Here is a 448,340-nt window from a genome sequence, read left to right as displayed (position 1 = left end):
GCATCCAGGCAGGCGATGCCCGCGCGCACCACGTCGGGTTCGCCGCCGCCGCGCGAATTGCGCAGCACGGCGATCTTGTTGAGGTTGACGCTGAGCGCGGTGCTCAAGGCGCCGGCGGGTCGGGGTTGCCCGCCGCGGCCTTGCGCGCCTCGGCCTGCTCGCGCAGCCGGCGCAGTTCGGCGGGATCGATCATCGCGCTGGGGTCGCGGCTGCGACCGGCCATGCGTGCCGCGTACAGCCCGGCCAGCCACAGCAGCAGCAGCGCCAGCGCGGCCAGCATGCACAGCACCATCAGTCCGCTGGAGGTGGTCTTCAACGCGAACAGGACCGCGGCGAAGGCGAGCAGGAGGTACAGCCAGTGCATGCGGACGGCTCCGACGGGACTGGCGGAAGTGTACGCCGGCACCGGCCGGCGCGGCACGCAGCGCTACAGCAGCGGCGCCAGCAGGCGCGCGAACGCCTCCGGCAGGCGCGCCCGCAACAGCGAGCGGTCGCGGTCGTCGCGCACCCGCGGCGCATGGGCGAATTCGCCCTCGATCAACTTCGCCAGGTCGCCGGCCACCCCGGCATCGCGGAACAGCAGGCAGACCTCGAAGTTGAGGCGGAAGCTGCGCGAATCGAAATTGGCGCTGCCGATCAGGGCCATGTCGTCGTCGACCAGCAGGGCCTTGGTGTGCAGCATCCGCGGGCCGTATTCGTAGACCTTGACCCCGGCCGCGAGCAGGGTGTCGAAGTACGAGCGCGCGGCGTAGGTGACCAGCTTGCTGTCGCTCTGCTTGGGCACCAGCAGGCGCACGTCGAGGCCGCCGAACGCGGCCGAGGTCAGCGCCATCATCGCCGCTTCGCCGGGCACGAAATACGGCGTGACCAGCCAGGCCCGCCGCTTCGCCGAATGGATCGCGCCGACGTGCAGGCGGTGGATCGCTTCCCAGTCGGAATCCGGGCCGGAGGTGAGCACCTGCGCCGGGATCGGGCCATGCGCCGGCGCCGGCATCGCCCGCGCCACCCCGCCGATGAAGTCGCGGTTGCCGGTGGCATAGGCCCAGTCCTCGACGAACACCAGCTGCAAGGCGCGCACCGCGTCGCCCTCGATCCGCAGGTGCAGGTCGCGGTAGGCGTCCTCGCGCAGGCGGTCGTTCTCGTCGTCGGTGATGTTGATGCCGCCGGCGAAGCCGATGCGGCCGTCGATCACCACGATCTTGCGGTGGGTGCGCAGGTTCAGCCACGGGCGTTCCCAGACGCGGCCGAAACGCATCGGGTGGAACCAGGCCAGCTCGCCGCCGGCCGCCAGCAGCTCGGCGAAGAACTTGCCGGGCATCTTCGAGCTGCCCACCGCATCCAGCAGCAGGCGCACCGTCACCCCGGCGCGCGCGCGTTCCAGCAGCGCGTCGCGCAACGCGGCGCCGCTGCGATCCGGGGTGTAGATGTAGTACTCGAGGTGGATGTGGTCGGTCGCGGCGGCGACCGCCTCGAGCAGGGCGTCGTAGGTCGCCGCGCCATCCACCAGCAGGTCGACGCGTTGCGCGGTGCTCGGCGGCAGGCCGGTGGTGGCCTGCCCCAGCCGCGCCAGTTCGCGCGCGTCCTCGTCGCCGGCGGGCATCTCGCCGGGCATGCCGACCCGCGCGCGCGAACGCCGCAGGCGATGCCTGCGGATCTTCTGCGGGCCGAGCAGGTAGTAGATGAAGAAGCCGATGTAGGGCAGGGCGGCCAGGCTCACCAGCCAGCTGATCGTCGCCACCGGTTCGCGCTTCTGCAGCACGATGTAGATGCCCAGGCCGAACAGGTAGGCGATCCAGCCGACCGTGAGGTACGGGCGGATGTGCGGGATCGCCCAGAACGCGGCCCACGCGTGTTGCAGGAAATCGTACATCCGGGCTCCGTCGTCGCGTTCGCTGCGACCACGGAAGAGTAGGGTGTGGCGATGGAAATGTCGCGTGATGGCACGCCCGAGGATGCGCGCAAGGCCGAGGCGCCGATCAAGGGCCGCGGCGCGGCCTCGCGGGTGGCCGGGCGCTTCGAGGCGCGCGCGCTGCGCGGCGAGGACGACGGCTGGGGATCGGTGTACGAGGACCTGGCCGAGGCGCCGAAACCGCGCACCACGGTCGCCGTCGAACGCGCGCGCAGCATCATCAGCCGCAACCAGTCGCCGGACATCGCCTTCAGCCAGTCTGTCAATCCGTACCGAGGTTGCGAGCATGGCTGCGTGTACTGCTTCGCACGGCCCTCGCATGCCTACCTCGATCTCTCGCCCGGGCTGGATTTCGAGACGAAGTTGTTCGCGAAGACGAACGCCGCGGAACGGTTGCGCGCCGAGCTGGCGAAACCCGGCTACGTGCCGGCGCCGATCGCGCTCGGCATCAATACCGACGGCTGGCAGCCGATCGAGCGCGACCACGGCATCAGCCGTGCCTGCCTCGAAGTGCTGCTGGAGACCAAACATCCATTGAGCATCGTCACCAAGGGCAGCGCGATCGTCCGCGACCTCGACCTGCTGGCGCAGCTGGCGCAACACGGCTTGGTCAGCGTGTTCGTCTCGGTGACCACGCTCGACAATGCGCTGTCGGCGAAGCTGGAACCGCGCGCGGCGGCGCCGCACATGCGCTTGAAGATGATCGCGGGCTTGCGCGCGGCCGGGGTGCCGGTGGGCGTGCTGGTGGCGCCGGTGATCCCGATGATCACCGACAAGCACCTCGAGCACATCCTCGAAGCCGCGCACCAGGCCGGCGCGCAGGCCGCAGGCTACGTGCTGCTGAGGCTGCCGCACGAACTGAAGGACATCTGGCGGGAATGGCTGCGCCTGCACTATCCCGAGCGCGCCGGACACGTGATGAGCCTGGTCCGGCAGATGCGCGGCGGCAAGGATTACGACAGCGCGTTCGGCAGCCGCATGCGCGGGCAGGGCCCGTTCGCTGAGCTCATCGCCATGCGTTTCGCCAAGACCCGCAAGCGGCTCGGCTTCGGCGCGCTGCCGGCGCTGCGCAGCGACCTGTTCGTCGCGCCGCGCAAACCCACGCCGCAGGGCGAGCTGTTCTGAGCGAAGCGCGGCGCGCGCGCGGTCAGTATTCGGGCAGCGGGATCCGTTCCTGGTCGTCGCCGGGAATCAGGCCGAACGCACCGCTGCCCCAATCGGCCTTGGCCTGCTCGATCCGTTCCCTCGACGAGGACACGAAGTTCCACCACAGGTGGCGCGGGCCATCCAGCGGTTCGCCGCCGAACAGCATCGCCTTGACCGGCGTCTTCGCCCGCAGCAGGTGGCGCGCGCCGCGGTCCAGCACCAGCAGGTGCTTTTCCGGGATATCGGCGCCGTCGAGTTGCGCATCGCCCTCCAGCACGTAGAGCGCGCGCTCCACCGCTTCCGCTTCGATCGCCAGTTCCGCGTCGGGCACGAGATCCAGCGCGACGTTGAAGGTGTCGGCAAACACCCGCACCGGCGATTCCATGCCGAAGCCGCGCCCGGCGATCACCCGCAGGCGCGCGCCCGCGTGCTCGCGCGCCGGCAGCGTCGATGCCGGATGATGGTGGAACGAGGGCGCGACCTCCTCGTCCGGCTTCGGCAACGCGACCCAGGTCTGCATGCCGTGGATGGCGTGGCCGGACGCGCGCGGATCCGGCGGCGTGCGCTCGGAATGGGCGATGCCGCGGCCGGCGGTCATCCAGTTCACGTCGCCGGGCAGCACGTCCTGCACGCTGCCGAGGGTGTCGCGGTGGCGCAGCGCGCCGGCCCACAGGTAGGTGACGGTGGCCAGGCCGATGTGCGGATGCGGGCGCACGTCGATGCCGCGGCCGGGTTCGAACAGCGCCGGACCCATGTGGTCGACGAACACGAACGGGCCGACGCTGCGTGCCTGCAGGCTGGGCACCGCGCGCCGCACCTGGAAACCGCCCAGGTCGTGCACCCGTGGCCCGATCAGGGTCGTCATCGCAGTCTCCTTTCCATCTCAGCCGAAGTGCGGCAGCAACTGCCCGCCCAACCACAACCACCGCGCCATCCATGCGCTGACCAGCGCGATCAGCACGGTCAGCGGCAGGCCGATGCGCAGGAAATCGCCGAAGCGGTATTGCCCGGGGCCCAGGATCAGCAGGTTGCCATGGTGGCCGATGGGGGTGAGGAAGGCGACCACCGCGCCGAGTGCGGTGCACACCACGAACGGCGTCGGCGGCAGGTCGAGCACCTGCGCCAGCGCGATCGCGACCGGCCCGAGCAAGGCGGTGGTCGCGGCATCGCTCATCACCTGGGTCAGCAGCGCGGCGACCGCGAACATCACCAGCAGGATCGCCAGCGGCGGCCATCCCGCGACCAGGTGCGAAAGCCCTTGCGCGAGCAGGCCGGCGGTGCCGGTCTGTTCCATCGCGATGCCGAGCGGGATCACCCCGGCGATCATCACGAAGATGCGCACGTCGATCTCGCGATAGGCCTGGTTGATGTCCACGCAGCGGGTGGCGACCATCGCCACCGCGCCGAGCAGGAAGGCCAGCGGCGCCGGCAGCCATTCGGTGGCGGCGGCGAGGATGGTCAGGCCGAGGATCGCCAGCGCCAGCGGTGCGCGCAGCCGGCGCTTGGCTTCGCCGGCGAACGGCGCCAGCAGCAGGAAGCCGTGGTGGGTGGCCAATTCGGCGAAGCGGTTGGCGCGGCCCCACAGCACCAGCAGGTCGCCTTCGCGCAGGCGGGCGTCGGACAGCCGCTCGGCCACCGGCCCGCTGCGTCGCCACAGGCCCACGATCACCGCGTGGAACTGCCGCGAGAAATCCAGTTCGCGGATGCTGCGGCCGATGAACTCCGACCCCGGCGCGACCACGGTCTGCACCAGTTGCAGCTTGCCTTCGCCGTCGAGCGAGTCGCCGTAACGGGCGATCGCGTTGAGGTCCAGGCCGGAGTCGTCGTGCAAGGACATCAATTCGTCGGCGCCGGCCTCCACCAGCAGGATGTCGCCGGCCAGCAGCGGGCTGGCGGCGGTGAGGTCGTCGCGGCGCTGACCGTCGCGCAACCAGCCATGGACCGACACCGACTTGCCCATCGCCTTGTGCATGTCGGCCAGGCTGCGCGTGGCCCATTGCCCGCCCGGCACCACCAGCAGTTCGGTGCGGTAGCGCCCCAGCCGCAGATAGTCGTCCTCGCCGCCCTCGCCGCTGCGCTTGGGCAGCAGCCAGCGGGTCAACAGCATGTAGACGGTGCCGACCACGACCAGCGCGATGCCGATCGGGGTGATCGAGAAGATCCCGAGCCCCTCGGCGCCGGCGCGCTGCAACTGGTCGTTGGCCAGCAGGAAGGCCGGTGCGCTGACCAGGGTCAGGGTGGTGCCGAGCGAGGCCGCCAGCGACATCGGCATCAGCAGCCGCGACGCCGGCATGTGGCGGTCGCGCGCGTGCCGCAGCAACAGCGGCAACATCATCGCGGTGACCATCACGTGGTGGGTGAACGCGGCCAGCAGCGCCACCACCGGCATCACCACCGCGATCGTGCGCCATTCGTGGCGTCCGCCGGCGCGGCCGATCCAGGCGCCGATGTGCTCGCTGATGCCGGTCGCGGCCAGCGCGCCGGAGATCACGAACACCGCCGCCACGATGATCGCCGGTTCGCTGGCGAAGCCCGACAAGGCCTGCTTGCTGTCCAGCACGCCGGTCAGCACCAGCGCGAGCAGGATCAGCATGGCGGTGACGTCGACCCGCAGTTTCTCGCTGATGAACAGGTACAGCCCGCCGGCCAGGACCAGGCCGAAGGCGAGTTGCGAAAAGACGTGGGGATCCATTGCCATTGCCTGCATTGTGCCCGCGCGCACGGATGCGCGCGCGCACCCACGACCATGTGCACATGCGCTTTACGCCGCGATTGCTTAGATTGCATGCACCAGGACGACAATCGCCGATGCCCCCGCAGCAGGCCGCCACCCAGGACGAAGCGCGTTTCCGCCTGGCCATGGCATCGGCCGGGATCGGCATGGCCATCGTCTCCCTGCAGGGCGAATGGGTGGACGTGAACCCGGCGCTGTGCCGGATGTTCGGCTATGGCGAAGGCGAATTGATCGGCCGGCGCGTGCATGCGATCAGCCATCCCGACGACCTGCCGTTGACGGCCCAGCTGTTCGAGCGCCTGCATTCCGGCGAAGCGGATGCGCTGGATGCCGAGAAACGCTACATCCGCAAGGACGGCAGCACCATCGACGTGCTGCTGAACACCGCGCTGATGCGCGGTGCCGGCGGCGCACCCTTGTATTTCATCTCCCAGTTCCGCGACGTCACCGCGCAGCGCGCGGCCGAACGCGCGCTGCGCGAATTGAACGAGACCCTGGAGCAGCGCGTGCGCGAGCGCACCGCCGAGGTGGAGGCGGCGCACCGCCGCCTGGAGGCGTTCACCCACGGCGTGTCGCACGACCTGCGCGCGCCGCTGCGCGCGATCGACGGCTTCGCCGCGCAGCTGGATCGGCAGGCCGGCGCGGCGCTGGATGCGCAAGCGCGCGGACAGCTGTCGCGGATCCGCAATGCGAGCGCGCGCATGGGCGCGCTGATCGACAGCCTGCTCGAACTGGCGCGGATCGGCCGCGCCGAATTGCGGCCGGCGAACGTCGATGTCAGCCTGTTGGCGGAATGGGTCGCGGCCGAACTGCAGGATGCGCAACCGCAGCGGCCCGCGCGGGTGCGCGTCCAGCCGGGGCTGGACGCGATCGGCGACGAACGCCTGCTCAAGGCCTTGCTGACCCAGTTGCTGCGCAACGCCTGGCAATTCTCGGCCGCGTGCGAACGGGTCGAGATCGACGTCGAGGGCATGCGCGACGCGGATGGCCTGCATTTCGTCGTGCGCGACCGCGGCATCGGCTTCGACATGGCCTATGCCGGCAAGCTGTTCGAACCGTTCCAGCGCCTGCATGGCAGCGAGCAGGGCGCCGGCCACGGCATCGGCCTGACCATCGCCCAGCAGGCGGCGGCGCGGCATGGCGGTACGATTCGCGCGGAAGCCGGGCCGGGTCCGGGCGCCAGCTTCCACGTGGCGCTGCGCGACCTGGCGTTGCCCGCGCAGGAACGCGCACGAGACAACACGGAGACACGCGCGGCATGAACGGCAAGCTCGCTCCCGACAAGGAAATCCTGCTGGTCGAGGACAATCCGGACGATGCGGAACTGACCCGGATCGCCTTCGCCGAGACTGGCGGCGACTATCGGTTGCGGGTGGTCAGCGATGGCGCCGAGGCGCTGTCCTACCTGTATGCCTGCGCGCCGGCGGAATTGCCGGCGCTGGTCCTGCTCGACCTCAACCTGCCCAAGCTCGATGGCCGCGAAGTGCTGCAGGCGATCCGCGCCGAACCCGCGACGCGCAGCCTGCCGGTGGTGGTGCTGACCACCAGCGCCGAACCCTTCGACGTCGACAAGGTGTACGCACTGGGCGCCAACAGCTACATCCAGAAGCCGGTGGAGTTCGAGCGCTTCGTCGAGGTGGTGCGGCAGATCGGCCTGTACTGGCTGGCGTTGAACCAGCCGCCGACCACACCCTGAGCCCGGCTCAGGCCGCGTCGTGCCCGGCGTGGTAGCGCACCGCGGTTTCCACTTCCGCCTTCGAACCCATGAACACCGGCACCCGCATGTGCAGGCCGGTGGGCTGCACGTCGAGCATGCGCTGGCGGCCGGTGCTGGCGGCGCCGCCGGCCTGTTCGACCAGGAAGCTCATCGGGTTGGCCTCGTACATCAGCCGCAGCTTGCCGCCCTTGGGCGCGCACTTGCTGTCCAGCGGATAGCTGAAGATGCCGCCGCGGGTGAGGATGCGGTGCACGTCGGCGACCATGCTGGCCACCCAGCGCATGTTGAAGTCCTTGCCGCGCGGGCCGTCCTTGCCGGCCAGCATGTCGCCGACATAGGCCTGCATCGGCGCTTCCCAGAAGCGCTGGTTGGAGACGTTGACCGCGAATTCCCTGGTCTCTTCCGGGATCTTCATGCCGCGCGTGGTCAGCACGAACGAACCGACCTCGCGGTCGAGGGTGAAGGCGTGGGTGCCGTGGCCGACAGTCAGCACCAGCATCGTGCTGGGCCCGTAGGTGCAGTAGCCAGCGGCGACCTGGGCGGTGCCCGGTTGCAGGAAATGCTCGTCGCCCGGGTTGTCCACGCCGTCCGGGCAGCGCAGCACCGAGAAGATGGTGCCCACCGAGATGTTGACGTCGATGTTCGATGAGCCGTCGAGGGGATCGAACAGCAGCAGGTAGTTGCCGCGCGGGTACTTGTCCGGGATCGGATGCGAGGTGTCCATTTCCTCGGAGGCGAGGCCGGCCAGGTGGCCGCCCCAGGCATTGGCTTCCAGCAGGATCTCGTTGCTGAGCACGTCCAGCTTCTTCTGCGCCTCGCCCTGCACGTTGATGCTGGCTTCGCCGTTCGCGCCGGCATCGCCGAGCACGCCGCCCAGCGCGCCCTTGCCGACCGCGATCGAGATGCTCTTGCAGGCGCGCGCGACGACTTCCACCAGCAGGCGCAGGTCGGGGCTGATGCGGCCGGCGCGCTGTTCCTCGATCAGGAAGCGGGTCAGCGAGATATTGGTGGACGACATGGGCAGTCAGGCGGGCGGCGGTGGGAGGCGCTATTGTCGCCGAAGCCCGCCACCCGGAGGAAAACCCGCATGCCACGGATGCTGCCCATGCTGTTGCTCGCGGCCTTGCCGCTGTCCGCCTGCGCGCCGGCGACGAATGCGCCGCCGACAGAACCCGCGGTCGCACCGAATCCCGCCGCGGTATCGACGCCAGCGCCGACCGCGTCCGCGCCCGCCGAAACCGCTGCGTCAGCGAATCCCGCGCCGGTGCCGCAAGCGGCATCCGACGCCGCCAGCATCCGCGGCGCGATCCGCGACGGCAACCGCCCGCCGCCGGCGCTGCGCATCTGCGCTCACCCCGTCGATGGCGGCGCGCCTACCTGCACCGATTCGCCGGCCGGCGCCACCGAGTACCGGATCGCTGTCGCCCCGGGCCGCTATTTCCTGATGGGCTGGGTGCAGGCCGGCGCGCTCAAGCTGATCGCGCACGCCGAGCAGATCCGCTGCATCCGCGCGCCATGCCCGCCGGACCAGCTGATCGAGGTCGAAGTGGCCGCCGGCGAAGAAAAAACCGGTATCGACCTGGGCGGCGGCTACGTGGACGTGCCCCCCGGCTGGCCGGCGAAACCCTGACCCGCTAGTCGCTGGCCAGCGCCAGCTGCAACCGCGGTTCGCCACTGCGGCTGCGCTGGACCTCGCCGAGCGCGATGCCGCGCAAGGCCAGCGCGGCGCGCAATGCCGCGGTCCATGCCTCGGCCTGCGCATCGTCGCGGGTGGCCAGTTGCGCATCCACCGCGCCCGCCCGCCAGCGCTGCAGGGCCCAGGCCTGGGTGGCCAGGGTGTTCGCGGCGGCGGCATCGGGGCCGGGCGCATCGGCATCGGCCGTTCCCAGCGCGATCGGCGGCAGCGCCTGCAGCGGCGGGTAGACCCGCAGCGGCGGCGCCGCGTCCTTGCGCGCGGCATCGAGCTCGGTCTCGATGCGCGCGGCGCGCGCCAGCGACATCCGCGAGTCCGCCGCGATCCACAATTCCCAATGGCTGCCGTCCGCGCTGCGCTGGATGCGCCCGAGATAGGGCAGCAACGCCGTCTGCAAGGCGCTGCGCTGGTCGGCGACGGCGCGCTGTTGCGCATCGCGCACGCTTTCGGCGTCCTGCAGCGCGGTCACGCTGCGCCGCAGTTCCGCCAGCGAGCCCTGCTGCTGGGCGAAACTGGCATCGTCCGCGGTCAGCACTTCCTGCACGTGCACGCTCACCGGCCGGCCCAGTCGGGCGCCGAGCTCCTTCTGCAGCAGCGTTTCCACCCCGGCGATGTGCCGCGGCACCAGCACCACCGCCTCCACCGCCACGCCGTCGCTTCCCGACTCCACCCGCAACGCCGACACGCGGCCGGCGACACCCTGCGCCTTCGCCTCCAGCGTCGAGCGCACGATCAGCTCGGTCTGCGACTGCAGGGCGATGCGCTTCAGCGCCAGCCCCAGCGGGATCGACAGCAGCACGAAGCTGGCCACGATCAACCCGGCCTGCCACGCGGTCTGCTTGGGACTGTCGGAACCGCCGAAGCCGTACAACCGGGCGACGATGGTGACCGACAGCGCGATCGCCAGCAGGTTGGTCATGAACAGGAAGGCGGCGCCACCGGCGATGTCCCAATTGGCGACCGCGATGCCGTAGCCGACCACCGCCAGCGGCGGCATCAGCGCGGTGGCGATCGCCACGCCGACGATGGTCTCGCCCTTGCGGGTCACCGTGGCGTAGGCGCCGGCCAGGCCGGAGAACACCGCCACCAGCAGGTCGAACAGGGTCGGTTCGGTGCGCGCCAGGATCTCGCTGGTGGCGGCCTTCAGCGGCGACAGCCAGACGATCAGGATCGAGATCGCCAGCGCCAGCCCGATGCCGGCCAGCAGGGTCAGCAGCGATTCGCGGATGCTGCGCAGGTCGAAGGTGGCCAGGCCCATGCCCAGGCCGATGATCGGCCCCATCAGCGGCGAAATCAGCATCGCGCCGATGATCACCGCCGCCGAGTTCTGCAGCAGGCCGAGGGTGGCGATGCCGCAGGCCATCACGATCATGAAGGCGTAGCGCGGCGCCAGCAGCCCGGCGTCGTGCACATGCTCGAGCACCGCCACGCGGTCGCAGGTCTCCACCAGCTGATCCTGCCGCCAGCGTCGCGCCCATCGCCACCAAGCATCCAGTCCGGCCATCCGCGAATCCCCGTCAGTCCCGGGCCGAGGATACCGGCCCGCGCGCGAAGAGCGTCGGCGGCGGTCTCGGACGATGGTGGTCGCTACGCCGCGCCTAGACGTCGCCGTCGGTCGGCCAGCCCTCGCCGGTGCCGCGGTTGAACACGGCATCGGTCTCGAGCACGTTGCCGGCCGGGATCGAATCCTGCTGCGCCAGTCGCGCGTAGATCGGGGTGAAGTCCGGGCGGGTGGCGTCCATCAACTGCTCGAAGCTGTCGATGACGAAATAGGTCTTCTGGTAGCTGTCGATGCGGTAGCGGGTGCGCATGATCCGCTCGAGGTCGAAGCCGATCCGGTTCGGCGCGGCGCTGTCCAGGCAATGGATCGACTCGCCCTTGGAACTGACGATGCCGCTGCCGTAGATGCGCAGGCCGTCGTGCTGGCGGATCAGGCCGAATTCGACCGTGTACCAGTACAGCCGGGTCAGGTGCTGCAGCGCGTCGGCGCCGATCCCGTGCGCCTTCACCCCGCCCTTGCCGTAGGCCTCCATGTAATCCGCGAAGGCCGGGATCATCAGCAGCGGCACGTGGCCGAACAGGTCGTGGAAGAGGTCGGGTTCCTCGATGTAGTCCAGCTGGTCCGGGCGGCGGATCCACCAGCTCACCGGGAAACGGCGGTTGGCCAGGTGGTCGAAGAAATCCAGCTCCGGCAGCAGGCCTTCCACGCCGACGATGGTCCAGCCGGTGGCGGCTTCCAGCACGGCATTCAGGTCCTCGAAGCGCGGGATCTGGTCCGGGCTCATGCCCATCGCGTCCTGCGCCTGCAGGAACTCGTCGGCGGCGCGGCCGACCAGCAGGTCGCGCTGGCGCTGGTACAGCGCCTTCCACACCGCGTGGTCTTCGTCGCGGTAATCGTCCCACGGCTGCGCGACGATGCCGGTGGCGTACACCGGGACCTTGCCCTTGTCGGTGTGCAGGTTCTCGAGGCGTGCGGGCTTGGCGTTCATGCCGCAAGTTTACCCCTGCACCCGCGCCGCGCCTTGATCTGGCGCAAACACGGGCAACCCGGGAACCTTTTTCGCGCGGCCGCATCTGCCGGGACATGCGGGGCACACTCCGCACGGGACGACGAAGGAGCGCCATGACCGCCATCGATGCCAGCCTGGCCCGCGACTACGCCGCGCTGGAAGACGCCGCCCTGGTCGCGCTGGTGCAGGCCGGCGACCGCGAGGCGTTCCGCCAGGTGATGCGCCGCTGCAACCAGCGCCTGTACCGGGTGGTGCGCGGGGTGGTGGACGACGATGCGGAAGCCGAGGACGTGGTGCAGGAAGCCTACGTGCACGCCTACGCCCACATCGGCGGCTACCGCGGCGACGCCTCGCTGGCCACGTGGCTGGCGCGGATCGCGCTCAACGAAGCCTACGGGCGCCTGCGGCGGAGGCGGCAGACGATGGACATCGAACAGGTCGAGGCCGTGGCCGCGGCGTCCGGCCGGGTGGTGGCGTTCCCCAACCGCTTCGGCGGCGAGGATCCCGCCGCCGCCGCCGCGCGCGAACAGCTGCGGCGCTTGCTCGAACACGCGGTGGACGCGTTGCCGGAAGCGTTCCGGGTGGTGTTCGTGCTGCGCGATGTCGAAGGCTGCAGCGTCGAGGAAACCGCCGACACCCTGGGCCTGCGCAGCGAGACCGTGAAGACCCGCCTGCATCGCGCGCGCCGGCTGCTGCGCAATGCACTGCACGACAACGTGGCGGCGAGCTTGAGCGATGCGTTCCCGTTCCTCGGCGCGCGCTGCGAGCGCATGACCGAGGCGGTGCTGGCGCGGTTCGATGCGCTGCCGCCGCGTTGACATCGCGCCACATCCGTTTCCACGTTCCACAACGCCTGCGAAGGGGAGTCCGACATGCTGACTTATGCGCTCTTGGTGTTTTTCGTCGCCGCCCTCGGCGGACTGGTGCTCGCTTCGTTCGTGCTGCGCGGCAGGTTCACGCCATGGGCGGTGTCGCTGCTGCACGCCCTGCTCGGCGCCAGCGGGCTGATCCTGTTGCTGCTCGCGGTGCTGCAGGGCGCCGGCACGCGCGCGACGGTCGCGTTGTGCGTGCTGGTGGTGGCCGCGCTGGGCGGCTTCTACCTGGCGTCCCTGCACCTGAACAGGAAACTGGCGGTGAGGAAGGTGGTGCTGGCGCATGCCGGCGCTGCCGTCACCGGCGTGCTGATCCTGCTCAGTGCGGTGCTGGCGCGGTGAAACATCCGCTGCACCCGGCGCTGGTGCATTTCCCGGTCGCGTGCTGGTCGCTGGCCACGCTGGCCGACATCGCCGGCGCATGCTGGCCGCGCTGGCCGTGGTGGCAGTTCGCCGCGGCGCTGCTCGCGGTCGGTTGCGCGGCGGGCCTGGCCGCCGCCGCCACGGGCTTGCTGGAGTTGCTGAAGCTGCCGCCCGAGCATCCGGCGGCGGTGGATGCCAACCGCCACATGGGCATGGCCTTGACCGCCTGGTGCCTGTACGCGGGAAGCCTGCTGCTGCGCATGCCCGACATGCAGCCGGTTCCGCCCGGAACGCTGGCGACCAGCCTCAGCATCGCGGGCTTCATCGCCCTGGCCGCCACCGGCTGGCTGGGCGGCAAGCTGGTGTACGTGCACGGCATCGGCCGTGCCGGCGCGCCGCCTTAATCCACGCGGCAATCCGCGTCGCGGGTCAGGGTCTTGGTCCAGCCTGCCTGCTGCGCGCAGCGCGCCTTGCGCTCGGCTTCGCGCCGGCGTGCGGCCTCGGCATCGGCGGCCTGCTGCGCCTTGGCCTGCCGCGCCGCCTGCAGTGCAGCGAGCTTCGCCTTGATCTGCGGCAACGCCGCCTGCGCGGCACGCTCGCCTTCGAGGATCGCGCGATTCTTCTGCTCGAAATCGGCCGGACCGATGTCGTTCACCCTGGGCCGGATCACGATGTCGGCGCGTTGCAGTTCCAGCGCGCCCAGCTTGTTGCCCATGATGCGGATGCTCTGGTTGATGTTGCCGAGCAGGCTGGTCGGGGACTCGATGCCGTTCGCCTTGCTGCCGATATCGACCGCGATCACGAAATCGGCGCCGAGCTCGCGCGCGGCATCCACCGGCACCGGGCTGACCACGCCGCCATCGACGAAATGCGCCTTGCCGATGGCGACCGCCTCGAACACGCCGGGGATCGAACTCGACGCGCGCACCGCCTGCCCGGTATTGCCGCGCACGAACACGGTGCGCTCGCCGTCCTCGAGCCGGGTCGCCACCGCCGCGAACGGCTTCTTCATCTTTTCGATCGTGCGCCCGCCGACCAGTTCGTTGACGTAGTCCTGCAGCTTCTGGCCCTTCACCACCCCGCCGGAGAACAGGCTGACGTCGCGGATCTTCGATTCGTCCAGCGCGAACGCCTTTTCCTGCATCGCGTAGGCATCCATGCCGCTGGCGTACAGCGCGCCGACCACGCTGCCGGCGCTGGTGCCAGACACCACCACCGGCTTGATGCCGTTGGCCTCCAGCATCTTGATCACGCCGATATGGGCGAAGCCCTTGGCCGCGCCACCGCCCAGCGCGATGCCGACCTTGACCGGCGCTGCCGTGGCGACGGGCGCGGGCACGGGCGGCTTCACCCCGGGCGCGCTGGCGCAGGCGGCAAGCAGGACGGCGAGGGCGGCAGTCGCGTAGGGCGCACGCATCGGGGCATCGGCAGGCGGGAGGGACGCGCAGCTTAAGTGCGCGAAACGCAACCGCAGCGGAACCATAGGCGTTACCCTGCGGCGACACGGGGGATCATCGATGCCAAGAAGCCTGGCCCGGCCGCACCACGAGCGGCACCGCAGCGAACACATCGGCTGGTTGCGCGCGGCGGTGCTGGGCGCCAACGATGGCCTGATCTCGACCAGTTCGCTGCTGGTCGGCGTGGCCGCCGCCGCGGCCACGCCGCAGACCATCCTCACCACCGGCATCGCCGCCTTGGTCGCAGGCGCCTTGTCGATGGCCGCAGGCGAATACGTCTCGGTCAGCTCGCAGGCCGATACCGAGGCCGCCGATACCGCCAAGGAGCGGCGCGAACTGGAGGAGATGCCGGAGGCCGAACTCAAGGAGCTCACCCACATCTACCAGCAACGCGGCCTGAGCCGCGAACTGGCGCAGCAGGTGGCGGTGGAGCTGACCGCGCACAACGCGCTGGACGCGCACCTGCGCGACGAACTCGGGATCGTCGCGCACACCAGCGCGCGCCCGGTGCAGGCGGCGCTGTCCTCGGCGGCGGCCTTCGCCTGCGGGGCGTTGCCGCCGCTGCTGCTTGCCTGGGCCTGGCGCGGCGAAGGCCTGCCCTGGGCCCTGGGCGGCACGACCCTGGTCCTGCTCGGCGCCCTGGGGGCGCTGGCCGGCTGGCTGGGCGGCGCCTCGATGGCGAAGGGCGCGGCGCGGGTGCTGTTCTGGGGCGCCCTGGCGATGGGCGCGACGGCGCTGATCGGTCGCGCGTTCGGGAGTGGCATCGCATGAGCGCAGTCGGGATCCGGGTGCCGCCGGGCCGCGCGGAACGCTGGCTGCTCGCCGGCGGGGTGGTGGTGGCGCTCGCGGTTTCGTTCTGGATCGCGCGCGACCGCCTGACCTGGTTCCTGGAAACGGTATGGGCGATGGTCGGCCTTGCCATCATCGCCTGGCGCTGGTCGCGCTTCCCGCTCACCCGCCTGCTGTGCTGGTTGCTGGCGCTGCATGCGCTGGTGCTGATCCACGGCGGCGCCTACACCTATGCGCAGACGCCGCTCGGGTTCTGGCTGCAGGACCTGCTGGGCACTGCGCGCAACCCGTGGGATCGCGTTGGCCATTGGATGCAGGGCTTCGTGCCGGCGATCCTCGCTCGCGAACTGCTGTTGCGCTGCACGCCGCTGCGGCGTGGCGGCTGGTTGGTGTACCTGGTGCTGGCCGCCTGCCTGAGCTTCAGCGCGTTCTTCGAGCTGATCGAATGGTGGTCGGCGCTGATCTACGGCGCCGATGCGGATGCCTTCCTCGCCACCCAGGGCGATGTCTGGGACACCCAGTGGGACATGTTCCTGTGCCTGTGCGGGGCGGCGACGTCGCTGCTGTTGCTGTCGCGCTGGCACGACCGCCAGCTGGGCGCGGGCATGCTGGCCGGGAAATAAGGCTCAGCTGTCGCGGCGCGGCGGGAACTGCAGCACGCGGCCGCGCTCGCCATCGGCATCGCGCTTCCACAACACGGGGACGTCCTCGGCAGCGTGGCGCTCGTACATGTCGCGCTCCAGCGCGGCCTGCTGCTGGGCGAGTTCTTCCTCGAGTTCCCAGCTGTACTTGCGGCGCGGCGGCAGCGGGTCGCTGCGGCGGAACAGCAAGGCGGCGACCACGCCGGCCAGCGCGCCGCCCAGGTGCGATTCCCAGGACACTCCGGCCTCGCGCGGCAGGATCGTCATCAGCATGCCGCCGTAGAACATGAAGGCGAGCATGCCGGCGGCGATCGCGGCGCGGTCGCGGCGCAACAGGCCCAGCACGAACACCAGGAACATCAGGCCATGGGTCACGCCGCTGGCGCCCAGGTGGTGCGAGCCGGGCTGGCCCAGCAGCCACGCGCCCAGCCCGGAGCCGATCCACAGCAGCGGCAAGGCGCGCACGGTTGCCTTCGGGAAGGCAGTGCCGGCCAGGGTGCCGAGCAGCAACAGCGCGGTGCTGTTGGCGACGATGTGCTCCACCGAGCCGTGCAGCAGCGGCGCGCTGGCAAGGCCGAGCAGGCCTTGCGCCGTCCACGGGGCGACGGTCAGGAAGGTCCAGTCGAACGCGTGCTGGGCGACGAAGCAGAGCGCCAGCAGCAGCACGAAGCCGAGGCTGGCATTCAGCGCGCGACGCAGGCGCTGGCGGTCCTGCTGGCGTTGCGCATCGACGGGAAGCGGCGTGGACATTCCGATCAGTTGGTCACGAATGGCGCCCGCTTCAAGGGGGCGAGGGTTTGTCCGCCGGCGGCCGCAGCAGGCTCAGCGCCACGGTTGCACCGATGATCGCCGCCACCACGCCCAGCGCCACCAGCACCGGGATCTTGTAGACGTCGACCAGCAGCATCTTGGCGCCGATGAACACCAGCACCAGCGCCAGCCCGTAGGGCAGCAGGTGGAAGCGGTCGGCCATGCCCTGCAGCAGGAAGAACATCGCGCGCAGGCCGAGCACCGCGAACACGTTGCTGGTCAGCACGATGAACGGGTCGTCGGTGATCGCGAAGATCGCCGGGATCGAGTCCACCGCGAAGATCACGTCGGTCACGGCGACCAGCGCCACCACCACGAACAGCGGGGTGTACCAGCGCGCGCCGTCGCGCAGCACGCGGAAGGCGTTGCCGTGGTAGCCGTCGGTGAGCTTCAGGTGCCCGCGCATCCAGCGCAGTGCCGGGTTGGCCTCGAGGTCGGGCTCCTTGCCCGCCGCCAGCGCCATCTTGATCCCGGTCAGCAGCAGGAACGCGCCGAACAGGTAGAGGATCCAGTGGAACTTCGCCAGCAGCAGCGCGCCGGCGAAGATCAGCACCGCGCGCAGCGCGATCGCGCCGAGGATGCCGATCACCAGCACCCGCTGGCGCTGCACCTCCGGCACCGCGAAGTAGCCGAAGATCATCAGGAACACGAAGATGTTGTCGACCGCCAGCGCCTTCTCGACCAGGTAGCCGGTCAGGAACTCCATGCCGATGCGGTTGCCGGCCTCGGCGCCGAAGCGCTCGCCGGCGTGCCACCACAGCCAGGCGTTGAAGGCCAGCGCCAGCGCGACCCAGCCCAGGCTCCACCACCCGGCCTCCTTGAAGGTGACCTTGTGCGGGCCGCCGTGGCGCATCAGCACCAGGTCGACCAGCAAGGCGGCGACCACCACGCCCGCGAACACCAGCCAGAGCAAGGGAGAACCGATCGTGTCCATGGCAACGCTCCACCGTGTGAGCCGGCGGAGGCGTCCATGCAGGGGCACATGGAAAGGGAGCGCGCTTCGCCGTTCGGCGAAGGTCTCACTCGCAGGCGCCTGGCCTGCCACGGTGCCGGGGTCTTGGGGACCCGTAATGACGACGGCCGTGCGCGGAGTTACTCCCCTTCTTGGGCGACAATAGCCGATCCCCGCGATGCCTGCCTTAACCGGCCGTTCACCATGACCGAAGCCCTGCCCGTCGTCCGCCTGAAGAACGCCTGGAACTCCACCCACCCGTGGATCTTCCAGCGCCTGGTCGAGAAGCCGGCGCAGCGGCCCAAGCCCGGCAGCATCGTCGACGTGGTCGGGGTGGACGGGACGTGGATCGGCCGCGGCTTCTACAACGGCCATTCGCGGATCGCCCTGCGCATGCTGGAGAACGACCCGGACGTGGCGGTCGATGCCGGCTGGTTCGCGCGCAAGATCGGCGAGGCGGTGCGCCTGCGCCGCGAATTCCTCAGGCTGGACGAGGTGTCCAACGCCTGGCGGGTGGTCCACAGCGAAGGCGACGGCATCAGCGGGCTGGTGGTGGATCGCTACGACGACCTGCTGGTGGTCGGTTTCTTCAGCGCCGGCGCCTGGCGGCATCGCGAATGGATCTTCAACGCGCTGCGCGAGCTGTTCCCCGGTTGCCGCTTCCACAGCTTCGCCGACGAACACGTGCAGAAGCAGGAAAGCTTCGACTATCGCGACACCCTGGGCACCGAGCCCGCGGTCATCAGCGAATACGGCGTCAGGTTCCGCGCCGATCCGGCCGGCGCGCACAAGACCGGCTTCTTCGCCGACCAGCGCGAGAACCGCGAATGGCTGTCGCGGCTGTGCGCCGGCAAGCGCGTGCTCGACCTGTGCTGCAACACCGGCGGTTTCGGCGTATATGCGGCGGTGCGCGGGGCGGAGGAGGTGGTCGGCATCGACATCGACCCCGCGGTGCTGGACATCGCCCGCGGCAACGCGAAGTTGAACGGGCTGCAGGGCAAGGCGATGCCGCGCTTCGTGCAGGCCGACATCTTCCCCTGGCTGCGCGATGCCGCCGCCAATGGCGAACGCTTCGACGTGGTGATCCTGGATCCGGCGAAGATGACCCGCGACCGCGAGCAGGTGATCACCGCGCTGAAGAAATACCTCGACATGAACAAGGCCGCGCTGGCCGTGGTCAAGCCGGGCGGGCTGTTCGCCACCTTCAGCTGCACCGGCCTGGTCAGCGAGGAACAGTTCACCGACATGCTGCGCCGCGCCGCGTTCTACGCCGGCCGCACCGTGCAGGTGCTGAAGGTCGCAGGCGCCGGCCCCGACCATCCGTGGCTGGCCCAGGTGCAGGAATCGCGCTACCTGAAGGCGGTGTTCTGCCGCGTGCTGGACTGAGCCGGGCGCGATGAACCGCCTGGGACTGCTTGCAGCAGCGATCGCCGGGATGCTGGCGGGTTGCGCGTCCTACGGCGAGATCGCCAACCGACCGCAGACCGCGCAGGACAGGGCCCGGCCGGTCTATGGCCTGGGTCGCACCACGCCCGCGCAGGAGCACGAGCGGATGACCCTGGGCCTGGCGTTCTCCGGCGGCGGCGCGCGCGCGGCGGCGCTGGCCTATGGCGTGCTGCTGGAATTGCGCGATACCCGCATGCCCGCGGACGGCGGCCCGCCGCGATTGCTGGACGAGGTCGACGCGATCAGCGCGGTCTCCGGCGGCAGCTTCACCGCCGCGTACTACGGGCTGCATGGCGAGGCCACCTTCCCCGGTTTCGAGCAGGCCTTCCTGCGCCGCGACATCAGCAACGACCTGGCGCATCGCCTGCTCAGCCCGCTGCGCTGGTTCAGCCGCGAAACCCGCAGCGACGAAGCGGCCCGCCTGTTCGACCGCTACATCTTCCACGGCGCGCGCTACGCCGACCTGCAGGCGCGCCCCGGCCCGCTGGTGATCATCAACGCCACCGACCTCGAGGGCGGGATCCGCTTCGCCTTCCTGCAGGAATACTTCGACCAGCTCTGCTCCGACCTGCTCAGTTACCCGCTGGCGCATGCGGTGGCCGCCTCGTCGGCGGTGCCGGTGATGTTCCAGCCGGTGGTGCTGGAGAACTACCCGGGCTGCACGCCGCACATGCCGATCGACGCCGCCGCGGTCGCCGCCTCGCCGCAGCTGCAGCAGGAAGCCGACGGCTGGCGCGCCTATGCGGACAAGCAGGGCCGCCGTTACGTGCACCTGGCCGATGGCGGCCTGACCGACAACCTCGGCCTGCGCGCGATGCTGGAAGCGGTGGATTCGGCCGGCGGCCCGCGCAAGTTCCTGCAGGGCATCGGCCGCACGCCGTCGCGCGAGCTGGTGATGCTGTCGGTGGACGCCTCCGCCGATGCCAGCGGCGGGATCGGCACCAGCGCGCGTTCGCCGTCGATCCGGCGGATGATCGACGCCACCACCGACATCCAGCTGCACCGCTACAACACCGCCACCACCGAACTGGTGCAGCAGCGCATGCAGGAATGGGCGAAGGAACTGGCCGATGCCGGGCAGCCGGTGCGGATGCGCCTGGTCAAGGTCGGCTTCGCCGACATTCCGGATCCGGCCCTGCGCGCGCGGCTGAACGCGATCCCGACCGACTTCACCCTGCCGTCGGAGGATGTCGATGCGTTGATCGCCGCCGGCCGCGCGCTGCTGCGCGCCAATCCCGAGTACCAGGCGCTGCTGCGCGACATCGGCGCCGAACAGGCGCGCTGAGCGTCGCAGCCGGCGCGACGCCGGCCGCTACACTGGCGGCATGGAGTCGACCACGCTGCTGCTTGTTGTCCTGCTGATCGCCGTACTGGTGGCGATCGGCCTGTTGCTGGCCGTGTTGCTGCGGCGCCCGGAAGAACGCATCGGCGCGCTGTTGCGCGACGACCAGCGCGCCGGCCGCGGCGAATTGCGCGAGCAACTGGATGGCTTCGCGCTGCAACAGGGCCAGCGCATCGACGGTTTCGGCGGCCAGCTGCAGGCGGTCGCGGCGCGCACCGACCAGCGCCTCGACGATTTCACCCTGCGCACCGATGCACGGCTGGACGAACTGCGCGCGGCGCTGACCGAGGATGCGCGCAAGGCGCGCACCGAATCCGCCGAACAGCTGCAGCGCCACGCCGATGCGCAGGGCCAGAAACTGCAGGAACTGACCGCGCGCAACGAACAGCGCCTCGGCGAACTGCGCGCCACGCTGGAATCGCAGCTGAAATCGCTGCAGGCGGACAACGCCGCCAAGCTCGAGCAGATGCGCGCGACCGTGGACGAGAAGCTGCAGAGCACGCTGGAGGCGCGGCTGGGGCAGAGCTTCAAGCTGGTGTCGGAGCGGCTGGAAGCGGTGCAGCGCGGGCTCGGCGAGATGCAGACCCTGGCGGCCGGGGTGGGCGACCTCAAGCGCGTGCTGAGCAACGTCAAGGATCGCGGCGGCTGGGGCGAAATCCAGCTGGAGAACCTGCTGGAACAGGTGCTGACCGCCGAGCAGTTCGCGCGCAGCGTGAAGGTGCGGCCGGGCAGCAACGAGGCGGTGGACTTCGCCATCCGGCTGCCCGGACAACAGGACGGCGGCGCGCCCGTATGGCTGCCGATCGACGCCAAATTCCCCCGCGAGGACTACGAACGCCTGCTCGATGCGCAGGAGCGCGGCGATACGGATGCGATGCGCGCAGCGGCACAGCAGCTGGAGCGCGCGATCAAGATCCAGGGGAAATCGATCAACGAAAAATACGTGGCGCCGCCGCACACCACCGACTTCGCCGTGCTGTTCCTCGCCACCGAAGGCCTGTACGCCGAAGCCGTGCGCCGCCCCGGCCTGGTCGATTCATTGCAGCAGAACCACCGCATCGTGATCGCTGGGCCGACCACCCTGGCAGCCTTGCTCAACAGCCTGCAGATGGGCTTCCGCACCCTGGCCATCGAGAAGCGTTCCAGCGAAGTCTGGCAACTCCTGGGCGCGGTAAAGGGCGAATTCGGCAAGTTCGCCGCGGTGCTGGAAAGCGCCGACAAGCAGCTCAACACCGTGCAGAACAGCCTGAAGCAGGCCGGCGTGCGGACGCGGCAGATCGAGCGCAAGTTGAAGGGCGTGGAATCGTTGCCCGGCAGCGACAGTCAGGCTTTGCTGGGCGCGGACGACAGCGACGATTGAGCCGCGTCAGCTGCCGGCGGGCTTGGCCGGCGGCGTGCCGTCCGGCGATCCATCTTGCGCTGGCGCGTCCTGCCCGTCCTCCTGCAGGTAGGCCGGCAGGTCGGCATCCGGCTGCTTCGCCTTGATGCGTTGCGAAGTCTGGTTGATCTGATAATTGCGGCGCTGCAGCCAGACGTCGCGGAACAGCGCGTATTCGTCGACCGCGCCTTCGCCCATCGACTCGATCGCCAGCAGCCGCGCGCGCAGGTCGACCGCCTGCAGGCCCTGCAGGAACACCCGGGCCTTGTCGTCCTCAAGGTACTGGATCGGCCGCAGCGGGGTATCGGCGGCCAGGCCCAGCAGGTCGCGCAGGGTGCGCGGGCCGAGGAACGGGACCTCGATGTAGCGCGAACGCTTCCAGCCCCAGATCGCCAGGGTCTGGCCGAAATCCTCGCCGCGGTTGGGCATCTTGGCCTTGTCGGCGACGTCGATCAGGCCGCCGATGCCGACCGTGCTGTTCAGCAGGAAGCGGCCCAGCGCGTTGGCCGCGCCGCGCGGATTGCCCTGCAGCAGGCTGTTGACCACGGTCACCGGCTCGCCGAGGTTGTCGAAGAAATTGCCGACGCCGGCACGCAGCGGGCGCGGCACCGCGGCGACGTAGGCCTTCGCCAGCGGCTTGGCGACGGCGCGGTCCATCGCGCTGTTGAAGCCGTGCACGCGGCGGTTGTACTTCTCCCACGGATCGTAGGCCGCGGCCGAGCCGACGCCGGACGTGGCTTCGCCGCTGCCGGTGGCATCGCCATAGATCGCGGCGAAATCCGTTTCGGCATCGCCGCCGCCGCTGCTGGCGTCCTGCGCCGTCGCGGTTTGCGAGATGGCTTCGTCGGAGGCGGGCGTCGGGGCTTCGCTCGCGGCATCGCTGGGCACCGTCGTCGGCTCGGCAGCGACCGTGGTCGCTGCGACCACCACCGCATCGGCCCGCGGCGAGACGGCGGCGTGTTCGTCGCGTGTCGTGGCGCAGGCGCTGGCGAGCGCACACGACAGGACCAGCAAAAGCGGGCGCAACGGCTTCATCGGACGATCATCCCCGGAATCTCAGTGGCCGGCATCGAAGGCCAGCGCCGGCGTCAGCCGGTACGCCGCCAGCAGTTCGGCCAGGCCCCGCGGCGCGCCTTCGACGCGTGCGCCCTGCGTGCGTTCGGCCAAGGCCACCAGCAGCGCCAGGCCGGCGCTGTCCAGCGCATCGACCGCACTGACGTCCAGCACCCGTGCGCCGGCCAGCGCCGCCGTCGCCTGCGGCCACAACGCGGTGGCCGCGCTGCGGTCGAGCGTGCCCGACAACCGCAGGCGGTCGCCCTCGCGCTGCAGGCTGGCGGCGGTCGCGGTCATTTCGTGGCGCTGGCCTGCAGCTTGCCCGCGCGCAGGTCGGCGGCGACTTGCTTGATCGACTTCTGGTTGAGCGGCGCGTCGAACTGGTTCTTGAACGCCTGCACGTAGGAAATGCCTTCGATCATCACGTCGAACACCTTCCACTTGCCGCCGACGTTGCGCAGCAGGTAGTCGACCGGGATCGGATCCTTGCCCGCGCGCAGCATCTGCGTGGTCACGCGCACGCCGCGGCCGCCGGGCAGCGGCGTTTCCGACTTCACCTTCACGCTCAGCTTGGTGTTGAAGTCGAGCAGCGAGGTGCCGTAGCGCGCGGTCAGGCTGTCGGCCATCGCCGCGGCGAAGTCGGCCACGTCGCCTGCCGGCGCGCCACGGCCGTGCACGCCCAGCACCAGGCGCGCGGCGTAATCGGCATCGAAGCTGCGGTTGAACTCGGACTTGATGAACTGGTTGAGCGCGGCCGGGCTCGACTTGAACTCGGCGCGGCGGCTGTCCAGCGTGCTCAGGATGCGGTTGGCGCTGTCCAGCACCACGCCGCTGGCCTGGCCCTGGGCGACGGCCGGCGCCGGTGCCGCGGGCAGGGCGAAGGCGGGGCTGGCGACGGCCAGCAGGGCCGCCAGCACGGCGACGGAAAGGGTGGTCTTCATGGGGCTCATTCCTGGGGGGAGGTCGGCGCGGCCGCATCCGGCGACGCCTGGGTGGCGGCGGCATCGCCCGAAGGCTTGCCGCCGCCGCTGAACATGTACTTGCCGACGAGTTGCATCAAATCAACCGCCGGCTGGGTGTAGCCGATCTCGTCGCCCGGCTTCAGCGATTCCGGATCGCCGCCCGGCGACAGGCCGATGTAGCTCTCGCCGAGCAGGCCGCTGGTGAAGATGCCGGCGGAGGTGTCCGCGGACAGGTCCTTGTAGCGGCTGTCGATGGACAGGGTGACGACGGACTGGAAGGTCTTCGGGTCCAGGTCGATCTTCGCCACCTGGCCGACCACCACGCCGCCGATCTTCACCGGCGCCTGCGCGCGCAGCTGGCCGATCTGGGTGAACTTGGCCACCAGCGGGTACTGGGTTTCGCCGAAGCCGAAGCGGCGGTTGGTCGAGGCCAGCGCCAGCACCAGCAGCGAGGCCAGCGCCAGCACCAGGAAGGCGCCGACGGCAAATTCGAGTCGTGGTCCGCGAATGGCCATGGTCAAGGTCTCACAGGAACAGCAAGGCGGAAAGGATGAAATTGAACATCAGCACCAGCAGCGAGGCGTTGACCACCGCGCGGGTGGTCGCCACCGAGGTGCCTTCGATGGTCGGCTCGGCGTGGAAGCCGACATAGGCCGCGACCAGCGCCGCGGTGCCGCCGAACACCGCGGACTTCAGCAGCGACACGCCGAAGTCGTCCCAGACGTCCACGCTGCCGCGCAGCCCGGACCAGAAACTGCCGTTGTCGATGCCGAGCACCTGCACCGCTTCGAACCAGCCGGCGGCCAGCGCCAGCGAGATGAAGATGCCGGTCAGCAGCGGCACGGTCAGCACCGCCGCCCAGAAGCGCGGCGCCACCGCCTTCGCCACCGGGTCGATCGCCATCAGCTCCAGCGCCTTGATCTGGTCGGTGGCGCGCATCAGGCCCAGCTCGGCGGCGATCGAGCTGCCGGCGCGGCCGATGAACAGCAGCGCGGTCAGCACCGGCGCCAGCTCGCGGTACAGCGACAGGCCCAGCAAGGTGGACAGCGCGTCGATGGCGCCATAGGTGGTCAGCGTCCGATAGCCCTGCAGGGTCAGGACAAGTCCCACGAATGCGCCACCAACGGCGATGATCGGCAGCGAACGTGCGCCGATCTTGTAGATTTCGCGCACCAGCTCGGCGAACAGGTCGCGGCTCGGCACCGAGCCGCGCAGCATGGTCAGCCCGAACAGGCCGGCACGGCCGACCGAACGCAAGGCGTCGACGAAGGCCATCAGGCGGCCTCCCCGTAGGCGCGGGTCGGGGCATCGAAGGGGATCGGCCCGTCCGGCTGGCCGTCGAGGAACTGCCGAACCAGCGGATCGTCGCTCGATTGCAGCTGCGCCGGGGTGCCGGCGAACACGATCCGCCCGCTGGCGATCACCACCGCCTGGTCGCAGATCGGCAGGGTCTCGTGCACATGGTGGCTGACGATGATGCTGGTCAGGCCGAGGCTGCGGTTGAGCCGCTGGATCAGGCTCATGATCACGCCCGAGGCGATGGGATCGAGGCCGGTCAGCGGTTCGTCGTACAGCATCAGCGGCGGATCCAGCGCCAATGCGCGAGCCAGCGCCACTCGGCGGGCCATGCCGCCGGACAGCTCGCGCGGCCAGGCGTCGGCGGCGGCCAGCAGGCCGACCGCGTGCAATTTCATCCGCACCAGCGCCTGCAGCACCGGTTCGGGCAGTTTGGTGTGGGTGCGCAGCGGCAGCGCCACGTTCTCGGCGACGGTCAGGTCGGTCAGCAGGCCGTTGCCCTGCAACAGCACGCCCAGGCCCTTGCGCATCTCCAGCAGCGCGCGCGCGCCGTGCGGGATCGGCTGGCCGAAGATTTCAAGCGTGCCCGCCGCCACCGGCAGTTCGCCGGTCAGCGCCGCCAGCAGGGTGGACTTGCCGCTGCCGGACGGACCGAGGATCGCGGTGATGCTGCCCTTCGGCACCACCAGGTCCAGCCCGGACAGGATCGTCCGTCCGCCGCGCTCGAGGCGGGCGGCGTGCAGGTGCACGGCAGGGGCGGCGGGTGCGGTCATGGACGGGGGATTAACGAAAAACACACAAGGATTGCCGATGCCGGCTGAACGCGGGCAGAGGCTGAACCAATGAGTACAGTAATCATACGCCACATCGGCGCGTGTGCGAGCGCCGCAGGCATGCGCCACTGAAACGCTCTGGCGTCGCATTTGCGGCCAATGCCGGGCGGTCGCAGCCGGCGCGACCGCCTCCTGCACAATGCGGTGACTCATGCCCGCCGCGCCCGACTTCCGCCTCTACCACTCCAACGCGCTGGAGGTGCTGTCCGAACTGCTGGCCGATGAACTGCGCAAGCCGGTGCCCGGGCAATCGCCGCTGGCGGCGGACATCGTGCTGATCCCGCAGGTGGCGATGCGGCGCTGGCTGCAGGCCACGCTGGCGCGGCGGCACGGCATCGCCGCCAACCTGGACTTCCTGACTCCCGGCGAGTTCGTGGCGCGGGCGCTGGCGGCGAACCTCGGCCCCGCGCAGGACGACCTCGATGCCGCCAGCCTGCAGTGGCGGTTGTACGCCGCGCTGACCGATCCGGTGTTGCTGGCGCGGCCCGCACTGCGCCCGTTGCAGGCCTCGCTGGCCGGCGACGATCCGGTCAAGCCGTGGGCGCTGGCCGGCGAACTGGCCGCGGTGTTCGAGAAATACCAGGCCTGGCGCCGCGACTGGCTGCTGCGTTGGGAGGACGGCGCGGACCCCGATGACCCGCAAGCCATCCTGTGGCGCGCGGTGGTCGCCGGCCGCAGCCATCGCGCGCGCCGCATCCAGCAGTACCTCGCCCGTTTCGCCGAGGGCGATGCGCTGCCGATCGGTTTGCCGCTGCGCCTGTTCGCCTTCGGCACGCTCAATATCTCGCCGGACGTGTTGCGCGTGCTGGCGACGCAATCGCGCGTCGGCACCTTGCACTTCTATCTGCCGACGCCGAGCGCGAAATACTGGGGCGACCTGCAATCGCTCGGCGCGCGCTTGCGCGCAGGCGCCGATCCGTTCGCCGCTGCCGCGAACGAGAACCCACTGCTGCGCGATTGGGGCGCGGCCGGCAAGGACTTCATGGCCCTGCTCGGCAGCTACGAAGTCGTGCATCCCTCCGGCGAGATCGCCGCGTATGCCGATCCCGAACAGGCCGACGGCGCGTTGCGCGACAGCCTGCTGCATCGGCTGCAGGCGGACCTGTTCCATCGCCGCGCGGAACCGTCCGGCGACAGGCGCGCCGGCATCGACGCCGACGATCCCAGCCTGCAGTTCCACGCCTGCCACACCCGCCTGCGCGAACTGCAGGTGCTGCACGACCGCCTGCGCGCGCTGCTGGAAGATCCGCGCTTCGACCCGCCGCTGCAGCCGCGCGAGATCGCGGTGCTGGCGCCGGACATCGATCCCTACCTGCCGTATCTCGATGCCGTGTTCGGCGGCCACGGCGAGCGCGACGCCATCCCGTACGCGGTCGCCGATGCCAGTCCGCTCGCCGGCGAACCGCTGGCCGAGGTGTTCCTGCGCCTGCTGGCACTGCCGGTCTCGCGCTTCGGGCTGGAGGAAACCCTGGACCTGCTCGCCAGCCCGCCGCTGGCCGAGGCCAGTGGCCTCGACGCCGACGACATCGAACGCCTGCGCGGCTGGCTGCAGGGCGCCGGCGCACGCTGGGGGCTGGATGCCGCGCATCGCGCGCGCAGCGGCGCGCCGTTCGACGATGCCTACACCTGGCAGTTCGCGCTGGATCGCCTGTTGCTCGGCCATGCCAGCGGCAGCGAGGACGCGATCGCCGGCGTCGCGCCGTGGAGCGAACTGGAAGGCGGCACGCTGGCCGCGCTGGATGCCTTGCTGAAATTGCTGCGTCTGCTCGCGCGCCAGCAGCGCGTGTTCGCCGAGCCCGCATCGCCCGCACAGTGGCGCGAGCGCCTGCATGGCGTGCTGGAAACGCTGTGGCCGCGACCACCGGCAGCGCCCGCCAGCGCGCGCGCGCTGGATCGCCTGCGCGTGCTGGTCAAGCAGTTCGCCGCGGATGCCGACAAGGCCGGCGTCGATGCGCCGATTCCCGCCGAAGTGGTGCGCGCGCATTTCAGCGCGCTGCTGAGCGAAGCCGACACCCGCGCGCCGCTGCTCACCGGCGGCGTCAGCTTCGCGCGGATGGTGCCGATGCGGCTGCTGCCGTTCCGCGCGATCTGCCTGCTCGGCATGAACGACGGCGACTTCCCGCGCCGCGATCCCGCCGCCGGCCTCAATCGCCTCACCGCCGAACTCGGCACGCCACAACGCCGCCACGGCGACCGTTCCACCCGCGAGGACGACCGCTACCTGTTCCTGCAACTGTTCGCCGCCGCGCAGGACGTGTTCTATCTCAGTTGGCTCGGGGCCGATCCGCGCGACGGCAGCGCACGCGAACCTTCGGCGCTGGTGACCGAATTGCTGGCCGCCGCCGCGGCGTATCACGTCGATCGCGATGCATCGGCGCAGGCGCTGGTGCTGCGCCATCCGCTGCAGCCGTTCTCGCCCGCCGCGTTCGGTACCGCGGGCAGGCCGGACGCGCGCGTCTTCAGTTATCGCCGGCAATGGCATGCCGCTGCCGACAGCCTGTCCGCCGCGCGTGCGCCGCTGTCGCCTTGGATCGCCGTGGGCGATGCCTTGCGCGCGCCGGAGCAGGCCGAAGGCGACCTGTCGCTGGACGCATTGCGCCACTTCCTGCTGGACCCCGCCGGCCAGTTCCTCAAGCAGCGCCTCGCCCTGCGCCTGCCGGAAACCGCCTCCGCCGAAGACGACATCGAACCCCTGCAGGCGCCCGCGCGCGGGCTGCAGCGCAGCCTGTTGCAGCGCGCGGTGTTCGATGGCGTGCTGGCGGGACACGATGCCGCCACGTTGCAGCCGCTGCTGCGCGCGCGTGGCCTGCTGCCGTCGGGGCCGTTCGGCGAACGCGCGCTGCGGGAAGTGCAGCACGAGGTCGCGCCGTACGCGCAGGCCTACGCGCAGTGGCGCAACCAGGCCGCAGCGACATCGCTGCCGCTCGAGGTCATGGTCGATGGCCTGCGCCTGCACGGCCGCATCGACGAGGTGTTCCCGCAGGGCATCGCGCGGCTGCGCTTCGGCAAGCCGAACGGGCCGTCGTCGATCCGCCACGGCCTCGATTGGCTGCTGGCGACGGCGGCCGGCATCGCGCTGCCGTTTTACGAATTCCACGAAGACGAAGAACGCGGCATCGGCCCGCATGCGCGTGCGCCGTTGTCGCGCGACTCCGCCATCGATGCGCTGCATGCCCTGGTCGCGTTGCGCCGCGCCGGCCTGCAGCGGCCGCTGCCGTTCGCGCCGTACAGCGCGTGGGAGCTGTTCAGCGCGGTCGACACCGAACGCGGCGTGCGCGCTGCGGCCAACCGCTGGCGCGGCGGCGAACGGCAATGGGCGGAAGGCGAGGGCGAGGCATTGCGGCTCGCGCTGCGCGGCCGCGATCCGTTCGCCGATGCCGCCACGTTGGAGGAGTTCGCTGAGCTCGCCTTCGTCATTTACGGCGCAGTAACCGCCGGTGAAGCGTTGCCGCCACCCGCCATCGGTGCGGACGCCCTGCCGGACGACGCGGAGGACGCCGCATGAGCGCGCCGCGCGATCCCTACCTCGACCTGCCGCTCGATGGCGTGCGCCTGGTCGAGGCCAGCGCCGGCACCGGCAAGACCTACACCCTCGCCACCCTCGTGACGCGGCTCGTGGTCGAGCGCGGGCTGCGCATCGGCCAGATCCTCGCCGTCACCTTCACCGAGGCGGCCACGCAGGAACTGCGCAAGCGCATCCGCGAACGCCTGCAGCTGACGCTGGCATTGCTGGATGCGCCTGCCGGCGAAAACGAAAGTCCCGAAGCGACGCTGACCCGCGCGCTGCTGGATGCGCATCGCGCGCGCAGCGGGGAAAACGATGCCGCGCTGCGCCACCGCCTGCGCCAGGCCGTGCTCGACATCGACCTGGCCGCGATCTTCACCATCCACGGCTTCTGCGCACGCGTGCTGCGCGAACATGCGGTGGAAAGCGGGCAGGGCTTCGACGCGCCGGAGCTGCTGGCCAACGAACGTGAGCTGCGCGAAGCATTGGCCGCGGACCTGTGGCGCGCGCACGGCAATGACGAGGCCGCCGCCGAGGATCTCGCCGCGCTGTGGCCGCAGGGGCATGTGGCGCTGGCCGCCGACCTCAAGGATTTGCTGCGCGAGCCGGTGCTATTGCCGCCGAATACGCCGCTGCCGCCCGATCCGCAACCGGGGTTGCGCGCGGCGGGCGCGGCATTGGCGGAGGAATACGGGCAGCACGGATATGCCTTCTTCGGCGATGTGCTGGCAGCGGTGGATGCCAAGACGCTCAACGGCAACAGCTATCGCAAGGACTGGCTCAACGCGCTGTGGCAGCAGCTGTCCGCTTGGTGCGAGGCGGGCGATTACGCCGCGCCGCTGGACGAGCGCATCGCCCGGCTCACCGCGCAGGCGTTGTTGGCCAAGGCCAACAAGGGCAAGGAAGCGAAGGTGCCGGCCTCGCCTTTCTCCGCGCAGATCGAAGCCTACCTGGCGGCGCTGCAGGCGCAACGCGATTACGCGGCTCGTCGCCGTATCGCCCTGCTGCACAAGATTCGCGACGACGCCCGCACGCGCCTCGCCTTGCGCAAGCGCCAGCTGCGCGTGCAGACCTACGACGACCTGATCGACGGCGTCGCCGATGCATTGGCGCGCGATCACGACGGTGCATTGGCGGCCGCACTGCGCCGGCAATACGCGGTCGCGCTGGTCGACGAATTCCAGGACACCGACACGCGCCAGTGGGCGATCTTCGACACCGTGTTCGGCAGCCGCAGCCACGATCCCGCGCTGTTCGTGATCGGCGACCCCAAGCAGGCGATCTACGGCTTCCGCGGCGGTGACGTGCACACCTACCTCGATGCCGCCGCCATCGCCGAACGCGCGCCGCCGCTGTCGCACAACTTCCGTTCGCGGCCGGGCGTGCTCAAGGCCATCGCCGCGCTGTATGCGCAGGCGGGCGAGGCCGCCTTCGTCGATCCACGCATCGAGTTCCACGAAGTCGACGCCGGCGGCACGCGCAGCGACGGCGATTTCATCCGCGACGACCAACCGGCGACGGCGCTGACCCTGTGGCAAGCGCCGCAACCGCCGCCGGACGAGAAGGGCAAGCGCAAGCCGTGGAGCGCCGGCGATGCGCGTCGGCTCGCCACCGCGGCCTGCGTCGCCGCGATCCATCGCGTGCTGTCGGAGGCGCGCGCCGGCACTGCGCTGATCGACGGCCAGCCCGTTCAGCCCGGCGACATCGCCGTGCTGGTGCGTTCGCACCGCGAGGCGACGATGGTCCAGCAGGCGCTGGCCGCGCTCGGCATCGCCGCGGTCGCCGCCGGCAAGCAGAGCCTGTTCGCCACCGGCGAGGCGCGCGAGCTGCACGCGCTGCTGCTGGCCCTGCTGCACGCCGGCGACGATGGTCGCCTGCGCACCGCGCTGTCGACGGTGCTGGTCGGGGTGGATGCGCGCGGCATCGACGCACTCGAAGTCGATGCTGGCGCGCACCGCGACTGGCAGCAACGCGCGTTGGGCTGGCGCGAGCGCCTGCTGCGCGGCGGTCCGCTGGCGCTGGTCGGCGATCTCTGTGCAAGCCATGGCCAACGCCTGCTCGGCCTGCTCGATGGCGAGCGCCGCCTCAGCAATTACCTGCAGCTGGCCGAACTGCTGCAGGAAACGCAGGCGAATGCACTTGGCCTGCACGGCCTGGTGGACTGGCTGGGCCAGCGCATCGCCGATGCCGATCCCGACGACGAGACCCAGCTGCTGCGGCTGGAATCCGATGCGCGCCGCGTGCAGATCGTGACCCTGCACAAGAGCAAGGGCCTGGAATATCCGCTGGTGTTCCTGCCCTTCGTCGGCATCGGTCGCAAGGAGGCGGCGCCGGGCAGTCATTGCATCGTCCACGACGACACGCATGGTCGCCGCCTGCACTGGAAATCCGATCTCGCCGAGGCGCAGTGGAGCGATGCCAGCGAGGCATGGAAACGCGAACAACACGCCGAGGACGCGCGCCTGCTCTACGTCGGCCTGACCCGCGCCGAGCATGCGCTGTGGCTCGCCAGTGGCGACTTCTTCGCCAGCGACAAGACCGCCTTGCACGCGATGCTCGGCGATGCCGCTGCACTCACCGCCGCCGGCATCGCGTTCGATGCCGAGGCAACGCCCGCCGCGCTGCCGCGCTTGTCGTTCGCCGCCGCTGCACAGGTCGCGCCCGCGCGCACCGCGAAACCGCTGCCGCCACAGGACTGGTGGGTGTACAGCTTCAGCCAGCTGTCGAAGGCCGATGCCGGCGTCGAATCCGCCAGCGCCGCGACGCTGCCGGCCAGCGGCGGCAACGACGAACCGGAAGTCGGCGAAGACGCGCTGCCCGATGCCACGTTCGATCCGCGCTTCGCCGGCAACCGCTACGGCGTGGCGCTGCATGCCGCACTCGAGCATGCCGATTTCGCCGCATGGCGCGACTGGCAGGCAGGCGATGCCGCGCCGGGCGAAGAAACGGCGGTGATCGCCGATGCCTTGCGCGAAGAAGGCTATGCCGCCGAGGCGATCGACGACGGCATCGCCATCACGACGGAACTGATCGGGCAGACCCTGACCGTCGCCCTTCCGGAAGGCGTGCGCCTGTGCGATGTCCCCATCGACGAGCGCCGCGCGGAAATCGAATTCCAGTTCGCGTTGCAGCCGACCCAGGTCGATGCCTTGCTCGCGCTGCTGCACGCGCATGGCATGGTCCGCGAACGCCACGGCTTCGGCCTGCGCCGCATGCTGGAAGGCTTGATGACCGGCCTGATCGATTTGACCTATCGGCACGACGGCAAGTGGTACGTGCTCGACTACAAGTCCAACCGCCTGCCCGCCTACGACCCGGCAGCGCTGCAGCGCGCGATGGCGCACAGCGAATACGACCTGCAGGCCTTGATCTACACGCTCGCCCTGCATCGCTGGCTGCGCTTCCGCCTGGGCGATGGCTACGATTACGCGCGCGATTTCGGCGGCATCCGTTATGTGTTTTGCCGCGGCCTCGATGCCGCGCGCGTCGATTCCCCCGGCATCCACGCGCAACGCTTTGCGCCGGAACTGATCGCCGCGCTGGATGCGCTGTTCGGTCATGCACGCACGGAGGCCGCCGCATGAGCCTGCTGCGCGCCCTGCAACAGGCCGGCGTGCTGCGCACGCTGGACGATGCGCTGGCCAACACCCTGTGCCGGCTCGATCCGTCCACGCCGGACGACGTGCTGGCCGCTGCCGCGCTGGCATCGCTGGCCGTCGCCCACGGCCATGCCGGATTCGACCCCGCATCGCCCGCGCTGCTGGTCGATGCCGAGATCGCTTGGCCGCAGGCCGATGCGTGGTTGCAGCAACTCGCGGCCTCGCGTTTCGTCGCCACGCCCGCTTCGCCGGTCGAAGAAGCGGATGCCGCGCCGCTCGCGCTGGAAAACGGCTTGCTCTACCTGCGCCGCTATCGCGAATACGAACGCCGGCTCGCGTTGCAGTTGCAGCGCATCGCCGCGCACCCGATGCAAGGCGACATCGCAGCCATCGCGCCGCTGTTCGCCGCGCTGTTCCCGGAGGCGCGCGACGGCGACCACCAGGCCCGCGCCGCCGCGCTGTCGCTGCGGCGTGCGCTGCTGCTGGTCACCGGCGGCCCCGGCACAGGCAAGACCACCACGATCGCGCGCCTGCTGGTGTTGCGCATCGCGCAGGCGTTGCAGGCCGGCAACGTACCGCTGCGCATCGCGCTGGCCGCGCCCACCGGCCGCGCCGCCGACCGCATGGCCGAAAGCCTGCGCCGCGCCACCGCGCAGATGGCCGCGCAGGGCATCGATCCGCAATTGCTTGCCGCGCTGCCCGCGCAGGCCAGCACCCTGCATCGCCTGCTCGGCACCGTTCCGGATACGCCGCGTTTCCGCCACCACGCCGACAACCCGCTGCCGTTCGATGTCGTGGTGGTGGACGAAGCCTCGATGGTCGACCTGCCGCTGATGTGCAAGCTCAGCGAAGCGGTGGCCGACGGCGCGCAACTGGTATTGCTGGGCGATCCCGACCAATTGCCCTCGGTCGAAGCCGGCGACGTGCTGGCCGCGATCCTGGCCGCCGCCGGTGCCGGCGATGCGCTGTCGGCCGACGATGCCGATGCCTTGCATCCACTGCTTGGCAGCATGCCGTTCGAGAGCAGGCCGGTCGATGCCGATGCCGATGGCCTGCGCGGCCATCGCGTCCACCTGCAACGCGGCTGGCGGCAGGACGAGGCGCTGCAGCTGGCGCCGCTGGCCGAAGCCGTGCGCAACGGCGACGCGCGTGAAGCGCTAGCGCTGCTGCGCAGCGGCCGCCTCGCCAACGTGCACTTCCACGAACACGCGGACGATCCGCTGCAGGCGCGGCCCGACCTGCTCGGCCATTTCCGCACGCTGGCCAGCCACGCCGATCCCGCCGACGCGCTGCGCCAGGCCAACCGCCTGCGCCTGCTCACCGCGTTGCGCGAAGGCGCGCAGGGCGCACGCGGCCTCAACGCGCGCATCGAGGCCGCGCTGTCCGGCCGCCGCATCGGCAGCCCGCCCGCATGGTTCCCCGGCCGCCTGCTGCTGGTCACCGAGAACAGCTATCGCCACGGCCTGTTCAACGGCGACGTCGGCATCTGCCTGGCCGACGAGGCCGGCACCCCGCTGGCGTGGTTCCCCGGCGAGGGCGGCGTGCGCGCCTTCCATCCCGCCGCGCTGCCCGCGCACGAATCAGCGTTCGCGATGACCGTGCACAAGGCGCAGGGCAGCGAGTTCGATGAAGTGTGGTTGCAGTTGCCGCGGGTGGACAGCCGCGTGCTCAGTCGCGAGCTGGTGTACACCGGGATGACGCGGGCGCGCAGCGCGCTGCATGTGGCGGGCAGTGCCGAGGTGATTGCGGCGGCGCTGGGGCGTCATGCGGGGCGGGTTTCGGGGTTGGGGTGGAGATTGGGGATAAAGCCACAGGGCTTATGAGTCCTAGCTTTGGATAGCCCTAAGTGGCTTCAGTTCTTGCTGTCGATCGAATCGACCGCCGCATAGTCCGGCAATAGTCCGGTAGTTGGACAGATATGTAGTGGAGGGAAACCGGTTGGATTCTCTGCACTGTCAAGTCTTGCCCCCGAAAAATTGGCTACCCAGAATCAACGAACCATATGTAGGTAAAGGCTAGTCCTTGCGCCACGTCTTCGCAGATGAAAGCTGTCAGAACGCGCACCACTACATGGTGCTCGGTGCCCTGATCCTTCCTGGCACCCTAGTGCAGGAAGCCGAAACCGGACTGCGGCAGGTGCTCGAGTCGCACCGCATGCACGGCGAGCTTAAGTGGACGAAAGTCAGTAGAGGGAAGCTGCCTGTATACGAGGAGTTCGTTGCGCATTACTTCGATGTCCTCGTGCCACGAGGTGCTGAATTTCACTCCTTAATCCTGAACTGTCACGGCCTGAACCACCGAAAGTTCAACAATGGCGACCCTGATCTTGGCTACAACAAGTTCATGTTTCAGCTGCTCTTCCACCGTGCAGCAGTGCCATATGGTGAGTACGAGAAAATCGTCGCCGATCTCGACTCACGCAATTCGAATCGAAATCCCTACGAACTGGAAACGATCTTGAACAGTGCATCCAGCAGAAAGTTCGATCGCCAGCCGTTTACACGGGTTGCTCATCGAGATTCGAAAGGGACTCGCCTGCTGCAGTTGGCAGACCTACTTACGGGCGCGGTCGCATGGCACAAGAACGATCACGATGCGGCAGAAAATCCAAGCGCAGCCAAATGCTCGCTTGCGACTACTGTCGCGAACTGCGCAGGACGTTTGCGACTGGGCAATGAAACACCAAAGACCGAGCGCCGCATGGGCGTCTGGAATTTCAGGCTCAGGTGAGAAAAAGAAGGCGCCCGACAGCCTAGACCACAAGGGCCGCGACCTATGCCGTTTCCCCTACCGTGGGTAGGGGCTTCGGCTGCCGGGGGCGCTGTCGAATCGTCGTGCTCCGGCACTGATCTGTCAACAACTTATTCACAGCTTCTAAAGCGACTTGTGGATAACTTTTCATTGGCGAAAAGTGGCGGAAAGGAGTCAGAGAACATTTCAGGAAAAGCGGAAAACGCGGGTGGGAAAACCCGGATCAGAGTCGACTTTCCAATCATCGCGGGATCTGCGCGCATAATCGCGATATCAGCCTCTCTCCAGGGAGTGCAGAACATGCCAGGCAAGCACGCTGATCGCGCTTCGGCCGTCCGCTCCGGGAACAGCGGGGTGCATGGACTGAAACGCCTCTTTCCCGGCGCCGTGTTGTTCGCGCTGCTCGCCGGTTCGACCGCGGCGATGCCGCCACCTGCATCCGCGGGAACGCACACGGCGGCGGCGTCCCACGACCAGATCGCCAGCAACGACGGGACGACGCTGTACGTGCAGGCGGTCGGACGCGGCAGCCCGGTCGTGCTGCTGGCCGGCGGCCCCGGCCTGAATCCCGTGTACATGCAACCCGTGTGGGAGGATCTGGCCCGCCGCCACCGGGTGATCGTCTTGCACCAGCGGGGAACCGGGAAGTCGATCCTCCCGGTGGTCGATGCCGCACACCTGTCGGTCGACGCTTACGTCGATGACCTGGAGGCGCTGCGCAAGCACCTGGGCCTGCAGAAACTGGTGCTGGTGGGCCACTCCTGGGGCGGGATGCTGGCGATGCTGTATCTCTCCAGGCAGCCGGCGCGCGTGGAGAAGCTGGTGCTGTTGGATCCGGGCGGTCTCGACCCGAGTTTCGTGAAGCCGTTCGGCGAGAACTTGCGGGCAAAGCTGACCGAAAGCGACCTGGCCATGCTCCAGGCGGGGCAGGCGGCGCACGACCCGAACCTGGAACTGAAGGCTAAGTGGCCGGGCTATTTCTATGATCGAGACCGCGCGCTGGCCACCCGATCCGGCGCGGACGGCGCATTCGGCCAGGACGGCGTCGGCAAGTTCGCCATGCCCAGCTACTTCGCCAATTCCGAGACGATGATCCTGGCGTTGAAAGGCGCAGGCTCGGTTCCGGTGATCCTGATCAAGGGCAAGCAGGATCCGATCGACGAATCCGTTGCCACGTCGATCGCGACCGTGTTGCCGCAAACCGAGATCAAGCTGATCGACGAATGCGGCCACTTGCCATGGCTGGAGCGCCCCAAGCAGGCCGACGAGTTCTACGGGTTGCTGCATCGCGCGTTGGAATAGGACGCAATCCGGTTCACGTGCGGCCGTTCGCGGTTGCGTTTGCCTGACCGCACGCGCGGCCGACGATCCAGCCGACCATCGCATCGAACCGCTCCTGGTCCAGCGCATGCCCGCGCTCGACCCGCAGCTCGGTGATGAAATCGCCGGCGACCCGCGCCACCACCTGGTCCGCATCCCGCGAATACTTGTCCTGCGTGCCCGACACCACCAGCGCCGGCCGCGGACCGATGGCGGACAGCAGGTCGTGGTGGCCGAGTTGGCGGGCCAGCCCGGGCACGGTTTCGAACAGCAGGATGCCGGTGCCTTCGCGCAGGCGCGTTTCGAAACTGCAGACCGCGCCGCTGATGCAGGCGAACCGGCAGCGCGCATCGACGGCAGCGTGGTACAGCGCGGTGGTGCCGCCATACGAGTGGCCCGCCACGCCCACGTGCGCTGCATCGATCCCGCAGGCCTGCAGCAGCACGCTCAGCGCCCGCTGCGCGTCGTCCAGGCATTTGCGCATCAGCAGGTCGCCTTCCAGCAGGCGATGGCTCATGGCGTTGTAGTGCTGCAGCCAGTCGTGGAAGTCCGGTTCCGTGCCCTGCACCGCGCCGCGCCGGTCTTCGAAACTGATCGCATCCGGGGCGAGCACGGAGAGTCCCCTGCGCGCGAGCGCCGGAGCGAAGGCCTGGAACGGGTCGCCGACGATGCCGGCCACCTCGCTCTTGCCGAAATGGAACTCGCCGTTGTGCTGGTGGAAGACGACCACGCCGCCATGCGCCGCGCGCCCTTGCGGAGTGAACAGGAAGGCCGGGATGCGGTCGCCTTCGAGGCCGCGGTATTCGATCCGTTGCCGGTCGAAGCCGTCGCAGGCTTCGACTGCGCCGCGCTGGAAGTCCACGGGCACGGGCTCGGCGAGCCGCAGGCGCTCTCGAAGCAGCGTGGCCATGTCATCCATGGGCGGCGATGATAATGCGCATTCGAAAACGCCCACGTTCCGCAGCCCGTGTCGATTCCGCGCACCCTGCATCGTCGTCAAGGCATCCCACCCGGAGAACCCCCATGCAATACCTCGGCCTGGCCTACTTCACCCCCGAACGATTCGCCGAACTGTCGCCGGACGAGGTCAAGGCCTTGGTCAGCCAATGTCCGGCGCTGGACGAGAAGATGCGCGCGACCGGCAAGGTGCTGGTCTCCGCGTCGCTCGGCGACCTGGAGCACTGGCGCACGCTGCTTCCGCAGGCCGGCAAGACGCGCATCACCGACGGGCCCTACACGGAGTCCAAGGAAGTGGTGGGCGGCCTGTTCATCATCGAGGCGGACAACCATGACGAGGCGCTGCGCATCGCCGCGATGCATCCGGCCGCGCAGATTGGCGAGCAGGGCGGCTGGGCGGTCGAGCTGATTCCGCTGGAGTTCTATTTGGCGCGATGAACCGGGCGCGCTGGTGGTCGGGTGCGGGGCCTTTGGCCCATTGCGTCCCGCTCACCACACCAGGTCGTCGGGCACCTTGAACTGCGCGTAGTAGGCATCGTCCTCGGAGGTGTCCGCGCTGGCGTCGCCGTCCGCGCCCTGGCCGTGGTCGAGCACGATCATCCCGGCATCGCGTTCGCGCACCTTGTCGCCGGCGGCGCGCGGCAGCAGTGCATGGCGTTCGCCCACGCGGGCGATCACCAGCGCGCCGGTGGACAGCTTCCTGCGCTGGTCCTCGTCGACCAGGATCGTGCGGATCGCGCCGTCGCTGCTGAAGCGGTATTCGATCTCGCCCGCTGCGGGCAGCCGCTTGTCGTCGACGATCTGCCGCGCCTGCGCGCGCAGTTCGGCGATCCGCGACTGCGCCTTGCGCTCGCGTTCCAGCGCGCGGTCGCGCTCGGCCTTGTCGGCGCGGGCGCGTTCGGCGTCCAGCGCGGTTTCGCTGGGCGCCGATCCGGCCTTGGCATGCCGGGCCAGGTGCTGTTCGCGCGCGACCGCGGAGACCTTGGATTTCTTGACCAGGCCGGCCTTGAGCAACTGTTCCTGCAGGGGATTTCCCTTCGCCATCGCGCGCTTTCTTGTGGGTGTTTGCTTGGCCCATGATACGGCCATCGCCGCCGACGCCCGCCCGATGCAGCCCCTGAAATACCTCACCGGCTACCCGCCCCACGTGCAGGCGCGCGTGCGCGAACTGCTCGCCGAAGGCCGGCTGGGCGCGGTGCTGGCCGACAGATACGGCGAGCGGCATGCGGTGCGCAACGACGGCCAGCTGTACGCCTACGTGCAGGCGCTGAAAGAGCGCTACATGCGCAAGGCGGTGCCGCTGGGCAAGGTGCTGTACGACGGCAAGCTGCAGGTGGTGAAGCATGCGCTGGGCACGCATACCGCGATCTCGCGGGTGCAGGGCGGCAAGTTGAAGGCCAGCCGCGAGATCCGTATCGCCTCGGTGTTCCGCGATGCGCCCGCCGAGTTCCTGAAGATGATCGTGGTGCACGAACTGGCGCACCTGAAGCAGGCCGAGCACGACAAGGCGTTCTACCAGCTGTGCACGCACATGGCGCCGGATTACCACCAGCTGGAATTCGACCTGCGCCTGTACCTGACGCAACTGGATGCGGCGAAGGCGGCGGGACCCGCGCCGCCGCCGCCGCCGGCTTGACCGGCCATCACGGCGATGGCCCTACGATGGCCGCACGTCCATCATCCGGAGCCGGCCATGGCCGAGCGCAGCCCGCATCCCGTCTCGCCGAACAATCCCTGCCCGTTCCTGCGCGCGCTGGTGGCGCAGGGCCAGCTGGACAACCGCGCGGCGACGATCGGCGACGCCACCCGGGCGATCGAACAGATGGCGGCCACCGGCGAAGGCGAGCCGCAACTGCCGGGGCTGGCGATCCGGCTGATCGCCCTGCTCGCCAACGGCCTCGGTCCCGGCGCGCTGCTCGACAACGCGCTCAACGGCGTGCGGCTCAACAAGTTGCGCGACGGGCCGTTCGACAAGAAAGGCGTGGGTTCGCGGATCCTGGACGCGCGCGGGCGCGTGCGAACGGCGGAACTGGATCGACTCGCGGGTTTCGCCAGCCGCAAGCGGACGGCAACCGGCGGCCACGAGTTGGGCCTGGATGCCGATGAGCTGGCCGCGATGATGGATGCCAACCTCGCGCGCGCCGGCGACCGCGCGCGGCCGGTCGATCGGCAATTGATGAACGGCGAATGGCCGGTGCTGCTGCAGGTGATGGGCAAGGAGGGCAAGCGCGGCCGCTACCTGAGCGTGGCCGAAGTGCGCAGCCTGTTCATCGACCGGCGCTTGCCGGCGCGCATGCGCAAGCGCCTGGGCAAGCCAGCACTGTCGCGTTGACGCGCCATCCACGACACTCGCCCATCGCCGCGCCCGGAGCCCGCATGGATACCACCGAAAGCAGCATGACCAACCTGTTCCTGCAGCTGGGGCTGCCGGCGGGCAAGCACGAGATCGCCGCCTTCATCCGCGACCACCAGCTGCCGGAAGACGTGCGCATCGCCGAAGCCGGGTACTGGAACGATGGCCAGCGCCAGTTCCTGCGCGAGGAACTGGGCGAGGACGCGGACTGGGCGATCGTCATCGACGAACTCAGCGAGGCGCTGCATGCCGATGCGGTGGCGGCGCGCGCATGAGCACGGCCGTCGCCACCCGCTTCAAGGCCAGGCTGCTGCGCCCCGCGCAGCCGGACAAGGCCACCTGGACCTTCCTGCTGCTGCCCGCCGCGGCCAGCGCGGAACTGCCGACGCGCAGCATGGTCACGGTCGAAGGCACGTTCGCCGGCCAGCCTTTCGTCGCCACCCTGGAGCCCGACGGCAACGGCAGCCACTGGCTGAAGGTGGACAAGGCCTTGCGCGAGAAGGCCGGCGTCTGCGCGGGCGAGATGGTGGCGCTGCAGATCGCGCCGGTGGCGAAGGAACCCGAGCCGAAAGTGCCGGCCGACCTGAAGGCGGCGTTGGCCGCGAACGCCGGCGCGAAGGCGACCTGGAAGGACATCACCGCGGTCGCGCGCCGCGACTGGATCCACTGGATCGGCTCCGGCAAGAAGGCGGAGACGCGGGTGAAGCGGCTCGGCGTGGCGATCGACAAGCTGGCCTGCGGCAACCGCCGCGCCTGCTGCTTCGACCGCTCCGGCCGCTACAGCAAGGGCAACATGGGTGCGCCGGAAGCGGCCGTGGAAAAGGGCGCAGAGTGAATTGCGCGCCGATGGCGCTGATCGAAGCGCAGGGCTGGGCCGCGAAACTTCACCCTGACCGCTGTTCCTGCGGCAGCGGCCGCATGCGCGAGAACGGATAGCCGTTGCAGCCGGTCTTCGGCGCGTCGCGGCGGGCGGTGTCGGCGCGCTCGGCATCGGCCTGCGTCGGCGCATTCCAGGCGCTCAGGCAGAACGCCCACTGGTACGGCGGCATGCCCGGCAGGGCCATCCAGTCGATGCGCGTCCAGCGGCCCGGATCGCTGCGGTTGCCGGCGTCGTTGCGGGCGATCAGGTATTGCCCATCGGGGTGCCAGGCCACTACCCGGTAGCGCGTGCCGGGGCGTTGCAGCCATTGCAGCGCATCGACGCGATGGCCGATGCCGTAGTCGTCGACGAATTCGCCGAGCAGCATCGGCGGCGCAGCCGCGGCCGCGCGCGGCGCGTGCGCAGCGCAGCCGGCGGGGCCGACGAGTGCGGACAGCAACAGGGCGTGGGCAGGACGCATCGTCCCGGCATCGATCCAGCGAAGCAGTGGTGGCGATGGAAGCGCATCTCAAGCGCGACTTCCGGCATCTTGCCAGCGATCGCGCGCGGCTTAGACTCCGCCGCATTCCCCGCACCGGAGTTCGCGATGAGCCAGTGGCACCTGCACGACACCGCCAGCAACCAGCGCCTCGGCCCGATGGACACCGATGCCGCGCGCGCCGCCGCGGCGCGCAATCCGTCGCTGCTGGCGTGGAAGGAAGGCATGGGCGATTGGCTGCCGGCGCGCAACATCGCCGAGCTGGTCGATGGCGTGCCGGGCGATGCCGCCGCCGCGCCGCCGCCGCCGCCGCGCAACGGCGGCAAGGGCCGCGCCGACGAGATCGACTTCCGCATCCACGGCCAGGAGATGCAGTTCGTCGAGATCGAGCTGGACCCGGGCGAGTCCGCCATCGCCGAAGCCGGCGCGCTGATGTTCAAGGATTCCGCGGTGCAGATGGACACCGTGTTCGGCGACGGTTCCGCCAGCGGCCAGGGCGGAGGTTTCATGGACAAGCTGCTGTCCGCCGGCAAGCGGGTGATCACCGGCGAGAGCCTGTTCACCACCATGTACACCCACGCCGGCAGCGGCAAGGCCAAGGTCGCGTTCGCCGCGCCGTACCCGGGCACGGTGATGGCGATGAAGCTGGACGAGCACGGCGGCCGCATCATCTGCCAGAAGGACAGCTTCCTGGCCGGCGCGCGCGGCGTGCAGGTCGGCATCCATTTCCAGAAGAAGGTGCTCACCGGCCTGTTCGGCGGCGAGGGCTTCATCATGCAGAAGCTCGAAGGCGACGGCTGGGTGTTCATCCATGCCGGCGGCTGCGTGGTGGAGCGCGAGCTGGCCGCGGGCGAGCGCATCGACGTCGATACCGGCTGCGTGGTCGGCTACCACGCCACGGTGAACATGGACGTGCAGCGCGTGGCCGGCCTGAAGAGCATGTTCTTCGGCGGCGAGGGCGTGTTCCTGGCCACCCTGACCGGGCCGGGCAAGGTGTGGCTGCAGTCGCTGCCGTTCTCGCGCCTGGCCGGGCGCATGCTGGCGGCGGCGCCGCAGCAGGGCGGTTCGCGTGGCGAAGGTTCGGTGCTGGGCGGGATCGGGCGGATCCTGGACGGCGACAACGCGTTCTGACCCGCGGAGCGGGATGGCGTTCGTCGCGCCATCCCGGGTTTCGTCGCAAATCGCTTGCGCATGCCGAGGGCGTGTTGCGATGGTGCGGGCGCTGCATGTGCAGCGTCGCCATCGCGGGAACCGATATCGTGAAGACCCTGATCGCCGTCACGGTGTGGTGCGTGTTGCTGGTGCTGTGCTGGCCGCTGGCCGTGCTGGCGCTGGTGTTGTGGCCGGTCGCATGGCTGCTGTCGCTGCCGTTCCGCCTGGTCGGCATCACCTTCTCGGCGTTGTTCGCCTTGCTGCACGCGCTGCTGACCTTGCCTGCGCGGTTGCTGGGCTGGAAGCCGAAGGCCGGCGAAGCCGCCCTGGCGTGAGCCGCATTCGGTTTGGTGCAGGCGCAGTCAGCTGGATGAGCGGTTCATGAGCGTGCAGGCGCGCATAACGAAGCGTTGATGCCGCGGGTACGGGCGCTTCGGCATCGTGGTGGGCGTCGGCAGAGGGAACGGCCGGCTCCCCCACGAGAAGAAGGAGCATCAAGATGGCGGTCAAGAAGGATCACAGCATCGGTGAAGGGACTGGCGCGGTGGCAGGTGCGGTTGCGGGCGCGGCCGTGGGTTCGGCGGCGGGCCCGGTCGGCACCGTGGTGGGTGCGCTGGCCGGCGGCGCACTGGGCGCGAAGGGCGGCGGAGCCTTGGCCGAGGCGGTCAACCCGACCGCGTACGACGCCCATTTCGAGAAGCGCTACAAGACCGCGCCGTACTACGTGAGCGGCAGCGAATGGCGCGACTACCAGCCGGCCTACAAGTACGGCTACGACACCTACGGCCAGTACGCGGGCCGCAAGTTCGAGGAAGTGCAGGACGAGCTGGAGCGCGGCTGGGACGCCACCAAGGCGAATTCGCGGCTGGCATGGTCGGAAGCCAAGGGCGCGGTGCGCGACGGCTGGCACCACATCGAGCGCGCGTTGCCGGGCGATTTCGATCGCAATGGGCGCTGAGCCGCCGCGAAGGCGGACATGCGCCAAGGCATGCATCGACCGGAGGCCGCCGCAAGGCGGCCTTCCTCATTGGGCGCGTTACCATGCGCGCCTGCCATCCGCCCCGGAGCCGCCATGTCCGACGACAACAATCGCGACGACAGCCGCCACGACGTCACCCGCCAGCAGGCGGAGGACGCGGTGCGCACGCTGCTGCGCTGGTCCGGCGACGACCCGACCCGCGAAGGCCTGCTGGACACGCCCAAGCGCGTCGCCAAGGCCTACGAGGACTGGTTCAGCGGCTACACCCTGGATCCGGACGACTACATGGCGCGCACCTTCGAGGAGGTGTGCGGCTACGACGAGATGATCGTGCTGCGCGACATCGACTACGAAAGCCATTGCGAGCACCACATGGCGCCGATCATCGGCAAGGTCCACATCGGCTACCTGCCGGCCGGCAAGGTGGTCGGCATCAGCAAGCTGGCGCGGGTGGTCGAGGCCTACGCACGCCGCTTCCAGGTGCAGGAAAAGATGACCGCGCAGATCGCCAACTGCATCCAGCGCGCGCTGCAGCCGCGCGGGGTGGGCGTGGTGGTGGAGGGCGCGCACGAATGCATGACCACCCGCGGCATCCACAAGCGCGGGGTGTCGATGGTGACGTCGAAGATGCTCGGCAGCTTCCGCGACGATGCGCGCACCCGCGCCGAATTCCTGCAGTTCATCGACGTGGGCCCGGGTCGCTGAGCGATTGACGGGTTAATTTAGCCCGGATAATATTCGCGCCTCGTTCGGAGGCGTGACCATGTCCCATCCCTCGTTGCGCTGCACTGCCTTCGCCGGGCCCAGCCGCATCGCCAGTGGCGAGTTGCGCCACGTCGCGCTGAAGGCCAAGCAGGCCTTCGATGCCGGCAAGCCGGTGCTGGTGTTCGAGGACGCCAGCGGGCGGGTGGTCGAACTGCCGCTGGAATTGCCGGCCGCCGATTTGCTGAAACGGCTCGCGGAACCGGCCATCGCCGGCCCGGCCGACCCCGGCAAGCCGGCGCCGCGTGGCCCGGGACGGCCGAAGCTGGGCGTGGTCGCGCGCGAGGTCACCCTGCTGCCGCGGCACTGGGATTGGCTGGCGGCGCAGCCGGGAGGCGCCTCGGTGGCGCTGCGCAAGTTGGTCGAGGATGCGCGCAAGGTGTCGGCGGACGACGACCGCCGCCGCGCCGCGCAGGAAGCCGCCTACCGGTTCATGCAGGCATTGGCCGGCAACGAGGCGGGTTACGAAGACGCCGCGCGCGCGCTGTTCGCCGGCGACATCGGCAGGTTCGAGGAACACAGCGCGACATGGCCGGACGATGTGCGCGAACATGCCGCGCTGCTCGCCGCCGATGCGTTCCACCACTGACCCGCCCCCTCGACAACAAGAACAACACGGGATTCCCCACGTGAACGCACCGCTCGCCCACGGCGCCCGCAAGGCCGCGCTGGCCTTCATCTTCATCACCGTGCTGATCGACGTGCTGGCGTTCGGGGTGATCATCCCGGTGCTGCCGCACCTGGTGCAGCAGTTCGTCGGCGGCGATACCTCGACCGCGGCGTACTGGACCGGTGCGTTCGCCTTCGCGTTCTCGCTGGTGCAGTTCTTCAGCGCGCCGATCCAGGGCGCGCTGGCGGATCGCTACGGCCGCCGCCCGGTGATCCTGGTGTCCTGCCTCGGCCTGGGCCTGGACTTCATCTTCATGGCGCTGGCGCCGAACCTGGCCTGGCTGTTCGTCGGCCGCATCATCAGCGCGATGACCTCGGCCAGCTTCACCACCGCCAATGCCTACATCGCCGACGTCACCGCGCCGGAGCAGCGCGCCAAGAGCTTCGGCATGATCGGCGCCGCGTTCGGGCTGGGCTTCATCGTCGGCCCGCTGATCGGCGGCGTGCTGGGCGACATCAACCACCGCCTGCCGTTCTGGTTCGCGGCCGGGCTGGCCCTGCTCAATTTCTGCTACGGCCTGTTCGTGCTGCCGGAATCGCTGGCGAAGGACAAGCGCACGCCGCGCTTCGACTGGGCGCACGCCAAGCCGATGGGCGGGGTGAAGATGCTGCGCCTGTATCCGCAGATCTGGGGCCTGGTGGCGGTGGTGTTCATCGCCAACTTCGCCCACTACGTGTACCCGAGCACCTTCGTGCTGTTCGCCGACGCCGCCTACGGCTGGAAGGAGAAGCAGGCCGGCTACGTGCTGTCGGTGGTCGGCGTGCTCAGCGTGATCGTCAACGTGCTGCTGGTGGGGCGGCTGGTGAAGGCGCTGGGCGAGCGCCGCGCGCTGATGTTCGGCCTGGCTTGCGGCACGCTGGGGTTCCTGATCTACGGCCTGGCCGGCAGCGGCTGGATGTTCATGCTCGGCCTGCCGATCAGCGCGTTGTGGGCGATCGCCGCGCCGGCGACGCAGGCCCTGATCACGCGGCAAGTCCCGGCGGATGCGCAGGGCCGCATCCAGGGCTCGATGAGCAGCCTGGTCTCGCTGGCCGGGATCTTCGCGCCGGCGGTGTTCGCCGGTGCGTTCGGCTTCTTCATCGGCCCGCATGCGCCGCTGCACCTGCCCGGGGTGGCGTTCCTGATCGCCGCGATGATGCTGGCGATCGCGGCCTTCGTCGCCTGGCGCTTCACCGATGCCGCGCACCTGCCGGCGCCGGACGCGCCGGCTGGCGCGGCGCTGGCGGAGACCGACTGAGCGGCTAACGCCCGCTTCACGCGGGGCTCACCGGCGCCGATCATCGGCGGCGCCAAACTCGCGGCATTCCCCAGGCAAGGAGTGCCGCGATGGCCGTCTGCGTGACCTGCGGCAACGACTACGACAAGTCGTTCACCGTGCATACCTTCGAAGGCAAGAGCCTGGCCTTCGATTCCCTCGAATGCGCGATCCACGCGCTGGCGCCGGTCTGTGCGCATTGCGGCTGCAAGGTGATCGGCCATGGCGCCGAGCACGCCGGCACCATGTACTGCTGCGCGCACTGCGCGAGGCGGTCCGGCGTGCAGGGCATCGACGACCGCAGCTGAGGCCGGTCAGCCGCAGCCGATGCGTTCGATCTTGCCGGCGTCGTCGAGATAGAGGTTCAGGCGGCCGGCCAGGTATTCCATGGTCACCATCTGGCCCGGCTTGAGCGTGCGCACGCTGTCGGCGCCGGCGTCCTTGCGCGCGGCTTCGACCATCGCCGCACTGGCGGCATGGCCGAGGTGCTTCTGCGCGGCATCGGCATTGCATTGGCCGGCGGCTGTCGGGGCGCTGCCGGTTGGCGGCGTGGCGGCGCAGGCGGCCAGCAGGACGGCGGGCAGCAACGCGAGCATGGACCTGGACATGGCGGATTCCTCGGAGTGTGACGGGATGAACATGCCGCAAGCGGGCTGAACGATACGCCCATGGCTTCCGGCATGGGGGCGTGGCGTTCGTGGCCGCTAGCATGCGGGATCACCTCCATAGCCCGGAACCGCACGATGCGCCGTCGCCTGTTGCCCCTCGCCCTGTCCCTGCTGCTCGCCGGCGCTGCCTCCGCGCAGCAGGCGTTGCCGCCGATCCCGGCCGCGCGCGACGTGCCGTACGCGCCGGGCGCGATCGCGGTGGAGGTGGATGCCAGCAACCTCGGCCAGCGCATCTTCCGGGTCAGGCAGACCATCCCGGTGCAGGCCGGGCACCTGGTGCTGCTGTATCCGCAGTGGCTGCCGGGCAACCATGCGCCGCGCGGGCCGATCGACAAGATCGCAGGCTTGGTGTTCACCGCCAACGGGCAGCGCCTGGCGTGGAAGCGCGATCCGCTGAATGTGTACGCCTTCCACCTCGACATCCCGGACGGGGTGAGCTCGCTGCTGGCGCAGTACGACTACCTCACGCCGACCGACGGCGCGCAGGGCCGGGTGGTGATGACGCCGAGCATGCTCAACCTGCAGTGGAACGCGGTGCTGCTGTATCCGGCGGGTTACGCGCAGAACCAGGTGCAGTTCGACCCGCGCGTGAAGTACCCCGCAGGCTGGCAGGCCGGCACCGCGCTCGACGTCGAGCGCCGCGAGGGCGACACCGTGGTCTACAAGCGCGTGCCGCTGGAGATCCTCGCCGACTCGCCGGTGTATGCCGGCAAGTACTACAAGCAGATCGATCTGGCCCCGGGTGCCAAGGTGCCGGTGCGCCTCAACGTGGTCGCCGACGACGCGAAGTACCTGGAGACCAAGGACGAGCACATCGCCCAGCATCGCGAACTGGTGCGGCAGGCGGTGAAGCTGTACGGCGCCCAGCACTACGACCACTACGACTTCCTGCTCTCGCTGTCCAACCAGATGGCCGGCAACGGCCTCGAGCACCAGCGCTCCAGCGAGAACGGCCAGGACCTCGGCTACTTCAGCGACTGGGACAAGAAGAAGGGCAGCGACGACCTGCTCGGCCACGAGTACACCCATTCGTGGAACGGCAAGTACCGTCGCCCCGACGGGCAGGGCGTGGCCGACCTCAACACCCCGCTCGACGACAGCCTGATGTGGGTCTACGAAGGCCAGACCCAGTACTGGGGCAACGTGCTGACCGCGCGCTCCGGCCTGCGTTCGATCGAGCTCGGCCGCGACGAACTCTCGAATGTCGCCGCGACCTATGCCCAGGGCCGTCCCGGCCTGGCCTGGCGCAGCATCCAGGACACCACCTACGACCCGGTGATCGCCTCGCGCAAGCCCAAGCCCTATACCAGCTACCAGCTCAGCGAGGACTACTACCGCGCCGGGCAGATGATCTGGCTGGAAGCGGACGTGCTGATCCGCAGCAACACCGGCAACAGGAAGTCGCTGGACGATTTCGCCAAGGCGTTCTTCGGCGTCGACGACGGCAAGTGGCGGACGCCGAATACCTACTCGTTCGATGACGTGGTCGCCACCCTCAACAGCGTGTACGCGCACGACTGGAAGACCTTCCTGCGCGACCGCCTGGACGGCAAGACCGGCCTGGTCGGCGGCATCGAGGCCAGCGGCTGGAAACTGGTCTACAAGGACAAGCCCAATGGCCAATCGCGCGGCAACGGCGATGGCGACTACGTCTATTCGCTGGGCCTGAGCCTGGGCAAGGACGGCAAGGTGTCCACCGTGTTGTGGGACAGCCCGGCGTTCAACGCAGGCATCGGCAGCGGGATGAGCGTGGCCGCGGTCAACGACGTCGAGTATTCGGACGATGCGCTGAAGGATGCGGTCAAGGCCGCCAAGACCGACAAGGCGCCGATCCGGTTGCTGCTCAAGGAGTTCAACCGCTATCGCACGGTGAGCATCGACTACCACGGCGGCTTGCGCTATCCGGCGCTGGAGCGCATCCAGGGCAAGCCGGATTACCTGACGCCGATCCTCACCGCGAGGAAGTAAGCGCACGCGCCGGCTGCGAGTCCGCTCGCCGCCCCGGCTTGCGCGCCGTGGATTGCTGCCATTGAATGGCGGCAATCCCGCAAGCAGGGCCATGCCGTGCGCACCAGCCGCCTGCTGACGATCCAGATGCTGCTGGAAACCCGCGGGCGCATGAGCGCGCGGGCGCTGGCCGATGCGCTGGAGGTGTCGGTGCGCACGCTGTATCGCGACGTCGACCAGCTCGCCGCCGCGGGCGTGCCGATCTATGCCGAGCGCGGGCGCAATGGCGGCTTCCGCCTGATGGAGGGATGGGCCACACGCCTCACCGGCTTCACCGCCGCGGAAGCGCAGGCCGTGTTCATGAGCGGCTTGGCGGGACCTGCCGCGCAACTCGGGCTTGGCCAGGAAGTGGCCGATGCGCAACTGAAATTGCTGGCGGCCCTGCCGGCGCCGCAGCGCGGCGATGCGCTGCGCCTGCAGTCGCGCTTCCACCTCGACACCCTGGACTGGTATCGCGAAGCCGAACCCACCCCATGCCTGGCGGACGTCGCGTCGGCGGTGTGGGCGGCGCGCCAGCTGCAGGTCGATTACGAAAGCTGGCGTGGCAGGATCCGGCGCACCCTGCATCCGCTGGGCCTGGTGCTGAAAGCCGGCGTCTGGTACCTCGTCGCCAGCGTCGAAGGCGCGCCGCGCACCTACCGCATCGCCAACATCCGCGCGCTGCAGGTGCTGGACGCGCGCAGCGAGCGCCCGCGCCGCTTCGACCTGGCCGCCTACTGGGCCGATGCCATGCAGCGCTTCGAACGCGAGCTCTATGCCGGCAAGGCCACCGTATTGGCGACAGCGGCCGGCTTGCGCGAACTGGCCAGGCTCGGCGCGGCCGTCGCGCGCGCGGTGGCGGGTGCACGGCGACCGGCGAGCGCCGATGGCCGCGTGCGCGTCGCCATCCCGACCGAAACGGTGGCCCAGGCGGCCGCGCAATTGCTGCCGCTGGCGCCGGATGTCGTGGTGGTCGCGCCGGCCGCATTGGTCGATGCGGTCGCACTGCGCCTGCGCGATATCGCCCGCTGCTACGCGGCGCCCGCCCGCCTGCCGCGAAAATCCGCCGCCCGCCGGAAAAGCTGACGCTGCCTGTCAGGTATCGCGGCGCAGCCTGCGCTGACGCGGATCGCCGCGCATCCGGAGCACATCCCATGGGCATCGCACCCGACGACCTGCAGCGCCGCACCCTGCTCAAATCCGCCATGGCCGGGCTGGCGGTGGGCTTCGCCGGTGCGGAACCGGCATCGGCCGCCGACATCCAGCCGCCGCTGCGCGGCAAACCCGGCGACTTCGATTTCCTCAGCGGCGAATGGCGGATCCACAACCGCATGCTCGAGAAGGGCGAGTGGATCGAATTCCCGGGCGAGGCCACCGTGGTCGGCATCCTGCAGGGCATCGCCAGCATCGAGGAGTTGCGGATTCCCGCGCGCGGATTTTCCGGGATGGGGCTGCGCCTGCTCGACGTCGAGAAGCAGGTCTGGTCCGATCACTGGGTCAACGCGAAATCGGGCGTGGTCGCCGTGCCCGGGCAGTCGGGCGGGTTCGTGGACGGCGTCGGCACCTTCACCTCGCAGGACATGGATGGCGAGACCCGCGTCATTTACCGCGGCGTGTGGGATCGCATCACCGGGACGTCGTGCCGCTGGTTCCAGGGCTATTCGCGCGACGGCGGCACGACCTGGGCCGATACCTGGTTCATGGACTGGACGCGCGCCTGAAGCCTCGCCAACCGGGACGCCCGCCTGCGCGGGTCTCCCGGTTGGCCTCGTGCCGGGGGACGGCGGGCTCAGGCCGCCTGCACCACCCGCAGCGGGTTGTCCCATTCCTTCAGCAGCTCCGCCTCGCGTGCCTTGGCCTTGTGCAGGTGCGCTTCCTTGACGTGGCCGTAGCCGCGGATGTGCTCCGGGATGCTGGCGATGTCGGCGGCCAGGTCGACGTTGCCGCCGTCGAGCTTGTTGAGCAGCAGGGCGATGGTCTTTTCGTACTCGCCGATCAGCGCGCGCTCGCCGCGGCGTTCGGCGGTGTAGCCGAACACGTCGAGCGGGGTGCCGCGCAGGCCGCGCAGCTTGGCCAGCACGCCGAACGCACCCAGCATCCAGCTGCCGTATTCCTTCTTCTGCAGCTGGCCTTGCGCGTTCTTCCTGGCGAACAGCGGCGGCGCGAGGTGGAACTTCAACTTGTAGTCGCCCTCGAACTGCTGTTCCAGCCGGCGCTTGAAGTCGCCGCTGGTGTACAGGCGCGCCACTTCGTACTCGTCCTTGTAGGCCATCAGCTTGAAGAAATAGCGGGCCACGGCTTCCGACAGGTCGGTGCTGCCCGGCGCCTTCGCGCTTTCCACCGCGCGCACCTTGGCCACGAAGTCGGAATAGCGCTTCGCGTACTTCGCGTTCTGGTACGCGGTGAGGAAGGCGACGCGGCGCGCGATCACCTCGTCCAGCGAACGCGACAGGCGCGCATCGTCCAGCGGCAGGAACGCGACTTCGCCGCCGTTGCTGGCGGGCACATGGCGCAGTTCGTCCTCGCTGCGCAGGTCGGCGGTGAACGGGGTCAGGCCGGATTCGCCGGCGTCGTTGTTGGTGGCGCCCAGCATCGGCAGCGGCAACGCGGTGCGCTCGGCGTTCGTCGGTGCATTGCGCACGATGCCGGCGGCGTCGATCACCGCGGGCAGATCGACCACGGCCAAGCGGCCCCAGGCGAACGCGGTCTTGTTCATCTCGACCGCGGCGCCGTTGAGTTCGATCGCGCGCATCAGCGCCTCGAAGCTGATCGGCACCAGTCCCTGCTGCCAGGCGTAGCCGAGCATGAACAGATTCGCGGCGATGGCATCGCCCATGAGCGCCGTTGCGATATGCGTCGCGTCGATCTGCAGCGGCGCCTCGCCGCCCAGCGCGGTGCTCACCGCCTTGACGATGTCGGCGGCGGGGAACTGCATGTCCGGGCGGGTGGTGAAGGTGCCCGGCATCGCCTCGTAGGTGTTCATCACCACAGTGCTGCGCTCGGGGCGGATCTTCGACAGCACCCAGTAGTCGTTGACCACCACCATGTCGCAGCCCAGCACCAGGTCGGCTTCGCCGGCGGCGATGCGCACGGCGTGGATGTCGGCCGGCGACTTGGCGATGCGGATATGCGTGGTCACCGCGCCGCCCTTCTGCGCGAGACCCGTTTGATCCAGCACGCTGGAACCCTTGCCTTCCAGGTGCCCCGCCATGCCGAGCAGCGCGCCGATGGTCACCACGCCGGTACCGCCGACGCCGGTGATCAGGATGTTCCACGGCTGCGACAGGTCGCTGCGGATCTGCGGTGCCGGCAGCGAGTTCAAGCGATCCGCCGCATTCGCCTTCTTGCCCTTGCGCGGCTTGCCGCCGTGCACGGTGACGAAGCTCGGGCAGAAGCCCTCGACGCAGCTGTAGTCCTTGTTGCAGTTGCTCTGGTCGATCTCGCGCTTGCGGCCGAACTCGGTGTCCTTCGGCAGCACGCTGACGCAGAAGCTCTTCTGCCCGCAATCGCCGCAGCCTTCGCAGACCAGCGAATTGACCACCACGCGCTTCTGCGGGTCGACGATCTTGCCGCGCTTGCGGCGGCGGCGCTTCTCGGTGGCGCAGGTCTGGTCGTAGATCAGGATCGAGACGCCCTTCACCTCGCGCAGCGTCTTCTGCACGGCATCGAGGTCGCGGCGGTCGTGGAACGTCACGCCGCTCGGGAAGATCGAGGGATCGGTCCACTTGTCGATGTCGTCGCTGACCAGCGCGATCGTCTGCACGCCTTCGCTGCGCATCTGGTGGGCGATCTGCGGCACGGTCAGGGTGCCGTCCACCGGCTGGCCGCCGGTCATCGCCACCGCGTCGTTGTAGAGGATCTTGTAGGTGATGTTGACGCCGGCGGCGATGTTCTGGCGGATCGCCAGCGAACCGCTGTGGAAATAGGTGCCGTCGCCGAGGTTCTGGAAGATGTGCGGGGTGTCGGTGAACGCCGCTTGCCCCGCCCACGTGACGCCTTCGCCGCCCATGTGGGTGAAGGTGTCGGTGCTGCGGTCCATCCAGGTCACCATGTAATGGCACCCGATGCCGCCCTGCGCGCGCGAACCTTCCGGCACCTTCGTCGAGGTGTTGTGCGGGCAGCCCGAACAGTAGTGCGGCACGCGCGGGAAGTTGGCGCGCGGCAGCGCGAGTTCGCCTTCCTTGTTTTCCATCCAGCGCAGCACATCGCGGATGTGCTCGCTGTCGTGGAAGCGCTGGATGCGCTTGGCCATCACCCCGGCGATGCGGGCCGGTGTGAGTTCGCCGGTGGACGGCAGGATCCATTCGCCGGCTTCGTCGTACTTGCCGACGATGCTCGGGCGCTGGCCGTCGAAGTTGTAGAACAGTTCCTTGATCTGCGATTCGATGAAGGAATGCTTTTCCTCGACGACGAGAATGTCTTCCAGCCCGCGCGCGAAGGCGCGAATGCCCTGCGGCTCCAGCGGCCAGGTCATGCCGACCTTGTACACGCGGATGCCGAGGTCGCGGCAGGCGGTGTCATCGAGGCCGAGGTATTCCAGCGCCTGCAGCACGTCGAGATACGACTTGCCGGTGGTGACGATGCCGAGCCGCGCGTTCGGCGAGTCGATCACGATGCGGTCAATGCCGTTGGCACGCGCGAACGCCTGCGCGGCCTTCACTGCGTAGCGATGCAGGCGCATCTCCTGGTCCAGCGGCGGGTCCGGCCAGCGGATATTGAGGCCGCCTGCCGGCATCTCGAAGTCGGCATCGCCCGGCAGCACGATCTGCATGGCGAACGGATCGACATCGACCGAGGCCGAGGATTCCACCGTTTCCGCGATGGTCTTGAAGCCGACCCAGCGCCCGGTGAAGCGCGACATCGCCCAGCCCAGCAGGCCCATGTCGAGGATGTCCTGCACGCCGGCCGGGTTGAGCACCGGCATCATCGCGCTGACGAATTCGTGTTCGCTGCCGTGCGGCAAGGTGGAGCTGCGGCAGTTGTGGTCGTCGGCGGCCAGCGCCAGCACGCCGCCGTTGCGCGAGGTGCCGGCGGCGTTGGCGTGCTTGAACACGTCGCCGCAGCGGTCCACGCCCGGGCCCTTGCCGTACCACATGCCGAACACGCCATCGACGGTGGCGCCGGGGAACAGGCCGGGCTGCTGGGTGCCCCAGACCATGGTCGCGCCGAGGTCCTCGTTGAGGCCGGGGGTGAACTTCACCTTCGCGGCTTCCAGGTGCCTCGATGCCCGCCACAGCTCCAGGTCGAAGCCGCCCAGCGGCGAACCGCGGTAGCCGCTGATGAAGCCGGCGGTGTTCAGCCCGGCGCGTTCGTCGCGCAGCTTCTGCATCAGCGGCAGGCGCACCAGCGCCTGCACGCCGCTCAGGTAGATGCGGCCCTGGGTGCGGCGGTACTTGTCCTCCAGCGTGTAGTCGGGGTCGACCACGCTGCGGGTCAGGGCGGTGTTCGCCGACGAGGGCGAGGAGAGTTCGGCGGTGCTGGTCATGGCGGGGGTTCCGGACAGGCGAAAAACGCCGCGGGGGCGGCGTTCGAGCAAAGACTCGACATTTTAGCAGCCGGGTGCGGGTCGCCCGGCGGATGGCCCGCACTTGGCCAACACCTCCGGTCGGCCGCCCAGCCGCCGCCGGAAAGCGCCGTTGGCGGGATCACTTGCACGGGCATCGCGCGGCTGGGGTAGGCTTGGCTTTCGCCGACGCGCTGGGGAGCGCCGCATGGCCTTGAAGGAACTGCAGGTGATGGTGGTGGAGGATCACGGCTTCCAGCGCCGGATCGCGGTGCGCCTGCTTGCCGAACTCGGCGTGGACAAGGTGCTGGAAGGCGCCGACGGCCTGCATGCGCTGGAGGTGTTGCGGCAGCAGGCGGCGCCGCCCGACGTGGTGCTGGTGGACCTGGACATGCCGGGCATGGACGGCATCGAATGCATCGGCCACATCGCGCAGGAGCGGCTGGCGCGCGCGGTGGTGGTGGTCAGCGCGCTGGATCCGGCCCTGCTCAACACCGTGCAGACCATGGCCCGCGCCTATGGCCTGCGCGTGCTCGGCAGCGTCGAGAAGCCGCTGACCCGCGACAAGCTGGAAGCGGCGCTCAACCGCTTCGACCAGCACTCCGGCGAGGAACCGGACGATGCGGTGGCCGAGTTCGGGGTGGAGGCGCTCACCGAGGCGCTGCGCAACGGCGAGATCACCGCCTGGTTCCAGCCGCAGGTGGAGTTCGCCAACGGCAAGGTGATCGGGGTGGAGGCGCTGGCGCGCTGGGAGCGTGCCGACGGCAGCCTGGTGCGGCCGAACCATTTCGTGCCGATGATGGAACGCGAAGGCTTGGCCAACGCGCTGACCGACCGCATGCTGGACGAGGCCTGCAAGTGGAAGCAGCGCTGGGACCATGGCGGGCACCGGCTGAAGCTGTCGGTGAACGTGTCGGCGATGGCGCTGGCCGATCCCTCCGCGGCGGACCGCTACCAGGCGATCGTGGAAAGCCACGACATCGAGCCCGAGGAAGTGATCCTGGAGATCACCGAGAGCTCGGTGATGTCGGATGCCGCGCGCGGCCTGGGCCTGCTGGCACGGCTGCGGCTGAAGGGCTTCGGCCTGTCGATCGACGACTTCGGCACCGGCTATTCCTCGCTGGCGCAACTGGCGCAGATCCCGTTCACCGAACTCAAGATCGACCAGGGTTTCGTGTTCGGCGCGCATGCGCAGCCGCGCAAGCGCGCGGTGGTCGAGGCCAGCCTGGACCTGGCGCGCAAGCTGGGCCTGACCACGGTCGCCGAGGGCGTGGAGAGCATCGAGGACTGGCAGATGCTGGCCGAACTCGGCTGCGACATCGCCCAGGGCTACCTGATCGGGCGGCCGGTGCCGGGCAGCGAGTTGCAGGCCGTGATGAACCGTTGGCGGCGGCCGGTGCACTGAATCGGTGATGCGCTTCGATCCGTCGAAGTTCGGCATCCGCCACCAGCTGTGGGGGCTGTTCGGCCTGTTCCTGCTCACCGGCATGCTGGTGCTGGTGCTGGACGAGGTCGGCCAGTACTACACGCAGCGGTCGATGCTGGCGATGAAGGACGACGTGCTGGCCGGCATGCGCCGGATCCGCCGCCTGTCCGATGCCTACAGCCAGGACGTGGTCAACACCACCTTCCGCACCCGCAATTACCTGGTCGACTGGGGCGATGCGCTGGCGACGGTGGATCGCGCGCGCGCCACCATCGACAGCGAATGGCGCGCGTTGCAGGCCAGCGATTTCAGCGGCGACGACCGCGCCCTGCTGGTCCAGGCCCTGTCGGCGCGCCCGCGCGCCGATGCCGCGGTGGAGCGCCTGCGCGCCGCGCTGGTGGCGAAGGACATCCGCGCGCTCGGGCGCTTCGCCGACGGCGAGCTGTATCCGGCGATCGATCCGCTGGCCGAACGCCTGCAGGCGGTGGCCGCGCGCGGCCAGCTGCGCGCCGACGCGCTGGTGCAGGCCGAGATCACCCGCGGCACCTGGATCCGCCGCGCCCGCATCGCGCTGTCCCTGTCGTGCTTCCTGCTGGTGGCGCTGTTCGGCCGGCGCGTGCTGCGCAACGGCTATCGCGGGGTGGAGAGCCTGCTCGAGCTGTCGCGCAGGATGGTGCAGCACGATTACACCGCGCAGCCGCGCTACCGGCCCACCGGCGAACTGGGCGAGGTGCTGGACAGCTTCCTGCGCATGCGCAGCCACGCGCAGCGGATCGAGACCCAGCTCACCGACCAGCTGGTCAGCAACGACCGCGTGCGGATCGCGCTGGAGCGCCGCGAACATTTCCAGCGCCTGCTGCTGGAGGCGGCGCAGACCGCGATCTTCGCGGTCGACGAGGACGGCACCTTCTCGCAGGTCAATCCGTTCGCCGAGCAGATGCTGGGTTGGCCGGCCGGTTCGCTGCTCGGGCGCGAAAAACTCGACGCGATCCTCGATCCGGAGGCGCTGAAGGCCTTGTCGCACCACCTGAGCGAAGCCTACGGACAGCCGGTCGCCGCCGACTGGACCGCGTTGCGCGCGATGGCCCAGCACCGCGAGCCGCCGCGCGAATTCGTGCTGCGCCACCAGCGCGGGCGCACCCTGCCGGTGCTGCTGGCGTTGTCGGCGATGCGCGACGACACCGGCGCGATGGTCGGCCTGCTCGCGGTCGCCACCGACCTGTCGGTGCTGAAGCGGCTGGAGCGCGCGTTGCGCGACAGCGAATCGCGCGCGCGCGAGGCCAACCACGCCAAGAGCGCGTTCCTGGCCGCGATGAGCCACGAGATCCGCACGCCGATGATCGGCGTCACCGGCATGATCGAGGTGCTCTCGCACACCGAGCTCGACAGCGAGCAGCGGCGTTCGCTCAACGTGATCCAGGCATCGGCGGAAACCCTGCTGCGGATCATCGGCGACATCCTCGATTTCTCGAAGATCGAAGCCGGGCGGATGGAGATCGAGCCGGTCCCGACCTCGCTGCCGGAGCTGATGCGCAGCGTGGTCGCGAACTATGCCGGCTCGGCCTCGAGCAAGGGGCTGACCCTGACCTGCGAGATCGACCCGCGCATCGCGCCCGCGCACTATGCGGATCCGGTGAGGGTGCGCCAGGTGATCGGCAACTTCCTGTCGAACGCGATCAAGTTCACCGAGCGCGGCAGCGTGACCGCGGGGGTGGAGTTGCGCCGGCACGATCCGGACGATGGCGCGATGGGCAGCGATGCGCTGGTGCTGCGGGTCACCGACACCGGCATCGGGGTCAGCGAACAGGCGCAGGCGCGGCTGTTCCAGCCGTTCTCGCAGGCCGAAGTCGATACCACCCGCCGCTTCGGCGGGACCGGCCTGGGCCTGGCGATCAGCCGCCGGTTGGCCGAACTGATGGGCGGCGACGTCGAAATGGAATCGGTGCCCGGGGTCGGCACCAGCATGCGGCTGGCGGTCAAGTTCCATCGCGCCCCGCCGGAGGAGCTGCCGGAGGCGCTGGGCCCCGGCAAGCAGGTCGCCGGGTTCAATCCGCGGCGCCTGCCGACGGTGGCCGAGGCCGAGCGCGAACGCAGCCTGGTGCTGCTGGTGGACGACCACGCCACCAATCGCCAGGTCATCCAGCGCCAGCTGGCGCTGGCCGGCTATGCCTCGGAGACCGCGGACGACGGCATCGAGGGCCTGGAGCGCTGGCGCAGCGGCCGCTACGCACTGCTGCTCAGCGACGTGCACATGCCGCGCATGGACGGCTACCAGCTGGCGCGCACGATCCGCGCGGAAGAAGCGCGGCGCGGGCTGCCGCGGGTGCCGATCGTGGCGCTGACCGCATCCGCGCTGAAGGGCGAGGCGGAACGCTGCCTGGACGCCGGCATGGACGACTACATGGCCAAGCCGGTGGGGGTGGCGACCATGGGCGCCTGCCTGCAGCGCTGGTTGCCGCATACCGCGGCCAACCAGCCGGTGCCGGCGGCGCAGGGCGCGTCGATCCAGGCCGCCAACAATGCGCAGGTGGTCGCGAGGGAAGCCGGGCTGCCGCAGCTGGCGCATCCGCCGGCGCTGGACATCAGCGTGCTGGCCGACCTGACCGGCGGCGACATGGCGGAAACGCACCTGCTGCTCGCCGATTTCCTGGCCAGCACCGGCGAGGACCTGGCCCTGCTCGAGCATTTGCGCACCAGCGGCGACCTGCAGGGCATGACCCGGCAGGCGCACAAGATCAAGGGCGCGGCCAGGCTGGTCGGCGCGCTGGAACTGGCCGAGGCCGCGGCGGTGCTGGAAACCGCGGGCCGCGGCGGCGACTGGGCCAGCGTGCTGCCGCTGTCGGTGGACGTGGTCACCGCCGTCGAGCGCCTGCGGCTGGACGTGGCGCAACGCCGTCCGGCCTGAATCCATGCAGGCGGCGACCGCCGCGTGTACGCTTTCGCTCATCCTGCAGCGGAGCGCACGATGAAGACGTGGCTGGTCGCATGTTCCAAGGGCGGCGTGGGCAAGACCACGGTCGCCACCCATCTGGCGGCGGAAGCCGCGGTCGCCGGCCTGCGCACCGCACTGGTCGATGCCGACCCGCAGCACTCCGCGTTCCGCTGGTGCGAACGCCGCGCCGACATGGCCAGCGCGGTGTTGCCGCTGGACGGCACCCGCAAGTCCTGGCGCAAGCAGTTGCCGGACGATACCCAGCGGGTGGTGGTGGATGCCCCGGCCGGGGCGATGGAGAAGGAGCTCGAGGATTTCCTCGACACCGCCGATGCGGTGATCGTGCCGATCCAGCCGTCCGCGCTCGACATCGAGGCCGCCGTGCGTTTCGTCGAATCGCTGGGCAAGCACCCGCGCGTGCGCAAGGGCAAGCTGCGCGTCGGCCTGGTCGCGAACCGGTTGAAGCCGCATACCAATGCCAGCCAGCAGGCGCTGGAAATCCTGCGCAGCTGGCCGTTCCCGCTGGTGGCGCAGCTGCGCGACAGCCAGGCCTATGTCGTGCTCACCGGCCTCGGCAAGAGCCTGTTCGATTACCACTCGGCGCAGGTGCGCGAGCACCAGGCGGACTGGGTGCCGTTGCTGCACTGGCTGAAGAAAGATTGATCCATCATCGAAAGGACTTCCGATGCGCGAACTGATCCTGCTCCGCCACGCCCACGCCGATTCCGCTGCCGCCGGGCAGGACGACCATTCGCGCGGCCTGTCCGCGACCGGGCGCGCGGAAGCGCAGGCCGCCGGCGACTGGTTGCGCGAGCACGGCCTGCGGCCCGACCGCGTGCTGTGCTCGGACGCGACCCGCACCCGCGAGACGCTGGCCGCGCTGGGCGATATCGGCGAGGGCGAGATATACGAGGACGCCACGATCTACGAAGCCAGCCCCGGCACCCTGGCCACCCTGGCCGATGCCAACCGCGATGCCGAACGCCTGCTGCTGGTCGGCCACAACCCCGGCCTGGAGCAACTGGCCGCGTTGATGCACAGCGGCCAGACCGGCGATTACCGCGGCATGCCGCCGGGCGGGATCGCGGTGCTGCGGCTGCCGGTGGACGTCAACATCGAACCGGGCATCGCCACCCTCACCCAATTCTGGTGGCCCTGATTTCCAAGGGCATGCACGGATGAAGGCGATTCGCGGCCGCGTGCTGCTCGCGCTGGCCGCACTGCTGCTCGGCGGCTGCGCCACCCTGTCGCCGCCGCAACGCGACGAGGCGGCGCGGATCGCCATCGCGGCGCGCAGCACCGAGGTCGATTGCGCGCAGGCCGACGCCTGCGCGCTGGCATCGCCGTTGCGCGAACTCGGCGAACGCGCGCTGGCCGAATCCAGCGCGGACGCGCCCCGGCACTACGCGCGGATCCTCGATCGCGGCCCGGATGCGCTGCTGGCGCGGATCAACCTGATCCGCGCGGCCCGCCGCAGCATCGACCTGCAGACCTACATCTTCGACGAGGACGATTCCGCGCAGCTGGTGCTCGACGAACTGCAGGCCGCCGCCTTCCGCGGGGTCAAGGTGCGGGTGCTGATGGACCAGCTGTCGGCGCTGAAGCAAGTGGAGACGCTGGCCGCGCTCGCGGCGGTGCACGCGAATTTCGAGCTGCGCGTGTACAACCCGGTGCTGGACCGCGCGCGCCTGTCCACGCCGATGTACGCGGTCGCCGCGGCGTGCTGCTGGGGCAAGCTCAACCGGCGCATGCACAACAAGCTGCTGCTGGTCGACGACCTGGTCGGCATCACCGGCGGGCGCAACTACCAGGACGACTATTACGACTGGGACGCCGCCTACAACTTCCGCGACCGCGACCTGCTGGTCGCGGGCCCGGTGGCGGGCGACATGGCCGCGCATTTCCAGGCGTTCTGGCAGTCGCCGCTGAGCGTGCCGGCGGAGCGGCTGGGCGATGTCGGCCGCCTCCTGCGCGAGCACGGCGTGCCGCCGCCGCCGCACCAGCCCTACCGCAAGCCGGAGCGGGTGCAGGCGCTGCTGGCGCAGGGCGCCGATGCCGGGCTGATCCGCGCGCGCTTCGTCGAGCCCGCGCTGCCGGTGGCCGGCGTGCAGTTCATCGGCGACCTGCCGGACAAGCACAGCGGCCGCGCGGGACGGGAGTCGGAGCAGGCCAGCAACACCCTGCAGCAACTGATCGCCTCGGCGAAGAGCGAAGTGCTGCTGCAGACGCCCTACCTGGTGCTGTCGAAACCGGCGCAGCGCCTGTTCCGCGGCCTGCACCGGCAGGCGGACCCGCCGCGGATACGGGTCTCGACCAACAGCCTGGCCGCGACCGACGCCTTCCTCGCCTATGCGGTCTCGTACAAGTACAAGCGCCGCTACCTGCGCGACTTCGGTTTCGAGATCCACGAATTCAAGCCGTTCCCGGCCGATGCCCCGTTCGATGCCGGCCCGCTCGGCGCCGACCTCGGCGAGGCGCCCGTCGCCGTGCCGGTGCCGCGGCGCACGACCCTGCGCCAACGCCGGTTGGCCGAACGCGGCCTGCGCAGCGCGCCGGTCAGCGAGGCCGGGCGCAATTCGCCGTTCGCCTCGTCCGGCGGCCTGCCGGTGCGGCTGCAGCGCGCCGGCATCCGCATGGGCCTGCACGCCAAGTCGATGGTGGTGGATGAGCGGGTGGGGGTGGTCGGCACCCACAACTTCGACCCGCGCGGCGACAGCCTCAACACCGAAAGCGCGGTGGTGATCGCCGACCCCGCCTTCGCCCGGGCGCTGGCCGCCAGCATCCGCGGCGACATGGCGCCGGGCAATGCCTGGACGATCGGCCGCCGCGATTCCTCGCCGGTGCTGCCCGGCATCGAATTCACCCTGGCCCGGGTGTCGGAACGGATGCCGGTGTTCGACCTGTGGCCGGTGAAGTACGCGACCAGCTACGAATTCGTCCCGGGTCCGGACTGTCCGCCGCCGCCGCCCTCGCCGTTCGACGAGGACTTCCGGCGTTGCCACAGGCCGGTCGGCGACTTCCCGGAAGTGGACCTGGGCCTGAAGTGGCTGGGGGTGCGCGTGTTCACCGCGTTCGGCTCGGGGCTATCGCCGATCCTGTGATGCCGGCCGCATCCGCGCATGGCTTGCGTCCAATTGACGCGCAGCAGCCCGCGCCCTAGGCTTCCGGTTCTCTTTCCGCGCGCCCGGATCCCCGCCATGTCGATCACCCTGAACTTCGAGCTCAACGACCGCGACCTCGCCCACTTCACCGCGGCGATGGACCGCTCCAAGAAGGCGGCCGAGGGCAAGACGGCGGACGAGATCATCGCCGCATCGGTGGCGCTGCTCGACGACGCGCAGAAGGTGCACATCCCGGACTTCATCAAGGATCGCCTGCTGCGCCTGGACGACATGATCGCGATGGTGCGCGACGCCTCCTGGGCGCTGCCCGATGCCGACAAGCAGCGGGTGCTGGGCGCGCTGACCTACTTCTGCGACCCGAACGACGTGATCCCGGACCATGTCGAGGTGCTGGGCTTCCTCGACGACGCGGTGATGATCGAGCTGTCGGTGCGCGAGCTCAAGCACGAGCTGGACGCCTACGACGACTTCTGCGATTTCCGCGCGCACGAAGCCGGCCGCCGCGGCATCGACCCGGCCACCCTGGGCCGCACCGACTGGCTGGACGGCCGCCGCGAGGAACTGCTCGACCGCATGCACCAGCGCCGCGAGCGCGACTTCGGCAGCGGCTACGGCAGCAGCAGCGGTTATGCGCACAGCCGCGGTTCCTACGTCCGCGGCTGGCGCCCGGGCGTGTTCAAGTTCGGCTGAGGCCTTGGCCAGCGGGTTCGCCTGGCCGCCGGAGGCCAGCCTCGAGGCGTTGAACGCGCGCTCGGCCGGCACCCTGATGCAGTCGCTGGGGATCGTGTTCAGCGAACTCGGCGACGGCTACCTGCGCGCCACCATGCCGGTGGACGCGCGCACCCACCAGCCCTACGGCCTGCTGCACGGCGGCGCCTCGGTGGCGCTGGCCGAGACCCTGGGCAGCAGCGCCGGCATGCTGATGGCCGGCGGCAACGCGGTGGTCGGGCTGGAGATCAATGCCAACCACCTGCGCGCGGTGCGCAGCGGCATCGTCACCGGCACCGCGCGGCCGATCCATCTCGGCCGCAGCACCCAGGTCTGGGAAATCCGCATCGAGGACGAGGCCGCCAAGCCGGTCTGCATCAGCCGCATCACCCTCTCGGTGCTGCCGCAGCCGCCCGCCTCGGGCCGCGCCTGAGCGCGGCTAGGCTGACCGCTCTAGCGCGCTTCCGCTAAGGTTCGGCCATGAGCGCGACGTCCCCCGCCGTCGGATCCCCGCTGCGCATCCTGCGCATGCTCTGCCGCCTGCCCATCCTCGCCTGGCATGTGCTGGTGCACCTGCCGATCACCCTGCTGCTGATCGCGATCGACACCATCGGCGGGAAGAAAGTGGGCCATGCCGCGATCCGCTGGTGGGCCGGCGGCCTGCTGTGGGTGTTCGGCATGCGCGTGCGCCGCGTCGGCGCGCCGCTGCCCGGCGGCACCATGTTCGTCGCCAACCACCTGAGCTGGGTCGACATCATCGCCCTGCACTCGCAGCACATGATGGGTTTCATCGCCAAGGCGGAGATCCGCGGCTGGCCGTTGATCGGCTGGCTGGCGACGGCCGGCGAAAGCATCTTCCTGCAGCGCGGCAATCCGAATTCGCTGACCGACGTGATGACCGAGATGTCCGCGCGCCTGCGCGACGGCCACGCGGTGGCGGCCTTCCCCGAAGGCGGCACCCGCGATGGCCGCGAACTCGGCGCGTTCCATGCGCGCATCTTCACCGCCGCGGTCGATGCCGATGCGCCGGTGCAGCCGGTGGCGCTGTGCTTCGGCGCGCATTGCGAGGCGCAGAGCATCGTCGCCTTCGCCCCGGGCGAGAGCTTCATGGGCAATTTCGTGCGCCTGCTCGGCGAACCGGTGCGGCCGGTGACGGTCTGCTTCCTGGAGCCGATCCTGCATGCCGAGCACGAAGGCCGGCGCCGGATCGCCACCCTGGCGCGCGCGCGCATCGAGCAGGCGATGGCCGCCGCGTGAGCGTGCGATGAGCCTGCAACGCAGCGAGTTCACCCCGCCGCGCTGGCTGCGCAGCCCGCATGTGCAATCGGTGCTGTCCTCCAGCCCGTTGCGCGCGCTCCGCGCGCGCCGGCGCCTGCATCGGCTGGGTGCAACGCATGACGCGGTGGTGCTCGATGTCGGCAATGGCGTGCGCCTGCAGGGCGTGCACAGCGTCAGCCCCGGGGCCGACCCGCGGGGGCTGGTGGTACTGCTGCACGGTTGGGAAGGCAGCGTCGATTCCAACTACATGCGGCTGACCGCGGCGCGCCTGCTGGATGCCGGCTTCGCGGTGTTCCGGCTGAATTTCCGCGACCACGGCGACAGCCACCACCTCAACGAAGGCATCTTCCACTCCAACCGGATCGACGAGATCGTCGATGCGGTGCGCGCGATCGCCGCGCGCTGGCCGACCCGGCCGCTGTTCGCCGCCGGCTATTCGCTGGGCGGCAACTTCGCCCTGCGCCTGGCGCTGCGTGCGCGCAGCCACGGCCTGCCGCTGCAACGCGTGCTCGCGGTCTGCCCCTTGCTGGATCCGGCGCGCACCATGGATGCGATGGAAACCGGCCTGCCGATCTACCTGCGCTACTTCGAGCGCAAGTGGCGGCATTCGCTGGCGCGCAAGCGCGCGCTGTTCCCGCAGGCGCACGGCTTCGCCGACGACGTGCTGCAGCTGCGCATGCGCGCGCTGACCGAGTGGATGGTGCTGCGGCATACCGACTTCGCCACCCTCGACGACTACTTCGAGGGCTATTCGGTGGCCGGCGAACGCCTGCGCGCATTGCCGATCCCCGCCGACATCCTGATGGCGGCCGACGATCCGGTGATCCCGGTGGGCGAGTTCGCGCGCATCGTCGATTTCCCCAACGTGCAGGTGGAGCTCGCCGCGCATGGCGGCCATTGCGGTTTCATCGAAGGCGCGATGCTGGATGGCTATGCCGAACGCTGGGTGGCGCAGCGGCTCGTCGCCGCGTCGTAGCGCCCGCGCTTAGAATCGCGGCATCGTCCGCAGGAGCCCGGCATGAAGATCCGCAGCGACAGTTTCGAGCACCGCGGCCGGATCCCGGCCGAATTCGCGATGGGCGCGCCCGGCGGCTTCGGCGGCAACCGCAATCCGCACCTGGCCTGGGACGAGGCGCCGGCCGGCACGCGTTCGTTCGCGCTGCTGTGCATCGACACCGACGCGCCCACCGATGGCGCGCTGGTCGCGGACGCGGACACCCCGATCCCGGTCGCGCACCCGCGCGGGGATTTCGTGCATTGGGCGGTCGCCGACATTCCCGCCGACGTGCGCTCGATCGAAGCCGGTAGTTGCAGCGATGGCATCAGCAAGGGCGGCAAGGGCCCGGGGCACGATGCCGGCGGCCGTCGCGGACTGAACGACTACACCGGCTGGTTCGCCGGGAACGCGGAGATGAGCGGCCGGTACTTCGGCTACGACGGCCCGTACCCGCCGCCGCACGACCTGCGCGAGCACCGCTACTTCTTCCGCCTGTTCGCCCTCGACGTGCCGGCGCTCGACGTCGCCGGCGCGTTCACCGCCGGCGACGTGTTGCGTGCGATGCACGGCCACGTGCTGGCCGAAGCCAGCACCTACGGCACCTACAGCCTCAACGGTTGACGTCGCCGCTTCAGCGCGGCGGCGCCAGCACCGCCGCGAACACCGCGCGCCGCAATGCGCGGAACGGCAGGTTCGGGTTGGGATCGGCATTGCACAGGCAGGCCACGGTCAGCCGGCTCGGCACGTGGGTAGCGAGGTAGCCGGAGAAGCCCGCGATGAAACCGTTGTGCTGCACGATCAGGCTGCCGTCGCGGGTGGCGCGGTCCAGCAGCAGGCCGAAGCCGTATTCGGTCGCGCCCATCGGCGCATCCTCGGCGCGCGCGCGGTGCGCGCTGGCAAGCCGGCCGTCGCGCAGCCGCGCCGGTGCCAACACCGCGCGCAGGCTGGCGGGTTTCAGCACGCGCCCGCCGAGCAAGGCCGCGTGCCAGCGGCAGAGGTCGTCGGCGGTGCCGCGCATCGCGCCCGCGGCGCCGGCCTGTTCGATATCGAGGCCGGGCGCGTTCTGCAGCGTCGGTGGCTCGCCATCGCCGAAGCCATAGCCGGACACGCGGCCGGACACGATCTGCGCGCTGCGGTCGAAGGCCAGCGTGCGCAGCCCGAGCGGCGCGAACAGCCGTGCCTGCGCCAATTCGGCCAGCGGTTGCCCGGACGCTTCCTCCAGGATCGCGCCCAGCACGTGGTAGTTGGCGTTGCTGTACTGCCACGCGCTGCCTGGCGGGAAATCGAACAGGACGGGTTGCGCGGCGATCGCCTCGGCCAGCCGGCGCTGGCTGAACGCGCCGGGCAGCGGGCCGCCCTCGTCGTCGGCATGCAGGCCGGCGGTGTGGTGGATCAGCTCGCGCACGCTGAAGGCCGGCTGCGCGCGCAGGAATGGCAGGTAGCGCGAGGCCGGCGCATCCAGCGCCAGCACGCCCTGCTCGGCCAGCAGCGCGGCCAGCACGGCGGCGAACTGCTTGGTCAACGAGCCGATGCGGAACAGGCTGTCGACGGTGGCCGGCGTCCGCGTTTCCAGGTTGGCGCTGCCCGCCGCCTGCGACCATAGCGGCGCGCCGTCGCGCCATGCCGCCGCCTGCATCCCGGGCGCTGCGCCCTGCGCGATGGCATCCCCGAGGATGCGCTGCAGCGTCTCCGGCAAGCCGTCCGCGGTGGCCGCGGCGAACGCGCCGCGCCCGAACCCGATGGCGCCCGTCGCCGCGATGCCCAGCAATACCGATCGACGGGTCAAGGCCACGTGGCGCACTCCATGGGGATGGGGGCAACATGGCACGGGCCGCCGGCGGACGGCCCGTGCTGATGGTCATCCGGCCGGATCACTTCCCGGAGGCGTCGGACTCCACCACCTGGTCCAGCACGTAGACGTACCTGGAGGCGTCCGCGGGGACGTCCTTGCGGGTGTAGCGGTCGATCCGCAACACGTTGCGCACGCCGGCCTGGTGGGTATAGCCCTCGATGCCGTCGTAGAAGTTCCCGAACGCGCCGGGCGTGCCGGACTTCAGGCCCTTGTCGTCGTACTTCAGTTCGCGCACCTGCAGGCATTGCTTGCCCGGGATCAGCGGGTGGTTGCAGGGCTTGGTCTGCGCCGCGACTTCCAGGAACACGCGCTCGCCGGCGCCGTACTTGCTCGCGGCGGTTTCCGCGCTGGTGAAGACCAGCAGGTCGCCGGCCGCGGTCTTCAATTGCAGCTGGCGGGCATCGCCCTTGGACAGGCGCGGTTCCAGCACGCCCTGCAGCCGCTTGCCGACTTCCTGGTCCAGCGCCATCAGCTTCGGATCGGCGCACGCCTTCATGGTCGAGGCGAGCTTGTCGATCGTGATGCCTTTCCCGTCCAGCCTGTAGCCGCCGGTCATCGCATTGCAGGTATTGCCGACGACGAGCTTGCCGCCGTTGAAACCGAGCGTGACCGGCTGTCCGGGACGCACCAGCAGGGCATCGATGGCATGTCCCTTCGCGTCGGTGGCGGCCGCCAGCCGCCATTGGTACTTGGGCAGGGTTCCCGCGGTGCGGATCATGCCCGCGTTCTTGAACTCGACCTTGGGCAGGCTGGCCGCAGCGTCCGCGGGCGCGGCCGATTCGGCCGGCTTGGCGGGCGGGGTTGCGGTTTCGTCGGCCGTTTTCGGTTTCGGGCAACCGGCGAGCAAGGCCGGCAGGGCGAGCAGCAACAGGCGTTTCATCGTGGAGTCCTTTGGTCAGGCGCGCATGCGGCTGCGCGCGCGTTGGATCGGGGCAGGCGGGATTTGGTTCAGCTGCCGGCCGGCAGCCACAGCAGCAGGACGATGCCGAGCGCCAGACGGTACACCGCGAACGCGGTGAAGCGATGGCTCTGGATGTAGCGCAACAACCACTTCACCGCGGCGAAGGCGGTGAGCGCTGAGGCGACGAACGCGATGCCGAGCGCGCTCCAGTCCTCGTTGCCGATGCCGCCGTCCTTGAGCATCGACAGCAGTTCGTAGCCGGTCGCCGCGAACATGGTCGGGATGCCGACCACGAACGCGAATTCGGTGGCGGCGGCGCGGCTGGTGGTGCCGGCGAGCAGGGCGACGAAGATCGCGGCCGCGCTGCGCGAGGTGCCGGGGAACACCCCGGCGACCACCTGCGCGATGCCGACCAGGATCGCCGTGGTCCACGAGATCGCGCTGCGTTCGCCTTCGCGGCCTGCGCGTTGCGCCGCTAGCTGTTCGGCGGCCACCATCCAGAACGCGCCGACGATCAGCGCCCAGGCGATCGGCCGCACCGTGTCCGGCAGCTCCCAGCCGAGCTTCTTCACCAGCAGGCCGCCGACCGCGGTCACGCCGAACGCGGCCAGCAACTTGAAGGCGTAGTCGCGCGATTGCGCGGGCGTGGCGGTGATGCCCAGCGGATCGTAGGCGGCGGGCGCGTCGTGGCCGAGGAACGCGGTGAGCATGCCCCACAGCCGCTTCCAGTAGATCAGCACCACCGCGAGGATCGCGCCGGCCTGGATCGCGATGTTGAACAGGTCGCTGCGCTGGCCCAGCCAGCGTTCGGCGATCAGCAGGTGGCCGGTGCTGGAGATCGGCAGGAATTCGGTGATGCCTTCGATGATGCCGAGCAGCAATGCGGCGAGCAGGTCGTTCATGCGGAACCGCGGTGTGGGCGACGGCGCAGGATAGCGCAAAGCAATATCGCCATTTCGGTGCTAAATGCCATCATGAATGCACCAAAGAAATGCATTCGAAATTCACGCTACAGATAAAATACTTGATAATCAATTAGTTGGTAGTTGGCACGCGCTTTGCAATAGAAACTGGCAACGGCTCATCCCCTTCCTCCCGGAGTTTCCCATGTCGTTCGAAAACGTCGAAAAGCTGATCCGCGACCACAAGATCGAATTCGTCGATCTGCGCTTCACCGACATGCGTGGCGTGCAGCACCACGTGACCTTCCCCAAGTCGATCATCGACGCCAGCCTGTTCGAGGACGGCAAGATGTTCGACGGTTCCTCGATCAGCGGCTGGAAGGGCATCAACGAGTCCGACATGGTGCTGCTGCCGGACCCGTCGACCGCGGTCGTCGACCCGTTCACCGCCGACCCGACCCTGATCCTGACCTGCGACATCCTGGATCCGGCGACCATGCAGGCCTACGACCGCGACCCGCGCGGCGTGGCCAAGCGCGCCGAGGCCTACCTGAAGGCGGCCGGCATCGCCGACACCGCGTTCTTCGGCCCGGAGCCGGAATTCTTCATCTTCGATTCGGTGCGGTTCTCCAATGAAATGGGCCACACCTTCTTCCATGTCGATTCGGAAGAGGCGCACTGGAACTCCGGCAAGGAATACGAAGGCGGCAACAGCGGCTACCGGCCGATGGTGAAGGGCGGCTACTTCCCGGTCGCGCCGCTGGATTCGCTGCACGACATCCGCGCCGAGATGTGCAAGACGCTGGAACAGGTCGGCATCGAGGTCGAGGTGCACCACCACGAAGTGGCGAACGCCGGCCAGTGCGAGATCGGCACCAAGTTCAACACCCTGGTGCAGAAGGCCGACGAACTGCTGACGATGAAGTACATCATCAAGAACGTCGCCCACCGCAACGGCAAGACCGCGACCTTCATGCCGAAGCCGATCGTCGGCGACAACGGCAGCGGCATGCACGTGCACATGTCGCTGGCCAAGGGCGGCGTCAACCTGTTCTCCGGCGACGGTTACGGCGGCCTGTCGCAGATGGCGCTGTGGTACATCGGCGGCATCTTCAAGCACGCGCGCGCGATCAACGCGTTCACCAATTCCGGCACCAACAGCTACAAGCGCCTGGTGCCGGGCTTCGAGGCGCCGGTGATGCTGGCCTACTCGGCGCGCAACCGTTCGGCGTCCTGCCGCATCCCGTACGTGGCCAACCCGAAGGCGCGCCGCATCGAGATGCGCTTCCCCGACCCGATCCAGTCCGGCTACCTGACCTTCGCCGCGCTGATGATGGCGGGCCTTGACGGCATCAAGAACCAGATCGACCCGGGCGCGCCCAGCGACAAGGACCTGTACGACCTGCCGCCGGAAGAGGAGAAGAACATCCCGACCGTGTGCCATTCGCTCGACCAGGCGCTGGAAGCGCTGGACAAGGACCGCGACTTCCTCAAGGCCGGCGGCGTGTTCAGCGACGACTTCATCGACGGCTACATCGCGCTGAAGATGCAGGAAGTGACCAAGTTCCGCGCGGCCACGCACCCGCTGGAATACCAGATGTACTACACCGTCTGATGCGGCCGCCGCCGCGTCGAGCGGCGGCGATGCATCGGGGCGAAGCGAGCTGATCCTCGCTTCGCTCCCTCCCCGGCGAGGATCGGACAGGCCGGGAGCGCGCACCGACGGGTGCGCGCCTCCCGGGCCTTTTGGCTGGCGGAGGGAGTGGGGCGGGCCATGCGCGGCGGCGTCGCGCACCATCAAGCAAGGAGGACATGCGCGATCGACGATCGCGGCAGGCAGGGCACGACGGAGTTCCTGCATTGCACGAGTACGAAACAAATGACCGGGGAGGGCTACCGCTTATGAGGAGCCTGCGTCATGTCGTCTCACACTGTGGCTACACCGTTCCATGCATCGACCACGACGCGCACGCACGCTCGCATCCGCATCGCCGTCGCATTACTCGCCCTGTTCGGCATCGCCGATGCGCAGGCCGGCACCAGCGGCAACGTCTCGCTGACCAGCGACTACGTGTTCCGCGGCGTGTCGCAGAGCAACCAGCAACCCGCCCTGCAAGGGGGCGTGGAATACGCGGCCGAAAGCGGCGCGTACATCGGCACGTGGGGCAGCAGCATCAGCTGGCTGTCGGATCTCTCCACCAGCGCCGCGCCGATCTCCAGCAGCCTTGAACTCGACGTCTACGGCGGCTATCGCGGCAAGTTCAGCGAGGCCGTGAGCTACGACGTCGGCGCGCTGTACTACTGGTATCCCGGCGATTTTCCGTCCGGCTTCAACAGCGCCGACACCCTCGAGGTGTATGCCGGCATCACCGTCGCCGCCAGCGACAAGCTCAGCCTGGGCGCGAAGTATTCGTACGCGGCCACCGACCTGTTCGGCTACGTCGATTCCGACGGCAGCGGCTACCTCGACCTCAGCGCCAACTTAACCGTGGGCAAGGGCGTCACCATCAACACGCATGCCGGCAAGCAGTGGATCGAGGGCAACGACGCCTTCGAATACACCGACTGGAAGCTGGGCGCGACCAAGGCCTTCGACAACGGTTTCTCGGTGGGCCTGGCCTATACCGGCACCAATGCCGACGACGCGCTGTACACCAACCCGTTCGGCAACAAGGTGGCCGACGACACCGTCGCCCTGACCATCACCAAGGCGTTCTGAGGGAGCCCAGCACGATGAAACTGATCACCGCGATCATCCGCCCGTTCAAGCTCGACGAGGTGCGCGAGGCGCTCACCGAAGTCGGCGTGTCCGGCATCACCGTGACCGAAGTGAAGGGCTTCGGCCGGCAGAAAGGCCACACCGAGCTGTACCGCGGCGCCGAGTACGTCGTCGATTTCCTGCCCAAGCTGAAGATCGAATGCGCGGTCGCCGACGACGATTTCGATGCCGCGCTCGATGCGATCAGCAAATCCGCGGCGACCGGCAAGGTGGGCGACGGCAAGATCTTCGTCGTCGCCCTCGACCAGGTCATCCGCATCCGCACCGGCGAGCTCGGCGCCGATGCGCTCTAACCCAGGGGAGACAACGATGAAGACGACAGCGATCTCCGGGTGGAGCACCCGATTGCATGCCGCATGCATGGCCGCGGCGTGCGCCCTCGCGCTGGCGCTTGCGATGCCGGCGGTGAAGGCACAGGAAGCGACCGCTGCACCGACCGCGGCCGAGGCGCCTGCGGAAGCCGCACCCGCAACCGCCGATGCAGCGACGGCCACGGACGCCGCACCCGCGGCAACCACCCCTGCCGAAGCAGTGCCGACTGAAGCGGCACCCGCCGAAACGGAAGCCGAAGCGCCGGCACCCACCATCAGCAAGCCGGATACCGTTTGGGTGTTGGTGTCCGCCGCGTTGGTGATCTTCATGACCTTGCCCGGGCTGGCGCTGTTCTACGGCGGCCTGGTGCGGTCGAAGAACGTGCTGTCGATCCTGATCCAGAACCTGGCGGTGTTCTCGCTGGTGGCGGTGCTGTGGGCGCTGTACGGCTACAGCCTGGCCTTCACCGAGGGCAATGCCTTCATCGGCGGCACCGACCGCGTGCTTGCCGCGGGATTGAATGCCGCCTCGATCGCGGCGACCTTCACCAAGGGCGTGTACATCCCCGAGCTCGCGTTCTTCGTGTTCCAGGGCGCGTTCGCCTGCATCACCTGCGCGCTGATCGTCGGCGCGTTCGCGGAGCGGGTGAAGTTCGCCGGGGTGATGCTGTTCACCGTGCTGTGGTTCACCTTCGCCTACTTGCCGATGGCGCACATGGTCTGGTTCTTCCCGGGTCCGGATGCGTTCACCAGCACCGACGCCGTCGATGGCGTGCTGGCCAAGTCGGGCTATCTGTGGGCGAAGGGCGCGCTGGATTTCGCTGGCGGCACGGTGGTGCACATCAATGCCGCGGTGGCGGGGCTCGTTGGCGCGTTCGTGATCGGCAAGCGCATCGGCTTCGGCCGCGAGGCGATCAAGCCGCACAACCTCACGCAGACGATGGTCGGCGCGTCGATCCTGTGGTTCGGCTGGTTCGGCTTCAACGCCGGCTCCGCGCTGGAAGCCGGCGGCGTGGCCGCGATCGCCTTCGTCAACACCTTCCTGGCCACGGCCGCGGCGGTGGTGGCGTGGCTGACGATGGAATGGATCGGCAAGGGCAAGCCGTCTTTGCTCGGCGCGGCGTCGGGTGCGGTGGCGGGATTGGTGGTCATCACGCCGGCGGCGGGCCTGGTGGGCCTGATGGGCGCGCTGGCGATGGGCGCGATCGCCGGCGCGCTTTGCCTGTGGGGCGTCAGCGGGCTGAAGCGCCTGCTCGGCGCGGACGATTCGCTGGATGTGTTCGGCGTGCACGGCGTCGGCGGCATCGCTGGCGCGTTGCTCACCGGCGTGTTCGCTGCGCCCGCGCTGGGCGGCGCGGGCCTGTGGGACTACGTCACCGAGACCGCGTTGCCGGACTACGACATCGCCGCGCAGGTGTGGATCCAGGCGCAGGGCGTGCTGATCACCGTGGTGCTGTCCAGCGTGGTCGCGCTGCTCGCGTTCCTGATCGTGAAGTACACGGTCGGCCTGCGCGTCAGTGAAGAGGCGGAACGCGAAGGCCTGGACATCAGTTCGCACGGCGAAGCCGCGTACGAGTCCTGATCGGTCTTGGGGAAGGCGACGACAGGGACGTCGTCGCCGGTTTCGAAAGAAGCATTCTTCAAGGGAAGCCGCACGGTTCGCCGTGCGGTTTTTTTGTTGGGTGACGTGTCGTGGAGAGTTAGAGCATGGAGACCTGCTTGTGAACCCATGCAGACGTCTTCTTCTGGCCGGCCAACCACTCGAGGCAATCATTCGAGACATCCCCGCGGCCGATCCGCCCGAAGAACCCGGCATTTCCTTGAGCATCAGGGGGAACGACGCGAATGAGTCGCGAGGGGCCTCGAAGGACCATCAACCATCAACCCTCGAGACGAATGGTCGACGCGTCTCCGGGGCGCAGTTCGGCGCATGCGTCCTTCGAACGATGAGCTCGATCGCGCCTGCATCCGTGGTGTGCGCCCGATACGTCATTCCCTCGGGCGTCTGCATCGCTGCCATCGCCCGCAGGTCGTTCGTCGAGGGGGCGAGCAGGTAGCGGTCCATTGCCGCGAGCACCGCCGTTTCGTCCTCGGACGGATGCCCTTCCGCGAGCGATGCGGGTCGGGCATCGAACGCGACGAGCGTGAGCAGGACGGCGATCACGTTCGAACGGACGGATCGCGTCATCTCAGTCTCCGATGGGACGACGATCATGCGCGTTTGCCCGGTGGCTGACGCAAACCCGCCGAATCCGGTTCCGGTCGGTCCGATGGCGCGCTGTGGGCTCGGCCTGAACGAACTGGTCGACTGGCCAATGTCCGCGCGGGTGATCCACGTCGCGGGAAGTTGCGTTGCGTTGCCTCGTTGAAGGCGTGCCCCGAAGCGGACGGCTACCGGGCCAGTCGCTCGCGCAACCGCGGGGTCGCGAAGTCGAGGAACGCGCGCAATTTCAACGGCAGGCGCCGCTGGCCCGCGTGGACCAGGCTGATCGGCAGCGCTGCTGGTTCGAAATCACGCAGTACCCGCTGCAATTGTCCGCTGCGTTCGGCCCTGTCGATCTGGTAGCACAGCACGCGGGTGAGGCCGGCGCCAGCGATCGCGGCGTTGATCGCCGCTTCGGCGGTATTCACCACCAGGCGCGAATGCATCGGCACGTTGATTTCGGTCCCGTTGGCCGGAAAACGCCAGGACTCGGCTGCGCTCATCGCCTCGAAGCTGATGCAGCGATGGTCGCCGAGTTGTGCCGGCGTGTCCGGCACGCCGTGCGCGGCTAGGTACGCCGGGCTCGCGCACACGGTGCGGCGGGTGGCGCCCAGGCGCGTGGCGATGAGGCGACTGTCCGGCAACGCGCCGATGCGCACGGCCAGGTCCACGTGTTCGTCGAGCAGGTGCAGGACGCGATCGCCTTGCACCAGGCGTACGTCGACTTCGGGGTAGGCGGCGAGGAAGTCGACAAGCACCGGCAACACGTGGATTCGCCCGAACACGATCGGTGCGGTGATCACCAGCTCGCCACGCGGTTCGGAAAACTCGCCGGCGACAGTGCGTTCGGCTTCGCCGACATCTTCGAGGATGCGCTTGCAGGCGGCGAGGTAGTCGCGGCCCGCATCGGTGAGCGCGAGTCCGCGCGTGCTGCGGTTGAGCAGGCGCGCTTTCAGGTGGGCCTCCAGCTCCGACAGGTTGCGGCTCACGGTGGCCAGCGGCATGCCCAGCTTGCGGCCCGCGGCCGAAAGACTGCCGGCCTCCACGGTGCTGAGGAACACATTCATCGCCTGGAGTCGGTCCATCATTTATTCCATTTCATGGAAGGGTGATTCCATATTTTGCAGTCTAGTTGCAGATGGCGGAACTATCTACGCTTTCTCCACCGGGCACCCGCCCATCACCGCCACCCTGGAGAAACAAACATGTCCCGCATCGCCATCCCCGCCAGCATCGATTCCGCCCCCGCCGCCGCCCAGCCGCTGCTGCTGGCCGTCCAGCAGCAGATCGGTTCCGTCCCCAACCTGTTCCGCTTGGTCGCCAACAGCCCGGCCGCGCTCGAGGGTTACCTCGGCATGTCCGGCGCGCTGGGCAAGGGCACGCTGCCGGCGCCGACCCGCGAGCGCATCGCACTGGCGGTGGCCGAGATCAACGGCTGCGGCTACTGCCTGTCGGCGCATGCCTACCTGGGCAAGCACCTGGCCAAGCTCGACGACGCCGAGATCGCCGCCAACCGCAGCGGTACCTCCAACGACCCGAAGGCCGCCGCCGCCGTGCAGTTCGCCGCCAAGGTCACGCAGGCCCGCGGCAAGGTCGGCGCCGACGACGTGCTGGCGGTGAAGGCGGCCGGTTACAGCGATGCGCAGGTCATCGAGATCGTGCAGCACGTGGCGCTCAACACCTGGACCAACTACATCAACGAAGTGGCCAAGACCGAGATCGATTTCCCGGTGGTCGCCTTGCGCGAGGCCGCCTGAGGCCATGGAGCGTCCACCGCTGCCGCCGTTCACGCTGGAATCGGCCGTGCGCAAGGTGCGCCTGGCGGAGGACGCCTGGAACTCGCGCGACCCGGCCCGGGTCGCGCAGGCCTACACGGCGGACAGCCGCTGGCGCAATCGCAGCGAGTTCCTGCAAGGACGCGACGCCATCGCGGCCTTCCTGGAACGCAAGTGGCAGCGCGAGCGCGAATACCGCCTCACCAAGGAGCTGTGGGTCTTCCAGGAGAATCGCATTGCCGTGCGTTTCGCCTACGAGTGGCGGGACGCACGAGGCGCGTGGACGCGCAGCTACGGCAACGAGAACTGGGAATTCGACGCGCATGGCCTGATGCGCACCCGTATCGCCAGCATCAACGACCTGTCGATCCGCGAGGACGAGCGGCTGTTCCACTGGCCACTGGGCCCGCGACCGGCGACGGCGGCTTCGCTGTCGGAACTCGGACTTTGAGGCACGCATGGACACCACGCGCTACAGCAGCGACATCGCCTTCACGCCAACGGTGAAATCCCTGCAAACGCGCAAGGGTTCGCGCCGCGCCTACCGCAACATGGAGGCGCGGGGCGGCTGGGAAACCACGATCACCGACGAACTGCGCGACTTCATCGGCGAGCAGCGCAGCCTGTTCCTGGCCACAGTCAATGCCGAAGGGCAACCGTACATCCAGCACCGCGGCGGTCCACCCGGCTTCCTGCGCGTGCTCGACGCACTTACGCTTGGTTTCGTCGATTTCGCCGGCAACCGCCAGTACATCAGCAGCGGCAACCTGATCGACAACCCGAAGGCGCACCTGTTCCTGATCGACTATCGCCAGCGCCGGCGGGTGAAGATCTGGGGCGAGGCGCGCATGGTGGAGGCCACGCCGGCGTTGCTCGCGCAGCTGATGCCCGCGGACTACAAGGCCAGGCCGGAGCAGGTCCTGGTGTTCACCGTCCATGCCTGGGACGCGAATTGCCCGCAGCACATCCCGCCCCGTTTCGAGGCCGACCATGTATTGGCCGCGCTGCAGGAGAAGGACCGGCGCATCGCGTTCCTCGAAGCCCAACTGGAGCGATTGCGCCGAGCCTGACCAGTTCGCTGCAGGCAGCTTTGCTGCCGCTCCTGTTGTTGCGGTCTCAACCCAGCAGCAGCTTGGCGATCCCCGCCGCCGCATCGCGCCCTTCCTGCACGGCGGTGACGACGAGGTCGGCGCCACGCACGCCATCGCCGCCGGCGAACACCCAGGGATTGCTGGTCTGGTAGGGCAGCGCATTGCTCGAAGGCTTCGCGCAACCGCGCGGCTTGGGCGCAACCTTGATGCGGCCATTGGCCTCGGCGGCGATGCCGTGTGCCGCGAGCCACTCCGGCGGTTCCGGCTGGAAGCCGAACGCGATGATCACCACGTCGGCGTCGAGTTCGGATTCGCTGCCGGGTACGATCTCCGCATTGCGGCGACCGCGCGCATCGGGTTCGCCCAGCCGGGTTTCGGCGACGCGCACGGCGGTCACGGCATCATCGCCGAGCAAGGCCAGCGGCTGGCGGTTGAACAGGAACTCCACGCCCTCCTCGCGCGCATTGGCGACTTCGCGCGCGGAGCCGGGCATGTTGGCCTCGTCGCGGCGATACACGCATTGCACGCTGGCGGCGCCCAGGCGGATCGCGCTGCGCACGCAGTCCATGCCGGTATCGCCGCCACCGAGCACCACCACGCGCTTGCCGCGCAGGTCGGGCAAGTCGATTTGATCCTCCCACCCGGCGATGGGTTTCCCATCTGCATCGTCGCCGATCACGAGGCGCCCGTTCTGCACCAGGAAGGGCAGCGCCGGCAGCACGTTGCGCAGGTCCTGGCCTGGCAGCTTGCCGTCGGTGTAGCGATAGCTGCCGATGCCGAGGAACACCGCGTCGAAATCGTCGATCAGGGACTGCATCGACACATCACGGCCGATCTCCACGCCCAGCTTGAATTGCACGCCCATGCCAGCCAGGACCTCATGGCGCTGGTCGAGCACCGTGCGTTCCAGCTTGAAGGTGGGGATGCCGAACTGCAGCAGGCCGCCGATCTTCTCGTAGCGGTCGAACACGGTGGCTTCGATGCCGGCGCGCGCGAGGCGATCCGCGCAGGCCAGGCCCGCAGGCCCCGCGCCGACGATGGCGACGCGCTTGCCGGTGCTCGGCGCCTGCGACAGATCTGGCGTCCAGCCCTGCGCCAACGCGGCATCGACGATGTACTTCTCGACCGCGCCGATGGTCACCGCACCGAAGCCGTCGTTGAGCGTGCAGCTGCCCTCGCACAGGCGATCCTGCGGGCAGACGCGGCCGCAGATTTCGGGCAGCGGGTTGGTTTCGTGGCAGAGCGCCGCCGCTTCGATGACGCGGCCTTCGCGCGCCAGTTCCAGCCATTGCGGGATGCGGTTGTGCAGCGGGCAGCCCCAGCTGCAATACGGGTTGCCGCAATCCAGGCAACGGCCGGCCTGCTGCTTCGCTTCCTCGGCGGCGAAGCGGCCGTACAACTCGCCCCAGTCGCCGTCGCGGCGCAGCTGCAGCGGGATGCGCGCGGGCATCGCGCGTTCGCGGTCGAGGAAATCGAAGATGGCTTTCTTGCTCATGCCGCTCTCCGCAAACCGTCGACCAGCGATTCGATGCTCGCCGCCTTCGGCTTGACCAGCCAGAACTTGCCGAGGAAATCGCGGAAGTCGTCGAGGATGCGCTGCGCGAACACGCTGCCGGTCAATGCCGCATGCGTTTCCAGCAGGTCGGTGAGGTGCGAGCGGTGCGCCTCGAAGCCTTCGTGGTTGATGCGCAGGATGTCGATCAGCTCGTGGTTGTAGCGGTCGACGAAATCGCGGTCGAGGTCGAGCACGTAGGCCATGCCGCCGGTGAAACCGGCGCCGAAGTTCAGGCCGGTGCGGCCGAGCACCGCGACCACGCCGCCGGTCATGTATTCGCAGCAGTGATCGCCCACGCCTTCCACCACCGCGACCGCGCCGGAATTGCGCACCGCGAAGCGTTCGCCGGCGTGGCCCGCGGCGTACAGCTCGCCACCGGTGGCGCCGTACAGGCAGGTGTTGCCGAGGATCGGCGTGTCGCAGGCGACGAAGGTTGCGTCGCGCGGCGGACGGATCACGATGCGCCCGCCGGCCATGCCCTTGCCGACGTAATCGTTGGCCTCGCCTTCCAGGGTCAGCCGCAGGCCGCTGGCGAGGAAGCCGCCGAAGCTCTGCCCGGCGGTGCCGGTGAAATGCAGGTCGATCGGCGCATCGCGCATGCCGTGGTCGCCGTGCAGGCGCGCGATGCGCCCGGACAGCCGCGCGCCGATGCTGCGGTCGGTGTTGCGGATCGGGTAGGCGAAGCTGCCGCCCAGCGCATTCGTCAACACCAGGTCGAGGTCGGCATCGAGTTCCGCCGCCAGGCCATCGTTCGCGGCGGCGAGTCGCGGCGTGCCGCAATGGCCGCCGTGCGCGAGGCCGTCGCCGGCCAGCAGCAGCGACAGGTCGATCTTCTCGCCGGTGGCGGCGAGCGCATCCACTTGCCGCAGCAGGTCGGTACGGCCGACCAGTTCGCCCAGCGTGCGCGCGCCGAGTTGCGCGAGGTAGCCGCGCACTTCCTCGGCCAGTCCGCGGAAGAAATTCTCGACGCGTTCGGGCAGGCCGGTGAAATGCTCGGCGCGCAGGCGGTCGTCCTGGGTGGCGATGCCGGTGGCGCAGTTGTTGAGGTGGCAGATGCGCAGGTACTTGCAGCCCAGCGCGATCATCGGCGCGGTGCCGAAGCCGAAACTCTCGGCGCCGAGCAGCGCTGCCTTGATCACGTCGAGGCCGCTCTTCAGGCCGCCGTCGGCCTGCACGATCACCCGTTCGCGCAATCCGTTCGCCAGCAAGCCTTGGCGCGCTTCGGACAGGCCCAGTTCCCACGGCGTGCCGGCATAGCGGATCGAGGAAATCGGCGAGGCGCCGGTGCCGCCGTCATGGCCGGAGATGGTGATGAGGTCGGCGCCGGCTTTCGCCACGCCCGTCGCGATGGTGCCGACGCCCGCATGCGAGACCAGCTTCACCGAGACCAGCGCGTCCGGATTCACCTGCTTCAGGTCGAAGATCAATTGCGCGAGGTCTTCGATCGAGTAGATGTCGTGGTGCGGCGGCGGCGAGATCAGGCCGATGCCGGGCCGCGCGTAACGCAGCCTGGCGATCAGCGCATTGACCTTGTGGCCGGGCAGCTGGCCGCCTTCGCCGGGCTTGGCGCCCTGCGCCATCTTGATCTGCAGCACCTCGGCATTGACCAGATATTCGGGCGTGACGCCGAAACGGCCCGAGGCGATCTGCTTGATCTTGCTGACCTTGTCGCTGCGATAGCGCGCGGGATCCTCGCCGCCCTCGCCGGAATTGCTGCGCCCGCCGAGGCGGTTCATGGCGATCGCCAGCGCTTCGTGCGCTTCCGGCGACAACGCGCCCAGCGACATCGCCGCGGTATCGAAGCGGCGCACGATGGCTTCGATGGGCTCGACCTCGTCGAGCGGAATCGCGTTCGCCTTCGAGGCGTCGAGCGCGAGCAGGTCGCGCAACGCCGCCGGCGGCCGCGTGTTCACCGCATCGGCATAGCGCGCCCAGTCCTCGCGGGTGCCGCTGGCGACCGCGCGCTGCAGCGCCTGCACCACGTCGGGATTGAACTGGTGGTATTCGCCGTCCGGGGTGAACTGCAGCAGGCCGCCGATTTCCGGCAGCGCGTTGTTGTCCCAGCCGATCTTCGCCAGGTGCTCGGCTTCGGCCTGCAGTTCGGCGAAACCGGCGCCGCCGATCCGCGACGGCGTGCCGGCGAAGCAGAGTTCGGTGACTTCGCGGTCCAGGCCGACGATCTCGAACAGGCGCGCGCCGCGGTAGCTGCCGATGGTGCTGATGCCCATCTTCGAAATGATCTTCAGCAGGCCCTTGCGGATGCCGCGCCGGTAGCTGCGGCCGATCTGCGCGACCTCGCCGTGCTTGGTGTTGAGGATGCCGCGCACGCCCAGATCGTGCAGGGTTTGATAGGCCAGGTACGGATACACCGCGGTCGCGCCGTAGCCGATCAGGCAGGCGAAGTGGTGCGGGTCGCGCGCGGTGCCGGTTTCCACGATCAGGTTGACCGCGCAGCGCAGGCCGTTGCGCACCAGGTGCTGGTGCACCGCGCCGGTGGCGAGCAGCGCATGCAGCATCAGCTGGTCGCGGCGCGGACGGCGGTCGGACAGGATCAGCAGCAGCACGCCGTCGCGCGCGGCGGCCTCGGCCTGCGCGCAGACGCCTTCGATCGCGGCGCGGATGCCGGTGCCGGCGTCGAAGCCGAGTTCGATGTAGCGATAGGCGGTGTCGTAGGGCGGCATCGCCAGCAGCTGGCGCAGCTTGCGCTGGCTCAGTACCGGCGAGCTCAGGTGGACATGGCGCACGGTCTCGGCGCTGTCGGCGAACACGTTGCCCTCGCGGCCGAGCTGGGTGGCCAGCGACATCACGCAGTCCTCGCGCAACGGGTCGATCGGCGGATTGGTGACCTGGGCGAAGGCCTGGCGGAAGCGGTCGTACAGCGGCCGCACCTGCTGGCTCAGCGTCGCCATCGGCACGTCGTCGCCCATCGAGCCGATCGCCTCCTGCTCGGTTTCCGCGAGCGGGCGCAGCACCTTCTCGCGTTCCTCGCGGGTCAGCTGGAACAGTTTCTGGAAGCCGGCCAGGGTGGCGTGGTCGAATGGTTCGGCGGCGAGGTTGGGATCGATCAGCTCGCTGTGCAGGTAGGTCATGCCCTGCCGCAGCCAGCGCTTGTACGGCGCGCGCGCGCGGTTGATCGCGTCGATGGCGTCGCTTTCGAGCAGGCGGCCGTCGCGCAGGTCGGCGGCGATCATCTGGCCGGGGCCGAGCTTGCCCTTGCGCAGCACTTCGGCGGCCGGCACGTCCCACACGCCGGCCTCGGAGGCGATCAGGAAATGCCGGTCCTTCGTCAGTTGCCAGCGCGCGGGACGCAGGCCGTTGCGGTCCAGCGTGCAGGCGGCGTAGCGGCCGTCGAACAGCACGATGCCGGCCGGGCCGTCCCAGGGCTCGCTGTTGAGCGCGTAGTACTCGTAGAACGCGGCCAGGTCGGCGTCCTTGTACTCCAGCGACTGCGTCGCCGGCGGCACCAGGATGCGCATCGCCTTCAACGCATCCATGCCGCCGGCTTCGAGCAGGTCGAGCATCGCGTCGAGCGATTGCGAATCCGAGCCGTCGACCTCGATCACCGGATCGAATTCGCGCGGGTCGAGGTGCTCGCTGCGCCACACATGCGCGCGCGCCTGCGCCCACGCGCGGTTGCCGGCGATGGTGTTGATCTCGCCGTTGTGGGCGAGCATGCGGAACGGCTGCGCCAGCGACCAGCGCGAGGACGTGTTGGTCGAGAAGCGCTGGTGGAACACGACGACGCTGCTTTCGAGCTCCGGGCGCTGCAGGTCCGGATACAGCTGCGGCAGCCGCGACGGCAGCACCATGCCCTTGTAGCCGATGCTGTCCGCGGACAGGCTGACGATGTAGAACGCCGGCACGTCCTGCAGGCGCTGGGTGGCGCGGCGACGGGCGAGGAACAGCGCGCGGCGGAAGGTTTCGGGCGTCGGCCGCGCGCCTTCGACGTCGATCAGCGGCGCGGCGAACACCTGTTCGATGCGCGGCATGTTGGCGCGCGCGGTGGCGCCGCAGGCCCCGGCATCCACCGGCACCGTGCGCCAGCCGGCGACCGCCAGCTGCACCTCGGCCAGCGCCTTGCGCAGGGTGTCGCGGCAACGCGCGGCGTCGGCGTCATCGTGCGGCAGGAACACCAGCCCGGCGGCGAACTGCGAGCCCAGCGCGAAGCCGGCTTCCTTCGCCAGCGCGCGCAGGAAGCGTTCGGGTTGCTTGAGCAGCAGGCCGCAGCCATCGCCGCTGAGGCCGTCGGCGGCCACCCCGCCGCGATGGGTCATGCGCGCCAGCGCTTCCAGCGCGGCTTCCACCGTGGCGCGCGCGGGCTTGTCGTCGAGCTGCGCGATCAGGCCGAAGCCGCAGCTGTCGCGGTCGTCGCGGGGGTCGTACAGGCCCAGGGGATCAGGGCCGGCTTGGTCGCACTCCATCATGGCGGTTCCCGGGTTCGCTGCACTGCAACATGACCCGAGCCTAGAACAAAATTTTAGAGTTGTGGTCGGTAGTTGCGAAGGAAACCAATCGCCGCGACGGGCGTCGACGACGGAGGCGATAAGATCGGGCCATGCGCACCTTCGTCGCCGTCCTGTCGCTGTCCCTGCTCGCCGCCTGCGCGCACGCCCCGCAGCGCAACCCGCTCGCCGAATGGGTGCCGTCGCCGAACTTCGAGGCGCGGCGGCCGGTGCTGATCGTGGTCCACGCGACCGAGCAGGGTTCCGCGCAGGAGAGCCTGCACACGCTGCGCACCGCCAACAGCAAGGGCAAGGTCAGCGCGCACTACCTGATCGGCGACGACGGCCGGATCTACCAGCTGGTGGCCGATGGCGATCGCGCCTGGCATGCCGGCGGCGGTTCCTGGGGCACGATCACCGACGTCAACGATGCGTCGATCGGCATCGAGATCGACAACGACGTGGGCGAGCCCTATACGGAGGCGCAGATCGCCGCGCTGCTGCGCCTGCTGGAAGACCTGTGTTCGCGGCTGCACATCCCGAGGACGCAGGTGATCGGCCATGCCGACCTGGCGCCGACCCGCAAGCGCGACCCGGGTTCGCTGTTCCCCTGGCAGCGCCTGGCCGATGCCGGGTTCGGCCTCTGGCCGCGGCCGGAATCGCTGGTCGACCCGCCGGCGGGCTTCGACCCGTGGCTGGCGATGGCGGCGATCGGCTATCCGCTGAAGGATCGCGCCGCCGCGGTGCGCGCCTTCCATCGCCATTACCGCGGCCGCGACGATGGCGAGGATCCGGATGCGGCGTTCGATGGCGAAGACCTGCGCATCCTGCATGCCTTGGCGGCGATGGTGATCGCGCCGCCGGCACGATGACCCTATCCTTGCCGGCCATCCTTGTTCCCGCGCAGGCCGGGCCGATGCCGCAGCCTCCCGTCCGTTTCATGATCGCCTGCGCCGCGCGCACCGGCAGCACGATGCTGGTGCGCACCTTGCGCAGCCATCCCGCGCTGCTCGTGCACGGCGAGGTCTGGGGCGATCGCATGGTCGGCCTGGACGGTCCGTTGGCGCGCGCATGCGAGGACGACGCGGCTGCGTTCGAGGCGCTGCAGCGCGCGCGCTTCGAGCATCCCGGGGAAAGCATGCGCCGCTTCCTGGACGCGCACGGCGCGGCCGCGGCCGGCTTCAAGCTCAAGTTCGACGAGCTGGTGCAGCCGCAGTGGAGCGGCATCCGCGCCCTGGTCGAGGCCGACCGGGACTTGCGCATCGTGTTCCTGCGGCGCCGGGACCTGCTGCGCCGCTACCTCTCGCACCGGGTGGTGCTGCAGCAGACCGGGGTCACCAACGTCCCGGCGGGCGGGATCCTGCCCGAAGTCGCGCCGTTCGCGGTCGACATCGACGACTGCCTGCGCGACATCGCCGAAACCCGCCGCCGGGAACGCGAATTCGAAGCCGCCTTCGCCGGCCATCCTTCGCTGCGGGTCGTCTACGAAGAGCTGGCCGCCGATCCGCAGGCGCAGTGCGACCGCGTATTCGCCTTCCTCGGGCTGGCGCCGGCGCCGGTGCGGGTGGCGACCGAAAGGATCGTGCGCGCGCCGCCGGACGCGCTGGTGCTGAATTACCCCGAGCTGCAGGCCGCGCTGCGCGCGAGCGGCGAAACCGCCGCCTGAGTCGCGGGCCGCTTCAGGCGGCCGGTGCGGACGTCGGCAGCGCCAGCCGCTTGGCCAGATCGTCGCGCATCTGCACCAGTTCGCCGCCCAGCTGCTTGCGCTTGGCCATGCCCTCGCGGTGGATCTCGCGGACTTCCTCGACGGTGCGGATCAGGCTCTCGTTGACCGTGCGCAGGGTCTCGATGTCGATCACCGAGCGCTGGTTGGCGCGCGCGGTACCGACCGAGGTGCCGTGCACCAGTTCGGCGTTCTTGCGCATCAGCTCGTTGCTGGCATCGTCGATGGCGTTGGCGAGGTCGACGGCGTTGCGCTGGTCGGCCAGCGACAGCTGGATCGCGAACTGGTTGCGCCACATCGGGATGGTGATGTCGCGCACCGCGGCGAACTTCTCGATCAGCTGGATCGCGTTGGCCTGGATCAGGCGGATCATCGGCAGGGTCTGCTCGGCGGCGTGCTGCAGCACCTGCAGGTCGGACACGCGCTTGTCGATCAGGCGCAGCGCGGTGTCGAGCTCGCTGCGGCGGGTGCGCGAAGCGGGGTCGTCCATCCCGGCCAGCGCGGCCAGCTCCTGTTCCAGCTCGGCGATGCGGACCCGGCCGGCGGCGACGTGGATGCCGAGTTCGCGGCGTTCGTCCAGCACCAGCGCATGCATCTGGTCGTACTCGCGCACGCGCTGCTGCTGCACCTGCTGGGTCTTCGACACGTCGCCCATCAGCTGGTCGATCTGCTTGTTGGTCGAGCTGTACTTCTGCACCAGCTCGCCCTTGGTCGCCTTCAGCTTGTCGATCAGCGGGCCGAGGATCGGCAGCTTGCTGCGTTCGGCGAAGCTGTCGAGGTTGAGGCTGCGCGCGATCCGCACCACCTCGCCGAGCTTGTCGCCGGAGGTATCGAGGTCGGCGTTGCGCACCTTGTCCAGCAGCTGCACCGAGAACGCGCTGGTCTTGCTGGTGGCGTCGCGGCCGTAGCCGCTGAGGTTGCCGGGGGCGATGTCCTGCAGCGCCTTGCTGGCTTGGTTGATCGCGTCGATGTCCTGCGTGCTCAGGCCAAGGTCGGCGAGCGACTGTTCGCTGAGCGCCGCCGGCAACAGGGTGGGTTCGTTCTGCGAAGTCATGGGGCGTGCTCCGGTGCTGCGGGATGTGGGGGACTGTAACCGGCCAGCGCGGCATTCGCCGCTTCCAGCGCGCGGTTGGCGGATTGCAGCGCATCGGCATCGCGGCGCGATGCCTGCAGACCGCGCTCCTGTTCGAGCAGGACCTGCACCAGCGGCAGCATCGGCGCGATGCGCTGCGCCAGCTGGCGGTGGTTGAGCCGGGTCATTGCCAGTTGCGAGGCGCCGATGCGCCAGGCCTGCTGCAGCACCAGCAGGTGCTGGCGGCGGCGTTCGATGGCATCGGCGAGCGCTGCGGGTTGCGCGGCCGCGCTGGCGGCATCGAGTTCGGCGATGGCGCTGGCGAGCGCGTCGATCGCGGCCAGCAGGCGCTGTTCGTGGCTGGCGATGGCCGCGTCGAAGCGCGCGAACGCGGCCAGTTTCGCGTCGGCGTCGTGGACCAGCTGGCGCAGGCGTTCGCGCAGGACGCGACCTTCGGCATCCAGCACCAGGTCGCGCCCGAGCAAGCGGCCGAGCCAGCCGACGCGCGCGCGCAACGCCCGCGGGTTCGCCGACAGCAGCACCGCCTGCACGGCTTGCACCGCTTCCAGCAAGGCCGGCACCGGGCTGCCATCCAGCGCGGCGATCGCATCGGCATGCCGCGCCTCGCGCACGATGCCGTCGCCGAAGCCGGCGATCGCATCGAGGTCGAGCGGGACGGCATCGCGCGTCATTCGGTCTTGTCGTCCTTCGCGTCCGACTCGTGCTTGAAGCGCAGCTTCTCGAGTTCGCGTTCGAAGGCGATCTCGCGTTGCGTGCGCACGCGCGCTGGGTTGCGGCGGGATTGCGCATCGCCTTCGCCGCCCGGCATGGCGGGCGCCGCCGCCGTGGGCGCCCGCGCGAGCACGTCGGCCAGTTCCAGCAGGGCGCTGTTGAGCATGTCCTGGCGGGCCAGGGTGGCGCGCAGGATCTCGATCACCGGCGCCTGCTGGCCCTGCATCGCCGCGAGCAGCGCTTCGATATCCGGGGCGGCCTGTTGCGGAACCGCGGCTTGCGGTTTCGCTTGCAGCGAACGCAAGGCATCCAGCACCGCCGGCCACGGCGCCGTTTCCGGTTTCTCCATCGGCGGCGCACGCAGCGCATCGAGGTTGCCGGCGATGTCCGCCAGTTGCGCGACCATGCGCCCGCCGACATCGGCATCGTCCGCGCCCATCGCCTTGTTGCGCAGGAAGTCGGCCTTGATCTGCGTCCAGCGCGCCTGCTGCGGCGGGGTCATCGTGCCGCGCAGCTCGGCGAGCTTGAGCAGGTTCTCCTCGGCGCCGGTGGTGAGCAATTGCGACTCGCCGAGGTAGTGGTCGCCGATCAACTGCTGCACTTCGGCATCGTTCATCACCGGCGAGAGTTTCTCGGCCAGCTTGTTCATGTTGCGGTAGCTGCCCTGCAGCTTGAACGGCGGTTCCACCCGGTACTTGTCCGCCTGCGCGGCGCTGGCGATGTACTGCTGGTTGATGCGATACACCACATCGCGCACCTGCATGAGGCGTTGCAGCACCGCCACGATCTCGTTGACCTCGGCGCCGCTGTAGCCGTGCTTCAGCGCATTGGTGGAGACGTCCTTGCCGCGCGCCTTCTCGACCAGCAGGTAGAGGTCGGCCATGTCGCGGGTGGCCATCGGCGCCAGCACCGGGTTGGAGGTCAGGCTGTTCTCGATGTAGCTGAGCAGGAACGCGTCCTCCATGCCGCCGAGCACGTCGCCCAGGTTGTAGATGTCGGCGCGGTTGGCCAGCATGTCCGGGATCTTGAACACCTCGCCGGACTCGGTGTACGGGTTGCCGGCCATCACCACCGCGAACTTCCGGCCGCGCATGTCGTAGGTCTTGGTCTTGCCGCGCCAGACGCCCTCGATGCGGCGGGTGCCGTCGCACAGCGAGATGAACTTCTGCAGGAATTCGGGATGGGTGTGCTGGATGTCGTCGACGTACAGCATCACGTTGCTGCCCATCTCCAGGCCGAGGTTGAGCTTCTCCAGTTCCTGCCGCGAGGTCGCGTCCGGCGCCTGCGCCGGATCCAGCGAACGCACGTCGTGGCCGAGCGCGGGGCCGTTGACCTTCATGAACACCAGGCCCAGGCGGTGCGCCACGTATTCCATCAGCGTGGTCTTGCCGTAGCCCGGTGGCGAAATCATCATCAGCAGGCCCATCAGGTCGCTGCGCTTGTCCTCGCCGACGGTGCCCATCTGCTTGGCGAGGTTGTCGCCGATCACCGGCAGGTAGACGTCGTTGATCAGCTTGTTGCGCACGAAGCTGGTCAGCGGCCGCGCCTTGAACTCGGACAGGCGCATCGCCTCGCGTTCGCGCTGCACGACTTCGCCGCGCAGTTTCTGGAAACGCTGCCACGCCGGCACGAATGCGCGTTGGTGTTCTTCCAGGCGGGCGAGGAAGTCCTCGATCGACAGCGCCATGCGCCCGTTTTCGATGCGCGGATGGGTGCCGAGCAGGCCATCGACGCTGCCCTGCAGGGTGACGCGTTCGATCGCGTGGTCGAGCTGCCTGCCGTGCAGGTACAACGCGACCGCTTCGTCGATGTAGCCGGCGTTGCCGGCCAGTTCCGCTTGCGCGGCGAGCGCGGCGAACGCCTGTTGCGCCAAGGCCCATGCGGCGCCGGGCCGATCCTGCAAATGCGCCATCGCCGCTTGCAGCACGCGGCCGCTGTCGCCGGCGAGTTTCGCCGCCAGCGCCTCGACCAGTGCCTGCGCATAGGCGGTGAAGCGCAACGGCATGGCCGCGCCCTGCGCACAGTCGACCAGGAAGGCGGCGGCGGTGGCCGGGCGCGCCGCGGCCAGCGGCAAGGCGGTGTCGCGCAGATGGGCATCGATGGCCGCGGTCAATTCGGCGGTCGCGGCGACGACCGCGGTGCCCGCGGGCGAGAGCGCGTCGATCGCCCGCGCGGTGCGCAAGCGGTCCAGCCACGCGCCGCGCGCAGGCGCCTCCAGCGAAGCCCAGTACGACACCGCCAGCGCACGCGAGGCCGGATGATGGATCAGCGGGCCGGCGCCGCGCTGCAGCGACAGCAGCAATTGCAGCAGCTTGGCCGCATCGAAGTCGTGGATGCCTTTCTCGTAGCCGTCGCGGTAGCGCGGCGCGGCATAGTCGCGCACCAGCTTGCCCAGCGCATCGCTGTCCAGCGCGGCGCGTTGCAGCGCATCGGTCGACAGCCCCTCGCGGCCGGCGGCGGCGTCCTGCAACAACTGCCCGGCGAGGTATTCGCCGCGATAGAGCGTCGGCGATTCGGACTCCAGCGCCACCGCCCAGTACGGCCGCAGTTCGTCCAGCGCGGGCTCGTGCAGCGGCTCCATGAAATCGGTACCGGTCAGGTGCACGGCCAGGTGGTCGCCGCGCGGCAACAGGGTGAGGTCGAGCGCCTGGGTATTGACGCTGAAGCGGTGGCGCGGCCCCAGCTTGATGACGTTGCCGCCATCCTCGAACAGCTCGCTGCGGTCGCGCAGGGCGCGCACCGCCTGGTCGCGCGCGGACTTGATCCGCGCCTCGACGTCGTCGGCCTTGACCGAGTCCTTCAGCTCGCGCAGGCGCTCCGCCAATTCGCGCAGCTTGAGGATCAGCGCGTCGCCGGCGAAGAAGGCGTTGAGCTCGTCGGGGGTGGCGAAGCGTTCAGTGCGGCGGCCGAGGCCTTCGAGGATGCGCTGGGCGGCGTCGAACACCGACTGCGCCTTGCGCTGGCGCTCGTCGAGCAGGGCCTGCTTGTGGGATTCGAACGCCTCCAGCAATTCCTCGCGCTTGGACAGGATGTCGCCGAGGAATTGTTCGTGTTCGCCGAACTGGCTCTCCAGTTCCTCCAGCTGCACCATCAGCCGCGACAGCTGCTCGTCGGCCTTTTCCGGCGTGTTGGCCATGCCCAGGGCACTGGCGATCGACTGCGCGAACAGGGTGAACTGCGCGCCGAACTGGGCCACCGATTCGGCCGACCCCAGGGTCTTGCGGCGCAGGTCGGCGCGCGCCTTGGCCTGGTTGAGGCGTGCATACAGGCCTGACAGCGCTTCGACGACCTGCGTGCGTTGGGTCGCGTCGTCGACCTTCAGCGAGGCCATCAGCTCCGACAGCATGTCGAGGTCGGCGGACATCGCCTGCATGCCGGCGATGTGCTCGGCGAGCTGCTTCGCGGTGGTCGCCTTGCCGGCCTGTTCGTCGAGCGCGGCGAGGCGCTGTTCGAACGGGGCCAGCGCCTTCGCCGAGGACAGGAACGCGCCGGTCGCGGCGCCGACGCCGTCGTGCGCGGCGGACAGCGACTGCGCCATCGCGTCGATCGCGGCGGTATCGATGTAGCGGTAGTCGCGGATGGTGAGCAGGCGGCCGCGCAATGCGGAGATCGCGTTCAGCGCGTCGACGTACTCCTGCACCTGCGACCAGGCCTCGGGCTGCAGGCGGCCGAGCAGCGCGCGGTGGTCGGACTGCGCCTGGCGCAAGGCCTCGTCGGCCTGGCGGCGGATCTCCAGCACCTTCTGGAATTCGTCCAGCACCGACTCGCCGGTGGCGGCGACCTGCCGCAGCAGGGTGGCGAGCCCGCCGCTGTGCTCGTCGTCGATCCAGTGGTGGGCGTCGAACAGGCGCCGGGTCGCGTGCGCCAGCAATTCGTAGCGCGATGCCGACACGTCCTCGCGCTCGATGTCGCGGGCGAGGTCGTACAGGTTGGAAATCGCGCGCACCAGTTCGGCATTGCCGATGCGGCCGAGATACGTGGTGCTCGGCGGCCGGCTGGCGGCGAATTCCTCGGACACGAACGGCGTCTTCCACACCTGCATGTGGTGGACGCGGGTCGGGTCGTCGTTCTCGGCGTTGAACAGCACCATGCGGCCGTCGGCCAGGCGCGCGTAGCCGTGCGCCAGGGTCGGCGGCAGCAGCCGGCGCTGGATCATGTTGTAGACCAGCAGCGCGGCCATGCCGGAGGCGCGCTCGTAGAACACGTACATCACGTCCTCGCCGTTCGGCGAGCGGATCGCGCGCTTGTACTGCATGCCGGCGATGGCGGTGTCGAACGCCTTGTGTTCGCCGTTCTGCAGGTAATAGCCGCCGGGGAAGATGATGCCGTGGTCTTCCGGCAGCTGGATGCAGGCCTGGACGATGGCGTCGAGGCGGGTGACCTTGCCGGTCAGGGTGTTGAACACGAGCCCGCGCCAGCCGGTCTCGCGGTAGGGCAGCACCTTCAGCAGCACCAGCGAGCCGACCTTGGCGAAGTAGAACTGCGCGTCGTCCAGCGACTGGGTGCCGTCCTCGACCGGCTCGCTGTACACGCCGACGCCGGTCTCGGTGTTGTTCTCGGCCTTGATCGTGAGGTCGCCGCCGGTGGTCTCGACGAACAGGGTGTCGAGGATGTTGAGGTGCGGGAAACGGCCGCTGACCTCCATGTCCTTGCCCGCGCGGATCCATTCGAAGTCGAACGGCGGCGGCAGGCTGATGTCGCGCTCGCCGCGCGCGTCGATGTAGCCGACTTCGCCGGTGCTGGACAGGTTCCAGCGGAACACGCGCACGTCCTTGGCCTCGGCGCCGATCTGGAACGCGGCCAGCAGCTTGCTGTCCTTGACCAGCAGCTGCAGCAGGCGCGCTTCCTTGTAGTACGCGTACAGCTCGGTGAAGTCGCGGACGAAGGCCGGATCGGCGAGGAAGCTGTGCGCCGGATCGACCGGGGTGACGTCGTAGCCTTCCGCGGTCTCGACCAGCCGGTACAGGCCGAACACGTCGCTGACCGCGGTGGTCGACTTCAGGCCGAGGAACACGTTGTAGCCGAACAGCAGCAGGTCGCCGACCTGGACGATGTCGCGGCCGACCGCGTTCTGCTCGCTGCGGATGCGGAAGCGCCCGGCGATCTCCATTTTGGAGTCGCCGAATTCCTGCAGGCGTTGCGCGTTGAGCGCATCGGCGATGCCGCGCAGGCGCACGCCCTGCTCCGCCAAGCGCTTGCGCAGCACCTCGTAGGCGCCGCCCTGGGCGACGGCGTCGTTGGTGCTGGTGTCCGCGTTGTTGGCGGCGACGTTGGCGGGATTGGTCATCGTGCGTTCCGTGCGTGCATCAGTGATGCGTGGTTCGGCGATCGAGTGCGTCGGGATGCCCCGGCATCACGCCGGGGCATCTCGGGCTCAGGCTTCGGCGTCGTCCGGCGCCGGCAGCTTGGCCGGCGCGATCCCGGCCAGCTTGCCGAGCAACTGCTGCAGCACCTGGCTCTGGCCGGTGATGCCGTCCAGCGCCTTGCCGATCGACACGCCCTTGGTCAGCGCATCGAACACGCCGCCGTCGCCGCCGATCAGTTCGATGTTGGCGTTCTGCAGCGCGGTGGCCAGCACCTCGGCGTTCTCGCGCGAGACTTCCTTGCCGGCGTCGAGCGAGGCCAGCGCCTGCTTGAGCGCGGCTTCCAGCTGCATGCGGAATTCTTCGTGCGCACGCGCGTCGGCCGACATCTTGCCCATCGCCTCGAACTTGCCGGTCAGGCCCTCCGCCTCGGCCGACATCTTCTTGCCGATCGCGTCGGCCTCGGCCTCGCCCATCGCCTTGGTGGCATCGGCCTTGGCCTGGCCCATCTTGCCGGCGCCGGAGGCTTCGGCTTCCAGCTTCTCGGCCAGCACGCGCGCATCGGCGTTGCCCTGCTTGTAGTTGGCGTCGGCCTTGGCTTCGATCACGCGCGCTTCGGCCACGCCGACCTTCTCGATCGCGGCGGCGGTGGCTTCCTGCACCTGCGCTTCGGCCAGGCCGGGTGCGGCGGTTTCCGCGCGCACGCCTTCGGCCAGCATCTTCTTGGCCTCGGCCTGCTTGCCGGCGGCGACCAGCTCGGCCTCGGCCAGCAGGGTCATCTCGTTGGCGCGGTGCTTGGCCGCGGTTTCCGCCGCCTCGGCCGCCTTCACTTCCTTGACCAGCACCTGCTGCGCATCGGCCTCGGCGTTGAGCACGGTGACCTGCTTGGCGCGATCGGCCTCGGAGACCTCGCGGGTTTCCTTGATCTTCTCCTGGGCGACGGCGACGGTCTGCTCGACCAGGGTGCGTTCGCGGATGGTGTTGGCCACTTCCATCTTGCCGGCCTCGACCGCCTTGTCGCGCTCCACGCCCTGCAGCTGCACTTCCTTGTCGGTGGTGACCTTCTCCATCTGCGCGGCGCGCTCGACGCGCTCCAGTTCGATGGCCACCGCGCGGCGGCGGTTCTGCTCGGCCACTTCCACCTGGCGCAGCTGCTCCTGCTCGCGGATCTTGATCTGCTCCTCCGCCTCCAGGCGCGCGCGCTCGGAGATCAGGCGCTGCTCTTCGCCGACCTTGGCCGCCTCGGCCTGTTCGCGCGCGGTGATCACCGCGATCTCGCGCTTCTGCCGCGCCTCGGCCTCGGCCTGCTGGCGTTCCATCGCCAGCAGGGCTTCGCGCGCGCTCACGTTCTTCTCGGTGATGCGCAGCTTCTCGTCCTGCTCGAAGATGTTGGTCTGGATGTTCTGCGCGGCGGTCAGCTCGGTGATCTTGCGGATGCCCTCGGCGTCCATGATGTTGTTGGGGTCGAGCTCGGCCTTCTTGGTCTGCTCCAGGTAGTCGATCGCCACGTCCTCCAGCACGTAGCCGTTGAGGTCCTTGCCGATCACGTCGACGATGGCGTCGCGGAATTCCTGGCGCTTCTCGAACAGGTCGACGAAGTCGAAGCGCTTGCCGACGGTCTTCAGCGCCTCGGAGAACTTGGCGTTGAACAGCGCATCGACCGCGTTCTTGTCGGAGGCGCGGGCGGCGCCGACGGTCTTCGCCACCTTCAGCACGTCTTCCGCCTTTTCATTCACGCGCAGGTAGAAGTTGACGCGGATGTCGGCGCGCATGTTGTCCTTGCAGATCAGGCCTTCCTTGCCGCGGCGGTCGATCTCCAGGTTGATCAGGCTGATCTGCATTTCCTCGGCCTTGTAGAGCACCGGGATGATCAGCGCGCCGGTGAAATGCACCTTCGGCGTGGTGCTCATGTCGTTGACGATCAGGGCGGTGCCCTGCTCGACCTTGCGGTAGAAGGCCTTGAACAGGCCGATCAGGCCGAAGATCAGCACCAGCAGGACGGCGAGGCCGATGAGGAACGGCGCGATGAGGGACATGGACATGGACTACTCCTTGGCGAAACTCGGTGGTGCTCAGCGGGAAAGGAACTCGGATTCGGCGATCACGGCGTAGGCGTGGGACTGTTCGTCGAAGGACAGCAGCACCACGCGGTCGCCGCGATGGAAGGTGGTGCCCGGCGGGGCGCGCACCTGCAGGATCAGGCCGGCGCCGCCGTCGGCGAATTCGGCGCGGCCTTCGGTTTCGGTGACCTGCGGCGAGATCACGTTGCCGGCCTTGCCGAGCACCGACGGCGGCACCGGCGGGCGCAGCTTCATGATCAACCTGGCGACCGGGCGCAGCAGCAGCGAGGTCAGCACCAGCCCGGGCAGCAGGGCCGCGACCAGCACGCCGATGCCGGCGAGCACGCGCAGCGAATCCGGCAGGTATTGCAGGACCAGCAACTGCGCGAAATAGGTGATCAGCCAGCCGAAGAACACCAGCACGCTGAGGATCAGCATGAACGGCACGCCGGACAGGCCGAGCCTGGCGATCATGCCGGCGTTGTCGGCCGCGCCGTCGTGGTGGTGGTGCGTGTGGATGCCGTCGAGGCCGTCGTGGTGGTGCAGCAGGCCGTGGATGGTGTCGTTGTCCACCAGTCCGGTCGCGGCCAGCAGCCAGTACACCACGCAGAACGCCAGCAGGATGCTGTACAGCAACGTGGGGAAGGTCAGCGCGGTGGTATAGAACTCGGTCATCGGCGGCGGGCCTGTTCGGTGCTGGGCGTGCTGGTGGAAGGCTTGGGCTTGATGCGGCGGGCGATGCGGTCGATCACCTCGGCCACCGGATCGTCGTTGCGGGCGGTATCCGGACGCGCGGCATCCGCCTGCGTTGCATGCGCGCCGGCGCGGGCGGGGCGGCGCATGCGCTGCGCCGATGCCGGCGCGGGTTCCGGATAGGGCGCATCGCCCGGTTGCCGGCGCGCCACCGCGGCCTGCGCGCGCTGCAGGCTGGCGGTTGCGCGATGGGTGTCGAGCTGGTGCTTGAGCCGGCGCAGGCGATGCTCCAGCTGCGACTGCAGCTGGGCGAACTTCGCCTCCTGCGCGTCCATCTCGGTGGCGTCGGCCTGCATCTCGGCAAGCTGCGATTGCAGGCGCACCACGTCGCCGGCGGCATCGCGCGCGGCGGTGCTGCGGCGGCGCTTCAGTTGCGCTTCGACCTCGGCTTCGGCCGCGCGGATCTCCGCCTTCAGCCGTTGCGCATGCTGCTGCGCATCGATCCGCCGCGCCTTCGCCGCCGCATGGTCGTTGCGCGTGTTGTGCAGCAGTTCGTCCACGCCGCGGATCTCGTCGTCCAGCAGGCGCTCGGCGCGGTCGCCGAACACGGCATCGCCGAGGCCCTCGATATCGTCCTGGATCGACTGGAACAATTTGCGCCAGGGGAATGTCATCCGTGCGTCCCCGCGTCGAGGTAGGGCGCATAGGCATCGCTGGCCTGGATCACGTTCTCCGCCAGCGTCTCGATCTCGAACATCAGGTTGGCGAGGCTGGAATGGGTGTCCAGCGAACCGAACATGGTGTAGCTCGGCACCCCGGCGATCGACTGGATGGCGATGGTCGACAGCGGCAGCAGCTTGTGGGTGGCCAGCACGTGCGCGTTGAACGCGGCCGGATCGCGCACCTGCGCCAGCGGCCACAGGAAGGCCTCGACGATGATCTGCTCGCCGCCGACCGCGATGAAGATCGACAGCTCGCCGTACTCGCGCATCACCAGGTGCAGGCTGGGTTCGGCGCCTTCGATGGTTTCCAGCTCGATCGATCCGTCGCGTACCGCGCTGGTCTGCGCCAGCGCATGGCGGATGGTCGGCAGGGTCCAGCCCGGGCCCTTGACGTCCTCGGACGGGTTGGACTCGGCCGGGTCGCGCGCCTCGCGCATCGCCTTTTCGATCGCGGCCAGTTCGGCCGCGTGCTCCGGGCGGATCCAGACGTCCTTCTTGACCAGCCCCTGCTCCCGCATGCGCTCGCGGAACGCACGCACGTGCTGCGTCGAAGAGCGTTGCAGGACAGATTTCATGCAATGAACTTATTTCATTACATGTAATCAGGCAATAGCGGCGACGACCGTTCGTCGGAACGATCGCGACCACGCCCCGATGCCGCCTCGCCGGATTTGCACTAAATTAGTGCAATGCCCCTCGATTCCCCCGCCGACGCCCTCGACGAGCTGGTCACCCCGTTGCTGCGGCTGGACGCGGCGGGCGCGATCGTCGAGGCCAACCAGGCCGCCGGACGCTGGCTCGGGGTCGGCCGCCGGCGCCTGCTGGGGACGCCGGCGGCCGCGCTGGAGCGCGAGACGACGGCGCTGGCGCGGGCGTTGCAGCCGTCGCTGGAGGCGTCGCTGCGCCTGCGCCGGGTGGCGCTGGCCTTCCCCGGCAGCGACGAGCTGCGCTTCGCCGACCTGTGGCTGGCCCCGCGCGACGCCGGCGGTTTCTGGCTGGAAGCGCATGTGGTCGACGAATTCCCCGGCGAGGATCCGGCGCAGCTGCTGCCGTCCGCGCTGAGCGCCTCGCTGAAAGGCCTCGCCCACGAGCTGCGCAATCCGTTGGCCGGGATCAAGGGCGCGGCGCAATTGCTGGCGCGGCGCGGCGATGGCGACACCCGTGAGCTGACCGGCCTGATCGAGGCCGAAGTGGAGCGACTGGCCGCGCTGGTCGACCGCCTGCTGTCGCCGGCGCCGCCGCGCGCGTTCGAGCCGGTCAACATCCATGCGGTGCTGGAGCGCGTGCTGCGGCTGGCGGAAAGCGACGCCGGTTGGGCGACCAGGCTGGTGCGCGATTACGACCCGTCGTTGCCGGAATTCCCGGGCGATGCGGATCGCCTGACCCAGGCGCTGTGGAACCTGGTGCGCAATGCGATCGAAGCCGGCGCCGGCACGGTGCAGCTGCGCACCCGGGTCGAGCACGGCGCGCGCATCTTCGACGCCGCGCATGCGCTGGCGTTGCGGCTGGAGATCGTCGACGACGGCCACGGCATCCCGCCGGAACTGGCCGAGCAGGTGTTCCTGCCGCTGGTGAGCGGCCGCGCCGACGGCACCGGGCTTGGCCTCGCGCTCGCGCAGCAGGTGGCGCGCGAGCATCGCGGCTCGCTGGCGTATCGGTCGCGCCCCGGCCACACCGTGTTCACCCTGCTGCTGCCGATCCAGTACGAAGCGCACGGCGAACAGGAATCCGTCGATGGCTGAGCCCGCACGCATCTGGGTGGTGGACGACGATCGCGCGGTGCGTTTCGTGCTGGCGACCGCGTTGCGCGATGCCGGGTTCGAGGTGACCGCGTTCGCCGCCGCCGCCGAAGCGCTCGACACCCTGCAACGCGAGCGTGCGCCCGCACTGGTCGTCACCGACGTGCGCATGCCCGGCGACAGCGGCCTGCAACTGCTCGACAAGCTGAAGGCCGCGCATCCCGATCTTCCGGTGATCGTGATGTCCGCGCATACCGACGTCGCCAGCACCGCCGGCGCGTTCCGTGGCGGTGCGCACGAATTCCTGTCCAAGCCGTTCGACCTCGACGAAGCGGTGGCGCTGGTGCGGCGCGCGCTGCCGCAACGCGAAGCGCGCAATGCATTGGCGTTGGATGCCAGCGTCGACGCCGATGCATCCTCCCTGATCGGCGAAGCCCCGGCGATGCGCGCGCTGTTCCGCGCGATCGGTCGGTTGGCGCAGGCGCCGCTGTCGGTGCTGGTCACCGGCGAAACCGGCACCGGCAAGGAACTCGTCGCACGTGCACTGCATCGCGAATCGCCGCGTTCATCGCGCCCGTTCGTCGCCCTCAACACCGCGGCGATTCCCGCGGAACTGCTGGAATCCGAACTCTTCGGCCACGAGGCCGGCGCCTTCACCGGCGCCCACAAGCGCCACATCGGCCGCTTCGAACAGGCGGACGGCGGCACCCTGTTCCTCGACGAGATCGGCGACATGCCGGCCTCGCTGCAGACGCGCCTGCTGCGGGTGCTGGCCGAAGGCGAGTTCTTCCGCGTCGGCGGGCGCGAGCTGATCCGGGTCGACGTGCGCGTCATCGCCGCCACCCACCAACCGCTGGAAGCGCTGGTCGAACAGGGCCGCTTCCGCGCCGACCTGCTGCATCGCCTCGACGTGGTGCGGCTGCCGCTGCCGCCGCTGCGCGAACGCCGCGAGGACATCCCGCAGCTGGCCGCGCGCTTCCTCGCCAATGCCGCGCAACGCCTGCAACTGCCGGCGAAGAAACTGTCGAGCGCCGCGCTGGAACGCCTGCGCGCGCACGACTGGCCGGGCAACGTGCGCGAACTGGAGAACCTGTGCTGGCGGCTGGCCGCGCTGGCGCCGGGCGCGACCATCGGCATCGCCGACCTCGACGGGGCGATGCCGGCCACGCGCACGACATCGGGCGAAGCCGCGCCCTGGCAGCAGGCGCTGGCGACGTGGGCGCGCGCGCAACTCGATGCCGGCGTCGAAGACCTGCATGCCGCCGCGCGCCGCGATTTCGATCACGTGCTGTTACAGGCGGCGCTGGATCATAGCGAGGGCCATCGCGGCGATGCCGCGCACAAGCTCGGCCTGGGCCGCAACACGGTGACGCGCAAGTTGGGGCCCTCGCGCAAGCGGCGCTGATGGCCGCACCGGGCTTGAACCTGCGTCAATGGTGGTGGTCGAACGCTGGCAACGCATCAGCAAGGAGTATCGAGATGACCCATGCACACGTACGCGGACTGAGTTTCGCGATCGCCTGTTCATTGCTCGCCGCCTGCGCAAGCACGCCATCGGCACCAGCAGCGAAGCCTGCGGCGAGCGCCGCGCAGAAGGCCGAGGTCAACCTCGCCTCCGCCTCCGGTTCGCTGGTCAGCGGCAAGCTGGTCATCGTGCCGATGGGCGACGGCGTGCACATCACCGGCGAAGTCGGCGGCCTCAAGCCGGGCGACGTGCGCGGCTTCCACATCCACGAGAAGGGCGATTGCAGCGCGGCCGATGCCAGCAGCGCCGGCGGCCACTTCAATCCCGGCGCGCAGGCGCACGGCCGCGCCGGCCACGGCGCGCACCATGCCGGCGATACCGACAACATCGTCGCCGATGCCAAGGGCGTGGCCAGGATCGATGCGCACGTCAGTGGCGTCACCCTCGGCGGCGGTGCGGCCAACGACATCGCCGGCCGCGCGGTGATCGTGCATGCGGCGGCAGACGACTACACCAGCCAGCCGACCGGCAATGCCGGCGCGCGGGTGGCGTGCGGGGTGATCAGCGTCGTGCAGTAGCCCGTCGTGGCGGCGTGGCTGGTTTCGCGGCCGTTTTCCGCTATTGGGGAAAACGGCCCGATCGGAAACCGCCATGCCCGCTTCGCTTCGCCCTTTGCTACCACTCGCCCTGCTGGTGCTGGCGGCATGTTCGCCGGAGCGCGGGCGAGAGGAAGACGCGCCATCGCCTGCAGCTGATGTTGTCGGGCTTGCATCCGCGCGGCAGGAAGAAACATGCACCGATGAGCCGCGAGCCGGCGAGGACGACACGCGTCCGCGCTGCGGCGGCAGCGGCGCGCCGCCGCCCGCGCCTTCGCACGCGTACCGCATCGCCCTCGACAACGGCGAATCCATCACCGCCTGCGACATCAGCAAGCCGTTCAGCGGCAAGATCGGCCGCGGCATGGTCACGATGTCGTTCACGCCGGCCGACGAGCGCAGCGGCAAGGTGTCCTGGCACTTCGCCGGTGGCGGGGGCATCGCCGATACCGCCTACGACTACACGCTGAGCGGTCCCGGGGACAGGATGACCGGTACCTTCATCGCCAATGCCGCCGTATGCGGCCAGGCGGCAGGTCGCGGCGTGTGCACGGGCGCGCGCAAACAGAATTTCACGTCCACCTGGACCCGGATCGAGGACTGCGAACAATGAATGCCGGCAACGAATCGGAACCGCTGATGCGCAGGCGGCTGGCGCTTTCGACATGCGCGGTCGTTGCGAGCGCGGCGCTCGGATTGGCGGCGTGCTCGTCGAAACGCGATGGGCAGCCCGGCGCGACTTCGCCGCATCCCGTCGCCGCGCCAGCGCCAGCCGCCGCAGCGCGGCAGGAGCAGCGCAAGTGCAGCGACGATCCGCGCGCGAACGAACAAGACAAGCTGCCGCGTTGCGGCGGCATGGCGACGACAGCCGCGCCCCGCGCCTACCGCTTCGCCGGCGGCAGCGGCGATCCGGTCGACCAGGTCGTATGCGACATCGGGCAGAAGTTCGTGCTGGACGGCAAGCTGTTCGGCGTCGAGTTCAGCGGCGGCGCGGACGGCACCTACAAGTTCGTGCGCACGCCGAACATCCCCGGCCTGAGCTGGAAGGCCGGCGGGCGCTACCACATCGAGTTCGCCGACGGCCAGGACAAGCCCGGCACGATGACCACCGAAGGCGGCGGCACCACGACGGCAGGAACGATTTCGCGCACGACCTCCGGTAGCGAGAAGTTCACCGTGACGCCAACGCAGCCGTGCGCGCAATGAACCTCCGGGGCGCACCAAGCCGCAAGCCCAGGCGCTTCGTTTGTGCTTCCGCCTGCACCGTCGGCACGCTGCTGTGGACGACCACGCTGCCCGGCCACAACCTGGATTTCGACGGCGGCTGGGGCATCGAGCCCGATCCGCGCCGCGACGGATCGCAAGGCCCGGCCTGGCGGATCGGCCGCGACGGCGCGATCTACGGGGTGACCCTGACCGGCGCGTTCAAGCTGCAATGAGCGTCGTCGTCCGCAGCCACGCACACATTGCATGTGCAACCACGCCCTGTTCGTCCTGCTGCTGGTCGCGCCTTGCGTCCATGCGCAGTCTTACGTCGGCGGCATCGGCGATGTCTGGAGCGGCAACGCGGCGGACGCCGCCACCAAAACCGGCTGTTCGACGCGCTGCCCATCGTGCTGGCGCAATCGCCGGATCTCGCCAGGGCCACGCACCGGGAAAAGCCGCGCTGGCGCCTCAGTGCAGGCCGAGCTGCTGCGCCAAGGCTTCGGCGTCGGCGCGGCTGGTTTCCTGCGGCAATAGGGTCTCGCGCAGGACCGGCAGGGCCTGTTCCAGCAGCGCGCGTGCTGCGGCCTTGTCGCCACGGTCGGACAGGATCGCCGCCAGCTCGGCGCGGGCACAGGCCATGTCGACCGGCAACGCGCCGCCTGCTTCCAACCTGCGGATGGCCTCGCGTTCTGCGGTTTCGGCGTGCGCAAAGTCGCCGCTGTCGCGGGCGAACGCGGCTTCCGCGCGCAACGCATGCAAGAACACGGGATGCGCTTCCGGCACCAGCTTGGCCCAACGCAGGCGCGCCTCTGCCAGCAAGGGCAGGCCGCGCGCCGGGTCGTGCATGTGCCGGCTCATCACCACCAGCTGCCAGGTGGTCAACGCATATTCCGCGGAGTCCTCGCCGTCCAGCTTGCGGGCGCGTTCGCGCAGGGCCTGCATGCGCGCCAACGCCGCTTGCCGCTGCCCGGACAGTCCCAGGCTGCGCACGTAATTGCGTTCCATCATCCGGTGTTGCTGGCTGTCCGCGGCAATGCCCGCGGTATCCAGCTTCGCCAGCGCCTGCTGGCCAAGACGGACCGCCATCGGGTAGTCGCCGGCGCTTTCGTACACGCTGGCGCGGTTGCTGAGTGAAATCGCCCGTTCGATGGTGTCTGCCGTCGCGTTGTTTCCCATCGCCTCGCCGGCCGCTATCGCTGCCAGGGCCTCGCGGTAACGGCCCAGGTCGTTGAGCGCCATGCCGAGCGCGTTCTGCAATACCGCCATGTGGTTGCCGCTGGCGCTGGTGGTCTTTTCCTGCAGGGCGATCGCGCGCCGGATCACCGGTTCCGCGCCTTGGGCATCGCCCAGCTTGAGCAGGGCTTCCGCGCGCGATCGCAGCAGGTTGATGCGCAGCGGCGAATCGGCGGGAACGCCGCTGCGGTCGGCGAAGGCGATGCCCTGGTCGACGATCTCGAGCGCGCGCTTGTAGTCGCCGTTGAACGACAGCATCGAGGACAAGGTCTGGCTGCTGTTGATCACCACGTCGCGCGGCGGGTTCTTCAGCGTGCGCGCCAGCGCGAGCACCTGCAGCCATTCCTGCTCTGCCTGCTTCTCGTTGCCGTTGCGGTATTGCGCGAAACCGAGCTGGTCGTGGATGTGCAGTTGCTGCACCGGATCGCCGGGCGCGAAGCGGTTGCGCAAGGCTGCCGCGCGCTGCGCCGCCGCCAAGGATTCCTTGCCACGCTCCAGCAGGCCCAGCGCACTGGAGTACTCGTCCAGGTCCCCGGCCAGCGCCAATGCCTCCTCGCGCCCGGAGGGCGCCACGCCGCGCAGCCCTTGTTCAAGCAGCGGCGCGGCGATCTTGGGTTCGCCCAGCGAGGTGTACAGCCGTCCCAGCATGCGCTGCACGGGCTGCTTCACCGCCGGCGGCAGCGATTTCCGGTCGAGCTGGAGCCGCGCCTGGTCCAGCAACTGGCGCACGCTGACGTCCTTGCTCATCGCCTGCTCCGGCGATGCGGCGGCGAGCGTGTCGGTGAGGAATTGCAACGATGCCCGTGCGCTTTCACTCTCGCGCTGGGCGATGCGCGCCTGTTCGCGCGCCTCGTTCGCCTGCCACAGCGCGATGCCGGTGCCCGCAATCAAGGCGATCGCCACCGCGCCGATCGACGCCGCCAGCAGCCGGTTGCGCCGCAACCACAGCTGCGCCCGTTCGCCGCGCGACAGCGGCACGGCGGCGATCGGACGGTCGTCCAGCCATGCCTTGAGGTCGTTGGCCAGCGCATCGGCGGAGGCGTAACGCTGTTCCGGGTCGCGGCGCAGGCAGGCCTGCACGATGGCGGCGAGGTTGCCGCGCAACGCGTGCGCCAGCGCGGCCGGACTCATGCCGCCGCGCTGCGCGGCCAGTTCCGGGCTGGCCTGCGCGGCGGCGCGGGTCAGCGGTTCCGGTTCGCGTTCCAGCTGTTGCAGCTGGCTGGCCACCGGGGTGTCGCGGGTCAGGCCGAACGGATGCGCGCCGGACAGCAGCCGATGCAGGATCACCCCCAGCTGCCACAGGTCGGTGGCGGTGGTGATCGGCGCGTCGTGCAGCTGTTCCGGGCTGGCGTATTCGAAGGTCAGTGCGCGGTCGTGGGTGGCGGTGACATCGCCGCCCTCCAACTGCTTGGCGATGCCGAAATCGAGCAGTTTGACCCGGCCTTCGGCATCGACCAGCAGGTTGGACGGCTTCAGGTCGCGGTGCACCACCAGGTTGCGATGCGCGTAGCGCACCGCGTCGAGCACCTGCAGGAACAGCACGATGCGCTCGCGCAGGCCGAGCCTGCGTTCGTCGCACCAGCGGTCGATCGGCACGCCGTCGATGCGTTCCATCACGAAATAGGGCTCGCCCTCGGCGCTGAAGCCGCCGTCCAGCAGGGTGGCGATGTTCGGGTGTTGCAGCCCGGCCAGGATCTGCCGCTCGCGCAGGAAGCGCTCGCGCGCGGCCTGCGAATCCGCGCTGGCGCGGATCAGCTTGAGCGCGGCCTGCTGCGCATAGGCGCCGTCGCCGCGTTCGACCGCGTACACCGCGCCCATGCCGCCGCGGCCGATCACCCCGACGACCTTCCAGGCGCCGATGCTGCGGCCGAGCATCGGGTCGTGCGCCGCCGCATCGCTGGCGTCGCGTGCCAGCGCATCGCCCCAGGCCGCGGCATCGCCGCGGAACGGCTGGCCTTCGCGCGCGTCCGCGGCCAGCATCGCGCGGACGTCCCCGAGCAGCGCCGCGTCGTCGCCGCACAGTTCGCGCAGGCGTTGTTCGCGCGCCGCGCCGTCGAGTTCGACCACGGCGTCGAACGCGGCCATCGCGCGCCGCTGGCGTTCGAGGGCGGTGTCGTTCATGCCGCCATCTCCTTCATCAGGAACGCGCGGGCGCGCCGCCAGTCGCGGCGCAGCGTGCTCTCGCTGATGTCGAGCATGCCGGCGACTTCCGTTTCGGTGTAACCGCCGAAGTAGCGCAGCTCGACGATCCGCGCGGCGCGCTCGTCGAGCCGGTGCAGCGATTCCAGCAGTTCGTCCAGCTTCAGCACTTCCACCGCCGCGGCCTCGCCGGCACCGGCGAGTGCGCCCAGGGTCAGCGCGTCCTGGCCGCCGCCGCGCTTGTCGGCCTTGCGCGCGCGCGCGTCGTCGACCAGCACCTGGCGCATCGCCCGCGCCGACAGCGCCAGCAGGTGGTTGCGATCCTGCGCCGCCAGCTGCGCGCCGCCCAGCTTGAGGTAGGCCTCGTGCACCAGCGCGGTGGTCTGGTAGGCATCGTTCATGCGCCGCAGCTGCAGCCGCGCGGCGCGCTTGAGTTCGTCGTACACGGCCGAATAGGCCGCACCCATCGCCTGCGGGTCGCCGGCGCGCGCGCGCGCCAGCAGGCGGGTCACTTCGGTCGGGGGCGCGGGTTCCACCGTGCGTCGCTCGGCATGCATTGGGCCGGACGGGAGTGTCGCATAGGCGCGTCAAGGCGCAATCCGGGCCGGGCGTGAACGGATTCGGCCTCCGTATCCGCATACCCATCCAAGACCGACATTTCGCCGCGGTCATTTCGAGGTGGGGAGCAATGAACAAGCAAGCCAATCGCCGTCGGCGCGTGCCGGCCCTGTCCCTCTTGACCCTGGCGCTGCTTGGGGCGTTGTCGATGCCGGTCTTGGCCGCCGATCCGGTTTGCTTGGATGCCAATGGCAATCCGACCGCGCCCCCGCAATCCACTGATCAGGGAAGCGAGAGCGGCTTCGAGAACGCCACCTGTGCGTCCTCCGCGAGCGCCTTTGGCCGGAACAATAACGCCAGTGGCCCTGCCAGCAGCGCCTTTGGTTTATGGAATGTGGCGATCGGCACCTGGAGCAGTGCCTTCGGTTACGCCAATCAGGCTGGTGGGGAATACAGCAGCGCGTTCGGCGTCGGCAATCTGGCCAGCGGCAATTCCAGCGTGTCCATGGGCTTCCATGGCACGGCCAACGGTTTCCACAGTCTTGTGCTCGCGGGTTGGTTCGACCGGAACGGCGATGGCACGGTGGATGCAAACGAGACCGCGAGAGCCAGCGGTGCTTTCTCGGTGGCGTTGGGCGCCGGTCTGGTTGCTAACGGACTACTCGCCAGTGCGGTCGGGGTGGGCAACAGTGCCGACGGCACGGAAAGTGTGGCCTTCGGCAAGGGGGAGATCGCCTTCGGCAACTACAGCGCTGCAGTCGGCCGTGACAACCGCGCCTTCGGCGACTACAGCACGGCCTTTGGCAATGCGAATACAGCCACCGCCGACTATTCCAGCGCGTTCGGCTACCAGTCGCAGGCGCTGGCTGTGCGCAGCACGGCGCTGGGTTACCAAGCCGTTGCCGGCGTGGCGGGTACGGTATCGTTCGGTCATTCGGCGACGGACCTGGACCTGTTCGGCAATGCGTTCGGCAGCGAGATCAATGCCCGCCTGACGCATGTCGCGGCCGGCACCAACCTGACCGACGCGGTGAACCTGGGCCAGTTGAATGCGGCCATCGCCGGCATCGGCGGCGGCGAACCGTTGCACTTCTTCAGCGTCAACTCCACCGACAGTACCGCCGGCAACTACGCCAACGATGGCGCGACCGGCGCCGATGCGGTCGCCGTGGGTGTCGGCGGCGCCGCGAGCGGCGAGCAAGGCAGCGCATTCGGCTACAGCAACACCGCCAGCGGCGACTGGAGCAGTGCCGTGGGTTCGAACAATACCGCGGGCGGAGCGGCGAGCAATGCGTTTGGTTCGTACAACGAGGTGATCGCCGCGCCCAATACCTACTATGGCGCGAATGCGTTCGGCAGCCTCAATACCGTCACCGGCGTCGATGGCAATGCATTCGGCAACGGCAACACGGTCGGCGGCGGCTACGCCCAGGCCTATGGCGTGCACAACACCGCCAGCGGGGAAAACGCCAATGCCTTCGGCAGCTCCAACAAGGCGAACGGTGACGGCAGCAGCGCATTCGGCTACTGGAACAGCGCCGTCGGCGACAACAGCAGCGCGTTCGGTGCGCAGAGCCAGGCCATCGCCGACCACAGCACGGCGATCGGCTACCAGGCGGTGGCCGGCGTTTCCGGCGTGGTGTCGTTCGGGCATTCGTCCACCGACCGGGACATGGACGGCGTTGTCTACGGCAGCGATCTCGATGCGCGCTTGATCCACGTCGCCGCCGGCATCGGCGATACCGATGCGGTGAACGTGGGTCAGTTGACCACGCTGGTGAACTGGTTCGGCGGCGGCGCCGGTTTTGCCGGCGGTATGTTCGCCGCGCCGAGCTTCAGCATCCAGGGCAGCAGCTACAACACGGTGGCGGCGGCGTTCGCCGCAGTGGATTCGCAGCTGACCTGGTTGGCCGCCAATGTCGGTGGCCCGCAAGGCCCGCAGGGCGAGCCCGGCCCGCAGGGCCCGGCCGGCCCCGCCGGTCCGCAAGGCCCGGCGGGAGACCAAGGCCCGGCCGGTCCGGCCGGCCCGCAAGGTCCTGCCGGTCCCACTGGCCCGCAGGGCCCGGCCGGTGCGGATGGCATCGATGGCGCGGATCCGGCCTATGTCGATGCCGGCGATGCGGCCACCCTGGATGCGGCGAAGGACTACGCCGATGCCGGCGATGCCGCGACCCTCGATGCCGCCAGTGCCCATGCCGATGCCGGCGATGCTGAGACCTTGGCCGCCGCCAAGGCACATGCCACGGCCGGCGACGCGGCCACCTTGACCGCTTCGAAGGCCTACACCGACACCACCGCCACGCAGACCTTGACCTCGGCGAAGTCCTACACCGACGCCAAGTTCGCGGCCTGGAACGACAGCTTCACCCAGTACCAGCAACAGGTGGATCGCCGCTTCGCGCAGACCGACAGGCGCATCGACCAGATCGGCGCGATGGGCAGCGCGATGACCCACATGGCGGTGAACGCGGCCAACGGCACTTCGGCGAAGGGCCGGATCGCGATCGGCGTGGGCGCGCAGGGCAGCCAGGGCGCGGTGTCGATCGGCTACGGCAAGCGCATCGGCGACCGCGGTTCGTTCTCGCTGGGCGCGAGCTTCAGCAGCGGCGAATCCTCGGTCGGCGGCGGCTTCGGCATCGACCTGTAACGGATTCCACGCGATGCACGAAACGGAACGGCGCGGGCGACCGCGCCGTTTCCGTGTTCGTGCGGATCAAGCAGACGCTAGCGCAGGCAGTCGGCGCCACCATCGGCGCAGTGCACGAACTGCACCGGCACGTCGTGCGCGTCCAGCACCGCGGCGAACTGGCGCTGGCGCGCCTGGAACAGTTCGAAACCGCGCTCCAGCCGGGCGCCGTCGCCCTCGCCCGCGGCATAGCGCTGGCGCCAGGCCGCGGGATCCAGCAGCGCGATGCGGACTTCGCCATCGACATAACGCGCCAGCGGTTCCGGCGGCAGGTCGAGCCATTCCTCGATGTCGGGTTCCAGCAGGGCGGCTTCGACCAGGCTCCACAGCGGCGCCAGGCCGACATTCCGGTACTGCATGGCGGTGATCGCGGCGAGGTCGAGCAGGCTGAGGCAGCGCGCGTGTTCGACCTGCGCGCCGAGGCCGTCCTGCAGCGCCAGCGCGGTGTCGGCGGCGGCCATGCCGCGATCGAGCAGCAGTTCCTCGAGTTGCGCGCCCGCTTCGGCGACGGCATCCCCGCGCAACACGAACGGCAGGATCCGCAATCCGCCGCCGGCGAGGTGCGCATCGGCCTGCAGCGGCATCGGCACCTCGCCCTGCGCATCGGCGCCGAAGCCGATCATCCGCGCAACCCCCGCCTGCCCCGCGGCCGCCTGCCTGGGCGAATGCCGCAACAGTTCGCTGACCCGCCGATGCAGCGGCCAACCCGGGCGCAGGGCCTCGGCGGGATCGAAATGCGCGGCCATCAGCCCCAGGTCGCAATCGCGCACGGCGGGCACCAGCGCAGACAGGTCGCGGCCGAGCAGGGCGGTGAGGTCGCCGGCGGCTGCGGCGTTAAGCGCGGCGCGCTGCGGCGGCGTGCCGTCGCGCAGTTCGAGCGCCACCACGCCGCGGAATACCGTCTGGTTTGGGTCGATCATCGATCCTGAGTTCCCGCTCGATATTGCGGCGCTACACTGCGGCCATTATGCCCGCCCCCATGGGCAAGCCCGAGGTGCCTGATGCTGTACGGTCGTCCTGTCGCCATCCTCGGCGGCGTCCGCATCCCGTTCTGCCGGCAGAACACGGCCTATGCCGACGTCGGCAACCTCGGCATGTCGGTGCGCACGCTGGGCGCGCTGGTGGAGAAGTTCGGCCTGCACGGCCAGCAGCTCGGCGAAGTGGCGATGGGCGCGGTGATCAAGCATTCCTCGGACTGGAACCTCGGCCGCGAGGCCGCGTTGTCCTCCGGGCTGTCGCCGCTGACCCCGGGCATCACCCTGCAGCGCGCCTGCGGCACCTCGCTCGACACCATCGTCCACATCGCCGGCAAGATCAGCACCGGGCAGATCGAATCCGGCATCGGCGGCGGTTCCGACACCACCTCCGACGTGCCGATCGTGTACGGCCAGGCCCTGCGCCGGCGCCTGCTGAAGGCCGCCGCGGCCAAGACCACCGGGCAGAAGCTGGCCGCGTTCAAGGGTTTCAAGCTGTCCGAGCTCAAGCCGGATTTCCCCGGCGTGGCCGAGCCGCGCACCGGCAAGTCGATGGGCCAGCACTGCGAGGACATGGCCAAGGAGTGGAACATCTCCCGCGATTCGCAGGACGAACTGGCGGTGGCCTCGCACCACAAGCTGGCGGCGGCCTACGAGCGCGGCTTCTTCGACGACCTGGTGGTCAGCTTCCGCGGCGTCTCGCGCGACAACAACATGCGCCCGGACACCAGCATCGAGAAGCTGGCGACGCTGAAGCCGGCGTTCGACAAGACCTCCGGCCGCGGCACCCTGACCGCCGGCAATTCGACGCCGCTGACCGATGGCGCCTCCGCCTGCCTGCTGTCCACCGACGAATGGGCGGCGGCGCATGGCCATGAAGTGCTGTGCCATCTGCGCGATGCGCAGGTGGCGGCGGTGGATTTCGTGCACGGCGAAGGCCTGCTGATGGCACCGACCGTGGCCGTGGCCGAGATGCTCAAGCGCAACAACCTCAGCCTGCAGGATTTCGATTTCTACGAAATCCACGAAGCCTTCGCCGCGCAGGTGCTGTGCACCCTGCGCGCGTGGGAAAGCGAGGAATACTGCAGGAATCGCCTGGGCCTGGATGCGCCGTTGGGCAGGATCGATCCCGCCAAGATCAACCCGAACGGTTCCTCGCTGGCGGCCGGCCACCCGTTCGCCGCCACCGGTGCGCGCATCGTCGCCACCGCGGCGAAGGAACTGAAGCAGCGCGGCGGCGGCCGTTGCCTGGTGTCGATCTGCACCGCCGGCGGCATGGGCGTGGTGGCGATCCTCGAGCGCTGAGGCTAGACGATCAGCCTGCGGCGACGATGCTGCGCGCGACCGCTTCGGCGGCCTTGATCCCGTCCACGCCGGCCGACATGATGCCGCCGGCATAACCCGCACCTTCGCCGGCCGGGAACAGTCCGCGCGTGTTGACGCTGTGGCCGTCCCCGCCGCGAGTGATGCGCAGCGGCGACGAAGTGCGCGTCTCCACCCCGGTCAGCACGGCGTCGTGCATGTCGAAGCCGCGGATCTGGCGGCCGAAGGCGGGCAGCGCTTCGCGGATCGCGTCGATGGCATAACGCGGCAGCGCTTCGTCCAGCGAGCCCAAGGTCACGCCCGGCGTGTATGACGGCTGCACCGCACCGAATCCGGTTGATGGGCGATTGCGGATGAAGTCGCCGACCAGTTGCGCCGGCGCCAGGTAGTCGCCGCCGCCCAGCACGAAGGCCTGCGATTCCCAATGCCGCTGCAGGGCGATGCCCGCCAGCGGGCCTTCGCCATACGGCGCGAAGTCTTCCGGCGAGATCCCCACCACGATCCCCGCGTTCGCATTGCGCTCGTTGCGCGAGTACTGGCTCATGCCGTTGGTGACCACCCGGCCTGGCTCGCTGGTGGCGGCGACCACGGTGCCGCCGGGGCACATGCAGAAGCTGTACACCGAACGCCCGTTGCGGGCGTGGTGGACCAGCTTGTAGTCGGCCGCGCCGAGCAGGGCATGGCCGGCCTGCGGGCCGAAGCGGGCCTGGTCGATCAGCGATTGCGGATGCTCGATGCGGAAGCCGAGCGAGAACGGCTTGGCTTCGACGAACACGCCGCGTGCATGCAGCATCGCGAAGGTGTCGCGCGCGCTGTGGCCGAGCGCCAGCACCACGTGGTCGGCGCGCAGTTCCTCGCCATCGGCCAGGGTGACGCCGCGCAGGTGGCGCACGCCATCCGCATCGATCTCGACCAGCACGTCGTCGACGCGGTTGCCGAAGCGGACCTCGCCGCCCAGCGATTCGATGGTCGCGCGCATGTGCTCGACCATCGACACCAGCCGGAAGGTGCCGATGTGCGGCTTGCTGACGTACAGGATTTCCTCCGGCGCGCCGGCGGCGACGAATTCCTCCAGCACCTTGCGGCCGTGGTGCTGCTTGTCGCTGATCTGGCTGTACAGCTTGCCGTCGGAGAACGTGCCGGCGCCGCCTTCGCCGAACTGCACGTTGGACTCCGGATCCAGCACCTTGCGCCGCCACAGGCCGAAGGTGTCGACGGTGCGTTCGCGCACCGCCTTGCCGCGTTCCAGGATGATCGGCTTGAAGCCCATCTGCGCCAGCACCAGCCCGGCGAACAGGCCGCAGGGGCCCATGCCGACCACCAGCGGGCGCAGCGGCAATCGCGCTGGTGCCTGCGCGACGAACTTGTAGGCGGTGTCCGGCGTCGGCATGACCTTGCCGCCCGGCGCGGCGGGATCCTGCGGCAGGCGCTGCAGCAGGTCCGCCGCGCGCGGCGTCTCCACGTCGATGGAGTAGATCAGCATGATCGCGCCGCGCTTGCGCGCATCGTAGCCGCGCCTGGCGATGCGGTAGCCGGCCAGTTCATCGGCGGCGATGCCGAGCCGGGCGAGGATCGCCGCGGCGAGCGCGGCCTCGTCGTGGTCCAGCGGCAGCTTGAGGTCGGTGATGCGGAGCATGGGCGGGACTTACTTCAAGGTGCGTTCGAACAATTCGTGGATGCGGCGGTACTCGTCGTACCAGGCATCCGGATGGGTGAAGCCGTGGCGTTCCAGCGGATATGGCGCGATTTCCCACTTGTCCTTGCGCAGCTCGATCAGCTTCTGGGTGAGCATCACCGAGTCCTTGAAGAACACGTTGTCGTCGATCATGCCGTGCGCGATCAGCAGGTGGTCCTGCAGGCCGCTCGCGTATTCAAGCGGGCTGGAGCGCTTGTAGGCCTCGGGATCGAGCTCCGGCGTGTTGAGGATGTTGCTGGTGTATTCGTGGTTGTACTGCGACCAGTCGCTGACCGGGCGCAGCGCGGCGCCGGCCTTGAACACGCCGGGCTTCTGGAACAGCGCGGCGAAGGTCATGAAGCCGCCATAGCTGCCGCCGTAGATGCCGGCGCGGTCGCGGTCGCCCTGCTTGGTCTCGACCAGCCAGTCCAGGCCATCCAGGTAATCCTCCAGCTCCGGCTTGCCCATCCAGCGGTAGATCGCGGTGCGCCAGTCGCGGCCATAGCCCTCGCTGGCGCGGTAGTCGAGATCGAGGACGATGTAGCCCTCGTTCACCAGCAGGTTGTGGAACATCTGCTCGCGGAAATAGTTCGGATAGCGCGCGCTGACGTTCTGCAGGTAGCCGGCGCCGTGCACGAACATCACGATCGGGTATTGCTTGCCCGGTTCCATCGCGGCGGGTGCGTAGTACTTGCCCCAGATGGTGCCGGCGCCGTGCTTCGACGGGACTTGCACGATCTGCGGCTGGATCCAGTCGCGCGCCTTGAATTCGGTAGTACGCGTATCGGTGAGTTGCCGTGCGCTGCCGCCGTCCGCATCGACCACGTAAGCCTGCGGTGGCAGGTAGGCGGACGAATTGCGCACCAGGAGTTTCGATCCGTCCGGCGACACGCGGAAACTTTCCACGCCATCGAGCGAGGTCAGTTCGCGCGTGGCGCCGCCGCGCGCGGGCACGCGGCAGACTTCGTAATCGCCCGGCTGCGCGCGGTTGCACAGGAAGTAGAACGCGCTGCCGTCGCGCGCGGGCACCACCGACGAGGTTTCCCATTTGCCGTCGGTCAGCTGCGCCTTGCTGGCGCCATCGAGTGTGTACAGATGCGAGTAGCCGCTTTCCTCGCTGAGGTACCAGAGCGTGCGGCCATCGGCCAGCCAGCCGAAGTCGTTGAAGCCCCAGTTGATCCAGGCCGGATCGGTCAGCCGGTGGCGCGGCTGCAGCTTCGCGTTCGCGAGATCGACGGTGGCGATCCAGCGGTCCTTGTTGTCGATCGCGCGCACCATCACCGCCGCGTTGCGGCTGTCGCCGCTCCACAGCAGGGCCGGCGCATCGCCGTTGTCGCCGCTGGTGGCGACCTGCACCGCGCGGTTGCCCTTCAACGCGTCCTTGCCGGCGGCCTTGCGCATGGCCGCCAGCGGGTCGACGGCGATGCCGGGCAGGGCGTCGAATTTCAGCTCGCTGACCTTGCCGGTGGAAATTTCCGCCAGCCACAGCTTCTGCGGCAGCGGGTCGTTGCGGCCGACGCGGGTGCGCACGTCCTCGAATTCCTCGTAGCCGGATTCGGTGACGTACTTCGGCATCTTGCCGGCCTGCCCGGCGTCCGCGCCCTTTTCGGTGGTGGCGACCAGCAGCCAGCGCCCGTCCGGCGACAGCGCGGAATCGACGATATCGACGCCCTTGCCCAGGTAGATCGGCGCGGCGGCGCGGGTGGGATCGGCCTTGCGCCAGGCCTCGTCCTGTTCGCGCGCGGCGTTGCGGCGGGCGTGATCGTCCTTCAGTGTTTCGATCAGGCGCAGCTGGCGGTCGCGCAGGTCGTCGGGCTTGGGCGGCTGGCCCGGCGCGTCGTCGGCCTTGAGTTGCGCGGCCTGCACGATGCCGCGGCCATCCCAGCGGTACCAGGCATCGCCGCCGCGCCAGACGAGTGCGCCATCGCGGCTCCACAGCAGGCGCGATTCGCCTTCGTTGCCGCGGGTGAGCTGGGTCAGCGCGCCGCTGCGCAGGTCGCGCACGAACACGTCGCCGTTGCGGACGAAGGCGCTGCGCGTGCCGGCGGCGTCGATCAGCGCGCCGGCGACATCGAGGTCGGCGCGCGCGCTGCCTTCGATGATTGCCGGTGTTGCACCACCATCGATGCCGACCTGCCAGGTGTCGCGGATGCTCGCGCCCTTGCGCTTCAGCGTGTACTGCGCGGCCTTGCCGTCCCAGCGCCACCAGGCGTCTTCCACCGGCGGGCCGATCCAGTCCGGATCGGCCATCGCCTGCTCGAGGCTGATCGGGGTGGCGGCGTGGCCGGCGGTGGTGGCCAGCAACAGGCCGAAGGCGAGCGGGGCAAGGCGCATGGGGTGGTCCGGGAACGAAGTCCCGGCAGGGTAGCAGCCGCCGCACGCCACGCATGCGCCGGAAGTCCCATCGAGCATGTCCATCGAACATTTCGAATGGATGCTCCAGCGCGCGCATGGGACAATTCGCCACGCGGCGCCTTCCCGCGCGCCGCGGAGCGCATGCGTGGATGCAGGGCTGCTGTCGCCGCTTTTCCTCTCGCGAGTCCAGTTCGGCTTGGTGATCTCGTTCCACATCCTGTTCCCGGCCTTCACCATCGGCCTGGCCAGCTGGCTGGCCTTCATCGAATGGCGCTGGCTGCGCACGAAGGACGACCTCTGGCGCGACCTCTACTTCTTCTGGCTGAAGATCTTCGCGGTCTCGTTCGGCATGGGCGTGGTCAGCGGGATCGTGATGAGCTTCCAGTTCGGCACCAACTGGGCGGTGCTCAGCGAGAAGGCCGGCAACATCCTCGGCCCGCTGCTCAGCTATGAAGTGCTGACCGCGTTCTTCCTCGAAGCCGGTTTCCTTGGCGTGATGCTGTTCGGCTGGAAGAAGGTCTCCGACCGCCTGCACTTCTTCGCGACCCTGATGGTCGCCATCGGCACCCTGATCTCCACGTTCTGGATCATCTCGGCCAACAGCTGGATGCAGACGCCGCAGGGCTACAGCCTCGATGCGCAGGGCGTGTTCCAGCCGGAAAGCTGGTGGGCGATCGTGTTCAACCCCTCGTTCCCGTACCGGCTGGCGCACATGGTGCTGGCCGCGTTCATCACCACCTGCTTCGTGATCGGCGGGGTGAGCGCCTGGTACCTGCGCCGCGGCGAGCATGTCGAGGCCGGCAAGCGGATGCTCAAGCACGCGGTGGCGTTCGCGGCGATCGCGGTGCCGCTGCAGGTGTTCGTCGGCGACTTGCACGGCCTCAATGCGCGCGAGCACCAGCCGGTCAAGGTGGCGGCGATGGAAGCGCACTGGCGCAGCGAACCGCCCGGCCACGGCGTGCCGCTGGTCGTGTTCGCGGTGCCGAACGAGCGCGAGGAACGCAACGATTACGAGCTCGCGATCCCCCGGCTCGGCAGCCTGATCCTGACCCATACCCTGGACGGCGACATCCAGCCGCTGACCTCGGTCCCGCGCGATGAGCGCCCGCCGGTGAAGCCGGTGTTCTATGCATTCCGGGTGATGGTGGGACTGGGCATGGCGATGCTGCTGCTGGTGCTGGCCTCGCTGTGGGCGTGGAAGCGCGGCTGGCTGTTCGATGCCACGACGCGCGGCGGACGCTGGCTGCAGGATGGCTGGCGGCTGCTGGCGCCATCGGGCTTCATCGCCCTGCTGGCCGGCTGGTATGTGGTGGAGATCGGGCGCCAGCCGTACACGGTGTACGGCGTGTTGCGCACCGCCGATTCGGTCAGCCCCAACATCCAGGCGGCGGCGGTGTTGTCGTCGCTCGTCATCTACGCGTCGGCCTACGCCTTCGTGTTCGGCGCCGGCATCTGGTACCTGCAGAAGCTGCTGCGCAAGGGCCCGGTCAAGCAGCCGCCGAAGGACATGGCGGGTGGCGGAAAGACCCCGGCGCGGCCGTTGTCGCTGCCGGACGAGAAGATCGAAGGGGGCGCGTGATGGAGTACTGGCTGCCGGTGATCTGGTTCGGCGTGATCGGCTTCGGCGTGTTGATGTACGTGCTGCTGGACGGCTTCGTGCTGGGCCTCGGCATCCTTGCCCCGTTCGCCGAGGACGAGGACCAGCTCGACCACATGATGAACACCGCCGCGCCGATCTGGGACGGCAACGAGACCTGGCTGGTGCTCGGCGGCGTGGCCTTGCTGGCGGCGTTCCCCAAGGCCTATGCGCTGATCCTGTCGGCGCTGTACCTGCCGGTGTTGCTGATGCTGATCGCGCTGGTGTTCCGCGGGGTGGCGTTCGAATTCCGCTTCAAGGCCCAGCGCAGCAAGTTCCTGTGGGGTTGGGCGTTCGCGCTGGGCTCGCTGTGCGCGGCGTTCTGGCAGGGCGTGATCCTGGGCGCGGTGGTCGAAGGCATGCCGATGCAGGCGGGCAAGTACATCGGCGGCATGCTCGGCTTCTTCAGCCCGTTCTCGATGCTGACCGGCGCGGCGGTGGTGTTCGGTTACGCGTTGCTTGGCGCGTGCTGGCTGATCCTCAAGACCGAGGGCGCGCTGCAACACGTGGCGCGCAGCCTGGCGCGGCCGCTGGTGCTGGTGGTGGTGGTGTTCATGGGCCTGGTCAGCGCCTGGCTGCCGTTCCTGGACAGCCGGATCATGGCGCGCTGGTTCGATGGCGGGAATTTCTGGTGGCTGTCGCCGGTGCCGCTGCTGGTGCTGGCGGTGGCGTTCGCCCTGTGGCGCGCGGTGATGGCGCAGGGCCGCGATGCGCGCCCGTTCGTGCTGACCCTGTGCTTCTTCGGGCTCGGTTTCGCCGGGCTGGTGCTGGGGATCTGGCCGTACCTGGTGCCGCCGTCGCTGACCATCTGGCAGGCCGCGGCGTCGCCGTCCTCGCAGATGTTCGTGCTGGTCGGGCTGGTGCTGCTGCTGCCGGTGATCCTGGGCTACACGTGGTGGTCGTACCGGGTGTTCGCCGGGAAAGTCGCGGCGGATTCCGGCTACCACTAGTCCGGGCAGTGAATGCGCGGTTCCGTCGCACCGCGCTTTCCCGCACAATCACCGCGATTCCGTCAGGCCGGTTCCCCCGGATCGCGATGCTCGCCTACGTCTACAAGAGCCTGAAAAAGGCCGATACCTACCTCTACCTCGCCAAGCGCGACGACTTCGCCGGCCTGCCGGAACCGTTGCGCACCCAGCTGGGCACGCTGCAGTTCGTGCTGGAGGTCGACCTGGTTCCGGAACGCAGGCTGGCCCGGGAAAACCCCGAGGTGGTGCGCGCCAACCTCGCCAGCCGCGGCTTCCACCTGCAGTTCCCGCCGACGGTCGAAGACCCGATGACCGAAGACTGGGGCACCGATGGCTGAGTCGCGCCGCGGCATGGGGTTCGCGCTGGTCATGCTGTCGATGCTGTTGGCCGGCGCCTGCTGGTTCGATATCGGCAGTGCTGGTGCGTTCGCTTTCCTCGCCCAGGTGCCGGCGGCACTGGGCATCGCGCTGCTGCGCGGCACTCGCGGCAAGGCACGCTTGGGCCGCGACGCGCTGTCGCTGGCCCTGTTGTGGGCCGGCGGGTTCGCGTTGGCCGGCCTGTTGGCCGCTTGGCCGCTGCAGGCGTTGCGCGCCTCGCCGGGCCTGCTGCCGACGCTGGCGATGAGCGGCGCCAGCGCGGTCGTGTTGCTGCTGCTGTGGCGGCACTGGCCGCTGTGGCACGGCATCGAACGCGAAGGCGGCGCGCTCGGCTCGCGCTACTCGGCGCAGGACCGGCATGAGCGCAGTGCGTGGAGCGGCCTGCAGGTCGCGGTGCCGGTGCTGTTGCTGCTCGGCGGCGGCATCGCCCTGGCCTGGCCCGGCTTGCTGGCCGGCGATGCCCGCACGATCGCCGCCATCGCCTATGCCGCCTTGCTGCCGCTGGCGCATGCGCTGCTGCAGTCCGCACCGGCGCGCTTGCTGGTGCACGGCCTGCCGGTGGTGGAGATGGACGATGTCGACGACAGCGCCGCGGCCGCGGTCGAGGCCGTGGCGCCGTTGCCGGTTGCGGCGGCCGCCGCGGCCGCGGTCGACGTCGAGGCGCTGACCCGCGAGCTGTATGCGGCGGCGCGCGCCGGCCGGGTCGAGCGCGCGCTGCAACTGCTGGAAGCCGGCGCCGATGCGCGCGCGGCGGCCCCCGCCGGCGAACGCGACCGTCGCGGCCTGCCGGTGCTCGCCGCGGTATTGCCCGACCTGCGCCTGCTGCGCGGCCTGATCGAGCGTGGCGTCGACCTGAACGCCGCGCACGCCTGGACCACGCCCTTGCTGGCCGCCACCCGCGACAGCTGGCACGGGCGCCCGGAGGCGGTGATGACCCTGCTCGCCAATGGCGCCGATCCGCGCATCGCCGATGCCGAAGGCAGCACCCCGCTGCACCATGCCGCGCGCAGCTCCGACCCCGGGGTGGCCGCGCTGCTGCGCGATGCCGGTGCGGAAATGGATGCGCTGAACGCCGAAGGCGTGTCGCCGCTGGGCACCGCCTGCATCGCCGGCAACTGGCGGCTGGCGCGCTTCCTGCTGGAACGCGGCGCCAAACCGGAACCCGATGGCGGCCAGCCGGTGCTGCTGGCCGCGGCCGGCACCGAAGAGGACGATGCCGCCGGCGTGCAACTGCTGCTGCGGCACAAGGCGCGGGTGGATGCGCGCGATGCGCGCGGCCGCAGCGCCCTGCACGAGGCCGCGCTGGCCGGCCATGCGGGCATCGTCGCGGCCTTGCTCGATGCCGGTGCCGACGTCGATGCGCGCGATGGCGAAGGCCGCACGCCATTCCTCGACAGCGCGCGCAGCGCGGCGCTGCCGGCGCTGGAAACCCTGCTGGACGCGCAGGCCGACCCGCGCGCCGCCGATGCCGCCGGGGCGAATGCGCTGCACCTGGCGGTCGCCGCGGAAGCCCCTTCGGCCGCGCTGGTGAAGCGCCTGCTGGAACTGGGGGTGGATCCGCAGGCGCTGGATGCCGAAGGCCACAGCGCGGTGGACATCGCGACGGCGGCCGGGCGTTGGACGCTGGCATCGGCCCTGGATCCGAAACGCGCCCTGCCGGTCGCGATGATGGGCGATGGCGACGATGCCGCGCCGCCGGACCGCCCGCCCTCGCTGCTGCTGCGCGAGCGCCTGCTGGAAGGCGTCGGCGGGCGCGAGCTGGCGCCGCTGGCCGCGTTGCTCGGCGCGGCCGAAATGAACGGCCTGCTCTGCGATGCCGAGATCGCCGCCGATGCCGAGCGCATCCAATGGCTGCTGCGCCACGGCGCGCAGGCGGAAGCGCGGGTGCCGGGCGCGCCGACGCCGGTCGCCGCCGCACTGGCGCGCGGCGTGGACGGCATCGATGCCCTGCGCACGCTGTTCGCGCAGGGCGCCTCGCCCGCCGGCGGCGGCGGTTTCGCCGCATGGCTCGCGGCCTGCCTGGCGGCAGGCGCCGACGCCGGATCGGCGCCGCGCGCGCAACGGTTCGCCCTGGAATTGCTCGAACGCGGCGCGGATCCCTATGGCGCCTCGCCCGCCGGCGATCCGCCGCTGGCGCTGGCGGTGCGCCTGCACTGGACCCAGCTGCTGCAACGGCTGATCGCGCACGGGGTCGACCTCGACGCGCGCGACAGCCACGGCATGAGCGCGCTGCACCTGGCCGCCGCGCTGGGCCGCGAAGAGGAACTCAAGCGGCTGGTCGCGGCCGGCGCCGCGCCGGACCGGCGTGCCGCCGATGGCCAGACGCCGCTGGGCGTCGCCCTCGCCGCAGGCCGCCGCGATCTCGCCGACTGGCTGGACTGGCGCGGCTGGCGGCTGCCGCGGCGCCCGCTGCAGGCCAGCGACGTGCCGGCGGCGGCGATCGTCGGCGATACCGATGCGGTGCGTCGCCTGCTCGATCTCGGCCTGCCGGTGGATGCGGTGGACAGCCAGGGCTGCAGCGCGCTGCTGCGTGCGGCCGGCGGCGGCCATCGCGCCCTGGTCGAGTTGCTGCTGGCGCGCGGCGCCAACCCGGCGCTGGCCGCCAACACCGGCGCCACTCCGCTGTCGGCGGCGGTGAGCATGCGCCAGGCGGAGATCGTCGAGCGCCTGCTCGAGGCCGGCGCAGGCCTGGAACAGCGCCTGCCGGGCGAGGTCACCGTGCTGATGCTGGCCGCGGCGCTGGGCTTGCCGGAACTGGTTGCACGGCTGCTGCAGGCCGGTGCCGACCTGCACGCGACCGATGCCCAGGGCCTGACCCCGCTGCATTGCGCGACCCTGTACGGCTTCACCGCGCGCGAACGTCCGCGCCTGGTCGCCCTGCTCGACACCTTGCTGCTGGCCGGCGCCGATCCACAGCAGTCCGCGGCTGGCGGGGTCACGCCCCTGCTGCTGCTGCTCGGCGCACGCGCCGAGCCCGGCACGCCGAGCACGGAAGACGTGGTGCTGGCCGGCCTGGAGCGCCTGTTCGACGAGGAAGTGCGGCTGGATGCGCGCGACCAGCGCGGTTTCGGCCCGCTGCACCTGGCCGCCCTGCATGGCCTGCTGCGGATCGCGCAGGCGCTGCTGCGCGAAGGCGCCGACCTCGACCAGCGCGACGCGCTCAACCGTACCCCGCGCGAGATCGCCCTGATGCGCGGCTACGTGGATGTCGCCGCGGAACTCGCGCCTCCGGGCAATGCGCCGCAGCAGGTGTCGATGGCGCGTTTCCTTCGCGAATAGCGGAGGAAGCGACACGCATGCCCTTCGCGAATGGCGAAGGAAAGCAAACCAAGAACGACCTGCGCGAGCGATGATCGCCATGCCGGCTTGCGCCGGCATCGCGGGTTTCAGTCCTCGCGCTCGACGATCCGCCCCAGCGCGCCTTCGCCCGCGTCCGCCTCGAACAGCTCGGCCAGTTCGCGGCGCGCATCCTGCGCGCTCTGGATCAGCGCATCCTCGTCGTCCTGCATCAGCCGCTGCGCATCGAGCACCTTTTCGTCGAAGGCACGGAAGCGGCGCGCGCGATCCTCGGCCTGCGCCGGATCCAGGCCCAGCGCGACCAGCACCTCGCGGCCCATCTCCAGGCTGCTGCCGAACAGCTCGCGGAACGCGCGCGCGCCCAGGTCGAGCAACTGCCAGGCGTGGCGGCGGTCGCGCGCGCGCGCCAGCACATGCGCGTCCGGATACTGGTTGCGCAGCAAGCGCACCATCGCGGTCGATTCCTCGACGCTGTCGATCGCCACCACGAACACCTTGACCCGAGCCGCGCCGGCCGAGCGCAGCAACTCGGGATGGGTCGGGTCGCCGTAGTAGATCTGGTTGCCGAAGCGGCGGAAGAAATCCACCTGCTCGACATCCGGATCGATGGCGATGAACGGGATCTTCTGCGCCCACAGCAGGCGCGCCACGATCTGCCCGAAGCGGCCGAAGCCGGCGATCAGCACCTGCGGGTGTTCGTCCGGGATCTCGTCGAAGGCCCGCTTCGCGCGCTTGTCGGTGCGCGGCGCGAAGCGCGTGATCAGCATCAGCAGCAGCGGCGTGACCGCCATCGACAGGCCGACGATGGCGACCAGGCGGTCGCGTTGCGCGGCCTCGAGCAGCCCCGCCTTCGCCGCCTCGCCGAACACCACGAAGGCGAATTCGCCGCCCAGCGCGAGCACGCCGCCCAGCAGCAGCGCCCCGCGCACGTCGAGCTTGCCGGGGCGCAGGCCCAAGCCGAACAGCAAGGCGAACTTCACCGCCAGCAGCACGGCGACCCCGGCCGCGATCGCCGCCGGTTCGCTGGCGATCCGCTGCAGGTCGATGCTCATGCCCACGGCCATGAAGAACAGGCCCAGCAGCAGGCCCTCGAACGGCTTGATCTGCGCTTCCAGCTCGTGCCGGTATTCGGATTCGGCCAGCAGCACGCCGGCCAGGAACGCGCCCAGGCCGGCGCTCAGGCCGGCAAGCTGCATCAGCCACGCGCTGCCCAGCACCACCAGCAAGGCCGCGGCGGTGAACACCTCCGGCATGCCGGTCCGCGCGATCGCCCGGAACAGGTGCCGCAGCAGGTAGCGGCCGCCGAGCACCAGCGCGGCGATCGCCGCGACCGCCTTGGCGACGGCCAGCCACGAGGAACCGCCTTCGCTGGCGGCATGCGTGCCGAGCAGCGGGATCGCCGCCAGCAGCGGGATCGCCGCCAGGTCCTGGAACAGCAGCACGGCGAACGCCAGCCGTCCGTGTTCGGCCACCAGTTCCTTGCGCTCGGAGAGCAGCTGCAAGCCGACCGCGGTCGACGACAGGGCAAGGCCCGCGCCGACGATGATCGCGGTTTTCCAGCCCATGCCGTTGCCCATCGCCAGCGCCGCCAGCACGCCGCCGCAGAGCAGCACCTGCAGGCCGCCCACGCCGAAGATCGGCTTGCGCATCACCTTCAGCCGCGGCAGCGACAGCTCCAGCCCGATCACGAACAGCAGCATCACCACGCCGATCTCGCTGGCCGCCAGCACCGGCCCGGCATCGGCCACCAGCCGCAACGCATGCGGCCCCAGCAAGGCGCCGGCGGCCAGGTAGCCGAGCACCGCGCCCAGCCCGAAGCGCTTGAACACCGGCACCGCGACCACCGCCGCGAGCAGGAACACCAATGCGAGTTCAAGACCGCCGCCGTGCATGTGAAGTCCAGTGGGAATGCTCCGGCAATATACTGCGGGCAGTCGATGGCCCATGGGGATGCCGGATGTTGCGTTCGATCGTATTGGCGGCGGCGATGGTTGCGGCCGCAGGCGCCACGGCGGCGACCAAGCTGCAGATCGCGGAAGGCGAGAGCGTGGTGACGCTGCGCATCGACGGCGAGTTGAACATCGGGCCCGAAGGACAGGTGCAGGCGTACAGGATCCGTACCAGGCTGGATCCCAAGATCCAGGCTCTGGTGGCGAAGGCGGTGCCGGGATGGCAATTCAAGCCGGTGCTGGTGGATGGCAAGCCGGTGAACGCGAAGACGCCGATGCGCATCACCTTGGCGGCTACCGAGACCAAGGGCGGTTATGAAGTCCGCGTGGACAATGTCGTGTTCACGCCCTACAGCAAGGAAGACTACGAAGCGCAGCTCGCATCGAAGAAGGCGCTGGCCGAGCAGGGCAAGACCCTGACGACGCTGGACGATGCCATGCCCCCGAGCCAGCCTGTCGAGATCACTTCGATCAAGCTGGCGCCGCCGGGCTACCCGAAGGGCCTGCAGATGGCGGGTGTCGAGGGCATGGTGCTGCTGAACCTGAGGCTCAACCCCGACGGCACGGTGGCGGAAGTCTTCGCGTCGCAATCCAGCCTGCTCAACGTGAAGGGGCGCCCCGAGCTGCTGGATCGCGCCCGTGTCATGCTGGAGAAGAACGCGTCGTCCGCGGCGGCGAAATGGACGTTCAAGGTGCAGGCGAAAGACCCGGCCGCCCTGAAGCCCAGCGATCTCACGGTGCGGATCCCGGTCGATTACGCGCTGTCGTCGCCGGGCAGGAAGGGCGATCCGCTGGTCGGCAGCTGGCGCCGCGAATTCCGCGGGCCGAACTACCCGGTACCGTGGCTGCTCGGCGGCGAAGGCGAACAGGCGATCGGCGTTTCCGATCTGGGCAGCGGCGAGTTCATCGCCGGGACCTCGCCGTTCGCGCTCGGGGACAAGAGCGTGATCGGCAAGTCCCTGTAACCGCGCCGCATCGGTGCGATAGGCCGCTCCGCCGCCCGCTTCGCGTTGCCCCCGTATCGGCGGGAATCACGCGGGAGGCGACCATGCGCAGGACATCGGGATTCGGCATCGGCCTGGCCTTGCTGGGGTTGGCGCTGGCGGCGAACGCCGCGGATCGCGGCAGCGGCCATTTCCGCAAGGGCGAGGTGCGCCTCGAGGTGAAGTACGCGATCGCGGTGGCGAACGAGGAAGACGACGGCGGCGACCGCACCTTCGTCTACCTCAGCGACGTGCCGCTGGACGCGGCGAAGATCGCGGGCGCCTTCCACGCCAGCAGCGCGGCGGAAGCGCAGATGGGCGACGGCAGCGCCGGCTACGTGCGCGTCTGCATCGATGCCGAGGGCGGCGAGTGCGGCCTGTATTTCTCGCACAACAAGCCGAACGCTTCGTTCAATTCCTCCGGCTACGGCGAGTTCAAGCTGCAGGCGGCCCCCGCAGGCCGCATCGCCGGGCGCTGGGTGCTGGCCGAGCCCGACGACTTCTTCGGCGAGACCTACGACTTCGACCTGGTGTTCGACGCCGCGATCACGCCGTCGCCCGGCAAGCCGTTGCCCGCGGATGGCGGCGAGCCGGCGAAGGCGTATCGCAGCTGGATCGCCGCGGTGGCGAAGGGCGACCTGCCGGTGCTGCGCACGCTGGTCGGCGGCGACTACAACGGCTGGCGGATCAAGTCCGACGACCAGGACGACGTCAAGGCCGCACTCAAGGACCTGCGCGACGGCACCCCGGTCGAGGCCAAGGTCCTCAGCGGGCGCATCGACGGCGACAACGCGGTGCTGTGGGTGGAGGGCAAGGATCGCGACGACATCCTGCGCCGCGGCCGCGTGTTGCTGCAGCGCGACGGCGGCGGCTGGCGCTACATGGAGGCCGACTTGAGCAACGTCGAGGAATGACGGGCACGGCGACAAAGAAAAGCCCCGCACTGCGGGGCTTTTCGCTTGCCGGCGATGCGGCTCAGCGCTTCATCGAACTGAAGAACTCGTCGTTGGACTTGGTGTTCTTCATCTTGTCCAGCAAAAACTCCATCGCCGCGATCTCGTCCATCGGGTGCAGCAGCTTGCGCAGGATCCAGATCTTCTGCAGCAGCTCCGGTTCGATCAGCAGGTCCTCGCGACGGGTGCCGGACAGGTTGACGCCGATCGCCGGGTACACGCGCTTCTCGGTGATGCGCCGGTCCAGGTGCACTTCGCTGTTGCCGGTGCCCTTGAACTCCTCGTAGATCACCTTGTCCATCGCGCTGCCGGTATCGACCAGCGCGGTGGCGATGATGGTCAGGCTGCCGCCTTCCTCCACGTTGCGCGCGGCGCCGAAGAAGCGCTTCGGGCGATGCAGGGCGTTGGAGTCCACGCCGCCGGTCAGCACCTTGCCGCTGCTCGGCAGCACGTTGTTGTAGGCGCGGGCGAGGCGGGTGATCGAGTCGAGCAGGATCACCACGTCGCGCTTGTGCTCGACCAGGCGCTTGGCGCGCTCGATCACCATTTCGGCGACCTGCACGTGTCGCGCGGCGGGTTCGTCGAAGGTGGAGGAAATGACTTCGCCGCGCACGGTGCGCTGCATTTCGGTCACTTCTTCCGGGCGCTCGTCGATCAGCAGCACGATCAGGTGCACGTCCGGATGATTGGTGGTGATCGCGGTGGCGATCTGCTGCATCATCATCGTCTTGCCGGCCTTCGGCGGCGACACGATCAGCGCGCGCTGGCCCTTGCCCTGCGGGGCCATCAAATCGAGGATGCGGCCGGTGATGTCTTCGGACGAACCGTCGCCGCGCTCCAGCTTGAAGCGCTTGCGCGGGAACAGCGGGGTGAGGTTCTCGAACAGCGCCTTGTTCTTGCTGGCTTCCAGCGGCTCGCCGTTGATGGTGTCGACGATGTTCAGCGCGAAGTAGCGCTCGCCGTCCTTCGGCCAGCGGATGCGGCCGGAGATGTGGTCGCCGGTGCGCAGGTTGAAGCGGCGGATCTGCGAGGGCGAGATGTAGGTGTCGTCCGGGCCGGCCAGGTAGCTGGCCTCGGCCGCGCGCAGGAAGCCGAAGCCGTCCGGCAGGATTTCCAGCACGCCGTCGGCCTGCACGCCTTCGCCGTGGCGGGTCAGCACCTTGAGGATGGCGAAGATGATGTCCTGCTTGCGCGCGCGCGACACGCCGTCGGTGATCTGCAGCTGCTCGGCGATGTCCAGCAGCTTCGGCGCCGGCATCCGCTTGAGGTCGCCCAGCGAATAGGTGGGGAAGCCTTCCGGCACCTGCGGGTGCGGGCGCGGCACGAAGTTCTCGCCGTTGCCGCCTTCGTCCTGCATGCCGTTGTCGCGATAGCGCTCGCGCTGGCGGTCGCGGCGGTTCTTGAAGCGCTCGCGGCGGTTGTTGCCGTGGCGCTGCTGGCCGTCGCGCGGCTGGAAGCCTTCGCCGCCGTCACCCTGGCCGCCAGCGGCATCGCCGCCACCTTGGGCTGGCGGCGTCTCGGATGCGGTCGCCTGCGGAGGCGCGGCGGCCGATGCGTGGCTGGCGGGGGCGGCCTGCGCGGGTTCCGCGGGCGGCGCCGGCTTGGCGTCTTCGATCGGGGGAACGGTCAGCGTGTCCTTGGGTTTGGCCACGCGGGTCTTGCGCACGCGCTTCTCGGCGGGTTCGCCGGTGGCGTCGTTGGTCGGGTCGGACAAGGGAAAAATCCTCGCTTGCGTTGCGAGCCCACCCGTTGCAGGTGGGGCTGGGAAGGGAATCAGATGGGGTGCGGCGCGCCTGCAAGGCGGTGGATCGGCGCCGGGTCGGGCGGAAAACTAGCACTGGCGCGGCATGGCGCGCAACAGGCGGAGGAGGCGGGCGTTCAGCCCGGCGCCCGGGTGAGCCGCCGGGCGCGATGGGTTCAGCCTTGCAGGTCGGCTGGAATCAGAGCGACTTGTCGATCATCTGCGCCAGCTGGCCCTTGCCGACCGCGCCGATCTGGGTGGCCTGGACCTGGCCGCCCTTGAACAGCAGCAGCATCGGGATGCTGCGCACGTGGTACTTGAGCGCGGTCTGCTGGTTCTGGTCGACGTCGACCTTGACGATCTTGGCGCGGCCGGCATAGGTGCCGGCCAGCTCGTCCAGCGCCGGCGCGATCATCTTGCACGGGCCGCACCACGGCGCCCAGAAATCCACCAGCACCGGCTGGTCGGAGGCCAGTACCTGGTCGGCGAAGTCGGCGTCGGTGGCGTGCAGAACGGTATCGGTCATGGCGGTTCCAGGGCGGGGGCGCAGGGCGACTGCGCCCGGGGTGGTAAACTGTGGGGATGCACCGTGTCTTTCAAGGTGCCGTGCCGGGAATCAACAGCCCCGGAATCTCCCGGACAGTCTGCGTGGCTGCCCCCCATTCATACAAGTGCGACCGTGCAACGCGATGTTCCGAAGGACACGCCAGCCGCGCCGCCAGAGGCCGCCGCCGTGTCCGACAAACCCCTGACCGACATCACCTTTTCCTCCTTCGACCTGCATCCGGCCTTGCTTGCCGGGCTTGAGGCCGCCGGCTTCACCCGCTGCACGCCGATCCAGGCGCTGACCCTGCCGCTGGCGCTGAACGGCCGCGACGTGGCCGGCCAGGCGCAGACCGGCACCGGCAAGACCCTGGCCTTCCTGGTCGCGGTGATCGACCGCCTGCTCAAGCGCCCGGCGCTGGCCGACCGCAAGCCCGAAGACCCGCGCGCGCTGATCCTCGCCCCCACCCGCGAACTGGCGATCCAGATCCACAAGGACGCGGTGAAATTCGCCTCCGACCTCGGCCTGAAGTTCGCGCTGGTGTACGGCGGCGTGGACTACGACAAGCAGCGCGAGCAGCTGCAGAAGGGCGCCGACATCATCATCGCCACCCCCGGCCGGCTGATCGACTACGTCAAGCAGCACAAGGTGGTCAGCCTGCACGCCTGCGAGATGTGCGTGCTGGACGAGGCCGACCGCATGTTCGACCTCGGCTTCATCAAGGACATCCGCTTCCTGCTGCGGCGCATGCCGGTGCGCACCGAGCGCCAGACCCTGCTGTTCTCCGCCACCCTCAGCCACCGCGTGCTGGAGCTGGCCTACGAGCACATGAACGAGCCCGAGAAGCTCGTCGTCGAAACCGAATCGATCACCGCCGCGCGGGTCCGCCAGAAGCTGTACTACCCGGCCGACGAGGAGAAGATCCCGCTGCTGATCGGCCTGCTGTCGCGCAGCGAGGGCGCGCGCACCATGGTCTTCGTCAACACCAAGGCCTTCGTCGAGCGCGTCGCGCGCGCGCTGGAGCGCGCCGGCTACCGGGTCGGCGTGCTCAGCGGCGACGTGCCGCAGAAGAAGCGCGAATCGCTGCTGAAGAAGTTCCAGGCCGGCCAGCTGGAGCTGCTGGTCGCCACCGACGTGGCCGCGCGCGGCCTGCACATCGACGGCGTCTCGCACGTCTACAACTACGACCTGCCGTTCGATGCCGAGGATTACGTGCACCGCATCGGCCGCACCGCCCGCCTCGGCGCCGAGGGCGACGCGATCAGCTTCGCCTGCGAGCGCTACGCGATGTCGCTGCCGGACATCGAGGCCTACATCGAGCAGAAGATCCCGTCCGAGCCGGTGACCCAGGAGCTGCTGACCGCGCTGCCGCGCAAGCCGCGCGAGGGCGTGGAGTTGCAGGCCGAGGAAGGCGAGAGCATCGGCGAGATCTTCAGGGAAGTGCGCGAGGCGCGCGCCGCCGAGGATGCCAAGCGCGGCGGTGGCCGCAGCGGCGGTCGCCCGGGCGGCCGCGGCGAGCGCAGTGGCCCGCGTCCCGATTCCGGCGAGCGCCGCGAGCGCGGCCCGCGTCCGCCGCGCAAGCCGCGCGTGGAGGGCGATGCCGTCGCCGCCGCGCCTGCCGTTGCCGCGGCGCCGGCCACGCCGAAGCCGGCAGCGGCCGAGGGCGAGCGCCCGGCGCGCAAGCGCCGCCGCCGTCGCGGCGGCCAGCGCCTGGAGAACGGCGAGGCGATCGCGCAGCCGCAGCAGGCCGCGGCAACCCCTTCGTCCGCGACCGCGCCAGCCGCGCAGCCTTCGTTGCTGAGCCGCATCGGCCGCGGCCTGAAATCGCTGGTGACCCGTTCGCCCAGCAAGCAGCACTGAGCGCATCGCGCTTCGACCCGCCCGCGCTGGTCGTCGCCAGCGCCACGGGCGATACTGCGGACTTCCCCCGCACGACGCCCGCGCATGACGGTCCTGCGTTTCGACAACGTCAGCAAGCAATACCCGGGAGGCCATGCCGCCCTGGCTGACGTCAGCTTCTCGGTCGCGGCCGGCGAGATGCTGTTCATCACCGGCCATTCCGGCGCCGGCAAGAGCACCCTGCTCAAGCTGATCCAGCTGGCCGAACGCCCCAGCCGCGGCGCGGTGCTGTTTTCCGAGCGCAACCTGCTGAAGGTGCGCGGCGGCCGCATCGCCCACCATCGGCGCAATGTCGGCGTGGTCTACCAGAACCACCAGTTGCTGATGGACCGCAGCGTGGCCGAGAACGTGGCCTTGCCGCTGGTGCTGCGCGGGATGAGGCGCGGCGAGATCGGCAAGCGCGTGCGTTCGATCCTGGACCGCCTCGGCCTGGCGCCGCGCGAGCGCGCCCTGCCTTCGCAATTGTCGGCGGGCGAGCAGCAGCGGGTCGGCATCGCCCGCGCGGTGATCGCCGAGCCGGCGATGCTGGTGGCCGACGAGCCGACCGGCAACCTCGACCCGACCCTGTCGGCGGAGATCATGGCCTTGTTCGCCTCGTTGCCGGAGCGCGGCACCAGCGTGCTGGTCGCCAGCCATGACCTGGGCCTGGTCAAGCGCATGCGCAAGCGGGTGCTGGTACTGGACCACGGGCAATTGGTGGACGACATCTCGCCGGAGGACCTGGCGGATGAATGATCGCGCCACCCATTCCAGCCGCTTCGGCGCCTGGCTGGACCACCACGGCTACAGCATCGTCGCCAGCCTGGGCCGGCTGCTGCGCAAGCCGTGGGCGACCCTGCTCACCATCGGCGTGATGGCGGTGGCGCTGGCATTGCCGCTGGGGCTGTGGGTGGTGCTCGGCAACATGGCGCGGCTCGGCGGCGAAGTGCGCGAGTCGCGCGAGATCGCGGTGTTCCTGAAGCAGGATGTCGGGGCGGCACCGGCACGGGCGCTCGCCGACGCGCTGCGCGCGCGCGGCGACGTGGCGCACGTGGAACTGGTGACCCCGGCGCAGGCGCTGGAGCAGCTGCGCGCGCGGCCGGACCTGGCCGAGGCGATCGATGCCCTCGGCGCCGATGCGGCGCAGGCCGCATTGCCCAGCGTGTTGCGGGTCACCCCGCGCGGCGATGAGCTGCTGCTGGCGGATTCGTTGAAGACCCTGCCCGAGGCCGAACGCGTGCAGCACGACGCGGTCTGGCGCAAACGCCTCGACGCCTGGCTGCGCTTCGGCGGCCGCGCGGTGCTGGTGCTGGCCGCATTGCTCGGCCTGGGTGCGTTGCTGGTGGTGGGCAATACCGTGCGCCTGGACATCCAGTCGCGGCGCGAGGAGATCGGCGTGTTGCAACTGCTGGGTGCCAGCGACGGCTTCGTGCGTCGTCCCTTCCTCTATCTCGGCGCCTGGTACGGCCTGGCCGCGGGCGCGCTGGCGCTGGCGGTGCTGACCGCGGCATGGCTGGCCCTGCGCCAGCCGCTGGCCGATCTTTCCGCCGAATACGGCAGCAGTTTCGCCCTGCGCGGGCTGGATCCGCTGCCGGCGGCCTGCGTGCTGGTCGGCGCGGGGCTGCTGGGCTGGCTGGGCGCCGGCCTGGTGACCGGCCACTACCTGCGGCAGACCCGCCCGACGGAGACCTGAGGATGGCGGCCGGACAGGACCTGCGCCATGTGGTGAGCGATGCGCCGCGGGTGATGGTGGTCGATGGCAGCAAGCTGGTGCGCAAGCTGATCGGCGACACCCTGCTGCGCGAATTGCCGAACGCCGAAGTGATCGGCTGCGCCGGCCTGGACGAGGCCCGCGCGGTGCTCGCCGAGGGCGGCGTGGACCTGGTGACCACCGCGCTGGTCCTGCCCGATGGCGACGGACTGGCATTGGCCAGGGTCGTGCGCGAAGCCGCGGGCCAGGCCTACGTGCCGGTGATCGTGGTCTCCGGCAATGCCCAGGAAGCGCTGGAGACCCGCGCCTTCACCGAGGACGTCACCGACTATTTCGACAAGAGCCTGGGCCATGGCGCGCTGGCGGCGTTCATCCGCGGCTACGTGCAGCCGGTGGCGATCGAAGGCGCGCGCGTGCTCTACGTCGAGGACAGCAAGGTGGTCGCGGCGGCGACCAAGCGCATGCTGGCGCGCCAGGCGATGCAGGTGCTGCACGTGGTGAGCGTGGAAGAGGCGCTGGACCACCTGCACAAGTTCCGCGGGCGCAGCGACGGCGACGTCGGCGCCGACCTCGTGCTCAGCGACGTCTACCTCAAGGGCGTGCTCAGCGGCCGCGACCTGCTCAACCAGCTGCGCGGCGCCTTCGGCTACGGCAAGCGCCGGCTGCCGATGGTGATGATGACCGGCGACGACAACCGCGAGAACCAGGCCGCGCTGCTGCGCGAAGGCGCCAACGACCTGGTGCTGAAGCCGATCGAGGAACGCCTGCTGGTGACCAAGGTGCTGTTCCAGCTGCGGCTGGCCAAGTTGCCGGAGCCGGGAAGCGCAAGGGCTTGAGCGACCACCCGGTCCGCCTCGAACCCAGCTGGAAAGCGCGCGTCGGCGACTGGTTCGCGCGCGCGGAGATGCAGCAGCTGTCCGCCTTCCTGCGCCAGCGCAAGGCCGCCGGCGCCACCGTCTATCCGGCCGGCGCCGACATCTTCGCCGCCTTCGACGCCACCCCGTTCGATGCGGTGAAAGTGGTGATCCTCGGCCAGGATCCCTACCACGGGCCGGGCCAGGCGCACGGCCTGTGTTTTTCGGTGTTGCCCGGGGTCGAGGTCCCGCCCTCGCTGCAGAACATCTACAAGGAGCTGGCCAGCGATACCGGCTTCGTCCGCCCCGACCACGGTTGCCTGCTGCCGTGGGCACGGCAGGGCGTGCTGCTGCTCAACAGCGTGCTGACGGTGGAAGCCGGCCAGCCCGGCTCGCACCAGGGCAAGGGCTGGGAAGGCTTCACCGACCACGTGGTCGACGTACTCAACCGCGAGCGCGAGAACCTGGTGTTCCTGCTCTGGGGCAGCTACGCCCAGGCCAAGGGCAAGGTGATCGACCCGCGCCGGCACCGGGTGTTGAAGGCGCCGCACCCCTCGCCGCTGTCCGCCCACCGCGGCTTCCTGGGCTGCAAGCATTTCTCCGCCGCCAACCAGTTCCTGGCCCGCAGCGGGCAGGCGCCGATCGACTGGGCGCTGCCGCCGGCCCGGGCCTTGTCCCCGGCCTGATCGTCCCCATCACGGACGTGTGGCCGAGGGGGATTGGTGCGGCCCATCGTTCCATGAACGGAACGCTAGTGAACTTTTGGCAGGGTTAGCAGTCAGATATGGCGACTGCTAAAATCACCCACATGAACGAGGTCTCGATGTCCCAAGCATTGGTCGCCAACAACCTGCCGATCCCGAGCACGCTCGGTTCGATGGAGGCGTACATCGGTGCCGTGCACCAGATCCCGGTGCTGTCCGTCGAGGACGAGCAGCGCCTCGCGCGTCGCCTGCGCGAAGACAACGACATCGCCGCCGCGCAGGAACTGATCCTGTCGCACCTGCGCTTCGTCATCCACGTCGCCCGCGGCTACAGCGGCTACGGCCTGCAGCTGGGCGACCTGGTGCAGGAAGGCAACATCGGCCTGATGAAGGCGGTGAAGCGCTTCGACCCCAGCGTCGGCGTGCGCCTGGTCAGCTTCGCGGTGCACTGGATCCGTGCCGAGATGCACGAGTACATCATCAAGAACTGGCGCATCGTGAAAGTCGCCACCACCAAGGCGCAGCGCAAGCTGTTCTTCAACCTGCGCAAGAGCAAGACCCGCCTGGGCTGGCTCAACGCGGCCGAAGTCAGCGCGGTGGCCAAGGACCTCAACGTCAGCGAACGCGAAGTGCTGGAGATGGAATCGCGCCTGTCCGGCCGCGACATCGGTTTCGACGCGCCCGACGATGCCGACGACGACCACGCCCCGCCGGCGCCGGCCCATTACCTCGTCGCCCACGACGTGGACCCGGCCGACGCCTACGAATCCGCCGACAGCGAGGACAACCAGCTGGAGCTGCTGCGCGAAGGCATGGCCAAGCTCGACGAACGCTCGCGCGACATCATCAAGCGCCGCTGGCTGGACGCCGACAGCAAGGTCACCCTGCAGGAACTGGCCGACGAGTACGGCGTCTCCGCCGAACGCATCCGCCAGGTCGAGGCCAACGCGCTGAAGAAGATGAAGGCGCTGTTCGCGGCGTAAGCCACGGCATCGATGCAAGACACGGCACGGCCCGGAGCGATCCGGGCCGTTCGCGTTTGGCGATCAGGAATCGCTGTCGGTGCCGCGCGCCACCGGCAGCCGCCAGCCGCGGCGGATCGCGCCGAAGCGCAGGCCGAAGCACAGCAGCGCGCCGACCGCCATCGCCGGCGCCTGCGGCCAGCCGAGCGCATGCGCGATCGCGACGATGCCGCCGCCGGCCAGCGCCGCCACCGCGTACAACTCGGTCTGCTGCAAGACCACCGGCGTGCGCGCCACCAGCAGGTCGCGGGCGATGCCGCCGCCGATGCCGGTGATGATCCCGAGCAGGGTCGCGGCGAACGGCGACAGCCCGAACGCCAGCGCCTTGCCGGTGCCGAGCACGGCGTACAGCGCGAGTCCGGCGGCATCGAACATCAACACGGGGTTGCGCATGCGCTCGATCGAGCCGTGCCGGAAGAACGTCACCACGCCGGCGAACATGGCCGTGGCGAGATAACGCCAGTCGGCGAGCGACGCGGGCGGGATCGCGCCGATCAGCACGTCGCGCACGATGCCGCCGGTGACCGCGGTGGCGCAGGCCAGCACCAGCACGCCGAACAGGTCCAGCCGCTGGCGCACCGCCAGCACGCCGCCGCTCAACGCGAACACGAAGATGCCGACCAGGTCGAACAGTTGCAGGGCGAAGGACACGGCAGGGAGGCCGGCCGGATCCGGTCAAGCGATCCGCTGCGCGACCAGCGCTTCCAGCGTGCGCTGGTCGGCGGCGAACTTGCGGATGCCTTCGCCGAGCTTCTCCGTCGCCATCGCGTCCTCGTTGTGCTGCCAGCGGAACGCGGCTTCATCCAGTGGCGCGGGCGGCGCGCGGCGTTCGCCGGCATCGACCAGCGCGCGTTCGACCGCGGCATCGGACTGTTCCAGCGCGGCCAGCAGGTCCGGCGAGATGGTGAGCCGGTCGCAGCCGGCCAGCGCCAGCACTTCGCCGGTGTTGCGGAAGCTGGCGCCCATCACCACGGTGGCGTAGCCGTGGCGCTTGTAGTGCCGCCAGATGCGCGTCACCGACTGCACGCCGGGATCGTCCCGCGGCGTGGCCGGTTTCTGCATGCCGTTGGCGAGGTGCCAGTCGAGGATGCGGCCGACGAAGGGCGAGATCAGGAACGCGCCGGCCTCGGCGCAGGCGACCGCCTGGGCGAACGAGAACAGCAGGGTGAGGTTGCAGTGGATGCCTGCGCGTTCCAGCGCTTCGGCGGCGCGGATGCCTTCCCAGGTGCTGGCGATCTTGATCAGCAGTCGGTCGCTGCCGATGCCGGCATCCGCATACAGCTGCACCAGCCGGTGCGCCTTGGCGATGGTGGCCTCGGTGTCGAAGCTCAGCCGCGCATCGACCTCGGTGGAGACGCGGCCGGGGATCAGCTTGAGGATCTCGCAGCCGATGGCGACGGCCAGCCGGTCGCAGGCGTCGCCGACGCGGTCGTCGCCGGCGGCCCGGGCGATCGCGGCATCCAGCAGCGGCGCGTATGCCGGCAGCGCGGCCGCTTTCAAGAGCAGCGAGGGATTGGTGGTGGCGTCCATCGGCTTGAAGCGGGCGATGGCCTCGATGTCGCCGGTGTCGGCGACCACGGCGGAGAACTGGCGCAGTTGTTCGAGTTGGCTGGTCACGGGATTCGCGTCGTCATGTGTCGGTCGATTGTCGCTCAGTACAGTTCCGCCGGATCGACATCCAGCGACCAGCGCAGCTTGCGTGCTTCCGGCATGGCCTGCAGCCGCGGCATCAGCGCGTCGAGCGCGGCATGCAGGCGCCGGCGCTCGCTCGCGGCCAGGATCAGCTGCGCGCGCAGGTAGCCGGCGCGGCGCGGCATCGGCGCCGGCAGCGGGCCGGCGATCTCGATCCCCGCATCGCCCAGCAGGTCCTTCGCGCGCTGCAGGAACTGCATCGGCGGATCGGCATGCTTGGCCTCGGCGCGCAGCAGGGCGAGGTGCGCGAACGGCGGGAAATCCGCGGCCTCGCGCAGGGCGAGTTCGCCCTCGGCGAAGGCGTGGTAGCCGCCGGCGATCAGGGTCAGCAGCAACGGATGTGCGGGGTGGTGGGTCTGCACCAGCACCGTGCCCGGCTTGTCGGCGCGGCCGGCGCGGCCGGCGACCTGGATCAGCAGTTGCGCGAGCTTTTCGCCGCTGCGGAAGTCGGCGGAGAACAGGCCTTCGTCGACGCCGACCACCACCACCAGGGTGAGGTTCGGCAAGTCGTGGCCCTTGGCCAGCATCTGCGTGCCGACCAGGATGCCGGGCTTTGAACCGAGTTCGGCGAAGTGGCGTTCGATCGCGTCGCGGCGCTGCGAGCTGCCGCGGTCGATGCGCAGCACCGGCGCGTCGGGGAAGCGCTCCTTCAATACTTCCTCGATGCGTTCGGTGCCCGCGCCCTGCGCTTGCAGCGCCAGGCTGGCGCAATCCGGGCAGGCCAGCGGCACCGCGCGGCGATGTCCGCAGTGATGGCATTGCAGGCGCCGGCCGCCGCCGTGCACGGTCATCGCGCTGGGCTTGTCGGGCGTGCCGCAGCGCGTGCAATGCGCGCTCCAGCCGCAGTCGTGGCAGAGCAGCACCGGCGCGTAGCCGCGGCGGTTCTTGAACACCAGCACCTGCCCGCCGGCACCCAGTGCGGCGCGGATGGCGTCGAGCGCCGCGTTCGACAAGCCGGCCTGCAGCGGCTGCTTGCGCACATCGAGCACGCGCACCGCGGGCGGTTTCGCCTCGCCTGCTCGCTGCCGCAAGCGCAGGTGCGCATAACGGCCCGACTGCGCGTTGTGCAGCGATTCCAGCGACGGCGTGGCGCTGCCCAGCACCACCGGCACGCCCAGCGCGCGCGCGCGGACGATGGCGAAATCGCGCGCGTGGTAGCGGATGCCGTCGAACTGCTTGTAGCTGCCGTCGTGTTCCTCGTCGACCACGATCACGCCCGCTTCCGGCAGCGGCACGAACACCGCCGAGCGGGTGCCGACGATCACCCGCGCCTGCCCGCGCGCCGCCGCCAGCCACGCGCGTGCGCGTTCGCCGTCGTTGAGCCCGGAATGCAGCGCATGCACCGGCACCCCCAGCCGCGCGCGGAAGCGCGCCAGCGCCTGCGGGGTCAGGCCGATTTCCGGCACCAGCACCAGCGCCTGCCTGCCGCGCGCGATGCAGTCGGCGATCGCGTCCAGGTAGACCTCGGTCTTGCCGCTGCCGGTGACGCCGTCGAGCAGGAACGCAGCGAAGCCATCGACGGCGCGGATCGCATCGGACGCGCTGCGTTGTTCGGCGTTGAGCGAAATGGCGGCGGGGGGAATCCGGCCCGGCTCGGTTGCCTGCGTGTCCATCGCAAGCGCGATGCGCTCGACCAGCCCGCGTTCGCGCAAGGCGCGCAGCGGCGCACGCCAGCCTGGCGCTTCGCCATCCAGCCAGTCTTCGTCGCGGATGCCGGCGAGCAGGGTCGCCAGCGCCTGCGGCTTGCCGGCGCGCATGGCCGGCAACGCGGTGCGGCCGGCTTCGCTCAAACGCCAGCCATGGACGGCGGTGTCCGGCAGCGGCTCGCCGCGGCGCAAGGCCGCCGGCAAGGCGCCGGCCAGCACTTCGCCCAAGGGTGCGTGCAGGTAGCCGGCCAGCCAGTGCAGCGAGGCCAGCAATTCGCCCTGCAGCAGGGGTTCACCCTCCGGCAGGGCCAGCGCGGGCTTGGGCTCGATACCGGCTTCGGCCTGGCCGTGGCCGCTGACGATCCCGACCAGCTCGCGCGCGGCGAACGGCACCAGGATGCGCTGGCCGATCGCCACCGATGCGGCTTGTACGCCGGGTGGCGGTAGGTAGTCGAAAAGGCGCTGCAGCGGCACCGGCAGGGCCACACGCAGCACGGTAGGGGGCGCCTGCATCGGGGCAGTCTAGAGCAGGCCATTCCGCCGGGTGCGGCGGACCGCATGGCGCCACAACCGGGTTTGCGCGGCACAACTGATCCGGCGCTGATGAAAGTCGCGTAACTTGCCGTCTTGATTGGGAAAACTGCTTTATCCACATCGTTTGTGGATAAGTCTGTGCATGGCGTCCCCCTGCGGGTGCGCGAAGGCCGTACGACAAGCCCTGCGCACGCTTTGGTGAAAAAACAGCCATTCAGGACAAATCCAATAAAAACAATCGCTTGCCCGTGAAACGCGATTGTCATGCGGGGTCCGGAACGCGTGGAACACCCGGCGGTGAAGCTTTTATGACGCCTGTGCACAACCGCTTTACCCACAGCCCGCGTCACAGCTGGCGGAGCCGCGCTTTCGCGGGCTGTCAAGCGTTCGTTTCGTCGGTCACTGTCGGCTGGCGCGGCTAAGATTGCGCTGTGCAGCCACGCCCGCAATGACCCCCGTTCCCGCTCCGCCGTCTCCGGCAGCCGTCGCCGCGTTCCTGCGCGGCTTGGACAAGCGCGCCCGCCTGTTCGCCGCCGTGCAGGCGGGCGACCAGGCGCGCGGCGCGCGCGCGCTGGCGGCAGTGGCGCGGGTCTTCGCCGCCGAGGCCGGGCAGTGGCCGCTGGCGCAATGGCCGCAGCAATACTGGCGCCTGTTGCTGGCCACGCCTTCGCTGCGCCACGCGGCGAAGACGGAGCCGAACGCGCTGTTGCCCGGCATCGCCCGGCTGGCGCCGGAGCGGCGCGCGGCGGTATTGCTGCACCTGGTCGCGGGGCTGGAGGACGATGTCGCGGCGGCGGCGCTGGGGCTGTCGGCAGCGGCCTACCAGGACAGCATCCGCGACAGCCTGCCGCGCAATGCGCTAGGCCAACCGGATGTCGATGTCTGGCGTGCATGGCGCGCGGCGGCCCAGCGCGAACTCGAGCGCGTGCCGGAATTGCCGCCGCTGGTCGAGAAGGCGGCGTCCGCCCCCGCCGGCACGCCGGTGCAGCCCCGGACCGAACCCGGCGCGACCCATGGCGTGCGCTGGCTGTGGCTGGGCGTCGGCACCTGCGTGCTCGCCTTCGCCGCCGCATTCTTCATCCATCCGGCCGGGCGCGAGGCGATTTCGCAATGGCTCGCGACGATCAAGCGCGAGCCGTTGCCGCCAGCGGCGGCGCCGAAGGCCCGTTTCGATGCCGGCGACCTCGCCCTGCATCCGGATCGCGAACAGCTCGCCGCGCCGCGCGAAGCGGCGTATGCCGACGAGCTGGCGCTGTTGGCCTGGCTGGCGAATGCGTCCGACCCCGCCGCCGCGGACGCGGTGCCGTTGCCGATCGCAACCGCGCCGGCGCAAGCCGCTAGCATTGCGGCGGCCGACGAAACCGCCGCGCTGGCAAGCGGCGCGCGGCGCTGGAACGCATTGCCGCCACGCCTGCGCGGCCTGCGCCGCGGCCATTGGCAGGCATGGCGCGCACTGGATGCGGGCGAACGCGTGCAGTTGCGCGGCATCGCGCAGCGGTTCGGGCAGTTGCCGGCGGACGAACGGCAGGCATTGCGCACCCGCTTCGATGCGCAGGGCTCCGATGCGCGCGCGGGCTGGTGGCTGGGCCCGCGGCTGGGGCGCGACTGGCCGCGCGTGGCCGCGCTGTTCGCCTTCGTCGATGAAGGCGATCGCGCGCGGTTGCTGCAGTTGCTGCGCGAGGCGAGCCCGGACGACATCGTCGCGCTGGAACGGCTGGCGCAGAGCACCGCGCCGGAAGACCGCGCGGCCTTGCGCCGCGAGCTGCTGGCGCAGGCGAGGGAACGGCGCGGCAGCTGGCTGCAGGCGCGGTTGCAGCGCTAGGCGCGCGGGCCGAGTATCCGCCGCGTCGCCACGAACCTGCCACCGAAGCGCGCGATGCCATCGCCGCGCAGGCGCGGCGCATGCCGCTCGAAGTAGTCCTGCAGCGCGGCCTGGTCGCGCAGGCGGTAGTGCGTGCAGATCGCGACGCGGCCGGGCGCGGGCGGCGGATCGACCACGTCGGACAGGCGCGCGTCGATGAAGCCGGGCAAGGCGAGGATTTCCTCGACGTGCGCGCGCAACCACGCGCGATACTCGGCCTCGATCGCCGCATCGAGGTCGATGTTGACCTCGTAAATCACCTCGCTCACATCGCCACCAGGCCGATCGCCATGCTCGCGAAGATCGCGAAGCTGAGCAGGATCGTGTAGCAGAAGCCCAGCATGCAGTATTTCAGCAGCGTCATAGGCCAGCCCTGCGCGTAGACGCGCTTCTGCATGATCAGCAGGTAGACCGGCATCCACGCGAGCAGCAGGCCCTCGACCCAGCCGAACAGGCCGGCAAGCGCGCCGCCGTTCGGCGCCAGCCACTGCTCCAGCGCGCGCACCAGCAGCACCAGCAACAGGTCCAGGCACAGGAAGGCGTGGCTGTGCAGGGCCACCACCACGTGTTCCATGTACAGCCGGCGCTTGAACAGGTAGGCCAGCTTCAGCATCAGCGCGAAGATCGGCACCAGCACGAACAGGGTGGTCGGCACCGCGCTCAGCACCGCGTCCTTGAACGCGGACGGGTCCTGCTTCAGCCGTTCGATGTTGCGGTTGCCGCGCACGATCTGGTCGTTGAGCCAGCGGTTGGCGAAGGCAGGCAGCCACGCCTTGTCGATCGGGTTCTTCTTCGGATCCCAGCGCTTGCCGTTGATGCTGAGGTTGAGCTTGTTCTCGTCCGGCTCCGCTTCCGGCACCGGCTCGCCCTTGGCCTGCGCGTCCTGCAGCTGCTTGATCCGCGCGGCGGCTTCCTCGCGCACCTTCTGCTCGCCGGCTTCGATGCCGGGGATGCCGCTGGCGGCGGGCGTGTCGGCCATGTTTTGTTTCGCTTCCGCGAAGCCTGCGAGTGCGGCATCGCGGCGTTTCTCGACCTCCGCCACGGTGGTCGCGCCGCGGATATCGCTGCTGTTGCCCTTGCCGTCCACGTCGATCGTGTCCGGGTCGATTTGGAAACTCAGCTGGGCGAAGAAGAACGCGGCGATGCAGAGGAAGAAGAACAGCCGCACCGGGGTGACGTAGCGCACCTGGCGGCCGGCGAAGTATTCGGTGCTGAGGAAGCCGGGCTTGGCGAACAGCGGCGGGATGGTGCGCAGGATGCGGGTGTCGACGTTGAACACGCTGTCGAGCAGGTCGCCGAACAGGTTGCCGAGCGGGCGCACCAGCCCCTTCACCGGTTGCCCGCAGGCGTAGCAGTGGTCGCCGAGCAGCGCCGCGCCGCAGTTGCGGCAGGCGGCCTGCGGCGTGGCATTCGCGGCGGATTCCGCGTTCGCCGCGGCGTGGGCGTCAGTGGTGGTCGTGTTCATCGGCATCGCTCCCTTGGCCGTTAAGATGGCAGCCCGCGCGCATCCGCGCCAGCTTGCGCGCCTGCCGATTTTTCGCATGACCTCCAACGCCGCCACGCCACGCTTCGCCGACGAGGTGCGCCATAGCGCGCGCCTGGCCGCGCCATTGGCGGCGGGCCACCTGTCGCATGGCCTGGTCGGTTTCGTCGACACCGTGGTCGCCGGTCGCCATGGCACCACCACGCTGGCGGCGGTGGCGGTCGGCACCGCGCTGTTCTGGCTGCCGATGATGCTGCCGATGGGCACGCTGATGGCCTTGCCGCCGTCGGTGTCGCAACTCGACGGCGCGCGCCGGCGCGACCAGATCGGCCCGCTGTGGCGGCAGTCGCTGTGGCTGGCGGTCGGGCTGGGCGCGTTGCTGTTCGCGCTGATCACGGTGCTGCCGTGGATGCTCGCACCGATGGGCATCGCGCCCGACATCATTCCCGGCGCCACCGACTTCCTGCATGCGATCCGCTGGGGCATCCCCGCGTTCACCCTGTACCTGTGCATGCGCTACCTCAGCGATGGCCTGCACTGGTCGCTGCCGACGATGCTGATCGGCTTCGGCGGCCTGCTGTTGCTGGCGCCGGCGGGTTACGTGTTGACCAATGGCCTGTTCGGCCTGCCGGCGATGGGCGCGGCAGGCCTCGGCTGGGCGTCTGCGGCGATGTTCTGGGCGCAGTTGCTGGCGTTCGCGCTGTACCTGCGGCTGGCGCCGCGCTTCGCCGACCTGCGCCTGTACGCGCAGTGGGAACGGCCGCAGTGGGCGACGATCCGCGGCCTGCTCGGTCGCGGCCTGCCGATCGGCGTCACCATCACCATGGAAGGCAGCCTGTTCATCGTCACCACCCTGCTGATCGGGCGGCTGGGCGACGTGTCGGTGGCGGCCCACCAGGTGGCGATCAACGTGGCCACGCTGTGCTTCATGATCCCGTTCGGGGTGGCCGAGGCGACCACGGTGCGCGTGGGCCATGCGCTGGGACGCGGCGACCGCGACGGCATCCGCCGCGCCTATTTCGCCGGGTTGGCGCTGGTGCTGGGCACGCAGGCGCTGTCCGCGCTGGTCATGCTGTTCGGCAACCACGCCATCGTCGCCATGTACACCGGCGACGCGGTGGTCGGCGCGCTGGCGGCCTCGTTGTTGCTGTATGCCGCGCTGTTCCAGTTCCCGGACGGCGTGCAGGTGCTGTCCGCAGGTGCCCTGCGCGGGCTCAACGACACCCGGGTGCCGATGTGGCTGGCGGCGCTGGCCTACTGGGGCATCGGCATGCCGGTCGGCGCCGGGCTGGGGCTGGCGCTGGGCTGGGGGCCGAAGGGCATGTGGCTGGGCCTGACCGCCGGGCTGTCGGTCGCCGCCTTCCTGCTGTGCCGGCGCTTCTTGCGCAGCAGCCGCAGCGTCCCCATCGTGCAGGCGGCACCGGTCGAAGCCGGGCCATCGGTCACCGTGACCGATGCCGCATGAGCTTTTCACGCCGTATCGATAGCATGTCGTCCATACGCAACACTGGTTTTTCCCGGAGCACGCAATGAACCAACCGCGCAGCCGCGGCCCCATCGCCCGTCTTTTCATCGGCCTGTGGGACGCGGTCAATTTCAGCCGTCGGCTGGTGTTCAACCTGCTGTTCCTGCTGGTGGTGTTCGTGCTGCTGGCGGCGATGTTCGGCGGCGGCAAGCTGGCGCCGCTGGCGGAGCGCTCGACCCTGGTGATCGAGCCCGAGGGCCGGCTGGTCGAGCAGTACAGCTGCGATCCGGTCAGCCGCGCGTTCGCGCGCGCGACCAACGGCGAGGACTGCCGCGAGATCCGCCTGCGCGACGTGCTGCGCGCGCTGGATGCGGCGCGCACCGACAAACGCATCGACCGCGTGGTGCTGCACCTCGACGAACTGCAGCCGAGCGGCTTCGCCTCGCTGCGCGACGTCGCCGCGGCGATCGCCAAGGTCAAGGCCGCCGGCAAGCAGGTGGTCGCCTATGGCGAGAACTTCAGCCAGGGCCAGTACCTGCTCGCGGCGCAGGCGAACAAGGTCTATCTCGACCCGATGTCGCAGGGCGGGGTGATGCTGGAAGGCCTGGCCGGCTACCGCCAGTACTTCCGCCAGGGCCTGCAGGACAAGCTCGGCGTGGACATGCACCTGTTCAAGGTCGGCGAGTACAAGTCGGCGGCCGAGCCGTACATCCTCGATGCCGCTTCGCCGGAGTCGAAGGAAGCCGACCTGTTCTGGATGAACGACGTGTGGCAGCGCATGCTCGCCGACATCGGCAAGGCGCGCGGGCTGCAGCCGGCCGCGCTGGCGGCGAACATCGACGCGATGGCCGAGCAGGTCGCCGGCGCCAAGGGCGACCTTGCGCAGATGGCGTTGCAGCAGAAGCTGGTGGATGGCCTGAAGACCCGCGAGGAGGTCGAGGACCTGCTGGCCGAGGGCGGCGAGGCCGACGACACCGCCGAGGGCGGTTTCCGCCAGGTCGACCTCGACACCTACACGCAGCACCTCGACGGCGCGCTGGCGCCGGCCGACATGCGCCCGCAGGTGGCGGTGGTGGTGGCCGAGGGCGAGATCGCCGGCGGCGATCTGCCGCCCGGCCAGGTTGGCGGCGAATCCACGGCGGCGCTGTTGCGCAGCGCGCGCGATGACGACAACGTGAAGGCGCTGGTGCTGCGGGTGAATTCGCCGGGCGGCGAAGTGTTCGCTTCCGAGCAGATCCGCCGCGAAGTCGCCGCGCTGAAGGAAGCGGGCAAGCCGGTGGTGGTCTCGATGGGCGACGTGGCGGCCTCCGGCGGCTACTGGATCAGCATGAACGCCGACCGCATCTACGCCGATCCCTCGACCATCACCGGTTCGATCGGCATCTTCGGCCTGTTCCCCACCGCCGACCGCGCGCTGGACAAGATCGGCGTGCATACCGACGGCGTCGGCACCACCAAATATGCCGGCGCGTTCGACGTGACCCGCGCGCTGGACCCGGGCGTGGGCGCGATCGTGCAGTCGGTGATCGACAAGGGTTACCGCGATTTCACCGGCAAGGTCGCGCAGGCGCGCGGGCGCAGCGTGGAGCAGGTCGATGCGGTCGCGCGCGGCCGGGTGTGGAGCGGCGAACAGGCGAAGGAACGTGGCTTGGTGGATGCCTTCGGCGGCGTCGAGGCCGCGGTCGCCGATGCCGCCGCGCGCGCCAAGCTCGGCAAGCCGGAAACATGGCAGACCCGCTACATCGAGGAATCGGCGAAGCCGTTCGAGCAGTGGTTCGGCGGCCTGGTCAGCAGCCATGCCGGCCTTGGCCTGCTGCGCGCCTCCGGGATCGGCGAGGCCCTGTTGCTGCAGCACGTGACCAGCCAGGCCGCTACGCCGCTGCGTTTCGTCGAGAACGCGCTCAAGCAGCGCGGCAGCGTGCGGGTGACCCCGCTGGCGCACTGCTTCTGCAGCGCGCAGTAAGGCCGCGGCCGCTCAGCGGCGGACGTCGAGGCGTTCGCCGTTGACCAGCGCCGATGCGCTGCAGCAGGCCGGCGACGAGGATCTGGTGATCCTGCTGGCCTATCCGAAGGCCGCGGACTAGCGATTCACCGGGCGGCGGCGTCGAGCGCCGCCTTTTCCTTCGCCGCCGCCTGCTCGCTATTGGCCACCGCGGCGCGCGCGGCATCCTTGTAGGCATCGGCCTGGGCGACGATCGCCGGCTTCGCTTGCGGATCGGGCCGGCGTTCCTCTTCCGGCGGTTTCGGCGGCGAACATCCCGCCAACGCGAGGACGAGCAGGCAGGCGAGGGGCGATGCGATGCGCATGGCGGTCTCCGGCGGTGCGGGCGTGCCCTATCCTACGCCCGGGATGACGGATCGGAGCCGCGCATGGCATCGCAACGCTGGACGCTGGACGGACAACGCGCGCTGGTGACCGGCGCCAGCGCCGGGATCGGATTGGCGATCTGCCGCGAACTGCTGGGTTTCGGCGCGCAGGTGTTGATGGTCGCGCGCGATGCGGCCTTGCTGGAGCGCGCGCGCGCCGACCTCGAGGACGAATTCCCCGGCCCCGAGGATGCGGTGCTGGCGCTGGCGGCGGACGTCACCGACGAGGAGCAGCGCAACGAGATCCTCGACTGGGCGGCCGACCACGGCGGGCTGCACATCCTGGTCAACAACGCCGGCGGCAACCTCACCCGCCCGGCGCTGGACTACGGCGAGGACCAGTGGCGCGGGATCTTCGAGACCAATCTCTTTTCCGCGTTCGAGCTGTGCCGCGGCGCGCATCCGCTGCTGGCCAAGCACGCCGCATCGGCGATCGTGAACATCGGCAGCGTCTCCGGCGAAACCCACGTGCGCAGCGGCGCGCCCTACGGCATGAGCAAGGCGGCGCTGCACCAGATGACCCGCAACCTCGCGGTGGAATGGGCCGAGGACGGCGTGCGGGTGAACAGCGTCGCGCCGTGGTACATCCGCACGCGGCGTACCAGCGGCAAGCTGTCCGATCCCGACTACCTCGACGAGGTGTTGCTGCGCACGCCGCTCGGCCGCATCGGCGAGCCGGAGGAAGTGGCGGCGGCGGTCGCGTTCCTGTGCCTGCCGGCGGCCAGCTACATCACCGGCGAATGCCTCGCGGTGGACGGCGGATTCTTGCGTTACGGCTTCTGAGCCGGTGCCGGCGCCACCGGCGAACAACTGCTCGCCTTCACCTTCGCGTCGATCGCATCGAACGTCGCCTGGCGTTCGCCGCGGGTGTCGTTGCTGGCGTACTTCAGCTTGAAATCGGCATCGTCCAGCCGCCGCAGCCAGGCCTCGCACAGGCCTTCGGCGGGGATCGCCGTGCACGTGTCTTCCCGCATCTCGCAGGCGCTGCCGGCACCGAGGTTGGCGCTGCCGTCGATGCCGGTCACCTGCAGCGGCGCGCAGCGCGCCTCGGGGGTGGCGGTTTCACCGAGGTAGTCGTCGCCTTCCCAGGTCGTGCACTGGTACAGCGCCGGCGGCGGCGGCAGTCCGGCGGCTTCCGGCGCCGGTTTGCGCTTCATGTTCGGGCCGCTGACCATCACGAAGTCGCCATACACGGGCGCAGTCGCCGGCGCTTCCGCCTTCGGCTTGGCGGCCGGCACCGGCACCGTGCGCACCGAGCCGATCCGCCTGATTTCCTGCTTCATCCCGGGCGCGCAAGGCGTGCCGTTCTGCAGCGAGGTATTGCCCTTGGCGTCGGTGCATTTGTAGAACACCGTTTCCTGCGCGGGTGCGGCGGGCGGCGCCAGCGCCGCCAGCAGCGCGAACACGCTCGCGATGATGCAGGCCCGGCGCATGTCAGCGGCCACCGCAGTCGTTGTCGAGGCGGGCGTTGATGCCGCGTTCCTCCACTCGCAACGCATCGCGCTCGGACGGCATCGCGTTGAAGAAACGGGTGCGGATCTCGTCGCGACGGTCGCGCAGGCGTGCGCAGGCTTCGGCTGGCGGCAACATCGCGCAGTCGTCGCGGATCCAGCTGCCACCGCCGGTCGCCACTGGCCAGCGGATGTCGCGCATGGGTGGGCGCATCGGTTGGTCCGGCCGAGGCTCGCGGCCGCCGATATTGCTTCCAAGCGAGGTGCGCGGGCGCACGGCCGGATAGCCCAGCGTCCACAGCGGCACCCAGCGCGGATTGCCGTCGCCGTTTTCGCTGGTGTAGCGCCTGCCTTCGTGGGTCACGCATTCGTACATCGCCCGCGGCGGCGCCAGGTAGACCACCTGCGTGGGCGCTGGCGGCGGGGCCGGCGCCGCGGCGGGCGCGGCCGGGCGGGCGGTTGCCGGCGCGTCCTTCGGCCGCAGCATGTCGCGCGCCTGCTGCGACTGGCCCTTGGGGCAGGGCGTATCGCGCAGGGCCTGCTTGCCGGCGGCGTCGGTGCAGCGGTAGATGCGCACTTCGCCGCTGCTTTGCGCAGCCGCGGCGAAGGCCGCGCAGAGCAACAAGGCGATGGCGAGGATCCGCGTCATGCGCGCATCTTGCGCGCGCGCGGCTGAATCGCAAGTGCGCGGGTTCAGAGGCGCAGGGCCGCGCCGGTGCGCGCGTCGCGGATCTCGGTAGGACGCAGCAGGCCGCCGGTTTCGCCCTGCAGCACGGCATCCACGGCCTGGACGACGCGCGGGTCGAGCTGGCCGATCGCATGCGCGGCGGGTTCGCCGGCGCGGTTGGCGCTGGTCGAGACCAAGGCGCCGCCGTAGGCATCGCACAGCGCGACCACCGCGGGATGCGCGCTGACCCGCACCGCGATGCCCGCATGCGCGCCGGTCACCCAGCGCGGCGCCTGGGCGGAGGCCGGCACGATCCAGGTATGCGGCCCGGGCCAGCTGGCGCGCACGGCGTCGCGTTGCGCCGCATCCAGCGCGGCCATGTCGATGAACGGCGCGAGCTGCGCTTCGTCGGCGGCGATCAGGATCAGGCCCTTCTCGACTTCGCGTTGCTTGATCGCGAGCAGGCGCAGGGTCGCGGCCTGGTCGCGCGGTTCGCAGCCCAGGCCCCAGACCGCTTCGGTCGGATAGGCGATCACGCCGCCGGCGCGAAGCGCGGCGACGGCTTCGGCGATGCTGCTGCGCGCGGTCATCGCCGGCTCAGAACGGCGCGTCTTCGCGCGCGGGCTTCTTGATCACGCGCTTCTTGCCCACCTCGACCTTGCCTGCGGTCAGCAAGGGCTTGGCCGGCTCTGGGTGCGGGCTCACATAGGCCTTCTTCGCCACGGCTTTCTTCGCGGCCTTCTTGGCGACTTTCTTCGCCGCCGCCTTCTTCGCGGGCTTCTTCTCCGCAGGCGCCTTCTTCGTCACGGCCTTCTTCGCCGCCGCCTTCTTCGCACCGAAGCCGCGGCGCGCCGGCTTGCCGGTTTCGGCCAGCAGCAGCTGCACTTCCTCGAGGGTCAGCGAGGCCGGCTCGCGATCCTTCGGGATCTTGCCGTTGAGCTTGCCGTCGCTGATGTACGGGCCGAAGCGGCCGTTCAGCACCTGCACGTCGCTGTCGGCCCATTCCTTGATGACCCGGTTGCGCGCGATCTCTTCCTTCTCCTCGATCAGGAACACCGCGCGCGCCAGGTCGATGGTGTACGGATCGTCTTCCTTCTTCAGCGAGGCGTAGGTGCTGCCGCGCTTGGCGAACGGGCCGAAGCGGCCGATGCCGACGCTCACCTCTTCGCCGTCGTGCTGGCCCAGCTTGCGCGGCAGCTTGAACAGCTCGATCGCGTCTTCCAGGGTGATCGTGTGCATCGACTGGCCGGGCCGCAGCGAGGCGAACTCCAGCTTCTCGTCGGTGTCCTTGTCGCCGATCTGCGCGTACGGTCCGTAGCGGCCCAGGCGCACGCTGACCGGCTTGCCGGACTTCGGGTCGGTGCCGAGTTCGCGCGCGCCGGTGGCTTCGCTGCGGTCGACCGATTCGGCCTTCTCGTCGACCAGCTCCTTGAACGGCCCCCAGAACTTCTCCATCAGCGGGATCCATTCCTCCTCGCCGGCGGCCACCGCATCGAGTTCGTCCTCGAGCTTGGCGGTGAAGTCGTAGTCGACGTAGCGGGTGAAGTGCGAGCTGAGGAAGTTGGAGACCGCGCGGCCCACGTCGGTGGGGCGGAAGCTGCGGCCTTCCATCTCCGCGTACTTGCGGAACAGCAGGGTCTGGATGATCGAGGCGTAGGTGGACGGGCGGCCGATGCCGTATTCCTCCAACGCCTTGACCAGCGCGGCCTCGGTGAAGCGCGGCGGCGGCTGGGTGAAGTGCTGGTCGGCGTGGATGCGGTCCAGCGGCACGCGGTCGCCGGGCTTCATCGGCGGCAGCTTGCGGCCTTCGTCCTCGTCCTCCGCGCTCTTGCTGTCCTTGCCTTCCTCGTACACGGCCAGGAAGCCGGACACCACCACGGTGGTGCCGCTGGCGCGGAAGCTGTGCTCGGAGCCGGCGGCCAGTTCCACGGTCACCGTGTTGAGCGTGGCCGGGATCATCTGGCTGGCGACCGCGCGCTTCCACACCAGGTCGTAGAGCTTGCGCTCGTCCTCGCTCAGGAAGCGCGCGACCTGCGCCGGGGTGCGCAACGCGGAGGTCGGGCGCACCGCCTCGTGCGCTTCCTGCGCGTTCTTCGACTTGGTCTGGTAGGCGTTCGGCTTGTCCGGCAGCGACGCGGTGCCGTAGTCGCGCGCGATCACGTCGCGGATCTCGGACAGGGCCTCGGCGGACAGGTTGACCGAGTCGGTGCGCATGTAGCTGATCAGGCCGACCGTGCCTTCCTCGCCGATCGCCACGCCTTCGTAGAGTTTCTGCGCGACCTGCATGGTCTTGCGGGTGGTGAAGCCCAGCTTGCGCGCGGCTTCCTGCTGCAGGGTCGAGGTGGTGAACGGCGGCGAGGGCCGGCGCTTGCGCTCCTTGGCGCCGACATCGGTGACATGCAGCGACCCCTGGGCGGCGGCGGCAAGGCGGCTGCGCGCGGCATCGGCATCGTCGCCGTTGGTGATGGTGAACTGTTCGAACTTCTTGCCGTCGAGCTTCGACAGGCGGGCGGTGAAGCCCTGCGACGGATGCGCGACTTCGGCCTCCACCGTCCAGTATTCGCGGGCGACGAAGGCTTCGATCTCCTCCTCGCGCTCGACGATCATGCGCAGCGCCGGCGACTGCACGCGCCCCGCGGACAGGCCGCGCTGGACTTTCCGCCACAGCACCGGCGACAGGTTGAAGCCGACCAGGTAGTCCAGCGCGCGCCGCGCCTGCTGCGCGTCGACCAGGTCGGCGGCGATCGCGCGCGGGTGGCCCATGGCCTCCTTGATCGCGCGCGGGGTGATCTCGGTGAACACCACCCGGTGCAGCGGCTTGTCGCCGATCAGGTTGCGCTCGCGCAGGATCTCGGCGATGTGCCAGCTGATCGCCTCGCCTTCGCGGTCCGGGTCGGTCGCGAGGTAGAGGTTGTCGGCGGCCTTGGCGGCCTTGGCGATCGCGTCGACGTGCTTCTCGTTCTTCTCGATCAGGTCGTAGCGCATGCGGAAATGGTCCGCGGGGTCGACCGCGCCCTCCTTCGGCACCAGGTCGCGCACATGGCCGTAGCTGGCGAGGACGGTGAAGTCCTTGCCGAGGTATTTGTTGATCGTCTTGGCCTTGGCGGGCGATTCGACGACGAGCAGGTTCTTGGCCATGGCGGTGCAGGTTCCGGTGGTGCGGTGAAGGCGGCGTCGAGGAAGGCCGCAGAAGCCAACGCCCGGGGTGGTCTGCCCCGGGCGTTCGGCTTGTTCCTTATTACAGTGGAATCACGGCGGGGGCGGGGCTGTCAAGCGCCGCGGTCCGAAATCGCGGGTCAGTGCACCGGCTCCGGCTCGTCCAGGAACATCTGGGTCTCCATCCAGGCGTAGGCCGCCTCGGCGCCGGGTTGGTTGAACAGGACCATCAACACGACCCATTTCAGGTCGTCCAGGTCCAGTTCCTCCTGGTCCAGCGCCATCGCCCGGTCCAGCACCAGTTCGCGCTGGTCGGCGTCGAGGATGCCGTGCTGCTCCAGGAACAGCAGGAACCCGCGCGATTCGGTGTCCAGCTTGTCCAGTTCGGCGCCGTGGAATACCCGGGTGGGGCCATTGCTGCGCGGTTGGCCGGGGGCCGGGCGCTGCCGGGCCAGTGCGTCCAGCCAGTCGAAGGCGCGGCGGATTTCGGCGGTGGAGAACCCGGCTTCGGTCAGTTCGCCCATCAGCGGGCCGTTCTGGGCGGTGAGGTCGTCGCCGTCGACGCTGACCGCGTCGTTGGTGAAATAGTGCTCGAACAGGTACAGCAGGACATCCAGGATGCTTTCTTTCATGGCCCTCGGCCTGCGCCGCAACGGCGCGTGTGGAGGCAAACACCCGGCTTGAACCGGGCACTCAGACCCCGATCCGGCAGTAGCGGCCGTGTTCCGCCGCGACCCGCCCTTCCAGCTCCAGCGCCAGCAGCATGGAGGACAGTGCGGCAGCCGTCAATCCGCTGCGTTCGACCAGTTCATCCATACCGGTTGGGTCGTGGCCCAATGCCTGCCACAAGCGGTTGTAGTCGGGATCGGACGGGAGCGTGGTTTCGAGGATCGGTTCGACGCCAGCAATGGGGGTGCCCAGTTCGCCACGCAAGGCCCGTGCCAGATCGGCGGCGAGCGGTCCGAGCAGCGCGAGCACCTCGTCCGCGGATTCGACCAGGGTGGCGCCTTCGCGGATCAGGCGGTGGCAGCCGCGCGCCATCGGGTTGTGGATCGAGCCGGGCAGGGCGAACACCTCGCGTCCGGCATCGGCCGCCAGCCTGGCGGTGATCAGCGCGCCGGAGCGGTCCGCGGCCTCGATCACCAGCGTGCCCAGGCTGAGCCCGGCCAGGATGCGGTTGCGGCTGGGGAAATGCTGCTTCAGCGGCTGCGTGCCGGGCAGGTGCTCGCTGACCACGGCGCCGTGGGTCGCCATGCGTTCCAGCAGCGGGCGATGCCGCGGCGGGTAGGCGATGTCCGGCCCGGTGCCGAGTACCGCCAGGGTGGCGCCGCCGGCGTCGAGCGCGGCATTGTGCGCGGCGGCATCGATGCCCGCCGCCAGCCCGCTGGTCACGCACAGGCCTGCCGCCGCCAGGGCGGCGGCGAAGCTCGCGGCATTGGCGCAGCCCCCCGCCGTCGCGGCGCGGCTGCCGACCACGGCCACCGCCGGACGCCAGAGCAGGCCGGCATCGCCGGCCACGAACAGCATCGCCGGCGGGCCGGAGATGCGGCGCAGCAGCGGCGGGTAGTCGGGATCGCGCCAGCCGATCAACTGCCGGCCGGGGGCATCGAGCCAGCATTCGCCGCGCGCGATCGCCTCCCTGCCGGGATTGCGGATCGCGGCGCGGGCATCTGCACCCAGGCCGTGGCTGGCCCAATCCCGCGCGCCCGCCGCCAGCGCGGCAGTCGCGCTGCCGTGGCTGTCGAGCAGGCGCCGCAGTCCGCCGGCGGCGGCGCCGCTGGCGAGCAGGCGCAGCAAGGCGTGTTGTTCGTCGTGGCGCTGTGCTGTCGATGCCGGCATCCATGCAGGATCGGCCGCAAACGACGACGGCGCCCTCGGGCGCCGTCGCGGCATGGCATCGGAAAACTACCCGATCGACACCTCGATCAATAGGGCGCGTCCGGATGCTTCAGTTCGTAGCCGACGCGGGTCGGCTTGACGCTGCTCATCACCAGGGCATAGCTGACCTTGTCGAAGGTGCGGAACACCATCGCATGGCCGGCGAACTCGTCGGGCAGGCGCACCTTCTGCTCGAACATGGTCACGTCGTCGTCGCGATCCAGCCCGTCCTTGACCCGGTCGGTGACCGAGTTGCCGCGGCGCCAGACCGAGAACACGGTGCCGTTGTCGATGCCCTGCGCCGCACCGCCGGAGATCGCGATCACGTCGTGCGGGCCGCCGCTGGTGAGCATGTCCGACACCGCCATCACCTGCAGGCGGCCGTATTCCTGCTGCTGCTTGGGCGGGTGCGGGAAGAACTGCAGGTCGTAGGGCTGCGCCTCGACCGGGATCAGGCGGTCGCCGACCCGGACTTCGCGGCCTTCGCTGTCGAGCAGCAGGGTCGAGGCCTGGATGCCGGCCACTTCGCCACGGGTCACCGTGCCGGTGGATTGGGTCATCAGCTCGTAACCGAGGAATTCGGTGTTCTTGCTCGGGAATACCCAGTTGCTCCACATCGTGCCGGCTTCGCGCATGTGGCGGCCGCGATCGTCGAGGTCTTCGCTCTGGAACAGGTCGCAGCAGTAGCCGGAACGGTCGACGAAGCGGTAACGCTTCTCCGGGCGCACCACCAGGTAGCGCTGGCCCGGGGCGATGCCGTCCAGTCCGCGCACGTAGGCGACCTGGCCATGGCTGCTGCGCAGGCGGTCTTCTTCGAGGCCGACCACATAGGGCAAGTCGTCGATGCTGTCGACGACGCGCAGGTCCTTCAGGAACGGCTCGACCTCGGCCAGCGGCACCGCGTTGACCGGGCTTTCCATGCGCGGACCGGCCTGCAGGCCGACGCGGTCGAGGTAGGCCAGGCTGATGACGTCGCCCGGATAGATCAGGTGCGGATTCTTGATCTGCGGGTTGGCCTGCCAGATTTCCGGCCACAGCCACGGACGCTTGAGGAAGCGGCCGGCGATGTCCCACAGCGTGTCGCCACGCTTGACCACGTAACTGTCCGGGTGGTCGCCGCGCAATTCCGTCGCGACGGCATAGGTCGCCACCGTCAACAGTGCGGTAGCGAACATCGTGCGCAACACGTTGGGGCGCACGGCCCTAGAAACTCGTTCAAGCATGGCGGCCATCTCCCCGCTCCCCTTGGTAAAAAACCCCCTGAAGCCGGGCCACTATAGCCCACAAAACCGGATCGCTGGCAAGCGGGGATCAAGGTTCGGCGCGTTACAATCGCGACCGTAGCCGCAATTGCGGCGACCGCACCCCCGGATTTCCGCCATGGCCCTGCTTCCGATCCTCGAATTCCCCGACCCGCGCCTGCGCACCAAGGCAGTGCCGGTCGATGCCGCCCGGTTGGCCGAACCGTCGTTCCAGCAGTTGGTCGACGACATGTTCGAAACCATGTACGAAGCCCCCGGCATCGGCCTGGCCGCCAGCCAGGTCGACGTGCACCAGCGGTTCATGGTGATAGACGTGACCGAGGACAAAAGCCGGCCGCTGGTGTTCGTGAATCCGCAGATCGGCGCCCGCCAGGGCGAACAGGTGTACCAGGAAGGCTGCCTGTCGGTGCCCGGCATCTACGCCGACGTGACCCGCAGCGACGTGATCAGCGTGCAGGCGCTGGACCGCCACGGCAAGCCGTTCGCGATCGAGGCCGACGGCGTGCTGGCGGTGTGCATCCAGCACGAGATGGACCACCTCGACGGCAAGCTGTTCGTCGACTACCTGAGCCCGCTCAAGCGCGAGATGGTCAAGAAGAAGCTGGCCAAGGCACGCAAGCACGCCGCCTGACCGATGCGCATCGTCTTCGCCGGCACGCCGGAATTCGCCGTGCCCTGCCTGCGCGCGGCGGCGAACAAGGCCGAGGTGGTGGCCGTCTACACCCAGCCGGACCGTCCAGCCGGCCGCGGCCGCGGGCTGACCCCGTCGCCGGTCAAGCTGGAAGCGGTGCAGCGCGGCATCCCGGTGCTGCAGCCGGAGAACTTCAAGTCGGCGCTGTCGAAGCGGGCCTTGCGTGCGCTGAAACCCGACCTGATGGTGGTGGTCGCCTACGGCCTGATCCTGCCGCAGTCGGTGCTCGACATCCCGCTGCACGGCTGCTGGAACGTGCACGCCTCGCTGTTGCCGCGCTGGCGCGGCGCGGCGCCGATCCAGCGCGCGATCGAGGCCGGGGATAGCGAAACCGGCGTCTGCCTGATGCAGATGGAGAAGGGCCTGGACACCGGTCCGGTGCTGCTCGCGCAGGCGCTCGAAATCGGTGCCGACGAAACCGGCGGCCAGCTGCACGACCGCCTGTCCGCACTCGGCGCGCAGGTGCTGGCCGATGCGCTGGGCCTGCTGCGCGCGACCATCGCCCTGCCGCCGCACCCCCAGCCCGATGCGGGGGTGACCTACGCGCACAAGATCGACAAGGCCGAGGCCAGGCTGGACTGGATGCAGCCGGCGGTCGCGCTGGCGAACAAGGTGCGCGCGTTCAATCCGTGGCCGGTGGCGGAAGCGCAGCTGGCCGGCGAGCGCGTGCGCATCCATGGCGCGGTCGCCATCGACGAAGCGCATGCCGCGGTGCCGGGCAGCGTGCTGCGCGCCGGCCGCGACGGCATCGACATCGCCTGCGGCGAAGGCGTGTTGCGCATCCGCGTGCTGCAGCGCGAGGGTGGCAAGGCGATCACCGCCGCGGATTATCTGAACGCACGCCGCGACTTGCCGCGATGAGCGCCGGCGTCGCCACGCGCGTCGCCGCCGCCCGCGTGCTGGACGACGTGCTGCATCGGGGCCGCTCGCTGAAGGCAAGCCTGGGCACCGCGTTGCCGGCGCTGGCGGATCCGCGCGATCGCGCCCTGGTCGAGGCCATCGTGTTCGCCGCCCTGCGCCAGCGCGCGCGCTTCGATGCCGCGCTGGCGCAATGGCTGTCGAAGCCGCTGGGCCAGCGCGACCACGAAATGCGCGCGCTGCTGCACGCCGGTTTCGCCCAGCTGACCCTGGGCATGCCGGGGCATGCGGTCCTCGACGCGACCGTGGAGGCCGTGCGCGCGCTGCGGCGCCCGCACCAGGCCGGGATGGTCAATGCCGTGTTGCGCCGCGCGCAGCGCGAAGGCCTGCCGCCGGCGGCGCACGGCGATGCGTGGCCGGACTGGCTGGCGCACCGCATCCGCGCCGATTGGCCGCAATCGGCCGACGCGATCTTCGAGGCCAGCGCGGAAGAGGCGCCGATGTGGTTGCGCGTGCATGCGCGCGCGACCACTCGCGACGGCTACCTCGCGCGCCTGCACGAAGCCGGCATCGCGGCGGCGGTCGATGAAGACCTGCCGGACGCGATCCGCTTGGACACTTCGCAGCCGGTGCAGCAGCTGCCGGGATTCGACGACGGCGTGGTCTCGGTGCAGGACGGCGCGGCGCAACGCGTGGCCGATGCGCTGGCGCCGAAGCCGCGCGCGCGGGTGCTGGATGCCTGCGCGGCGCCGGGCGGCAAGAGCGCGCACCTGGCCGAGCGCGACCCGTCGCTGCGCATCACCGCGCTCGACGTCGATCCGCGCCGGGTGCGGCGCATGCAGGACGGCTTCGCGCGGCTGAAACTGGCGATCGAAACGCGCAGCGCCGACGCCATGCAAAGCGCGGGATGGTGGGACGGCGTGCCGTTCGACGCGATCCTGCTGGATGCGCCCTGCAGCGCCACCGGCATCGTGCGCCGGCAGCCGGACGTGTTGCTGCACCGGCGCGAGGCCGACATCGCCGCGCTGGTCGCCACCCAGGCGATGCTGCTGGACGCGTCGTGGCCGCTGCTCGCCGCGGGCGGGACGCTGCTGTACGCGACCTGCTCGATCCTGCGCGAGGAAAACGCCGAGCAGGTCGAAGCGTTCCTGGCACGCACACCGGATGCCGCGCTGGCACCGCTGGATGCGACGTTCGGCCACGACACCGGCTTCGGCACGCAACGGCTGCCGGGCGAAGGCGGCATGGACGGGTTTTTCTACGCACGGTTGAGGAAGGCGTAACCGCGCGTCGCTATGATCGCGCGATGACCCCGTCCCCGATGCCGACGCCGCGCCGCGACACCTGGCTGTTCTGGCTGTTCGCGCTGTTGATCCTCGGCGCCGGGCTTGGCCTGCGCGATCCGTGGCCCGCGGACGAGCCGCGCTTCGCGCTGGTGGCGAAGCAGATGGTGGAGAGCGGCGACTGGCTGTTCCCGCATCGCGGCAGCGAGCTGTATTCGGACAAGCCGCCGTTGTTCATGTGGCTGCAGGCCGCGTTCCTGTGGCTGACCGGCAACCTGCGCATCGCCTTCCTGCTGCCCTCGCTGCTCGCCGCACTGGGCACGTTGTGGTGCGTCACCGACCTGGGCGCGCGGTTGTGGACGCGGCGCATCGGCCTGTATGCCGGCTGGGCGGTATTGCTCACGATCCAGTTCACCTGGCAGGCGAAGAAGGCGCAGATCGATCCGCTGGTGGTGTTCTGGATCACCCTGTCCTGCTACGGCCTGCTGCGCCATGCGTTGCGCGGGCCGGACTGGCGGATGTGGGCGCTGGGCTGGGCCGCGGCGGGGCTGGGCACGATCAGTAAGGGCGTCGGCGTGATCGCGCTCTTCGCGTTGCTGCCGGTCGCGGCCGCCTCGCTGCGCGGCTGGCCCGGCGTGCGCCTGCATGCGCGCAACCCGAAGTTCTGGCTCGGCCCGCTCGCCTTCCTTGCCGCCTGCGGCGTGTGGCTGGTGCCGATGCTGGTCGCCGCGCTCGGCAACGGCGGCGCCGACTACCGCGCCTACGTCGACGACATCCTGTTGCGGCAGACGGTGACGCGCTACGCGAATGCATGGCACCACGGCCAGCCGCCCTGGTATTTCATCGAAGTCGCATTGACCGCGTGGTTGCCGACGATGCTCGCGCTGCCGTGGGCGATCCCGGCATGGAAGCGCCGCCTGCAGCGGCGCGATGCGCGCTTCCTGCTGCCGCTGGCCTGGATCCTGCTGGTGTTCGTGTTCTTCAGCATCCCGTCCGGCAAGCGCGACATGTACATCCTGCCGGCGCTGCCGATGCTGTGCCTGGCGCTGGCGCCGCTGTTGCCGGGGATCCTGCGCAAGCCGAACGCGCAACGGCTGCTGCTCGCCTTCGTCGGGGTGTTCTCGATGGCGCTGCTGGGCGCGGGTCTGGCGATGCTGTTCGGCGAACCCGGCTTCGAACGCCGTTTCATGGATGGCCGCGATGCCGGCGTCGCGCACGGCCTGGCCGCGATGTTCGTGGCGACCGGCGCGGTCGGCGTCGGCGGCTTGCTGTGGTACGGGCGCCGTCGCGCGCAGGCGGCGCTGGTGGCGATGCTGGCGACGCTGTGGGTGTTGTACTCGCTGGTCGGCGCGCCGCTGCTCAACGACGGCTCGTCGTCGCGCGGCTTGATGCGCGAGGTCGGTGCCGCGATCGGCCCCGATGCCGAACTCGGCCTGGTGGGCTGGCGCGAACAGCAGTTGCTGATGGCCGATCGGCCGGCGGCGGATTTCGGCTTCAAGCGCGATCCGAAGCTGCAGTTCGCCGATGCGCTGGCGTGGCAGCGGCAGGCGCCGGCATCGCGCTGGCTGCTGGTCGAAGGCGAAGCCTTGCCGGCATGCGTGGACCAGGCGCGCGCGCGCGACATGGGCAATGCCAACCGCAGGCGATGGTGGTTGCTGGACATCTCGCCTTCAGGGGGCTGTCGCTAGGCTCCGCCGTTCCAGTCAGGCATGGATGCGGATCGATGGAAAGCGGTGGCGAAAACGCCCGCCCCTGGCTGAGCGTGCTGGTTCCGGTGTATGCCGTGGAACGGTACCTGGAGGCCTGCGTGGAGTCGGTGCGCGCGCAGGCCGATGCGGGCGTCGAGATCGTGTTGCTGGACGACGCGTCGCCGGATCGCTGCGGGGAGATCGTGGCGGCCCTGCAGGCGCGGTATCCCGATGCGATCCGCTCGCTCGCGCATGCGCGCAACCGCGGGTTGTCGGCGGCGCGCAATTCCTTGCTCGATGCCGCGCGCGGTCGTTACGTCTGGTTCCTCGATTCAGACGACGAGCTGTTGCCCGGCGCGATCCCCGAGTTGCGCGCGATCATCGAGGCCGATGCCCCCGACCTGGTGCTCTGCGATTTCCGCGTGCTGCGGGAACGCCCGCGCTGGCGCCACCGCCTGCATGGCGAATCGCACCGGCGTTCGCTTCCGCGCGGCGTGCCGGCACTTTCGGCCGACCGGCACATGCTGGTCGAAGGGATGCTGCAGTCGAGGCAGCTGCACAGCTGGTCGAAGATCGCCACCCGCGAGGCGTGGCGGCAGGCGCCGTTCCCGGAGGGGCGCTATTTCGAGGATGTCGCGGTGATCCCGCGCCTCGTGGGGGCAACCGAGCGGTGGTGCCACGCGCCGCGCCCGTGGGTCGGATACCGCCAACGCGACGACAGCATCCTGGCGACCATGAACCCGCGCAAGGTGCACGACCAGCTGGCATCCATGCGCGAATTGCGTGGCGGGCTCAGCGCCATCCCGGGCGGCCTGGATGCAGGGGCGACTGAGGCGCTGGAGTATTTCTGCATGCGTGCGTTCGCCAACCTGGCGCGCGGCCTGCCGCGCGGCGACGCGGCGCTGGACGACGAATGCCGCAACGCGATCGCGGCGATCTTCCCGGACGGCATCGGCCGCGCGGTCGATGCCTGCAGGCGGCGCGGCTGGCAGTTGCGCGCGTGGCGGGCGCGGCGCAGCCTTGCACGGAAAAACTGGCTGCAATGAGCCCCATGCAAACCGTATCGCCGGTGCGCGTCCTCCACTTCGTCACCGGCGGCTTCTCCGGCGGCGCGACCCAGGTCGCGGTTCAGCTGGTGAACGCCGCGCGCGAGGGCGACGCGATCGAGCCCTTGCTGGTGCTGCGCCGCAAGCGCCGCACGCCGCCGCAGCGCATTTCCGAATTGGAGCGGGCGGGCACCCCGCTGCGGCTGGTGCCGGGCTGGTCGCATGCCGCGAGCATCTTCGCGCTGGCGCGGATCTGCCGCGAATTCCGCCCCGACGTGCTGGTCGCGCACGGTTTTTCCGAGCACCTGTGGGGACGTTACGCCGGCCTGCTGGCGAAGGTGCCGCACCTGGTCCATGTCGAGCACAACACGCGCGAGCGCTACACGCGCTGGCGGCTGGCGCAGACGCGTTGGCTGGCGCGGCGCACCGACCGCATCGTCGGTTGTTCGGAAGGCGTGCGCCGCGTCCTGCTGGCGATGGGAATGCCGCCGGAGCGCACCATCGCGATCCCGAACGGCATCCGCCTCGATCCCTTTGCCGCGGCGGATGCGCATGCGTTCGCGCAACGCGAGCCCGGCATCGTGATGGTCGCGCGCTTCTCCAAGCAGAAGGACCATGCCACCTTGTTGCGCGCGCTGGCGCTGTTGCGCGAACGCGGCCTGCAGCCTTCGCTGCAGTTCGCCGGCGGCGGCAAGGCGTTGCACCGCAAGCCGCTGGAAAGGCTGGCGGCGGAACTCGGGATTGCCGGGCAGGTGCGGTTCCTCGGGGTGGTGCGCGACGTCCCGCAGCGATTGATGGCCCACCAGCTGTGCGTGCTCAGCACGCACTACGAGGGCATGCCGCTGGCGCTGCTGGAAGGCATGGCCGCCGGCTGCGCGGTGGTCGGCAGCGCGGTGCCCGGCGTGCGCGAGGTGCTGGATGACGGCATCGACGGCCTGCTGGTGGCGGAGGCCGATCCAGCGGCGCTGGCCGATGCGCTGGAACGACTGTTGCGGGATCCGCCGGCGACGGCGCGAATGGCGTCGGCGGCACGCAAGGCGGCGCTGGAGCGGCACGGCCGCGAGCTGATGAACCGGCGCTACGAGGAACTGTTCCTCGAACTGGCGCGCGGTGGCTAGCGCCGGCTTGCGGCGATCCGTCGCTCGCATGCCCAGGCATGGGCGACGATGGTGTCGAGGTCGGCATAGCGCGGCGTCCAGCCCAGCTGCGCGCGCGCGGCATTGGCATTGGCCACCAGTGCCGGCGGATCGCCCGCGCGGCGCGCTCCGATGACCACCGGAATCGGATGCCCGGTGACCCGGCGCACCGCGTCGATCACCTCGCTCACCGAGAAGCCGTTGCCGTTGCCCAGGTTGTAGCGCGCGCTGCCGGCGCCCTCCAGCAGTTGCCGGAGGGCCAGCAGGTGCGCGCTGCACAGGTCCTCGACATGGATGTAGTCGCGCACGCAGGTGCCGTCCGGGGTCGGGTAGTCGTCGCCATTCACGCCGATATGCGCGCGCCGGCCGGAGGCGACCTGCAGGATCAGCGGCACCAGGTGGGTTTCCGGTTCGTGGCGTTCGCCGAGTTCGCCTTCGGGATCGGCGCCGGCGGCGTTGAAGTAGCGCAGGCAGACCGACTTCAGCCCGTAGGCATGGTCGTAGTCCTCCAGCATCTGCTCGACCATCCACTTGCTGCGGCCGTAGGGATTGATCGGCGCCTTCGGATGCGCCTCGTCGATCGGCACGTACTCCGGCTCGCCGAAGATCGCCGCGGTGGAGGAGAAGATGAAGCGGGCGACGCCATGTGCGCGCATGCCGTCGAGCAGGACCTGGGTCGCGGTCACGTTGTTGCGGTAGTACTTGGCCGGGTCCGCCACCGATTCGCCGACCTGGATGAAGCTGGCGAAGTGCATCACCGCCGCCGGGCGCACCTCGCCCAGCACGGCATCGACGAAGCCGGCATCGCCGATGTCGCCGACGTGCAGGGGCGCGTCGCCGACCGCGCCGCGATGGCCGCTGGACAGGTCGTCGGCGACCGCCACGCGGTAGCCGGCGCGGCGCAGCTGCTTGACCATGTGCGAACCGATGTAGCCGGCACCGCCGACGATGAGGATGGATTCGGGCATTGCGGCGGGCTTCGGTGGGATGCGCCGATTGTCGCCGATGCCGGGCGCAACCGCGCTGCCGTATCCTTCGCGCGATGACGATGCGCCCGATGAAAGCCGCCCGCGAACTCCGCGACCTGCGCGCGCCGCTGCTGGCGTGGGCCGCCGCCGCCCTGGTTTCGATCTTCCTGCACGGCCCGGTGCCGCTGTATTCCACCCGCAGCCTGGCGGTGGCCTGGGAGATGTGGGATGCCGGCAGCTGGCTGGTGCCGCTGTTCAACGGCGCGCCGTATTCGCACAAGACCCCGCTGCTGCCGTGGCTGATCCACGCCGGCTGGCTGGTGACCGGCGTCGGCGACGCGTGGCCGCGGCTGCTGATGGTGCTGCTGTCGACGGTCGTGGTGGCGCAGACCGGCCTGCTGGCGCGCCGCCTGTATCCGCACAGGCCGGGTTTGCCGGCGCTGGCCGCATGGGCGATGGCCGGCTTCTGGTATTTCTTCATGTTCTCGCTGCAGGTGATGTACGAATTGCCGCTGACGGTGGCGGTGCTCGGCGGCCTGCTGGCCTTGTGCCGGCGCGAGGGCGAGGCGTGGCGCCCGTGCTGGCCGGGTTTCGCGCTGGCGGTCGGTTTCGGCCTGCTGGCGAAGGGGCCGGTGGCCTTGCTGCACCTCGGCGTGCCCTTGCTGGCCGCGCGCTGGTGGCATCCGGCGGCGCGGGAACACGGCAAGGCGTTCGCGGGCAAGGCGGCGTTGGCGGTGCTTGGCGGGATCGTCCTGTTCTCGCTGTGGCTGGTGCCGGCGCTGACCCTGGGCGATCCGGAGTATCGCGAGGCGTTGCTGGTCACCCAGACCGCCGGCCGCATCAGGGACAGCTTCGACCATGCCGAACCGTGGTGGTGGTACGCGCCGATGCTGCTGGCGTTGATGGCGCCGTGGTGGTGGTCGCGCTGGTGGTGGTCGCAGGTGCCGGCGCTGTGGCGCGATGCCGGCAACCGCTTCGCCTGGATCTGGCTGCTCGGCGTGGTCCTGGCGTTCAGCGCGATCAGCGGCAAGAACCCGTATTACCTGCTGCCGGATTTCGCCGCGTTCGCGATCCTGTTGGCATTGGCGGCGGATGCGCGGCCGCGGCTGGGCATCGTCGCCGGCGCGAGCGTGCTGGCGTTCGCCGCGGCGATGCTGGCCGCGCGTGCGTTGGCCCGGCGCATCGACACGCCGTTCCCGGACGAATTGCTGACCAGCCTGCCGGTGGCGGGGGCGGCGCTGCTGGTTGTCGGTCTCGCGATGCTGCGCTGGCGCTCGTTGCCCGCGCAGGCCGCCGGCCTGCTGCTGGCGATGACCCTGCTGCATGCCGCGGCGACGCCGCTGATCAAGGCGCAGTTCGATTTCACCCCCACCGCGCGCCTGCTCGGCGATGCGCAGCGCGCCGGCGCCAAGCTCGCGTTCATCGGCGAATACCAACTGCAGTTCCATTTCGCCGGGCGCCTGCGCGAACCGATCGCGATGCTCGACGAAGCCGATGCGCGGCGCTGGGCGGAAGCGAACCCGCGCGAGCTGGTCGTGGTCAACACGCTGGATGCCTGGAGCCACCCGGGCGCGCAGCCGGTGATGCAGCAGCGCTGGCGCACGCGCTGGATCCAGGTCTGGCGCGCCGGCGACTGGCGCGCGCTGCCGGCGCAGCAGCTACCGCTGCAGCCGCGTTCGCGCGAGCTTCGCTACCAGCCGCGCTGACAGGCCTTCGGCCGCCTCGTGCGGGAGGTGGCGCAGGTGCAGCGGCGCGCCGAACGGCGAGGCGCCGGCGGTGTCCAGCAGCAGGCTGGCCATGCCGAGGCGCCGGTCCAGCGGCGATCGCGACAGCCGCGACGCCTGCAGTTTCCCGATCTCGGCGAAATTCCAGCTCTTCGACAGCCAACCGCTGCGCCAGGCGACGATCCGCCCGTTGCTGGCGTACCCGCAGGCGCCGGCGATGCGGCGTGCCCGCCACAGCTGCAGCGGTACCAGCGCCAGCGCGGGCAAGCCCCATGCACCGAAGCGCCAGTACAGCGCCCCGCAGGCGGCCAGCGCCAGCAGCAGGCCCGGCATCGCGATCCGCAGCCATGCGTGGCGATGCAGCGGTTGCCAGTCGAGTTCGCCCCAGCCGGCTTCCGGCAGGAAATGCCGGATGAGTTCATCGCAGCGCAGCGGGGTCGCGATCGGCGCGATGTCCTTCAGGGTGCGCTGCTCCTGCGCGCCGCGCTGGCCCGCGGCGGTATCCACGCGCAGGCTGCGGCGGTCGAACCAGCGATGCAGCACGCCCTCGCGCAGCGACCAGGCCTGGATCCGCTGGCGCTTGGCCGAGGAACGCGAACGCGCCAGCAGGCCGCGCTCGACGCTGATGCGGCCCTCGTCCTCGCGCAGGGCGAAGCCGTGGAACTGGAGGATGGCCAGCAGCACCGACAGCAGGCGCAGGGCGACGACGGCGGCGATCACCAGCGTGACGGCGGCGAGCCCGATGGCGAGCGGGCTGTCGTGCGAATGCTGGCCGATGGTGTCGGTCAGCCAGCCGAACACGACCTTGCCCCAGCGCTTGAGCAGCACGCCGAAGACATCGTTGCCGGTCTGCGCGAGGGCGCCGAAGGCAGCGGCCACCACCAGCATGCCGCGGTTGCTGATCAATCCCAGCCGGACCAGCTCGCCGGTGGAAAGCGCCAGCAGCGGCGGCGTCCCCGCTTCGGCCGCAAGCGCGGCGTCCGCGTGTCCGCGCCGGCGCACCAAGGCTTCCAGCGCCAATGCCTGGTCCAGCCGCAACACCCGCATCTGCGCTTCCGGCTTGACCCCGCCCGCGGCCTCCAGCCGCACTTCGGCCACGCCGAACATCCGGTGCAGCAGCGACTGGTGCAGGTCGACGTTGTGGATGCGCGCGAACGGGATCTCGCGCAGGCTGCGGTGCAGCCAGCCGCTGCGGATGCGGATGCCGTCGCCGCGCAGCAGGTAGCGATAGGTGAAGTATTCGGCCAGCGAGGCGGCCACCAGCGCGCCAACCGCGATCAACCCCCACAGGTCGTTGCGGTCGCCGCGGCCGGCGAACAGCAGCACCAGCAGCGGCAGGATGAACTGCTTCAGTTGCGCGAGCAGCACGAACAGCCACGACAGCGGATGCAGCCGGTGTTCCTGCCCGTCCTGCGGCAACGCGGCGGTGTCGATGGGCGCGTCGCTCATCGCCTACAGCGCGTCGCCGGCATCGTCGAGCTGGCGCGCGAGTGCGTCGCGCAGGCGCTGCGCATCGGCGTCGTCCAGGCCGCGCACGGTGATCCCGCTGAGATGCACGGCGGCGGTATGCACCACCAGCGTCGCCAGCTTGAAGCGGCGCTCCAGCGGGCCATGCTTGAGGTCCACGTGCTGCACGCGGCTGGCCGGCACCCGCGTCTCGCGCTGCCACAGCCGCCCGGTGCGCAGCCACAGGCCTTCGGCGTCCAGCTTCCAGCGCTGGTGGCGCAGGCGCGCGCCGAAATAGGCGCCGATGCCGGCCGCCAGCAGCGCCAGCGCGGCCACCGCTGCGGCTTTCTGCAGCGGGCCAGGGCCGTCGGCGACGTAGACCGGAACCGCCAGCCCCAGCGGCGGCAGCAACCCGCACCACAGCGCGGTCGTGCCGGCATGCAGGCGCACCGCGCGTGCCGGCGGCGGGTGCCAGCGGTCGCTGCGCGCGGCGACCGCTGCGGGGGGATCCTGGGCGGGCGCCGAGTCGGGATCAGTAGAGGTCAAGGTAGGGATTCTCTTCGCCACTGCCGGGCGGCCGCAGGGTATAGCGTTTGTAGGTCCACTGGTATTGCGCGAAATCGCGTCGCGCGATCGCCTCGATGCCGGCGTTGAGCGCCGCGACCGCGCCTTGCGGATCGGCGTCGGCGACGCCGTCCGGCGCGGCCTGGACATGCAGGGCGAAGCGCGGTGGCGAGGTGTGCGGCAGGCGCTCGCACCAGCACAGCAGCACCTGCGCGCGGCTGCGCTCGGCCAGCCGGCCGAGCAGGGTCATGGTCAGCGCCCGCTTGCCGAAGAACGGCGCGAACTCGCCCTCGCCGGCCTTCGGTTGCTGGTCGGGCAGGATGCCGACCACGCCGCCCTTCTGCAGCCGCTTGAGCAGGCTGCGCACGCCGGAGGCCTCCGCCCGCACCTGCTCGACATCGCCGCCGGCATTGGCGCGCACCCGGCGCAGGAAGGCCTCGCCGATCGCCGATTCCGGCGGCCGGTACAGGATCGCCAGCGGCGTTTTCGCCGCCAGCCACTGGTTCAGCAGCTCCCAGTTGCCCATGTGCGGCGCGGCGACGATCAGGCCGCGGCCATCGCGCAGGGCATCGTCGAACAGGGCCTCGCCGTGGAATTCGACGATGTCGGCCAGGTTGCGCGCTGCCGGCCGCGTCCACAGGCGCAGGGTCTCGAATGCCTGCCGCGCGGTGGTGCGGACGATCTCGCGCACCAGGGGTTCGCGGGCCGCGGCATCGAGATCCGGACGAATCAGCTCCAGGTTGCGGCGGGTGACCCGCGCCTCGCGGGCGTCCAGGCGCACCGATAGCGCCGCGATCCGGTCGGCCAGCCCGCGCAGCAACGGCCATGGCAGCCGGGCCAGGGTCCAGGCGAGGGCGTACAGCAGGGCAGCGGCGAATTCGGTCATCCCGTTCAGTCTAGGCGGAGATGCCGCCGGCCCGTCATCCCGGCTTTCGCCGGGGCGACGGCATCGCATAGGCTTGCCCGATGCTCAGCCTGATCCAGCGCGTGACCGCCGCCAGCGTGAGCGTCGACGATGCCGTGGTCGGCGCCATCGGCCCCGGCCTGCTGGCGCTGGTGGCGATGGAGCCCGGCGACAGCGAGGCGCTGATCGCCCGCATGGCCCAACGCCTGCTCGGTTACCGGGTGTTCGCCGACGATGCCGGCAAGATGAACCGTTCCCTGGCCGATACCGGCGGCGGCCTGCTGTTGGTCAGCCAGTTCACCCTGGCCGCGGACACCCGCTCGGGCATGCGGCCGAGCTTCACCACCGCCGCGCCGCCGGCCGAAGCCGAACGCGGGTTCAACCGGCTGGTCGAACTGTGCCGGCAATCGCATCCGCCAGGGGTGGAAACCGGGCGGTTCGGTGCCCATATGGTGATCAGCCTGGTCAATGACGGCCCGGTCACCTTCCTGCTCCGTCCCTAGCGAGGGACGGGTAAGGCGCCGGAATGCGGTGACTGGCGCGCGCTGGCGTGTTCAGCAACGTGGTCAGGCCAAACTCCCGGCAGCACGGTATAATGCTGGGTTCCCTCGCGTCGTCCGGCGCAATCCACCGAAACGGTAGCCCGATCCATGGCCAACGAACGGCAAACAGCCCCCCAGTCCGACATCAAGATCCTGATCAGCAAAGGTCTGGAGCAGGGCTATTTGACCTACGCCGAAGTCAACGACCACCTGCCCGACGACATGGTCGACCCGGAGCAGATCGAAGACATCATCGGCATGATCAACGGCATGGGCATCGAGGTGCACGAGGTCGCGCCGGATGCCGAGACCCTGCTGCTGGCCGGCCAGGCCGCCAGCGGCCGCGAAGTCGACGACACCGCCGCCGAGGAAGCCGCCGCGGCGCTGACCTCGCTGGATGGCGAGGGCGGCCGCACCACCGACCCGGTGCGCATGTACATGCGCGAGATGGGCACGGTCGAGCTGCTGACGCGCGAGGGCGAAATCGCCATCGCCAAGCGGATCGAGGAAGGCCTGACCCAGATGATGTCCTCGCTGGCCACCTTCCCGGCCTCGGCGCAGCAGCTGCTGGAGGATTACGAACTGCACAAGGCCGGCAAGAAGCGCCTGGCCGAGATCGTGGTCGGCTTCCTCGATGCCGAGGAACCGGTCGCGGAGGCGCCGGTCCCCGTCGCCGAGGCGGACGAGGTGGACGAAGCCGACGAGGAAGATGCGGGCGACGATGCCGAGGAGGCCGGTCCGACCGGTCCGGATCCGCTGGAAGTCGCCGCGCGCATGGAGGCCATGGGCGCCGCCTTCGCCAGGTTCCAGAAGAGCTACGCCAAGAACGGCCCGTCGGCCAAGCCGGTGCTGAAGGCGCGCGAGGACATCGCCGAAGTCTTCATGACCCTGAAGCTGCCGCTGGGCCTGACCGATACCCTGGTCAAGCAGCTGCGCGACGTGGTCAACCAGGTCAAGGAACACGAGCGCCGCATCCTCGACCTCAGCACGCGCGTGGCCAAGATGCCGCGCAAGGACTTCATCAAGGCCTGGGACGGCAACCAGACCAACCTGGACTGGGTCGACGAGCTGCTGAAGCGCAAGCAGAAATGGGGCTCGGCGTTGCGCGACGTGCGCGAGCAGATCATCGCCGAGCAGGAAGCCACCATCGCGCTGGAGAAGACGATGGGCGTGACCCTGGCCGACCTCAAGGAAATCAACCGCGCGATGGCCTATGGCGAGGCCAAGGCGCGCAAGGCGAAGAAGGAGATGGTCGAGGCCAACCTGCGCCTGGTGATCTCCATCGCCAAGAAGTACACCAACCGCGGCCTGCAGTTCCTCGACCTGATCCAGGAAGGCAACATCGGCCTGATGAAGGCGGTCGACAAGTTCGAATACCGCCGCGGCTACAAGTTCTCGACCTACGCGACGTGGTGGATCCGCCAGGCGATCACCCGCTCGATCGCCGACCAGGCGCGCACCATCCGCATCCCGGTGCACATGATCGAGACGATCAACAAGCTCAACCGCATCTCCCGCCAGATGCTCCAGCAGTACGGCCGCGAGGCCACGCCGGAGGAATTGGCGAAGGAGATGGACATGCCCGAGGACAAGATCCGCAAGGTCATGAAGATCGCCAAGGAGCCGATCTCGATGGAGACGCCGATCGGCGACGACGAGGATTCGCACCTCGGCGACTTCATCGAGGACACCAACGTGATGTCCCCGATCGACGCCACCACCGACATCAACCTGACCGAGACCGTGCGCAACGTGCTGGCCGGGCTGACCCCGAGGGAAGCGAAGGTGCTGCGCATGCGCTTCGGCATCGACATGAACACCGACCACACGCTGGAAGAAGTGGGCAAGCAGTTCGACGTCACCCGCGAGCGCATCCGCCAGATCGAGGCCAAGGCGCTGCGCAAGCTGCGCCACCCGTCGCGTTCGGAAACGCTGCGCAGCTTCCTCGACATCGACTGACCGCTCGCGCCGCGAGCTCCTAGCGAAGCCCCGCGCATGCGGGGCTTCGTCGTTTTCGCGCGGCCCGCCATGCGCCCGCGCATGGTGCCGCATGCTAGCGTTCGGCACCTCGACGGCAACGACAGGGCAGCCCATGGGCAATCGGATGCGGACCTTCCTGGCCGGCGCGACGATCGCGCTGGCGGTGCAAATGGCGCAGGCACAGGCGCAGGACACGGCGGCGCAACGCGCCTATGCCGCGGTCGATCCCTTCATCGGCACCGGCGGCGAAGGCCACACGTTCCCCGGCGCGACGCTGCCGTTCGGCATGGTCCAGCTCAGCCCAGACACGCGCATCCAGGCGCGCAAGGACGCCTACGGCTGGGCCGCCGGCTACCGCCATTCCGACGACACCATCGTCGGCTTCTCGCATACGCATTTCTCCGGCACGGGGCATTCCGACCTCGGCGACGTGCTGCTGATGCCGGTGTCCGGAGACGCGAAGCTCGAGCGCGGCGATCCCGACGTGCCCGGCAGCGGCTACACCTCGCGCTACTCGCACGCCACGGAAACCGCCGCGCCGGGGTATTACGCGGTGACGCTGGCCGATGCCGGCGTGCGCGCCGAGCTCACCGCCAGCGCGCGCGTCGGCGTGCATCGCTACGCGTTCCCGCAGGGCAAGCCGGCGCACGTGATCGTCGACCTGCGCACCTCGATGTACGACTACCCGGGCAAGGTGCAGTGGTCGCGGATCCGCGTGCGCGCCGACGGCACCGTCACCGGCATGCGCGAGACCCGCGGCTGGGCGCCGGGCCGGCAGCTGTACTTCGCGCTGCGTTTCTCGCAGCCGCTGGCCGGCCACGCGCTGCAGGACACCGAGCAGAACGTGCCCTACAAGGGCTTCCCGCCGCCGGGCGAGAAGGATTCGGCGCAGCGCGCGCAGATCGAGGGCCGGCAACTGGTCGCCCGCTTCGACTTCGGCGACCGCCTGTCGGCGCCGCTGGTGGCGAAGCTCGCGATCTCGCCGGTCAGCGAGGACGGCGCGATCGCCAACCTCGATGCCGAAGTGCCGGGCTTCGATTTCGACCGCGTGCGCGCCGCTGCGCAGGCGCAATGGGCGCAGGCGCTGGGCGTGGCCGAGGTGGATGCGCCGGCACCGATGCGCAAGGCGTTCTTCACCGCGCTCTACCACGCCTTCATGGGCCCCAGCCTGTTCATGGACAGCGATGGCCGTTACCGCGGCCCCGACAATGCGGTGCACCAGGCCAAGGGCTGGACGCACTATTCCACCTTCTCGCTGTGGGACACCTATCGCGCGCTGCATCCGCTGCTGACCATCGTGCAGCCGGAGCAGCGCAACGCCGACATCGTCAATTCGCTGCTCGCCTCGCGCCGCGAAAGCCCGTACGGCGTGCTGCCGGTGTGGGCGTTCCACGGCCTGGAGACGTGGTGCATGATCGGCTACCACGCGGTGCCGGTGATCGCCGACGCGTACATGAAGGGCATCCGCGGCTTCGATGCCGATGAAGCGCTGGATGCGATGGTCGCCAGCGCCAGTTACGGCCCGTACGACGGCATCGCGCAATACATGCAGCTGGGCTACGTGCCGATCGACGAGGAAGGCGAGGCCGCGTCGAAGACCCTGGAATACGCGTTCGACGACTGGACGATCTTCCGCATGGCGCAGGCGCTGGGGCGCAAGGACCTCGCCGCCACGTTCGGCAAGCGCGCCGCGAACTGGAAGCACGCCTTCGATCCCGCCACCGGCTTCATGCGCGCGCGCAAGCGCGACGGCAGCTTCCGCACCCCGTTCGATCCCGATGCCAGCGGCTATGGCACGGACTACACCGAGGGCAATGCCTGGCAGTATTCCTGGTACGTGCCGCAGGACGTGGCGGGCCTGGCCGCCGCGCATGGCGGCGCGGACAAGCTGCTCGCGCGGCTCGATGCGGTATTCGATGCGAAGGTCGATCCGAAGGTGTTCGCGCACATGGAGGACATCACCGGCCTGATCGGCTGGTACGCGCACGGCAACGAGCCCAGCCACCACGTCGCCTACCTGTACGCCTACGCGGGCCAGCCCTGGCGCACGCAGGCGCGCCTGAAGCAGATCATGGACACGCAATACAAGCCGACCATCGACGGCCTGGCCGGCAACGACGACCTCGGCCAGATGTCGGCCTGGTACGTGTTCACCGCGCTCGGCTTCTACCCGGTGGCGCCGGGCAGCAACCAGTACATCCTCGGTCGCCCGTTCGTGCGCAAGGCGACGCTGAACCTGCCCAACGGCAAGCGCTTCAGCGTGGTCGCCGACGGCCTGAGCGATGCGAATGCCTACGTCGGCGGAGTGACGCTCGACGGCAAGCCGCTGCATCGCGCGTTCATCACCCACCAGGAACTGATGGCGGGCGGCGAGCTGCGCTTCGCCATGCAGGCGCAGCCGGACAAGGACTGGCCGGGCGCGGGCGCGCAGGCGCCGTATTCGATGTCGGCGCAATGAGGCGCGTGCGGCGCCGCTAGGTAGAATGCCCGCTCGGCGCGGGCCTGTAGCTCAACGGTTAGAGCAGGGGACTCATAATCCCCTCCCGTCGGGCTGCGGCGAGGGTGTCGCTGGTCGGGTTCTAAGAGAAAAAGGGCCTATAGCTCAATTGGTTAGAGCAGCGGACTCATAATCCGTAGGTTCCAGGTTCAAGTCCTGGTGGGCCCACCATTTTCAAGTCCGAGATTGTCCGTAGGCGTCCGGAATGCAGCCGGAAATGGCTTGAAATAAGGGTTCTGTCGTCCAGAGGTGTCCGGCCTGGTGCGCTTGAATCCGACTGCTAAGTGAGTCAGGCTGTGAGTCACAAGTCGGCGCCTCCTGCCGCTGACTCACTATCGGCTGACTCACACATGCTTACCGATACCAAGCTGCGCGCCCTCAAGCCGCGTACGAGTGCCTACCGCCTCGCGGATGCCAATGGCCTGTGCATCGAAGTTCGCCCGAGCGGTGCCAAGGCGTGGCGATATCGATATCGCTATGCAGGCAAGCCGAGCATCATCACCTTGGCGGAGTACCCAGCAATGGGTTTGGCAGAGGCGCGTGCCGAACGGGATCGGCTTCGAGCGCTTGTGAGAGGGGGCGGCAATCCGGCAAACGTCGCCAGGGTCGAACGAGCTGCAAAAGTTGAGCGCGCGGAGACCACCTTTGGCGCGATCGCGACCGAGTTCTTGAACAAGCGAGCGAAGGAGGGCCTCAGCCCCGGGTCAGTGAAGCGCGAACGCCGTCTGATCGAGAAGGACATGGCTGCCATAGGCATGCTCCCCATTACGGACGTGACTGCGCCGCTGTTGCTGGGGGCATTGCGGAAGCTCGAGAAGCGAGGTGTGGTGGAAACGGCGCATCGGGCTCGGTCCTTCGCGGGTCGCGTCTTTAGATACGCCATCGCTACAGGGCGGGCGCAGAGTAATCCGGCGAACGACTTGGTTGGTGCGCTTGAGCAGCCCCAAGTGAAACACCTTGCCACGGTGACCGACCCTGGCAAGATCGGAGACCTCTTGCGGTCCATGTACTCGTACAGCGGTTCGCCCGTCACGCAAGCAGCGTTGAAGTTGGCGCCGATGCTATTCGTCCGTCCAGGGGAGCTTCGGAAGGCCCGTTGGGCTGACATTGACCTTCCTGCAGCCGAATGGCGCTTCACCACAAGCAAGACGGGGACTCCTCACATCGTTCCACTCGCAACACAGGCCAAGGAGATCCTCGAGGATCTTCAACCGCTCACTAGGCGAAGCGAGTTTGTCTTTCCGGGAGTGAGAAGCGCAAAGCGACCCATGAGCGAGAACACAATCACGGCTGCGCTACGGTATTTGGGATACGACGGCGACACCATCACCGGGCACGGTTTTCGGGCGATGGCTCGGACAGTGCTTGATGAGGTGCTGGGATTTCGACCGGACTACATTGAACATCAGTTGGCCCACGCGGTTCGCGACCCACTTGGGCGCGCCTACAACCGCACGACCCATCTCGCTGAGCGTAAGAAGATGATGCAGGCGTGGGCGGACTATTTGGACAGTCTGAGGCTCAATTCCGTCTAGCGATTGGAAGCCGGAGTAGAAAAGAATGTTTATCGACATTCACCCGACGAAACCGGGCGCCGAAAGAGCTTCAGATGCCTTCGAAAGTCTATCCAGTGGGGTAAGTCAACGCAGGAAATATGTTAGAGAGGTCATGGTGAGGAAGCCGCATGTTTGAGGGGACGTCGCCCATATCCGCTCACCGCGTGCCCTTCGGCCTCAGAGATGGTCATATGCACGGTGTGCGAGATGTCCCTACGGGTAGGGCCTGCGGCTGCATTTGCCCTGAGTGCAAGAGCCCACTCCTCGCCAAAAACGCCGGATTGAAGCGGCGGCACCATTTTTCTCATGACGCGGGCCACGGTAGCGACGTCTGCCGTGAGACAGCAATCCATTTGATGGCCAAGCAGATACTCGTACGCGCTCGCAAGATTCTTTTGCCCGAGTGGAAGCGAGTATTTGAGCTGCGCGACATAAGCGGGACGCTCCACTCCCTTTCCCACGACCGGCCGAGTAAGCCTTGGAGCTACGAAGAGGCTATGGAAGAGGTCTGGCAAAACGGCATCCGCCCTGACGTGTTCCTTTCTGACCTTGGGGCCCAAGCTGCGCTTCCTCTCCTAGTGGAAGTGAGAGTCTCACACGCAGTAGACGACGCCAAAGCCCACCTGGTGCGGGATCGAGGCTGGGCCATGGTTGAAATCGACCTTTCCAAGACGCCGGAAGAGGCGCTCGCGCCACAAGCGTTTGAGCGCTACGTCTTGGAAGCGGCGCCCCGTAAATGGATACACGCGCCGAAGGCTGAACAGAAATTTGCCGAGGATCGCCTAACGCTTCGCGCGAAGGTAGACGCGATCAATGCCCGGCTCCATAGCCAAGGAGTCGAGGAGCGAGATACGTTTGGCCGCACGGCTAAAAAGCAGAGAGACCAGCAGAATATCGAGCACCTGCTCGCCGTTCGGCGCCGGCCATACCTTGACGACCTCAATGCTCTAAAGCGGAAATTACTTCCAGAAGCATTGCGACAGCGCGAAGCGGAGCTCCAGGAAAGGGAAGCGGAACAGATCGCCGAGCTTCTGCGCCACTTTGGTAGCCAGGCGCCCCCTTTTGTACTAATCGCACACCAACACGCTTGGGCGCTCAACGCTTCCACGCTGCGCTGGCAGCTCGCAGCTGCAGTCCATTTTGTACTTCTGGCCAAGGAGGGCGCCCGCTTTACGGCAGGCGCAGTGTCGCGCTGGCTAGAAGACACTTTTGGCGTGGACAAAATTGCAGCGCGCCTTATTGAGGCGCAGAAGGTCGACCGCGAGCGAAAGCGAAGACGCGGTGATAGCAGCGTCGTCCGGACCGCCTGGTTCTTCGATGACTGGGAGAACGGCGCAATCCCGAGCATCTTCCATGCGGCAGATCACCTGCTTGAGCGCATGACTTTATCGGGCCACCTGCTGCGCCCGGAGCGCTGGACGTATCTCGTGGACGGTCCTGTAGCGCGCCAAGCGCGTCTGGAGGAAAGTCGGCGCCGACAGGACGCTGAGGCAAAGGTGCGCCGAAAGGAGCGTGAGCAGGAAGAGAGGCGGCTGCAGGGCGCTCTCAAGGATGCCGAGAAGCGGCAAATGCTGGTCGACATTGAGCGGGAGGCATATCTCAAGCTGCGAGCGAGACGCACGGAGGAGATCACCGCGGTGTACCACGCCCTCGCGAAGCGCAGCTCTGAATGCCTGGACTGCCAGGACTGCCGCTGGCCAAATCCTTTGGATTCGTCGGCTTGCGCCAACTGCGGCTCAGAAAAGATCTTATTGATTCGCCTCGATCCCGACCGCCTGAGGGAAATGCCGCACCGACTTCGCAGTGATCCCTCCGTGATGCGGTGCAAGGTCTATCCGTTTGAGGCAGAGGGGAGGTGAAAGCCCACGCCATGCGGCTAATATCCAATCTAGGGGAGGGACCAATGACAACGATCCGAAAGCGTGTGGCGGATCTCGCCGCAGAGCTCATCCGTAAGCACCCTGACGGCATCCGTTGGGCCGAGCTTCACCGAGCTATCGCGAATGCCCTTCCAGAAGAGAACCACAACACTATTACGGGTTCCCTCCGAGTCTTCTCTAACTGCCTCCCCGGCGACATACATAAACCCGACCGCGGCGTTTACGCCGTGGTGGACGTGGACGAACGAAAGGAAGAGGCACCGCAGCCGACGCCGGCCGCCACGAAAGTTCGCGAGCAGCATTTCTATGAGCCCTTCGCGGCCTGGCTGGTTGGCGAGCTGGAGGAGGCCACCAAGGCCGTTGCAATCGGTGGCAATGGGGCCGGAGGCAAGTGGGGGACGCCCGACGTGATCGGGCTCTATAGCCCGCGCAAGACCGACCCTGTGCAGTTCACCGAGGAAGTTGTGGCTGTCGAAATCAAGATCGATACACAAAGCCTCGTCACCGCATTTGGCCAAGCGTGCGCTTACCGCCTGTTTGCGCACCGGGTGTACATCGCCGTGCCTCAGGGCGCGAACCCTAGGGATCTCAAGCGCCTCGATGCCCTCGCCGTGCTCATGGGCATCGGCCTTGTGAAGTTCAATGCAGACAATCCCGAAGCACCGGATTTTACGGTGATGGTGCGTGCCTCCAAGCACGAGCCCGACTACTACTATACAAATGAAATTCTGAGTACATTCCGCGACGAGCTTGGACTGTAAGGGGAGAGGCAGCAGGCTAGGTCACACGCAGGCGGTGACCGCGAATAGGGCTACAAAAGCCTACGAAAGTTGAGGTCCCGAAGCGGGTCGTTCATTTAAGCTGTTAGCCAGTTGCAACGGTTTAGGGGGGCTTAATGGATGTAAAGATTCTCGGCGGTAATGGGCTACATGCGAGTGAGACGCATGCTGTTAAGCGGATGGGCGAGGGCCTCCGCTCCAGTTGGTTTGGCTACGCCAGTCTTCTCGTTGTCGACGGCCAAGGGTCCATGGATGTCGACACGCTGATCATTACGCACGATCGAATCCTGCTGGTCGAGTTGAAGGAATGGAATGGAAGGCTTGAGTGTGGCGAAGGGCGCTGGTACTTGAATGGAAGCCCCCGAGGGAAGAGCCCATACGAAATTAAGCGCGTGCAAGCGATTCGGATTGCAAAGCTTCTTCAGAACGAGCTGCAACACAAACTGGGATATTTCCCTAAGGTGGAAGCCCATGTCGTGCTGTGCGGAAGCGCTACACCCGAGCACCTATCAACATCGGAGCGAAGATTCGTCCATACGTTAGACGAATTCCTGAAGATTTCGGATGCGACGGCGTACAGCAAGCTCGTCGAAGCTGCGAATACCGCCTACACGGACTTGTTCGACAAGTACGGAAAGCCGCGCCCCAATAGTCCGTCAAGCAAGCCTATCTTCCAACAGTTCTTTGTTGGTAGCCGAGTGCGACCCAAAGAGTTTTCACACTACAGCTATACGGCAGAGCCGCAGCCATGGTTCAGGCACAGGCAGGGCCTTTTTACTGAATACAAGGGGCACCACCAGGAAGTTGCCAACGATATTGCTCTGATGAGGCGTTGGGACTTTTCTACGCTGGGTGTAGGGAATGCAACCCAGGAGCAATGGGCAAGAATTGCTCTTCGTGAGAGCCGCGTGTTCTCCCATGCAAAGGAGCATGAGCGAGGCTTGGAGGAATACTTACTCCGTCCACTCGTTCCCCTCGCAGTTAATGACGTTTCCGAAGACCTGACAGAGCTCTACGAGCTGAGACGCACGTATAGCCGCCTGGACGAGCATCTTAACAAGCAAGGGAAAACTCTTACTCCGGAAGATCGGCTGGACATCGTCCGTGCGATCATCGTGCCGTTTGCAGAGCTTCACGGGCTTGGTATCGCCCATCGGGACGTCGACCTTCACAATCTCTGGCATGCCTCAGACCAGAAGAGTGTATTGGTCTCAGGTTTTGCAGCATCGTTCTTCCCCGAACGCGGAACCGTGAGCGACCTGCGCGAACTTTTACAAGGTTCGCATATTCGCCTTCCAGAAGACGAACTTCGGATGGATGGGGACATTCTTGACCCGTTTCGGCAAGACGTTTTTATGCTCGGTGCCGCCGCTTATCGCGTGTTGTTCCCCGCATCAACGCTTCCACGGGATGAGAAAGGAATATGGCAATGGCGTGAGCCGAGCCCAGACCCATACGACGGCCGCCTGACTGCCTGGTTCCAAACTACTCTGGCTTGGGATCCGGCCGACCGATTCGCCAATGCAACTGAGATGATCGCATCGCTCAACCAGGCGATTAGGCCTGCTGGCCCAAGCCAAGAAGAGGCGGCTTCAACTTGGCAATCTATTGCGGATGGAGATTTTATCAAGCGCGGTTGGGGTCCGTTCCAAATCTTCCAGAATTTCCCTCCAGACCCGGGCCAGAATCCAGGGTCGGGGCAGGTAATAAAATACCGGTGCGCTGTCGAAGGCACTCCTGCTTACCTGAAGTTCTGGCAACAGGTTGCACCTAATGCGACGACGCATGGATTGAACAGGCGAGTTGCGGCGTTCCGAGCCAGGGCGGAGAAAGTCGCCGCGGGTGGCATCCCAACTCCAGCGCTCAGAAAAGTGGGCCTGCTTGAATCTGGCGGTCTTTTTGTTCTGACAGCAATGGAAGTGGGCGAGGATTGGAGGGTTGCCTGTGCCGAAAGAGCCATTGAGGACAGGCGTCAGCTTGCTGGCTCGTTGATCAAATCAGTGATGGTCCTTCACGACCAACAGATCGGTCATGGCGATATCCATCCCGGGAACCTGCTCGTTTCCCATCAGAAACCACCCGAAGAACAATCAAGTTTTCCGGTCGTCCTGCTATTGGATTTGCTTGATTTTGGGGAGCAGACACAGCCGTACAACGTAGAGTACGGCCCCGCCAACCCAGCCGCCGCCGATGCATTCGCCCGAGATAGGTTCGCCGTCTACAAGCTGGTCGATGAGCTCCTCTCTGATGAACCCGACGGTGACTTCAAAAAAGAGCTTGTGATAGGCCGAAGTCAGCCACTTGGCATCCCCGTCTCCCTAACTCCGCTCTATGACGAAGTTCAGCGGCTCCTACAGCCTCTACCTGCCCCGCAGGATACCTTGGGTCTCGAGCCGATTGCCGTCCTGGCCCCCAGGATTGCACAGGCCGCCAATGGATTCACGCTCGAGCAGGATGATGGCAGTTACCACTTCAACTGCAAATGGGACAATCGAAACGACAAGCTTCTCAATTGCTACGTCACAGGTATAAATGGCGCGATAACGTTTGTCATAGATCCTGAGCAACGCCAGCTAAGGGATGTGCGCGTGAGCACCCCGCTCGCGCTGAGCGACCTTGTTTCCGCCAGCACCAAGTCATCGGCAGCAATCTTGCGCCCTGTGAGGATCGTCCAATCCTCGACAGGTGGCAACGGTCATAGCGAGGTACTTAACCTGCTACTTGGGTTGGATCCGGTAATTTCGTTGCTGGAAGCCAGGTTCGCGCCGCCCGCCAAAGAAACTGACGATGAGGAATTCGACGGTGCGAGCACAGCTACCGAGGATATTTGGCGCGTGCTTCTCGCGACCGAGCAGGAAAATCTCCCTGAAGTCGAGGTCGTGGGAAGTGCTGAGGAGAATCCTAACGGGAAGTTGCAGGTTCCCTATCGGAACTCGGACGGCAGGCCGCTGGACTTCGAGTCCGACGATCGTGTATTCGTCAGCACGGAAGACGACGATAGTCAGTTTGCAGTTTTGGATATCCTCGAAACGACTCCGGACGAGTTGTTCCTCGATGTAACCCGCCACGATGCGAAGAGGCGACTCACGCCTGGCACGATTCTTCGTTTGGAATCGATACAAAGCAAGGCCTCGCGCGATCGCAAGGCCAAGGCGATGGAGCGTGTGCTTGATCGAGGATCCGCGATTCCGGACTTGGTTCGTTACTTCGATCCTGCTGATTCCATCTCTACGAAGCAGCTATCGCCACGACCATTGGTCGAGAGAGTCAAGCAGCTTTACAACACGCCAGACCAAGAGCTAAACGAACGTCAACTCCATGCCTTCATGGAGTTAGTGGAGCGCGGCCCTGTCGGCGTACTTCAGGGACCTCCGGGCACCGGCAAGACAACTTTCGTCGGTGCGTTCATCCACTACCTATTTAGCGAACTCCATGTCCGCAATGTTCTCCTTGTTGGGCAATCCCATACTGCCGTCGATGCTGTTGCAAAGAAGGCAAGGGCGATGTGCGTGAGACACGAGTTGCCATTGAGCGTTGTGAGAATGGGACAAGAAAGAATGGTTGCGACGGAGATGCTCGATACCCATTCTCGTGCGATCCAGCGCCAGATGCGACATTCTTTCCATCGTGAGTACGAGCATAGGGTCGAGATCTTCAGCGACCGTTTGGGGCTGCCTGCTGCATTAACCACAGAGGTGGCGGCGCTTCATCGGACACTGGATGGAATCTTATCGTCGATATGTCGCTACGAGGAGGAGCTATCTTCGGCGCAACCAGGTAGTGCGAATGACGAGATTAGTTCTCGCTCCCGCGAGATACGGGATCAGCTGGATGAAGTGAGATCGCTTAGGGATAGAATCGTTCATCATAGATTCCCGGACCAAGCATCTGGACTTCTATCAAGTAAGAACCCTTGGGATGCCATTCTTGAGCATGTGGCAGGGTCCCACAATGTAAATAATCCGTCCGCTCTTTCTCGGCTGCGGTGGCTTCTCTCGCTCAGTCAGGATTGGTTGTCCGTTCTCCATGCCGGTCAATCCAACTACGATCAATTCTTAGTCCAAACCAGACAACTTGTTTGTGGCACGCTTGTCGGGATGGGGTTGAAACAACTCGGTGTCGCTGAAGCAGAATTTGACTGGGTTATTGTCGACGAGGCCGCAAGGGCCCAAGCCAGCGAGTTGATGATTCCTCTGCAGTCGGGTCGACGAATCCTCCTGGTTGGTGACCACAGGCAACTGCCACCCTTCTATGAGCGCCCCCATATCCGCGCCGCATCAAAAAAGCTTGGCCTGTCCGAGGAGAAGACTCGTCAAACCGACTTCGAACGAGCTTATCGGGTCACGCGCGGCGTGACGCTCGACACCCAGTATCGAATGATCGAGCCCATCGGTCAGCTGGTCTCCGACTGCTTCTACAAGGACGACGGGGTTGAGCTGCACACCGGGCGCGGTGATTCGCCGGAGTGGTACTCGGATCTGCCCTATCCGCTTAACACGCCGGTGGCATGGGTCGATAGTGGGGCGGGACAAGATGCCACGGGTGAGGATGAGCGCGGGCACCGCCAGTACGTAAATGTGCATGAGGTCAAACTGGTCCTGCGCTTGCTTCAACGGCTAGCGTCTAACGGTACAGTCGAACGCCTCCGGTCAGAAGCGAACGGATCCTTACATCCGATCGGCGTTATCACGATGTACAGGGCTCAGAAGAGTCTATTGGAGAAGGAGCTAAGCAAGGCCGAATGGGCTGCTCCTATTCGTAGCTTCATCCGAATCGACACCGTAGATAGCTATCAGGGGCAGGAAAATCCTTTCATCATTCTTAGTCTGGTTCGAGATAACCCTAGCGAAGATCAGGGCTTCATGTGGGATCCAGCGCGAATCAACGTCTCGCTCTCGAGGGCGCAGGAGCGATTGATCGTAGTGGGCGCGGCTCGGATGTGGCAGCGCCGCAATACAAAGGGCCCATTGGGCCGGGTTGTGCGTTTCATCAGTGATCGCTGTGCGGAGGCTGACGACAGGTACACGATTAGCCGGGATCTCTCGGAATTTACAATGTCGCAGGACCGTGAAGGGGTGGCGCAGCATGGTTGAGGAACTGATCGAGCAAGAAGAGCTCCTTAGGGACCAAGGGCCGAAGCGAAGGTTGGCTAACGTGATTTCTGTCCTCCTTCCTGCAAGGGAATATCGGCTTGAGTGCTCCTGGACCACTGAGCGTCCGCTTCCCGCCGTCGAGGAGTTCGCGTGCAGGCTTATCCTCCTCATGGATGGGGTTAGCCCTTCCGAGCTGAAGAGTTACTTCGGTCTATCCATCTTGGAGACCGAGGGTTTGGTGAGAAATCTGGTCAAGAATCGACTTGTCGATGTTGCCGATGACGGCACCCTAATGGCGTCCGCAATGCTCCAAGCCAAGAGAGTGACCGCGGGTGATGTGCCAACCTTCACCAACTTTGAAACCCGGGAAGAAGATGCTGTCTTCGATCTCCTTGCACTAAAGATCGTCCCTCGCCGCGGCTACAGCAATGCACGCTTCGGTCTGCCGGAAATTCCTATTCCAGAAATCTCAAAGTCGGTACCTCCGGATCGAATAGCGGAGGCATTTAGCGAACAGTCCAGAGCCTTCCTCGAATACTCGCGCGGACGATCGAAAGACGTTCACAAGACTCGATTGTATAAAGTGTCTAGGTGCCGTCCCAAGAGAACGTTACAAGTACCGATCGATATGGAGATTTTCCTCGAGGCCGGCACAAATGGTGAGTTGAACGTCTACCGAGACGCGATCGAAAGGCTTGGTGAGAATCGACGCAGAGCGCTGTCTAATGAACTGGAGTCCCAAGTGGCGGACTATCTGGCTCAGGAGTCACTACCAAGCGCAACACCTTCAGTGGAGGATTACTGCGAGCTGGTAGGGGACGAAATCTTGGCCAGATACGTGCACAAGAATGACGTCGCACTCGCGAAGTGGCTCGCAGATCGAGACGCTAGGAAAACCGGCTACGGCACCCAAGAGACACGCGCGCTGCTGGGTCCGATCTACCTCACTGGCAATCGGACTACGTTGATCAATATGTTAAAACACACAGAAGGCGATGAGGGCGCATCCCGAATAGCGCATTGGCTACCCTCGTCAGTTCCATTCTGGGCAGCAAACAGTTCCGAGCTCGTTGATTTCGCACCAAAGCTCCAACGCGCGTTAGGTCGCGAAGATGATGGAAGACTGGTTGCTTGCTTCTGCGGGTACGACTCCAGCGAAAAATGGTTGAAGAAGAAATTCAACTCGAGAGTGCCGCATGCGGTCCTATTCTCAGGGAACGTGGCTCTTGATCGAGTTGAGCTTTTAGTGGTCCCAGAAAGATTGGTCGTGGCTCAATATCATCTACAACCAAGTACGGCCAGTGCAATTACGCTACCTATTGGGTTCGCGTCGACGGACCCAGAAAGGGTCAAGAAGGTAACTAGGGTTTTGACGAGCAGGCTATTGCCAAGTAATAGGTCTTCTCTCCTTTGGTCCACGGACTCGCAGAGAGTTCATAGCCTAGTGGATTTTCATAAGTTGGGACTAGCTCCCCCGTCCGAACAAATGAAGATCAGCACCGACAGATCCTCCGGATCGATTGTATGGAAAAGATCCCGCCTCTAGCTCTCTAGCTAGATGCTTGGCTGACCGTGCTTGGCAAATCGCCGCCTCGTGCGTGCAAGCCGTCGCTTAGGCTTGGCAGCGGCGTGTGGAAAGCAACCGGAGTAGATCCCGCATTGAAGTTAGCGAGGGTAACAGTTGAGGACCCGGCCTCTTACTTTTCGACTCCGTGGGCGTAGTTGAGAAATGTCCAAGAAGTGTTGCGCTATGGAGTTAAATACGCCGACCATGCCGATCACGAATGAACAAGCCCAGCCTCCCCTGAGCTTTGAACGTATCGCGGGAGGCCTAACTGGGTTGCTGATCGGCGACGCACTTGGCGTGCCCTATGAGTTTCATGCCGCAGAGTCAATCCCGTCGGAAGCTTTGATCGAGTTCACACCGCCAAACGGGTTTCATCGCTCGCACCGCTCGGTTCTGCCTGGCACCTGGAGCGACGATGGCGCCCAGGCGCTGGTGTTGCTGGACAGCCTCTTGGTTCGAGAGGGTTTGGACTTGGAGCACTTCTCCAAAGGCCTGCTTCGCTGGATGAGCCAAGGCTTCTGCGCCGTCGATGGAAAAGTCTTCGATGTGGGTATCCAGACTAGCCGGGCATTAGGGCGCTTGGCGGCTGGAGTCGCGCCTGCACAAGCCGGCCCCGCTGGAGAGCGGGACAACGGGAATGGGTCATTGATGCGGGTGTTGCCATTGGCCCTTTGGCACCAAGGTAGCGACCACGAACTAGTCATGTTGAGTTCGGAGCAGTCGTTGCCCACGCACGGGCACATGCGCTCCAGAATTGCTTGTGCGCTGTATTGCCTCTGGGTCCGTTGCGTCCTGGCAGGCGGCTCTCACCCTTGGGACGAGGCCACTAGTCGACTGAGGTTAATTGCTCCTCCTCTCGAGCTCGACCCCCAAGAGATGGAACAGGTGTTGGACCCAGCGAATGCTGAGTGCGTGCAAGGCAGCGGGTACGTCGTGGATTCGCTATGGTCGGCTCGGGCTGCAGTTTTGGAGACATCCACGTTTGATGCCTGTGTGCGGCGCGCAGTGTCACTTGGAAACGACACCGACACCACCGCGGCGATAGCAGGGGGGGTTGCGGGGGCGCTGTACGGCCTCAGCGGAATTCCGCGCAGTTGGCGAGAGGGCTTGAGAGGCAATGACATTCTTGCGCCCTTATTGAATGGCCTGATCTCGCATCACTCGATACGCCGGTGACGAAGCCAGTCGCCAGAACGAGTCTGGCCCATCCAATCCTAATAGCCACGCTACAGGTCGGCGATGGGAAGATCGGTATCACGTTCTGCCCGGGCAAGAAGCAGTCCGACGCAATGACGGGGGCGTGGGATCGGGATCTCGCCATGGATCTCGAAACCATCCGCGAGTGGGGAGCGAATGATGTTGTTTCGTTGATCGAAGCGCACGAAATCACAGGTCTGGGTGTAGAGGGTCTTCCCCGTATCGCAAATGAACTTGGGTTGCGTTGGCATCACCTGCCCATCATTGATCAGTGCGCTCCAGACCGTTCCTTCGAGAGACTGTGGAGGACAACACGCCCTGGCTTGGTTAACACGTTACGTGCGGGGGGTGGAGTGCTGGTGCATTGCAAGGATGGACTCGGGCGGGCCGGAACTGTGGCTGCAATGCTCCTGTTAGATTGCGAAACTGCATCGACGGCTGCGGACGCAATCGCTAGGGTCAGGGAGGTGAGGCCTGGAGCTGTAGAGACATATCAGCAGGAGTTGTACTTGAATACGTGGGCAAGTCAGCGGCGAGATCCTCCCTAGTCAATCTAAAGACAAAAATCGCATGAAGATTTCAATGATTCTCGACAAGATCGACGAAAAGCAGCTGTTCGTGCCGGCGTTTCAACGCGAATACGTGTGGAAGCGAGACGATGCTAAGCAATTGATCGACTCTCTAATCAAGCAGTATCCGACAGGGACCATGCTGACCTGGGAAACGGCCAGTCCGCCGGAGCTGAAGGGGCCTCACAAATACGACGCGAAACAGGGGGCTGTGCGCCTTCTCCTAGATGGTCAGCAGCGCATTACCACGCTTTACATGCTGATTCGCGGGACCGTTCCGCCGTACTACACGCTGCCAGAGATCACCAATGACACCCGCGAGCTCTACGTCAACCTAGAGTCCTTGGAGTTGTCGTATTTCGTCAAGTCGCGCATGCAGAACGATCCGCTCTGGCAGGACATCACTCAAATCTTCCAGAAGAAAATTCGAGCCAAGGATGTCGTGCGTGAACTGGAGGCCAAAGGCCAGACTGTCGATCGCGAGCGTGATGACCGGATCGACGACAACACAAGCGCCATTGAGGCCATTCTCGGACGGGACTTTCCGGAGCAGACCATTCCGATCAAAGCGAATATCCGGGAAGCGATCGATATCTTCTACAAGGTAAACGCCAGCGGCGTCGCCCTGACAGACGCGGAGCTCGCGCTAGCCCAGATCTCTGGCTACTGGCCGCAAGCGCGTGATCTGTTCAAGGCCAAGCTGGACAAGCTCAAGGACGCGGGATTCGCATTCAAGCTGGACTTTATCGTCTACGTACTGCTGGGCTGCGTGCACCGCATCGGTTCGGAAATGAAAAAGCTCCATGGAGTGGAGAACAAGCAGCCACTGCAAGCGGCATGGAAGCGCCTGGATGAGCAGGTGCTGGACTACGTAGTGAATTTGCTTCGGTCCAGGGCATTCGTGGATCACACCAACGAGATCAGTTCGGTGTATGCGTTGGTGCCCATGATTGTGTACTGCTTCGACAAGCAGGGCACCCACCCCACCGAGTCCGAAATCAACAAGATGGTGAAGTGGTTCTACTACAGCCAGGTCCGCGCACGCTACGTAAGTCAGTTGCCACAGAAGCTCGATCGCGATCTGCGTGCATTGAAGGAATCCGAGCATCCATTCGACAACCTTTTACGGGTGATCGAAGAGGACGAAGGTAGGCTGGAAATTCAGCCCCATGAATTCGAGGGCCGTGCGATCCAGCATCCGTTGTTCTCAATGATGCGCTGGTATCTCAAGAGCCGCGGCGCAGTCTGCTTAACAACAGGGGTCGGGCTGCACAAGAACATGGGGGCGAAGTATCAGCTCGAGAACGACCATATCTTCCCGTTCTCTCGCCTCAAGGCGGCCGGGTATGGGAAGGACAATCGCGTTAGGTATGCGCTGGCGCAGGAACTCACCAACCGCGCCATCCTGACCCAGGTCGCCAATCGGACCAAGTCCGCCACGACAGCGCTTGATTACCTGACTGCCGTCCGCAGGGATTTTCCCAAAGCACTCAAATTGCAGTGCATTCCAGAGGATGAGTGCCTCTGGCAGCTGGAGAATTATGAAGAGTTCCTGCGCGAGCGTCGGAAGATGTTGGCGTCAAGCTTGACGGCTTACCTCGCCGGCATTACGGAGACAGGCGAATCAGATCAGGCAGCATCGATCGAGGACCTGATTGCGGAGGGCGAGAGCGACGAACTGGAATTCAAATCATCGCTGCGGTGGGACTATAAGGAAGGTGTCGCCAACCGGAAGTTAGAGGATGTGATCCTCAAAACAGTGGCCGCTTTCGGGAATTCCAATGGAGGCACCTTGCTCATCGGCGTCGCCGATGACGGGCAGGTGCTCGGGCTTTCCCACGATTACGCCGCGCTTGGCCATTGCGACCGCGATAAGTTCGAGTTACACCTGAAGAACCTGCTTAACGGTGCATTCGGCGAGACGTATGCAGCAACCCGGGTCAAAGTTCGATTCTCGGCCCTCGAAGAAAGAGACGTTTGTCAGGTCGATATCCAACCTGCCCACGCTCCGTTGGTTCTGCAAGTGAAGGATAAGAACGGCCAGGCCGTTGAGAAATTCTATGCACGAAGTGGCAACTCCTCACAAGAAATCCCCTTGAGCGAAATGAACGCCTATTTCAAAGGACGCTTCCACGGGTGAACTAGGCGTTCGGTGGCCGATGTCGGGTCCTCAGACGCTGCACATATGTGCAAGAGGATCATCCGGCTCGCGAGGGTCAGTGCCGAGTGTCCGCCGCTGAGGAGTGCTCCGCATGCCCGGAGCGATGCAAAACTATTTCAGACCTATAACACCAACATGAAGCGGGACAATTTCGCTTCACGTCTGGATGCTGCGGTCCTAGCATCCCAATGGGGTCTAGCCGATGCGCGACGACACCAAGGAGACGATCTACTACGTGATGCTTGTAGCAGCGGCGGTCCTGGCCACGCTGCTCAAGAAGCCGCCGTTTGATCGCTTCCCCTAGCCATCCACTGGCACTCACAGAAGGCCCGCCCTCACCGGCGGGCCTTCTGCGTTTATGCCGCCCAATATGAGGATTCAACATGCACTTGGTCGAAACGATGGCCTATGCCGGCGACAAGCCTTGGCATGGCCTTGGCAACAAAATCGCTACCCCGCAGCCCATCGAGATCTGGAAGCGACAGGCCGGCATGGACTGGATGATCGAAGAGTCCGAGGTTCGCTACATCACCGGCAACCACACGGTCGGGGCGATCCATACTTTCCCGGAGCAGAAGGTGCTCTACCGCTCCGACACCAAGCGCCCGCTGTCGGTGGTTTCCAAGCGTTTCCAGGTCGTGCAGCCGGAGGAAGTACTGGAGTTCTACCGCGACCTGACCGAGCACGCCGGCTTCGAGCTTGAGACGGCAGGCGTCCTCAAGGAAGGCAGGAAGTTCTGGGCGCTCGCGCGCACGGGCCAGAGCACCACGCTCAAGGGCAAGGACCAAGTGAATGGCTATCTGCTGCTGGCAACCGCCTGCGATGGATCCTTGGCCACCACCGCCCAGTTCACGTCAGTGCGGGTGGTCTGCAACAACACCCTGCAAATCGCCTTGGGTGACAACCGTGGCGCGGTGAAGGTGCCGCATCGCTCCGAGTTCAATCCCGATGCGGTGAAGCAGCAGCTTGGAATCACTGTTGCGCCGTGGAATCGGTTCGTGTCGAAGATGAAGGATCTGGTGGCATGCCCGGTGGATCCGGACTCGGTCGATGGGTTGCTGCGTCGAATGCTGACCTATCCTGGGCAGCCCGGCCAGGCTCCGGTAGTCAACGAGCAGGCAATGCGTTCGGTACGAGCCCTTTACGACGGTGGCGGCCGTGGCGCGCAGTTGGCGTCCAGCCGCGGCACGGCGTGGGGCTTGCTCAACAGCGTCACCGAGTACGTCGACCACCATCGACGCGCGCGCAGTGATGATCATCGGCGTGAGGCGGCTTGGTTCGGACAGGGCGCGCAGTTCAAGCAACGCGCATGGGACGAGCTGGTCCAGCTGACCACCTGATCCCAACCCTAGTTGTTCCCGCAACGCCCGGCCCTGTGCCGGGCGTTTCCATTTGGAGAAACCGCATGAAGAAGAACGCCGCCTTGCGGCTGGTCGACACGCGCACGCTCGACCGACACCAGTGGTTGTCCGTGCGCCAAGGCGGGATCGGCAGTTCGGATGCCGCTGCCGCCGTGGGCCTGTGCCCGTACAAGAGTCCGCTTGAACTGTGGATGGAAAAGACGGGCCGGACGCCAACGGAAACCGCACCGCCTGGCATGGACGATCCGCGCTACTGGGGCACGTTGTTGGAACCCTACGTGGCCGTGGCCTACACGCAGTTGACCGGTCGAAAGGTCCGCAAGATCAATGCGGTCCTGCAGCACCCGACCTTCCCTTACTTGTTGGCGAACATCGACCGTGAGGTCGTGGGCACACCGGCCGTGCAGATCCTCGAGTGCAAGACGGCCGGGGAATGGGGGTCGAAGCTCTGGCAGCACGGTGTGCCGGAACACATTCAACTGCAGGTCCAGCATCAGTTGGCAGTAACCAACCAGGACGCCGCCGACGTGGCGGTGCTGCTGTGCGGCCAACGGATGGAGATCCACCGTATCGAACGCGACCAAGAAGTTATCGCGAGGTTGATGGTGTTGGAAGCCAGGTTCTGGCAGTACGTCGAGACTGACATCGCGCCGCCGGCCGATGGCAGCGAGTCATCGGGCAAAGCGCTGCGCCAGTTGTACCCCGGTGGTGGCAACACCCTCGATTTCTGCGATGACCGGGTGCTGTCGGACACCTTCGCCGAGTTGGTGGCCCTGCGGAACGAGCTCGAGACACGCGGCAAGGAAGCCGAACAGCTCAAGCAGAGCCTGCAGCAAGCCATGGGCGATGCCGCCCGAGCAGTCTTCGCCACCGGCGAAGTGACCTACAAGCGGGCTCAGGACGGCACCAGCCTGGACACAAAGCGCTTGGCTTTGGATCACCCGGATCTGGTGGCCAAGTACATCGTCCCAAAACCCGGCAGCCGCCGGTTCCTCATCTCGGCCGGAGCCGATCAACCCTAGGAGAGGTTCCATGCTCAAAGGATTTGCCATCACCCCACCCGTCGTGGGTCGCATCTCGATCGGGCGCGTCATCGAACGCAACGGCACGCGCCTGCCCGAGAAGGACGATCAATTCACCCTGACCACCCAAGTCCAGAACCGCGAGGGCTGGCTGCTCCATCCGCTCGACGAAGCTTTGCGTCAGCAGGTCGGCGGCAAGCTACGGAGCTTGCCGGTCCAGTTGCTGTTCAATGATCCGAGTCTGAACCTGCGTGCTGACTACAACTTGTTTGACCGCTCCACCGGTCGGCCGCTATGCGTTGGCAACGGCGAGAGTTGCAGGCGATCAGGCCAGGACGGCATAGAGACCTTGCCGTGCCCAGGGTCGGATACATGCCGATTCGCTGAAGGTCAGTGCAAACCGTACGCCCGCTTCAACGTGCGCATCGGAGACGAGGATGAGACTGGCACCTTTGTGCTACGCACCACGTCGTTCAACACGATCCGCACGCTGGCGGCCCGCCTGCAGTACTTCCAAGCGGTCTCCGGTGGGTTGCTCGCCTGCCTGCCGCTGGAACTGAAGCTGCGTGGCAAGTCTACGACCCAAAGCTACCGTGCACCGATCTTCTACGTCGATCTGGTGATCCGTTCGGGCATGACGCTGGAAGAGGCGATTACCGAGGCCCGGCGCTTGGACGGGGCTAGGAAGGAGGCGGGCCTCGATCAGGCTGCGCTCGATGAAGCGGCGCGACTGGGCTTCGCCAACGGCGCGTTCGAGGAGTTGGGGGAGGACGTGTCGGCGGTTGTCGAGGAGTTCTATCCCCAGGAAGAAGCACCGCACGCTGGTGCTGCGGGCCACGCACCGCCGGCATCCAGCCTGCGAAGTCGTCTGGAACATAAAGCCGCCCGCATGGGTGGTGCATGACAACAACCCCAAGGAGAACAAGCGTGTTGAAAGTGCTCGGTGGCGCGGTCGTCTATGGACTGGCCGCGTTTGGTCTGTACACGCTGGCCTCGCGCCCGCAGCTGAAGGTCGTGATCGAGAAAGTGCCCGCAAAGGCCGAACCCGATGCGGAGGGCGCAGCAGCAGGTGCTGTCACGGCTGGCAATCCTGCGGCGTAGTCGATGAGCCACTTCAGATATGGCCTGAGCGCCGACGAAGTGGCGTGGGTAGAAGATGTGCTCTCCAATGACGAGGTCGGCAGCGACGTAGAACTGCTGGAGTATTTCGTCAGGGGCGGGCTTACTCGTGAACAGGCCGATGGCGTGCTGTGCCATCGGAGCGACTACCTGCTCAACATCTACCCTGGGGGGCAGGGGCCACTGCGTGGAGCGGGCATTTGACCTGGGTCATGGCGATGCTTAGCGGGCGCGGAGAGGAATCACGCTAACAAGGAGAAGACGGGGAGCCGCTGGCTCCCCGTCTGTGTAGGTCGCTGATTTTTCTTTGGATCTGTCGAGATTGATCCGGGTGCGGACGCTTGCTCTGACGAGAGGTGATGGGGTTGCAGAAAACCCTAAAAATTTTCCGCTGACTCAAGAAGGCTGCGTGCATATCGTTGGCATCGGCCGCTGAGGGCCGAACGCCATCGAGGAGATGCGCATGCTCATTGACAAAAAAGCAGTACACAGCACACCCGTCGAGCCGCGAGAGCGGAACAGCGGCGAGATGGCCTTGATCCGCACTCGAACAAACACGGACGAAAGGGGCGAAGCGTCAGATGACCTCGTTCTCCGGTTTGCCGAGCTACTGAGCCTCACAAAAGTGGGACGGAGCAAGGCCTACGCAATGATGAATCCGAAAGATCCTGGATTTGATCCTGACTTTCCCAATGGATTTGCTCTGTTCGACACGCCTCGTTCGCCAAAGGCTTTTTGGCGACACGAGGCGGTCGCTTGGCTTGAAGGGCGTAGTAACAAGTTTATAAGCAAAAATGAAGGCAAAAAGCAATGAACGCTATTGAAGAATCGTTGTATGTCAATGCTGGCGCGTTGAAGAAGTTGGAGCTTGCGCTCCAGCATGCAGACGTGGCTGGCAAGCAAAAGAAGGAAGTTGACTTTATTGAAGCCTATCAGCTGATCGAGAAGCACTTGGCCCGCAAGGTGCCGGTGAGTCGCGTTATGAAAATGTTCGGCGATGCGTATGGCTACAGCATCCACGCTCCGCATTTTCGCAAGCTGCTGAGTGCAGAACGCAAGCGTCGCGCCGAGTTAGGCGATGTCGTGGTCTGCTCCTCGTGCTATCGACCCATGGTCTCCAACATGCATGTGCTGGAGAGCACGGATGACAAGCAGGAGGGAGCGCAATGAACGGCATGTTCTCTCTTCCTCCTGCTCCCCCTCCGTACCCGATGGATGCATTTCCGATAGTTGTCCGTGAAGCTGGATTCGAGCTGATGCGAAACGTACAGGCGCCGGATGCCCTGATCGGCATGGGGCTAATCAGTGCCATTTCGTTGGCGTGCCAAAGCGTCATCGACGTGAAGCTGCCGACCGGACAAGTGCGTCCGACTTCGCAGAACCTGTTGATCGTGGCCGAATCAGGAGAGCGCAAGTCAACGGTCTATTCAATGCTGCACAAGCCGTTTAGCGAATGGGACTCCACCGCACAGCGTGCGCTAGGAGCCAAAATGGCGCAGTACCAGATCGAGCTCGACGTGTGGCAGGCCAAGAACAAGGGTATCCGCCGGTCCATCAGTAAGTTAGTCAGCAAGGGCGAATCCACGGATGAAATGGATTGGCAGTTGGCCGCTCAGACAGAGGCAAAGCCGATAAAGCCACGCTTGCGCTACTTTCTGCGCCAAGACATGACGGCAAAGGCGATCATGGAGGCGTTGGAGGGTGATGGCGAGTCAATTGCTATCACTACCGACGAAGGCCATGTGTTGTTCCAGAGTGCAGCAATGTCCCACTTGGGCCTGCTTAACCGCCTGTGGGATTCGCCGGAGGTGTTGCCGCTGGATCGCGCCGGGCGCGAGCAGATCATGGCAATGAACCCGCGTGTTTCGGTGAGCATCATGAGCCAGCCGGCTCCGTTGAAAGCGTATATGAAAAAGCGCGGTGCGGTTGCCAAGGGTAGCGGCCATTGGGCGCGCTATCTGGTGGGCTGGCCGGCATCGAAGAAGGGCTTTCGCTGGGTGAATACGAACGAGCTGGTCTGGGAATGCCTTCCGAAGTTCCATGAACGCATTCGTGAATTGCTCGAGCTGTATCGGAGCATGATTGAATCGGGCCATGTCAAGCGTGAGAGCCTGGAATTCTCGGACGATGCGAAATCGCGTTGGTTTGACTTAGCCGTCCAAACCGAGCAGATGTTGCGCCAGGGCGAGTACCTGAGCGACATCGATGATTTCGCGTCGAAACTGATGGAGATCTTGGGCCGCCTTGCGGCAGCATTGCAATACTTCGGTGGCGAAGGCGGAAAGATCACGCTTGATACGCTGGAGCGCGCTTTCACCCTGGTGCGGTGGCACCTCGACGAATTCAAGCACTTGTTTTCGCCGCAGTTCGTGATGCCGCAGGATCAGGTCGATGCACACGCGGTGGTGAAGTACTTGCGCACCCGCATTTGGCTCGGCCCGAGTTCGGACACCATCGTTGCGAAAAACCATGTGTTGCACAGTGGTCCGGTTCGTGACCGCGCCCGTCTCAACGCAGCTCTGGGATTGATCGAGCTTTGGGGTGGCGTCCTTGTAGGTGTGGCGCCGAAAGACAAGAAGTCCTATGTCCGGTTGCTCAACCCCTACTTCGGCAGCATTGCCGTATGACCGATAAATCGCCGCACGCCCCGACCGTAAGGTCGGGGCTTTTTTTTGGCTTGCCCCCCGAATTCATTGGCGATTACGCGAGAAAATCGCAGAATCGCCTCGGAAATTCTGGAGCCAGAGCAGCAATTTCAGTGTCCCAATCCCGGCTCGCCACCGCGGTGGGCGGCGTAGATGGCCTTCTCTTTAGTGGACATACCCCGTACGCGGGCGGGCCCCAAGTGACGCTCAGGGCGGCGCTGGCGGCCTTGCTCGCTCAAGCTGCGGTGATCAACGCGGGCATCGTGGCCGCCCTCCGCCAAAGCCTCATTCTGCAAATGGGCGATAGTTTTGCGCGCGTCGATCACGCCAGCCCGGAGCTCCAGCGGGGATAGTCCGCCACTGTCCTTTCGGCAACCACCAAGTTCTGGCTGCTTCGCATTGAAGCGCGAAAACGTCCGGTCCGGCTCGCGTTCGATTCCATCCGGCAGACGATCCGAATACATCAGATGCAGATGCGGGTTCGGGATCGCCGCTAAGGAGCCGTCAGGCGCGTGAATGGCGTACTGGTATGGCTTGTTCCCTATCAGCTCACGCACCGTACGTTCGGTCAGAGCGATAAGCTGATCGACGTGCAGCTCGTTTGGCAGCGCAATTTCATGTTCGCGGTACGCTGCGCCATTGGCGCGCTCGTGCTTGTCGGCCATACGCCAAAACCGACCCGGATTGTTCGCGGCCCATGCAGGCATGTTGCCGTAGGCGGAATGTATCAAATCTTCGCCGCGCGTCTTGTAACGGCCGCGCCGCTCGATGTAGGCGGCGTGTCCGCACGCGGTGCCCTTCTTGCCGCTCTTGATGCAGTGATGGAAGCTTGCCATAAACGTGTACCCTTTTTATCCGTAGTCAATAAAAAACCGACGGCGTTTTGTGCCGTCGGCTGCGTGGAGATGGGTGTCCAGGTTCTTTGCGCGTTTCTGAAGGAAACGGTAAGTGCGCGTCCTGTATCTACCCCTGGTAACCAATAGTGAGGTTACCGATTCAACAAGCTAGACAGGAGTCAATCCACCTCCATACGAATAGGGTTGATGTAAGAAAATAATTCAGGTCTATGCATTTGACTGGTAGTTACGAATCTTCTCGTATCGGATGTGTTGCTTATCATGAGCGACGATAAAGTCATTCGCTGCCTGTACGATTCGTTTACGGTACGCGTTGATCTGTTCGACGATCAGCACAGGAGAGAGGGAAAGGAATATGTCCCTCGTCAGTTCGGACTGCGCTAGTTGCAGTGACTTGTGGGAGTCGGTCGTGTCCTTTCTTTCGAGAAGCGCGAAGAGATACCACTTCATTCGTTCCGTGTAGAGGTACTGCACCGTGTGTGGAATTTGCCGCGTCTCTCCCTTCACGAATTGATCCAGTTGTCGCTGTGGATCGGAGATCTTCGGGCTGTACTTGACCGACTTCTTCACCAGATTCGCCTTGTTGATGCGCTGGTGAAAAACGGAAGCGAATGCGGCAGCAGCATGAACGACCCCGATGGGCTTTGATTCAGGCGTTGCTGGCAACTTGGCTTGGTAAAGATAAAGTTGAATGATGAGGTGGGCGCGAGGAATATCCTGTTTGAACGCTCGGTTTTCGTAAACAAAACCCACAGCATTCGTTACGATTTCGCTGAGAGGGCTCATGTACTTTATGCAGAAATCCATCATCTCGTGGATGGAAAGGAAGTTGGTGTCCGTCAGGATTTGGCGATCCAAATTCGACGAGATATCGGCGCATATCTTCTCGAATCTAATCTTCATGTTTGAGATGGGGCGATCATGCGGTATCGACAGCTGCGTGGCCAATTCGAAGTGGAGACGGTGGACGTAGTCGAGAACCTTGAGATAGACGCAGGTGGCGACATGCGCCCGTGATTCGCGCTTGAGAGGGCTGATCGACGTAAGGAATTGTCGGGACTGATCGGTCAGGTACCTGTCGGCATCCTTCAGTAGCTCGTCTTCAATGTGGATATGGGTCAGCAGGATGTCGTCCACGGCCTCGTTCGTGTCGCGCCGGTATTGCTCTCGGAGCTTGCCGGGGTCACTAATGGCATTGATCTGATCGATTTCGACTTGATCTATTTCCTTTTCAAGTCTCGCAATAATGCGGCTGATCTGACGCTTTACATCTTCCCCTTCTGGGGAAGACGCCATGGTAAAGAAATCCAAAATGCTGTGTGAGTCACCTTTGGGAAGTTCGAGCAGCCTAATCAGGTGTGCGTCAATGTGCCGGCATTCCTTGTGCAACAGCTTGATCGTTTTCAGCGTCGAAAGCGGGTGTCTTTCGGTGATGCTGCGGTAGCTTCTGCCCGTGATGGTGCTTAGGAGCCGAAGTACTGTGCCAAGACTTTTCAAATCAAAGGTTGTTCCATCGGCATCATTACGTTCTTGGTTAATCTCCGCTAGAAGTTCCTTGATTGTGGCGGTATCTCTGCTTTCAGGATCAAAGTTGCTCGTAAAATCAAACTGTGGTTTTCGTTCCTTCTTGAGTGCAGCCGACCCTTTCGTATCGAGAGTCATAGCTCCCCCGCATACACAGCCTTGCCATAGCTCATTACTTCGTGCCCTAGTTTTTCCGGGGTGTGATTTATTTGTGCTGTGGATGCCGTTGCGGGAACAACGGATCTTGATAATCTGATTTTGCGTGACTCTATCGTCGATTCGGTACCATTAGTCTCTGACGCAGAGGTTGGTAAGCCCGTGTGGCTTGTCACTGCTTGAAGCCGATCGCTGAGCCGGGTTTTGTAATCACCACTGGCGTGGGAAGGCTGCCTGCATCGCGATGGCTTTGTCATAGGTCGCTTGCGAACGCGCCTCCAGAGCTTCGACGACGTATGTTCCAACTTGGAGCCCCGAGGCGGCAGCATACGACCTTCGAGGAAATGTTTCCGCTTGGGAGCGCCTTGCTCGAGTTGTATAAATCTCGTACGCGAACAGAAGGTCATCAGACTACGGCTCTACCGAATTATCTCAGCGATGCTACTTGCCAAATTTCCAGCAAAGGCCTTCAAAGCGCCTGTCCTGGAGATGTGACGAGTTTCGATTTGGATGCCCACGATCTTTACAGCGTCTACCTGCACTTTTTCAAACTCGGTGCACGCACCCACAGGTAGCGGTACATCACCTAGCTGGGCCGGATAGGCAAGAACCACCAAGTTGCAACCTGTGGCCCTAGAAAAGGCTAGTGCCTCATACATGTCAGCCTCCGAGATGCGGAGCTGCCCCTTCTCTATGTGCCCCTTGTACTTGGCGTCGAGAAGCAACCGGGGTCTGGCGCCCTCGGCTTCGATCACGCAGTCGGGAACGACCGTTACGTTACGCACAGCACCCGTGGTCGACTTGACCCTAGTGCCCAGCGTGAAGCCCTTTTGAGGCACCACTGCAGAACGTCCGAACCCGAGGCGAGCCGCTACCGTTAATAAGTCCTCCCACACCCGCCAGGTCGAAACGAGGTAACCAGGCGCGTGCGCTTGACCCTGCTTATAGTTGAGACCCAGTCCTCCAAGCACATCGATGGAAAGCTCGTGCAATGGCTTCCACGCCCTGTGCCTCGCAGGGAGCGACTTACGACGGTTGGCAGGGCCGCTTTGTGGTGAAAGGTCTTCGATCAGCCGCACCAAGGAGCCTGCGGCTGATGGGTCGCTCACCTCGGGCAGAAGCCCCTTGGCAGCCGCCACGATGTCTGCATTCCAGCCATTGCGCCGATCAAAGCGGATGACCTCCTGCTCAAAACCATCGGGTGATGGAAAGATGAGATCCACAGGATCTGGATCGCCATCAATGAAGAAGTCTGCCTCCCTCACCCGGCGGTAGCTGCGCAGAGGGCGGCGTTTTCTGGCCTCGTACATGCTCGTGATGGATCGGGCCACCAACGTGGAGAGGTCGCGCGGTGCACCACCTGAGGCCGATAAGCGCTCGGTCGCAAGAAGCCGCCCATGCCGTGAGAGCGTGGAGAGAAAGAAGAAGTCCTCTCGCCAGGTGGCGTCAGCGTCATCAAGACCCAAGAACTTGGGTGCGACTTCCAGTTCAAGCGCTGGGGCTAAGCGGATGAGGCCAGCAAAGTCGATGGCTCGTGCGCCAATGGCATCAACACTAATGGGATTGTATTTGAGCCCCAAGTTCGATGCGGCACGGTTGCCAGCCTCAATCAGGAGGCTGTTGGCTTTCGTGCGATCCACACCAATCGCCGCGCCAATTTCTCGACTCAGATCAACGGGTGATCCGTACTCGACAAGCGATAACCGTGTTCGGGTATGCGCCACACACTACCCCTTCGCAAAGGCCCTCAGGGCGGGGTAGATGTTGTCTTCGTTGAAGTTGGTGGGGCCTTCAAGCCTGAACCGCAAATCGTCCGCGAAAGTTGTCTCAGAGAGTTGGAACGGGTTGAAGGCGGGGCCATCCAAAGCATTGAGGGTTGCGGCAATGCCTCGTGTATCTCCGAAGAAGACCTCTTCAATGTGGGCCCGCATTTTGGCCCACCCCACGCACAACGTACCCAGCGCCTCAGGCAGAGGCAGCGTTTGAGGCTTCACATCCGACATCAAGACGCCATGACCGATCTGGAACTCGGGGCCTCGGCCTAGCGAGATTTGTCCGTTGACGACCGCCCAAGCCCTCGCCGACGCCTCCAAGGCATCAGTGACGCTGACGAGGGGATCGGGCAAGGTGTTGGCACCCTTGGCCCCCAGACCATAGAAGTCCCTCAACGCCCTCTCATCGGGTTCAAGTCTTAGCGGCTCCCAGCGACGCAAGAAAGCCACATCCAAGGGCTCCACCGACGCATCGGCTTGGTTCATGGCGGCCAGGATGTACAGGTCATGCGGCAAGGCGTACTCGATCACATCGCCCGTCGCGGGGTCGAGCATTTCAAAAAACTGGGTTTCGGACCGTTTGGAGCCATCTACGGCCAAGCGCTTGTCAGACTCCATGGCCACGATGGCTCCGCCGAAGACCTGCACAGCGGGGCCTCGGTTGATCTCGTCGATGATCAATAGGGCCGCGCCACCGTCTGCCTTGGCGTGCTCACTCGCACGGTAGAGCGTACCCTTCACGATGGTGAAGTCCGGGGCGCCTGCCGCCTTGTTGACCGCCGGCGTGATGCCAGACAAAAAGTCTCGGTATTTGGAGTTCTGGTGAAAGACCGTCCGAAAGACCTTGCGATTCGTCTTCGTAGGCGCAGGAATATCCTTGACGGCACCGCCTGCGGCAGGCGGAATCGGGATGCCACCCACTGGATTGAGCTTAGGCGCACCACCTGCGGGAGCAATGCCAAAGGCTGTTTCAAAAGCCAACGCCACCTCGGCCAACAGCTTCGATTTTCCCGTCCCAGGAGGACCCGAAATCAAAACGTTCCGAGAGCGGGCCAGCAGTTTTAAAGCCAACTTGCAGTCATCAGTTTCCATTGCAGAACCTGCCAGCGGTAGTGAAGTCTCGGTAGCCAATCACAGCCCGGTTGACTGCACGCTTGGCGTCTAGGCAATCCAACAGTTCTTGAGCAACCACCGGGTCCCACGCGCCCTTGACGCGTAGAGTCCTTTCTTCGGCAAAGAAGGGCCACACCGTATCATCGTAAAGTTGTATTAGCAGTAGCAAGACTCGATTCGTCGGACTGCCCAAGGGCATTCGCTCAGTATCAAAGCATGAGAATTTCGGGACCTGGGAAATCCAACCCTCGCGTGGCCGCGACTTTGTAGGAGACATGAACTGAGCCGTCCTTGAAAGTGTCTGCTCCACTCCCGGTTCGTTCCAGAAAAACGTACCTTGATGCGCAGTTTTTCCGCGTCTGATGATCTTGGTCGGGAAGATCTTCTCAACGATAGGCAATACCTCTTCATATGGAAATCTGAAGTCTCTTGCACCCCCACCAGACGCGGTGTCGTTCGACTCCGCTTTAGCCTTTCTCCGATCCCCATCAACGATCTCTTTGTAGAGGAATCGCGCAACGTCATTCGCTTTGCTACCCATGAACTCGGGCTCCTTCTTCCTCAATTTCATCGCTCCCGAGAGCAAGTTCCGAGGGCACATACGCCATTGCCCCCAACGCAAGAGCCTCTGCCGCACGGCGCGACCAAACTGCACCCCGACTCGATATGCGTTTTGCCACAGCAGTCAAAACACTGTCTCGGGTGATCGTGGACTTACTTTCGCCAGGCAAAGCGGTCTGACCTCGATCCAAAATCGGAAAATCTTGGAGAATCAGCTCTACGTCACTAATGTCGAGTCCATATGCAACAGCTACTTCTGCATCGATCTCAGCACGAAGTTGGGCCATGCGCGCCTGGGTTTTACGGCTGGAACCTGCATGATCGAGCGCCTGCAATTCACGAGTGACACTCACCAGTTTTTTCCATGGTAAGCCGTCTTTTGTCACCTTCGGCAGCGGCACGCTTTGCAGCAGAAAGTAGTTCACCGTAGTGGTGAGCACACGCCTGAGCATCCAGTCAAAAGCAAAGCTATTTGCAATGGCCGCCCATACTAGCAGTCGCTCTTCTGACGAGTCCTCAGGAAAGAGGATCGTGGGTACCTTGTTGCCACAGACCACACCCGCAGGAATCACGGTCGCCATGAGCGAGCGTTCGTTGGTCTGGCCCGCGATGTCGCAGAAACCCACCCGCAGCATGCCTGTTCGGTGCTGATTGGCACGAGGCACGTCCGACGAGCGAATCCAAAATTGCGGCGAGATACGTGAGCCACCGATGGGGAAGGCCTTCCACAGAGCACTGCGGCCAGTGCCCGACACGTGACCTTTCACGCCAAAACGGTGAGCCTGCACCATGCGACCTTCAATTAAAGGCAGTGCTCCACGGATGGCACGGCCCAGGAATTTGGGACGCTCCTTCGTCATATCAACTTCGCGACAGAACTTCGGAGTCCAGCCGCAACCAGGCTCCTCCCACGAGGTGCCTGCTTCTGCAATCTTGGAAAAGAGCTTCCACTCCGCAATGCTTCGAACTTCAGGGAGGCTCAAGTCGTCTCGAATGGCCGCCAGTGCCGCACGGCCGATGGTGGCCGTGCCCGTGATTTCCAAACCTGTGGAAGTGCCGCGCTCGTGCAAGAGCTTTATGGGCTCTCGCTTGCTCCTTCCGTGGCCTGCCTTCACGAGAGCCATCGCAAGGAACTTGAACCGTGTATCGATAGCAAAGAACCTGGCACGGTTATCAATGATCGAGAGCGATACGCTTTGGGTCGCCTCAAAAATCTTCCGACGCATGGCTTGTGTCCCTTGCGAGCGGATGAGCCCACCTGGGATGAGTGCTGCCACGACACCTTGCCCTTTGCACAGATCAAAAAAGAGGTCTGTAAAAGCGATATAGAGATCGGGCTCTCCATTGCCCAGATCGGGATAGCGCGCCAGCAATCGCCGCGAGTAGTCGGAGACCTCATCGCGCTGGGTGGCAAACCGATCTTCATCCAACCCGCGAATCTCGGCTCCGTAGTGGCGCTTCGCACCTGAAGACTTCAAGAATTCGTGCCGTGAGAGCTTGACCTTCTCCCAAGGCGGATTACCGATCACTGCATCAAAGCCATCCGGAGCCATTGCTGCCCAGACCTTATGATCAGCCATCAGGCTATCGCCACAATGCCAGCGGGCTCTCATCGCTTTGAGGGCTTCTAGATCGTCGGTGAAGGATGCCAGGCTCAACAAGGCCGCGCGAAGCGAATTGGCCGATAAGTCCGCCGCGCACACACCATGAGCGAGCCAGTGCGCAGCCTTCGCTCGATCCAGACCACACACCGCATGAGTTAGGGCTGCCAACAAAATTCCCGCGCCGCTCGCTGGATCAATCACCTTGCTCTTGTGGTTGAGTTTGGGCGCGGCAAGCTGTGCCAAACGCGTAGCGAGGCGAAAATCCGTGTGATACGCACCCGTGTTCTTTCGATCCTGCTCACGCAGGGCCTCGCGTGCCAATGCGCTCAGTGCCAGCGCGTGATGGATAGGCGATCTTTCGATGGCACTTGCTACAGGCGCAGCCAGTTCCAAGAGCTCAGCTGCAGGCTTCTTGCTTTGAACACCAAAAGCTATATGAAAAGACACTAAGTCAAACCCACCGAACCGCGCCGAAACGGCCTCTAATACTTGAAGTCGAAATTCAAAGCCGGCGGGCCCACACCTACCACCAACTGCCCTAGTCAGGGCCGCCTCTGCCGGTGCTAAGTACTCTGCTTCAATGGGCCGTGGAGCACTCATGCATAGCTTTCCACAAAGACGGGTTGGATAGTCTTGAGGGTCTTGGTTTCGGGCTTTGGAAGCTGCGCTATGGACCGCTCCACCACTATCAAGAATTCGCTCACATCAGAAGCGGTACTGCTGGCCACCTTGTTGGGTCGATAGCGACCGATGGCGCCCAAAGGGCGCATGGTGGACTTGCCGATCTTCGAAAGTTCGGCCTTCATGTCCTGCATGCAGATGTGCCCTTCACTGCTGTACGACAAGAGCACCCTCTCAGCCTTCAGGCTCTGCACCAGGCATGAGAGCGTTTTGAGTGCACGAGTCTTGTAGCAGAAGTCCGAAGCCCGATCTTTCCAAGGCCGCAGGCCCGCAACGCCCTCGACCTCTGGCTCATCGCCTAGGGCCACCGTTTCAAGGATGTGGTAGTAGCTGGCATATTGGCGCTTGGTGTACGGAGGGTCTAAGTACACGAGGTCTTGAGCACTGTTGGGCACCTCAAACACATCGCCCACGGTGGCTTCCACGCGCACACCGTTGGTTTTAAGCTCACGGCAACGCATGGCGATCTTGTCCTGAGACTGGCTAGTCCACTTGGAGAGGAAGCAGCCAAAGGTGCCTGCAATATTGGCCACCCGGTTCAAAGCCCCAAAGAGGTCTGCAATCAGTAAACGCTCTTCCACCTCGTCGATGGTGCCAGCCTCGCTCCAATCGGCGATCAGGGCTCGCATAGCATCGATTCGGGCCGCATTCTCTTCGGTGAAGTAGCGCCGCTCGATGCCGCAGGAGTCAAGCGATGCGGGGCTGTACTCGCGCCACATAAAGCCGTGTTTAGGCTTGGCGGCGTTGATCTTGCCGATGGCTTTGGAATAACCACCCAGCTTCTTGAAGGCCGCTTGTTCGTGGCTAACAAGCCGGGCTCCCGCAGAGATCACTGCAGAAAGCAGGTTGTCGTTGATGCGAACGTTCCAACCGAGCTCTGCGGCGGCTTCAGCGACTGCTCCGGTGCCGCAGAAGGCATCCACAAAGAAGGCACCCTTCGTAGGGTGCCCCATGTAGGCGCTGATCTGATCGATAAGCCTTGACTTCGACCCGATGTAGCGGAACGTCATGTTGTCTTCCTCGCTTGAGCGTTCCGAGCAACAAGACCCCACTCGTAAATACGCGAGTCAATGCACCTGACCATATCCACCCCTACTTGCTCTTAACAGCCCCAGACGATGGTCTGCCTCTTGTTGTCTCCCGCCCTGGCAGGGCGAAGAGACTTGCTTGTTTACCTGCGTGCCGCTGTTCAGCGAATGACCGCATGAACTCGCGCAGCACTTCGGAAGCGTCCCGATTCTCCGCCGCACACGCGCTACGAAAGGCGTCCCGGAGCTCGCGCTCGACACGGATTCGGAGTCCGACGTCCTTCATAGCCATGCTGGGATCATAGCCAATGGATACACGCGTGTGTATCCAAAAGCCGGGCCCGTTGAATCAGGTTAGAGGGGGCTTGGCGCACAGGCTGCGACCAGGCTGGCAATGCAAGCTCTGCGGGGGAGAATCATGCACCTCTCGGTAAGCTTCTGACGCGGCCATAGTCAGCCCAGAAGTGAGTCAGAATGCGAGTCAGATATTGAACCTAAGCACGAGATAGCTGAGCAAATTCAACACCGTAGCAAGGCAATGTGGTTGATGGTGGGCCCACCATCACGCGGTGTGACCAACGCATCGCCCGGCGGGGCGAACGGCATCGGCCGCCGGCGCGCATCCGCACGCCGCCCTAGCATCCGTGGTCATCGCCATGACCACGACAGGCACGTCCCGATGCTCAAGCCGCTCGCCGCATTCGTCTTGTTCTTGCTGTCCGCGCCGTCGTTCGCCGACGAATGCGAAGCCAACTTCAAGAAATCCGGCAACCCGCTGGTGATGACCACCTACAGCAGCGCGGTCACCATGCCGAACCTGTCCACCCGCGATGCGCAGGCGCAGATGCGCGGGATCCTGGTCGCCGAGAAGATGGACGTGCTGGCCGACGACGTCGAAGGCGGCACCTTGCTGGTCGAGCAGCGGCAGTCGGACAAGGCGCGGCCGATCCCGACCACGGTCACGGTCAGCGAGGTGGCGGCCGGCACCCGGGTGGAGATGTCGGTGAAGATGGAGCGCGGGGTGTTCTCCAAGGTCGAGCAGATCCGCCCGTACATGTGCGGCTTGCTGGCGAAGCTGAAGGGCGGCAAGGAAGGCGTGGCCGCGGCGAAGAAGGGCGCGGGCGCGAGCAACAACGAAGCCACCGCCAACCAGGACGTGTTCGCGTTCTCGCGGATGATCGCCAACGAGGCGAACAAGAACGCGATCGCGGTCAACGCGCGCCACAAGGGCCGCAAGTACACGCTGACCGGGCGCATCGACACGCTGATGGAGGACGGCGAGGACTACAACCTGGTGTTCGACATCCCCGAGGTCAGCGAGATGGCGATCAAGCCGCTGCCGTTCCAGGCGCAGTTCCGGGTCGGCGTGTCCTGCCTGTTCCGCCCCAACCAGCTGGCCACCGTGCTGGCGCTGCGCGAGGGCCAGAAGGTGACCCTGACCGGTGCGGTGATGAAGTACGACAACTTCCGCAAGGTGATCTGGCTGGAGAACTGCACCAGGGCGAAGTGAGCCGCGCGCTGCGCGATCAGCCCGCCAGCATCCGCCATAGCAGCCACGCCGGCGCGCCGATGAAATACAGCGCGCGCGCGATGCTCTGCAGCGCCGCGCGCACGGCGCCCGCCTGTTGCGGGCGCAGCAGCAGCGCCGCCAGCGCGCCCAGCTCTACCATGCTGCGCAGCAGCGCCGCGTACAGGGTCATGCCGATGGTCCACGCCGCCCACCAGATCAGCAACCCCAGCAGCCAGGCCTGCAGGCCGAAGCTGTAGTACTCGCCGAAGGTGCCGCCGAAGGCGATGTGCTGGTGCAGGCGGAACGCCGGCAAGGCCAGCAGCAGCGGGAACAGGGCGAACTTGCAAAGCGGATGGTCGATGCGCCAACGCGGCGCGTCGGCGCGTGCCTGCGCATCGGCCAGCGCGAGGGTGTTGCCGCGCGTGTTCGCGATCGCCGGCGCGCCCGCGCGCTGCAGCAGCGCCGCCAGCTGCGCGGGATCGTGCGCGCCGCTGGCGCAGTCCAGTGCAGCGCCCGAAGCCAGGCGCAGGCGCAGGCCGGGCGTGGGCAACGGCAGCGTCCACGGCGTCACCGTGGCGATGTCGCGCACCGGCACGTGGCGGTTTCCATCGCGCCGGGAAAACAGCAGGGCGTCGCCGTCGATCCGCACCTGCGCGCGGTGCCTGCGGCGCAGCCAGCAGCCGCACAAGGCCGGCAGCGCCACGCCGTAGCCGAACCATGTCAGCTGCGCCAGCGCATGCACCTGCAGGCCGTCGCGCACCAGCATGCGCCAGCCGATCCACGCCAGCGTGGCGAAGCTCGCCAGTTGCAGCAGCACCAGCAGGGCGCGCAGCGCGGGCGCCAACAACACGATGTCCGCATGCTCCGGCGTATCGGCAGTGGCAGCGACGGCTTGTGCGGCGGTCGCGCATCGGCGCCGCCACAGCGCGTGCAGCGCCAACAACAGCAGGCCCGCCAGCCCCGCCGCGCCAACCCAATTCCCCCACGCCACCATCAAGGTGCGCGGCGGCGTACGCACCGGCAGCGCGACCGTCAGCAGCGCCGGTGCGCCGATCGCGGTGGTCGCAACGCGGGTGCCGGCCGGATCGATCGCCGCGCTGATGCCGTTGGCGGTGACCCGGAATTGCGGCAGCCGCGTCTCGATGCTGCGGAAGGCGGCGACCGCCAGGTGCAGCTGCGCGCCCTGCGCATGCGTGCTGAACCAGGAATCGTTGGACATGCCGAGGATCGCCTGCGCGCCCAGGCGTGCGCCGTCGATCGCCAGCGCGGGATCGACATCGTCCAGGCAGATCAGCGGCTGTACCGGGATCTCGCGGCCATCGGCCAACTGCAGCGGGAACACGCGCGCGCCGTCGCCACGCTGCCAGGTACCGGTCCACGGCAGCAGACGGCGGAATGCGGGGCCATCCAGCCAGCGCGGCACGTATTCGGTCAGCGGGAACGGATCGCTCTTCCGGTACATCCCCAGCGTGCGGCCATCCGGCGCGAGGAACGCGGCGGCGTTGTACTCGCCGTCGGCGTCGATGTCGTAGCTGCCGAATACCAGCGGCGCGCGGATCGACGCGACGAAGTCCGCGATCTCACGATCCAGCAACGCGCCGTCCTCGCTCTTCGCATGGCCGTACGTCGTCGGATACACGGTCTCCGACCACAGCACTGCGTCGGCGTGTCCCTGTTCGACCGCCGCGCGCGACATCGCGAAATGGGTGTCGAGCACCTCGCGCACCACCGCATACGCACCACGCTCGCGGCGCAGGCGTTCGTAGTCGACGATATTGGTCTGCACCATCGCCACCCGCAGCGGCTCGCCTGCGTTCGCATGCGCTGCGATCGCGGCTGCGCGCCAGCTACCGTAACCGAGCCATGCGAGCAGGATCGCGGCGATGGCGAGGCTCGGTCGCGCCCATCCGCGCGTGCCGTCGCGATGCTGGCGGATCGCGACGACGATGCCTTCGTTGACCAGCAACAGCACGAAGCTGATGCCGGCCGCACCGCCGAGGTCGGCCAGCTGGCGCAGCGGCAATGACGGATACAGCCCGTGGCCGAGGGTGTCGCCGAGCAGTTTCGGCAGCAGCCATTCGCAGCCCGTCCAGGCGCAGGCGCCGGCCAGGGCGCGGACCGCCGCGCCATGCCGTTGCCCGGCGAGATGGCGGACCAGCGCGAACGCCAGCAGCTGCGGCTGCAACACGGGCGCCGCCAGCAGCAGCACCAGCCAACCGCCGATCGCGCCGAGTCCGGTGAACTCGCCGATGGCGAAGCCGAACCAGCCGAACGCGGCCGCGACGAAGGCGATGCCCATCGCCACGCCCGCCGCCAGCGCGCGCAGCGCTGTGGTGCACGCATCCAGCGCCAGCAACCACGGCACCAGTGCGACGAAGCCGAGGAGGTAAAGGTTGCCGCCACGGGCATACAGCCCCAGCAGCAAGGCGCTGGCCAGGACGCCGGCCAGCAGGCGCCAGCCGGATCGGAGGGAATGCACCGGGTTCAGGACGAAGCGCCCGGGCCGGCTTGCGGCGGCGGGATGCGCACCTGCCGGATCGGCAGGCCTGCCGGCGCATTGGCCGCGCGCACGACGCGATCCGCGGGAATCGCCACCGGCTGGCCGGCGCCGTCCACGAACTGGTAGTCGGGCGAATACATCAGGATCGGTTCGATCGCCTGGCCGTCGTCGGTGGCCTGGTAATGGCGCACATAGCCTTCCGGCAGCACGTAGTCCTCGGGCACCGCCAGGCCGACCAGCGGCGGACTGGTGCCGGGCGGATTGAAGGCGCCGAGGCCGGTATGGATGCCGGCCCGGTGCAGGCCCTCGATGACCTCGCCCATGCTCGGTGCGGGCGTGCCGGGCACGACGACCGAGGCCAGGTCGTCGGCGGCGGGCCGGGCTTGCGCGCGGCGGGGATGCAACGGTTGTCTTGCCATGGCCGCGGTCCGGGAGGCGTCGATGTCGCCCGAGTCCTGCTGCGATCGAGGGCCGCGTCCGTCGGCGCCGGCGCGCGCGCGCGCCGGTTCGTGCGCCGCGAAATAGACCACGCCGCCGATGCAGGCCAGCAGCAGCGTGCCGGCCAGCATGCGATACCCGCGCCCGGCGCCAGCGCCGCCCTGTTCGGGCGGCGTGGCGGGCCGTTCGCCGGGCCGCTGGACTGTCACGTTACCTGCGCGCCTTGTTGGCGCTGGCCGGTGCGTACAACGACAGCAACCAGCCCATGCGCTCGTGCCCGTACAGGTTCCAGATCGGGTTCTTGCCGCCGCTGAAGCTGGTGTAACGCGGCGCTCCGGAGCTGGTGGTGCCGCCGAACAGGCCGGCGGTGACCGTGCTGCCCTGGTAGGTCGGGTGCACGTCGTCGGACTGGATGTAGTCGGCGCTGCTGCTGGACGAGATGAAGTGGGCGTTGGCATCGCGCAGCGTGCCCTTCAGCGTGCCGGTGATGCGCGCCACGTAGCTGGCCTCGCTCTCGCCGGCGACGTACTTCAGCGCCTGCGAATCGACCTGGCCGTCGCCGTTGCTGTCGTAGTCCGCGCCCATGTATTCGGCGAAGTTGTCGACGCACTTGAAGCCCTTCTGCCGCGCGTACTCGCACATCCAGTAGTTCATGCGCGCGATGTACGGCAGGAACCTGTCGCGCAGGTTGACCTTGGCGCCGGTGGTCGGGTCGTTGCAGGAGCTCTGCACGTTGTCGGCGTTGTAGCCGGGGTAGTACAGGTTGGCGACGATCTTGACCTTGGTGCCGCTGTACGCGTTGGCGTTGATGTAGTCCATCGCCGCCGCCACGTAGGTCTTGCAGTTGGCCTCGGCGGTGGCCATCACGTTGTAGTTGCAGGTGCCGGTCTGGCCCTTGAAGCTGGAACGCGCCTGCAGGCCGTCGTTGCCGCACATCTCGAAGGTGACCACGCGCGTGCTGCTGGCCTGCATGTAGGAACGTTCGGCGACGATCTTGTTGTTGTACACGTCCGAGGCCACCGCGCCGGACTTGGTGCGGCGCACGCTTTCGACGTCGGCGTTCCACAGCGCGGACAGGTATTCGGCATCCACCGTCGGCGCCGAGTACTTGGCGGCGCTGAGGGTGGAGCCGTTGTAGCCGGCGTAGATCGAATCGCCGTAGGCGACCACCCGGTACTTGGCGGTGGTGCCGGAACGGTCGATGGTCCACGACACGTTCTGGTTCAGGGTATTGGCCAGGGTCGGCGCGCACAGCAGGGTCAAGGCGATGCCAGCGAACAGCGGACGAGCGGTCTTGCAGACACGTGAAGACATGATCTGCCCCTCAAGGAAGTTGTGTTGTAGTCGGTGGCGCCGGCCGGCGGCCTGCGCGATGCGGTGCAACTGCCAACTGCGATGGGGAATCGGCAGCTGGCCTCCCCTAGCCCTCCCCGCTGCCTGACCATACGCTAGCGTCTTGTCCGGGGGCGGTCATCTTGCGGCGCAGCACGCTTCGCGTGTGCTGCAGCGCACGCTTTGCCCGTGCGCTGCGAATGCCGGCGGCGATGGACGGCTAGCTGTGTAAACCCACCACGTTGTTCAGTGGGATTCGGGTGATGGGTGGCCTGTAGCCAAGGCTGGCATGTGGTCGATGCCAGTTGTAGTGATGAAGCCAGCCCTGCAGCGCGTGGGCTCGCTGTTCGGAGTTGGCGTATGAGCGGGCGTAGGCCCATTCGCGCAGGCTGGTCTGCACCAGCCGCTCAGCCTTGCCGTTGGTGCGTGGGGTGTAGGGGCGCGTGCGCAGGTGGCGCATGCCCAACCGACGGACCAGACGCCGGAAGCTACGCGATCTGTAGCAGGCGCCGTTGTCGGTCAGGACGCGCTCGAATTGCACGCCCAAGCGTCGGTAGTAGCGCACCGTCCGCAACAGCGCCCTGCACGCGCTACTACCGCGCTCGTCCGGCTCGATGGAGCCGAACGCCACGCGGGAGTGGTCATCGATGGCCAGATGGACGTATTCCCAGCCGATGCCATCGGAGTTGACTTGGCGATTGCCGGTGACCCGATGCCCCGGCTGTCGGAAACGAGCAAGCTTCTTGATGTCCAGATGCAGCAGCTGGCCGGGCAAGGCGTATTCGTAGCGGTTCTCCGGCGCTGCCGGCTGCAGTTCGGCCAAGCGGTGCAGGCCGGCGCGACGCAGCAGCCGGGCGATGGTGCTCGGGGCAACAGGCAGTTGCCCGGCGATCTGCCGATACGTCTGCCGTGAGCGGCGCCGCTCGATGACGTGCTGCACAATCTCCTGTGGCGTGGCATGCGGGCAGGAGCGTGGCCGAGAGGACCGGTCGACCAAGCCTTGCGGACCTTCCTCCTTGAACCGTCTGAGCCACTTGTAGGCCGTGCGGACGCTGACACCGGCCGCATGCGCTGCTTCTTCGACGCGAAGGCCCTGAACAAGGATGCGGTCCACGAGCAGGGCTCGACCGCGCGGGCTCAAACGGGCATGTTTATGCAGGTTCATCCGGGGCTCCTGGGGGCTGGGTTGGCTTCGCAACCCCCATCTTCCAGAGATGCCCCGGATGAACAACCTACCGAGAGATCACAGCTAGCGCGTGCGCAGGCGGCCGGCGATCGCGTGGTCAAGGCTGGCCTTGCCCGGGCCGGCCATCAGCAGCCAGAACAGCACCGCGACATACAGCACTTCATCGAGTTCGACGAATTCGTCGAGGGTGGAGATGGTCGGCAGCACGACCACCGCCAGCGCCACCAGCATGTTCACGATCATCGGGATCGTGACCAGGCGCGTGCCGAGGCCGAGCAGCAGCAGCGCGCCGCCGACCAGGTCGACCGCGCCGGAGGCGGTGGCACTGAGCATCGGGAAGGGAATGCCCCATTCGACGAAGCGCTGCGAGAAGAATTCCAGGTTGTGCAGCTTGGCCCAGCCGGTTTCCAGCCAGAACCAGCCGAACACCAGCCGCAGCAGCAGCGGGCCGAGCCATTCGAAGCGGGCGACGGCCGCGCGCAGCCGCCACAGCGGTGCGAACGGATCCCGCGGCCTCTCGGTCGCGGCGGGAGTGCGATTGGCGTAGGTGGCGCAGCGTTGCATGGCGGTGTCCTCAGCTGTCGTGTGCGGTATCGGGGGCGGCGAGCAGGCCATCGGCCAGCCAGCGCTTGAGCAGGGCGGCGGCGCGCAATGCACTGGCGTCGCCGTGATGGGTGGCCAGACGCGTGCACAGTTCGCCGAATGCAGCGCCATCGTGCAGCGCGCGCAGGGCATCGGCTTCGTCGGCGTCGAGCAGTCGCCAATGCACGTCGAGGCCGGCGCGCCACAGCAGCCAGTCGCGATCGGCAGAGCGCGTTGCGGGACACGGCTTGCCGTCGCGCAACCGCAGCCTGCGGGTGGCAAGCAGGCGCGTCGCCGGATGCAGCGACAGCCGCAGCGCAGGCCATGCGTCCGCGGGCAATGCGGCGATCGCCTCGACACCCAGCGGGATTGCATCCGCGGCGTCGAAGCATTCGCCCTGCAGCCATTCGAAGCGGGCGAGTTCGTGCACGCCGCGCGGCACGTCGGTGCGCGCCGCCAGCCAGCCGGCGAAGGCGTGGCCGAAATGGCAGACGGACGGTTGCGTCGACGGATGTGCCGCGATGTAGGCACGCGCAAGCACATCGAACGCATCCTCGCCGAGCGCGGTGCGGGTGGCCGGGAAGTCGTTGCCGAGCACGTCGAGCAGGCGCAACACGTAGGCATCGGCGTAGATGCGCAGGCGATGCGCGGCCAAGTCGTCGTCGACGAACGCGACGATGCCGGCATCGCCCTGCAGCAGCCAGACCTGCATCGCGTCTTGCACGGCGGAAAGCGCGTTCATGCCGCTACTCCAAGACGCGCCTCGTCGGCGATGCCGCGGGCGATGGCGAGTTCCGCCAGCAGGTCGTGCAGCGGCGGGATGCGGTCGTCGCGCTCGATCATCGCCGGCACTTCGCCGAAACGCCGCTGTGCGTGCGCGAACAGCGTCCACACCGCGTCGCACACCGGCGCGTCGTGGGTGTCGATCAACAGGCCGGAGCCGAGCGCATCCTCGCCGTGGCCGGCCAGGTGGATCTGTTTGACCGCGTGCACCGGCAGCGTGTCGAGCCAGGCGATGGCGTCGATGCCGTGGTTGTGCGCGTTGACGTACACGTTGTTCACATCAAGCAGCAGGCCGCAGCCGGTCTCGGCGACCAGCGCCGCAAGGAATTCGGCTTCGCCCAGCGTGTCGCCGGCGAAGCGCAGGTAACTGGACACGTTCTCCAGCACCAGTTGCGTGCCAAGCGCGTCCTGCACCTGGCGCACGCGCGTGGCGACGTGGCGCAGGGTCTCGTCGTTGCAGGGCAGCGGCAGCAGGTCGTGCAGTTGCACGCCGTCGTGCCGGGTCCAGCACAGGTGGTCGGAAATCAACGCGGGGCGCACGCGCCTCGCGAGCTTTGCGAGTGCGCGCAGGTAATCGCGGTCGAGCGGATCGCTGCCGCCGATGTTCAGCGCCACGCCATGCATCGCCAGCGGCCAGCGTTCGGCGATGCGGTCGAGCATCGCCAGCGGGCGGCCGCCTTCGACCAGGTAGTTCTCGCTGACGATCTCGAGCCAGTCGACGGCGGCATCGTCGCCGCGCAGCAGCGCGTGGTAATGCTGAGGGCGCAGGCCCAGGCCGAAGCCGTGCAGGGTGCGGGTCATGGTCGTGTCCGTCGTGGGGCGTGGCGCCCGTCGCGGGGACGGGCGCACGCGCTTCAGATCAGGCCTTCTTCGCCTCGGCCTTGGCCGGCTTCGGGATCTCGAACTTGCCGCCGGCGACCTTGCAGTCCTTTGCGGTGGCTTCGGTGAAGCCTTGGCCCTTGCATGCGTTCTGCCCCTTGCAGGCATTGGCGGCGCTCTTGCAGGCACCGTGGCCCTTGCAGGCGTTGGCGCCCATGCAGTGGCCCATCTGCGCCTTGGCGGTGGTGCCGGCGTGGGCAACGGGTGCGCCGGCGAACAGCGCGGCGGCGGTCATGGCCAGCATCAGGCCGGAAGCGGTGGCGGTCTTGGTATTCATGCGGTGATCCTCGGGATTGGAATGGAAGTGGGTGTTCGGGCACCGCGTGGGGGAGGTGGCGGCGCCTGCGTATTCCATGCCGATGGTGCTGGTGGCGATATCCCCGCGAGTCCGACCGATATGCCCGAGCGTCCGCCAACGGCGAAGCGTCCCGAGGCGGCGGACGCTCGCGCATGGAATGGCGGTGGCGCGGGCATGGTCGCGGTGGCGGGGCTGGCCTAGGATGCGGGTCGTGGACACTGTTCCCGCCACCGCGACCCTGGACGACAACCGCGACAGCGTGCTCGAGACGGTGCTCGGCGCATACCGCATGCGCGTGGAGATCACTGCCGACGTGCGCTACTGCGGCACCTGGTACGACCAGGAGCCGGCGACCCGCTACGGCCAGTTCCACCTGCTCACCGAGGGCGAATGCTGGGTCAGCGGCGCCGCGCTGGAGGCGCCGGTGCAGCTGCGCCGCGGCGACCTGATCGTGTTCCCGGCCGGCGTGCGCCACCTGCTGTCATCCAGTGCGGACGCCCATTTGCCGACGGTGGGCGAGATCGAACCCGACGACACCGCGATGCTGTGCGGCGAACTGGAATTCATCACCGGCACCAGCAACCCGATCTTCAGCGCCTTGCCGGCGTATTTCGTGGTGCGCTCCGAGGACAGCAGCGACGGTTTCCGCCAGCTCGCGACGATGCTCACCGAAACCAGCCGCGACCGCCGCTGGGGCCGCCAGCTGGTGCAGAACAAGCTGGCCGATTCGCTGTTCACCATGGCGGTGTGCGAATACGTGCGCCGTGCCGAACACCCGCGCGGCCTGCTCGCGGCATTGACCGACGCGCGCCTGTCGCGCGCACTGGCGGCGGTGCACGAACGCCCGGGCGAGGACTGGACGATCCAGTCGATGGCGCAGCGGGCGAACATGTCGCGCACCGCCTTCGCCGAACTGTTCGCCGCCACCGTCGGCCTGCCGCCGATCCAGTACCTCGCCCACTGGCGCGCGACCGAGGCGCGGCGGCTGCTGAAGAACCGCCGGTTCTCGGTGGCGGCGGTGGCGGAGATGCTCGGTTACCGCAGCGAGGCCGCGTTCCGCCGCTTCTTCAAGCGCGTCGAGGGCGTCGGTCCCGGCAAGGTGCGCGCGGGCGACGACGACGCGGACGACTGAGCCTTGGGTAGACTGCGCGCTGGTCCGCATCGCCCTCCCCCATGACCGCACTGCTCGAAACCGTCGAACACGAAACCGGCCCGCAACCGCAGTGGAGCGTGCTGTGGCTGCACGGCCTGGGCGCCGACGGCCACGATTTCGCGCCGATCGTGCCGGAACTGGTGCGCAAGGACTGGCCGGCGATCCGCTTCGTGTTCCCGCATGCGCCGGTGCGCGCGGTGACCATCAACGGCGGCGCGCGGATGCGCGCCTGGTACGACATCCGCGACATGAACCTGGCCCATCGCGCCGACGGCGAAGGCGTGGCCGAATCGGTCGCGCAGGTCGAGGCCCTGATCGAGCGCGAGGCGCAGCGCGGGATCGCCGCGGATCGGCTGTTGCTGGCCGGCTTCTCGCAGGGCGGCGCGATCACGCTTGCCGCCGGCATCGCGCGCAGCACGCCGCTGGCCGGACTGGTCGCGTTGTCGACGTACTTGCCGATGACGCCCGCGCAGGCGCAGGCCGCGTTGCGGCCGGCCGCGGCATCGCAACCGCTGTTCATGGCGCACGGGCAATTCGATCCGGTGGTGCCCTGCGCCGGTGGCGAGATGAGCGCGAACGCGCTGCGCACGCTCGGTTTCGACGTGCGATGGCATCGCTACCCGATGCAGCACGCGGTGTGCGCCGAGGAAATCCGCGACCTGGGCGACTGGATGGCGGCGCGGTTTGCAGCCGCTTGAGTCCTGCGCGAGGATGGGCGCAACGGGATGAACGGGCGGAGCATGCGATGAAAGTGGTCATCGCCGACGACGAGCCGCTGGCGCGCGAGCGGTTGCGCGCGATGCTGGCCGGCGAGCCCGGGGTGGAGGTCGTCGCGGAAGCCGGCGACGGGCATGCCGCGCTGCATGCCTGCGCGGAGCACCATCCGGACATGGTGCTGCTGGACATCTCGATGCCGGGCATCGACGGGCTGGAAACCGCGCGCCACCTGGCCGCGTTCGAGCCGCGCCCGGCCGTGGTGTTCTGCACCGCCTACGACATGCATGCCTTGTCCGCGTTCGAGGCGCAGGCGATCGACTACCTGGTCAAGCCGGTGCGCCCGGAGCGGCTGTCCGCCGCGCTGCAGCGGGTGCGCACCTTCGCCGCCGGCCGCGCGCAACACGCCGACCATCCGGGCGAAGGGCAGAAGCGGACCCACCTGTGCGCGCGCCTGCGCGGCAGCCTGCGGCTGATCCCGGTCGACGACATCCGCTACCTGCAGGCGGAAGAGAAGTACGTGGTGGTCCACCATGCGCGCGGCGAGGACCTGATCGAGGAATCGCTGAAGTCGCTGGAAGGCGAATTCGCCGAGCGCTTCGTGCGCATCCACCGCAACTGCCTGGTGGCGCGCAACGAAATCGTCGAACTGCGCCGTGCCGGCGACGGCCATACCCAGGCCGTGCTGCGCCATGGCGCGCATCCGCTGGAAGTCAGCCGGCGCTGCGTGTCGCAGCTGCGGGATACGTTGCGCCACCTGTGAGCCGCGGGCCGGCACGGGCGATAATGCGCGCATGACCACGCTGCGCATCGCCACCCGCAAGAGCCCGCTCGCCCTCTGGCAGACCGAACACGTCGCCGACCGCCTGCGCGCCGCGCATCCGGGCCTCGTCGTCGAACTGGTGCCGATGAGCACGCGCGGCGACGAAGTGCTGGATCGTTCGCTGGCGGCGATCGGCGGCAAGGGCCTGTTCCTCAAGGAACTGGAGCTGGCGATGCAGCGCGGCGAGGCGGACTGCGCGGTGCATTCGCTGAAGGACGTGCCGATGCAGCTGGAGCCGGGCTTCGCCTTGCCGGCGATCCTCGCCCGCGCCGACCACGCCGACGCCTTCGTCAGCGGCCGCTTCGACGGGATCGACGCCTTGCCGCAGGGCGCGCGCGTCGGCACCTCGTCGCTGCGCCGGCAGGCGCAATTGCGCGCGCTGCGTCCCGACCTCGAGCTGCTGGACCTGCGCGGCAACGTCAACACGCGGCTGGCCAAGCTCGATGCCGGCGACTACGACGCCATCGTGCTGGCCTGCGCGGGCTTGCAGCGGCTCGGCTTCGATGCGCGCATCCGCGCCCGGCTGGATGCGCCGCACTGGTTGCCGGCACCGGCGCAGGGCGCGATCGCGATCGAATGCCGCGACGGCGACGATGCGGTCGTCGCGCTGTGCGCCGCGCTCGACGATGCCGACACCCGCACCTGCGTGGGCGCCGAGCGGGCGATGAACCTGGCCCTGCACGGCAGCTGCCATGTGCCGGTGGCCGCGTTCGCACGGCTGGATGGCGAGCGGCTCATGCTGCAAGGCCTGGTCGGTTCCGCCGGCGACGGCCGCAGCGTGCGTGCGCAGGCGCAGGGCCGCGGCGACGCGCCGGAGGCGCTCGGGCTGGCGGTTGCGGAGGCGTTGCTCGCGCAGGGCGCGCGCGCGCTGATCGATCAGAACACGTAGCGCAGGTTCAACTTCGCGTCGGTCTGGTTGCGGCCGGTCACTTCGCTGTCGCGGCGCAGTTCGACCCCGGTGTCCAGGGTCAGCGCCGGCTGCAGCTGGAACTTCAGCTGCAGGCTGTTGCGCAGGTAGGTGCCGTGCTGGCCGGTTTCGATCCGGGTGGTCTGCGACAGCCGGGTGCGTTCGCCCAGCGCCTGCCGCCATTCCAGGTTGCCGCGCAGCACCGGGCCGGTGCCGGCGATGCCGTCCTCGGCATAGCCCTGCAGGCGGTAGCCGGTGTCGATCGCCCAGGCCAGGCTGGCGTATTCGGACTTCAGCGCCTGCATGCCGTACTGCATGCCGACCCGGGCATTGCTGCCCTGCGCCTTCACCCAGTCCTTGCGCGGTTGCGCGGCGACCCGCAGGCGGCCGCCCGCGCCGGGCAGGTCGTCGCCATCGATGCGCAGCTGGCCGGCGGGAATCGCCGGCATCGCCCCGACCTGCCATTCGCCGCTGGCGCAGCGCGCCGCCAGGCAGCGCGGCGGATCGGCCAGGCGCTGCACCACCACCGCGTCCATCGCGGGCACGGGGGCGAGGTCGACGACGGGCGCCGGCACGGAAAAGGCCAGCCACAGCAAGGGCAACATGGGCGGCGATGCGGGGAGGGTTCCCGCATTCTACCCGGCCCCCCGCACGGGGCAACGCGCTCAGTAGTACAGCGTGACCAGGTGCCGGGCCTGGGCGAAGAACAGCCAGCGCTCGAGCAAGGCGCCGATCAGCGCGCAGCCGGTGGCGAGCGGCGCCGCCCACGCGCAACCCGGCTGCGACCATGCCAGCAGCAGGCACAGCAGCGGTGCCGGCGCGAACAGCAATGCCGAGGCGATCCGCAACATGCGCGAGTGCCGGCGGGCGACCACGAAGGCCATCTCGCGGGTGATGTAGTTGGCCTCGGTGTGCGGGCGTTCGAACACCGAGGCCTTGCGCTGCGGCAGGCCGATGGCGTCGCCGCGCGCCTGCGGCAGCGGGGTGCGGTCGATGTCGCGCCAGTAGGCGAGCTTCAGCAGCAGCACTGCGGCGGCGATGAATGCCAGCGCGTACGGCAGTGCGCCATCGATGCCGTGCGCGCCCGCAGGGATGGACGGCAGCATCGGCAAACCGCCGGTGAGCAGCGCGAACAGCAGGTAGCCGGGCAGCACCAGCGGATGCCGCCAGGCGGGAATCGGCTTGAGCGAGGCGTAGATCATCGCGGTGCAGGCCACGGTGGCCAGGCTTAGCAGCGCCAACAGGGCCGCGGCGAAGCGCGTTGCTGCACCGATCTGGTAGCCGCCATCGCGCGCCAGCAGGCACAGCAATGCTGCGGCAGGCACGAAGCTCGCCACCGCCAGCACGCCCTCGCGCGACAGCCACGAGGTGCGCCATTGCGAGAACGCCCGCCACGCGCGCAGCGGCTTGCCGAGATGCCAGAACGAGGCCAGCAGGCCGACCGCCGCGGCGATGCCGGCGTAGACCAGCAGCCAGCTCCAGCCCAGCGCCTGGAAGTTCTGCGGCGGCGCGCCGAAGGCGATGCGCAGGCCCAGCCAGGCCCACAGGCCGAAGCCGGCGCCGGACAGGGTGGTGAAGAAGAGGACGGAGAAGGCGGGGTTCATGCGATGCACGCTTGCGCGGCATTGCCGCGCGCATCGCATGGACGGGCAGGCAGGACGCCTGCCCCGGGGCTGCCAAAGTCAGGAGTGTTGCGCCAGGGATGGCGACGAGGCAGCGACATCGAGCGAGGAGCGCCCATGCCTACTCGATCACCACCGCGGTGCCGGAGGCGGACACCATCAGCATCGAACCGCCGTCCTGGATCTGCACGGTCTCGTAGTCGAGGTCGACGCCGACCACCGCGTTCGCGCCGCGTTCGCGCGCCGAGGCGAGCATGTCTTCCAGCGCCTCGGTCTTGGCCGCGCGCAGGACCTTTTCGTAGCTGCCGGAACGGCCGCCGATCATGTCGCGCAGGCCGGCGAACAGGTCGCGGAACATGTTGGCGCCGAGGATGGCGTCGCCGCCGACCAGGCCCTTGTAGGCGACGATGCGGCGGCCTTCGAAGCCGTCGGTGGTGGTGACGAGGATCTCGGTGTCCTTGGCCATGGCGATGTCCTTCAGCGTTTGAGGATGCGGTTGAGCCAGCGTGCGGCGAGGTTGCCGGCATCGGCCTGGGCGATGCCGTCGCCCGCCTGCGCAGCGCCGGTGCGTCGCGGCCGCGGCGGCAGGTAGCGGTTGGTCGGCTGGTAGCCGAGCTCCGGCATCAGCGCCACGCCGCCGCGATCGGCCACCAGCAGCGAGACCTTCGATTGCGGATCGGCGAGGTCGCCGAAATGCCGCGCCTTGGTCGGGCAGGCCTGCACGCAGGCCGGTTGGCGATCGGCTTGGTCGAGGTTTTCGTTGTAGATGCGGTCCACGCACAGCGTGCATTTCTTCATCACCCCTTCGACTTCGCTGTATTCGCGCGCGCCGTACGGGCAGGCCCAGGAACACAGCTTGCAACCGATGCACTTGTCCTCGTCGACCAGCACGATGCCGTCCTCGGCGCGCTTGTAGCTGGCGCCGGTCGGGCACACGGTGACGCAGGCGGGCGTTTCGCAATGCAGGCAGCTGCGCGGGAAATGCAGGGTCTGCGCGGGTTGCCTGGTCGCCGCATCCGGCGCCAGCTCGTAGCTGTGCACGCGGTTGAACCACACACCCTGCGGATCCTTGCCGTAGGGACGTTCGTCGGTCAGCGGCCCGGCGATGCCGCCCGCGTTCCACTCCTTGCAGCTGGTCGCGCAGGCATGGCAACCGACGCAGGTATCGAGGTCGATGACCAGCCCGAGTTTTTTCTTCGATGGCGGTGGCAACGAGGTCATCGTGCTGGTTCGCCGCTGGGCTTCTTGCGTTGCACGGCTTCGGGGATCGCGTCGACGCGGCGCATCTCGGCATCGAGCGCGCCTTCGTCGTCGCGATAGGCGAGCGCGAGCTCGGTGGCGTCGTTGCCCCAGAACAATTCGTCGCGCACCTTCAAGGTCGGTACACCGAACAGGCCAAGGCGCATCGCTTCCTCGCCATTGGCCAGCAATTCGCGCTTCACCTCGTCGCGGGCGATGGCGGCGGCGGGATCGTCGATGCCGAGCGCTGCCGCGACATCGGCCAGCGCCTCGATGCTGTCGGCCTGCCGCCCGTGTTCCCAGATGTGGGCGAAGATCGCGTCGATGGCCTGGATCCGGTCCGGCGCGGCCAGGCACAGGCGCAGCGCGGGCAGCGGGTTGAACGGATGCGCCGGCGGGAAATGCAGCGGGATGCCGGCCTGCCGCGCCTGCCACAGCACGATGCGGTAGGTATGCCGGCGCTTCTGCGGGATTTCCGCGGGGCCGAGCTGGCCGACGTGGTTGAGGATCGCGGCGAACAGCAACGGCTTCGGATTGAGCGTGACTTCGGGGAAGTCGCGGCGCAGGCGCTTCCATTGCAGGTAGGCGAACGGCGAGATGAAGTCGAAATACCAGTCCAGCGGCGTGGCGTTCATCGCGTAGCCTCCTTGTTGCGGCGACGGAAGCCGGCGCCGTAGCGCAGCGGGCGTTCGTCGGCCGGTTTGAACTGCAATGGCGCGAACTGCGGCGCGCTTTGGTCCGCCTGCGCATCCGCCTTGCGGATCGAGACGCGCAGGTCGAACCACGCAGCCTGCCCGGTGACCGGATCGGCATTGGCGTAATCGCCCTTCGGCGTCACGTCGGAAATCAGGTGGTTGAGCAGGAAGCCCTGTTCGCCTTCCGGTGCATCCTTCGCCAACCGCCACGCGCCCTTGCGCTTGCCGATCGCGTTCCAGGTCCACACCGTGTCCGGCTGCACGTTGCCGGCGAACTTGGCCTGCACGGTGATCCTGCCGTGGTGCGAGGTCACCTCGATCCAGTCCTCGTCGGCGATGCCATGCGCGGCGCCGGTCTGCGGATGCAGGTAGAGGTAGTTGCGCGCGGTGATCTGCCGCAGCCACGCGTTCTGGCTGCCCCAGGCGTGGTACATGAACATCGGCCGCTGGGTCACCGCGTTGAGCGGGAAGGTGGTGCGCGAGGTCTGGTCGTGCTCGAACGGCTCGTACCAGATCGGCAGCGGATCGAAATAGGTGGCGACGCGCTGGCGATGTTCCGCCGGCGGCTGCAGCGCGCCGTGGCCTTGCGCGGCCAGCCGGAACTTCTGCAGCGTCTCCGAATACAGCTGCAGCACGATGGGTTGGTCGTTCGGCACGAAGCCGAAGCGCTGCGCCCATTGCAGGTAATCGCGGTTGGCCATCTTGTAATAGCGCGCGGATTGCGGGATCGGCGCGTGCCAGAACCCGCCGTGTTCGATGTAGCGCTGCAGCTGGTCGGGGTTCGGCGCGCCCTTGCCCTGCTGCGCGCCGTCCTCGCCGCGCCAGCCGGCCAGCAGGCCGACGCCGGGCGCGCGTTCGTGGCGCACGATGTAGTCGGCGTAGTCGCGGTACTTCGGCGAACCGTCCTCGTTCACCAGCCCGGGCAGGCCGATGCGCGCGCCGAGCTCGATCAGCGCCGACTGGAAGCCGCGCACGTCGCGCGGCCGGCCGTCTTCGTCGAGCTGGGTCGCCGGGTCGAAGATCGGATGGCGGATCGCGTCGCTGGCGGCATCGGCATCGCTGATCGGGCGATCCAGCAGGCTGATCGCGTCGAAGCGCTCGAGGTACGTCGTGTCCGGCAGCACCAAGTCGGCATAGGCCACCATCTCCGACGCATAGGCATCGGAATAGATGATGCGCGGGATCTTGTATTCGCCGGCCTCGTCCTTGTCGGTGAGCCAGCGCATGGTCTCGCCGGTGTTCATCGCCGAGTTCCAGCTCATGTTCGCCATGAACATCAGCAGGGTGTCGATCTTGTAAGGATCGCCGGCCCAGGCGTTGCGGATCACGGTGTGCATCATCCCGTGCGCGGACAGCGGATACGCCCACGAATACGCATGGTCGATGCGGCGCGGCTGGCCGTGTTCGTCGACGACCAGGTCTTCCGGCCCATGCACGAAGCCCAGTGGTGCGGCATCCAGCACGCCATCGGGTTTGCGCGCCTTGCCGGGGCGATTGGCCGGCGGGATCGGTTTCGGGAACGGCGGCTGGTAGCGGAACGAGCCCGGTGCATCGAGCGCGCCCAGCAGCAGCTGCAGCAGGTGCAGCGCGCGGCAGGTGTGGAAGCCGTTGCTGTGCGCGCTGATCCCGCGCATCGCATGCATCGACACCGGACGGCCTTCCATCGTGGCGTGCTCGCGGCCCCAACTGTCGGTCCAGGCGATCGGCAGTTCGAGCTTGCTGTCGAACGCGGCCTCCGCCAGTTCGCGGGCGATGCGGCGGATGCTGTCGGCGGGGATGCCGCAGCGTTCGCTGACGGCGTCGGGCGAATACTGCGGATCGAGGTAGCGGTCCGCGATCAGCTGGAACACCGGGCGCGCCTTGCGGCCATCGGCCAACACGTACTCGCCGACCACGGCGGGCGACATGTCGATGGCATTCGCATCCGTGGCGGCGTGCGTGTGCGTGTTCCAGCACAGCGCGTTGCCGGCGGCATCGCGCGCGAACAGCCCATCGTCGGCGCCGCCGGGCTGGTCGATCACCAGCCAGTGCGCGTTCGCGTAGCGGACCAGGTAATCGAGGTCGATGCGGTCCATGCGCAGCAGTTCGTGCGCCAGCGCGAACGCGAACAGGCCATCGGTACCGGGGCGGATGCCGATCCATTCGTCGGCGATCGCGCCATAACCGCTGCGCACCGGGTTGACCGCGACGATCTTGGCGCCGCGTGCCTTCAGCTTGCCGAGGCCGAGCTTGATCGGGTTGCTGTCGTGGTCTTCGGCCACGCCCCACAGCATCAGGTACTGGGTGTGCTCCCAATCGGGTTCGCCGAATTCCCAGAAGCTGCCGCCGATCGAATACAGGCCGCCCGCGGCCATGTTCACCGAGCAGAAGCCGCCGTGCGCCGCGTAGTTCACCGTGCCGAACTGCTGCGCCCACCAGCCGGTCAGCGCCTGCGATTGGTCGCGGCCGGTGAAGAACGCGAATTCATCGGGATTGCGTGCGCGGATCGGCTTCAGCCAGGACGCGGCAAGGTCGAGCGCCTCGTCCCATTCGATCTCGCGGAATTCGCCGGCGCCGCGTTCGCCCACCCGCAGCAGCGGCTTGCGCAGCCGCGCGGGCGAATAGTGCTGCATGATCCCGCTGGCGCCCTTGGCGCACAGCACGCCCTGGTTGACCGGATGCTCGCGGTTGCCCTGGATGTAGCGGATCTTGCCGTCCTGCAGCCACACCTTGATGCCGCAACGGCAGGCGCACATGTAGCAGGTGGTGGTCTTGACCTCGTCGCCGGGCGACGGCGAGAGGTTCAACGCGGGATCGTGCATCCGCGCATTGTGCAGGCTGGCCGCGCCGTTCGCGAGCGGGTTGCGGCGATCAGGGTTCGCAATACCTGCGCTGGATCTCCAGTTCGGCCTGCAGTTCCGGGCTGTCGCCGCGACCGGCCGCAGTGACGAGGTTGTGCCGGTTGCGCGTGCAGATCTGCGCGCGGATCTCGTCCGGATCCATGCCGCCGAACAGCTTGCCGACCATCGCCACCGCCTGCGCCGGGGATAGCCGCTCGTGCATGCGGAAGCGGCCACCGGCACGGCCGGGCAGGCGCGCCTGGCGATCGGCCAGGGCGTCATGGGCCGGTATCTCGATCGGTGCCACCCGCGCCGCCGCCGCGGCCGATTGCTCGAGCAGCCTTGCCTGTAGCGGTACAGGCGCTTGGGCGGCGTCAACGGTGGCGGCGTCCGCAGGCGGCGATTCCTTGTCGGGTGCGGGAATCGCGCGCTGCCAAGCTTCCTTGCGCGGGCGTGGTGATGGTTCCGGCGCGACCGCAAGCGCGCGTGGAGGCAGGAAGACGACCTGCAATGCCTCTTCATCGCCGTCCGACGGGATCAGCCGCATCGCCCGCAGCAGCGCCCAGGCGAGCAACACATGGATAACCAGCAAACCCGCGAGCGCGATGGCGCCGTCGCGATGCAACGTCCGTGTCCCCAAGCTTCGCTCCGCGGCGAGGTTCCCGGGGCGATTGGAGCAAGCGCGGGCGAAAAGGTTCCCGAGCCGCGACCCGAGCGGCGAATGCCGGGTTTCGACGGCATAATCCGCGCATGGATCGCTACGAACGCATCATCGCCCTGCACCGCGTGCTGCAGGCCGCGCGCCGCCCGGTGACCGTGGCCCGCCTGCAGGACGAACTCGGCTGCTCGCGCGCCACCGTGTACCGCGACCTGGCCTTCCTGCGCGATGGCCTGATGGCGCCGCTCATCGGCGACGGCGAGGCCGGCTTCAGCTACGACAAGGCCGAGGCCGAGCGCTTCGAGCTACCGGGCCTGTGGCTCAATTCCGAGGAGCTGCACGCGCTGCTGGCCGCGCAGCAGCTGTTGTCGAAGAGCAGCGGCGGCATGCTGTCGTCCGCGCTGGCGCCGCTGCAGTCGCGGGTGGAAAAGCTGCTGGACGCGCATTCCGGCGGCAAGACCTGGCCGGTGGAACGGGTGCGGGTGATCCCGCATCGCGGCCGGCACATGGACGAGCACGCGTTCCGGATCGTCGCCTCCAGCGTGCTGGAGCGGCGCAAGCTGGCGTTCGACTATCGCGCGCGCTCGACCGACGAGAAGACCCGGCGCACGGTGTCGCCGCAGCGGCTGACCCACTATCGCGACAACTGGTACGTGGATGCCTGGGACGAGGAGAAGCAGGGCCTGCGCAGCTTCTCGATCGACCGCATCTCCGCCGCGCGTTTCGCCGATGGCGCGGCCCGCGACGTGGCCGACGACGAACTCAACGCGCACCTTGCCGGCAGCTACGGCATCTTCTCCGGCGCGCCGAAGGGCTGGGCCACCATCGTGTTCAGCGCCAAGGCCGCGCGCTGGGTCGCCGACGAGCACTGGCATTCGCAGCAGCAGGGCCGGTTCCTGGCCGATGGCCGCTACGAACTAAAGGTGCCGTATTCGGTGCCGCGCGAATTGCTGATGGACGTGCTGCACTACGGCGGCGACGCCGAGATCGTCGAGCCCAGGACCCTGCGCGAGCAGATGCGGGCGATGCTGCAGCTGGCCATTTCCAACTACGGGTCGTGATGGGCGGCGTGCCGGTCAGCGCGGCATCGCGCGACGAGCCGATCGCGCTTGCGCTGGGTGCCGGCGGCGCGCGCGGGCTGGCGCAGATCGGCGTGATCGAGGCGCTGCAGGCGCGCGGGTTGCGCATCGTCGCGATCTCCGGCGCCTCCAGCGGCGCGCTGGTCGGCGGCGCCTGCGCGGCGGGCAAGCTGGAAGCGTTGCGCGACTGGCTGCTCGGCACCAGCCGCGGCGCCATGCTGCGCCTGCTCGACCCCGGCTTCGGCCGGCCCGCGCTGTTCACCGGCGACCGCTTGCTGGAGAAGCTGCGCGAAGTGGTGGGCACCCCGCGGATCGAGGAATTGCCGATCGATTTCACCGCGGTCGCGGTGGACCTGGTCCGCCAGCGCGAAGTCTGGCTGCGCCGCGGCGACCTGTGGGATGCGGTGCGTGCGTCGTTCGCGATCCCCGGCATCTTCACGCCATTCACGCTGGGCGGGCGCGAATTGGTCGACGGCGGCCTGCTGGCGCCGTTGCCGATCACCGCGACCCGGCTGTCCGGCGCGCACCGGCTGGTCGCGGTGGACATGCATGGCTGGCCGCAGTCGCCGCCGGGCGACGTGGCGAACGACGATGCGGATGCGGAAGGCGCAAGCGCGCCCGGCGTGATCGGTCGCTGGATCGGCCGCCATTTCGGCGGCGATGCCGATGGCGACGGCAAGCCCGACCACCACATCGGCCTGACCGAAACCATGTCGCGCTCGCTGGACACCATGCAGGCGCAGATCGCGCGCGTGCAGCTGGCGCTGGATCCGCCGGAGCTGCTGATCCGCATCCCCCGCGATGCCTGCCAGTTCTACGAATTCTGGCGCGGCGAGGAATTGATCGCGATCGGCCGGCAAGCGACCGAAAAGGCGCTGGACGCGGCGGGGTACTGAGCGTCGCAGCCCGTGAGAAGGTGCCTGCGCAAGCTGCAGGCAACCCGAACGGAGCGCCGCCATGACCCGCGAACAGCTTGATGCCATCCTCCGCCACGCCGTGATCCTCGGCACCCTGGCCGTCCTGCTGTTCCCGGCCGCACGCGGCAGTTCGCAATGGCTGGGCTGGCTGCCGCTGTGGCTGGTCGGCATGCCGTTGGCGGCCTGGTGGAGCCTGCGCGGCTTCCCGCTGCCGGATGTCGCGCTGCGCTTGCCGCGCCGCCGTCGCGCGCAGGCGCACAGGCGGCGGATGCACCGCGCCATGTCGCCGCTGCGGGCGGCGCGCCGCGCCTGAGCGGATGGCACATTGGCGGCCGAGGGCCCTGTGCTAGCGTTCCGGATCCACGATTCCGCCCGGAGCGCGCCATGTCCCAGCTGTCCAACGCCTGCCTGATCGCCGGCCTCGCCATCGCCGGCGGCGCTGCCGCGCAGACCCCGCCAAGCGACGATCCCTATGCCTGGCTGGAAGACGTGCAGGGCGAGAAGTCGCTGGATTGGGTGAAGGCGCGCAACGCCAAGGCCGAGGCGGAGATCGCCGGCACGCCGGAGTTCAAGCGGCTCGAGGCGGCGATCCTCGCCATCCTCGATTCGGACGCCAAGATCCCCGGCGTCGAGAAGATCGGCGACCACTACTACAACTTCTGGAAGGACAAGCAACACGAGCGCGGCCTGTGGCGGCGCACCACGCTGGCGGAATACCGCAAGCCGCAGCCGCAGTGGGAAACCGTGCTCGACCTCGACGCGCTGAACAAGGCGGAGGGCGCGAAATGGGTCTGGCACGGCGCCGACTGCCTGAAGCCGGAGTACGAGCGCTGCCTGATCGCGCTGTCGCCCGGCGGTTCGGATGCCGACGTCACCCGCGAGTTCGACCTCAGGACCAAGCAGTTCGTGCAGGACGGGTTCTTCCGCGCGGAAGCCAAGGGCGGGCTGGGCTGGATCGATCGCGACACGGTCTACGTGTTCACCGACTTCGGCCCGGGCAGCACCACCAGTTCCGGCTATCCGAACATCGTCAAGGAATGGAAGCGCGGCACGCCGATGTCCGCCGCGCAGACGGTGTACGAGGGCAAGCCGGGCGACATGTACATCAGCGCCGGCCACGACCACGCGCCGGGGTACGAGCGCGATTTCGTCAACCGCACGCTCGCCTTCTACAACGACGAGCTGTACCTGCGGAACAAGGATGGAAGCCTGGCGAAGGTCGATGCGCCGAATTCCGCGCAGAAGGGCGTGCACAAGGACTGGCTGCTGCTGGAACTGCGCGAGCCGTATGAAGCCGATGGCAAGACGTACAAGCCCGGCGCGCTGATCGCGACCAACTTCAACGACTTCATGGCCGGCAAGCGCGACTTCACCGCGCTGTTCGAGCCGACCGACAAGTCCTCGCTGGCGGGTTACACCTGGACCAAGGACCACCTGGTCCTGAACGTGATGGAGGACGTCAAGAACCGCCTGTACGTGCTGACTCCTGGCAAGGTGGAATGGGCGAAGAACGACTTCGTCGGCGCGCCGACTATCGGCACCATCGGCGTCGGCGCGGTGGATGCCGACGACAGCAATGCGGTGTGGCTGACCGCCACCGACTTCCTCACCCCGACCACGCTGTCCATCGCGGAACTGGGCAGCAAGCCGGAAGTGCTGAAGTCCAACCCGGTGTTCTTCGACGGGTCGAAGGACGTGATCGAGCAGCACTTCGCCACCAGCAAGGACGGCACCAAGGTCCCGTACTTCCTGGTGCGCCCGAAGGCGCTGAAGTTCGACGGCAAGGCGCCGACCCTGCTGTACGGCTACGGCGGCTTCGAGGTGTCGATGACGCCGTCGTACTCCGGCAGCATCGGCAAGGCCTGGCTGGAGAAGGGCGGCGTGTACGCGCTGGCCAATATCCGCGGCGGCGGCGAATACGGGCCGCGCTGGCACCAGGCCGCGCTGAAGGCCAATCGTCACAAGGCCTACGAGGACTTCGCCGCGATCGCCGACGACCTGGTCGCGCGCAAGATCACCTCGCCCAGGCACCTCGGCACCATGGGCGGCAGCAACGGCGGCCTGCTGATGGGCAACATGCTCACGCAATACCCGGAGAAGTTCGGCGCGATCGTGGTGCAGGTGCCGCTGCTCGACATGAAGCGCTACAGCCACCTGCTGGCCGGCGCCTCGTGGATGGCCGAATACGGCGATCCGGACACCAGCGACTGGTCGTTCATCCAGACCTTCTCGCCCTACCACCTGTTCGATGCGAACAAGGATTACCCGGCGACGCTGTTCACCACCTCGACCAAGGACGACCGCGTGCACCCCGGCCATGCGCGCAAGATGATGGCGAAGATGGAAGCCGCCGGCAAAAACGTGCGCTACTACGAGAACATCGAGGGCGGCCACGGCGGCGCGGCCAACAATGCGCAGTCCGCGCACATGAACGCGCTGTCCTACACCTTCCTCTGGCAGCAACTCACGAAATAAGCGGCTCCGGCCCGCTGCTGCCGGGCCGGCCTTCGTTGCAATCCGCGCACCGGAGCCCCATCCATGAAACCGACCTCCATCGCCTTCGCCCTTGCCCTGATGAGCCTGAACGCCTTCGCCGCCGACCTCCCCGCCCCGCCCGACGTGGCGAAGCAGCCGCACGTGGTGAAGGCCCCGTTCGGCGCCGAGCGCCAGGACGAGTACTACTGGCTGCGCGACGACAACCGCAAGAACCCGGCCATGCTGGCCTACCTGAAGGCGGAGAACGCCTACGCGGACGCGCTGCTGGCGCCACTGAAGCCGGTGCAGGACACGCTGTACGACGAGATCGTGGCGCGCATCAAGCAGGACGACGCCTCGGTGCCGTTCCGCGAACGCGGCTGGTGGTATTACGGACGCTTCGAGGCCGGCAAGGATTACCCGATCTACGCCCGTCGCCGCGATGCCGCGGGCATCGGCGCGGTGTCGATCCAGCGCGCCAACGAGGCCGCCGACTTCGCCGGCGAAGAGGTGCTGCTGGACGTCAACGCGCTGGCCGCGGGCAAGGACTACTACGCGGTCAGCGGGCGCAACGTCAGCCAGGACAACCGGCTGATGGTCTACGGCGACGACACCAATGGCCGCCGCCAGTACACTCTGCGCGTCAAGAACCTCGAAACCGGCGAAACCCTGGCCGATGCGATCCCCGGCACCGCCGGCTACGGCGTGTGGGCGGACGACAACAAGACCTTCTTCTACATCGAGAACGATCCCGAGACCCTGCTCAGCACCAGGGTGAAGAAGCACATACTCGGCACCGATCCGAAGGACGACGTGCTGGTCTACGAGGAGAAGGACGACACCTTCTACATGGGCGTCGGCCGCACCCGCGACGACAAGTTCATCGTGATCGGGATGGACAGCACCGTCTCCAACGAGACCCGCTACGCCTCGGCGGCGGACCCGGGCGAGTTCAAGGTGCTGGCGCCGCGCGCGCGCGACGTCGAATACGATGCCGACCACTTCGGCGGCCGCTGGGTGATCCGCACCAACGATGGCGGCGCGACCAACTTCAAGATCGTCACCGCCGCCGACGGCAGCGCCTCGCGCAAGGACTGGCGGGACTGGATCGCGCACGACCCGCAGGTGTTCATCGAGGGCATCGAGCTGTTCGACGGCTTCGCCGCGGTGGCCGAGCGTTCCGGCGGGCTGGAGCGCGTGCGCGTGCTGCGCGGCGACGGCGGCTCCGAATACGTGAAGGCTGACGAGACCGCCTATTCGATGGGCCTCGACGTCAATGCCGAAACCGATACCGACTGGCTGCGCTACAGCTACACCTCGCTGGCGATGCCGGCGACGACCTATGAGCTGAACATCAAGACCGGCGAACGCCGTGAGCTGAAGCGCCAGCCGGTGCCGGGCTACGACCCGGCCAACTACGTCACCGAGCGGGTGTGGGCGACCGCGCGCGACGGCGTCAAGGTCCCGGTCTCGATCGTCTACAGGAAGGGCTTCGAGAAGAACGGCAAGGCGGCGATGCTGCAGTACGGCTACGGCAGCTATGGCGCGTCGATGGATCCGGGCTTCTCGGTGACCACGGTCAGCCTGCTCGACCGCGGCATGGTGTATGCGCTGGCGCACATCCGCGGCGGCCAGGAAATGGGCCGCGCCTGGTACGAGGACGGCAAGCTGCTGCACAAGAAGAACACCTTCACCGACTTCATCGACGTCACCGACGACCTGGTGAAGCAAGGCTATGCGGCGAAGGATCGCGTCGCCGCGCTCGGCGGCAGCGCCGGCGGCCTGCTGATGGGCGCGATCGGGAACATGGCGCCGGACAAGTACCGGGTGATCCTCTCGCAGGTGCCGTTCGTCGACGTGGTGACCACCATGCTGGATCCCAGCATCCCGTTGACCACCAACGAATACGACGAGTGGGGCAACCCCGAGCAGAAGAAATTCTACGACTACATGCTCACCTACTCGCCGTACGACAACCTGAAGCAGCAGGCCTATCCGGCCACCTTCGTCGGCACCGGCCTGTGGGATTCGCAGGTGCAGTACTGGGAGCCGGCGAAGTACGTGGCGCGCCTGCGCGACCTCAACACCTCGAAGGAACCGGTGGTGTTCCGGATCAACATGGAAGCCGGCCACGGCGGCAAGTCCGGCCGTTTCCGCCGCTATCGCGAGCAGGCGGAGATGTATTCCTTCATGCTCGACCAGCTCGGCGTGGGCGAGCGCAAGTAAGCCCTCGCCGACGGCGGCGCGTGCATGCGCTGGTTCTGGTGGCTGCTGGCCTACGCCAGCCTCGGCATCGGCATCGTCGGCATCGTGGTGCCGGGCCTGCCGACGGTGCCGTTCGTGCTGCTCGCCGCGTTCGCCGCCGCGCGCGGTTCGCAGCGCCTGCGCGACTGGCTGCTGGCGCATCGCCAGTTCGGGCCGGTGATCCGCGATTGGGAGCGCGAAGGCGCGGTCTCGCGCCGCGCCAAGCGGCTGGCCATCGGCATGATGGCGCTGTGCGCGCTGGTGATGTTCCTGACCGCGCCGAAGTGGTGGATGGCCGCCACCGGCACCGCGATCATGGCCTGCGTGGCGCTGTGGCTGTGGCGTCGCCCGGAGCCGCGACAGTGAGCGGAGCCGCGGGTACACTGCCGGCCATGATCAAGCGCATCGCACTCGCCTCGTTCCTGCTCTGCCTGCTGGCCGCCTGCGGCAACAAGGGTCCGCTGGTGATGCCGGACGCCAAGCCGGCCGCCGCGCCCGCGCCCGCCGCACAGCCCGCCGCCGAACCCGCGAAGACCGAGTCCGGCACGCCGGCAGGCTGAAGCCGCATGCGTTTCTCGAAGATGCACGGCGCGGGCAACGACTTCGTCGTGCTCGACCTGCGCGATGGCCGCGCGCCGCCGGATGCCGCGCAGTGCGCGCGCATCGCCGACCGCCACCTGGGCGTCGGCTGCGACCAGTTGCTGACCGTCGAAGCGCCGCGCAGCGAGGGCGCGGTGGCGTCCTACCGCATCTGGAATTCGGATGGCTCGGCCGCGCGGCAATGCGGCAACGGCGCGCGCTGCATCGCCGCCTGGCTGCTGCGCGATGGCGCGGCGCCGGCGAACGGCGGCTTCGCCATCGACAGCCCGGCCGGCCGGCACGAGGTCGCGCGCGACGCGCAGGGCGGCTTCGTCATCGACATGGGCGCGCCGGGTTTCCTGCCGGAGGCCGTGCCGCTGCGCGGCTGGCACGTGGCGCAGGACGAATACACGCTGGACATCGACGGCATCGCGGTCCGCTTCGGTGCGGTCTCGATGGGCAACCCGCATGCGGTGATCGAGGCGGCGGACGTGGCGACCGCGCCAGTGGCCGAACTCGGGCCGGCCATGCAGGCGAGCCTCGCCTTCCCGGAGTCGGTCAACGTCGGTTTCGCCGAGGTCGTGTCGCGCGATCGCATCCGCCTGCGCGTGTTCGAGCGCGGCGTCGGCGAGACCCTGGCCTGCGGCAGCGGCGCCTGCGCGGCGGTGGCGTCGCTGGCGCGACGCGGGCGGATCGACGCAGAGCGCGAGATCGCGGTGGAATTGCCCGGCGGCACCCTGCGCATCCGCATCGATCGAACCGATGGCCGCATCCGCATGGGCGGTCCGACCGCCTTCGTTTTCGAAGGCAGCATTCTTTCCTAGGGGCTCGTAGTGACGAACGGTTTCGACAATGCCGAGAAGCTCGGTGCGCACGAAGTGGCGGCCTGGCTGCGCCGGCATCCATCCTTCCTGCAGCAATTCCCCGACCTCGCCCTGACCCTGGTGGTGCCGCGCGAGAACGGCCCGGCCGCGTCGCTGGCCAGCTACCAGCTGGACGTGCTGCGCGACAAGAACCGCGAGCTGTCGCGGCGGCTGCAGGAACTGTTCGGCAACGCGCAGGAGAACGAGCGCCTCGCGGTGCGCACCCACCAGCTGACCCTGGCGCTGATGAAGCAGGACAGCGCCGCCGACACCCTGCGTGCGATGGCGGCGACGCTGGCGGAAGACTTCCAGGGCGACCTGGTGCGGATCGTGTCCTTCCATGCGGTCGACGGCGTCGACGATGCCGAGTGGCTGCAGGTGATCGGCGAGGACGATCCGCGACTGTCCGGTTTCCGCGACCTGATGGCGGCCGGCGGCGAGCCGGTGTGCGGCCGCCTGCATCCGGACAAGAACGCATTGCTGTACGGCCTGCGCGCGGAAGACGTGCAGAGTTCGGCGCTGCTGGTGTTGCCGGGCATCGGCCTGGTCGCGGTCGGCAGCCGCGATCCCAACCGCTTCTTCCCCGGCATGGGCACGCTGTTCCTGCGCATGATGGGCGAGGCGCTGGCGGCGGGGCTGCAGCGTTTCCGCGGATGACATGAACGCGACCGGCCCGGTCGAGGCGTTCCTGTCGCACCTCGCGGTCGAGCGCCGCACCTCCGCGCACACGCTGGATGCGTATCGCCGGGATCTGTCCTCGTTGAACGCATGGGCGAAGGCGCAATCGCGCGACGTGCTTGCGCTGAGCGGCGAGGAGCTGCGCCAGTTCGTGGCTTCGGAGCATCGTCGCGGCCTGTCGCCGAAGAGCCTGCAACGCCGGCTCTCGGCCTGCCGCAGTTTCTATCGCTGGCTGCTGAAGCTGGGCCGCATCGCCGCCAGCCCCGCCGAGGCGATCCGCGCGCCCAAGGCGCCGCGCAAGCTGCCGCAGGTGCTCGACGTCGACGAAGCCGTGCAGCTGGTGGAAGTCGCCACCGATGCGCCGCTGGGCTTGCGCGATCGCGCGTTGCTGGAGTTGTTCTATTCCTCCGGCCTGCGCCTGTCCGAGGTGTGCGCGCTGAGATGGAGCGACCTCGACTTCGCCCAGGGCCTGGTCAGCGTGTTCGGCAAGGGCGGCAAGCAGCGCGTGGTGCCGGTGGGCTCGCACGCACGCAATGCGTTGCAGGAATGGCGGGTCGAATCCGGCGGCGAGCCGGCCGGTTTCGTGTTCCCGGGCCGCGGCGGCAGGCAAATCAGCTCACGCGCGGTGCAGCTACGGATGAAGCAGATCGCCATGCAGCGCGGGGTGTACAAGCGCGTGCACCCGCACCTGCTGCGGCACAGCTTCGCCAGCCACATGCTGGAATCCTCCGGCGACCTGCGTGGCGTGCAGGAACTGCTGGGGCATGCCGACATCGCCACCACCCAGATCTACACCCACCTCGACTTCCAGCACCTGGCCAAGGTCTACGACGCTGCGCATCCGCGGGCGAAGCGCAAGCCGTGATGCGATGAACGCCTCGCGCGGGCCGTTGCGGCTAACGAGATGCGCTTGATCTAGCGCCAATTGCCGGCGCCACCGAACGGCCGCAACGGCTGCAGGATGTGCCAGCTGTCGATCTCCAGCGCGCAATCGTAGCGTGCCTCCAGCCCGCGCCGCTGTGCATCGGCAACGAAGGCGTTGTAGTGGTCCTCGACCTGCTGCGCCCAGTCGTGCGCGTGCGATGCGTTGGCGGGATCGAAGGGCGGCGACAGGCGCAGGCATTGTTCGGCGTCCGGGTCGTTCGCGCCGGGAGCGCCTGCCGGGTCCGCGCCCGCTGCCGGTTTCGGCCGCAGCACGTGGCGGGCGCGCAGGCCCAGCGAAAACGCGTAATCGCGGTCCATCCCGCGCCGCTGCACCGCGCGCTGCGCGGCGGCGAAGCTGGCGCGCACCTGCCGCAGCCGGCTGCCTTGCGAGATCGAGGTGCGGCGGATCCGGTAGCGGTACAGCGATTTCGGCAGGTGCTCGACCGGGTAGCGTTCCGACATGCGCAGGCAGAAATCGTAGTCGGCGGAGACATCCATCGACGGGTCGAAGCCGCCGACCGCGCGATAGGCATCGCTGCGGGCCAGGCGGAAGTGGTAGGTCATGAATTCCAGCAGCAGCCGCTGCGGCGAATACGGCGTGCGGAAACGTCCGCCCAGGCCGAGTTCGCCGCCGTCCTCGTCGATCTCGACGTATTGCGAATAGGCCATGCCCAGCTGCGGACGTGCCTGCATGAACGCCAGCATCGAGGACAGCGCATCGGGCTCCAGCAGGTCGTCGCCGTCGAGCACGCCGACGTAGTCGCCGCGCGCGGCGTCGAGCGCCGACGACAGGGCGATGCCGACGCCATTGTTGCGGCCATTGCCAAGCAGGCGGAAGCGTGGATCGCGCCGCGAATACTCGGCGGCGATCTCGGCGCTGCCGTCGGTGGAGCCATCGTCCCACAGCAGGCATTCCCAGTGCGGGTGGTCCTGCGCCAGCAGGCTGTCCAGCGCCGCCGGCAGGAAGCGGGCGGTGTTCCAGACCGGGGTGGCGATGCTGACCAGTGGTTCCATGCGGCGGCGGTCCGTTCTTGAAGCCGGGGCCGACGGCCCCACATAGCCGGTTCCAACGGAGAAAACGATGGACCCCAGCCAGAACCCCACTGTATTCCACGCCACCACCATCGTGTCGGTGCGCCGCAACGGCCAGGTGGTGATCGCCGGCGACGGCCAGGTCACCCTGGGCCACACGGTGATGAAGGCCAACGCGCGCAAGGTGCGCCGGCTCGGCAAGGATGGCCGCGTGCTGGCCGGGTTCGCCGGCGCGGCGGCCGATGCCTTCACCCTGTTCGAATTGTTCGAGGCCAAGCTGGAGAAGCACAACGGCCAGCTGCTGCGCGCGGCGGTCGAGTTCGCCAAGGATTGGCGCACCGAGCGCCGCTTCGGCAAGCTGGAGGCGCTGCTGGCGCTGGCCGATGCCGAGACATCGCTGATCATCAGCGGCACCGGCGACGTGATCGAGCCGGAAGACGGCCTGATCGCGATCGGTTCCGGCGGCATGTATGCGCTGTCCGCGGCGCGCGCGCTGCTTGCGCATACCGAACTGGACGCCAAGTCCATCGCCACCGAGGCGCTGAACATCGCCGGCGACATCTGCATCTACACCAACCGCAACATCGTGGTCGAGCAGCTTTGACGTTCTGTCGCGGGCCATGCCGGCAGGGCAGGCCCCATCAAGACGCTCCCCGATACTCGCTTTGTTGATGGGGCCTGCCCCACCGGCATGGCTTACCAAGGATCCAGCATGACCGCACTCAAGATCGACACCACTTCGTCCAACATGACCCCGCGCGAGATCGTCGCCGAGCTCGACCGCCACATCGTCGGCCAGCACGCGGCCAAGCGCGCGGTGGCGATCGCCCTGCGCAACCGCTGGCGGCGCGCGCAGCTTGCGCCCGAGCTGCGCAACGAAGTGATGCCGAAGAACATCCTGATGATCGGCCCGACCGGCGTCGGCAAGACCGAGATCGCGCGCCGGCTGGCCACGCTGGCCAATGCGCCGTTCGTGAAGGTCGAGGCCACCCGCTTCACCGAGGTCGGCTACGTCGGCAAGGACGTCGAGCAGATCATCCGCGACCTCGCCGATACCGCGGTCAAGCTGTATCGCGGCCAGGCCAAGCAGCGCGTGCGCACCCAGGCCGAGGAGCGCGCCGAGGATCGCATCCTCGATGCGCTGCTGCCGAAGCGCGAGGCGGCGCCGACGTTCGGCTTCAACCCGAACGCGACCACCACGGTCGACATCGGCGCGGAGCCGTCTTCGCAGGAGTCCGCCACCCGGCAGAAGCTGCGCAAGCAGTTGCGCAGCGGCGAGCTGGACGAGCGCGAGATCGAACTGGAGCTGGCGATGAATGCCGGCATCGACATCATGACCCCGCCCGGCATGGAGGAGATGGGCCAGCAGCTGCGCCAGGTGTTCGGCCAGCTGTCCGGCGGCAAGACCCACAAGAAGGCGATGGCGATCAAGGCCGCGCGCCCGCTGCTGATCGAGGAAGAGGCCGGCAAGCTGGTCAACGAGGACGAGGTCCGCGAGGCCGCGATCGAGGCCTGCGAGCAGCACGGCATCGTGTTCATCGACGAGATCGACAAGGTCGCCAAGCGCAGCGAGGGCATGGGCGCCGACGTCAGCCGCGAAGGCGTGCAGCGCGACCTGCTGCCGCTGGTCGAGGGCAGCACGGTCAGCACCAAGTACGGGCCGGTGAAGACCGACCACATCCTGTTCATCGCCAGCGGCGCGTTCCACCTGGCCAAGCCCAGCGACCTGATTCCCGAGATGCAGGGCCGCTTCCCGATCCGGGTCGAGCTCGGCGCGCTCGGCAAGGACGACTTCGTGCGCATCCTCACCGAACCGAAGGCGGCATTGACCCGCCAGTACGTCGAGCTGATGGGCACCGAGGGCGTCGCGCTGTCGTTCGCGCCGGAGGCCATCGATCGCCTCGCCGAGATCGCCGCGCACGTCAACGAACGCCAGGAGAACATCGGCGCGCGCCGCCTGCACACCGTGCTGGAACGGCTGCTGGAAAGCCTGAGCTTCGAGGCGCCGGACAAGGGCGGCAGCCTGTCGATCGACCGCGCCTACGTCGATGCGCAGCTGGGCGGACTGGCGCAGGATCCGGATTTGAGCCGGTACATCCTGTGAGCGCGCCATGCTTGCCTTGTGGCAGGCATGGGTGCATCATGCATCGCAATTGCGATGCATGGAGCCAGCGATGAAAACCGCCACCATTCCCTCGCTGCGCGTGGAACCAGCGCTGCGCGAAGCCGCCGAATCGGTACTGCGCGAAGGCGAGACATTGTCCGGGTTCGTCGAGGCCTCGCTGCGCGCGCAAGTGCGCCAGCGGCAGTTGCGTGACGAATTCATCAAGCGTGGCCTGGCGTCGCTGGAGGAATCGAAGCGGACCGGCGTGTATTTCACGGTCGATGAATCCGTGGGCAAGCTGCGCGTCAAGCTGGAGCGGGCCAGGGCGAAGGCCGGCAAGGCGTGACATTCCGCGTCCTGTTGTCGGCGCATGCGGATGCCGACTTCGATCGGCTTTACGATTTCGTCCTCGAACGCGGCGACTGGGCCGAGGCCGAACGCGCGATCCGGACCATCGAAGCCGGGCTGGCATCGTTGCAGGACTTTCCGTATGCCTGCCGCAAGGCGGGCGAGGGTCATGACCCTTTCCTGCGCGAATTGCTGATCGGCTTCGGCGGAACCGGCTATGTGGTCCTGTACAGGATCGACGAGGACACGGTGACGGTTGCCGCGGTGCGGCACCAGCGGGAAGACGATTACTGCTGAGGCGGGCGCAGTCAGATCGCCAGCAACCCTTGGTCCACGTGGCTGGTCGCGGCACGTATGCGGCAGAACGCCAGCAACTCGGCCATGCGCGCATGCTTGCTGCGCCAGTCCTCGAACAGGCTTTCACCGACCAGCGCGTAATGCCATTCGCGGCCGTTGCGGTCGTAGGGCGGCAATTCGTTGATGCGTGAACACCAGGTGGCCGCTGCCCTGCGCTTGCGCTGGACGTTCGGGTGGCTGGTCTGTTGCTGCGCCTTGGTCTCGACCAGGTAGATCGCGTCCGCCGTGCGCACCATGAAGTCGGGGAAGTAGAACGCCGGCAAGCCATCCTCGCGCACGTACCGCAGGCGGACGAAGTCGTGCTTGTTCTCGCTGAGCTTGCAGAACGCTTCCACGCCGGCGTCGGATTGGCACCATTCGATGAAGGCGCGCTCCAGTCCACCACTGCGCGCCGGCCAGCCTTGGCGTGCATAGATACATTTGGTCACGTCCATCGACGTACTCTCGCGCAGGGTGATCCGTTCCACTTCGGACAGACGGCGATGGCGCACTTCGGTTTCGCCGGTTGTGCCGCGTGCTTCGGACTGGACCAATGCAAGCCCGAACACCTTGACGATGTGGTCGATCACCGGCTGCAACAGCAACAGCCGCCAGTTCTCTCCGGCGAACGGCTCGAACGGCTCGCGGAACAGGAACTCGCGGATGTAATCGTCCAGCGCCTGCGCCAGCACGGTGCTGTTGACCTGCATGTACGGCGTCGCCAGGTGCTCGGCGATGCGGTTGCCCCTCGGTAGCGGGTTGCTCAGCGCCTGTCCGACCCGGCGGGTCAGGCGCGACAGGTATTCGTTGTAGCCGCTGACGTTCATCACGCTGCCTTCGACGCGGTAGTCGCCGAACAGCGTGCTGCTCTGCAGGTCCTGCGAGACGAAGGTGTCGCCCTTGCCCAGCAGCGCGGACAGCGCGCTGCGCGGCATTTGGGTGAACGGCGGCAGCGAATCCAGCTCGATCGGCAGGTGTTCCAGGCTTTCGTCGACGTCGCGCAGGATGAAGGGAACGGCGAAGTCGAAGGCTTCCCAGCCATCGCGCCGTTCGACGGTGATCAAGTCGCCGACCGTCGAGCCGCCCTCATCATCTCCGGTTGTGCCGACCAGGCCATCCCGCATCAGTTCGTCGTAGAACTGCTCGAAGCGCGGATGCTCGACGATCGACAGGATGTCGATCAGGCTGCCGGGTTCCTCGCCGCGATCGATCCGCTCGCGGTTCTCGCGCTTGATGTCGTCGAATTCGGCGTCGCGCCACATCAGGCGCAGGCCGCGGCCGATGGTCTGTTCCAGCAGGATCTGCGCGCCGCTGGCGCGCAACGGCACGATCACGCAGATGTTGTTGACGTCGAAGCCCTCGCGCAGCATCAGCACGCTGACGATCACCCGCGGCTGCGCATGCCGGTCCACGTCGAACAGGCGCTGGCGCAGCGGCGCCCAGTCCTTCTCGCCGAGTTCGGCCTTCTTGCCCGAATCCACCGTCAGCACGTCATTGTCGTGCAGGCCTTCGTCGACCATGAATTGCGCGACCAGCGGGCTGACGTTGGTGTCCTCGCAGACCACCAGCATCTTCGGGTGGCGAGCGGGGTCGATGCCGCCGAAATCCTGTTCCAGCCGCTTCAGTTTCTGCAGGCCGGCGCGCAGCATGATGCGTTGGCCTTCCGACAGGCGCAGCGTTCCGTCGTCGTCGCGCTCGGCCTTGAACTCCAGGGATTCCAGCGGCACCGCGCCGATCTCGCGGCGCTTGTCCAGCACCAGCGATTTCACCAGCCCGGCGCGCATCGCCTGCTTCAGGTCGAAATCCGCCACGATGTGCGGGAACCAGACCTTGGTGCTGCCGGCGTTGCGTCCGCGCCCCGCGCGTTCGTTGTAGGGCGTGGCCGAGAAGTCCACCTGCACGAACCGCCGGCCCTTGCCTTCGGCGATCCGGCTCAGGCTCTTCTGCCATTCCACTTCGCCGGCCTCGCCGTCCTTCTTCAGATCGTGGATGTGGTGGGCTTCGTCGTTGAACACGACCAGGTCGGGCAATGCCTGCAGGAAGGCGATCACGCGGCCGCGCGCCCAGCGGTTGTCCAGCACTTCCAGGCTGTTGCCGGTGGCCCGGCCGGGCACCACCGGCAGGACGTGGCGGGCCACGTCGTGCGCCTCGGGCACGATGCCGGCCGTCTCCAGCAGTTCCTCGTCGGCTTCCGCCTCGGCCAGTTCCTCGCCGGTCTCCTGCAGCAGGTGCCAGTTGGTCACCGCCACCATGCCGTTGCCGGTCGCCTTCAGGCCGATGTCCTGCTTGGCGCAGAAGTTGCCCTGCACGAACTGGCGCACGCGTTCGCGGTAGGCGGGCGGCACGAACAGTTCCGCGTAGCGCTCGGTGTCGGAGGTCGAGAAGTCGCGCCCGTTGCCAGCTTCGCGTTCCTTGCCGACGAAGGCATCCAGCAAGCGCTCGTACACGATCAGCCCCGGCGCCACGATCAGGAAGCGCCGGCTGAAGCGCGGATCGTCGATGCCTTCCTCCAGCGCGGCGGTCTTGTTGAGCATCTGCCAGACCAGCAACGCCTGCAGCACCCAGGTCTTGCCGGTGCCGGTGGCCATCTTCAGGCAGTACTTGGGATGCGCGTGCTTGGGCTGCGAGACCTCCGCGAGTCGATCGCCAACCAGCAGTGCTTCGGCGCAGGCCTGTTCGTACAGTGCCTTGAGATCGGGGCTGCCCAGCACTTCATGCGCCACGATGGTGTTGAGGATCGCCTGCTGCTGGCCGGGATGGAAATTGAACGGGCGGGTCTGGCGCGCGTCTTCGCCGAACCACCAGCGCAGCAGTTCTGCGGTGGTCGGCGTGACCAGTTCGTACAGATCGGCGGTGTCGGAGGCCAGGCCGGTGCAGAGTTGATCGGCACGTTGGGTCAACGACTTGGCAAGCACCAGCGGGTCGTCGGGCTTGATGCTCACGCTCCGGCCACCGCCTTCACCACTTCGGCTTCGAAGCCGAACACGTCCACCACGCGCACGCAGATCCGCCGCTCGCCCGCCTTGCGCGGCACGCTGAAACTGGCGCGGTCGATCACCCGCAGCGCGTCGCCGTCGTTCGCGGTGTTGCCGCGGTAGTCCTGCCACACCGAGCGGAACACCTGGCCGTCGTAGTCCGGATCCACCGCCCAGTATTCGATCAGTGCCAGCGGCTCGACGTTCATCACCTTGAGCAGCTTCCTGCGATTGTCCTCGTCCAGGTTGATCGCCTCGGGCGAGAGCAGCACGTAGTTGTCCAGCGACACCTCGATGCGTTCCTGCCCATCGGCTTCCGCATGGCGCGTGACCGACTTCAGCTTGACGTATTGCAGGCTGGCGAAGCGCACCTGCCCGCGCAGCTTCTCGATGCCGCCCTTCTTGCGCAGGCGGTCCAGCAGGTCGGGCGGGATGACCAGCACTTCCAGCCTGTCGTCGTTGAGCGCGGCGATGCTCTGGCCGATGTTGGGCTCGAAGTTCCAGCCCAGCACCACCACCCGGTCCCAGCCGCCCAGCAGGTTGTCGCGCTGGGCGATGGCCTTGCGCAGGGTGGCGTCGCCGGTGAGCTTGCTGGGCGCGTCGACCAGCACCAGCGTCTTCCTGCCGGCGAAGCTCACGCTGCCCAGGTTGCGAAGCGGGTTGTCCTCCGGCTGCAGCGGCAGCGCGCCATAGAGCGACAGCACGATGGCGGACAGATCGCCGACGCGGTAGTTGCGGCCCAGGTGGGTCTTGGCGGTTTCGACGTGGTAGTCGCCGATGGCCTGGTACAGGAAGGGCTTGGCGTCCTGGTCGATCAGGCGCTTGCGCATGATCATGCAGGCGGGCTTGCCGATGTCGCTGGTGATCCAGCGGCGGCCGAGCTTTTCGGCGACAGCGGCAGTGGTGCCGGAGCCGCCGTTGAAGTCGGCGACGAGTCCGTTTTCGGGGCTTGAAGCTTGCACGATCCGTTGAAGCAATGCTTCTGGCTTCTGAGTGTTGTAGCCGACGTCCTCTGAGCGGTGATACGAACGCAACGGTTGGACATCGGCCCAGATGTCAGAAGCCGGCATTCCTTCGGAATCGTCAATAAATTTCTTGAGTCTCGGAATGCCGTTCCGAGTCCAGAAAATCCTGTTAAGGGCGATTGCCTTATCGATCCCTGTCTGATCGTACATCCAATGTCTGCCAGGTGGCGGCTCGATAATGCGGTCGCCGAATTTTCGGGCTGGACCTTGACCCGCACCTGATAGGTCGGCAGACATGAATTTCCTGCCATCGTCGTCCACGTAGCGGTAGTAGGACTCGACGTACGCTTCGTCGTACTTTTGGAAGACTGGATTGAGTCGTTCGCGACCACTCTTCGAGTAGAAATGAATCGTGTCGTGTACCGAGCCGTAAGCTGCCGCGTCCGAATGAGACGTTGTCCGCTTCCATATGATTTCGTTTCGGAAGTTTTCCTTTCCGAAAATTTCGTCCAGAACAAGCTTGACGTAATGCCCCACATGCCAATCCAGATGCACGTAGATCGACCCCGTCTCGGCCAATAGCTCCCGCATCAGGATCAACCGAGGCACGATCATCCGCAGGTACGACGCCGTGCCGTCGCTCCACGTGTCCGAATACGCGAATTGCTCAATGACCGTGGGGCGCTGCTCGATCTCCACGCCCGGCAACTGCACCTTGGTCCGGTAGTCCGCCTTCGAATCGAACGGCGGATCGATGTAGACGAGATCCACCGCGCCGCGCAGGCTGGGCGTGTCCTCGTCGCCGGCCAGCAGTGCGGCCATCGCATGCAGGTTGTCGCCGTAGATCAGGCGGTTCTTCCATGCATCGCCATCGGCGCCGGCATCGCCCAGGCGCGTCGCGCGTTGCGCCTGCGCGATCCAGTCGGCGGCGGACACGTCCTTGGACGGCAACACCCACTCGCGCGTCTGCAGCCGCACCCGGTGCCGGTTCTCCAGGCTCTCCAGGATGCGCTCGGCCTGCCGTCGCCCGCTGGCGACGATCTCCGGCAGTTCTTCGAGCAGGGACTTGGGCATCAACCCGGGGCGCAGGAAACAAGGCCTGCAATGAAAGCAAAACTTTCAGATCATTGAAAGCATATCTTTCACAATGAAAGTGCCACTTGCCTAACGTCCGAGCCCATGGACAAGGAGAAGGCGGCATTCGCGGCGCGCTTGCGTGGGGCGCTCGAGGCCAGGGGCATCGAGGCCAGCGCGGCGGTGCTCGAGAAGCGCTTCAATTCCCGCTACGACGGCGCGGCGGTCACCGCACAGGCGATCTCCGGCTGGCTCAATGGCAAATCCATGCCCAAGCAGGACAAGTTGCGGGTACTGGCGGCGCTCGTCGGCATGCAGCCGCACGAATTGCAGTTCGGCGGCAAGCCCGCGGTCGCGGAGGGCAAGGCCGATTGGACGCAGGCAATGGCCGCCCCGGATCGGGCGATGGTGGATGCCTACTTCAGCTTGCCTGTGCCGCAGCGCAAGCTGGTGCGGGACCTGATCGCCAGCCTGGCGCGCGCCTACGAAATCGCCGGCTGAACCTCAGCCCAGCAGCTGGCGTCCCCGCCAGCTTTCCCCCGGCGCCAGCACCACTGGCTGCAGCACCTGGCCGGCTTCGACGCAGGCGAAGCGGCGCCAATCGTCCGCGGCCAGGTCGCCGATCCGCGCGCCCAGGCGTTGGCCGGGGTTCCAGACGATGGCGTCGGCGAAGCCGTCCTGTTCGATCGCCAGCCGGCGCTCGCCTTCGACCAGCGCGAGCGGGGCGACCACGTCGCTGTAGATGCGGTCGGTTTCGTCGTCGAACCTGACGTCGTGGTCGTGCTGGCGGTGCAGGCTGCCGCCGTTGGCGCTGTCCTCGAAATCGCAGCCGTGCAGGCCTTCGATGGCGACTGCGGCGATCTCGTCGACGCGCAGGTAGGTGTGCAGCGCGGCGCTGAAGGCGAACGCGTCGTCGCCGGTGTTTTCGATCTCCAGTGCCAGCGCGAGCGTGGTTGCGGCGAGCGCGATGCGCAGGCGGGCACGGAACGGATGCGGCCAGGCGGGATCGCCGCCGTCGCCGCTCAACTCGAATACGGCGCCGCCGCCCTCGATCCCGGCGTAGCGCCACGCCGTGGCGCGGGCGAAGCCGTGCCTGGCCAGCGCGCCGCGTTCGCCGAACTGCGGGAAGATCACCGGGATGCCGCCGCGGATCGCGGCGCGGCCGTCGAACACCGCGCGTTCGGACAGGAACAGGCGCTCGCGGCCATCGGCCGGCCGCCACGACAGCACGTGGGCGCCGTGCAGGGCGACCAGCGCGGTCGCGCCTTCGGCGTCGATGCGGATGCAGGGCAGACTGCGGTATTCGGTGGGTTCGGCGTGCATCGGCGGAGTTTCGCACGCCGCCCGCGCGCGCCGATGCGATAATCGCCGCATGAGCGAATCCACTGACAAGCCCGGCACCACCCACTTCGGTTTCCGCGACGTGCCGGTGGCCGACAAGCAGAAGCTGGTGGGCGAGGTGTTCTCCTCGGTGGCCGGCAAGTACGACCTGATGAACGATGCGATGAGCCTCGGCATCCACCGGGTGTGGAAGCGCTACTTCGTCGCCACCGCGCAGGTGCGCAGGGGCGACCGCGTGCTCGACCTGGCCGGCGGCACCGGCGACATCGCCGCGTTGCTGAAGGAACGGGTGGGCGAGGCCGGCGAACTGGTGCTCGGCGACATCAACGGCGAGATGCTGCGCGTCGGCCGCGACCGCATGACCGACCGCGGCAACGTGCGCGGCTTCGAGTACGTGCAGTGCAACGCGGAGTCGCTGCCGTTCCCGGATGCGAGCTTCGACCTGGTCACCATCGCGTTCGGCCTGCGCAACGTCACCGACAAGGACGCCGGCCTGCGCGAGATGCTGCGCGTGCTCAAGCCGGGCGGACAGGCGCGGGTGCTGGAGTTCTCGGAAGTCACCGCCGACTGGTTCAAGCCGATCTACGACTTCCATTCGTTCAAGGTATTGCCGGCGCTGGGCAAGCTGTTTGCGGGCGATTCCGGCAGCTACCAGTACCTCGCCGAGTCGATCCGGAAGCATCCGCCGCAGGCGGAGCTGAAGGCGATGATGGAAGCGGCCGGGTTCGTGCGCTGCGATTACAAGAACCTGTCCGCCGGCATCGTCGCCATCCATACCGGCTACAAGGCGTAGGCCATGGTCGAGCCGCAGATGAAAAGCTTCCGCGAGAGCCCGTGGCGTTATTCGCAGTTCGCCATCCTCGGCCTGGTCGTGGCGGGGCTGGTGAAGTGGCTGAGTCCGCTGGGCTGGGTCGTGTCGCTGGTGATCGGCGCCGTGGTCGCCGTCGCCTACCTGCTGTTCGAGAAGAAGCGCGGCGTGATCTGACCCGCCAGGATCCATTCCGCCAACAGCAGGTTGGGGATCCAGCACAGCCAGGCGACGGCGGGGTAGGCGGTTGCGAACGGAATGCCGGAGATGCCGGACAGCGGCAACAGGATGCGCAAGCTCACGGCCGCAAGGGTCAGGGCGAAATTGCGCACGATCCAGCGGCGATGCGTCGCCACATCGCCGCGGCGGATCGCGCGGTACGCCTGCCAGCCGGTATAAAGCCAGGCGCTCGCCAGCCCGGCGAATCCGAGCTTCGCGACCGGGCCGCCGTAGGCGAAGCTGGCCATGTACAGCCCGGCCAGCCCGCCGAACCCGACCCCCACGCCGAGGTAGATCCGCCCTGAGATGCGATGCAGGCGCGGCCGCTTTCGGCGCAGCCGCTCGATGAACTGGAACGGCCCGAGCAGCAGCGCGATCGTCGCCGCGAACACGTGCGTGTAGATGCCGAGTTGATGCGCCTGGAAATTGGCGCGCATCTCCGGCCCGACGAACTCGCCCAGCGGGCGGAACCCGTAGGCGAGGATCGCGTAGGCGGCGATCAGCACCGCGAACACGTGCATGCAGGCGAAGGCGAGGCGTTTCATCGTGCCTGGATCAACTCGTGCCGGTGGCCGCGGGTTACGGCTGCCAGCCGTAGCTCAGCTTGAGGAACACGCTGCGGGTGTTGCCGAACAGGTCCGGGTTGTCGTCGTCCATGAACGCGCCGTAGGACGCGCCCGTGTACAGCGCGGTGCGCGGGTTGATCTTGTACGAATAGACCACCTGCGCCGCCCAGTCGCGCGCGGTTTGGTTGATCGTCTGCGCGTACAACGCCTGGTTGCGCTCCACCTCGCTGCCCTGCAGGGTCAGGCGCAGGCGCTGGCGCGGGTCGAACTGCCAACTGCCGCCGGCGTTGACCACGGTGGCGGTGAACGCGGTGCCGCCGTCGCGCGTCATCCGCTGGCGGATGACGTCCCAGTCCATCGCCAGGCCGCGGCCGATGTTCGCGTTGCCGTACAGCTCGACCATCGTGCGGTGGCCGGTCTTGTTGGCGTCGCGGTCGATCATGGTGCCGCTCTGCAGGTAGGCGCCGAGTTGCAGCTTGCCGTTCGGGCGGAAGTTGGCGTTGAGGTCGGCATAGCGTTCGTCGAACAGCCGGCCTTTCCAGTAGGCGACGCGGGTCATGCCGTGCAGGCGCATGAAGCTCTGCATCGGCCCGTTCACCCCGACCTGCGCCTCGAACTCGCGTTCCAGCAACTGGCCGTCGAAGCGATGGGTGACGTCCCAGTCGGCGTACAGGCTGATGCGCTCGAAGGCCTTGCCGTCGCGGTACCACATGCGCTGGCCGCCGAGCAGCGACTTGTCGTAGCCGACCATGCCGATGAAGCCGAGGTCGGCGCGGAAGCCGGGGTCGATCTCCTCGTGCCAGGCATCGAAGTTCCAGTTGCGGTTGCTGAAGCTGTACTGCGTGCGCCAGGCATCGCCGGACGGGGTGGCGTCGTTGCCGAGGTCGTTCTTGTAGAGGTCGACGATGGCGGCCGGGTATTCCGATTGGCTGTGCAGGAACTGCGCGGTCACGGTGTGCGCGCCCTTGCGCCAGCGCGCATCCGCGCCGGCCACGTTGTTGGCGTAGTCGTCGCCCTGGCGGAAGGTGCCGATCGCGCCGAGGCTGAAATCGTTGCTGATGTCGTGGCGATAGCGGGCCACCGCCACGTTCGCCTTTTCGTCGAGCGCCCGGAACCGCGAGCCCTGGGTGCCGGGGATCAGCACCTGCGGCGCGGCGTCGCGGGCGAGGATCGCGCCATAGGTGTTGCCGCCGTTGCGGCCGGTGACGCGCGCGCCGAAATCCGGATCGGCGATCTGCCGCGTGTACAGCACGTCGAACTGGCTGGTGAAGTAGTCCGCGCCTTCCAGGAAGAACGGCCGCTTCTCCTGGTAGAACAGGGCGAAGCTGTTGTTGACGTCGAGCTGCAGCTGGTCGGTCTCGACCTGGGAGAAATCCGGGTTGATCGTCGCGTTCAGGGTCATCGCCGGCGACGGCGCCCAGCTCACGTCGAGGCCGGGTTCGATCGAGCTGTCGCCGCTCTTCCAGGATTCGCCGGCGGCGTCGCGGAATTGCGGCTTGCCCATCGTCAACGTCGGCACGATCTCCAGGTTGCGGCCCTGCTGCGCGCCGGCCATGCCCTGGTACTTGCCCCATTCGCACTGGAAGCAGTTGGAATCGCGCGGCACCTTGTGGCTGGTCAGCTGGTGGCGCTTGTCGCGCGGCCAGTTGCGGAACAGCGAGATCCCCCATGTCTGTTCGCCGCCGCCGGTGGGGAAGCGCAGGGTCGAGAACGGGATGCGAATCTCGACGTCGTAACCCTCCGCGGTGAGCTGGCCGGCGCTTTCCCACAGGCCGTCCCAGCTGGCGTCTTCCTGGTTGTTGGTATTGGTCTCGTCGCGGATCAGGTCGGCCTGCACGCCATACGGGTTGACGATCAGTTCGTAGCCGCGGCGGTTGTCGTTGAAGGTGTCCATGAACACGCCGACCCAGTCGTCGTTGAACGCGGCATCGCGGTCGCGCAGGTGGGCGCGGATCTGCGACGGGTCGGGATCGGTCGCATGGAAGGCGAAGTAGATCGCGTCGGCGGTGTAGCCGATCCGCACCGTGGTCTTCGCCGGCGCCGGGGTGTTGTCGCCGGGCTGGATGTCGTAGGCGATCTCCTGCACCAGCGCGTTCGCCCATGCGGCATCGTCCAGCTTGCCGTCGATGGCGATCCCGCCCTGCAGTTGCGGGATGCGGCCGCCGGGGACGTAGGCGGCGGTGTCGGCGGGTGCCGCGGCCTGCTGGGCCTGGGCGAACGGGGCGCACAGCAGCAGGGCGGCAGTCAGGGCAAGCTTCTTCGGGGCAAGCGGTTTCAAGCGTCTCTCTCCGTGAGGCGTCGGTGTTGTTTCGAAGTTGTTGACGGATCGATGCGCGCCTGCGCCCGGGGGTTTGCATGACCAATGGCAGGGGCGCCGCGTGGGCCGGGTGCGGCGCAACGATGCGCAATCGCGCGCAGTGCTTGCAGTGCCGCAAGTGCGGATGCCGAAGGACATGTTGACGAAGGCCACGGGCCTGCATGCGGCGGGTAGACATGGGTGGCGCTAAACTCGGCGCTTCCCGCAAGTACAGGTCGATCCCCATGCGCCAGTTGCTGTTGTCCGCCTCGATAGCCACCGCCCTCAGCCTCGTCGCCGCCGGTTGCGAACGCAGCCCGAGCCCGGAGCCGGCGTCGGCCGCCACCGCGCAGCCGGCCGCCGCCGCGGAACAGGTCGTCGACGAACATTCCTATGCCGAGCCGGCCAAGGTGCGCACCACCGACCTGGCCCTGGACCTGGCGGTGGACTTCGCGAAGAAGACGCTCAGCGGCACCGCCACCTATTCGCTGGACTGGATCGACAAGGGCGCGAGCCAGCTGTTGCTGGATACCCGCGACATCAGCGTGCAGAAAGCCGAAGGCCTGGGCGCCGACGGCAAGTGGAGCGACCTGAAGTTCGGGCTGGCCGGCAAGGACCCGATCCTGGGCAGCAAGCTCACCATCGAAACCCCGACCCGCCCGGCCAAGGTGCGGGTGACCTATGCGACCTCGCCGGAAGCCTCCGGCCTGCAGTGGCTGGAACCGTCGATGACCGAGGGCAAGAAGCAGCCCTTCATGTTCAGCCAGTCGCAGCAGATCCACGCGCGTTCGTGGGTGCCGCTGCAGGACACGCCGCAGATCCGCTTCACCTACAGCGCGCACGTCACCGCGCCGAAGGACGCGATGGTGCTGATGAGCGCGGACAACGATCCGGCCGCGGCGCGCGACGGCGACTACACGTTCAAGATGCCGCAGAAGATCCCGTCCTACCTGCTCGCCATCGCCGCCGGCGACCTGGTGTTCAAGCCGATCAGCGACCGCAGCGGCGTGTGGGCGGAGCCGGCGATGGTGGACAAGGCCACCAGCGAATTCGCCGACACCGAGAAGATGATCGATACCGCGGAGAAGCTGTACGGCCCGTACCGCTGGGGCCGCTACGACCTGCTGGTGTTGCCGCCGTCGTTCCCGTACGGCGGCATGGAGAACCCGCGCCTGACCTTCGCCACGCCCACCGTGATCGTCGGCGACAAGTCGCTGGTGTCGCTGGTCGCGCACGAACTGGCGCACAGCTGGTCGGGCAACCTGGTCACCTTCGCCACCGACAAGGACGCCTGGCTCAACGAAGGCACCACCACCTACGTGCAGGGCCGCATCACCGAGGCCCTGTACGGCAAGGACATGGCCGACATGGAGGAAGTGATCGACCGCGACGAACTCAAGCAGGAGTTCAAGGACCTCGATCCCAAGCTGCAGCGCCTGTCGCTGAAGCCGGGCGACCTGGCCGATCCGGACAATTCGTCCAGCGCCACCGTCTACACCAAGGGCGCCTGGTTCCTGCAGTTCCTGGAACAGCGCTTCGGCCGCGACGTGTTCGATCCGTGGCTGAAGGGCTACTTCGACCACTTCGCCTTCCAGAGCATCACCACCGCGCAGTTCCGCGACTACCTGCAGAAGAACCTGATCGACAAGCACCCGGGCAAGGTGACCATGGCCGAAGTGGACGCGTGGCTGTACGAGCCGGGCATCCCGAACGGCGCGCCGGTGGTGGAGTCGGGCAAGTTCAGCACGGTCAATGCCGCGCGCATCGCCTGGTCGGGCAGCGGGCAATTGCCCAACCCGATGGTCACCGACGCATGGACCACGCAGGAATGGGTGCATTTCCTCGAGGGCATGCCGGACACGCTGAAGCCCGAGCAGCTCAAGCAACTCGACGAGGCCTACAAGTTCACCGGCACCGCCAATGGCGAGATCGCGATGCGCTGGTATCCGCTGGCCGAACGCAGCGGCTATGCCGATGCGCGCGCGGCGATGGGCGCGTTCCTGGAGCGGGTCGGCCGCCGCAAGCTGATCATGCCGGTGTACAAGGCGCTGGTGGCCACGCCCGGCGGCCTGGAATTCGCCAAGCAGGTGTTCGCCAAGGCGAAGCCCGGTTACCACCCGATCACCACCGGCTCGGTGCAGGAGGCGATCGCCAATGCCAAGCCGGTGGCGCCCGCCGCGCCGGAAGCGGGTACCGAGCCTGCCGAGGCGCCGAAACTCGGCAACCCGACCAAGCTGCCGACCGAGCTCTATCCGGTCGACCCGACCAAACCGGCGGCACCGCCCCCGGCGACGAAATAAGTCGAGATGCCATCGCGCAAGAAGCTGGCGGCGGTCACCCTGGTGACCGCCGTGCTCGGGGTCGGCGTGGGCGTCGCCTACGATCCCTACCTGCTGGTGCGCGCGCAGTTCGAACGGCAACGGCTCAACGCCGGGCTCGACCATGGCGACGTCGTCGTGGCCGGGCATCGCTGGGTGTATGCGGTGGCGGACGACGCCCCGCGCGGCGCGGCCACGATCGTGATGCTGCATGGCTTCACCGGCAGCAAGGAGAACTGGTATCCGCTGGCCGACCGCTTGCGCGGCCGCTATCGGATGCTGGTTCCCGACCTGCCGGGCTGGGGCGAGAGCGAGCGCAAGGCGGATGCGGATTACGGCTTCGTCGCGCAGAGCGAACGGGTCGCCGATTTCATCCGCGCGATGTCGCCGGGCAAGCCGGTGGTCTTGCTTGGCCATTCGATGGGCGGCGGCATCGCCGCGCTGGTCGCGGCGCGGCATCCCGGGCTGGTGGCCAAGGTCGGCTTGCTCAATGCCGCCGGCGTGCGCTTCAACGAGAACCAGTTCGGCCTGGACGTGCTGGCCGGCAAGAATCCGTTCGGGGTCGACGATGCGGCGTCGCTGCAGCGTTACATCGACATCGTGTTCCATCGCGAGGCGGCCAAGCCGTGGATCCCGTGGCCGGCGTCGCGCGGGCTGATCGCCAGGCGCAAGGACGATGCGGCGTTCGAACAGGCCGTGCTGGAACGGATCGGGCGCGGGCCGGAACAGTTCCTGCCCGGACAGGATGCCGCCAACATCAGGCAGCCCGCCTTGTTGCTGTGGGGCAGGCAGGATGCGGTGATCGACCCCAGCGCACTGGCGCTGTACGCGGCGCAGATGCCGCAGGCGCGCGCGGTGCTGGTCGACGATGCCGGCCACATGGCATTGATGGAGCAGCCGCGCGAAGTCGCCGATGCGGTGGTGGCGTTGATCGAACGCCAATGAGCCGGTGCAGAATGGGCGTGCGGGCGCCGCGCGCGCCTGATTCCCGCCGACTCCAGACCGGAACCGCCCGATGAAGACCGCACCGCTCGCCATCGCCATCGTCGCTTCGCTGTTGCTGTCCGCCTGCAAGGGCGATGACGCGCAGGCCGCCGCGCAGGCCGCCGCCGCGCAGGCCGCGGCGCAGGAGCAGGAAGCCGAGAAGATGGCGAAGCAGTTCGACGAGGCGGTGGCCGCGCAGAACTGGCACCTGGCCAAGGGCTACGGCGAGATCCTGCAGATCGACCATCCCAGCAGCGAGGCCGCCGCGCGGATCAGGCCGCAGCTCGAGGACGTCACGGCCAGGGACGAGGCCGCAGGCCGGCAGCGTCGGCTGGCCGCGCTGTGGAGCTATGGCGACGAACCGGTCGGCAAGAACGGCCACCAACTCTCGGCGGCGATCTATTCGCAGGAGCCGGTGGACACCGATGGCAGCGGCGCGCATCCGGTGCGGCTGATCTTCCGCGACCACCCCAGCTGGGGCCGCAGCGCCTACCTCGTGCTCGAGGCCGGCGACTTCGATTGCTACAAGGGCTGCAGGCTGAAGGTCGTCGCCGACGGCAAGACCCTGACCTTGCCCGGCTCGCGGCCGGACACCGATGAGGCCATCGCGATGTTCATCGACGACCACAAGGCGTTGTGGAAACTCGCGAAGACATCCAGGCAGCTGTCGATCGAGTTCCCGACCAAGGCGGTCGGCAAGAAGACCGCCGAATACGAAACCGGCGGGCTGGATCCGGCGAAGCTGCCGAAGTGGAACTGAGCGGCCGCGGCCGGGCCGCCGGTTACGCCACCGCGTAGCCGTACTGGCGCTGGAACTCGGCGTTGAACTGCTCGAAGGTGAAGCGCTGGTTCTGGGTGCCGGGGTGGCTGATCTTCAGCGCGCCCATCAGGTTGGCGATGCGGCCGATGGTCGGCCAGTCCAGTTGGCGCTCGATGCCGTAGATCAGGCCGGCGCGGAAGGCGTCGCCGCAGCCGGTCGGGTCGACCACCGCTTCTTCCTGCGCCGGTGGCACGTTCATGCTGATCCCGTCGTGGAAGATGTCCGCGCCCTTGGGGCCGCGGGTGACGATGTAGGCCGTGACCTTGCGCGCGATCTCGCGCTCGCCCCAGCCGGTGCGTTCCTGCAGCAGGCTGGATTCGTAGTCGTTGACCACCACGTAGTCGGCCTGTTCGATGAAGGCGCGCAGTTCCTCGCCGTTGAACAGCGGCATGGCCTGGCCGGGATCGAAGATGAAGGGGATGCCGAGCTCGGCGAATTCGCGCGCGTTCTGCAGCATGCCCTCGTAGCTGTCCGGCGCGACGATGCCGAAGCTCACGCCGGCGACGTCGCGCACGTGGTTCTCGTGCGAGCTGGACATCGCGCCCGGGTGGAAGGCGGTGATCTGGTTGTTGTCGTGGTCGGTGGTGATGAAGCACTGCGGGGTGAACTGGTCGTCGAACACCCGCACGTGGTCCAGGCGGATGCCGTTGGCCTCCATGTGCGCACGATAGGGGGCGAAGTCCTGGCCGACGGTGGCCATCGGGATCGGGTCGCCGCCCAGCAGCTTGAGGTTGTAGGCGATGTTGCCGGCGCAGCCGCCGAACTCGCGGCGCATGCGCGGGACCAGGAAGGACACGTTCAGGATGTGCACCTTGTCCGGCAGGATGTGGTTCTTGAACTGGTCGGGGAACACCATGATGGTGTCGTAGGCCAGGGAACCGCAGATCAGGGCTGCCATCGGTCGGGTCTCGCGGGTGCACGGGCGCAGGGCCGCACAGGGTAGCGGGAGCGCCGCCCGACGGCCAGCGCCAAGCGCGGTCCGGGGGCGTTCCGGCCCGGATTTTCCTTGCCCGGACAGGGGGGCATTGCTAGGCTAGCGAACCCGGCGCAAGCCGCGGTCTGTCTCGCGTTCCCCCGCGCGCCCATTCACTTTCCGGCAGCCTTCCCGCATGTTCAAGTTCCTCGGGCGCTATTTCTCCAGCGACCTCTCCATCGACCTCGGCACCGCCAACACCCTGATCTACGTCCGCGGCCAGGGCATCGTCCTCAACGAGCCGTCGGTCGTGGCCGTGCGCCAGGATCGCGGCGGCGGCGCGCGCGCGGTGGCGGCGGTGGGCAGCGAGGCCAAGCAGATGCTCGGCCGCACCCCGGGCCACATGCACACGGTGCGGCCGATGAAGGACGGCGTGATCGCCGACTTCACCTACACCGAGGAAATGCTCAAGCATTTCATCCGCAAGGTGCACAAGTCGCGCGTGCTGCGCCCCAGCCCGCGCGTGCTGGTCTGCGTGCCGGCCGGCAGCACCCAGGTCGAACGCCGCGCGATCAAGGAGTCGGCCGAGGAAGCCGGCGCCCGCGAGGTCTACCTGATCGAGGAGCCGATGGCGGCGGCGATCGGCGCCGGCATGCCGGTGACCGAGGCGCGCGGCTCGATGGTGGTCGACATCGGCGGCGGCACCACCGAGGTCGCGGTGATCGCGCTGAACGGCATCGTCTATTCGCAGTCGGTGCGCATCGGCGGCGACCGCTTCGACGAGGCGATCATCGCCTACGTGCGCCGCCACCACGGCATGCTGATCGGCGACGCCACCGCCGAGCGGATCAAGCTCGAGCTCGGCAATGCCTACCAGCAGGCGCACGTGCGCGAGATGGAGATCTCTGGGCGCCATCTCGCCGAGGGCGTGCCGAAGATCATCACCATCAATTCCAACGAAGTGCTGGAATCGCTGCGCGAGCCGCTGGCCGGCATCGTCTCCGCGATCAAGCTGGCGCTGGAGCAGACCCCGCCGGAACTGTGCGCGGACGTGGCCGAACGCGGCATCGTGCTGACCGGCGGCGGCGCCCTGCTGCGCGACCTCGACCGCCTGATCAGCGAGGAAACCGGCCTGCACGTGCAGGTCGCGGACGATCCGCTGACCTGCGTGGCGCGCGGCGGCGGGCGCGCGCTGGAACTGGTGGACATGCACGGCAACGAGTTCTTCGCGCCGGAGTGACTCAGGTTCCGTCCGCTGCTCCGCCATTCATGGCGCGCCGCGGAATCGCGTAGCGGGAAACGTGGTTTTCGCTACGCTACGCAGACGGCGATGCCGCTTGCGCCGGCCGCGTCCCGGGCCAAGCCGCCGTTCCCACCGTTCCCACCGAAGCATTCGCCGACCCCTCCACGTGCCGCCCTACGCCGGACCTTCCGCAGCCCGCCCCGGCGATGTCGCCGGCGTGTTGCGGCTGCTGGTGTACCTGGTGCTGGCGGTGGTGCTGATGGTGCTCGACCATCGCGGCGGCTGGTTGCGCGCGGTGCGTGCGCAGGCGGAGGTCGCGGTGCAGCCGCTGTGGTGGCTGGCGGGCTTGCCCTCGCGCGCCGGCCTGGCCCTGCGCGAGGATGCGGTCACCCGCACCCAGCTGATGCGCGACAACAAGCTGCTGCGCAATGCGTTGCTGGTGTCCGGCGCGCGCAATGCGCGGCTGCAGGCGGCGGCGGCCGAGAACGCGCGCCTGCGCGGCCTGCTGGCCAGCGCCGAGCGCGGCCGGCTGGACGTGCAGCTGGCGGCGATCCTCGACATCGACCTCGATCCCACCCGCCAGCGCCTGGTGCTGGACGCCGGCAGCGGCGACGGCGTGCGCATCGGCCAGGTGGTGATCGATGCCGGCGGCCTGATGGGCCAGGTGATCGCCACCACCCCGACCACCGCCACCGTGCTGCTGATCACCGATCCCGACCATGCGGTGCCGGCGGTGGTGGCGCGCAGCGGCGTGCGCCTGATGGTGTACGGCGGTGGCCGCACCGATGCCCTGCACGCCGCCGACGTGCCGCTGTCGGCCGACGTGCGCAAGGGCGACGTGCTGCTGACCTCGGGCATGGGCGAACGTTTTCCGCCGGGTTTCACCATCGGCACCGTGCAGGCGCTGCGGCCCGACGACAGCCGCGCCTTCCTGGAAGGCGACGTCAGCCCGGCGGCGCAGCTGGATCGCGGCCGCGACGTGCTGCTGCTGCGCGGCTACAAACCGCCGCCTGCGCCTGCAGCACGAGCGCCTGCGCCGGCGGCGGGCATGCCCGCCGTCCCGCCGCCGGCGCAGGCGGCTTCGCCGCAGCCGCCCCCCGCGGGGGCCGCGCGATGAGCCGTGCGCGCAATGGCTGGGTGCTGCCGGTCAGCCTGCTGCTGGCGCTGCTGCTGGGCCTGGTGCCGCTGCCGGCGATCCTGCAGCCGCTGCGCCCGTACTGGCTGGCGCTGGTGCTGGCCTACTGGGTGCTGGAGGAGCCGGAGAAGATCGGCCTGGGGGCGGCGTTCCTGCTCGGCCTGGTCGCCGACCTGGTGTTCGGCGGCCTGCTCGGCGAGCAGGCGATGCGCCTGACCATCCTCGCCTTCATCCTCGACCGCTTCCGCGCGCGCATGCGCTTCTTCCCGCTGTCGCAGCAGGCGCTGGCGATCGGCGGCTTGCTGCTCAACGACCGCGTGGTCGGCGCGGTCATCCACCTGGTGCTGGGCGCGCCGCAATATCCGTGGACGTTCTGGTGGGCGGCGCTGCTCGGCCTGCTGCTGTGGGCGCCGCTGCACCTGGTCCTGGACGCGCTGCGCCTGCGCCGGCGCGGTTGAGCCATGCAGCGTCGCGGCCGCCAGCTGAAGAACCACAATGCGGAAGCGGACCTGTTCCGCCGCCGCGCGCTGGTCGGCTTCCTCTGCGTGCTGTTGGCGCTGGGCGGACTGGCGGCCTGGTATTTCCGCCTGCAGGTGGTCCAGCACGCCGAATACGCCACCCGTTCCGAAGCCAACCGGCTGCGGCTGGTGCCGGTGGTGCCGGCGCGCGGGCTGATCCTGGACCGCAAGGGCCGCATCCTCGCCGACAACATCTCCGCCTGGCGGCTCGATGCGGTGCCGGAACGCGCGGGCGACGGCGCGGCCCTGCTGGCGAAGCTGCAGGCGGTGGTCGCGCTGGACCCCGAGCAGTCCGCGCGGTTCCTGCGCGAATACAAGGCCAGCCGGCCGTTCAAGCCGGTCACGATCAAGCTCAGGCTGGGCGACGACGAGGCCGCGCGCTTCGCGGTCGACCGCTGGCGCTTCCCCGGGGTGGAGCTGGTGCCCTACCTCGGCCGGGTGTATCCGTACGGGCCGTTGTTCGCGCACGTGATCGGCTACGTCGGCCGCATCGACGAGAAGGACCAGGCGGCGCTCGGCCCCGCCGGCAGCGCCTATTCGCATACCGGCAAGACCGGGTTGGAGCGTTACTACGACGAACAGCTGCGCGGCAAGCCCGGCTACCGGCGGCTGGAAACCAATGTCGACGGCCGCACCGTGCGTGCGCTGGACACCGAGCCGGCCACGCCCGGCACCGACCTCAAGCTGTCGATCGACCTCGACCTGCAGCGCGCGATGGTCGCCGCGTTCGGCGAACTGGAAGGCACCGCGGTGGCGCTGGACCCGCGCAGCGGCGAGATCCTGGCGATGGTCAGCCTGCCGAGCTACGACACCAACCTGTTCGTCAACGGCATCAGCCATGCCGACTACAAGGCGCTGCAGGAAAACCCCTCGCGCCCGCAATTCAACCGGCTGGTGCTGGGCGGGGTGGCGCCGGGTTCCACGATCAAGCCGCTGACCGCGCTGGCCGGGCTCGACAGCGGCCTGCGCAGGCCCGAGGACAAGGTCCTGTCCACCGGCGTGTTCCGCCTGCCGGGCATGCGCGGCCGCGGCTGGCTGGATGGCGTGCATGGCTGGACCGACGCGCGCAAGTCGATCTACGAATCGGTCAACACCTACTACTACCGACTGGCGCTGGACATGGGCGTGCAGCGCTACGACGAGTACATGGCGAAGTACGGCTTCGGCCAGAAGACCGGCATCGACCTGGCCGGCGAGATCGAGGGCATCGTGCCGTCGCCGGCATCGAAGCTGAAATACGCCAAGCAGCGCTGGTACCCGGGCGACCTGGTCAACTCCTCGATCGGCCAGGGCCTGTGGAAGGTGACGCCGCTGCAGCTGGCGCGCGGCGTGGCCGCGATCGCCGACGACGGCCGGATGCGCCGTCCGCACCTGGTCGCCGAGCAGCGCGCGGCGTTCGATGCCCCGTGGCGGCCGCTGCCGCAACCGCCCGCGGTGGACATCAGCGATCGTCCCGGCAACGTGCAGGTGGTGCAGGAAGGCATGGCGATGACCACCGCAGGGTCCGGTACGGCGGCGCGGATCTTCCGCGGCTCGGCCTACGGTTCGGCCGGCAAGACCGGCACCGCGCAGGTGGTCAACCGCAGGGCGGCGGCCGTCGACCCGCGCTCGCTGCCGCTGTGGCAGCGCCACCGCGGGCTGTACATCGGCTATGCCCCGGTCGACGATCCCAAGATCGCGATCGCGATCGCGGTGGAGGGCGGTGGCTTCGGCGCGGACTCCGCCGCGCCGATCGCGCGCAAGGTGTTCGATGCCTGGCTGCTGGGCAAGATGCCGGAAACCCCGGTGGCCGAGACCGCCGCCGCCGAAGGCGCCGTCGTCGTGGCCAAGCCGGACTTCGGCAACGTCTCCGGCAGCCCGGACGCGACGCCGGCAGCGCCGACGGTGCCGGCGCGATGAGCACGATCCTGCGCTTCCTCGCCGACCTGCTGCTGCGCCTGCTGCGCAGCCTGGACCCGTTCCTGTTCGTCGCCTTGCTGTGCCTGATGGGCGTCGGGCTGGCCACGTTGTACAGCGCCAGCAACGAATCGGTGCGGATGGCCAGCACCCAGGGCGTGTTCTTCTGCGCCGGCCTGTTCGTGCTGTGGCTGGCCTCGCGGGTGCCGGCGCACGTGCTCAAGCAATTCACCCCGCCGATCTACGCGGCCTCGCTGCTGCCGCTGGTGCTGGTGCTGTTCATCGGCAGCGGCAAGTACGGCAACCACTGGATCAACCTCGGCTTCTTCAATTTCCAGCCGTCGGAGATGGCCAAGCTGACCCTGCCGATGATGCTGGCCTGGCACCTGGACCGGCAGCGCCTGCCGCCGGCGCTGGGCGCGCTGCCGATGGCGGCGCTGATCATCGCCTTGCCGGTCGGCCTGATCCTGCTGCAGCGCGACTTCGGCACCGCGATGCTGGTGCTGGCCAGCGGCGTGTTCGTGCTGTTCCTGGCCGGCTTGTCGTGGTGGTGGTTCGTCGCGGCGGCCGGCGGCGTGGCGGCGATCGCGCCGGTGGCCTGGTTCTGGCTGCTGCGGCCCTACCAGAAGGACCGCATCCTGACCTTCCTCAACCCCGAGTCCGACCCGATGGGCGCGGGCTGGAACATCATCCAGAGCAAGATCGCGATCGGCGGCGGCGGCCTGCTCGGCAAGGGCTGGGGGCAGGGCACGCAGTCGCACCTCGACTACCTGCCGGAGCACACCACCGACTTCGCCTTCGCCGTGCTCAGCGAGGAATTCGGCTGGATCGGGGTGACCGCGGTGCTGGCGCTGTACCTGTGCATCATCGGCCGCTGCCTGTGGATCGCCGCGGATTCGCGCGACGGTTATGCGCGCCTGTTCGTCGGTGCGTGGGGCCTGGCGCTGATGGTCTACGTGCTGGTCAACGGCGGCATGATCTCCGGCCTGCTGCCGGTGGTGGGCGTGCCGATGCCGCTGATCAGCTACGGCGGCACCTCGTCGGTGACGATGCTGCTCGGTTTCGGCGTGGTGATGGCGTTGAAGGCGCGGCGCGCGATCCATCGCTGACGCCAGCCATGGCGTCGCCAAGCTGAATCGCCCGTTCCGGCGCGCTTCCAAGCCCGTGCTACCCTCGCGCCGATGATCCGTCGCGCACTTCTGCCCAGCTTCGCCGCGCTCGCGCTCGCCGCCTGCGCCGTCCCGCCACCCAAGCCGCTGCCGCAGCCCGCGCCGCCGCCAGCGCCAGCGCCGACACCCGAACCGGCACCCCACATCCGCGACTTCAGCATCGCCCGCGCCGAGTTCGTGCGCAGCACCGCGCAGCGCTTCGCCATCCCCGCCGCGCAGATCGAGGCGGTGCTGGCCAAGGCGCAGATCCGCGAGCCGATCATCAACGCGATGTCGAGGCCGGCGGAAGCCAAGCCGTGGCGCGACTACCGGCCGATCTTCATCCAGCCCAAGCGCATCGACGGCGGCCGCGCCTTCCTCGCCGCCAACCGCGAGGCCCTGCAGCGCGCCGAGGACAAGTACGGCGTGCCGAAGGAAATCGTCACTGCCATCCTCGGCGTCGAAACCAGCTACGGCGGCAACAAGGGCAGCTATCCGGTCATCGATGCGCTGTACACGCTGGCCTTCGCCTATCCGCGCAGCGGCGATCCGGCCAAGGCCGAGCGCGAGAACAAGCGCGAGGCCTTCTTCCGCGACGAACTGGCGCAGCTGTTCGCGCTGGGCAAGGAAGAGGGCTTCGACATCGCCACGCTGAAGGGCAGCTACGCCGGCGCGATGGGCTGGGGCCAGTTCATGCCGTCCAGCTACCGCGACTACGCGGTGGACGGCGACGGCGACGGCAAGCGTGACCTGTTCAACGACCTCGACGACGTGTTCGCCTCGGTCGCCAACTACTTCGCGAAGAAGGGCGGCTGGCAGGCGAACGGACCGGTGATGGCGCGCGCGACGCGCGACGCCTCCGCGGCCGACTTCGCCAACCCGGGCAACGCGGTGACGCTCGACCAGAGCATCGCCTCGCTGTCGGCGCTGGGCTATCGCGCGACCTACGCGGACAACGTGCGCATCGACGGCCGCATGCCGGCGACCCTGATCACCCTGGATGGCGCGGCCGGGCCGGAATACTGGATCGTCTACAACAACTTCAAGGCGATCACCACGTACAACATCTCGCGGCTGTATGCGAGCGCGGTCTACCAGCTCGCCGAACGCATCGCCGGGCGCGACCCGGATCCGGCATGACGTCGCGCCCGCTGCTGCTGGCAGCCTTGCCGCTCGCGCTGGCGGCCTGCGCCACCACCGGCACCGCGTCCAAGCCGAAGTCCCCGCCGCCCGGGCAGAAACTGGTGGTGCAGCCGGCGCAGGGCGTGAATCCTGCGCCGCCGCTGCGCAAGCCGAAGGCCTCGCCGTATGCGCCCGCGCAGGAAGACCTGAGCAAGCGCGGCGATTACGTCGCCGGCGGCCTGTTCCGCCCCGGCGAGGCCGACAGCGTGCCGGACGAGATCCCCGACGTGGATTCGATCCCGGAACCGGAAGTGCGCGACGAGCCGCGCGCGCGTACCGGCAACAAGAGCTACAGCGTGCTCGGCAAGCGCTACCAGGTGCTCGACAGCGCGGCCGATTACGTCGAGCAAGGCGGCGCGTCGTACTACGGCAACAAGTTCCACGGCCGCCGGACCTCCAGCGGCGAGGTGTACGACATGTACGCCTTCACCGCCGCGCACAAGACCCTGCCGCTGCCGAGCTATGCGCGGGTGACCAACCTCGACAACGGCAAGTCGGTGGTGGTGAAGATCAACGACCGCGGCCCGTTCCATTCCAGCCGCATCATCGACCTGAGCTACGCCGCCGCGGTGAAGCTGGGCTATCGGGAGAAGGGCACCGCGCGGGTCGAGGTGCGCGCGCTGCATCCGGGCGACGCAGGCGGCAGCTTGGCTAGCGCGCAGGACGCCGCCGATGCCAGCGCAATGGATCGCCTGGTGGATCGGTTGCCGGAGGCGCTGGCCGCCGCCGGTCCCGCCAGGCCGGCGCCGCCGGTCGAGGCGAAGGCAGCCGACACCCGCTACCGCTTCGACATGCACCAGAACGGCAAGGTGATGACCGCCGACGAATTCGATGCCTGGATGCAGTCGCGCCGGGTGCGGGTCGCCACCGGCAGGCCGGGCGCGCCGGATGCCCCGGCGAAGGCCGGGACGCCGGCGGCGCCGGCGATCCCGCAGCAGGACGGGGCCGCACCGCCGCCGCCTTCGCCGGTGACCGCGGCCGCGCTGGTCGCCGCCACCGCCGCGCCGCAGGGCGCGGCGGCCGAACAGGTGACCCTGCAGGTGGCCAGTTTCGCCAACCAGCAGAACGCGCAGCACGCGCTGGCGATGCTGCAGGGGGCCGCGATCGCCCGTGCCCAGCTGTTCGACACCGACGTGAATGGGCGCAAGATCTGGCGCCTGCGGATCGGCCCGGTGGATGCGGTGGCCGCGCCGGAACTTGCGGCGCGCGTGGTCGGTCTGGGCTTCGGCCAGCCGCAACGCGTGCGCGACTGAATATTCCCCCGTTTTGCGCCGCCTGCACCCGGCTTTGCCCCGCGCCTGCGGATTACAATCCCATCCCGGTTTTCACCGCTACATGCCGCGCACGGCGCGGCCTTCAGGAGTGTTGTTGATGCGTTCGCGTTTGCTGCTTGTCGTCGCGCTGGCCACCGCCGGCCTCGCCTTCGCCCAGACCCCGGTCCCCGCGCCTGCCGCCAGGCCGGCCGCGCTCAGCGACAACCTGCCGATCCCGGATGCGCCCGCGCCGGCCACCAGCAAGGCCTGGCTGATCATGGACTTCGCCACCGGCCAGGTGCTGGCGGGTCAGAACGTCGACACCCCGGTCGAGCCGGCCAGCATCACCAAGGTGATGACCAGCTACGTGATCGCCGCGGAAATGGCCGCCGGCAAGGTCAAGGCGACCGACCAGGTGATGATGACGGAGAACGCCTGGCGCAGCGGCGGCGCCGGTACCGACGGCAGCTACAGCGGCTTCGAGGTCAACAAGACCGCGCCGCTGGTGGACATGGAAAAGGGCATGGTGGTGCAGTCCGGCAACGATGCCGCGATCGCCCTGGCCGAGCACGTCGCCGGCAGCGAGCAGGCCTTCGCCCAGCTGATGAACGCGTATGCGGCGAAGATCGGCATGAAGGCCTCGCACTTCGTCAATCCGCACGGCCTGTCGGCCGAAGGCCACATGACCACCGCGCACGACCTGGCCCTGCTCGGCCGCGCGCTGATCCGCGATTTCCCCGAGGCCTACAGCTACAACAAGATCAAGGAACTCACGGTCGGCCCGATCACCCAGCCGAACCGCAACCTGCTGCTGTGGCGCGATCCGTCGGTGGACGGCATCAAGACCGGCCATACCTCCAGCGCCGGCTACTGCCTGATGGCCTCGGCCAAGCGCGGCGACCAGCGCCTGATCACCGTGGTGATGGGCGACAGCAGCGAGAACCAGCGCGCGGTGGATTCGCAGGCGCTGCTGAACTGGGGCTTCCGCTTCTACGAGTCGCACAAGCTGTACGACGCCAACAAGTCGCTGGCCACGCCCAAGGTGTGGAAGGGCGGCGCGGACACGGTGGCGGTGGGCGTGGTCGAACCGCTGCTGGTGTCCACCCCGCGCGGCAAGTACGACCGCCTGCAGGCCAGCATGGACCTGCCGAAGTCGCTGGAAGCGCCGATCGCCAAGGGCCAGAAGATCGGCATGGTGAAGGTGACCCTGGACGGCAAGGTGGTGGCGCAGTCGCCGCTGGTGGCGTTGCAGGCGGTGGAAGAGGGTGGCTTCTTCAAGCGCCTGTGGCATTCGCTGCTGATGTGGTGGCAGTCGGTCTAGGCCGCCGCCGCCCCGGCATCAGCGATGAGCGGCATGCCAGGCGATGAAGGCCTCCGCCGGCAGCGGCGGTGAATACAGCCAGCCCTGCGCCCATTGCACGCCGATCGCGCGCAGCGCATCAGCCTGCCCGGCGTGTTCCACGCCCTCGGCGACGAAGCGCTGGCGGCCGACCTTCACCAGGCTGGCCAACTCCTCCACGGTGACGCCGTCGCCGGCGCTGCCGATCCGCGCGATGACGCTGCGGTCCAGCTTGAGCACGTCCACCGGCGTGCGCGCGAACGCCAGCATGCTGCCGCCGTCGATGCCGATGTCGTCCATCGCGATCAGCACCTCGTCGTCCTGGGCGATCGCGCGCAATTCCTGCAGGCCCAGGTGGTCGGGCGCGCCGCGTTCGGTGATCTCCAGCAGCAGCCGGCTGCGCACCTTCAGCAGGTTGGCCTTGTAGGCGGCGTACTCCAGCCCGCCGCGCCCCAGGATCTCGGGCGGCACGTTGATCGCCACGTGCACGTCCTCATGCGCGCGCAGCCAGTCGCCGAGCTCGCTGGCCATGCGGTCGATCACCCAATAGGTCAGCAAGCCGGAGACCGGGGTGTTCTCGATGGCAGGGATGAAGGCCAGCGGCGGCACCACGGCGCCGGCGCGCCGCCAGCGCACCAGCGCCTCGCAGCCGATGCAGCGGTCGCCCGCCTGCAGGTCGACCATCGGCAGGTATTCCAGGAACAGTTCGCCGGCGAAGATCGCGCGACGCACGTCCATCGGGTCGACCGCGCTCGCCGTCGTGGCGCTATTGTCCATCGGCTCATCCCCATGGCCTGGCAGCCATCCTACCGCGGCTTGGTTTCGCCGATGGCGGTACCCATAATCGGGGCATGGACATCCATTCCGACAATCCCGAACACGGCTTCCAGTTCCCCGGCACCTTCGAGCTGAGCGCGATGGGCAGCGCCGACAAGGACCTGGAAACCGCCCTGCCGACCGCCCTGCTCGATGCCGGCATCGAGGTCCTGCACGAATCGGTCAACTGGAAGCACTCCTCGAGCGGCCGTTACGTCTCGGTGCGGATCGCGTTCCGCGCCAATTCGCGCGAGGAGTACGACCGCGCGCACGAAGCCCTGCGCGCGCACCCCGAGGTGAAGTGGACGCTGTAGGCGCCGCTTGCGCGGCGGGCGAGGCGCGCGATGCGGCGGCCCGCGCGGCCGTCGTCAGGGATCTGGGCCGCCAGCCCTACGAGCCGGTGTGGCGCGCGATGCAGGCCTTCACCGACGCACGCAGCGAGGCCACCGACGACGAACTGTGGTTCGTCGAACACGAACCGGTGTTCACCCTGGGCCAGGCCGGCAAGCCCGAACACGTGCTGATGCCGGGCGAGATTCCCGTCATCCATGTCGATCGCGGCGGCCAGGTGACCTACCACGGGCCGGGCCAGATCGTGGCCTATCCGCTGCTCGACCTGAAGCGGCTGAAGATCGGCGTGCGCGACTACGTGTGCAAGATCGAGCAGGCGATCATCGACACCCTGGCCGAGTGGAACATCGAAGGCGCGCGCCGCGAGGGCGCGCCCGGCGTCTACGTCAACGGCGCCAAGGTCGCCGCGCTCGGCATCCGCGTGCGCCGCGGCTGCACCTTCCACGGCCTCGCCTTCAACATCGCCGGCGAAAGCACCGCACCGTTCCTGCGCATCAATCCCTGCGGTTACCAGGGGCTGGAGGTGGTGGCGATGGGCGACCTCGGCGGGCCGTCCTCGCTGGACGCGGTCAAGCCGGTGCTGCTGGCGCAGATGGCGAAACAGTTCGGCCTGTCGCCGCGGCAGGATGCCGCGTTGCCCGAGCTGCTGGCGGCGGCCTGAGCCCGCATCGGCGATAATCGCGGCATGAGCAGCACGCCCCGCACCATCCCGCTGTCGGTCGTCGCCGACGCCGCTACTTCGCCCGAGCATGCCTCGCTGGAACCCGGCGCGCGCCAGGTCGCCGGCGACAAGATCGGCCGTTCGCCGGTGGAATTCGCCGAGGCGCCGGTACTGCGCAAGCCCAGCTGGATCCGCGTGCGCATCCCGTCCGGCAATGCGGTGCAGGCGCTGAAGTCCAAGCTGCGCGAGAACCGCCTGGTCACCGTCTGCGAAGACGCCAGCTGCCCGAACATCCACGAGTGCTTCAGCCACGGCACCGCGACCTTCATGATCCTCGGCGACGTCTGCACGCGCCGCTGCAGCTTCTGCGATGTCGCCCACGGCCGGCCCAAGCCCGCCGATGCCGGCGAGCCGCTGCGGCTGGCGCGCACCGTCGCCGACATGGGCCTGAAGTACGTGGTGATCACCAGCGTCGACCGCGATGACCTGCGCGATGGCGGCGCCCAGCATTTCGTCGACTGCATCCGCGAGACCCGCGCGGCCTCGCCCGGCATCCGCATCGAGATCCTCACCCCCGATTTCCGCGGCAAGGGCCGCATGGAGCGCGCGCTTGCGATCCTGGCCGCGGATCCGCCGGACGTGTTCAACCACAACATCGAGACCGTGCCCGACCTGTACCGCAACGTGCGCCCGGGCGCGGACTACCAGTGGTCGCTGACCCTGCTGCAGCAGTTCAAGGCGCAACACCCCGGCATCCCGACCAAGAGCGGGATCATGCTCGGCCTGGGCGAGACCATGGAACAGGTGCAGGCCACCCTGCGCGACCTGCGCGCGCACGACGTGGAAATGGTGACCATCGGCCAGTACCTGCAGCCGTCGCCGGCCCACCACCCGTTGCTGCGCTACTGGACGCCGGAGGAATTCAAGGCGCTGGAGGACTACGGCTACACGCTCGGGTTCAGCCACGTCGCCTCGGGCCCGATGGTGCGTTCCAGCTACCACGCCGACCGCCAGGCCGCCGGCCTCGCCTGATCCGCCGGAGTCCACCGCCCATCCGGGCGGCCGCGCCGCGTGGCGTGCCGTTCATGCAGGCATGGCCCGGATCGGTAGAGTGGGGGAACGCCCGAGCCACCGAACTTCCGGCACTGTGCCGTGGTCGCATTCAGGCGCAACCTGCAACGACATGCTGGATCAAGCTGGCCCCACGCCGCGGATATCGAAATGAAGCCGACCCGTACCATGCTCGCCCTCTCCCTTGGCCTTGCCCTGGCCGCGCCGCTCGCCTTGCTGGCGCGCGCGGGTGCCGGCAACGGCAGCGATGCGCTGCCGTCCGCGCCGACCAGCGACCAGGCGACGACTTCGCGCCTGGTCTATGGCCTGCTCTCCGACAGCCGCTACGCCTACCGCCCGCGCGCGCTGGACGATGCGCTGTCGCAGGACATCCTCAAGCGCTACCTGGACACCCTCGATCCGGGCAAGGTGTTCCTGACCGCGCAGGACGTGGCCGGCTTCTCGAAGTACGCGACCCGGCTCGACGACGCGATCAAGAGCGGCCAGGTCGATCCGGCGTGGGCGATGTTCGCGCTGTACCGCCAGCGGGTCGGCGAACGCATCGGCTATGCGCGCGGCCTGCTGAAGGGCGGCTTCGATTTCAGCGGCAACGAGCGCTACGAATACGACCGCAAGGACGTGCCGTGGGCGGCGAACGGCGCGGCGCTGGATGCGCTGTGGAAGCAGTCGGTGAAGAACGACTGGCTGCGCCTGAAGCTGGCCGGCAAGAAGCCGGACGAAATCCGCAAGACCCTGGACAAGCGCTACGCGAACATGCTCGACAGCATCAACGAGCTCAAGGGCGACGAGGTGTTCCAGAGCTTCCTCAACGCCTATGCGGCGGCGATCGACCCGCATACCGATTACATGACCCCGCGCAGCGCGACCAACTTCAACATGACGATCTCCAATTCGCTGGAGGGGATCGGCGCGGTGCTGTTCAAGCAGGACGACATGGTCGTGGTGCGCGAGATGGTGCCCGGCGGCCCGGCGCTGCGCAGCGGCAAGCTGAAGCCGGGGGACCGCATCGTCGGCGTCGGCCAGGGCGCGTCGGGCGAGATGAAGGACGTGATCGGCTGGCGCACGGACGACGTCGTCGACCTGATCCGCGGCGCGGCCAACACCCAGGTGCGCCTGGACGTGGTCGCCGCCGAGGCGCCGCTGGACAGCAAGCCGGTGCGCGTGCTGCTGACCCGCGCCAAGGTGCGGCTGGAGGACGCGCGCGCCAAGGCCGAGTCGATCAGCTTGCCGGCCGCGAACGGCGAGCCGGCGCGCCGGATCGGCGTGATCAAGCTGCCCGGCTTCTACCAGGACGTCGAAGCGCGCCGCCGCCGCGACGACGACTACGCCTCGGCGACCAAGGACGTCGCGCGCATGCTGGCGCAGTTCCGCGCGCAGAAGATGGACGGCGTGGTGCTGGACCTGCGCGGCAACGGCGGCGGTTCGCTGAGCGAGGCGATCGAGCTCACCGGCCTGTTCATCGACAAGGGCCCGGTGGTGCAGGTGCGCGAGTCCGGCGGCCGGGTCAGCGTCGAGGACGACGACAAGCCCGGCGTGGCCTGGGATGGCCCGCTGGCGGTGCTGGTCAACCGCGGCTCGGCCTCGGCGTCGGAAATCGTCGCCGGCGCGATCCAGGACTACGGCCGCGGCCTGGTCATCGGCGAGACCACCTTCGGCAAGGGCACGGTGCAGAACATGGTCGACCTCGACCGCTGGCCGGCCAACGAGGAACCGCGCTTCGGCCAGGTCAAGCTGACCATCGCCCAGTTCTTCCGCCCGGGCGGCAGCAGCACCCAGAACAAGGGCGTGGTACCGGACGTGGCGTTCCCGGCCAGCGTGGATGCCAGCGAATACGGCGAGAGCACCTACGACAACGCGCTGCCGTGGACGCGGATCGCGGCCGCGCCGCACGTGCAGTACGGCAATTTCGCCGGGCTGCTCGGCAAGCTGGATGCACGCCACGATGCGCGCATCGCCAAGGACGTGGAATTCCAGTGGTGGGTCGAGGACGTGGCCAAGTTCCGCGAGGAGCAGGCCAAGAAGTCGGTGTCGCTGAACGAGGCCGAGCGCCGCGCCGAACGCGACAAGTTCGATGCGCAGCGCAAGCAGCGCGCCGAACAGCGCAAGCAGCTCGGCATCGCGCTGGATCCGCTGCTCGACGATGCGTCCGACGACGGGCTGCAGGCCAGCGAACGCAACGTGGCCAAGGACGTGGCGCGCGAGGAAGCGGCGAAGAAGTCGCGCGATCCGTTGCTGCGCGAATCGGCGGCGATCCTCGGCGACGCGATCGGCCTGCTCGGCGCGGACGCCAAGCTGTCGGCGCAGGTGTTGCCGCAGGCGCGCAGCGCCGGGCACTGGACCGATTGAGCGGCGAGCGGCCGGCGCGGTTTCAGCCGCGCCGGCGCGATCTCGCGCTCGGCGCCTGCGTCGGCAGGCGCAGGCCGCGCTTGACCGTGTCGAACACCAGCCGGGTCTCGTAGCGCTTGATGTTGCCGTCGACCTTGAACAGGCGCTCGGCGGCCTCCCGGTAGGCGCCGACGCTGGTCGTCGCCATGATCACCAGGTAGTCCCAGTCGCCGGCCAGCTGGTAGCACTGCTGCACTTCCGGCGCGGCGCGCATGCGCGCGTAGAACGCATTGAGCGTGCGCACCGATTCGCGCTCCATCGTCACCCACACCGCGGCCAGCACCACGGCCGGGAACGCCGTCGAATCCAGCACCGCCACCTGCTGCAGCAGGCCGTGCTTGCGGTAGCGGGTGATCCGCCGCTGCACCGCGCTGGGCGAAAGCCCGACCGCTTCGCCGAGCGCGGTCAGGGTGCGCGCGGCATCGTCCTGCAGCAGCGCCAGCAGGCGATGGTCGAAGTCGTCGAGCAGGATCGGAATGGCCACGCAAAAATTTTGCGCGAAGGCGCATGGATTTTCAAACGCGTTCCATGCGCCGGGCGTAGCCTGAGCGGATGAACAGCAATGCCATCGACACCCCGGCCGATTCGGCGGGCCCCCGCGTCGCCCTCGCGCTGGCGGCGGTGTACCTGATCTGGGGATCCACCTACCTCGGCATCCGCTTCGCGCTGGAAGGCGGGTTCACCCCGTTCCTGCTCGGCGGCATCCGCTTCACCGTCGCCGGCGGGCTGATGTTCGCCTTCCTGCGCTGGCGCGGCATGCGCATGCCCACCCCGGCGCAATGGCGCAACGCGGCGGCGCTGGGCGTGTTGCTGATGCTGCTCGGCAACGGCATGGTCAACCTGGCCGAGCAGAGCGTCAGTTCCGGCATGGCCGCGGTGGCGGTGGCATCGGCGCCATTGTGGATGGGCGTCTTCTCGGCGTTGCGCGGCGAGCATCCGGCGCGCATGGAATGGGTCGGGCTCGGGATCGGTTTCCTGGGCGTGCTCTGGCTCAACGCCGACAGCAGCCTGACCGCGTCCAAGACCGGCATGGTCGCGCTGCTGGTCGCCACCCTGGCATGGTCGTTCGGTTCGATCTGGAGCCGCGGCCGCGACCTCGCGCCGCCGGCCATGAACGCCGCCGCGCAGATGCTGTGCGGCGGGATCGCCATGCTCGCCACCGGCCTGCTGCTCGGCGAGCGCATCCACGCGTTGCCGACGCCGCATGCGCTGGGCGCGTTCGCCTACCTGGTGGTGTTCGGCTCCTGGTTCGGTTTCAGCGCCTACATCTGGCTGCTGCACCACGTGCGCCCGGCGCTGGCCAGCAGCTATGCCTACGTCAATCCGGCGATCGCGGTGGCATTGGGCGCCTGGCTGGCGCACGAACGCTTCGGCGCCCATGAGCTGCTGGCGATGGGCGTGATCCTGCTCGGCGTGGTGGCGATCACCGTGGCCAAGGCGACCAAGGCGAAGGCGAGGTGATTGCGGCGGCGGAAACCCGGCGCGGCCTGTGGGCGGCTGCGTTCTCCTTCGTGGTCTGGGGCGTGGTGCCGCTGTACTGGCACCTGCTCAAGGCGGTGCCGTCGCTGGAGATCGTGCTGCACCGGATCGCCTGGAGCACCCTGTTCGTCGGCGCCTTCCTGCTCTGGCGCGACGGCCGCCGCTGGCTGAAGCAGGCCCTGGCGGGGCAGCCCAGGCTGGCCTGGATGCTGGCGCTCAGCGGCATGCTGATCGCGTTCAACTGGAGCCTGTACATCTGGGCGGTGAATGCGGGGCACGTGGTCGAGACTGCGCTGGGCTACTTCATCAACCCACTGCTCAACGTGGTGATCGGCGTGGTGTTCCTGCGCGAACGCCTGCGCCCGCTGCAATGGCTGTCGGTGGCGATCGCCGCGGCCGGCGTGCTGTGGCTGACCTTCAACTACGGCAGCTTCCCGTGGATCGCGCTGGCGCTGGCCGCCTCGTTCGGCCTGTACGGCCTGGTGCGCAAGCTGGCGCATGTGGATCCGGTGACCGGGCTGGGCGTGGAGAGCGCCTACCTGTTCGTGCCGGCCATCGCATGGCTGCTGTGGAACCGGAACCACGGCGCCGGCGGCTTCGGTGCGGGTTACGGCGCGTGGTTGAGCGCGCTGCTGGCGTTCGGCGGCATCCTCACCGCGTTGCCGCTGATCGGCTTCGCCTATGCGGTACGCAGGATTCCGCTGGCCACGGTCGGGGTGATGCAGTACATCGCGCCGACCCTGCAATTCCTGATCGGCGTGTTCGTGTTCCACGAACCCTTCGACCGCGCGCGGCTGATCGGCTTCGCCTGCATCTGGCTGGCGCTGGCGGTGTTCGTCGGCGAGGGCCTGTGGCGTGGCGGGCGCCGGCAGGGCGCGCCGCGCGCGGAGCTCTAGGTGTGATCTCTCGGTAGGTTGTTCATCCGGGGCATCTCTGGAAGATGGGGGTTGCGAAGCCAACCCAGCCCCCAGGAGCCCCGGATGAACCTGCATAAACATGCCCGTTTGAGCCCGCGCGGTCGAGCCCTGCTCGTGGACCGCATCCTTGTTCAGGGCCTTCGCGTCGAAGAAGCAGCGCATGCGGCCGGTGTCAGCGTCCGCACGGCCTACAAGTGGCTCAGACGGTTCAAGGAGGAAGGTCCGCAAGGCTTGGTCGACCGGTCCTCTCGGCCACGCTCCTGCCCGCATGCCACGCCACAGGAGATTGTGCAGCACGTCATCGAGCGGCGCCGCTCACGGCAGACGTATCGGCAGATCGCCGGGCAACTGCCTGTTGCCCCGAGCACCATCGCCCGGCTGCTGCGTCGCGCCGGCCTGCACCGCTTGGCCGAACTGCAGCCGGCAGCGCCGGAGAACCGCTACGAATACGCCTTGCCCGGCCAGCTGCTGCATCTGGACATCAAGAAGCTTGCTCGTTTCCGACAGCCGGGGCATCGGGTCACCGGCAATCGCCAAGTCAACTCCGATGGCATCGGCTGGGAATACGTCCATCTGGCCATCGATGACCACTCCCGCGTGGCGTTCGGCTCCATCGAGCCGGACGAGCGCGGTAGTAGCGCGTGCAGGGCGCTGTTGCGGACGGTGCGCTACTACCGACGCTTGGGCGTGCAATTCGAGCGCGTCCTGACCGACAACGGCGCCTGCTACAGATCGCGTAGCTTCCGGCGTCTGGTCCGTCGGTTGGGCATGCGCCACCTGCGCACGCGCCCCTACACCCCACGCACCAACGGCAAGGCTGAGCGGCTGGTGCAGACCAGCCTGCGCGAATGGGCCTACGCCCGCTCATACGCCAACTCCGAACAGCGAGCCCACGCGCTGCAGGGCTGGCTTCATCACTACAACTGGCATCGACCACATGCCAGCCTTGGCTACAGGCCACCCATCACCCGAATCCCACTGAACAACGTGGTGGGTTTACACATCTAGGCCGCGCGCAACGCCTCGGTCACCGGCAAGCGCGCAGCGCGCAGCGCCGGGAACAACCCGCCGACCAAGCCGATCCCCAGCGCCCACTTCAAGCCGGTCCACAGCAGTTCCGGCGAGACCCGGAACTGGAACACCACCTGGCTGAAGTTCTGCCCCAGCGTGCTCACCGTGTAGCCGTTGAACACCAGCCAGGCGATGCCGGCGCCCAGCAGCCCGCCGAGCAGGGCCAGCAGCATGGTTTCCAGCATCACCGCGGTGACCACCGGCAGGCCGCGGAAGCCGATCGCGCGCATCGTCGCGATCTCGCGGGCACGGCCGGCGACCGCGGCGTACATGCTGTTGAGCGCGCCGAACACCGCGCCGATCGCCATGATCGCGCCGATCACCACGCCGAGCGCGTTGATCAGCTTGGTGAGGCCTTCGGACTGCTTGCCGTAATAGTTGCGGGTGGTTTCGACGTCCAGCTTCAGGCGCGGGTCGGCGGCCAGCGCGGCCTTCAACTGCTTGAAGCCGTCCTTGCCGTCGAGCTTCGCCGTCATCGACTGGAACGCCTGGCGCTGGTACGCCGGGCCGAGCACGTCGGCATCCGCCCACAATTCGGATTCGTGCGAATCGCCGGACTCGAACACGCCGACCACGGTCCACATCTGGTTGGCCAGCTTGAGCTGCTTGCCGAGCTCCAGGCCGCGGAAGCGTTGCTGCGCGCCACGGCCGACCACGATCTCGCGCAGGCCGCCGCCGAACTTGCGGCCCTGCACGATCTTCACCTGCGGCCGCATTTCCCATGCCGCCGGACCGACGCCGCGGAACTGCACGTTGGCGTCGGTGCCGTCGGCCATGCTCGGCAGGTTGATGATCTGCGACAGCTCGGCCGAGGCCAGCGGCTTGCCGTCCACACCCTTGGCGATACCCGGCAGGGTGGAGATCAGCGGCACTTGGTCGCGGGTGATCACCGAATTGGTTTCCGCTTGCGAGCCGGCGCGCAGCATGATCGCGCTGCGATCATCGCCGGTCTTGTCGAGGGTGGCCTTGAAGCCGTTGCCCATCGCCAGCATCGCGGTGAGCACGGCGACCACGCCGGCGATGCCGACCACGATCACCAGCGAGGCGCCCCAGCGTTGCGGCAGGCCGGCGATGCCGATCTTGGTCGCCTCGCGCGCCAGCCGGCCGCTGCGGGTGAGCAACAGCCAGAGCGCGATGGCGATGGCGACGGCGAGCACGCCGAACCAGGGCAGCATGATCCACGCCGCCAGCAGGACGGCCAGCGCGAGCACGGTGAGCAGGCCGGAAAAGAATCGTTTCATGTGCTTGTTCCCTTATCGGCCGGCCAATGCATCGACGATGTTCAGGCGCATGCCGCGCAGCGCCGGCAGCATGCCCGCCAGCACGCCGAACGCCAGCATCAGCAGCACGCCGATCGCCAGGGTCTCGCGCGGCAAGGTGGAAGGCAGCTGGATGAAGCCGCCGCTGCCGGCGACCGCGGCCTGCATCAGCAACGGCGCCAGGCCGAGCCCGATCAGGCCGCCCAAGGCCACCAGCAACACCGATTCGCCCAGCAGCAACAGCAGCACGCTGCGGTTGCTGAAACCGATGGTCTTCAGCACCGCGAGCTCGGGGATGCGCTCGCGCACCGCCTGCGCCATGGTGTTGCCGGTCAGCAGCAGCAGGGTGAAGAACACCGCGCCCATGATCGCGGTGACGATCAGGCCGATGTCGCCGATCTGCTTGGCGAAGGCCTGGTTGAAGGCTTCCTCGGTCTGGGTCTTGGTCTCGTGGTCGGAGTTCGCGCTGAGCGCGTCGATGGCGTGCGCAACGCGATCGGACACCGCCGCGTTCCCCGGCTTGACGATGAACCAGCCGACGCGCCCCTTCACGTAGTCGTTGGCTTCGTCGAAGTACTTCCAGTGGAAGAACAGCACGCGTTCCTGGCCTTTCTGCTTGGGGTCGTCGATGCGGTAGATGCCGCGCAGGGTGAACTCCCAGTTGTTGCTGCCCCTGGTCGGGAAGATCGTGGCCTGCAGCGGGATGGTGTCGCCGACCTTCCAGCCGAACTGCTTGGCCAGCGATTCGCCGACGATGGCGCCGCGCTGGTCGGCCAGCCAGGCCTTCTTCTGCGCATCGGGCAGCTTGAACTCCGGATACAGGTCCAGGTAGTCCGGGCTCACGCTGAAGTTCGCGAAGAAGTTCTTCGGGTCGCGGTAGATGCCGCCGAACCAGGCGGCGTACGCGGCCTGCTTCACCCCCGGGATCGCGTCGATCTGCGCGTCCAGGCTGTACGGCAGCATCTGCGTGATCGACAGCCGCGAGGAGGTGACCATGCGGTTGGCGCCGGAGACCTGGCCGCCGGAATTGAACGCCACCCGCACCGAATCCAGCATGCCGAACAGCAGGAAGGCGGCGACCACCGACAGCAGGGTGAGCAGGGTGCGGGTCTTGCTGCGGAACAGCGCGGCCCAGATCAGGTGGAAATATTTCATCGCGGCGCTCCGTCAGGCGTGCGCGGCTTGCTCGACCAGGTTGCCCTTGTCGAGATGCAGGGTGTGGGTGGCGTACTCCGCGGCCTTGGGGTCGTGGGTCACCATCACGATGGTCTTGCCGTGCTCGCGGTTGAGCGTCTGCAGCAGGCCCAGGATCTCCTCCGCCGAGGCGCGGTCGAGGTCGCCGGTGGGTTCGTCGCAGATCAGCAGGGTGGGGTCGGAGACGATGGCGCGGGCGATGGCGACGCGCTGCTGCTGGCCGCCGGACAGTTCCGCCGGGCGGTGCTTGCCGCGTTCGGCCAGGCCGACCAGCTGCAGCGCGACTTCCGCATTGCGCTTGCGCTGTGCCGCCGACAGCTTGGTCAGCAGCAGCGGCAGCTCGACGTTCTTCTGCGCGGTCAGGGTCGGCATCAGGTTGTAGAACTGGAACACGAAGCCGACGTGGTTGCTGCGCCATTGCGACAGCTGGCCGGACTTCATCGCGTCGATGCGCTGGCCGGCGATCTCGATGCTGCCCGAGCTCGGCGAATCCAGCCCGCCGATCAGGTTGAGCAGGGTGGTCTTGCCGGAACCGGAGGGGCCCATCAGCGCGACGAAATCGCCCTGGTCGATGTCGATGTCGATGCCCTTCAGCACGTCGACCTTTTCGGGGCCGCGCTGGTAGGTCTTGTGCAGGTTGCGGATGCTGACGAGGGTGGACATGGCGGCTCCGTTGGAATGCGTTGTGTTGCCGGATCAGTTGTTGTTCGCGTCGGAAGCCGCTTCCTCACGCGCCAGGCGCACGCGGGAACCGTCGACCAGTTGTTCGGGCGGGTCGAGCACCACCGCGTCGCCGCCGCTCAGGCCCTGCAGCACCTCGCGGTCGTCGCCGAGGGTGCGGCCAAGCTTGAGGGCGCGCTGTTGCACGGCATCGCCATTGATCGCGAAGGCGACATCCTTGCCGTCGCGCTCGACGATCGCCGCGGCCGGCACCAGCACGCCGGGCTTCACGTCCGCCTGCACCGGCTTGGCCGCTTCGAGGAAGCCGACGCGCGCGCCCATGTCGGGGACGATGCGCGGATCGCCCTTGGCATCCAGCCCGACGCGCACCTTGACCGTGGCCTTGCCGCGGTCGGCGGCGGGGATGATCGCGATCACCTTGCCGGGGATCTTCCAGTCCTGGTAGGCGTTGAGGACGGTTTCGGTCGGCATGCCCGGCTTGACCCGGCCGATGAAGGCCTCGCCGACTTCGACTTCCACTTCCAGCGAATCCATGTCGACGATGGTGCCGATGCCGGTGCGGGTATAGCCGCCGCCGGCGGAGAACGGCGAGACGATCTCGCCGGGTTGCGCGGCCTTGGCGATGACCACGCCGGCGAATGGCGCGCGCACGATGGTGTTGTCCACGCCCTGCGCGGAAATCCGCAGGCTGTCGGCGGCCACCTGCGCGTTGCGCTGCGCGGCGGCCAGTTGCGCGCGCAGCGCGTCGCGCTGGGCGATGGCTTGCTCGAACTGCGCGCGCGACACCAGCTTCTGGCCGACCAGCGCCCCCAGCCTTGCGGCATTGGCTTCGGCTTCCTTCAGCTGCGCCTGCACGCCGACCGCCTGGCTGCGCGCGGCCTGCAACTGCGAGGCGGACAGCGCGCGCTGCTGTTCGGCGTCGATCGGGTCGAGGGTGGCCATCACCTGCCCGGCCTCGACCCGCTGGCCTTCCTCGATCAGGATCTCGCGCACCTTGCCGGTGACCTTGGCGCTGACCGTGGCCATGCGCCGCGCCACCACGTAGCCGGTGGCATCCAGCACCGACGCGCTGGACGCGCCGCCGTTGCCGATGGCCACGACTTCGGCGGTGCGCACCTCGATGCCCTTGTCGCGGCCGAACAGGAACCATGCGGCGATGGCGAGCACGAGCACCGCCGCGATGATCGCCAGCGTGATCCACAAGCCCTTGCGCGACACCGGCGGCGGCGCGTTGCGGTCGATCTTCAGCGAGTTGAGCAGGTCGGCAGATGTATTCATGGGCAGGAGCAGGCGGACGCGGGGAATGAAGGGCGGGTGCCACCTTCGTGCATGCGCATCAGGCTGTCAAGTTTCCTTTACATGTCGATGGCGGGGCTGCGGGCGGGATACGGCATGCATGGCCTGGCCGATGCGTGTGCAGGCTAGCGACGGCGACCCGCGCCGTCACCTGACGGTTGTCATGCCGAATGGATGATGCGCGCGACTGCCGGCGCGGGGGACGCGGGCGCATCGTTGCCGCCATCACACGGAGGCATCCACATGGCGAACCGGGACGGCAAGCATGGCAACGGCGCGCTGGCGCGTTTGCGCGGCGCGGGCAAATCGTATGGCGCGTTGCGCGCGCTGGACGGCATCGACCTCGAATTGCGCGGTGGCGAACTGCTGGCATTGCTGGGCCCGAACGGCGCCGGCAAGACCACCGCGATCGGCCTGCTGCTCGGGCTCGTGCGCGCCGATGCCGGCGACGTCGAGTTGTTCGGCATGGATCCGCAGCGGATCGAGGCGCGCCGCCACATCGGGGTGATGCTGCAGGACGCGCAACTACCGGCGACCTTGCAGGTCGGCGAGCTGATCCGGCTGGCCGCGAGTTACTACCCGGCGCCGCGCAGCGTGGCGGAGAGCGCGGAACTGGCTGGCGTCGTCGACCTGCTCAAGCGGCCCTACGGCAAGCTGTCCGGCGGCCAGCAGCGGCGCGTGCAGTTCGCGCTGGCGCTGTGCGGGCGGCCCAGGCTGCTGTTCCTCGACGAGCCCACCGTCGGCATGGACATCGAGGCGCGGCAGAAATTGTGGGCGGCGATCCGCCACCTGGTCGCCGAAGGCAATTCGGTGGTGCTGACCACCCATTACCTGGAAGAGGCCGAAGCGCTGGCCGATCGCGTCTGCGTGATGGCGCGCGGCAAGGTCATCAGCGAGGGCAGCGTCGAGGCCTTGCGCGCGCGGATCGCGCTCAAGCGCGTGTGGTGCTCGACACGGCTGTCGCTGGCGGATGTTGCCGCATGGCCGGAAGTGGCCGAGGCGCGCATCGACGGCGATCGCCTGTGCCTGTCCACCGAGCACGTGGAACTGCTGGTGCGCCGCCTGCTGGCGCAGGACGCCAGCCTGTCCCAGCTTGAAGTGCGCGCCGCCGGCCTGGCCGAAGCCTTCACCGAACTCACCCGCGACGACAACATCGCCCTGCAGGAAGCCGCCTGATGAACAGCCCCATCGACCTGTCGATCCTGTCCGAGCGTCCGCACGCGCCGCCGATGCCGCGCGCCCGCATCGTCAACGCCTACCTGCAGGAAACCCGCAGCGAGATCCTGCGCTACCTGCGCAGCCCCGGCTTCGTGCTGCCGACCCTGTTGTTTCCCACCGTGTTCTACCTGATGTTCGGCGTGCTGCTCGGCCACGGCAACGGCCAGCAGGCGCGTTACATGCTGGCCGCGTATTCCACCTTCGGGGTGATGGCGCCGGGCCTGTTCGGCTTCGGCGTGTCGCTGGCGCTGGAACGCGACGGCGGCCTGCTCACCCTCAAGCGCGCGTTGCCGATGCCGCCGGCCGCTTACCTGATCGGCAAGCTGACGATGGCGATGCTGGTCGCCGCGGTGATCGCCTCGCTGCTGCTTTGCTTGGCGCTGTTCGTCGCCCACGTGCCGTTGACCGCAATCCAGGTCGTGCGCCTGTTCGCGCTGGAAGTCGCCGGGGTGGTGCCGTTCTGCGCGCTGGGCCTGCTGCTGGGGACGCTGATCAAGGGCCAGGGCGCGCCCGGCCTGGTCAACATGATCTACCTGCCGATGGCCTTCATGTCCGGCCTGTGGTTCCCGCTGTCGGTGATGCCGAAGTTCCTGCAGCAGATCGCCGGCCTGTGGCCGAGCTACCACCTCAACCAGCTGGCGTTGTCCGCAGTGGGCATGCCGCACGCGGGCAGCGGCGCGGCGCATGGCATGGTGCTGTGCGCGTTCGCCGTGGCCTGCCTGTGGCTGGCGGTGCGCCGCCTGCGCCGCAACGGTTGAGGCGGGCGTCGGATGCGCGCGTGCTCGCTTAGGATGACGGCATGAACGTTCCTGCATGGTTGCGACGCCGGATGGTCCCGGCCCCGGACAGCGCGGTGGCCGAGGCGATCCGCCGCGGCAAGTCGCCGTGGGCCGACGGCGTGCACCTGCTGTGGACGATATGGATCTTCCTCACCCCGCTGTTCGGCGGCGGCTACGACACGCGCTGGTTGCTGTTGACCGTGCTGTCGTATCCGATCTTCCTGTGGCTGTACGCGAAGGTGCTGCTGGCACCGCGGCGCCACGCGTGGCGTTATGCCGTCGGCATGGCGGCGTTGAGCATGGCCTTGCTGCGCTGGTATCCGTCCGGCCTCAGCTACTTCGTGTTCGGCTGCGTGATGCTGCGCACGAACGCGCGGCGGCCGACGTTGCGCGCCTACATCCTGCAGCTGCTGGCGATGAACGCGGTTTACCTCTCGCTCGCCGCGTGGATCGGCTATCCGCTGCAGATGCTGCTGTGGGTGCCGGCGATGACCCTGGTGATCGGGATCATCGTCAATGTCGAGCACAGCAGCCAGGAGAAGGACGCCGCGCTCGCGCTCTCGCACGACGAAGTGCGGCGGCTCGCCGCCACCGCCGAGCGCGAGCGCATCGGCCGCGACCTGCACGACCTGCTCGGCCACACGCTGTCGCTGATCACGTTGAAGCTCGAACTGGCGCGCAAGCTGGCCGATCGCGATCCCCCGCGTCGCGGCTGCACATGGAAGAAGCCGAACGCGTGGCGCGCGACGCGCTGGCGCAGGTGCGCAGCGCGGTCACCGGCATCCGTTCCGCCGACCTTGCCGCCGAACTCGCCTCGGCGAAACTGATGCTGGAATCCTCGCAGGTGCAGCTGGACTACGATGCGCCGCCGGACGAGTTGCCGCCGGAGGTCGAGCGCGGGTTGTCGCTGGTGCTGCGCGAAGCGGTGACCAACATCGCCCGGCATGCGCAGGCGGCGCGGGCGCGGATCGAATTCGTGCGCGAGGCGAAGACCGTGCAGCTGTGCATCGGCGACGACGGCCGCGGCGGCGTGCATGCGGACGGCAATGGCCTGGCCGGCATGCGCGACCGCGTGCGCGCGCTCGGCGGCACGCTCAGCGTGGACTCGCCGCGTGGCGGCGGCACCCGCCTGCTGGTGCGCCTGCCGTTGGCCTGGCGCGAGCCGGTCGCGCCGTTGCGCGCGGTCCCGGATGCGGCCGATGCGGCGGGCAACGCAGGTGCGCGCGCATGATCCGCATCCTGCTGGCCGAGGACCAGGCGATGGTGCGCGGCGCCTTGTCCGCGTTGCTCAACCTGGAAACCGACATCGAGGTGCTCGGCGCCGCCGCCGACGGCGAAGCCGCCTGGCGCGAACTGCAGCGACTGAAACCCGACCTGCTGGTCACCGACATCGAGATGCCGGGCCTGACCGGCCTGGAACTCGCGCAGCGCATCCAGCGCCACGAACTGCCGACGAAAGTGGTGATCGTCACCACCTTCGCCCGCGCCGGGTTCCTGCGCCGCGCGCTGGAGGCCGGGGTGTCCGGCTACCTGCTCAAGGATGCGCCGGCCGAGGACCTGGCCGAAGCGCTGCGCAAGGTGCACCGCGGCGGTCGCGCCATCGACCCGCAGCTCGCGCTCGACGCATGGAGCGATGCCGACCCGCTCAACGACCGCGAACGCCAGGTGCTGCGCCTGGCCGGCGATGGCCTGTCCGCCGGCGAGATCGCCGCGCAGCTCAATCTCTCGCAGGGCACCGTGCGCAATTACCTGTCCGAGGCGATCGGCAAGCTCGGCGTCGGCAACCGGATCGAGGCCTACCGCCTCGCCCGGCAGAAAGGCTGGCTCTAGCGCGCGCTGCGCTGCTTCAGCAATGCGTAGGTCGCGCGCAGCCCTTGCGCCTCGCCGCCGGCGGGCTTGCCGGCGCGGTCGGTATCGTTCCACGAGTAGACGTCGACATGGCCCCAGGCCTGGGTGTCGGCGACGAAGCGCTCGAGGAACAGCGCGGCGGTGACGCTGCCGGCCATGGTGCTGGCGCTGCCGTTGGCGATGTCGGCGATCCCGCTGGTGAGGTAGCGCAGGTAGGGGCGCCACAGCGGCATCCGCCACAGCGGGTCGCGGCTGCGCTGGCCGGCGAGCAGCCAATCGTTGGCCAGCGCGTCGTCGTTCGCATACAGCGCCGGCAGGTCGGGGCCGAGCGCGATCCGCGCGGCGCCGGTGAGGGTGGCGAAGTCGAGCAGCAGGTCGGGCTTGAGTTCGCCGGCGCGGGCCAGCGCATCGCACAGCACGATGCGGCCTTCGGCATCGGTATTGTCGATCTCGACGCTGACGCCCTTGCGGGTGGCGATCACTTCGCCGGGGCGGAACGCGTTCGGGCCGATCGAATTCTCCACCGCGGCGATCAGCAGGGTGATCCGCAGCGGCAGCCGGCGCGCCATCACCAGCCCGGCCAGCGCCAGCGCGTGCGCGGCGCCGCCCATGTCCTTCTTCATGTTGCGCATGCCGACCGCGGTCTTGATGTCCAGGCCGCCGGTGTCGAAGCACACGCCCTTGCCGCAGATCGCCACGTGCGGATGCGCGGCGTCGCCCCACGCCAGTTCGATGATCCGCGGCGCGCGATGGCTGGCGCGGCCGACCGCGTGGATCGCGGGATAGTTCTGCGCGAGCAGGTCGTCGCCGGCGACCACGCCGATGCTTGCGCCATGCGCTGCGGCAAGCGCGCGCGCGGCCGCTTCCAGTTCGTCCGGGCCCATGTGCTCGGTCGGCGTGTTGACCAGGTCGCGCACGCGCACGCAGGCGGCCAGCAGGTCGAGGGTTTCCGCATCGAACGCGTCGGCGACCAGCCGCGCCGGCGCGCGCTTGCCCGCCTTGTAGCGGTCGAAGCGATAGCAGCCCAGGCCCCAGCCGAGCTGCAGCGCGTGCCGCGCGCCTGCGTCGAGTTCGGTGACGACGCGCCAGTCGCCGCCCGGCAAGGCGGTCGGCGCGTGCGCGTACGAATACGCATCCAGCGCATCGCCGATGCCGATCGCCGCGCCGCCGATGCCGCCGTGCTGGTCGGCCCAGCTGATCGCGCTGCCGGCGCTGCCGTCGAAACGCTGCGCCGCCAGCCAGGCCTGCACCGGCGCGGGCTGGGCGTCGCGCCATGCGTCGAAACCGTCGCGGGTGACGACATGCAGCGAATGCGGCGCACTGGCCTGGTCGGGCGTGGCGAAACCTGCGGGTAGCGTCATGCGGCTTTCTCGTTGGTTTGCGTTGCGTCCAGCCAGTCGGCCAGCGCGGTGAGGGTGGTGAAGTGCAGATCGGCCGGCGGCAAGGCGTCCGGCCAGGCGTGGTCGCCGCGGTCGATCCAGCAGCTGCGCAGCCCCGCGTTCGCGGCGCCGGCCACGTCCATCTCCGGATGGTCGCCGACATGCAGCACCTGGTGCGGCGCCACCTCGAGGCGACGGCAGGTTTCCAGGAAGATGCCGGGATCGGGCTTGCCCGCGCCGTATTCGCGCGCGCCGAGCTGGAAGCGGAACAGCGGGGCGATGCCGATCTCGCCGAGGTCGGCATTGCCGTTGGTCAACGCCGCCACCGGCAGCCGCGAGGCGATGCGCTGCAACGCGTCCTGCGCATCGGCATAGAAATCGACGCGGTTGCGCTCGCGGAAGAAGATCGCGTGCGCGGCGCTGGCCAGGGTCGGGTCGCTGCCGCTCTCGCGCAGCGCGCGTTCGATGGTCAGCCGGCGCAGCAGGCCGAGGTCGTGCGCATGCTGGGGGAATTCGGCGAACACGCGTTCGCGCAGCGCGCGCATCTCCGCGACCGGGAAGCGTTCGGCGGTGGCCGGGCTGTGTTCGACGAACCAATGGTGCAGGCTGCGCTCGATGCGTTCGCCGATCGGGGCGAACGGCCAGAGGGTGTCGTCGAGGTCGAGGCTGATGGCGCGGACGGGGAAATTCACCGGCGCATTGTAGGGCCGGCCAGGGATCGCCGCCGTGATGCCGATTCCAGCCGCGCCTTACTCGAGCAACTTCGCCCAGCCGTCCATGCCTTCGACCTTGGTCAGCACGATCTTCACGCAGACCAGCAGCGGCACCGCCAGCAGCAGGCCGGCCAGGCCCCACAGCCAGCCGAACACCATCAGCGCCAGGATCAGCACCAGCGGCGACAGCGCCATCCGCCGGCCGAGCACGATCGGGGTGACGATCTGTCCCTCCAGCGTGTGCAGGCCCAGGTAGATGGCGGCCGGCACGAGCGCGCGCAGCGGTTCGTCGAAGCTGGCGAAACCCATCAGCAGCATCGCCACGATCCCGATCAGAGGCCCGACATACGGCGCGAAGTTGAGGATCGCCGCCATCGTGCCCCACAGCAGGGCTTCGTCCAGCGGCAGGCCGAGGATGAAGAACAGGCAGCCGGCGAACACCAGGCCGACCACCGCATTGATCACGCTGATGGTCAGCACGTAGCGGCTGACCTCGGTTTCGATCGCGTGCAGGATCTCCACCGTGACCCGTTTCTTCTGCCGGTCGGGCAGCAGCGCGATCGCGTTGCGCTGCAGATCCTGTCCGTAGACCATGAAGAAGAAGGTCAGCAGCACCACCGCCAGCACCGAGGCCGCCAGCATCGGCGTGGCGGTGAGCGAGCGGTAGGGATCGTTGACCTCGGTCTTGACCACCTGCACCGGCTTGGCCGCGCTCTCGCCGCCGGCGACCCGGGCGATGTTCTCCGCCGCCTTGTTGGCGTCCTGCACCGGCTTGGTCAGCTTCTGCAGCTTGGGCGCGAGGCTGCGCAGCTCGCGCGGCGCCTCGCGGATCCATTCCCCGGCCGGCTGCACCAGTTGCTGGCCGAGCATGACGATCAGCGCGATGCCGCTGCACAGCACCGCCAGTGCGCCGAGGAAGCGCGGGACGCGGATGCGTTGCAGCAGGCGGATGATCGGGTTGCCGATCAGGGCGAAGAACATCGCCAGCAGCACCGGCAGGATCAGGTCCTGGGTGGCCCACAGGGTGTAGCCGACCGCGAGCACCGCCAGCACCACCAATGCCAATGGCGCGCGCGGACGTGCCGCTGTTTCGGGGGCCGCGCCCGGCGTGGCCGGCTCGGTCGCGCTGGTGGTCATGGTGCGGGCGTGTCCTGCGTGGCGGTGGCGGTTTGTTGTGCGGCATCGGCGGCGTCGCCGGCTTGTTCGGCGGCGGCCTGCGCGCTGCCGCTGGCCAGCAGGCCGGACAGCGCGGTCAGCAGTTGCAGCACGCCGCCGCCGCCGGCCGCACGCAGCGGCCGTGCGCGGCCGACCAGGAAGCCCGCGGCCAGCCCGGCGACGACGATGCGTCCCGGCGTCCATGCCGCGCGCCAGCTCGACTTCAGCCGCGTCCACTGCTCGCTGGTGCGGCGCTCGCGCGATTCCAGCGCGGCTTCCGCCTGCTGCACCTTGGTGATCAGTGCGTCGAATCCCATCGGTCGGTTCCAGAGATTGGGTGGAAGCTAGGGCTTGGTCACGTCGATGCCCAGGCCCTTCTTGAGCGGATCGCCCGCATTCGCCTCGGCCACCCGTTGCGCGGCATCGGCGCTGGACTCATGGCTGTCCGCATCCGGCATGAAATCGGCCAGTTCGCCGAAGCCGAGCCGGGCGAACTGGCGGCGGGTCGCCTGCAGGCGGGTGTGTTCGAAGTAGCGCATCGCCGCGATGGCCGCGCCGACGGTCACCGCCACGCTCAACAGCGCGGCCAGCAGCAGCGCCCACAGCCACGACAGGCCGGCGCTCTGCAGGGCCGCGATCAGCGCCGCCATCAACAGCAGCCAGGACGACGCGCCGAAGGCGATGGCGACCGCGGTGAAGGCCAGGGTGCGGCCGAAGGCGCTGCGCGCAAGGGAAATGTCGGCGGCGACCAGGATCCGCATGGCCTTGGCGGCGTCGGTCGCCGCCTTCAGGCCGGCGCGGCCTTCCGCGCGCAGTTCGCGCCAGGCATCCTCGAGGCCGGGCGCGGCAGCGTCTGCCTGCCCGGATGGTTCCTCCGCCTGCGGCGCGTCCCCGTCAGCGCGCATGAGCCGGCTTACTTCTCGCTGCGCGCGAGCTTGGAGATGATCCAGCCGGCGGCGAAGGCCACGCCGAACGCGGCCAGCGGGCGTTCGCGGATCAGTTCGGCGGCGCTGTCGATCAGATCGCGGCCTTTCTCCATCAGCACGTCGACCTGCTCGCCGGTGGCGCCGCCCAGGTGCTCGCCGGCGCTGATGCCGGCCAGCGCGCCATCGGCCAGTTCGGATTTCATCTGCGCCTTGCCCAGCTTCATCTCGTCGCCGGCCGCGCTGGCGGCGCTCTTCAGCGCATCGCCCGCGGCCACGGCGGCCTGCTTGAGGTGGGTGCCGGCCTCGCCCAGGTTGCTCTTCAACGCTTCGGTGTTGCTGCTCATCGCGAATCCTCGAACATGGGCGGAAACCCCAGCATCGCAGTTCCCGCGTGATGCGCCTGTCACGGCGCGATGGTGTCGCCTGGAGGCATTACGTTCAACGCATCTGCAACTGGCCACTGTTGCGGCCGCGCAGCACGCGCAGCACCAGCTGCTGCGGCTGCGCGCCGAACGAGGCGCGGAAGCCGCCGAGGTCGGTGAACTCGCCGCTGCTCGCGGCCAGGATCACGTCGCCCTTCTGCAGGCCGTTCTGCGCCGCGCGGCTGCCGCGCGCCACCTCGTCGACCAGCACGCCGGACAGCCCTTGCCGGCGCAGCGATTCCGGCAGCTCGGCGAAGCTCGCCCCGGCCAGGCGTTCGTCCAGCTGGTTGCCGGCCAGCGCCTTCGGTGCCTCGCGCAGGCCGCTGACGAGCTGCAGCGGCTTGCCGTCGCGGCGCAGGTCCAGGGTCACCCGCGCGTTCGCCGCCTGCAGGCCCTGGAAGTTGCGCAGCGCCTCGGCGTTGTCGATGTGTTCGCCGTTCGCGGCCAGGATCACGTCGCCGACCTTCAGCCCGGCCGCAGCGCCGGCCGAACCCGGATACACCCGGGTCACCACCGCGCCGCGCGCTTCGGCCAGGCCCAGCGCGCGCATGTTGCGCGCATCCACGTCCTGGGTATCGATGCCCAGCGTGCCGCGCCTGACCACGCCACCGGCCAGCAACTGGTCCTTGATGTTGCTGGCGAGGTTGGACGGGATGGCGAAACCGAGGCCGATGTTGCCGGCCATCGAACCGCGCGGGTTGAAGCTGGCGGTGTTGATGCCGATCAGCTCGCCGTTGAGGTTGACCAGCGCGCCGCCGGAATTGCCGGGGTTGATCGACGCATCGGTCTGGATGAAGTTCTGGAAGCCGGCGCCGGGCAGGTTGTTGCGGCCGACCGCCGACACGATGCCGCTGGTCACCGTCTGCCCCACCCCGAACGGATTGCCGACCGCCACCACGAAATCGCCGATCTGCAGGCGGTCGCTGTTGGCGACGGGAATGGCGGTCAGGTTCTGCGCGGGAATGCGCATCAGCGCGATGTCGGTATCGGCATCGTTGCCGACGAACTCGGCCTTCAGGCTGCGGCCGTCGGCCAGGGTCACCTGCACCTCGTCGGCATCCTCGACCACATGGTTGTTGGTCAGCACCAGGCCGCGCTGGGCGTCGATGATCACGCCGGACCCCAGCGACTGGGCGATCCGTTCCTCGGGGATGCCGAACATGCGGCGGAACACCGGGTCGTCGCCGAACGGGGTGTTCACCCGGACCCGCTGCTTGGTGTTGACGCTGACCACCGCCGGCAGCACGCGCTTGAGCATCGGCGCCAGCGAGGGCATCGGGGTGCCGTTGACCACCGCCGGCAGCGCCGCGGTGGCGGGCACGGTGGCGGCGCTTGGCGCGGGCTCGGCGGATGCGGGCTGGTCCAGCAGGTACTGCATCGAGGTGGCGGCGAAGCCGCCGAAGGCCGCGGCGGCGGTCAATGCCAGCAAGGTGGTGCGGGCAGTGGAACGGGGGGTGTTGGCGGGGAGCGGGTGCTGCATTGCGGTACGACTCCGGGGTGGGACGGCGGTCGGGCGCCGAGAAGGCGCATTCACACTTTCCGCCGCGATCCTTGAATCTTCGGTGAAACCCAAGCCCGGCGCGAGTTGCCGGAGGTCATGCCGCGCCGGCGGGCAAATCCGGTTCGATTTGCCGTTGACTTCGCCCCGGGGGCTGGCTAAGGTCGTTTCCCGCGCTTCCACTACATCTTGTGGTTGGTTGTGTGAAACAAACCCAAGCGTTGTGTTTCACGGTTTGCAGAGATCGGCGTCCGTTGGGGAGCGGCGCAGGATGGAAGACGCGGCATAACACGGACAAAACAGGCGGCGCGCCACCGGCGCGAGGCCCCGTCGTCGCCCCCGCGACGGCGAAAGCGGACAACACGGAGCGGCTTCGCCGCAGCACCACACGGACAGGAGCAGGATCACGAATGGAAGGCATGGCATGAGCACGGCGAGGCTTGAAGCGGTGGCCACGGACACGAAGCAGGACATCCCGATGCAGCCGGCATCGACCGACATCTGGGACAAGAAGTACCGCCTCAAGACCAAGCAGGGCGTGGCGCTGGATGCCGACATCGACGGCACCTACAAGCGCGTCGCCAAGGCGCTGGCCGAGGCCGAGCCCACCGTGGACCTGCAGCAGTACTGGATGGAGCGCTTCACCTGGGCGCTGCGCCGCGGGGCGATCCCGGCCGGCCGCATCACCAGCAATGCCGGCGCGCAGGAACACAAGCCGGCCACCAGCACCATCAACTGCACCGTGTCCGGCACCATCCAGGACTCGATGGACGGCATCCTCGACAAGGTCCACGAGGCCGGCCTGACCCTGAAGGCCGGCTGCGGCATCGGCTACGAATTCTCCACGCTGCGCCCGCGCGGCGCGTTCGTCGCCGGCGCCGGCGCGTACACCAGCGGCCCGATGTCGTTCATGGATATCTACGACAAGATGTGCTTCACCGTGAGCTCCGCCGGTGGCCGCCGCGGCGCGCAGATGGGCACCTTCGACGTGTCGCACCCGGACGTGAAGGACTTCATCCGCGCCAAGCGCGAGGACGGCCGCCTGCGCCAGTTCAACCTGTCCCTGCTGATCACCGACGGCTTCATGGCCGCGGTCAACAACGACCAGGACTGGCCGCTGGTGTTCCCGGTCAACGACAAGGAGGCCGGCGACATCGACCTCGCCAACGCCGAGCAGGTCGTGTGGCGCGAATGGCCGACCCACAAGCACTACATCGTGCGCGACGACGGCCTGGTCGCCTGCAAGGTGTACGGGCACATCCGCGCCCGCCACCTGTGGGACATGATCATGGTCTCGACCTACGACTACGCCGAGCCGGGCTTCATCCTGATCGACAAGGTCAACGAGATGAACAACAACTGGTGGTGCGAGAACATCCGCGCCACCAACCCCTGCGGCGAGCAGCCGCTGCCGCCGTACGGTGCCTGCCTGCTGGGCTCGGTCAACCTGACCAAGTTCGTCAAGCATCCCTTCACCGCCCAGGCCGAGTTCGACTGGGAGGAATACAAGGAAGTGGTGCGCGTGTTCACCCGCATGCTGGACAACGTGGTGGAAGTGAACGGCCTGCCGCTGCAGCAGCAGCGCGACGAGATCATGCGCAAGCGCCGCCACGGCATGGGCTTCCTCGGCCTCGGCAGCACCATGACCATGCTGCGGATGAAGTACGGCAGCAAGGAATCCTGCGAGTTCACCGAACGCATCGCCCGCGACATGGCGGTGGCCGGCTGGGAGATGGGCCTGTCGCTGGCCAAGGAGAAGGGCGCCGCGCCGATCATGGACGAGCGCTTCACCGTCACCGCGGCCATGCTGCGCCAGCGCCCGGAAATGGTCCGCGACGGCTGGAAGATCGGCCAGGACATCGAAGGCAAGACCCTGCACGCCAGGTACAGCCGCTACATGCAGAAGGTGGCCGAGGTCGCGCCGGAACTGGTCGAGGAGCTGGCCGAGGTCGGCGCCCGCTTCACCCACCACAGCTCGATCGCGCCGACCGGTACCATCTCGCTGTCGCTGGCCAACAACGCGTCGAACGGCATCGAGCCGTCGTTCGCCCACCACTACAGCCGCAACGTGATCCGCGAAGGCAAGAAGACCAAGGAAAAGGTCGACGTGTACTCGTTCGAGCTGCTGGCCTACCGCGAGCTGGTCAACCCGAAGGCGATGCCGTTCGCCGAGGACGCCGCCGCCAAGCTGCCGGACTACTTCATCAGCGCCGACGACATCAGCCCGAAGGAGCACGTGGACGTGCAGGCCGCGGCGCAGAAATGGGTGGATTCCTCGATCTCCAAGACCGCCAACGTCCCCACCGACTACCCGTACGAGGACTTCAAGGACATCTACCGCTACGCCCACCAGCAGGGCCTGAAGGGCTGCACCACCTTCCGCTTCAACCCGGCCGCCTTCCAGGGCGTGCTGGTCAAGGAAGCCGACCTCGAGAACACCACCTACCGCTTCGAGCTGGACGACGGTTCGATGATCGAGGTCAAGGGCAACGAACAGATCGAATACGACGGCGAGCTGCACACCGCCGCCAACCTGTTCGATGCGCTGAAGGAAGGCTACTACGGCAAGTTCTGACCCCGTGCCGCGCCGGCGCATCCCGCCGCGCGGCCTGCCGATCGTCACGCTGCACGCACGCCTTTCGCGGGTATAGGATCGCCCTGTTGTACCCACCCACCAACGCCCATCCGAGGAGGGGCACATGAGCAACGGAAATGGAGTGACGGCAACGTTGTCCGATGCCGCCGAAAGCGTGAAGGAAAAAGCCGCCGAAATCGGCGAAGCCGTGGCCAGCACCGCCAGCGCCACCGTGGCGAAGGCGAAGAAGGCCGCCAAGTCCGCCGAGAAGTCGGTGAAGTCCAAGGTCGCCAGCGCCAAGAAGGCGGTCGGCAAGACCGTGGCGAAGGCGAAGAAGAAGCTCGCCACCGCCAGCGCCGACGCCAAGAAGGAAGTGGCCAGCCTGAAGAAGAAGGTCGCCGGCAAGAAGGCCGCCACCAAGAAGGCGGCGAAGAAGGTCGCCAAGAAGGCCACCGCCAAGAAGGCGGCGGTGAAGAAGGCGGCCAAGAAGGTCGCGAAGAAGGCCACGGCCAAGAAGGCCGCGGTGAAGAAGGCGATCAAGAAGGCCGCCCCGAAGAAAGCCGCGAAGAAGGCGGTGAAGAAGGCCGCGCCGAAGAAAGCCGCCAAGAAGGCCGCGAAGAAGAAGTAGGCACCACGCCCGCCCGGCGCACGCCGCCGGGCGGGTGGATCACGCAACGCACACCCAGAACAACAACACAGCACAGCAACCGGAATGCAAATGGCCGTCAGGATCGAAAAGAAAATCAAGGGCTACGCCGTCGTCACCCCCGAGGACAAGGCCAAGGAAGCCGCCATCAAGGCCGATTCCATCAGCCGCGCCCAGGCCGAGGCCGAGCTGCCCAGCGCCGACGTGATCCAGATGCACGAGCGCATCGAGCGCCCGGAAGTGCTGATCGGCTCCACCTACAAGATCAAGTCGCCGCTGGTGGAGCACGCCATGTACGTGACCATCAACGACATCGTGCTGAACGCCGGCACCGACCACGAACACCGCCGCCCGTTCGAGGTGTTCATCAACTCCAAGTCGATGGATCACTTCCAGTGGATCGTCGCCCTCACCCGCATCATGTCCGCCGTGTTCCGCAAGGGCGGCGACGTGACCTTCCTGGTCGAGGAAATGAAGGCCGTGTTCGACCCGAAGGGCGGCTACTTCAAGGCCGGCGGCGTGTACATGCCCAGCCTGGTGGCCGAGCTCGGCATGATCATCGAGGACCACCTGAAGTCGATCGGCATGATGCACGACCCGGAGATGAGCGAGCACCAGCGCGCGCTGATCGCGGAGAAGCGCCGCGCCTACGAGCAGCGCTCAAAAAAAAACTCTGACGTAGCCGCCGCCGGCGAGATGGGCGGCGCGATGACCGCCGCCGCGCAGGACGAGGACATCGAAGTGACCGGCGAGGGCGTGAGTTTCCCGCCCACGGCGACGATGTGCCACAAGTGCTCGACCAAGGCGCTGGTGCTGATGGATGGGTGTGCGACTTGCTTGAATTGTGGGTATTCGAAGTGCGGGTGATTTTTTGATTGAAGGGGCTGAGCTAATTTGGCTCAGCCCTTTTCTATTGGAGGGGGCGATAGATGGATGCAGAGGAGCTAGCAGCTATTCCCGTATGGGTTGACCGTGAAGTTGCCAAGAGGCGAATTCCACGGCTCTACTCCACATTGGCCTCTGTATTGCAGAACAATGCAAATGGCAGCCGCTAGGCTTTTGAGGAAGAGAAGAATCGACTGGTTGAGGCAATCGGAGAGGTTGCCTTGAACGCGCTCTCAGATGCGCAAGCCGAATTCCTCACTGAGCAACTACCGCTACTGCCCCATCTCGGCAGCTCTGGCATAGATGAGGTTGAAGGAATTCTCTTCCGAAACTCTTTGGATTTTCAGACTGCAATTAATGAGATGAACCGCATCTCGAGTGAAGTGCAGTCGGCTATAGAAAGATCGAATCAGATTCGGGATGCATTGTCAGGGCTGATTTATCCATATGAAGCGCCTGAAGATGAAGTAATGATTCGTGTTGTCTTCGATCATGCTGCATCGATAGACGATGTCGCGGATTTTAAGAAATGGGCCAATGAATGGCATGACATAGGTCGAGGCATTGCCATGTCCGTGGGTGGCACACCCAAGGATCTAAGGATTGTTGGTGCGCAAACAGGTTCGATTGTCATCACCATTGCAACAACTTGTGTGATCGCAAGGGTCGTTGCGTCAGTTCTTTTGAAATCACTGGAAGTGGCAGAGAAAGTCCAAGGTTTGCGGAAAATGCAGCTTGAGATCGAGGCTTTGAAGCTAAGTAACACTCAGGCTAAAGAGGCGTTGAAGGCTCAAGCGGTCGAAGAAAGGAAAGTTGGACTCGAGAACATTTCTAAGAGTGTTTCGGATGGCCTTGCGCTCGATGGTGAAAAAATAACCGCACTTGATAAGTCTATAAACAAACTTCTCGGTTTCATTGAAAAAGGCGGTGCAGTGGATGTTGTGTTGCCGCTGAGTTCAGAAGATGGCGCGGTCGAAGTTGATGCGGACATGCAAAAACTATCAAGAGATGTAATGCGCATACGCGAGCTTGAGCGCAACACCAGGTTGATCGCTCATGAGGATGAGGAAAGCTGACGGAATAGCGTGGAAAAGGGGTCAGAGAACATTTCCGTTTGAATCCGAAGGCGGCCTTGTGTTGCCTTTCGCGTTTCTGCGTGAGGAAAAAGAAAACAGGGGTCAGAGTCGAGTTTTCCAACGCGTTGAGCAGGCGGGTAGATGTCAGGTCGAAAACTCGACTCTGACCCCTGTTTCTGCTGCAGCGTCCAGCATGCGCCCGCGACGCCCCTGTGGTGGATCCGCGCCACACTCGGTGCAATCGGCGTACTCGGAATCATGGCGTGGGGATACGTCGACATGATGACGTCCGCCATGCGGTCCTGATCCGCAACAAAAACAAGCAACAAAAACAAGGCTCAGAGTCGAGTTTTCCAACGCGTTCAAAACAGCAAAACAGGGGGCAGAGTCAAAACAGGGGTCAGAGTCGACTTTTCTTCAGGAAAGTTGTCAGGGACGATTTAGGAACAATTTGACCGAAGAGCGGGGTCAGGTTCGCTTCCTTGAAGGGCGCGCATGTGGGCTAAGCGTGAGCGCAGGGAATGTGCTCGGAATCCCTTGGCTGATCCGCTGCATCAGCAGCAACCGGAGTTGGGCGAACAGCAGGATCCGCCCGTGTCGGTCATGGGTTTCATCGCGGCGACATCCGGCGTGCAGGCCGCGCCATCGGTCGCGCACGCCGCATCCCCGGCGTGATACGTCGTCGCCTCGCCCAGGGTGTGGAACGTTTCCCAGCGCGTGCCTGCGGATCCTCGGTCCAGTTCTTGTCGGATGTGGCATAGCAGCAGATCGTCGCTTGCTCAGGGACAACGGTGCCGCCGGCGGCATCCAGCCGCTTGCCGAGGGTGGCGAGTTCGTCGCTGCTGTCGACCTGGAGTCCAAGATGGTCGATGCCCGGCGGACGCCCCGTGCTCGAAATCGCGAAATTCACCCGCGGATCCTCCAGCATCCATTTCGCGTAGTCCTGCTTGAACACGGTGGGTTGCGCCGCGAACAGTTCGGAATAGAAGCGAACGCTGGCGGCGAGATCGACGACGTTCAGATGCACATGGAAACGGCTCATTTCGCAGCTCCTTTCTTGTCGGTCTTGCACGAAGGCGCCGGACGGCAGCTGCCGGAGCCGGCGCAGCAGTTCTCGGTGAGGTAGTCGATCAGGGCGTTCATGCGCCCGTAGTTCGCACGCAGGCGGATCGTGCGGCCCGCGCGCTGGTCGGTGACCAGCCCGGCGCCGCGCAGTACGTTGAGGTGCGCGGTCAACGTGGCGGCAGGCAGTTCCAGGTAGTCGCGAAGCTCCCCCACCGGCACGCCGTCCGGCCCGACCTCGACAAGGCGGCGGAATGCGCGCAGGCGGGATTCGTGGCTCAGGGCGGCGAGGCCGGCAAGGGCGGTTTTCATTTCCATATTTCCAATATTATGGAAATAATTGATCGAGTCAAGCGCCAATCCTGCGCGACGTATCGGGCCGCCATTGCAGGCGCGTGCGTTTCCTTTTCGCACCCCTTTCGCTGCTGCTGCCATCATTGCCCTGAACCCTCTTCGCAAGGACGCATCGATGACGGCCAATGCCGCCGGCTTCGCCTCGCAGGCCGACGATGTCTTCGGCCGCATCGCCGGTCGCTACGACCTGTTGTGCGATGTGTTCAGCCTGGGCATCCACCGCCTGTGGAAACGGCGCGTTGCGCGGGTGATCGCGAACGAGCCGTGGTCGGTGCTGCTGGATGGCGCCAGCGGTACCGGCGACATCGTGATGCGCGTGATCTCGCACGGGCAGATGGCGGAACGTACGGTCATCGCGGCGGACATCAGCGGGCCGATGCTTGCCATCGCCGAACGCCGACTCGGGCCGAAGGCGGCGCGGGTGCGGTTGCTGCGGCTGGATGCCGAAGCGATGCCCGAGATCGCCGATGCCAGCGTGGACGCGTATTCGCTGTCGCTGGTGATGAAGATATGTGATCGCAAGCGCGCGTTGGCGGAAGCCATCCGCGTCCTGCGCCCGGGCGGGCGCTTGGTGATCCTGGAGGCATCGAATATCCGCTGGCGGACGTTGCACCGCGCCTATCTCGCCTACATGCGGCTGTGCATGCCGGTGCTGGGCTGGCTGGCCACGGGCGGCGATGCCTCCGCCTATCGATACCTGCTGCACGGCATCCGCGATTTCCCCACGGCGGAAGCGTTCGCCGACGAAATCGCGTCATCCGGGTTCGAGGATGTCGCATTGGAACGACTGTCGTTCGGCATCGTCGCCATCCACGTGGCGCGCAAGCCCGGCTGACCATTTCAAGGCCCGCTCTGCGCGAGCGCTAGACTGCACGCACGATCACAAGCCACAAGGAACCTCCAATGCCCTTCACCACCACCGCCTCCGGCCTGCAATACGAAGACACCGTCATCGGCACCGGCGATGAGGCCAGGCCCGGCCGCAACGTCGTCGTGCACTACACGGGTTGGCTGTACGACAACGGCGCGCAGGGCGGCAAGTTCGATTCCAGCAAGGATCGCGGCGAGCCCTTCATCTTTCCGCTCGGCGGCGGCATGGTCATCAAGGGCTGGGACGAAGGCGTGCAGGGCATGAAGGTGGGCGGTGCGCGCACGCTGATCATCCCGGCCAGCCTGGGCTACGGCGCACGCGGCGCCGGCGGGGTGATTCCGCCGAATGCCACGCTGAAATTCGACGTGGAATTGCTGGGCGCCTGAGTCTTTCAATTGAAACGACAAAGCCGGCTTTCGCCGGCTTTGTCTTGCGATGTGCAATCGGATTTTTGTGCGCGTGACGCAAGCGATAGGGGGCCGTGCTCACTTCACCCGGAACGCCTGCCCCAGCAGCTGCGCGTCGAAGCCTTCGCTCTCGCCGGCACCGGTCGCATAGCGGTACAGCGCCGCCGAATAGATGCCCGACAGCGCGGCCTGGACCAGCGCGGCCAGCAGCATCGCGATGATGACGATGGCCACCACCAGCCCGGTCAGCACGCCGTTGCCGGTCGTCGCCGCCGCGATGATCGCCGCGCCGCCCAGCAGGACCAGGGCGAAGAACAGCAGGCCGAACAGCAGGCCCACGCCGCCCTGTCCGATCAGGTTTTCGCCCCAGGTCTTCTTCAGCAGCAGCGCGCTTTCCTTGACCGCATCGACCGGTCCGATGTCGCGCGTCACCAGCACCGGCACCACCAGGAAGCTGGCCAGGGTCCAGGCCACGCCGAGCGCGCCCGAGACCAGCCTGCCGACGAAACCCGCGCGCTCCTGGATCGCGCGCAGGACCATGCCCACGGTCGCGGCGATCGCGGCGTAGCCGAGGATCGGCAACGCCTTGCTGCGGGCGATGCGCAGGCCGTCGCCGACGGTCGGGTCGCCGCCGTCCAGCCGGATCATCGCCGCGCCCACCAGCGCCGAGTTGAAGAAGAAGATCACGAAGTACTGCACCAGGTAGAACAGGAACGCCAGCACATAGGCCAGCAGCGACACGCCGCCGCCATCGCGCAACCCGTCCAGTGCGCCCAGGCCGAGCGCCGGCAGCGCGAAGGCGGCCACCACGACCAGCGTGCAGGCCGCCGACAGCAGCGGGAACACCAGCAGTTCCTTGTCCTTGGCCAGCACGCCGGCACTGGCCTTGATCAGGCCCCAGCTGCGGGAAAAGCGTTCGAACATGGCAGTCTCCGGAAGCGGGCGATCGGTGCGCGCAGTATGCGGCACGCGCCGCGCTCGCGCAGGAGGCGCGCGGGCGCCTCCCGGCGCGGGATTTGGGTCATGATCCGGGCCTGCACGCCCACCACCGGAGTCCGCCATGGCGCAACCGCAGCCGATGCTCGCCCCCGTCGTCGCCCTGGCCGCCTGGACCGCGGTGATGTGGGCCTGGATGTACGCCACCCGCATCCCCGCCATCCTGCGCATGCGCATGCGGCTCGACGGCAACCTGCCGCGCGGCGAGCAGATGGCGACGTTGCCGCCGCGGGTGCGCTGGAAGGCGGACAACTACAACCACCTGTTCGAGCAGCCGATCCTGTTCTACGCGATCGGGCTCAGCCTGGCCTTGCTCGGCGACGGCTCCACCGCGTCGCTGGCGCTGGCCTGGAGTTATGTCGCGCTGCGCGTGGTGCATAGCCTGTGGCAGGCGCTGGTGAACCGGATCCCGGTGCGCTTCGCGTTGTTCGCGCTGTCGTCGCTGGTGTTGTTCGCCCTGCTGGCCCGCGCGGCGGTCCAGGTGTTCTGACGCCGCCAACGGCGTCGCGGCGTCCCCGGTTGGAACGCCGCGAGAGATGAATGCGCGCGAGCGCCGTGTTCGATCGGTCGCCGGCTGCTTTTGCGCGGCGCGACACATTCCCGGCCATTGTTTTGCGATGGGATGCGCTGGCAGGGACGCTTTCACGCTTCGTTGACTCCGCTCTCCGTGTGATGCCGCACCCATGAACGCACCCAAAGCACTCACCAGGACCCAGCAGCAGTTCCTGGTCGATCTCTACGAAAGCGAGGCGACCTCGCGCGAGGCCTCGCATCCGCTGAAGAGCAGGCATGGCGAAACCGCGAAGATCCTCGCCCGCCGGCGGCTGGTCGCGCTGGATGTCTCGAACGCGACGCTGCGGCACGTGGTCTGGCTGACCGCCGCGGGCGCGCGCATGGCCAGCGAATGCCTGGCTACGCTGGGTGCAGCGGTGGTGGCCTAGCGGCGAAACCGGATGCATGGAAGACCGGCGGCCGACGCGCCATGATGGCGCCCACCCGCCGCCGCTGGATCGCCATCCCATGAACATCCTGCATGTCGGCGCCACCGGCCTGGTCGGCCGCCTGGTGCTCGCGCGCTTGCTGGAAGCGCCGCAGGTCGCGCAGCTGGTTGCGCCCACCCGGCGTCCGCTCGGCATCGCGCATCCGCGCCTGCTCAACCCGGTGCTGGATTTCGACGCGCTGCCTGCCGATGCCGACTGGTGGGCGGTGGATGCGGTGGTCTGCACGCTGGGCACCACCATCGCCGATGCCGGTTCGCGCGCCGCGTTCCGGCGCGTCGACCACGACTATCCGCTCGCCGTGGCGCGGCTTGCGCGCCGGCATGGCGCGCGCGCTTATGCGTTGAATTCGGCGATGGGCGCGAATCCGCGTTCGTCGATCTTCTACAACCGGGTCAAGGGCGAACTCGAGGATGCGCTCGCCGCGCTCGACTATCCGTCGCTGGTGCTGGTGCGGCCGGGCCTGATCGACGGCGAGCGCGAACGACCGCGCGCGGGCGAAGGTTATGCCTTGGCAGTGTCGCGCGTGCTGCGTCCGCTGCTGCCGCGGAAGTGGCGGCCGAGCCGCGCCGAGCGCATCGCCGACGCGCTGGTGGATGCGGCGCTGCATCCGCCGCCGGGATGCAGCGTGGTGGAAGCCGACCGGCTGGCCTGAGCTAGCGGCGGGATCGCCATCCGCCGCATGATCGCGCAGCAACAGCAGGCTGCGGATCCTGGCGACCAGTCCTGACGGATCGGCCTGCACGCCGGCCATCATGCCGGCGAGTTCGGATCGTTCGTCGACGATCGCGATGTGATGGGAGATGCAGCCCCGTCGGAGGGGGCACGGTCGTATCGTCCACTGCCTGCGCGCGGCCGGCGTCAATGCCCGGCTGGATGCCAGGATGCATGCGCGTGGCCTGCATCGTCGCCGCATCGGGAATCGCGTGCGCGGGGTGGCCGTTGGCATCGCGCGTATGGCCGCCGCCAACCGCGAAGGCACGGCCCTGGGCGTAAAATCGCGTCCCTGTTCCGCGACGACACGACCCCAGACGATGACCAGCCTGCCGCCTTGCCCGAAATGCAGTTCCGCCTATGTCTACGAGGACGGCGCGAGCTACGTCTGCCCCGAATGCGGCCACGAATGGCCGCAGGTCGAGGCGGCGGAAGAGGCGAAGGTCGTCAAGGACGCGGTCGGCAACCTGCTGCAGGACGGCGACACCGTCACCGTGATCAAGGACCTCAAGCTGAAGGGTTCGTCGCTGGTGGTGAAGGTCGGCACCAAGGTGCGCAACATCCGCCTGGTCGATGGCGACCACGACATCGACTGCAAGGTCGACGGCATCGGCCAAATGGGCCTGAAGTCGGAGTTCGTGAAGAAGGCTTGAGCGCACGCGGCCGCGCAGTCGCGCATTCATCCGCTATTGCGGCGCAGCACCGGGTATAGCATTGGGCTTCCGTCCCGATGGAGGCGTGACCATGCGCATGCTGCTGGCGCTCTTGCTCGCGGTGCTGGCTGGAGGCGTCTTCGCCGCCGAGCCGCAAACCCTGAAGTCCTACCACGACAACACCGGCCAGGCCGACGCCTGGCAAGGCGGCGTGCGGATGATCCCGATCCACACGCCGAACGGCGATTTCCGCGTGTGGACCAAGCGCGTCGGCAACAACCCGCGGATCAAGGTGCTGTTGCTGCACGGCGGGCCGGGCGGCACCCACGAATACTTCGAGGCCTTCGACAGCTTCCTGCCGGCGGACGGCGTCGAGTACTACTACTACGACCAGCTGGGTTCGTACTACAGCGACCAACCCGACGACATGACGCCGTTCCTCAGCATCGACCATTACGTCGATGAAGTGGAGCAGGTGCGCCAGGCGCTGGGTCTGGATCGCGACAACTTCTTCCTGCTCGGCCATTCCTGGGGCGGCATCCTCGCCATCGAATACGCGCTGAAGTACCAGCAGCACCTGAAGGGCATGGTCATCTCCAACATGATGTCCAGCATCCCGGCGTACAACAAATACGCGCACGACGTGCTGATGCCGCAGATGGACCCGGCGGCGCTGAAACAGATCCTGGCGCTGGAGGCGGCGAAGAAATACGACGATCCGCACTACGAGGAACTGCTGGTGCCGTTCTACGAGGCGCACATCCTGCGTCGGCCGATCATGGAATGGCCGGATCCGGTGATGCGCGCGTTCGTCCGCCACATCAACAAGAAGGTCTATGTGCCGATGCAGGGCCCCAGCGAAATGGGCGCCAGCGGCATCCTGCTGGACTGGGACCGCACCGCCGACCTCAAGAAGATCACCGTGCCCACGCTGGTGATCGGCGCCGCGCACGACACCATGGATCCGAAGTGGATGCAGATGATGGGCCGCGAGTTCCCGCACGGCAGCTATCTCTACCTGCCCAACGGCGGCCACATGGCGATGTACGACGACCAGCAGGCCTACTTCGACGGGCTGCTGCAATGGCTGCACAAGGTGGACGCAGCGCCCGCGGCGAAGCACTGACCGCCCGCGCGAACCGCGCTCAGAGCGTCAGCGCCGCGCGCAGCGGCGCGGCGTCGTGCCAGCGGGCGCGGCCCGCGAGGAAGCCGAGTTCGATCAGCACCGCCGCGCCGACCACGTCGGCCTGCAATCGTTCCGCGAGCAGGCGCGTGGCGGCGAGGGTGCCGCCGGTCGCGAGCACGTCGTCCACCAGCAGCACCCGCGTACCCGGTGGCAGCGCATCGGCCTGCACCTGCAGCGCGTCCTCGCCGTATTCCAGCGCGTAGCGTTGCTCGATCACCGCGCCCGGCAGCTTGCCCGGCTTGCGCACCGGCACCATGCCGGCGCCGAGCGCGCGCGCCACCGGTGCGCCGAGCAGGAAGCCGCGCGCCTCGATGCACAGCACCGCGTCGATCCGCGCCTCGCGCCAGGGCGCGGCCAGCGCCTCGATCGCGGCGGCGAACGCCTGCGCATCCGCCAGCATCGGCATGATGTCCTTGAACACGATGCCGGGCTTGGGGAAGCCGGGCACGTCGCGGATCAGGCGGGTCCAGTCGGTCATGCGCGGCTCCGTGCGGGATGTGCAGTGCGATCGATGCTCATGGCCGGCTCATGCGTGGCGGCCGGGTTCGCCGATGTTCTGGCCGACGCGCCAGAGCACGCCGCTGGGATCGACCAGCACGAAGTCGCGGATCCGCCACGGCCGGTCCTCCGGCGGCAGCGCACGCACGCCGTAGCGTTCGGCCAGCCGCTGCGCCTGCGCATGCGCCCACCACGCCTCCACGTCGGCGACCAGCATGTGCATCATGAAATTGCCGGCGTGCTGCGCCACGTAGAACTTCTGCAGCAGGAAGCTGCAGTCGCCGGCATGCAGGTAGGCCAGGTCGTCCGACGACCACGCGACCTCGAAGCCGAAATCGCGATAGAAACGCAGCGACAGGTCCATGTCGCGCGCCGGCACGAAGGCCTTGATCTCGATGGTCTGCAGGTTCATCGCGCGCTCCATGCCGGCATGTCGCGCACAGCATAAGGGGACGGCAGCGAGCCGTCCCCCGTGTGCAACCGCTGCGCTGCGGCTTACAGGCCCAGCACGCTTTCCGCGCTGACGTAGGGCAGGTTGTGCGCCTGCGCCACCGGCTCGCAGGTGACCTTGCCTTCGCACACGTTCAGGCCTTCGCGCAGGTGCGGATCCTGCGTGAGCGCCTGCTTCCAGCCCTTGTCGGCCAGCGCCAGGGTGAACGGCAGGGTGACGTTGTTGAGGGCGAAGGTCGAGGTGCGCGCGACCGCGCCCGGCATGTTGGCCACGCAGTAATGCACCACGCCGTCGACCACGTAGGTCGGGTCGGCGTGGGTGGTGGCGTGCGAGGTCTCGACGCAGCCGCCCTGGTCGATGGCGACGTCGACGATCACCGAGCCCGGCTTCATCGTCTTCACCATCGCGTGCGAGACCAGCTTCGGTGCGGCCGCGCCCGGCACCAGCACGGTGCCGATCAGCAGGTCGGCGCGACGCACCAGCTCCTCGATGGCGGCGCGGGTCGAGAACACGGTCGAGATCGAGGTGCCGAACTGGCTGGCCAGGCGCTTCAGCGCATCGGCGGAACGGTCCACGACCGTCACCTTCGCGCCCATGCCCACGGCGATCGTCGCCGCATGCGTGCCGGACACGCCGCCGCCGAGGATCACCACTTCGGCTGCCGGTACGCCGGGCACGCCGCCGAGCAGCACGCCGCGGCCACCTTGCGCCTTCTCCAGCGAATGCGCGCCGACCTGCGGGGCGAGGCGCCCTGCGACTTCCGACATCGGGGTCAGCAGCGGCAGCGAGCCATTGGTGGCGGTGACGGTTTCGTAGGCGATGCAGATCGCGCCGGAATCGATCAGGTCCTGGGTCTGCGGCGCGTCGGGGGCGAGGTGCAGGTAGGTGAACAGGATCTGCCCCGGGCGCAGCTTCTTGCGCTCCTCGGCCAGCGGCTCCTTCACCTTCACGATCATGTCGGCGCTGGCGAAGATCTCGTCGGCGGTGTCGATGATCTTGGCGCCGGCGGCGATGTAGTCGGCATCGCTCAGGCCGGCGCCGAGGCCGGCGCCCTGCTGCACGATCACTTCGTGGCCGTGATGCACCAGTTCCAGCACCGACGACGGGATCAGGCCGACGCGGTATTCGTGGTTCTTGATTTCCTTCGGTACGCCGACGCGCATGTGCAGTCCCTCTCCCGTGGGCGGCCCCGGCGAACCCGGCGCCTGAAGCACGGCAGTATGCGCGCAGGATCGCGCACTTAATCGCCGAATTCGTTGCGATGAATGCGGAGATGTAGCATTGTTGTCCGAATTATTGGAAATACGTCGAATCAAATGCGTGCCAGCGAACTGCCGCTAGACGACCGCGACCGCGCCATCCTCCGCCTGCTGCAGGCGGACGGCCGGCTGACCAACCTGGAGCTGGCGCAACGGATCAACCTGTCGCCCTCGGCCTGCCTGCGCCGGGTGAAGTTGCTGGAGGAATCCGGCCTGATCGCGCGCTACGTGATGCTGCTCGACGAAAAGCTGGCCGGCCTGCCCGGCACCGCCTTCGTGCTGGTCACCCTCGACCAGCAGGGACGCGCCGCACTCGATGCCTTCGAAGCGGCGATCAACCGCCATCCGGAAGTCACCGAGTGCTGCCTGCTCGCCGGCACCGCCGACTACATGGTGCGCGTGGCCTACGCCGACGCCGCCGATTTCGAACGCATCCACACCGAGATCCTCACCCAGTTGCCGGGCGTGGTGCGCGTGCAGTCGACGCTGGCGCTGCGCACGGTGAAGAAGACCACCGCATTGCCGGTGTAGCGCGCCTCGCTCAGATTTCCACCGGCGCGCCCAGCTCGACCAGGCGGGTGATCGGGATGCGGAAGAAGTCGCTGGCCGGCGCGGCGTTGCGGTGCATGAAGCCGAACAGCTTGTCGCGCCAGGTCGGCATGCCGCCATGGGCGCTTGCGACGACGGTTTCGCGGCTGGCGAAATAGGTCGTTTCCATCGGGTCGAAGCACAGTCGGCTGCAATCGCTGGCGCGCATCAGCGCCAACGGCACGTCCGGCGATTCCATGAAGCCGTAGCGCACGATCGCCCTGTGGAAATCGTCGCCGATGGTGTCGATCTTCAGGCGATCCTCGGGCGCCACGAACGGCATCGCGCAGGTCTCGACGGTCAGCAGCACGTTGCGCGCGTGCAGCACCTTGTTGTGCTTCAGGTTGTGCAGCAGCGCCTTCGGCGCGATCCCGGTCTGCGAGGTCAGGAACACCGCGGTGCCCGGCACCCGCGCCGGCGGCGCCAGCATCAGCCCCGGCAGGAACGTGTCCAGCGCGATGCCGTCCTTGCGGATTTCCGCCTGCAGCAACTGGCGGCCGCGCGCCCAGGTGCGCAGCAGGGTGAAGGCGAGGATGCCGAGCAGGATCGGGAACCACGCGCCGTCCATGAACTTGACCAGGTTGGCGGACAGGAAGGCGAGGTCGACCAGCACGAACAGCGCCGCCAGCGGCCAGAACACGAGGGCCGGCAGCGCGCCGCGCGCGCGCATCGCCACGATCAGCAGGCTGCTGGTGATCAGCATGGTGCCGGTCACCGACACGCCGTAGGCGGTGGCCAGCGCGGTGGAATTGCCGAAGCCGACCACGGTGGCGATCACCGCCAGCATCAGCAGCCAGTTGACGGTCGGCACGTAGATCTGGCCGATGGTCTCCTTGGAGGTGTGGCGGATCGCCATCCGCGGCAGGTAACCGAGCTGGATCGCCTGGCGGGTGGCCGAATACGCGCCGCTGATCACCGCCTGCGAGGCGATCACCGTGGCCGCGGTGGCCAACGCCACCATCGGATACAGCGCCCACGCCGGCACGCCGAGGTAGAACGGATTCGCCACCGCGCGCGGATCCGCCAGCAGCAGCGCGCCCTGGCCGAGGTAGTTGATGGTCAGCGCCGGCAGCACCAGGAAATTCCACGCCGCGGTGATCGGCCGGCGACCGAAGTGGCCCATGTCGGCGTACAGCGTCTCGCCGCCGGTGACCGCCAGCACCACCGCGCCGAGGATGAACAGCCCGCCCCAGCCGTGGTCGATGAAGAAGCGCAGGCCCCACCACGGGTTCAGCGCCTGCAGCACGTCCGGGTTGCCGCCGATGTTGTGCAGGCCGAGCGCGGCCAGCGCGGCGAACCACAGCAGGATGATCGGGCCGAACGCCTTGCCGACGGTGCCGGTGCCGTAGCGTTGGGTGGCGAACAGCAGCAGCAACACGGCGATGGTGATCGGCAGCACGAAGCGCTGCAGCGCGGGCGTCGCCACCTGCAGGCCTTCCACCGCCGACAGCACCGAGATCGCCGGGGTCAGCACGCCGTCGCCGAAGAACAGGGCCACGCCGAACACGCCGAGGATGCCGACAAGGTAGGCGGCCTTCGATCCCGCGGGCAAGGTGCGTTGCGCCAGCGCGGTCAGCGCCATGATCCCGCCCTCGCCGTCGTTGTCGGCGCGCATGATCACCAGCACGTACTTGATGGTGATCACGATCACCAGCGACCAGAACACCAGCGAGAGGATGCCGAGCACGGTCGCGTGGTCCGGGCTGAGGCCGTAATGCGGCGAGAACGCCTCCTTGATCGTGTACAGCGGGCTGGTGCCGATGTCGCCGAACACCACGCCGATCGCGCCCAGCAGCATCGCGCCGAAGCCGGCGCGGCCGCGGTTGTGATCGGTCTCGGTGGCGGGGAGGGTGGCTGCGTGGTTCATGGCGATGCCTGGGGTGGCGTGGGGCCGGCATCGTCCGCCCGTCCGGCATAAAGGCGGAATCCCCGGCATGCGGCCGCGCGTAAATTCCGCGTAAATTCTCCGCGGCATGCGCGCGTGCGGCAGTGGCGGTCCGCACAGGCGGCGTCGCCATCGGCACAATGACGAGGTGGACACGCGACTTTCCAGCTTCGGCCATCCCGTCGGCGGTTACGCGTTGGCGGTGGCCGCATCGGTGCTGGCGGCCTTGTTCGCGGCGGCGGCGGAGCGCTGGTTCGGCCTCGCCGACCTGTCGCTGGTGTTCATGCTCGCGGTGGTGCTGGTCGCCACCCGCAGCCGCACCGGCCCGGCGCTGCTGACCGCGCTGCTGTGTTTCCTCGCCTACAACTTCTTCTTCATCGAGCCGCGCTACACGCTGTACATCAACGCGCGGCACGGCATGGCCACGGTGCTGCTGTTCCTCGCCGCGGCGCTGCTGGCCGGGCGGCTGGCCTCGCAGCTGGCGATGCAGGTGCAGGCGCTGCGCGACGCGCACCAACAGGTGCTGGCGCGCGAGGCGCAGGCGCAACGGCTGGCGGAGGACCTGCAAGCCGAGCGCGTGGCCAGCGAGACCGAACGCCTGCGCAGCGCGTTGCTGTCGTCGGTCTCGCACGACCTGCGCACGCCGCTGGCGGCGATCATCGGCGCCGCCGGCAGCCTCGACAGCTATGGCGAGGCGATGGATGCGCAGGATCGCCACGCCCTGCTGGACACCGTGCGCAGCGAAGGCGAGCGGCTCGACCGCTACATCCAGAACCTGCTGGACATGACCCGGCTCGGGCACGGCGCGCTGGCCCTCAACCGCGACTGGATCGGCGTCGACGAACTGATCGGCTCGGCGGTGGGCCGCCTGCGCCGCTACCAGCCGGGCACGCGCTTCGCGGTGTCGGTGGATCCGCAACTCGGCCCGATCTGGGTGCATCCGGCTTTGGTCGAACAGGCGCTGTTCAACGTGATCGAGAACGCGGCGAAGTTCTCGCCCGCGGGCGAGGCGGTCGCGATCGACGCGCGCCGGGTCGACGAGCGCCTGCGCATCGACGTCGTCGACCGCGGCCCCGGCATCCCCGAGGACGAACGCGCGCGGATCTTCGACATGTTCTACAGCGTCGAACGCGGCGACCGCAATCGCCACGGCACCGGCCTTGGCCTGGCGATCTGCCGCGGCATGATCGGCGCGCATGGCGGCGAGGTCGAAGCGCTGCCCGGCGGCGATGGGCGCGGCACCGTCCTGCGCATCAGCCTGCCGTTCCTCGAGCCTTCGTCGCCGCCATGAACGATGCGATGCCGCCAAGCCCGTCGTCCGCGCCCGCGCGCGTGCTGGCGGTCGACGACGAACCGCAGATCCGCAGGTTCCTGGAGATCAGCCTGCGCGCGCAGGGCTATGCGGTCGCGCTTGCCGACACCGCGCAGGCGGGCATCGATGCATTGGCCACGCGCGGCGCGGACGTGGTGGTGCTGGACATGGGCCTGCCGGATCGCGATGGCCTCGACGCCCTGCGCGAAATCCGCCGGTGGTCGCAGGTGCCGGTGCTGGTGCTGACCGTGCGTTCGCACGAGTCGGAAAAAGTCGCGGCGCTGGATGCCGGCGCCAACGACTACGTGACCAAGCCGTTCGGCGTGCCCGAGCTGATGGCGAGGATCCGGGTCCTGCTGCGCTCGCAGACGGCGCCCGCGGACGCCTCGCCGCTGTTCGACGATGGCCGCCTGCGCGTGGACCTTGCGCGTCGCGAGGTCGTGCTCGCCGGCGAGGCGGTGCTGCTGTCGCGCAAGGAATACGCCCTGCTCGCGGTGCTGGTCGCGCATGCCGGGCGGGTGGTGACCCAGCCGCAACTGCTGCGCGAACTGTGGGGCCCGACCCACCAGCAGGACACCCACTACCTGCGCATCCTGGTCGGCAAGCTGCGGCAGAAACTCGGCGACGACGCGGCCGCGCCGCGCTGGATCGCCACCGAACCCGGGGTCGGGCTGCGTTTCCTGCTGCCGGGTTGAGCGCGGGCGCCTAGGCCAGCGCGGTCGCCGCCTGGTACGGCAACACCCGCGCGCCGGCATGGACGATGGCCGGCTCGGCCACCGCCAGCAGCTTCGATTCGCCATCGATCACCAGCAGGATGTTGCCGGCCTGGATCTCGCCTTCGAACTTGCGGCGGATCGGATCCGGCAGCGAGGCGCCGACCAGTGCCGAGGCCCAGCAGCCGACCATCGCGCCGACCGCGCCGATCGCCGCAGCGCCGGCAAGGGTGATCCCGAGCGGGGGAATCGCGAACGCCAGCAGTCCCGCCAGCAGTCCGGTCGCGCCGCCGTAGCCGGCACCGCGCAAGGCGGCGGGCATCAGGTCGGTATCCGCTTCATGGCGGTCGTCGGGGATCGATTCCAGCTCGATGTCCGAGCGCGCGACCAGCAGCAGGTCGTGGTCGTCCACGCCGGCATCGCGCGCGGCGGCCAAGGCGGCCTGGGCGGTGTCGAGGTCGGGGGTGATGAACACGTGCCGGGTCTTCATGGGCGGCTCCTCGCGTGTGCGATCAGCGTCGTCCCGCGGTGGTGATGCGGACGTGATGCCGGCGTGCCCGGCAAGAAGGCGCCTTGCGGCGCCTTCTTGGTTGCGGATCGCCGGATCGGGCGCGTTTCAGTGGCGCGAGGGTTTGGAGGCGTCGCCGAGCAGCGCCCGCTCGCTGCGATCCCAGGCCGCGCGCACCGCCTGTTTCGCCTGCGCCCAGTCCAGCTGGGTCTGCGCCTTCTGGTTGGCCTCGTAGCGCATGCGCAACTTGTCCTCGATTTCCGGGAACTGCTTGCCCGGGTATTCGCCATGCGCTTCGACGCCAAGCCGGTAGGCCGGTTCGTACGCGCCGAAGTCCCTGCCTTGCGCGTAGTACGGCTCGCTCTGGAAATGCTCGCGCCAGTAGCGCTGCTGGGCATCGAGTTCCTGCGCCGGGATCCTGGCCTGCATGTTGTCGTTGTTGCGCGATTTGTCCTGCTGTTGCTGGGTTGCCATCTGCGTCGTTCTCCTGTGGCCGTGGGGGGAGGCCATGGACGAAGCTACGCGGCATGGCGTAAGCGGCCGGCAACATCCCGTTAGCGCATTGCTAAGCCGGGTTCATCGCGATGAATGCGACCGGCACATCGATCCGGCACACTGCGCGCCTGTTTCCCGTCTGGTACCGCCATGCGTCCGCTTCGATGCGCGTTGTTCTCCGTCTGCATCCTGCTGTGCGGCCACGCCCCCGCGGCCGAGCCCGAAGCGGAGAAGATCAAGCTGCCATTGCCGTGGAAGCAGGGCGAGGTGCTGCATTACGCGGCCGAGCGGGTGAAGACGGAAACCGCGCCGGGCAAGCGCGAGAAATCGGTGGCGACATCGAAGGGAACCGTCGCCACGCTCGAGGTGGGCAAGGACGGTTACCTCCAGCAATGGTCGTGGAGCGAATCGAAGGAAGAGGTGCTGGAAGGCGACAAGTCGCGCCAGGCCGCGTTCGCGCAGGCCGCCGCCGAACTGGAGAAGATCGCGCTGCTCGTCGAGATGGACGCCGAGGGCCATTATTCGCGCCTGCGCAACGTCGACGGGATCGGCCAGCAGATGCTCGGCGCGCTGGGGCCGATCCTGCTGAAGCAGGTCGACGACGAGCTGCAGAAGCAGTCGGCGGCGATGGACGCCGCGCAACGGGCCAAGGCCAGGCAGGCGTCGATGGACATGCTCGACGCCTTCCTCAAGCGCTTTGCCGAACCGCGGATGCTGGAGAACCTGCTGACCAAGGACATCCAGAACGTGCTCGCGTTCAGCGGCGCGGAACTGGAGAACGACCAGGCCTACGAGATCGAGACCCAGCTGGAAAACCCCACCGGCGGCGCGGCGTTCCCGGCGAAGCTCAGCTTCGGCCTGTACGAGGACGAGGAGCAGCCGGAGGACGTCTGGCTGGAATGGACGCTGGAAATCGATCCGGTCAAGGGCGCCGCAGCGGTCTGGGACACGGTCGAGCGGATGTACGGCCGCAAGATCGGCGACGCGGAACGCAAGGCGCTGCCGGCGCAGGTATCGATCGTGGACAAGGGCTTCATGCTGTTCGAGCGCGCCTCCGGCCTGCCTGAGCTGTACCAGAACGTGCGCACCAGCAAGCTCGGGGAACACGCGAACTACGAGCGCAACCGGATGCGGCTGCTGGAGCGCGGGCATGGCCACGAGTGGCTGGAACAGAACCCGCAGGAGACCGAGCCGGAGATGACGGCGATGGAGCGCGACGCGCAGCTTTGCGCGGACGAGCAGGCGGACGACCAAGCCGCGATCGCGGCCTGTTCGCGCATGCTGGAGGACGCCGGCCTGGCGCCGCAGGAGCGGGCGCGCTGGCACGCCAGCCGCGCCGCCCATCGCAGCCGCATGCGGCAGCACGCGGAAGCGGTCGCCGATTTCGACAAGGCGATCGCCTTGCAGCCGCAACGGCACGATTACTACATCGGCCGCGCGCGCGCGCATGGTGCGGGCGGCGACCACCAGGCCGCGTTGGCCGATGCCGGCAAGGCCGCCGCGCTGGCGCCGGAGTCAGCGCAAGCCCAGTTGCTGCTCGGCGCCGCGCATGAAGGGCTGAAGGACTACCCGCGCGCCGCGGAAGACTTCGGCCGCGCGATCGCACTGGCGCCGCAAGATGCGCGTGGCCACGACGTGCGCTGCTGGGTGCGCGCCATGGCCGGCGATCTGGCGGGCGCGAAAGCCGACTGCGATCGCGCGCTGGAACTGGATGCGGGATCATCGAACAGCTACAACTCGCGCGGATACGTGAATTTCCGCGCCGGGCGTTTCGCCGAATCCGTGCACGACTACGACGCGGCATTGGCCGCGCAGCCGGCCGTTGCCTCCTCCTGGTACGTGCGCGGCCTGGCCAAGCGCGCGCTGGGGGATGCCGCGGGCGCCGAGGCGGACATCGCCAAGGGGCTGGCGCTCGATCCGAAGGTCGCCGAGCGCTATGCCGGCTACGGGGTGAAGTAGCGCCATGCCCCGCCTCGCGGCCAGCGTGGTTGCGATCGTCGCATTCGCCTGCAGCGTCGACGCGCCGGCGCGCACCGTCTATCGCTGCGTGCGCGCAGGCACGGTCAGCCTGTCCACCGCGCCGGAACCCGGCAGCAAGTGCGAGGCCAAGGCCATCGACGACAACGCCGCGATGTTGCCCAACCTGTGGGGCGAGCTCGGCGTGTTCAGCGGCACCCTCTACGAATGGCGTGCGCCCGACGGCCGCATGGTCTACACGACGCGGCGCATGCCGGGCGCGGTGCAATACCTCAAGTTCACTGTGGAGACGCCGAAGGCCTCGCCCGCGCACCCGGGCCTGGGCAGGCTCGGCCCGCCGAAGCTGGATGCGCACGCCAGGGAATTCCGCGCGGCGGCGAAGGCGCACAAGGTGGACGACGCCTTCCTGCGCGCGATCGCGCATGCGGAAAGCGGCTTCGACGCGCGGGCGGTGTCGCCGAAGGGCGCGCAGGGGCTGATGCAGCTGATGCCGGACGTGCAGAAGGAATACGGCGTGGTCGATCCGTTCGCGTCGAAGCAATCGATCGACGCCGGGGCGAAGTTCCTGCGCGCCTTGCTGCGCCGCTACAAGGGCGACTTCAACCTGGCCGCCGCCGCGTACAACGCCGGCATCGGCGCGGTGGCGAAATTCCGCGGCGTGCCGCCGTACGCGGAGACGCTGGCCTACGTCGAGAAAGTGCACGCGCTGCACGAACGCTATCGCAGCGCGATGGGCCTGAAGCCGCTCGATCCGCCGCTGCGGCCGGCGCAGTAAGCGCGCGATCCCTGCGCATCCGCATGAATGCGTCGCGCGAATAGCGCGCGCGGCGATGCTTGTTGTTAAGCGCGCGTCGACATTCAGATTGGGCGGCGGCACCGATTCAGATCGCATCCGTAAGGTGCCAGTTGCGTGCCGCTCCGGTCCTGTCAGCGGCGCGGCACGCAACGCGATTCTGATCCCCCGCAGAACGAAAACGACGAGGTGCCAGCATGATGGATTCGAAGAAACTCCTGCCGATGTCGATCGCCATGGCCGCGTGCCTGGCGACGCCGCTGGCCTTTGCCCAGAGCGCGGGCGCCGGCGTGGCTGCCGGCGCCGCCGCGCATGTCGAGACCCCGGCCGCCACCGTGCAATCGCAGGGCGGCGTCGATGCGCAAGCGGTGCCGCCGGCGGCACCGGCCACGCCGGCCGTCCCGCCGGTGAAGCCGGACGCCACGACGGCTGCCGGCGCGCAGGCGGCACCGGCCAAGAAGAGCTGGTCGGAGCTGGATGCCAACGGCAACGGCAGCCTGAGCGCGACCGAAGCGGCACCGATGGACAGCCTGTCCAAGGTGTTCGCCAAGGCCGATGCCGATGCCAACGGCGAACTCACCCAGGACGAATACAAGACCTGGCTGGCGGCGAACGGCAAGGCCAAGGGCAAGGCGAAGGCCGGCGGCTGACCGGCGGCAAGAACAACAACGAGGTTGTGGCACGAGGGGCGGCGCGAGCCGCCCTTCGTATGTCCGGCGGCACGCGCTCCACGTAGACTGCGCGCATGGACAACACCCGTGGCGGCATCGCCCTGGTCGGCTTCGATGCCGACGACACCCTGTGGCGCAGCCAGGATTATTTCGACCAGGCGCAGGCCGAGTTCGAGCGCATCGTCGGCGCCTACGTGGACCTGGCCGATGCCGGCGAACGCCTGTACGCGGTGGAGAAGCGCAACCTCGCGCTGTTCGGCTACGGCGTGAAGGGCATGGTGCTGTCGATGGTCGAGGCGGCGGTCGAGATCACCGATGCGCGGATCAGCGCGGCCGACGTGCATCGCATCGTCGAGCTCGGCAAGGGCCTGTTGCGGCATCCGGTCGAACTGCTGCCCGGCGTGCGCGAGGCGGTGCAGAGCATCGCCGCGGAGTGGCCGGTGGTGCTGATCACCAAGGGCGACCTGTTCCACCAGGAAGCCAAGGTCCGCGACAGCGGCCTGTCCGACCTGTTCCGCCGCATCGAGATCGTCAGCGAGAAGGACGCGCATACCTATGCGCGGCTGTTCGCGGAGTTCGGCGTCGCCGCCGCGCAATTCGCGATGGTCGGCAATTCGCTGCGTTCGGACATCGCGCCGGTGCTCGAGCTCGGCGGCTGGGGCGTGCACGTGCCCTACCACACGACCTGGGCGCACGAAACCGATGCGCAGCTGCGGCATGGCGGCGAGCGCATGCGCAGCATCGCGGCGATCGGCCAGCTGCCGTCGGCGATGCAGGAGTTGAGCGCGCTTGCGCGCAGCTGAACGTTCGATGCGCGGCGGCGGCGCGCAGCGGCGGAATTGGCAAAGCGTTCATGCGCTGCGGCGCAAGGTCGTATCCGGATCCGCGATGGCGCGGATGTCGAGGAGAATGCCATGAGCCTGACCCGTTATCTCGCCCCTGCCGTGCTGGCCGCCAGTCTCGGCGCCGCCGCATTCGCCGCGCCGACGCCGGCGCAGGCCCAGTCCGACGATTGGGTGCGCGTGCTGGTGAACGTGGCCGACGTGGTGATGCGCGGCAATATTCCGTACTACCGCTACGGCGACTACGGCTACGACGACCGCCTGGTGATGCAGCGCGACCGCTACGGGCGCCCGGTCTATTACCGCTACGTCCCCCGCGAGGCCTATTACGATCGCGGCCGTCCGCCGCATGGCAATGCCTACGGCTACAACCGCAACCGCGGCTATCCGGTCACCGGCCAGCGCAGCATGAAGTGCGACAAGCACGGCAAGTGCAGGCTCGAGTACTACGACGCCCGCTACGACCGCGATGGACGGTACGGCTACGACGACCGCCGCGGGCATGGCTACCGGGATGGCCGCCGCTGGCGCGATCGCGACGATTGATCCCTCGCGGGATCGCCGATGGAATGCGACGAACGGCGCCGGGCGGCGCCGTTCGTTCGCCTGCGCCTGCAGGATTGCGCCACAATCGGCGCATGCTGCGGATTCCCCTGCTCCTGCTGTCGGCGACCGGCTTGCTGGCCGGCTGCGGGCCCGCCGCGCCGACCGGCGGTTCGGGTGCGGCTGCTCCCGCACCGGGCAGCGCGATGGAGTTCCGCGGCGAGCGCCCCTGCGCGGATTGCAACGGCATCGAGGCCTGGTTGCGCTTGGAGCGGCGAGCCGGGAAACAGCCGTACCGGCTGGTCGAGGATTACCGCGGCGAGGACCACGATCGGCGCTACGACGACGAGGGCGAATGGCTCGCCGAAGGCGACCTGCTGCGCTTGCATTCGCGCGACGGCGGCGAGCGCGTGTATGCGCGCCTGGCCGACGGCGCCTTGCAGGCGCGCGATGCGCACGGCCAGGCCCTGCCGGCCGCCGCCGACGACGTGCTGGTGCCGGTCGCGTTCGACGCCGGCCGCTGAGTGGCGTCCCTGCGGCAACGCAGCCATCATGCCGTGGGCATGCCGCCACGGGAGGACAGGATGCGACCTGGTTTGCTGCAATCGCTCGCGCTTTGCGCCGTCTTGGCCGCAAGCGTCGGCAGCGCCTCCGCGCAGGAGGCCGGCCTCGACTGGAACCCGCGCAGCGGCGACGCCTGGATCGATGCCAGCCTGGCGGACATCAACCGCTACGGCGCGCGCTATCGCGATCCCTTCATCGACGAGATGGCGCGCTACCACGCCGCGCCGCGCGACCTCGTGGCCGAACTGCTGGTCAACCGGCACTGGGCGCCGGGCGACGTGTACTACGCCTGCAGCATCGCCCAGGTCATCGGCCGCCCGTGCCGCCAGGTGGTCGACGACTGGGCGGTGAACCACGGGCAGGGCTGGGGCGCGGTGGCCAGGCGCCTCGGCATCAAGCCGGGTTCGGCCGAATTCCAGCGCCTCAAGAACGGCTTCGTGCCGACCTACGATCGCTGGGCGCGGCCGATCGGCCTCGATGCGGAGCTGCAGCGGGCGTATCCGAACCACGGCAAGCCGGAGCAGGGCCCGAAGCGCGGCACGGGTTCCGACGCCGCATCGGGCAAGGACGGCAAGGGCAGGCATTGACCCGCCGGGCGGGCGACTAGAATGCGCGGATGACCGAACCCGCGCTTTCGCCGAACATCACCCATCGCGGCGGCTGCCATTGCCGCCGCGTGCGTTTCGAGGTCGACGCGCCGGCGGCGCCGGAAGTGCTGGAGTGCAACTGCTCGATCTGCACGATGACCGGCTTCCTGCACCTGATCGTGCCGGCCTCGCGTTTCCGCCTGCTGTCCGGCGCCGACGACCTGGCCGAATACACGTTCAACACCGGCATGGCGAAGCACCTGTTCTGCCGCCACTGCGGGATCAAGAGCTTCTACGTGCCGCGCAGCCACCCGGACGGCTTCAGCGTCAACGGCCGTTGCCTGGATGCCGGCAGCGTGTCGTTCTTCCACATCACCCCGTTCGACGACAACGACCGCGATGCCGCCACCGCGGCGGTGGCGCACCTCACCGACGCATGAGCGGCGATACGGTCCGCGTGGTCGGCTTCGAGCCGCGCTGGCGCGCGGACTTCGCCGCGCTCAACATCGAATGGCTGGAGCGCTGGTTCGAAGTCGAAGCCTACGATCGCGAGGTGCTGGGCAACCCCGAGCACCACATCCTCGCCAACGGCGGGCATGTGTTGTTCGCCGTCGACGGCGCGGATCGCGCGCTTGGCACCGTCGCGCTGAAGCACGAAGGCGACGGCGTGTACGAGCTCACCAAGATGGCGGTGGCGCCCGAAGTGCGCGGACTCGGCATCGGCCGGCTGCTGATGGACGCCGCGCTCGACCTGTATCGCACGCTCGATGCGCGCGAGCTGTTCCTGGAATCGAGCAGCAAGCTGGCGCCGGCACTCCGGCTGTATGAGCGCGCGGGCTTCCGCCATCATCCCGCGCCGCGCGCGGGATCGCATTACGCGCGCGCCGACGTGCACATGATCTGGGAACCCGTGCTCGACTAGCCGGACGCGATCTGTTCCTGCGGCACCCGCACGGCGCCTTCCATCAGCACGCGCGCGCTGCGGCTCATCACGGCCTTGGTCGCGACCCACTGGCCGTCGGCCTGCTTCACCTCGGCGCCGACGCGCAGCGTGCCGGACGGATGGCCGAAGCGCACCACGTCGCGGGTACCGCCACCAGCGGCCGCGTTGACCAGCGTGCCCGGCACCGCGGCCGCACTGGCGATGGCGACCGAAGCCGTGCCCATCATCGCGTGGTGCAGCTTGCCCATCGAAATCGCGCGCGCCAGCAGGTCGATGTCGTTGCCCGCGACATGCTTGCCGCTCGACGCAACGTAATCCTTCGCCGGCGCGACGAAGGCGACCTTCGGCGTCAGAGGCCGCGCCGCGGCTTTCGACGCATCATCGACCAACCCCATGCGCACCGCGCCGGCCGCGCGGATCGCTTCCAGTTTCGCCAGCGCGGCCTTGTCCTCGTTGATCGCCGGCTGCAGTTCGGTGCCGTCGTAGCCCAGCGCCGCGGCCTCGACGAAGATCGTCGGCACGCCGGCATTGATCAGCGTGGCCTTGAACGTGCCGATGCCGGGCACCTCGAGTTCGTCGATCAGGTTGCCGGTCGGGAACATCGCGCCGCCGTCCTCGCCTTCGTCGGCGGGATCGAGGAATTCCAGCGCGATCTCGGCGGCGGGGAAAGTCACCCCATCGAGTTCGAAGTCGCCGGTTTCCTGCACCTCGCCATTGCTCATCGGCACGTGCGCGACGATGGTCTTGCCGATGTTGGCCTGCCAGATCCGTACCGTGCAGCTGCCGTCGCGCGGCACGCGTGCGGGATCGATGAAGCCGTTGGCGATCGCGAACGGCCCGACCGCCGACGACAGGTTGCCGCAGTTGCCGCTCCAGTCGATGAAGTCGCCGTCGATCGGCACCTGGCCGTACAGGTAGTCCACGTCGTGCTCCGGCACCGAGGACTTGGCGATGATCACCACCTTGCTGGTGCTGGAGGTCGCGCCGCCCATGCCGTCGGTGTGCTTGCCGTACGGATCCGGCGAGCCGATCACCCGCACCAGCAGCGCGTCGCGCGCCCTGCCGGGCTGTTGCGCGAACTCGGGCAGGTCCTGCAGGCGGAAGAACACGCCCTTGCTGGTGCCGCCGCGCATGTAGGTGGCGGGGATGCGGAGTTGGGGCAGGTGGCTCATGGGCGTTCCTGGGAAGAGGCGTCAGAACAGGCTGGTTTGGGTGACGATCGGATCGCGCTCGGGCAGCAGCGGCCAACGATCGATGATGTCGTAGTGGTACGGGTTGCCGTTGCCAAGCACCAACAACAGTTCGTTGATTGTCCAGTCGATGGAAGGGGCGATGTCGATCTTGTCGATCAGCGATGGCGCGTCGTAGCTCAGGGTGGTGTGTGCGGTCACGCCGGTGGCCATGTCCGGATAATCGGCGGCGAGCAGTTCGCGTTGCAGGGCTTGGTTGATGGCCTCGAATGCCTTCGGTTTGCCCTTGGCGCGCAAGCTGAGGTAGTGCTTGCCGGCCGGCGTCAGGCTGCTGTCGATCCGGTTGTACTGCAGGGTGAAGGCGTGCGCGCGGATGCGTTCACCGACCGCGCGCAGCAGCGCCATGTCGGCGCGGGTGGCGTCGCGCTTGCGCTCCGAGAGCGACTGATGCCAGTTTTCGGGGGCGAACAGCCTCCGGCCCAGCCATTGTTCGAGGCCATGCGTGTGCACGACCTCGCGAATGGCCGCCACGACATCCGGAGGCGGCATCGCGGCGAAGAAGAGCCGGGTCTCGCTCACGCCGCCTTGTTCGCCGCCAGGAAATCCTGCGCGAAGCGCTGCAGCACGCCGCCGGCCTCGTACACCTCGACTTCCTCGGCGGTGTCGAGGCGGCAGGTCACCGGCACCTCGACGGTCGTGCCGTCCTTGCGATGGATGACAAGCGTCAGCGTCGCCCGCGGCGTGCGTGCGCCGACCACATCGAAGGTCTCGGTGCCGTCGATGCCCAGCGTCTTGCGCGTCGTGCCCGGCTGGAATTCCAGCGGCAGCACGCCCATGCCGATCAGGTTGGTTCTGTGGATCCGCTCGAAGCCCTCGGCGACGATGGCCTCCACGCCGGCCAGGCGCACGCCCTTGGCCGCCCAGTCGCGCGAACTGCCCTGGCCGTAATCCGCGCCGGCGATGATGATCAGCGGCTGCTTGCGATCCATGTAGGTTTCGATCGCCTCCCACATGCGCGTCACCTTGCCGTCCGGTTCGATGCGCGCCAGCGAGCCTTGCTTGACCGCGCCGTCGACCACCGCCATCTCGTTGACCAGTTTCGGGTTGGCGAAGGTCGCGCGTTGCGCGGTGAGGTGGTCGCCGCGGTGGGTGGCGTAGGAATTGAAGTCCTCTTCCGGCAGGCCCATCTTCGCCAGGTATTCGCCAGCGGCGCTGTCGAGCAGGATCGCGTTGCTCGGCGACAGGTGGTCGGTGGTGATGTTGTCCGGCAGCACCGCCAGCGGGCGCATCCCGCGCAGGGTGCGTTCGCCGGCCAGCGCGCCTTCCCAGTACGGCGGGCGGCGGATGTAGGTGCTTTGCGGGCGCCAGTCGTACAGCGGTTTCGCACGCTCGCCATGTTCGACGCGCACCGCGAACATCGGGTCGTACACGCGGCGGAACTGTTCCGGCTTCACCGCGGACTTCACGATCGCATCGATCTCGGCATCTGTCGGCCAGATGTCCTTCAGCGTGACCGGCTTGCCCTCGGCATCAAAGCCCAGCGCGTCCTTCTCGATGTCGAAGCGCACGGTGCCGGCGATGGCGTAGGCGACCACCAGCGGCGGCGAGGCGAGGAAGGCCTGCTTCGCATACGGATGGATGCGCCCATCGAAGTTGCGGTTGCCCGACAACACCGCGGTCGCGTACAGGTCGCGGTCGATGATTTCCTGCTGGATCGCCGGATCCAGCGCGCCGCTCATGCCGTTGCAGGTGGTGCAGGCAAACGCGACGATGCCGAAGCCGAGCTGCTCCAGTTCCGGCAGCAGGTTCGCTTCCTCCAGATAGAGTTGCACCGCCTTCGAGCCCGGCGCCAGCGAGGATTTCACCCACGGCTTGCGGGTCAGGCCCTTCGCATTCGCATTGCGCGCGAGCAGCGCGGCGGCGATCACGTTGCGCGGGTTCGATGTATTCGTGCAGCTGGTGATCGCGGCGATGATCACCGCGCCATCCGGCATCAGCCCGGCTGCTTCCTCGGCCTTGCCGGCGGCGAGCTTGGCTTCGTCGGCGATGCCCTTGGCGGCGAGGTCGGTGGTGGCGACGCGTGCATGCGGGTTGGACGGGCCGGCCATCGTGCGCACCACGCTCGACAGGTCGAACTGCAGCGTGCGTTCGTACTGCGCGGTCGCCAGCGCATCGGCCCACAGGCCGGCGGTCTTCGCGTAGGTCTCGACCAAGGCGACTTGTTCGTCGCTGCGGCCGGTCAGGCGCAGGTAATCCAGGGTCTGCTGGTCGATGAAGAACAGCGCCGCGGTCGCGCCGTATTCCGGCGCCATGTTGCTGATCGTCGCGCGGTCGCCCAGCGTGAGCGCGGCCGCACCTTCGCCATGGAATTCGAGGTAGGCGCCGACCACCTTCGACTTGCGCAGGAATTCGGTCAGCGCCAGCACGATGTCGGTGGCGGTGATGCCGGGCTGCGGCTTGCCGCTGAGTTCGACGCCGACGATCTCCGGCAACCGCATCCACGAGGCGCGGCCGAGCATCACGTTCTCCGCTTCCAGCCCGCCGACGCCGACCGCGATCACGCCGAGCGCATCCACGTGCGGCGTATGCGAATCGGTGCCGACGCAGGTGTCGGGATAGGCGACGCCGCGCTCGATGCCGATCACCGGCGACATCTTCTCCAGGTTGATCTGGTGCATGATCCCGTTGCCCGCGGGGATCACGTCGACGTTGTCGAACGCGCGCTTGGTCCACTCGATGAAGTGGAAGCGGTCCTCGTTGCGGCGGTCCTCGATCGCGCGGTTCTTGGCGAACGCATCGGGGTCGTAGCCGCCGCATTCCACCGCCAGCGAGTGGTCGACGATCAGCTGCACCGGCACCACCGGATTCACCGCGGCGGGATCGCCGCCCTGCTCGGCGATCGCGTCGCGCAGGCCGGCCAGGTCGACCAGCGCGGTCTGGCCGAGGATGTCGTGGCAGACCACGCGCGCCGGGAACCACGGGAAGTCGAGGTCGCGGCGGCGTTCGATCAATTGGCTCAGGTAGGCATCGCGCATCGCCGGGTCGGCCTTGCGCACGATGTTTTCGGCGTGGACGCGGGCGGTGTAGGGCAGGCCGGCCCAGGCGCCGGGCTGCAGTGCCTCGACCGCCGCGGGCGCATCGAACCAGTCGAGTTCGGTACCGGCTAGCGGCTTGCGGAACGGGGTATTCGAAGCGAGGGTGTTCGAAGCGGGGGTGTTCATCGCGCATGGGCAATCGGTGGGGTCGCCCATTGTCGCGCATCGCCCGTTGCGCCGCAGTCGGACGATCCGCGTCGCCCGGCTGCGTCGGCCCGCTACGCCTCAGCCATCGGCCTCGGCGAGCGCGCGCACGCAGCCGGCGAGGAAATCGAAATACAGGTCGATGTAGCTGATCCCGTTCTCGCGGTCGATCAGGTACGGGTTCATCAGGGTATGGCGCAGGATCACCAGGTGGTCCTCGCCTTCGCCGTCGCTTGCCGGCGCCAGCCCCAGCGCATCCAGGATGCGTTGCATCCCGGCCGGGCCCAACGCCTGCGGGCGCAGGGTGGTCACCGAGCCGAAGAAGCTGCGGTCCTGCAGCGGCAGGCCGGGATCGACCCGCAGCCGGTCGTGCAGCCGTCGCGCGAACGCATTGGCGGTGGCGATGTCGCGGTTGCCGGCGGGGTTCAGCGCGATGCACACCAGGTTGCTGTCCGGCGGGAACGGCACGCAGGCGCGCGCCTGCGCGCGGATGCGTTCGGCGAAGGCCTGCGCGGCGGCGTGGAAGGCTTCGGCGGAGAGCACGGTCTGCGCCGGCAGGCGGCCGAAATTGGCGTGGTCCAGCGGCAGCACCTTGTGGGTGACGTACACCGCGGCGGCGTTGGCGCCGGGCTTGGAGCCTTCCGGGATGAACTGGCCCAGGTTGCGGTAGCGCGCGCGGTAGCCGCGCGGCGCTTGGTCGTGGAACACGTAGTCGGCGGATTCCGCCAGCAGCGCCATCGCGCGGTGGTCGCGGCACAGGAAGGCGCCGGCGCCGTAGGGCAGGTAACCCAGCTTGTGCGGGTCGATGGTGATGGAGTCGGTGCGCGCCAGCGCCGCCGCCGCCGCATGCACGTGCGGCTGCGGGAACTGGCGGAAGCCCTGCGCCACTTCCGCGCGCGGGCGCAGGCTGCCGTCCGGGTTGCGGAACAGGGTGGACAGGTAGCCGCCCCAGGCCGCGTCCACGTGCACGCTGAAGCCCAGCCCGCGCGCCTGCGCGGCATCGCGCGCATCGACCAGGGCGTCGATCGGGTCGACGGTGCCGAATTCGGTGGTGCCGAACACGCCGACCGCCATCAGCAGCGGCTGGCGCGCGCGTTCGCATGCCGCCAGCGTGCTGCCCAGCGCGTCCGCGTCCATCCGCATCTCGCGCTCCGGCATCAGCCTGAGCTGGTCGCGGCCCAGGCCCAGCAGCTTCATGCCCTTCGACCACGAATAGTGCGCGGTCACCGGCGCCAGCACCCACGGCACCTTCAGTTGCGGATGGGCGGCGAAGAAATCGACCAGGCCGCGGCGTTCGATGCGTTCGCCCTCGACCCTGGCCTTCCACGCGCGATGCTCGCGCGGGGTCTGCGCGGCCAGCCACGCCTTCCAGCGCACCACCAGCGCGGTGGCGCCGGCCGGGCCCAGGTTGAAGGCCTGCCAGTCGTCTTCGGGAAGCGCGATGCCGGGTACCTGCGCGGCGCGCAGCGCCACCGGGAACGCCTTCAGCGCCAGCGCCAGGCGCAGCGCCTGGTAATTGGCCAGGGTGCCGCCCGAGGTGAGGTGGCCGAACGCGCAGGGATCGCGCTCGGGATCGTGCGGATAGCCGACCATGCGCGCCAGCTGCAGGCCGGCCTCGACTTCCAGGTCCACCGTGACCGGCGCGGCGTCCTCGCTGACGTTGTTGGGGTTGTACGGCAGGGTCAGGATCTGCGCGACCAGCCCGGGCAGCAGCAGGTCGGAGGCCATGTGCCCGATGTAGCGCGGGCTGTGGAACGGCACCGATTTCTTCAGCGCCGCCGACAGCTGGTGCAGCTCGCGGCGCATGCGCGCCTCGAACGCGCGGTAGTCCGGCGCGAACGCGGCGTCGGTGGCGATCGCCGGCGGATCCTCCGGATGGAAGTTGCGCCGCCAGTAGACGTGGTCGCGCAGGAACTCGACGACCAGCCGTTCCAGCAGGGCGTCGTTCTCGCCGTACGGGCCGAGGAAGCAGGCATCGAGCAGGCGGTCGCGGGCCGCGGCGTCGCCGGGCTGCGGTCCGGGTTCGGTGGTGTGGGCGGGCATGCGGGTCCTTTCAGTCGCGCAGGATCGGCCGCGCCATCGCGGCCAGGCGTTCGCGATCGAGCAATTGCACGTCGCGCTGGCGGATGTCGATCAGGCCTTCGCTGCTGAAGCGGCGGATGATGCGGCTCACCGTCTCCGGCGCCAGCCGCAGGTGGTTGGCGATGTCGGTGCGGCTCATGGTCAGCAGGAACCGCGACGGCGAAAACCCGCGCGCGGCGTAGCGCGCCGACAGCAGCAGCAGAAACGCGGCGAGGCGCTGTTCGGAACTGGAGTCGCCCGCCAGCAGGTTGGACTTGCCGATGTCCTGGCTGAGCAGGCGGAACAGCTGCTGCTGCAGGCCCGGCATGCGTGCGGCCAGCAGCGACAGCTTGGGGAAGGACAGCCGGCACAGGGTGACCGTGTCCAGCGCCACCGCGCTGCAGGGAAAGCGCGAGCTGTGGATCGCATCCAGCCCGATCACTTCGCCCGGCAGGTGGAAGCCCAGCACCTGTTCGTTGCCGGCATCGTCGAGGATGAAGGTCTTGACCGTGCCGGCGCGCACCGCGGCGATCGCATTGAAGGCATCGCCTTTCTTGAAGATCGGCCGCCCGGGAGGAAACGGCCCGATGTGCTCGACCAGCACGTGCAGGGCGGCGAGGTCCTGCTTCGCGTAGCCCTCGGACAGGCAGGCGTGCGAGAACGCGCAGGTGGTGCAGAACGTGTAGTCGTCGCCATCGTCGGACGAGGCCGCGTTCGGGCTGGGCCCGCCTGGTCCGATGGGTTCGAGGGGCCGCATCGGGGCTCAGCCGGGGCAATCGGAGGCGGCGGAACGGGGATCGAACTGCGAGGCGATCGAGCGCGACGCCAGCCGGGCGCAGCGATCCAGCACGATCGCGTCGGCATCCCAGCGCAGGCTGCCGGCCTCGAACAGCGGCGCCAGCCGCAGCAGGTCGTCGGCGAAATACTCGCGGAAGCGGATGTGGTGGTGATGCTCCAGTTGCCGGGTGTCGATCCGGCCGTAGCACAGGATGCGTTGTAGCAATTCGGCGCGTACGTCGTCGTCCGGGCACAGGTCGATGCCGCGCTGCACCGCGCGCTTGCCCTGGTCGATGCGCGCTTCCCAGGTCGCCAGGTCGAGCGGGTTCTGCGCATGGCAACCGCCGAGCTGGCTGATCGCGCCCACGCCGAAGCCGACCAGGTGGGTGGCGCCGTGCGCGCCGAAGCCGAGCGCGTCGCGGTGCAGGCGCTGGTGGCGCTGGGCGACGACCAGCGGATCGTTCGGCCGCGCGAACAGGTCGACGCCGACGTGCAGGTAGCCGGCGGCTTCCAGCGCATCGGCGCCGGCGATCAGCATGCGCGCATGCGCCTGCAGCCGCGCCGGCGATTCCGCCACCTGCTCGTCGTGTTCCGGCGCCGGGCAGTGGCGCAAGCCGACCCGTTCCGGTTCCGCCGCGAGCACCGCCGCCAGCAACGCTTCGAACGCCTCCGCGGACTGGCCGGGCAAGCCGTACGGCACCTCGACGCGCAGGTTGGCGAAGCCGGCGTTGCGCGCGCGTTCCACGTGCCGTGCCACTTCGGCCGCCGGCCGTTCGCTGCCGGCGATGGCGGACAGGCTGATGCTGACCCGGTTGAAGCCGAGTTCGGCCCATGCGCGCAGCGGCGGGGCGGTCGGGTCGTCGAGGTCGAGGGTCATCGCCAGGTCGACGCCGTGGCGATGCACGTGGAAATGCCGGCCCAGGCTCTCCAGCAATTCGGCGACCTGCGCCGGCGACATCCAGCGGGTCATGCCCGGGGCGAGGCTGACGCCGACCACGTCGCGGTCGCGGTCGAACAGGTCGCCGACCAGGCCGACTTCGCGCACCAGGCGGTCGCGGTAGGCGTGCGCGCGCGCGCGATCGCGCTGGCCCAGCGGCGCATCCGCGCCGCAGAAGCCGCTGCGATAGGCCGCGGGCACGTCGAAATGCAGCGCCAGCTGCGGCGGGATCGGGTCGCCGTTGCTGGCGCAGATCGCCGCGGTGAACTGCGCATCGGTGAAGTCGGCGAACGTGCGCGGCGGCGGGTACAGCGCGTAGCGCCCGCCGCCGAATTCGAGGCAGCGGACCAGGCGGTCGATGGGGCTGGGCGATGCGGGGTTCATGGCGGCGGTAGCGCGGGCCGGCATCAGCCGCAGCCGCAACTGCCGCAGCAGTCGCCACCCTCGGGCGCGACCACGCGCATGCTCAGCCCCGCTTCGCGGATCGCCGCGTCCAGTTGCGCGGGATCGATGTCGCCGCGCACCAGCCACTCGCCGCCGTCGGGATCCACCAGCAGTTCGCTGTCGGGGTCGAGGCGGGCCAGCAGTCCGCGCAAGGTCTGCAGGGCGGCGTCCTGCGTGGAGTCGGCGTGCGGCGTGCTCATGGACGGATCCGGAGTGTGGCGAATGGAGGCGCAGTGTCCGTGCGTGCGCGGACGGCCGCACTGACTCAGGTCAAGAACCGCGGGATGCGCAGGCCGTAGACTGCGGCCCCCACGGGAGCGCATGCGCATGGACCATTTCGACGACCTGCTCGCCGCCGCCGCGCGGCAACCGCAGCCGCAACGCCTGCTGCTGGTGTTCGCCCGCGCCGAATGCCCGCCCGACGCCACCGCGGCGGAACGCGCGGCGTTCGAGCGCGGCGAGGGCGGCGCGCTGGCGCCGGCGGTGTGCGTGGACAAGTTGCCGGAAGAGATCGCCTCGTTCGCGGCGCTGCGCGAGGAATCGCGCGCGGCGCTCCCGGACTGGCGGATCCTGTTCGTGGCGGCGATGGATGGCCGTGGCGGCCACGCCCCCAACAGCGACGAGGCGGTGCAGCCGCTGCAGATGATGGTGGAGCAGATCAAGGGCGGGCGGATCGGCAACTTCCTCGCGGTGGACCGCGACGGCGCGCTGGTGTCGCTGGCGCGCGGCTGACCGGCATGGGCCGCGGGAGCTGTCCTTCCACCAGGCGCTGACCGCTTTGCGGCAATGCCAGGTGGGCGGGGCGTGGCGGCAATCCACGCGGTGCGGTGAACAGCGAGGTCGCCCCGGTCTAGACGACGGCGATCGCCTGGCCGCGATCATCAGCACCGCAGCGTGGAGGAACTCGGGTTGGCGCCTGGGCGCAGCGCGGTCGCGCCGGTGAGGTTCTCGTTCGCGATCTACGCCGAGGTCGAGTTGCAGCTCGCCGGCGCCCCCGCGCCCCCGGCTTGACCTGCGTCATCGCGCCGCGCCGCGCGGCGGGGAATGATCGTCGCCGTCGCCGCCGGGGAAGCGCATGGCCCGCCGCATTCCATTGAAGTCGCCCGCCGTGCCGCTGCCTGGCCGGGCGCCGGGCCCGCACGCCCCGCCTGCCCCGTGCCGGCGCATCGCGCCTTTCGATGGCGGTGCCTGCGCGATCCAGCGGCCTGCCGGCTGATGGTCGCGCGCGTTCCGGGCCTGGCGTCGGTCCGCACGGCGATCGATGGGGTCGACGATGGCCTGATCCTGCTGCTGGCCGCGCGGGCGCGGCTGGCGCGAGTGGCGGGACGGCTCAAGGCGCACGCCGGCGCGCGCGGGCGCGATCCCGGGCGCGAGCAAGACGTGCGCGAACGCGCCGCCGCGCTCGCGACGCGGGTGGGCGTGGCCCCCGAGGTCGCCAGCGGGGTGCTCTCGCTGGCCATCGGCGAGGCCTGCCGGGCGCAGGCACTGGCGACTGACATGGATCAAGGCCAAGCCGGTGCGATGCGACGCATGATGCCGGCCACCATGGATGCCCAAGCCCAGCCACTGCCGCCGGTCGGCGAATCCCTGCTGCGCCTGTTGCCGCCGCCGCGCCGCCTTGCGCCGCTGCTGCGGGCGCTGCCGCCATCCATGCAGAAGCGCCTGCTGGAACGGGCGATGGCGAAGGTGCTGGCCGGGCCGATGCAGGACGGCACGCTCGACTTCATGGCCGGACGCCGGTTGGGCATCGAGGTCGGCGACCTCGGCCTGCGCTGGGTGGTGGCGCTGCAGGGCCAGCGGCTGGCGGTGGTCGATGCGCCGGCCGAGGCCACCGTGCGCGGCAGCGCCACCGACCTGCTGCTGCTGGCCGGGCGGCTGGAGGACGCCGACACCCTGTTCTTCCAGCGTCGGCTGGTGCTGACCGGCGACATCGAGCTGGGCTTGACCGCGCGCAACCTGCTGGACCGGCTGCCGTGGGAAAAGGTGCCGCTGGGCCTGCGCATTGCCCTCAACCGCGGCGCCCGCTTCGCCCGCGCGGCGCGCGGCGCCTACCACGCCAAGACCTGAGCGCACCGCCCCCGACCCGTTGCCGCCCGCGACGTGCCGCCGCGGGGGCGGCGCATGTTCCCGATCCAGAGGCCGCATGAACGCAATCCCCGCACCGTCCTGGCATCCCGCACTCGAAGCGCGCCACGCGCCGTTGGTCGAGAAGCTCGAACGGCTGATCCCGTGCATGGAGGTGCCGCTGCACCTGCCGTGGATCGACGCCATCCTCGAACTCAAGCGCCGGCGCGGCGCGACGATCATGGCGCACAGCTACCAGTCGCCGGAGATCTTCCACGGCGTGGCCGACGTCACCGGCGACTCGCTGGCGCTGGCGCAGGCCGCAGCCCAGTGCGACAGCGAGCTGATCGTGTTGTGCGGGGTCCACTTCATGGCCGAGAGCGCCAAGATCCTCGCGCCCGGCAAGACCGTGCTGATCCCGGACCTGGAAGCCGGCTGCTCGCTGGCCTCCTCGATCACTGCCGCCGACGTGCGCGCGCTGCGCGCACGGCATCCGGGCGTGCCGGTGGTCAGCTACGTCAACACCAGCGCGGCGGTGAAGGCCGAGTCCGACGCCTGCTGCACCTCCGCCAACGCCGCGCAGGTGGTGGAGGCGATCGCCGCCGAGTTCGGCGCGGACAAGGCGATCTTCCTGCCCGACCGCTACCTCGGCGCGTGGGTGGCGCAGCAGACCGGCATCGAGCTGGTGCTGTGGAATGGCCAGTGCGAGGTCCACGAGAAGTTCACCGCGATGCAAGCGCGGCATACACGCGAGCGCTTCGACGCGAAGATCGTGGCGCATCCGGAATGTCCGCCGGAAGTGCTGGCCGAGGCCGATTTCGTCGGCTCCACCAGCGCGATGGGCGCATGGCTGGAAAAGGAGAAGCCGTCGCGGGTGGCGATGATCACCGAGTGCTCGATGGCCGACAACCTGCGCAACCGCTTCCCGCAGGTGGAGTTCATCAAGCCCTGCAACCTGTGCCCGCACATGAAGCGGATCACCCTGCCGAACATCCACGCCTGCCTGCGCGACCTGCGCCACGAGGTGACGGTGCCGGCCGAGACGGCCGCCGCCGCGCGCCGCGCGCTGCAGCGCATGCTCGCGGTGGGCCGGCGCGACCGGGTGTGAGCACGCCCGCCCGCGTCGTCATCGTCGGCGGCGGCGTCGCCGGGCTGGCCACGGCGCTGGCCGCCGCGCCGGCGCCGGTGCTGTTGCTCGACCGCGGGCGCGGCGGCGAAACGGCGGCCAGCACGCTGGCGCAGGGCGGCATCGCCGCGCCGATGGCGGTGGGCGACACGCCCGAGGCGCACGCGCGCGATACCTGCGTGGCCGGCAGCCACCACAACGACTGCACGGCGGTCGAGGCGCTGACCCGCGGTGCGGTCGAAGCGGTCGAATGGCTGCAGCGGCAGGGCGTGGCCTTCGATCGCGACGGCGACGGCCGCCTGCAGCTCGGCCGCGAAGGCGGCCACGACCGTCCGCGCATCGTCCACGCCGGCGGCGACGCCACCGGGGCGAAGCTGATGGAGGCGCTGGTGGCGGCCGCGCGCGTCGCACCGCATATCGAACGGCACGCGGGCGTGGACGTCGATGGCCTGGTGCTGCGCGACGGTCGCGTCTGCGGCGTGCGCGCGACCGATGCAGGCGGCAACCACGAGGCGCTGCACGGACGCGCGGTGGTGCTGGCCACCGGCGGCATCGGCGGCATGTTCGCGCAGACCAGCAACCCGGCCGATGCCGACGGCGGAGGGCTGGCGCTGGCGCTGGCCGCCGGCGCGGACGCGCGCGACCTGGAGTTCGTGCAGTTCCATCCCACCGCGCTGGCCCTGCCGGGCGTGCACTGCCTGCCGCTGGTGACCGAGGCATTGCGCGGCGCCGGCGCCCGCCTGCTGGATGAGGCTGGTGGTTCGCTGATGGACGGCGTGCATCCGCTGGCCGACCTGGCCCCGCGCGACATCGTCGCGCGCCGGGTCTGGCGGGCTTGCCGCGACGGCGGCGCCTGGCTGGATGCGCAGCGGGTCGGCGCGGCCTTCCCGACGCGATTTCCCACCGTCTTCCGCGCCTGCATGGATCACGGCATCGACCCGCGCGTGCAACCGATCCCGGTGGCGCCGGCGGCGCATTTCCACATGGGCGGGATCGCCGTCGATGCCGATGGCCGCAGCTCGCTGCCGGGCCTGCATGCGGTGGGCGAGGTGGCCTGCAACGGCGTGCACGGGGCCAACCGCCTCGCCAGCAATTCGCTGCTGGAAGGCGTGGTGTTCGGCCGCAGGCTGGGCCGCTTGCTGCGTACGCTGCCCGGATCCGGCAACGACAGGGGCCGGTTCGCACTGGTGCGCCGCAAGCCGTCGCTGGACGCGCCGCGTCTTGCTGGCCTGCGCGAACTGATGATGCGGGCGATGGGGCCGGTGCGCGAAGGAGAGGCGCTGCGCGCGGCCCGGGACGAATGCGAGGCGCTGGCCGGGCATGGCTGGCAGGGCGGATTGGCGCGCACGATGGTAGGGGCCGCATTGCGGCGAAGGCAAAGCCTCGGCGCGCATTTCCGGATCGATTGAATCGCGGCAAGCCCGCGGTTGGACACCGCCCGGGCGGCCACGGATCCGTGCGTCCGCCAGCGCGATTGCGTCGCCCCGGGCGCAGCCGGGCGCCTGCCTGTTCGCGCCATCGACAACAGGCGCGGATCCTTCGCCCAGCCCGGGACGACAGTCTCAGGCCGGCATCCGCATTCCCGGTTCCCCGTGCCAGTAGCCGTTGCGCTCGCCGATCCGCGGCGGAATCTCGATGCCTGCGCATGCCGCATCGAAATGCCGCACCACCGCTTCCATCCCCTCCGCCTGCGGATACAGGCGCAGGATGTTCACGCCCAGCGCGCGCAGCTGGTGGAGCTCGGGCCCGAGGTCGGTGGTTTCCTCGCCCTGCACCGAGATGCCGTTGATGCGCAGCAATGGCCGGCCCTCGCGGGTGGCCAGCGGCATGCCGTCGGGGTAGTCGATGCAGCGGAAGCCGCACTGATCCTTGGGCACGTCGAGCGCGCGCGCGGTGAAGCAGCGCGCCGAGTACGACAGCGGCAAGCGGCCCCAGGCGATCACCTCCAGCTCCGGCATCGCGCCGCCGTCGGCGACGAAGGCGTCCTTCAATTCACCAATCAGCGCGCGGCCCTGTTCCACGCCCGGCACCCAGCGGCGCAGGCCGTCTTCGGCCAGCATCGCCAGCGCGCGGTGGTTGTAGACGTTGAGCGAGGGGCCGGCCACGAACGGACGGCCCTTTTCCCTGCACGATTGCACCGCGGACAGATCGTTGGCCTCGATCCAGAAACCGCCGTGCGAAACCTGCCGATCGAGCACGCTGAGTTCGGCTTCGGCCTCGATCAGCGCCAGCGTGGACAGCACGATCTGCTTGCCGGAGGCGGCCAGTTCTTCGGCCAGCGCCAGCCATTCCAGGGTGCGCAGTTCGCGGCGCTTGCTGCACACGGTTTCGCCGAGGTAGACGATGTCGACGGGCCAATCGATCGCCTCGCGGTAGAACGCCAGCGTGCGTTCGCGCGGCCAGAAGTATTGCAGCGGGCCCAGGCTGAGTTTCATCGGCGTTCCTTCAATGCCAGGCGCGGTGGTAGGGGCCGAGCGTGGTCTGGTGGCCTTCGGCGTGGCGCGACAGCTCCGCCTGCCATTCCGGCCTGAGCTGCCAGCGCGCGTCGTCGGCCATGACCTGGTCGATCGCCTTGCGCCAGGTGCGCGTCACCGAGTCGACGTAGGCCACGCCGCGCTGGCGGCCCTCGATCTTCAGCGCGACCACGCCGATCTGCCTGAGGCGTGGCAGCAATTCCATGGTGTTGAGGCTGGTGGGTTCCTCCAGCGCGTGGAAGACCTCGCTGCCGACCTTGAAGCGGCCCTTGCACACGGTCGGGTAGCCGGCCGGTTCCTCCGGCTCGAATCGGTCGATCAGCACGCCATTGAGGCGCACGCTGCGGCTGCCGTCGGCCTGTTCGTCCCAGCGCACGAACTTGGCCGGCGAGCACACGCCATGGCGGTTGGGCGACGCGCCGGTGACGTAGCTGGAGAGCTGGCAGCGGCCTTCGACCATGATGCACAGGCTGCCGAAGGCGAACACCTCCAGCGCCACCGGCGATTTCTCGCACAGCCGCTCGACCTGCTGCAGCGACAGCACCCGCGGCAGCACCGCGCGGCTGATGCCGAAGCGTTCGTGCGCATAGCGCAATGCCGGCGCGGTGGTGGCGCTGCCCTGCACCGACAGGTGGCGCGGCAATGCGGGATGGGTGCGCGCGGCATAGTCCAGCACCGCCATCTCGGCGGCGATGATGGCGTCGGCGCCGAGTGCGGCGGCCTTGTCCACCGCGGCGTGCCAGTCCTTCAGGCGCGCGCTGTCGGGGTAGGTGTTCAGCGCCAGGTAGACCCTGGCGTTCCTGGCGTGCGCGTAGCGGATGCCGGCGCGCAATTCGTCGTCGGAGAAGTTCAGGCCGGGGAAGGCGCGCGCATTGGTCTGGTCGCGGAAGCCGGCATAGACCGCGTTCGCGCCCGCGTCCACCGCCGCCTGCAGGGCCGGCAGGTTGCCGGCGGGACACACCAGTTGCATGCGGAAGCCTCCGGCACGGGGAAGCAGGCATGGTCATGCGCACGGGCGTGGCCGTCATTGATTTTTGTCAAACGCCGCGGGATGCGCGCGTTGACGTGGGTCATGGCTGGCCGCGCGGGGGGATGCGATGGTGGCGGCAGGCGCGGGCGGAGTGCCTGCGAAGCATTGGAGCCTAGGCATGCAATCCGGCAAATCCGTTTTCGTTCTCGCATCGGCGATGCTCGCGGCGCTGGCCGCGATACCGGCGATGGCGCAGTCGGCGCACGATGCGCGTGCGGCGCATTCGCATGCGGCGCCCGCCGCTGAGCCAGCGCCGGCGCCCGCGCGGCGCTGGGCCACCGATGCGCCGCTGCGCGCGGGCATGCGCAGCATCCGCCAGGCGGTGCAGGCGCTGGAGCATTACGAACACGGTCACATGGACGCCGTGCAGGCCCGCAACACCGCGCAGCGCATCGACGATGCGGTCAAGGGCATGGTCGCGGCCTGCAAGCTGAAGCCCGAGGCGGATGCCGCGCTGCACGGCCTGCTGGCGACGTTCATCGCCGGCGCGCAGGCGGTGCGCGAATCGGGGCATGCGCCATCGGCGGCGATCGCGGACATGCGCACGGCGCTGGCGCGCTATCCGCACCTGTTCGACGACGCGGAGTGGAACACGCCGGCCGATTGAGCGGCAGGCCGCAGGCACGCATGGGGGACGATGGCCGCTTGAAGTGCGGATCCGGCATCTCCGCGAAGGCCGCCATCCGGCGCCCGGACATGCCCGGAAAACGCCAAGGCTGGAGTCCCGCCTTGGCGCGGATGGCGGGCGGGAAGCCTGCGCAGGGACCTTGCGTGGCCGCAGTCCGCGTCGGTGGGGCGATCCGTGCCCTACGCCGTCGAACCGCTCGCTGTTCCCTGGCCGGCCGCCACCTGCCGCCATAGCGCATCCACCCGCTTCTCCACCGATGGATCGAGCTGGATCGGCTTGCTCCAGGTACGCGTGGTCTCCGCCGGCCATTTGTTGGTGGCGTCCAGCCCGAGCTTGGAGCCGAGGTTCGGGGTGGGGCTGGAGAAGTCGAGGTAGTCGATCGGCGTCTTGTCGATCAGCATGCTGTCGCGCGCCGGGTCGACGCGGGTGGCGATCGCCCAGATCACCTGCGACCATTCGCGCACGTCGATGTCCTGGTCGGTGACGATCACGAACTTGGTGTAGGTGAACTGGCGCAGGTACGACCAGATCCCCATCATGATCCGGCGCGCATGGCCGGGGTATTGCTTGCGGATGCTGACCACCGCGATCCGGTAGGAGCATGCTTCCGGCGGCAGGAAGAAATCGACGATTTCCGGGAATACCTTGCGCAGCAGCGGCACGAACACGTCGTTCAGCGCCATCGCCATCACCGAGGGTTCGTCGAACGGCGCGCGCCCCATGTAGCTGCCCTGGTAGATCGCGTCGCGGCGCAGCTGCATGCGCCGGATGGTCATCACCGGGAACTGGTCCTGCGCGTTGTAGTAGCCGGTGTGGTCGCCGAACGGGCCTTCCAGCGCGGTTTCGGCCGGATCGATGAAGCCTTCCAAGAGGATCTCGCAGCCGGCCGGCGCGTCCAGCCCGGTCAGCGCGCTGGGCCAGACGCGGGTGCGCTGGCCGCGTAGCAGGCCGGCGAATTCGTATTCCGAAAGGGTGTCGGGAATCGGCGCGACCGCCGCCAGCAGGGTGGCGGGATCGGCGCCGATCGCCACCAGCACCGGAAAGGGTTTGCCGGGGTTCGTCGCCTTCCAGTCGGCGAAGTCCAGCGCGCCGCCGCGGTGCGGCAGCCAGCGCATGATGATGCGGTTCTTGCCGAGCACCTGCTGGCGGTAGACCGCCAGGTTCTGGCGCGGCTTGCGGGTGCCGCGGGTGACCACCAGCCCCAGCGTGATGAGTTTCGCCGCATCTTCCGGCCAGCAGCGCTGGATCGGCAGGCGGGCGAGGTCGACCTCTCCGCCTTCCAGCGTTTCGTACTGGAATGCGGCTTCGCGCACCTTCTGCGGCGCAACGTGCGCCAGCTGCGCCAGTTCCGGCCAGGTCCCCAGCGCCTCGCGCAGGCTGGATGGCCAGCGCGGCTCGCGGATCGCCGCCAGCAGTTCGCCGAGTTCGCGCAGGCTGGCGAGCGGGCGACCGGCCAGCGCCGCCTCGATGCGCTCGCGGTGGCCGTAGAGGTTGCCGAGGTAGGCGTGGCCGCTGCCGACGGGATGCTCCATCAGCAGCGCGGGCCCGCCGTTGCGCAGCGCGCGCAGGCTGAGCGATGTGGTTTCGAGGTCGGGGTCGACCGGCTCGCCGACGCGCTGCAGGCGTCCATTGCGTTCGAGGACGGAGAGGAAGCCGCGCAGGTCGTGGAAGCTCATGCTGCGCCGCCCTTGGCCGCGCCTATGCCTGCCTTGCGCTGCATCTGGCGTCCTTCCTGCGATCGTGCACGACGTGGGCGAGTGCCCCGCAGTATCGGCAGCGGATGCCTGCGACGCCTTGACGCATGTCAGGCGTCAGCCGCGCGCGCTCGCCGACCAGTGCCGGCGCAGCGCGCGCAGCTGGCCGATGAACAGCAGCGTCCACGCGGTCATGCCCAGCGCGAACATCGCCTGCGGCAGCTTGCCCAGGAACGGCAGGTCCAGCGCCTCGATCATGCGCAGCGTGCTCACCGCGTACATGCCCAGCGGGAACACCGCGCCCCAGTACATCGGGTCGTAGGCGAACGGAAAGCGGCGGGCCACGTGCCGCCAGACCGCCAACACCACCAGCATCGGGATCCACCAGGTGCCGGTGGCCCAGTAGAAGACGGTGAAGCCCTTGAGGAAGGGCAGCATCGAATTCAGGAACGGCGCGTGCGGAGTGTTGAGGATCAGCAGCGAGCCGGCGAGTGCGGAGATCGCCATCGCGCCCATGTTGATCCAGTACGGCGGCGACAGGTCCGCCGGCGAAAACGCGAAGAAGGTGTAGCGGTAGAAGATCAGCGACATCATCCAGATGTAGAGCATGCCGCCCCACAGCCACATCGACAGCGCGAAGAAGTTCAGTTCCAGCCGCAGCGGTTGCGGCAGTTCGTTGGAGACCAGCGCCGCCAGCACGCTCATCGACTGGGTGGCGACCACCGCCAGCAGCCAGCCGCCGTTGATGCCGCGGTCCAGCGGCGGCTTGTCCCGCTTGATCGTGAGCACGGTGAAGATGGTGTAGGTCAGGACCACCCACGCCAGCAGGCCGGTGCCGCCCAGCGCGAGCGCCAGCCGCAGGCTGCCGCCCAGCACCAGGCTCTGCCCGCCGAGGATCGCGCAGGCGGCCACCAGGGTGAAGAAGCCGGGCGCGCGCAAGTGGTCGAACAGGTCCGCCAGCACCCGTCGCGGCTGCCACCACAGATGCAGCAGCGCCAGCGTGCCGATGCTGGCGAACAGCAGCCAGTTCAGCGCGAACAGCGCCAGTGCCAGCCGAGGCAGCTGCAGCAGGTGCGCGGCCAGCGAGAGGATGCCGGTGGCCATGACCATGCTGAAGTAGCCCGGCGAAAGGCCTTCGACCGACGCCTGTGCGCGGCGCAGCAACCTGCCCATGGATCGTCTCCCGGCATGCTGGAATCCGGCCGCTGCGGCGCGCGTCGGGACGGGCCGGCGCACGGCGGGATGTGCCCACGTTGGCCGGCGGCGGTTCGCCTGTCACTGACCGGGGTCAAGCCGGCGGCATCGCCAGCGCCGCATCGGCTCAGGCCAGCAGCGCCACCGCCTTCACCTGCGCCCACACCGCCATCCCCGGGCGCAGCGCCAGCCGCTCCAGCGAGCGGTGCGAGATCCGCGCCAGCAGCGGCGCGCCGCCGGCCTCCAGGCGCAGTTGCACCTGCCCGCCGGGCAGCGCGGCGATGTCGGCCACGGTCGCCGGCAGCAGGTTCAGCAGGCTGGAATCGTCGTGGCGCTGCAGCGCCAGGCTGACGTCGCGGGCCTGGATGCGCAGCCGCAACGCGGTGCCCGGCGGCTGTTCCGGCCCGTGCGCATACAGCAGCCCGGCGGCGGTGCGCAGGCTGAGCAGGCCGTGCGCGTCGCGTTGCTCGACGCGCGCCTGCAGCACCACGCCGGCATCGTCGCGCAGCGCCAGCGGCAGGTCGGCACGGTTGAGCACGTCCAGCGCCGGGCCGGTGGCGAGCACGCGGCCGGCGTCCATCAGCACCAGGTGGTCGGCCAGCCGCGCCACTTCCTCCACCGCGTGGGTGACGTAGAGCACGGGGATGCCGGCATCGCGGCGCACCGCTTCCAGGAACGGCAGGATCTCGCCGCGGCGTTCGGCGTCCAGCGCGCTCAGCGGCTCGTCCAGCAGCAGCAGCCGGGGCGCGCTCACCAGCGCGCGCGCCAGCGCCACCCGCTGGCGTTCGCCGCCGGACAGCGAGCCGGGCTTGCGCGCCAGCAGCGGCGGCAGTGCCAGCCGTTCGATCCATTGTTCCAGCAAGGTGGCGGGCGCACCGGCGCGCTGCCAGCCGTAGCGCAGGTTGGCCAGCACCGACAGGTGCGGCAGCAGGCCGCTGTGCTGGAACACCATGCCGACCTCGCGGCGGTGCGCGGGCACGCGGGTGGCGGCGTCCTGCCAGGTGCGCCCGGCCACGCGCAGTTCGCCGTGCGCGGCCGGTTCCAGTCCGGCGATGCAGCGCAGCAGGCTGCTCTTGCCGCAGCCGGACGGCCCGAACACCGCGCTGCAACCGCGCGCGGGCAGGGCCAGGTCGACGTCGAGCCGGAAGCCGTCGCGCGCCAGCGCCTGGCGGACGCGGATGCTGTCGTGGCCGGCGGCGGGCTCAGCCATGCGGCAATACCGTGCGCCGGCCCAGCCACTGCATCACCAGCAGCAGGGCGAACGAGAACAGCAGCAGGCCGGCCGCCAGCGCGTGCGCCTCGCCGTAGGCCAGCGCCTCGACCCGGTCGTACAGCAGCACCGACAGCACCCGGGTTTCGCCTTCGATGTTGCCGCCGACCATCAGCACCACGCCGAACTCGCCCACCGTGTGGGCGAAGCCGAGCAGCGCGGCGGTGACCAGCGACGGCCGCGCCAGCGGCAGCACCACGCTGGCGAAGCGGTCCAGCGGGGACGCGCGCAGGGTCGCCGCGGCATCCAGCACGTCGGCCGGGATGGCGGCGAAGCCGGCCTGCAACGGGTGCACCACGAACGGCAGCGAATACAGCACCGAGGCCAGCAGCAGGCCTTCGAAGGTGAAGGCCAGGGTGCCCAGCCCGAGCGCGGTGGTCAGTTGCCCGACCGGCCCGTCCGGGGCCAGCCCGATCAGCAGGTAGAAGCCGACCACGGTGGGCGGCAGCACCATCGGCAGCGCCACCACCGCGCCGATCGGGATGCGCCAGGCAGAGCGGGTGCGCGCCAGCCACCACGCCAGCGGCATGCCCAGCGCCAGCAGGATCGCGGTGGTGAGGCCCGCCAGTTTCAGCGTCACCCAGGCGGCGGCGATCCAGGCGGGCGTGGTCGGGTCGGGGGCCACGGCGGTTCAGTCGTAACCGAAGCCCCGGATCGCCTTGCGCGCCTGCGCGCCGCGCAGGTACAGCAGGAAGCCGCGCGCCGCCGGGTTGTCCTTGCCGTGCGCCAGCAGCACCGCGCTCTGCACGATCGGCGCGTGCCAGCGGGCCGGCACCTCCCAGCCGGAACCGGGCCTGGTCTTGCGTGCCTCCAGCACCAGCGAGCGCGGCAACAGCCCCAGCGGCGCCGCGCCGCTGGTCACGAACTGCGCCGCCTGGCCGACGTTCTCGCCCAGCACCAGGCGCGGCTGCAGCTCGTCCCAGCGCCGCAGGTATTGCAGGGCTTCGCGTGCGGCCACGCCGTACGGGGCGAACTCGGGATTGGCGATCGCCAGCCGTTCGATCCGACCGCGGCGCAGCAGCGCCTCGCCGTCCTTCACCGCGGCCGGGTCGCGGCTCCACAGCACCAGCCGGCCGACCGCGTAGTCGTGCAGGGTGGCGCCATCGGCCTGGCCTTCGTCGACCAGCTTGCGCGGGGTGGCGGCATCCGCGGACAGCAGCGCATCGAACGGCGCGCCATTGCGGATCTGCGCGTACAGCTTGCCGGTGGAGGCGGCGCTGATCTCGATCCGGTGCCCGCTGCGCCTGCCGTAGTCGGCGGCCAGCGCGCGCGCGGCATCGGCGAAATTGGATGCCACCGCGATCCGCGCCGTCGCCGGTTTGGGCGTCTGCGCCGCCGCCAGCAGCGGCAGCGCGGCGAGCAGGACGAAGGTCGCGAGCAATCGCCGGATCTGCATGAGGGGCTCCAGGGCGGGGATCGGCAGTCTAGCCCTTGCGCCAATGCGGGCGCATCGCGCCGGCGTCAGCGCCCGAGCCCGGCGCGCGCGAACGGCCGCGGCAGCCGCGGCATGCCGCCGCGATCCAGCAGGCCGCGCGCGACCAGCTGGCGGAACCCGGGCAGCCGCGAGGACGCGCCCAGCACCGCCTTGCGCAGCACGCGCGTCGGCAGCCGGTCGTCGGTGAACAGGTCCACCACCAGCCGCGTGGCCGCGTACAGCGGCGCCGTGGCCAGGCGGTGCCCGCGCTGGTAGCGCGCCAGCAGCGCGGGATCGCCGGGATCGCGGCCGGCGCGCGCGGCGTCCTGCAGCAGGCCGGCCAGCCGGGTTGTCCCGGCCAGGCCGAAGTTGAAGCCGTGCGCGGTGACCGGGTGCATGCCGACCGCGGCATCGCCGACCAGGGCGAAGCGCGGGCCGACGAAACGGCGCGCGTACACGCCCACCAGCGGATACGCATGCGGCGCGGCGGCGATCCGGATCGCGCCCAGGCGGTGCTCGAAGCGGCGGGCCAGATCGAGGCCCTGCTCCTCCGCCGATTTCGCCATGAACGCCGCGGCTTCGGCCGGCACCAGGGTCAGCACCGCCGACGAAGTCTGCGGGTCGTGCAGCGGCAGCAGCGCCAGGGTCTGGCCGTAGCGGAACCACTCCCAGGCGGTGGCCTGGTGCGGCTGCTCGTGGACCACCTTGACCACCACCATGACCTTGCCGAAATCGTGGTGGTCGGCGCGCAGGCCCATCGCCCGCCGGCAGCCGGAGAAGCGGTTGTCGGCGGCGATCGCCAGCCGCGCGCGGAACCGGCGGCCGTCCTCCAGCCGCACCTCGATCGCCTGCGCCGAAGGCGCCAGCGCAGCGACCCGCGCGCCGCCGACGATGGCCACGCCCTCGGTGCCGCTGGCGCAGGCGAAGGCGGCGCGCCGGATCGCATGGTGCGGCACCATCCAGCCCAGCGGACCATCGTCGCCGGCGGGGGGATCGAACTGCAGGCCCTCGCGGTCGTCACCGTCGATCACCAGCGCGCGCCGCAGTTCGCCGATCTCCTCCGGCGCAAAGGCCTGCCACATCCCCAGCCGTTCCAGCGCGGCGCGGCTGGCATGGGTCAGCGCGATCTCGCGGCCATCGTCGGCCGGGTCCGCCAGCGCGGCGGCATCGCCCTGTTCCAGCACGATCACGCGCAGGCCGGACCCGGCCAGCGCGCGCGCCATGCACAGGCCCGAGGGCCCGGCGCCGATGATCAGGATGTCGTGTTCCATGGGTGTGCTTCCGTCTCGAAGAAATCCACCGCGCCGCTGGCGAGGTCGTAGTCGGCGCCGACGATGCGCAGGCCGCCCTGCGCTTCGGCGTAGCGCAGGTAATCCGATTGCGCGCGCAGGTGGGCGATGGTGGCGCGCACGTTGGCGCGGATCGCGCGCGGCATGCAGGCGTCCTCGCCGCCGTCGCCATCCGCCAGCACCGGGCCGACCCCGGGGGCGATGCGGTCGACGATCGCGCGCAGCGCCGGGCTGGTCTCGGCCGGCGCCTGCAGGTGGGCGAGGGTGGCGCGCACCGCGCCGCAGTTGGAATGCCCCAGCACCACCACCAGCCGCAGCTGGAACTGCTCCACCGCGAACTCGACGCTGCCCACCTGCGAGGGCGCGGCGATGTTGCCGGCGACGCGGATCACGAACAGGTCGCCCAGCCCCTGGTCGAACACGAATTCCGCCGGCGCGCGCGAATCGGAACAGCCCAGCACCACCGCGAACGGGCGCTGCGCGCGTGCGTGCTCGTCGCGGCGGGCATGGCTCAGCAATGCCTCCAGGCTGACCACGTGGTCGACGAAGCGGCGGTTGCCGGCGCGCAACCGCGCCAGCGCCTGTTCCGCGTCGAGCTGCGGGCCCTGCATCGCCGGCTCAGCGCCCTGCCTGCGGCAGCGCCATGATTTCCGGCAGGTCGGTTTCCCTGGCGAGCTGCGGATGGCGCGAGACCTCCATGCGGCGGATCGCGAAGTGCATCCACAGCAGCGCGCAAGCGACCAGCACGAACAGCAGCATGAAGCAGCTGGTCCATACGCCGATCGCATCGTTCATCGCGCCGAACGCGATCGGCAGCAGGAAGCCGCCAAGCCCGCCGATCATGCCGACCACGCCGCCGACCGCGCCCACGTTGTTCGGGTAGTAGACCGGGATGTGCTTGTACACCGCGGCCTTGCCCAGCGACATGAAGAAGCCCAGCACGAACACCAGCACGGTGAACGGCACCACGCCCACCGCCAGCCGGAACTGGATCGGTCCCTCGATGCCGTCGATGGTGTAGCTGGTGGCGGGATACGACAGCAGGAAGGTGCACGCGACCGCCACGCTGAAGGTCCAGTACATCACCCGGCGCGCGCCGATCCGGTCCGACAGCCAGCCGCCGACGATGCGGAACAGGCTGGCCGGGATCGAGTAGCAGGCCGCGATCAGGCCGGCGGTCTTCACGTCCAGCCCGTAGGCGCCGGTCAGGTAGTGCGGCAGCCACAGCGCCAGCGCCACGAACGCGCCGAACACGAAGAAGTAGTACAGCGAGAAGCGCCATACCTGCAGGTTGCGCAGCGGCTTCATCTGCTCGGCGAACGGCACCGGCCTGACGCCTTCGGCGCGGCGCCGGGCCAGGCCCGGATCGTCCTTGGCGAACAGGAAGAACAGCACCGCGACCACCGCCAGGCCCACCGCCCAGGCGCGCGCCACGCCGTGCCAGCCGTAGGCCGCCATCACCATCGGCGCCAGCAGCTTGGTCACCGCGGAGCCGACGTTGCCGGCGCCGAAGATGCCGAGCGCGGTGCCCTGCTTCTCCTGCGGGAACCACTTCGACACGTAGGCGATGCCCACCGCGAACGAGCCGCCGGCCACGCCCACCGCCAGCGCGGCCAGCAGGAACTGCGGATAGGTATGCGCGTAGGTCAGCATCCAGGTGGCGGTGGCGCCGGCCAGCATCACCAGGGTGAACACGATGCGGCCGCCGTACTGCTCGGTCCACACGCCCAGGAACAGGCGGATCAGCGAGCCGGTGAGGATCGGGGTGGCCGCGAGCAGGCCGAACTGGGTATCGCTCAGGCCCAGGTCCTGCTTGATCTGGATGCCGATGATCGAAAAGATCGTCCACACCGCGAAGCACACGGTGAAGGCGAAGGTGCTGCTCCACAGGGCCCGGTTCTGCTGGCCGCTGGAGGGAAGTGCCGGGGTGGCGTGCATGGGGTCGGTCTCCGGGGATCAGCAGGGATTGGCGGCGCCGCGGCGCGCGTACATCCGCCAGTTCAGCGCCACGTTGCAGGCGAAGAACGCGGCCAGGCCGAAGAACACCGGCCGCGCCGAATCGAAGGTGCCGAACGCCCACGCGAACAACATGCCGAACAGGAACGGGCCGTAGGCCGCGATCGCCGCGGTGAAACCGATCACGCCGGCCGCTTGCCGCGGCGCGAACAGCATCGGCATCTGCTTGAAGGTGGAGGCGTTGCCGATGCCGGCGAAGAAGAACAGCGCCAGCATCGCGGCGACGAACTTCGGGAACTCGGCCATCGAGTCGGGCGTCACGAACATCGCCACCAGCACCGCGCAGGCCACCATCCCGATGCCGGCCCACTGGGTCACGCGCGCGCCGCCCAGCTTGTCCGACAGCGGGCCGGCGGCGACGCGTGCGAGCGATCCCACCAGCGGCCCCCAGAACGCGTACTTGAGCGGATCCGGTGCGCCCTCGAAGCCGCCGAAGCCCTGCTTGATCAGCAGCGGGAAGGTCGCCGCCAGACCGGAGAAGCCGCCGAAGGTCATCATGTACAGCGAGGTCATCGACCAGGTGTGGCGCGACTTGAAGATGTCGAACTGCTCGGCGAAGTTGGCCTTGACCGGGACCGACTTCAGCAGCAGCCAGGCGGTGGCACCGAACGTCGCCACGAACGGGATGAGCACCGCCGCGGCGTTCTGCAGGTAGACCTGGCTCTGGACCCCGTTCTTGGTCAGGGTCTGGCTGTCGCCCATGAACGCGGCGCCGCCGAGCAGGGCGAAGCCGATGATCCACGGCGTCACGAACTGCACGATCGACACGCCCAGGTTGCCGATGCCGGCCTGGATCGCCAGCGCGGTGCCCAGCAGCCGCTTCGGGAAGAACAGGCTGGTGGACGGCATGAACGAGGAGAAGTTGCCGCCGCCCAGACCGGCCAGGAACGACAGCAGCAGCAGCACCCAGTACGGCACGGTCGGGTCCTGCACCGCGTAGAACCAGCCGAGCAGCGGCACCAGCAGCGAGAGCGTGGACAGGCTGACCACGTGCCGGGTGCCGTACATCGGGGTCAGGAACATGTGGATCAGGCGCAGCGTGCCGCCGGCCAGCCCGGGCATCGCGGTCAGCCAGAACAGCTGGCTGGCGCTGAAGTTGTAGCCGACCTGCGGCAGCCGCACCACCAGCGCCGAGACCAGGAACCAGGCGGCGAAGGCGAGGGTGAGGTTGACCGTGGTCAGCGCCAGCGTGCGCCATGCGATGGCGGTGCCGCCCGCGGACCAGAACGCCTGGTCCTCGGGTTCCCAACGGGACAGCCAGGTGCCGGTGGGCAGGAGGGTGGATTGGGGCAGCGAGGACATGGCGACTCCGTGGCGGATTGCGCATTCGGTCTTGGTTGCAGGCATCTTGGCAGCGCCGCGCGATGGCGGAATTGACGCCTATCAATCGCGCGCGCGCGCAGCTTGATCCAGGTCAAGCTGGTGGCGGCGATGCCGTTCGCGCCCGCCGGCGGCGCGCGATTCAGTCGTGCGGCAGCACCCGTCCCGGGTTCAACAGGCCCTGCGGATCCAGCGCGCGCTTGATCGCGCGCATCATCGCCAGCGCCACCGGCGACTTGCGCGCGGCCAGTTCGTCCGCCTTGAGCGCGCCGATGCCGTGTTCCGCGGAAAACGTGCCGCCGTGCGCCAGCGCCGCATCGTGCACGCAGCGGTTGAGCCCGGCTTCGTGCCGGCGCAGGAACGCTTCCGCCGGCATGCGTTCCGGCGCCTGCAGGTTGTAGTGCAGGTTGCCGTCGCCGAGGTGGCCGAACACCACCGGGCGCACGCCGGGCACGGCCGCCGCGAGCGTGGCGTCCATCTCGCGCAGGAAGGCCGGCACCGCCGACACCGGCAAGCCGATGTCGTGCTTGATGTTGAGGCCGTCGCGCGCCTGCGCCAGCGGAACCGCTTCGCGCAGCTGCCACAGTTCGCGCGCCTGCGCCGAATTCGCGGCGATCGTCGCGTCGCTGGCCAGCGCGCGGCTGGCGGCCTCGCCCAGCATGGCGTCCAGTGGCCGGCGTGCGTCTTCCTCGCTGCCGGCGGCCAGTTCCAGCAGCACCGTCCACGGCGCCTCGGGGAACGGTTGCCGCAGCTGCGGGAAATGGCGCGCGACCCGTTGCAGCGCGAAACGCTCGACGATTTCGAAGCCGGTGAGCGCGGCGTCGAAGCGCGCGCGGGCGAGCCGCAACAGGCCGATCACCGCCTCGATGTCCGCACAGGCGGCCAGCGCGACCAGGGTGGCCGCGGGACGCGGATACAGCTTCAGGGTGGCGGCGGTGATGATCCCCAGCGTGCCCTCGCTGCCGACGAACAGGTCGCGCAGGTCGTAGCCGGTATTGTCCTTGCGCAGGCCGGACAGGCCTTCCCACACCTCGCCGGCGGCGGTCACCACTTCCAGGCCCAGGCACAGCTCGCGGGCGTTGCCATAGCGCAGCACCTGGGTGCCGCCGGCGTTGCTCGCCAGGTTGCCGCCGATCGTGCAGCTGCCCTCGGAGCCCAGCCGCAGCGGGAACAACAGGCCGTGCGCGGCCGCCGCGTCCTGCAGCGCCTGCAGCACGCAGCCGGCTTCGACGGTGACGGTGAGGTTGTCGGCATCGAGCGCGCGGATCCGGCGCATGCGCGACAGGCTCAGTACCAGCTGGGTGCCGCTGGCGTCCGGCACGCCGCCGCCGACCAGCCCGGTGTTGCCGCCCTGCGGCACGATCGGCACCGCATGCGCGGCGCACAGGCGCACCACCGCCGCGACCTGGGCGGTGTCGGCCGGACGCACCACCGCCAGCGCACGGCCGCGGTAGCGCCCACGCCAGTCGGTTTCGTAGGCCTGCAGGCCGTCGCCGGCCAGCACATGGGCCTCGCCGAGCAGGCCGCGCAATGCCGCCAGCAGGGGCGCGTTCACCGGCTCACGCCGACAGGGCGATGCCCTCGACCCCGTAGCGCTCGGCCAGGATGTGCAGGTATTGGTGCAGGGCGTTCTGCCGCGCCTGGGTTTCCAGGTAGGCGGCGACGCGGCTGCGCGCGTCCTCGAACGCCAGCGGTTCGCCGTCGACGCGCTCCAGCACCTCGACCACGTGATGGCCGTAGCGGGTTTCCACGGTCAGCCCGGCCAGCCCGGGCTTGAGCATGAACAGCTGGCGGTCGAACTCGGGCACGGTGTCGCCGCGCTCGATCCAGCCCAGCTCGCCGCCCTGGTCGCGCGACGGGCAGGCGGAATGGCGCATCGCGAATTCGCCGAAGCGGTCGGGCTCCGCGCGCAGCGCCGCGACCAGTTCCTCGCCGCGCTGCTGCGCGCGCTGGCGCGCGCCGATGTCGGCCGGCGCCGCGGCCAGCAGGATGTGGCGCGCGCGGATGCCGTCGGGATGGTGCAGGCGCGCGCGGTTGGCCTCGTAGTACTGGCGCAGCGCGGCCTCGTCGGCGGCCGGCACGTCCAGCGCTTCCGCGACCAGCGCGCGCACCCGCGCCTCGTCTTCGGTTTCGCCGTCCTCGGCCGTCACCGCCAGCTGCAGGCGCGCGCATTCGCGCCGCACCAGCTCGCGCACGACCAGGGTGGTGGCCGCCGCCTCGCGCGCGGCGTGCGGGTCGTGCGCGCGGTGGAACTGCATCTCGCGGGCGATCTCGGCCTCGTCGATCGGCGTGTCGCCGACCTGCACGTAGACCGGCGCCGGGCCGGCAAGCGGCTTGCTGGGGTCGTCGTCGTGCGCGGCGTGGCCGTCGGCCGCGGCCCTGGCCGCCGCGTCCGACAGCGGGCCGGCATCCATCACGATCGGGATCGCACGCGTGGCCATGGCTCAGCGCGCCTTGTATTGCAGCGGGCGCTGGCGCTTGCGCACCAGCTGGTACGGCCGGGTCAGGTAGGCCAGCGGGATCGACCACACGTGGACCAGGCGGGTGAACGGCGTCAGCAGGATCAGGGTCATGCCGAGGAACACATGCGCCTTGAAGATCCAGTGCGCGTCGGCGATGTAGCCGGCGGCGCCGCCGCGGAAGGTGACGATGTGCTGCGCCCATTCGCCCAGCTTGATCATCTGGTCGCCGTCCATGTGCCCGCTCGACACGTAGATCGAGCACAGGCCCAGGATCAGCTGGATGTACAGCAGCGCCAGGATCAGGATGTCGCGGCCGCTGGAGGTCGCGCGGATGCGCGGGTTGAACAGCCGCCGCGCCAGCAGGATGCTCAGGCCGACGAAGCACATCGCGCCGAAGATGCCGCCGACCACCATCGCCAGCAGCTGCTTCTGCGGCGCGCTGATGAAATGCTCGTACACCGCGTGCGGGGTCAGCAGGCCGACCAGGTGGCCGCCCAGGATCGCCAGCACGCCGACGTGGAACCAGTTGCTGCCCAGCCGCATCCACTTGCCGGACAGCAGCTGGCTGGAACCGGTGCGCCAGGTGTAGGGGGCGAAGTCGAAGCGCGCCCAGCAGCCGACCGCGAACACCGCCAGCGCAATGTAGGGATAGAACTGGAACAGCAGGGTATCGATGTAGTTCATGGCGTCACCGTGGGTTCGATCCGCTTCGCGCCCGACGGCAGCCGGGTCGGGGGTTGCACTCTTCGCCTGGGGCCTCGGCCCCGAAACGCACCGCTTCTTCTTCCCACACGCGATCCATCGCCTCCGGCGTGTCGTCGCGCTCCTCGCCCGCCACGCGCGCGCGCAGCAGCGCCAGGTCGACCTTGCCGGTGGCGGTTTCCACCAGGGTTTCCAGTAGGACCGCATACGCGCTGCCGCGTTCCTGCGCGCGCGCGGCCAGCAGTTCGAGGATGTGGGCGACGTGGCCGAGCCAGTCGCGCACCTCCTCGACCGGCCGCAGCGACAGGTACTCAAGCACCACCGGCAGGTAGTCGGGGAGTTGCTTGGCGCCCAGCGCGAAGCCGTGCCCGCGGTAGGTCGCCAGCAGGTCCACCATCGCCTGGCCGCGGTCGCGCGATTCGCCGTGGATGTGCTCGAACAGCAGCAGGCTCATCGCCCGGCCGCGGTCGAACAGTTCCAGCCAGCGCTCCTGCGCCGCCATCGGTTCCTGCGCCATCAGCCCGTCGGCGAAGCCGCGCAGCGCGGCGCGGCGCGCCGGCGGCAGCGCCGGGTCGTCGCAGGCGGCGCGCAGCTCCCCGGCGTGTTCCCACAGTTCCTCCTGCGGGTAGTCCAGCAGCACCGCGATCAGCTTGAGCAGCTTCATGCCTTTTCCCTGACCGGCAACTGGCGCGCCGGCGGCACCTGGTAGGTCTGGGTCGAGCGGCCGCCGAACAGCGCTTCCGCCGGTGTCGACGGCGAGCAGCCGTTGCCGAAGGTGAAGCCGCAGCCGCCGCGCTCGCCGAAGGCGTCGTTGGCGTATTCGCGGTGCGCGCTCGGGATCACGAAGCGATCCTCGTAGTTGGCGATCGCGAGGTAGCGGTACATCTCCTCGGCCTGGTGCAGGCTCAGTCCGGCCTGCTGCAGCACCTCCAGGTCCTCCACGCCGTCCACGTGCATCGCCCGGCGCCAGGCGCGCATCGCCAGCATGCGTTCCATCGCCCGCACCACCGGCGCCTCGTCGCCCGCGGTCAGCAGGTTGGCCAGGTAGCGCACCGGGATGCGCAGCGACTTCACGTCCGGGATCTCGCCGTTCTTGCCGATCCGGCCGGCATCCGCGGCCGACTGGATCGGCGACAGCGGCGGCACGTACCAGACCATCGGCAGGGTGCGGTATTCCGGGTGCAGCGGCAGTGCCAGCTTCCAGTCGATCGCCAGCTTGTACACCGGCGAGGCCCGGGCCGCGTCCAGCCAGCTGTCGGGGATGCCTTCGGCGCGCGCGGCCTCGATGACCTTGGGGTCGGTCGGGTCGAGGAAGATGTCGAGGTGGGCCTGGTACAGGTCCTTCTCCGACGGCACCGAGGCCGCTTCCTGGATGCGGTCGGCGTCGTACAGCATCACCCCGAGGTAGCGGATGCGGCCCACGCAGGTTTCCGAGCACACCGTCGGCTCGCCCATCTCGATGCGCGGGTAGCAGAAGATGCACTTCTCGGATTTGCCCGACTTCCAGTTGTAGTAGATCTTCTTGTACGGGCAGGCGGACACGCACATGCGCCAGCCGCGGCACTTGTCCTGGTCGATCAGGACGATGCCGTCCTCCTCGCGCTTGTAGATCGCGCCGCTCGGGCAGGACGCCACGCAGGCCGGGTTGAGGCAGTGCTCGCACAGCCGCGGCAGGTACATCATGAAGGTCTTCTCGAACGCGCCGTAGATCTCGCGCTGCACGCCGTCGAAGTTGCTGTCCTTGCTGCGCTTGGCGAACTCGGTGCCGAGGATCTCCTCCCAGTTCGGGCCCCAGTGGATCTTCTGCATGCGCTCGCCGCTGATCAGCGAACGCGGCCGCGCGGTCGGCTGGTGCTGGCCCTCGGGCGCCTGGTGCAGGTGCTGGTAGTCGAAGTCGAACGGCTCGTAGTAGTCGTCGATCTGCGGCAGGTCGGGGTTGGCGAAGATCTTGGCCAGCAGGCGCAGGCGGCCGCCGGCCTTGAGGCTGATCCTGCCGTTGGCGCCGCGCACCCAGCCGCCGTTCCACTTGCGCTGGTTCTCCCATTCCTTGGGATAGCCGATGCCGGGCTTGGTCTCGACGTTGTTGAACCACGCGTATTCCACGCCTTCGCGGCTGGTCCACACGTTCTTGCAGGTGATCGAGCAGGTATGGCAGCCGATGCACTTGTCCAGGTTCAGGACCATCGCGATCTGGGCACGGACCTTCATCACACCACCTCCTTGGCGGCCGCGGGCACGGCTTCGCCGTCCAGCCAATCGACCTTGTCCATCTTGCGCACCACCACCAGTTCGTCGCGGTTGGTGCCCACCGTGCCGTAGTAGTTGAAGCCGTAGGCCAGCTGCGCGTAGCCGCCGATCATGTGGGTGGGCTTCACCACCACCCGGGTCACCGAGTTGTGGATGCCGCCGCGGGTGCCGGTGACCTCGCTGCCGGGCGTGTTGATGATGCGTTCCTGCGCGTGGTACATCATCGCGATGCCGTTCATCACGCGCTGGCTGACCACCGCGCGCGCGGCGATCGCGCCGTTGACGTTGAACAGTTCGATCCAGTCGTTGTCCTCGATCCCGGCCGACTTCGCGTCGTCCTCGGACAGCCACACGATCGGCCCGCCGCGCGACAGCGTCTGCATGATCAGGTTGTCGCTGTAGGTGCTGTGGATGCCCCATTTCTGGTGCGGGGTGATCCAGTTGAGGACGATCTCGCGGTTGCCGTTCGGCTTCTTGCCGTGGATCGGCTTGATCGTCTTGGTGTCGACCGGCGGCCGGTAGCCCATGAAGGCTTCGCCGAAGTCGCGCATCCATTCGTGGTCCTGGTAGAACTGCTGGCGGCCGGTGAGGGTGCGCCACGGGATCAGTTCGTGGACGTTGGTGTAGCCGGCGTTGTAGCTGACGTTCTCGTCTTCCAGCCCGGACCAGATCGGCGAGCTGATGATCTTGCGCGGCTGCGCCTGGATGTCGCGGAAGCGGATCGCCTCGTGTTCCTTGCCTTCCGCCAGGTGGGTGTGGCTGCGCCCGGTGAAGCCCTCGAGCGACTTCCACGCCTTCACCGCCACGTGGCCGTTGGTCTCCGGCGCGAGGTGCATGATCGCCTCGGCGCAGTCGATCGCGGTTTCCAGCTGCGGGCGGCCGTGGCTGATGCCGGCTTCGTCCACCTCGTGGTTGAGCCGGCCGAGGAATTCCACTTCATGGGTGGTGTCCCAGGCCATGCCCTTGCCGCCGTTGCCCTGGTTGTCCAGCAGCGGGCCGAGCGAGGTGAACTTCTTGTACAGGTTCGGGTAGTCGCGCTCGACCACCACCATGCTCGGCGCGGTCTTGCCCGGGATCAGTTCGCACTCGCCCTTCTTCCAGTCGGTCACGCCGTAGGGCATGGCGATCTCGTTGGGCGTGTCGTGCAGGGTCGGCACCAGCACCAGGTCCTTCTCCACCCCCAGCACGCCGGGCGCGAGCGCGCTGACCGTGCGGGCGATGCCCTTGAAGATGTCCCAGTCGCTGCGCGCTTCCCACGCCGGGTCCACCGCCTTCGACAGCGGGTGGATGAACGGGTGCATGTCCGAGGTGTTGAGGTCGTTCTTCTCGTACCAGGTCGCGGTGGGCAGCACGATGTCGCTGTACAGCGCGGTGGTGCACATGCGGAAGTCGAGCGTCACCAGCAGGTCGAGCTTGCCTTCCGGCGCTTCGTCGCGCCACGTCACTTCTTCCGGCTTGGTCGCGCCGCGCTCGCCCAGGTCCTTGCCCTGCACGCCGTGGCGGGTGCCCAGCAGGTGCTTGAGCATGTACTCGTGGCCCTTGCCGGAGCTGCCCAGCAGGTTGCTGCGCCAGATGAACAGGTTGCGCGGGAAATTCTCCGGCGCGTCCGGGTCGGCGAAGGCGAAGTCCAGGCTGCCGTCCTTGAGCTTGCCCACCGCGTAGTCCACCGGCGCCATCCCGGCCCGTTCGGCGTCGCGCACCAGCTGCATCGGGTTGGCGTTGAGCTGCGGGATCGCCGGCAGCCAGCCCATCCGCACCGCGCGCAGGTTGAAGTCGGCCAGCGAGCCGGTGTACTTCGCCTTGTCGGCCAGCGGCGACAGGATTTCCTCGACGCCGAGCTTCTCGTAGCGGTACTGGCTGGAGTTGAAGTAGAAGAACGAGGTGCCGTTCATCTGCCGCGGCGGCTTGCTCCAGTCGGTGGCGAACGCCAGCGGCGCCCAGCCCGACTGCGGGCGCAGCTTCTCCTGGCCCACGTAGTGCGCCCAGCCGCCGCCGGTCTGGCCGACGCAGCCGCACATCACGAGCATGTTGATCAGCCCGCGGTAGTTCATGTCGTTGTGGAACCAGTGGTTCATCGCCGCGCCGACGATGATCATGCTGCGGCCGCGGGTCTTGTCCGCGGTGCGCGCGAACTCGCGGGCGATGGCGATGACCTCGGCGCGCGGCACGCCGGTGATGCGTTCCTGCCAGGCCGGGGTGCCGGGCATGTCGTCGTCGTAGCCGGCGGCCACGTTGCCGCCGCCGAAGCCGCGGTCCACGCCGTACTGCGCCAGCAGCAGGTCGTACACGCTGGCCACCGCCCATTCCCGGCCGTCGGCCAGGGTCAGGCGCTTGACCGGGATGTTGCGCTCCAGCACCTCGTCGAACTTCGACTCGGTCCAGTAGTCGTTCTCGATGCCGCCGAAGTAGGGGAAGCTGACCGCCTCGATGGCGTCGGCATGGTCCTTCAGGCTCAGGCGCAGGCGGGTTTCGCGGCCGCCGCTGTCCTTCTCCTCGATGTTCCACTTGCCCTTCTCGCCCCAGCGGAAGCCGACCGAGCCGTTGGGCACGGTGATCTCGCCGGTGGCGTCGTCGTAGGCCAGGGTCTTCCATTCGGGGTTGTTGGCCTCGCCCAGCCCGCCGAGGTCGGCGGCGCGCAGGAAGCGCTCCGGCACCAGCCGGCCGTCGGCGCGCTTTTCCAGCCGCACCAGCAGCGGCATGTCGCTGTACTGGCGGCAGTAGTCGGTGAAGTACTGCGACGGCGCGTCGACGTGGAACTCTTTCAGGATCACGTGGCCGAACGCGAACGCCAGCGCGGCGTCGGTGCCCTGCTTGGGATGCAGCCAGTGGTCGGTGAGCTTGGCGACTTCCGAATAGTCGGGGGTGATCGCCACCGTCTTGGTGCCGTTGTAGCGCGCCTCGGTGAAGAAGTGCGCGTCCGGCGTGCGCGTCTGCGGGACGTTGCTGCCCCAGGCGATGATGTAGCGGCTGTTGTACCAGTCGGCCGATTCCGGCACGTCGGTCTGCTCGCCCCACACCTGCGGGCTGGACGGCGGCAGGTCGCAGTACCAGTCGTAGAAACTCAGGCAGGCGCCGCCGAGCAGGGAGAGATAGCGCGCGCCGGCGGCGTAGCTGACCATCGACATCGCCGGGATCGGCGAGAAGCCGACCACCCGGTCCGGGCCCCAGCGCTTGACCGTGTACAGGTTGGAGGCGGCGACGATTTCGTTGACCTCGTCCCAGCTGGAGCGCACGAAGCCGCCCATGCCGCGCTTGGACTTGTAGGTCTTCGCCTTGGCCTCGTCGCCGGCGATGCTGGCCCAGGCGTCGACCGGCGCCTTGTCCTTGCGCGCCTCGCGCCACAGCTTGAGCAGCGCGCTGCGCACCAGCGGGTACTTCACCCGGTTGGCGCTGTACAGGTACCAGGAATAGCTGGCGCCGCGCGGGCAGCCGCGCGGTTCGTGGTTGGGCAGGTCGGGGCGGGTGCGCGGGTAGTCGGTCTGCTGGGTTTCCCAGGTGACCAGGCCGTTCTTGACGTAGACCTTCCAGCTGCAGGAACCCGTGCAGTTCACCCCATGCGTCGAGCGCACGATCTTGTCGTACTGCCAGCGCTGGCGGTAACCGTCTTCCCAGCTGCGGTCGTCGCCGCGGGTGGCGCCGTGTCCCTCCGAAAAGGATTCGGGCGCAGGCTTCAGGAAGTTCAGCCGGTCGAGGAAATAACTCATGTCGTGGATCCCGTGCGTTGGCCGCGGCAGTGTGCGGGCAACGCCGGGTTCCGCTATTGACGTGCGTCAACCCGGGGCGAATTACCCGGATCGCGCGGCATCGCGGCGGACCCGATGGCTGTCGCGCACGTCGACCTCCACCGAGATCCGCAGCGGGCCCTGCGCGAAGGCGAAGCCGTCGCGGCGCGGGCGTTCCGCGGCGAAGGCCAGGAACGCCGCGCGCGGCAGCAGCAGCTGCAGGTCCATCAGGTCGCCGCGGCACTGGCCGGCCTCGGCCTGCGCGTCCAGGACCAGGCGGCACTGCGCGGCACGCCCATCGGGGCAGGGCATGGCCTGCGCGAAGCTGCCGTGCGTGGTCAGCAAGGCCAGTTCTTGCTCGGACAGGCGCAGCCGCAGCTGGCCGCAGGCGACCTGCAGCTTCATGCGCGCACCGCCGCGGGCTCCGCGTGCGCGTGGCCGGCCGCATCGCCCGCCTGCGCATGCGCGTCGCCGCACAGCGAGCAGCCCTCGCTCCATTCGCTGAGGCCGTCGACGAAGTGCTCCTGCTTCCAGATCGGCGCCTGGTGCTTGACCGCCTCGATCACTTCGCGGCAGCCGCGGAAGGCCTCGTCGCGGTGCGGGCTGCCGAACGCGATCACCACCGCCAGGTCGCCGACCGCCAGCCTGCCCTTGGCGTGGGCGACGTAGCATTTCGCGGCCGGGCCGTAGCGTTCGACCGCCGCCGCGGCGGTGGCGCGGAACACGTTCAGGGCGAGCGCGTCGAACATGTCGTAGTGGATGCCCACGCACTGGCGGCCGTGGCTGGACGCGCGCACGCGGCCGATGAACACGTCGATGCCGCCATGGGCATCGTCGCCGACGAAATCGAGGGCGGCCTGCACGTCCAGCCGGCCTTCGGCGATGTCGACCACGGCGCAGGCGATGCGCGGGTCGCTGTGCGGTTGCTCGTGCATGCTCAGCCTCCGCTCACCGGCGGCAGCAGCGCCAGCCGGCCATCGGCGGGCAGGGCGCTGTCCGCGCGCAGCAGGCTGGATTCGGTGGCGATCGCCGAGGCCTGCAGCAGGCCGGGCGGGTAGCCGGGCCAGTGCGCGCGCGCCCAGGCGTCGAACGCGGCGCGGAAGTCGGCCACGGTGGCGATGCCGGGGAATTCCAGGGCGATCTCGGGGGCGGCGCCGAAGTCGCGGAAACGGCCGAACAGTTGCAGGGAAATCTTCATCGCAGCAGTCCATCGAACGGGGCTCCGCCGGGGCGGAGCGGGTACACCGGCACCGGCGTCCCGGCGGGAAGCTCGGCGGAGGCCTCGGGCAGCACGGCCCAGGCGCGCGCCGCCAGCAGCGGCGCGGTCTTGAAGCTTTCCTGGCCGTGCAGCAGGCGCACCTGCAGGCGGCCCTGCGCGTCCAGTGCGAATGCCGCCTTCTGCAGCATGGAAAAGCCCGGCTTCTTGCGCACCGCGGCGGCCAGCGGCAGCGCCAGCGGCGGTTCCGGCGGCCGCCCGGCCAGCGCGCGCAGCGCGGCATCCACGAAGAAGCGCGCACCGACCGCGCTCGACACCGGATTGCCGGGCAGGCCGAACACCAGGCTGCCGCGGCCGGCGGTGGCGAACAGCAGCGGTTTGCCCGGACGCATCTTCAGCTTGTGGAAATGCAGCACGGCGCCGGCAGCGCGCAGTACGTCGGGGACGAAATCGTAGCGGCCCATCGACACCGCGCCGGTGGTCACCACCAGCTCGATGCCGGCCTCCAGCCAGCGCGCCAGCCAGGCCGCGAAGGCCGCGGGCTCGTCGGGCAGGGTGACGCGTTCGACCAGCTCGGCGCCGGCCTCGGCGAACAGCTGCTCCAGGTAGGGGCCATTGGTGTTGGCGATCTGCCCGGGCGCGAGTTCGGCGCCGTCGGCGTCCACCAGTTCGCGGCCGGTGCAGGCCAGCGCCAGCCGCGGCCGGCGGCGTACCGCCAGGCGGCCGATGCCGATCCCGCGCAGCACCAGCAGCGCTTCCTCGTCCAGCCGCGCGCCGGCCTCCAGCACGCGCTGGCCGGCCGCCACGTCCTCGCCGGCATGGCGCACATGCTGGCCCCGCTGCGGCGCGCGCGACAGCACGATCGCCGCCGGCCGGCCGTCGCCGGTGCGTTCGAGCACGCGGCAGTCCTCGACCGGGACGACCGTGTCCAATCCGTCCGGCAGGCGCGCGCCGGTCATGATGCTGCAGGCGCCGTCGGACTGGCCGGCGATGCCGTCGCCCGCGGCCTGTTCGGCCAGCACCGCGATCGCCGTGCCTTCGGCCAGGTCCTCGCGCCAGCGCAGGGCGAAGCCGTCCATCGCCGAGTTGTCGAACGGCGGCAGGTCGCGCGGGGCGTCCACCGGCGCCGCCAGCACGCGGCCGCGGGCCTGCGCCAACGCCACGGTTTCCGCCGGCAGCGGCGCGCAGGCGGCGCGGATCAGCGCCAGCGCTTCGTCCACGGCGAGCATGGTCTTCATGCGTGCGGCCGCCCGCGCATCATCGCCAGCGCATGCGGCAGCAGCGGGCCGAGGATGTCCATGCCCTGCGCCACCGCCTTCGGGCTGCCGGGCAGCAGCAGCACCAGGGTGCCGTCGCCGACCAGCGCGCTGGCATTGCGGCTCAGCCAGGCCAGCGGGGTATGCGCGCTGCTGGCGCCGCGGAACAGTTCGGCCAGGCCGGGCACCGCGCGGGTGGCGACCTGGGCCAGGGCTTCGGGGGCGAGGTCGCGCGGGCCGAAGCCGGTACCGCCGGTGCACAGGACCAGCGGCGTGCCCAACGCGGCTTCCTCGCGCAGGGCGGCGGCCAGCGGCGCGATGCCATCGGCCAGCAACCGCCGGCGCACGTCTGCGCCCATTGCCTGCAACAGCTGTTCCAGCAGTGCGCCGCTCCTGTCCTCGTACACGCCCGCCGCGGCGCGGTCGCTGAGGGTGATCACCGCGACCGCTTCGCCATCGAGCCTGGGCGCGGATTGCGGACGGTAATGCGCGCGTTCGTCCTCGCCCATTCCCGCCGGATGGAGCCACAAACCCTTCTTGCCGCCTTCCTTGAACAGCAGGCGCACCGCTTCGATCGACAGCGCCGGCTCGACCGGCTTGGTCAGGTCGTACAGGGTCAGCAGCGCCGCGCTGGCGCCGGCCAGCGCCTCCATCTCCACCCCGGTCCGGGCGGTCAGCGCGGTCTCGCAGTACACCCGGATGGCGTGGCGTTCGGGGACCGGCACGCAGCGCACGTCCACGTACTCGAGCGCCAGCGGATGGCACAGCGGCATCAGCTGCGCGGCGTGCTTGGCGCCCTGCAGACCGGCCACTTCGGCCATCGCCAGCGCATCGCCCTTGGGCAGGGTCTTGCCGACCAGGGCCGCGTAGCCGGCCGCGCCGGCGCGCAGTTCGCCGACCGCCACCGCGCGGCGCGGAACGGGGCGCTTGCGGCGCACGTCGGCCATGTGGAAACCGGAAGCGGACGCGTCCATTCAGCCGCCGATGGTCGACAGGTTGGCGGTCATGCCGGTCTCGCCCTGCTGCAGGCGGTGGCCGATCGCCTTCAGGCCCAGCTGCGCGCGCAACGCCGCGACCAGGCGGTCGCGGTCGGCATCGTCCTGCAGCCAGGGCCGCAGCGGGATGCCGACGTTGCCGAACAGGCACAGCCGCAGGTCGCCGGTATGGGTCACCCGCAGGCGGTTGCAGCCGGCGCAGAAATCCTTCGAATAGGGGGCGATGATGCCGATCCGCCCGGCATAGTCCGGATGCGCGTATTCGCGCGCCGGGCCGGCGTCGGCGGCGCGCGCCAGCAGGGACCAGCCCGTCTCGCGCAACTGCGCTTCCAGCGCCTCGGCGCGCAGGTGGTGGCGCTGGAAGTAGGCGGCGTTGTCGCCGGTGCGCATGAGCTCGATGAAACGCAGGCTGACGTCGCGCTCGCGCAGGTAGTCCAGCCAGGCCGGCAGCTGGTCGTCGTTCAGGCCCTTCAGCAGGACCGCGTTGAGCTTGATCGCGGCGAAGCCCAGGCCGCGCGCCAATTCGATGCCGCGCAGGATCTCGTCGAGCCGGTCGTGACCGGTGATCGCGTGGAAACGGGCGCGCTCCAGCGCGTCGACGCTGACGTTGAGATTGGTCAGCCCCGCCTCGCGCCAGCGCGCCACCCGGCGGTCGAGCAGGGTGCCGTTGGTGGTCAGGGCGATGCGTTCGATGCCGCCCACCGCCGCCGCGGACGCGATGATCTCGGGCAGGTCGCGGCGCAGGCTGGGCTCGCCGCCGGTCAGCCGCAGCTTGCTCAGCCCGACCTCGGCGAAGCCGCGCAACAGGCGCGCGATTTCCTCGCGGCCCAGCGGTTGCGGCCGCTCCGGCCGCGCATGGAAGCCGTCCGGCAGGCAATAGCTGCAGCGGAAGTTGCAGGCCTCGATGACCGAGAGCCGCAGGTAGGGGAAGGTCCGGCCGAACCGGTCCTCCAGGACAGCCATGTTGTGCTCCTTTCCAAGCGCGGGCGGCGGCACCGTTTCCAGCAACGCCGGGTGGCGGCAACCGCCACGGTCGGCGGCCATGCCCGTGGGCGAAGGCCGCGCGACTCGGAGTGCAGTGCGAACTGCCGGCGCAGTCTAGCCACGGCGTGGCACAGGCCGATTGACCCGGATCAAGCGCGGTGCATGCGGCGATGCGGTCGCGGCCGCAAGCTCGCCCGTGGAGCCTGTGCGCTCCGCTCCCGCCTTGCGGGTCTCAGCAGGATCGCCGGCGCCGGCGGGCGCCGCTTATTGCAGGAACTGGAGGGGCTGCCCGCCCAGTTTCGCCAGCACCAGGAACACGCACACGGTGACCGCGTTGATGGTCCAGCCGATGGTGAGCACGCGCGCCATGGTGCCGAGCTCCGCACGCGACACGTTGAAGGCGTTGAGCCAGATCCTGCGCATGATCCATGCGGTGTAGGCGATGAACGCCGCAACGGCAAGCACCAGCACCGTCGCATTGCCGTACTGGAAAGCGGCCAGCAGCGCCAGGAACAACAACTGGCTCGCCAGCACCCCTTCCAGCCAGAACACCCGCGAGAGTCGTTGATGCCCAAGAACGCGATCGTCGAAGTATTCACGCAGCATGGAAACCTCCTCGGGTGTGGCGCGGCCTGGCGCTGCCGTCACGTTAGTCCTGCTGCAGCGGCGGTGCAACCGCGGCTGCCCGGCCCGCCGGAAACGGGGCCGGGCAGCGTTTCCGTCGTCGTGACAATGCCCGCGCGGTGCGGCCGGGCGATGGCCATCCGTACAATGCCGGCTCCATGCGTGCGTCCCCCGCCATCGCCGTCGAGCAACTGCGCCTGTCCGTCGCCCCGATGATGGACTGGACCGATGCGCACTGCCGCGCCTTCCATCGCGTGCTGGCGCCGCATGCGCGGCTGTACAGCGAGATGGTGCACGCCAATGCGGTGATCCACGGCGACCGCGCGCGTCTGCTGGCGATGGATCCGTCCGAGCATCCGGTTGCGCTGCAACTGGGCGGCAGCGAGCCGGCGCTGCTGGCGCAGGCGGCGCGGATCGGCGCGGAACACGGTTTCGACGAGATCAACCTCAACTGCGGCTGCCCGTCCGACCGCGTGCAGGCCGGGCGCTTCGGTGCCTGCCTGATGCGCGAGCCAGCGCTGGTGGCGGATAGCGTGGCGGCGATGATCGACGCCATCCCGGACACGCCGGTCACGGTGAAGTGCCGGCTCGGCGTCGACGACGACCACGAATGGTCGCGCTTCCTCGCCTTCATCGACACGATCGCCGACGCCGGTTGCCGGACCTTCGTGGTGCATGCGCGCAATGCCTGGCTGCAGGGCCTGTCGCCGAAGGAAAACCGCGAAGTGCCGCCGCTGCGCTACGACTGGGCCTACCAACTCAAGCGCGAGCGGCCGGAGCTGCAGGTCATCGTCAACGGCGGCATCGCCGACGCCGCGGAAGCGACCGCGCACCTCGCGCATGTGGAGGGCGCGATGCTGGGCCGCGCGGCGTACCACACGCCGTACCTGCTGCATGAACTCGATGTGGCCTGGTTCGGCGGCGAATCGCGCACCCGCGGCGAATTGCTGCGCGCGTATCGGCCCTACGTCGAAGCGCAATTGGCGCGCGGCGTGTTCCTCAAGCACATCGTCCGCCACATCCTCGGCCTGTTCGCCGGCCAGCCCGGCGGGCGCGCATTCCGCCAGGTGTTGAGCGAAGGCGGGCACAAGCGGGGCGCCGATTGGTCGTTGGTCGAGCAGGCGTTGGCGCTGACCGAACGGGAGCGGGCCGCCGCATGATCACCCGCGATCCGGATGCGTTCTTTTGCCTTGCGCGCAGCCTTGATGCCGATTTCGGCCCGGCCACCGCACGCGCCGCCTTCCTGGTCGCGCCGGACGGCTTCGCCCTGGCCGAGCAGTCGGCGCAGGACAACGCCTACATGGCCGATGCCGCGGCGTTCGACGCGGCGCGCGCGTCGGCCGAGCATCGCGCGTTGCAGCGGGCGATTTCCACGGTACTGCCCACGGTCTGCTTCGCCGGCAATCCGGACACGCCGGACGCGGTGTTCCCCAACAACGTGTTCGGCACCGCCGCCGGCCGCTATGTGGTCGGCCGCATGCGCCACGAAGTCCGCCAGCGCGAGGCCGCGCGCGACGACATCCGCGGCTTCTTCGGCGGCGTGCTCGATTACGCCGAGATCGACCTGTCCACCCAGCCGCATCCCTGCGAACTGACCGGCGCGCTGGTGATCGACCGCGCCCGCGGCCTCGGCTTCTGCGGCCTGTCCGAGCGTTGCGACGAAGCCGGCGCGCGGCTGATGCACGAAGCGTTCGGCCTGCGCGCGACGCTGCTGTTCGATCTCGCCCCCGGCGAGTACCACGCCAATGTGGTGCTGGCGGTGCTGGCCGGGCGCGCCGCCGTGGTCTGCCCGCGCGGGTTCGCCGATCCGGCGGTGGCAGCCGCCATCGCCGGGTTCTACCCGCATGCGCTCAGCTGCACCGAGGCCGAGCACGCGGCTTTCGTCGGCAACTGCATCGCGCTGTCGGCGGACAGCGTCTGGATGAGCGCACAGGCCGGCGCCGCATTGGCCCCGGCGCAGCGCGCGCGGCTGCTGGAGGCGGGCTTCCGCATCGAAACCGTGGCCCTGGATGCGGTCGAAGCGGCGGGCGGCTCGCTGCGCTGCTGCATCGGCGAGATCTTTTGATCTCCGTCACGCCTTCACCACGAATCTGAACGTCGCGGTATCCTGTTCAGGAAACTTCAGGGGCGATTCACCGGGTTTGCCCAGAATTGCGTCATCGAATCCGAGGTGCTGTTGCCATGTCCCGCCGTCGCCCCCCCACGCTGAAGCTGCTGGCCATCGCCATCATGGCGGTGCTGCCGGCGCTGTCCGCGCAGGCGCAACAGCAGCAGGATCGCGGGCGCGGCCAGCAGCGCGACGACAGCCGCGGCGACCAGGATTCGCGCAGCAGCCTGTCCGATGCGGTGCGCCGGGTCGAGCGCGATACCCGCGGCGAAGTGCTGTCCGCGGAGCGCGTGCAGTACGACGGCCGCGACATGCACCGGGTCAAGGTGGTCGACGACCAGGGCCGCGTACGCGTCTTCATGCAGGACCCGCAGCGCCGCAACGACAACGATGGCGCGGCGGCGCCGTCGCGCCGCGACAGCGGCAGCCGCGATCGCCGGCCGCCTGCACGCGACGACGACGATTGATCCTGCAGCCTGAGTCCGACCGCCACACCCTGCGGCATCCCATTTCGTAAGGAGTTCCCATGCGTATCCTGCTCGTCGAAGACGAAGCCCCGCTGCGCGAAACCCTCGCCGCCCGCCTGAAGCGCGAAGGCTATGCCGTGGATGCCGCCCAGGACGGCGAGGAAGGCCTGTACATGGGCCGCGAGGTGCCGTTCGACGTCGGCATCATCGACCTCGGCCTGCCGAAGATGTCGGGCATGGAGCTGATCAAGGCCCTGCGCGACGAAGGCAAGAAGTTCCCGGTGCTGATCCTGACCGCGCGTTCCAGCTGGCAGGACAAGGTCGATGGCCTCAAGCAGGGCGCCGACGACTACCTGGTCAAGCCGTTCCACGTCGAAGAGCTGCTGGCGCGGATCAACGCGCTGGTCCGGCGCGCCGCCGGCTGGAGCAAGCCGACCCTGGAATGCGGCCCGGTGATGCTCGACTTGGCGGCGCAGACGGTCAGCGTCAACGGCGGCAACGTCGACCTGACCAGCTACGAGTACAAGGTGCTCGAGTACCTGATGATGCATGCCGGCGAGCTGGTCTCGAAGGCCGACCTCACCGAGCACATCTACCAGCAGGACTTCGACCGCGATTCCAACGTGCTGGAGGTCTTCATCGGCCGCCTGCGCAAGAAGCTGGACCCGGACGGCGCGATGAAGCCGATCGAGACGGTGCGTGGCCGCGGCTACCGCTTCGCGATCCCGCGCAGCGGCGACTGATTCGGCGCCGCCGACGCGGATGGCATCGGCCACTCCCGCAACGCCCCCCAACGACGGCGCCGCAAGGCGCCGTCGTTTGCGTATCGCCCAGCCGCGTTCGTTGCAGTCGCGCCAGCTGTGGGCAGCCAGCCTCGGCCTGATCGCCTTCCTCGCGCTGGCAGGCTACGCGCTCGACTTCGCCTTCCAGAGCACCGCGCGCAGCGGCATGCGCGAGCGCCTGCACAGCTACGCGCTGGCGTATGCCAACAGCGACTTCGCCCGCGACGGCAGCGTGGTGCCGCCCTACGATCCGCCGGATCCGCGCTTCAAGCGGCCGGGCAGCGGCCTGTACGCGCAGATCGTGCTGCCGGCCGGGCGCTGGGAATCGGATTCCGCGCAAGGCCCGCGCCTGCCGGTCGGGCCGATGCTGAAGGCGAGCGAGCAGGTCTTCGAAGGCCCGTTGCCGGTGATCCGGATCAACGGCGAGCGGGGCCAGGTCTATCGCTACGGCTACGGCCTGGTGTTCAGCGGCAGCGACGACGCCAGCCGCGAATTCCCCTACACGGTCTACATCCTCGAGGACACCACCGCGCTCGGCCGGCAGCTGGCTGCGTTCCGTTCCGCGCTGTGGATCAACCTGGGCGGCGCCGGCGTGGTCCTGCTGTTGCTGCAGATGCTGGTGCTGCGCTGGAGCCTGCGCCCGCTGCGCGACGTGATTTCCGAACTCAAGCGCGTGCAGGCCGGCGGCGCCTCCGGCATGAGCGAGGCGCACCCGCGCGAACTCGAGCCGCTGACCGAGAGCATCAATGCCTTCATCGAAAGCGAGCGCGAGAACCTCGACCGCCAGCGCAATACCCTGGCCGACCTCGCGCACAGCCTGAAGACGCCGCTGGCGGTGCTGCGCTCGCGGCTGGACAGCGACACCGGCGAAAGCGAGCTGCGCGAGGAAGTCGACACCCAGTTGCGGCGCATGAACGACATGGTGTCCTACCAGCTCGCCCGCGCCGCCCGTTCCGGCCACCAGCTGTTCGCCGCGCCGATCGAGATCGAGCCGCATGCGGAGCAGATCGTCACCGGCCTGGAGAAGGTCTATGCGTCCAAGCGCGTGCTCTGCGAATTCGAGATCGCCGCGCAGGCGCGCTTCCACGGCGAGACCGGCGACCTGCAGGAGCTGCTCGGCAACCTGCTCGAGAACGCCTTCAAGTGGGCGAAGTCGCGGGTGTTGCTGACCGTGGCCGAGGGCGAGAGCGCGCCGAACCGGCGCCCGGGCCTGTCGATCACGGTCGAGGACGACGGCCCCGGCATCGCCGAGGACCGCATCGCCCACGTCCTGCAACGCGGCGTGCGCGGCGACGAACGCGTGCAGGGCCACGGCATCGGCCTGGCCATCGTGCAGGACATCGTCAAGAGCTATCGCGGCGAACTGCACGTGTCGCGTTCGCAGGAACTGGGCGGGGCGAAGTTCGAGATCGTGTTGCCGCCGGGGTTGTAAGCGGTTTTTCCTCGCGCAGGGACGATTCTGCTAGCCGAGCAAGGGCGCCCCATACAGCCGCTGCAGATGCGCCGCCACTTCCGGCATCGCGCGGCGCAGCGTCTTCGCGTCGCTGAAGTGGTATTCGCTGCATACCGCGAAGAACTCCTCCGGCGATTCCGCGGCATAGGCATCGATCGCGGCGTCGCGGCCGGCATCGACCTCCAGGCACAACGCGTCGTAGGCGCGCTGGAAATCCGCGGCCCATTGCCGCTGCCATTCGCGCGGCAGCGGCGGGGTGCCGTCCATCGCCCCATCCAGCGCATCGAGCTTGTGCGCGATCTCGTGCGCGACCACGCAGTAGCCTTCGCTGGGCGTGGCGATGTCGGCGCGCACGTCGGCCCAGGACAGGATCACCGGGCCGCGTTCCCAGGCTTCGCCGATCAGTTCGTCGTCCCATTCGTGCAGCACGCCATGCGCGTCCTGGTGGCTGCGCTGCACGCGGAACGCGTCGGGATACACCAGCAATTGCGACCAGCCGTGCAAGCCTTCGCGGCCGAATTCCAGCAGCGGCAGGCAGCACAGCATCGCCAGCCGCAGGCGCTGCACCTCGTTCAAGGCGAGGCCATGCAAGGGCGTGATCGCGATGCGTTGCAGGAACTCCGCGGCCAGGGCATGCAGCCGCGCATCACGGCCTGCGTCCATGCCGCGCAGCCACGGCAAACCGGCGGCGGCTTGCCGCCAGCGGGACGGATCGATCTCGGGGGCGGCCGCCTTGCGGCGCGGCCAGGGCCAACGCACCGCTTGAGCGCTTAGCGGAACATGCCCGGCAGGAAGCTGTGCCAGCGCGGCGCGCTGTTGCGATTGCCGCTGCCGCCGCCATTGCTGGCACGCGGGGTGACCGCCGGCTTGGCTTTCTGGGTGCGGCGCACCGGGGCCGCGGCGGCATCGCTGTCCGCCTCGTCGGCGGCTTCGCTGTTGGCGGCCGTGCTTTCCGGGCAGCTGCCGCTGCCGTCCGGACCCAACTGGCGAGCTTCGCTGGCAAAGGCCTGGCCGGCTGCGCAAAGCAGGGCAACGCTCAACAGGATCGGGCTCAGGCGCATGGGGTCACCAAGGAGGGGGGCGGAAGGTACGGGAGGCACGTTTCCACCTCCCACTATAGCGTGGATGCGGACACGACGCGAAAGGTTGCGATGTTGCGTCGCAGCAGGTGTTGCGACGTGGCCGGCCGCAGACTGCGCGGCATGCCAGACCCCGCCTTGCCCGCGCCCGCCGTCACTGCCGCCGCCCTGCGCCGCGCCTTCATCGCCGGCGCCCGCCGGGTGATCGCCGCGCGCGACGAACTCAACCGGATCAACGTGTTCCCGGTGCCCGACGGCGACACCGGCAGCAACCTGTCCTCGACCCTGGGCCATGTGCTGCAGGGCGCGCTGAGCCGGCGCAGCCGGCACATCGGCGAACTGCTGGTGCGGATCGGCAACGACGCCATCGACGGCGCGCGCGGCAATTCCGGCGCGATCATGGCGCAGTTCCTGTACGGGTTGGCCGAACACGCCCGCCATGCGCCGGCGCTGGACGCGCAAACCCTGGCCGACGCGGTGCGCCGCGGCGCCGACAGCGCGCGTTCGGCGTTGGCGCATCCGGTGGAAGGCACCATCGTCAGCGTGATCTCCGCCTTCGCCGATGCGCTCGGGGAAGCGGCGCGCCAGCATGCCGCCGACCCGCAGGGCGGCTTCGCCACGGCCCTACAACGCGCGCGCGGCGCGCTGGCGGACACGCCGAAGCAGATGGCCGTGCTGCAGAAGGCCGGCGTGGTCGATGCCGGCGCGCGCGGTTTCGTCGACTGGCTGGAAGGCATCGCCGAATACGTCGATGGCGGCCCGCGCGCGCTGCGCCTGCGCGGGGCGCTGCCGGCGGCCAACGATCCCGGCGAGATGCCGGCGCATGTGCACGAGGACGTGGACCCGGCGCGCCGCTACTGCACCGAATGCCTGGTGCTGGGCGAGGGCATCGACCGCGCGGCGATGCAGGCCGCGCTGGGCGCGCTCGACATCGATTCGCTGGTGGTCGCCGGCGGCGCGACGCGGGTGCGCGTGCACGGCCACGTGGGCACGCCGCAACGCCTGTTCGACGCCTGCGCCGCATTCGGCAGCGTCGAGGCGATGAAGGCGGACGACATGGTGTTGCAGCAGCGCAGCACGGAATCGCCGGGCAAGGTCGCGGTGGTCACCGACAGCGCCGGCGATTTGCCGCTGGCGGTCGCCGAGCGCCACGGCATCCACATCGTGCCGGTGCGGGTCAGCCTGGACGGCCGCGATTACCTGGACCGCCTCGGCCTGACCGCCGGCGAGTTCTACCGGCGCATGGCCGCGTCGGACAAGCTGCCGCAGACCAGCCAGCCGCCGGCCGGCGATTTCCGCCGCCTGTTCGAGCACGTGCTGGCCTACCAGCCGGGTGCGGTGTACGTGGGCCTGTCGCGGCCGCTGTCCGGCACCCTGCAGGCCGGCGAGACCGCGGCGCGCGGCTTCAGCAAACCGGCGCGGGTGTTCGATAGCGGCCATGCCTGTGCCGGCCAAGGCCTGCTGGCCTGGCGTGCGGGCGAGCTGGCCGATGCCGGCGCGGATGCCGACGCCATCGAAGCCGAACTCGTGCGCCTGAAACCCTTGACCCGCACCTGGGCGATGGCGCGCGACATCTCGCACGCGGTGCGCGGCGGGCGCATCCCGCGCTGGGCGGAACCGGCGGTGCGCTACAGCGGCCTGCTGCCGATCGCCGCGATCAAGCCCGACGGCAGGCTGTCGATCGCCGGCGGCCTGTTCGCGCGCAGGCGGGCGCCGGAAGCGTTCGCCCGTTACATCGGCAAGCGCACGCCGCCGGCGCCGGGCTGGCGATTGATCGTCGGCCACAGCGATGCCCCGGCCGATGGCGAACGCCTGTTGGCCGCCTTGCGCGAACGCCTGCCGGTCGTCGAAGCGCACCTGGTCGAAGTCGGGCCGGCGGTGGGCGCGCATGCGGGGCCGGGCACCCTGGTCGTGGGGCTGCAACCCGCACCGTTATGATCCCGGCATGTCGCCGCATCTCCTGACCGCATCGCTGTTGCTGTTCGCCTACCTGCTCGGCTCCGCCTCCGGCAGCCTGCTGCTGGGGCGTTTGCGCGGCATCGACATCCGCAAGCACGGCAGCGGCAACGCCGGTGGCACCAATGCCTTCCGCACCCTGGGCTGGAAATTCGCGCTGGGCGTGGCCGCGTTCGACATCGGCAAGGGCATGCTGGCGACCTGGATCGCGTTGCGTTACGCGCCGGTGGGCCAGCCGTTGAGCGTGACCGCGCATGGCTACCTGGCGGCGACGGCGGCGGTGCTCGGCCATGTCTGGCCGCTGTGGCACGGCTTCCGCGGCGGCAAGGGCGCGGCCACCGCGGTCGGCGGCCTGCTGGTGCTGTGGCCGTGGTCGATCCCGCTGCTGCTGCTGGTCTGGCTGCTGGTGCTGACCAGTAGCGGTTATGTCGGCCTGGCCACGGTCGTCGCCGGCGCCTGCCTGCCGCTGCTGGCCTGGTGGATCGATGCCGAGGCGCCGCGCCTGTGGTTCGCGATCGGCATCGCGCTGTACCTGGTGTTCACCCATCGCAGCAACCTGCAGCGCCTGTGCAACGGCAACGAATCGCGTTTCGAGCGCGCGCGCCTGCTGCATCGCCTGTATCGCGGACAAGGCCGATGAGCGATGCCGCCGGCGAGCGCGCCCTGCTGCAACGGCTGGCCGCGGGCGCGGTCAGCGGCGACCTGCTGGCGCGCGAAGCCGGCCTGACCCGCGCGGCGGTATGGAAACGCATCGATGCCCTGCGCGCCGCCGGCATCGCGATCGCCGCCGCGCCCGGCCGCGGCTACCGGCTCGAGCAGCCGCTCGACCTGCTGCAGGCCGATGCCATCGCCGCCGCGCTGCCCAAGCCCGTGCGTGCGCAACTGGCCGCGCTCGAAATCGCCTGGTCGCTGGATTCGAGCAACAGCGAACTGTTGCGGCGCGAGACCCCGCAGCGCGGTTGTGCGGTGCTGCTGGCGGAGCGCCAGACCGGCGGCCGCGGACGGCGCGGGCGCAGCTGGTCGTCGCCGCTCGCCGCGCATGTCTATCTTTCGGTCGCGCGTCGTTTCGATGGCGGGCTGGCGCGGTTGGGCGGGCTCAGCCTGGTCGCCGGGATCGCCGCCTGCGAGGCGCTGCGCGGACTCGGTTTCGGCGATGTCGGCCTGAAGTGGCCGAACGACCTGGTGGTTGCCGACGGCGACGGCTTGCGCAAGCTCGGCGGCCTGCTGGTGGAGGGCGGCGGCGAGGCGGCCGGCGCGGCGCGCGCGGTGATCGGCCTGGGGATCAATGTGCGCATGCCGGCCGAAGCCGCGGGCGGCATCGACCAACCCTGGATCGACCTGGCCGCGATGTCGCCGCAGCCCGTGTCGCGCAATGCCGTCGTCGCGATGCTGCTGTCGCGGCTGTTGCCGGCGCTGCAGCAGTTCGACGCCGAAGGCCTGGCGCCGTTCCTGCCGCGCTATGCGGCGCTGGATGCCCTGGCGGGCCGCGCGCTGCGCGTGCACGAGGGCGATGGCGCATGGCCGGCGAGCGCGCTCGGCATCGCCGCCGACGGCGCGCTGCGGGTGCGCGACGGCGAAGGCCGCGAACGCCAGGTGCATGCCGGCGACGTGAGCGTGCGCGCATGAGCCGTCCGTCGTGAGCCGTCTGTGATGAGCCGTCTGTGATGAGCATGTGGTTGTTCGACCTCGGCAATACCCGGCTGAAGTTCGCCCGATCGTGCGCGGACGGATCGCTGGCCGATGCCGGCGCGGTCGCGCACGAGGACGGCGAGGCATGGCTGCGCGCATTGCCGCGCGGCGATGCCGCCTGCATCGCCAGCGTGGCGGCGGACGAACGCCGCGTGGCCCTGCTCGATGCGTTGTGCGCGCGTTTCGGACGCCTGCACCTGGTGCGCACGCAGTCGCGCTGCGGCGGCCTGCGCATCGCCTACGAAAACCCGCGGCACCTGGGCGTGGATCGCTTCCTCGCGCTGCTGTCGGCGCTGGATGCCGGCGACGTGCTGCTGGTCGGGATCGGCACCGCGCTCACCATCGACCTGCTCGATGCCGGCGGATGGCACCATGGCGGGCGCATCGCGCCGTCGCCGATGCTGATGCGGCAGGCCTTGCATGCGCGCGCGCCGGTGTTGCCGGAATCCGGCGGCGCCTACGCGGAATTCGCCGGCGATACCGGGCACGCGCTGGCCTCCGGCTGCGAAGGCGCGGCGTTGGCGCTGATCGAACGCAGTCTGGAACGCGCGCAGGGCCTGCTCGGCGCTGCGCCCGCGCTGTGGCTGCACGGCGGCGGCGCCATGGCGTTGCGCGATCGCCTGCCGCCGCATCGCCATGTCCCGGATGCGGTCCTGCGCGGCCTCGCCCGTTGGCAGGCGCAGGCCTTCGCATAAACTGGCCGCATGATCCTGCGCGCCGCCATCGTGTTCCTGCTGGTCCTCAACATCGGCATCGCCGCATGGTGGGTCAGCGGCGGCAATGCGATGCCGGCCGCCGCCACGCCGCCGCCACCGGCAGGCGTGCCGGGCTTGCGCCTGGTGGGCGAACCGCTCGCCCCCGCCGTGCGCGCAGCAACCGCGGCGGCATCCGCCGCGCCGGTCGCCGTCGCGGTGCCGGTGCAAACGCCGGCGAAACCCGCCGCCGTCGAGCAGTGCCTGCGCTTCGGCCCGTTCGTCGACGGCGCCGCGCGCGATGCCGCACGCGCCGCGTTGTCCGCGGCGGGCCTCGCCGCGCTGCCGCGCGACACTCCTGCGCGTTCCGCGCGTGGCTGGAAGGTGCACGTGCCGGCCTTCGCCACCCGCGCGGAGGCCACTGCGATGGGCGAGAGGATCAAGGCCGCCGGGATCAGCGACTGGTACGTGATGAACGAAGGCGACGCCGCCAATAGCATCGCGCTGGGGCGCTACGGCGGCGAGGAGGCCGCGCGCCGGCGCGAGGCCGAGCTCAAGGCCAAGGGCATCCCGGCGGTCGCCGAAGCCTTGGGCGATACCGCCGCGCAGGCCTGGCTGGACGCGCGGTTGCCGGCGCACGCCAATCGCACCGCGCTGGCCGCCATCGCGGCATCGAAATCCGTCGACTGCGCCACGCTGCGCTGATCCTCAGGCAGGAAACACCCGGTAACGCAGGATCCGCACGCGGACCCGGTCGCCGATGGCGGGCGGATGTCGATCCGGGCGGTCGGCCAGGTCGAGTTCCAGCACACGCTCTTGCCCGTCCACCGCGAGTTCGAGGGTGATGCGGTCGGCGCGGCGGTGCTGCGCCCGTACTTGCGCGGGCATGCCCTCGTCGTCGCCGTCGGCCAGGGCAAGATCGTGCGGGCGCACATACAGGCGGGCGGCGCCATTCGCCACGCCGGCAGCATCCAGCAGCAGGTTGCGCGCCTCGAAGCGGCCATCGCGCACCTCGCCGGCCAGCGCATTGGCGCGGCCGATGAAGTCGAACACATAGGGCGAGGCCGGCTCGCGATAGATCTCGCTTGGCGTGCCGACCTGTTCGACCCGGCCTTCGCGCATCACCACCACCCGGTCGGCCAGTTCCAGCGCTTCCTCCTGGTCGTGGGTGACGAACAGCGTGGTCTGCCCGGTCTGTTCGTGCAGCCTGCGCAGCCAGCGGCGCAGTTCGACGCGCACCTTCGCGTCCAGCGCGCCGAACGGTTCGTCGAGCAACAGCACCGAAGGCTCGATCGCCAGCGCGCGCGCCAAGGCCACGCGCTGTTTCTGCCCGCCGGACAGCTGTTCCGGATAGCGCCCGCCGAGTTCCGGCAGCTGGATCAGCTGCAGCAGCTCCTGCACGCGGCGCGCGATCGTCGCCTGGTCCGGGCGGGTGCGCCGCGGCCGGCTGCGCAGGCCGAAGGCGACGTTCTCGGCCACGCTCATGTGCCGGAACAGCGCGTAGTGCTGGAACACGAAGCCGACGTTGCGCTCGCGCAGGCTGAGCTTGGTCGCATCGATCTCGCCGAAGCGCACGCTGCCGCGGTCGGCATGCAGCAGCCCGGCGATCACCCGCAACAGGGTGGTCTTGCCGGAGCCGGACGGGCCGAGCAGGGCCACCAGTTCGCCGGAGGCGATGTCGAGGTCGACCGCATCGAGCGCGGCGACGCCGGGATAACGCTTGCCCAGGTTTCGGAGTTGCAATTCCATCGGTCAATGCCTTCTGTGCGACTGCGCGATGGCGTCGCCGTGACGTGCTTCCAGCCAGAACTTCAGGACCAGGGTGACCAGCGCGAGGCCGGCGAGCAGCGACGCCGCCGCGAACGCCGCGGTGCCGTCGAATTCGTTGTAGAGGATCTCGATGTGCAGCGGCAGGGTGTTGGTCAGCCCGCGGATGTGGCCGGACACCACCGACACCGCGCCGAACTCGCCCATCGCCCGCGCGCTGCACAACAGCACGCCGTACAGCAGGCCCCACTTGATGTTGGGCAGGGTCACCCGGCGGAACATGGTCCATGCGCCGGCGCCGAGCGAACGCGCGGCCAGTTCCTCGTCGGCGCCCTGCTGCTGCATCAACGGCAGCAGTTCGCGCACCACGAACGGGAAGGTGACGAACAGCGTGGCCAGCACGATGCCGGGCCGCGCGAACAGGATCTTGACCTCGTGACGCTGCAGCAGTTCGGCGAACCAACCCTGCGCGCCGAACAGCAGCACCAGGCACAGCCCGGCCACCACCGGCGAGACCGCGAACGGCAGGTCGATCAGCGCCAGCAGCAGCTGCTTGCCGCGGAACTCGAAGCGCGCCAGCGCCCATGCGGCGAACAGGCCGAAGATGGCATTGACCGGGATGACGATGGCGGCGGTGAACAGGGTGAGCCGCAACGCGGACAGGGCATCGGGTTCGCGCAGCGCGGCCAGCCACACGCCGGGGCCCTTGGCGAAGGCGGCGGCCAGCACCATGCCCAGCGGCATCGCCACCAGCGCCAGCATCGCCAGCACCGCCAGCGCGATCAGCGTGCGCCGCAGCCACGCCGGTTCGTGCAGCACGTCGTGCGCCTCAGCCATCGCTGCGCTTCCCGTGCGAGAGCAACGCCGGGATCGCGTTGATCGCCAGCAGGCAGGCGAACGAAGCGACCAGCAGCAGCGCGGCGATCGCCACTGCGCCGTCGTAGTCGTATTCCTCCAGGCGGATGGTGATCAGCAGCGGCGTGATCTCGGTCTTGAACGGCAGGTTGCCGGCGATGAAGATCACCGAGCCGTATTCGCCCAGCCCGCGGGCGAACGCCAGCGAGAAGCCGGTGAGCAGCGCCGGCAGCAATTCCGGCACGATCACCCGCCGCAGCGTGGTGAAGCGCGATGCGCCCAGCGAGGCGGCGGCTTCCTCCTGCTCGCGGCCCAGCGTTTCCAGCACCGGTTGCAGGGTGCGCACCGCGAACGGCAGGCCGATGAAGACCAGGGCGATGACGATGCCCGGCGTCGCGTAGGCGATCTTGATGTCGTGTTCGGCGAACAACCTGCCCACCGACCCGTTCGGCGCGTAGATCGCGGTCAGCGCGATGCCGGCGACCGCGGTCGGCAAGGCGAACGGCAGGTCGACCAGCGCATCCAGCAGGCGGCGGCCGGGGAAGCGGTAGCGCACCACCACCCAAGCCACCAGCGCGCCGACCAAGGCAGCGATGAAAGCCGCGAGCAAGGCGGCGCCGAAGCTCAATTCCAGCGCCGCCTGCACACGCGGGTCGCCGATCGCGCGCAGCCAGCCGTCGGCGCCCAATCCCGCGGCGCGCACGCTGAGCGCGGCCAGCGGCAACAGCACCACCACGCCCAGCCAGGCGGTGCCCAGGCCGAGGCTGATGCCGAAGCCGGGCAGTGGCCGGCGATGCCTGCGTGCGATCGACATCGCCCGCTCAGCTGCCCGGCCTGTAGATGCGGTCGAAGAAGCCGCCGTCGGCGAAGTGCTCGGCCTGCGCCTTCTTCCAGCCGCCGAACGCGCCGTCGATGGTCACCTGGTCCACCGCCGGGAAGCGTGCCAGCGCGGCCTTGTCGGCCACCTTGTCGGGTTCCGCCGGGCGGTAGAAATGCTTCGCCGCCAGCGCCTGCCCCTGCGGCGAATACAGGAAGCGCAGATAGGCCTCGGCCTGCTTGCGGGTGCCGTGGCGGGCCACGTTCTTGTCCACCCAGGCCACCGGCGGCTCCGCCTTGATGCTGATCGAGGGCACCACGATCTCGAACTTCGCGCGGGTGTCGGCATCGTTGAGGGTGAGCAATGCTTCGTTCTCCCATGCCAGCAGCACGTCGCCGATGCCGCGCTCGACGAAGGTCGTGGTCGCGCCGCGCGCGCCGGTATCCAGCACCGGCACGTTCTTGAACAATCGTGTGAGGAAATCGACCACCTTGCCGCCTTCGCGGTATTCCTTCGAGGCCCAGGCCCACGCCGCCAGGTAGTTCCAGCGCGCGCCGCCGGAAGTCTTCGGGTTCGGGGTGATCACGCCCACGCCGGGTTTCGCCAGGTCGCCCCAGTCGCGGATTTTCTTCGGGTTGCCCTTGCGGACCAGAAACACGATCGTCGAGGTGTAGGGCGCGCTGTTGTGCGGCAGGCGCGATTGCCAGTTGGCCGGCAGCAACTTGCCCTTGTCGGCGATGGCGTCGATGTCGGCGGACAGCGCCAGCGTCACCACGTCGGCCTCGAGGCCGTCGATCACCGCGCGCGCCTGCTTGCCGGAACCGCCGTGCGAGGCGCGGATGGTCAGGGTCTCGCCGGTCTGCCGCTTCCATTGCGCGGCGAAGGCGCGGTTGACGTCTTCGTACAGTTCGCGGGTCGGGTCGTAGGACACGTTGAGCAGGGTCTTGTCGGCGGCGTGCGCGGCGCCGAAGGCCAGCACCAGCGCGGACAGCAGCAACGAATGTCGAATCTTCATGCGGGGTTCTCCGGATGCGTTGCGGACGATTTCAGAACGAGAATTGCGCGCGGGTGAAGACGATGTCCTCGTCGTCGCGGGCGGTCGCGCCCGGCGCGGCGTCGAACGCGGTGCGCGCGTAGTTGGCGACCAGCTTGACGTTGGCGTTGAGGTACCAGTTCAGGCCGATGCCCCAGCTGCGCGCGGCGCTGCTGGCGACGTTGGGGTCGGCGAACAGCGGGAAGGCGTCATGGTCGATGTCGAGGCGGCCGTAGCGGCCGACGACCTCGAACGCACCCCAGCCCTCGCCGCCGAGGGTGAAGGCGTTGCTGGGCTTGAGCACGCCCCTGTAGCTGGCGTCCTCGCCGGTCAGGACGTAGCCGGCGGTGACTTGCCAGGCGGTGTTTTCCAGGTCGGCGCGCGTCCCGTTGGCGGCGCGGACCTCCTGCCGCGAACTGATGTATTCGCCGAGCAGGCCCAGGCGCCCGCCGTAGTAGTAGGCCTGCGGCGAGACGCGCAGGTGCTCGCCATCGGCCAGCACCGTGCTGCGGTAGTTGAAGAACTGCACCTGCCCCGGCGTGCGGTAGCGCGGCAGGAAGTTGTTGCCGCTGCCGTGCTTGTCGCCGTGGCTGGCGGCGATGCCGAAGCCGAGCCCGGACAGCGCATTGGCGCTGTTCTTCCAGGGTTCGGCGAACACGCGCGCGGCCAGTTCGAAATCGCCGTCGGGATTGGTGGTCGCCGCATCGCGGCCGTCCGGCGCGCCGTTGAACACGCCGGCCGCATAGCTCAGGCCGCCACCGGCGAGTTCGCCCTGCAGCTGCACGCCAAGGTCGCGGTTGGGCGCGAGTTCGGTGGGGAAGCCGCGCTCGATGAAGGCAGTGGCGCCGCCGGATTGCAGGCGTTCCAGCCCGATCGGCCCCTTGAGCTTGCCGATGCGCACGGTCGCGCGCGGATCGAACTTGAGGTCGACATAGGCATCGACGATCGTCGCCGAATCGCCGGCGAATTCCGGGGTGAGGCGGAAACCGACCAGCTTGCCGAAGCTGCCTTCCAGGGTCGGGCGGATGCGGCGGAACAGGAAGGTGTCGGTCTGGGCGGCCGACGTGTCGCCGCCGAAATGGCGCGCGTCGGCCTGCACCAGTCCGCGCAGCTTCACTTCGAAATCGCCGGCGGCCGATTTCACCGACAGGCCCTTGTCGTTGAGGCTGAGCGCGGGCGCGCTGGCGGCCTTGGCGGCGTCTGCTTCGGCATCGAGTTCCTGCCGGCGCTCGACCACGCGCAGGCGCTGGTCGAGTTCATCCGGTGCAACCGTCGCGACCGGCGCGGCGTTGGCGGCCTCGACCGCGGCAAGGCGTTGCTCGAGCGCGGCGATGCGCGCCAGCAGTTGTTGGGTGGTGGGATCGGCGGCGTGCGCCGGCAGGGTGCTCAGGGCCAGCGCGATGGCAAGGCCCAGTCGAGTGGGGCGGGTCATGGCGGTTCCTTGGGACGTGGGGGGTGGAGGGCGCGCGGTCAGGCGCGCATCGGGGATTCGTGAGGTTCGCGTTCGCTCAGGGCCTGCAGGCTGCAGCCGTCGAGGACGCCGGCCAGTGCGCTGCGGGTTTCCCGCATCAGGGCGCGGATCGAACATCGCTCGGGATCGGCGCAGTCGACGCAGGGTTCGTAGGCGCTGATGCTGGCGCAGCGCACCGGCGCCAGCGGGCCGTCGATCGCGCGGATCAGGTCGCCGACCGCGATCTCGCCGGCCGGCCGGGTGAGGGCATGCCCACCGAGATGCCCGCGCCGGCTGTCGATGAAGCCGGCCTTGCGCAGCTCGACCAGGATCGCCTCCAGGAACTTCTCCGGCACGCTGGCGCGGCGCGCGATCGCATGCGCCTGCAGGCGCTCGCCATCGGCCTGCGCCAGTGCGCACATCGCCCGCAATCCGTACCTGGCCTTGTTGGTGAGCATTCCTATCGGACCGCTGGGAATTGCGGCCAGTCTCGGCGCGTGGCCGACGGCAGGGAACGTCGGGTCCGTCATGCGGCCAGAACGCCCGGTTATGACCGGTCCGGCACAGTCGCTAGAATGGCTGCCTGCGCCGCTTTAGCTCAGCAGGTAGAGCAACCGCCTTGTAAGCGGTAGGTCGTCCGTTCGATTCGGACAAGCGGCACCACTTCGAGACCCGCCGATGAGCCGCAGTTACCCGCCCGTGTCCGTGTTCGGCGTGCCCACCGACATCGGCGCCTCGCGCCGGGGCGTGTCGATGGGGCCGGAAGCGCTGCGGGTGGCCGGCCTGGTCGAGGCGATCGCCGACCGCGGCATCGACGTGCGCGACCTCGGCGACGTGCACGGCCCGCGCAACCCGACCAGCCCGCCGGTCGACGGCTATCGCCATCTCGAGGAAGTCGTGGCCTGGAACCGCGCCGTGTTCGAGATGAGCACGCGCGAACTGCAGGCCGGGCGCATGCCGATCCTGCTCGGCGGCGACCACTGCCTGGGCATCGGTTCGATCGCCGCGGTCGCCGCGCATTGCCGCGCCACCGGCAAGAAGCTGCGCGTGCTGTGGCTGGACGCGCACGCCGACTTCAACACCCGCGAGATCACCCCCTCCGGCAACATCCACGGCATGCCGGTGGCCTGCCTGTGCGGCCTCGGCCCGGAGCCGCTGACCACCATGGCGGGCCACGTGCCGGCGATCACCCCCGACCAGGTGCGGCAGATCGGCATCCGTTCGGTGGATCCGGGCGAGAAGAAGCTGGTGCAGGAACACGGCCTCGACATCTACGACATGCGCTACATCGACGAAGTCGGCATGCGCCGGGCGATGGAGGAGGCGCTGGAAGGCGTGGATGCCGACACCCACCTGCACGTCAGCTTCGACGTGGACATGCTGGATCCGAGCATCGCGCCCGGCACCGGCACCCGCGTGCCCGGCGGCATCAACTACCGCGAAGCCCAGCTGATCATGGAAATGGTGGCCGATACCGGCTGCATGGGCTCGCTCGACCTAGTCGAAGTGAACCCCGCATTGGACAAGCGCAACGCCACCGCCAGGCTCGCGGTGGACCTGGTGGAAAGCCTGTTCGGCAAGTCCACCTTGATGCGCGATTGAGTGCACCGCCGCCTGAACGGGGCGGCCGGTTCACCTGCGGTTCCGCAAATCCGCACGCAGTCCACGCCGGCTTCACGGCTGGATGGGGTTTCATCGTCCGCGTGGATCGGCATCGTCGATCCCGGCCGAATCCCCACATGCGAGGAATCCCCATGAAACGCCTGTTCGCTTTGCTGCTGCTCGCCGCGTTCTCGATGACCCACCTGACCGCCTGCAACACCATGGCCGGTGCCGGCAAGGACGTGCAGAAGGTCGGCGAGAAGGTCGAGGAAAAGGCCGAGGACTGCAAGGACGCCAAGTGCTGATGCCCTAGCCGCGCGTTCGCCAGGACACGGAGGGAGCGAGGCAGGGATGCCTGCGGGCCGGGAGCGATCCCGGCCCGCTTCGTTTCCCGGGTCCGCGTTTGCGCCGCATGGGGCCGCTCGCTAAGCTCTGGCGCAGTCTTCCCGGGAGAACGTCCGATGTTGCGCAAGGGTACGTGGAGCGTGATGGTGCTGGCCTGCATGGTCGCGCTGGTGGGTTGCAACACCATCGCCGGCATGGGCAAGGACGTGCAGAAGGTCGGCGAGAAGGTCGAAGAGAAGGCGCAGGACTGCAAGGACGCCAAGTGCTGACCGGCGCGCGCCGCCGACACGCGTGAACAACGGGCCAGGGACACCTGGCCCGTTGCGTTTTGCAGCGCCCGATGCGCTCACCAGCGGTTCGGCGGATCGGCGACGAAGCCTTCCGGGAACGCGCGCGGCGCGGTGCGCGCATACGGCGTGTACGGCCGCGTCAGCACGCCGATCGCGGCCAGGGTGTCGGCATCGTCATAGCGCAACTGGCTGAGCTGTTGCGGGCTGCGCGATGCGCGCACGAATTCGGTCTGCCCGACCGGCGCCCATTCGCGCTGGCCGTGGCCGGTGCCGAGGCGCTGCGGGGCGGATTCCGCCATCGCGCTGTCCGCCGCCGCCGGTGCCGCGGCTTTCGATGCGGCCTGCTCGCGCGCACGGCCTGACGCGACCGGCGGCGAGGGCATCGGCGAATACAGCGGCCGCAGCTGCCGCTCGCGGAACACGGCGATGCCGATCACGCCGACATCGTCCGGCCGCCCGGTGCGCGCGGCATAACTGTCCGGCAGGTCGGTGAACAGGAACTGGGCGACGTCGTCCAGCGACTTGCGCCAGCCGGCGATCTCCGCGGTTTCCCACGGCTCCAGCACGTAACCGGCCTGCGAAGGCGCGGCGGTCTGGCCGGTGACGGCATTCACGCCATCGACCGACAGCACCACCAGCACGCGCTGGCCAGTGGTATTGGTCAGGCGCACCGCATAGCGATGCCCGGGCACCCCGGCGATCCAGTCCTGGCCGCGATGGCGGTATTCGGGCAGCCATTGGCCGTTGTCGCGGTCGATGACGTCCATTTCGACGAGGTCGCTGGCCGACGATGGCATCGAGCAGGCGACGGTGGCGGCGATGGCGAGGCTTAGCAGGACGCGGCCGAACTTGGCGGTGATGGGCATGGCGGCTCTCCGGTGGATGCGCGCGGGGCGCGGGGCTTGCCGGATGCGAACGCGCGTCGCCGCGGGACGGGGTTGACGACGGCCCGGTTAAACTGTGCGCCGCATGAATCGCCAGCACCCCGCATGAGCAAGACCCGCGTCCTCACCGGCATCACCACCTCCGGCACCCCGCACCTCGGCAACTACGTCGGCGCCATCCGCCCGGCGATTGCCGCCTCGCGCGCGCCGGACGCGGAGAGCTTCTACTTCCTCGCCGACTACCACAGCCTGATCAAGGCGCAGGATCCGGCGCGCACCCAGCGTTCGACGCTGGAGATCGCCGCGGCCTGGCTGGCCTGCGGGCTCGATCCCGACAAGGTCTGGTTCTACCGGCAGTCGGACGTGCCGGAGATCCCGGAGCTGACCTGGCTGCTGACCTGCGTGGCCGGCAAGGGCATCCTCAACCGCGCGCATGCCTACAAGGCGGCGGTGGACAAGAACCGTGCCGAGGGCGAGGACGACGATGCCGGCATCACCGCCGGGCTGTTCATGTACCCGGTGCTGATGGCCGCCGACATCCTGCTGTTCAACGCGCACAAGGTGCCGGTCGGCCGCGACCAGGTGCAGCACATCGAGATGGCGCGCGACTTCGGCCAGCGCTTCAACCACGTTTATGGCGACGAATATTTCGTGCTGCCGGAAGCGGCGGTGGACGACTTTGTTGCGACCTTGCCCGGCCTCGACGGACGCAAGATGAGCAAGAGCTACGACAACACCATCCCGATGTTCGCGCCGCGTGCGGAACTGAAGAAGCTGATCGCCGGCATCCTCACCGACTCGCGCATGCCGGGCGAGCCGAAGGACACCGAAGGTTCGGCGCTGTTCCAGTTTTACCAGGCGTTCGCCAGCAAGGAACAGACCGCGGCGTTCGCGCAGGCGTTCGCCGACGGCATCGGCTGGGGCGATGCCAAGCAGCAGTTGTTCGAGCGCATCGATGCCGAAGTCGCGCCGCTGCGCGAGAAGTACGAGGCGCTGATGGCGAAGCCGGACGAGATCGAGGCGATCCTGCGCGACGGCGCCGCGCGCCTGCGTGCCGCGCACGCAACGCCGGCGCTGCTGCGCCTGCGTGAGGCGGTGGGCCTGCGCGACCTGTCGCAGGCCGCGACCGTCGAAGCGAAGTCGGCGAAGAAAGCGGCGGACGCCACGTTGCCTGCGTTCAAGCAATACCGCGACGCCGACGGCAAGTTCTATTTCAAGCTGGTGCAGGGCGAGCGCGTTTTGCTGCAGAGCGTGGGCTTCGCCTCGCCGCGCGACGCCGGCCAGCGCATCGCCGCGATCAAGTCGGGCGAAATCGGCGACGGCGCCAGCGATTTCTCGCTCGGCGAGGGCGTGACCGACGAGGACGTGAATGCGGCGCTGGCCGCCTTCGTCGCCGCGCAGCTGGAAGGCGAGGCCGGCAAGGCGTGAACAACGTCGCCGCGATGCCCGCGCTGGCGCTGGTCCTGTTCGCGCCGTGGTTCCTGATCCTGGCCGCGTTGTACTGGCTGTATCCGCGCCAGCCGCGCAACGTCGCGCGCGCGCGCTTCGATTCGGCCGCCTTGCTGCTGGCGTTTGCGGCCTGCCTGGCCAGCCTGTACTGGAGCTTCGGTTTCGCCGACCGCAGCCACGGCCAGCTGTGGCCGCAGATCCTGGCGACTTCGGTCGGTTACGGCGTGTTCCTGGCGGTGCTCACGACGGCGTTCTTCCTGCGCCGCAAGCTGCTGGCGAGCGCCTGATCAATCCCAGGTCTTCGGCGCCGCGCCGCGCTCGGGATATTTCATCCTGACCACGCAGAAGCGCTGCCCGGTCGGCGCTTCCATCACCCACCAGCGCTTCACGAAGGCGATCTTCCTCGCCCCGAGTCTCTGCAGGCGATCCGCTTCGGCATCGATGTCGTCCGCCTCGATGTCGAGGTGCACGCGCGACGGATGCTCGACCTTCTGCACTTCGATGTGCAGGTCGCCGGGCGTGTCGCCGAGCATCTGGTATTCCGCGGTCTCGTCGCCGGCAGCGCGGTCGGCGATGCGGCAGCCCAGCGCCTGCGCCCAGAAATCGGCGGCGGCATCGAGGTCGTCGGTCTTGCAGTCGCTGATGAAGCCGGACAGGCGGCTGCGATGGCTCATGGCGCAGCCTCCCTGGCGATCGGCTGGCCGAATTGCAGCAGGAAGCCGTTGCAGTCGTAGATCGCGAATTCGCGCATGCCGTAAGCGAAATCCTCGATCGGATAGCAGACGCGCGCGGCGCCCTGCAGCCGCGACCACCAGCCGTCGACATCGTCGCAGCGCAGGTACAGCGAGCCGGTGAACGCGGGCGCGGCGTCGCCTTCGTGCGCGTTGAAGGCGGACAGCATCAACGCGATGCCGTCGCGCTGCAGCGTGGCCCAGCCTGTGCTGCCATCTTCATCGCTGCGGAAGCCGAGCACCTCGCGGTACCACGCCAGCGCCGCCGGTACGTCCGGCACCCGCAGCATCGGCACCAGCGCCCGCAGCATCGTCAGCTCGGCTGGGCGAGGTCGTCCAGCAGCGCGGCGAGGAAGCGTGCCGCCTCGCCGCCGGTGCAGGCGCGGTGGTCGAAGGTCAGCGAGATCGGCATGCGCCGGTGCACTTCGATGCCGCCCATCACCGCGACCACGTCGTGCGACAGCTTGCCGGCACCGACGATCGCCACGCACGGCGGCACCACCACCGGCGTCGCGTAGCGGCCGGCGAGCATGCCGAAGTTGCTGAGCGAGATGGTGTAGCCGCTGAGTTCGCCGGAGGGGATCGAACGATCCTCGACCTGCGCGCGCAGGCGCTTGATCGCGGCGCGCACGCCGCCGGCATCCAGCATGTCGGCATTGCGCAGCGCGGGCACGAACAGGCCGTCGTCGGTGTCCACCGCGATGCCGATGTCGACGTGCGGGTGCAGGGTGCGGGTGAGGTTGGCGCCGTCGAACCAGGCGTTGAGCGCGGGTACCGCCTTGCAGGCGGCGACGATGGCGCGGACCAGCCGTGCGGTGATGTCCTGGCGACCGCTCCAGGCGTGCAGGTCGGCGTCATCGACCAGCGTGGTCGGCACCACCTGCGCGTGCGCATCGGCCATGACGCGGGCCATGTTGCGGCGCACGCCCTTGAGTTGTTCCGGCTGGCCGGTCGCGGCCACGCCCGGCGGCTGGGTGCGCATCGGCTTGCCGCTTTGCGAGAGCGTGCTGCGCGATGCGGGGACGGGTGCGGGTGCGGCGACAGGTGCGGCCGCGATTTGCGCGCCGGCACGAGCAGGCGCAGCGCCCGGTTTGGCCGAACCGTCGGCCGCGGCGCGCTTCACGTCGTCCATCGTCACCGTGCCGTCGGCGCCGCTGGGCGCGACGCGGGCGATATCGACGCCGAGCTTGCGCGCCATCGCGCGCACCGCCGGCATCGCCTTGACCCCGCCGACCGCGACCGCGGCCTGCGTGACGACCGCATCGCCGACCTGCATCGCGCCGACCACGGTGCCGGCATCGCCGTCCGCTTTCGCGGCAGGTGCGGGCGCGGCGGCCGGCTTCGGTGTGTCGTGCGACGGGCCGTGGTGGTGGCCGGTGTCCTGGCCTTCCGCGCGCTGCGGCAGGTTGGGATCGACCTCGAACTCGGCCAGCATCGTGCCGGTGACGATGATGTCGCCCGCCGCGCCGGCGAGCTTCAGCACCTTGCCGCTGACCGGCGAGGGCACGTCGACCACCGCCTTGGCGGTTTCCATCGACACCAGGTTGTCGTCCAGGCGGATGGTGTCGCCTTCCTTGACGTACCACTCGACGATGGTCGCGTCCGGCAGGCCTTCGCCGAGGTCGGGGAGCAGGAATTTCTTCGACATGCGGGGTCCTTACGAATGCGCCATCGCGCGCTTGGCGGCGGCGATGATCTTGTCGGTGCTCGGCAGGTACTTCATTTCCAGCCGGAACAGCGGGATGTGGGTGTCGTAGCCGGTGACGCGCTCGACCGGGGCGACCAGGTCGAACATGCATTCCTCGGCGCAGCGCGCGGCGACTTCGGCGCCGAAGCCGGCGGTCTTCGCCGCTTCGTGCACGATCACGCAGCGGCCGGTCTTGGCGATCGATTCGGCGATGGTGGCGAAGTCCAGCGGCTTGAGCGTGGCGACGTCGATCACTTCCGCGCTGATGCCGTCGGCGGCGAGTTTCTCGGCGGCTTCCAGCGTTTCCTTGACCTGCGCGCCCCACGTGACCAGGGTGACATCGGAGCCGTCGCGCAGCACGTAGCAGACGTCCAGCGGCAGCGCCTCGCCATCGTCCGGCACCAGTTCCTTGTACTGCCGGTAGATGCGCTTGGGTTCCATGTAGATCACCGGATCCGGGTCGCGGATCGCGGCCAGCAGCAGGCCGTAGGCGCGCTGCGGCGACGACGGCATCACCACGCGCAACCCCGGCACGTTGGTGAAGATGGATTCGTTGGCTTCCGAATGATGTTCCGGCGCGCGGATGCCGCCGCCCCACGGCACGCGCAGCACCATCGGGCAGGTCAGGCGGCCGCGGGTGCGGTAGCGCATGCGCGCGGCGTGGCAGACGATGAAATCGACCATCGGGTACATGAAGCCGTCGAACTGCGCCTCGGCGACGGGCTTCATGCCTTGCGAGGCCATGCCGACGGTGAGGCCGGCGATGGTGGTCTCGTCCAGCGGCGTATCGAGGATGCGCTCGGGGCCGAAGGTGGCGGACAGGCCGGCGGTGGCGCGGAACACGCCGCCGTTGACGCCGACGTCCTCGCCCAGCACGACCACGCTGTTGTCGTTGCGCAATTCATAGGCCAGCGCCTGGGTGATCGCCTCGATCAATGCAATCGGTTGCGCCTCGCTCATGCCCGGCCCTCCGCGGCGATGGCCTGTTCGCGTTGTGCGAGCACCTCGGCCGGCATGTCGCCGTACAGGTAATCGAACATCGCCTCCACCGGCTGCACCGGGGTTTCGAGGTAGGCATTGATCTCGACATCGACCAACTTGCCGCACTCTTCCACCCAAGTTTTTTCCTGTTCCTCGTCCCACAACTTCTGGTCGGTGAGGAACTTGCGCAGGCGCAGGAACGGTTCCTTCAGCCATGCCGCCTTCACTTCGTCCTCGCCGCGGTAACGGCGCGCATCGTCGGCGGTGGTGTGGTCGTGCAGGCGATAGGTCATGAACTCGATCACGCTGCCGCCCTCGCCGTTGCGCGCGCGTTCGTGCGCGCGGCGCATCGCTTCCAGTACCGCGACCAGGTCGTTGCCGTCCACCTGCAGGCAGGCCAGGCCGCCGGCCAGGCCCTTCTGCGCCAGCGTCTGCGCGCCGGTCTGCGCCTTGCGCGGCACACTGATCGCCCAGCCGTTGTTGATCACGCACAGCACCACCGGCAACGAGTACGCGCCGGCGGAATTCACCGCGGCGTAGAAATCGGTCTTCGACGAGCCGCCGTCGCCGCAGGTCGCCACCGCGACGCGTTTTTCGCCGCGCAGCTTGAACGCCAGCGCGGCGCCTGCGGCCATCAGGCATTGGGTGGAGATCGGCACGCACCACGGGTAGTCGTTGCGCGGGCCTTCGAAATCGTTGCCGCGCTCGTCGCCGCCCCAGTACAGCAGCACCTCGCGCGGGCGCACGCCGCGCATGAACTGCGCGCCGTACTCGCGGTAGCTGGGCGCGAACACGTCTTCCGGCTGCATCGAGGCGCCGATGCCGACGTGGGTGGCCTCGTGGCCCAGGCAGGCGGCGTAGGTGCCGAGCTTGCCGGTGCGCTGTAGGGCGATCGCCTTGCTGTCGAAGGTGCGCACGAACAGCATCTGCTTGAACAGCGGCAACAGCGCTTCGGCATTGGGCACGGCCGCAGGAAGCGGGGCGGCCAGGGTGCCGTCCGGCTTGAGGTATTGCAGGTATTCGATCTCGAAACTGGCCGCCAGGGTCATGCGTGTTCCCGCGTCTGCGAATGTTGCGGATGATACGGTCGGCGGGTTAATCGGCCGTTGCGCGCTGCAAAAAAACGCCAGGCGCATCGCCGGACGGCGCGCCGGCGACGGTCTGCCGGCGGCGGTTGCGGATGTCGGGCAAAAAAGAAGGCGCGGCCGGAGCCGCGCCTTCGGGGTGCCTCCGGATCGAGCGATCAGGGCAGCACGAGTTCCACGCTGTTGTCGCCGGAGATCGGGTCGGACAGCACGGTCGCCTGCGCCTTCAGGCGGATGACGTCGGTGCTGGCGAAACGGACCCGCGGGCGGACGTCGACGGTGAAGGACAGGGTGGCCCCGGCCGGGATCGGCTTGCCGGCGGTGCACAGGAACGAGGCATCGCCGAGGCGCTGGCAGCTCCAGCCAGACGGCGCGCCGACGGTGGCGATCGAATTGGCGGGGATCTCCATGTCGATGCGCACCTGGGCGCCGGCGATCGCGATCCCAGCGTTGTTGCGCAGGCTGAGCGTGTTGAACGCGCCGCGGGTGCTGAAGTTGCGGCTGGTCCATGCCAGCGACAGGTCGGCGCTGAGCGGGCGCACCACGCCGATGGTCAGGCGCACCGGATCGTGGTCGGACACGCGCAGCGGCGGGTTCAGCGCGGTGTACGGCAGGGAGAACTCGCCGTAGTGGGCCACGCGGAAGTCCGCGTTGATGCGCGCGTGCTCGACGCTGAGCCCGGTGACCGCCGGGTCGTTGACCAGGGCTTCGTTCACCACCGCGTGGTCCAGGGTCTGTGCATTGCCTTCGAACACGTAGGAATAGCGCTGGGCGGGATCGGCCACCAGTTCGTCGCCCAACACCAGCGGGGTCGCCACCGGGCTGGTGCGGTACTCGATGACCTGGTCTTCGGGCGCGGCGTTGCCGGTGATGATGCCCATCGAATCGACGTAGCCGTCGTTGAACGGGAAGGCGTTGAAGTCGCCGACCAGCACGATCTTCTCGCTCGGGTTGGCGGTCTGCAGGCCGTCGATCACGTTGCCGAGGAACATCGCCTGCTCGGCGCGCTTGTAGCGCACGCGGCCGTCGGCCGGATCGTCGTTGCCGTTCAGCGAGCGCAGGTGGTTGATGATCACGGTCAGCGGATAGCGGCGGCCGTCGGTGAAGTTCACCGCGGCGCGCAGCACCAGCGACGGACGGTCGTTCAGCAGCGACGAGGTGCAGCCCGCGTCGGCCGGGTTGCAGCCCAGCGGGGTGGTGCCGTAGCGGGTGTCCTTGCCGACCTGGGCGATCGAAGTCACCGCCACCCGCGACACGCCGGTGCGCACCGCGCGGGTGCTGAGCAGGAAGCCCACGTCGATGCCGCCGACGTCGTTGCCTTCGATCAGGTACGGCGCGTAGGCCGGGGCGCTGGCGCAGTTGCCGTTGATGTAGTTGGCGAGCTCGGTGAGGGTGGCGAGGTTCTCGACTTCGACCACGCCCAGGATGTCCGGCGCCTTCACCCAGTCGCAGATCGCCGCGCCGGTCTTGGCCAGGCGGTTGGCGAAGGCGGCGGGAGTCAGTACCGGTTCGCCGATGGCCGGATCGTTGACGGTGTCGAAGAAGCGCTGCAGGTTGAAGCCGCCGACGGTGATGTCGTTGGCGCCGGCGGTGCTGACCGCGGACGCGGTGGCGGTGCCGATCACCGGCGGGTTGGCGAGGTCGTACAGCAGTTCCCAGGAATCGCCGAAGTAGGTCAGCACGCCGGCCAGGTTGGTGACCGTGGCGCCGGCGTCCGCGACCAGGCGGGTGCCGGCCAGCGGGAACGCCTTGATGCGCTCCTGGTTCGCGTCGAAGTAGGGGATGGTGGCCTGCTTCGCCGGCGGCACCGGGAACGGATCGAGGATGCTCAGGCCTTCTTCGCGCAGCGGGCGCGGCACGCCGGCGACCACGAACTCGAACGCGCTGTTGGAGTCGCTGGAGGTGGCGCTGGCTTCGTTGATGTTGCCGTCGGTCTGCGCGGTGACCACGCCCGAGGCGACGCTGACGCGCATGCCTTCCAGGCGCTCAAGGGTGGAAGGCAGGCTGTCGGGTGCGGCCAGGGTGGCCGGGATCTCGAAGGCCGCCGGCAGCGGGTTGCCGGTCGTCAGCACGCCGACGCTGGGCGACACCAGCTCGGTGGTCGGGGTGGCGCTGCTGCCGGAGAACTCGCTGACGGTGGCGGTGACGCGGGCGCGGTCGCCCACGTTGACCATGCCCGGCACCGCCGAGGTGAACACGAAGATGCCTTCCGAGGTGGCGGGGTCGGCGTCGACGTCGGCATCGGCCGCTTGCAGGAAGAAGCCGTTGCCGCGCTTGGCGGTGACCACGCCTTCGGCCATCACCAGTTGTCCGTTCATCGGCGACAGTTCGCCGTTGCCCTGGATGTCGTGGATGGCGGTGATGACGATGTCGTCGTTGCTGATGGTGCCGGTGCCGCTGGCGTCGGCGATGCTGGCATTGGCCGACGGATTGCTCAGGGCGACCAGGAAGGTCTCGTTGATCTCCAGCGCGGTGTCGCCGAGCACGGGCACGGTGATCGTCGTGCTGGTGCTGCCGGCGGTGATCGTCGCGGTGCCGCTGGTCGCGGTGAAATCGACGCCCGAGGTGGCCGAGTCGCTGCTGGTGGCGTAATCGACGGTGACGTTGGCCGCCGCGGCCGCGCTGAGCGCGATGGTGAAGGTGAAGTTGGTGGTGCCGCTGTTGCCTTCGTCCGCGGTGACGTCGTTGATCGACAGCGACGGCAGGGGCGCACCGGCGACGGTGATCGAGAAGTCGTCGACGGCCAGGCCGTCGTCGGCGCCGGTGGCATCGACATCGTTCCAGCGCACGCAGAAGGTCGCGCCGTTGGCGATCGACACGCTGCTGACGGTGCTGCTGATCGCCGTGCGGTTGGCGGCGCCGTTGCCGTTCTTCACGCCGATGGTGCCGGTGTCGGGACTGCTGAAATCCAGCGCGTCGACGTCGGTCCAGGTGCCGGTGGTCAGCGAGGTCGCGTTGAGGCTGTACTGGAAGTCGATGCGGTCGGCGCGCCCGGTGGTACCGAGGCGCCACTGCTCGCCGGTGTAGGCCACCGCGAAGCTGCTCAGGGCGGCGCCGGTGCCATTCGTGAAGCAGGCGCCGAACACCGGGACCAGGCTGCCGCTGCGCAGGCCGCCGAAGGCGCGGTCGGTGCTGCCTGCTGCGCCGTAGCTGTAGGTGTCGCCGGTGTTGCTGCTGCCGGTATCGACCGCGTATTGCTCGTTGTCGCGCGCGCCGCCGCCGGTCTCGGTCATCTGCCAACCGATCGGGAACGCGGTATTGGTCGTGCTGCCGGCGGTGTTCGACAGCGTGTCGAAATTCTGGGAGTAGGTGCCGCCGGTCAGGTTGGCCTGCGCCTGCACCGCGAACGGCGCGGACAAGGCCAAGCCCATCAGCGCCAGGCGCTGCAGAAGTCGTTTCATCGTGGTTCCCCAAGTTGCCGCGAACCGGCCCCCGGCTCGCGTCCCGCGATTGTGCTGCATTTCCGTGACGGTTGCGTGGCGATGGGGCGGGAGGCCGGCCACCATGCGAAAATCCGCGCATGGCCATCGAAAACAACCAGCGCGACCTCGAATCCGGCATCCACACCGACCTGAATGGGCGGCTGACCTATGGCGGCTACCTGCAACTGCCGACCTTGCTGTCGGCGCAGCGGCCCTTGTCGAACCCGCCGCACCACGACGAGATGCTGTTCATCATCCAGCACCAGACCAGCGAGCTGTGGCTGAAGCTGCTGATCCACGAACTGACCGCCGCGGTCGGCCACCTGCGCAACGACCGGGTCTGGCAGTTCGGCAAGGTGGTGGCCCGCTGCAAGCGGGTGCTGGACCAGCTGACCGCGCAATGGTCGGTGCTGGAGACGCTGACCCCGTCCGAATACATGGAATTCCGCGACATCCTCGGCCCCTCGTCCGGGTTCCAGTCGCTGCAGTACCGCACCGTCGAATTCCTGATGGGCAACAAGAACGCGGCGATGCTGAAGGTGTTCGCGCACGATGCGGCCGGCCATGCCGCGCTGGAGTCGGTGCTGCGCGCGCCCAGCCTGTACGACGAATTCCTCGCCTACCTCGCGCGCTGGGGCCACCCGGTCACCGCCGACCACCTGCTGCGCGACTGGTCGCAGCCGCATGTGCTGGATCCGCGGCTGGTGGGCGTGTTCGAGCGCATCTACGAGGACACCGGCCGCTACTGGCGCGAATACGCCCTCTGCGAGGACCTGGTCGACCTCGAGACCCAGTTCCAGCTGTGGCGCTTCCGCCACATGCGCACGGTGCAGCGGATCATCGGCTTCAAGCCCGGCACCGGCGGTTCCAGCGGGGTGGCGTTCCTGCGCAAGGCGCTGGAGCTGAGCTTCTTCCCGGAACTGTTCGAAGTCCGCACCGCGATCGGCCCGGGCCGCGATTACGGCGCTCCCGCCGGGCCCTGAGCCGCGCCGCTGCTGCATCGCAGCAGCTTGTCCTGAATGCGCGCGGTTTGACGTGGCTGCGCCCGGTCGGTGATCCTCCCCCGGTTCCGCGCCCGGCGCGGTGCGCGTTCCGACTTCCTTTCAACGAACCAGAGACGGGGGAAACCGCATGAGCGGTGCCGCAACTTCGACGCCGGGCCCGATCCCGGAATTCAAGCAGGTGATGGGCCATCCGCGTCCGTTGTGGATGCTGTTCATGACCGAGTTCTGGGAACGCTTCGCGTTCTACGGCATCCGCTGGGCGCTGACGCTGTACATCGTGCAGCAGTTCTACGCCGGCGGCGGCGAGGGCCAGGCGCCGGCCAGCCGCATCTACGGCGCCTACCTGGCGCTGGTGTACGCGGCGGCGATCTTCGGCGGCTACATCGCGGACCGGATCATCGGCTACCAGCGTTCGATCCTGCTCGGCGCGGTGGTGATGTCGGCCGGCCTGTTCATGATCGCGTGGCCGGACGAGACGATCTTCAAGATCGGCCTGGCCACGGTGATCGCGGGCAACGGCCTGTTCAAGCCGAACATCTCGACCATGGTCGGCAAGCTGTACGCACAGGGCGACGAGCGCCGCGATTCCGGCTTCACCCTGTTCTACATGGGCATCAACCTGGGCGCGATGTTCGCCCCGCTGCTGACCGGCTGGATGGCCGAGAACATGTTCGGCGGCACCCCGGACATGCCGACCTACAAGATCGTGTTCATCACCTCCGGCATCGGCATGCTGATCAGCCTGGTGTGGTTCTGGTTCGGCCGCCGCCAGCTGGGCGGCATCGGCCGCCCGCTCGAGGGCGACGGCGGCAAGCAGAAGGTGCTGTACGTGCTGCTGTTCTGCCTGGTCTCGGTGCCGGTCTACTACTTCCTGCTGGCGATCGACGCGGCCAAGCTGCAGGTGGTGCTGACCGCGCTGTTCCTGCTGCTGTGCGGGATGCTGTTGATGGAAGGCATCCGCGAGGGCCAGGTCGCGCGCGACCGCGCGATCGCGATGCTGATCATCTTCACCTTCAACATCCTGTTCTGGTGCTTCTTCGAGCAGGCCGGCAGCTCGTTCAACTTCCTCGCCGAGCAGATCGTCAACCGCGACTTCGGCGGCTGGATCTTCCCGGTGGGCTGGTTCCAGTCGGTCAACTCGCTGGCGATCATCACCCTGGCCCCGGTGGTGGCCTGGACCTGGATCAGGATGGGCCGCTACAACCCGTCGATCCCGCGCAAGTTCGGCATCGGCATCATCTTCAACGGCCTGGCCTTCCTGCTGCTGATGGCGGCGCTATCGGGCATGGTGGTGGCCGGCAAGATCCCGTTCTGGACGCTGTTCATGGTCTACGTGATCCAGTCGGTGGGCGAGCTGTGCCTGTCGCCGATCGGCCTGTCGATGACCACCAAGCTGGCCCCGGTGCGTCTGGTCGGTTTCGGCATGGGCGGCTGGTTCCTGTCCACCGGCATCGGCAACAACCTGTCCGGCATCTTCGCCAGCCACGCCAGCGGCGAGACCGGCATGACCACCGATTCGGCGCTGGCCAGCTATACCCAGGGTTTCTGGATCCTGATGGTCGGCGGCGTCGCGCTGTTCGTGATCGCGCCGCTGATCCAGCGCCTGATGCACGGCGTGAAATAAGCGGCTCGACGATGCGGAAACGGCGCCCGAGGGCGCCGTTTTCGTTTGCGGCGAACGCTAGCGATCCGAATGGCCGCGCACGAAGGCGGCGGCGAGCCGCAGCGTGTCATCGCCGTTGCGATCGCCGCGCAGGGCGCGCACCAATCGCGCCGGCGTGCTGCCGGTCCAGCGCAGCAGGTCGTGGGTGGCGTGGGCCTGGTCGCTGTAGCCGTGGCGGGCGGCGGCATCGGCGATGCCTGCATCTTCCGTGTCGAGCGTGGCCAACAGCGCCTGCAGGCGGCGCACGCGCGCGTACTCCTTCGGCGTCATTCCGACTGCAGCGAGGAATCGCGTCTGCAGCGTGCGCACGCCGATGCCGAGTCGTGTCGCCAGGTCGGCGATGCGCAAGTCGCCTTCGGCGGCATCGAGGGTTGCCGCCGCGCGTTCGATCAACGCATCGGGCGCGAACGCGGCGCAGCGCGGACGCAGCAGTCCCCACAACGGTTCCGGGGAATCCGTCGTCGCGCTTGCACGCGCCGCCTGTTCGAAGGCGCGGGCGAATGCGGGGTCCAGTGCGTGCAGGTCCGGCGCGTGGTCGCGCAGCCCGGGCAAGCGCGCGCCCGCGATCAAGCCGCTGCAGGCCGGCATCAACCGCAAGCCGATGCAGTGCACCGCGCCCGTCGCCTGCAGGCGGATCGGACCGCGTTGCTGCGCGGCGAAGCAGAACGCCTGGTCGGCGCGGATCGCGCCATCCGCGCCGTGGAAGCGCAGCGGCACGCCGAGTTCGGCCAGCAGTTCGCAACGGCCATCGGGGTACACGACCTGCACCTCGTCGCCGGGCGCGTCGTCGCGCAGCACCCACAGGCATTGCAGGTGCCGGCGCAGGTCTTGCGGGGCGGGATGCTCGACGTACTCCATGCGCGGCATCCAACCGCGCGCTGCGCGTTTTTACAAGCTTCGCCGCGCGACCCGCACTAGCGTGCCGGCATCCACCAACGGAGACGCGACATGCGACTGGAACAAGCATTGCTGGGCATCGGCCTGGGCCTGTGCGCGAATGCGGCCGTGGCCGCGGGGCCCGGGTTCGACTGGCTGGCGGGGCACTGGTGCAGCAGCGACGATGGCCGCCAGGTCGACGAGGTGTGGTTGCCGGAAGCCGGCGGTGCGCTGCTGGGCATGTCGCGCACGGTGCGTGGCGGCAAGACCGAGTCGTACGAGTTCATGCGGATCGTGCCGGCGGGCGCGGGCGCTGGCTTCCATGTGCAGCCCAATGGCGTGCCGCCGACGCTGTTCGCGATCGTCGAGCGCGGCGACGGCTGGGTGCGCTTCGCCAACGCCGCGCACGATTTCCCCAACCGGATCGAATACCGGCGCGAGGGCGAGGCGTTGAAGGCGTCGATCGCCGGCCCCGGCCGCGACGGCAGGGAGATGCGGATCCCCTTCGACTACCGCCGCTGCGGAGACTGAGCCGCGCGGCTCAGTCGTGCGCGGTATCCACTTCGGCGCGCAGTTCCAGTTCGTCCAGCCGGTCCAGCAGGCGGAACAGCAGGTCGCGTTCCTCCGCCGGCATGCCGCCCAGTACGTGGCGCTCGAAGTCGAGCGCCAAGGGCGCGACCTCGTCGTACACCGCGTAGCCGGCTTCGGACAGGCGCAGCACCGAGCGGCGGCGGTCGTCGTCGTCGAACTCGCGCTCGATCCGGCCCGCGTCCAGCAGGCGCGCCACCGCGCGGCTGACCGCCACCTTGTCCATCGCCGTGCGCAGCGCGACCTTGCTGGCGGACAGGCCGGGGTAGCGGCCCAGCACCGCCATCACCCGCCATTCGGTCACGCTCAGCGCGAAGCGCTGCGAATACTCGCGGGCGATCGCGCTACTGATCCGGTTGGACAGCACGCTGAGCCGGTACGGCAGGAAATGCTCGAGGTCGAGCTCGGCGTGGGGGTGTCCGGCGGGCCTGGGTTTGCGGGATCGGGTCATCGGTGCGCTGCCGCTTGAGATGGTTGCATTTGAAACTATAATGGGCGACCACCGGAGGAACCGCCCATGAGCGCCCAGCCCAATCTTGGCATGCAAGTCACCACGTTCGAGAACCCGATGGGGATCGACGGCTTCGAATTCGTCGAATTCGCCGCGCCCGCCGGCCAGGGCGAGGCCATGCACGCCTACCTGCGCAGCATGGGCTTCAGCGCGACCAAGCGCCACAAGACCCGCGCGATCACCCTGTACCGCCAGGGCGGGGTGAATTTCCTGCTCAACGAGCAGCCGGATTCGTTCGCCGCCGATTTCGCCGCCGCGCACGGCCCGTCCGCCTGCGGCTTCGCGATCCGCTTCCACACGCCGATCGCCGAAGTGCTGGCCACCGTGATCGGCAACGGCGGCGAGGCGATCGAGGCCAAGGCCGACACCCGCGCGATCGACGCGCCGGTGGTGAAGGGCATCGGCGACTGCATGCTGTACCTGGTCGACGCCAACGCGACCGACGTCTATGCCGACTACGTCGCCATCGAGGGCGCGCAGCAGGACCCGCAGGGCTTCGGCCTGACCTTCATCGACCACCTGACCCACAACCTGTACTTCGGCAACATGCAGAAGTGGTCGGACTACTACGAGAAGTTGTTCAACTTCCGCGAGATCCGCTACTTCGACATCAAGGGCGCCAAGACCGGCCTGGTGAGCAAGGCGATGACCGCGCCGGACGGCATCGTGCGCATCCCGCTCAACGAATCCAGCGACCCGAAGTCGCAGATCAACGAATACCTCGACGCCTACCGGGGCGAAGGCATCCAGCACATCGCGCTGTTCACCGACGACATCTATTCGACGGTGGAGGCGATGCGCGCGGCGGGCGTCGAATTCCTCGATACCCCGGACACCTACTTCGAGGTGATCGACCTGCGCGTGCCGGACCACGGCGAGGACGTGCCGCGCCTCGCGAAGAACAAGATCCTGATCGATGCAGACCCGGAAACGCACCAGCGCAAGCTGCTGCAGATCTTCACCCAGAACGCGTTCGGGCCGATCTTCTTCGAGATCATCCAGCGCAAGGGCAACGAAGGTTTCGGCGAAGGCAATTTCCAGGCGCTGTTCGAGAGCATCGAGCGCGACCAGATGAAGCGCGGCGTGCTCTGACCCAGGCGCGCCAACCGCCACCGCATAACCGGCGGGCGTGCCCGCCTCACGGACTTCCGATGCAATCGAACGGTTACCAGAGTGGTTTCGGCAACGAGTTCGCCAGCGAGGCGCTGCCCGGCACCCTGCCGGAAGGACGCAATTCGCCGCAGCGCGTGGCGCACGGCCTGTACGCGGAGCAGCTCAGCGGCACCGCGTTCACCGCGCCGCGCCACCAGAACCGGCGCAGCTGGCTGTACCGGATCCGCCCGGCGGCGATGCACGGACCGTTCGAACTGCTGCCGCAGGCGAACCTGCACAACGACTTCGACACCGGCCCAGTGACGCCCGACCAGCTGCGCTGGAGCCCGCTGCCGCTGCCGGAAGCGCCGACCGATTTCGTCGCTGGCCTGGTCACGATGGCGGGCAACGGCTCGCCGTCCGCGCAGTCCGGCATCGGCATCCACCTGTACGCGGCCAACCGCGACATGCAGGGCCGCTATTTCTACGATGCCGACGGCGAATTGCTGATCGTGCCGCAGCAGGGCCGCCTGCACATCGAGACCGAACTCGGCGTGCTCGACGTGGAACCGCAGGAGATCGCGGTGATCCCGCGCGGCATCCGCTTCCGCGTCGCGCTGCCGGACGGACCCTCGCGCGGCTATGTCTGCGAGAACTTCGGCGCGTTCATGCGCATCCCGGACCTGGGCCCGATCGGCAGCAACGGCCTGGCCAACCCGCGCGATTTCCTCACCCCGAATGCGGCGTATGAAGACATCGAAGGCGACTTCGAGCTGATCGCCAAGTTCCAGGGCCACCTGTGGCGCGCGGCGATCGGCCATTCGCCGCTCGATGTCGTCGCGTGGCACGGCAGCCACGTGCCGTACAAGTACGACCTGCGCCTGTTCAATACCATCGGTTCGATCAGCTACGACCATCCGGATCCGTCGATCTTCCTGGTGCTGACCTCGCCCAGCGACACCCCCGGCGTCGGCAACATGGATTTCGCGATCTTCCCGCCGCGGGTGCTGGTGGCGCAGGACACCTTCCGCCCGCCGTGGTTCCACCGCAACATCGCCAGCGAGTTCATGGGCCTGGTGCACGGCGCGTACGACGCCAAGGCCGAGGGCTTCGCGCCCGGCGGCTGCTCGCTGCACAACTGCATGACCGGGCACGGGCCGGATGCGGCCACGTTCGAGAAGGCCAGCGGCATCGACACCTCGAAACCGGACTACATCGCCGACACCATGGCCTTCATGTTCGAGACCCGCAACGTGATCCGGCCGACCCGCGCCGCGCTCGACGCCGCGTACCGCCAGCGCGATTACCAGGCCTGCTGGGCCGGGCTGCGCAAGCACTTCACGGCTTGATCGCGGGTGGCCGGCGGCTCAGCCGCCGACCACTTTCAGCTGTGGGGGCGAACTGCGCTCCGGCGCGATCAGCGGCGCGCGAAAGGCGGTCATCGCCGACTCCAGCTGCGGCAGCAGTTCCTCCGGCAGCACTTCGCCGAGGCGGGCGACGATGCGCTGGCCGTAGCTGTCGTTGGTCAGTTGCAGCAGCACGCGCATGCCGTCGAGGATCGCCTCGAACAATTCCGCTTCGCCGCTGGTGAACTGGATGCGCGCCTTCAGCTCGACCGCGTCCGGGTGCCGCTGCAATTGCAGCATGTCGACGATGTACATCTTCGCCGCGACCAGCGAGCGGCGCTGGCCGCCGCGCGTCGCAACAGGCGGCGCGGTAACGGGTTGCGCCGTGGCGGCAATGCGCGGTTGCGCTGCAACTGCGGGCTGTGCGGAGATCGGCGAGGCGCTGGCGCGGATCTGTTCGGTGCGCGCCTGCACGGATTCGGTGGCGGCGCGGATCAGGCCGCCAAGCGCGCCGCCCAGTCCTTGCACGGGCATGGCCTGCGGCACCGCGACGGGCGCGGGTGCGCGGCCATCATCGATGTAGCCGGCGCGGATCAGGCGGTCGATCGCCGGCAGGATGTCGGCGCCGAGCAAGGCCATCACTTCGTTCAGGCTGCGCTTGCCGTCGGTCATGATCAGGATGCGGCGGTCCTGCAGGCTCAGGCCCGCGCTGGAACCGGCCTGCAGGGCGTCGCGCGCGAGCGCGGTCTTGTTGAGCAGCATGAGGAGGCCTCCCGGAATGCGCGGCAGGTTAGGGCGCGCGCATGTCGCTGGGATGACCGCCACGCGACATCCGTTGGCGCAAGTCGCGTGCGTTCGCGAAACCTTCACCCGCATTGGCGAGACTGCAGGGCGACGCGAACGAAGGGAGTACGCCATGCGAGCCTTGCTTTCCCTCGGCCTGTTGGCTGCGCTCGGCGCCTGCACGGCCGAGCGCGCGCCACCGGCTCCACCCGAGGTGCCGGCGGATGTCGCGACCGACGCCGCGCCGGCATCGCCATCGCCATCGCCATCGCCCGCGGCGGAAACGCCCGCATCCGCGGCTGCCGGCAAATCCGCCGCCACGCCCGATGGCGACCTCGGCATGGCCACCTTCGCCGGCTATGGCGAGGTCAAGTTCGGCACCCTGGCCGCCGACATGGGCAAGGCCTGGGGCGGCGCGTTGAAGGAGGTCGGCAAGGACTTCAATGCAAGCTGTTACTTCATGACGCCGGCGTGGGTGAAGACGCCGGCCGAATTCAATTTCATGATCAGCGAAGGCAGGTTCGCCCGCTTCGGCACCGACAGCGCGAAGTACGCCGCCCCGGGCGGCGGCAAGGTCGGCATGCGCGAGTCCGAGCTGCAAAAGCTCTACAACAACGCCTTGCACGCATCGCCGCACAAGTACAGCGACGGCAAGTACCTGTCGCTCGCGGCGAGCGGGGTGGCGCCCACAAAGCTGGTGTTCGAGACCGATGCGCAGGGCGTGGTCACCGAATGGCGGGTCGGGGTGCTGCCGGAAGTCGATTACGTGGAGGGCTGTTCGTAATCGGCATGCAGGCGCGCGACGTGTCCTGATCGCGCGCTGCAGCTTCTTTATACTGCGGAGCGATGGAATCCCGGATCCCGATCCTCGCCCGCGCGCGCCGCGCCCTCTCCGAATTCTTCCGGCTGGAAGCGGCGGGCGGCATCCTGCTGATCGTCGCCGCGGTGCTGGCGATGCTGTGCGCGAACTCGCCGTTGGCGCATGCGTACGAGGGCCTGCTCGAACTGCAGGTACCGATCCACGCGTGGACGCTGGCGTTCTCCAAGTCGCTGCATTGGTGGGTGAATGACGGCCTGATGGCGGTGTTCTTCCTGCTGGTGGCGCTGGAGATCAAGCGCGAGGCCTTGAGCGGCCAGTTGTCCAGCAAGGAGCAGTTGATCCTGCCGATGGTCTGCGCCGCGGCGGGCGTGGCGGTGCCGGCCCTGCTGTTCTTCGCGCTCAACCGTGGCGATGCCGATGCGATGCGCGGCTGGGCGATCCCCACCGCCACCGACATCGCGTTCGCGCTGGGCGTGCTGGCCCTGCTCGGCTCGCGCGTGCCGCTCGGGATGAAATTGCTGCTGTCGACGATCGCGGTCGCCGACGACCTGATCGCGATCCTGATCATCGCCCTGTTCTACACGCAGGGGCTGTGGTGGCCGGCGTTGGCCGCGGCGGCAGCGGTGGTCGCGGCGATGGCCTTGCTCAACCGGATGAAGGTCAAGGCGCTGGCGCCGTACCTGCTGCTCGGCGTGGTGCTGTGGGCCTGCGTGCTGAAATCGGGCGTGCATGCGACCCTGGCCGGCGTGATCACCGGCCTGCTGATCCCGCACATCGACACGCGCGACGGCGTCGACGACGAAACCGAGCATTCGCCGCTGGAAACCCTGGAGCACGCGCTGCATCCGTGGGTGGCCTACGCGATCCTGCCGCTGTTCGCCTTCGTCAACGCGGGACTGGCACTCGACGGCATGCAGGCGTCCGACCTGCTGGCGCCGCTGCCCGCCGGCATCCTGCTCGGGCTGGTGGTGGGCAAGCCGGTCGGGATCGTGCTCGCCGCGCTGCTGATGCGTGCGGCCGGGCTGGCCCGCTTCCCGGAGGGCATGGACCTGCGCGCGATGCTTGGCCTGGGCCTGCTGTGCGGCATCGGCTTCACCATGAGCCTGTTCATCGGTGGCCTGGCGTTCGCGCAATCGCCGCTGCTCTATACCGACGGCGTGGTGGGCGTGCTTGCGGCGTCGGTGATCGCCGCGGTACTCGGCATGCTGTGGCTGCACCTGGTGTTGCCGAAGCACGCGACGCGATGAAGACGGCGCTGCTGTTCGGTGCCAGCGGGCAGATCGGCGCGCCGTTGCTGGAACGGTTGAACGATGCCGGCTGGCGCGTGTATGCGGTCTCGCGCCAGCCGCATTCGGATGCCCCGGGCCGGCACTGGCTGCAAGGCGACTTCGCCGGCGTGCGCGGCTTGCCGGACGGCGTGGACGCGATCTTCAGCTGCGGCCCGCTGGACCTGTTCGCACGCTGGTACGCCGACGCACCGATCCGCGCGGCGCGCATCGTCGCCTTCGGCTCCACCAGCGCGGCGACCAAGCACGGCTCCGATGACGACCACGAGCGCGAACTCGCGCGTCGGCTGCTCGGCGCGGAAGCGTCGTTGTTCGCGTCGTCGGAGCAACGCGGCGCCAACGCGACCATGTTGCGTCCGACGCTGGTGTACGGCGCCGGCCGCGATGCCACCCTGACCCGCATCGCCGCCATGGCGCAGCGCTGGGGCCGCTTCCTGCTGCCGCGGCGCAGCGATGGCCTGCGCCAGCCGGTGCACGTGCACGACCTGGCCGCGGCCGCGTTCGCCGCCTGCGCCGCAGCGGCGACGCATGGCCGCAGCTATGACCTGCCCGGCGGCGAGACGTTGCCGTATCGCGAGATGGTGCGGCGCGTGCTGGCCAGCCTGCAGCCGGCGCGACCGCTGCACGAACTGCCGATGCCGTTGTTCCGGCTGGCGGTGAAGACGGCGCAGGCGCGCGGCATCGCTGCCGATCTCACCGACGCCGCGGTCGCGCGCATGCGCGAGGACCTGGTGTTCAACCTGGCGCCGGCGCAGCGCGACTTCGGCTACGCGCCGCGTGCGTTCAGGCCGGAAGCGCGGATGTTCGAGCGCGCGGTGCCCGCGCGCGACTGAGGATCACCAGCGCACGCCCAGCTTGCGGTACAGCTTGGCCAGCACCCAGGCCGGGCCGATCAGCAGGTACTTGAGGTCGGTGAAGAAGCTCGGCTTCTTGCCTTCGTACAGCTTGCTGTGGCCGATGAACTGGGCGATCCAGGCGACGACGAACACGCCCAGCGCGAGCTTGAACAGGCCGGGCGTGCCGTAGGCGTCGTGCAGCCAGCGGGTCAGCCAGGCCATCGCCACGAAGATCGCCAGCATGCCGAAGCCGATCGCCCGCGAGGCGCGGTAATAGAACATCCAGGCCAGGAACATCGCCAGCGCCGCCCACAGGCCGGGACGGAAGTAATCGCCGACCACCGGGATGCACCACAGCAGGCCGATCACGCTCCACAGGATCAGCGGCACCGCGACCACGTGGATGCGCTGGTTCGTCGCGTTTTGGTGGTCGCCGGAATAGTGGGCGAACCACTGGTCGATGGGGCGTTCGGCAGCGGTGGCGTTCATGCGGGCATTCCGGTCGCGGCGGAATGCGCAGGGTAACCGAGCCGGACCCGGCGTGCGTTCAGCGGTAGGTGAAGGTCGCCGCCAGGAAGAACAGGAACATCGCCGCCGGCAGGCCGATCGGCTCCGGCATCTCCAGTGCGAACTTGCGCCGCCACAGCGAGAAGCCGGTGGTTTCGACGATGCGGCCGAGTTCGCGGCCCTGTGCGTCCTCCAGCGTGTAGCGCATCGACAGCCAGCGGTTGCGCCGCACCAGCCGGTAGCCGGCATCGCCGATGGTCACGTCGGTCGCGCGCACGCCGGGCTTGGCGGTGCAGGAGGCCAGCGTGCCGCCGGCAGCATCGACCAGCGCGTAGCGGAAATCGTTGAGCAGGACGTGGTTGCTGGCCACCGCATGCTCGATCCGGTACTCGCGTCCTTCGACCTCCAGCCGCGAAGGCTGCTTCGGCAGCGTGGGGCGGTGCAGGGTGGCCATCGTGCGGCCGGAGGGCGTGGCTGCAATGTAAGGCGACAGCCCCGAAGCGACCGAGACCTGCAACCGGATCGATGCCATGCTGCTGCTCCTGTCCCCTGCGATGGATTATTCGACCACGATCCCGGCCAGCTTCTCCAAGGCCTCGGCATACTTGGCGCGGGTCTTTTCGATGACCTCCGCCGGCAGCTTCGGACCGGGCGCGGTCTTGTTCCAGTCCAGCGTCTCCAAGTAATCGCGCACGAACTGCTTGTCGTAGCTCGGCGGACTGGTGCCGACTGCGTATTGATCCGCCGGCCAGTAGCGCGACGAATCCGGGGTGAACATCTCGTCCATCACGTACAGCCTGCCGTCGGCATCGGTGCCGAACTCGAACTTGGTGTCGGCGAGGATGATCCCGCGCTGCGCGGCGTAGTCGCGGGCGAAGGCGTACAGCGCCAGCGTCGCGTCGCGCACCTGCTCGGCGCGTTCGCGGCCGACCAGGTTCACGGCAGTCGCGAAATCGATGTTCTCGTCGTGGTCGCCCACGGCCGCCTTGGTCGACGGGGTGAAGATCGGCTCGGGCAGTTGCTGCGCCTGCTGCAGGCCTTCCGGCAACTTGATGCCGCTGACTTCGCCGCTGCGCCGGTAGTCCTTCCAGCCGCTGCCGATGATGTAGCCGCGGGCGATGCATTCCACCGGCACCGGGGTCAGCTTCTTCGTCACCACCGCGCGCTTCGCGTACAGCGCCGGGTCCACGCCGGCCGGCAGCACGCTGGCGACATCGATGCCGGTCAGGTGGTTGGCGATGATGTGCGCGGTCCGGTCGAACCAGAAATTGCTGATCTGGCAAAGCATTTCGCCCTTGCCCGGGATCGGGTCGGGCAGCACCACGTCGAACGCGCTCAGGCGGTCGGTGGCGACCATCAACAGGTGGCCATCGCCCAGGTCGAACACGTCGCGGACCTTGCCGCGGTGGATCAGGTTCAGGCCGGGCAGGTCGGATTGCAGCAGCGTGGTGGCCATGCGCGTGGGGGAAATCGAGGGGCGCCTAGTTTAAGGCCGGGCGGGCGGTGGCGCCCTGTAAACTTGGCGGCATGACCCGACGCTGGTACGGCAAATTCTTCGGACTGATCGCCGGCTGGCTGCTGCTGCGCCACCCGGCCGGCGGCCTGCTGGGCCTGCTGATCGGCCATGCCTTCGACGCCGACTGGCTGAAGACCACCCGCGACAACCCCTACCGCGTGTTCGGCCTGACCGACGAGGCCAGCGACGCCGAGATCGACCAGGCCTACCGCCGGCTGATCAGCCAATACCACCCCGACAAGCTGGCCGGCGCCGCGCCGGAGCTGCAGAAACAGGCGCAGGACAAGGCCAGCCAGATCAACGCGGCCTACGACCGCATCAAGGAACTCCGCCGCACATGAGCACGCAAAGCACGGTCATCGCCCCGTCCATCCTCTCGGCCAACTTCGCCAATCTCGGCGAGGAAGTGGACAACGTGCTGGCCGCCGGCGCCGACTGGGTGCACTTCGACGTGATGGACAACCATTACGTGCCGAACCTCACCATCGGCCCGCTGGTCTGCGAAGCGCTGCGCAAGCACGGCGTGACCGCGCCGATCGACGTGCACCTGATGGTCGAGCCGGTGGACCGGATCATCCCGGACTTCGCCGCCGCCGGCGCTACCCACATCAGCTTCCATCCGGAAGCCAGCAAGCACGTGCACCGCAGCGTGCAGCTGATCAAGTCGCTGGGCTGCCAGGCCGGGCTGGTGTTCAACCCGGCCACGCCGCTGGACGTGCTGGACTACATGCTGGGCGAGATCGACTACGTGCTGCTGATGTCCGTGAACCCGGGTTTCGGCGGGCAGGCGTTCATTCCCTCTGCGCTCGACAAGCTGCGCCAGGTGCGGGCGATGATCGATGCCAGCGGCCGTCCGATCCGGCTGGAAATCGACGGCGGGGTGAAGCCGGACAACATCGCCGAGATCGCCAGGGCCGGCGCCGACACCTTCGTCGCCGGCAGCGCGATCTTCGGCAAGCCGGACTATGCGGGGATCGTGTCGCAGATGAAGGCTGCGGTCGCCGCGGTGCGCTGAGCCGCAAAAGACGAAGCCGACGCCGCGGGAGGGGAGTGCGGCATCGGCTTCCGGGGAAAGGTTGGGCGTCCTGCCCGTCAATCGTCCCTGCGATGGCCTTCCATGTTCCGGGCCGGTGGTGACGATCGTGTGACAGCCGGCGGCCTGTTTGCGGAGCGCCGCGTCCTCCGGCTACAGTGGGCCCCATGAACCGGGCGATCCCGTCTTTCGAGCATGGCTGGCGATGGTGGCGTGATACCGCCGCCCCGATCGCCCATTCGCTCTTGAAGGACGCCCCGCTTGACCACGCCTGCCCAGTTCGCCCAGCACGCCGCTGACGGCTTCACCCTTGTTCCGGTCGTCCGCGAGGTCCTCTCCGACCTCGACACGCCGCTGTCCGTCTACCTGAAGCTGGCCGACGGCCCGCATACCTACCTGTTCGAGTCGGTCGAGGGCGGCGAGCGCTTCGGTCGCTATTCGATCATCGGCCTGCCGGTGCGCCGGGTGTACGAATTCCGCGGCCATGCGCTGCAGGTGCGCGAGGACGGCGAGATCGTGGAAACCCGCGAGGTCGCCGATCCGCTGGCCGAAGTCGAACGCCTGCGCGCCGAGCACCGCGTGCCGAAGCTCGACGGCCTGCCCGGTTTCACCGGCGGCCTGGTCGGCTGGTTCGGCTTCGAGTGCATCGAATACATCGAGCCGAAGCTGCGCGGCAACGCGGACGCATCGGATCAGAGCCGGGACGAACTCGGCACGCCCGACATCCTGCTGATGCTCAGCGACGAGCTGGCGGTGTTCGACAACCTCAAGGGCCGGCTGTACCTGATCGTGCATGCCGATCCGCGCCAGGCGCAGGCATTGGCGCGCGCCAATCGCCGGCTCGACGCGCTCAGCCATCGCCTGCGCCATGGCGGCGCGCCGTACCCGGAAACCCTGCATGGCAGCGCACTGGACGAGGCCGATTTCGTCAGCGGTTTCACCCGCGAGGGCTTCCTCGAGGCCGTGCACCGCAGCAAGGAGTACATCGCGTCCGGCGATGCGTTCCAGGTGGTGCTGAGCCAGCGCCTGAGCGTGCCGTTCCGCGCCCGCCCGGTCGACGTGTACCGCGCGCTGCGGGCGATGAATCCCTCGCCCTACATGTATTTCCTCGATACCGGCGCGACGCAAGTCGTCGGTTCCTCGCCGGAAATCCTGGTGCGTTTGCAGGACGGCGAAGTCACCGTGCGCCCGATCGCCGGCACCCGGCCGCGCGGCAAGACGCAGGAAGAAGACATCGCGCTGGAAGCCGAACTGCTTGCCGATCCGAAGGAACGCGCCGAGCACCTGATGCTGATCGACCTCGGCCGCAACGATGCCGGCCGCGTGTCCGAACCGGGCACGGTGGACGTGGGCGAGCAGTTCGTGATCGAACGCTACAGCCACGTCATGCACATCGTCAGCGAAGTCACCGGCAAGCTGCGCGACGGACTGAGCTACATGGACGTGCTGCGCGCCACTTTCCCCGCCGGCACCGTCAGCGGCGCGCCGAAGATCCGCGCGCTGCAGATCATCCGCGAGCTGGAGCCGGTCAAGCGCAACATCTATTCCGGCGCGGTCGGCTACATCGGCTGGCACGGCGACGCCGACACCGCGATCGCCATCCGCACCGCGGTGATCCAGGACGGCAGGCTGCACGTGCAGGCCGGCGCCGGCATCGTCTACGACTCCGACCCGCAGTCCGAGTGGGACGAGACCATGAACAAGGGGCGCGCGCTGTTTCGCGCGGTGGCGGAAGCGGCGAGGGGATTGTGATGGATCTTCAAGGAGGAAGGGTGATGAAGCGAATCGTGTTCGTCTCGATGCTGTTGCTGGCTACGGTCAACGTCCAGGCGCAATCCATTGGCGGTTCGCCGTTCATTGCGGTGCATGGCAAGGCCAAGGCTGAAGTCGTGCCGGATGTATTCCCGTTGGAAATCACGCTGAAGGACACCAGCTTGGATGCGGCGCGTTCGCAGGCACTTATCGAAGGACATGCGCAAAGCATCCTGCGGGCCGTCAAGCAGATGAAACTGCCGGATGCCGATGTAACGGTATCCAACCTGAGCATCTCGCCCGAATACCGCTATGACCGCGAGGCCGAGAAGCAGGTCTTCGTCGGCAACGTCTATCAGCGCCGGATCAAGCTCCGTTTCCACAAGCTTCCCGATCTGGCAAAGATGATCGAAGCGCTTCCGGATGCGAAGGAAGTGCAGATCAATACCGGCGAATTCGAGACATCGCGTGCCGATGATGTGCGACGCAGCCTGATGGCGAAGGCCGTGGAGGATGCCAAGTCAACCGGTCAAGTGATGGCCAAGGCCGTTGGCAAGCGATTGGGGGATGTCCATAACGTCTCCAACCAAGGCTTCAATGTGCGATATGTGGAAGGTGGCGACGATGGCGCGCCGGTCGTATTCGATACGCCTCGCGCAATCGACGTGGTTTCTGTGTCGGGTTCACGTGCGTCTGCGCCGGTGGCGTTGCGTGAGGGGCGCATCGAACTCCAGCAAGACGTCTACATCATTTACACACTGGTCGACTGAGGTAATACCGTGCTGTTGATGATCGATAATTAACATCGGCGTCCTAGGCAGTCCATAGTTGTCCAAACAAACGATTAAAACTCAATAAAAACAACGATATAAAGACCAGCCTTGACCATGGACGTCCATGGCAAGCCAGCGAAAATGCGGGTATCGTTGCGGGTATCGAAAGGCCGATACCCGCGTATGCCGTTGACCGATGCCCGAATCCGATCCACAAAGCCAGAAGCCAAGCCCGTCAAGCTGACGGACGGTGGCGGCCTCTATCTGGAAGTTCGCCCCAGCGGCAAGAAGCTGTGGCGATACCGGTACCGCATCGTCGACAAGGAAAATCTCTTTGCCATCGGCGAGTACCCTGAGATCTCGCTAGCGGAGGCGCGGTCTGAGCATGACAAGGCGCGTGGCCTGGTCAAGCAGGGTTTGCATCCCTCACATAACCGGCAGGCAGAGCGCCTAACGACTCAAATGGCCAATGCCAATACTTTCGAGGCGGTCGCCACTGAGTGGATCTCCAAGAAGTCTGGCCGTTGGACGCCTTACTACCGTCGGCAAGTGGAAAACTTCTTGGGAGCAGACGTCTTCCCCTATGTCGGCAAGCTCCCCATCCGCAATGTGACGGCCGCGCACCTCCTCGAGATCATCCGAAGAATCGAAGATCGAGGTGCGTCAACAGTCGCGTTGCTGGTTCGCCAGTGGTCATCGGCGATCTTCCGTTACGCAGTGGCTACCTTGCGCGCCGATAGTGATCCCGCGGCAGCACTACGTGGTGCCATTCATCGTCCGAAGGTGAAGCATCGCAAGCCCCTGGCCAAGGGGCAGATCAAGGAATTTATGGCAGCGTTGGAGAATTACGGCGGATACCGCACCACGGTAATTGCGCTGCGATTGATCCTCCTCACTTTCGTCAGAACCGGCGAGCTCCGCAAAGCACTTTGGGGTGAGTTCGATCTAGACAATGCGGAATGGCGTATTCCCGCAGAGCGGATGAAGATGCGTGAGCCGCACATCGTGCCGCTGTCTAAGCAAGCCGTCATCTTGTTGAGAGAGTTGCAAACGTATACGGGAGGAAGGGGCATGCTATTCCCGAACTACCGACGGCCAAAAGACTGCATGACCCCCACTACCTTGAATCGCGCGCTCGAGCGGATGGGATTCAACGGCAAAGACAGCATGGGATTCTCCGCGCATGGGTTCCGAGCCACTGCATCTACATTGTTGAATGAGATGGGTTACCGCTCTGATGTCATTGAGCGACAGCTGGCACATGCGGAGCGCGACAAGGTACGGGCTAGCTACAACCAGGCGGAGTACATGGTTGAGCGCAAGGCGATGATGCAGGAGTGGGCAGATTTGATTGATCTCATCTGCTCAAAACCAAAAGCGGGAACGCCTGCATAAGGTCGCTCAGTAGGAAATTTGTCGAATGCTTCCGAGGCGGGTTGTATGTACTCAATAATGAATTCGCACGTCGATATGCTCCTCGATCGAAAGGTGCTCGGAGCGCATGTATCGAAGTACATTGAGATTCGTAGGGGATACGAGGACGAATCGCAGGCCGACGATTTTCAGAAGAAATACAGAAAATTCTTCTCAATGAACCAAGCGCGACTTCCCGAACCTTTTCTTGAGAGGTATTTCGAGATTTTGGCTCGCTGCCACGCCACTCGAACCGTGGACTTGTTCGGCACACTGCAGGATCTGCATAAAATTCCGATCAACAAGAGAGGGGACACTCGTCTTCACTTTTCATTTGTAACAAAGCTTGTGCATACGGCTGTCCCCACGACCCCAATCTACGATAGCCGAGTCGCATTTTTCTACTTCATGAAACCAGTAGACGGCTCAGCCGCACAGAGGATTCACGAGTACAAGGTGCGGTACCAATTTCTCCAAGAAGAATATGCCAGGATCTTGGAATACGATCTCTTGTCCAACCTAATTGCTGAGTTTCGTAGTCGTTTCGATGAGGAAAAGCAGATCAGCTCGGCAAAGGTGATCGATGCTCTCATTTGGCGTTTCACGTCTCTGCTGAGAGATGGAGCTCTGGAGAATCGCAGAGTGATTTTTAGGTAGAGTCCAGGGAGGCGTTGTTAGCGCTCCTTTAGGTACAAGTCTCCGGGATAAGCGCCAGAAGAGGCGGCGCCAAGCAATAAAAGGAAGCTTTTGAATCGAAGCCAGAACCGATTGCCTAACAGATTTATCGCGGCATCCGCCGCTGGTCATTCGGGATCGTAGTAATTTCGGAAAACCCGGTATGCTCATTGGCTAGGTGACTTCTAAAGACGCTAATGAGGTACGACAGGACGCGCGCTCTAGAGCTTCTCCGCATGGCTTGTGGGGACCCCAGCGCCACGTTTCGCGAGGGGCAGGAAGAGGCTATTAGCGGACTAGTTGAAGGCAATGGCCGCCTGCTTGTTGTCCAAAAAACAGGGTGGGGGAAGAGTGCCGTCTACTTCATTGCAACGAAGCTACTTCGTGAAGCGAACCGGGGTCCTGCGCTGCTGATCTCGCCGCTTCTCGCGCTGATGCGGAATCAAATTTCCGATGCGCAACGTATGGGCTTGAAAGCCGTAACGATCAACTCCAGCAATTCCAATCAGTGGTCGACAATCGACACCGAGATAGCGGCAGGCAGGGTTGACATACTTCTCATCTCACCTGAGCGGCTTGCAAATAAGAAGTTTCAGGATGGAGTTTTCGCTAACATTGCCGCTAATACCCCATTGCTTATTGTCGACGAGGCCCATTGCATCTCAGACTGGGGCCACGATTTCCGACCGCATTATCGTCAGATTGAACGAATAATTCGCTCGCTACCTGGCAACGTGCGCGTATTAGCAACCACAGCGACGGCAAACAATCGGGTCATGGAGGATTTGACAGCAGTCCTTGGCCCCAATCTGAAAGTCTCCCGCGGAGATCTCGGTCGACGGTCTCTAACATTACAGACCATCACGCTACCTAGCTACGGAGAACGTCTCGCTTGGCTGGCGCAGCAAATGGGGCGGATCGAGGGCCATGGCATCATTTATACGCTGACCACTCGGGATGCCGAGAGCGTAGCTGAGTGGCTGCGGCGTCAGGGATTTGCCGCAGAATCCTATACAGGCTCGACGGGGCCGACACGCGAGTACCTAGAGCAGGCGCTGCTCGAAAATAAAGTCAAGGCGTTGGTGGCAACGAGCGCGTTGGGCATGGGCTTCAACAAGCCGGATCTTTCGTTCGTCATTCATTTCCAATCGCCTGGCTCCGTAGTTGCGTATTACCAGCAAGTAGGCCGTGCCGGTCGGGCTGTCGATGATGCCTATGGAATTATGCTCGGCGGCGACGGCGACGACACCATTAACGAGTGGTTCGTTCAGAGCGCGTTCCCCACTCAGGGAGAGGTCTCCCTTGTTCTGGAAAGGCTCTCACAAGCAAGCGGAGGAATGACCTCTGATGAGCTTCTAGAGACGGCGAACATTAGCCCGATTCGGCTAGAAAAGACCGTCGAACTTCTGTCGTTGGAGTCACCAGCTCCGCTCGTTGAAGAGAACGGTCGCTTGTATAGGACGGCATCCGATGTGCCAAACACCTTTTGGGAGCGGGCACGCCGTCTGACCGAGCTCAGGCTCCGCGAGTGCGAGGAGATGCGCGAGTATCAGGCGCTCCCCTTCGGTACGCACATGGCATTCCTTGTCAGGTCCTTGGACGGTGATCCCGGAGGGGTCGCAGCCCCAAGGCTCCCTGAACTAGCGGACGCAATTGACTCTAAACTCTTGGATGAAGCCACTTCTTACGTTCGGGCGAACCAGCACACGATCCAGCCGCGCAAGGAATGGCCGAGAGGCGGTTTACCAAAGTACGGGATTCATGCGCGGCTTGGGCCCCGAGCCATCGGTGCGCCCCATCGAGCAAACCCGGGACTCGTCCTGAGTGAATGGGGTGATTTTGGGTGGGCTCCCATGGTGAAGAAAGGAAAGTACGAGGCAGGCGAATTCGGCGATGATTTGGTCGATGCGTCGGCAGACCTCATCGCCGACTGGGCTCCGGAGCCGCCGCTTCAATGGGTGACGTGCGTCCCTTCACTGCGCCACCCGAGGCTGGTTCCCTCTTTCGCCTCCCGCTTGGCCAAGCGGTTAGGGCTCCCCTTCATTCCGCTGATCGAAAAAACTGAAGATCGTCCTCCGCAGAAATCATTGAAGAACAGTCCACTTCAAGTGAAGAATGTCGATGGATCATTTCGTTTGAATTCTGGGGTATCCCAGGGGGCGGTACTTTTGGTTGATGACATGGTGGACTCTCGTTGGACTATGACCGTCTGCGCATGGCTGCTGCGCTCTGAGGGTAGCGGCGAGGTATTTCCGTTTGCACTGGCGCGGACGGGGCGCGGCTAATGTCTGGCACAGTGAGCCCGGACACCAAGGCGGTACTGTTGCTGACCTCTTCACTTGGATCTAACCGAGTTGCGGGTGCAGGCCTGCCCCTGAGTCCGAGTGAATACCGCAAGGTTGCACGTCGGTTGCACGATCTAAAGTGCAGCCCCGCAGACCTGATTACTGGAGATGTGAGCTCAGAGGCGGCAATCGAAGGATGTGCGGTTGCAATCGATCCTGACCGATTGCGACAGCTCATCGCTCGCGGACTTCTACTTAGCCAAGCGCTCGAGCGCTGGGCAGCTCGAGCAATATGGGTGGCCAGCAAACGCGACGCGGCCTATCCCCAGAGGCTCCGATCCGTCATGCGCGGCGATGCCCCGCCGGTTGTGTTCGGGAGCGGTGACCCAACGTTGCTGGAGACTACAGCGCTGGCAGTGGTGGGATCGCGCGACGCCCAGCCTAGCGTCATCTCTGCCGCCAAACAGGTGGCCCAATTTGCGGCAGAAAACGACATTGTGTTGGTCTCAGGCGGCGCCAAAGGGATTGATCGAGCCGCGATGCTGGCAGCGCTGCACTATGGTGGACGCGTGGTGGGTGTGCTCGCGGATGGTCTGGAACGTGCGGTGGTGGAGCCTGTTTACCGCGATGCATTGCGTACCGGGCGAGTTCTGCTGCTTTCGCCTTTTGAGCCCTCCTCACGGTTCCAGATCTGGACGGCCATGCAGCGCAACAAGATGATCTATGCCGCTGCCGACGCAGGATTAGTGGTGGAGTCAGCGGTCTCCGAGGGCGGGACATGGGCCGGCGCGACCGAACAGCTTTCCAAGTACAAGTATGTGCCCGTCTTTGTTCGGGCCGACGGACCGCCCTCTGCAGGGTTGGATGCGCTTCAAAAATTGGGGGCTACTCATTGGCCGATGCCGAGTGATCGGGCGTCCTTCATGGAAGCAGTGTCGCGAATGCGTAGTACCCAAGCATTGGCCTCCGCTGCTGATCAAATGGATCTAGTTAGAGCCGTAGATGGTGGAAGCTTGTTCGAGACCGGGATAGGCGAAACGGACAAGGCCCAATCTCATGTGCTCGACGGCAGTGAGAGTGACACGCAGCAGGAAGAGGCGTTTCGGGAGTCCGTGTCTCTCGAGCACCTGATCAACCAGCGGGCCAACCATGGCACTAGTCTTGGAGAGCATGGACTCACGCCTGCGGATGTGCTTTTTGCCCACGCTAGAACCCTCATCCTGGGTCTGCTCAGCGAACCGCGGTCACTTGCCGAGGTCGCGTGCACGCTCGACATCGCGAGACCGCAAGCAAAGGCATGGCTCGATCGAATGGTTCAAGCGGAGGAGCTCGATCCACCCAAACGCGCGCGGTATGCGCGGCGGCGTCCTTCCCTGCTGTAGGGCCTCAACCGTAGCCGGGTCGGAACCGAATATGTCCCTTAGGTATCGTGCATTCGCCGCTGAAATTGTTTTTGGACTCTCACGAAACGGAACCGGGCGTCGTCCATCAATCAGGGTGCCTGGCAAACAGCGGAATCAACGCCGAAGTTCCTTTGATGGTGTGGCCAAGCCGGCTCCGCTTGAGCGAATTGTTAGTACAGGCCCTGGTCAAACTTCATTTGTCCTCTGAGGTACTTGCCGGCAGATCCCTTCAACTCACTTCTTTCAAAGAGCTTGCCTTGGAACTGGAAGTTCTGATCAATGCGAATGATGAGAAGTTGCTCAAAGTCTCCCTGGCGTTTGACGAACACACGGTCGCCGGCCCTCTCGGGGGAGATTGTTTTGACTTCAACGAGTTTTCCAGCAATCGTGCCATCAGAGCCAGCACGATGAGTCCCGTGGCGGCAAAGACCGAACTTGATCTCGGCGTAGATCTCTCCGAGCTCGCCCCAGACCTGTAAATACCTGCCCGTGTTCTCGAAGTGGCGTGCCGCACAATCCACCAAACTTTGAAAAATTTCTATATGTTCATCAGGACAATATGGGAATCCATCTCTGCTTTGAAACTTTTCATCTGGCTCAAAGGAATTCAGGTCGTCTTCTAGTACAACCTCAAGCTCGGAATCGACCCACTCCCTATCGATATCTTTCCACTGCCAAGGTGCTACACCACAGCTGGCGGCATCAGCTATTTCCTCGGGGCTATAGCCACGCTCTCTCATCTCATAAAGAAAGTCCCAGTCGCCCATTGTGTCTCCCTACCTAAAGACTGAGTTAAGCCGGACCGTTACGGCCTTTGGCAAGTAATAATAACCAGAGCTTTGACGATGCCGAGAACTGGGTGCGGCCTGACTGATTGTTAGCCCGGGAAACAGCCGTAAGTTCTCGTGTTCACGCTTCCCGCGTAATGGTTGCAGTACCCCTGAGCACGGACAAAAAATCTCTCCCACTCGCGATCCATTGCTTGATATGTACTAAGCATCCTGTGATATGCCTGATGCTGCGCCTCATCACGACGCCTGACTAGCCCGCCATACTCAATGCAGGCAGCGCCGTACTCAGTCAGATGGTAAGACAAGCTGTCTCTGTGCTTCTGCACAGTGACAACCGCATCCGAGATGAATGAGACCGCATCAACATATCTAGAATCTTGCCAACCGTAGTGGCAATCCAAGCAACGCCTTGTAGGATTGTTGTTGTCCACTACGCAGCCACCGAGTTCGACTAACCCTCTTGATGCGGCTCTTTCTAGTTCTGGGCCGGGTTTCCCATAGGAGATTGGAATCGTCGAGAGGCTGCGGCAGTCAGGACATGCAATCATTTTCGAAGTCTCCTGTGAAGTATTCCTGGCGCCTGAATTAAGCTGACTCAGAAGCGGCTTCGGCCTGAATGAACTGTTGAGACTGAGGAGCAGTGTCGCTTGAACGGGCTGTTAGCCCGCCGCTGGCGTCGCGCATCCCAAGGCCGTCCATAGTTGGCTAGCTCAGAAGCTGAGCAAACCACCGTTAGGCAGCAACCCGATCGTCACGCTTGAGCCTAATGATCGCTGCATAAGCGCACGCCATGCTGTCCTGACTTGTGGCGCAGGACGTCTGTACGACAAATGCTTTGTCTTCTCGGCCTTTGAAGCAGTGGTGCAGAGCATCACGCGGTCCTTTGCGTCAGGAGGTCTAAAAGCCGAATCCAGGAGGAGCCGATGATTGAGGGACGCGCACAGTCGAGTCTTCGGATTCATGAGCCGACAGCCACCGGGTCAGGCGACTTAGTTCAGTGCTCTGGCCCTCTAAGTCGTGGATGTCTCGCTTAAGTCGAGACCTCTCCTGGTCCCGTTCTGCAATGTTTCTAGCACGGACAGATGCAATTGCCAGAGTAGCGGGTACCGTGCGCTTGTAATTCGGACCCCCAATCTTGAATAGCGCCCAAGCTCCGAGCGCGGCCCAACCGACGGGTCCGGTAACGGTCGCTATGACACTGCTCATGCCGGTATATGCAGCAAAGGGGAGGGTCAGCCCAACCGCGCCTGTTATTGCGGCCAATGACGAAGAGGCGGCCGTGTACAGCGCGAAACCGCTCAGATGCGCGACTGCAAGGCCGCCAGCAGCTGTTCCCACGCTCCGTGCAGTGGCGTTGTTCTGCTTCGCAATTTCTTGTTCAATCTGGTGGCGCTGTTCTGGACTGGCAGCGCTTACCATCTTCTCAAAAGCGGCTTCTACCACGGCGCGTTCCAAACTAAAGTCGGTAGCACCCGGCGCCGGGTGGTGACCGACCTTGATGGCAACGTCGGTTAGGACCTCTGTGTATGGCACGTGCTTTCCACCGCGCAGCAAAGAGGCGAGGCTGTGACTGCCGTATCGACGAATCTCTCCGACGATTGCATGCTCAGAGCTAGAGGGGTCCATCGCTAGAATGGCAGTTAGATTCTTGCGTTCTTCAGAGCTAGCTCGTCTGACCGCGCTCTCAGGCGATTCGTGCTCGAGGTCGAGTCTTTCAAGACTGCTCAGGCGTGTACTGACGTTAGCGCGTCGTGCGTTCAGTTGACGCAGTCGTTCGTTGTGAAAGGCACGGATGGCACCAAGCGAGATGGATGGCACTTCGTCGGAAGCTTCCGATCGATTATTTGGTGCTTGTTCCCCTTCGGCGATCGAAGGTCCCGGTGAAGAGGTGTGATCCATTCGCTGTCGTCGCACGAGAAGCAAGACAACGAGCAGCCCCACCGAAATGGAGAGCCATAGGCTGGTCGAACCTGATGTATCCCATTCCATCATCAGCTGAATCTACGTCGCCCCTACGATTGAGTTTACGACAGAAGTCTGTATCCGGCTCAGATGCTCCCGAGGCTGTTGCTTTGCTGCATCGCTGCGCTCATTCGCCTTCAGTGAGTTGCAACGGCGAGATGAAACCGCTGATCAAATAGCCCCGCGTCTGTAGAGAAAGGTCAGCCACACCAGGACTGTTTGTAGCCGATCCAGCGGTGAGCTAAGCCCCGGCTAACGAGGTCATCTCCAAAAGATCGATCGCCTCGCTTGATGACGTACAGCTCGCGACCGTATCGATCCTGGTGGCGACCGGTGGTCCGGTGGAGATCAAACGTGCCCTCGTTAAGAAACTCGACGAGGTAGTTTGTAGCAAGAATCCCTAGCTCACGCTCTTGGACGCAACGAGGCCTGCCGATTTCAGGGGCATCGACGTCGGACACTCGGATTTTGACGCCTTGGTACCAGAAAGTATCTCCATCAACGACGCAGTTTGTTCTGATTTTTTCGCAGCGTTCGAACCTAGTGCCAGCGCTTGAGGCGACTGGTTCGACTCGACCGGTCTCGTCGGGTAGGTCGACTGATGTGCCGAGTTCTCGTTGCCGGACATCAGGTCGACGTGACGATGGAGTCGGCTGATACGAATCGGAAGTGCCGAGACTTGATCGCTGCGCAAAAGCAACCCACAGTGCAAGGCAAACAAGCGCCGCAAATACCACGAGCCCAAGCATTTGTGCTGGCGAAAGTAGCGTCGGTTCTCGCAGTGGTCCGGTGACCCGCCGTGTTCGACGCTGCACTCTATTCCGCATGATTCTTGGACCTATGCGTCATCGGAACAACACGTTTGATCCACGCCCAGATTCGCCTATGAAGCGATACCGGCTCCACTGCAAGATAAGTTGAAGGAGGATTAGGTAAATGCGAACTAACGTCCTGCGGTATCAGTCCGGTCCTCCGAGGTATCTGGGTCGTTTGTCCAATCCCGGGTCCAGGTGACAGGCCGGGAGTTCCTGCGCCTTCCGAGGCGGTCGTGCTCGGTGGTAACACGGCCGCCAAGTCGTCCCCGGGCACGACGCCGATACGGCGTCGGAGTGCGGAGTCAACCGATTGGCGGATCCGCGCGAGGTTCTGATCGATAGCGTCCATTAAGGGGATTGCGGCGCCGCGATCTGCTCAGTCGACCTGCGCAAGCGCATCTCAATTCGCCGACGGGATTGGTCGCCCATGGTGGATGATCCGTCAGCGGCACGATCAATAGGAACGATCAGCTGCGCCCCGGAGAGTGGGAGCACGGTGATTCCCTTCATTCGCGGATCGGCTCGGAGCACACGGACGACCGCTACCGCCCTGGCGATGGCCAACCCGGCATTGTCTGTAGACCGAAGATATTCGATGGGATAGCTGTTCGCAGAAGCCGCGATGAGCTTCGCGTCCAGATTGCTCAACCCGGCCATGGGGACTTCGTCTGTATGGCCGATGACCTCCACAACGTCGACGTCGTAGTCGTCCACGTACTTGCGCAAGGAGGGAATCACAGAGGTCCGAAGCTTGTCGACGAACTCGGGGCGCAGGGTGGCCTTACCACTTTCGAAGTAGTAGCCGCCGGCCTCGCTTAAGTTGAAAAACGGTGGCCACTCACCCTTTTTTCCCAGGCTTGCCTTCTTCAGGGCAGCGTCGGCGAACTTGTACGGATCTTGGCTGCCGGCGTTCTCCGCTGCTTTACGCAGTTTGCGTCCGAGCTCGGCGTCCTCAAGGAGGTTTGCCTTTGCGTTGTCCTGCCCGACGGACTCTAGGGTCTTCCGTGCTTCGATGGCGCGGACCAACTCCTTGAAGTATTCATCAGGTGTTGATGCCTTTGGATAGGCTTCCTGCAGCATCTCCACGAGTTTGCGGCCGACCCCGTCGTTCATTGCTGCCAGCACTTTGTCCCGCTTGGCCAGTGCTGCGCCAAGGGCCATCAGCAGCACGAAGATGAGCAGAATCATGACCTCAGCCATCGTCAGGCCGAGGACCAGCCCTCGCCTGTAGGGTTTGTCCTGACGAATGTCGAACTGCGGCATTAGTCGATCCGTTCGAGCGACGTGGCCAAACGATCCGTCATATCAACCAGTGACGTATGGACTTTAGTGACCAGCTCTCGGGAATGAGCGAGCTCGGCCGCCAAAGCACGATTGTGTACCTCAACCAGTTCGGCTGACTGTTTTGCGGAGGCAGCCATTGATGAATGCGTTTCGAGGTGGGTCGAGGCCAGTTGGGTCAGATGCGACTCCAGTGCCTTCGACGCGAGTCCCAACCCCTGCATGGCCGCCTCAGCTGCAGCGGTAGGCGCGACGCTAAGCTCATGAAGCCTCTTTTCATACGCGGCATTCGTTGCGGCAACCTGCGCCTGAAGTGAGTTGACAGTCAGAAGCAGCTGCTCAGCCAATGCCGTTGCTGCCGTCACGCTGCTTTGGGTCTCAACTGCTGCTGCCCGCCCGGCGTTGCTTGCCATCAGCAGTGCTTCCATTGCCGATTTGGTCTCGTTAGCAACCAAGCCAACGGATACCGACGACGTGGTCAGGTGCTCCTGGGTTTGTGCGATGTCGTCTAGGAGACCGCCATGCCGCTCAACCTTCGCGAGCAGGTTGTCGAACGTTGTGGAGTATTTTTTGGATCGCAAAGCGAAGTCATTGGCCTCATCGCGGATGGCAGTTGAAGCAGCGCTGCTGACTTCCTGCATGCCAGCCACGGAGGCTTTTGTGAATGTTTCAATGTTGTTGACCGCCGAAGTGTGAACCTCGCCAAGCACCTGCTGAATCCGCTGACTGAAATCGTACATGTCGCGGACCGCAGTGTTCAGCTGGCCCTTCAATCTTGCGACGGCATCCGTCATCTCCAGACGGATCTCCTCTTCGGTGTTCTCCAGGTCAGGACGTCCCTGATTGAAGAACACCCTCAAGATCAATCCAACGATGGTGGTTGCCAAAGCTATGCCGAAACCTTGGACCACGGTAGCAGCGGTGCCATCCGGATCAAATGTAAAGATCGCGTAGGACAGGCTGGAGAGCGTGTAGATGAGACCGAGGTAGTAGCAGTTGTCACCGGCCTGATCAGCCCGGAGTCGACCTGTTCCGGCGCGCCCGATCACGAGCGCATAGATGAACATCAAGAGGACAGCACCGATGGCGACCCAGACCGTTTCGATGCCGAGCGCCTTTGACGTAACGATGCCGGCGAACCCGGCTCCCGCGAAGACCATGAGCCCCCATTGGTCGATGAAGCCGCGGTCGCGCAGTCGATCGGACCATCCGGTTGCTTTTGCCATGGTTATCCACTCACTGTGTAGACACGCATCAAACGCCCACCTTGGGCGTCGATAATTTCAGTCCAGAGTTCCGGCAACGCTCGGGGTTGTGAACTTGAAGAATCGCCCCTCTGCAGCATCCAGAGATCAACCTCAACGCCACGCAGGTCAGTGCGTACACGGCTAAAGGCTTGGCTGCGAAGCAGGGATTCTGACTCCGGAAGCTGCTTATAGAAGCTCAACGCATTCGTGTGTTGAAGGAGATCCGACGCCACGACGAGGCGTTTGCGTACATCTGATCCTGGGCCGCCAGCGAACTCAGTCAGATTGATGGATTGAATCGACTCAAGAATTGGCGATCGAGATGCTTCAGATGTAGAGAGGATCTGATCGTAAGCATCCTGGATCGGCGCGATGAATTGCTCTCGGTGAAGTTTGTCGAGTTTCGCTGGGTTGCCATCTAGGTCGCTGGTATCCGCTCCGACCCCTGGATTACAGCGAGTCACGACGGGCACGAGGAGTTTCTCGGAGACGGGGTCTACTTTTGCAATAACGAGCTTCCCGTATCTCGGAATCTCCGCAGTCAAACGATCCAGCTGATTGCGGAAATCCTGCTTTTGAGGGAGCGTCATTGGGTCGGTCACGTCGACCAGCAATACCGTGACGCTGTCTGGTATTGCAGGACAGAGAGTGACGTCATCCAGCGCGCGACGGCCCAAGACTGATCTCGCGTAAAGAAATGCGATCAAAGACAAGACTGTCACGAACGCAGCGACTTTCCAGATTGCCTTGTTGCGCTCCTGATGCATGCGCTTGGACGCCGCCGAGGTTCTCCTACGCATCGCCTAGTGTCTCCCTGATCCTATCCAGATGCTCAAAGCGCTGGATCGCGTTTGTGTACTCATTAGCCACAGTCTGGATTGACGTTTCTAATGACTGTTGGGCCTGAAGGACTTCTTTCTCAGCAGTGGGCTCGTCCGGATTCGCCGCCAGCTCCGACGAATTTAAGCGCCACGGAGTGCTGAAATGCAGTGGGCGCAACCCGTCTTGGCGAGCGTTGATGTTTGCAGCTCTATATTCGGCAATCAGTGCGTCAGCGATTGACTGCAAGTAGTCTTGATGTTCGCGATACCTGTTCCGATGGGAGCTGCGGGCTTCAAGGATCCGTCCGCGCTCTCTAAACTGCTTTTGAAGCTCGTCGCGCGTGTTTTGTGCCTCGGCGATAGCTTCATCGCGCGTGGCTCGCAGTTCTTCAAGCGAGAGCTCGATCTCGTCGGCGTAGTCTTCACACCTGTCTTTGTGCCGCTTGTAGACGTCGCCGTAACCGGGATAAGGATCCTGCATCCTGAAGGCAGTTCCTGCCGAAACCAGGGAGAACACGATACCGATAGCCAAGATTCCGTATGAGTAAATGCTATCGAACGCAAGCGGGTGGTTGGCCAGGAGTGAAAGCGAGGCCTCCTCCGGATTCGCAAGCCCGGACGCCTTCGCGTCGCGAAAGTGCCCTGCAAGTAAATTCCAGGCGATTGCGGCGACTAGCCAAGTCGTCGTCGCCAGCGCTGCCGTAACCTTCCAATGCCAGCGCCGATGAATGAGATAAGGCCAGACATAGCGTCCGACGAAGCCGGATACTGCGATATTGACTCCTGCGACGACTGCCGCCGCGATGAATCCCCCAGCAGGCCGTAATCATCATTTACACGAAGGAAGGCAGTATTGCAGAGGCTTTCAATCAACCAGGCGAGTGCGAAGGTGGCCCACGCATAGATTGGTTGGATGCCAGGATGGGCGGGCCGATGCAACCCATGCTCTTGCTTGAAGTTTGCTAGATCCTTGAAAGACTCCCGGATTGCGGTCTTGGCAAGGGCAAGCCGGCCCTCTCGATTGATGATTGTTGCTTGGTAGTCCCCCAAGGCTTGCGAACTCGCTCCAGTAATAGCTGATAGCTCTCTTAACAGCGCAAGTTCGGAGAGGCGCTCCCCATAAATCCTGTGATTGTTGGAGCCATCGATCTGGGCGCGGTGCAGATTATCGCTAATCTCAGCAATGATCTCTCGCTCGACTTCATCGAAATCGGTCGAGTCGACAGGCGGGTGATTTTGTCTCCCGTTCTGCTCAGCCCGTTCTTTCAGCCGCAACTTCTTTGCGGCTTTTTCGCGATCGATCTTCAGGAATGGATCGGATGGCAGTGCCACGGTGATGTCCAGCGGGACAAATAAGTCTCGCAGGCGTTGGTACGCTGTCATCTTGAGAGCCCCCTCTCCGGCTTAAGCCTGATTAATTGTTAGTGTCGTGGCGTTACCCGAGCATCTGCCGGACTCTACCATCGCAACGATGTGGCTTGAAAAAGCATGGGCACGAAAACTTTTCTCGAACGTCCGCCTCGTGCCTAGTGTTTGCTCCGCAGGTGCTGGTACCGGTGGCCCAAAGTCATGATGTTGCCTCGATCACCGATCACCGCGTAGACGTCCAACTTGGACGAGATCGAGGCGTAGATCTTGCGGGGAAGGTCGCGGCGAAGTCGTTCCCTTGCCCGTTTGGGAAAGCTCAGTACTGTGGCTCCGTGACCGACATGGCGTTCCTGTCCGAAGTCCAGCAAGAGATCGACAAGGTTGAGCGATATCCCTCGTTGCTGCGAGCGAGCCTCCGCGTGGCGGCTGAGGGGGCGATTCGGTAGCGACTTGCCTGGAACGTCCATGGGTTGCCTCGTCTGATCGATTCGCGTTTGGCCCCTCGTAGGCCCTGGGATATTCGTCAGCTCGACCATTGTCTCCGGCCGTGAGCGCAGAACCGGTAGCCGTTTGGGGCGGGTTGACTTGCCGCGAAAAGTAACAGACACTATTTGAGACAGTCAAGGTGTCCGATATGAGATTGAGTCTGCAGCAATTGAGCGAACAGGCGCACGTGCCGGTTCGTACGGTTCGCTACTACATCCAGAAGGGGCTGCTGCCGGGTCCCGAAGGTGAGAAGCGCGGGGCTTTCTACACAGAAGCTCATCTTGCGGAGCTGCTCAGGATCAGGACATGGCAGAGCGCCGGGCTATCGCTGGAGGCCATTGCGAGCCTGCTTCAGGCACGCAGCCAGCCCCCGCTGGCGCCCGCAAGGCCGGGAGTCGTGGAAGTCCGGTCGCATCTGACGATCGCGGATGGCCTAGAGCTGGTGGTGGCGCCAGATCGGGCTGGGCTGACGCAGGCACAGCTTCGGACGCTGTTCCGACGCGTGCAGGAGATCTATGAGGAGTGCGTGGGACAACAGGTCGCCGGCGACCATGATCAGGATTCGAACAACACAGGGGCTTCGGAATGAACACATCGCAGGGCATGGAATCCGGGAGTACGCCACTGGCGCGCACGTCACTGAAGGTTGTCATCACGGACTTGCTGGCGGAGTACGAGCTTCGCCACTCCTTCAGTAATAAGGGGCGTTCCTCGATCGAAGCCATCTACAGCTTCCCGGTGCCACTGGATGCGGCATTCCTCGGTATGGAGGCGACGCTCGCAGGGGAGACCTTGGTGGCGCAGGTCATAGCAAAGCAGGCGGCTAGCGCGAACTACGACGATGCAATTGCCGGGGGCGACAGTGCAGTCCTGCTCGAGCGCTTGGAGCCGGGGATGCTCTCGGTGAACCTCGGCAACCTGAAGCCAGGTGAGACAGGTGAAATCGTGCTGCGATTTGCCGCGACACTCGGTGTAGCGGATCGCCAGGCCCGTTTCAGTCTGCCACTGGTCCATCGACCGCGCTATGGCCGCTACCGGATGGAGGAATGGGCCGTGCCAGAGGTGGATTTTGCAGTTGAGCACCCGTTGACTGCAGAAATCAGAATCCGCGGCATGTTGGTAGGCAGGCCCGTCCAGTGTGCAACTCAAGGCGTGTCGTTCGAATCCGATCCCGAGGAAACAACCTTGCGAATTCCGGATGCGATGCTCGACCGGGATTTGGTCTTGGTGTTTGACTTGGGCGATGCCTCGCTATCCGGCTGTCGGTGGGTCAGTGACGGCGATGGCAGCATTGCCATCCTGACGATCGCGCCGGGGTCGAGCGCCAGCATGGGTATGCAGCGTGAGCGCGGCATGGATCTGTGCCTGGTGCTCGATTGTTCCGGCTCCATGAGCGGGGACGCCATTGGCCAGTCGCGAGCTGCTCTACACGCGGTATCTCGAGTGCTTGGTCTAGGCGATCGCGTGCAGGTGTTGCGATTCGGCTCCCACTTTGAGCGCTTGTTTAGAAGGCCACTGCGGGCAAGTTCGCAGGTGAGCGGTGCGATGACGGAGCTCGCTGACCTTATTCAAGCCGATATGGGGGGCACGCAGATGGGAGCTGCCCTGGAGGCGGCAGTCAAGGATCTCAAGGGCCTCGATGGAGATGTATCCAGCAAGGTCATCCTGTTGGTCACCGATGGCGCAGTTCAGCCGGAAGAGTTGCAGCGCGCCCGCGAGCGTGCCACCGCTAAGGGGATTCGCATCTTTGTTGTCGCTGTGGGTAGTAGTGCCGGAGTCGATGCGCTAACGCCTCTGGCGGCAGGCACAGGTGGTGTCCTGGAGCGTGCCGTGCCCACGGAGTCCATCGATGCGGGTGTGATGCGCCATGTCCGGCGCGCTTGCCAAGCGCATCCGATTGAGTTCAAGGTCAATTGGAACGGGCCGGTAATGGCCTCGAACCTACTCGGTCCCGTCTATCAAGGTGACGTCGCCATGATGGTTGCGTCTTTTCCTGACCAAGCGCCAAGGACGGTAGGTCTTTTCGTCACCGGCGCTTGCGCTGAAAATCGCCATGTACTTTCAGAGCTCGAATCCGCCAGCGTGTGGCGTGCGTGGGCCGGTCAGCAGCTCTACCTAAATGCCCAGCCAGACCTGCGAGCGAGCATTGCTCTGCGTTACCGGCTAATCACCGAAATGACATCGGCGGTGCTCGTCAAACGCAGGGCGGAAGGCGACAAGGGAATGGCGCTTCCGACAGTCGTACCTGTTAGACACATGGTGTCGGATGGAATGGTAGCGGCATCAAAAATGTCAATGTCAATGTCGATCCCGAGCCCCCGTCAATCCAAGCGCATTACAGCCGCCGCAAGGCCTCAGGTAAATATGGCCTGTTTCCACGATATCCAATTCGATGACCTGCGGGGAGATGACTTCGTCCCGGTCAGTGACGTTAGCCGGAGCACATTGTCGCCCTCCGAAGAATCACGCGCGAAGGCTGCTCTTCGCGATGCATTGGAGAGACTGATTTTTGGACAGATGAATCCACGTGATTTCGATCTCGAACATGTGCTCGCAGCGGTTGACGCGGAGCTCCTTGAGCTGGTCAGCCGATATGTGGAGGCAACGTGTCTTCGTATCGAGGATTTGCGAACTGCGGTGCAGGTGCTCCAGGACTTGGCGGACAATGGCACTGGGGCGAACCTGACTGATGATCAGGAAGCACGACTCTCGGTTCTTTGTCAGGTTGCGAGCGAGACAACGAAGCGGCGCCGGACGCGCTGATCCTCGAGGATCGAGCCACAAGTAATCTGGCCCTAAGAACCCATTGGACACTCCGCCGCTGTGCTTTTCGCCCGCGTGGTCAGTTGCTGACACGCGGAAGCCAACGCGCTTGACTGCGCTTGCCGTCATGGATGAGATCACTGCACACGTTTCCGAGCAGCTGGAGATGCTGGAATGCCGGCATGAAATCATCTTCATCTACTGCGGCGATTCCAGGGATGGTCGTCCACTGGTGGCAAGCCAAATCTCTTCCGAGGCCTTGGAAGTTTGCTTGATCGAAGACGTGAATGGGCAAGGCTGGGTGGTATGTGGCAGACCAGGGTCAGAGCGGCAATCGATTCGCCGAGTCGCCTCTGACGACCGGCCCTTGAACATCGCCAGTGCTTGTGTGCAGGCCTTCTGCTTGTCGCATGAGTAAGTTCAAGGCAATAGCTGCGACAGCAGCGTAGCCATACGCGGCAACCTATCCGAGCAGAGCGTGGGGCGCTCTGACGAAGCGTAAGATTTGTCCTCTTGGACGGCGCTGCCTCAGGGTCTACGGAATAGCGACGCGGTGAATTCGACCAACTGCCTCAAGGTTCCGCGATACAGCCATACGAGTCCGCACATTCCGTACAGGGCAAGGGACGCCATTGCGTTCGCGGGCCGCAATATCAGCGCAGCGGGATCAACAAAAAACCAGTAGATGGTGTACGTGCCGTCCACTGAAACCCACGTCCAAAACAATGCTTGTGGGAATTGCTTCCGTCGGCGCTCCAAAAAGACGCGAAGGCTGCATGGTGCGGTTAAATACGTGACGATAGCCATGATGAAACTGATGGGCACGTCCCAGTCGGGCAATCCGGAAGACCACGCACCAATCAGTAGGAAGATGATCCCGCAGAACAGGCTGAACAATTTCCACGGGCGTACGTATTCGATTGGGGGTAGAAGAAGGGCATAGCTGCTCCGTTGTTGAAATGCAGAAGTTAAAACGGAGTCATTCCTTGCATTCTGATGATCTGAGAGATGAAGGCAGGGTCGCTATATATAGATACCGTCACCGAGGTAGATCCTTCCATAGGAGTCTGCGCAGTTCTCGAGACCATGCCGCAGACTATTTTCGGGTGGATCGTCATCAACGGCCTGATAGTCTTCATCATCGGATAGCGCAAAGGGCCGAATTGATACTTCCTTGGGCGGAATCAAAACTGCCCAACCGCCAGGAGTTCGCATTAGGCCCGTTTGTATTCGATGCTGCACTGCCAAGTCGCGAGCCCTCTCTGCCGCGATCTTAAAAAAGAGATGTTCTTCAAGTAGTTTCAACTCAGCCATGATGTTTCCTTGGCGGCCACCGCTTGGATGACGTTGACTCGCGAAGCGGAATCGGCTTGCACATATTGATATTTCTACCGGCTCCGGTCATGAAGCGAGCCATCGACGCTTAGCCATAGGCCGCCACCGAGACACAGGTCATTGCCTGGATCGCCTGTTGCAAGAGATGCATAGAGTTGGCGCATCTCGTTACCCGATCTTGAATTGATTGGGAGGTGCTCGTCGTAAATCTTGAAGAATCTAGTGAGGAGTCTCAACAGCTTCTGGTTCACCGATTCTCGCTCTTCCCCAGGCAATTGATTCACAACACAAATCCTGATGAACTCACGCCCTTTCCAGTCCACATCGAAGTTTGGATAGGTTCCAAGCTCTACTCCAAGGCGTAGCGCGGATTCAACCAATCGAGGTGTGTCCTTACATACTTCGATACGATCGTGATCTTCGCTTGCCGTGGCGGTAATGAGACTCCACTGAGGCTCGCTACCAAGTAAACGTAGGTAACCGATCCCTTCTCGTGCTACGACATAGCTTTCTGGGCCGTACAATCCATTCTTATCAGATCGCAGAACGTCGAAATCGACACTCATATTTCTTGACGTTCCTTTTGGTCCGTGCTGCAGCCAGAGAAGAAGATCTTAGATGCGACACGCATGCGTTCCTCGTAATTGAATCGCTCGGCGACAGTTTCCGCCACGGCCAACTGCTGTTCGGCAAATGTGGCTTTGCGATGCTCAAGAGCCCCTGCAAAGCGAATCAGTTGGCCAAAGACGTGCTCGGTTGCAAGCGTCTCCAGAATTTTGCGATGTGGAACCCCTTTACGTAAGGCCAGTCTTTGAGCTCCGAACAAGAACGCCGAGAGCCTTTCTTCATTTTGTATCCAGGAAGGCAAATCCGCGGAGCCGCATTGGAGGGAAACCCAGGCGGCCTTCTTGCTTTCTTCAAACCGCTGGGCTCTAGATTTTAGATGAATTAGCGCACGCCAGAGGGCAGCGGTTGCTAGTGCAAAAAGAAGCACCGCTACTGAAAGGGTATCCATGTGCGGTCATTCTTCGACAAAGGTATGTGCAGTTCCTTCGCCATCCGACTCGTCTTTGATCGCGCCCTTTTTTTCCAGCAAAGACAGCACAGATCCGGCCTGAAGTGGCTCGTCGAGGAACTCCTCGATGATCGATTGATTGTCTTTGCTTTCGAGAAGGAGATCACAAAGTTTTTTCGAAACTTCGTCGACGAACAATGTGGAGACCGGGAGACGGAGCAGTTCGTTCAATGCGCTGATCATTGCCCCAACGTCTTCATTCGGACGCAGCGTAATCGTTTCGAAAGCGTCCGAGTCTGCTTCGGATAGGCTGTCATTCAACGAGAGCTTGATCTTGCTGGCGAGAGTTTTTTTCATTTCTTCAGTGCCTGTATCCGTCGCGTAATTTCCCAGTACTCTTCGCTAGGCTCGTAGTTATCGTCATCGTGTCGGAGCCAATAGCTCTTTGCGAAATACGATTCCAGGCCAAAGAGTGCCGCTGACCACCCGTCGGTTGACGATTCACTCTTTCCGAGCTTTTGGTCCGCGTAGAGGGCGAGCAGCGCTGCGGAATCTTCGTCTTCCTCGTACCGTTCGTGAAGCATGTCCATCAGGATGTTTTGCACCAAAGCGTTCAGGATGAACGCGCGTGACTTCCCAGTCAGCTCCGCCAAACGGTCGATCAAACGCAAATCGGTCTTGCGAACTTTTATGTTGAATTTCGAGTTGCCGAGTTCTCGGGGCTTGAACCGTTCAACGAGCGAACGCCCATCCCCATATTTCGTTGAATCAAAGTGGTATGTCATTGGTTCCTCGTGCGTGAGCGCTTGAATTTCTTGTGGCGGTGGAAGCAGGTGATCAGTGTGTCGTTAATGACGGCAATCCCGACACCGCCGTGAGCAAGCATCTTTTCAAGGATCCGCAGTTCTTCCTTCTTGGATTGGATTTCCTGCTTGAGATCCCTTCTACCAGTGAGAACCAGGTCGCCTTTGCCGTTTGATCGACCCAGGTTGAGGATCACCTCAGTCATCCCCGGGGTTATCGCCCTTTGTTGCGCGCGGGCTTGGAAGTGGACTGTGGCGTTCATGGGTAGACTGCGATCCTGCGTTGACGATGACTAGAGAATAAGCGAAAAACGACTATTGGAAAGGTCATGAACAGACAAACGGGTATGCGTTCACTATACGTTCAGCTTCTAGATCTTTGGGGTGTTCATATCGCTTTGATTTGTATGAGAAAAGCTTCAAGTCCTGGACTTGGCTTCAATCTTTTAATGTGTGCTCAGTCGGAATGGGCTTCTGCTTATTCCTCGATGGTGGCTCCTGAACGCGGGTGCCCGTTGATAAAGCGGGCAATGAGGCACTTGGAAGGCTTCTGCTCTTATGAAGGGAGTCGCTTGCGACATAGTCATAAGCGCATGCGAAGTTGCCTCGCCTTCATCGCGGTTCTATAGGACGCCTTGGGGCGAGTTGGCCCCGCACAACATCCCTAAAACCGGCGATAGCTACAGCGACAATTCCGACTGACAACCGACCGTTGCTAAGCACCTGACCGAGGTTCGGCTACAGTGATCCAAGGCGCCATTACTGTGGAGAGAAGATGAGTGGCGATATCGCCGGGGCTCACCTCGACCGTCTTGCGGGCAGTCTGACTGGACTCCTTGTCGGCGACGCCCTTGGCGTGCCGTATGAATTTCATTCTGCTGACTCACTGCCGCCCGTAGAGCTGATCGAATTCCAACCACCGGCAGGGTTTCGTAGGTCGCATGGTTCGGTTTTGCCTGGCACCTGGAGCGACGATGGCGCCCAAGCGCTGGTGTTGCTGGACAGCCTCTTGGTTCAGGAGGGGCTCGACTTGGAGCACTTCTCCAAAGGCCTGCTTCGCTGGATGGCAGAAGGGTTCTGCGCAGTCGATGGAAAAGTCTTCGATGTGGGTATCCAGACTAGCCGGGCATTAGGGCGCTTGGCGGCTGGGATCCCGCCTCGACAAGCCGGCCCCGCCGGAGAGCGGGATAACGGGAATGGCTCATTGATGCGGGTGTTGCCGGTCGCCCTTTGGCACCAGGGCAGCGACCCGGAACTCGCCTTGTTGAGTGCGGAGCAGTCTCTGCCCACGCATGGGCACATGCGGTCGAGAATCGCGTGTGCGTTGTACTCGCTCTGGGTGCGTTGCGTCCTTGCAGGTCATCCTCACCCCTGGGAGGAGGCGGTTGCTCGACTGAGGTTGATAGCACCTGCGTTGGAGCTGGACGCCCAGGAGATGGAACGGGTGTTGGACCCGGCGAACGCCGAGCGTGTCCAGGGCAGTGGTTACGTCGTGGATTCGCTGTGGTCGGCGCGCGCCGCAGTCTTGGAGACTTCCAGTTTCGATGCTTGCGTGCGGCGCGCAGTGGCTCTTGGGAACGACACTGACACGACCGCTGCTATCGCAGGAGGCGTAGCCGGGGCCATGTATGGGCTCGTGGGGATTCCCCCCAAATGGCAGGCGGATCTGCGAGGCAATGACATCCTCGCGCCTTTGTTGGCTGCCCTACTTTCCCATGGCAAGTTAGTCCGGTGACAGTAAAAGCTGCAAGGACGAGTCTGACGCATCCAATCCTGATAGCGACGCTACAGGTGGGTGATGGAAAGATCGGGATCACGTTCTGCCCCGGCAAGAAACAGCCGAACGCGATGACGGGGGCGTGGGATCGCGATCTCCGCATGGATCTCGAAACCATTCGCAAGTGGGGAGCTTGTGACGTGGTGTCCCTAATCGAATCCCACGAAATGACAAGCCTCTGCGTTGACGGTCTTCCGCATATTGCGAAGGAAATTGGCTTGCGTTGGCATCACCTGCCCATCGTGGATCAGTGCGCTCCAGACCATTCCTTCGAGAGGATGTGGAGGACAACACGCCCAGGCTTGGTGAGCACGTTGCACGCGGGTGGTGGAGTCCTCGTGCATTGCAAGGGTGGGCTCGGGCGGGCAGGAACCGTGGCAGCAATGCTCCTGTTAGATTGCGAATCTGCACTGATGGCAGCCGACGCAATTGCGAGAGTCAGGGAAGTGAGGCGAGACGCGGTCGAGACATATGAGCAGGAGTCCTACTTGAATGCGTGGGCAAGTAAGCGGCGAGATCATCCCTAGGTCACGATTACGAGAAGGGCGAGCTTAAAATTGCGGGGAGTGCGTTAGTGGGCATCAACAACGATGCTAGGCAAGAGAACGTATTCACAACGCCAGGCGCCTACAGGTTTGTCGCGAACACTGCAGAAGGAATTGATCTGCATAAGCGTCAATGCGAGGTTGAATTTCCGGCAGCCACGTAACTCTAGCGGCATCTAACGCCTGAGTTAAACCGGACCGCTGCGCGGAACGACGGAGTGGTACGCGTCACCATGCAGCCGAGCCGCGAAGTGGTCTCGGCTTGAACGAATTGTTAGGCCCGACGCGCGTTGATTCGCTCTTTTGCACGCTCAACCGTTTCTGCCTTGAACAAGTCAGGGTATTTAATGACTACTGATTCAAATGTAAATTCATCCAAGCCAAGCTCCACGAGATCGTTATAAGCATCAGTAGCTTTAGCTCGACTTACAACCCGCTCGACGGTCGGTAATATTCCGTATCGCGTAATGCTCTGCCAAGTACGCGACGCTTTCGTTTTGCGCCCATTCCGTTGAGTGGCAATTTCCTCAACGGCATATATTGCCTCAAGAGCTTCACGCTCGGCGTCAGACTCAGCTCCATGTTCGAGAGCTCTCAGTTCTACCGCACGTCTTTTTGCTGCCTTCGCTAACTCGGGTTCGTTCAATGCATCAGCGTTCTTAGCGAAACGCTCGCAATCCTGAGGAGTCTTCAAACGTGCAACTCGTGGATCCATGTCGCTGACTCCTAAGGGCCTAACGCCTGAGTTAAGCAGTACAGGTTTGCGGCCTTCGACAAGTGAGACTCAATGGGTACTTGCACGAGGCCGCGAAGCGGGCTTGGCTTGAACGAATTGTTAGGCGCGGCCACTACTTGCGCTTCTTCATTCGGGTGCAATAAGTAATGTCGGATGGTGGCGTTTGGCCTGGAATGTCATTCAAAGTTCTAATGGGGTCATTTCCCCGAGACCTACTTATATTGATAGCGTGACGAAGATGGTCGCCTGTTGAAGTGATCACATGCCTTGTAAGAAGTGGTGATAGTGGTTCTTCGTTTTTAGCTACGCGGATCAAATGCTCTGTCAAGTAAATCCATCCTTTTGATGCACCTGGCGAGTAAACCTCGAAAAGGTAGCGATGAAATTTTGACGTATGCGACATCCCATAGAGAACGTCGTCGTCTATTGGCGAATGACACAACGGGCACTTGAGATCAGTCATGACGAGAGCGCCTAACGCCTGAGTTAAGCCGGACCGCTGCTCGGAACGGCGGAGTGGTACACGTCACCATGCAGCCGAGCCGCGAAGCGGCCTCGGCTTGAACGAATTGTTAGACCACGGGCTATTTGGCCCGCTCTGCGCATTTTGCAATTTCCTGATTTGTTTTCAGGGACAAGCAATGACGAAAATCTGAAGTGACATGATTCTTTCGGTCAATTCGTTTTGAAGCTTGGTTGTTGCGCGAGGCTGCCGTCGGCTTGGTTTTGACGGCTGCTGAATCGGCTTGCACTTCAACCGGTGCCACAGGTGCCATCTGGACGGCGAGTGTAGGGGCTGCCTGTTTCGCTTGGCCACCAAAATGGTAGACGAGCCAAAGAATTCCACCAACCATGAGCACGTTCATTAGCGTTTGATATCCACTAGACCCGGGCTCTTCGGTCTTTGGGGGTACCACGACGGTTTGAACTTCAGGTTGCGTTGCACTGCGGCCTGCTGCTGCGCTCCCGACGGTATAGGAAACCGCAATTGTAAGAAGCTGCAGAAGTAGTAGCCCAGCAGTGAAAATGCTTCCGAAGAGTGTAAAGGCGACCCATCCGGCCGTAACCAGCCACAGCTTTCCGCGCCCAATCGCTCCCGCACCGACGATAGTGATGAAGATGAGGACTTGGAACCCAAGAACGCCCGCCGTGAGAAGGTAGCCCATACGTGGTCTAACGCCTGAGTTAAGCCGGGCCGCTTTGCGGCCTTGGGCAAGTGAGACGCAATGTTACTTGCACGAGGCCGCGAAGCGGGCCATGCTTGATTGCGTTGTTATTTCACTGCGTGAAGTTTCGTAGACCAGTCAGGATGTGCTCGCCGGCTCTACCCAAGCCCGATAACGATCCCCTCGGACGACTCGTTCGGCATTTTTCTCACGCGAAACACCTGAGTGCGGCGGAGCACAGCATCGACGCGCTCGCCAAAATGCTGCTGAAGGGAGCTGTCTTCGAACAGGGCCAGGCAAGTAGCCAGTAGGTGGCGTGGGGCCACACCTCGACCCGCATGGGCATTCTGCCCCCTCAGGTTTGGCCCCAACGCATATCCTGGCACTAGCTCAATATTTCCATCTCTAACGCGTCCGCCACTTCAGATAGTCATACAAAGGAACCGATCTACCATCATCTGGCGTGATCCCGAGACTTTCCAACCACGGCCGAATATCTGAAGCCAAGTTCTTGCGATCCTCAGACCCGAAGGTATAACCAAGTACTCGGTCCTCACTGAGCTGAACGCTGAAGTCCAGGGATACCTCACCATCATCCGAGACGTAATGGCTCTGGAGCTCGGGCAATGGACGCTGCGGCTTCTCCACAGTGATCTTGCCACGTGCGCCCCAGTAAACCGGAATGAGGATGTCCTCACGATCCAAAGGCAGAGTCCCTGCTTCCCATTCTTCATAGATATCCAGCTTGTCGTGGGGAATCTCGCTCGACGTTCCTTGGAGTCGCGCCTTCTGGAAGCGGAGGGCCTCTGCTGCCTTTTGGCTAATGCTGCTCCTGTAAACGACAAGAAAGACCGCTCGGTCCCTCAAACTGTTCGGCGGCTGATCAAGAAGCAACCTCGAGCGATTCTTCGCCAGAATTGGCCGGGTTTGCCGACGCCGCTTCCATGCATCCGCGGCCTTACGCAGATCGCTGTCGCTAATCTCTTGGGCCTTTGGCCATAGCGCATCGAACCAGTGCTGGCCCTCCTTGAGCAGGGCTACCTCTTTGGTCAGGACGCCAACTTCGTGAAACTTAGCGGCTTCATCATCTTCCAAGCCCAAGCCGTTACTCGAGATGTTGGCGGAACCAACGATTAGGGCGTTGTCGGTCAAGATCACCTTTGCATGCAGCTCATCGCACTGCCGTACCTCGACGTTCGGGATCGCCATGATCTCCTTGACGGCCTTTGGATTGGTGCCCCCCAATGCCAGGTTGCAGATGATGCGAAGTTTGTCGCCGCGCCACTCCTTGAATACCGATTCAGCGCCGCGCCCCCAAAAGGCCACGGCGATTGACGCAACGGTTGCTTCTCCAATCCTTTCGCGAAATGTCGACAGGTACTGTTTGCCGTGGATCAGCATGGATATGCTCTCCGTGAGGGTTCAGGATCAGCCAGTAGGGGTGTGACGCGGACACGGCCGGTGAGGAGGTCTTCCAACAGACCGGCCTTTAGCACTCTCGATTTAGTGACCTCCACCGGTTCTTTTGGGTAAGACGATTGCAACGGTTGTGCTGCCGATGGCATCCATCAAGCATGCGAATTCTTTCATCAGGCTAACGCCTGAGTTAAGCCGGGCCGCTTTGCGGCCTTGGGCAAGTGAAACTCTATGGTACTTGCACGATGCCGCGAAGCGGGCTCGGCTTTAACGAATTGTTAGGCGCGCTTGTGGTCCTTGCATATGGATGGAGCCTTTCTGTTGAGCGATGGCTTGAACTTGTCATATAGCTCAATTTCTGCACAACGAAAGCAAGGCGACTTAATTACCCAAGATATGTAGAGGTCGAGGGGATTCATAAGTTGACTCTGACACCAAGCGTGCAGTGCCTTTCCGCCAGAGTGGTGTCCGGTACCTCCGCCGTAGAAGCCAAGCATGTCTGCAATAAGATCGCCGACTCTTGTTCTAAAGCGATCTGTATTTTTGGAATTTCCACCGGCATACAAAGGAAAGGAATCTGCCACAGGCTGACCTTTGAATTTATTCAACGTAACGATATACGCACTTGTGGAAATAGGCGGTAGCAGACTCGGATTCTCAACACAATTGTTAAGTAATGTCCGCAGTTGAATCGGGTCGCTTAGCTTGTTCATACAGCTCCCTCCGCCCATTCCACGCCGGGAGATAAAGCGCCAAGCACCGAAGGGATGTCCCCAACTGGGAATGCATCGTAGACGCTGCGCACATCAAGATCGCTGTTCATAGAAACTCCAGTTTTGAATGAGGGCAGGCCCGGCTCAACGCCTGAGCTAAGCCCGGCCATTTTGCGACCTTGGGCAAGTGAATATTAGCTTGAAGCTTGGGGTGCCGCGAAGGGGCTCGAATTGGACGAGTCGTTAGGTCGAAATATGCCTTATCCATCTGAAGGCAATTGAACGATGGGCCCGCGCCCGCCATGACGCGGTCCGCTAGGACAGCGACGCATGATGTCGCTTGCTTGACTAGCCTGGCAAAGACTGGAATCAGTGATGGAGCAAGCATGCAACGCGAGCTGTTCGATCGCCTCGGGAGCGAGTTGGCCTCGTCCGAACATGTATGTGCGGCGGAAACGGTCAGCTACCACGATCTGCTGGAAAGTGCTGAAACTGTCTTACGAGGCGAGAGTCGCCAGGGAGCTTTTGGCTGCATCGCGCATGTCAGGCAACGTCGGAAGCTTGCGGTCGATTTGATGCAGAGAGACGCAACGGAGGGCGTGCCTCATCACTGGTTGGCACGCTTCCACGCTTTTAGCAGCCATCCAGCGGAGTGTCTGTGGCGTCTTGATTTCGTGGAAGCGGTCTATCTTGGAGACGAAGCAGCGTTAGTGCGCTGCCGCTGCGGTCTGTTGTCAAACCAACATGCTGCCGAGCATGCGCACATGGAAGAGGCCTTTGTGCCGCTGTGTTGGCATGACTACTTACACTCTGAGGCCGTGGCTGAGGAGATTCGACGCAGGCGTGTTCAGGCTGTTGGCAATTTCCCTCCTGCGATGTTCGTAGCCGTTTGGGCGGCCTATTCGGATGGCCCGGAAACTCGGGTCAACTCGGCTTGGCGAGTTCTCGATGCAGTCGATGGCGGTCACAAGATCATCGCCCCACTGGCGCGCTTTCTGCGGATCAATCGCAAGGCAGTTCGCTCAAGTTCCCGGTACAGTGAGATCCGGCCCGCTGATTGGGTGAGCTACAGCAAGACGCGCCGCACGTTGCGTGCATTGCCAGCAATGCCTGGTCACATCCTCGCTGCAGGGCTTCTCCGGCCAGAGGAGTTGCAGGCGTGGTTGCCAACTATCGATCTCATTGCCCGCGCAGCGTCCATCGAGCCCGCGGCTTTGTTCCATGCTCCCCGTGATCTCTTTGAGGACGTGGCTTCTCTGCCACAGACGGTCAGCTCTCTCGAAAGGAAAAAGTTGCTACGGACCGCTATTCGCGTGGTTCGCAGGAATCCTGTTCGGGGCGTGCCGGTACTGTTGTCAGGAATATTGTTCAGGCCCTATTTGAGACCGGAACCGGTTTCGACGCCGCTGCCACGCCTTGCAATTGAGCTTTCCCGGGGTGGTGCGCGCATTCGCTATTGGACACCGAAGAGATTGAGCGCGAGGGGCGCCAGATGGCGCATTGCGTCGGGACATACGCTCGCCGTGCGGCGCGTGGAGAAGTCCAGATCTTTGGACTTCAGCGTAGCGATGGTGTGGAGCGTGCCACGGTTGTGATCAGACCGCCGCCCTACACCTGCGAATCGCACGATCCCGTTGACGTAGAGGTCGCTGCATCGCACAACGGGCCGCTACGCCCCTCGATGCTGATAGCGCTTGGGGAACTATTGCAGGAGATAGGTGGGCCTGATTTGGAAGTTCATCTCGGGACGATCTGAGCACAGCTGATGTCATTTCTTCATAGAGAGCCTCCTTGCCGGGCGGCAAAAGATCAGTCACTAACCGTCAGCTCAAGATTATCGAGAGCATAGCCAGGGTCGGCTTTGCGATAGCGTGGATCACCTCTGCAAAGGTGCCTGGCCGGGGCGATAACGCAGCGGCGAAAAAAGGTTTGTCTGGTCTTGCGCGGCGATCTGACGACACATTACGTCGCATGTTGAGCGCATGCTGAGCCTCGATTTGAGGTGAACCAATGAAGACAATGACTGATTTTCGGGCAATGCTGGAAGAGGATGCTTTTCCCGATGTTGGCGAGAGCGGGATGGCATCGGAGCAGCCCAGGTTTCGTCCAGTGGCCCTTGATGGCCCTCTTCAACTCGCCGGGGCGATCTATGCCCTTAGGATGATTCGGGGCGCCAAGCTCCACACCAAAATAGTCAAGCGAGGAACCATTCGCGAGCCTGACTTGCTGAGCTTGGTCGGCCTGGAGCTGCTCCCTTCTTCTCGTCGTGAGACGCTGACGCCGAGCCAGCTCCTGCTCGTGATGAGTCAGCAGGAGGCGCGCCTCACAAGGCGTGGAATGCCATCCCTGCGGAACTTGGACCGCAATATCGCGCAGATCGGGGGCATCCTGAAGTTAAGCAGGGCAGAGGTGAGCGTTCTGCGTCTGGCGGTCATCGTGTCCCGGGTCGAAGCATTCCAGGAATTGTTCAAGGTGCGGGCGGGCTTGCTGCAGAGCTTTTTCAGCATGGTCCAACATGGGGTGGGGATAAAGCCCAGGGACATTCAAAAAGCACTGGCTTCTGGCGGTGCCCTACGGCGCGCGGGCATCTTGCAGCCTGGCCTGAGCTACGTGTATGGCAACCATCCTCTGGAGATGGATGATGAAATCGCAACGCTGCTTCTGGCGCCGTGTTTCGACGAGAAGGTACTGCTCCGCCACGTCCTGTGCGTGTCACCATCACCCAGCTTGACGATGCAGGACTACCCTGAGCGCCTCGATATTTCCATGCTCCGTCGTTACCTGCGCGTCGCGATCAAAGCCCGGCGCGAGGGCGTCAATATTCTGATCCATGGCGCGACGGGTACCGGCAAAACGGAGTTCGTCCGAGCGCTCGCGCATGACCTTGGGTCAGAGTTGAGCGAGGTGCCCACCGAGGACTCGTCAGGAGACCCAATCTCCGGGGAGAAGCGCTTTCGCTCCTTTAGCCTTGCGCAGAACCTGTTGGCCTCGAAGCGGGGGCAGCTGTTGCTTTTCGACGAGGTGGAGGATGTCTTTGGCAGTGAGGCGAGCCTGTCGCCGTTTGGACTTACGTTGCGATCGGGAGGAGACCGGATCGGGAAAGGCTGGCTCAATCAGACACTTGAGTCCAATCCAATTCCGACCATTTGGGTATGCAACAGCATCTCTTCGTTCGACGCGGCGTACTTGCGTCGCTTTGCTCTCTCACTGGAATTTCGCGGCCCAACAGGTGCGTTTCGGCGACGCGTTGTCGACCGTCACTTGGACGAAGATCTGATTTCTCAGGAGAGTCGCGCGAAACTGGTGGCAATGGAGCAGCTACCCCCCGCGTCCATCCAGCGCATCGCAGGTGTGTTGCGAGCACTAAAGAGCCCCCATCAAGCTGACCGTGATCGGGAGGCCGAAGAGGTGGCCAGGCTTGCACTCCAGGTCATGGGACGAAGTGCGCAGTCTGCAAGTGCCCCTCTCCCTTCGCACTACGACCCAGCATTTCTCAACACGAATCCAGACATCACAGGGTTAGCAACAGGCTTGAGTGGACGACGAGCCGCCAGAATCTGCCTATATGGGCCGCCCGGTACGGGAAAAACTGCGTTCGCACACCATCTAGCCAAGGTCCTAGACGTCCCGCTGCACCTCAAGCGTGCATCCGACGTTCAGAGCATGTGGGTGGGCCAAACCGAGAAGAATATTGCGCGAGCGTTCCAGGCGGCACGAGAGGAGGGCGCCCTCCTTCTGATCGACGAGGCGGACAGCTTTCTCCAGGATCGCGGCAACGCTCATCGGAGCTGGGAAGTGAGCCAGGTTAACGAGATGCTGACCCAGATGGAGTCCTTTGAGGGCATCTTCATTGCGTCCACCAACTTGATGGACAGCCTGGATGCCGCGTCTCTGCGGCGTTTCGACTTCAAGGTGCATTTTGACTACCTAACGCGCGAACAGCGCCGTTCGCTATTTGCGCGTGTCGCTGTCGACGCTGAAAGCCATGGCGGCGCGAACCATGGGCGTGATCGGCTGGATCGCATGGGCTCTTTGGTCCCCGGAGACTTCACCAATGCATTGCGGCAGCTGAAAGTGCTGGATCAACCGCCGACGCAAGCAAGACTGCTGGAGTTGCTCGAGGCAGAGCTGCGCTTCAAGCCGGGTGCAAACCAGCGCCGTATCGGCTTCTGATCCGGGTTCGCTCCCGCGTCATTCTGGCCGCGAGGTATTGCGATGCGTGGCGAGAGATGAAGCACGTTGACCTCTCTGAGGGGAATACATCCGTGGGTCAAGCAGAAGTCCTGTTCTACGAGCTGCTCGAATGTGCCCAGAACGTCCTCAGTGGACGCGGTGATCTCGGCATACTGGGGCGTATCGCGGACACAGAGGATAGGAAGCGCGTCGCCTCGGCACTGTGGATCGAGGGCGCGGATGAAGCGGCCTTCGACTTCTGGTGTCACATCCTTTCCAACATGCTGCTCGACAACGGCATTGATCCATCGTGCGTGAAGATCCACAGGAGCTCCATCTGTCCGTGCGGTCAGCCTTTGGCACACCATGCCGAGGACGACTATTTGGCGCTATCTGGGGTGAGCCGAGCCTGGCACATCTACAGCACCGACCGCCGCCTCGACGCGAACATATGCAGCTACCGTGTCCAAGCGGTCGCTCAGCATCCGCTTCTGCTGGACTGTGTCATCGAGACGGCCTACGGCTGGCGCGGGCCAGCGTCCCGGCGCGTTGCGGCGTGGCGTGTGCTCCACGCCATTGATCATCGCGAGCCACTTATCGAGGCGCTATGTCGGTTCTTTCGGGTTGGGCCGGCAGCTATTCGTGCCATGCGGCAATGGCGCCCATCTTCTCGCCAGTATTGGATCACGTACCCAATGGCGCGGCGGGTCGCAAGCCTGCTCGCGGACTTGCCTCATGAAAAGCTGATTGACCTTGATTCCCGTGCATTCTGGCGCTGGCTTGCAGTGGCGCACGTGATCCGCCGATGCACCGGTGTTACCTCCGCATACTTGATGCGGAGCGAATGCCTCGACGGAATCGAGCGGCTGCGTTCCAACAAGCAGGTTAAAGCGCAGGAGCTGCTAAGCAAGCTTCGGCAGGCTATCCGCTGGTTGCGATGCGAACGATACGTTCACGATGGACTCCCGCGTCCAGATCGGATGTTTGCCGCTATCGGCATTCCGCCTCCTGCAAGAATGACGCTGGATTACTGCTTCGCACTTCCCCTCGCTTGGACGGCCGCCCGCCTAAATACGTCGGAGGCCATTCGGGAAGAGGCAATCACAATGCGCCATTGCATCCAAAAATACACGAATGAGCTTGCTCAAGGCCAAATTCAGGCGTACTCGCTCCGGTCCCGGGAAGGGCGCGAACGGGTGACATTGGTGGTTAGGCCGTTTATTGGCCTCGATGATTACGAGGAGACTCACCTGACGATCTCGGGGCCGGGAAATGAATCATTTTCCCATGATGCTCTGGAAGCAGTGCTGGCGATGATGCGGATCGTTTCACCAACGGGGACGCGCATGCGCGTCGGATCGAATTTTCGTTAACAACCAGCTTTTGTGCGTTTCAAAAGCGATTCCTTGACCCTGCGGAGGACCGCCTCCTTAAGAACCCATGTCTCTGCTTGAGCGTGGTAAGCAGAGCTGTTTGATATTTCGTTGGACAGCTGCGCCTTTCCGGACGCTGGATCAATATGCAGCAGCCGCTTGTCAAAGAGCCTATGGACATCAGATCTGAGCAGGAAGCCGTTGTGTACGTCGTAGCTGCCTTCGTCTTGAACCTCAACGAGGTGGGCGGCTTCCAGAACACTTTGCTCGCTTTCGCCGGTGAGCGCGCAACAGCGCTCAATTCTCAACAGTCTGCTTTTGAATAGGCCTTGTTTCCTCTTTCTACGGAGTGACGTGGTGAACCCCAAGAACTCGGGACCTCCCGCCGTAATTATCTTTACGCTTTTGGCTGCCCCATCGTAGTCTGCATTTGGTGGGTCGTTCGCCCACGTTGCCTTGTTTTTCGTCTTGCCTGACGTGTCGTATTGGATAGTGGCGCAGCCGAAGCAATCCGTAAGTTCGCGTATGCTGAGGTTATTCTCAGGTCGATACTCGAGTTTCAAGTGGTGCACTGATCCATCAATCTCGTGATGCAAGACGTTAGTTACGTAGTCCACTTGAAATGGTTGCTCTGGCCAAACCTCTGAAGTAGTAAATTCAGCTCCAGAGATGGGCGATTTTCGTTCTTCAATCAAAATCGTTTCGGTTGTCCACGACCAACGAATTTGAATCAGAATTGGATAGCGCACGCAGTTCTCCATTTCTTCGGCACGACCGTGGGAATCTAAGTATCAAGAGCGATGATCTGCAACGGTTGCATTTTGCTCAACGCCACGATCGAGGCTGGGAGTTCCGTTCGGCCGGTCTCCATTCTAGATTTTAGCCTTGGGAAACAGAGACGAGGTTGATCGATTATCAATACGTCCGCCCCTGTGCTGCGCAAGGCCTCCTCAACCTGCGTAATAAACGTAGTTGTGCGGCGCCTCCCTCTGATGATAATCGATACGTCAGCGGCTCGTATAAGCTGGATGTGGGCGGAAATTTTGCTCCAATCGCCAACAGCCAGGGTGCCCGCTCTGAAGCTTGCGTCAGGAATGGTCATCGACAGAAGGCCATGGCCGAGTTGGCTGGGCGCATTCCGTCCGGCGGTTATAACTAGGGTTTTGCGATTTCGTTTCAGTGCGCTCGCCTCGAGGAGACACATAAGCAAAAAGGCTCTTGTGAGGGGCGAATCAGCGGTGATCACAGAGATACGGCTGCTTTGAGTCGGTGGTGCAAAGCTACTAGCCTTTGTGAGGCTTTCAGCGAGCATGTCGTTCTCTTCAGATCGTTGCAGATCTTCAAAGGCGTTGAACAGTAATTCGCGAAGTTGTATCTGTATTGCCACGGCGGTACGTCCTGACCCCTCGGGTGAAATTCATCAATGACGATGCTCACGCCGGCTGTGACATTTTGTATCGCATTGAGGGGGCGTCGAAGAAGGCTCGGACTCGGGCTATTGGGTGCGCGGAGCATGGCGGGCCTGGGTCTACATGAGGTTGTGCGAGTGGTGCATGGTCCTAGGTTCTCCGAGCGGTCTGGGCGGTTGACGGCAGGCTCGTCTCAGAGTGGGAGGGGGGGCATGGCCCGGATCACCAGCGTCGTGCGTAGTGGCGGGTGCGCGCTATTGGGCGGTCACAAAACTGGGTAGAGCGCGTCACCGTAATCCTGCGCAGGGTGCTCCATCATGACCACAAGCATCAAGGGCACCAACGTCCCCAGGATAGCCACCGCGTCTGAGAGCTGGGCGCGATTGACCTGGCTGTTCCAGGTGGCGCCCCATGGACCAGCTGGTTGCGTAAGACATAGAGTCGGTCGAATACGATTCCCAGCACCTTCGTCGTGTCGCCTTGCATTACGGCCGCGAAGGCCGCTTTCTTGCTGTTTGCAAACCCGTCCTCCCAACGGTTGCTGGCATCGTGCGTCCGCATCGCCGTCCAGAACGGCTCGAAGGTGAACTTGTTGTCGATCAGGGTGCGAATGGGCCCCGTGAACTGCTTGAACAGGGCCTGGTGCAGACGATTCTCGCGATCCAGAGTTACCAATGTGTCCAGGAAAGCTTTCCCACGAGCACGTTCCGTCTCCTCGCGCCCGAACTCTCGAGCATAGGCGGCATTCATCGCAATCCACTGGAGGACGAACTGCAAGTCCAAGTCATCTACTTCTTGCTCCGATCGCACAAGCCAGCTCAGCGCCCGGTGGATGCGCAGGCGCAGGGCCTCCGGCTGCTGATCCCGAATTTCGCGGTGATGTGCCTTTAGGCTGGAAGCGGTAAGTGTCACGTCCTATTCCCCCGATCTTGAGGTGGAGTATGCATCGGCTGCCTTTCACGCGGGCTAGAGCGGGGTGGCATCGTGAGCGACACATCGTGTCGCAGGCGTTGGCAGCATAGGAGGAGCCGAGGTGATATCGCAGTGCTGCGGATGCAGGGCGCAGGTAAGGTGAATATGGCTCCGAAGCATGCTAGCGTCGGAATAGCGGCCAAACAGGGGGGCTGTATGGGACGCGTGCTTTCGAAGTCCAAGCTGGTGGCATACAGGCAGTGCCCCAAGCGGCTCTGGCTGGAGGTGCATCGTCCAGATCTGCGCGAGGACTCGGCTCAGGCGCAGGCCAAGTTCAAGGCCGGCAATCAGGTGGGTGATATCGCTCGCCAGCAGTACGACCCGCGAAATAGCGGCGTGCTGCTTGACGCGCAAGCCGAAGGATTCGATGCCGTTTTTGACCGGACCAAGCGGCTGCTGGACGCCAACCAACCAATCTTCGAGGCGGCCTTCCGTACGCCGGACGCCCTGGCATTTGCCGACGTGCTCTTGCCCGTCAGGAAGGGTGGCAAGCGCGGCTGGAAGATGGTTGAGGTCAAGTCCGCCACCACTGTCAAGGACTATCACCGTGACGATGCGGCCATCCAGGTATTCATTGCCCGGGCCACGGGTGTGCCCTTGTTGGAAGCGGCCGTGGCCTGCATCGACAGCAGTTGGGTTTACCAGGGGGACGGCGACTACGCCGGGCTTCTCGCCGAAACCGATGTGACCGTCGAGGCACTGTCACGGGGCGATGAAGTCAAGGCTTGGATCGCTGACGCCCACCGCGTCGTCGCCGGCAAAAAAGAGCCCGACCTCAAAATGGGGCGGCATTGCAATGACCCCTTCGAGTGCAGTTTCAGCGCGCATTGCATGAGTCTTTGCCCGGCCGTCGCGCATCCGATCAGCCTTCTACCAGGCGCCCTCCGCAAGCCGTTGCAAGCCTTCGTCAAAGAGAAAGGGCTTACCGAGCTGGGCCAAGTGCCTGACGAGTTGCTCAATGACAAGCAACAGCGCGTCAAGCAAGTGACGTTGTCAGGAAGGCCCTACTTCAACAGGGTCGGGGCCGCAGCCGCGTTGCAGCCCCACAAGCTGCCGGCGTACTTCATGGACTTCGAGACCATCCAGTTCGCCGTGCCGATCTGGAAGGGCACGCGGCCCTACCAGCAAATCCCCTTTCAGTTCAGTGTGCATCGGCTTTCCCGCACAGGGCTGCTCGCACACGAATCGTTCCTGGATCTTTCGGGGAAAGATCCGTCCGTGGGATTTGCCAAGGCACTGATCGAAGCGTGCGGCAGCCAAGGTCCCGTGTTCTCGTACAACGCCGGTTTTGAGGTATCCCGGATACGGGACTTGGCAGCGCGCTTCCCACGCCTTGCCAAGCCATTGAATGCGTTGGCGACACGTGTCGTTGACCTCTTGCCGGTGGCACGAGACCACTATTACCACCCCGCACAGGAGGGCAGTTGGAGTATCAAGGCCGTGCTACCTGCGCTGTGCCCCGATCTGGACTACGCCAAACTTGAAGGTGTGAAGGATGGCGGGATGGCCATGGAGGCGTTCGTGGAGGCGGTGGGCCCTTCGACGACCAAGGAGCGGAAGGACGAGATTGAGCGCCAGCTCATCGCCTATTGCGCGCTGGATACGCTGGCGTTGGTTCGGCTATGGTCGGCGTTCAGTGGATCGAAGGTCGCCATTCGGTAGTCATGGGAAAACGCTCAGGCACTCTGGAAACCACGCTTCTGGCGATCGAGCTGCTGCGTCGCATTCCACGCAATCGCAAAGTCACCGCGGAAGAGCTTCATGCGCAGGTGAAGGAAGCCGGATTTGACCGGGATCTACGCACGATCCAGCGCCAGCTCGATCTGTTGAGCGAACACTTTCACATTGAACGGGATACCAGGACGAAGCCATACGGGTACTCCTGGCAGAAAAACGCTAGCGGCCTCTCTGTTCCGGGTCTAACCCTCCAAGAGTCGTTGCTGCTACGTCTGGCCGAAGAGCACCTGCGCAACCTCCTCCCTGCGCACCTGTTGAAATCGATGGACGGCTTCTTCGCCCAAGCGCGTCAAAACTTGGATCCGCTCGGTCCACCTTCGCTGGAGCGCGATTGGCCGGCCAAGGTACGTGTGGTGGCGACCTCGCAGCCGCTATTGCCGCCAAAAATTGATCCGACCGTGTTCGAGACTGTGTGCGAGGCCTTGTACGGCAATCGCTATTTGACCGTGACCTACAAGAATGCCGGGGGAGGCGTGACCACCAGTCGGGTCACGCCTCTCGGCCTCGCCCAGCAAGGCCCGCGGATGTACCTCATTTGTCGTTTCGATGGGTATGACGACAATCGCGCGCTGGCCATCCATCGCGTACAGGCAGCTGAGGGCTCGACTCTGACATTCAAACGCCCAAAGGGATTCGATCTTAAGCAGTACGACGACGAGGGACGGTTTGGTTTCGGGGATGGGAAGAAGGTCCGCCTGACGTTTCGCATTGACAAGGACCATGGGCATTTCCTGCTCGAGTCCAGGCTCTCCGAAGACCAGTCGGTAAAGGACCTCGGAGACGACTACGAGATCTCCGCCACCGTCGTGGACTCGGCGATGCTCGAGTGGTGGCTACGGGGATTTGGGGATGCCGTATCCCGGGTAAGGCGGCTAAAGATTCGGCCGTAAGGTGCGAGTGAGTCTGGCGCCGTGGATTGGCTTAATCATGCGCATGCTTGGCCTACCTCAGGGTTTTAGTAGCGCCTTGCAGTATTGACTTAGAGGATCCCGACTGTTCGTAAAGCAGTTTGGGCAGACATGAATTCGAGCGTGCGGCCTGGGCGCCGCCCGATAAACGGGGCGTGTATACATGAGACTGGGTGTCGATTTTGGAACCAGCTACTCGGCGGCAGGAGCGGTCGTGAGAGACGGCGTTCAATTGCTTAAATTTGGTAAAGAGAAGCAGTTTCGTACAACGGCCTATTTTCAGCATCGAGTCCCAGATCCAAGTCAGTTCGCTTTGACTTCCAGCCTCAAAGCGGAAGTCGAAAACCTGGTTCGCAGGAGTCGGAACGAACAGACACGTCAGGTCAATCGGGCAAACGCGTTGCGAGCGCTAGCCATGCAAATAGACGAGCCGAAAAGGAGAGAGCAGGAACTGCTCTTCATACCGAATGTTGCCCTCCGCTCCGAGTCGCAGATGGAACGAGAAGCCGTCAGCGCTGTTCGCAGAGCATGGCTTGAGAATCAGGTGCGACGGTCCAAGAAGTCAGCGGCGTCGCTTCAGCACGCGGTCTACGGTGACCAAGCGATCGTGGCCTATCTCACGGAAGGTGGCGGGCATCTGGTGGATTCCCCCAAGTCGATGCTGGGCTTTTCGCTGTTGCCCCACGCGCGCGTCGTGTTAGTGCGCATTGCCACCTATGTGCTTGAGCACATCCGCCTTTCAGCGGTTCAGCAACTCCGCAGCGAGGTTCGAAGTGCGCTGATAGGTCGACCCGTTCGATTTCGTAGCTCACTTGGGGATGCGGGAGAAATTCAGGCACTCGAGATCCTCCGCGAGGCCGCCACTGCGGCAGGTTTCGATCAGGTGGAATTCCTGGAGGAACCGGCCGCGGCCGCGATGGGTTATCACGCGATCCAAGAAAAGCCCAAGCGCTGTCTGGTCGTCGATGTCGGTGGCGGTACCACTGACATCGCGATGGCGAACGTGGGGGGACGAAGGCCCCACCCCGAAATCCTCGGCTCATGGGGTCAACCCGTGGGGGGCAGGACGTGGATCTGGCACTCAGTTTGGCAACCTTCATGCCGTTGCTCGGCAAAGGTCAGTCGAGCATTCCAGTCCACGTATTTTCAGCCGCGGCGAGGGTAAACGAGGTGGACCGTCAATCCGAATTTCGCGCTTACAACTTCAGCCGCTATGAGGAGCCGTACGCCAACCGCCTCACCCGTCTGCAGGAGTTCGGAAACACGGTTCGAATGAACATGCAGGTTGAGCTCACCAAGAAGATGTTGAGTGACTCGAATAAGATTGGTGCGCCGCTGGACTTCATTGAGGAGAAACTGAGTGCGACGACGACGCAACAAGATTCGGCAATGGCCGCAGAGCGATATCTCAGCGTGCTAACGAAGTTGCTCGAGACAGCGCGCGGGGAAATAACCCGGGAGCCAGAGGTCATACTCCTCACTGGCGGTATGTCTCGCGCCCCGTACGTTCAAGATGTTATCCAATCGGTCTTTCCAGGCATTGCGGTCACGAAAGGTGATCCTTCTCTCGGTGTCGTCACTGGACTGGCTGTTGCAGCGAATCGCCTGCGACCACAGCGCAGGTGAGAACGGCGTGTTTGGTCCTTGCGCGTGTCGATGAAGCTTTCGTCGAATCGCAGCGAGCCCGCGGCGAACCGAGATATCGACCTAACGCAGACATTGAACTCCTCAGTTAAGCCAGACCGCTTTTCGGTCTTGGACAACCCAATATAGCCGGCGACTGAGCGGAGCCAGCTTGAGTTAGGCCGCTCTAAGTATGCAGAAACGCAGACATAAATCATTCGTCGTCAGTTTGCAATTCATCAACGTACCCCCACATTTCTTGCTCAATCTCTCGGGAGCTGAGGGCACGCTCGTCGGATGCCCTATAGATGTCCTCTTGTTCCATCTCCTCACACTTTGCAATTTCGCGTGCTTCCTCTTCCGGCGTCTTTTTATACCAGTAGTGCTCGTGAATGTATTGGTCTATGAGATCCTGATACTCGTGGTTCGCAAGCACAAACCAGTGGTCATCATCTCTTTTCACGATCAACTCAACAGCGCAATTCTTTGATACTTCGAATGCTAACGACGCTGCTTCTTGAAACGAAGCATGACCGTCGAGGGGCTGTTCGTACGGGGTGTGAACAATTATTAGGTTGGCGTCCTTGACGCCGATTCGCTCTTTCAAGTTGGAAAGAGCAGCTAGAGCAGCTTCGGCTCTCAACTTCGGTTGCCGCTCAAGTTCGGCGCGAGCAGTCGCTCTGGCCGTTGCCATCGATTCGGCCCTAGCTATGAGTGATGGATCTAGTGAAATCCACGTCTTGTCATTATCGAAGCTTTGCACCGTCCAAGTCTTCAATGCATTTGCGAACCGGAGAGTGATTAGCGGGGTGTAATTGAGCCTTTGCTCAACCGCAACTATTTCCCCTGCGCCATAGTCCGCGTGGGTTACCTTTGCCCCGATTACCTCTGACCAAAGCACTGGGTCACCCGATGCGAGAGCGGAAAAGTGCCTTGCGCCCAGTCTTACGAAATGCTCAGTCATGGCCTAACGTCTCGGGTCAAGCCGGGCCGATTGGCGGCCATGGCGGGGGTTCCATCCGAACGCCAGCGCCGAGGCCGCGAATTGGTCTGGGCTGGGCGCATTGTTAGTCGACTTGCGGAGAGCGCACCTTGTAACTTCGAGGGTGATGGCTGAGCGTTTGAAAGAAGCTGATTAATGACCCGCTATAGCCTATGCGGCGTCAGGTAGCTGCCTAGCGACCGGAAGAATACGTTCCAAGCCGACGAGCTGATCGGTATCTAGATCAAAGGGAAGTACATGTAAGGCGAGCTCATCGCTGAACTGGAAAGCAGGCAGCGGAGATCGAAACAGCGTTGTCTTGGGGAAGATGAGTGCGAGAGTACCAGTACCGTTGAGATAGCGGTGCCCATAGGCATGCATCTGGTAGAAGTCGGTTTGCCGTAAGGAGTATTTGTCGGTCGCATTGGAAAGAGATTCGTCGATTTGCTTCCACTTGGTGTCCAGTAGCGCGAGCATCTGATCGGATTTCAGGATTGCGAAGTCGGGCTTCAGCTTGAACATGTTGTCGCCTTCATGGCGACAAAGAAACTTGCTTGAGGGCGTTGGGTGGAGCCGCGCGAGAACTCCGATCTGCCTCACAAGCTGTGCCGAAACGTAACGTTCAAAGAGGACTTCCATCGGGAACAGAAGACTCGGACCAACCCAGGTTCCAACCATGCTTAAAGGAACCAATCGGTGGAGGATCAGAACGCACCAGGGCTTGATCGATCGGTAAGCCTCCAGCAGGCGCCCATCGCTCCATTTGGCGAGGTCTTCACGTACGTTGGGGCTGGGCGGTACTTCGTGCATCATGGCGGCGAGCTGGTGCGACCATCGCCACGTATCTGAATCACGCGTCAGGCGGCAGACCTCCAGGAGCGCGGACTTTAGCAGGCGGTTCTCCGGGCGGTCTGCGCTGAAGATGTCGTGCTCAATCTGAAAGAAGTGTTGGCGCCCAGGGGGCTGCCTCACTTGCTTCGCAAGGTTGAGTCGCCCCCGGAGAAACCTCTGTTCCTCCTGAACGCGCTGGTAGTCGAATCTCAAGCCGTGCTTCAATAGCCAGTCAAGTTCTGTCACAAATTGCTGAAAGATCCATTCGTTTACCGGCGCGCTTCCGGTCTGCAGTGTCGTAACCGATGACTCCCGAGGGCGCACATTAATGCAGATCTGCAGCATCTTCCGAAGCAATCGTCTGGCAGCCGGTGCATCGCCCGCCTGATCGAACGCCTTCGGGAGGATCTCGATGCGCGTTCCGTCAGGCGCTTCCAGCACACCGACATAGTTATCAAGTCGCAGTGATTGTCGGTCTTCGAGCTCAAGGATGACCGCTCCGCTCGGGCGAAGCCGCGCGCTCTCCTTGCACAGCCAATCAAACGCCGCCGGCGATACCGTTGCCTCGTCCAGGCTGAGAGGGTGTGTCTGCGCAGTGGACAATCGCGCAAATTCGCGGACGGTAATGAGGCTCATGCTGGGATCGAGCCAAGCTTGATTCCCTGGTAGGCACCGATACGATCGAATGCCTTGGTGTTGATCGACCAAAGTGTTTTCTCAGGCATGTTGTCCTGCCCCTCAAGCCCGGCCATGACAGCTGTCCGGCGCTTCAGAAACTGATCCTCTGGCGACTTCAGCTCATCGCTCAGCACCCAGGCGATTTTTTGCCAGTCTTCAAAGAAGTATTCCTGCAAAAGAGGAAGCACCTGTTGCCGGAAGATGCTAGACAACGCCGCGATCGTGGCGGAGTCCTTGAGCTTGAGAAAGTAGGCGTGGCCGATCTGGAAGTCGCGGCCATGCAGACATTCGATGCGATCGTTGATGCCCTGCAACATGGCATCGATCTTTACACCATCGACCGATATACCGCGCAGAACTCCAACGTCAGGCAGCATGGGGATGAATTGGAAACGTCGACGCAGGGCGATATCGATTGCGGCGAGTGACCGGTCCGCCGTGTTCATCGTGCCAATGAGGTAGATGTTTGACGGGACCGAGAACGGGTTCTTCGAGTAGGGTAGGGTCACCTCTAGCGTTTCGACTTCCCCAGCTCGCTTGCTTGGCTCGATGAGAGTGATCAACTCGCCAAAGATTCGTGAAACGCTGCCTCGATTGATCTCGTCGATTATCAAGACGTAAGGCTGACCTTTGTTAGGAAGTCTGCGCGCCATCGAACTCTCGGCCCGGCTTGTCAGCGCGACACCAGCCTTCTCCAGCGCTTGAGCGAGTTCTGGCCAGCTTACGCGTGTCAGCTCATACAGCGTCTTGAGCGTGAATCGAACGCCTCCGTTGACGTTCTTGATGTTGAGATTCAGACCTGTGGCCAGCCAGCGAACGGGAAGAACGTTGTTGTAGTCGCTGAGTACCCCCGCAGGTACGGTTGGCTCGTATCGGTATTCACCCTGGACGACGCCGACAGCCTGGATCTCTTCGGCTGATCGGATACAAAGGATGATGTCCCCCACCTCCACCTCATTGGCGAAGCTGTGGACTGTGTTCTGGTTGTGGGTTCCTAGGGCGTCGTACCCAGCGTGACTGCCCCGCGTGACCTTCGCAAGGTCGCCCACGAGGCCCCATCCGATCCGCGCCTCATTGTGCGTGAAGCAGTAGTCGCGCGTCTTGCTGGCATGGGTACTGTCGATTGAAAGCTTCCAGATCCGGGGGGCGTCACTGATGCCGATCTCCCGAGCAGCTTCAGTCACGCCACTTGCTGTTTCGCATAGGCGTTTGAAGACGCCAGGCTCGACCTTGTAAACAAGGTTGTCGTCTCGGTCGGTCTCGGCACGCAATCCTTCGACGAAGTCCTCGTAACTGAAGCTCTGGTGGAAGGTGACGAACCGAATCCGCTCCTCTGCTACCAACTCTCTGAATCTCTCGGTCAAGGCCGCGCGATCGAGTGCGTTCGCTGCCAGGAACGCCGGATCAACGATCTCGAGGGAATGGTTGATGGTGTAGTACGTCTTGCCAGTTCCAGGGGGGCCGAACAGAATCTGGTTAAGTGGGGGCGGTGACATGTCAGTGGGTTCCGCAATCCGTGATGTGGTGTCGGCAGATGGTTGAGCGGCGCCGTCGGCGTACCAATCGCAGAGCTTCTGCAAATCGGCAAGGGTGGCGAGCGTCGCGAGATAAGCTTGCTTGCCGGCGGCAAGCGCTGGCGCGTGAGCGCCGAGATGGTGGTTGCGCGGACGTTCTGCAGGATAGGGTTCAATCGCCTCTTGATCGAGGAACGGGGGAGCCATTTCGATGAAGATCGCAACCCGCTTGGGAGAGGGGTCTGTAGCAAGGGCACGGCCTTCAGGGGTGTGCCAAGCAGCGATGTGCGACGTCCCAGTTCGGGTTCCCGGAAACCGCGCGTCGAGATAGACGATTGCCGATTCTTTGGTAAATGCAGCTGCCTGATTCGTTACCCATGCCTCATGCGACAGTGAGGCGAAGCTCTGGTTGCTCGCTTGCATCAGTCTCGGCAAAAACGCCTGATAAGATTCCCAACTGCTTTCAGGCAGGCTGATCTTGCGGGCTGCCAGCCAAGGCTTTGTCTGACCATCGACAGGGAAGTATTTCTCCGGCGCGATGTAGAACAGACACTCGGTCAGCTTGGCAAAGCCCGTGTTCTTGATGGTCAGGCAACGATTGAACGTCTCACCCTTGACCTCACCGCGAAGCGCTTGCTCGAACAGATCCCACAGGGTGGACACCATCCAAGGCTCTCTCTGTGCCTTGAATGGAAACATCCACACCTTCATTGCATTGGCACTTGGGACGCCGTCAAAGTCCGTCGGCAGTGTGGCAGAAATGCCCGCCGTTTCGATCAACCTCGCGACGAGCTTGAGTCTTTGGTCAACGCCGTACTTGGTGAAAAGGCAGTAGAAGGTAAAGGGATCGATTTCATCCAAGGGGATGCTGTTTTCGTTTTCGTCCCGATCTTCTAGGCCCGATGTGATGCCGACCTTGTGCAGGACCGTGATCAGATCAGGCTGTCGAGTTCTGTAGGTGCGTAACCATTCCGCGATTGCGCGAAAGGTGGGTATCCATGTGAATTGTGTCATTAGTAAGGGCGCGTTGATGGAAGTGGATTAGCTGAGTTCGTTGTCGAGATGCTCTGGCATCGAGCCAATGACCATGCATTGATCTCGCTCATGCCAGTGGAAGTAGATCCTGAAGCCGAACCGGGGGTCGCGATCATTGCTTCCTGTTACATGAAGCTCCAGCGTTACGCGCTCATTTTTGTAGTCGGTTTGATACGTGTTCTTGCTGCGATGCTGATGGGCACTTCGGCCTGTAGGTGTTATCTCCAGGCCCATTTTCTTGAGGCTTTCCTTGTAGGATTCGCCACCACTTCGACGCGCCGGCACATATTCTTCGGCCAGTAACCAAAGAACGCGATATGCGTACTCAATGTCCTCAAAATGAGAGTCCTGTGCTGCGCGCACTGCTTTTCTCGTTAGAACGATGCGGTCGCCGAGATACTCATTGCACCAATCCTCAAGGTCTTCCCAGTTGTCCGGGAATTCGGGTTCGACCGCTCCGGTCTTTTCCCGCAGCTGCCCCATCAGCTTCTGTACTCGGCTTTCTAGGAACATGACGCGGCCTCGCAGCGTATCTCGCTCGTCACGGGATGCGTTGCGTTCTGATCGAGCCTCTTCCAAGTCTGCGTGCAGGTTCGTATTGTCTTCCTCAAACAGCTTGCGAAGATCGATCTCTGACGCGAGTTCATCTTGAAGCGACGCGACCTCGTCACCGCTAGCTCGATGTGATGCGGCGATTTCGGCCTTACGTCTGGCTTCTTCAATTTGGCGCCTGAGCACCATCTCGCGAACCTGATCGAAGGCAGGAGTCGCATCGTCGCGTTCGAGCGCACGAAGGGATTGGTAAGCAGCTTCCTGCAGCAAGATGCCGCTCAGGCCAAGCAAATTCAGGCCTTGGGTATTGAGTTCTGTTGGTGACCAAACCGGGTGGCGTCCAGGTTCATCGTCAGACGTAAAGCCAGGTCGGAAGAATCGAATCGTAGCGCCCGAGACGGCGGCCTTACGGCCTACCTCTTCATTGAAGGACCAGACCATTTCCCTGTCGAGAACGAACACTTGAGCGAGGCCGCCTAGCTTGTCTGCCAAGCCCTTCGGATCCATGAACGTTTTGAGCTGTTCGTCCTTCAGGTATGTCGACAATACGAGTATCGGACGATTGCGCTTAGGCGATCGCAGCGCGACAAGTGCTCGCCCCAACGATGCGAAGTCGCTGATACGCGTTGGGCCCGCAGTAAAAAGAGCGCCATCGTCGGTATCGCGTAGACCAATCTCCTGGGCCAAGCGTGTGACGAGCGTGGGAATGCTCGTTGGTGGCTGAGGTGACCCACCAGGTGAGATGGCAGTCAGCGTCACCGATACGGCGGGTGTGGGCTGTGCGTTCAGCAGTACCATCTCTACTCGCCACCGGCGACCTTCCAGGGCGCTGTCGGCAGTCTCAGCCTGGATTGCCCAAAGGCCTAGATCAGGAAGGGTAACGGCGTTCGCCGTATGCCCCTTCTTTGTTCGCAGCTCGAAGTCTGTAGTCCTGTCAGGCGGAGGCTCGAAGCCATGTTTAGTCAGCCAGGCCAGTGCAATCGACCGTGCAGCTTCGAAGCTATCTGGCTTGGCTAGGCGACCCTCTACCGCGATGATCGGATCAGTTCGACGCGATAGACTTGGATGTGTTGGAACGAAGGGGGCGCGCTTTTTTTGTGGCGGAGGCGTCGAAGGGTCAGCCGAGTGGATCGATGTGGGTCGCTCTTCGGTAGCGACCGGATTGGGAGGCTGCTTAGCCTCTGATGAGTCGATCGGGATCGGTAACGCAGTCGGAGGCTCAATTGTCGGCGAGGGTGCGACAGGGTCTGTTTGATCTTGTCGCAGCTGAGTGGCGGTGTATTCCGCTTCGCTCAATGCCTCAAGAATGCTTGCGCTGAGTTGCTGCCGTGCGAAGGTGGCTGGCAGGGGGGATAGGGAAAGCGTCGGCTCGTATGTGGCTGCCTGATTGATATCCTTACGTCGCGCGAGGTACCGTGCTTTTCTCTCTCTTAGCTCTTCAAGCGAAGACAGGAAGCGTTCGGCTTTTCGAACAAGGCGATTCCGGCCCGGTATTGTTGTTTCGTGCAGGGATGCAAGCAACTGTTCTGCTTGCCTCTGCCAACGGCCGATGGTGCTATCGCTCGGCGGAGCAGCAACTGTTCCGCGCTCAACTTCCCGCTCCAGCTGTAGCAGGGCGCTGTCGTAATCAGTGGGTCGTGTCGCCCCGTCACCCATGGCGGCGCTCGCGCACGGGTCGGGGGGCGGGTGCACGAATACCTGGGCAAGCGACCTGTTGGCTGCTTAGACGCATCCTCCAACCTGCCGCGTTGAACAAGTCAAAATTGACGACTAGGCGTCCGAAACCCGCAAGAGAGCCCACCGAGATCCCCCTAGATCAGTGCTTGGCTCGAAATCTACCAGATATCTCATGCGGTCCTGGGTTCTCTGAGGCCCTTGAATCTCGTCTGGCGCATTCGCTTCGATGGGCGAACGATTCAAAGAATTTTCAGCCCTATAACACCCGAGTGGAGTGGGACAATCCTGCTTCACGTCCAGGTGCTGCGTTCCTTGCGCCTATTGGGGTCTAGCCGATGCGCGACGACACCAAGGAGACGATCTACTACGTGATGCTTGTAGCAGCGGCGGTCCTGGCCACGCTGCTCAAGAAGCCGCCGTTTGATCGCTTCCCCTAGCCATCCACTGGCGCTCACAGAAGGCCCGCCCTCACCGGCGGGCCTTCTGCGTTTATGCCGCCCAACAAGAGGATTCAACATGCACTTGGTCGAAACGATGGCCTATGCCGGCGACAAGCCTTGGCATGGTCTTGGCAACAAACTCGCTACCCCGCAGCCCATCGAGATCTGGAAGCGTCAGGCCGGCATGGACTGGATGATCGAGGAGTCCGAGGTTCGCTACATCACCGGCAACCACACGGTCGGGGCGATCCACTCCTTCCCGGAACAGAAAGTGCTCTACCGCTCTGACACCAAGCGCCCGCTGGCGGTCGTGTCCAAGCGTTTCCAGGTCGTGCAGCCGGAGGAAGTGCTGGAGTTCTACCGTGACCTGACCGAGCACACCGGCTTCGAGCTTGAGACTGCAGGCGTGCTTAAGGAAGGCAGGAAGTTCTGGGCGCTCGCGCGAACGGGCCAGAGCGCCACGCTCAAGGGCAAGGACCAGGTGAATGGGTATCTGCTGCTGGCCACCGCCTGCGATGGGTCCTTGGCGACCACGGCTCAGTTCACGTCGGTGCGGGTGGTATGCAACAACACCCTGCAGATTGCATTGGGTGACAACCGTGGCGCGGTGAAGGTGCCGCATCGCTCCGAGTTCAATCCCGAAGCGGTGAAGCAGCAGCTTGGAATTACCGTCGCCCCGTGGAATCGATTCGTGTCCAAGATGAAGGACCTGGTGGCATGCCCGGTGGACCCGGATTCGGTCGATGGTTTGCTGCGTCGAATGCTGACCTATCCCGGGCAGCCCGGTCAGGCTCCTGTGGTCAACGAGCAGGCAATGCGTTCGGTCCGCGCCCTTTACGACGGTGGCGGCCGTGGCGCGCAGCTGGCGTCGAGCCGCGGTACGGCGTGGGGCTTGCTCAATAGCGTGACCGAGTATGTCGACCACCATCGGCGCGCGCGCAGTGATGACCATCGTCGTGAGGCTGCCTGGTTCGGCCAGGGCGCGCAGTTCAAGCAACGCGCCTGGGACGAGCTGGTCCAGCTGACCGCCTGACCCCAACCCTTGTTGTTCCCTCAACGCCCGGCCCTGTGCCGGGCGTTTTCATTTGGAGAAGCCCATGAAGAAGAACACCGCATTGCGGCTGGTCGACACGCGCACGCTCGACCGACACCAGTGGTTGTCCGTGCGCCAGGGAGGGATCGGCAGTTCGGATGCCGCTGCCGCCGTAGGCCTGTGCCCGTACAAGGGCCCGCTGGAACTGTGGATGGAAAAGACGGGGCGGACGCCAGCGGAAACCGAACCGCCCGGCATGGACGATCCACGCTATTGGGGCACGTTGCTGGAACCTTATGTGGCCGTGGCTTACATGCAGCAAACCGGGCGCAAGATCCGCAAGGTCAATGCGGTCCTGCAGCACCCGACCTTCCCCTACATGCTGGCGAACATCGACCGCGAGATCGTGGGCGGTTCCGATGTGCAGATCCTGGAGTGCAAAACGGCGGGGGAATGGGGGGCAAAGCTCTGGCAGGGCGGGGTGCCCGAGTACATCCAGTTACAAGTCCAGCACCAGTTGGCGGTGACCAACCAGCAGGCCGCCGATGTGGCGGTGCTGTTGTGCGGCCAACGGCTGGAGATCCATCGAATCGAGCGCGACGAGGAAGTTATCGCTCGCCTAATGGTGCTGGAGGCCCGGTTCTGGAAGCACGTCGAGACCGACATAGCCCCTCCGGCGGATGGCAGCGAGTCCTCGGGCAAGGCCCTGCGCCAGCTGTATCCCGGTGGCGGCAACACCTTGGACTTCTGCGAGGACCGGGCGCTGTCGGACACCTTCGCCGAGTTGGTGGCCCTCCGGAACGAGCTCGATACGCGCGGCAAGGATGCCGAACAGCTCAAGCAGACCCTGCAGCAGGCGATGGGCGATGCCGCCCGAGCGGTCTTCGCCACTGGCGAGGTGACCTACAAGCGGGCTCAGGACGGCACCAGCCTGGACACCAAGCGCCTGGCGCAGGACCACCCGGATCTCATGGCCCGGTACGCAGTGCCTCGACCCGGCAGCCGCCGGTTCCTCATCTCGGCCCACGCCGATCAATCCTAGGAGAACTCCCATGCTGAAAGGCTTTGCAATCACCCCGCCGGTCGTGGGGCGGATCTCCATCGGGCGCGTGGTCGAGCGCAACGGCAAGCGCCTGCCGGAGAAGGACGACCAGTTCACCCTGACCAGTCAGGTCCAGAACCGCGAGGGCTGGCTGTTGCATCCCCTCGACGAAGTCCTGCGCCAGCAGACCGGCGGCAAGCTGCGGAGTTTGCCCGTGAGACTCCTGTTCAACGATCCCAGCCTGAACCTGCGTGCCGACTACAACCTGTTCGACCGCACCACCGGCCGCCCGGTGTGCGTGGGCAATGGCGAGAGCTGCAGGCGATCAGGCCAGGACGGCATCGAAACGTTGCCGTGTCCAGGGTCGGATACCTGCCGCTTCGCGGAAGGCCAGTGCAAGCCGTACGCCCGCTTCAACGTGCGCATCGGGGATGAGGATGAGACCGGCACCTTCGTGCTGCGTACCACGTCGTTCAACACGATCCGTACCTTGGCCGCTCGCCTGCAGTACTTCCATGCGGTCTCCGGAGGATTGTTGGCTTGCCTGCCGCTGGAGCTGAAGCTCAGGGGCAAGTCCACGACCCAAAGCCATCGTGCGCCGATTTTCTACGTTGACCTGGTGATCAGATCCGGCATAACGCTGGAAGAGGGCATCACCGAAGCACGGCGTTGGGATGCAGTTCGACGAGACTCTGGTTTCGATCAGGACGCGTTGGACACGGCCGCACGCCTCGGGTTTGCCAATGGGGCATTCGAGGAGTTGGAAGAGGATGTTCCAGCGGTCGTGGCGGAGTTCTTTCCGGAAGACGAGCTTGAGGTGAGCGTGACACCGGCCGCAGGCCCACTTCGGAGAGGTCTCAAGGACCGGCTCGAGACCCGAATGCCTCAGGCGGCGCAGCGCTGAGGAGGCCAAGCGATGTTCAAGATGATTGGAGCGTTTGTGGTCTACGGACTTGCACTCTTGGGCGCGATTGAATGCCTGAAGAACTTGGACGAACTGATTTCAGCGGCGCAACGGAAAGAGACTGGCGCCAAGGGCTTGTGACAAATCACCTTGGGCTGAGGCAGACAACCGCCGGGACATTACGTCCCGGCGTCTTTACATTTAGAGGGGGATCACTCATGGCAGAGCAACAGAACGACAGCAACACCCTTTACGTAAAGGGTCCGAGACGTCGCTATACACCGGCCTGTGCTGACACGATCCATGCTGCGGCGCGCTTGCTGGTGGAGGCCAGGGTGCAGCGTGGTGAATCATTCGTGGAGCCTGCCACTGCGCAAGCGTACTTTCGGGACAAGCTTGGTGGAGCGGAGCGGGAGATATTTGCAACCGCGTTTCTTGATACCCGCCATAGGCTGATTACCTATGCAGAGATCTTCATGGGATCGATCGACGGGGCTGAAGTGCACCCCCGCGAGATCGTCAAGGCAGCTTTACGGCACAACGCGGCAGCCGTCATCGTGGCGCACAACCACCCATCTGGTGACGTCACTCCCTCTGCCGCAGATCGGGTCGTGACTGCTCGGGTGAAACAGGCGTTGGCTTTAGTCGACGTCCGCATGATTGACCACGTCATCGTCGGTGGAAATCAGACGCTCAGCATGGCGGCGGCGGGGCAGGTCTGACCCGCACCACGTTTGGGGCGGAAATTCACGTTGGCCCGAAGACACTCGCTTGCGACCGGTGAATGCTGTGGGATGGACGCTGAAGTGACGAGCACCGGATCATGGCGTGACTAACCGCGCTTGTTGCCTTCAGGAGGCTTGCCAACCCCCTGTAGGGGAAGTTGGCAGGTCCTCTCTTTTTTCGTTTCGCAGGCTCTGAAAGCGCGCTATTTGTGCGATTAGTTGCACGAATAGCGCGGTTCGCTTGTGCGTGGGTGCGGAAAACTCAGACTCATGGGACTTCAAGCCTGGGTATTGATCTCTGGCTGCGGGGGTACCCCTCGGCGGCGAACACGCCGTTTCTGGATGTAGGTTGCCCGGTCTGCATCCGACATCAATCGTATCTTGGTCGGCCCGAGATACCGCTCAGGTGGACTGTCGACTCCGCGTTCCTTGTGTGTCCTATGCTCGATCCGGAGGTCATGGCCGTATCGTTCTAGTGTGCGATTGATATTGTTCGCCGCTGCCTCTCGCATCGCGCGCATCGCCTTACGCAGTTCCGAGGGTGGAAGTCCACCTGTATCCTTCTTGCAGCCGCCGCGCTCAGGCTGTTGAGCGTTGTACCGTCGGAACATCTGTTCAGGGGCTCGTTCGATCCCGTCGGGAAGCCGGTCGCAAATCACGATGTGCACGTGCGGATTCGGTTCGTTCTCGAGTGAAGAAGAGGGCAGATGCAAGGCGAACTGGAATGGCTTAATGCCCGCCAGCCGCTGCGCCTCATCCCGTGCCAGCTCTCTCAGCTGCTCGATCGTGAGGACATTGGGCAGGGAAATGATGAATGAGCGAAAGGTCGAGCCGTTTTTCCGCTCGTAAGTGTCTGACGCCTTCCACAGCAAGCTGGGGTTGTCTTGGGCCCAGCTAGGCATGTTGCCGTAACCCGTGTCCACCAAGTCGCCACGTTTCGCGTGGCGACCTCCTCTGGTGACATAGGACAGGTGCGTGGAAGCGGTGCCTCGTTTTCCACTTCGGATGCCAAAGTGCAGTGCGTTCATAGGGTTACCCTTTCTTAAGTCAATAAAAATGCCGGTGAAGTTGCCTTCACCGGCGTTAGAGAGAGTTTGATGCTGCGAGCGAAGCAAGCGGAATAAAACGGTTAGTGCACGTGCTTGCTCTTGTTGTGCTGCTGACGTGTCATTGGCTTGTTTCGTAAGTCAATTACCTGTCTGACTGCATCTCGTCTCACAAGTATCTGTATTGGCGTAAGAAAAAACTTACTCGGCTTTCTGTCGCAGGGTCATGAGCGGCGCTAGTCCACGCCAAGAGCCTTGAACACCGCATCTATTGGATCCGAGTAGAAGCTCGTCTGGAACTTCGCAAACAGTTCCCCAGGTACCGAAGGAATGTCCCCAACGCTGCTCATGGGCAGCAGGATCCGTTTAGCGCCCGCGTCGAATGCAACTTGCATCGACTCTGCCAGGTTGCGTGCGGGGCTTATGGTTCCTCCTAGCGACATGTCACCCAGGATCACCATCTGGCTCTGCACGGATCGCCCAAGCCCTGTTGAACACAGGGCAACGAAGCTGGATAACGTCATCGCTTGCGGTGCACCAATGTTCTGAAGTTCGACCAAGTGAAAATGGAAGTCTTGTTCACTGGGCTTGATGGAGGCGCTCACCCGACTGGCATTGGCCTTGAAATAGTCGAATCCCACACGAACCGATTCTTTGGCTGCTGATCCAGAGATGGATAGCTTTCCATTCCCTGCCATCGTCTGGATTTCCAAACGGTATACACCTGGCATTCCGGATTGCCCCATTGTGATGGTGTGCAACGTACCGGGAGCGCTGCCTCCTTCAGGGATCAGTCCGCCGCCACCTTGCTCTGGGACGGCGATGAATCGTTCTTCGTGGCTCTCCAGGTCGATATAGGAGAAGTGGACGTCATAGAACTCCATCCCGCCTATCTTCTTCAGCTGCTCCTTGATCCGGCGTCGGGTCTCTAGTGCGTATTCCAGGCACTGACGGACTTGCTCCTTGTCGTATTCACCATGCGGGCATAGCAGCTTTAGCAGACCGGATACGGTCCGCCGAACGGCAATCGTGTCTCGCTGGTTGAGGTTGTTACCCAGCTTGAAGTAGCGGTCAATGGCATCTGAGAAGCTGTGCTTGCGCATCTCCCGCAAGTACTCGGCCAGGTAGTCGACGATCAAACCGAATTGATTGGTGAAGAACTCCGGTCGCATCTTCGGGATCTCCCAGCCAGGTACATAGGCATGGAAGCGATCGAAGAAGGCCGAATCGATCATCACATCCGGGAACGGCGCGAGCAGGTGCGAGGTCTTGACCAGCGACTCGACACTCTGGTTGATGTTGCCGATGAACACCATCGACGCATTGGCATTGATCGACTCACGGCCCCGGCTGAATGAGCCGGATGCCATGTAGTCCTTCATGATCTGAACCCCGTCCTGGTCCTTGAAACGGATTCCTGCGACCTCGTCAAAGGCCACGACATCCCATAGACCCACCAATCCCACTGTCCGCGCAGCCATGTTGTAGAACAGGTTGGCGACGGTCGTCTGTCCACCTGATACCAGGATGCTGTTCGGGCTGATTTCCTTGAAGATGTGGCTCTTGCCGGTGCCGCGTGGTCCAAGCTCGCAATAGTTGTAGTTGTTCTCGACCAACGGAATCATGCGTGCCAGCAGGTGCCATTTGGCTCTGCGTTCAAACGTCGTCGGTTCCATACCCGTGGAACGCAGCAGGACATCGATCCATTGTTCGTCAGTAAACGCTTTGCGTCCCTCGAACAGCGCCTGCATGTCCATGTTCGGCATCTGGATCGGCTTGAGATCCTCAACGACGAAGGGCGATCCTTTCTGGTTCTCTTCGTAGACGTAGCGCAGCGTCACGATGCACCAAATGCCACCGGCCAATAGCTTCTCGAATTCACGTACGAAGCGATGCGAAATCTCGGCGTTCTTCACCCCAAGATTGGATAGAAGAGCCTCGTAGACGTCGCGCTTATCATTGAGCTTGACCGTGACCTTGTCGATGATCCGGTACGTGCCGCTCTCGCGGATTTTCGACTTGACCTTCTCCGCTTCATCCGGCCTGACGTAGTTCTCGCTCAGCACGCGTTTGACGGTCGTCATGCCCGCTTGGATAGTGGCTTCGTCATCCGAGGCGCAATACATGCCAAGCAGGTACTCCAGCACGTAGACCGGGACGTTCGCGCCTTCCTTGACCAGCTTGGTCAAGTCTTTGCGTACCACCTTGCCGGCGAAGTGCCGATTCAGCAGTTCATCCAGATCCCGAGAAGGCTGTGCCTCGCCATCGTTCGCGGGTGACGAATCAAGTGTGTTGTCAGAAGTCATTGGAGAACGCCAGGTCAATTCGGTACGCCGCGCGCAAAACCTCTACGCTGGTCGCTGCATCGCGCCCTACGAGGTAGTAGTCCTTGTGACGATCATAAGAGCCCGACCGCACAGTCAAAAAGATCTGCTTGATGCGCTCCGCCAACACCGCTGAAGTGCTATCGAATGTCACCGTCGCCTCATCGCTGATCAGCGTGTCGCCGTCGCGCAAGGAAATTTTGAGGGTTCGTGGACGTACCTGATGACTCACTGGTTCCGACTGGATCAAGTCGAGTCGCTGCTTGTTGGTCACGATCTTGCTGGAAGCGCCTACTACGCTCACTTCCACGGAGCGGCTGCGTGCTTTCTCGGACTCAGACACGCGTACGGTAATCATCGGCACGATGACTTCTTGTGGCATCGCCGATCCATGCACAAAGCGCGCGCCACCTGCGAAGTGGAAGCGCATCGCGCCCTTGGGCAACCAGAAGTCCACGCTACCGGCGCCAGGCTCGGTACCTGCTGTTGTAGCAGTGGATCCTTGCCATACAGCGGTGTTTTTTGCCAGATCACGCCCAATGAGATAGCGCTTCTTCGCCCGCAACGTGCCTGCGGGCTTGTCGCCAAGCGAAGCCTTGCTGGCTTGATCCAGCGGCGACTCCTGATAGAGAAAGCCGTGATCCGCCGTGACCAGCACCATGGAGCCGTTGAGATTGTTGATGATGAAGGAAATGATTCGATTGAGCTCAATCAAGGTCTGCGACACCGCATCGAACGTCTTGCCTTCGGAGCCCTGCTTGTCGCCGGTCATATCGATCAGGTCGTGGTAGACGTAGATCACCCGGTGGTCACCGACCAACTCACGGCCCTTGGTCTTTCCGAGCTCCATGAGGTCGGCGGCACGCACGGCAATGCCGTCATACCGACCTAGCTGCGCATTGCGCGCATCGAGCGTCGCGGCGGGCTGTCCGTCTACCAGGACATCAAGGCTTTCGCCCGGCTTGTACGCCAAGGTGTGATGCGGCAGCAAGGCTGACATGCCAAGGGCGGTGTAGCTGGGCAATACGCTCAGCATGGCGCTTAGTTCGGCGGTGAAGCGATTCTTGCGGCGCAGCTCCCGCGTAAGCTCTTCGCCGGCTTCATAGCGGAACGCATCCGAGATGACGACATAGACCCGCTTGGTGGTCGCCAGTTGATTCGCGACGTGATCGTTGAAGAACTGCTGCTGCGGCAGGAGTCCGTTGACGTTCCAGTGCTCAAGCATGCCGCCTTCGTTCTCGACGATGCTGGCCCAAGCCGAAGACAGCATCGGGATAAACCAGCCTGAGTAGGCCGACTCGATCAGGGAGTCCAGATCATGAAGCACGCTCCAACCCATGGGTTCCACCAGGCTGGAGGCATGGTGGAAGTGCCGATACA

The 448,340-nt window shown here is 67.0% G+C and carries 410 protein-coding genes, 2 tRNA genes, 2 pseudogenes and 1 riboswitch (2 of these 415 cut by a window edge); of the genes and pseudogenes, 224 read left to right on the top strand and 190 right to left on the bottom strand.

Features of this window, described 5'->3' with window-relative positions; translation table 11 throughout:
• The 3 genes from FHQ07_RS08525 to cls form a co-directional block, all read right to left on the bottom strand.
• Positions 1 to 107, bottom strand: the 5' portion of a protein-coding gene (locus FHQ07_RS08525; protein ID WP_139716405.1) for a pyridoxine 5'-phosphate synthase. The gene continues 658 nt to the left of window position 1, outside the view; only the first 107 of its 765 coding nucleotides appear in the window; it begins with the start codon at positions 105 to 107; the stop codon falls past the left edge of the window.
• On the bottom strand, positions 104 to 364 hold the full coding sequence (locus FHQ07_RS08520) for a hypothetical protein (protein WP_139716404.1): 261 nt from the start codon (positions 362 to 364) through the stop codon (positions 104 to 106). Before FHQ07_RS08520 ends, FHQ07_RS08525 begins: the two co-directional genes overlap by 4 nt.
• A 63-nt stretch (positions 365 to 427) precedes the next feature.
• Positions 428 to 1,870, bottom strand: coding sequence for a cardiolipin synthase (cls, locus tag FHQ07_RS08515; protein ID WP_139716403.1), 1,443 nt, complete (start codon positions 1,868 to 1,870; stop codon positions 428 to 430).
• A 51-nt stretch (positions 1,871 to 1,921) separates the two neighbouring features.
• Here cls and FHQ07_RS08510 point away from each other — a divergent pair, with 51 nt between their 5' ends.
• Positions 1,922 to 3,034, top strand: a complete 1,113-nt coding sequence (locus tag FHQ07_RS08510) for a PA0069 family radical SAM protein (RefSeq protein ID WP_206202308.1) — start codon at positions 1,922 to 1,924, stop codon at positions 3,032 to 3,034.
• A gap of 22 nt (positions 3,035 to 3,056) precedes the next feature.
• Here the strand turns inward: FHQ07_RS08510 and FHQ07_RS08505 are convergent, their stop codons facing one another.
• Together FHQ07_RS08505 and FHQ07_RS08500 are read right to left on the bottom strand one after the other, a co-directional pair.
• Positions 3,057 to 3,920 carry a pirin family protein gene (locus FHQ07_RS08505; RefSeq protein ID WP_139716402.1) on the bottom strand — a complete coding sequence of 288 codons (864 nt, stop codon included), beginning with the start codon at positions 3,918 to 3,920 and terminating at the stop codon, positions 3,057 to 3,059.
• Positions 3,921 to 3,938: 18 nt separating this feature from the next.
• Positions 3,939 to 5,753 carry an SLC13 family permease gene (locus FHQ07_RS08500; protein WP_240703451.1) on the bottom strand — a complete coding sequence of 605 codons (1,815 nt, stop codon included), beginning with the start codon at positions 5,751 to 5,753 and terminating at the stop codon, positions 3,939 to 3,941.
• 110 nt (positions 5,754 to 5,863) lie between these two features.
• Between FHQ07_RS08500 and FHQ07_RS08495 the strand changes: the two genes are divergently transcribed.
• Together FHQ07_RS08495 and FHQ07_RS08490 are read left to right on the top strand one after the other, a co-directional pair.
• On the top strand, positions 5,864 to 7,051 hold the full coding sequence (locus FHQ07_RS08495) for a sensor histidine kinase (protein ID WP_168191520.1): 1,188 nt from the start codon (positions 5,864 to 5,866) through the stop codon (positions 7,049 to 7,051).
• Entirely contained in the window at positions 7,048 to 7,485 is a 438-nt protein-coding gene (locus tag FHQ07_RS08490) for a response regulator (RefSeq protein ID WP_139716400.1), read from the top strand. The genes FHQ07_RS08495 and FHQ07_RS08490 overlap by 4 nt, the downstream gene beginning before the upstream one ends.
• A gap of 7 nt (positions 7,486 to 7,492) precedes the next feature.
• Here the strand turns inward: FHQ07_RS08490 and FHQ07_RS08485 are convergent, their stop codons facing one another.
• Positions 7,493 to 8,524 carry a class 1 fructose-bisphosphatase gene (locus tag FHQ07_RS08485; RefSeq protein ID WP_139716399.1) on the bottom strand — a complete coding sequence of 344 codons (1,032 nt, stop codon included), beginning with the start codon at positions 8,522 to 8,524 and terminating at the stop codon, positions 7,493 to 7,495.
• An 87-nt stretch (positions 8,525 to 8,611) separates the two neighbouring features.
• Here FHQ07_RS08485 and FHQ07_RS08480 point away from each other — a divergent pair, with 87 nt between their 5' ends.
• Positions 8,612 to 9,136, top strand: a complete 525-nt coding sequence (locus tag FHQ07_RS08480; RefSeq protein WP_139716398.1) for a hypothetical protein — start codon at positions 8,612 to 8,614, stop codon at positions 9,134 to 9,136.
• Positions 9,137 to 9,140: 4 nt separating this feature from the next.
• Here the strand turns inward: FHQ07_RS08480 and FHQ07_RS08475 are convergent, their stop codons facing one another.
• A complete protein-coding gene (locus tag FHQ07_RS08475; protein ID WP_168191519.1) occupies positions 9,141 to 10,703 on the bottom strand; it encodes a DUF389 domain-containing protein in 1,563 nt (520 codons plus the stop codon).
• Positions 10,704 to 10,797: 94 nt separating this feature from the next.
• Positions 10,798 to 11,688: a phenylalanine 4-monooxygenase gene (gene phhA, locus FHQ07_RS08470; RefSeq protein ID WP_139716396.1), complete on the bottom strand. Its 891-nt coding sequence runs from the start codon at positions 11,686 to 11,688 to the stop codon at positions 10,798 to 10,800.
• A 134-nt stretch (positions 11,689 to 11,822) separates the two neighbouring features.
• On the opposite strand from phhA, the gene FHQ07_RS08465 reads away from it, so the two are divergent.
• The 3 genes from FHQ07_RS08465 to FHQ07_RS08455 are packed head-to-tail and all read left to right on the top strand — an operon-like array spanning position 11,823 to position 13,348.
• Positions 11,823 to 12,527 (top strand): RNA polymerase sigma factor, encoded by a 705-nt coding sequence (locus tag FHQ07_RS08465; protein WP_139716395.1) that lies wholly within the window; start codon positions 11,823 to 11,825, stop codon positions 12,525 to 12,527.
• Between the two features lie 54 nt (positions 12,528 to 12,581).
• Positions 12,582 to 12,923, top strand: coding sequence for a hypothetical protein (locus tag FHQ07_RS08460; RefSeq protein ID WP_139716394.1), 342 nt, complete (start codon positions 12,582 to 12,584; stop codon positions 12,921 to 12,923).
• Positions 12,920 to 13,348, top strand: a complete 429-nt coding sequence (locus FHQ07_RS08455) for a DUF2231 domain-containing protein (RefSeq protein ID WP_139716393.1) — start codon at positions 12,920 to 12,922, stop codon at positions 13,346 to 13,348. The genes FHQ07_RS08460 and FHQ07_RS08455 overlap by 4 nt, the downstream gene beginning before the upstream one ends.
• Here FHQ07_RS08455 and FHQ07_RS08450 read toward each other — a convergent pair.
• Positions 13,345 to 14,361, bottom strand: coding sequence for a patatin-like phospholipase family protein (locus FHQ07_RS08450; RefSeq protein ID WP_139716392.1), 1,017 nt, complete (start codon positions 14,359 to 14,361; stop codon positions 13,345 to 13,347). The genes FHQ07_RS08455 and FHQ07_RS08450 overlap by 4 nt on opposite strands.
• A gap of 100 nt (positions 14,362 to 14,461) precedes the next feature.
• Here FHQ07_RS08450 and FHQ07_RS08445 point away from each other — a divergent pair, with 100 nt between their 5' ends.
• On the top strand, positions 14,462 to 15,172 hold the full coding sequence (locus tag FHQ07_RS08445) for a VIT1/CCC1 transporter family protein (protein WP_206202307.1): 711 nt from the start codon (positions 14,462 to 14,464) through the stop codon (positions 15,170 to 15,172).
• Positions 15,169 to 15,813, top strand: coding sequence for a DUF2238 domain-containing protein (locus tag FHQ07_RS08440; protein ID WP_139716391.1), 645 nt, complete (start codon positions 15,169 to 15,171; stop codon positions 15,811 to 15,813). The genes FHQ07_RS08445 and FHQ07_RS08440 overlap by 4 nt, the downstream gene beginning before the upstream one ends.
• 3 nt (positions 15,814 to 15,816) lie before the next feature.
• On the opposite strand, the gene FHQ07_RS08435 is transcribed toward FHQ07_RS08440, so the two are convergent.
• Together FHQ07_RS08435 and FHQ07_RS08430 are read right to left on the bottom strand one after the other, a co-directional pair.
• Positions 15,817 to 16,581 carry a rhomboid family intramembrane serine protease gene (locus FHQ07_RS08435; protein ID WP_139716390.1) on the bottom strand — a complete coding sequence of 255 codons (765 nt, stop codon included), beginning with the start codon at positions 16,579 to 16,581 and terminating at the stop codon, positions 15,817 to 15,819.
• A 31-nt stretch (positions 16,582 to 16,612) separates the two neighbouring features.
• Positions 16,613 to 17,575 carry a TerC family protein gene (locus FHQ07_RS08430; protein WP_139716389.1) on the bottom strand — a complete coding sequence of 321 codons (963 nt, stop codon included), beginning with the start codon at positions 17,573 to 17,575 and terminating at the stop codon, positions 16,613 to 16,615.
• A 222-nt stretch (positions 17,576 to 17,797) separates the two neighbouring features.
• On the opposite strand from FHQ07_RS08430, the gene FHQ07_RS08425 reads away from it, so the two are divergent.
• Genes FHQ07_RS08425 through FHQ07_RS08415 form a run of 3 tightly spaced genes read left to right on the top strand, consistent with a single transcriptional unit; the run spans position 17,798 to position 21,741 of the window.
• A complete protein-coding gene (locus tag FHQ07_RS08425) occupies positions 17,798 to 18,979 on the top strand; it encodes a class I SAM-dependent rRNA methyltransferase (RefSeq protein WP_139716388.1) in 1,182 nt (393 codons plus the stop codon).
• 10 nt (positions 18,980 to 18,989) lie between these two features.
• Entirely contained in the window at positions 18,990 to 20,324 is a 1,335-nt protein-coding gene (locus tag FHQ07_RS08420) for a patatin-like phospholipase family protein (RefSeq protein ID WP_139716387.1), read from the top strand.
• Positions 20,325 to 20,364: 40 nt separating this feature from the next.
• Positions 20,365 to 21,741 (top strand): DNA recombination protein RmuC, encoded by a 1,377-nt coding sequence (locus FHQ07_RS08415; protein ID WP_139716386.1) that lies wholly within the window; start codon positions 20,365 to 20,367, stop codon positions 21,739 to 21,741.
• Positions 21,742 to 21,747: 6 nt separating this feature from the next.
• Here the strand turns inward: FHQ07_RS08415 and FHQ07_RS08410 are convergent, their stop codons facing one another.
• From FHQ07_RS08410 to FHQ07_RS08385, 6 genes are read right to left on the bottom strand one after another with little or no spacing between them, the layout of a single operon-like run.
• Positions 21,748 to 22,794 carry an MlaA family lipoprotein gene (locus FHQ07_RS08410; protein WP_139716385.1) on the bottom strand — a complete coding sequence of 349 codons (1,047 nt, stop codon included), beginning with the start codon at positions 22,792 to 22,794 and terminating at the stop codon, positions 21,748 to 21,750.
• A 21-nt stretch (positions 22,795 to 22,815) separates the two neighbouring features.
• Entirely contained in the window at positions 22,816 to 23,109 is a 294-nt protein-coding gene (locus FHQ07_RS08405) for an STAS domain-containing protein (protein ID WP_139716384.1), read from the bottom strand.
• A complete protein-coding gene (locus tag FHQ07_RS08400) occupies positions 23,106 to 23,753 on the bottom strand; it encodes an MlaC/ttg2D family ABC transporter substrate-binding protein (RefSeq protein ID WP_139716383.1) in 648 nt (215 codons plus the stop codon). Before FHQ07_RS08400 ends, FHQ07_RS08405 begins: the two co-directional genes overlap by 4 nt.
• A 5-nt stretch (positions 23,754 to 23,758) precedes the next feature.
• Entirely contained in the window at positions 23,759 to 24,289 is a 531-nt protein-coding gene (gene mlaD / locus FHQ07_RS08395) for an outer membrane lipid asymmetry maintenance protein MlaD (protein ID WP_139716382.1), read from the bottom strand.
• A gap of 10 nt (positions 24,290 to 24,299) precedes the next feature.
• A complete protein-coding gene (locus FHQ07_RS08390) occupies positions 24,300 to 25,049 on the bottom strand; it encodes an MlaE family lipid ABC transporter permease subunit (RefSeq protein ID WP_139716381.1) in 750 nt (249 codons plus the stop codon).
• Positions 25,049 to 25,843: an ABC transporter ATP-binding protein gene (locus tag FHQ07_RS08385; RefSeq protein WP_139716380.1), complete on the bottom strand. Its 795-nt coding sequence runs from the start codon at positions 25,841 to 25,843 to the stop codon at positions 25,049 to 25,051. The genes FHQ07_RS08390 and FHQ07_RS08385 overlap by 1 nt, the downstream gene beginning before the upstream one ends.
• A 211-nt stretch (positions 25,844 to 26,054) precedes the next feature.
• Here FHQ07_RS08385 and recC point away from each other — a divergent pair, with 211 nt between their 5' ends.
• From recC to FHQ07_RS08360, 5 genes are all read left to right on the top strand, one after another.
• Complete coding sequence (gene recC / locus FHQ07_RS08380; protein WP_139716379.1) at positions 26,055 to 29,408, top strand: exodeoxyribonuclease V subunit gamma; 3,354 nt, start codon at positions 26,055 to 26,057, stop codon at positions 29,406 to 29,408.
• A complete protein-coding gene (gene recB, locus FHQ07_RS08375) occupies positions 29,405 to 32,992 on the top strand; it encodes an exodeoxyribonuclease V subunit beta (protein ID WP_139716378.1) in 3,588 nt (1,195 codons plus the stop codon). The genes recC and recB overlap by 4 nt, the downstream gene beginning before the upstream one ends.
• The gene (gene recD, locus FHQ07_RS08370) at positions 32,989 to 34,830 is read left to right on the top strand and encodes an exodeoxyribonuclease V subunit alpha (protein ID WP_139716377.1); all 1,842 of its coding nucleotides are present in this window, start codon (positions 32,989 to 32,991) and stop codon (positions 34,828 to 34,830) included. The genes recB and recD overlap by 4 nt, the downstream gene beginning before the upstream one ends.
• A gap of 199 nt (positions 34,831 to 35,029) precedes the next feature.
• Positions 35,030 to 35,737 (top strand): DUF3800 domain-containing protein, encoded by a 708-nt coding sequence (locus FHQ07_RS08365; RefSeq protein WP_139716376.1) that lies wholly within the window; start codon positions 35,030 to 35,032, stop codon positions 35,735 to 35,737.
• A gap of 171 nt (positions 35,738 to 35,908) precedes the next feature.
• Positions 35,909 to 37,060, top strand: coding sequence for an alpha/beta fold hydrolase (locus FHQ07_RS08360; protein WP_168191518.1), 1,152 nt, complete (start codon positions 35,909 to 35,911; stop codon positions 37,058 to 37,060).
• 13 nt (positions 37,061 to 37,073) lie between these two features.
• On the opposite strand, the gene FHQ07_RS08355 is transcribed toward FHQ07_RS08360, so the two are convergent.
• Positions 37,074 to 37,997 carry a dienelactone hydrolase family protein gene (locus tag FHQ07_RS08355; protein ID WP_168191517.1) on the bottom strand — a complete coding sequence of 308 codons (924 nt, stop codon included), beginning with the start codon at positions 37,995 to 37,997 and terminating at the stop codon, positions 37,074 to 37,076.
• A 104-nt stretch (positions 37,998 to 38,101) separates the two neighbouring features.
• Here FHQ07_RS08355 and FHQ07_RS08350 point away from each other — a divergent pair, with 104 nt between their 5' ends.
• On the top strand, positions 38,102 to 38,473 hold the full coding sequence (locus FHQ07_RS08350) for a YciI family protein (RefSeq protein WP_139716373.1): 372 nt from the start codon (positions 38,102 to 38,104) through the stop codon (positions 38,471 to 38,473).
• Positions 38,474 to 38,524: 51 nt separating this feature from the next.
• On the opposite strand, the gene FHQ07_RS08345 is transcribed toward FHQ07_RS08350, so the two are convergent.
• Positions 38,525 to 39,079, bottom strand: coding sequence for a DUF2058 domain-containing protein (locus FHQ07_RS08345; protein ID WP_139716372.1), 555 nt, complete (start codon positions 39,077 to 39,079; stop codon positions 38,525 to 38,527).
• A gap of 64 nt (positions 39,080 to 39,143) precedes the next feature.
• Between FHQ07_RS08345 and FHQ07_RS08340 the strand changes: the two genes are divergently transcribed.
• From FHQ07_RS08340 to FHQ07_RS08325, 4 genes are read left to right on the top strand one after another with little or no spacing between them, the layout of a single operon-like run.
• Positions 39,144 to 39,671 carry a YgjP-like metallopeptidase domain-containing protein gene (locus FHQ07_RS08340; protein ID WP_139717963.1) on the top strand — a complete coding sequence of 176 codons (528 nt, stop codon included), beginning with the start codon at positions 39,144 to 39,146 and terminating at the stop codon, positions 39,669 to 39,671.
• Between the two features lie 57 nt (positions 39,672 to 39,728).
• Positions 39,729 to 40,367, top strand: a complete 639-nt coding sequence (locus FHQ07_RS08335) for a hypothetical protein (protein WP_139716371.1) — start codon at positions 39,729 to 39,731, stop codon at positions 40,365 to 40,367.
• 44 nt (positions 40,368 to 40,411) lie between these two features.
• Positions 40,412 to 40,663: a DUF2789 domain-containing protein gene (locus FHQ07_RS08330; RefSeq protein WP_139716370.1), complete on the top strand. Its 252-nt coding sequence runs from the start codon at positions 40,412 to 40,414 to the stop codon at positions 40,661 to 40,663.
• Complete coding sequence (locus FHQ07_RS08325) at positions 40,660 to 41,223, top strand: YdeI/OmpD-associated family protein (RefSeq protein WP_139716369.1); 564 nt, start codon at positions 40,660 to 40,662, stop codon at positions 41,221 to 41,223. The genes FHQ07_RS08330 and FHQ07_RS08325 overlap by 4 nt, the downstream gene beginning before the upstream one ends.
• 49 nt (positions 41,224 to 41,272) lie before the next feature.
• Here FHQ07_RS08325 and FHQ07_RS08320 read toward each other — a convergent pair whose 3' ends face one another.
• The gene (locus FHQ07_RS08320; RefSeq protein ID WP_139716368.1) at positions 41,273 to 41,728 is read right to left on the bottom strand and encodes a hypothetical protein; all 456 of its coding nucleotides are present in this window, start codon (positions 41,726 to 41,728) and stop codon (positions 41,273 to 41,275) included.
• A 126-nt stretch (positions 41,729 to 41,854) separates the two neighbouring features.
• Here FHQ07_RS08320 and FHQ07_RS08315 point away from each other — a divergent pair, with 126 nt between their 5' ends.
• The 7 genes from FHQ07_RS08315 (at position 41,855) to FHQ07_RS08285 (ending at position 46,872) form a co-directional block, all read left to right on the top strand.
• Positions 41,855 to 42,877 (top strand): TIGR00266 family protein, encoded by a 1,023-nt coding sequence (locus FHQ07_RS08315; RefSeq protein ID WP_139716367.1) that lies wholly within the window; start codon positions 41,855 to 41,857, stop codon positions 42,875 to 42,877.
• 128 nt (positions 42,878 to 43,005) lie between these two features.
• Positions 43,006 to 43,233 carry a hypothetical protein gene (locus tag FHQ07_RS08310; RefSeq protein WP_139716366.1) on the top strand — a complete coding sequence of 76 codons (228 nt, stop codon included), beginning with the start codon at positions 43,006 to 43,008 and terminating at the stop codon, positions 43,231 to 43,233.
• Between the two features lie 164 nt (positions 43,234 to 43,397).
• Positions 43,398 to 43,856 carry a hypothetical protein gene (locus FHQ07_RS08305; RefSeq protein ID WP_139716365.1) on the top strand — a complete coding sequence of 153 codons (459 nt, stop codon included), beginning with the start codon at positions 43,398 to 43,400 and terminating at the stop codon, positions 43,854 to 43,856.
• A 114-nt stretch (positions 43,857 to 43,970) separates the two neighbouring features.
• Complete coding sequence (folE, locus tag FHQ07_RS08300; protein ID WP_139716364.1) at positions 43,971 to 44,582, top strand: GTP cyclohydrolase I FolE; 612 nt, start codon at positions 43,971 to 43,973, stop codon at positions 44,580 to 44,582.
• A 58-nt stretch (positions 44,583 to 44,640) separates the two neighbouring features.
• Complete coding sequence (locus FHQ07_RS08295) at positions 44,641 to 45,228, top strand: DUF2239 family protein (RefSeq protein ID WP_139716363.1); 588 nt, start codon at positions 44,641 to 44,643, stop codon at positions 45,226 to 45,228.
• 40 nt (positions 45,229 to 45,268) lie between these two features.
• Positions 45,269 to 46,546: a TCR/Tet family MFS transporter gene (locus FHQ07_RS08290; RefSeq protein WP_425476899.1), complete on the top strand. Its 1,278-nt coding sequence runs from the start codon at positions 45,269 to 45,271 to the stop codon at positions 46,544 to 46,546.
• Positions 46,547 to 46,635: 89 nt separating this feature from the next.
• Positions 46,636 to 46,872 carry a hypothetical protein gene (locus tag FHQ07_RS08285; RefSeq protein ID WP_139716361.1) on the top strand — a complete coding sequence of 79 codons (237 nt, stop codon included), beginning with the start codon at positions 46,636 to 46,638 and terminating at the stop codon, positions 46,870 to 46,872.
• A gap of 6 nt (positions 46,873 to 46,878) precedes the next feature.
• Here FHQ07_RS08285 and FHQ07_RS14665 read toward each other — a convergent pair whose 3' ends face one another.
• Positions 46,879 to 47,172 (bottom strand): I78 family peptidase inhibitor, encoded by a 294-nt coding sequence (locus tag FHQ07_RS14665; RefSeq protein ID WP_338419604.1) that lies wholly within the window; start codon positions 47,170 to 47,172, stop codon positions 46,879 to 46,881.
• A 135-nt stretch (positions 47,173 to 47,307) separates the two neighbouring features.
• Between FHQ07_RS14665 and FHQ07_RS08275 the strand changes: the two genes are divergently transcribed.
• The 3 genes from FHQ07_RS08275 to FHQ07_RS08265 all read left to right on the top strand — a co-directional run bounded on the left by FHQ07_RS08275 (position 47,308) and on the right by FHQ07_RS08265 (position 50,939).
• Positions 47,308 to 49,200, top strand: a complete 1,893-nt coding sequence (locus tag FHQ07_RS08275; RefSeq protein ID WP_139716359.1) for a M61 family metallopeptidase — start codon at positions 47,308 to 47,310, stop codon at positions 49,198 to 49,200.
• 96 nt (positions 49,201 to 49,296) lie between these two features.
• Positions 49,297 to 50,304 (top strand): helix-turn-helix transcriptional regulator, encoded by a 1,008-nt coding sequence (locus FHQ07_RS08270; protein WP_139716358.1) that lies wholly within the window; start codon positions 49,297 to 49,299, stop codon positions 50,302 to 50,304.
• Between the two features lie 68 nt (positions 50,305 to 50,372).
• Positions 50,373 to 50,939 carry a hypothetical protein gene (locus FHQ07_RS08265; protein ID WP_139716357.1) on the top strand — a complete coding sequence of 189 codons (567 nt, stop codon included), beginning with the start codon at positions 50,373 to 50,375 and terminating at the stop codon, positions 50,937 to 50,939.
• Between the two features lie 68 nt (positions 50,940 to 51,007).
• Here FHQ07_RS08265 and FHQ07_RS08260 read toward each other — a convergent pair whose 3' ends face one another.
• Positions 51,008 to 54,703 (bottom strand): indolepyruvate ferredoxin oxidoreductase family protein, encoded by a 3,696-nt coding sequence (locus FHQ07_RS08260; RefSeq protein ID WP_139716356.1) that lies wholly within the window; start codon positions 54,701 to 54,703, stop codon positions 51,008 to 51,010.
• Between the two features lie 226 nt (positions 54,704 to 54,929).
• Between FHQ07_RS08260 and FHQ07_RS08255 the strand changes: the two genes are divergently transcribed.
• The 10 genes from FHQ07_RS08255 (at position 54,930) to FHQ07_RS08210 (ending at position 65,805) form a co-directional block, all read left to right on the top strand.
• Positions 54,930 to 56,126 (top strand): EAL domain-containing response regulator, encoded by a 1,197-nt coding sequence (locus tag FHQ07_RS08255; protein ID WP_139716355.1) that lies wholly within the window; start codon positions 54,930 to 54,932, stop codon positions 56,124 to 56,126.
• A 7-nt stretch (positions 56,127 to 56,133) separates the two neighbouring features.
• Positions 56,134 to 59,052 (top strand): ATP-binding protein, encoded by a 2,919-nt coding sequence (locus FHQ07_RS08250; RefSeq protein WP_240703597.1) that lies wholly within the window; start codon positions 56,134 to 56,136, stop codon positions 59,050 to 59,052.
• 60 nt (positions 59,053 to 59,112) lie between these two features.
• Entirely contained in the window at positions 59,113 to 59,742 is a 630-nt protein-coding gene (locus tag FHQ07_RS08245; RefSeq protein ID WP_139716353.1) for a ParA family protein, read from the top strand.
• 22 nt (positions 59,743 to 59,764) lie between these two features.
• Positions 59,765 to 60,238 carry a SixA phosphatase family protein gene (locus tag FHQ07_RS08240; protein WP_139716352.1) on the top strand — a complete coding sequence of 158 codons (474 nt, stop codon included), beginning with the start codon at positions 59,765 to 59,767 and terminating at the stop codon, positions 60,236 to 60,238.
• A 19-nt stretch (positions 60,239 to 60,257) separates the two neighbouring features.
• Positions 60,258 to 62,180, top strand: a complete 1,923-nt coding sequence (locus FHQ07_RS08235) for a phospholipase D family protein (protein WP_139716351.1) — start codon at positions 60,258 to 60,260, stop codon at positions 62,178 to 62,180.
• Positions 62,181 to 62,276: 96 nt separating this feature from the next.
• The gene (locus tag FHQ07_RS08230; RefSeq protein WP_168191516.1) at positions 62,277 to 62,891 is read left to right on the top strand and encodes a YkvA family protein; all 615 of its coding nucleotides are present in this window, start codon (positions 62,277 to 62,279) and stop codon (positions 62,889 to 62,891) included.
• A gap of 76 nt (positions 62,892 to 62,967) precedes the next feature.
• Complete coding sequence (locus FHQ07_RS08225) at positions 62,968 to 63,342, top strand: hotdog fold thioesterase (protein ID WP_240703596.1); 375 nt, start codon at positions 62,968 to 62,970, stop codon at positions 63,340 to 63,342.
• Positions 63,343 to 63,389: 47 nt separating this feature from the next.
• Positions 63,390 to 64,166 (top strand): lysophospholipid acyltransferase family protein, encoded by a 777-nt coding sequence (locus FHQ07_RS08220; protein ID WP_139716348.1) that lies wholly within the window; start codon positions 63,390 to 63,392, stop codon positions 64,164 to 64,166.
• Positions 64,167 to 64,179: 13 nt separating this feature from the next.
• Positions 64,180 to 65,163: a YheT family hydrolase gene (locus FHQ07_RS08215; protein WP_139717961.1), complete on the top strand. Its 984-nt coding sequence runs from the start codon at positions 64,180 to 64,182 to the stop codon at positions 65,161 to 65,163.
• Between the two features lie 42 nt (positions 65,164 to 65,205).
• Complete coding sequence (locus FHQ07_RS08210; RefSeq protein ID WP_139716347.1) at positions 65,206 to 65,805, top strand: YbhB/YbcL family Raf kinase inhibitor-like protein; 600 nt, start codon at positions 65,206 to 65,208, stop codon at positions 65,803 to 65,805.
• Positions 65,806 to 65,815: 10 nt separating this feature from the next.
• Here FHQ07_RS08210 and FHQ07_RS08205 read toward each other — a convergent pair whose 3' ends face one another.
• From FHQ07_RS08205 to FHQ07_RS08195, 3 genes are all read right to left on the bottom strand, one after another.
• Positions 65,816 to 66,976 (bottom strand): serine hydrolase domain-containing protein, encoded by a 1,161-nt coding sequence (locus tag FHQ07_RS08205; RefSeq protein WP_139716346.1) that lies wholly within the window; start codon positions 66,974 to 66,976, stop codon positions 65,816 to 65,818.
• Between the two features lie 79 nt (positions 66,977 to 67,055).
• The gene (locus tag FHQ07_RS08200) at positions 67,056 to 67,916 is read right to left on the bottom strand and encodes an META and DUF4377 domain-containing protein (protein WP_139716345.1); all 861 of its coding nucleotides are present in this window, start codon (positions 67,914 to 67,916) and stop codon (positions 67,056 to 67,058) included.
• 68 nt (positions 67,917 to 67,984) lie between these two features.
• A complete protein-coding gene (locus tag FHQ07_RS08195; RefSeq protein ID WP_139716344.1) occupies positions 67,985 to 68,839 on the bottom strand; it encodes an undecaprenyl-diphosphate phosphatase in 855 nt (284 codons plus the stop codon).
• Positions 68,840 to 69,044: 205 nt separating this feature from the next.
• Between FHQ07_RS08195 and glnA the strand changes: the two genes are divergently transcribed.
• The 4 genes from glnA to FHQ07_RS08175 all read left to right on the top strand — a co-directional run bounded on the left by glnA (position 69,045) and on the right by FHQ07_RS08175 (position 73,511).
• Positions 69,045 to 70,454 (top strand): type I glutamate--ammonia ligase, encoded by a 1,410-nt coding sequence (gene glnA, locus FHQ07_RS08190; RefSeq protein ID WP_139716343.1) that lies wholly within the window; start codon positions 69,045 to 69,047, stop codon positions 70,452 to 70,454.
• 303 nt (positions 70,455 to 70,757) lie between these two features.
• The gene (locus FHQ07_RS08185) at positions 70,758 to 71,558 is read left to right on the top strand and encodes a TorF family putative porin (protein ID WP_139716342.1); all 801 of its coding nucleotides are present in this window, start codon (positions 70,758 to 70,760) and stop codon (positions 71,556 to 71,558) included.
• A 14-nt stretch (positions 71,559 to 71,572) separates the two neighbouring features.
• On the top strand, positions 71,573 to 71,911 hold the full coding sequence (locus FHQ07_RS08180; protein ID WP_139716341.1) for a P-II family nitrogen regulator: 339 nt from the start codon (positions 71,573 to 71,575) through the stop codon (positions 71,909 to 71,911).
• Positions 71,912 to 71,927: 16 nt separating this feature from the next.
• Positions 71,928 to 73,511, top strand: a complete 1,584-nt coding sequence (locus FHQ07_RS08175) for an ammonium transporter (RefSeq protein WP_168191515.1) — start codon at positions 71,928 to 71,930, stop codon at positions 73,509 to 73,511.
• Positions 73,512 to 73,802: 291 nt separating this feature from the next.
• Here FHQ07_RS08175 and FHQ07_RS08170 read toward each other — a convergent pair whose 3' ends face one another.
• Together FHQ07_RS08170 and FHQ07_RS08165 are read right to left on the bottom strand one after the other, a co-directional pair.
• A complete protein-coding gene (locus FHQ07_RS08170) occupies positions 73,803 to 74,117 on the bottom strand; it encodes a hypothetical protein (protein WP_139716340.1) in 315 nt (104 codons plus the stop codon).
• 203 nt (positions 74,118 to 74,320) lie between these two features.
• Positions 74,321 to 75,220, bottom strand: a complete 900-nt coding sequence (locus tag FHQ07_RS08165) for a LysR family transcriptional regulator (protein WP_240703450.1) — start codon at positions 75,218 to 75,220, stop codon at positions 74,321 to 74,323.
• A gap of 117 nt (positions 75,221 to 75,337) precedes the next feature.
• On the opposite strand from FHQ07_RS08165, the gene FHQ07_RS08160 reads away from it, so the two are divergent.
• The 3 genes from FHQ07_RS08160 to FHQ07_RS08150 are packed head-to-tail and all read left to right on the top strand — an operon-like array spanning position 75,338 to position 76,977.
• Positions 75,338 to 75,889 carry a carboxymuconolactone decarboxylase family protein gene (locus FHQ07_RS08160; protein ID WP_139716339.1) on the top strand — a complete coding sequence of 184 codons (552 nt, stop codon included), beginning with the start codon at positions 75,338 to 75,340 and terminating at the stop codon, positions 75,887 to 75,889.
• Positions 75,890 to 75,893: 4 nt separating this feature from the next.
• Entirely contained in the window at positions 75,894 to 76,358 is a 465-nt protein-coding gene (locus FHQ07_RS08155; protein WP_139716338.1) for a nuclear transport factor 2 family protein, read from the top strand.
• A gap of 7 nt (positions 76,359 to 76,365) precedes the next feature.
• A complete protein-coding gene (locus tag FHQ07_RS08150; protein WP_139716337.1) occupies positions 76,366 to 76,977 on the top strand; it encodes a pyridoxamine 5'-phosphate oxidase family protein in 612 nt (203 codons plus the stop codon).
• A 46-nt stretch (positions 76,978 to 77,023) separates the two neighbouring features.
• Here FHQ07_RS08150 and FHQ07_RS08145 read toward each other — a convergent pair whose 3' ends face one another.
• The gene (locus FHQ07_RS08145; protein WP_139716336.1) at positions 77,024 to 78,493 is read right to left on the bottom strand and encodes an FAD-dependent oxidoreductase; all 1,470 of its coding nucleotides are present in this window, start codon (positions 78,491 to 78,493) and stop codon (positions 77,024 to 77,026) included.
• The gene (gene gltB / locus FHQ07_RS08140) at positions 78,490 to 82,977 is read right to left on the bottom strand and encodes a glutamate synthase large subunit (protein ID WP_168191514.1); all 4,488 of its coding nucleotides are present in this window, start codon (positions 82,975 to 82,977) and stop codon (positions 78,490 to 78,492) included. Before gltB ends, FHQ07_RS08145 begins: the two co-directional genes overlap by 4 nt.
• Positions 82,978 to 83,108: 131 nt before the next feature.
• On the opposite strand from gltB, the gene FHQ07_RS08135 reads away from it, so the two are divergent.
• Both FHQ07_RS08135 and FHQ07_RS08130 read left to right on the top strand, forming a co-directional pair.
• The gene (locus FHQ07_RS08135; protein ID WP_139716335.1) at positions 83,109 to 83,867 is read left to right on the top strand and encodes an N-acetylmuramoyl-L-alanine amidase; all 759 of its coding nucleotides are present in this window, start codon (positions 83,109 to 83,111) and stop codon (positions 83,865 to 83,867) included.
• A gap of 44 nt (positions 83,868 to 83,911) precedes the next feature.
• Complete coding sequence (locus FHQ07_RS08130; RefSeq protein ID WP_168191513.1) at positions 83,912 to 84,661, top strand: sulfotransferase; 750 nt, start codon at positions 83,912 to 83,914, stop codon at positions 84,659 to 84,661.
• A gap of 13 nt (positions 84,662 to 84,674) precedes the next feature.
• Here FHQ07_RS08130 and FHQ07_RS08125 read toward each other — a convergent pair whose 3' ends face one another.
• The 7 genes from FHQ07_RS08125 to FHQ07_RS08095 form a co-directional block, all read right to left on the bottom strand.
• Entirely contained in the window at positions 84,675 to 85,772 is a 1,098-nt protein-coding gene (locus tag FHQ07_RS08125; RefSeq protein ID WP_139716333.1) for a toxic anion resistance protein, read from the bottom strand.
• Positions 85,769 to 86,482, bottom strand: a complete 714-nt coding sequence (locus FHQ07_RS08120; protein WP_139716332.1) for a hypothetical protein — start codon at positions 86,480 to 86,482, stop codon at positions 85,769 to 85,771. The genes FHQ07_RS08125 and FHQ07_RS08120 overlap by 4 nt, the downstream gene beginning before the upstream one ends.
• Positions 86,479 to 91,809, bottom strand: coding sequence for a DNA repair ATPase (locus FHQ07_RS08115; RefSeq protein ID WP_139716331.1), 5,331 nt, complete (start codon positions 91,807 to 91,809; stop codon positions 86,479 to 86,481). Before FHQ07_RS08115 ends, FHQ07_RS08120 begins: the two co-directional genes overlap by 4 nt.
• A gap of 87 nt (positions 91,810 to 91,896) precedes the next feature.
• Positions 91,897 to 93,867, bottom strand: a complete 1,971-nt coding sequence (locus FHQ07_RS08110; RefSeq protein ID WP_139716330.1) for a flotillin family protein — start codon at positions 93,865 to 93,867, stop codon at positions 91,897 to 91,899.
• A 30-nt stretch (positions 93,868 to 93,897) separates the two neighbouring features.
• A complete protein-coding gene (locus FHQ07_RS08105; protein ID WP_139716329.1) occupies positions 93,898 to 94,560 on the bottom strand; it encodes a DUF1449 family protein in 663 nt (220 codons plus the stop codon).
• A complete protein-coding gene (locus tag FHQ07_RS08100; RefSeq protein ID WP_139716328.1) occupies positions 94,557 to 95,252 on the bottom strand; it encodes a PspA/IM30 family protein in 696 nt (231 codons plus the stop codon). The genes FHQ07_RS08105 and FHQ07_RS08100 overlap by 4 nt, the downstream gene beginning before the upstream one ends.
• Positions 95,249 to 95,875 carry a YjfI family protein gene (locus FHQ07_RS08095; protein WP_139716327.1) on the bottom strand — a complete coding sequence of 209 codons (627 nt, stop codon included), beginning with the start codon at positions 95,873 to 95,875 and terminating at the stop codon, positions 95,249 to 95,251. The genes FHQ07_RS08100 and FHQ07_RS08095 overlap by 4 nt, the downstream gene beginning before the upstream one ends.
• A 114-nt stretch (positions 95,876 to 95,989) precedes the next feature.
• Here FHQ07_RS08095 and FHQ07_RS08090 point away from each other — a divergent pair, with 114 nt between their 5' ends.
• From FHQ07_RS08090 to FHQ07_RS08065, 6 genes are all read left to right on the top strand, one after another.
• Entirely contained in the window at positions 95,990 to 97,042 is a 1,053-nt protein-coding gene (locus tag FHQ07_RS08090) for a two-component system sensor histidine kinase NtrB (RefSeq protein ID WP_139716326.1), read from the top strand.
• Entirely contained in the window at positions 97,035 to 98,444 is a 1,410-nt protein-coding gene (ntrC, locus tag FHQ07_RS08085; protein ID WP_139716325.1) for a nitrogen regulation protein NR(I), read from the top strand. The genes FHQ07_RS08090 and ntrC overlap by 8 nt, the downstream gene beginning before the upstream one ends.
• Positions 98,445 to 98,518: 74 nt before the next feature.
• Positions 98,519 to 99,082 (top strand): superoxide dismutase family protein, encoded by a 564-nt coding sequence (locus FHQ07_RS08080; protein ID WP_139716324.1) that lies wholly within the window; start codon positions 98,519 to 98,521, stop codon positions 99,080 to 99,082.
• 43 nt (positions 99,083 to 99,125) lie between these two features.
• Positions 99,126 to 99,713 carry a hypothetical protein gene (locus FHQ07_RS08075; RefSeq protein ID WP_139716323.1) on the top strand — a complete coding sequence of 196 codons (588 nt, stop codon included), beginning with the start codon at positions 99,126 to 99,128 and terminating at the stop codon, positions 99,711 to 99,713.
• Positions 99,710 to 100,306 (top strand): hypothetical protein, encoded by a 597-nt coding sequence (locus tag FHQ07_RS08070; protein ID WP_139716322.1) that lies wholly within the window; start codon positions 99,710 to 99,712, stop codon positions 100,304 to 100,306. Before FHQ07_RS08075 ends, FHQ07_RS08070 begins: the two co-directional genes overlap by 4 nt.
• Positions 100,303 to 100,539: a hypothetical protein gene (locus FHQ07_RS08065; protein WP_139716321.1), complete on the top strand. Its 237-nt coding sequence runs from the start codon at positions 100,303 to 100,305 to the stop codon at positions 100,537 to 100,539. Before FHQ07_RS08070 ends, FHQ07_RS08065 begins: the two co-directional genes overlap by 4 nt.
• Positions 100,540 to 100,774: 235 nt before the next feature.
• Here FHQ07_RS08065 and FHQ07_RS08060 read toward each other — a convergent pair whose 3' ends face one another.
• Positions 100,775 to 103,660 (bottom strand): serine/threonine-protein kinase, encoded by a 2,886-nt coding sequence (locus tag FHQ07_RS08060; protein WP_139716320.1) that lies wholly within the window; start codon positions 103,658 to 103,660, stop codon positions 100,775 to 100,777.
• Positions 103,657 to 104,235: an ECF-type sigma factor gene (locus FHQ07_RS08055; RefSeq protein ID WP_139716319.1), complete on the bottom strand. Its 579-nt coding sequence runs from the start codon at positions 104,233 to 104,235 to the stop codon at positions 103,657 to 103,659. The genes FHQ07_RS08060 and FHQ07_RS08055 overlap by 4 nt, the downstream gene beginning before the upstream one ends.
• A gap of 53 nt (positions 104,236 to 104,288) precedes the next feature.
• On the opposite strand from FHQ07_RS08055, the gene FHQ07_RS08050 reads away from it, so the two are divergent.
• Entirely contained in the window at positions 104,289 to 106,883 is a 2,595-nt protein-coding gene (locus FHQ07_RS08050) for a hypothetical protein (protein WP_139716318.1), read from the top strand.
• A gap of 77 nt (positions 106,884 to 106,960) precedes the next feature.
• Here the strand turns inward: FHQ07_RS08050 and FHQ07_RS08045 are convergent, their stop codons facing one another.
• The gene (locus FHQ07_RS08045; protein ID WP_139716317.1) at positions 106,961 to 107,842 is read right to left on the bottom strand and encodes a hypothetical protein; all 882 of its coding nucleotides are present in this window, start codon (positions 107,840 to 107,842) and stop codon (positions 106,961 to 106,963) included.
• Positions 107,843 to 107,923: 81 nt separating this feature from the next.
• Between FHQ07_RS08045 and FHQ07_RS08040 the strand changes: the two genes are divergently transcribed.
• Positions 107,924 to 109,201: an acetyl-CoA C-acetyltransferase gene (locus tag FHQ07_RS08040; protein ID WP_139716316.1), complete on the top strand. Its 1,278-nt coding sequence runs from the start codon at positions 107,924 to 107,926 to the stop codon at positions 109,199 to 109,201.
• 10 nt (positions 109,202 to 109,211) lie between these two features.
• Here FHQ07_RS08040 and FHQ07_RS08035 read toward each other — a convergent pair whose 3' ends face one another.
• Positions 109,212 to 110,855, bottom strand: coding sequence for an NAD(P)/FAD-dependent oxidoreductase (locus tag FHQ07_RS08035; protein WP_139716315.1), 1,644 nt, complete (start codon positions 110,853 to 110,855; stop codon positions 109,212 to 109,214).
• A 9-nt stretch (positions 110,856 to 110,864) separates the two neighbouring features.
• Positions 110,865 to 113,228 carry a S9 family peptidase gene (locus FHQ07_RS08030; protein ID WP_139716314.1) on the bottom strand — a complete coding sequence of 788 codons (2,364 nt, stop codon included), beginning with the start codon at positions 113,226 to 113,228 and terminating at the stop codon, positions 110,865 to 110,867.
• A 181-nt stretch (positions 113,229 to 113,409) separates the two neighbouring features.
• On the opposite strand from FHQ07_RS08030, the gene FHQ07_RS08025 reads away from it, so the two are divergent.
• From FHQ07_RS08025 to FHQ07_RS08010, 4 genes are all read left to right on the top strand, one after another.
• On the top strand, positions 113,410 to 114,828 hold the full coding sequence (locus tag FHQ07_RS08025; protein WP_139717955.1) for a cytochrome ubiquinol oxidase subunit I: 1,419 nt from the start codon (positions 113,410 to 113,412) through the stop codon (positions 114,826 to 114,828).
• Positions 114,828 to 115,835, top strand: coding sequence for a cytochrome d ubiquinol oxidase subunit II (gene cydB / locus FHQ07_RS08020; protein ID WP_139716313.1), 1,008 nt, complete (start codon positions 114,828 to 114,830; stop codon positions 115,833 to 115,835). The genes FHQ07_RS08025 and cydB overlap by 1 nt, the downstream gene beginning before the upstream one ends.
• An 86-nt stretch (positions 115,836 to 115,921) precedes the next feature.
• A complete protein-coding gene (locus tag FHQ07_RS08015) occupies positions 115,922 to 116,191 on the top strand; it encodes a YcgL domain-containing protein (protein WP_139716312.1) in 270 nt (89 codons plus the stop codon).
• On the top strand, positions 116,184 to 119,510 hold the full coding sequence (locus tag FHQ07_RS08010; protein WP_168191512.1) for an ankyrin repeat domain-containing protein: 3,327 nt from the start codon (positions 116,184 to 116,186) through the stop codon (positions 119,508 to 119,510). Before FHQ07_RS08015 ends, FHQ07_RS08010 begins: the two co-directional genes overlap by 8 nt.
• Positions 119,511 to 119,617: 107 nt before the next feature.
• On the opposite strand, the gene FHQ07_RS08005 is transcribed toward FHQ07_RS08010, so the two are convergent.
• Positions 119,618 to 121,420, bottom strand: a complete 1,803-nt coding sequence (locus FHQ07_RS08005; RefSeq protein ID WP_139716311.1) for a monovalent cation:proton antiporter-2 (CPA2) family protein — start codon at positions 121,418 to 121,420, stop codon at positions 119,618 to 119,620.
• Positions 121,421 to 121,485: 65 nt separating this feature from the next.
• Between FHQ07_RS08005 and FHQ07_RS08000 the strand changes: the two genes are divergently transcribed.
• Together FHQ07_RS08000 and FHQ07_RS07995 are read left to right on the top strand one after the other, a co-directional pair.
• The gene (locus FHQ07_RS08000; protein ID WP_168191511.1) at positions 121,486 to 122,442 is read left to right on the top strand and encodes a TonB family protein; all 957 of its coding nucleotides are present in this window, start codon (positions 121,486 to 121,488) and stop codon (positions 122,440 to 122,442) included.
• Positions 122,443 to 122,525: 83 nt separating this feature from the next.
• Positions 122,526 to 123,374, top strand: coding sequence for a hypothetical protein (locus tag FHQ07_RS07995; RefSeq protein WP_139716309.1), 849 nt, complete (start codon positions 122,526 to 122,528; stop codon positions 123,372 to 123,374).
• Positions 123,375 to 123,435: 61 nt separating this feature from the next.
• Here FHQ07_RS07995 and rho read toward each other — a convergent pair whose 3' ends face one another.
• Both rho and trxA read right to left on the bottom strand, forming a co-directional pair.
• Positions 123,436 to 125,127, bottom strand: coding sequence for a transcription termination factor Rho (gene rho / locus FHQ07_RS07990; RefSeq protein WP_139716308.1), 1,692 nt, complete (start codon positions 125,125 to 125,127; stop codon positions 123,436 to 123,438).
• Positions 125,128 to 125,353: 226 nt separating this feature from the next.
• A complete protein-coding gene (trxA, locus tag FHQ07_RS07985) occupies positions 125,354 to 125,680 on the bottom strand; it encodes a thioredoxin (protein WP_139716307.1) in 327 nt (108 codons plus the stop codon).
• A gap of 207 nt (positions 125,681 to 125,887) precedes the next feature.
• Here trxA and rhlB point away from each other — a divergent pair, with 207 nt between their 5' ends.
• From rhlB to rpoH, 6 genes are all read left to right on the top strand, one after another.
• Positions 125,888 to 127,558 (top strand): ATP-dependent RNA helicase RhlB, encoded by a 1,671-nt coding sequence (gene rhlB, locus FHQ07_RS07980; protein ID WP_139716306.1) that lies wholly within the window; start codon positions 125,888 to 125,890, stop codon positions 127,556 to 127,558.
• Positions 127,559 to 127,642: 84 nt separating this feature from the next.
• Positions 127,643 to 128,332: a cell division ATP-binding protein FtsE gene (ftsE, locus tag FHQ07_RS07975; RefSeq protein WP_139716305.1), complete on the top strand. Its 690-nt coding sequence runs from the start codon at positions 127,643 to 127,645 to the stop codon at positions 128,330 to 128,332.
• Entirely contained in the window at positions 128,325 to 129,269 is a 945-nt protein-coding gene (gene ftsX, locus FHQ07_RS07970; protein ID WP_139716304.1) for a permease-like cell division protein FtsX, read from the top strand. The genes ftsE and ftsX overlap by 8 nt, the downstream gene beginning before the upstream one ends.
• A gap of 2 nt (positions 129,270 to 129,271) precedes the next feature.
• Positions 129,272 to 130,123 (top strand): response regulator, encoded by an 852-nt coding sequence (locus tag FHQ07_RS07965; RefSeq protein ID WP_139716303.1) that lies wholly within the window; start codon positions 129,272 to 129,274, stop codon positions 130,121 to 130,123.
• A complete protein-coding gene (ung, locus tag FHQ07_RS07960) occupies positions 130,120 to 130,827 on the top strand; it encodes a uracil-DNA glycosylase (protein WP_139716302.1) in 708 nt (235 codons plus the stop codon). Before FHQ07_RS07965 ends, ung begins: the two co-directional genes overlap by 4 nt.
• A gap of 122 nt (positions 130,828 to 130,949) precedes the next feature.
• Entirely contained in the window at positions 130,950 to 131,828 is an 879-nt protein-coding gene (gene rpoH / locus FHQ07_RS07955) for an RNA polymerase sigma factor RpoH (RefSeq protein ID WP_139716301.1), read from the top strand.
• 63 nt (positions 131,829 to 131,891) lie between these two features.
• Here the strand turns inward: rpoH and FHQ07_RS07950 are convergent, their stop codons facing one another.
• From FHQ07_RS07950 to FHQ07_RS07940, 3 genes are read right to left on the bottom strand one after another with little or no spacing between them, the layout of a single operon-like run.
• Complete coding sequence (locus FHQ07_RS07950; protein WP_139716300.1) at positions 131,892 to 132,518, bottom strand: trimeric intracellular cation channel family protein; 627 nt, start codon at positions 132,516 to 132,518, stop codon at positions 131,892 to 131,894.
• A 24-nt stretch (positions 132,519 to 132,542) separates the two neighbouring features.
• Entirely contained in the window at positions 132,543 to 133,484 is a 942-nt protein-coding gene (gene tal, locus FHQ07_RS07945) for a transaldolase (protein WP_139716299.1), read from the bottom strand.
• A 35-nt stretch (positions 133,485 to 133,519) separates the two neighbouring features.
• Entirely contained in the window at positions 133,520 to 135,718 is a 2,199-nt protein-coding gene (locus FHQ07_RS07940; protein WP_139716298.1) for a primosomal protein N', read from the bottom strand.
• Between the two features lie 526 nt (positions 135,719 to 136,244).
• Here FHQ07_RS07940 and FHQ07_RS07935 point away from each other — a divergent pair.
• Positions 136,245 to 137,561 (top strand): DUF3106 domain-containing protein, encoded by a 1,317-nt coding sequence (locus FHQ07_RS07935; protein ID WP_168191510.1) that lies wholly within the window; start codon positions 136,245 to 136,247, stop codon positions 137,559 to 137,561.
• Here FHQ07_RS07935 and FHQ07_RS14380 read toward each other — a convergent pair.
• Both FHQ07_RS14380 and FHQ07_RS07930 read right to left on the bottom strand, forming a co-directional pair.
• Positions 137,558 to 137,869, bottom strand: coding sequence for a DUF4286 family protein (locus tag FHQ07_RS14380; protein WP_168191509.1), 312 nt, complete (start codon positions 137,867 to 137,869; stop codon positions 137,558 to 137,560). The genes FHQ07_RS07935 and FHQ07_RS14380 overlap by 4 nt on opposite strands.
• Positions 137,866 to 139,065, bottom strand: a complete 1,200-nt coding sequence (locus tag FHQ07_RS07930) for a DUF3667 domain-containing protein (protein ID WP_168191508.1) — start codon at positions 139,063 to 139,065, stop codon at positions 137,866 to 137,868. Before FHQ07_RS07930 ends, FHQ07_RS14380 begins: the two co-directional genes overlap by 4 nt.
• 76 nt (positions 139,066 to 139,141) lie before the next feature.
• On the opposite strand from FHQ07_RS07930, the gene FHQ07_RS07925 reads away from it, so the two are divergent.
• Together FHQ07_RS07925 and sppA are read left to right on the top strand one after the other, a co-directional pair.
• Positions 139,142 to 140,548 (top strand): MATE family efflux transporter, encoded by a 1,407-nt coding sequence (locus FHQ07_RS07925; RefSeq protein ID WP_139716295.1) that lies wholly within the window; start codon positions 139,142 to 139,144, stop codon positions 140,546 to 140,548.
• A gap of 64 nt (positions 140,549 to 140,612) precedes the next feature.
• A complete protein-coding gene (sppA, locus tag FHQ07_RS07920; protein WP_139716294.1) occupies positions 140,613 to 142,511 on the top strand; it encodes a signal peptide peptidase SppA in 1,899 nt (632 codons plus the stop codon).
• A gap of 125 nt (positions 142,512 to 142,636) precedes the next feature.
• Here the strand turns inward: sppA and FHQ07_RS07915 are convergent, their stop codons facing one another.
• Positions 142,637 to 142,855, bottom strand: coding sequence for a hypothetical protein (locus FHQ07_RS07915; RefSeq protein WP_139716293.1), 219 nt, complete (start codon positions 142,853 to 142,855; stop codon positions 142,637 to 142,639).
• 63 nt (positions 142,856 to 142,918) lie between these two features.
• Between FHQ07_RS07915 and FHQ07_RS07910 the strand changes: the two genes are divergently transcribed.
• Entirely contained in the window at positions 142,919 to 143,698 is a 780-nt protein-coding gene (locus FHQ07_RS07910; RefSeq protein WP_139716292.1) for an SDR family oxidoreductase, read from the top strand.
• Here FHQ07_RS07910 and FHQ07_RS07905 read toward each other — a convergent pair.
• From FHQ07_RS07905 to FHQ07_RS07875, 7 genes are all read right to left on the bottom strand, one after another.
• Positions 143,686 to 144,360 carry a hypothetical protein gene (locus FHQ07_RS07905; RefSeq protein ID WP_168191507.1) on the bottom strand — a complete coding sequence of 225 codons (675 nt, stop codon included), beginning with the start codon at positions 144,358 to 144,360 and terminating at the stop codon, positions 143,686 to 143,688. The two genes, FHQ07_RS07910 and FHQ07_RS07905, sit on opposite strands and share 13 nt — an antisense overlap.
• Entirely contained in the window at positions 144,350 to 145,015 is a 666-nt protein-coding gene (locus tag FHQ07_RS07900; RefSeq protein WP_139716290.1) for a DUF4124 domain-containing protein, read from the bottom strand. Before FHQ07_RS07900 ends, FHQ07_RS07905 begins: the two co-directional genes overlap by 11 nt.
• Before the next feature lie 44 nt (positions 145,016 to 145,059).
• Positions 145,060 to 145,623, bottom strand: coding sequence for an L-threonylcarbamoyladenylate synthase type 1 TsaC (tsaC, locus tag FHQ07_RS07895; protein WP_139716289.1), 564 nt, complete (start codon positions 145,621 to 145,623; stop codon positions 145,060 to 145,062).
• A 7-nt stretch (positions 145,624 to 145,630) separates the two neighbouring features.
• Positions 145,631 to 148,171, bottom strand: a complete 2,541-nt coding sequence (locus tag FHQ07_RS07890; RefSeq protein WP_139716288.1) for a DNA topoisomerase I — start codon at positions 148,169 to 148,171, stop codon at positions 145,631 to 145,633.
• Between the two features lie 158 nt (positions 148,172 to 148,329).
• The gene (locus tag FHQ07_RS07885) at positions 148,330 to 148,821 is read right to left on the bottom strand and encodes a DUF494 family protein (RefSeq protein ID WP_139716287.1); all 492 of its coding nucleotides are present in this window, start codon (positions 148,819 to 148,821) and stop codon (positions 148,330 to 148,332) included.
• A 61-nt stretch (positions 148,822 to 148,882) separates the two neighbouring features.
• A complete protein-coding gene (gene dprA / locus FHQ07_RS07880) occupies positions 148,883 to 150,028 on the bottom strand; it encodes a DNA-processing protein DprA (RefSeq protein ID WP_139716286.1) in 1,146 nt (381 codons plus the stop codon).
• A gap of 86 nt (positions 150,029 to 150,114) precedes the next feature.
• Entirely contained in the window at positions 150,115 to 151,242 is a 1,128-nt protein-coding gene (locus tag FHQ07_RS07875; protein ID WP_240703449.1) for a LysM peptidoglycan-binding domain-containing protein, read from the bottom strand.
• Positions 151,243 to 151,447: 205 nt separating this feature from the next.
• On the opposite strand from FHQ07_RS07875, the gene def reads away from it, so the two are divergent.
• From def to FHQ07_RS07845, 6 genes are read left to right on the top strand one after another with little or no spacing between them, the layout of a single operon-like run.
• Positions 151,448 to 151,960 (top strand): peptide deformylase, encoded by a 513-nt coding sequence (gene def / locus FHQ07_RS07870; RefSeq protein WP_139716285.1) that lies wholly within the window; start codon positions 151,448 to 151,450, stop codon positions 151,958 to 151,960.
• 3 nt (positions 151,961 to 151,963) lie between these two features.
• On the top strand, positions 151,964 to 152,881 hold the full coding sequence (gene fmt, locus FHQ07_RS07865) for a methionyl-tRNA formyltransferase (protein WP_139716284.1): 918 nt from the start codon (positions 151,964 to 151,966) through the stop codon (positions 152,879 to 152,881).
• Positions 152,878 to 154,161, top strand: a complete 1,284-nt coding sequence (rsmB, locus tag FHQ07_RS07860) for a 16S rRNA (cytosine(967)-C(5))-methyltransferase RsmB (protein ID WP_139716283.1) — start codon at positions 152,878 to 152,880, stop codon at positions 154,159 to 154,161. Before fmt ends, rsmB begins: the two co-directional genes overlap by 4 nt.
• 23 nt (positions 154,162 to 154,184) lie before the next feature.
• Positions 154,185 to 155,849, top strand: coding sequence for an ArnT family glycosyltransferase (locus tag FHQ07_RS07855; RefSeq protein WP_425476898.1), 1,665 nt, complete (start codon positions 154,185 to 154,187; stop codon positions 155,847 to 155,849).
• Positions 155,850 to 155,884: 35 nt separating this feature from the next.
• The gene (locus FHQ07_RS07850; RefSeq protein ID WP_206202306.1) at positions 155,885 to 156,895 is read left to right on the top strand and encodes a glycosyltransferase family 2 protein; all 1,011 of its coding nucleotides are present in this window, start codon (positions 155,885 to 155,887) and stop codon (positions 156,893 to 156,895) included.
• 5 nt (positions 156,896 to 156,900) lie between these two features.
• A complete protein-coding gene (locus tag FHQ07_RS07845; RefSeq protein ID WP_206202305.1) occupies positions 156,901 to 158,013 on the top strand; it encodes a glycosyltransferase in 1,113 nt (370 codons plus the stop codon).
• Here FHQ07_RS07845 and galE read toward each other — a convergent pair.
• Positions 158,010 to 158,999 (bottom strand): UDP-glucose 4-epimerase GalE, encoded by a 990-nt coding sequence (gene galE, locus FHQ07_RS07840; protein WP_139716281.1) that lies wholly within the window; start codon positions 158,997 to 158,999, stop codon positions 158,010 to 158,012. The genes FHQ07_RS07845 and galE overlap by 4 nt on opposite strands.
• 89 nt (positions 159,000 to 159,088) lie before the next feature.
• Between galE and FHQ07_RS07835 the strand changes: the two genes are divergently transcribed.
• Positions 159,089 to 160,705: an ArnT family glycosyltransferase gene (locus FHQ07_RS07835; RefSeq protein ID WP_168191506.1), complete on the top strand. Its 1,617-nt coding sequence runs from the start codon at positions 159,089 to 159,091 to the stop codon at positions 160,703 to 160,705.
• On the opposite strand, the gene FHQ07_RS07830 is transcribed toward FHQ07_RS07835, so the two are convergent.
• From FHQ07_RS07830 to FHQ07_RS07820, 3 genes are read right to left on the bottom strand one after another with little or no spacing between them, the layout of a single operon-like run.
• Positions 160,658 to 162,172: a PH domain-containing protein gene (locus tag FHQ07_RS07830; protein ID WP_139716279.1), complete on the bottom strand. Its 1,515-nt coding sequence runs from the start codon at positions 162,170 to 162,172 to the stop codon at positions 160,658 to 160,660. The genes FHQ07_RS07835 and FHQ07_RS07830 overlap by 48 nt on opposite strands.
• 3 nt (positions 162,173 to 162,175) lie before the next feature.
• Positions 162,176 to 162,715, bottom strand: a complete 540-nt coding sequence (locus FHQ07_RS07825; RefSeq protein ID WP_240703448.1) for a PH domain-containing protein — start codon at positions 162,713 to 162,715, stop codon at positions 162,176 to 162,178.
• On the bottom strand, positions 162,702 to 163,619 hold the full coding sequence (locus tag FHQ07_RS07820) for a lauroyl acyltransferase (RefSeq protein ID WP_139716278.1): 918 nt from the start codon (positions 163,617 to 163,619) through the stop codon (positions 162,702 to 162,704). Before FHQ07_RS07820 ends, FHQ07_RS07825 begins: the two co-directional genes overlap by 14 nt.
• 80 nt (positions 163,620 to 163,699) lie before the next feature.
• Here FHQ07_RS07820 and dtd point away from each other — a divergent pair, with 80 nt between their 5' ends.
• From dtd to FHQ07_RS07725, 20 genes are all read left to right on the top strand, one after another.
• The gene (gene dtd, locus FHQ07_RS07815; protein WP_139716277.1) at positions 163,700 to 164,140 is read left to right on the top strand and encodes a D-aminoacyl-tRNA deacylase; all 441 of its coding nucleotides are present in this window, start codon (positions 163,700 to 163,702) and stop codon (positions 164,138 to 164,140) included.
• A gap of 147 nt (positions 164,141 to 164,287) precedes the next feature.
• Positions 164,288 to 166,138: an RNA polymerase sigma factor RpoD gene (gene rpoD / locus FHQ07_RS07810; protein ID WP_139716276.1), complete on the top strand. Its 1,851-nt coding sequence runs from the start codon at positions 164,288 to 164,290 to the stop codon at positions 166,136 to 166,138.
• A 190-nt stretch (positions 166,139 to 166,328) separates the two neighbouring features.
• On the top strand, positions 166,329 to 168,617 hold the full coding sequence (locus tag FHQ07_RS07805; protein ID WP_240703593.1) for a GH92 family glycosyl hydrolase: 2,289 nt from the start codon (positions 166,329 to 166,331) through the stop codon (positions 168,615 to 168,617).
• Positions 168,618 to 168,750: 133 nt separating this feature from the next.
• Positions 168,751 to 168,827 (top strand) — tRNA-Ile (locus FHQ07_RS07800).
• A gap of 179 nt (positions 168,828 to 169,006) precedes the next feature.
• A complete protein-coding gene (locus FHQ07_RS07795; protein WP_139716274.1) occupies positions 169,007 to 170,191 on the top strand; it encodes a tyrosine-type recombinase/integrase in 1,185 nt (394 codons plus the stop codon).
• A gap of 377 nt (positions 170,192 to 170,568) precedes the next feature.
• A complete protein-coding gene (locus FHQ07_RS07790) occupies positions 170,569 to 172,071 on the top strand; it encodes a hypothetical protein (protein ID WP_139716273.1) in 1,503 nt (500 codons plus the stop codon).
• 44 nt (positions 172,072 to 172,115) lie between these two features.
• Positions 172,116 to 172,853 (top strand): hypothetical protein, encoded by a 738-nt coding sequence (locus FHQ07_RS07785; protein ID WP_139716272.1) that lies wholly within the window; start codon positions 172,116 to 172,118, stop codon positions 172,851 to 172,853.
• Between the two features lie 134 nt (positions 172,854 to 172,987).
• Positions 172,988 to 177,964: an AAA domain-containing protein gene (locus tag FHQ07_RS07780; RefSeq protein WP_139716271.1), complete on the top strand. Its 4,977-nt coding sequence runs from the start codon at positions 172,988 to 172,990 to the stop codon at positions 177,962 to 177,964.
• Positions 177,957 to 179,510: a hypothetical protein gene (locus FHQ07_RS07775; RefSeq protein WP_139716270.1), complete on the top strand. Its 1,554-nt coding sequence runs from the start codon at positions 177,957 to 177,959 to the stop codon at positions 179,508 to 179,510. Before FHQ07_RS07780 ends, FHQ07_RS07775 begins: the two co-directional genes overlap by 8 nt.
• 225 nt (positions 179,511 to 179,735) lie before the next feature.
• On the top strand, positions 179,736 to 180,707 hold the full coding sequence (locus FHQ07_RS07770; RefSeq protein ID WP_139716269.1) for an ADP-ribosylglycohydrolase family protein: 972 nt from the start codon (positions 179,736 to 179,738) through the stop codon (positions 180,705 to 180,707).
• 113 nt (positions 180,708 to 180,820) lie between these two features.
• Complete coding sequence (locus tag FHQ07_RS07765) at positions 180,821 to 181,276, top strand: cyclin-dependent kinase inhibitor 3 family protein (protein ID WP_240703592.1); 456 nt, start codon at positions 180,821 to 180,823, stop codon at positions 181,274 to 181,276.
• Positions 181,277 to 181,298: 22 nt separating this feature from the next.
• A complete protein-coding gene (locus tag FHQ07_RS07760) occupies positions 181,299 to 183,437 on the top strand; it encodes a GmrSD restriction endonuclease domain-containing protein (RefSeq protein ID WP_139716267.1) in 2,139 nt (712 codons plus the stop codon).
• A gap of 404 nt (positions 183,438 to 183,841) precedes the next feature.
• On the top strand, positions 183,842 to 184,798 hold the full coding sequence (locus tag FHQ07_RS07755; RefSeq protein WP_139716266.1) for a DUF932 domain-containing protein: 957 nt from the start codon (positions 183,842 to 183,844) through the stop codon (positions 184,796 to 184,798).
• A gap of 65 nt (positions 184,799 to 184,863) precedes the next feature.
• Positions 184,864 to 185,841, top strand: a complete 978-nt coding sequence (locus FHQ07_RS07750; RefSeq protein WP_139716265.1) for a YqaJ viral recombinase family nuclease — start codon at positions 184,864 to 184,866, stop codon at positions 185,839 to 185,841.
• A gap of 10 nt (positions 185,842 to 185,851) precedes the next feature.
• Positions 185,852 to 186,745 (top strand): recombination directionality factor, encoded by an 894-nt coding sequence (locus tag FHQ07_RS07745; RefSeq protein WP_139716264.1) that lies wholly within the window; start codon positions 185,852 to 185,854, stop codon positions 186,743 to 186,745.
• Positions 186,746 to 186,768: 23 nt separating this feature from the next.
• The gene (locus tag FHQ07_RS14375; RefSeq protein ID WP_168191504.1) at positions 186,769 to 186,942 is read left to right on the top strand and encodes a hypothetical protein; all 174 of its coding nucleotides are present in this window, start codon (positions 186,769 to 186,771) and stop codon (positions 186,940 to 186,942) included.
• Between the two features lie 3 nt (positions 186,943 to 186,945).
• The gene (locus FHQ07_RS07740; protein ID WP_139716263.1) at positions 186,946 to 187,164 is read left to right on the top strand and encodes a hypothetical protein; all 219 of its coding nucleotides are present in this window, start codon (positions 186,946 to 186,948) and stop codon (positions 187,162 to 187,164) included.
• 259 nt (positions 187,165 to 187,423) lie between these two features.
• A complete protein-coding gene (locus FHQ07_RS07735) occupies positions 187,424 to 187,774 on the top strand; it encodes a hypothetical protein (protein WP_139716262.1) in 351 nt (116 codons plus the stop codon).
• Entirely contained in the window at positions 187,771 to 188,130 is a 360-nt protein-coding gene (locus FHQ07_RS07730; RefSeq protein WP_139716261.1) for a hypothetical protein, read from the top strand. Before FHQ07_RS07735 ends, FHQ07_RS07730 begins: the two co-directional genes overlap by 4 nt.
• Entirely contained in the window at positions 188,127 to 189,587 is a 1,461-nt protein-coding gene (locus FHQ07_RS07725) for a YfjI family protein (RefSeq protein ID WP_139716260.1), read from the top strand. The genes FHQ07_RS07730 and FHQ07_RS07725 overlap by 4 nt, the downstream gene beginning before the upstream one ends.
• A gap of 128 nt (positions 189,588 to 189,715) precedes the next feature.
• On the opposite strand, the gene FHQ07_RS07720 is transcribed toward FHQ07_RS07725, so the two are convergent.
• The 6 genes from FHQ07_RS07720 to FHQ07_RS07690 form a co-directional block, all read right to left on the bottom strand.
• Positions 189,716 to 190,441 (bottom strand): MobA/MobL family protein, encoded by a 726-nt coding sequence (locus FHQ07_RS07720; RefSeq protein WP_139716259.1) that lies wholly within the window; start codon positions 190,439 to 190,441, stop codon positions 189,716 to 189,718.
• 228 nt (positions 190,442 to 190,669) lie between these two features.
• Entirely contained in the window at positions 190,670 to 192,124 is a 1,455-nt protein-coding gene (locus FHQ07_RS07715; RefSeq protein ID WP_139716258.1) for a hypothetical protein, read from the bottom strand.
• Positions 192,125 to 192,561: 437 nt separating this feature from the next.
• On the bottom strand, positions 192,562 to 193,866 hold the full coding sequence (locus tag FHQ07_RS07710) for a 5-methylcytosine restriction system specificity protein McrC (RefSeq protein ID WP_139716257.1): 1,305 nt from the start codon (positions 193,864 to 193,866) through the stop codon (positions 192,562 to 192,564).
• 3 nt (positions 193,867 to 193,869) lie between these two features.
• Positions 193,870 to 195,006: an AAA family ATPase gene (locus FHQ07_RS07705; protein WP_139716256.1), complete on the bottom strand. Its 1,137-nt coding sequence runs from the start codon at positions 195,004 to 195,006 to the stop codon at positions 193,870 to 193,872.
• A gap of 554 nt (positions 195,007 to 195,560) precedes the next feature.
• The gene (locus tag FHQ07_RS07695; RefSeq protein WP_240703447.1) at positions 195,561 to 197,585 is read right to left on the bottom strand and encodes an Eco57I restriction-modification methylase domain-containing protein; all 2,025 of its coding nucleotides are present in this window, start codon (positions 197,583 to 197,585) and stop codon (positions 195,561 to 195,563) included.
• 203 nt (positions 197,586 to 197,788) lie between these two features.
• Positions 197,789 to 198,883 carry a DNA adenine methylase gene (locus FHQ07_RS07690; protein WP_139716253.1) on the bottom strand — a complete coding sequence of 365 codons (1,095 nt, stop codon included), beginning with the start codon at positions 198,881 to 198,883 and terminating at the stop codon, positions 197,789 to 197,791.
• Between the two features lie 697 nt (positions 198,884 to 199,580).
• On the opposite strand from FHQ07_RS07690, the gene FHQ07_RS07680 reads away from it, so the two are divergent.
• Positions 199,581 to 200,411: a hypothetical protein gene (locus FHQ07_RS07680; protein ID WP_139716251.1), complete on the top strand. Its 831-nt coding sequence runs from the start codon at positions 199,581 to 199,583 to the stop codon at positions 200,409 to 200,411.
• 16 nt (positions 200,412 to 200,427) lie between these two features.
• Here FHQ07_RS07680 and lnt read toward each other — a convergent pair whose 3' ends face one another.
• The 8 genes from lnt to bufA2 form a co-directional block, all read right to left on the bottom strand.
• Positions 200,428 to 202,890, bottom strand: a complete 2,463-nt coding sequence (lnt, locus tag FHQ07_RS07675; RefSeq protein ID WP_206202304.1) for an apolipoprotein N-acyltransferase — start codon at positions 202,888 to 202,890, stop codon at positions 200,428 to 200,430.
• A 5-nt stretch (positions 202,891 to 202,895) separates the two neighbouring features.
• Positions 202,896 to 203,558: a hypothetical protein gene (locus FHQ07_RS07670; protein WP_206202303.1), complete on the bottom strand. Its 663-nt coding sequence runs from the start codon at positions 203,556 to 203,558 to the stop codon at positions 202,896 to 202,898.
• Position 203,559: 1 nt separating this feature from the next.
• Positions 203,560 to 204,663 (bottom strand): SGNH/GDSL hydrolase family protein, encoded by a 1,104-nt coding sequence (locus FHQ07_RS07665; RefSeq protein WP_139716250.1) that lies wholly within the window; start codon positions 204,661 to 204,663, stop codon positions 203,560 to 203,562.
• Between the two features lie 238 nt (positions 204,664 to 204,901).
• A complete protein-coding gene (locus FHQ07_RS07660; RefSeq protein WP_054665630.1) occupies positions 204,902 to 205,846 on the bottom strand; it encodes an IS481 family transposase in 945 nt (314 codons plus the stop codon).
• 84 nt (positions 205,847 to 205,930) lie between these two features.
• Positions 205,931 to 206,431: a DoxX family protein gene (locus tag FHQ07_RS07655; protein WP_139716249.1), complete on the bottom strand. Its 501-nt coding sequence runs from the start codon at positions 206,429 to 206,431 to the stop codon at positions 205,931 to 205,933.
• A 10-nt stretch (positions 206,432 to 206,441) separates the two neighbouring features.
• Entirely contained in the window at positions 206,442 to 207,191 is a 750-nt protein-coding gene (locus FHQ07_RS07650) for an HvfC/BufC N-terminal domain-containing protein (RefSeq protein WP_139716248.1), read from the bottom strand.
• The gene (bufB, locus tag FHQ07_RS07645; protein WP_139716247.1) at positions 207,188 to 208,033 is read right to left on the bottom strand and encodes an MNIO family bufferin maturase; all 846 of its coding nucleotides are present in this window, start codon (positions 208,031 to 208,033) and stop codon (positions 207,188 to 207,190) included. Before bufB ends, FHQ07_RS07650 begins: the two co-directional genes overlap by 4 nt.
• Positions 208,034 to 208,091: 58 nt before the next feature.
• On the bottom strand, positions 208,092 to 208,388 hold the full coding sequence (gene bufA2, locus FHQ07_RS07640) for a BufA2 family periplasmic bufferin-type metallophore (protein ID WP_139716246.1): 297 nt from the start codon (positions 208,386 to 208,388) through the stop codon (positions 208,092 to 208,094).
• A gap of 232 nt (positions 208,389 to 208,620) precedes the next feature.
• Here bufA2 and FHQ07_RS07635 point away from each other — a divergent pair, with 232 nt between their 5' ends.
• The 4 genes from FHQ07_RS07635 to hemC are packed head-to-tail and all read left to right on the top strand — an operon-like array spanning position 208,621 to position 211,988.
• The gene (locus tag FHQ07_RS07635; RefSeq protein ID WP_168191503.1) at positions 208,621 to 209,541 is read left to right on the top strand and encodes an AraC family transcriptional regulator; all 921 of its coding nucleotides are present in this window, start codon (positions 208,621 to 208,623) and stop codon (positions 209,539 to 209,541) included.
• A gap of 41 nt (positions 209,542 to 209,582) precedes the next feature.
• Positions 209,583 to 210,260, top strand: a complete 678-nt coding sequence (locus tag FHQ07_RS07630; RefSeq protein WP_139716244.1) for an alpha/beta hydrolase — start codon at positions 209,583 to 209,585, stop codon at positions 210,258 to 210,260.
• 47 nt (positions 210,261 to 210,307) lie between these two features.
• A complete protein-coding gene (locus tag FHQ07_RS07625; protein WP_139716243.1) occupies positions 210,308 to 211,039 on the top strand; it encodes a LytR/AlgR family response regulator transcription factor in 732 nt (243 codons plus the stop codon).
• A 31-nt stretch (positions 211,040 to 211,070) separates the two neighbouring features.
• Positions 211,071 to 211,988, top strand: coding sequence for a hydroxymethylbilane synthase (gene hemC, locus FHQ07_RS07620; RefSeq protein WP_139716242.1), 918 nt, complete (start codon positions 211,071 to 211,073; stop codon positions 211,986 to 211,988).
• Here the strand turns inward: hemC and FHQ07_RS07615 are convergent.
• The 7 genes from FHQ07_RS07615 to FHQ07_RS07585 form a co-directional block, all read right to left on the bottom strand.
• Positions 211,976 to 212,611 carry a DUF481 domain-containing protein gene (locus tag FHQ07_RS07615; RefSeq protein WP_139716241.1) on the bottom strand — a complete coding sequence of 212 codons (636 nt, stop codon included), beginning with the start codon at positions 212,609 to 212,611 and terminating at the stop codon, positions 211,976 to 211,978. The two genes, hemC and FHQ07_RS07615, sit on opposite strands and share 13 nt — an antisense overlap.
• A 60-nt stretch (positions 212,612 to 212,671) precedes the next feature.
• On the bottom strand, positions 212,672 to 213,610 hold the full coding sequence (locus FHQ07_RS07610) for a dimethyl sulfoxide reductase anchor subunit family protein (RefSeq protein WP_168191502.1): 939 nt from the start codon (positions 213,608 to 213,610) through the stop codon (positions 212,672 to 212,674).
• A gap of 139 nt (positions 213,611 to 213,749) precedes the next feature.
• Positions 213,750 to 214,094 carry a heavy metal-binding domain-containing protein gene (locus FHQ07_RS07605; protein ID WP_206202302.1) on the bottom strand — a complete coding sequence of 115 codons (345 nt, stop codon included), beginning with the start codon at positions 214,092 to 214,094 and terminating at the stop codon, positions 213,750 to 213,752.
• A gap of 11 nt (positions 214,095 to 214,105) precedes the next feature.
• Complete coding sequence (locus tag FHQ07_RS07600; protein ID WP_139716239.1) at positions 214,106 to 214,849, bottom strand: 4Fe-4S dicluster domain-containing protein; 744 nt, start codon at positions 214,847 to 214,849, stop codon at positions 214,106 to 214,108.
• On the bottom strand, positions 214,846 to 215,502 hold the full coding sequence (locus tag FHQ07_RS07595; protein ID WP_139716238.1) for a 2-hydroxychromene-2-carboxylate isomerase: 657 nt from the start codon (positions 215,500 to 215,502) through the stop codon (positions 214,846 to 214,848). The genes FHQ07_RS07600 and FHQ07_RS07595 overlap by 4 nt, the downstream gene beginning before the upstream one ends.
• Positions 215,499 to 218,363, bottom strand: a complete 2,865-nt coding sequence (locus FHQ07_RS07590) for a molybdopterin oxidoreductase family protein (RefSeq protein WP_139716237.1) — start codon at positions 218,361 to 218,363, stop codon at positions 215,499 to 215,501. The genes FHQ07_RS07595 and FHQ07_RS07590 overlap by 4 nt, the downstream gene beginning before the upstream one ends.
• Before the next feature lie 49 nt (positions 218,364 to 218,412).
• On the bottom strand, positions 218,413 to 219,021 hold the full coding sequence (locus FHQ07_RS07585; RefSeq protein ID WP_139716236.1) for a hypothetical protein: 609 nt from the start codon (positions 219,019 to 219,021) through the stop codon (positions 218,413 to 218,415).
• Between the two features lie 110 nt (positions 219,022 to 219,131).
• Here FHQ07_RS07585 and FHQ07_RS07580 point away from each other — a divergent pair, with 110 nt between their 5' ends.
• The 10 genes from FHQ07_RS07580 to xerC all read left to right on the top strand — a co-directional run bounded on the left by FHQ07_RS07580 (position 219,132) and on the right by xerC (position 228,739).
• Positions 219,132 to 220,100 carry a helix-turn-helix transcriptional regulator gene (locus tag FHQ07_RS07580; RefSeq protein WP_139716235.1) on the top strand — a complete coding sequence of 323 codons (969 nt, stop codon included), beginning with the start codon at positions 219,132 to 219,134 and terminating at the stop codon, positions 220,098 to 220,100.
• Between the two features lie 8 nt (positions 220,101 to 220,108).
• Positions 220,109 to 221,014 carry a patatin-like phospholipase family protein gene (locus tag FHQ07_RS07575; protein WP_168191501.1) on the top strand — a complete coding sequence of 302 codons (906 nt, stop codon included), beginning with the start codon at positions 220,109 to 220,111 and terminating at the stop codon, positions 221,012 to 221,014.
• Between the two features lie 61 nt (positions 221,015 to 221,075).
• Positions 221,076 to 221,348, top strand: coding sequence for a hypothetical protein (locus FHQ07_RS07570; protein WP_139716233.1), 273 nt, complete (start codon positions 221,076 to 221,078; stop codon positions 221,346 to 221,348).
• A 71-nt stretch (positions 221,349 to 221,419) separates the two neighbouring features.
• Entirely contained in the window at positions 221,420 to 223,510 is a 2,091-nt protein-coding gene (locus tag FHQ07_RS07565) for a prolyl oligopeptidase family serine peptidase (protein ID WP_139716232.1), read from the top strand.
• A 63-nt stretch (positions 223,511 to 223,573) separates the two neighbouring features.
• On the top strand, positions 223,574 to 225,736 hold the full coding sequence (locus FHQ07_RS07560) for a S9 family peptidase (protein WP_139716231.1): 2,163 nt from the start codon (positions 223,574 to 223,576) through the stop codon (positions 225,734 to 225,736).
• A 24-nt stretch (positions 225,737 to 225,760) separates the two neighbouring features.
• The gene (locus FHQ07_RS07555) at positions 225,761 to 226,120 is read left to right on the top strand and encodes a YbaN family protein (RefSeq protein WP_139716230.1); all 360 of its coding nucleotides are present in this window, start codon (positions 225,761 to 225,763) and stop codon (positions 226,118 to 226,120) included.
• Between the two features lie 26 nt (positions 226,121 to 226,146).
• Positions 226,147 to 226,314, top strand: a complete 168-nt coding sequence (gene lptM / locus FHQ07_RS14370) for an LPS translocon maturation chaperone LptM (protein WP_168191500.1) — start codon at positions 226,147 to 226,149, stop codon at positions 226,312 to 226,314.
• Between the two features lie 6 nt (positions 226,315 to 226,320).
• On the top strand, positions 226,321 to 227,157 hold the full coding sequence (gene dapF, locus FHQ07_RS07550; RefSeq protein ID WP_139716229.1) for a diaminopimelate epimerase: 837 nt from the start codon (positions 226,321 to 226,323) through the stop codon (positions 227,155 to 227,157).
• A gap of 9 nt (positions 227,158 to 227,166) precedes the next feature.
• Entirely contained in the window at positions 227,167 to 227,853 is a 687-nt protein-coding gene (locus FHQ07_RS07545; protein ID WP_139716228.1) for a DUF484 family protein, read from the top strand.
• A gap of 1 nt (position 227,854) precedes the next feature.
• Positions 227,855 to 228,739, top strand: coding sequence for a tyrosine recombinase XerC (gene xerC / locus FHQ07_RS07540; RefSeq protein ID WP_139716227.1), 885 nt, complete (start codon positions 227,855 to 227,857; stop codon positions 228,737 to 228,739).
• 50 nt (positions 228,740 to 228,789) lie between these two features.
• Here the strand turns inward: xerC and FHQ07_RS07535 are convergent, their stop codons facing one another.
• Positions 228,790 to 229,812 carry a glycosyltransferase gene (locus FHQ07_RS07535; protein WP_139716226.1) on the bottom strand — a complete coding sequence of 341 codons (1,023 nt, stop codon included), beginning with the start codon at positions 229,810 to 229,812 and terminating at the stop codon, positions 228,790 to 228,792.
• 67 nt (positions 229,813 to 229,879) lie between these two features.
• Between FHQ07_RS07535 and hslV the strand changes: the two genes are divergently transcribed.
• The 4 genes from hslV (at position 229,880) to FHQ07_RS07515 (ending at position 232,579) form a co-directional block, all read left to right on the top strand.
• Entirely contained in the window at positions 229,880 to 230,434 is a 555-nt protein-coding gene (hslV, locus tag FHQ07_RS07530) for an ATP-dependent protease subunit HslV (protein ID WP_139716225.1), read from the top strand.
• 108 nt (positions 230,435 to 230,542) lie between these two features.
• Positions 230,543 to 231,934 carry an ATP-dependent protease ATPase subunit HslU gene (hslU, locus tag FHQ07_RS07525; protein WP_240703446.1) on the top strand — a complete coding sequence of 464 codons (1,392 nt, stop codon included), beginning with the start codon at positions 230,543 to 230,545 and terminating at the stop codon, positions 231,932 to 231,934.
• Between the two features lie 70 nt (positions 231,935 to 232,004).
• Complete coding sequence (locus tag FHQ07_RS07520) at positions 232,005 to 232,280, top strand: YlcI/YnfO family protein (protein WP_139716224.1); 276 nt, start codon at positions 232,005 to 232,007, stop codon at positions 232,278 to 232,280.
• Complete coding sequence (locus FHQ07_RS07515) at positions 232,277 to 232,579, top strand: type II toxin-antitoxin system RelE/ParE family toxin (protein ID WP_139716223.1); 303 nt, start codon at positions 232,277 to 232,279, stop codon at positions 232,577 to 232,579. The genes FHQ07_RS07520 and FHQ07_RS07515 overlap by 4 nt, the downstream gene beginning before the upstream one ends.
• A gap of 11 nt (positions 232,580 to 232,590) precedes the next feature.
• Here FHQ07_RS07515 and FHQ07_RS07510 read toward each other — a convergent pair whose 3' ends face one another.
• Entirely contained in the window at positions 232,591 to 235,560 is a 2,970-nt protein-coding gene (locus FHQ07_RS07510; protein ID WP_139716222.1) for a DEAD/DEAH box helicase family protein, read from the bottom strand.
• On the bottom strand, positions 235,557 to 237,632 hold the full coding sequence (locus FHQ07_RS07505; RefSeq protein ID WP_139716221.1) for a site-specific DNA-methyltransferase: 2,076 nt from the start codon (positions 237,630 to 237,632) through the stop codon (positions 235,557 to 235,559). Before FHQ07_RS07505 ends, FHQ07_RS07510 begins: the two co-directional genes overlap by 4 nt.
• Positions 237,633 to 237,737: 105 nt before the next feature.
• On the opposite strand from FHQ07_RS07505, the gene FHQ07_RS07500 reads away from it, so the two are divergent.
• Entirely contained in the window at positions 237,738 to 238,133 is a 396-nt protein-coding gene (locus FHQ07_RS07500; RefSeq protein WP_139716220.1) for a transcriptional regulator, read from the top strand.
• A 3-nt stretch (positions 238,134 to 238,136) separates the two neighbouring features.
• Here FHQ07_RS07500 and FHQ07_RS07495 read toward each other — a convergent pair whose 3' ends face one another.
• Positions 238,137 to 238,955 carry a D-hexose-6-phosphate mutarotase gene (locus FHQ07_RS07495; RefSeq protein ID WP_139716219.1) on the bottom strand — a complete coding sequence of 273 codons (819 nt, stop codon included), beginning with the start codon at positions 238,953 to 238,955 and terminating at the stop codon, positions 238,137 to 238,139.
• 49 nt (positions 238,956 to 239,004) lie between these two features.
• Here FHQ07_RS07495 and ubiE point away from each other — a divergent pair, with 49 nt between their 5' ends.
• A complete protein-coding gene (gene ubiE, locus FHQ07_RS07490) occupies positions 239,005 to 239,766 on the top strand; it encodes a bifunctional demethylmenaquinone methyltransferase/2-methoxy-6-polyprenyl-1,4-benzoquinol methylase UbiE (protein WP_139716218.1) in 762 nt (253 codons plus the stop codon).
• 3 nt (positions 239,767 to 239,769) lie between these two features.
• Complete coding sequence (locus FHQ07_RS07485) at positions 239,770 to 239,958, top strand: hypothetical protein (protein WP_139716217.1); 189 nt, start codon at positions 239,770 to 239,772, stop codon at positions 239,956 to 239,958.
• Here the strand turns inward: FHQ07_RS07485 and FHQ07_RS07480 are convergent.
• Positions 239,922 to 240,545 (bottom strand): DUF2306 domain-containing protein, encoded by a 624-nt coding sequence (locus tag FHQ07_RS07480; protein WP_206202301.1) that lies wholly within the window; start codon positions 240,543 to 240,545, stop codon positions 239,922 to 239,924. The genes FHQ07_RS07485 and FHQ07_RS07480 overlap by 37 nt on opposite strands.
• Before the next feature lie 34 nt (positions 240,546 to 240,579).
• Positions 240,580 to 242,844, bottom strand: a complete 2,265-nt coding sequence (locus FHQ07_RS07475; protein WP_168191499.1) for a carbohydrate binding family 9 domain-containing protein — start codon at positions 242,842 to 242,844, stop codon at positions 240,580 to 240,582.
• Positions 242,845 to 243,107: 263 nt separating this feature from the next.
• On the opposite strand from FHQ07_RS07475, the gene FHQ07_RS07470 reads away from it, so the two are divergent.
• The 3 genes from FHQ07_RS07470 to FHQ07_RS07460 all read left to right on the top strand — a co-directional run bounded on the left by FHQ07_RS07470 (position 243,108) and on the right by FHQ07_RS07460 (position 246,924).
• Complete coding sequence (locus tag FHQ07_RS07470; protein ID WP_139716215.1) at positions 243,108 to 245,162, top strand: M1 family metallopeptidase; 2,055 nt, start codon at positions 243,108 to 243,110, stop codon at positions 245,160 to 245,162.
• A 6-nt stretch (positions 245,163 to 245,168) separates the two neighbouring features.
• Positions 245,169 to 246,125 (top strand): alpha/beta fold hydrolase, encoded by a 957-nt coding sequence (locus FHQ07_RS07465; protein ID WP_139716214.1) that lies wholly within the window; start codon positions 245,169 to 245,171, stop codon positions 246,123 to 246,125.
• A 70-nt stretch (positions 246,126 to 246,195) separates the two neighbouring features.
• On the top strand, positions 246,196 to 246,924 hold the full coding sequence (locus FHQ07_RS07460) for a hypothetical protein (protein ID WP_139716213.1): 729 nt from the start codon (positions 246,196 to 246,198) through the stop codon (positions 246,922 to 246,924).
• Between the two features lie 22 nt (positions 246,925 to 246,946).
• Here FHQ07_RS07460 and FHQ07_RS07455 read toward each other — a convergent pair whose 3' ends face one another.
• A complete protein-coding gene (locus FHQ07_RS07455) occupies positions 246,947 to 247,882 on the bottom strand; it encodes a carbohydrate kinase family protein (RefSeq protein ID WP_139716212.1) in 936 nt (311 codons plus the stop codon).
• A gap of 211 nt (positions 247,883 to 248,093) precedes the next feature.
• Here FHQ07_RS07455 and FHQ07_RS07450 point away from each other — a divergent pair, with 211 nt between their 5' ends.
• From FHQ07_RS07450 to FHQ07_RS07415, 8 genes are all read left to right on the top strand, one after another.
• A complete protein-coding gene (locus FHQ07_RS07450; RefSeq protein ID WP_139716211.1) occupies positions 248,094 to 249,137 on the top strand; it encodes a rod shape-determining protein in 1,044 nt (347 codons plus the stop codon).
• A gap of 169 nt (positions 249,138 to 249,306) precedes the next feature.
• Positions 249,307 to 250,257, top strand: a complete 951-nt coding sequence (gene mreC, locus FHQ07_RS07445) for a rod shape-determining protein MreC (RefSeq protein ID WP_139716210.1) — start codon at positions 249,307 to 249,309, stop codon at positions 250,255 to 250,257.
• A complete protein-coding gene (gene mreD / locus FHQ07_RS07440; RefSeq protein ID WP_139716209.1) occupies positions 250,254 to 250,733 on the top strand; it encodes a rod shape-determining protein MreD in 480 nt (159 codons plus the stop codon). The genes mreC and mreD overlap by 4 nt, the downstream gene beginning before the upstream one ends.
• A 3-nt stretch (positions 250,734 to 250,736) precedes the next feature.
• The gene (gene mrdA, locus FHQ07_RS07435; RefSeq protein ID WP_139716208.1) at positions 250,737 to 252,692 is read left to right on the top strand and encodes a penicillin-binding protein 2; all 1,956 of its coding nucleotides are present in this window, start codon (positions 250,737 to 250,739) and stop codon (positions 252,690 to 252,692) included.
• Positions 252,689 to 253,798, top strand: a complete 1,110-nt coding sequence (rodA, locus tag FHQ07_RS07430) for a rod shape-determining protein RodA (RefSeq protein WP_139716207.1) — start codon at positions 252,689 to 252,691, stop codon at positions 253,796 to 253,798. Before mrdA ends, rodA begins: the two co-directional genes overlap by 4 nt.
• Before the next feature lie 72 nt (positions 253,799 to 253,870).
• Positions 253,871 to 254,977, top strand: a complete 1,107-nt coding sequence (gene mltB / locus FHQ07_RS07425) for a lytic murein transglycosylase B (protein WP_139716206.1) — start codon at positions 253,871 to 253,873, stop codon at positions 254,975 to 254,977.
• Positions 254,974 to 256,272 carry a septal ring lytic transglycosylase RlpA family protein gene (locus tag FHQ07_RS07420; RefSeq protein ID WP_139716205.1) on the top strand — a complete coding sequence of 433 codons (1,299 nt, stop codon included), beginning with the start codon at positions 254,974 to 254,976 and terminating at the stop codon, positions 256,270 to 256,272. The genes mltB and FHQ07_RS07420 overlap by 4 nt, the downstream gene beginning before the upstream one ends.
• Positions 256,273 to 256,390: 118 nt before the next feature.
• Positions 256,391 to 257,593, top strand: coding sequence for a D-alanyl-D-alanine carboxypeptidase family protein (locus tag FHQ07_RS07415; protein WP_139716204.1), 1,203 nt, complete (start codon positions 256,391 to 256,393; stop codon positions 257,591 to 257,593).
• Positions 257,594 to 257,611: 18 nt separating this feature from the next.
• Here FHQ07_RS07415 and FHQ07_RS07410 read toward each other — a convergent pair whose 3' ends face one another.
• Positions 257,612 to 258,388 (bottom strand): EAL domain-containing protein, encoded by a 777-nt coding sequence (locus FHQ07_RS07410; RefSeq protein ID WP_139716203.1) that lies wholly within the window; start codon positions 258,386 to 258,388, stop codon positions 257,612 to 257,614.
• 74 nt (positions 258,389 to 258,462) lie between these two features.
• Between FHQ07_RS07410 and FHQ07_RS07405 the strand changes: the two genes are divergently transcribed.
• The 4 genes from FHQ07_RS07405 (at position 258,463) to FHQ07_RS07390 (ending at position 262,856) form a co-directional block, all read left to right on the top strand.
• Positions 258,463 to 258,741 carry a DUF493 family protein gene (locus FHQ07_RS07405; protein WP_139716202.1) on the top strand — a complete coding sequence of 93 codons (279 nt, stop codon included), beginning with the start codon at positions 258,463 to 258,465 and terminating at the stop codon, positions 258,739 to 258,741.
• Positions 258,729 to 259,439 (top strand): lipoyl(octanoyl) transferase LipB, encoded by a 711-nt coding sequence (gene lipB / locus FHQ07_RS07400; RefSeq protein WP_139716201.1) that lies wholly within the window; start codon positions 258,729 to 258,731, stop codon positions 259,437 to 259,439. The genes FHQ07_RS07405 and lipB overlap by 13 nt, the downstream gene beginning before the upstream one ends.
• A 24-nt stretch (positions 259,440 to 259,463) precedes the next feature.
• Entirely contained in the window at positions 259,464 to 260,471 is a 1,008-nt protein-coding gene (lipA, locus tag FHQ07_RS07395; protein WP_139716200.1) for a lipoyl synthase, read from the top strand.
• Between the two features lie 207 nt (positions 260,472 to 260,678).
• Positions 260,679 to 262,856 (top strand): carboxy terminal-processing peptidase, encoded by a 2,178-nt coding sequence (locus tag FHQ07_RS07390; protein WP_139717937.1) that lies wholly within the window; start codon positions 260,679 to 260,681, stop codon positions 262,854 to 262,856.
• Between the two features lie 22 nt (positions 262,857 to 262,878).
• Here FHQ07_RS07390 and FHQ07_RS07385 read toward each other — a convergent pair whose 3' ends face one another.
• Complete coding sequence (locus FHQ07_RS07385; RefSeq protein ID WP_139716199.1) at positions 262,879 to 263,379, bottom strand: Lrp/AsnC family transcriptional regulator; 501 nt, start codon at positions 263,377 to 263,379, stop codon at positions 262,879 to 262,881.
• A gap of 68 nt (positions 263,380 to 263,447) precedes the next feature.
• On the opposite strand from FHQ07_RS07385, the gene yedA reads away from it, so the two are divergent.
• The 3 genes from yedA to FHQ07_RS07370 all read left to right on the top strand — a co-directional run bounded on the left by yedA (position 263,448) and on the right by FHQ07_RS07370 (position 266,299).
• Positions 263,448 to 264,356: a drug/metabolite exporter YedA gene (gene yedA / locus FHQ07_RS07380; protein WP_139716198.1), complete on the top strand. Its 909-nt coding sequence runs from the start codon at positions 263,448 to 263,450 to the stop codon at positions 264,354 to 264,356.
• Positions 264,353 to 265,270, top strand: coding sequence for an EamA family transporter RarD (rarD, locus tag FHQ07_RS07375; protein ID WP_139716197.1), 918 nt, complete (start codon positions 264,353 to 264,355; stop codon positions 265,268 to 265,270). The genes yedA and rarD overlap by 4 nt, the downstream gene beginning before the upstream one ends.
• An 84-nt stretch (positions 265,271 to 265,354) precedes the next feature.
• Complete coding sequence (locus tag FHQ07_RS07370; RefSeq protein WP_139716196.1) at positions 265,355 to 266,299, top strand: IS481 family transposase; 945 nt, start codon at positions 265,355 to 265,357, stop codon at positions 266,297 to 266,299.
• On the opposite strand, the gene FHQ07_RS07365 is transcribed toward FHQ07_RS07370, so the two are convergent.
• From FHQ07_RS07365 to FHQ07_RS07350, 4 genes are read right to left on the bottom strand one after another with little or no spacing between them, the layout of a single operon-like run.
• Positions 266,296 to 267,603 carry an ABC transporter permease gene (locus FHQ07_RS07365; protein WP_139716195.1) on the bottom strand — a complete coding sequence of 436 codons (1,308 nt, stop codon included), beginning with the start codon at positions 267,601 to 267,603 and terminating at the stop codon, positions 266,296 to 266,298. The two genes, FHQ07_RS07370 and FHQ07_RS07365, sit on opposite strands and share 4 nt — an antisense overlap.
• 12 nt (positions 267,604 to 267,615) lie before the next feature.
• Positions 267,616 to 268,776, bottom strand: a complete 1,161-nt coding sequence (locus FHQ07_RS07360; RefSeq protein WP_139716194.1) for an ABC transporter permease — start codon at positions 268,774 to 268,776, stop codon at positions 267,616 to 267,618.
• Between the two features lie 12 nt (positions 268,777 to 268,788).
• Positions 268,789 to 269,478, bottom strand: a complete 690-nt coding sequence (locus tag FHQ07_RS07355; protein WP_139716193.1) for an ABC transporter ATP-binding protein — start codon at positions 269,476 to 269,478, stop codon at positions 268,789 to 268,791.
• Between the two features lie 33 nt (positions 269,479 to 269,511).
• Positions 269,512 to 270,774 (bottom strand): efflux RND transporter periplasmic adaptor subunit, encoded by a 1,263-nt coding sequence (locus FHQ07_RS07350; protein WP_139716192.1) that lies wholly within the window; start codon positions 270,772 to 270,774, stop codon positions 269,512 to 269,514.
• A gap of 261 nt (positions 270,775 to 271,035) precedes the next feature.
• On the opposite strand from FHQ07_RS07350, the gene FHQ07_RS07345 reads away from it, so the two are divergent.
• From FHQ07_RS07345 to FHQ07_RS07330, 4 genes and pseudogenes are all read left to right on the top strand, one after another.
• Positions 271,036 to 271,968, top strand: coding sequence for an ABC transporter ATP-binding protein (locus FHQ07_RS07345; RefSeq protein ID WP_139716191.1), 933 nt, complete (start codon positions 271,036 to 271,038; stop codon positions 271,966 to 271,968).
• Positions 271,968 to 272,768: an ABC transporter permease gene (locus tag FHQ07_RS07340; RefSeq protein WP_240703445.1), complete on the top strand. Its 801-nt coding sequence runs from the start codon at positions 271,968 to 271,970 to the stop codon at positions 272,766 to 272,768. The genes FHQ07_RS07345 and FHQ07_RS07340 overlap by 1 nt, the downstream gene beginning before the upstream one ends.
• Positions 272,769 to 272,809: 41 nt before the next feature.
• Positions 272,810 to 274,020, top strand: a pseudogene (locus tag FHQ07_RS07335) (sensor histidine kinase).
• The gene (locus FHQ07_RS07330) at positions 274,017 to 274,619 is read left to right on the top strand and encodes a response regulator transcription factor (protein ID WP_139716190.1); all 603 of its coding nucleotides are present in this window, start codon (positions 274,017 to 274,019) and stop codon (positions 274,617 to 274,619) included. The pseudogene FHQ07_RS07335 and the gene FHQ07_RS07330 overlap by 4 nt, the downstream one beginning before the upstream one ends.
• Here the strand turns inward: FHQ07_RS07330 and FHQ07_RS07325 are convergent.
• The 7 genes from FHQ07_RS07325 to FHQ07_RS07295 all read right to left on the bottom strand — a co-directional run bounded on the left by FHQ07_RS07325 (position 274,616) and on the right by FHQ07_RS07295 (position 280,712).
• Complete coding sequence (locus FHQ07_RS07325) at positions 274,616 to 275,998, bottom strand: leucyl aminopeptidase family protein (protein ID WP_139716189.1); 1,383 nt, start codon at positions 275,996 to 275,998, stop codon at positions 274,616 to 274,618. The two genes, FHQ07_RS07330 and FHQ07_RS07325, sit on opposite strands and share 4 nt — an antisense overlap.
• Positions 275,995 to 276,708: an HAD family hydrolase gene (locus tag FHQ07_RS07320; protein WP_139716188.1), complete on the bottom strand. Its 714-nt coding sequence runs from the start codon at positions 276,706 to 276,708 to the stop codon at positions 275,995 to 275,997. Before FHQ07_RS07320 ends, FHQ07_RS07325 begins: the two co-directional genes overlap by 4 nt.
• A 57-nt stretch (positions 276,709 to 276,765) precedes the next feature.
• On the bottom strand, positions 276,766 to 277,866 hold the full coding sequence (locus FHQ07_RS07315) for an AI-2E family transporter (protein ID WP_139716187.1): 1,101 nt from the start codon (positions 277,864 to 277,866) through the stop codon (positions 276,766 to 276,768).
• A complete protein-coding gene (locus tag FHQ07_RS07310) occupies positions 277,863 to 278,201 on the bottom strand; it encodes a hypothetical protein (RefSeq protein WP_139716186.1) in 339 nt (112 codons plus the stop codon). The genes FHQ07_RS07315 and FHQ07_RS07310 overlap by 4 nt, the downstream gene beginning before the upstream one ends.
• A gap of 27 nt (positions 278,202 to 278,228) precedes the next feature.
• Positions 278,229 to 278,789, bottom strand: coding sequence for a phage holin family protein (locus tag FHQ07_RS07305; protein WP_240703444.1), 561 nt, complete (start codon positions 278,787 to 278,789; stop codon positions 278,229 to 278,231).
• Positions 278,790 to 278,797: 8 nt separating this feature from the next.
• Positions 278,798 to 279,154, bottom strand: a complete 357-nt coding sequence (locus FHQ07_RS07300) for a hypothetical protein (protein ID WP_139716185.1) — start codon at positions 279,152 to 279,154, stop codon at positions 278,798 to 278,800.
• 94 nt (positions 279,155 to 279,248) lie between these two features.
• Positions 279,249 to 280,712 (bottom strand): Do family serine endopeptidase, encoded by a 1,464-nt coding sequence (locus tag FHQ07_RS07295; protein WP_139716184.1) that lies wholly within the window; start codon positions 280,710 to 280,712, stop codon positions 279,249 to 279,251.
• Between the two features lie 442 nt (positions 280,713 to 281,154).
• On the opposite strand from FHQ07_RS07295, the gene FHQ07_RS07290 reads away from it, so the two are divergent.
• The 4 genes from FHQ07_RS07290 (at position 281,155) to FHQ07_RS07280 (ending at position 285,912) form a co-directional block, all read left to right on the top strand.
• Positions 281,155 to 283,305 (top strand): adenosylcobalamin-dependent ribonucleoside-diphosphate reductase, encoded by a 2,151-nt coding sequence (locus FHQ07_RS07290; protein ID WP_139716183.1) that lies wholly within the window; start codon positions 281,155 to 281,157, stop codon positions 283,303 to 283,305.
• 124 nt (positions 283,306 to 283,429) lie between these two features.
• The gene (locus FHQ07_RS14365; protein WP_168191404.1) at positions 283,430 to 283,933 is read left to right on the top strand and encodes a hypothetical protein; all 504 of its coding nucleotides are present in this window, start codon (positions 283,430 to 283,432) and stop codon (positions 283,931 to 283,933) included.
• 90 nt (positions 283,934 to 284,023) lie between these two features.
• The gene (locus FHQ07_RS07285) at positions 284,024 to 284,818 is read left to right on the top strand and encodes a TSCPD domain-containing protein (RefSeq protein WP_139717933.1); all 795 of its coding nucleotides are present in this window, start codon (positions 284,024 to 284,026) and stop codon (positions 284,816 to 284,818) included.
• Between the two features lie 239 nt (positions 284,819 to 285,057).
• On the top strand, positions 285,058 to 285,912 hold the full coding sequence (locus tag FHQ07_RS07280; RefSeq protein ID WP_139716182.1) for a hypothetical protein: 855 nt from the start codon (positions 285,058 to 285,060) through the stop codon (positions 285,910 to 285,912).
• A 610-nt stretch (positions 285,913 to 286,522) separates the two neighbouring features.
• On the opposite strand, the gene FHQ07_RS07275 is transcribed toward FHQ07_RS07280, so the two are convergent.
• Together FHQ07_RS07275 and FHQ07_RS07270 are read right to left on the bottom strand one after the other, a co-directional pair.
• Positions 286,523 to 286,954: a VOC family protein gene (locus tag FHQ07_RS07275; RefSeq protein ID WP_240703443.1), complete on the bottom strand. Its 432-nt coding sequence runs from the start codon at positions 286,952 to 286,954 to the stop codon at positions 286,523 to 286,525.
• Positions 286,951 to 287,454 (bottom strand): ArsR/SmtB family transcription factor, encoded by a 504-nt coding sequence (locus FHQ07_RS07270; protein WP_338419638.1) that lies wholly within the window; start codon positions 287,452 to 287,454, stop codon positions 286,951 to 286,953. Before FHQ07_RS07270 ends, FHQ07_RS07275 begins: the two co-directional genes overlap by 4 nt.
• Between FHQ07_RS07270 and FHQ07_RS07265 the strand changes: the two genes are divergently transcribed.
• Both FHQ07_RS07265 and FHQ07_RS07260 read left to right on the top strand, forming a co-directional pair.
• Positions 287,444 to 288,163, top strand: coding sequence for a ubiquinone/menaquinone biosynthesis methyltransferase (locus FHQ07_RS07265; protein WP_139716181.1), 720 nt, complete (start codon positions 287,444 to 287,446; stop codon positions 288,161 to 288,163). The two genes, FHQ07_RS07270 and FHQ07_RS07265, sit on opposite strands and share 11 nt — an antisense overlap.
• Before the next feature lie 68 nt (positions 288,164 to 288,231).
• Positions 288,232 to 288,585, top strand: coding sequence for an FKBP-type peptidyl-prolyl cis-trans isomerase (locus FHQ07_RS07260; RefSeq protein WP_139716180.1), 354 nt, complete (start codon positions 288,232 to 288,234; stop codon positions 288,583 to 288,585).
• 99 nt (positions 288,586 to 288,684) lie between these two features.
• Here the strand turns inward: FHQ07_RS07260 and FHQ07_RS07255 are convergent, their stop codons facing one another.
• Positions 288,685 to 289,530, bottom strand: coding sequence for a DUF6159 family protein (locus FHQ07_RS07255; protein WP_139716179.1), 846 nt, complete (start codon positions 289,528 to 289,530; stop codon positions 288,685 to 288,687).
• A 136-nt stretch (positions 289,531 to 289,666) separates the two neighbouring features.
• Here FHQ07_RS07255 and FHQ07_RS07250 point away from each other — a divergent pair, with 136 nt between their 5' ends.
• The 5 genes from FHQ07_RS07250 (at position 289,667) to FHQ07_RS07230 (ending at position 293,093) form a co-directional block, all read left to right on the top strand.
• On the top strand, positions 289,667 to 290,092 hold the full coding sequence (locus FHQ07_RS07250) for an MAPEG family protein (protein WP_139716178.1): 426 nt from the start codon (positions 289,667 to 289,669) through the stop codon (positions 290,090 to 290,092).
• Between the two features lie 193 nt (positions 290,093 to 290,285).
• Positions 290,286 to 290,543 (top strand): hypothetical protein, encoded by a 258-nt coding sequence (locus tag FHQ07_RS07245; RefSeq protein WP_139716177.1) that lies wholly within the window; start codon positions 290,286 to 290,288, stop codon positions 290,541 to 290,543.
• A gap of 79 nt (positions 290,544 to 290,622) precedes the next feature.
• Entirely contained in the window at positions 290,623 to 291,255 is a 633-nt protein-coding gene (locus tag FHQ07_RS07240) for a Rossmann-fold NAD(P)-binding domain-containing protein (RefSeq protein ID WP_139716176.1), read from the top strand.
• Between the two features lie 379 nt (positions 291,256 to 291,634).
• A complete protein-coding gene (locus tag FHQ07_RS07235; RefSeq protein WP_139716175.1) occupies positions 291,635 to 291,967 on the top strand; it encodes a zinc ribbon domain-containing protein YjdM in 333 nt (110 codons plus the stop codon).
• A 91-nt stretch (positions 291,968 to 292,058) separates the two neighbouring features.
• Positions 292,059 to 293,093 carry a proline iminopeptidase-family hydrolase gene (locus FHQ07_RS07230; RefSeq protein WP_139717931.1) on the top strand — a complete coding sequence of 345 codons (1,035 nt, stop codon included), beginning with the start codon at positions 292,059 to 292,061 and terminating at the stop codon, positions 293,091 to 293,093.
• Positions 293,094 to 293,112: 19 nt separating this feature from the next.
• Here the strand turns inward: FHQ07_RS07230 and FHQ07_RS07225 are convergent, their stop codons facing one another.
• The 3 genes from FHQ07_RS07225 to ald form a co-directional block, all read right to left on the bottom strand.
• Positions 293,113 to 293,631, bottom strand: a complete 519-nt coding sequence (locus FHQ07_RS07225) for an adenine phosphoribosyltransferase (RefSeq protein ID WP_139716174.1) — start codon at positions 293,629 to 293,631, stop codon at positions 293,113 to 293,115.
• A 48-nt stretch (positions 293,632 to 293,679) separates the two neighbouring features.
• Positions 293,680 to 294,063, bottom strand: coding sequence for a VOC family protein (locus FHQ07_RS07220; RefSeq protein WP_240703569.1), 384 nt, complete (start codon positions 294,061 to 294,063; stop codon positions 293,680 to 293,682).
• An 83-nt stretch (positions 294,064 to 294,146) separates the two neighbouring features.
• Positions 294,147 to 295,265, bottom strand: coding sequence for an alanine dehydrogenase (ald, locus tag FHQ07_RS07215; RefSeq protein ID WP_139716172.1), 1,119 nt, complete (start codon positions 295,263 to 295,265; stop codon positions 294,147 to 294,149).
• 153 nt (positions 295,266 to 295,418) lie between these two features.
• On the opposite strand from ald, the gene FHQ07_RS07210 reads away from it, so the two are divergent.
• The gene (locus FHQ07_RS07210) at positions 295,419 to 295,892 is read left to right on the top strand and encodes an Lrp/AsnC family transcriptional regulator (protein WP_139716171.1); all 474 of its coding nucleotides are present in this window, start codon (positions 295,419 to 295,421) and stop codon (positions 295,890 to 295,892) included.
• A 10-nt stretch (positions 295,893 to 295,902) separates the two neighbouring features.
• Here the strand turns inward: FHQ07_RS07210 and FHQ07_RS07205 are convergent, their stop codons facing one another.
• Entirely contained in the window at positions 295,903 to 297,747 is a 1,845-nt protein-coding gene (locus tag FHQ07_RS07205) for a potassium transporter Kup (protein WP_139717929.1), read from the bottom strand.
• Positions 297,748 to 298,033: 286 nt separating this feature from the next.
• Between FHQ07_RS07205 and FHQ07_RS07200 the strand changes: the two are divergent.
• Both FHQ07_RS07200 and FHQ07_RS07195 read left to right on the top strand, forming a co-directional pair.
• Positions 298,034 to 299,125, top strand: a pseudogene (locus FHQ07_RS07200) (sensor histidine kinase); the annotation flags it as partial.
• An 8-nt stretch (positions 299,126 to 299,133) separates the two neighbouring features.
• Complete coding sequence (locus tag FHQ07_RS07195; protein WP_139717927.1) at positions 299,134 to 299,841, top strand: response regulator; 708 nt, start codon at positions 299,134 to 299,136, stop codon at positions 299,839 to 299,841.
• Between the two features lie 10 nt (positions 299,842 to 299,851).
• Here FHQ07_RS07195 and FHQ07_RS07190 read toward each other — a convergent pair whose 3' ends face one another.
• Both FHQ07_RS07190 and FHQ07_RS07185 read right to left on the bottom strand, forming a co-directional pair.
• A complete protein-coding gene (locus FHQ07_RS07190; RefSeq protein ID WP_139716169.1) occupies positions 299,852 to 300,349 on the bottom strand; it encodes a hypothetical protein in 498 nt (165 codons plus the stop codon).
• A 126-nt stretch (positions 300,350 to 300,475) separates the two neighbouring features.
• Complete coding sequence (locus FHQ07_RS07185; protein ID WP_139716168.1) at positions 300,476 to 300,841, bottom strand: hypothetical protein; 366 nt, start codon at positions 300,839 to 300,841, stop codon at positions 300,476 to 300,478.
• Positions 300,842 to 301,012: 171 nt separating this feature from the next.
• On the opposite strand from FHQ07_RS07185, the gene FHQ07_RS07180 reads away from it, so the two are divergent.
• From FHQ07_RS07180 to FHQ07_RS07145, 9 genes are all read left to right on the top strand, one after another.
• Entirely contained in the window at positions 301,013 to 302,821 is a 1,809-nt protein-coding gene (locus FHQ07_RS07180; protein ID WP_168191497.1) for a tetratricopeptide repeat protein, read from the top strand.
• A gap of 4 nt (positions 302,822 to 302,825) precedes the next feature.
• The gene (locus FHQ07_RS07175; RefSeq protein WP_139716166.1) at positions 302,826 to 303,614 is read left to right on the top strand and encodes a lytic transglycosylase domain-containing protein; all 789 of its coding nucleotides are present in this window, start codon (positions 302,826 to 302,828) and stop codon (positions 303,612 to 303,614) included.
• 218 nt (positions 303,615 to 303,832) lie between these two features.
• Positions 303,833 to 304,282, top strand: coding sequence for an EF-hand domain-containing protein (locus FHQ07_RS07170; RefSeq protein WP_139716165.1), 450 nt, complete (start codon positions 303,833 to 303,835; stop codon positions 304,280 to 304,282).
• A 95-nt stretch (positions 304,283 to 304,377) separates the two neighbouring features.
• Complete coding sequence (locus tag FHQ07_RS07165) at positions 304,378 to 305,106, top strand: HAD family hydrolase (RefSeq protein ID WP_139716164.1); 729 nt, start codon at positions 304,378 to 304,380, stop codon at positions 305,104 to 305,106.
• A gap of 111 nt (positions 305,107 to 305,217) precedes the next feature.
• Positions 305,218 to 305,691: a hypothetical protein gene (locus FHQ07_RS14360; protein WP_168191496.1), complete on the top strand. Its 474-nt coding sequence runs from the start codon at positions 305,218 to 305,220 to the stop codon at positions 305,689 to 305,691.
• Between the two features lie 92 nt (positions 305,692 to 305,783).
• The gene (locus FHQ07_RS14355) at positions 305,784 to 306,212 is read left to right on the top strand and encodes a copper resistance protein NlpE N-terminal domain-containing protein (RefSeq protein WP_168191495.1); all 429 of its coding nucleotides are present in this window, start codon (positions 305,784 to 305,786) and stop codon (positions 306,210 to 306,212) included.
• Positions 306,213 to 306,272: 60 nt separating this feature from the next.
• Positions 306,273 to 306,839: a hypothetical protein gene (locus tag FHQ07_RS07155; RefSeq protein WP_139716163.1), complete on the top strand. Its 567-nt coding sequence runs from the start codon at positions 306,273 to 306,275 to the stop codon at positions 306,837 to 306,839.
• 29 nt (positions 306,840 to 306,868) lie between these two features.
• Positions 306,869 to 307,279, top strand: coding sequence for a GFA family protein (locus tag FHQ07_RS07150; RefSeq protein ID WP_139716162.1), 411 nt, complete (start codon positions 306,869 to 306,871; stop codon positions 307,277 to 307,279).
• Complete coding sequence (locus tag FHQ07_RS07145) at positions 307,276 to 307,761, top strand: GNAT family N-acetyltransferase (RefSeq protein WP_139716161.1); 486 nt, start codon at positions 307,276 to 307,278, stop codon at positions 307,759 to 307,761. Before FHQ07_RS07150 ends, FHQ07_RS07145 begins: the two co-directional genes overlap by 4 nt.
• On the opposite strand, the gene prpF is transcribed toward FHQ07_RS07145, so the two are convergent.
• The 7 genes from prpF to FHQ07_RS07110 form a co-directional block, all read right to left on the bottom strand.
• Positions 307,758 to 308,954 carry a 2-methylaconitate cis-trans isomerase PrpF gene (gene prpF / locus FHQ07_RS07140; protein ID WP_139716160.1) on the bottom strand — a complete coding sequence of 399 codons (1,197 nt, stop codon included), beginning with the start codon at positions 308,952 to 308,954 and terminating at the stop codon, positions 307,758 to 307,760. The two genes, FHQ07_RS07145 and prpF, sit on opposite strands and share 4 nt — an antisense overlap.
• A gap of 21 nt (positions 308,955 to 308,975) precedes the next feature.
• Entirely contained in the window at positions 308,976 to 309,551 is a 576-nt protein-coding gene (locus FHQ07_RS07135; RefSeq protein ID WP_139716159.1) for a 2'-5' RNA ligase family protein, read from the bottom strand.
• Positions 309,548 to 312,193 (bottom strand): Fe/S-dependent 2-methylisocitrate dehydratase AcnD, encoded by a 2,646-nt coding sequence (gene acnD, locus FHQ07_RS07130; protein WP_139716158.1) that lies wholly within the window; start codon positions 312,191 to 312,193, stop codon positions 309,548 to 309,550. Before acnD ends, FHQ07_RS07135 begins: the two co-directional genes overlap by 4 nt.
• Before the next feature lie 99 nt (positions 312,194 to 312,292).
• On the bottom strand, positions 312,293 to 314,254 hold the full coding sequence (locus FHQ07_RS07125; RefSeq protein ID WP_139716157.1) for a pyridoxal phosphate-dependent decarboxylase family protein: 1,962 nt from the start codon (positions 314,252 to 314,254) through the stop codon (positions 312,293 to 312,295).
• 10 nt (positions 314,255 to 314,264) lie between these two features.
• Positions 314,265 to 315,029 (bottom strand): helix-turn-helix domain-containing protein, encoded by a 765-nt coding sequence (locus FHQ07_RS07120; protein ID WP_139716156.1) that lies wholly within the window; start codon positions 315,027 to 315,029, stop codon positions 314,265 to 314,267.
• Positions 315,030 to 315,035: 6 nt separating this feature from the next.
• Positions 315,036 to 316,370, bottom strand: coding sequence for an oxygen-independent coproporphyrinogen III oxidase (locus FHQ07_RS07115; protein ID WP_139716155.1), 1,335 nt, complete (start codon positions 316,368 to 316,370; stop codon positions 315,036 to 315,038).
• A 23-nt stretch (positions 316,371 to 316,393) separates the two neighbouring features.
• A complete protein-coding gene (locus FHQ07_RS07110) occupies positions 316,394 to 316,630 on the bottom strand; it encodes a hypothetical protein (RefSeq protein ID WP_139716154.1) in 237 nt (78 codons plus the stop codon).
• Between the two features lie 127 nt (positions 316,631 to 316,757).
• Between FHQ07_RS07110 and FHQ07_RS07105 the strand changes: the two genes are divergently transcribed.
• From FHQ07_RS07105 to FHQ07_RS07090, 4 genes are all read left to right on the top strand, one after another.
• Entirely contained in the window at positions 316,758 to 317,162 is a 405-nt protein-coding gene (locus FHQ07_RS07105) for a ribonucleotide reductase subunit alpha (protein WP_240703568.1), read from the top strand.
• Positions 317,163 to 317,645: 483 nt separating this feature from the next.
• The gene (ubiT, locus tag FHQ07_RS07100) at positions 317,646 to 318,497 is read left to right on the top strand and encodes a ubiquinone anaerobic biosynthesis accessory factor UbiT (protein WP_139716152.1); all 852 of its coding nucleotides are present in this window, start codon (positions 317,646 to 317,648) and stop codon (positions 318,495 to 318,497) included.
• 76 nt (positions 318,498 to 318,573) lie between these two features.
• Positions 318,574 to 319,602, top strand: a complete 1,029-nt coding sequence (gene nadA, locus FHQ07_RS07095) for a quinolinate synthase NadA (RefSeq protein ID WP_139716151.1) — start codon at positions 318,574 to 318,576, stop codon at positions 319,600 to 319,602.
• The gene (locus tag FHQ07_RS07090; RefSeq protein ID WP_139716150.1) at positions 319,599 to 321,029 is read left to right on the top strand and encodes an L-aspartate oxidase; all 1,431 of its coding nucleotides are present in this window, start codon (positions 319,599 to 319,601) and stop codon (positions 321,027 to 321,029) included. Before nadA ends, FHQ07_RS07090 begins: the two co-directional genes overlap by 4 nt.
• Positions 321,030 to 321,182: 153 nt before the next feature.
• On the opposite strand, the gene FHQ07_RS07085 is transcribed toward FHQ07_RS07090, so the two are convergent.
• Both FHQ07_RS07085 and ubiU read right to left on the bottom strand, forming a co-directional pair.
• A complete protein-coding gene (locus FHQ07_RS07085; RefSeq protein ID WP_139716149.1) occupies positions 321,183 to 322,055 on the bottom strand; it encodes a U32 family peptidase in 873 nt (290 codons plus the stop codon).
• Positions 322,056 to 322,065: 10 nt separating this feature from the next.
• Positions 322,066 to 323,064, bottom strand: coding sequence for a ubiquinone anaerobic biosynthesis protein UbiU (gene ubiU / locus FHQ07_RS07080; RefSeq protein ID WP_139716148.1), 999 nt, complete (start codon positions 323,062 to 323,064; stop codon positions 322,066 to 322,068).
• A gap of 178 nt (positions 323,065 to 323,242) precedes the next feature.
• Here ubiU and FHQ07_RS07075 point away from each other — a divergent pair, with 178 nt between their 5' ends.
• The gene (locus FHQ07_RS07075; protein WP_139716147.1) at positions 323,243 to 323,731 is read left to right on the top strand and encodes a DnrO protein; all 489 of its coding nucleotides are present in this window, start codon (positions 323,243 to 323,245) and stop codon (positions 323,729 to 323,731) included.
• 200 nt (positions 323,732 to 323,931) lie between these two features.
• Here FHQ07_RS07075 and FHQ07_RS07070 read toward each other — a convergent pair whose 3' ends face one another.
• From FHQ07_RS07070 to FHQ07_RS06965, 22 genes are all read right to left on the bottom strand, one after another.
• Positions 323,932 to 325,428, bottom strand: a complete 1,497-nt coding sequence (locus FHQ07_RS07070; RefSeq protein WP_139716146.1) for a UbiD family decarboxylase — start codon at positions 325,426 to 325,428, stop codon at positions 323,932 to 323,934.
• A gap of 135 nt (positions 325,429 to 325,563) precedes the next feature.
• Positions 325,564 to 326,619, bottom strand: a complete 1,056-nt coding sequence (locus tag FHQ07_RS07065) for a tellurite resistance/C4-dicarboxylate transporter family protein (RefSeq protein WP_139716145.1) — start codon at positions 326,617 to 326,619, stop codon at positions 325,564 to 325,566.
• 148 nt (positions 326,620 to 326,767) lie between these two features.
• On the bottom strand, positions 326,768 to 327,850 hold the full coding sequence (gene modC / locus FHQ07_RS07060; RefSeq protein WP_139716144.1) for a molybdenum ABC transporter ATP-binding protein: 1,083 nt from the start codon (positions 327,848 to 327,850) through the stop codon (positions 326,768 to 326,770).
• On the bottom strand, positions 327,843 to 328,535 hold the full coding sequence (gene modB, locus FHQ07_RS07055; RefSeq protein WP_206202364.1) for a molybdate ABC transporter permease subunit: 693 nt from the start codon (positions 328,533 to 328,535) through the stop codon (positions 327,843 to 327,845). The genes modC and modB overlap by 8 nt, the downstream gene beginning before the upstream one ends.
• A 6-nt stretch (positions 328,536 to 328,541) precedes the next feature.
• Positions 328,542 to 329,306 (bottom strand): molybdate ABC transporter substrate-binding protein, encoded by a 765-nt coding sequence (gene modA / locus FHQ07_RS07050; RefSeq protein ID WP_139716143.1) that lies wholly within the window; start codon positions 329,304 to 329,306, stop codon positions 328,542 to 328,544.
• Positions 329,307 to 329,371: 65 nt separating this feature from the next.
• Complete coding sequence (gene ubiM / locus FHQ07_RS07045; RefSeq protein WP_139716142.1) at positions 329,372 to 330,595, bottom strand: 5-demethoxyubiquinol-8 5-hydroxylase UbiM; 1,224 nt, start codon at positions 330,593 to 330,595, stop codon at positions 329,372 to 329,374.
• Entirely contained in the window at positions 330,577 to 331,224 is a 648-nt protein-coding gene (locus FHQ07_RS07040) for a carbonic anhydrase (protein ID WP_139716141.1), read from the bottom strand. Before FHQ07_RS07040 ends, ubiM begins: the two co-directional genes overlap by 19 nt.
• 7 nt (positions 331,225 to 331,231) lie before the next feature.
• Positions 331,232 to 332,551, bottom strand: coding sequence for an MFS transporter (locus FHQ07_RS07035; RefSeq protein WP_139716140.1), 1,320 nt, complete (start codon positions 332,549 to 332,551; stop codon positions 331,232 to 331,234).
• Between the two features lie 18 nt (positions 332,552 to 332,569).
• Positions 332,570 to 333,931, bottom strand: a complete 1,362-nt coding sequence (locus tag FHQ07_RS07030; RefSeq protein WP_139716139.1) for an MFS transporter — start codon at positions 333,929 to 333,931, stop codon at positions 332,570 to 332,572.
• A gap of 160 nt (positions 333,932 to 334,091) precedes the next feature.
• Positions 334,092 to 335,504 (bottom strand): FAD-binding oxidoreductase, encoded by a 1,413-nt coding sequence (locus FHQ07_RS07025; RefSeq protein WP_139716138.1) that lies wholly within the window; start codon positions 335,502 to 335,504, stop codon positions 334,092 to 334,094.
• A gap of 4 nt (positions 335,505 to 335,508) precedes the next feature.
• The gene (locus tag FHQ07_RS07020; protein WP_139716137.1) at positions 335,509 to 336,390 is read right to left on the bottom strand and encodes a peptidylprolyl isomerase; all 882 of its coding nucleotides are present in this window, start codon (positions 336,388 to 336,390) and stop codon (positions 335,509 to 335,511) included.
• 3 nt (positions 336,391 to 336,393) lie between these two features.
• On the bottom strand, positions 336,394 to 337,095 hold the full coding sequence (gene narI, locus FHQ07_RS07015; RefSeq protein ID WP_139716136.1) for a respiratory nitrate reductase subunit gamma: 702 nt from the start codon (positions 337,093 to 337,095) through the stop codon (positions 336,394 to 336,396).
• A 4-nt stretch (positions 337,096 to 337,099) separates the two neighbouring features.
• Positions 337,100 to 337,777 (bottom strand): nitrate reductase molybdenum cofactor assembly chaperone, encoded by a 678-nt coding sequence (narJ, locus tag FHQ07_RS07010; RefSeq protein WP_139716135.1) that lies wholly within the window; start codon positions 337,775 to 337,777, stop codon positions 337,100 to 337,102.
• Entirely contained in the window at positions 337,774 to 339,321 is a 1,548-nt protein-coding gene (gene narH / locus FHQ07_RS07005; protein WP_139716134.1) for a nitrate reductase subunit beta, read from the bottom strand. The genes narJ and narH overlap by 4 nt, the downstream gene beginning before the upstream one ends.
• The gene (locus FHQ07_RS07000) at positions 339,321 to 343,064 is read right to left on the bottom strand and encodes a nitrate reductase subunit alpha (RefSeq protein WP_139716133.1); all 3,744 of its coding nucleotides are present in this window, start codon (positions 343,062 to 343,064) and stop codon (positions 339,321 to 339,323) included. Before FHQ07_RS07000 ends, narH begins: the two co-directional genes overlap by 1 nt.
• 81 nt (positions 343,065 to 343,145) lie before the next feature.
• Positions 343,146 to 343,487 (bottom strand): hypothetical protein, encoded by a 342-nt coding sequence (locus FHQ07_RS06995; RefSeq protein ID WP_139716132.1) that lies wholly within the window; start codon positions 343,485 to 343,487, stop codon positions 343,146 to 343,148.
• Positions 343,484 to 344,017, bottom strand: coding sequence for a molybdenum cofactor biosynthesis protein MoaE (locus FHQ07_RS06990; protein ID WP_139716131.1), 534 nt, complete (start codon positions 344,015 to 344,017; stop codon positions 343,484 to 343,486). The genes FHQ07_RS06995 and FHQ07_RS06990 overlap by 4 nt, the downstream gene beginning before the upstream one ends.
• Before the next feature lie 2 nt (positions 344,018 to 344,019).
• Positions 344,020 to 344,280 (bottom strand): MoaD/ThiS family protein, encoded by a 261-nt coding sequence (locus FHQ07_RS06985; RefSeq protein ID WP_139716130.1) that lies wholly within the window; start codon positions 344,278 to 344,280, stop codon positions 344,020 to 344,022.
• Positions 344,277 to 345,527 carry a molybdopterin-binding protein gene (locus FHQ07_RS06980; RefSeq protein ID WP_139717921.1) on the bottom strand — a complete coding sequence of 417 codons (1,251 nt, stop codon included), beginning with the start codon at positions 345,525 to 345,527 and terminating at the stop codon, positions 344,277 to 344,279. Before FHQ07_RS06980 ends, FHQ07_RS06985 begins: the two co-directional genes overlap by 4 nt.
• Before the next feature lie 5 nt (positions 345,528 to 345,532).
• The gene (gene moaCB, locus FHQ07_RS06975; protein WP_139716129.1) at positions 345,533 to 346,528 is read right to left on the bottom strand and encodes a bifunctional molybdenum cofactor biosynthesis protein MoaC/MoaB; all 996 of its coding nucleotides are present in this window, start codon (positions 346,526 to 346,528) and stop codon (positions 345,533 to 345,535) included.
• Positions 346,529 to 347,512: a GTP 3',8-cyclase MoaA gene (gene moaA, locus FHQ07_RS06970; RefSeq protein ID WP_139716128.1), complete on the bottom strand. Its 984-nt coding sequence runs from the start codon at positions 347,510 to 347,512 to the stop codon at positions 346,529 to 346,531.
• Positions 347,503 to 347,635: riboswitch (molybdenum cofactor riboswitch) on the bottom strand. (Overlaps the previous gene by 10 nt.)
• A gap of 162 nt (positions 347,636 to 347,797) precedes the next feature.
• Entirely contained in the window at positions 347,798 to 348,139 is a 342-nt protein-coding gene (locus FHQ07_RS06965) for a hypothetical protein (RefSeq protein WP_139716127.1), read from the bottom strand.
• Positions 348,140 to 348,315: 176 nt separating this feature from the next.
• On the opposite strand from FHQ07_RS06965, the gene dusA reads away from it, so the two are divergent.
• From dusA to FHQ07_RS06940, 5 genes are all read left to right on the top strand, one after another.
• Complete coding sequence (dusA, locus tag FHQ07_RS06960; protein ID WP_139716126.1) at positions 348,316 to 349,317, top strand: tRNA dihydrouridine(20/20a) synthase DusA; 1,002 nt, start codon at positions 348,316 to 348,318, stop codon at positions 349,315 to 349,317.
• A complete protein-coding gene (locus FHQ07_RS06955) occupies positions 349,314 to 350,222 on the top strand; it encodes an arginine deiminase-related protein (RefSeq protein WP_139716125.1) in 909 nt (302 codons plus the stop codon). Before dusA ends, FHQ07_RS06955 begins: the two co-directional genes overlap by 4 nt.
• 116 nt (positions 350,223 to 350,338) lie before the next feature.
• Entirely contained in the window at positions 350,339 to 350,731 is a 393-nt protein-coding gene (locus FHQ07_RS06950) for a PepSY domain-containing protein (RefSeq protein ID WP_139716124.1), read from the top strand.
• A gap of 59 nt (positions 350,732 to 350,790) precedes the next feature.
• Positions 350,791 to 351,474, top strand: coding sequence for a response regulator transcription factor (locus FHQ07_RS06945; RefSeq protein WP_139716123.1), 684 nt, complete (start codon positions 350,791 to 350,793; stop codon positions 351,472 to 351,474).
• 19 nt (positions 351,475 to 351,493) lie between these two features.
• Positions 351,494 to 352,945, top strand: coding sequence for an ATP-binding protein (locus tag FHQ07_RS06940; protein ID WP_139716122.1), 1,452 nt, complete (start codon positions 351,494 to 351,496; stop codon positions 352,943 to 352,945).
• A 30-nt stretch (positions 352,946 to 352,975) separates the two neighbouring features.
• Here the strand turns inward: FHQ07_RS06940 and FHQ07_RS06935 are convergent, their stop codons facing one another.
• Both FHQ07_RS06935 and FHQ07_RS14350 read right to left on the bottom strand, forming a co-directional pair.
• Positions 352,976 to 353,770, bottom strand: a complete 795-nt coding sequence (locus FHQ07_RS06935) for a M90 family metallopeptidase (protein ID WP_139717920.1) — start codon at positions 353,768 to 353,770, stop codon at positions 352,976 to 352,978.
• On the bottom strand, positions 353,737 to 354,027 hold the full coding sequence (locus FHQ07_RS14350; protein WP_168191403.1) for a hypothetical protein: 291 nt from the start codon (positions 354,025 to 354,027) through the stop codon (positions 353,737 to 353,739). Before FHQ07_RS14350 ends, FHQ07_RS06935 begins: the two co-directional genes overlap by 34 nt.
• A 141-nt stretch (positions 354,028 to 354,168) precedes the next feature.
• On the opposite strand from FHQ07_RS14350, the gene FHQ07_RS06930 reads away from it, so the two are divergent.
• From FHQ07_RS06930 to FHQ07_RS06910, 5 genes are read left to right on the top strand one after another with little or no spacing between them, the layout of a single operon-like run.
• The gene (locus FHQ07_RS06930; RefSeq protein ID WP_139716121.1) at positions 354,169 to 355,983 is read left to right on the top strand and encodes a DegV family protein; all 1,815 of its coding nucleotides are present in this window, start codon (positions 354,169 to 354,171) and stop codon (positions 355,981 to 355,983) included.
• A gap of 7 nt (positions 355,984 to 355,990) precedes the next feature.
• Positions 355,991 to 356,641 carry a glycerol-3-phosphate 1-O-acyltransferase PlsY gene (gene plsY / locus FHQ07_RS06925; protein ID WP_168191494.1) on the top strand — a complete coding sequence of 217 codons (651 nt, stop codon included), beginning with the start codon at positions 355,991 to 355,993 and terminating at the stop codon, positions 356,639 to 356,641.
• Positions 356,638 to 357,627: a bifunctional biotin--[acetyl-CoA-carboxylase] ligase/biotin operon repressor BirA gene (gene birA, locus FHQ07_RS06920; RefSeq protein WP_139716119.1), complete on the top strand. Its 990-nt coding sequence runs from the start codon at positions 356,638 to 356,640 to the stop codon at positions 357,625 to 357,627. Before plsY ends, birA begins: the two co-directional genes overlap by 4 nt.
• Positions 357,628 to 357,665: 38 nt before the next feature.
• A complete protein-coding gene (locus FHQ07_RS06915; protein ID WP_139716118.1) occupies positions 357,666 to 358,385 on the top strand; it encodes a type III pantothenate kinase in 720 nt (239 codons plus the stop codon).
• 9 nt (positions 358,386 to 358,394) lie between these two features.
• The gene (locus FHQ07_RS06910) at positions 358,395 to 359,087 is read left to right on the top strand and encodes an SPOR domain-containing protein (RefSeq protein WP_139716117.1); all 693 of its coding nucleotides are present in this window, start codon (positions 358,395 to 358,397) and stop codon (positions 359,085 to 359,087) included.
• Positions 359,088 to 359,090: 3 nt separating this feature from the next.
• Here the strand turns inward: FHQ07_RS06910 and FHQ07_RS06905 are convergent, their stop codons facing one another.
• The 6 genes from FHQ07_RS06905 to FHQ07_RS06880 are packed head-to-tail and all read right to left on the bottom strand — an operon-like array spanning position 359,091 to position 364,762.
• Entirely contained in the window at positions 359,091 to 360,131 is a 1,041-nt protein-coding gene (locus FHQ07_RS06905) for a sulfate/molybdate ABC transporter ATP-binding protein (protein WP_139716116.1), read from the bottom strand.
• A 3-nt stretch (positions 360,132 to 360,134) separates the two neighbouring features.
• Positions 360,135 to 360,986: a sulfate ABC transporter permease subunit CysW gene (cysW, locus tag FHQ07_RS06900; RefSeq protein WP_139716115.1), complete on the bottom strand. Its 852-nt coding sequence runs from the start codon at positions 360,984 to 360,986 to the stop codon at positions 360,135 to 360,137.
• Positions 360,979 to 361,818: a sulfate ABC transporter permease subunit CysT gene (gene cysT / locus FHQ07_RS06895; protein ID WP_139716114.1), complete on the bottom strand. Its 840-nt coding sequence runs from the start codon at positions 361,816 to 361,818 to the stop codon at positions 360,979 to 360,981. Before cysT ends, cysW begins: the two co-directional genes overlap by 8 nt.
• Positions 361,819 to 361,825: 7 nt before the next feature.
• Positions 361,826 to 362,836, bottom strand: coding sequence for a sulfate ABC transporter substrate-binding protein (locus FHQ07_RS06890; protein WP_139716113.1), 1,011 nt, complete (start codon positions 362,834 to 362,836; stop codon positions 361,826 to 361,828).
• Between the two features lie 31 nt (positions 362,837 to 362,867).
• A complete protein-coding gene (locus FHQ07_RS06885; protein ID WP_139716112.1) occupies positions 362,868 to 364,286 on the bottom strand; it encodes an OprO/OprP family phosphate-selective porin in 1,419 nt (472 codons plus the stop codon).
• Positions 364,287 to 364,324: 38 nt separating this feature from the next.
• A complete protein-coding gene (locus FHQ07_RS06880; protein WP_139716111.1) occupies positions 364,325 to 364,762 on the bottom strand; it encodes an RrF2 family transcriptional regulator in 438 nt (145 codons plus the stop codon).
• Between the two features lie 129 nt (positions 364,763 to 364,891).
• On the opposite strand from FHQ07_RS06880, the gene FHQ07_RS06875 reads away from it, so the two are divergent.
• The 4 genes from FHQ07_RS06875 to FHQ07_RS06860 all read left to right on the top strand — a co-directional run bounded on the left by FHQ07_RS06875 (position 364,892) and on the right by FHQ07_RS06860 (position 366,520).
• Positions 364,892 to 364,967 (top strand) — tRNA-Thr (locus FHQ07_RS06875).
• A gap of 15 nt (positions 364,968 to 364,982) precedes the next feature.
• A complete protein-coding gene (rocF, locus tag FHQ07_RS06870; protein ID WP_139716110.1) occupies positions 364,983 to 365,906 on the top strand; it encodes an arginase in 924 nt (307 codons plus the stop codon).
• Between the two features lie 152 nt (positions 365,907 to 366,058).
• Positions 366,059 to 366,211 (top strand): entericidin A/B family lipoprotein, encoded by a 153-nt coding sequence (locus FHQ07_RS06865; protein ID WP_139716109.1) that lies wholly within the window; start codon positions 366,059 to 366,061, stop codon positions 366,209 to 366,211.
• A gap of 183 nt (positions 366,212 to 366,394) precedes the next feature.
• Complete coding sequence (locus FHQ07_RS06860; RefSeq protein ID WP_240703591.1) at positions 366,395 to 366,520, top strand: entericidin A/B family lipoprotein; 126 nt, start codon at positions 366,395 to 366,397, stop codon at positions 366,518 to 366,520.
• 77 nt (positions 366,521 to 366,597) lie between these two features.
• Here the strand turns inward: FHQ07_RS06860 and FHQ07_RS06855 are convergent, their stop codons facing one another.
• Complete coding sequence (locus FHQ07_RS06855; RefSeq protein WP_240703565.1) at positions 366,598 to 367,407, bottom strand: hypothetical protein; 810 nt, start codon at positions 367,405 to 367,407, stop codon at positions 366,598 to 366,600.
• A gap of 123 nt (positions 367,408 to 367,530) precedes the next feature.
• Between FHQ07_RS06855 and FHQ07_RS06850 the strand changes: the two genes are divergently transcribed.
• Together FHQ07_RS06850 and FHQ07_RS06845 are read left to right on the top strand one after the other, a co-directional pair.
• Positions 367,531 to 368,853 carry a tryptophan--tRNA ligase gene (locus FHQ07_RS06850; protein WP_139716107.1) on the top strand — a complete coding sequence of 441 codons (1,323 nt, stop codon included), beginning with the start codon at positions 367,531 to 367,533 and terminating at the stop codon, positions 368,851 to 368,853.
• Positions 368,850 to 369,161 (top strand): hypothetical protein, encoded by a 312-nt coding sequence (locus tag FHQ07_RS06845; RefSeq protein WP_338419636.1) that lies wholly within the window; start codon positions 368,850 to 368,852, stop codon positions 369,159 to 369,161. Before FHQ07_RS06850 ends, FHQ07_RS06845 begins: the two co-directional genes overlap by 4 nt.
• On the opposite strand, the gene FHQ07_RS06840 is transcribed toward FHQ07_RS06845, so the two are convergent.
• From FHQ07_RS06840 to FHQ07_RS06815, 6 genes are all read right to left on the bottom strand, one after another.
• Positions 369,162 to 369,548 (bottom strand): VOC family protein, encoded by a 387-nt coding sequence (locus FHQ07_RS06840; protein WP_139716106.1) that lies wholly within the window; start codon positions 369,546 to 369,548, stop codon positions 369,162 to 369,164. It abuts the gene before it with no gap.
• Positions 369,545 to 369,916, bottom strand: coding sequence for a VOC family protein (locus FHQ07_RS06835; RefSeq protein WP_139716105.1), 372 nt, complete (start codon positions 369,914 to 369,916; stop codon positions 369,545 to 369,547). The genes FHQ07_RS06840 and FHQ07_RS06835 overlap by 4 nt, the downstream gene beginning before the upstream one ends.
• 2 nt (positions 369,917 to 369,918) lie before the next feature.
• A complete protein-coding gene (locus FHQ07_RS06830; RefSeq protein ID WP_139716104.1) occupies positions 369,919 to 371,253 on the bottom strand; it encodes a dihydrolipoamide acetyltransferase family protein in 1,335 nt (444 codons plus the stop codon).
• Between the two features lie 9 nt (positions 371,254 to 371,262).
• A complete protein-coding gene (locus tag FHQ07_RS06825) occupies positions 371,263 to 372,252 on the bottom strand; it encodes an alpha-ketoacid dehydrogenase subunit beta (protein ID WP_139716103.1) in 990 nt (329 codons plus the stop codon).
• A complete protein-coding gene (gene pdhA / locus FHQ07_RS06820) occupies positions 372,249 to 373,322 on the bottom strand; it encodes a pyruvate dehydrogenase (acetyl-transferring) E1 component subunit alpha (protein WP_139716102.1) in 1,074 nt (357 codons plus the stop codon). Before pdhA ends, FHQ07_RS06825 begins: the two co-directional genes overlap by 4 nt.
• A 194-nt stretch (positions 373,323 to 373,516) precedes the next feature.
• Complete coding sequence (locus FHQ07_RS06815) at positions 373,517 to 376,759, bottom strand: Calx-beta domain-containing protein (protein WP_168191493.1); 3,243 nt, start codon at positions 376,757 to 376,759, stop codon at positions 373,517 to 373,519.
• Between the two features lie 119 nt (positions 376,760 to 376,878).
• On the opposite strand from FHQ07_RS06815, the gene FHQ07_RS06810 reads away from it, so the two are divergent.
• Positions 376,879 to 377,763, top strand: coding sequence for a tryptophan 2,3-dioxygenase (locus FHQ07_RS06810; RefSeq protein WP_139716100.1), 885 nt, complete (start codon positions 376,879 to 376,881; stop codon positions 377,761 to 377,763).
• Between the two features lie 148 nt (positions 377,764 to 377,911).
• The gene (locus FHQ07_RS06805; RefSeq protein WP_139716099.1) at positions 377,912 to 379,408 is read left to right on the top strand and encodes a peptide MFS transporter; all 1,497 of its coding nucleotides are present in this window, start codon (positions 377,912 to 377,914) and stop codon (positions 379,406 to 379,408) included.
• 57 nt (positions 379,409 to 379,465) lie between these two features.
• Here the strand turns inward: FHQ07_RS06805 and FHQ07_RS06800 are convergent, their stop codons facing one another.
• Complete coding sequence (locus FHQ07_RS06800; protein ID WP_139716098.1) at positions 379,466 to 380,305, bottom strand: helix-turn-helix domain-containing protein; 840 nt, start codon at positions 380,303 to 380,305, stop codon at positions 379,466 to 379,468.
• A 90-nt stretch (positions 380,306 to 380,395) separates the two neighbouring features.
• On the opposite strand from FHQ07_RS06800, the gene FHQ07_RS06795 reads away from it, so the two are divergent.
• Positions 380,396 to 380,854 carry a DUF6265 family protein gene (locus FHQ07_RS06795; protein ID WP_139716097.1) on the top strand — a complete coding sequence of 153 codons (459 nt, stop codon included), beginning with the start codon at positions 380,396 to 380,398 and terminating at the stop codon, positions 380,852 to 380,854.
• Positions 380,855 to 380,864: 10 nt separating this feature from the next.
• Here the strand turns inward: FHQ07_RS06795 and FHQ07_RS06790 are convergent, their stop codons facing one another.
• Positions 380,865 to 381,362 carry a MarR family winged helix-turn-helix transcriptional regulator gene (locus FHQ07_RS06790; RefSeq protein ID WP_139716096.1) on the bottom strand — a complete coding sequence of 166 codons (498 nt, stop codon included), beginning with the start codon at positions 381,360 to 381,362 and terminating at the stop codon, positions 380,865 to 380,867.
• Between the two features lie 66 nt (positions 381,363 to 381,428).
• On the opposite strand from FHQ07_RS06790, the gene hppD reads away from it, so the two are divergent.
• Together hppD and hmgA are read left to right on the top strand one after the other, a co-directional pair.
• The gene (hppD, locus tag FHQ07_RS06785; RefSeq protein ID WP_139716095.1) at positions 381,429 to 382,514 is read left to right on the top strand and encodes a 4-hydroxyphenylpyruvate dioxygenase; all 1,086 of its coding nucleotides are present in this window, start codon (positions 381,429 to 381,431) and stop codon (positions 382,512 to 382,514) included.
• 59 nt (positions 382,515 to 382,573) lie between these two features.
• Complete coding sequence (gene hmgA / locus FHQ07_RS06780) at positions 382,574 to 383,863, top strand: homogentisate 1,2-dioxygenase (RefSeq protein WP_139716094.1); 1,290 nt, start codon at positions 382,574 to 382,576, stop codon at positions 383,861 to 383,863.
• An 18-nt stretch (positions 383,864 to 383,881) separates the two neighbouring features.
• Here the strand turns inward: hmgA and FHQ07_RS06775 are convergent, their stop codons facing one another.
• Positions 383,882 to 384,622 carry a hypothetical protein gene (locus tag FHQ07_RS06775; protein ID WP_139716093.1) on the bottom strand — a complete coding sequence of 247 codons (741 nt, stop codon included), beginning with the start codon at positions 384,620 to 384,622 and terminating at the stop codon, positions 383,882 to 383,884.
• A gap of 154 nt (positions 384,623 to 384,776) precedes the next feature.
• Between FHQ07_RS06775 and FHQ07_RS06770 the strand changes: the two genes are divergently transcribed.
• The 3 genes from FHQ07_RS06770 to FHQ07_RS06760 all read left to right on the top strand — a co-directional run bounded on the left by FHQ07_RS06770 (position 384,777) and on the right by FHQ07_RS06760 (position 387,582).
• Positions 384,777 to 385,427, top strand: a complete 651-nt coding sequence (locus FHQ07_RS06770; protein ID WP_139716092.1) for a lectin — start codon at positions 384,777 to 384,779, stop codon at positions 385,425 to 385,427.
• Positions 385,428 to 385,489: 62 nt separating this feature from the next.
• Positions 385,490 to 386,710 (top strand): Na+/H+ antiporter NhaA, encoded by a 1,221-nt coding sequence (nhaA, locus tag FHQ07_RS06765; RefSeq protein ID WP_139716091.1) that lies wholly within the window; start codon positions 385,490 to 385,492, stop codon positions 386,708 to 386,710.
• Positions 386,707 to 387,582: an SDR family oxidoreductase gene (locus FHQ07_RS06760; RefSeq protein WP_139716090.1), complete on the top strand. Its 876-nt coding sequence runs from the start codon at positions 386,707 to 386,709 to the stop codon at positions 387,580 to 387,582. Before nhaA ends, FHQ07_RS06760 begins: the two co-directional genes overlap by 4 nt.
• 3 nt (positions 387,583 to 387,585) lie before the next feature.
• Here FHQ07_RS06760 and FHQ07_RS06755 read toward each other — a convergent pair whose 3' ends face one another.
• From FHQ07_RS06755 to FHQ07_RS06745, 3 genes are read right to left on the bottom strand one after another with little or no spacing between them, the layout of a single operon-like run.
• Positions 387,586 to 388,074: an Mpo1 family 2-hydroxy fatty acid dioxygenase gene (locus FHQ07_RS06755; protein ID WP_139716089.1), complete on the bottom strand. Its 489-nt coding sequence runs from the start codon at positions 388,072 to 388,074 to the stop codon at positions 387,586 to 387,588.
• 58 nt (positions 388,075 to 388,132) lie between these two features.
• Positions 388,133 to 388,624, bottom strand: coding sequence for a hypothetical protein (locus FHQ07_RS06750; RefSeq protein ID WP_139716088.1), 492 nt, complete (start codon positions 388,622 to 388,624; stop codon positions 388,133 to 388,135).
• Between the two features lie 27 nt (positions 388,625 to 388,651).
• Complete coding sequence (locus FHQ07_RS06745) at positions 388,652 to 389,548, bottom strand: phosphoribosylaminoimidazolesuccinocarboxamide synthase (protein ID WP_139716087.1); 897 nt, start codon at positions 389,546 to 389,548, stop codon at positions 388,652 to 388,654.
• Positions 389,549 to 389,619: 71 nt separating this feature from the next.
• On the opposite strand from FHQ07_RS06745, the gene FHQ07_RS06740 reads away from it, so the two are divergent.
• From FHQ07_RS06740 to FHQ07_RS06705, 8 genes are all read left to right on the top strand, one after another.
• Complete coding sequence (locus tag FHQ07_RS06740; protein WP_139716086.1) at positions 389,620 to 389,949, top strand: J domain-containing protein; 330 nt, start codon at positions 389,620 to 389,622, stop codon at positions 389,947 to 389,949.
• Positions 389,946 to 390,623, top strand: coding sequence for a ribulose-phosphate 3-epimerase (rpe, locus tag FHQ07_RS06735; RefSeq protein WP_139716085.1), 678 nt, complete (start codon positions 389,946 to 389,948; stop codon positions 390,621 to 390,623). Before FHQ07_RS06740 ends, rpe begins: the two co-directional genes overlap by 4 nt.
• A 279-nt stretch (positions 390,624 to 390,902) precedes the next feature.
• Positions 390,903 to 392,393, top strand: a complete 1,491-nt coding sequence (gene trpE, locus FHQ07_RS06730; protein WP_139716084.1) for an anthranilate synthase component I — start codon at positions 390,903 to 390,905, stop codon at positions 392,391 to 392,393.
• A 23-nt stretch (positions 392,394 to 392,416) separates the two neighbouring features.
• Positions 392,417 to 393,163: an SIMPL domain-containing protein gene (locus FHQ07_RS06725; RefSeq protein WP_168191492.1), complete on the top strand. Its 747-nt coding sequence runs from the start codon at positions 392,417 to 392,419 to the stop codon at positions 393,161 to 393,163.
• A 117-nt stretch (positions 393,164 to 393,280) separates the two neighbouring features.
• The gene (locus FHQ07_RS06720; RefSeq protein ID WP_240703590.1) at positions 393,281 to 394,561 is read left to right on the top strand and encodes a tyrosine-type recombinase/integrase; all 1,281 of its coding nucleotides are present in this window, start codon (positions 393,281 to 393,283) and stop codon (positions 394,559 to 394,561) included.
• 57 nt (positions 394,562 to 394,618) lie between these two features.
• The gene (locus FHQ07_RS06715; RefSeq protein WP_139716082.1) at positions 394,619 to 395,236 is read left to right on the top strand and encodes a THO complex subunit 7 family protein; all 618 of its coding nucleotides are present in this window, start codon (positions 394,619 to 394,621) and stop codon (positions 395,234 to 395,236) included.
• Between the two features lie 254 nt (positions 395,237 to 395,490).
• The gene (locus tag FHQ07_RS06710) at positions 395,491 to 397,539 is read left to right on the top strand and encodes a DEAD/DEAH box helicase (RefSeq protein ID WP_206202362.1); all 2,049 of its coding nucleotides are present in this window, start codon (positions 395,491 to 395,493) and stop codon (positions 397,537 to 397,539) included.
• A 296-nt stretch (positions 397,540 to 397,835) separates the two neighbouring features.
• Positions 397,836 to 398,921, top strand: a complete 1,086-nt coding sequence (locus FHQ07_RS06705; RefSeq protein ID WP_168191491.1) for a DNA-processing protein DprA — start codon at positions 397,836 to 397,838, stop codon at positions 398,919 to 398,921.
• Between the two features lie 191 nt (positions 398,922 to 399,112).
• On the opposite strand, the gene FHQ07_RS06700 is transcribed toward FHQ07_RS06705, so the two are convergent.
• The 8 genes from FHQ07_RS06700 to FHQ07_RS06665 form a co-directional block, all read right to left on the bottom strand.
• Complete coding sequence (locus FHQ07_RS06700) at positions 399,113 to 399,709, bottom strand: hypothetical protein (RefSeq protein WP_139716079.1); 597 nt, start codon at positions 399,707 to 399,709, stop codon at positions 399,113 to 399,115.
• A 921-nt stretch (positions 399,710 to 400,630) separates the two neighbouring features.
• The gene (locus FHQ07_RS06695; RefSeq protein WP_139716078.1) at positions 400,631 to 401,725 is read right to left on the bottom strand and encodes a YaaW family protein; all 1,095 of its coding nucleotides are present in this window, start codon (positions 401,723 to 401,725) and stop codon (positions 400,631 to 400,633) included.
• Positions 401,726 to 401,895: 170 nt separating this feature from the next.
• Complete coding sequence (locus FHQ07_RS14725) at positions 401,896 to 402,444, bottom strand: thermonuclease family protein (protein WP_425476952.1); 549 nt, start codon at positions 402,442 to 402,444, stop codon at positions 401,896 to 401,898.
• Positions 402,445 to 402,858: 414 nt separating this feature from the next.
• Positions 402,859 to 403,773 carry an OmpA family protein gene (locus tag FHQ07_RS06685; protein ID WP_139716076.1) on the bottom strand — a complete coding sequence of 305 codons (915 nt, stop codon included), beginning with the start codon at positions 403,771 to 403,773 and terminating at the stop codon, positions 402,859 to 402,861.
• Positions 403,773 to 405,017 (bottom strand): hypothetical protein, encoded by a 1,245-nt coding sequence (locus FHQ07_RS06680; protein ID WP_139716075.1) that lies wholly within the window; start codon positions 405,015 to 405,017, stop codon positions 403,773 to 403,775. The genes FHQ07_RS06685 and FHQ07_RS06680 overlap by 1 nt, the downstream gene beginning before the upstream one ends.
• A 2-nt stretch (positions 405,018 to 405,019) precedes the next feature.
• Entirely contained in the window at positions 405,020 to 405,805 is a 786-nt protein-coding gene (locus FHQ07_RS06675) for a hypothetical protein (RefSeq protein WP_139716074.1), read from the bottom strand.
• Between the two features lie 25 nt (positions 405,806 to 405,830).
• Positions 405,831 to 406,391 (bottom strand): hypothetical protein, encoded by a 561-nt coding sequence (locus FHQ07_RS06670; protein ID WP_139716073.1) that lies wholly within the window; start codon positions 406,389 to 406,391, stop codon positions 405,831 to 405,833.
• A gap of 140 nt (positions 406,392 to 406,531) precedes the next feature.
• Complete coding sequence (locus FHQ07_RS06665) at positions 406,532 to 407,242, bottom strand: hypothetical protein (protein ID WP_139716072.1); 711 nt, start codon at positions 407,240 to 407,242, stop codon at positions 406,532 to 406,534.
• Positions 407,243 to 407,867: 625 nt separating this feature from the next.
• Between FHQ07_RS06665 and FHQ07_RS06660 the strand changes: the two genes are divergently transcribed.
• From FHQ07_RS06660 to FHQ07_RS06650, 3 genes are all read left to right on the top strand, one after another.
• A complete protein-coding gene (locus tag FHQ07_RS06660) occupies positions 407,868 to 408,302 on the top strand; it encodes a MerR family transcriptional regulator (RefSeq protein ID WP_206202361.1) in 435 nt (144 codons plus the stop codon).
• Positions 408,299 to 410,476 carry a VIT domain-containing protein gene (locus FHQ07_RS06655; RefSeq protein WP_139716070.1) on the top strand — a complete coding sequence of 726 codons (2,178 nt, stop codon included), beginning with the start codon at positions 408,299 to 408,301 and terminating at the stop codon, positions 410,474 to 410,476. Before FHQ07_RS06660 ends, FHQ07_RS06655 begins: the two co-directional genes overlap by 4 nt.
• A gap of 127 nt (positions 410,477 to 410,603) precedes the next feature.
• The gene (locus FHQ07_RS06650) at positions 410,604 to 410,894 is read left to right on the top strand and encodes a hypothetical protein (RefSeq protein ID WP_139716069.1); all 291 of its coding nucleotides are present in this window, start codon (positions 410,604 to 410,606) and stop codon (positions 410,892 to 410,894) included.
• A gap of 605 nt (positions 410,895 to 411,499) precedes the next feature.
• On the opposite strand, the gene FHQ07_RS06640 is transcribed toward FHQ07_RS06650, so the two are convergent.
• The 6 genes from FHQ07_RS06640 to FHQ07_RS06615 form a co-directional block, all read right to left on the bottom strand.
• Complete coding sequence (locus FHQ07_RS06640; RefSeq protein WP_139716068.1) at positions 411,500 to 411,790, bottom strand: hypothetical protein; 291 nt, start codon at positions 411,788 to 411,790, stop codon at positions 411,500 to 411,502.
• 74 nt (positions 411,791 to 411,864) lie between these two features.
• A complete protein-coding gene (locus FHQ07_RS06635) occupies positions 411,865 to 412,377 on the bottom strand; it encodes a hypothetical protein (RefSeq protein WP_139716067.1) in 513 nt (170 codons plus the stop codon).
• Complete coding sequence (locus FHQ07_RS06630) at positions 412,374 to 412,826, bottom strand: hypothetical protein (protein WP_139716066.1); 453 nt, start codon at positions 412,824 to 412,826, stop codon at positions 412,374 to 412,376. Before FHQ07_RS06630 ends, FHQ07_RS06635 begins: the two co-directional genes overlap by 4 nt.
• A 6-nt stretch (positions 412,827 to 412,832) precedes the next feature.
• Complete coding sequence (locus tag FHQ07_RS06625; protein ID WP_139716065.1) at positions 412,833 to 413,183, bottom strand: hypothetical protein; 351 nt, start codon at positions 413,181 to 413,183, stop codon at positions 412,833 to 412,835.
• Positions 413,180 to 413,611: a type II toxin-antitoxin system TacA family antitoxin gene (locus tag FHQ07_RS06620; RefSeq protein WP_139716064.1), complete on the bottom strand. Its 432-nt coding sequence runs from the start codon at positions 413,609 to 413,611 to the stop codon at positions 413,180 to 413,182. Before FHQ07_RS06620 ends, FHQ07_RS06625 begins: the two co-directional genes overlap by 4 nt.
• Positions 413,608 to 413,892: a hypothetical protein gene (locus FHQ07_RS06615; protein WP_139716063.1), complete on the bottom strand. Its 285-nt coding sequence runs from the start codon at positions 413,890 to 413,892 to the stop codon at positions 413,608 to 413,610. The genes FHQ07_RS06620 and FHQ07_RS06615 overlap by 4 nt, the downstream gene beginning before the upstream one ends.
• Before the next feature lie 512 nt (positions 413,893 to 414,404).
• On the opposite strand from FHQ07_RS06615, the gene FHQ07_RS06610 reads away from it, so the two are divergent.
• Positions 414,405 to 415,364 (top strand): ADP-ribosylglycohydrolase family protein, encoded by a 960-nt coding sequence (locus tag FHQ07_RS06610; RefSeq protein WP_139716062.1) that lies wholly within the window; start codon positions 414,405 to 414,407, stop codon positions 415,362 to 415,364.
• A gap of 113 nt (positions 415,365 to 415,477) precedes the next feature.
• Positions 415,478 to 415,933, top strand: coding sequence for a phosphatase domain-containing protein (locus FHQ07_RS06605; protein WP_338419642.1), 456 nt, complete (start codon positions 415,478 to 415,480; stop codon positions 415,931 to 415,933).
• Positions 415,934 to 416,225: 292 nt separating this feature from the next.
• Here the strand turns inward: FHQ07_RS06605 and FHQ07_RS06600 are convergent, their stop codons facing one another.
• The 3 genes from FHQ07_RS06600 to FHQ07_RS06590 all read right to left on the bottom strand — a co-directional run bounded on the left by FHQ07_RS06600 (position 416,226) and on the right by FHQ07_RS06590 (position 419,254).
• Positions 416,226 to 416,666 carry a hypothetical protein gene (locus FHQ07_RS06600; RefSeq protein WP_139716060.1) on the bottom strand — a complete coding sequence of 147 codons (441 nt, stop codon included), beginning with the start codon at positions 416,664 to 416,666 and terminating at the stop codon, positions 416,226 to 416,228.
• Between the two features lie 605 nt (positions 416,667 to 417,271).
• The gene (locus FHQ07_RS06595; protein WP_139716059.1) at positions 417,272 to 417,853 is read right to left on the bottom strand and encodes a hypothetical protein; all 582 of its coding nucleotides are present in this window, start codon (positions 417,851 to 417,853) and stop codon (positions 417,272 to 417,274) included.
• Positions 417,854 to 418,258: 405 nt separating this feature from the next.
• The gene (locus FHQ07_RS06590) at positions 418,259 to 419,254 is read right to left on the bottom strand and encodes a phospholipase D family protein (RefSeq protein WP_139716058.1); all 996 of its coding nucleotides are present in this window, start codon (positions 419,252 to 419,254) and stop codon (positions 418,259 to 418,261) included.
• 1,114 nt (positions 419,255 to 420,368) lie between these two features.
• Between FHQ07_RS06590 and FHQ07_RS14540 the strand changes: the two genes are divergently transcribed.
• From FHQ07_RS14540 to FHQ07_RS06570, 4 genes are all read left to right on the top strand, one after another.
• Positions 420,369 to 421,577, top strand: coding sequence for a hypothetical protein (locus FHQ07_RS14540; protein ID WP_139716057.1), 1,209 nt, complete (start codon positions 420,369 to 420,371; stop codon positions 421,575 to 421,577).
• The gene (locus tag FHQ07_RS14720; protein ID WP_139716056.1) at positions 421,475 to 421,738 is read left to right on the top strand and encodes a PcfJ domain-containing protein; all 264 of its coding nucleotides are present in this window, start codon (positions 421,475 to 421,477) and stop codon (positions 421,736 to 421,738) included. The genes FHQ07_RS14540 and FHQ07_RS14720 overlap by 103 nt, the downstream gene beginning before the upstream one ends.
• Positions 421,739 to 421,992: 254 nt before the next feature.
• A complete protein-coding gene (locus FHQ07_RS06575; RefSeq protein ID WP_139716055.1) occupies positions 421,993 to 424,155 on the top strand; it encodes an AAA family ATPase in 2,163 nt (720 codons plus the stop codon).
• A 92-nt stretch (positions 424,156 to 424,247) separates the two neighbouring features.
• Positions 424,248 to 425,528, top strand: a complete 1,281-nt coding sequence (locus FHQ07_RS06570) for a hypothetical protein (RefSeq protein WP_139716054.1) — start codon at positions 424,248 to 424,250, stop codon at positions 425,526 to 425,528.
• Here FHQ07_RS06570 and FHQ07_RS06565 read toward each other — a convergent pair.
• The 3 genes from FHQ07_RS06565 to FHQ07_RS06555 all read right to left on the bottom strand — a co-directional run bounded on the left by FHQ07_RS06565 (position 425,525) and on the right by FHQ07_RS06555 (position 427,849).
• Entirely contained in the window at positions 425,525 to 426,277 is a 753-nt protein-coding gene (locus FHQ07_RS06565; RefSeq protein WP_168191488.1) for an HNH endonuclease signature motif containing protein, read from the bottom strand. The genes FHQ07_RS06570 and FHQ07_RS06565 overlap by 4 nt on opposite strands.
• Positions 426,278 to 426,312: 35 nt before the next feature.
• Positions 426,313 to 426,915 (bottom strand): hypothetical protein, encoded by a 603-nt coding sequence (locus tag FHQ07_RS06560; protein ID WP_139716052.1) that lies wholly within the window; start codon positions 426,913 to 426,915, stop codon positions 426,313 to 426,315.
• A 352-nt stretch (positions 426,916 to 427,267) separates the two neighbouring features.
• Positions 427,268 to 427,849, bottom strand: a complete 582-nt coding sequence (locus FHQ07_RS06555; RefSeq protein WP_240703563.1) for a HEPN domain-containing protein — start codon at positions 427,847 to 427,849, stop codon at positions 427,268 to 427,270.
• A 216-nt stretch (positions 427,850 to 428,065) separates the two neighbouring features.
• On the opposite strand from FHQ07_RS06555, the gene FHQ07_RS06550 reads away from it, so the two are divergent.
• The 4 genes from FHQ07_RS06550 (at position 428,066) to FHQ07_RS14535 (ending at position 432,180) form a co-directional block, all read left to right on the top strand.
• Positions 428,066 to 429,571 (top strand): DUF2779 domain-containing protein, encoded by a 1,506-nt coding sequence (locus FHQ07_RS06550; protein WP_139716051.1) that lies wholly within the window; start codon positions 428,066 to 428,068, stop codon positions 429,569 to 429,571.
• 2 nt (positions 429,572 to 429,573) lie between these two features.
• A complete protein-coding gene (locus FHQ07_RS06545; RefSeq protein WP_139716050.1) occupies positions 429,574 to 430,536 on the top strand; it encodes a helix-turn-helix transcriptional regulator in 963 nt (320 codons plus the stop codon).
• A gap of 181 nt (positions 430,537 to 430,717) precedes the next feature.
• Positions 430,718 to 431,719: a rod shape-determining protein gene (locus tag FHQ07_RS06540; protein ID WP_240703562.1), complete on the top strand. Its 1,002-nt coding sequence runs from the start codon at positions 430,718 to 430,720 to the stop codon at positions 431,717 to 431,719.
• Positions 431,623 to 432,180, top strand: coding sequence for an Hsp70 family protein (locus tag FHQ07_RS14535; RefSeq protein ID WP_240703561.1), 558 nt, complete (start codon positions 431,623 to 431,625; stop codon positions 432,178 to 432,180). The genes FHQ07_RS06540 and FHQ07_RS14535 overlap by 97 nt, the downstream gene beginning before the upstream one ends.
• A gap of 211 nt (positions 432,181 to 432,391) precedes the next feature.
• Here the strand turns inward: FHQ07_RS14535 and FHQ07_RS06535 are convergent, their stop codons facing one another.
• The 4 genes from FHQ07_RS06535 to FHQ07_RS06520 form a co-directional block, all read right to left on the bottom strand.
• Positions 432,392 to 433,141 carry a hypothetical protein gene (locus FHQ07_RS06535; RefSeq protein WP_139716049.1) on the bottom strand — a complete coding sequence of 250 codons (750 nt, stop codon included), beginning with the start codon at positions 433,139 to 433,141 and terminating at the stop codon, positions 432,392 to 432,394.
• A gap of 189 nt (positions 433,142 to 433,330) precedes the next feature.
• Positions 433,331 to 434,626, bottom strand: a complete 1,296-nt coding sequence (locus tag FHQ07_RS06530) for an McrC family protein (RefSeq protein WP_139716048.1) — start codon at positions 434,624 to 434,626, stop codon at positions 433,331 to 433,333.
• Positions 434,623 to 437,043, bottom strand: a complete 2,421-nt coding sequence (locus FHQ07_RS06525) for an AAA family ATPase (protein WP_168191487.1) — start codon at positions 437,041 to 437,043, stop codon at positions 434,623 to 434,625. The genes FHQ07_RS06530 and FHQ07_RS06525 overlap by 4 nt, the downstream gene beginning before the upstream one ends.
• A 180-nt stretch (positions 437,044 to 437,223) precedes the next feature.
• Positions 437,224 to 439,425: a hypothetical protein gene (locus FHQ07_RS06520; RefSeq protein WP_139716046.1), complete on the bottom strand. Its 2,202-nt coding sequence runs from the start codon at positions 439,423 to 439,425 to the stop codon at positions 437,224 to 437,226.
• A 537-nt stretch (positions 439,426 to 439,962) separates the two neighbouring features.
• Between FHQ07_RS06520 and FHQ07_RS06515 the strand changes: the two genes are divergently transcribed.
• From FHQ07_RS06515 to FHQ07_RS06500, 5 genes are all read left to right on the top strand, one after another.
• A complete protein-coding gene (locus FHQ07_RS06515) occupies positions 439,963 to 440,919 on the top strand; it encodes a DUF932 domain-containing protein (protein ID WP_139716045.1) in 957 nt (318 codons plus the stop codon).
• A gap of 64 nt (positions 440,920 to 440,983) precedes the next feature.
• On the top strand, positions 440,984 to 441,961 hold the full coding sequence (locus FHQ07_RS06510; protein WP_139716044.1) for a YqaJ viral recombinase family nuclease: 978 nt from the start codon (positions 440,984 to 440,986) through the stop codon (positions 441,959 to 441,961).
• 10 nt (positions 441,962 to 441,971) lie between these two features.
• Positions 441,972 to 442,865, top strand: a complete 894-nt coding sequence (locus FHQ07_RS06505) for a recombination directionality factor (protein WP_139716043.1) — start codon at positions 441,972 to 441,974, stop codon at positions 442,863 to 442,865.
• 12 nt (positions 442,866 to 442,877) lie between these two features.
• Positions 442,878 to 443,006: a hypothetical protein gene (locus FHQ07_RS14635; RefSeq protein WP_277871817.1), complete on the top strand. Its 129-nt coding sequence runs from the start codon at positions 442,878 to 442,880 to the stop codon at positions 443,004 to 443,006.
• A gap of 77 nt (positions 443,007 to 443,083) precedes the next feature.
• The gene (locus tag FHQ07_RS06500) at positions 443,084 to 443,587 is read left to right on the top strand and encodes a JAB domain-containing protein (protein ID WP_139716042.1); all 504 of its coding nucleotides are present in this window, start codon (positions 443,084 to 443,086) and stop codon (positions 443,585 to 443,587) included.
• Between the two features lie 281 nt (positions 443,588 to 443,868).
• Here the strand turns inward: FHQ07_RS06500 and FHQ07_RS06495 are convergent, their stop codons facing one another.
• From FHQ07_RS06495 to pglZ, 3 genes are all read right to left on the bottom strand, one after another.
• Positions 443,869 to 444,618, bottom strand: a complete 750-nt coding sequence (locus tag FHQ07_RS06495; protein ID WP_139716041.1) for a MobA/MobL family protein — start codon at positions 444,616 to 444,618, stop codon at positions 443,869 to 443,871.
• A gap of 254 nt (positions 444,619 to 444,872) precedes the next feature.
• Positions 444,873 to 446,942: a protease Lon-related BREX system protein BrxL gene (brxL, locus tag FHQ07_RS06490; RefSeq protein ID WP_139716040.1), complete on the bottom strand. Its 2,070-nt coding sequence runs from the start codon at positions 446,940 to 446,942 to the stop codon at positions 444,873 to 444,875.
• Positions 446,932 to 448,340: the 3' portion of a BREX-1 system phosphatase PglZ type A gene (gene pglZ, locus FHQ07_RS06485; RefSeq protein WP_139716039.1), read on the bottom strand. Its footprint extends 1,207 nt past the window's final position; the window shows 1,409 of its 2,616 coding nt (coding positions 1,208-2,616); the start codon falls outside the window, past its right edge — the gene reads right to left on this strand; it ends in the stop codon at positions 446,932 to 446,934. The genes brxL and pglZ overlap by 11 nt, the downstream gene beginning before the upstream one ends.

Source organism: Thermomonas aquatica, assembly GCF_006337105.1.
In the GTDB taxonomy this organism is placed as follows: domain Bacteria; phylum Pseudomonadota; class Gammaproteobacteria; order Xanthomonadales; family Xanthomonadaceae; genus Thermomonas; species Thermomonas aquatica.
This window is presented reverse-complemented; position numbering and strand designations above follow the sequence as displayed.

What these genes read in the sequence shown, in the direction of transcription:
- dusA (WP_139716126.1), top strand. Translation starts at nt 348,316, where the DNA reads ATGCGTGCGTCCCCCGCCATCGCCGTCGAGCAACTGCGCCTGTCCGTC.
- FHQ07_RS07900 (WP_139716290.1), bottom strand. Translation starts at nt 145,015, where the DNA reads ATGACGCGGATCCTCGCCATCGCCTTGTTGCTCTGCGCGGCCTTCGCC.
- FHQ07_RS08095 (WP_139716327.1), bottom strand. Translation starts at nt 95,875, where the DNA reads ATGAAATCTGTCCTGCAACGCTCTTCGACGCAGCACGTGCGTGCGTTC.
- FHQ07_RS07615 (WP_139716241.1), bottom strand. Translation starts at nt 212,611, where the DNA reads ATGTTGCCCTTGCTGTGGCTGGCCTTTTCCGTGCCGGCGCCCGTCGTC.
- rsmB (WP_139716283.1), top strand. Translation starts at nt 152,878, where the DNA reads ATGAGCGCCGGCGTCGCCACGCGCGTCGCCGCCGCCCGCGTGCTGGAC.
- FHQ07_RS06830 (WP_139716104.1), bottom strand. Translation starts at nt 371,253, where the DNA reads ATGTCGAAGAAATTCCTGCTCCCCGACCTCGGCGAAGGCCTGCCGGAC.
- FHQ07_RS08495 (WP_168191520.1), top strand. Translation starts at nt 5,864, where the DNA reads ATGCCCCCGCAGCAGGCCGCCACCCAGGACGAAGCGCGTTTCCGCCTG.
- FHQ07_RS06630 (WP_139716066.1), bottom strand. Translation starts at nt 412,826, where the DNA reads ATGGATACCCTTTCAGTAGCGGTGCTTCTTTTTGCACTAGCAACCGCT.
- recB (WP_139716378.1), top strand. Translation starts at nt 29,405, where the DNA reads ATGAGCGCGCCGCGCGATCCCTACCTCGACCTGCCGCTCGATGGCGTG.
- FHQ07_RS07170 (WP_139716165.1), top strand. Translation starts at nt 303,833, where the DNA reads ATGGATTCGAAGAAACTCCTGCCGATGTCGATCGCCATGGCCGCGTGC.
- FHQ07_RS08240 (WP_139716352.1), top strand. Translation starts at nt 59,765, where the DNA reads ATGCGCGAACTGATCCTGCTCCGCCACGCCCACGCCGATTCCGCTGCC.
- FHQ07_RS07535 (WP_139716226.1), bottom strand. Translation starts at nt 229,812, where the DNA reads ATGGAACCACTGGTCAGCATCGCCACCCCGGTCTGGAACACCGCCCGC.
- FHQ07_RS06835 (WP_139716105.1), bottom strand. Translation starts at nt 369,916, where the DNA reads ATGCTGCGGGCGCTGGTGCCGATGCTGCGGGTGCCGGACGTACCGGCG.
- FHQ07_RS08445 (WP_206202307.1), top strand. Translation starts at nt 14,462, where the DNA reads ATGCCAAGAAGCCTGGCCCGGCCGCACCACGAGCGGCACCGCAGCGAA.
- ubiE (WP_139716218.1), top strand. Translation starts at nt 239,005, where the DNA reads ATGAGCGAATCCACTGACAAGCCCGGCACCACCCACTTCGGTTTCCGC.
- FHQ07_RS08435 (WP_139716390.1), bottom strand. Translation starts at nt 16,581, where the DNA reads ATGTCCACGCCGCTTCCCGTCGATGCGCAACGCCAGCAGGACCGCCAG.
- FHQ07_RS14725 (WP_425476952.1), bottom strand. Translation starts at nt 402,444, where the DNA reads ATGCTTGGGCTCGTGGTATTTGCGGCGCTTGTTTGCCTTGCACTGTGG.
- FHQ07_RS07275 (WP_240703443.1), bottom strand. Translation starts at nt 286,954, where the DNA reads ATGAGCCGTTTCCATGTGCATCTGAACGTCGTCGATCTCGCCGCCAGC.
- birA (WP_139716119.1), top strand. Translation starts at nt 356,638, where the DNA reads ATGAGCGATGCCGCCGGCGAGCGCGCCCTGCTGCAACGGCTGGCCGCG.
- FHQ07_RS08315 (WP_139716367.1), top strand. Translation starts at nt 41,855, where the DNA reads ATGAGCCAGTGGCACCTGCACGACACCGCCAGCAACCAGCGCCTCGGC.
- FHQ07_RS06540 (WP_240703562.1), top strand. Translation starts at nt 430,718, where the DNA reads ATGAGACTGGGTGTCGATTTTGGAACCAGCTACTCGGCGGCAGGAGCG.
- FHQ07_RS07940 (WP_139716298.1), bottom strand. Translation starts at nt 135,718, where the DNA reads ATGCAGGCGCCCCCTACCGTGCTGCGTGTGGCCCTGCCGGTGCCGCTG.
- FHQ07_RS06945 (WP_139716123.1), top strand. Translation starts at nt 350,791, where the DNA reads ATGCGTATCCTGCTCGTCGAAGACGAAGCCCCGCTGCGCGAAACCCTC.
- FHQ07_RS07480 (WP_206202301.1), bottom strand. Translation starts at nt 240,545, where the DNA reads ATGAAACGCCTCGCCTTCGCCTGCATGCACGTGTTCGCGGTGCTGATC.
- FHQ07_RS07790 (WP_139716273.1), top strand. Translation starts at nt 170,569, where the DNA reads ATGGCCAAGCAGATACTCGTACGCGCTCGCAAGATTCTTTTGCCCGAG.
- FHQ07_RS08235 (WP_139716351.1), top strand. Translation starts at nt 60,258, where the DNA reads ATGAAGGCGATTCGCGGCCGCGTGCTGCTCGCGCTGGCCGCACTGCTG.
- FHQ07_RS06505 (WP_139716043.1), top strand. Translation starts at nt 441,972, where the DNA reads ATGCTGAAAGGCTTTGCAATCACCCCGCCGGTCGTGGGGCGGATCTCC.
- FHQ07_RS07105 (WP_240703568.1), top strand. Translation starts at nt 316,758, where the DNA reads ATGGACCATTTCGACGACCTGCTCGCCGCCGCCGCGCGGCAACCGCAG.
- FHQ07_RS06750 (WP_139716088.1), bottom strand. Translation starts at nt 388,624, where the DNA reads ATGGCATCGATCCGGTTGCAGGTCTCGGTCGCTTCGGGGCTGTCGCCT.
- FHQ07_RS08485 (WP_139716399.1), bottom strand. Translation starts at nt 8,524, where the DNA reads ATGTCGTCCACCAATATCTCGCTGACCCGCTTCCTGATCGAGGAACAG.
- FHQ07_RS08185 (WP_139716342.1), top strand. Translation starts at nt 70,758, where the DNA reads ATGTCGTCTCACACTGTGGCTACACCGTTCCATGCATCGACCACGACG.
- FHQ07_RS07370 (WP_139716196.1), top strand. Translation starts at nt 265,355, where the DNA reads ATGAACCTGCATAAACATGCCCGTTTGAGCCCGCGCGGTCGAGCCCTG.
- hslU (WP_240703446.1), top strand. Translation starts at nt 230,543, where the DNA reads ATGACCGCACTCAAGATCGACACCACTTCGTCCAACATGACCCCGCGC.
- FHQ07_RS06530 (WP_139716048.1), bottom strand. Translation starts at nt 434,626, where the DNA reads ATGAGCCTCATTACCGTCCGCGAATTTGCGCGATTGTCCACTGCGCAG.
- FHQ07_RS07780 (WP_139716271.1), top strand. Translation starts at nt 172,988, where the DNA reads ATGGATGTAAAGATTCTCGGCGGTAATGGGCTACATGCGAGTGAGACG.
- FHQ07_RS08200 (WP_139716345.1), bottom strand. Translation starts at nt 67,916, where the DNA reads ATGAAACGCCTGTTGCTGCTCGCCCTGCCGGCCTTGCTCGCCGGTTGC.
- FHQ07_RS08055 (WP_139716319.1), bottom strand. Translation starts at nt 104,235, where the DNA reads ATGCATGCCGAGCGACGCACGGTGGAACCCGCGCCCCCGACCGAAGTG.
- FHQ07_RS07345 (WP_139716191.1), top strand. Translation starts at nt 271,036, where the DNA reads ATGGCGAACCGGGACGGCAAGCATGGCAACGGCGCGCTGGCGCGTTTG.
- FHQ07_RS06715 (WP_139716082.1), top strand. Translation starts at nt 394,619, where the DNA reads ATGAATTCGCACGTCGATATGCTCCTCGATCGAAAGGTGCTCGGAGCG.
- FHQ07_RS06520 (WP_139716046.1), bottom strand. Translation starts at nt 439,425, where the DNA reads ATGGGTGACGGGGCGACACGACCCACTGATTACGACAGCGCCCTGCTA.
- FHQ07_RS07930 (WP_168191508.1), bottom strand. Translation starts at nt 139,065, where the DNA reads ATGAACACGACCACCACTGACGCCCACGCCGCGGCGAACGCGGAATCC.
- FHQ07_RS06515 (WP_139716045.1), top strand. Translation starts at nt 439,963, where the DNA reads ATGCACTTGGTCGAAACGATGGCCTATGCCGGCGACAAGCCTTGGCAT.
- FHQ07_RS08005 (WP_139716311.1), bottom strand. Translation starts at nt 121,420, where the DNA reads ATGCACGGCGGCGGTCTTGAACTCGCATTGGTGTTCCTGCTCGCGGCG.
- rodA (WP_139716207.1), top strand. Translation starts at nt 252,689, where the DNA reads ATGAGCACGATCCTGCGCTTCCTCGCCGACCTGCTGCTGCGCCTGCTG.
- tsaC (WP_139716289.1), bottom strand. Translation starts at nt 145,623, where the DNA reads ATGACCGCGCGCAGCAGCATCGCCGAAGCCGTCGCCGCGCTTCGCGCC.
- FHQ07_RS07065 (WP_139716145.1), bottom strand. Translation starts at nt 326,619, where the DNA reads ATGGGCAGGTTGCTGCGCCGCGCACAGGCGTCGGTCGAAGGCCTTTCG.
- FHQ07_RS08220 (WP_139716348.1), top strand. Translation starts at nt 63,390, where the DNA reads ATGAGCGCGACGTCCCCCGCCGTCGGATCCCCGCTGCGCATCCTGCGC.
- FHQ07_RS14720 (WP_139716056.1), top strand. Translation starts at nt 421,475, where the DNA reads ATGGCGCATTGCGTCGGGACATACGCTCGCCGTGCGGCGCGTGGAGAA.
- FHQ07_RS08045 (WP_139716317.1), bottom strand. Translation starts at nt 107,842, where the DNA reads ATGATCGACCCAAACCAGACGGTATTCCGCGGCGTGGTGGCGCTCGAA.
- FHQ07_RS08475 (WP_168191519.1), bottom strand. Translation starts at nt 10,703, where the DNA reads ATGGCCGGACTGGATGCTTGGTGGCGATGGGCGCGACGCTGGCGGCAG.
- FHQ07_RS06600 (WP_139716060.1), bottom strand. Translation starts at nt 416,666, where the DNA reads ATGGATCCACGAGTTGCACGTTTGAAGACTCCTCAGGATTGCGAGCGT.
- FHQ07_RS07415 (WP_139716204.1), top strand. Translation starts at nt 256,391, where the DNA reads ATGCGTTCGCGTTTGCTGCTTGTCGTCGCGCTGGCCACCGCCGGCCTC.
- FHQ07_RS07295 (WP_139716184.1), bottom strand. Translation starts at nt 280,712, where the DNA reads ATGCAGCACCCGCTCCCCGCCAACACCCCCCGTTCCACTGCCCGCACC.
- FHQ07_RS08450 (WP_139716392.1), bottom strand. Translation starts at nt 14,361, where the DNA reads ATGCGTGCGCCCTACGCGACTGCCGCCCTCGCCGTCCTGCTTGCCGCC.
- FHQ07_RS06840 (WP_139716106.1), bottom strand. Translation starts at nt 369,548, where the DNA reads ATGAGCCATCGCAGCCGCCTGTCCGGCTTCATCAGCGACTGCAAGACC.
- FHQ07_RS08275 (WP_139716359.1), top strand. Translation starts at nt 47,308, where the DNA reads ATGCGCCGTCGCCTGTTGCCCCTCGCCCTGTCCCTGCTGCTCGCCGGC.
- FHQ07_RS06930 (WP_139716121.1), top strand. Translation starts at nt 354,169, where the DNA reads ATGCCAGACCCCGCCTTGCCCGCGCCCGCCGTCACTGCCGCCGCCCTG.
- FHQ07_RS08135 (WP_139716335.1), top strand. Translation starts at nt 83,109, where the DNA reads ATGCGCACCTTCGTCGCCGTCCTGTCGCTGTCCCTGCTCGCCGCCTGC.
- FHQ07_RS08305 (WP_139716365.1), top strand. Translation starts at nt 43,398, where the DNA reads ATGGCGGTCAAGAAGGATCACAGCATCGGTGAAGGGACTGGCGCGGTG.
- FHQ07_RS06800 (WP_139716098.1), bottom strand. Translation starts at nt 380,305, where the DNA reads ATGGAGTACGTCGAGCATCCCGCCCCGCAAGACCTGCGCCGGCACCTG.
- FHQ07_RS07785 (WP_139716272.1), top strand. Translation starts at nt 172,116, where the DNA reads ATGACAACGATCCGAAAGCGTGTGGCGGATCTCGCCGCAGAGCTCATC.
- prpF (WP_139716160.1), bottom strand. Translation starts at nt 308,954, where the DNA reads ATGAGCCACCTGCCCCAACTCCGCATCCCCGCCACCTACATGCGCGGC.
- FHQ07_RS07590 (WP_139716237.1), bottom strand. Translation starts at nt 218,363, where the DNA reads ATGCACGATCCCGCGTTGAACCTCTCGCCGTCGCCCGGCGACGAGGTC.
- FHQ07_RS08385 (WP_139716380.1), bottom strand. Translation starts at nt 25,843, where the DNA reads ATGACCGCACCCGCCGCCCCTGCCGTGCACCTGCACGCCGCCCGCCTC.
- FHQ07_RS07690 (WP_139716253.1), bottom strand. Translation starts at nt 198,883, where the DNA reads ATGACGTTCCGCTACATCGGGTCGAAGTCAAGGCTTATCGATCAGATC.
- FHQ07_RS07250 (WP_139716178.1), top strand. Translation starts at nt 289,667, where the DNA reads ATGGCGCAACCGCAGCCGATGCTCGCCCCCGTCGTCGCCCTGGCCGCC.
- FHQ07_RS07890 (WP_139716288.1), bottom strand. Translation starts at nt 148,171, where the DNA reads ATGGCCAAGAACCTGCTCGTCGTCGAATCGCCCGCCAAGGCCAAGACG.
- FHQ07_RS07235 (WP_139716175.1), top strand. Translation starts at nt 291,635, where the DNA reads ATGACCAGCCTGCCGCCTTGCCCGAAATGCAGTTCCGCCTATGTCTAC.
- FHQ07_RS07470 (WP_139716215.1), top strand. Translation starts at nt 243,108, where the DNA reads ATGCGCCAGTTGCTGTTGTCCGCCTCGATAGCCACCGCCCTCAGCCTC.
- sppA (WP_139716294.1), top strand. Translation starts at nt 140,613, where the DNA reads ATGAACCAACCGCGCAGCCGCGGCCCCATCGCCCGTCTTTTCATCGGC.
- FHQ07_RS06665 (WP_139716072.1), bottom strand. Translation starts at nt 407,242, where the DNA reads ATGACAGCGTACCAACGCCTGCGAGACTTATTTGTCCCGCTGGACATC.
- FHQ07_RS07505 (WP_139716221.1), bottom strand. Translation starts at nt 237,632, where the DNA reads ATGCCCAAGTCCCTGCTCGAAGAACTGCCGGAGATCGTCGCCAGCGGG.
- fmt (WP_139716284.1), top strand. Translation starts at nt 151,964, where the DNA reads ATGCGCATCGTCTTCGCCGGCACGCCGGAATTCGCCGTGCCCTGCCTG.
- rpe (WP_139716085.1), top strand. Translation starts at nt 389,946, where the DNA reads ATGAGCACGCAAAGCACGGTCATCGCCCCGTCCATCCTCTCGGCCAAC.
- bufA2 (WP_139716246.1), bottom strand. Translation starts at nt 208,388, where the DNA reads ATGAATACCAAGACCGCCACCGCTTCCGGCCTGATGCTGGCCATGACC.
- FHQ07_RS06695 (WP_139716078.1), bottom strand. Translation starts at nt 401,725, where the DNA reads ATGATGGAATGGGATACATCAGGTTCGACCAGCCTATGGCTCTCCATT.
- FHQ07_RS08330 (WP_139716370.1), top strand. Translation starts at nt 40,412, where the DNA reads ATGGATACCACCGAAAGCAGCATGACCAACCTGTTCCTGCAGCTGGGG.
- mrdA (WP_139716208.1), top strand. Translation starts at nt 250,737, where the DNA reads ATGCAGCGTCGCGGCCGCCAGCTGAAGAACCACAATGCGGAAGCGGAC.
- nhaA (WP_139716091.1), top strand. Translation starts at nt 385,490, where the DNA reads ATGGAATCCCGGATCCCGATCCTCGCCCGCGCGCGCCGCGCCCTCTCC.
- FHQ07_RS07220 (WP_240703569.1), bottom strand. Translation starts at nt 294,063, where the DNA reads ATGAACCTGCAGACCATCGAGATCAAGGCCTTCGTGCCGGCGCGCGAC.
- FHQ07_RS06850 (WP_139716107.1), top strand. Translation starts at nt 367,531, where the DNA reads ATGAGCAAGACCCGCGTCCTCACCGGCATCACCACCTCCGGCACCCCG.
- cls (WP_139716403.1), bottom strand. Translation starts at nt 1,870, where the DNA reads ATGTACGATTTCCTGCAACACGCGTGGGCCGCGTTCTGGGCGATCCCG.
- FHQ07_RS07560 (WP_139716231.1), top strand. Translation starts at nt 223,574, where the DNA reads ATGAAACCGACCTCCATCGCCTTCGCCCTTGCCCTGATGAGCCTGAAC.
- hslV (WP_139716225.1), top strand. Translation starts at nt 229,880, where the DNA reads ATGGACCCCAGCCAGAACCCCACTGTATTCCACGCCACCACCATCGTG.
- FHQ07_RS07125 (WP_139716157.1), bottom strand. Translation starts at nt 314,254, where the DNA reads ATGCCCGCCCACACCACCGAACCCGGACCGCAGCCCGGCGACGCCGCG.
- FHQ07_RS06990 (WP_139716131.1), bottom strand. Translation starts at nt 344,017, where the DNA reads ATGCACGAGCAACCGCACAGCGACCCGCGCATCGCCTGCGCCGTGGTC.
- FHQ07_RS06950 (WP_139716124.1), top strand. Translation starts at nt 350,339, where the DNA reads ATGTCCCGCCGTCGCCCCCCCACGCTGAAGCTGCTGGCCATCGCCATC.
- FHQ07_RS08150 (WP_139716337.1), top strand. Translation starts at nt 76,366, where the DNA reads ATGGACACCACGCGCTACAGCAGCGACATCGCCTTCACGCCAACGGTG.
- FHQ07_RS06595 (WP_139716059.1), bottom strand. Translation starts at nt 417,853, where the DNA reads ATGGGCTACCTTCTCACGGCGGGCGTTCTTGGGTTCCAAGTCCTCATC.
- dtd (WP_139716277.1), top strand. Translation starts at nt 163,700, where the DNA reads ATGCTCAGCCTGATCCAGCGCGTGACCGCCGCCAGCGTGAGCGTCGAC.
- FHQ07_RS06985 (WP_139716130.1), bottom strand. Translation starts at nt 344,280, where the DNA reads ATGAAGATTTCCCTGCAACTGTTCGGCCGTTTCCGCGACTTCGGCGCC.
- lptM (WP_168191500.1), top strand. Translation starts at nt 226,147, where the DNA reads ATGATCAAGCGCATCGCACTCGCCTCGTTCCTGCTCTGCCTGCTGGCC.
- FHQ07_RS07350 (WP_139716192.1), bottom strand. Translation starts at nt 270,774, where the DNA reads ATGAATACATCTGCCGACCTGCTCAACTCGCTGAAGATCGACCGCAAC.
- FHQ07_RS07500 (WP_139716220.1), top strand. Translation starts at nt 237,738, where the DNA reads ATGGACAAGGAGAAGGCGGCATTCGCGGCGCGCTTGCGTGGGGCGCTC.
- FHQ07_RS06855 (WP_240703565.1), bottom strand. Translation starts at nt 367,407, where the DNA reads ATGCCCATCACCGCCAAGTTCGGCCGCGTCCTGCTAAGCCTCGCCATC.
- FHQ07_RS07225 (WP_139716174.1), bottom strand. Translation starts at nt 293,631, where the DNA reads ATGACCGACTGGACCCGCCTGATCCGCGACGTGCCCGGCTTCCCCAAG.
- FHQ07_RS08355 (WP_168191517.1), bottom strand. Translation starts at nt 37,997, where the DNA reads ATGGATGACATGGCCACGCTGCTTCGAGAGCGCCTGCGGCTCGCCGAG.
- rpoH (WP_139716301.1), top strand. Translation starts at nt 130,950, where the DNA reads ATGAACGAGGTCTCGATGTCCCAAGCATTGGTCGCCAACAACCTGCCG.
- ftsE (WP_139716305.1), top strand. Translation starts at nt 127,643, where the DNA reads ATGACGGTCCTGCGTTTCGACAACGTCAGCAAGCAATACCCGGGAGGC.
- bufB (WP_139716247.1), bottom strand. Translation starts at nt 208,033, where the DNA reads ATGACCCGCACCCTGCACGGCTTCGGCCTGGGCCTGCGCCCTCAGCAT.
- FHQ07_RS07630 (WP_139716244.1), top strand. Translation starts at nt 209,583, where the DNA reads ATGACCGCACTGCTCGAAACCGTCGAACACGAAACCGGCCCGCAACCG.
- recC (WP_139716379.1), top strand. Translation starts at nt 26,055, where the DNA reads ATGCCCGCCGCGCCCGACTTCCGCCTCTACCACTCCAACGCGCTGGAG.
- FHQ07_RS14365 (WP_168191404.1), top strand. Translation starts at nt 283,430, where the DNA reads ATGAGCAACGGAAATGGAGTGACGGCAACGTTGTCCGATGCCGCCGAA.
- rocF (WP_139716110.1), top strand. Translation starts at nt 364,983, where the DNA reads ATGAGCCGCAGTTACCCGCCCGTGTCCGTGTTCGGCGTGCCCACCGAC.
- FHQ07_RS07185 (WP_139716168.1), bottom strand. Translation starts at nt 300,841, where the DNA reads ATGGCAACCCAGCAACAGCAGGACAAATCGCGCAACAACGACAACATG.
- FHQ07_RS08265 (WP_139716357.1), top strand. Translation starts at nt 50,373, where the DNA reads ATGGGCATCGCACCCGACGACCTGCAGCGCCGCACCCTGCTCAAATCC.
- FHQ07_RS06650 (WP_139716069.1), top strand. Translation starts at nt 410,604, where the DNA reads ATGGATGAGATCACTGCACACGTTTCCGAGCAGCTGGAGATGCTGGAA.
- FHQ07_RS08145 (WP_139716336.1), bottom strand. Translation starts at nt 78,493, where the DNA reads ATGAGCAAGAAAGCCATCTTCGATTTCCTCGACCGCGAACGCGCGATG.
- trxA (WP_139716307.1), bottom strand. Translation starts at nt 125,680, where the DNA reads ATGACCGATACCGTTCTGCACGCCACCGACGCCGACTTCGCCGACCAG.
- cydB (WP_139716313.1), top strand. Translation starts at nt 114,828, where the DNA reads ATGGAGTACTGGCTGCCGGTGATCTGGTTCGGCGTGATCGGCTTCGGC.
- FHQ07_RS07565 (WP_139716232.1), top strand. Translation starts at nt 221,420, where the DNA reads ATGTCCCAGCTGTCCAACGCCTGCCTGATCGCCGGCCTCGCCATCGCC.
- FHQ07_RS06590 (WP_139716058.1), bottom strand. Translation starts at nt 419,254, where the DNA reads ATGCTGATCCACGGCAAACAGTACCTGTCGACATTTCGCGAAAGGATT.
- FHQ07_RS08255 (WP_139716355.1), top strand. Translation starts at nt 54,930, where the DNA reads ATGGCCTTGAAGGAACTGCAGGTGATGGTGGTGGAGGATCACGGCTTC.
- FHQ07_RS06710 (WP_206202362.1), top strand. Translation starts at nt 395,491, where the DNA reads ATGGCTTGTGGGGACCCCAGCGCCACGTTTCGCGAGGGGCAGGAAGAG.
- plsY (WP_168191494.1), top strand. Translation starts at nt 355,991, where the DNA reads ATGTCGCCGCATCTCCTGACCGCATCGCTGTTGCTGTTCGCCTACCTG.
- FHQ07_RS08225 (WP_240703596.1), top strand. Translation starts at nt 62,968, where the DNA reads ATGCAGTCGCTGGGGATCGTGTTCAGCGAACTCGGCGACGGCTACCTG.
- FHQ07_RS08180 (WP_139716341.1), top strand. Translation starts at nt 71,573, where the DNA reads ATGAAACTGATCACCGCGATCATCCGCCCGTTCAAGCTCGACGAGGTG.
- FHQ07_RS07885 (WP_139716287.1), bottom strand. Translation starts at nt 148,821, where the DNA reads ATGAAAGAAAGCATCCTGGATGTCCTGCTGTACCTGTTCGAGCACTAT.
- FHQ07_RS08040 (WP_139716316.1), top strand. Translation starts at nt 107,924, where the DNA reads ATGCTGTACGGTCGTCCTGTCGCCATCCTCGGCGGCGTCCGCATCCCG.
- FHQ07_RS06915 (WP_139716118.1), top strand. Translation starts at nt 357,666, where the DNA reads ATGAGCATGTGGTTGTTCGACCTCGGCAATACCCGGCTGAAGTTCGCC.
- FHQ07_RS06635 (WP_139716067.1), bottom strand. Translation starts at nt 412,377, where the DNA reads ATGAGTGTCGATTTCGACGTTCTGCGATCTGATAAGAATGGATTGTAC.
- FHQ07_RS06605 (WP_338419642.1), top strand. Translation starts at nt 415,478, where the DNA reads ATGACGGGGGCGTGGGATCGCGATCTCCGCATGGATCTCGAAACCATT.
- FHQ07_RS06825 (WP_139716103.1), bottom strand. Translation starts at nt 372,252, where the DNA reads ATGAGCGAGGCGCAACCGATTGCATTGATCGAGGCGATCACCCAGGCG.
- FHQ07_RS07845 (WP_206202305.1), top strand. Translation starts at nt 156,901, where the DNA reads ATGCAAACCGTATCGCCGGTGCGCGTCCTCCACTTCGTCACCGGCGGC.
- FHQ07_RS07680 (WP_139716251.1), top strand. Translation starts at nt 199,581, where the DNA reads ATGCTCAAGCCGCTCGCCGCATTCGTCTTGTTCTTGCTGTCCGCGCCG.
- FHQ07_RS07495 (WP_139716219.1), bottom strand. Translation starts at nt 238,955, where the DNA reads ATGCACGCCGAACCCACCGAATACCGCAGTCTGCCCTGCATCCGCATC.
- FHQ07_RS06495 (WP_139716041.1), bottom strand. Translation starts at nt 444,618, where the DNA reads ATGAACGCACTGCACTTTGGCATCCGAAGTGGAAAACGAGGCACCGCT.
- FHQ07_RS06790 (WP_139716096.1), bottom strand. Translation starts at nt 381,362, where the DNA reads ATGACCCGATCCCGCAAACCCAGGCCCGCCGGACACCCCCACGCCGAG.
- FHQ07_RS08510 (WP_206202308.1), top strand. Translation starts at nt 1,922, where the DNA reads ATGGAAATGTCGCGTGATGGCACGCCCGAGGATGCGCGCAAGGCCGAG.
- FHQ07_RS07195 (WP_139717927.1), top strand. Translation starts at nt 299,134, where the DNA reads ATGCCGCCAAGCCCGTCGTCCGCGCCCGCGCGCGTGCTGGCGGTCGAC.
- FHQ07_RS07300 (WP_139716185.1), bottom strand. Translation starts at nt 279,154, where the DNA reads ATGAGCAGCAACACCGAAGCGTTGAAGAGCAACCTGGGCGAGGCCGGC.
- FHQ07_RS07340 (WP_240703445.1), top strand. Translation starts at nt 271,968, where the DNA reads ATGAACAGCCCCATCGACCTGTCGATCCTGTCCGAGCGTCCGCACGCG.
- FHQ07_RS07875 (WP_240703449.1), bottom strand. Translation starts at nt 151,242, where the DNA reads ATGTTCGCTACCGCACTGTTGACGGTGGCGACCTATGCCGTCGCGACG.
- FHQ07_RS07910 (WP_139716292.1), top strand. Translation starts at nt 142,919, where the DNA reads ATGGCATCGCAACGCTGGACGCTGGACGGACAACGCGCGCTGGTGACC.
- FHQ07_RS14665 (WP_338419604.1), bottom strand. Translation starts at nt 47,172, where the DNA reads ATGTCCAGGTCCATGCTCGCGTTGCTGCCCGCCGTCCTGCTGGCCGCC.
- FHQ07_RS06615 (WP_139716063.1), bottom strand. Translation starts at nt 413,892, where the DNA reads ATGAACGCCACAGTCCACTTCCAAGCCCGCGCGCAACAAAGGGCGATA.
- ubiM (WP_139716142.1), bottom strand. Translation starts at nt 330,595, where the DNA reads ATGGAACACGACATCCTGATCATCGGCGCCGGGCCCTCGGGCCTGTGC.
- FHQ07_RS08125 (WP_139716333.1), bottom strand. Translation starts at nt 85,772, where the DNA reads ATGACTTCGCAGAACGAACCCACCCTGTTGCCGGCGGCGCTCAGCGAA.
- FHQ07_RS07725 (WP_139716260.1), top strand. Translation starts at nt 188,127, where the DNA reads ATGAACGGCATGTTCTCTCTTCCTCCTGCTCCCCCTCCGTACCCGATG.
- FHQ07_RS06680 (WP_139716075.1), bottom strand. Translation starts at nt 405,017, where the DNA reads ATGGCAAAAGCAACCGGATGGTCCGATCGACTGCGCGACCGCGGCTTC.
- FHQ07_RS07305 (WP_240703444.1), bottom strand. Translation starts at nt 278,789, where the DNA reads ATGCGCGCTGACGGGGACGCGCCGCAGGCGGAGGAACCATCCGGGCAG.
- FHQ07_RS07120 (WP_139716156.1), bottom strand. Translation starts at nt 315,029, where the DNA reads ATGCGGCCCCTCGAACCCATCGGACCAGGCGGGCCCAGCCCGAACGCG.
- FHQ07_RS06500 (WP_139716042.1), top strand. Translation starts at nt 443,084, where the DNA reads ATGGCAGAGCAACAGAACGACAGCAACACCCTTTACGTAAAGGGTCCG.
- phhA (WP_139716396.1), bottom strand. Translation starts at nt 11,688, where the DNA reads ATGAACGCCAAGCCCGCACGCCTCGAGAACCTGCACACCGACAAGGGC.
- FHQ07_RS06620 (WP_139716064.1), bottom strand. Translation starts at nt 413,611, where the DNA reads ATGACATACCACTTTGATTCAACGAAATATGGGGATGGGCGTTCGCTC.
- FHQ07_RS08285 (WP_139716361.1), top strand. Translation starts at nt 46,636, where the DNA reads ATGGCCGTCTGCGTGACCTGCGGCAACGACTACGACAAGTCGTTCACC.
- FHQ07_RS08060 (WP_139716320.1), bottom strand. Translation starts at nt 103,660, where the DNA reads ATGAACGACACCGCCCTCGAACGCCAGCGGCGCGCGATGGCCGCGTTC.
- dapF (WP_139716229.1), top strand. Translation starts at nt 226,321, where the DNA reads ATGCGTTTCTCGAAGATGCACGGCGCGGGCAACGACTTCGTCGTGCTC.
- FHQ07_RS08440 (WP_139716391.1), top strand. Translation starts at nt 15,169, where the DNA reads ATGAGCGCAGTCGGGATCCGGGTGCCGCCGGGCCGCGCGGAACGCTGG.
- FHQ07_RS08000 (WP_168191511.1), top strand. Translation starts at nt 121,486, where the DNA reads ATGTTGCGTTCGATCGTATTGGCGGCGGCGATGGTTGCGGCCGCAGGC.
- FHQ07_RS07205 (WP_139717929.1), bottom strand. Translation starts at nt 297,747, where the DNA reads ATGCTGCTGGGCGCGATCGGCGTGGTGTTCGGCGACATCGGCACCAGC.
- FHQ07_RS06700 (WP_139716079.1), bottom strand. Translation starts at nt 399,709, where the DNA reads ATGGGCGACTGGGACTTTCTTTATGAGATGAGAGAGCGTGGCTATAGC.
- FHQ07_RS08155 (WP_139716338.1), top strand. Translation starts at nt 75,894, where the DNA reads ATGGAGCGTCCACCGCTGCCGCCGTTCACGCTGGAATCGGCCGTGCGC.
- FHQ07_RS08490 (WP_139716400.1), top strand. Translation starts at nt 7,048, where the DNA reads ATGAACGGCAAGCTCGCTCCCGACAAGGAAATCCTGCTGGTCGAGGAC.
- FHQ07_RS07285 (WP_139717933.1), top strand. Translation starts at nt 284,024, where the DNA reads ATGGCCGTCAGGATCGAAAAGAAAATCAAGGGCTACGCCGTCGTCACC.
- FHQ07_RS07410 (WP_139716203.1), bottom strand. Translation starts at nt 258,388, where the DNA reads ATGGACAATAGCGCCACGACGGCGAGCGCGGTCGACCCGATGGACGTG.
- FHQ07_RS06755 (WP_139716089.1), bottom strand. Translation starts at nt 388,074, where the DNA reads ATGAACGCCACCGCTGCCGAACGCCCCATCGACCAGTGGTTCGCCCAC.
- FHQ07_RS07705 (WP_139716256.1), bottom strand. Translation starts at nt 195,006, where the DNA reads ATGGAAACTGATGACTGCAAGTTGGCTTTAAAACTGCTGGCCCGCTCT.
- FHQ07_RS07625 (WP_139716243.1), top strand. Translation starts at nt 210,308, where the DNA reads ATGAAAGTGGTCATCGCCGACGACGAGCCGCTGGCGCGCGAGCGGTTG.
- FHQ07_RS07775 (WP_139716270.1), top strand. Translation starts at nt 177,957, where the DNA reads ATGGTTGAGGAACTGATCGAGCAAGAAGAGCTCCTTAGGGACCAAGGG.
- FHQ07_RS07070 (WP_139716146.1), bottom strand. Translation starts at nt 325,428, where the DNA reads ATGAGCTTCCACGACCTGCGCGGCTTCCTCTCCGTCCTCGAACGCAAT.
- FHQ07_RS07605 (WP_206202302.1), bottom strand. Translation starts at nt 214,094, where the DNA reads ATGGCCAAGGACACCGAGATCCTCGTCACCACCACCGACGGCTTCGAA.
- FHQ07_RS07465 (WP_139716214.1), top strand. Translation starts at nt 245,169, where the DNA reads ATGCCATCGCGCAAGAAGCTGGCGGCGGTCACCCTGGTGACCGCCGTG.
- brxL (WP_139716040.1), bottom strand. Translation starts at nt 446,942, where the DNA reads ATGACTTCTGACAACACACTTGATTCGTCACCCGCGAACGATGGCGAG.
- FHQ07_RS07965 (WP_139716303.1), top strand. Translation starts at nt 129,272, where the DNA reads ATGGCGGCCGGACAGGACCTGCGCCATGTGGTGAGCGATGCGCCGCGG.
- narJ (WP_139716135.1), bottom strand. Translation starts at nt 337,777, where the DNA reads ATGAAGCTGCTCAAGCTGATCGCGGTGCTGCTGGACTACCCGCAGGAG.
- ftsX (WP_139716304.1), top strand. Translation starts at nt 128,325, where the DNA reads ATGAATGATCGCGCCACCCATTCCAGCCGCTTCGGCGCCTGGCTGGAC.
- FHQ07_RS07420 (WP_139716205.1), top strand. Translation starts at nt 254,974, where the DNA reads ATGACGTCGCGCCCGCTGCTGCTGGCAGCCTTGCCGCTCGCGCTGGCG.
- FHQ07_RS14635 (WP_277871817.1), top strand. Translation starts at nt 442,878, where the DNA reads ATGTTCAAGATGATTGGAGCGTTTGTGGTCTACGGACTTGCACTCTTG.
- FHQ07_RS08390 (WP_139716381.1), bottom strand. Translation starts at nt 25,049, where the DNA reads ATGGCCTTCGTCGACGCCTTGCGTTCGGTCGGCCGTGCCGGCCTGTTC.
- FHQ07_RS06980 (WP_139717921.1), bottom strand. Translation starts at nt 345,527, where the DNA reads ATGCTCGCCGTGGACGAAGCGCTGGCGCTGATCCGCGCCGCCTGCGCG.
- FHQ07_RS07390 (WP_139717937.1), top strand. Translation starts at nt 260,679, where the DNA reads ATGCTCGCCCTCTCCCTTGGCCTTGCCCTGGCCGCGCCGCTCGCCTTG.
- FHQ07_RS07610 (WP_168191502.1), bottom strand. Translation starts at nt 213,610, where the DNA reads ATGAACCCCGCCTTCTCCGTCCTCTTCTTCACCACCCTGTCCGGCGCC.
- FHQ07_RS08065 (WP_139716321.1), top strand. Translation starts at nt 100,303, where the DNA reads ATGAACCTCCGGGGCGCACCAAGCCGCAAGCCCAGGCGCTTCGTTTGT.
- FHQ07_RS07240 (WP_139716176.1), top strand. Translation starts at nt 290,623, where the DNA reads ATGAACATCCTGCATGTCGGCGCCACCGGCCTGGTCGGCCGCCTGGTG.
- FHQ07_RS07600 (WP_139716239.1), bottom strand. Translation starts at nt 214,849, where the DNA reads ATGACCTCGTTGCCACCGCCATCGAAGAAAAAACTCGGGCTGGTCATC.
- FHQ07_RS08520 (WP_139716404.1), bottom strand. Translation starts at nt 364, where the DNA reads ATGCACTGGCTGTACCTCCTGCTCGCCTTCGCCGCGGTCCTGTTCGCG.
- FHQ07_RS07660 (WP_054665630.1), bottom strand. Translation starts at nt 205,846, where the DNA reads ATGAACCTGCATAAACATGCCCGTTTGAGCCCGCGCGGTCGAGCCCTG.
- FHQ07_RS06940 (WP_139716122.1), top strand. Translation starts at nt 351,494, where the DNA reads ATGGCATCGGCCACTCCCGCAACGCCCCCCAACGACGGCGCCGCAAGG.
- FHQ07_RS06640 (WP_139716068.1), bottom strand. Translation starts at nt 411,790, where the DNA reads ATGGCTGAGTTGAAACTACTTGAAGAACATCTCTTTTTTAAGATCGCG.
- FHQ07_RS08035 (WP_139716315.1), bottom strand. Translation starts at nt 110,855, where the DNA reads ATGCTCCGCATCACCGACCTCAAGCTGCCGCTGGACCACGACGAGGCC.
- FHQ07_RS08430 (WP_139716389.1), bottom strand. Translation starts at nt 17,575, where the DNA reads ATGGACACGATCGGTTCTCCCTTGCTCTGGCTGGTGTTCGCGGGCGTG.
- FHQ07_RS07795 (WP_139716274.1), top strand. Translation starts at nt 169,007, where the DNA reads ATGCTTACCGATACCAAGCTGCGCGCCCTCAAGCCGCGTACGAGTGCC.
- FHQ07_RS06610 (WP_139716062.1), top strand. Translation starts at nt 414,405, where the DNA reads ATGAGTGGCGATATCGCCGGGGCTCACCTCGACCGTCTTGCGGGCAGT.
- FHQ07_RS07075 (WP_139716147.1), top strand. Translation starts at nt 323,243, where the DNA reads ATGCAATCCGGCAAATCCGTTTTCGTTCTCGCATCGGCGATGCTCGCG.
- FHQ07_RS07750 (WP_139716265.1), top strand. Translation starts at nt 184,864, where the DNA reads ATGAAGAAGAACGCCGCCTTGCGGCTGGTCGACACGCGCACGCTCGAC.
- yedA (WP_139716198.1), top strand. Translation starts at nt 263,448, where the DNA reads ATGAACAGCAATGCCATCGACACCCCGGCCGATTCGGCGGGCCCCCGC.
- FHQ07_RS07745 (WP_139716264.1), top strand. Translation starts at nt 185,852, where the DNA reads ATGCTCAAAGGATTTGCCATCACCCCACCCGTCGTGGGTCGCATCTCG.
- FHQ07_RS07735 (WP_139716262.1), top strand. Translation starts at nt 187,424, where the DNA reads ATGCTCATTGACAAAAAAGCAGTACACAGCACACCCGTCGAGCCGCGA.
- FHQ07_RS06510 (WP_139716044.1), top strand. Translation starts at nt 440,984, where the DNA reads ATGAAGAAGAACACCGCATTGCGGCTGGTCGACACGCGCACGCTCGAC.
- FHQ07_RS07595 (WP_139716238.1), bottom strand. Translation starts at nt 215,502, where the DNA reads ATGAACGCCACGCCGCTGGACTGGTATTTCGACTTCATCTCGCCGTTC.
- FHQ07_RS07555 (WP_139716230.1), top strand. Translation starts at nt 225,761, where the DNA reads ATGCGCTGGTTCTGGTGGCTGCTGGCCTACGCCAGCCTCGGCATCGGC.
- FHQ07_RS07175 (WP_139716166.1), top strand. Translation starts at nt 302,826, where the DNA reads ATGCCCCGCCTCGCGGCCAGCGTGGTTGCGATCGTCGCATTCGCCTGC.
- FHQ07_RS06805 (WP_139716099.1), top strand. Translation starts at nt 377,912, where the DNA reads ATGAGCGGTGCCGCAACTTCGACGCCGGGCCCGATCCCGGAATTCAAG.
- FHQ07_RS07765 (WP_240703592.1), top strand. Translation starts at nt 180,821, where the DNA reads ATGACGGGGGCGTGGGATCGGGATCTCGCCATGGATCTCGAAACCATC.
- FHQ07_RS06865 (WP_139716109.1), top strand. Translation starts at nt 366,059, where the DNA reads ATGAAACGCCTGTTCGCTTTGCTGCTGCTCGCCGCGTTCTCGATGACC.
- FHQ07_RS06770 (WP_139716092.1), top strand. Translation starts at nt 384,777, where the DNA reads ATGCGAGCCTTGCTTTCCCTCGGCCTGTTGGCTGCGCTCGGCGCCTGC.
- FHQ07_RS08070 (WP_139716322.1), top strand. Translation starts at nt 99,710, where the DNA reads ATGAATGCCGGCAACGAATCGGAACCGCTGATGCGCAGGCGGCTGGCG.
- moaCB (WP_139716129.1), bottom strand. Translation starts at nt 346,528, where the DNA reads ATGGACGCGTCCGCTTCCGGTTTCCACATGGCCGACGTGCGCCGCAAG.
- FHQ07_RS07665 (WP_139716250.1), bottom strand. Translation starts at nt 204,663, where the DNA reads ATGTCTTCACGTGTCTGCAAGACCGCTCGTCCGCTGTTCGCTGGCATC.
- FHQ07_RS07265 (WP_139716181.1), top strand. Translation starts at nt 287,444, where the DNA reads ATGACGGCCAATGCCGCCGGCTTCGCCTCGCAGGCCGACGATGTCTTC.
- hppD (WP_139716095.1), top strand. Translation starts at nt 381,429, where the DNA reads ATGAGCGCCCAGCCCAATCTTGGCATGCAAGTCACCACGTTCGAGAAC.
- FHQ07_RS08295 (WP_139716363.1), top strand. Translation starts at nt 44,641, where the DNA reads ATGTCCCATCCCTCGTTGCGCTGCACTGCCTTCGCCGGGCCCAGCCGC.
- FHQ07_RS07165 (WP_139716164.1), top strand. Translation starts at nt 304,378, where the DNA reads ATGGACAACACCCGTGGCGGCATCGCCCTGGTCGGCTTCGATGCCGAC.
- FHQ07_RS07245 (WP_139716177.1), top strand. Translation starts at nt 290,286, where the DNA reads ATGAACGCACCCAAAGCACTCACCAGGACCCAGCAGCAGTTCCTGGTC.
- modA (WP_139716143.1), bottom strand. Translation starts at nt 329,306, where the DNA reads ATGCAGATCCGGCGATTGCTCGCGACCTTCGTCCTGCTCGCCGCGCTG.
- FHQ07_RS07760 (WP_139716267.1), top strand. Translation starts at nt 181,299, where the DNA reads ATGAAGATTTCAATGATTCTCGACAAGATCGACGAAAAGCAGCTGTTC.
- FHQ07_RS14360 (WP_168191496.1), top strand. Translation starts at nt 305,218, where the DNA reads ATGAGCCTGACCCGTTATCTCGCCCCTGCCGTGCTGGCCGCCAGTCTC.
- FHQ07_RS08245 (WP_139716353.1), top strand. Translation starts at nt 59,113, where the DNA reads ATGAAGACGTGGCTGGTCGCATGTTCCAAGGGCGGCGTGGGCAAGACC.
- FHQ07_RS08230 (WP_168191516.1), top strand. Translation starts at nt 62,277, where the DNA reads ATGTCGATCACCCTGAACTTCGAGCTCAACGACCGCGACCTCGCCCAC.
- xerC (WP_139716227.1), top strand. Translation starts at nt 227,855, where the DNA reads ATGAACGCGACCGGCCCGGTCGAGGCGTTCCTGTCGCACCTCGCGGTC.
- FHQ07_RS08115 (WP_139716331.1), bottom strand. Translation starts at nt 91,809, where the DNA reads ATGACCAATCCCGCCAACGTCGCCGCCAACAACGCGGACACCAGCACC.
- FHQ07_RS07365 (WP_139716195.1), bottom strand. Translation starts at nt 267,603, where the DNA reads ATGAAACGATTCTTTTCCGGCCTGCTCACCGTGCTCGCGCTGGCCGTC.
- FHQ07_RS07145 (WP_139716161.1), top strand. Translation starts at nt 307,276, where the DNA reads ATGAGCGGCGATACGGTCCGCGTGGTCGGCTTCGAGCCGCGCTGGCGC.
- FHQ07_RS06905 (WP_139716116.1), bottom strand. Translation starts at nt 360,131, where the DNA reads ATGGAATTGCAACTCCGAAACCTGGGCAAGCGTTATCCCGGCGTCGCC.
- FHQ07_RS08420 (WP_139716387.1), top strand. Translation starts at nt 18,990, where the DNA reads ATGAACCGCCTGGGACTGCTTGCAGCAGCGATCGCCGGGATGCTGGCG.
- FHQ07_RS07000 (WP_139716133.1), bottom strand. Translation starts at nt 343,064, where the DNA reads ATGAGTTATTTCCTCGACCGGCTGAACTTCCTGAAGCCTGCGCCCGAA.
- FHQ07_RS07485 (WP_139716217.1), top strand. Translation starts at nt 239,770, where the DNA reads ATGGTCGAGCCGCAGATGAAAAGCTTCCGCGAGAGCCCGTGGCGTTAT.
- FHQ07_RS07115 (WP_139716155.1), bottom strand. Translation starts at nt 316,370, where the DNA reads ATGAACCCCGCATCGCCCAGCCCCATCGACCGCCTGGTCCGCTGCCTC.
- FHQ07_RS08105 (WP_139716329.1), bottom strand. Translation starts at nt 94,560, where the DNA reads ATGACCGAGTTCTATACCACCGCGCTGACCTTCCCCACGTTGCTGTAC.
- ubiT (WP_139716152.1), top strand. Translation starts at nt 317,646, where the DNA reads ATGGTCGCGCGCGTTCCGGGCCTGGCGTCGGTCCGCACGGCGATCGAT.
- FHQ07_RS07770 (WP_139716269.1), top strand. Translation starts at nt 179,736, where the DNA reads ATGCCGATCACGAATGAACAAGCCCAGCCTCCCCTGAGCTTTGAACGT.
- FHQ07_RS08120 (WP_139716332.1), bottom strand. Translation starts at nt 86,482, where the DNA reads ATGACGCGCGATGCCGTCCCGCTCGACCTCGATGCGATCGCCGGCTTC.
- FHQ07_RS06720 (WP_240703590.1), top strand. Translation starts at nt 393,281, where the DNA reads ATGGACGTCCATGGCAAGCCAGCGAAAATGCGGGTATCGTTGCGGGTA.
- FHQ07_RS14350 (WP_168191403.1), bottom strand. Translation starts at nt 354,027, where the DNA reads ATGCGCCTGAGCCCGATCCTGTTGAGCGTTGCCCTGCTTTGCGCAGCC.
- FHQ07_RS07820 (WP_139716278.1), bottom strand. Translation starts at nt 163,619, where the DNA reads ATGACCGAATTCGCCGCTGCCCTGCTGTACGCCCTCGCCTGGACCCTG.
- FHQ07_RS08170 (WP_139716340.1), bottom strand. Translation starts at nt 74,117, where the DNA reads ATGACGCGATCCGTCCGTTCGAACGTGATCGCCGTCCTGCTCACGCTC.
- cysW (WP_139716115.1), bottom strand. Translation starts at nt 360,986, where the DNA reads ATGGCTGAGGCGCACGACGTGCTGCACGAACCGGCGTGGCTGCGGCGC.
- ubiU (WP_139716148.1), bottom strand. Translation starts at nt 323,064, where the DNA reads ATGCAACTGGTGTGTCCCGCCGGCAACCTGCCGGCCCTGCAGGCGGCG.
- mltB (WP_139716206.1), top strand. Translation starts at nt 253,871, where the DNA reads ATGATCCGTCGCGCACTTCTGCCCAGCTTCGCCGCGCTCGCGCTCGCC.
- FHQ07_RS07360 (WP_139716194.1), bottom strand. Translation starts at nt 268,776, where the DNA reads ATGAAATATTTCCACCTGATCTGGGCCGCGCTGTTCCGCAGCAAGACC.
- nadA (WP_139716151.1), top strand. Translation starts at nt 318,574, where the DNA reads ATGAACGCAATCCCCGCACCGTCCTGGCATCCCGCACTCGAAGCGCGC.
- FHQ07_RS08250 (WP_240703597.1), top strand. Translation starts at nt 56,134, where the DNA reads ATGCGCTTCGATCCGTCGAAGTTCGGCATCCGCCACCAGCTGTGGGGG.
- FHQ07_RS08350 (WP_139716373.1), top strand. Translation starts at nt 38,102, where the DNA reads ATGCAATACCTCGGCCTGGCCTACTTCACCCCCGAACGATTCGCCGAA.
- lipA (WP_139716200.1), top strand. Translation starts at nt 259,464, where the DNA reads ATGAGCAGCACGCCCCGCACCATCCCGCTGTCGGTCGTCGCCGACGCC.
- mreD (WP_139716209.1), top strand. Translation starts at nt 250,254, where the DNA reads ATGAGCCGTGCGCGCAATGGCTGGGTGCTGCCGGTCAGCCTGCTGCTG.
- FHQ07_RS07355 (WP_139716193.1), bottom strand. Translation starts at nt 269,478, where the DNA reads ATGTCCACCCTCGTCAGCATCCGCAACCTGCACAAGACCTACCAGCGC.
- FHQ07_RS06685 (WP_139716076.1), bottom strand. Translation starts at nt 403,773, where the DNA reads ATGCCGCAGTTCGACATTCGTCAGGACAAACCCTACAGGCGAGGGCTG.
- FHQ07_RS14540 (WP_139716057.1), top strand. Translation starts at nt 420,369, where the DNA reads ATGCAACGCGAGCTGTTCGATCGCCTCGGGAGCGAGTTGGCCTCGTCC.
- FHQ07_RS07315 (WP_139716187.1), bottom strand. Translation starts at nt 277,866, where the DNA reads ATGACCACCAGCGCGACCGAGCCGGCCACGCCGGGCGCGGCCCCCGAA.
- FHQ07_RS07720 (WP_139716259.1), bottom strand. Translation starts at nt 190,441, where the DNA reads ATGGCAAGCTTCCATCACTGCATCAAGAGCGGCAAGAAGGGCACCGCG.
- FHQ07_RS07230 (WP_139717931.1), top strand. Translation starts at nt 292,059, where the DNA reads ATGCGCATGCTGCTGGCGCTCTTGCTCGCGGTGCTGGCTGGAGGCGTC.
- FHQ07_RS08320 (WP_139716368.1), bottom strand. Translation starts at nt 41,728, where the DNA reads ATGCGTCCTGCCCACGCCCTGTTGCTGTCCGCACTCGTCGGCCCCGCC.
- FHQ07_RS07805 (WP_240703593.1), top strand. Translation starts at nt 166,329, where the DNA reads ATGGCGCAGGCACAGGCGCAGGACACGGCGGCGCAACGCGCCTATGCC.
- FHQ07_RS06675 (WP_139716074.1), bottom strand. Translation starts at nt 405,805, where the DNA reads ATGCATCAGGAGCGCAACAAGGCAATCTGGAAAGTCGCTGCGTTCGTG.
- FHQ07_RS07450 (WP_139716211.1), top strand. Translation starts at nt 248,094, where the DNA reads ATGTTCAAGTTCCTCGGGCGCTATTTCTCCAGCGACCTCTCCATCGAC.
- FHQ07_RS07150 (WP_139716162.1), top strand. Translation starts at nt 306,869, where the DNA reads ATGACCGAACCCGCGCTTTCGCCGAACATCACCCATCGCGGCGGCTGC.
- FHQ07_RS06575 (WP_139716055.1), top strand. Translation starts at nt 421,993, where the DNA reads ATGAAGACAATGACTGATTTTCGGGCAATGCTGGAAGAGGATGCTTTT.
- FHQ07_RS14355 (WP_168191495.1), top strand. Translation starts at nt 305,784, where the DNA reads ATGCTGCGGATTCCCCTGCTCCTGCTGTCGGCGACCGGCTTGCTGGCC.
- FHQ07_RS07570 (WP_139716233.1), top strand. Translation starts at nt 221,076, where the DNA reads ATGACCCGCGAACAGCTTGATGCCATCCTCCGCCACGCCGTGATCCTC.
- FHQ07_RS07290 (WP_139716183.1), top strand. Translation starts at nt 281,155, where the DNA reads ATGAGCACGGCGAGGCTTGAAGCGGTGGCCACGGACACGAAGCAGGAC.
- FHQ07_RS06810 (WP_139716100.1), top strand. Translation starts at nt 376,879, where the DNA reads ATGGCCATCGAAAACAACCAGCGCGACCTCGAATCCGGCATCCACACC.
- gltB (WP_168191514.1), bottom strand. Translation starts at nt 82,977, where the DNA reads ATGATGGAGTGCGACCAAGCCGGCCCTGATCCCCTGGGCCTGTACGAC.
- FHQ07_RS07830 (WP_139716279.1), bottom strand. Translation starts at nt 162,172, where the DNA reads ATGAGCGACGCGCCCATCGACACCGCCGCGTTGCCGCAGGACGGGCAG.
- FHQ07_RS08505 (WP_139716402.1), bottom strand. Translation starts at nt 3,920, where the DNA reads ATGACGACCCTGATCGGGCCACGGGTGCACGACCTGGGCGGTTTCCAG.
- FHQ07_RS06745 (WP_139716087.1), bottom strand. Translation starts at nt 389,548, where the DNA reads ATGGCCACCACGCTGCTGCAATCCGACCTGCCCGGCCTGAACCTGATC.
- FHQ07_RS07190 (WP_139716169.1), bottom strand. Translation starts at nt 300,349, where the DNA reads ATGAAGACCCGGCACGTGTTCATCACCCCCGACCTCGACACCGCCCAG.
- FHQ07_RS06535 (WP_139716049.1), bottom strand. Translation starts at nt 433,141, where the DNA reads ATGACTGAGCATTTCGTAAGACTGGGCGCAAGGCACTTTTCCGCTCTC.
- FHQ07_RS08340 (WP_139717963.1), top strand. Translation starts at nt 39,144, where the DNA reads ATGCAGCCCCTGAAATACCTCACCGGCTACCCGCCCCACGTGCAGGCG.
- FHQ07_RS08160 (WP_139716339.1), top strand. Translation starts at nt 75,338, where the DNA reads ATGTCCCGCATCGCCATCCCCGCCAGCATCGATTCCGCCCCCGCCGCC.
- FHQ07_RS08415 (WP_139716386.1), top strand. Translation starts at nt 20,365, where the DNA reads ATGGAGTCGACCACGCTGCTGCTTGTTGTCCTGCTGATCGCCGTACTG.
- FHQ07_RS08110 (WP_139716330.1), bottom strand. Translation starts at nt 93,867, where the DNA reads ATGTCCATGTCCCTCATCGCGCCGTTCCTCATCGGCCTCGCCGTCCTG.
- FHQ07_RS08410 (WP_139716385.1), bottom strand. Translation starts at nt 22,794, where the DNA reads ATGAAGCCGTTGCGCCCGCTTTTGCTGGTCCTGTCGTGTGCGCTCGCC.
- FHQ07_RS06655 (WP_139716070.1), top strand. Translation starts at nt 408,299, where the DNA reads ATGAACACATCGCAGGGCATGGAATCCGGGAGTACGCCACTGGCGCGC.
- FHQ07_RS08015 (WP_139716312.1), top strand. Translation starts at nt 115,922, where the DNA reads ATGCTCGCCTACGTCTACAAGAGCCTGAAAAAGGCCGATACCTACCTC.
- recD (WP_139716377.1), top strand. Translation starts at nt 32,989, where the DNA reads ATGAGCCTGCTGCGCGCCCTGCAACAGGCCGGCGTGCTGCGCACGCTG.
- FHQ07_RS06910 (WP_139716117.1), top strand. Translation starts at nt 358,395, where the DNA reads ATGATCCTGCGCGCCGCCATCGTGTTCCTGCTGGTCCTCAACATCGGC.
- FHQ07_RS08090 (WP_139716326.1), top strand. Translation starts at nt 95,990, where the DNA reads ATGCCCCTCGATTCCCCCGCCGACGCCCTCGACGAGCTGGTCACCCCG.
- FHQ07_RS06775 (WP_139716093.1), bottom strand. Translation starts at nt 384,622, where the DNA reads ATGCTGCTCAACAAGACCGCGCTCGCGCGCGACGCCCTGCAGGCCGGT.
- FHQ07_RS08405 (WP_139716384.1), bottom strand. Translation starts at nt 23,109, where the DNA reads ATGACCGCGACCGCCGCCAGCCTGCAGCGCGAGGGCGACCGCCTGCGG.
- FHQ07_RS08210 (WP_139716347.1), top strand. Translation starts at nt 65,206, where the DNA reads ATGAAGATCCGCAGCGACAGTTTCGAGCACCGCGGCCGGATCCCGGCC.
- FHQ07_RS06885 (WP_139716112.1), bottom strand. Translation starts at nt 364,286, where the DNA reads ATGACCCGCCCCACTCGACTGGGCCTTGCCATCGCGCTGGCCCTGAGC.
- cysT (WP_139716114.1), bottom strand. Translation starts at nt 361,818, where the DNA reads ATGTCGATCGCACGCAGGCATCGCCGGCCACTGCCCGGCTTCGGCATC.
- FHQ07_RS08325 (WP_139716369.1), top strand. Translation starts at nt 40,660, where the DNA reads ATGAGCACGGCCGTCGCCACCCGCTTCAAGGCCAGGCTGCTGCGCCCC.
- FHQ07_RS07330 (WP_139716190.1), top strand. Translation starts at nt 274,017, where the DNA reads ATGATCCGCATCCTGCTGGCCGAGGACCAGGCGATGGTGCGCGGCGCC.
- pdhA (WP_139716102.1), bottom strand. Translation starts at nt 373,322, where the DNA reads ATGACCCTGGCGGCCAGTTTCGAGATCGAATACCTGCAATACCTCAAG.
- modC (WP_139716144.1), bottom strand. Translation starts at nt 327,850, where the DNA reads ATGGCTGAGCCCGCCGCCGGCCACGACAGCATCCGCGTCCGCCAGGCG.
- FHQ07_RS08400 (WP_139716383.1), bottom strand. Translation starts at nt 23,753, where the DNA reads ATGAAGACCACCCTTTCCGTCGCCGTGCTGGCGGCCCTGCTGGCCGTC.
- FHQ07_RS07655 (WP_139716249.1), bottom strand. Translation starts at nt 206,431, where the DNA reads ATGCAACGCTGCGCCACCTACGCCAATCGCACTCCCGCCGCGACCGAG.
- FHQ07_RS07740 (WP_139716263.1), top strand. Translation starts at nt 186,946, where the DNA reads ATGAGCCACTTCAGATATGGCCTGAGCGCCGACGAAGTGGCGTGGGTA.
- FHQ07_RS08195 (WP_139716344.1), bottom strand. Translation starts at nt 68,839, where the DNA reads ATGAACGACCTGCTCGCCGCATTGCTGCTCGGCATCATCGAAGGCATC.
- FHQ07_RS08465 (WP_139716395.1), top strand. Translation starts at nt 11,823, where the DNA reads ATGACCGCCATCGATGCCAGCCTGGCCCGCGACTACGCCGCGCTGGAA.
- folE (WP_139716364.1), top strand. Translation starts at nt 43,971, where the DNA reads ATGTCCGACGACAACAATCGCGACGACAGCCGCCACGACGTCACCCGC.
- FHQ07_RS07925 (WP_139716295.1), top strand. Translation starts at nt 139,142, where the DNA reads ATGACCTCCAACGCCGCCACGCCACGCTTCGCCGACGAGGTGCGCCAT.
- FHQ07_RS08345 (WP_139716372.1), bottom strand. Translation starts at nt 39,079, where the DNA reads ATGGCGAAGGGAAATCCCCTGCAGGAACAGTTGCTCAAGGCCGGCCTG.
- FHQ07_RS07455 (WP_139716212.1), bottom strand. Translation starts at nt 247,882, where the DNA reads ATGGCAGCCCTGATCTGCGGTTCCCTGGCCTACGACACCATCATGGTG.
- FHQ07_RS07755 (WP_139716266.1), top strand. Translation starts at nt 183,842, where the DNA reads ATGCACTTGGTCGAAACGATGGCCTATGCCGGCGACAAGCCTTGGCAT.
- dprA (WP_139716286.1), bottom strand. Translation starts at nt 150,028, where the DNA reads ATGCCGGCATCGACAGCACAGCGCCACGACGAACAACACGCCTTGCTG.
- FHQ07_RS06795 (WP_139716097.1), top strand. Translation starts at nt 380,396, where the DNA reads ATGCGACTGGAACAAGCATTGCTGGGCATCGGCCTGGGCCTGTGCGCG.
- FHQ07_RS07460 (WP_139716213.1), top strand. Translation starts at nt 246,196, where the DNA reads ATGAAGACCGCACCGCTCGCCATCGCCATCGTCGCTTCGCTGTTGCTG.
- narH (WP_139716134.1), bottom strand. Translation starts at nt 339,321, where the DNA reads ATGAAGGTCCGTGCCCAGATCGCGATGGTCCTGAACCTGGACAAGTGC.
- FHQ07_RS08335 (WP_139716371.1), top strand. Translation starts at nt 39,729, where the DNA reads ATGGCCGAGCGCAGCCCGCATCCCGTCTCGCCGAACAATCCCTGCCCG.
- FHQ07_RS06740 (WP_139716086.1), top strand. Translation starts at nt 389,620, where the DNA reads ATGACCCGACGCTGGTACGGCAAATTCTTCGGACTGATCGCCGGCTGG.
- FHQ07_RS07260 (WP_139716180.1), top strand. Translation starts at nt 288,232, where the DNA reads ATGCCCTTCACCACCACCGCCTCCGGCCTGCAATACGAAGACACCGTC.
- FHQ07_RS07650 (WP_139716248.1), bottom strand. Translation starts at nt 207,191, where the DNA reads ATGAACGCGCTTTCCGCCGTGCAAGACGCGATGCAGGTCTGGCTGCTG.
- FHQ07_RS07020 (WP_139716137.1), bottom strand. Translation starts at nt 336,390, where the DNA reads ATGGCCACGCGTGCGATCCCGATCGTGATGGATGCCGGCCCGCTGTCG.
- FHQ07_RS08175 (WP_168191515.1), top strand. Translation starts at nt 71,928, where the DNA reads ATGAAGACGACAGCGATCTCCGGGTGGAGCACCCGATTGCATGCCGCA.
- mlaD (WP_139716382.1), bottom strand. Translation starts at nt 24,289, where the DNA reads ATGGCCATTCGCGGACCACGACTCGAATTTGCCGTCGGCGCCTTCCTG.
- FHQ07_RS08165 (WP_240703450.1), bottom strand. Translation starts at nt 75,220, where the DNA reads ATGATGGACCGACTCCAGGCGATGAATGTGTTCCTCAGCACCGTGGAG.
- FHQ07_RS06965 (WP_139716127.1), bottom strand. Translation starts at nt 348,139, where the DNA reads ATGCTGCGTGAATACTTCGACGATCGCGTTCTTGGGCATCAACGACTC.
- FHQ07_RS07995 (WP_139716309.1), top strand. Translation starts at nt 122,526, where the DNA reads ATGCGCAGGACATCGGGATTCGGCATCGGCCTGGCCTTGCTGGGGTTG.
- FHQ07_RS08080 (WP_139716324.1), top strand. Translation starts at nt 98,519, where the DNA reads ATGACCCATGCACACGTACGCGGACTGAGTTTCGCGATCGCCTGTTCA.
- galE (WP_139716281.1), bottom strand. Translation starts at nt 158,999, where the DNA reads ATGCCCGAATCCATCCTCATCGTCGGCGGTGCCGGCTACATCGGTTCG.
- FHQ07_RS06860 (WP_240703591.1), top strand. Translation starts at nt 366,395, where the DNA reads ATGGTGCTGGCCTGCATGGTCGCGCTGGTGGGTTGCAACACCATCGCC.
- narI (WP_139716136.1), bottom strand. Translation starts at nt 337,095, where the DNA reads ATGAACTACATCGATACCCTGCTGTTCCAGTTCTATCCCTACATTGCG.
- FHQ07_RS07520 (WP_139716224.1), top strand. Translation starts at nt 232,005, where the DNA reads ATGAAAACCGCCACCATTCCCTCGCTGCGCGTGGAACCAGCGCTGCGC.
- FHQ07_RS07855 (WP_425476898.1), top strand. Translation starts at nt 154,185, where the DNA reads ATGACCCCGTCCCCGATGCCGACGCCGCGCCGCGACACCTGGCTGTTC.
- FHQ07_RS06625 (WP_139716065.1), bottom strand. Translation starts at nt 413,183, where the DNA reads ATGAAAAAAACTCTCGCCAGCAAGATCAAGCTCTCGTTGAATGACAGC.
- FHQ07_RS07180 (WP_168191497.1), top strand. Translation starts at nt 301,013, where the DNA reads ATGCGTCCGCTTCGATGCGCGTTGTTCTCCGTCTGCATCCTGCTGTGC.
- FHQ07_RS07040 (WP_139716141.1), bottom strand. Translation starts at nt 331,224, where the DNA reads ATGCAGGGCCCGCAGCTCGACGCGGAACAGGCGCTGGCGCGGTTGCGC.
- FHQ07_RS07030 (WP_139716139.1), bottom strand. Translation starts at nt 333,931, where the DNA reads ATGTCCTCGCTGCCCCAATCCACCCTCCTGCCCACCGGCACCTGGCTG.
- FHQ07_RS06995 (WP_139716132.1), bottom strand. Translation starts at nt 343,487, where the DNA reads ATGAAGCTGCAGGTCGCCTGCGGCCAGCTGCGGCTGCGCCTGTCCGAG.
- FHQ07_RS06550 (WP_139716051.1), top strand. Translation starts at nt 428,066, where the DNA reads ATGGGACGCGTGCTTTCGAAGTCCAAGCTGGTGGCATACAGGCAGTGC.
- FHQ07_RS07110 (WP_139716154.1), bottom strand. Translation starts at nt 316,630, where the DNA reads ATGAGCACGCCGCACGCCGACTCCACGCAGGACGCCGCCCTGCAGACC.
- FHQ07_RS07835 (WP_168191506.1), top strand. Translation starts at nt 159,089, where the DNA reads ATGAAAGCCGCCCGCGAACTCCGCGACCTGCGCGCGCCGCTGCTGGCG.
- def (WP_139716285.1), top strand. Translation starts at nt 151,448, where the DNA reads ATGGCCCTGCTTCCGATCCTCGAATTCCCCGACCCGCGCCTGCGCACC.
- FHQ07_RS07850 (WP_206202306.1), top strand. Translation starts at nt 155,885, where the DNA reads ATGGAAAGCGGTGGCGAAAACGCCCGCCCCTGGCTGAGCGTGCTGGTT.
- FHQ07_RS06880 (WP_139716111.1), bottom strand. Translation starts at nt 364,762, where the DNA reads ATGCTCACCAACAAGGCCAGGTACGGATTGCGGGCGATGTGCGCACTG.
- ald (WP_139716172.1), bottom strand. Translation starts at nt 295,265, where the DNA reads ATGCGCGTCGGCGTACCGAAGGAAATCAAGAACCACGAATACCGCGTC.
- FHQ07_RS08425 (WP_139716388.1), top strand. Translation starts at nt 17,798, where the DNA reads ATGACCGAAGCCCTGCCCGTCGTCCGCCTGAAGAACGCCTGGAACTCC.
- FHQ07_RS08030 (WP_139716314.1), bottom strand. Translation starts at nt 113,228, where the DNA reads ATGCGCCTTGCCCCGCTCGCCTTCGGCCTGTTGCTGGCCACCACCGCC.
- FHQ07_RS08260 (WP_139716356.1), bottom strand. Translation starts at nt 54,703, where the DNA reads ATGACCAGCACCGCCGAACTCTCCTCGCCCTCGTCGGCGAACACCGCC.
- FHQ07_RS06725 (WP_168191492.1), top strand. Translation starts at nt 392,417, where the DNA reads ATGAAGCGAATCGTGTTCGTCTCGATGCTGTTGCTGGCTACGGTCAAC.
- FHQ07_RS07255 (WP_139716179.1), bottom strand. Translation starts at nt 289,530, where the DNA reads ATGTTCGAACGCTTTTCCCGCAGCTGGGGCCTGATCAAGGCCAGTGCC.
- FHQ07_RS07035 (WP_139716140.1), bottom strand. Translation starts at nt 332,551, where the DNA reads ATGCACGCCACCCCGGCACTTCCCTCCAGCGGCCAGCAGAACCGGGCC.
- FHQ07_RS06545 (WP_139716050.1), top strand. Translation starts at nt 429,574, where the DNA reads ATGGGAAAACGCTCAGGCACTCTGGAAACCACGCTTCTGGCGATCGAG.
- FHQ07_RS07310 (WP_139716186.1), bottom strand. Translation starts at nt 278,201, where the DNA reads ATGGGATTCGACGCACTGATCACCAAGGTGCAGCAGGCGGAAGCCGCG.
- FHQ07_RS06890 (WP_139716113.1), bottom strand. Translation starts at nt 362,836, where the DNA reads ATGAAGATTCGACATTCGTTGCTGCTGTCCGCGCTGGTGCTGGCCTTC.
- FHQ07_RS07405 (WP_139716202.1), top strand. Translation starts at nt 258,463, where the DNA reads ATGGACATCCATTCCGACAATCCCGAACACGGCTTCCAGTTCCCCGGC.
- hmgA (WP_139716094.1), top strand. Translation starts at nt 382,574, where the DNA reads ATGCAATCGAACGGTTACCAGAGTGGTTTCGGCAACGAGTTCGCCAGC.
- FHQ07_RS07210 (WP_139716171.1), top strand. Translation starts at nt 295,419, where the DNA reads ATGCGTGCCAGCGAACTGCCGCTAGACGACCGCGACCGCGCCATCCTC.
- FHQ07_RS08100 (WP_139716328.1), bottom strand. Translation starts at nt 95,252, where the DNA reads ATGACATTCCCCTGGCGCAAATTGTTCCAGTCGATCCAGGACGATATC.
- FHQ07_RS08500 (WP_240703451.1), bottom strand. Translation starts at nt 5,753, where the DNA reads ATGGCAATGGATCCCCACGTCTTTTCGCAACTCGCCTTCGGCCTGGTC.
- FHQ07_RS08480 (WP_139716398.1), top strand. Translation starts at nt 8,612, where the DNA reads ATGCTGTTGCTCGCGGCCTTGCCGCTGTCCGCCTGCGCGCCGGCGACG.
- FHQ07_RS08460 (WP_139716394.1), top strand. Translation starts at nt 12,582, where the DNA reads ATGCTGACTTATGCGCTCTTGGTGTTTTTCGTCGCCGCCCTCGGCGGA.
- FHQ07_RS06955 (WP_139716125.1), top strand. Translation starts at nt 349,314, where the DNA reads ATGATCACCCGCGATCCGGATGCGTTCTTTTGCCTTGCGCGCAGCCTT.
- FHQ07_RS07715 (WP_139716258.1), bottom strand. Translation starts at nt 192,124, where the DNA reads ATGACTCTCGATACGAAAGGGTCGGCTGCACTCAAGAAGGAACGAAAA.
- moaA (WP_139716128.1), bottom strand. Translation starts at nt 347,512, where the DNA reads ATGGCTGTCCTGGAGGACCGGTTCGGCCGGACCTTCCCCTACCTGCGG.
- FHQ07_RS06760 (WP_139716090.1), top strand. Translation starts at nt 386,707, where the DNA reads ATGAAGACGGCGCTGCTGTTCGGTGCCAGCGGGCAGATCGGCGCGCCG.
- FHQ07_RS07155 (WP_139716163.1), top strand. Translation starts at nt 306,273, where the DNA reads ATGCGACCTGGTTTGCTGCAATCGCTCGCGCTTTGCGCCGTCTTGGCC.
- FHQ07_RS07915 (WP_139716293.1), bottom strand. Translation starts at nt 142,855, where the DNA reads ATGCGCATCGCATCGCCCCTCGCCTGCCTGCTCGTCCTCGCGTTGGCG.
- FHQ07_RS06815 (WP_168191493.1), bottom strand. Translation starts at nt 376,759, where the DNA reads ATGAAACGACTTCTGCAGCGCCTGGCGCTGATGGGCTTGGCCTTGTCC.
- FHQ07_RS08130 (WP_168191513.1), top strand. Translation starts at nt 83,912, where the DNA reads ATGCCGCAGCCTCCCGTCCGTTTCATGATCGCCTGCGCCGCGCGCACC.
- FHQ07_RS07085 (WP_139716149.1), bottom strand. Translation starts at nt 322,055, where the DNA reads ATGAAACTCAGCCTGGGCCCGCTGCAATACTTCTGGCCGCGCGAACGC.
- FHQ07_RS07730 (WP_139716261.1), top strand. Translation starts at nt 187,771, where the DNA reads ATGAACGCTATTGAAGAATCGTTGTATGTCAATGCTGGCGCGTTGAAG.
- ntrC (WP_139716325.1), top strand. Translation starts at nt 97,035, where the DNA reads ATGGCTGAGCCCGCACGCATCTGGGTGGTGGACGACGATCGCGCGGTG.
- acnD (WP_139716158.1), bottom strand. Translation starts at nt 312,193, where the DNA reads ATGAACACCCCCGCTTCGAACACCCTCGCTTCGAATACCCCGTTCCGC.
- FHQ07_RS08010 (WP_168191512.1), top strand. Translation starts at nt 116,184, where the DNA reads ATGGCTGAGTCGCGCCGCGGCATGGGGTTCGCGCTGGTCATGCTGTCG.
- FHQ07_RS07580 (WP_139716235.1), top strand. Translation starts at nt 219,132, where the DNA reads ATGGATCGCTACGAACGCATCATCGCCCTGCACCGCGTGCTGCAGGCC.
- FHQ07_RS07325 (WP_139716189.1), bottom strand. Translation starts at nt 275,998, where the DNA reads ATGACGCTACCCGCAGGTTTCGCCACGCCCGACCAGGCCAGTGCGCCG.
- glnA (WP_139716343.1), top strand. Translation starts at nt 69,045, where the DNA reads ATGTCGTTCGAAAACGTCGAAAAGCTGATCCGCGACCACAAGATCGAA.
- rpoD (WP_139716276.1), top strand. Translation starts at nt 164,288, where the DNA reads ATGGCCAACGAACGGCAAACAGCCCCCCAGTCCGACATCAAGATCCTG.
- hemC (WP_139716242.1), top strand. Translation starts at nt 211,071, where the DNA reads ATGACCACGCTGCGCATCGCCACCCGCAAGAGCCCGCTCGCCCTCTGG.